Annotated in this window: 416 protein-coding genes, 2 tRNA genes and 14 pseudogenes (1 of these 432 cut by a window edge); 270 read left to right on the top strand and 162 right to left on the bottom strand. The window is 67.2% G+C overall.

What is annotated here, in order from left to right; all coding sequences use genetic code 11:
• Positions 1-1,091: the 3' portion of a pyruvate kinase gene (pyk, locus tag IG196_RS29655; RefSeq protein WP_101490885.1), read on the top strand. It extends 358 nt beyond the left edge of the window; only the last 1,091 of its 1,449 coding nucleotides appear in the window; its start codon lies beyond the left edge, outside the window; the stop codon is at positions 1,089-1,091.
• 41 nt (positions 1,092-1,132) lie between these two features.
• Here the strand turns inward: pyk and IG196_RS29650 are convergent.
• Positions 1,133-2,400 (bottom strand): IS3 family transposase gene (locus IG196_RS29650; protein WP_225616848.1). Its coding sequence is split into 2 segments (ribosomal slippage): positions 1,133-2,041 and positions 2,044-2,400, totalling 1,266 coding nucleotides; the frame shifts between segments, so codons are not numbered across the junction.
• A gap of 110 nt (positions 2,401-2,510) precedes the next feature.
• The gene (locus tag IG196_RS29645) at positions 2,511-3,527 is read right to left on the bottom strand and encodes a 1-aminocyclopropane-1-carboxylate deaminase (protein ID WP_192194097.1); all 1,017 of its coding nucleotides are present in this window, start codon (positions 3,525-3,527) and stop codon (positions 2,511-2,513) included.
• Between the two features lie 140 nt (positions 3,528-3,667).
• Here IG196_RS29645 and IG196_RS29640 point away from each other — a divergent pair, with 140 nt between their 5' ends.
• The 3 genes from IG196_RS29640 to IG196_RS29630 all read left to right on the top strand — a co-directional run bounded on the left by IG196_RS29640 (position 3,668) and on the right by IG196_RS29630 (position 6,380).
• Positions 3,668-4,153 (top strand): Lrp/AsnC family transcriptional regulator, encoded by a 486-nt coding sequence (locus tag IG196_RS29640; RefSeq protein ID WP_099793957.1) that lies wholly within the window; start codon positions 3,668-3,670, stop codon positions 4,151-4,153.
• A gap of 154 nt (positions 4,154-4,307) precedes the next feature.
• Positions 4,308-5,372, top strand: a complete 1,065-nt coding sequence (gene fba, locus IG196_RS29635) for a class II fructose-bisphosphate aldolase (protein ID WP_101490888.1) — start codon at positions 4,308-4,310, stop codon at positions 5,370-5,372.
• Between the two features lie 99 nt (positions 5,373-5,471).
• Positions 5,472-6,380, top strand: coding sequence for a phosphoribosylaminoimidazolesuccinocarboxamide synthase (locus IG196_RS29630; protein ID WP_192194096.1), 909 nt, complete (start codon positions 5,472-5,474; stop codon positions 6,378-6,380).
• A 16-nt stretch (positions 6,381-6,396) separates the two neighbouring features.
• Here the strand turns inward: IG196_RS29630 and IG196_RS29625 are convergent, their stop codons facing one another.
• The 4 genes from IG196_RS29625 to IG196_RS29610 all read right to left on the bottom strand — a co-directional run bounded on the left by IG196_RS29625 (position 6,397) and on the right by IG196_RS29610 (position 9,638).
• The gene (locus IG196_RS29625; protein ID WP_192194095.1) at positions 6,397-6,840 is read right to left on the bottom strand and encodes an META domain-containing protein; all 444 of its coding nucleotides are present in this window, start codon (positions 6,838-6,840) and stop codon (positions 6,397-6,399) included.
• A gap of 105 nt (positions 6,841-6,945) precedes the next feature.
• Entirely contained in the window at positions 6,946-8,235 is a 1,290-nt protein-coding gene (locus IG196_RS29620) for a type II toxin-antitoxin system HipA family toxin (RefSeq protein WP_192197193.1), read from the bottom strand.
• Between the two features lie 49 nt (positions 8,236-8,284).
• A complete protein-coding gene (locus IG196_RS29615; RefSeq protein WP_062481916.1) occupies positions 8,285-8,593 on the bottom strand; it encodes a helix-turn-helix domain-containing protein in 309 nt (102 codons plus the stop codon).
• Positions 8,594-8,717: 124 nt separating this feature from the next.
• Positions 8,718-9,638, bottom strand: coding sequence for a tetratricopeptide repeat protein (locus IG196_RS29610; protein WP_192194094.1), 921 nt, complete (start codon positions 9,636-9,638; stop codon positions 8,718-8,720).
• Between the two features lie 36 nt (positions 9,639-9,674).
• Here IG196_RS29610 and purE point away from each other — a divergent pair, with 36 nt between their 5' ends.
• Genes purE through IG196_RS29595 form a run of 3 tightly spaced genes read left to right on the top strand, consistent with a single transcriptional unit; the run spans position 9,675 to position 12,420 of the window.
• Positions 9,675-10,226, top strand: a complete 552-nt coding sequence (purE, locus tag IG196_RS29605; protein ID WP_192194093.1) for a 5-(carboxyamino)imidazole ribonucleotide mutase — start codon at positions 9,675-9,677, stop codon at positions 10,224-10,226.
• Complete coding sequence (locus tag IG196_RS29600) at positions 10,223-11,422, top strand: 5-(carboxyamino)imidazole ribonucleotide synthase (RefSeq protein ID WP_192194092.1); 1,200 nt, start codon at positions 10,223-10,225, stop codon at positions 11,420-11,422. Before purE ends, IG196_RS29600 begins: the two co-directional genes overlap by 4 nt.
• Positions 11,419-12,420 carry an L-threonylcarbamoyladenylate synthase gene (locus tag IG196_RS29595; protein WP_192194091.1) on the top strand — a complete coding sequence of 334 codons (1,002 nt, stop codon included), beginning with the start codon at positions 11,419-11,421 and terminating at the stop codon, positions 12,418-12,420. The genes IG196_RS29600 and IG196_RS29595 overlap by 4 nt, the downstream gene beginning before the upstream one ends.
• A gap of 27 nt (positions 12,421-12,447) precedes the next feature.
• Here IG196_RS29595 and IG196_RS29590 read toward each other — a convergent pair whose 3' ends face one another.
• From IG196_RS29590 to IG196_RS29580, 3 genes are all read right to left on the bottom strand, one after another.
• Positions 12,448-14,046 (bottom strand): alpha/beta hydrolase family protein, encoded by a 1,599-nt coding sequence (locus IG196_RS29590; protein WP_192197192.1) that lies wholly within the window; start codon positions 14,044-14,046, stop codon positions 12,448-12,450.
• A gap of 133 nt (positions 14,047-14,179) precedes the next feature.
• Positions 14,180-15,613, bottom strand: coding sequence for a D-alanyl-D-alanine carboxypeptidase/D-alanyl-D-alanine-endopeptidase (gene dacB, locus IG196_RS29585; RefSeq protein ID WP_192194090.1), 1,434 nt, complete (start codon positions 15,611-15,613; stop codon positions 14,180-14,182).
• A gap of 7 nt (positions 15,614-15,620) precedes the next feature.
• Complete coding sequence (locus IG196_RS29580) at positions 15,621-16,208, bottom strand: GDP-mannose pyrophosphatase (protein WP_192194089.1); 588 nt, start codon at positions 16,206-16,208, stop codon at positions 15,621-15,623.
• 78 nt (positions 16,209-16,286) lie between these two features.
• Here IG196_RS29580 and IG196_RS29575 point away from each other — a divergent pair, with 78 nt between their 5' ends.
• Genes IG196_RS29575 through pyrF form a run of 6 tightly spaced genes read left to right on the top strand, consistent with a single transcriptional unit; the run spans position 16,287 to position 21,060 of the window.
• Positions 16,287-17,054, top strand: coding sequence for a DeoR/GlpR family DNA-binding transcription regulator (locus IG196_RS29575; RefSeq protein WP_192194088.1), 768 nt, complete (start codon positions 16,287-16,289; stop codon positions 17,052-17,054).
• A 47-nt stretch (positions 17,055-17,101) separates the two neighbouring features.
• Positions 17,102-18,124 (top strand): DMT family transporter, encoded by a 1,023-nt coding sequence (locus IG196_RS29570; protein WP_192194087.1) that lies wholly within the window; start codon positions 17,102-17,104, stop codon positions 18,122-18,124.
• On the top strand, positions 18,117-18,830 hold the full coding sequence (gene tsaB, locus IG196_RS29565; RefSeq protein WP_192194086.1) for a tRNA (adenosine(37)-N6)-threonylcarbamoyltransferase complex dimerization subunit type 1 TsaB: 714 nt from the start codon (positions 18,117-18,119) through the stop codon (positions 18,828-18,830). The genes IG196_RS29570 and tsaB overlap by 8 nt, the downstream gene beginning before the upstream one ends.
• Positions 18,827-19,369: a ribosomal protein S18-alanine N-acetyltransferase gene (gene rimI, locus IG196_RS29560; RefSeq protein ID WP_099793929.1), complete on the top strand. Its 543-nt coding sequence runs from the start codon at positions 18,827-18,829 to the stop codon at positions 19,367-19,369. The genes tsaB and rimI overlap by 4 nt, the downstream gene beginning before the upstream one ends.
• Positions 19,366-20,202 (top strand): uracil-DNA glycosylase family protein, encoded by an 837-nt coding sequence (locus tag IG196_RS29555; RefSeq protein ID WP_192194085.1) that lies wholly within the window; start codon positions 19,366-19,368, stop codon positions 20,200-20,202. The genes rimI and IG196_RS29555 overlap by 4 nt, the downstream gene beginning before the upstream one ends.
• Positions 20,203-20,235: 33 nt before the next feature.
• A complete protein-coding gene (gene pyrF / locus IG196_RS29550) occupies positions 20,236-21,060 on the top strand; it encodes an orotidine-5'-phosphate decarboxylase (protein WP_056577070.1) in 825 nt (274 codons plus the stop codon).
• Here the strand turns inward: pyrF and IG196_RS29545 are convergent.
• The gene (locus IG196_RS29545; protein ID WP_099793925.1) at positions 21,057-21,791 is read right to left on the bottom strand and encodes a helix-turn-helix domain-containing protein; all 735 of its coding nucleotides are present in this window, start codon (positions 21,789-21,791) and stop codon (positions 21,057-21,059) included. The two genes, pyrF and IG196_RS29545, sit on opposite strands and share 4 nt — an antisense overlap.
• A 139-nt stretch (positions 21,792-21,930) precedes the next feature.
• Here IG196_RS29545 and IG196_RS29540 point away from each other — a divergent pair, with 139 nt between their 5' ends.
• From IG196_RS29540 to IG196_RS29515, 6 genes are all read left to right on the top strand, one after another.
• Positions 21,931-22,788 carry a hypothetical protein gene (locus IG196_RS29540; RefSeq protein WP_192194084.1) on the top strand — a complete coding sequence of 286 codons (858 nt, stop codon included), beginning with the start codon at positions 21,931-21,933 and terminating at the stop codon, positions 22,786-22,788.
• A gap of 62 nt (positions 22,789-22,850) precedes the next feature.
• Positions 22,851-24,806 carry an MFS transporter gene (locus IG196_RS29535; RefSeq protein WP_192194083.1) on the top strand — a complete coding sequence of 652 codons (1,956 nt, stop codon included), beginning with the start codon at positions 22,851-22,853 and terminating at the stop codon, positions 24,804-24,806.
• 206 nt (positions 24,807-25,012) lie between these two features.
• Positions 25,013-25,459, top strand: a complete 447-nt coding sequence (locus IG196_RS29530; RefSeq protein WP_225617110.1) for a hypothetical protein — start codon at positions 25,013-25,015, stop codon at positions 25,457-25,459.
• Positions 25,456-26,259: a DUF2145 domain-containing protein gene (locus IG196_RS29525; protein ID WP_192194082.1), complete on the top strand. Its 804-nt coding sequence runs from the start codon at positions 25,456-25,458 to the stop codon at positions 26,257-26,259. The genes IG196_RS29530 and IG196_RS29525 overlap by 4 nt, the downstream gene beginning before the upstream one ends.
• Before the next feature lie 43 nt (positions 26,260-26,302).
• A complete protein-coding gene (locus IG196_RS29520) occupies positions 26,303-27,415 on the top strand; it encodes a serine endopeptidase (protein WP_192194081.1) in 1,113 nt (370 codons plus the stop codon).
• Between the two features lie 91 nt (positions 27,416-27,506).
• Positions 27,507-27,884: a DUF3597 domain-containing protein gene (locus IG196_RS29515; RefSeq protein WP_192194080.1), complete on the top strand. Its 378-nt coding sequence runs from the start codon at positions 27,507-27,509 to the stop codon at positions 27,882-27,884.
• A 65-nt stretch (positions 27,885-27,949) separates the two neighbouring features.
• Here IG196_RS29515 and IG196_RS29510 read toward each other — a convergent pair whose 3' ends face one another.
• From IG196_RS29510 to queA, 6 genes and pseudogenes are all read right to left on the bottom strand, one after another.
• Positions 27,950-29,008, bottom strand: coding sequence for a transposase (locus tag IG196_RS29510; protein WP_192194079.1), 1,059 nt, complete (start codon positions 29,006-29,008; stop codon positions 27,950-27,952).
• A gap of 317 nt (positions 29,009-29,325) precedes the next feature.
• Positions 29,326-30,650 (bottom strand): annotated as a pseudogene (locus IG196_RS29505) (IS1182 family transposase).
• Positions 30,641-30,952, bottom strand: coding sequence for a transposase (locus IG196_RS29500; RefSeq protein WP_192194078.1), 312 nt, complete (start codon positions 30,950-30,952; stop codon positions 30,641-30,643). Before IG196_RS29500 ends, IG196_RS29505 begins: the two are co-directional and overlap by 10 nt.
• A 181-nt stretch (positions 30,953-31,133) precedes the next feature.
• A complete protein-coding gene (locus tag IG196_RS29495; RefSeq protein ID WP_099793911.1) occupies positions 31,134-31,919 on the bottom strand; it encodes an SDR family NAD(P)-dependent oxidoreductase in 786 nt (261 codons plus the stop codon).
• Positions 31,920-31,955: 36 nt separating this feature from the next.
• Positions 31,956-33,128 carry a tRNA guanosine(34) transglycosylase Tgt gene (gene tgt, locus IG196_RS29490; RefSeq protein WP_099793909.1) on the bottom strand — a complete coding sequence of 391 codons (1,173 nt, stop codon included), beginning with the start codon at positions 33,126-33,128 and terminating at the stop codon, positions 31,956-31,958.
• Positions 33,129-33,136: 8 nt separating this feature from the next.
• Complete coding sequence (gene queA, locus IG196_RS29485) at positions 33,137-34,180, bottom strand: tRNA preQ1(34) S-adenosylmethionine ribosyltransferase-isomerase QueA (protein WP_192194077.1); 1,044 nt, start codon at positions 34,178-34,180, stop codon at positions 33,137-33,139.
• A 137-nt stretch (positions 34,181-34,317) separates the two neighbouring features.
• Here queA and IG196_RS29480 point away from each other — a divergent pair, with 137 nt between their 5' ends.
• The 3 genes from IG196_RS29480 to recG are packed head-to-tail and all read left to right on the top strand — an operon-like array spanning position 34,318 to position 38,602.
• Positions 34,318-34,995 (top strand): DUF4166 domain-containing protein, encoded by a 678-nt coding sequence (locus tag IG196_RS29480; RefSeq protein WP_153281575.1) that lies wholly within the window; start codon positions 34,318-34,320, stop codon positions 34,993-34,995.
• On the top strand, positions 34,992-36,482 hold the full coding sequence (locus IG196_RS29475; protein WP_192194076.1) for a TIGR01777 family oxidoreductase: 1,491 nt from the start codon (positions 34,992-34,994) through the stop codon (positions 36,480-36,482). Before IG196_RS29480 ends, IG196_RS29475 begins: the two co-directional genes overlap by 4 nt.
• An 11-nt stretch (positions 36,483-36,493) precedes the next feature.
• Positions 36,494-38,602 (top strand): ATP-dependent DNA helicase RecG, encoded by a 2,109-nt coding sequence (gene recG / locus IG196_RS29470; RefSeq protein ID WP_225616846.1) that lies wholly within the window; start codon positions 36,494-36,496, stop codon positions 38,600-38,602.
• 6 nt (positions 38,603-38,608) lie between these two features.
• Here the strand turns inward: recG and IG196_RS29465 are convergent, their stop codons facing one another.
• Together IG196_RS29465 and IG196_RS29460 are read right to left on the bottom strand one after the other, a co-directional pair.
• A complete protein-coding gene (locus IG196_RS29465; RefSeq protein ID WP_192194074.1) occupies positions 38,609-39,235 on the bottom strand; it encodes a LysE family translocator in 627 nt (208 codons plus the stop codon).
• Positions 39,236-39,269: 34 nt separating this feature from the next.
• Positions 39,270-39,419 (bottom strand): hypothetical protein, encoded by a 150-nt coding sequence (locus IG196_RS29460; protein ID WP_192194073.1) that lies wholly within the window; start codon positions 39,417-39,419, stop codon positions 39,270-39,272.
• Positions 39,420-39,590: 171 nt separating this feature from the next.
• On the opposite strand from IG196_RS29460, the gene IG196_RS29455 reads away from it, so the two are divergent.
• From IG196_RS29455 to IG196_RS29435, 5 genes are all read left to right on the top strand, one after another.
• On the top strand, positions 39,591-41,207 hold the full coding sequence (locus IG196_RS29455) for a hypothetical protein (protein ID WP_225616845.1): 1,617 nt from the start codon (positions 39,591-39,593) through the stop codon (positions 41,205-41,207).
• A gap of 28 nt (positions 41,208-41,235) precedes the next feature.
• Positions 41,236-41,496, top strand: a complete 261-nt coding sequence (locus IG196_RS29450) for a hypothetical protein (RefSeq protein ID WP_225616844.1) — start codon at positions 41,236-41,238, stop codon at positions 41,494-41,496.
• Between the two features lie 125 nt (positions 41,497-41,621).
• Positions 41,622-42,602 carry a TRAP transporter substrate-binding protein gene (locus tag IG196_RS29445; RefSeq protein ID WP_225616843.1) on the top strand — a complete coding sequence of 327 codons (981 nt, stop codon included), beginning with the start codon at positions 41,622-41,624 and terminating at the stop codon, positions 42,600-42,602.
• A gap of 3 nt (positions 42,603-42,605) precedes the next feature.
• Positions 42,606-43,139, top strand: coding sequence for a TRAP transporter small permease (locus tag IG196_RS29440; RefSeq protein ID WP_192194072.1), 534 nt, complete (start codon positions 42,606-42,608; stop codon positions 43,137-43,139).
• A 9-nt stretch (positions 43,140-43,148) separates the two neighbouring features.
• Entirely contained in the window at positions 43,149-44,462 is a 1,314-nt protein-coding gene (locus tag IG196_RS29435; RefSeq protein ID WP_192194071.1) for a TRAP transporter large permease, read from the top strand.
• A 27-nt stretch (positions 44,463-44,489) separates the two neighbouring features.
• Here the strand turns inward: IG196_RS29435 and IG196_RS29430 are convergent, their stop codons facing one another.
• A complete protein-coding gene (locus IG196_RS29430) occupies positions 44,490-45,194 on the bottom strand; it encodes a GntR family transcriptional regulator (protein WP_225616842.1) in 705 nt (234 codons plus the stop codon).
• Positions 45,195-45,478: 284 nt separating this feature from the next.
• Here IG196_RS29430 and IG196_RS29425 point away from each other — a divergent pair, with 284 nt between their 5' ends.
• Genes IG196_RS29425 through IG196_RS29400 form a run of 6 tightly spaced genes read left to right on the top strand, consistent with a single transcriptional unit; the run spans position 45,479 to position 52,038 of the window.
• On the top strand, positions 45,479-46,222 hold the full coding sequence (locus tag IG196_RS29425) for a DUF969 domain-containing protein (protein WP_192194070.1): 744 nt from the start codon (positions 45,479-45,481) through the stop codon (positions 46,220-46,222).
• A gap of 2 nt (positions 46,223-46,224) precedes the next feature.
• Entirely contained in the window at positions 46,225-47,181 is a 957-nt protein-coding gene (locus IG196_RS29420; protein WP_192194069.1) for a DUF979 domain-containing protein, read from the top strand.
• 10 nt (positions 47,182-47,191) lie between these two features.
• Entirely contained in the window at positions 47,192-47,872 is a 681-nt protein-coding gene (gene pcp, locus IG196_RS29415; RefSeq protein WP_192194068.1) for a pyroglutamyl-peptidase I, read from the top strand.
• A 41-nt stretch (positions 47,873-47,913) separates the two neighbouring features.
• Positions 47,914-48,684 carry a LamB/YcsF family protein gene (locus IG196_RS29410; protein ID WP_192194067.1) on the top strand — a complete coding sequence of 257 codons (771 nt, stop codon included), beginning with the start codon at positions 47,914-47,916 and terminating at the stop codon, positions 48,682-48,684.
• A gap of 8 nt (positions 48,685-48,692) precedes the next feature.
• Positions 48,693-50,282, top strand: a complete 1,590-nt coding sequence (locus IG196_RS29405) for an urea amidolyase family protein (protein WP_192197187.1) — start codon at positions 48,693-48,695, stop codon at positions 50,280-50,282.
• Positions 50,283-50,298: 16 nt separating this feature from the next.
• On the top strand, positions 50,299-52,038 hold the full coding sequence (locus tag IG196_RS29400; RefSeq protein WP_192194066.1) for an acetyl/propionyl/methylcrotonyl-CoA carboxylase subunit alpha: 1,740 nt from the start codon (positions 50,299-50,301) through the stop codon (positions 52,036-52,038).
• A 10-nt stretch (positions 52,039-52,048) separates the two neighbouring features.
• Here IG196_RS29400 and IG196_RS29395 read toward each other — a convergent pair whose 3' ends face one another.
• The 9 genes from IG196_RS29395 to IG196_RS29355 all read right to left on the bottom strand — a co-directional run bounded on the left by IG196_RS29395 (position 52,049) and on the right by IG196_RS29355 (position 61,808).
• Entirely contained in the window at positions 52,049-52,702 is a 654-nt protein-coding gene (locus IG196_RS29395) for a DUF3304 domain-containing protein (protein WP_192194065.1), read from the bottom strand.
• 43 nt (positions 52,703-52,745) lie between these two features.
• Positions 52,746-53,450 (bottom strand): DUF3304 domain-containing protein, encoded by a 705-nt coding sequence (locus IG196_RS29390; RefSeq protein WP_192194064.1) that lies wholly within the window; start codon positions 53,448-53,450, stop codon positions 52,746-52,748.
• A gap of 73 nt (positions 53,451-53,523) precedes the next feature.
• Positions 53,524-53,811 (bottom strand): hypothetical protein, encoded by a 288-nt coding sequence (locus IG196_RS29385; RefSeq protein ID WP_192194063.1) that lies wholly within the window; start codon positions 53,809-53,811, stop codon positions 53,524-53,526.
• A 43-nt stretch (positions 53,812-53,854) separates the two neighbouring features.
• Positions 53,855-55,966, bottom strand: coding sequence for a T6SS phospholipase effector Tle1-like catalytic domain-containing protein (locus IG196_RS29380; RefSeq protein WP_192194062.1), 2,112 nt, complete (start codon positions 55,964-55,966; stop codon positions 53,855-53,857).
• Between the two features lie 52 nt (positions 55,967-56,018).
• Positions 56,019-56,507 carry a DUF3304 domain-containing protein gene (locus tag IG196_RS29375; RefSeq protein WP_192194061.1) on the bottom strand — a complete coding sequence of 163 codons (489 nt, stop codon included), beginning with the start codon at positions 56,505-56,507 and terminating at the stop codon, positions 56,019-56,021.
• 68 nt (positions 56,508-56,575) lie between these two features.
• Positions 56,576-57,052, bottom strand: a complete 477-nt coding sequence (locus tag IG196_RS29370) for a DUF3304 domain-containing protein (RefSeq protein WP_192194060.1) — start codon at positions 57,050-57,052, stop codon at positions 56,576-56,578.
• Positions 57,049-57,966, bottom strand: a complete 918-nt coding sequence (locus IG196_RS29365) for a DUF4123 domain-containing protein (RefSeq protein ID WP_192194059.1) — start codon at positions 57,964-57,966, stop codon at positions 57,049-57,051. Before IG196_RS29365 ends, IG196_RS29370 begins: the two co-directional genes overlap by 4 nt.
• A 10-nt stretch (positions 57,967-57,976) precedes the next feature.
• Positions 57,977-60,964 carry a type VI secretion system Vgr family protein gene (locus tag IG196_RS29360; RefSeq protein ID WP_192194058.1) on the bottom strand — a complete coding sequence of 996 codons (2,988 nt, stop codon included), beginning with the start codon at positions 60,962-60,964 and terminating at the stop codon, positions 57,977-57,979.
• 25 nt (positions 60,965-60,989) lie between these two features.
• Positions 60,990-61,808, bottom strand: coding sequence for a hypothetical protein (locus IG196_RS29355; RefSeq protein WP_192194057.1), 819 nt, complete (start codon positions 61,806-61,808; stop codon positions 60,990-60,992).
• Between the two features lie 160 nt (positions 61,809-61,968).
• Here IG196_RS29355 and IG196_RS29350 point away from each other — a divergent pair, with 160 nt between their 5' ends.
• The 6 genes from IG196_RS29350 (at position 61,969) to IG196_RS29325 (ending at position 70,445) form a co-directional block, all read left to right on the top strand.
• Positions 61,969-62,811 carry a M15 family metallopeptidase gene (locus tag IG196_RS29350; protein WP_412556357.1) on the top strand — a complete coding sequence of 281 codons (843 nt, stop codon included), beginning with the start codon at positions 61,969-61,971 and terminating at the stop codon, positions 62,809-62,811.
• Between the two features lie 59 nt (positions 62,812-62,870).
• Positions 62,871-63,164, top strand: coding sequence for a PAAR domain-containing protein (locus tag IG196_RS29345; protein WP_099793860.1), 294 nt, complete (start codon positions 62,871-62,873; stop codon positions 63,162-63,164).
• Between the two features lie 90 nt (positions 63,165-63,254).
• A complete protein-coding gene (locus IG196_RS29340) occupies positions 63,255-64,727 on the top strand; it encodes a hypothetical protein (protein ID WP_192194056.1) in 1,473 nt (490 codons plus the stop codon).
• A 24-nt stretch (positions 64,728-64,751) separates the two neighbouring features.
• Complete coding sequence (gene tssM, locus IG196_RS29335; RefSeq protein ID WP_225616841.1) at positions 64,752-68,612, top strand: type VI secretion system membrane subunit TssM; 3,861 nt, start codon at positions 64,752-64,754, stop codon at positions 68,610-68,612.
• Complete coding sequence (gene tagF / locus IG196_RS29330) at positions 68,609-69,592, top strand: type VI secretion system-associated protein TagF (protein ID WP_192194055.1); 984 nt, start codon at positions 68,609-68,611, stop codon at positions 69,590-69,592. The genes tssM and tagF overlap by 4 nt, the downstream gene beginning before the upstream one ends.
• A gap of 7 nt (positions 69,593-69,599) precedes the next feature.
• Positions 69,600-70,445 carry an OmpA family protein gene (locus IG196_RS29325; protein ID WP_192194054.1) on the top strand — a complete coding sequence of 282 codons (846 nt, stop codon included), beginning with the start codon at positions 69,600-69,602 and terminating at the stop codon, positions 70,443-70,445.
• A 48-nt stretch (positions 70,446-70,493) separates the two neighbouring features.
• On the opposite strand, the gene tssA is transcribed toward IG196_RS29325, so the two are convergent.
• The 4 genes from tssA to tssJ form a co-directional block, all read right to left on the bottom strand.
• Complete coding sequence (gene tssA, locus IG196_RS29320; RefSeq protein ID WP_192194053.1) at positions 70,494-71,651, bottom strand: type VI secretion system protein TssA; 1,158 nt, start codon at positions 71,649-71,651, stop codon at positions 70,494-70,496.
• The gene (gene icmH, locus IG196_RS29315; protein WP_180839105.1) at positions 71,648-72,430 is read right to left on the bottom strand and encodes a type IVB secretion system protein IcmH/DotU; all 783 of its coding nucleotides are present in this window, start codon (positions 72,428-72,430) and stop codon (positions 71,648-71,650) included. Before icmH ends, tssA begins: the two co-directional genes overlap by 4 nt.
• 28 nt (positions 72,431-72,458) lie before the next feature.
• Complete coding sequence (gene tssK / locus IG196_RS29310; RefSeq protein ID WP_062481129.1) at positions 72,459-73,805, bottom strand: type VI secretion system baseplate subunit TssK; 1,347 nt, start codon at positions 73,803-73,805, stop codon at positions 72,459-72,461.
• A gap of 79 nt (positions 73,806-73,884) precedes the next feature.
• Complete coding sequence (gene tssJ, locus IG196_RS29305; RefSeq protein WP_101494023.1) at positions 73,885-74,505, bottom strand: type VI secretion system lipoprotein TssJ; 621 nt, start codon at positions 74,503-74,505, stop codon at positions 73,885-73,887.
• Positions 74,506-74,722: 217 nt separating this feature from the next.
• On the opposite strand from tssJ, the gene IG196_RS29300 reads away from it, so the two are divergent.
• The 22 genes from IG196_RS29300 (at position 74,723) to IG196_RS29195 (ending at position 104,305) form a co-directional block, all read left to right on the top strand.
• The gene (locus IG196_RS29300) at positions 74,723-75,388 is read left to right on the top strand and encodes a tetratricopeptide repeat protein (protein ID WP_225616840.1); all 666 of its coding nucleotides are present in this window, start codon (positions 74,723-74,725) and stop codon (positions 75,386-75,388) included.
• 121 nt (positions 75,389-75,509) lie between these two features.
• On the top strand, positions 75,510-76,025 hold the full coding sequence (gene tssB / locus IG196_RS29295) for a type VI secretion system contractile sheath small subunit (protein WP_099793844.1): 516 nt from the start codon (positions 75,510-75,512) through the stop codon (positions 76,023-76,025).
• Positions 76,026-76,027: 2 nt separating this feature from the next.
• Entirely contained in the window at positions 76,028-77,518 is a 1,491-nt protein-coding gene (gene tssC, locus IG196_RS29290) for a type VI secretion system contractile sheath large subunit (RefSeq protein ID WP_099793842.1), read from the top strand.
• 81 nt (positions 77,519-77,599) lie between these two features.
• Positions 77,600-78,112, top strand: a complete 513-nt coding sequence (locus IG196_RS29285; protein ID WP_062474768.1) for an Hcp family type VI secretion system effector — start codon at positions 77,600-77,602, stop codon at positions 78,110-78,112.
• Positions 78,113-78,224: 112 nt separating this feature from the next.
• Positions 78,225-78,716, top strand: a complete 492-nt coding sequence (gene tssE / locus IG196_RS29280) for a type VI secretion system baseplate subunit TssE (RefSeq protein ID WP_095747206.1) — start codon at positions 78,225-78,227, stop codon at positions 78,714-78,716.
• 29 nt (positions 78,717-78,745) lie between these two features.
• Positions 78,746-80,596: a type VI secretion system baseplate subunit TssF gene (gene tssF, locus IG196_RS29275; RefSeq protein WP_192194052.1), complete on the top strand. Its 1,851-nt coding sequence runs from the start codon at positions 78,746-78,748 to the stop codon at positions 80,594-80,596.
• Positions 80,560-81,681 carry a type VI secretion system baseplate subunit TssG gene (gene tssG / locus IG196_RS29270; RefSeq protein WP_192194051.1) on the top strand — a complete coding sequence of 374 codons (1,122 nt, stop codon included), beginning with the start codon at positions 80,560-80,562 and terminating at the stop codon, positions 81,679-81,681. The genes tssF and tssG overlap by 37 nt, the downstream gene beginning before the upstream one ends.
• 40 nt (positions 81,682-81,721) lie before the next feature.
• On the top strand, positions 81,722-84,445 hold the full coding sequence (tssH, locus tag IG196_RS29265) for a type VI secretion system ATPase TssH (RefSeq protein WP_192194050.1): 2,724 nt from the start codon (positions 81,722-81,724) through the stop codon (positions 84,443-84,445).
• A 38-nt stretch (positions 84,446-84,483) separates the two neighbouring features.
• Positions 84,484-87,303 carry a type VI secretion system Vgr family protein gene (locus tag IG196_RS29260; RefSeq protein WP_192194049.1) on the top strand — a complete coding sequence of 940 codons (2,820 nt, stop codon included), beginning with the start codon at positions 84,484-84,486 and terminating at the stop codon, positions 87,301-87,303.
• Positions 87,300-88,268: a hypothetical protein gene (locus IG196_RS29255; RefSeq protein WP_101494028.1), complete on the top strand. Its 969-nt coding sequence runs from the start codon at positions 87,300-87,302 to the stop codon at positions 88,266-88,268. Before IG196_RS29260 ends, IG196_RS29255 begins: the two co-directional genes overlap by 4 nt.
• A gap of 38 nt (positions 88,269-88,306) precedes the next feature.
• Positions 88,307-91,813, top strand: coding sequence for a T6SS effector BTH_I2691 family protein (locus IG196_RS29250; RefSeq protein ID WP_192194048.1), 3,507 nt, complete (start codon positions 88,307-88,309; stop codon positions 91,811-91,813).
• A 2-nt stretch (positions 91,814-91,815) separates the two neighbouring features.
• Entirely contained in the window at positions 91,816-92,757 is a 942-nt protein-coding gene (locus IG196_RS29245) for a DUF6708 domain-containing protein (protein WP_192194047.1), read from the top strand.
• Between the two features lie 69 nt (positions 92,758-92,826).
• Entirely contained in the window at positions 92,827-93,345 is a 519-nt protein-coding gene (locus tag IG196_RS29240) for a hypothetical protein (RefSeq protein WP_192194046.1), read from the top strand.
• A 126-nt stretch (positions 93,346-93,471) separates the two neighbouring features.
• Positions 93,472-96,417, top strand: a complete 2,946-nt coding sequence (locus IG196_RS29235) for a type VI secretion system Vgr family protein (protein ID WP_192194045.1) — start codon at positions 93,472-93,474, stop codon at positions 96,415-96,417.
• Positions 96,414-98,240, top strand: coding sequence for a hypothetical protein (locus IG196_RS29230; RefSeq protein ID WP_192194044.1), 1,827 nt, complete (start codon positions 96,414-96,416; stop codon positions 98,238-98,240). The genes IG196_RS29235 and IG196_RS29230 overlap by 4 nt, the downstream gene beginning before the upstream one ends.
• A complete protein-coding gene (locus tag IG196_RS29225; RefSeq protein WP_192194043.1) occupies positions 98,237-99,343 on the top strand; it encodes a PoNe immunity protein domain-containing protein in 1,107 nt (368 codons plus the stop codon). The genes IG196_RS29230 and IG196_RS29225 overlap by 4 nt, the downstream gene beginning before the upstream one ends.
• A 36-nt stretch (positions 99,344-99,379) precedes the next feature.
• Positions 99,380-100,348, top strand: coding sequence for a PoNe immunity protein domain-containing protein (locus tag IG196_RS32310; protein ID WP_192194042.1), 969 nt, complete (start codon positions 99,380-99,382; stop codon positions 100,346-100,348).
• A gap of 21 nt (positions 100,349-100,369) precedes the next feature.
• Positions 100,370-101,113, top strand: a complete 744-nt coding sequence (locus IG196_RS29215; protein WP_192194041.1) for a hypothetical protein — start codon at positions 100,370-100,372, stop codon at positions 101,111-101,113.
• A 68-nt stretch (positions 101,114-101,181) separates the two neighbouring features.
• Entirely contained in the window at positions 101,182-102,147 is a 966-nt protein-coding gene (locus IG196_RS29210) for a LysR substrate-binding domain-containing protein (protein ID WP_101491472.1), read from the top strand.
• A gap of 136 nt (positions 102,148-102,283) precedes the next feature.
• The gene (locus IG196_RS29205; RefSeq protein WP_318646642.1) at positions 102,284-102,868 is read left to right on the top strand and encodes a Dps family protein; all 585 of its coding nucleotides are present in this window, start codon (positions 102,284-102,286) and stop codon (positions 102,866-102,868) included.
• A 90-nt stretch (positions 102,869-102,958) separates the two neighbouring features.
• Positions 102,959-103,822 (top strand): 4-hydroxybenzoate octaprenyltransferase, encoded by an 864-nt coding sequence (gene ubiA / locus IG196_RS29200; protein ID WP_192194040.1) that lies wholly within the window; start codon positions 102,959-102,961, stop codon positions 103,820-103,822.
• A gap of 15 nt (positions 103,823-103,837) precedes the next feature.
• The gene (locus IG196_RS29195) at positions 103,838-104,305 is read left to right on the top strand and encodes a MaoC/PaaZ C-terminal domain-containing protein (RefSeq protein ID WP_192194039.1); all 468 of its coding nucleotides are present in this window, start codon (positions 103,838-103,840) and stop codon (positions 104,303-104,305) included.
• 6 nt (positions 104,306-104,311) lie between these two features.
• Here the strand turns inward: IG196_RS29195 and proC are convergent, their stop codons facing one another.
• Together proC and IG196_RS29185 are read right to left on the bottom strand one after the other, a co-directional pair.
• Complete coding sequence (proC, locus tag IG196_RS29190) at positions 104,312-105,169, bottom strand: pyrroline-5-carboxylate reductase (protein WP_101491468.1); 858 nt, start codon at positions 105,167-105,169, stop codon at positions 104,312-104,314.
• A complete protein-coding gene (locus tag IG196_RS29185) occupies positions 105,166-106,302 on the bottom strand; it encodes an esterase-like activity of phytase family protein (RefSeq protein ID WP_192197184.1) in 1,137 nt (378 codons plus the stop codon). The genes proC and IG196_RS29185 overlap by 4 nt, the downstream gene beginning before the upstream one ends.
• Before the next feature lie 257 nt (positions 106,303-106,559).
• Here IG196_RS29185 and rplN point away from each other — a divergent pair, with 257 nt between their 5' ends.
• The 18 genes from rplN (at position 106,560) to IG196_RS29095 (ending at position 115,481) form a co-directional block, all read left to right on the top strand.
• Positions 106,560-106,928, top strand: a complete 369-nt coding sequence (gene rplN / locus IG196_RS29180) for a 50S ribosomal protein L14 (RefSeq protein WP_009124801.1) — start codon at positions 106,560-106,562, stop codon at positions 106,926-106,928.
• A gap of 12 nt (positions 106,929-106,940) precedes the next feature.
• The gene (gene rplX, locus IG196_RS29175; RefSeq protein ID WP_062474813.1) at positions 106,941-107,273 is read left to right on the top strand and encodes a 50S ribosomal protein L24; all 333 of its coding nucleotides are present in this window, start codon (positions 106,941-106,943) and stop codon (positions 107,271-107,273) included.
• An 11-nt stretch (positions 107,274-107,284) separates the two neighbouring features.
• A complete protein-coding gene (rplE, locus tag IG196_RS29170; RefSeq protein ID WP_056576993.1) occupies positions 107,285-107,824 on the top strand; it encodes a 50S ribosomal protein L5 in 540 nt (179 codons plus the stop codon).
• Positions 107,825-107,832: 8 nt separating this feature from the next.
• Positions 107,833-108,138 carry a 30S ribosomal protein S14 gene (gene rpsN, locus IG196_RS29165; RefSeq protein WP_192194038.1) on the top strand — a complete coding sequence of 102 codons (306 nt, stop codon included), beginning with the start codon at positions 107,833-107,835 and terminating at the stop codon, positions 108,136-108,138.
• 20 nt (positions 108,139-108,158) lie between these two features.
• A complete protein-coding gene (gene rpsH, locus IG196_RS29160; RefSeq protein WP_192194037.1) occupies positions 108,159-108,554 on the top strand; it encodes a 30S ribosomal protein S8 in 396 nt (131 codons plus the stop codon).
• Positions 108,555-108,578: 24 nt separating this feature from the next.
• Positions 108,579-109,112: a 50S ribosomal protein L6 gene (gene rplF / locus IG196_RS29155; protein ID WP_099793808.1), complete on the top strand. Its 534-nt coding sequence runs from the start codon at positions 108,579-108,581 to the stop codon at positions 109,110-109,112.
• Positions 109,113-109,126: 14 nt separating this feature from the next.
• Positions 109,127-109,492, top strand: coding sequence for a 50S ribosomal protein L18 (rplR, locus tag IG196_RS29150; RefSeq protein WP_056577252.1), 366 nt, complete (start codon positions 109,127-109,129; stop codon positions 109,490-109,492).
• Positions 109,493-109,510: 18 nt separating this feature from the next.
• Positions 109,511-110,029, top strand: a complete 519-nt coding sequence (rpsE, locus tag IG196_RS29145) for a 30S ribosomal protein S5 (RefSeq protein WP_099793806.1) — start codon at positions 109,511-109,513, stop codon at positions 110,027-110,029.
• A 35-nt stretch (positions 110,030-110,064) separates the two neighbouring features.
• Positions 110,065-110,247, top strand: a complete 183-nt coding sequence (gene rpmD, locus IG196_RS29140) for a 50S ribosomal protein L30 (RefSeq protein WP_019653974.1) — start codon at positions 110,065-110,067, stop codon at positions 110,245-110,247.
• Between the two features lie 11 nt (positions 110,248-110,258).
• Positions 110,259-110,690: a 50S ribosomal protein L15 gene (gene rplO, locus IG196_RS29135; RefSeq protein WP_101491466.1), complete on the top strand. Its 432-nt coding sequence runs from the start codon at positions 110,259-110,261 to the stop codon at positions 110,688-110,690.
• 27 nt (positions 110,691-110,717) lie between these two features.
• The gene (gene secY, locus IG196_RS29130; protein WP_101491465.1) at positions 110,718-112,031 is read left to right on the top strand and encodes a preprotein translocase subunit SecY; all 1,314 of its coding nucleotides are present in this window, start codon (positions 110,718-110,720) and stop codon (positions 112,029-112,031) included.
• Positions 112,032-112,095: 64 nt separating this feature from the next.
• On the top strand, positions 112,096-112,209 hold the full coding sequence (gene rpmJ, locus IG196_RS29125; RefSeq protein ID WP_013544106.1) for a 50S ribosomal protein L36: 114 nt from the start codon (positions 112,096-112,098) through the stop codon (positions 112,207-112,209).
• Positions 112,210-112,232: 23 nt separating this feature from the next.
• Positions 112,233-112,598, top strand: coding sequence for a 30S ribosomal protein S13 (gene rpsM / locus IG196_RS29120; protein ID WP_101491464.1), 366 nt, complete (start codon positions 112,233-112,235; stop codon positions 112,596-112,598).
• A 12-nt stretch (positions 112,599-112,610) separates the two neighbouring features.
• On the top strand, positions 112,611-113,015 hold the full coding sequence (gene rpsK / locus IG196_RS29115) for a 30S ribosomal protein S11 (protein ID WP_009124825.1): 405 nt from the start codon (positions 112,611-112,613) through the stop codon (positions 113,013-113,015).
• Between the two features lie 130 nt (positions 113,016-113,145).
• Complete coding sequence (gene rpsD, locus IG196_RS29110; protein ID WP_056576976.1) at positions 113,146-113,769, top strand: 30S ribosomal protein S4; 624 nt, start codon at positions 113,146-113,148, stop codon at positions 113,767-113,769.
• Positions 113,770-113,911: 142 nt separating this feature from the next.
• Positions 113,912-114,901, top strand: a complete 990-nt coding sequence (locus tag IG196_RS29105; protein ID WP_101491463.1) for a DNA-directed RNA polymerase subunit alpha — start codon at positions 113,912-113,914, stop codon at positions 114,899-114,901.
• Positions 114,902-114,987: 86 nt separating this feature from the next.
• A complete protein-coding gene (rplQ, locus tag IG196_RS29100; protein ID WP_056576970.1) occupies positions 114,988-115,386 on the top strand; it encodes a 50S ribosomal protein L17 in 399 nt (132 codons plus the stop codon).
• 18 nt (positions 115,387-115,404) lie between these two features.
• A tRNA-Met gene (locus tag IG196_RS29095) sits at positions 115,405-115,481 on the top strand.
• Positions 115,482-115,687: 206 nt separating this feature from the next.
• Here the strand turns inward: IG196_RS29095 and IG196_RS29090 are convergent.
• Genes IG196_RS29090 through IG196_RS29065 form a run of 6 tightly spaced genes read right to left on the bottom strand, consistent with a single transcriptional unit; the run spans position 115,688 to position 122,637 of the window.
• Positions 115,688-116,086, bottom strand: coding sequence for a RidA family protein (locus IG196_RS29090; protein ID WP_056576966.1), 399 nt, complete (start codon positions 116,084-116,086; stop codon positions 115,688-115,690).
• Positions 116,083-117,714: an AMP-binding protein gene (locus IG196_RS29085; protein ID WP_192194036.1), complete on the bottom strand. Its 1,632-nt coding sequence runs from the start codon at positions 117,712-117,714 to the stop codon at positions 116,083-116,085. Before IG196_RS29085 ends, IG196_RS29090 begins: the two co-directional genes overlap by 4 nt.
• A gap of 4 nt (positions 117,715-117,718) precedes the next feature.
• A complete protein-coding gene (locus tag IG196_RS29080) occupies positions 117,719-118,912 on the bottom strand; it encodes an acyl-CoA dehydrogenase family protein (RefSeq protein WP_192194035.1) in 1,194 nt (397 codons plus the stop codon).
• Positions 118,913-118,920: 8 nt separating this feature from the next.
• The gene (locus IG196_RS29075; RefSeq protein WP_192194034.1) at positions 118,921-119,775 is read right to left on the bottom strand and encodes an enoyl-CoA hydratase family protein; all 855 of its coding nucleotides are present in this window, start codon (positions 119,773-119,775) and stop codon (positions 118,921-118,923) included.
• Positions 119,772-120,251 carry a MarR family winged helix-turn-helix transcriptional regulator gene (locus tag IG196_RS29070; protein WP_101491458.1) on the bottom strand — a complete coding sequence of 160 codons (480 nt, stop codon included), beginning with the start codon at positions 120,249-120,251 and terminating at the stop codon, positions 119,772-119,774. Before IG196_RS29070 ends, IG196_RS29075 begins: the two co-directional genes overlap by 4 nt.
• 1 nt (position 120,252) lies before the next feature.
• On the bottom strand, positions 120,253-122,637 hold the full coding sequence (locus IG196_RS29065; protein WP_192194033.1) for a bifunctional salicylyl-CoA 5-hydroxylase/oxidoreductase: 2,385 nt from the start codon (positions 122,635-122,637) through the stop codon (positions 120,253-120,255).
• Positions 122,638-122,756: 119 nt separating this feature from the next.
• Between IG196_RS29065 and IG196_RS29060 the strand changes: the two genes are divergently transcribed.
• Positions 122,757-124,028 (top strand): class I SAM-dependent methyltransferase, encoded by a 1,272-nt coding sequence (locus IG196_RS29060; protein ID WP_192194032.1) that lies wholly within the window; start codon positions 122,757-122,759, stop codon positions 124,026-124,028.
• A 17-nt stretch (positions 124,029-124,045) separates the two neighbouring features.
• Positions 124,046-124,375: a DUF1840 domain-containing protein gene (locus IG196_RS29055; protein ID WP_192194031.1), complete on the top strand. Its 330-nt coding sequence runs from the start codon at positions 124,046-124,048 to the stop codon at positions 124,373-124,375.
• A 33-nt stretch (positions 124,376-124,408) separates the two neighbouring features.
• On the opposite strand, the gene IG196_RS29050 is transcribed toward IG196_RS29055, so the two are convergent.
• Both IG196_RS29050 and IG196_RS29045 read right to left on the bottom strand, forming a co-directional pair.
• The gene (locus IG196_RS29050) at positions 124,409-125,443 is read right to left on the bottom strand and encodes a Bug family tripartite tricarboxylate transporter substrate binding protein (RefSeq protein ID WP_192194030.1); all 1,035 of its coding nucleotides are present in this window, start codon (positions 125,441-125,443) and stop codon (positions 124,409-124,411) included.
• Positions 125,444-125,514: 71 nt separating this feature from the next.
• A complete protein-coding gene (locus IG196_RS29045; protein ID WP_192194029.1) occupies positions 125,515-126,444 on the bottom strand; it encodes a LysR family transcriptional regulator in 930 nt (309 codons plus the stop codon).
• A gap of 123 nt (positions 126,445-126,567) precedes the next feature.
• Between IG196_RS29045 and IG196_RS29040 the strand changes: the two genes are divergently transcribed.
• Positions 126,568-127,344 (top strand): SDR family oxidoreductase, encoded by a 777-nt coding sequence (locus IG196_RS29040; RefSeq protein ID WP_192194028.1) that lies wholly within the window; start codon positions 126,568-126,570, stop codon positions 127,342-127,344.
• Here IG196_RS29040 and IG196_RS29035 read toward each other — a convergent pair.
• The 5 genes from IG196_RS29035 to IG196_RS29015 all read right to left on the bottom strand — a co-directional run bounded on the left by IG196_RS29035 (position 127,332) and on the right by IG196_RS29015 (position 133,262).
• Entirely contained in the window at positions 127,332-127,781 is a 450-nt protein-coding gene (locus IG196_RS29035) for a MarR family winged helix-turn-helix transcriptional regulator (protein ID WP_192194027.1), read from the bottom strand. The two genes, IG196_RS29040 and IG196_RS29035, sit on opposite strands and share 13 nt — an antisense overlap.
• A 27-nt stretch (positions 127,782-127,808) precedes the next feature.
• Complete coding sequence (locus tag IG196_RS29030; RefSeq protein WP_192194026.1) at positions 127,809-128,771, bottom strand: alpha-ketoacid dehydrogenase subunit beta; 963 nt, start codon at positions 128,769-128,771, stop codon at positions 127,809-127,811.
• Positions 128,762-129,784 carry a thiamine pyrophosphate-dependent dehydrogenase E1 component subunit alpha gene (locus IG196_RS29025; protein WP_192194025.1) on the bottom strand — a complete coding sequence of 341 codons (1,023 nt, stop codon included), beginning with the start codon at positions 129,782-129,784 and terminating at the stop codon, positions 128,762-128,764. The genes IG196_RS29030 and IG196_RS29025 overlap by 10 nt, the downstream gene beginning before the upstream one ends.
• Before the next feature lie 101 nt (positions 129,785-129,885).
• Complete coding sequence (locus IG196_RS29020) at positions 129,886-131,112, bottom strand: ABC transporter substrate-binding protein (RefSeq protein ID WP_225616839.1); 1,227 nt, start codon at positions 131,110-131,112, stop codon at positions 129,886-129,888.
• Positions 131,109-133,262 carry an alpha/beta hydrolase fold domain-containing protein gene (locus IG196_RS29015; RefSeq protein WP_192194024.1) on the bottom strand — a complete coding sequence of 718 codons (2,154 nt, stop codon included), beginning with the start codon at positions 133,260-133,262 and terminating at the stop codon, positions 131,109-131,111. The genes IG196_RS29020 and IG196_RS29015 overlap by 4 nt, the downstream gene beginning before the upstream one ends.
• Positions 133,263-133,325: 63 nt before the next feature.
• Between IG196_RS29015 and IG196_RS29010 the strand changes: the two genes are divergently transcribed.
• From IG196_RS29010 to IG196_RS28990, 5 genes are all read left to right on the top strand, one after another.
• Entirely contained in the window at positions 133,326-134,057 is a 732-nt protein-coding gene (locus tag IG196_RS29010) for a TetR/AcrR family transcriptional regulator (RefSeq protein WP_192194023.1), read from the top strand.
• Between the two features lie 472 nt (positions 134,058-134,529).
• Positions 134,530-135,552, top strand: a complete 1,023-nt coding sequence (gene xylF, locus IG196_RS29005) for a D-xylose ABC transporter substrate-binding protein (protein WP_412556399.1) — start codon at positions 134,530-134,532, stop codon at positions 135,550-135,552.
• A 118-nt stretch (positions 135,553-135,670) separates the two neighbouring features.
• Positions 135,671-136,861: a sugar ABC transporter permease gene (locus IG196_RS29000; protein WP_101491444.1), complete on the top strand. Its 1,191-nt coding sequence runs from the start codon at positions 135,671-135,673 to the stop codon at positions 136,859-136,861.
• A 1-nt stretch (position 136,862) separates the two neighbouring features.
• Positions 136,863-137,666 carry an ATP-binding cassette domain-containing protein gene (locus IG196_RS28995; RefSeq protein ID WP_192194021.1) on the top strand — a complete coding sequence of 268 codons (804 nt, stop codon included), beginning with the start codon at positions 136,863-136,865 and terminating at the stop codon, positions 137,664-137,666.
• A gap of 1 nt (position 137,667) precedes the next feature.
• Positions 137,668-138,822, top strand: a complete 1,155-nt coding sequence (locus IG196_RS28990; RefSeq protein ID WP_192194020.1) for an ROK family transcriptional regulator — start codon at positions 137,668-137,670, stop codon at positions 138,820-138,822.
• A gap of 14 nt (positions 138,823-138,836) precedes the next feature.
• Here IG196_RS28990 and IG196_RS28985 read toward each other — a convergent pair whose 3' ends face one another.
• Positions 138,837-140,096: a helix-turn-helix domain-containing protein gene (locus tag IG196_RS28985; RefSeq protein WP_192194019.1), complete on the bottom strand. Its 1,260-nt coding sequence runs from the start codon at positions 140,094-140,096 to the stop codon at positions 138,837-138,839.
• Positions 140,097-140,238: 142 nt separating this feature from the next.
• Between IG196_RS28985 and IG196_RS28980 the strand changes: the two genes are divergently transcribed.
• Positions 140,239-142,368 (top strand): PQQ-dependent dehydrogenase, methanol/ethanol family, encoded by a 2,130-nt coding sequence (locus tag IG196_RS28980; protein ID WP_192194018.1) that lies wholly within the window; start codon positions 140,239-140,241, stop codon positions 142,366-142,368.
• Between the two features lie 72 nt (positions 142,369-142,440).
• Here the strand turns inward: IG196_RS28980 and IG196_RS28975 are convergent, their stop codons facing one another.
• Positions 142,441-143,424: a helix-turn-helix transcriptional regulator gene (locus IG196_RS28975; RefSeq protein WP_192194017.1), complete on the bottom strand. Its 984-nt coding sequence runs from the start codon at positions 143,422-143,424 to the stop codon at positions 142,441-142,443.
• Between the two features lie 181 nt (positions 143,425-143,605).
• Between IG196_RS28975 and IG196_RS28970 the strand changes: the two genes are divergently transcribed.
• Positions 143,606-145,735, top strand: coding sequence for a carboxypeptidase regulatory-like domain-containing protein (locus IG196_RS28970; RefSeq protein ID WP_192194016.1), 2,130 nt, complete (start codon positions 143,606-143,608; stop codon positions 145,733-145,735).
• An 82-nt stretch (positions 145,736-145,817) separates the two neighbouring features.
• Here IG196_RS28970 and IG196_RS28965 read toward each other — a convergent pair whose 3' ends face one another.
• The gene (locus IG196_RS28965; protein WP_159274813.1) at positions 145,818-146,792 is read right to left on the bottom strand and encodes a tripartite tricarboxylate transporter substrate-binding protein; all 975 of its coding nucleotides are present in this window, start codon (positions 146,790-146,792) and stop codon (positions 145,818-145,820) included.
• 203 nt (positions 146,793-146,995) lie between these two features.
• Between IG196_RS28965 and IG196_RS28960 the strand changes: the two genes are divergently transcribed.
• Both IG196_RS28960 and IG196_RS28955 read left to right on the top strand, forming a co-directional pair.
• Positions 146,996-148,180, top strand: coding sequence for a M48 family metalloprotease (locus IG196_RS28960; RefSeq protein WP_192194015.1), 1,185 nt, complete (start codon positions 146,996-146,998; stop codon positions 148,178-148,180).
• 67 nt (positions 148,181-148,247) lie between these two features.
• Positions 148,248-149,174: a hypothetical protein gene (locus tag IG196_RS28955; RefSeq protein WP_192194014.1), complete on the top strand. Its 927-nt coding sequence runs from the start codon at positions 148,248-148,250 to the stop codon at positions 149,172-149,174.
• Positions 149,175-149,250: 76 nt separating this feature from the next.
• Here IG196_RS28955 and IG196_RS28950 read toward each other — a convergent pair whose 3' ends face one another.
• From IG196_RS28950 to IG196_RS28930, 5 genes and pseudogenes are all read right to left on the bottom strand, one after another.
• Positions 149,251-150,498 (bottom strand): phenylacetate--CoA ligase family protein, encoded by a 1,248-nt coding sequence (locus IG196_RS28950; protein ID WP_192194013.1) that lies wholly within the window; start codon positions 150,496-150,498, stop codon positions 149,251-149,253.
• 46 nt (positions 150,499-150,544) lie between these two features.
• Positions 150,545-151,357, bottom strand: coding sequence for an ABC transporter ATP-binding protein (locus IG196_RS28945; protein WP_099793747.1), 813 nt, complete (start codon positions 151,355-151,357; stop codon positions 150,545-150,547).
• 96 nt (positions 151,358-151,453) lie between these two features.
• Complete coding sequence (locus tag IG196_RS28940; RefSeq protein ID WP_101491432.1) at positions 151,454-152,785, bottom strand: ABC transporter substrate-binding protein; 1,332 nt, start codon at positions 152,783-152,785, stop codon at positions 151,454-151,456.
• A 77-nt stretch (positions 152,786-152,862) separates the two neighbouring features.
• A pseudogene (locus IG196_RS28935) lies at positions 152,863-153,420 on the bottom strand (branched-chain amino acid ABC transporter permease); the annotation flags it as partial.
• A gap of 143 nt (positions 153,421-153,563) precedes the next feature.
• A complete protein-coding gene (locus tag IG196_RS28930; RefSeq protein ID WP_003049965.1) occupies positions 153,564-156,479 on the bottom strand; it encodes a Tn3-like element IS1071 family transposase in 2,916 nt (971 codons plus the stop codon).
• A 136-nt stretch (positions 156,480-156,615) separates the two neighbouring features.
• On the opposite strand from IG196_RS28930, the pseudogene IG196_RS28925 reads away from it, so the two are divergent.
• Positions 156,616-157,830 (top strand): annotated as a pseudogene (locus IG196_RS28925) (dihydrolipoyl dehydrogenase family protein); the annotation flags it as partial.
• Positions 157,831-157,938: 108 nt separating this feature from the next.
• Positions 157,939-159,486 carry an IS91-like element ISPps1 family transposase gene (locus IG196_RS28920; RefSeq protein ID WP_008328818.1) on the top strand — a complete coding sequence of 516 codons (1,548 nt, stop codon included), beginning with the start codon at positions 157,939-157,941 and terminating at the stop codon, positions 159,484-159,486.
• Between the two features lie 180 nt (positions 159,487-159,666).
• Here IG196_RS28920 and IG196_RS32260 read toward each other — a convergent pair whose 3' ends face one another.
• Together IG196_RS32260 and IG196_RS28910 are read right to left on the bottom strand one after the other, a co-directional pair.
• Positions 159,667-159,891 carry an amidase family protein gene (locus IG196_RS32260; protein ID WP_263864226.1) on the bottom strand — a complete coding sequence of 75 codons (225 nt, stop codon included), beginning with the start codon at positions 159,889-159,891 and terminating at the stop codon, positions 159,667-159,669.
• Between the two features lie 243 nt (positions 159,892-160,134).
• Entirely contained in the window at positions 160,135-161,559 is a 1,425-nt protein-coding gene (locus IG196_RS28910) for an amidohydrolase (protein ID WP_011117157.1), read from the bottom strand.
• Between the two features lie 55 nt (positions 161,560-161,614).
• Between IG196_RS28910 and IG196_RS28905 the strand changes: the two are divergent.
• Both IG196_RS28905 and IG196_RS28900 read left to right on the top strand, forming a co-directional pair.
• Positions 161,615-162,253: pseudogene (locus IG196_RS28905) on the top strand (2-oxo acid dehydrogenase subunit E2); the annotation flags it as partial.
• Positions 162,254-162,269: 16 nt separating this feature from the next.
• A pseudogene (locus IG196_RS28900) lies at positions 162,270-162,956 on the top strand (biotin/lipoyl-containing protein); the annotation flags it as partial.
• Positions 162,957-163,086: 130 nt separating this feature from the next.
• Here IG196_RS28900 and IG196_RS28895 read toward each other — a convergent pair.
• Positions 163,087-166,002 carry a Tn3-like element IS1071 family transposase gene (locus IG196_RS28895; RefSeq protein WP_003049965.1) on the bottom strand — a complete coding sequence of 972 codons (2,916 nt, stop codon included), beginning with the start codon at positions 166,000-166,002 and terminating at the stop codon, positions 163,087-163,089.
• Positions 166,003-166,138: 136 nt separating this feature from the next.
• Here IG196_RS28895 and IG196_RS28890 point away from each other — a divergent pair.
• The 4 genes and pseudogenes from IG196_RS28890 to IG196_RS28875 all read left to right on the top strand — a co-directional run.
• A pseudogene (locus IG196_RS28890) lies at positions 166,139-167,353 on the top strand (dihydrolipoyl dehydrogenase family protein); the annotation flags it as partial.
• A 108-nt stretch (positions 167,354-167,461) separates the two neighbouring features.
• A pseudogene (locus IG196_RS28885) lies at positions 167,462-169,007 on the top strand (IS91-like element ISPps1 family transposase).
• A gap of 552 nt (positions 169,008-169,559) precedes the next feature.
• Positions 169,560-170,900 carry an NCS2 family permease gene (locus IG196_RS28880; RefSeq protein WP_011117162.1) on the top strand — a complete coding sequence of 447 codons (1,341 nt, stop codon included), beginning with the start codon at positions 169,560-169,562 and terminating at the stop codon, positions 170,898-170,900.
• Positions 170,901-171,288: 388 nt separating this feature from the next.
• Positions 171,289-171,864, top strand: coding sequence for a TetR/AcrR family transcriptional regulator (locus tag IG196_RS28875; RefSeq protein ID WP_011117161.1), 576 nt, complete (start codon positions 171,289-171,291; stop codon positions 171,862-171,864).
• Here the strand turns inward: IG196_RS28875 and IG196_RS28870 are convergent.
• A complete protein-coding gene (locus tag IG196_RS28870) occupies positions 171,851-173,296 on the bottom strand; it encodes an amidohydrolase (protein ID WP_011117160.1) in 1,446 nt (481 codons plus the stop codon). The genes IG196_RS28875 and IG196_RS28870 overlap by 14 nt on opposite strands.
• A 55-nt stretch (positions 173,297-173,351) precedes the next feature.
• Here IG196_RS28870 and IG196_RS28865 point away from each other — a divergent pair.
• A pseudogene (locus IG196_RS28865) lies at positions 173,352-173,990 on the top strand (2-oxo acid dehydrogenase subunit E2); the annotation flags it as partial.
• Between the two features lie 16 nt (positions 173,991-174,006).
• Positions 174,007-174,693, top strand: a pseudogene (locus tag IG196_RS28860) (biotin/lipoyl-containing protein); the annotation flags it as partial.
• A 130-nt stretch (positions 174,694-174,823) separates the two neighbouring features.
• Here the strand turns inward: IG196_RS28860 and IG196_RS28855 are convergent.
• Positions 174,824-177,738 (bottom strand): annotated as a pseudogene (locus IG196_RS28855) (Tn3-like element IS1071 family transposase).
• Positions 177,739-177,874: 136 nt separating this feature from the next.
• Between IG196_RS28855 and IG196_RS28850 the strand changes: the two are divergent.
• Positions 177,875-178,072: pseudogene (locus IG196_RS28850) on the top strand (tripartite tricarboxylate transporter substrate binding protein); the annotation flags it as partial.
• 160 nt (positions 178,073-178,232) lie between these two features.
• On the opposite strand, the gene IG196_RS28845 reads toward IG196_RS28850, so the two are convergent.
• Genes IG196_RS28845 through IG196_RS28830 form a run of 4 tightly spaced genes read right to left on the bottom strand, consistent with a single transcriptional unit; the run spans position 178,233 to position 180,609 of the window.
• On the bottom strand, positions 178,233-178,490 hold the full coding sequence (locus IG196_RS28845) for a hypothetical protein (RefSeq protein ID WP_192194012.1): 258 nt from the start codon (positions 178,488-178,490) through the stop codon (positions 178,233-178,235).
• A 22-nt stretch (positions 178,491-178,512) separates the two neighbouring features.
• Positions 178,513-179,286, bottom strand: a complete 774-nt coding sequence (locus tag IG196_RS28840) for an SDR family NAD(P)-dependent oxidoreductase (RefSeq protein WP_192194011.1) — start codon at positions 179,284-179,286, stop codon at positions 178,513-178,515.
• Positions 179,287-179,344: 58 nt separating this feature from the next.
• Entirely contained in the window at positions 179,345-179,824 is a 480-nt protein-coding gene (locus IG196_RS28835) for a hypothetical protein (protein WP_095747132.1), read from the bottom strand.
• Between the two features lie 20 nt (positions 179,825-179,844).
• Positions 179,845-180,609 (bottom strand): Crp/Fnr family transcriptional regulator, encoded by a 765-nt coding sequence (locus tag IG196_RS28830; RefSeq protein WP_101491428.1) that lies wholly within the window; start codon positions 180,607-180,609, stop codon positions 179,845-179,847.
• Between the two features lie 84 nt (positions 180,610-180,693).
• Between IG196_RS28830 and IG196_RS28825 the strand changes: the two genes are divergently transcribed.
• The 5 genes and pseudogenes from IG196_RS28825 (at position 180,694) to IG196_RS28805 (ending at position 187,968) form a co-directional block, all read left to right on the top strand.
• Positions 180,694-182,667 (top strand): AMP-dependent synthetase/ligase, encoded by a 1,974-nt coding sequence (locus IG196_RS28825; protein ID WP_192194010.1) that lies wholly within the window; start codon positions 180,694-180,696, stop codon positions 182,665-182,667.
• Positions 182,664-183,449: an ABC transporter ATP-binding protein gene (locus tag IG196_RS28820; RefSeq protein WP_099793739.1), complete on the top strand. Its 786-nt coding sequence runs from the start codon at positions 182,664-182,666 to the stop codon at positions 183,447-183,449. The genes IG196_RS28825 and IG196_RS28820 overlap by 4 nt, the downstream gene beginning before the upstream one ends.
• 15 nt (positions 183,450-183,464) lie before the next feature.
• Entirely contained in the window at positions 183,465-184,394 is a 930-nt protein-coding gene (locus IG196_RS28815) for a branched-chain amino acid ABC transporter permease (protein WP_192194009.1), read from the top strand.
• A gap of 1 nt (position 184,395) precedes the next feature.
• Positions 184,396-184,917 (top strand): annotated as a pseudogene (locus IG196_RS28810) (branched-chain amino acid ABC transporter permease); the annotation flags it as partial.
• A 135-nt stretch (positions 184,918-185,052) separates the two neighbouring features.
• Complete coding sequence (locus tag IG196_RS28805) at positions 185,053-187,968, top strand: Tn3-like element IS1071 family transposase (protein ID WP_003049965.1); 2,916 nt, start codon at positions 185,053-185,055, stop codon at positions 187,966-187,968.
• A 112-nt stretch (positions 187,969-188,080) separates the two neighbouring features.
• On the opposite strand, the gene IG196_RS28800 is transcribed toward IG196_RS28805, so the two are convergent.
• Positions 188,081-188,914 carry a Bug family tripartite tricarboxylate transporter substrate binding protein gene (locus IG196_RS28800; protein WP_412556398.1) on the bottom strand — a complete coding sequence of 278 codons (834 nt, stop codon included), beginning with the start codon at positions 188,912-188,914 and terminating at the stop codon, positions 188,081-188,083.
• 210 nt (positions 188,915-189,124) lie between these two features.
• On the opposite strand from IG196_RS28800, the gene IG196_RS28795 reads away from it, so the two are divergent.
• Both IG196_RS28795 and IG196_RS28790 read left to right on the top strand, forming a co-directional pair.
• Positions 189,125-189,502 carry a VOC family protein gene (locus IG196_RS28795; RefSeq protein WP_192194008.1) on the top strand — a complete coding sequence of 126 codons (378 nt, stop codon included), beginning with the start codon at positions 189,125-189,127 and terminating at the stop codon, positions 189,500-189,502.
• Positions 189,503-189,603: 101 nt separating this feature from the next.
• Positions 189,604-192,189: a hypothetical protein gene (locus tag IG196_RS28790; protein ID WP_192194007.1), complete on the top strand. Its 2,586-nt coding sequence runs from the start codon at positions 189,604-189,606 to the stop codon at positions 192,187-192,189.
• A gap of 62 nt (positions 192,190-192,251) precedes the next feature.
• Here IG196_RS28790 and IG196_RS28785 read toward each other — a convergent pair whose 3' ends face one another.
• The 5 genes from IG196_RS28785 to IG196_RS28765 are packed head-to-tail and all read right to left on the bottom strand — an operon-like array spanning position 192,252 to position 199,255.
• Positions 192,252-192,833: a superoxide dismutase gene (locus tag IG196_RS28785; protein WP_192194006.1), complete on the bottom strand. Its 582-nt coding sequence runs from the start codon at positions 192,831-192,833 to the stop codon at positions 192,252-192,254.
• A 53-nt stretch (positions 192,834-192,886) separates the two neighbouring features.
• The gene (locus IG196_RS28780; RefSeq protein ID WP_101491899.1) at positions 192,887-193,552 is read right to left on the bottom strand and encodes a helix-turn-helix transcriptional regulator; all 666 of its coding nucleotides are present in this window, start codon (positions 193,550-193,552) and stop codon (positions 192,887-192,889) included.
• Positions 193,553-193,587: 35 nt separating this feature from the next.
• Positions 193,588-195,039 (bottom strand): efflux transporter outer membrane subunit, encoded by a 1,452-nt coding sequence (locus IG196_RS28775; protein WP_192194005.1) that lies wholly within the window; start codon positions 195,037-195,039, stop codon positions 193,588-193,590.
• Entirely contained in the window at positions 195,036-198,152 is a 3,117-nt protein-coding gene (locus IG196_RS28770) for a MexW/MexI family multidrug efflux RND transporter permease subunit (RefSeq protein WP_192194004.1), read from the bottom strand. Before IG196_RS28770 ends, IG196_RS28775 begins: the two co-directional genes overlap by 4 nt.
• Entirely contained in the window at positions 198,149-199,255 is a 1,107-nt protein-coding gene (locus IG196_RS28765; protein ID WP_192194003.1) for an efflux RND transporter periplasmic adaptor subunit, read from the bottom strand. Before IG196_RS28765 ends, IG196_RS28770 begins: the two co-directional genes overlap by 4 nt.
• A 287-nt stretch (positions 199,256-199,542) precedes the next feature.
• Between IG196_RS28765 and IG196_RS28760 the strand changes: the two genes are divergently transcribed.
• Positions 199,543-199,869 (top strand): ArsR/SmtB family transcription factor, encoded by a 327-nt coding sequence (locus tag IG196_RS28760; protein WP_099793711.1) that lies wholly within the window; start codon positions 199,543-199,545, stop codon positions 199,867-199,869.
• A 40-nt stretch (positions 199,870-199,909) separates the two neighbouring features.
• On the opposite strand, the gene IG196_RS28755 is transcribed toward IG196_RS28760, so the two are convergent.
• Positions 199,910-200,323 (bottom strand): DsrE family protein, encoded by a 414-nt coding sequence (locus tag IG196_RS28755; RefSeq protein ID WP_192194002.1) that lies wholly within the window; start codon positions 200,321-200,323, stop codon positions 199,910-199,912.
• 111 nt (positions 200,324-200,434) lie between these two features.
• Between IG196_RS28755 and IG196_RS28750 the strand changes: the two genes are divergently transcribed.
• The 22 genes from IG196_RS28750 (at position 200,435) to kdpE (ending at position 220,443) form a co-directional block, all read left to right on the top strand.
• The gene (locus IG196_RS28750) at positions 200,435-201,394 is read left to right on the top strand and encodes an MBL fold metallo-hydrolase (protein ID WP_192194001.1); all 960 of its coding nucleotides are present in this window, start codon (positions 200,435-200,437) and stop codon (positions 201,392-201,394) included.
• Complete coding sequence (locus tag IG196_RS28745) at positions 201,391-201,864, top strand: hypothetical protein (RefSeq protein WP_225616837.1); 474 nt, start codon at positions 201,391-201,393, stop codon at positions 201,862-201,864. The genes IG196_RS28750 and IG196_RS28745 overlap by 4 nt, the downstream gene beginning before the upstream one ends.
• 150 nt (positions 201,865-202,014) lie before the next feature.
• Positions 202,015-202,326, top strand: coding sequence for a c-type cytochrome (locus IG196_RS28740; RefSeq protein WP_225617107.1), 312 nt, complete (start codon positions 202,015-202,017; stop codon positions 202,324-202,326).
• Between the two features lie 19 nt (positions 202,327-202,345).
• Positions 202,346-203,710 (top strand): sulfite dehydrogenase, encoded by a 1,365-nt coding sequence (soxC, locus tag IG196_RS28735; protein ID WP_192193999.1) that lies wholly within the window; start codon positions 202,346-202,348, stop codon positions 203,708-203,710.
• On the top strand, positions 203,694-204,746 hold the full coding sequence (locus tag IG196_RS28730) for a c-type cytochrome (protein WP_192193998.1): 1,053 nt from the start codon (positions 203,694-203,696) through the stop codon (positions 204,744-204,746). The genes soxC and IG196_RS28730 overlap by 17 nt, the downstream gene beginning before the upstream one ends.
• 19 nt (positions 204,747-204,765) lie before the next feature.
• On the top strand, positions 204,766-205,224 hold the full coding sequence (gene soxY / locus IG196_RS28725; protein ID WP_095950317.1) for a thiosulfate oxidation carrier protein SoxY: 459 nt from the start codon (positions 204,766-204,768) through the stop codon (positions 205,222-205,224).
• Between the two features lie 46 nt (positions 205,225-205,270).
• Positions 205,271-205,582, top strand: a complete 312-nt coding sequence (gene soxZ, locus IG196_RS28720) for a thiosulfate oxidation carrier complex protein SoxZ (RefSeq protein WP_172438442.1) — start codon at positions 205,271-205,273, stop codon at positions 205,580-205,582.
• An 84-nt stretch (positions 205,583-205,666) separates the two neighbouring features.
• Positions 205,667-206,470 (top strand): sulfur oxidation c-type cytochrome SoxA, encoded by an 804-nt coding sequence (gene soxA, locus IG196_RS28715; protein ID WP_192193997.1) that lies wholly within the window; start codon positions 205,667-205,669, stop codon positions 206,468-206,470.
• Positions 206,471-206,482: 12 nt separating this feature from the next.
• The gene (gene soxX, locus IG196_RS28710; RefSeq protein WP_095747116.1) at positions 206,483-207,136 is read left to right on the top strand and encodes a sulfur oxidation c-type cytochrome SoxX; all 654 of its coding nucleotides are present in this window, start codon (positions 206,483-206,485) and stop codon (positions 207,134-207,136) included.
• A 19-nt stretch (positions 207,137-207,155) separates the two neighbouring features.
• On the top strand, positions 207,156-208,880 hold the full coding sequence (gene soxB / locus IG196_RS28705) for a thiosulfohydrolase SoxB (protein WP_192193996.1): 1,725 nt from the start codon (positions 207,156-207,158) through the stop codon (positions 208,878-208,880).
• A 41-nt stretch (positions 208,881-208,921) separates the two neighbouring features.
• Positions 208,922-210,037: a YeeE/YedE family protein gene (locus tag IG196_RS28700; RefSeq protein ID WP_192193995.1), complete on the top strand. Its 1,116-nt coding sequence runs from the start codon at positions 208,922-208,924 to the stop codon at positions 210,035-210,037.
• A 196-nt stretch (positions 210,038-210,233) separates the two neighbouring features.
• Complete coding sequence (locus IG196_RS28695; protein ID WP_192193994.1) at positions 210,234-211,229, top strand: DUF3829 domain-containing protein; 996 nt, start codon at positions 210,234-210,236, stop codon at positions 211,227-211,229.
• Between the two features lie 8 nt (positions 211,230-211,237).
• Positions 211,238-211,585: a hypothetical protein gene (locus IG196_RS28690; RefSeq protein WP_192193993.1), complete on the top strand. Its 348-nt coding sequence runs from the start codon at positions 211,238-211,240 to the stop codon at positions 211,583-211,585.
• Between the two features lie 111 nt (positions 211,586-211,696).
• Positions 211,697-211,840 (top strand): hypothetical protein, encoded by a 144-nt coding sequence (locus IG196_RS28685; protein WP_192193992.1) that lies wholly within the window; start codon positions 211,697-211,699, stop codon positions 211,838-211,840.
• Positions 211,837-211,935 (top strand): K(+)-transporting ATPase subunit F, encoded by a 99-nt coding sequence (gene kdpF / locus IG196_RS28680; protein ID WP_056576794.1) that lies wholly within the window; start codon positions 211,837-211,839, stop codon positions 211,933-211,935. The genes IG196_RS28685 and kdpF overlap by 4 nt, the downstream gene beginning before the upstream one ends.
• 1 nt (position 211,936) lies before the next feature.
• The gene (gene kdpA, locus IG196_RS28675) at positions 211,937-213,736 is read left to right on the top strand and encodes a potassium-transporting ATPase subunit KdpA (RefSeq protein WP_192193991.1); all 1,800 of its coding nucleotides are present in this window, start codon (positions 211,937-211,939) and stop codon (positions 213,734-213,736) included.
• 13 nt (positions 213,737-213,749) lie between these two features.
• Entirely contained in the window at positions 213,750-215,858 is a 2,109-nt protein-coding gene (gene kdpB, locus IG196_RS28670) for a potassium-transporting ATPase subunit KdpB (RefSeq protein ID WP_192193990.1), read from the top strand.
• Between the two features lie 13 nt (positions 215,859-215,871).
• Entirely contained in the window at positions 215,872-216,483 is a 612-nt protein-coding gene (kdpC, locus tag IG196_RS28665) for a potassium-transporting ATPase subunit KdpC (RefSeq protein ID WP_192193989.1), read from the top strand.
• Positions 216,484-216,496: 13 nt separating this feature from the next.
• Positions 216,497-216,850 carry a hypothetical protein gene (locus IG196_RS28660; RefSeq protein ID WP_101491407.1) on the top strand — a complete coding sequence of 118 codons (354 nt, stop codon included), beginning with the start codon at positions 216,497-216,499 and terminating at the stop codon, positions 216,848-216,850.
• Positions 216,840-216,974 carry a hypothetical protein gene (locus IG196_RS32255; protein ID WP_263864225.1) on the top strand — a complete coding sequence of 45 codons (135 nt, stop codon included), beginning with the start codon at positions 216,840-216,842 and terminating at the stop codon, positions 216,972-216,974. The genes IG196_RS28660 and IG196_RS32255 overlap by 11 nt, the downstream gene beginning before the upstream one ends.
• Before the next feature lie 11 nt (positions 216,975-216,985).
• On the top strand, positions 216,986-219,733 hold the full coding sequence (locus tag IG196_RS28655; RefSeq protein ID WP_192193988.1) for a DUF4118 domain-containing protein: 2,748 nt from the start codon (positions 216,986-216,988) through the stop codon (positions 219,731-219,733).
• A gap of 8 nt (positions 219,734-219,741) precedes the next feature.
• Positions 219,742-220,443 (top strand): two-component system response regulator KdpE, encoded by a 702-nt coding sequence (kdpE, locus tag IG196_RS28650; RefSeq protein ID WP_192193987.1) that lies wholly within the window; start codon positions 219,742-219,744, stop codon positions 220,441-220,443.
• Positions 220,444-220,697: 254 nt separating this feature from the next.
• On the opposite strand, the gene IG196_RS28645 is transcribed toward kdpE, so the two are convergent.
• From IG196_RS28645 to IG196_RS28620, 6 genes are all read right to left on the bottom strand, one after another.
• Complete coding sequence (locus IG196_RS28645) at positions 220,698-221,828, bottom strand: zinc-binding dehydrogenase (RefSeq protein ID WP_192193986.1); 1,131 nt, start codon at positions 221,826-221,828, stop codon at positions 220,698-220,700.
• An 89-nt stretch (positions 221,829-221,917) separates the two neighbouring features.
• Positions 221,918-222,466, bottom strand: a complete 549-nt coding sequence (locus tag IG196_RS28640) for a tyrosine-protein phosphatase (protein WP_192193985.1) — start codon at positions 222,464-222,466, stop codon at positions 221,918-221,920.
• Positions 222,463-222,963: a hypothetical protein gene (locus IG196_RS28635; protein WP_192193984.1), complete on the bottom strand. Its 501-nt coding sequence runs from the start codon at positions 222,961-222,963 to the stop codon at positions 222,463-222,465. The genes IG196_RS28640 and IG196_RS28635 overlap by 4 nt, the downstream gene beginning before the upstream one ends.
• On the bottom strand, positions 222,960-224,102 hold the full coding sequence (locus tag IG196_RS28630; RefSeq protein ID WP_192193983.1) for an MGDG synthase family glycosyltransferase: 1,143 nt from the start codon (positions 224,100-224,102) through the stop codon (positions 222,960-222,962). The genes IG196_RS28635 and IG196_RS28630 overlap by 4 nt, the downstream gene beginning before the upstream one ends.
• Before the next feature lie 84 nt (positions 224,103-224,186).
• Complete coding sequence (locus IG196_RS28625; RefSeq protein ID WP_192193982.1) at positions 224,187-225,632, bottom strand: nicotinate phosphoribosyltransferase; 1,446 nt, start codon at positions 225,630-225,632, stop codon at positions 224,187-224,189.
• Between the two features lie 65 nt (positions 225,633-225,697).
• Entirely contained in the window at positions 225,698-226,774 is a 1,077-nt protein-coding gene (locus tag IG196_RS28620; RefSeq protein WP_192193981.1) for a bifunctional nicotinamide-nucleotide adenylyltransferase/Nudix hydroxylase, read from the bottom strand.
• Between the two features lie 163 nt (positions 226,775-226,937).
• Between IG196_RS28620 and IG196_RS28615 the strand changes: the two genes are divergently transcribed.
• The 5 genes from IG196_RS28615 to IG196_RS28595 all read left to right on the top strand — a co-directional run bounded on the left by IG196_RS28615 (position 226,938) and on the right by IG196_RS28595 (position 231,516).
• The gene (locus IG196_RS28615; RefSeq protein WP_192193980.1) at positions 226,938-227,771 is read left to right on the top strand and encodes a pseudouridine synthase; all 834 of its coding nucleotides are present in this window, start codon (positions 226,938-226,940) and stop codon (positions 227,769-227,771) included.
• 10 nt (positions 227,772-227,781) lie between these two features.
• Complete coding sequence (locus IG196_RS28610) at positions 227,782-228,888, top strand: winged helix DNA-binding domain-containing protein (protein ID WP_225616836.1); 1,107 nt, start codon at positions 227,782-227,784, stop codon at positions 228,886-228,888.
• Between the two features lie 122 nt (positions 228,889-229,010).
• A complete protein-coding gene (locus IG196_RS28605) occupies positions 229,011-229,667 on the top strand; it encodes a response regulator transcription factor (RefSeq protein WP_101491398.1) in 657 nt (218 codons plus the stop codon).
• Positions 229,664-231,025, top strand: a complete 1,362-nt coding sequence (locus IG196_RS28600; protein ID WP_192193979.1) for a sensor histidine kinase — start codon at positions 229,664-229,666, stop codon at positions 231,023-231,025. The genes IG196_RS28605 and IG196_RS28600 overlap by 4 nt, the downstream gene beginning before the upstream one ends.
• 143 nt (positions 231,026-231,168) lie before the next feature.
• Positions 231,169-231,516, top strand: coding sequence for a hypothetical protein (locus IG196_RS28595; protein WP_192193978.1), 348 nt, complete (start codon positions 231,169-231,171; stop codon positions 231,514-231,516).
• A 27-nt stretch (positions 231,517-231,543) separates the two neighbouring features.
• Here IG196_RS28595 and aqpZ read toward each other — a convergent pair whose 3' ends face one another.
• Positions 231,544-232,248, bottom strand: coding sequence for an aquaporin Z (aqpZ, locus tag IG196_RS28590; RefSeq protein WP_101491395.1), 705 nt, complete (start codon positions 232,246-232,248; stop codon positions 231,544-231,546).
• 177 nt (positions 232,249-232,425) lie between these two features.
• Complete coding sequence (locus IG196_RS28585) at positions 232,426-233,436, bottom strand: zinc-dependent alcohol dehydrogenase family protein (RefSeq protein ID WP_192193977.1); 1,011 nt, start codon at positions 233,434-233,436, stop codon at positions 232,426-232,428.
• Between the two features lie 100 nt (positions 233,437-233,536).
• On the opposite strand from IG196_RS28585, the gene IG196_RS28580 reads away from it, so the two are divergent.
• From IG196_RS28580 to IG196_RS32170, 10 genes are all read left to right on the top strand, one after another.
• Complete coding sequence (locus tag IG196_RS28580) at positions 233,537-234,445, top strand: LysR substrate-binding domain-containing protein (protein WP_192193976.1); 909 nt, start codon at positions 233,537-233,539, stop codon at positions 234,443-234,445.
• Between the two features lie 87 nt (positions 234,446-234,532).
• Positions 234,533-235,555: an ABC transporter substrate-binding protein gene (locus IG196_RS28575; RefSeq protein ID WP_192193975.1), complete on the top strand. Its 1,023-nt coding sequence runs from the start codon at positions 234,533-234,535 to the stop codon at positions 235,553-235,555.
• A gap of 158 nt (positions 235,556-235,713) precedes the next feature.
• The gene (gene htpG, locus IG196_RS28570) at positions 235,714-237,759 is read left to right on the top strand and encodes a molecular chaperone HtpG (RefSeq protein ID WP_192193974.1); all 2,046 of its coding nucleotides are present in this window, start codon (positions 235,714-235,716) and stop codon (positions 237,757-237,759) included.
• Positions 237,756-238,310: a hypothetical protein gene (locus IG196_RS28565; RefSeq protein WP_192193973.1), complete on the top strand. Its 555-nt coding sequence runs from the start codon at positions 237,756-237,758 to the stop codon at positions 238,308-238,310. The genes htpG and IG196_RS28565 overlap by 4 nt, the downstream gene beginning before the upstream one ends.
• A gap of 58 nt (positions 238,311-238,368) precedes the next feature.
• Positions 238,369-239,715 carry an SWIM zinc finger family protein gene (locus IG196_RS28560; RefSeq protein WP_192193972.1) on the top strand — a complete coding sequence of 449 codons (1,347 nt, stop codon included), beginning with the start codon at positions 238,369-238,371 and terminating at the stop codon, positions 239,713-239,715.
• Positions 239,712-241,277 (top strand): DUF5691 domain-containing protein, encoded by a 1,566-nt coding sequence (locus IG196_RS28555; RefSeq protein ID WP_192193971.1) that lies wholly within the window; start codon positions 239,712-239,714, stop codon positions 241,275-241,277. Before IG196_RS28560 ends, IG196_RS28555 begins: the two co-directional genes overlap by 4 nt.
• Positions 241,274-242,353 carry an AAA family ATPase gene (locus tag IG196_RS28550; protein ID WP_192193970.1) on the top strand — a complete coding sequence of 360 codons (1,080 nt, stop codon included), beginning with the start codon at positions 241,274-241,276 and terminating at the stop codon, positions 242,351-242,353. Before IG196_RS28555 ends, IG196_RS28550 begins: the two co-directional genes overlap by 4 nt.
• Before the next feature lie 13 nt (positions 242,354-242,366).
• Positions 242,367-244,715: a DUF5682 family protein gene (locus IG196_RS28545; protein WP_192193969.1), complete on the top strand. Its 2,349-nt coding sequence runs from the start codon at positions 242,367-242,369 to the stop codon at positions 244,713-244,715.
• Positions 244,712-245,926, top strand: coding sequence for a VWA domain-containing protein (locus IG196_RS28540; RefSeq protein WP_192193968.1), 1,215 nt, complete (start codon positions 244,712-244,714; stop codon positions 245,924-245,926). The genes IG196_RS28545 and IG196_RS28540 overlap by 4 nt, the downstream gene beginning before the upstream one ends.
• Positions 245,927-245,930: 4 nt before the next feature.
• A complete protein-coding gene (locus IG196_RS32170) occupies positions 245,931-246,260 on the top strand; it encodes a tripartite tricarboxylate transporter substrate-binding protein (protein ID WP_225616835.1) in 330 nt (109 codons plus the stop codon).
• On the opposite strand, the gene IG196_RS28530 is transcribed toward IG196_RS32170, so the two are convergent.
• Genes IG196_RS28530 through IG196_RS28515 form a run of 4 tightly spaced genes read right to left on the bottom strand, consistent with a single transcriptional unit; the run spans position 246,261 to position 250,180 of the window.
• Positions 246,261-247,394, bottom strand: a complete 1,134-nt coding sequence (locus IG196_RS28530) for a hypothetical protein (RefSeq protein ID WP_192193967.1) — start codon at positions 247,392-247,394, stop codon at positions 246,261-246,263.
• An 8-nt stretch (positions 247,395-247,402) separates the two neighbouring features.
• A complete protein-coding gene (locus tag IG196_RS28525; RefSeq protein ID WP_192193966.1) occupies positions 247,403-248,164 on the bottom strand; it encodes a hypothetical protein in 762 nt (253 codons plus the stop codon).
• Positions 248,154-249,152, bottom strand: coding sequence for a hypothetical protein (locus IG196_RS28520; RefSeq protein WP_192193965.1), 999 nt, complete (start codon positions 249,150-249,152; stop codon positions 248,154-248,156). The genes IG196_RS28525 and IG196_RS28520 overlap by 11 nt, the downstream gene beginning before the upstream one ends.
• Positions 249,149-250,180: a glycosyltransferase gene (locus IG196_RS28515; protein ID WP_192193964.1), complete on the bottom strand. Its 1,032-nt coding sequence runs from the start codon at positions 250,178-250,180 to the stop codon at positions 249,149-249,151. The genes IG196_RS28520 and IG196_RS28515 overlap by 4 nt, the downstream gene beginning before the upstream one ends.
• Before the next feature lie 96 nt (positions 250,181-250,276).
• Here IG196_RS28515 and IG196_RS28510 point away from each other — a divergent pair, with 96 nt between their 5' ends.
• Complete coding sequence (locus IG196_RS28510; protein ID WP_192193963.1) at positions 250,277-251,617, top strand: UDP-glucose dehydrogenase family protein; 1,341 nt, start codon at positions 250,277-250,279, stop codon at positions 251,615-251,617.
• Here IG196_RS28510 and IG196_RS28505 read toward each other — a convergent pair.
• Genes IG196_RS28505 through IG196_RS28485 form a run of 5 tightly spaced genes read right to left on the bottom strand, consistent with a single transcriptional unit; the run spans position 251,603 to position 256,955 of the window.
• The gene (locus IG196_RS28505) at positions 251,603-252,751 is read right to left on the bottom strand and encodes a CaiB/BaiF CoA transferase family protein (RefSeq protein WP_192193962.1); all 1,149 of its coding nucleotides are present in this window, start codon (positions 252,749-252,751) and stop codon (positions 251,603-251,605) included. The two genes, IG196_RS28510 and IG196_RS28505, sit on opposite strands and share 15 nt — an antisense overlap.
• On the bottom strand, positions 252,748-253,194 hold the full coding sequence (locus tag IG196_RS28500; protein WP_192193961.1) for a PaaI family thioesterase: 447 nt from the start codon (positions 253,192-253,194) through the stop codon (positions 252,748-252,750). The genes IG196_RS28505 and IG196_RS28500 overlap by 4 nt, the downstream gene beginning before the upstream one ends.
• A 16-nt stretch (positions 253,195-253,210) precedes the next feature.
• Positions 253,211-254,173: a tripartite tricarboxylate transporter substrate binding protein gene (locus tag IG196_RS28495; RefSeq protein WP_192193960.1), complete on the bottom strand. Its 963-nt coding sequence runs from the start codon at positions 254,171-254,173 to the stop codon at positions 253,211-253,213.
• Positions 254,174-254,211: 38 nt separating this feature from the next.
• Complete coding sequence (locus IG196_RS28490) at positions 254,212-255,210, bottom strand: Bug family tripartite tricarboxylate transporter substrate binding protein (RefSeq protein WP_192193959.1); 999 nt, start codon at positions 255,208-255,210, stop codon at positions 254,212-254,214.
• Positions 255,211-255,242: 32 nt separating this feature from the next.
• Positions 255,243-256,955 carry an acyl-CoA dehydrogenase family protein gene (locus IG196_RS28485; RefSeq protein WP_192193958.1) on the bottom strand — a complete coding sequence of 571 codons (1,713 nt, stop codon included), beginning with the start codon at positions 256,953-256,955 and terminating at the stop codon, positions 255,243-255,245.
• A 90-nt stretch (positions 256,956-257,045) separates the two neighbouring features.
• Between IG196_RS28485 and IG196_RS28480 the strand changes: the two genes are divergently transcribed.
• Positions 257,046-257,942 carry a LysR family transcriptional regulator gene (locus IG196_RS28480; RefSeq protein WP_192193957.1) on the top strand — a complete coding sequence of 299 codons (897 nt, stop codon included), beginning with the start codon at positions 257,046-257,048 and terminating at the stop codon, positions 257,940-257,942.
• Here the strand turns inward: IG196_RS28480 and IG196_RS28475 are convergent, their stop codons facing one another.
• The 8 genes from IG196_RS28475 to IG196_RS28440 all read right to left on the bottom strand — a co-directional run bounded on the left by IG196_RS28475 (position 257,943) and on the right by IG196_RS28440 (position 265,896).
• Positions 257,943-258,986: a serine/threonine protein kinase gene (locus tag IG196_RS28475; RefSeq protein ID WP_101491379.1), complete on the bottom strand. Its 1,044-nt coding sequence runs from the start codon at positions 258,984-258,986 to the stop codon at positions 257,943-257,945.
• A gap of 33 nt (positions 258,987-259,019) precedes the next feature.
• On the bottom strand, positions 259,020-260,138 hold the full coding sequence (locus tag IG196_RS28470; RefSeq protein ID WP_192193956.1) for a DUF2855 family protein: 1,119 nt from the start codon (positions 260,136-260,138) through the stop codon (positions 259,020-259,022).
• A 193-nt stretch (positions 260,139-260,331) separates the two neighbouring features.
• Positions 260,332-260,757 carry an organic hydroperoxide resistance protein gene (locus tag IG196_RS28465; protein ID WP_062481095.1) on the bottom strand — a complete coding sequence of 142 codons (426 nt, stop codon included), beginning with the start codon at positions 260,755-260,757 and terminating at the stop codon, positions 260,332-260,334.
• Between the two features lie 76 nt (positions 260,758-260,833).
• Positions 260,834-261,286, bottom strand: coding sequence for a MarR family winged helix-turn-helix transcriptional regulator (locus IG196_RS28460; protein ID WP_192193955.1), 453 nt, complete (start codon positions 261,284-261,286; stop codon positions 260,834-260,836).
• Between the two features lie 491 nt (positions 261,287-261,777).
• Complete coding sequence (locus IG196_RS28455; RefSeq protein ID WP_192193954.1) at positions 261,778-262,743, bottom strand: IS110 family transposase; 966 nt, start codon at positions 262,741-262,743, stop codon at positions 261,778-261,780.
• A 405-nt stretch (positions 262,744-263,148) separates the two neighbouring features.
• Positions 263,149-263,994 carry an ABC transporter permease gene (locus tag IG196_RS28450; protein WP_192193953.1) on the bottom strand — a complete coding sequence of 282 codons (846 nt, stop codon included), beginning with the start codon at positions 263,992-263,994 and terminating at the stop codon, positions 263,149-263,151.
• 10 nt (positions 263,995-264,004) lie between these two features.
• Positions 264,005-264,967 carry an ATP-binding cassette domain-containing protein gene (locus tag IG196_RS28445; RefSeq protein ID WP_192193952.1) on the bottom strand — a complete coding sequence of 321 codons (963 nt, stop codon included), beginning with the start codon at positions 264,965-264,967 and terminating at the stop codon, positions 264,005-264,007.
• A gap of 38 nt (positions 264,968-265,005) precedes the next feature.
• A complete protein-coding gene (locus IG196_RS28440; protein ID WP_192193951.1) occupies positions 265,006-265,896 on the bottom strand; it encodes a LysR family transcriptional regulator in 891 nt (296 codons plus the stop codon).
• 120 nt (positions 265,897-266,016) lie between these two features.
• Here IG196_RS28440 and IG196_RS28435 point away from each other — a divergent pair, with 120 nt between their 5' ends.
• Positions 266,017-266,670 carry a glutathione S-transferase family protein gene (locus IG196_RS28435; RefSeq protein WP_225617106.1) on the top strand — a complete coding sequence of 218 codons (654 nt, stop codon included), beginning with the start codon at positions 266,017-266,019 and terminating at the stop codon, positions 266,668-266,670.
• On the top strand, positions 266,667-267,632 hold the full coding sequence (locus IG196_RS28430) for a pyridoxamine 5'-phosphate oxidase family protein (protein WP_192193949.1): 966 nt from the start codon (positions 266,667-266,669) through the stop codon (positions 267,630-267,632). Before IG196_RS28435 ends, IG196_RS28430 begins: the two co-directional genes overlap by 4 nt.
• A gap of 1 nt (position 267,633) precedes the next feature.
• Here IG196_RS28430 and IG196_RS28425 read toward each other — a convergent pair whose 3' ends face one another.
• A complete protein-coding gene (locus IG196_RS28425; protein ID WP_192193948.1) occupies positions 267,634-268,800 on the bottom strand; it encodes a cytochrome P450 in 1,167 nt (388 codons plus the stop codon).
• Positions 268,801-268,883: 83 nt separating this feature from the next.
• Between IG196_RS28425 and IG196_RS28420 the strand changes: the two genes are divergently transcribed.
• On the top strand, positions 268,884-269,579 hold the full coding sequence (locus tag IG196_RS28420; RefSeq protein WP_192193947.1) for an ArsR/SmtB family transcription factor: 696 nt from the start codon (positions 268,884-268,886) through the stop codon (positions 269,577-269,579).
• 12 nt (positions 269,580-269,591) lie between these two features.
• Here IG196_RS28420 and IG196_RS28415 read toward each other — a convergent pair whose 3' ends face one another.
• Both IG196_RS28415 and IG196_RS28410 read right to left on the bottom strand, forming a co-directional pair.
• Positions 269,592-270,614, bottom strand: coding sequence for a Bug family tripartite tricarboxylate transporter substrate binding protein (locus tag IG196_RS28415; protein ID WP_180838972.1), 1,023 nt, complete (start codon positions 270,612-270,614; stop codon positions 269,592-269,594).
• Between the two features lie 124 nt (positions 270,615-270,738).
• On the bottom strand, positions 270,739-272,256 hold the full coding sequence (locus IG196_RS28410) for an AMP nucleosidase (protein WP_192193946.1): 1,518 nt from the start codon (positions 272,254-272,256) through the stop codon (positions 270,739-270,741).
• A gap of 140 nt (positions 272,257-272,396) precedes the next feature.
• Here IG196_RS28410 and IG196_RS28405 point away from each other — a divergent pair, with 140 nt between their 5' ends.
• Positions 272,397-273,305: a ketopantoate reductase family protein gene (locus tag IG196_RS28405; protein ID WP_192193945.1), complete on the top strand. Its 909-nt coding sequence runs from the start codon at positions 272,397-272,399 to the stop codon at positions 273,303-273,305.
• On the opposite strand, the gene gorA is transcribed toward IG196_RS28405, so the two are convergent.
• A complete protein-coding gene (gene gorA / locus IG196_RS28400) occupies positions 273,302-274,660 on the bottom strand; it encodes a glutathione-disulfide reductase (RefSeq protein ID WP_192193944.1) in 1,359 nt (452 codons plus the stop codon). The two genes, IG196_RS28405 and gorA, sit on opposite strands and share 4 nt — an antisense overlap.
• 119 nt (positions 274,661-274,779) lie before the next feature.
• Between gorA and IG196_RS28395 the strand changes: the two genes are divergently transcribed.
• The gene (locus tag IG196_RS28395; RefSeq protein WP_225616834.1) at positions 274,780-276,819 is read left to right on the top strand and encodes a PEP/pyruvate-binding domain-containing protein; all 2,040 of its coding nucleotides are present in this window, start codon (positions 274,780-274,782) and stop codon (positions 276,817-276,819) included.
• Between the two features lie 16 nt (positions 276,820-276,835).
• On the opposite strand, the gene IG196_RS28390 is transcribed toward IG196_RS28395, so the two are convergent.
• Positions 276,836-277,735: an MBL fold metallo-hydrolase gene (locus IG196_RS28390; RefSeq protein WP_192193943.1), complete on the bottom strand. Its 900-nt coding sequence runs from the start codon at positions 277,733-277,735 to the stop codon at positions 276,836-276,838.
• Between the two features lie 95 nt (positions 277,736-277,830).
• Here IG196_RS28390 and IG196_RS28385 point away from each other — a divergent pair, with 95 nt between their 5' ends.
• The 3 genes from IG196_RS28385 to IG196_RS28375 are packed head-to-tail and all read left to right on the top strand — an operon-like array spanning position 277,831 to position 279,025.
• Positions 277,831-278,154, top strand: coding sequence for an ArsR/SmtB family transcription factor (locus tag IG196_RS28385; RefSeq protein ID WP_192193942.1), 324 nt, complete (start codon positions 277,831-277,833; stop codon positions 278,152-278,154).
• A 2-nt stretch (positions 278,155-278,156) separates the two neighbouring features.
• A complete protein-coding gene (locus IG196_RS28380) occupies positions 278,157-278,594 on the top strand; it encodes a YeeE/YedE family protein (RefSeq protein ID WP_192193941.1) in 438 nt (145 codons plus the stop codon).
• A gap of 14 nt (positions 278,595-278,608) precedes the next feature.
• Positions 278,609-279,025 carry a YeeE/YedE family protein gene (locus IG196_RS28375; protein ID WP_101491358.1) on the top strand — a complete coding sequence of 139 codons (417 nt, stop codon included), beginning with the start codon at positions 278,609-278,611 and terminating at the stop codon, positions 279,023-279,025.
• A 21-nt stretch (positions 279,026-279,046) separates the two neighbouring features.
• Here IG196_RS28375 and IG196_RS28370 read toward each other — a convergent pair whose 3' ends face one another.
• From IG196_RS28370 to IG196_RS28360, 3 genes are all read right to left on the bottom strand, one after another.
• Positions 279,047-281,026 carry a TRAP transporter large permease gene (locus tag IG196_RS28370; protein ID WP_192193940.1) on the bottom strand — a complete coding sequence of 660 codons (1,980 nt, stop codon included), beginning with the start codon at positions 281,024-281,026 and terminating at the stop codon, positions 279,047-279,049.
• Positions 281,023-281,643 carry a TRAP transporter small permease subunit gene (locus IG196_RS28365; protein ID WP_101491356.1) on the bottom strand — a complete coding sequence of 207 codons (621 nt, stop codon included), beginning with the start codon at positions 281,641-281,643 and terminating at the stop codon, positions 281,023-281,025. The genes IG196_RS28370 and IG196_RS28365 overlap by 4 nt, the downstream gene beginning before the upstream one ends.
• Before the next feature lie 88 nt (positions 281,644-281,731).
• Entirely contained in the window at positions 281,732-282,847 is a 1,116-nt protein-coding gene (locus tag IG196_RS28360) for a TRAP transporter substrate-binding protein (protein ID WP_099793581.1), read from the bottom strand.
• A 218-nt stretch (positions 282,848-283,065) separates the two neighbouring features.
• On the opposite strand from IG196_RS28360, the gene IG196_RS28355 reads away from it, so the two are divergent.
• A complete protein-coding gene (locus IG196_RS28355) occupies positions 283,066-283,476 on the top strand; it encodes a rhodanese-like domain-containing protein (protein WP_192193939.1) in 411 nt (136 codons plus the stop codon).
• Between the two features lie 15 nt (positions 283,477-283,491).
• Here the strand turns inward: IG196_RS28355 and IG196_RS28350 are convergent, their stop codons facing one another.
• Positions 283,492-283,764 carry a DUF4242 domain-containing protein gene (locus IG196_RS28350; RefSeq protein ID WP_101491353.1) on the bottom strand — a complete coding sequence of 91 codons (273 nt, stop codon included), beginning with the start codon at positions 283,762-283,764 and terminating at the stop codon, positions 283,492-283,494.
• A gap of 130 nt (positions 283,765-283,894) precedes the next feature.
• Between IG196_RS28350 and IG196_RS28345 the strand changes: the two genes are divergently transcribed.
• Positions 283,895-284,848, top strand: a complete 954-nt coding sequence (locus IG196_RS28345) for an AraC family transcriptional regulator (protein WP_192193938.1) — start codon at positions 283,895-283,897, stop codon at positions 284,846-284,848.
• A gap of 36 nt (positions 284,849-284,884) precedes the next feature.
• Here IG196_RS28345 and lysM read toward each other — a convergent pair whose 3' ends face one another.
• The gene (lysM, locus tag IG196_RS28340) at positions 284,885-285,346 is read right to left on the bottom strand and encodes a peptidoglycan-binding protein LysM (RefSeq protein ID WP_099793573.1); all 462 of its coding nucleotides are present in this window, start codon (positions 285,344-285,346) and stop codon (positions 284,885-284,887) included.
• A gap of 134 nt (positions 285,347-285,480) precedes the next feature.
• On the opposite strand from lysM, the gene IG196_RS28335 reads away from it, so the two are divergent.
• The gene (locus tag IG196_RS28335; protein WP_101491350.1) at positions 285,481-286,254 is read left to right on the top strand and encodes a type III pantothenate kinase; all 774 of its coding nucleotides are present in this window, start codon (positions 285,481-285,483) and stop codon (positions 286,252-286,254) included.
• Between the two features lie 3 nt (positions 286,255-286,257).
• Here the strand turns inward: IG196_RS28335 and IG196_RS28330 are convergent, their stop codons facing one another.
• Genes IG196_RS28330 through IG196_RS28320 form a run of 3 tightly spaced genes read right to left on the bottom strand, consistent with a single transcriptional unit; the run spans position 286,258 to position 289,362 of the window.
• The gene (locus tag IG196_RS28330) at positions 286,258-287,604 is read right to left on the bottom strand and encodes a serine hydrolase domain-containing protein (protein WP_192193937.1); all 1,347 of its coding nucleotides are present in this window, start codon (positions 287,602-287,604) and stop codon (positions 286,258-286,260) included.
• A gap of 50 nt (positions 287,605-287,654) precedes the next feature.
• Entirely contained in the window at positions 287,655-288,470 is an 816-nt protein-coding gene (locus IG196_RS28325; protein WP_101491348.1) for a crotonase/enoyl-CoA hydratase family protein, read from the bottom strand.
• A gap of 43 nt (positions 288,471-288,513) precedes the next feature.
• Positions 288,514-289,362 carry a 3-hydroxybutyryl-CoA dehydrogenase gene (locus IG196_RS28320; protein ID WP_192193936.1) on the bottom strand — a complete coding sequence of 283 codons (849 nt, stop codon included), beginning with the start codon at positions 289,360-289,362 and terminating at the stop codon, positions 288,514-288,516.
• A gap of 180 nt (positions 289,363-289,542) precedes the next feature.
• On the opposite strand from IG196_RS28320, the gene purT reads away from it, so the two are divergent.
• The 10 genes from purT (at position 289,543) to IG196_RS28270 (ending at position 300,260) form a co-directional block, all read left to right on the top strand.
• Complete coding sequence (purT, locus tag IG196_RS28315) at positions 289,543-290,745, top strand: formate-dependent phosphoribosylglycinamide formyltransferase (RefSeq protein ID WP_099793564.1); 1,203 nt, start codon at positions 289,543-289,545, stop codon at positions 290,743-290,745.
• A gap of 189 nt (positions 290,746-290,934) precedes the next feature.
• Positions 290,935-291,882 carry an alpha/beta hydrolase gene (locus IG196_RS28310; RefSeq protein WP_192193935.1) on the top strand — a complete coding sequence of 316 codons (948 nt, stop codon included), beginning with the start codon at positions 290,935-290,937 and terminating at the stop codon, positions 291,880-291,882.
• 113 nt (positions 291,883-291,995) lie between these two features.
• Entirely contained in the window at positions 291,996-292,826 is an 831-nt protein-coding gene (locus IG196_RS28305; protein WP_099793561.1) for a helix-turn-helix domain-containing protein, read from the top strand.
• A 21-nt stretch (positions 292,827-292,847) separates the two neighbouring features.
• On the top strand, positions 292,848-293,723 hold the full coding sequence (locus tag IG196_RS28300; RefSeq protein WP_099793559.1) for a branched-chain amino acid ABC transporter permease: 876 nt from the start codon (positions 292,848-292,850) through the stop codon (positions 293,721-293,723).
• Positions 293,724-293,730: 7 nt separating this feature from the next.
• The gene (locus IG196_RS28295) at positions 293,731-294,807 is read left to right on the top strand and encodes a branched-chain amino acid ABC transporter permease (protein ID WP_192193934.1); all 1,077 of its coding nucleotides are present in this window, start codon (positions 293,731-293,733) and stop codon (positions 294,805-294,807) included.
• Positions 294,804-295,622 carry an ABC transporter ATP-binding protein gene (locus tag IG196_RS28290; protein ID WP_192193933.1) on the top strand — a complete coding sequence of 273 codons (819 nt, stop codon included), beginning with the start codon at positions 294,804-294,806 and terminating at the stop codon, positions 295,620-295,622. Before IG196_RS28295 ends, IG196_RS28290 begins: the two co-directional genes overlap by 4 nt.
• A 268-nt stretch (positions 295,623-295,890) precedes the next feature.
• A complete protein-coding gene (locus tag IG196_RS28285) occupies positions 295,891-296,664 on the top strand; it encodes an ABC transporter ATP-binding protein (protein WP_153281762.1) in 774 nt (257 codons plus the stop codon).
• An 8-nt stretch (positions 296,665-296,672) separates the two neighbouring features.
• Positions 296,673-298,529: an AMP-dependent synthetase/ligase gene (locus IG196_RS28280; RefSeq protein ID WP_192193932.1), complete on the top strand. Its 1,857-nt coding sequence runs from the start codon at positions 296,673-296,675 to the stop codon at positions 298,527-298,529.
• A gap of 32 nt (positions 298,530-298,561) precedes the next feature.
• On the top strand, positions 298,562-299,725 hold the full coding sequence (locus IG196_RS28275) for an ABC transporter substrate-binding protein (RefSeq protein WP_099793552.1): 1,164 nt from the start codon (positions 298,562-298,564) through the stop codon (positions 299,723-299,725).
• A 73-nt stretch (positions 299,726-299,798) separates the two neighbouring features.
• Positions 299,799-300,260, top strand: coding sequence for an EVE domain-containing protein (locus tag IG196_RS28270; protein WP_192193931.1), 462 nt, complete (start codon positions 299,799-299,801; stop codon positions 300,258-300,260).
• A 6-nt stretch (positions 300,261-300,266) separates the two neighbouring features.
• Here IG196_RS28270 and IG196_RS28265 read toward each other — a convergent pair whose 3' ends face one another.
• Positions 300,267-300,920, bottom strand: a complete 654-nt coding sequence (locus IG196_RS28265) for a MarC family protein (RefSeq protein WP_099793548.1) — start codon at positions 300,918-300,920, stop codon at positions 300,267-300,269.
• 3 nt (positions 300,921-300,923) lie between these two features.
• Positions 300,924-301,670, bottom strand: a complete 747-nt coding sequence (locus IG196_RS28260; RefSeq protein ID WP_192193930.1) for an SDR family oxidoreductase — start codon at positions 301,668-301,670, stop codon at positions 300,924-300,926.
• Positions 301,671-301,809: 139 nt separating this feature from the next.
• Here IG196_RS28260 and IG196_RS28255 point away from each other — a divergent pair, with 139 nt between their 5' ends.
• The 3 genes from IG196_RS28255 (at position 301,810) to IG196_RS28245 (ending at position 304,522) form a co-directional block, all read left to right on the top strand.
• Positions 301,810-302,409 carry a 2-hydroxychromene-2-carboxylate isomerase gene (locus IG196_RS28255; protein ID WP_099793545.1) on the top strand — a complete coding sequence of 200 codons (600 nt, stop codon included), beginning with the start codon at positions 301,810-301,812 and terminating at the stop codon, positions 302,407-302,409.
• Positions 302,410-302,462: 53 nt separating this feature from the next.
• Positions 302,463-303,146 carry a dienelactone hydrolase family protein gene (locus IG196_RS28250; protein ID WP_070061880.1) on the top strand — a complete coding sequence of 228 codons (684 nt, stop codon included), beginning with the start codon at positions 302,463-302,465 and terminating at the stop codon, positions 303,144-303,146.
• A gap of 108 nt (positions 303,147-303,254) precedes the next feature.
• Positions 303,255-304,522 (top strand): IS3 family transposase gene (locus IG196_RS28245; protein ID WP_225616833.1). Its coding sequence is split into 2 segments (ribosomal slippage): positions 303,255-303,611 and positions 303,614-304,522, totalling 1,266 coding nucleotides; the frame shifts between segments, so codons are not numbered across the junction.
• Positions 304,523-304,550: 28 nt separating this feature from the next.
• Here IG196_RS28245 and IG196_RS28240 read toward each other — a convergent pair.
• A complete protein-coding gene (locus tag IG196_RS28240) occupies positions 304,551-305,441 on the bottom strand; it encodes a LysR family transcriptional regulator (protein ID WP_101491335.1) in 891 nt (296 codons plus the stop codon).
• 287 nt (positions 305,442-305,728) lie between these two features.
• Here IG196_RS28240 and IG196_RS28235 point away from each other — a divergent pair, with 287 nt between their 5' ends.
• Entirely contained in the window at positions 305,729-306,097 is a 369-nt protein-coding gene (locus tag IG196_RS28235) for a DUF4148 domain-containing protein (RefSeq protein ID WP_101491334.1), read from the top strand.
• 103 nt (positions 306,098-306,200) lie between these two features.
• Here the strand turns inward: IG196_RS28235 and IG196_RS28230 are convergent, their stop codons facing one another.
• Positions 306,201-307,346 carry a magnesium transporter CorA family protein gene (locus tag IG196_RS28230; RefSeq protein ID WP_192193929.1) on the bottom strand — a complete coding sequence of 382 codons (1,146 nt, stop codon included), beginning with the start codon at positions 307,344-307,346 and terminating at the stop codon, positions 306,201-306,203.
• Between the two features lie 72 nt (positions 307,347-307,418).
• Positions 307,419-308,408 (bottom strand): porphobilinogen synthase, encoded by a 990-nt coding sequence (gene hemB / locus IG196_RS28225; protein WP_192193928.1) that lies wholly within the window; start codon positions 308,406-308,408, stop codon positions 307,419-307,421.
• Between the two features lie 364 nt (positions 308,409-308,772).
• Between hemB and IG196_RS28220 the strand changes: the two genes are divergently transcribed.
• From IG196_RS28220 to IG196_RS28110, 23 genes are all read left to right on the top strand, one after another.
• A complete protein-coding gene (locus IG196_RS28220) occupies positions 308,773-309,201 on the top strand; it encodes a CopD family protein (protein WP_099793534.1) in 429 nt (142 codons plus the stop codon).
• Between the two features lie 19 nt (positions 309,202-309,220).
• Entirely contained in the window at positions 309,221-310,333 is a 1,113-nt protein-coding gene (locus IG196_RS28215; protein WP_192193927.1) for a VanZ family protein, read from the top strand.
• Between the two features lie 21 nt (positions 310,334-310,354).
• Positions 310,355-310,708, top strand: a complete 354-nt coding sequence (locus IG196_RS28210; protein ID WP_095950244.1) for a (2Fe-2S) ferredoxin domain-containing protein — start codon at positions 310,355-310,357, stop codon at positions 310,706-310,708.
• Between the two features lie 70 nt (positions 310,709-310,778).
• Entirely contained in the window at positions 310,779-311,411 is a 633-nt protein-coding gene (locus IG196_RS28205) for an alpha/beta hydrolase (protein WP_101491891.1), read from the top strand.
• A 40-nt stretch (positions 311,412-311,451) separates the two neighbouring features.
• Positions 311,452-312,621 carry a D-alanyl-D-alanine carboxypeptidase family protein gene (locus IG196_RS28200; protein WP_153281773.1) on the top strand — a complete coding sequence of 390 codons (1,170 nt, stop codon included), beginning with the start codon at positions 311,452-311,454 and terminating at the stop codon, positions 312,619-312,621.
• A gap of 203 nt (positions 312,622-312,824) precedes the next feature.
• Positions 312,825-313,202, top strand: coding sequence for a 30S ribosomal protein S12 (gene rpsL / locus IG196_RS28195; protein WP_013543948.1), 378 nt, complete (start codon positions 312,825-312,827; stop codon positions 313,200-313,202).
• 147 nt (positions 313,203-313,349) lie between these two features.
• On the top strand, positions 313,350-313,823 hold the full coding sequence (rpsG, locus tag IG196_RS28190; RefSeq protein WP_101491328.1) for a 30S ribosomal protein S7: 474 nt from the start codon (positions 313,350-313,352) through the stop codon (positions 313,821-313,823).
• A 96-nt stretch (positions 313,824-313,919) separates the two neighbouring features.
• A complete protein-coding gene (gene fusA, locus IG196_RS28185) occupies positions 313,920-316,022 on the top strand; it encodes an elongation factor G (RefSeq protein WP_192193926.1) in 2,103 nt (700 codons plus the stop codon).
• 197 nt (positions 316,023-316,219) lie between these two features.
• Complete coding sequence (gene tuf, locus IG196_RS28180; RefSeq protein WP_101488430.1) at positions 316,220-317,413, top strand: elongation factor Tu; 1,194 nt, start codon at positions 316,220-316,222, stop codon at positions 317,411-317,413.
• Positions 317,414-317,434: 21 nt separating this feature from the next.
• A complete protein-coding gene (gene rpsJ, locus IG196_RS28175; RefSeq protein WP_007838118.1) occupies positions 317,435-317,749 on the top strand; it encodes a 30S ribosomal protein S10 in 315 nt (104 codons plus the stop codon).
• Between the two features lie 151 nt (positions 317,750-317,900).
• Entirely contained in the window at positions 317,901-319,496 is a 1,596-nt protein-coding gene (locus tag IG196_RS28170) for a hypothetical protein (RefSeq protein WP_192193925.1), read from the top strand.
• 165 nt (positions 319,497-319,661) lie between these two features.
• Positions 319,662-320,060, top strand: coding sequence for a hypothetical protein (locus IG196_RS28165; protein ID WP_225616832.1), 399 nt, complete (start codon positions 319,662-319,664; stop codon positions 320,058-320,060).
• Positions 320,061-320,296: 236 nt separating this feature from the next.
• Positions 320,297-320,977: a 50S ribosomal protein L3 gene (rplC, locus tag IG196_RS28160; RefSeq protein WP_099793523.1), complete on the top strand. Its 681-nt coding sequence runs from the start codon at positions 320,297-320,299 to the stop codon at positions 320,975-320,977.
• On the top strand, positions 320,977-321,597 hold the full coding sequence (gene rplD, locus IG196_RS28155; protein WP_013543942.1) for a 50S ribosomal protein L4: 621 nt from the start codon (positions 320,977-320,979) through the stop codon (positions 321,595-321,597). Before rplC ends, rplD begins: the two co-directional genes overlap by 1 nt.
• Positions 321,594-321,929 (top strand): 50S ribosomal protein L23, encoded by a 336-nt coding sequence (rplW, locus tag IG196_RS28150; RefSeq protein ID WP_056576559.1) that lies wholly within the window; start codon positions 321,594-321,596, stop codon positions 321,927-321,929. Before rplD ends, rplW begins: the two co-directional genes overlap by 4 nt.
• 2 nt (positions 321,930-321,931) lie before the next feature.
• Positions 321,932-322,756 (top strand): 50S ribosomal protein L2, encoded by an 825-nt coding sequence (rplB, locus tag IG196_RS28145; protein ID WP_056576555.1) that lies wholly within the window; start codon positions 321,932-321,934, stop codon positions 322,754-322,756.
• 10 nt (positions 322,757-322,766) lie between these two features.
• Entirely contained in the window at positions 322,767-323,045 is a 279-nt protein-coding gene (gene rpsS, locus IG196_RS28140) for a 30S ribosomal protein S19 (protein WP_062478874.1), read from the top strand.
• Positions 323,046-323,054: 9 nt separating this feature from the next.
• Positions 323,055-323,387, top strand: a complete 333-nt coding sequence (gene rplV / locus IG196_RS28135; RefSeq protein WP_007838134.1) for a 50S ribosomal protein L22 — start codon at positions 323,055-323,057, stop codon at positions 323,385-323,387.
• Positions 323,388-323,404: 17 nt separating this feature from the next.
• Positions 323,405-324,316 (top strand): 30S ribosomal protein S3, encoded by a 912-nt coding sequence (gene rpsC, locus IG196_RS28130; RefSeq protein ID WP_056576551.1) that lies wholly within the window; start codon positions 323,405-323,407, stop codon positions 324,314-324,316.
• A 52-nt stretch (positions 324,317-324,368) separates the two neighbouring features.
• On the top strand, positions 324,369-324,785 hold the full coding sequence (gene rplP, locus IG196_RS28125) for a 50S ribosomal protein L16 (RefSeq protein ID WP_007838137.1): 417 nt from the start codon (positions 324,369-324,371) through the stop codon (positions 324,783-324,785).
• 55 nt (positions 324,786-324,840) lie between these two features.
• On the top strand, positions 324,841-325,050 hold the full coding sequence (gene rpmC / locus IG196_RS28120) for a 50S ribosomal protein L29 (protein WP_099797259.1): 210 nt from the start codon (positions 324,841-324,843) through the stop codon (positions 325,048-325,050).
• Between the two features lie 9 nt (positions 325,051-325,059).
• The gene (rpsQ, locus tag IG196_RS28115; protein ID WP_056576548.1) at positions 325,060-325,329 is read left to right on the top strand and encodes a 30S ribosomal protein S17; all 270 of its coding nucleotides are present in this window, start codon (positions 325,060-325,062) and stop codon (positions 325,327-325,329) included.
• 83 nt (positions 325,330-325,412) lie between these two features.
• Complete coding sequence (locus IG196_RS28110) at positions 325,413-325,919, top strand: peroxiredoxin (RefSeq protein WP_070061892.1); 507 nt, start codon at positions 325,413-325,415, stop codon at positions 325,917-325,919.
• Positions 325,920-326,029: 110 nt separating this feature from the next.
• Here IG196_RS28110 and IG196_RS28105 read toward each other — a convergent pair whose 3' ends face one another.
• Together IG196_RS28105 and IG196_RS28100 are read right to left on the bottom strand one after the other, a co-directional pair.
• Positions 326,030-326,620: a GNAT family N-acetyltransferase gene (locus tag IG196_RS28105; protein WP_192193923.1), complete on the bottom strand. Its 591-nt coding sequence runs from the start codon at positions 326,618-326,620 to the stop codon at positions 326,030-326,032.
• A complete protein-coding gene (locus tag IG196_RS28100) occupies positions 326,617-327,324 on the bottom strand; it encodes a cytochrome b/b6 domain-containing protein (RefSeq protein ID WP_192193922.1) in 708 nt (235 codons plus the stop codon). The genes IG196_RS28105 and IG196_RS28100 overlap by 4 nt, the downstream gene beginning before the upstream one ends.
• Positions 327,325-327,491: 167 nt before the next feature.
• On the opposite strand from IG196_RS28100, the gene IG196_RS28095 reads away from it, so the two are divergent.
• Positions 327,492-327,938 carry a c-type cytochrome gene (locus IG196_RS28095; RefSeq protein WP_192193921.1) on the top strand — a complete coding sequence of 149 codons (447 nt, stop codon included), beginning with the start codon at positions 327,492-327,494 and terminating at the stop codon, positions 327,936-327,938.
• A gap of 150 nt (positions 327,939-328,088) precedes the next feature.
• Here IG196_RS28095 and IG196_RS28090 read toward each other — a convergent pair whose 3' ends face one another.
• Positions 328,089-328,586 carry a TlpA disulfide reductase family protein gene (locus tag IG196_RS28090; RefSeq protein ID WP_192193920.1) on the bottom strand — a complete coding sequence of 166 codons (498 nt, stop codon included), beginning with the start codon at positions 328,584-328,586 and terminating at the stop codon, positions 328,089-328,091.
• A gap of 110 nt (positions 328,587-328,696) precedes the next feature.
• On the opposite strand from IG196_RS28090, the gene IG196_RS28085 reads away from it, so the two are divergent.
• The 9 genes from IG196_RS28085 to IG196_RS28045 all read left to right on the top strand — a co-directional run bounded on the left by IG196_RS28085 (position 328,697) and on the right by IG196_RS28045 (position 335,870).
• Complete coding sequence (locus tag IG196_RS28085; RefSeq protein ID WP_192193919.1) at positions 328,697-329,233, top strand: hypothetical protein; 537 nt, start codon at positions 328,697-328,699, stop codon at positions 329,231-329,233.
• 145 nt (positions 329,234-329,378) lie between these two features.
• Positions 329,379-329,834 carry a PTS sugar transporter subunit IIA gene (locus IG196_RS28080; protein ID WP_062478898.1) on the top strand — a complete coding sequence of 152 codons (456 nt, stop codon included), beginning with the start codon at positions 329,379-329,381 and terminating at the stop codon, positions 329,832-329,834.
• A complete protein-coding gene (locus IG196_RS28075; protein ID WP_099793507.1) occupies positions 329,803-330,072 on the top strand; it encodes an HPr family phosphocarrier protein in 270 nt (89 codons plus the stop codon). Before IG196_RS28080 ends, IG196_RS28075 begins: the two co-directional genes overlap by 32 nt.
• 103 nt (positions 330,073-330,175) lie before the next feature.
• Positions 330,176-331,987 (top strand): phosphoenolpyruvate--protein phosphotransferase, encoded by a 1,812-nt coding sequence (gene ptsP, locus IG196_RS28070; protein WP_192193918.1) that lies wholly within the window; start codon positions 330,176-330,178, stop codon positions 331,985-331,987.
• A 247-nt stretch (positions 331,988-332,234) separates the two neighbouring features.
• Entirely contained in the window at positions 332,235-332,618 is a 384-nt protein-coding gene (locus IG196_RS28065) for a DUF4148 domain-containing protein (RefSeq protein ID WP_192193917.1), read from the top strand.
• An 83-nt stretch (positions 332,619-332,701) separates the two neighbouring features.
• Positions 332,702-333,175 (top strand): Spy/CpxP family protein refolding chaperone, encoded by a 474-nt coding sequence (locus IG196_RS28060; RefSeq protein WP_192193916.1) that lies wholly within the window; start codon positions 332,702-332,704, stop codon positions 333,173-333,175.
• Positions 333,168-333,659, top strand: a complete 492-nt coding sequence (locus IG196_RS28055) for a DUF4260 domain-containing protein (protein ID WP_192193915.1) — start codon at positions 333,168-333,170, stop codon at positions 333,657-333,659. The genes IG196_RS28060 and IG196_RS28055 overlap by 8 nt, the downstream gene beginning before the upstream one ends.
• Positions 333,660-333,774: 115 nt before the next feature.
• Positions 333,775-334,473, top strand: coding sequence for a response regulator transcription factor (locus IG196_RS28050; protein WP_192193914.1), 699 nt, complete (start codon positions 333,775-333,777; stop codon positions 334,471-334,473).
• Between the two features lie 89 nt (positions 334,474-334,562).
• Positions 334,563-335,870 carry a sensor histidine kinase gene (locus IG196_RS28045; protein WP_225617105.1) on the top strand — a complete coding sequence of 436 codons (1,308 nt, stop codon included), beginning with the start codon at positions 334,563-334,565 and terminating at the stop codon, positions 335,868-335,870.
• On the opposite strand, the gene IG196_RS28040 is transcribed toward IG196_RS28045, so the two are convergent.
• From IG196_RS28040 to IG196_RS28030, 3 genes are read right to left on the bottom strand one after another with little or no spacing between them, the layout of a single operon-like run.
• Entirely contained in the window at positions 335,851-337,215 is a 1,365-nt protein-coding gene (locus tag IG196_RS28040) for an efflux transporter outer membrane subunit (protein WP_192193912.1), read from the bottom strand. The two genes, IG196_RS28045 and IG196_RS28040, sit on opposite strands and share 20 nt — an antisense overlap.
• Positions 337,216-337,223: 8 nt before the next feature.
• Entirely contained in the window at positions 337,224-339,200 is a 1,977-nt protein-coding gene (locus IG196_RS28035) for a MacB family efflux pump subunit (RefSeq protein WP_225616831.1), read from the bottom strand.
• Positions 339,197-340,390: an efflux RND transporter periplasmic adaptor subunit gene (locus IG196_RS28030; RefSeq protein ID WP_374221147.1), complete on the bottom strand. Its 1,194-nt coding sequence runs from the start codon at positions 340,388-340,390 to the stop codon at positions 339,197-339,199. The genes IG196_RS28035 and IG196_RS28030 overlap by 4 nt, the downstream gene beginning before the upstream one ends.
• A 181-nt stretch (positions 340,391-340,571) precedes the next feature.
• On the opposite strand from IG196_RS28030, the gene IG196_RS28025 reads away from it, so the two are divergent.
• The 7 genes from IG196_RS28025 to IG196_RS27995 all read left to right on the top strand — a co-directional run bounded on the left by IG196_RS28025 (position 340,572) and on the right by IG196_RS27995 (position 349,245).
• Positions 340,572-341,111 carry a sigma-70 family RNA polymerase sigma factor gene (locus IG196_RS28025; protein WP_192193911.1) on the top strand — a complete coding sequence of 180 codons (540 nt, stop codon included), beginning with the start codon at positions 340,572-340,574 and terminating at the stop codon, positions 341,109-341,111.
• Positions 341,104-342,042, top strand: a complete 939-nt coding sequence (locus IG196_RS28020) for a FecR family protein (protein ID WP_192193910.1) — start codon at positions 341,104-341,106, stop codon at positions 342,040-342,042. Before IG196_RS28025 ends, IG196_RS28020 begins: the two co-directional genes overlap by 8 nt.
• 85 nt (positions 342,043-342,127) lie before the next feature.
• Positions 342,128-344,626 carry a TonB-dependent siderophore receptor gene (locus IG196_RS28015; protein ID WP_192193909.1) on the top strand — a complete coding sequence of 833 codons (2,499 nt, stop codon included), beginning with the start codon at positions 342,128-342,130 and terminating at the stop codon, positions 344,624-344,626.
• A 174-nt stretch (positions 344,627-344,800) separates the two neighbouring features.
• A complete protein-coding gene (locus tag IG196_RS28010; RefSeq protein WP_192193908.1) occupies positions 344,801-346,981 on the top strand; it encodes a TonB-dependent siderophore receptor in 2,181 nt (726 codons plus the stop codon).
• Between the two features lie 58 nt (positions 346,982-347,039).
• Complete coding sequence (locus IG196_RS28005; protein WP_192193907.1) at positions 347,040-347,678, top strand: DUF4198 domain-containing protein; 639 nt, start codon at positions 347,040-347,042, stop codon at positions 347,676-347,678.
• 31 nt (positions 347,679-347,709) lie between these two features.
• On the top strand, positions 347,710-348,072 hold the full coding sequence (locus tag IG196_RS28000; protein ID WP_192193906.1) for a DUF3325 domain-containing protein: 363 nt from the start codon (positions 347,710-347,712) through the stop codon (positions 348,070-348,072).
• A gap of 129 nt (positions 348,073-348,201) precedes the next feature.
• On the top strand, positions 348,202-349,245 hold the full coding sequence (locus IG196_RS27995) for an NADP-dependent oxidoreductase (protein ID WP_192193905.1): 1,044 nt from the start codon (positions 348,202-348,204) through the stop codon (positions 349,243-349,245).
• A gap of 29 nt (positions 349,246-349,274) precedes the next feature.
• Here IG196_RS27995 and IG196_RS27990 read toward each other — a convergent pair whose 3' ends face one another.
• The 6 genes from IG196_RS27990 to IG196_RS27965 form a co-directional block, all read right to left on the bottom strand.
• Positions 349,275-349,601: a hypothetical protein gene (locus IG196_RS27990; protein ID WP_101493857.1), complete on the bottom strand. Its 327-nt coding sequence runs from the start codon at positions 349,599-349,601 to the stop codon at positions 349,275-349,277.
• 79 nt (positions 349,602-349,680) lie between these two features.
• Positions 349,681-350,532, bottom strand: a complete 852-nt coding sequence (locus tag IG196_RS27985) for a DMT family transporter (protein WP_192193904.1) — start codon at positions 350,530-350,532, stop codon at positions 349,681-349,683.
• A gap of 201 nt (positions 350,533-350,733) precedes the next feature.
• The gene (locus tag IG196_RS27980; protein ID WP_192193903.1) at positions 350,734-351,423 is read right to left on the bottom strand and encodes a helix-turn-helix domain-containing protein; all 690 of its coding nucleotides are present in this window, start codon (positions 351,421-351,423) and stop codon (positions 350,734-350,736) included.
• A gap of 38 nt (positions 351,424-351,461) precedes the next feature.
• Positions 351,462-352,592, bottom strand: coding sequence for an SLC13 family permease (locus tag IG196_RS27975; RefSeq protein ID WP_192193902.1), 1,131 nt, complete (start codon positions 352,590-352,592; stop codon positions 351,462-351,464).
• 8 nt (positions 352,593-352,600) lie between these two features.
• A complete protein-coding gene (locus IG196_RS27970) occupies positions 352,601-354,154 on the bottom strand; it encodes a class I adenylate-forming enzyme family protein (protein ID WP_192197178.1) in 1,554 nt (517 codons plus the stop codon).
• A gap of 87 nt (positions 354,155-354,241) precedes the next feature.
• Positions 354,242-355,129, bottom strand: coding sequence for a LysR substrate-binding domain-containing protein (locus IG196_RS27965; RefSeq protein WP_192193901.1), 888 nt, complete (start codon positions 355,127-355,129; stop codon positions 354,242-354,244).
• 190 nt (positions 355,130-355,319) lie between these two features.
• Here IG196_RS27965 and psrA point away from each other — a divergent pair, with 190 nt between their 5' ends.
• From psrA to phnY, 4 genes are all read left to right on the top strand, one after another.
• Positions 355,320-356,414: an iron-containing alcohol dehydrogenase PsrA gene (gene psrA, locus IG196_RS27960; RefSeq protein ID WP_192193900.1), complete on the top strand. Its 1,095-nt coding sequence runs from the start codon at positions 355,320-355,322 to the stop codon at positions 356,412-356,414.
• A 115-nt stretch (positions 356,415-356,529) separates the two neighbouring features.
• Positions 356,530-357,843, top strand: coding sequence for an MFS transporter (locus IG196_RS27955; protein WP_192193899.1), 1,314 nt, complete (start codon positions 356,530-356,532; stop codon positions 357,841-357,843).
• Positions 357,844-357,887: 44 nt separating this feature from the next.
• A complete protein-coding gene (gene phnA / locus IG196_RS27950) occupies positions 357,888-359,135 on the top strand; it encodes a phosphonoacetate hydrolase (protein WP_192193898.1) in 1,248 nt (415 codons plus the stop codon).
• Between the two features lie 21 nt (positions 359,136-359,156).
• A complete protein-coding gene (gene phnY / locus IG196_RS27945) occupies positions 359,157-360,614 on the top strand; it encodes a phosphonoacetaldehyde dehydrogenase (protein ID WP_192193897.1) in 1,458 nt (485 codons plus the stop codon).
• Between the two features lie 202 nt (positions 360,615-360,816).
• Here phnY and IG196_RS27940 read toward each other — a convergent pair.
• From IG196_RS27940 to IG196_RS27915, 6 genes and pseudogenes are all read right to left on the bottom strand, one after another.
• Positions 360,817-361,458: pseudogene (locus IG196_RS27940) on the bottom strand (1-deoxy-D-xylulose-5-phosphate reductoisomerase); the annotation flags it as partial.
• Positions 361,459-361,508: 50 nt separating this feature from the next.
• Positions 361,509-362,441: an IS5 family transposase gene (locus IG196_RS27935; protein ID WP_192193895.1), complete on the bottom strand. Its 933-nt coding sequence runs from the start codon at positions 362,439-362,441 to the stop codon at positions 361,509-361,511.
• A gap of 208 nt (positions 362,442-362,649) precedes the next feature.
• Complete coding sequence (gene lipA / locus IG196_RS27930) at positions 362,650-363,648, bottom strand: lipoyl synthase (protein ID WP_192193894.1); 999 nt, start codon at positions 363,646-363,648, stop codon at positions 362,650-362,652.
• 7 nt (positions 363,649-363,655) lie between these two features.
• Entirely contained in the window at positions 363,656-364,330 is a 675-nt protein-coding gene (gene lipB, locus IG196_RS27925; protein ID WP_101493840.1) for a lipoyl(octanoyl) transferase LipB, read from the bottom strand.
• Positions 364,327-364,659: a YbeD family protein gene (locus IG196_RS27920; protein ID WP_192193893.1), complete on the bottom strand. Its 333-nt coding sequence runs from the start codon at positions 364,657-364,659 to the stop codon at positions 364,327-364,329. Before IG196_RS27920 ends, lipB begins: the two co-directional genes overlap by 4 nt.
• Positions 364,656-365,549, bottom strand: a complete 894-nt coding sequence (locus IG196_RS27915) for a D-amino acid aminotransferase (protein ID WP_192193892.1) — start codon at positions 365,547-365,549, stop codon at positions 364,656-364,658. Before IG196_RS27915 ends, IG196_RS27920 begins: the two co-directional genes overlap by 4 nt.
• Positions 365,550-365,686: 137 nt before the next feature.
• On the opposite strand from IG196_RS27915, the gene IG196_RS27910 reads away from it, so the two are divergent.
• From IG196_RS27910 to IG196_RS27835, 16 genes are all read left to right on the top strand, one after another.
• Positions 365,687-366,157 carry an ATP synthase subunit I gene (locus tag IG196_RS27910; protein ID WP_056576477.1) on the top strand — a complete coding sequence of 157 codons (471 nt, stop codon included), beginning with the start codon at positions 365,687-365,689 and terminating at the stop codon, positions 366,155-366,157.
• A 26-nt stretch (positions 366,158-366,183) separates the two neighbouring features.
• Positions 366,184-367,062 (top strand): F0F1 ATP synthase subunit A, encoded by an 879-nt coding sequence (atpB, locus tag IG196_RS27905; RefSeq protein ID WP_101493837.1) that lies wholly within the window; start codon positions 366,184-366,186, stop codon positions 367,060-367,062.
• Between the two features lie 52 nt (positions 367,063-367,114).
• Positions 367,115-367,384 carry a F0F1 ATP synthase subunit C gene (gene atpE, locus IG196_RS27900; RefSeq protein ID WP_056576471.1) on the top strand — a complete coding sequence of 90 codons (270 nt, stop codon included), beginning with the start codon at positions 367,115-367,117 and terminating at the stop codon, positions 367,382-367,384.
• A 33-nt stretch (positions 367,385-367,417) separates the two neighbouring features.
• A complete protein-coding gene (locus IG196_RS27895) occupies positions 367,418-367,888 on the top strand; it encodes a F0F1 ATP synthase subunit B (protein ID WP_062480176.1) in 471 nt (156 codons plus the stop codon).
• A gap of 7 nt (positions 367,889-367,895) precedes the next feature.
• Complete coding sequence (locus tag IG196_RS27890; protein WP_192193891.1) at positions 367,896-368,426, top strand: F0F1 ATP synthase subunit delta; 531 nt, start codon at positions 367,896-367,898, stop codon at positions 368,424-368,426.
• 47 nt (positions 368,427-368,473) lie between these two features.
• Positions 368,474-370,087, top strand: coding sequence for a F0F1 ATP synthase subunit alpha (gene atpA / locus IG196_RS27885; RefSeq protein WP_101493835.1), 1,614 nt, complete (start codon positions 368,474-368,476; stop codon positions 370,085-370,087).
• Between the two features lie 33 nt (positions 370,088-370,120).
• Positions 370,121-370,996 (top strand): F0F1 ATP synthase subunit gamma, encoded by an 876-nt coding sequence (gene atpG / locus IG196_RS27880; protein ID WP_153281816.1) that lies wholly within the window; start codon positions 370,121-370,123, stop codon positions 370,994-370,996.
• 43 nt (positions 370,997-371,039) lie between these two features.
• Complete coding sequence (gene atpD, locus IG196_RS27875) at positions 371,040-372,455, top strand: F0F1 ATP synthase subunit beta (RefSeq protein ID WP_099793418.1); 1,416 nt, start codon at positions 371,040-371,042, stop codon at positions 372,453-372,455.
• Positions 372,456-372,473: 18 nt separating this feature from the next.
• Positions 372,474-372,893, top strand: a complete 420-nt coding sequence (locus IG196_RS27870) for a F0F1 ATP synthase subunit epsilon (protein ID WP_056576453.1) — start codon at positions 372,474-372,476, stop codon at positions 372,891-372,893.
• A gap of 259 nt (positions 372,894-373,152) precedes the next feature.
• Complete coding sequence (locus tag IG196_RS27865; RefSeq protein WP_153285914.1) at positions 373,153-374,322, top strand: ROK family protein; 1,170 nt, start codon at positions 373,153-373,155, stop codon at positions 374,320-374,322.
• Positions 374,319-375,857 carry a sugar ABC transporter ATP-binding protein gene (locus IG196_RS27860; RefSeq protein WP_192193890.1) on the top strand — a complete coding sequence of 513 codons (1,539 nt, stop codon included), beginning with the start codon at positions 374,319-374,321 and terminating at the stop codon, positions 375,855-375,857. Before IG196_RS27865 ends, IG196_RS27860 begins: the two co-directional genes overlap by 4 nt.
• Positions 375,820-376,863 (top strand): ABC transporter permease, encoded by a 1,044-nt coding sequence (locus IG196_RS27855; protein ID WP_101493832.1) that lies wholly within the window; start codon positions 375,820-375,822, stop codon positions 376,861-376,863. The genes IG196_RS27860 and IG196_RS27855 overlap by 38 nt, the downstream gene beginning before the upstream one ends.
• Before the next feature lie 58 nt (positions 376,864-376,921).
• Complete coding sequence (locus tag IG196_RS27850) at positions 376,922-377,887, top strand: substrate-binding domain-containing protein (RefSeq protein ID WP_153281819.1); 966 nt, start codon at positions 376,922-376,924, stop codon at positions 377,885-377,887.
• A 37-nt stretch (positions 377,888-377,924) separates the two neighbouring features.
• Positions 377,925-379,055 carry a Gfo/Idh/MocA family protein gene (locus IG196_RS27845; RefSeq protein ID WP_192197177.1) on the top strand — a complete coding sequence of 377 codons (1,131 nt, stop codon included), beginning with the start codon at positions 377,925-377,927 and terminating at the stop codon, positions 379,053-379,055.
• A 55-nt stretch (positions 379,056-379,110) separates the two neighbouring features.
• Positions 379,111-379,803 carry a phosphatase PAP2 family protein gene (locus IG196_RS27840; RefSeq protein ID WP_192193889.1) on the top strand — a complete coding sequence of 231 codons (693 nt, stop codon included), beginning with the start codon at positions 379,111-379,113 and terminating at the stop codon, positions 379,801-379,803.
• A gap of 69 nt (positions 379,804-379,872) precedes the next feature.
• Positions 379,873-380,403, top strand: coding sequence for a DUF3617 domain-containing protein (locus IG196_RS27835; protein ID WP_192193888.1), 531 nt, complete (start codon positions 379,873-379,875; stop codon positions 380,401-380,403).
• Positions 380,404-380,421: 18 nt separating this feature from the next.
• On the opposite strand, the gene trxC is transcribed toward IG196_RS27835, so the two are convergent.
• From trxC to IG196_RS27815, 4 genes are all read right to left on the bottom strand, one after another.
• On the bottom strand, positions 380,422-380,871 hold the full coding sequence (trxC, locus tag IG196_RS27830) for a thioredoxin TrxC (RefSeq protein ID WP_192193887.1): 450 nt from the start codon (positions 380,869-380,871) through the stop codon (positions 380,422-380,424).
• A 61-nt stretch (positions 380,872-380,932) separates the two neighbouring features.
• On the bottom strand, positions 380,933-381,463 hold the full coding sequence (locus IG196_RS27825; RefSeq protein ID WP_192193886.1) for a TPM domain-containing protein: 531 nt from the start codon (positions 381,461-381,463) through the stop codon (positions 380,933-380,935).
• A 5-nt stretch (positions 381,464-381,468) separates the two neighbouring features.
• Positions 381,469-382,416: a TPM domain-containing protein gene (locus IG196_RS27820; RefSeq protein ID WP_192193885.1), complete on the bottom strand. Its 948-nt coding sequence runs from the start codon at positions 382,414-382,416 to the stop codon at positions 381,469-381,471.
• A gap of 12 nt (positions 382,417-382,428) precedes the next feature.
• Positions 382,429-383,028, bottom strand: coding sequence for a LemA family protein (locus IG196_RS27815; protein ID WP_192193884.1), 600 nt, complete (start codon positions 383,026-383,028; stop codon positions 382,429-382,431).
• A 47-nt stretch (positions 383,029-383,075) separates the two neighbouring features.
• Here IG196_RS27815 and IG196_RS27810 point away from each other — a divergent pair, with 47 nt between their 5' ends.
• The 4 genes from IG196_RS27810 to IG196_RS27795 all read left to right on the top strand — a co-directional run bounded on the left by IG196_RS27810 (position 383,076) and on the right by IG196_RS27795 (position 386,030).
• Complete coding sequence (locus IG196_RS27810; protein ID WP_192193883.1) at positions 383,076-383,879, top strand: hypothetical protein; 804 nt, start codon at positions 383,076-383,078, stop codon at positions 383,877-383,879.
• Between the two features lie 52 nt (positions 383,880-383,931).
• Entirely contained in the window at positions 383,932-384,384 is a 453-nt protein-coding gene (locus IG196_RS27805; protein ID WP_101493823.1) for a YybH family protein, read from the top strand.
• A gap of 88 nt (positions 384,385-384,472) precedes the next feature.
• Positions 384,473-385,489: a YheT family hydrolase gene (locus tag IG196_RS27800; RefSeq protein WP_192197176.1), complete on the top strand. Its 1,017-nt coding sequence runs from the start codon at positions 384,473-384,475 to the stop codon at positions 385,487-385,489.
• Complete coding sequence (locus IG196_RS27795) at positions 385,482-386,030, top strand: DUF2946 family protein (RefSeq protein WP_192193882.1); 549 nt, start codon at positions 385,482-385,484, stop codon at positions 386,028-386,030. Before IG196_RS27800 ends, IG196_RS27795 begins: the two co-directional genes overlap by 8 nt.
• Before the next feature lie 91 nt (positions 386,031-386,121).
• On the opposite strand, the gene IG196_RS27790 is transcribed toward IG196_RS27795, so the two are convergent.
• From IG196_RS27790 to IG196_RS27775, 4 genes are all read right to left on the bottom strand, one after another.
• The gene (locus IG196_RS27790) at positions 386,122-386,727 is read right to left on the bottom strand and encodes a c-type cytochrome (protein ID WP_192193881.1); all 606 of its coding nucleotides are present in this window, start codon (positions 386,725-386,727) and stop codon (positions 386,122-386,124) included.
• A gap of 115 nt (positions 386,728-386,842) precedes the next feature.
• Positions 386,843-388,267, bottom strand: a complete 1,425-nt coding sequence (locus IG196_RS27785; RefSeq protein WP_192193880.1) for an efflux transporter outer membrane subunit — start codon at positions 388,265-388,267, stop codon at positions 386,843-386,845.
• Positions 388,260-391,424, bottom strand: a complete 3,165-nt coding sequence (locus IG196_RS27780) for an efflux RND transporter permease subunit (protein ID WP_192193879.1) — start codon at positions 391,422-391,424, stop codon at positions 388,260-388,262. Before IG196_RS27780 ends, IG196_RS27785 begins: the two co-directional genes overlap by 8 nt.
• Positions 391,425-391,439: 15 nt before the next feature.
• Entirely contained in the window at positions 391,440-392,747 is a 1,308-nt protein-coding gene (locus tag IG196_RS27775; protein WP_192193878.1) for an efflux RND transporter periplasmic adaptor subunit, read from the bottom strand.
• Positions 392,748-392,926: 179 nt separating this feature from the next.
• Between IG196_RS27775 and IG196_RS27770 the strand changes: the two genes are divergently transcribed.
• From IG196_RS27770 to IG196_RS27755, 4 genes and pseudogenes are all read left to right on the top strand, one after another.
• Positions 392,927-393,601, top strand: coding sequence for a TetR family transcriptional regulator (locus tag IG196_RS27770; RefSeq protein WP_101493817.1), 675 nt, complete (start codon positions 392,927-392,929; stop codon positions 393,599-393,601).
• A 42-nt stretch (positions 393,602-393,643) separates the two neighbouring features.
• A tRNA-Arg gene (locus IG196_RS27765) sits at positions 393,644-393,718 on the top strand.
• Between the two features lie 163 nt (positions 393,719-393,881).
• Entirely contained in the window at positions 393,882-394,106 is a 225-nt protein-coding gene (locus tag IG196_RS27760) for a hypothetical protein (RefSeq protein ID WP_101493816.1), read from the top strand.
• Positions 394,107-394,152: 46 nt separating this feature from the next.
• Positions 394,153-394,368: pseudogene (locus tag IG196_RS27755) on the top strand (glutathione S-transferase family protein); the annotation flags it as partial.
• A 3-nt stretch (positions 394,369-394,371) separates the two neighbouring features.
• Here IG196_RS27755 and rsmI read toward each other — a convergent pair.
• Positions 394,372-395,343: a 16S rRNA (cytidine(1402)-2'-O)-methyltransferase gene (gene rsmI / locus IG196_RS27750; RefSeq protein WP_192193877.1), complete on the bottom strand. Its 972-nt coding sequence runs from the start codon at positions 395,341-395,343 to the stop codon at positions 394,372-394,374.
• Between the two features lie 47 nt (positions 395,344-395,390).
• On the opposite strand from rsmI, the gene IG196_RS27745 reads away from it, so the two are divergent.
• The 3 genes from IG196_RS27745 (at position 395,391) to IG196_RS27735 (ending at position 397,278) form a co-directional block, all read left to right on the top strand.
• On the top strand, positions 395,391-395,762 hold the full coding sequence (locus tag IG196_RS27745) for a YraN family protein (protein ID WP_192193876.1): 372 nt from the start codon (positions 395,391-395,393) through the stop codon (positions 395,760-395,762).
• An 83-nt stretch (positions 395,763-395,845) separates the two neighbouring features.
• A complete protein-coding gene (locus IG196_RS27740) occupies positions 395,846-396,496 on the top strand; it encodes an SIS domain-containing protein (protein WP_192193875.1) in 651 nt (216 codons plus the stop codon).
• Positions 396,493-397,278, top strand: a complete 786-nt coding sequence (locus IG196_RS27735; RefSeq protein ID WP_180839091.1) for a BON domain-containing protein — start codon at positions 396,493-396,495, stop codon at positions 397,276-397,278. Before IG196_RS27740 ends, IG196_RS27735 begins: the two co-directional genes overlap by 4 nt.
• A 30-nt stretch (positions 397,279-397,308) precedes the next feature.
• Here the strand turns inward: IG196_RS27735 and IG196_RS27730 are convergent, their stop codons facing one another.
• The 3 genes from IG196_RS27730 to IG196_RS27720 all read right to left on the bottom strand — a co-directional run bounded on the left by IG196_RS27730 (position 397,309) and on the right by IG196_RS27720 (position 400,493).
• Entirely contained in the window at positions 397,309-398,217 is a 909-nt protein-coding gene (locus IG196_RS27730; protein ID WP_192193874.1) for an NAD(P)-dependent oxidoreductase, read from the bottom strand.
• Between the two features lie 66 nt (positions 398,218-398,283).
• On the bottom strand, positions 398,284-399,420 hold the full coding sequence (locus IG196_RS27725; RefSeq protein WP_101493812.1) for a PilT/PilU family type 4a pilus ATPase: 1,137 nt from the start codon (positions 399,418-399,420) through the stop codon (positions 398,284-398,286).
• A gap of 29 nt (positions 399,421-399,449) precedes the next feature.
• Positions 399,450-400,493 carry a type IV pilus twitching motility protein PilT gene (locus tag IG196_RS27720; protein WP_056576373.1) on the bottom strand — a complete coding sequence of 348 codons (1,044 nt, stop codon included), beginning with the start codon at positions 400,491-400,493 and terminating at the stop codon, positions 399,450-399,452.
• A gap of 51 nt (positions 400,494-400,544) precedes the next feature.
• On the opposite strand from IG196_RS27720, the gene IG196_RS27715 reads away from it, so the two are divergent.
• Positions 400,545-401,246 (top strand): YggS family pyridoxal phosphate-dependent enzyme, encoded by a 702-nt coding sequence (locus IG196_RS27715; protein WP_192193873.1) that lies wholly within the window; start codon positions 400,545-400,547, stop codon positions 401,244-401,246.
• 7 nt (positions 401,247-401,253) lie between these two features.
• Here IG196_RS27715 and IG196_RS27710 read toward each other — a convergent pair whose 3' ends face one another.
• Positions 401,254-401,721, bottom strand: coding sequence for an Lrp/AsnC ligand binding domain-containing protein (locus IG196_RS27710; RefSeq protein WP_062478450.1), 468 nt, complete (start codon positions 401,719-401,721; stop codon positions 401,254-401,256).
• Between the two features lie 143 nt (positions 401,722-401,864).
• On the bottom strand, positions 401,865-402,320 hold the full coding sequence (locus IG196_RS27705) for a hypothetical protein (RefSeq protein WP_099793336.1): 456 nt from the start codon (positions 402,318-402,320) through the stop codon (positions 401,865-401,867).
• Between the two features lie 251 nt (positions 402,321-402,571).
• Here IG196_RS27705 and IG196_RS27700 point away from each other — a divergent pair, with 251 nt between their 5' ends.
• Positions 402,572-403,846 carry a Glu/Leu/Phe/Val family dehydrogenase gene (locus IG196_RS27700; protein ID WP_099793335.1) on the top strand — a complete coding sequence of 425 codons (1,275 nt, stop codon included), beginning with the start codon at positions 402,572-402,574 and terminating at the stop codon, positions 403,844-403,846.
• 112 nt (positions 403,847-403,958) lie between these two features.
• A complete protein-coding gene (locus tag IG196_RS27695) occupies positions 403,959-404,654 on the top strand; it encodes a DUF2242 domain-containing protein (protein WP_192193872.1) in 696 nt (231 codons plus the stop codon).
• A gap of 13 nt (positions 404,655-404,667) precedes the next feature.
• On the opposite strand, the gene rocF is transcribed toward IG196_RS27695, so the two are convergent.
• Positions 404,668-405,606 (bottom strand): arginase, encoded by a 939-nt coding sequence (gene rocF / locus IG196_RS27690; RefSeq protein WP_192193871.1) that lies wholly within the window; start codon positions 405,604-405,606, stop codon positions 404,668-404,670.
• A complete protein-coding gene (locus IG196_RS27685) occupies positions 405,603-407,654 on the bottom strand; it encodes a prolyl oligopeptidase family serine peptidase (RefSeq protein WP_192193870.1) in 2,052 nt (683 codons plus the stop codon). The genes rocF and IG196_RS27685 overlap by 4 nt, the downstream gene beginning before the upstream one ends.
• Before the next feature lie 235 nt (positions 407,655-407,889).
• Between IG196_RS27685 and IG196_RS27680 the strand changes: the two genes are divergently transcribed.
• The 5 genes from IG196_RS27680 to IG196_RS27660 all read left to right on the top strand — a co-directional run bounded on the left by IG196_RS27680 (position 407,890) and on the right by IG196_RS27660 (position 412,373).
• Positions 407,890-409,584 carry a WS/DGAT/MGAT family O-acyltransferase gene (locus tag IG196_RS27680; RefSeq protein ID WP_192193869.1) on the top strand — a complete coding sequence of 565 codons (1,695 nt, stop codon included), beginning with the start codon at positions 407,890-407,892 and terminating at the stop codon, positions 409,582-409,584.
• Positions 409,585-409,729: 145 nt separating this feature from the next.
• Entirely contained in the window at positions 409,730-410,284 is a 555-nt protein-coding gene (locus IG196_RS27675; protein WP_099793325.1) for a hypothetical protein, read from the top strand.
• A 55-nt stretch (positions 410,285-410,339) separates the two neighbouring features.
• Positions 410,340-410,849 carry a phasin family protein gene (locus tag IG196_RS27670; protein WP_192193868.1) on the top strand — a complete coding sequence of 170 codons (510 nt, stop codon included), beginning with the start codon at positions 410,340-410,342 and terminating at the stop codon, positions 410,847-410,849.
• A 30-nt stretch (positions 410,850-410,879) separates the two neighbouring features.
• Positions 410,880-411,515 carry a TetR/AcrR family transcriptional regulator gene (locus IG196_RS27665; protein WP_192193867.1) on the top strand — a complete coding sequence of 212 codons (636 nt, stop codon included), beginning with the start codon at positions 410,880-410,882 and terminating at the stop codon, positions 411,513-411,515.
• Between the two features lie 84 nt (positions 411,516-411,599).
• A complete protein-coding gene (locus tag IG196_RS27660) occupies positions 411,600-412,373 on the top strand; it encodes an esterase/lipase family protein (RefSeq protein WP_192193866.1) in 774 nt (257 codons plus the stop codon).
• A gap of 75 nt (positions 412,374-412,448) precedes the next feature.
• Here the strand turns inward: IG196_RS27660 and IG196_RS27655 are convergent, their stop codons facing one another.
• From IG196_RS27655 to IG196_RS27645, 3 genes are all read right to left on the bottom strand, one after another.
• Positions 412,449-415,667, bottom strand: a complete 3,219-nt coding sequence (locus tag IG196_RS27655; RefSeq protein WP_192193865.1) for a bifunctional cytochrome P450/NADPH--P450 reductase — start codon at positions 415,665-415,667, stop codon at positions 412,449-412,451.
• A 221-nt stretch (positions 415,668-415,888) separates the two neighbouring features.
• Entirely contained in the window at positions 415,889-417,154 is a 1,266-nt protein-coding gene (locus IG196_RS27650; RefSeq protein WP_192193864.1) for a branched-chain amino acid ABC transporter substrate-binding protein, read from the bottom strand.
• Between the two features lie 33 nt (positions 417,155-417,187).
• Positions 417,188-417,868, bottom strand: a complete 681-nt coding sequence (locus tag IG196_RS27645; protein WP_192193863.1) for a TetR/AcrR family transcriptional regulator — start codon at positions 417,866-417,868, stop codon at positions 417,188-417,190.
• An 85-nt stretch (positions 417,869-417,953) separates the two neighbouring features.
• Here IG196_RS27645 and IG196_RS27640 point away from each other — a divergent pair, with 85 nt between their 5' ends.
• The 4 genes from IG196_RS27640 (at position 417,954) to IG196_RS27625 (ending at position 424,804) form a co-directional block, all read left to right on the top strand.
• On the top strand, positions 417,954-419,597 hold the full coding sequence (locus tag IG196_RS27640; protein WP_225616829.1) for an AMP-binding protein: 1,644 nt from the start codon (positions 417,954-417,956) through the stop codon (positions 419,595-419,597).
• Positions 419,598-419,613: 16 nt separating this feature from the next.
• Positions 419,614-422,919 (top strand): carboxyl transferase domain-containing protein, encoded by a 3,306-nt coding sequence (locus tag IG196_RS27635; protein WP_192193862.1) that lies wholly within the window; start codon positions 419,614-419,616, stop codon positions 422,917-422,919.
• A 66-nt stretch (positions 422,920-422,985) separates the two neighbouring features.
• Complete coding sequence (locus IG196_RS27630) at positions 422,986-424,320, top strand: GDSL-type esterase/lipase family protein (RefSeq protein ID WP_225616828.1); 1,335 nt, start codon at positions 422,986-422,988, stop codon at positions 424,318-424,320.
• A gap of 112 nt (positions 424,321-424,432) precedes the next feature.
• Positions 424,433-424,804, top strand: coding sequence for a YXWGXW repeat-containing protein (locus IG196_RS27625; protein WP_192193861.1), 372 nt, complete (start codon positions 424,433-424,435; stop codon positions 424,802-424,804).
• Positions 424,805-424,835: 31 nt separating this feature from the next.
• Here the strand turns inward: IG196_RS27625 and IG196_RS27620 are convergent, their stop codons facing one another.
• Both IG196_RS27620 and purU read right to left on the bottom strand, forming a co-directional pair.
• Entirely contained in the window at positions 424,836-426,077 is a 1,242-nt protein-coding gene (locus IG196_RS27620; RefSeq protein ID WP_192193860.1) for a S1 family peptidase, read from the bottom strand.
• A 22-nt stretch (positions 426,078-426,099) separates the two neighbouring features.
• The gene (gene purU / locus IG196_RS27615) at positions 426,100-426,957 is read right to left on the bottom strand and encodes a formyltetrahydrofolate deformylase (RefSeq protein WP_192193859.1); all 858 of its coding nucleotides are present in this window, start codon (positions 426,955-426,957) and stop codon (positions 426,100-426,102) included.
• Between the two features lie 70 nt (positions 426,958-427,027).
• Here purU and IG196_RS27610 point away from each other — a divergent pair, with 70 nt between their 5' ends.
• On the top strand, positions 427,028-428,362 hold the full coding sequence (locus IG196_RS27610; protein WP_192193858.1) for an aminotransferase class III-fold pyridoxal phosphate-dependent enzyme: 1,335 nt from the start codon (positions 427,028-427,030) through the stop codon (positions 428,360-428,362).
• Here the strand turns inward: IG196_RS27610 and IG196_RS27605 are convergent.
• Positions 428,346-429,119, bottom strand: coding sequence for a ChaN family lipoprotein (locus tag IG196_RS27605; RefSeq protein ID WP_225616827.1), 774 nt, complete (start codon positions 429,117-429,119; stop codon positions 428,346-428,348). The genes IG196_RS27610 and IG196_RS27605 overlap by 17 nt on opposite strands.
• A 120-nt stretch (positions 429,120-429,239) precedes the next feature.
• Here IG196_RS27605 and IG196_RS27600 point away from each other — a divergent pair, with 120 nt between their 5' ends.
• Positions 429,240-430,295, top strand: a complete 1,056-nt coding sequence (locus IG196_RS27600; RefSeq protein WP_101493881.1) for an AbrB family transcriptional regulator — start codon at positions 429,240-429,242, stop codon at positions 430,293-430,295.
• 128 nt (positions 430,296-430,423) lie between these two features.
• On the opposite strand, the gene IG196_RS27595 is transcribed toward IG196_RS27600, so the two are convergent.
• The 3 genes from IG196_RS27595 to IG196_RS27585 all read right to left on the bottom strand — a co-directional run bounded on the left by IG196_RS27595 (position 430,424) and on the right by IG196_RS27585 (position 433,557).
• Positions 430,424-431,869, bottom strand: coding sequence for an IS1182 family transposase (locus IG196_RS27595; protein WP_225616826.1), 1,446 nt, complete (start codon positions 431,867-431,869; stop codon positions 430,424-430,426).
• Between the two features lie 124 nt (positions 431,870-431,993).
• Positions 431,994-432,275, bottom strand: a complete 282-nt coding sequence (locus IG196_RS27590) for a DUF3567 domain-containing protein (protein ID WP_056577200.1) — start codon at positions 432,273-432,275, stop codon at positions 431,994-431,996.
• Between the two features lie 109 nt (positions 432,276-432,384).
• Positions 432,385-433,557 (bottom strand): DUF3108 domain-containing protein, encoded by a 1,173-nt coding sequence (locus tag IG196_RS27585; RefSeq protein WP_192193855.1) that lies wholly within the window; start codon positions 433,555-433,557, stop codon positions 432,385-432,387.
• Between the two features lie 121 nt (positions 433,558-433,678).
• On the opposite strand from IG196_RS27585, the gene IG196_RS27580 reads away from it, so the two are divergent.
• The 3 genes from IG196_RS27580 to IG196_RS27570 all read left to right on the top strand — a co-directional run bounded on the left by IG196_RS27580 (position 433,679) and on the right by IG196_RS27570 (position 436,437).
• On the top strand, positions 433,679-434,725 hold the full coding sequence (locus IG196_RS27580; RefSeq protein WP_192193854.1) for a fumarylacetoacetate hydrolase family protein: 1,047 nt from the start codon (positions 433,679-433,681) through the stop codon (positions 434,723-434,725).
• Between the two features lie 192 nt (positions 434,726-434,917).
• Entirely contained in the window at positions 434,918-435,184 is a 267-nt protein-coding gene (locus tag IG196_RS27575; protein ID WP_192193853.1) for a helix-turn-helix domain-containing protein, read from the top strand.
• The gene (locus IG196_RS27570; protein ID WP_192193852.1) at positions 435,181-436,437 is read left to right on the top strand and encodes a HipA domain-containing protein; all 1,257 of its coding nucleotides are present in this window, start codon (positions 435,181-435,183) and stop codon (positions 436,435-436,437) included. The genes IG196_RS27575 and IG196_RS27570 overlap by 4 nt, the downstream gene beginning before the upstream one ends.
• Positions 436,438-436,456: 19 nt before the next feature.
• Here the strand turns inward: IG196_RS27570 and IG196_RS27565 are convergent, their stop codons facing one another.
• On the bottom strand, positions 436,457-437,245 hold the full coding sequence (locus IG196_RS27565) for a helix-turn-helix transcriptional regulator (RefSeq protein ID WP_192193851.1): 789 nt from the start codon (positions 437,243-437,245) through the stop codon (positions 436,457-436,459).
• 84 nt (positions 437,246-437,329) lie between these two features.
• Between IG196_RS27565 and IG196_RS27560 the strand changes: the two genes are divergently transcribed.
• From IG196_RS27560 to IG196_RS27550, 3 genes are read left to right on the top strand one after another with little or no spacing between them, the layout of a single operon-like run.
• Entirely contained in the window at positions 437,330-439,087 is a 1,758-nt protein-coding gene (locus IG196_RS27560) for an FAD-dependent monooxygenase (protein ID WP_192193850.1), read from the top strand.
• The gene (locus IG196_RS27555; protein ID WP_192193849.1) at positions 439,084-439,320 is read left to right on the top strand and encodes a hypothetical protein; all 237 of its coding nucleotides are present in this window, start codon (positions 439,084-439,086) and stop codon (positions 439,318-439,320) included. The genes IG196_RS27560 and IG196_RS27555 overlap by 4 nt, the downstream gene beginning before the upstream one ends.
• A 4-nt stretch (positions 439,321-439,324) precedes the next feature.
• Positions 439,325-440,299, top strand: a complete 975-nt coding sequence (locus IG196_RS27550) for a Bug family tripartite tricarboxylate transporter substrate binding protein (protein ID WP_192193848.1) — start codon at positions 439,325-439,327, stop codon at positions 440,297-440,299.
• Positions 440,300-440,320: 21 nt separating this feature from the next.
• Here IG196_RS27550 and IG196_RS27545 read toward each other — a convergent pair whose 3' ends face one another.
• Together IG196_RS27545 and IG196_RS27540 are read right to left on the bottom strand one after the other, a co-directional pair.
• Entirely contained in the window at positions 440,321-441,526 is a 1,206-nt protein-coding gene (locus tag IG196_RS27545; protein WP_225616825.1) for a toxin-antitoxin system YwqK family antitoxin, read from the bottom strand.
• A complete protein-coding gene (locus IG196_RS27540; RefSeq protein WP_101493788.1) occupies positions 441,523-441,936 on the bottom strand; it encodes a VOC family protein in 414 nt (137 codons plus the stop codon). The genes IG196_RS27545 and IG196_RS27540 overlap by 4 nt, the downstream gene beginning before the upstream one ends.
• A gap of 65 nt (positions 441,937-442,001) precedes the next feature.
• On the opposite strand from IG196_RS27540, the gene IG196_RS27535 reads away from it, so the two are divergent.
• The 4 genes from IG196_RS27535 to IG196_RS27520 all read left to right on the top strand — a co-directional run bounded on the left by IG196_RS27535 (position 442,002) and on the right by IG196_RS27520 (position 447,025).
• Positions 442,002-443,246, top strand: a complete 1,245-nt coding sequence (locus tag IG196_RS27535; RefSeq protein WP_225616824.1) for a TraB/GumN family protein — start codon at positions 442,002-442,004, stop codon at positions 443,244-443,246.
• Positions 443,247-443,257: 11 nt separating this feature from the next.
• The gene (locus IG196_RS27530) at positions 443,258-443,629 is read left to right on the top strand and encodes a DUF2946 family protein (protein ID WP_192193846.1); all 372 of its coding nucleotides are present in this window, start codon (positions 443,258-443,260) and stop codon (positions 443,627-443,629) included.
• 86 nt (positions 443,630-443,715) lie between these two features.
• Positions 443,716-446,055 carry a TonB-dependent receptor gene (locus IG196_RS27525; RefSeq protein WP_192193845.1) on the top strand — a complete coding sequence of 780 codons (2,340 nt, stop codon included), beginning with the start codon at positions 443,716-443,718 and terminating at the stop codon, positions 446,053-446,055.
• A gap of 31 nt (positions 446,056-446,086) precedes the next feature.
• The gene (locus IG196_RS27520; protein ID WP_192193844.1) at positions 446,087-447,025 is read left to right on the top strand and encodes a copper chaperone PCu(A)C; all 939 of its coding nucleotides are present in this window, start codon (positions 446,087-446,089) and stop codon (positions 447,023-447,025) included.
• Between the two features lie 24 nt (positions 447,026-447,049).
• On the opposite strand, the gene IG196_RS27515 is transcribed toward IG196_RS27520, so the two are convergent.
• Positions 447,050-448,780 (bottom strand): phospholipase D family protein, encoded by a 1,731-nt coding sequence (locus tag IG196_RS27515; protein ID WP_192193843.1) that lies wholly within the window; start codon positions 448,778-448,780, stop codon positions 447,050-447,052.
• Between the two features lie 106 nt (positions 448,781-448,886).
• On the bottom strand, positions 448,887-450,791 hold the full coding sequence (locus IG196_RS27510; protein ID WP_192193842.1) for an ATP-binding cassette domain-containing protein: 1,905 nt from the start codon (positions 450,789-450,791) through the stop codon (positions 448,887-448,889).
• Between IG196_RS27510 and IG196_RS27505 the strand changes: the two genes are divergently transcribed.
• A complete protein-coding gene (locus IG196_RS27505) occupies positions 450,781-451,263 on the top strand; it encodes a hypothetical protein (RefSeq protein ID WP_192193841.1) in 483 nt (160 codons plus the stop codon). The genes IG196_RS27510 and IG196_RS27505 overlap by 11 nt on opposite strands.
• Positions 451,264-451,306: the final 43 nt, after the last annotated feature.

Genomic DNA, 451,306 nt, shown 5'->3' with positions numbered 1-451,306 from the left:
CGCGCGACGTGAAGCCCGGCGACAAGCTGCTGCTGAACGACGGCCTGATCGTGCTCACGGTCGATGGCGTCAAGGGCGACGCGGTGTACACCACCGTCAAGCTCGGCGGCGAGCTGTCGAACAACAAGGGCATCAACAAGCAGGGCGGCGGCCTCACGGCGCCCGCGCTGACGGCCAAGGACATGGAAGACATCAAGACCGCGATGAGCTTCCAGGCCGACTACGTGGCCGTGAGCTTCCCCAAGAACGCCACCGACATGGAAATGGCACGCCAGCTGTGCAACGTCGCGGCGGCCGAGTACGGCCACAAGCCCGGCATGATCGCCAAGATCGAGCGCGCCGAAGCCATTCCGAAGCTCGAAGAAATCCTGCGCGCCAGCGACGGCATCATGGTCGCCCGCGGCGACCTGGCTGTGGAAGTCGGCAACGCCGCCGTGCCGGCGCTGCAGAAAAAGATGATCCGCATGGCGCGCGACATGGACAAGGTGGTCATCACCGCGACCCAGATGATGGAGTCGATGATCACCAACCCCGTGCCCACGCGCGCCGAGGTGAGCGACGTGGCCAACGCCGTGCTCGACGGCACCGACGCCGTGATGCTCTCGGCCGAAACCGCCTCGGGCCGCTACCCGCTCGAGACCGTGCAGGAAATGAGCCGCATCTGCGAAGCCGCCGAAGGCGCCGAAGACCAGACGCTCGACGCCGACTTCAGCGGCAAGACCTACAGCCGCATCGACCAGTCGATCGCCATGGGCGCGCTGTTCACGGCGCACCACCTGGGCGCCAAGGCCATCGTGGCGCTGACCGAGTCGGGCTCGACCATCCTGTGGATGAGCCGCCACCGCGCGCACATTCCCATGTATGCGCTGACCTCGCGCCTGGCCACGCAGCGCAAGCTGGCGCTGTACCGCAACGTGCGCCCGCTGCTCATGGATTCGCAGACCGACCGCGACACCGCGCTCGAACAGGCCGAAGCCCATCTGAAGAAGCGCGGCATCGTGCAAACCGGCGACGTGTACGCCATCACCTGCGGCGAGCCGATGGGTGCGCCCGGTGGCACCAACATGCTGAAGATCTGCAGAGCGAGCTGAGTTCGTTCATTCGCATGACCCGTCCTGCGATAGGTTGACACCTACGAGGGACACATAGCCGGCGTGCTGAAGCCGGCAATAGACGCCCGATGAACCTCATCGGGCGTTTTCAATTCTAGGGACAGGTGCGGTCTCTCCTGGTTGTAGATCTGCACCGACTGGCGAACCATCCGGGCGGCCTGCGCCAGGTCGGCGGGCCGATGCAGCAGGAACTCCATCTTCAGGATTCCGTTGACGCGCTCGGCCAGCGCGTTTTGATAGCAGTCGTAGCCGTCGGTCATCGAGCAGGCGATGCCGTAGCGCCGGTGGATCTCCTGATAGTCGTTCGAGCAGTACTGGATGCCTCTGTCGGAGTGATGCACCAGCATCTGGCGGGTCTGCCGGCCCTTGAGCGCCTCTTTCAGCGCCCGGCTGACCTGCTGGGTGTGCAGGCTGTCGTGCACGTGATGGCCCACGATCTTGCGTGACCACGCGTCCGTCACCAGGCTGAGATAGACGAAGCCCTTGTCAGTGGGCAGATACGTGATGTCTGCCACCCACACCTGCTCGCTGGCTGTTGCTCGCACCTGATCCGGCCCCTCCTTGAGCAGGTTGGGATGGCGTCGGAAGCGGTGATGGCTGTCGGTGGTCTTGTGGTACGCCCGCCGGGGCGCCACCAGCATGCGAGCCTCGCGCAGCACGTCCAGCAGCGCATCGCGCCCCAGGCACGCACCGGCCTGCTGCAGCGGCTGCTTGAGCAGATGGTGCAGCTTGCGCGCGCCCAGCCGGGGCTGGCGCAGGCGCACCTCCCGAACGAGCTCGATCACGGTGTCGGCGCGCGCACAGCGCTGCTGCTGATGCTGTAACTGCTGGTAGTAGGCCTGGCGGCTGACGCCCCAATGGCGGCAAGCCCTCGCCACGCTCAGCCCCGGGAGGAGCTCTTGCGTGAGGACTTGCCCGAAGGCTTTTTTACGATGCGCACCCCGTAGTCCTTCTTCAGGACGTTGATCACCGCTTCGAACAGCTGAGCCTTCTCATTGGCATCGCGAAGCTGGACTTCGAGGGCCTTGATCTTTTGCTCGGGGGTCAGCGGTGCGGGTGCAAGGGAGGATTTCTTGGTCGGTACTGGCATGGGCAGCCGACATGATGCCGAACCCCAGCTCTGGCGGCCATGCTTGCGCAACCACACCAGCACGGTCGAGCGACCCTGGATGCCGTAGCGCTGCTGGGCCTGCTTGTACGTGAGATCGCCCTTTTCTACCTGGTCCACCACCGACAGCTTAAAAGCCAGCGTGTAGTCCCGCTGGGTACGTTTGACGCCTGATTCCATTGACTTGCCTTTTCTTGAGGGAAAAGGTGTCAACCCAGATCAGGACGGGTCAGCAGCAAAGCAAAGGCCGGCACATGCCGGCCTTTTTCGTTGCGCGGCCCTGTGCGGGTTCAGCCGTTGCGGAACAGGAAGCTGTAGGCGTTCAGCGCCGGCACGCCGCCCAAGTGTGCATATAGCACCTTCGAGCCCGCCGGAAACTCCCCGAGCCGCACCTTCTCGATCATCCCGTGCATCGACTTGCCCTCGTACACCGGGTCGGTCAGCATGCCCTCGAAGCGCGCGCTCAAGCGGATCGCCTCCAGCGTGCCTTCGTTCGGCAGCCCGTACTCGGGCCCGCCGAAGCGGCGGTCGAGCACCACGTCGTTCTCGGTGATGTCGCGGCCCAGCTCGACCAGCTCGGCCGTGTTCCTGGCGATACGCAGGATCTGGTCATAGGTCTGCTGCGGCTTGGCCGAGGCGTCGATGCCGATCACGCGGTCGGCGCGGCCGTCGGCTGCGAAGCCCACCACCATGCCGGCCTGCGTGCTGCCCGTCACCGAGCAGACCACGATGTAGTCGAACTTGAAGCCGAGTTCGGCTTCCTGCTGGCGCACTTCCTCGGCAAAGCCCACGAAGCCCAGGCCGCCGCGCGGGTGCTCGGAACAGCCGGCCGGAATCGGGAAGGGCTTGCCGCCGGCCGCGCGCACGTCGGCCATGGCCTGTTCCCAACTCTGGCGGATGCCGATGTCGAAGCCGGCCGCGTCCAGTCGCACGTCGGCGCCGAGGATGCGCGACATCTCGATGTTGCCGACCCGGTCGTACACCGCGTCGGAGTAGTTGACCCAGTTCTCCTGCACCAGCACGCACTTCAGGCCCAGGTGCGCGGCCACCGCGGCCACCTGCCGCGTCTGGTTCGACTGGATGCCGCCGATCGACACCAGCGTGTCGTAGCCGCCTTCGAGCGCCTCGGGAATCAGGTACTCCAGCTTGCGCGTCTTGTTGCCGCCGAAGGCCAGGCCGCTGTTGCAGTCCTCGCGCTTGGCGTAGAGATCGACCTTGCCGCCGAGGTGGGCGCTCAGGCGCTTCAGCGGCTGGATCGGCGAGGGGCCGAAGGTCAGGACGTGGCGGGGGAATTTCTTCAGGTTCATCGACGCAGCTCCGAGAGGTGGGGTGAAGCTGTCGATCGTAGGAAGAAGGGTTTGCAATGTGCTTGCGAAGTTCGCTGGATTCACGGCTCAAAAAAAGGCAGGATGCCTGAGTCAACAGTTTTTCATCCGAAAAGAAAGCCATGAGCACAACAAAGTTGCGTGCCCCGACCGAGCTCGATCGCACCGACCGCGCGATCCTGCGCGCCCTGCAGCGCGACGCCTCGGTGTCGAACGTGGCGCTGGCCGCCAAGGTGAACCTCAGCGCGCCGGCCTGCCTGCGCCGGGTCGAGCGGCTCAAGGCCGGCGGGCTCATCAAGGGCGTGGTCGCCCTGCTCGACCCCGACGCGCTCGAGGTCGGCATGCTCGTGATGATCGGCGTGGTGCTCGACCGCTCCACGCCCGACTCCTTCGCCGATTTCGAGAAGGCGGCGCAGAAGGTGTCGGGCTGCCTCGAATGCCACGTCGTCACGGGCGAGTTCGACTACTTCATGCTCGTGCGCACCCGCGACAACGACAGCTTCAACCGCCTGCACGCCGAGCAGCTGCTGTATCTGCCGGGCGTGCGGCAGATCCGGACTTTCGTGGTGCTCAAGCAGGTGCTGTCGACCACGCAGTTGCCGATCTGAAAAAGTTGAAAAAGAGCTGCGCGCCAGTACCCGTGACGCCTGGGGTGGCGTCGGCGCTGTCCCACAAGGGGGCTCGGTAGAATCGGGGTAGTTTTCTCCCGACTTTCCGCCTTCTCTTTTTTCCCGTTTTTTCTATTCCCACGAGGTATTTCCCATGGCACTCGTCTCGATGCGCGAACTGCTGGACCACGCCGCCGCCAACGGCTACGGCATTCCGGCCTTCAACGTCAACAACCTGGAACAGGTCCAGGCCGTCATGGAGGCCGCCAAGGAAACCGGCGCGCCCGTCATCCTGCAAGCCAGCGCCGGCGCCCGCAAGTACGCGGGTGAAGCCTTCATCAAGCACCTGATCCAGGCCGCCATCGAGCAGTACCCGAACATCCCGCTGGTGATGCACCAGGATCACGGCCAGAGCCCCGACGTCTGCAAGGGCGCCATCGAACTGGGCTTCAGCTCGGTCATGATGGACGGTTCGCTCGAAGCCGACGGCAAGACCATCGCCAGCTACGACTACAACGTGGACGTCACCAAGAAGGTGTCGGACATGGCCCACCGCCTGGGCGTGACCGTCGAAGGCGAGCTCGGCTGCCTCGGTTCGCTCGAAACCATGAAGGGCGACAAGGAAGACGGCCACGGCACCGACGACACCATGACGCGCGAGCAGCTGCTGACCGACCCCGAGCAGGCCGCCGACTTCGTCAAGCGCACCCAGATCGACGCGCTGGCCATTGCCATCGGCACCAGCCACGGCGCCTACAAGTTCACGCGCGAGCCCACCGGCGACATCCTGGCGATCGACCGCATCAAGGAAATCCACCGCCGCATTCCCAACACCCACCTGGTGATGCACGGCTCGTCGAGCGTGCCGCAAGAGCTGCTGGCCATCATTCGCCAGTACGGCGGCAACATGAAGGAAACCTATGGCGTGCCCGTCAAGGAAATCCAGGAAGCCATCAAGCACGGCGTGCGCAAGATCAACATCGACACCGACATCCGCCTGGCGATGACCGGCGCTGTGCGCAAGTTCCTGGCCGAGAACCCCGAGAAGTTCGACGCCCGCGAATGGCTCAAGCCCGCGCGCGAAGCCGCCAAGCTGATCTGCAAGCAGCGCTACATCGAGTTCGGCTGCGAAGGCCAGGGCGCCAAGATCAAGGGCGACACGCTGCAGGTCGTCGCTGCCAAGTACGCCAAGGGCGACCTGGCGCAGCAAGTCATCTAACGAAGACAGACTGCGCGCCGCAGGCCACCGCTCGCGGTGGCTTTTTTCTGCGCGCACAATCCGCTTTTCCCGTCACCGTTTCCCAGCCGAGCATCGTCCATGACCACCGTTCACACCTCCTCCATCCAGAGCCTGCCCCTGCTTGCGCGCGGCAAGGTGCGCGACAACTACGCCGTCGGCGAAGACCGCATCCTGATGGTCGCGAGCGACCGGCTCAGCGCCTTCGACGTGATCATGGGCGAGCCCATCCCCGGCAAGGGCGAGATCCTCACGAAGATGGCGCTGTGGTGGTTCGACCGCCTGGGCGCGTTGTGCCCCAACCACCTGACGGGCGAAGCGCCCGAGAGCGTGGTGCAGCCCGACGAGGTGGCGCAGGTCACGGGCCGCTCGATGCTGGTCAAGCGCCTGCGTCCGATCCCGGTCGAGGCCGTGGTGCGCGGCTACCTGGCCGGCAGCGGCTGGAAGGAATACCAGGACAACCGCGCGGTCTGCGGCGTGCCGCTGCCCGAGGGCCTGACCAACGCGAGCAAGCTGCCGCGCCCGATCTTCACGCCCGCCGCCAAGGCCGCGGCCGGCGAGCACGACGAGAACATCAGCTACGAGCGCGTGGTCGAGATCGTCGGCCCCAAGCTGGCCCAGCAGATCCGTGAGATCAGCATCGCCATCTACGAGGCCGCAGCCCAGATCGCGCTCACCAAGGGCATGATCATTGCCGACACCAAGTTCGAGTTCGGCCTGGACGAGAACGACACGCTGGTGCTCATGGACGAAGTGCTCACGCCCGACAGCTCGCGCTACTGGCCGGTCGAGGGCTACGAGGCCGCGCTGGCCGCCGGCACCAACCCGCCGAGCTACGACAAGCAGTTCGTGCGCGACTGGCTCGAAGCCACCAAGATCAACGGCAAGCCCTGGGACAAGACGCCCCCGGCGCCGCGCCTGCCGGCCGAAGTCATCGAGAAGACGGCCGCCAAGTACCGTGAGGCACTGGACCGCCTCACCAACGGCTGATCGATCTGTTTTTTCGTTAACGGTTACCGCTGCTGAGCAGCGCGACCGTGCGGCCGCCCGCATCGAGCAGCGCGAGCCGCCCCGGCGCCAGCCGGTAGCTGGCCGTGCTCTGCAGCGCCGACAGGAACTGCGCCTCGTTGGCGCCGCGCACCGGGTCGGCGCAGGCCATGCGCGTCGCGGCCATCTGGCCGAGCTTGAGCGACACGCCCGCGCGCGTGAACGACCCCGTGACGCGGTTGCAGCCGCCCGACCCACTGACGCGTCCGCTGTTGCGGTCGAACTGCAGCTGGGCATCGCCGCCCGGCGCGATGGGCTCGTCGCCCAGTTGCACCAGGCGCCACACCGGCCCTTCGATCGGCTCGTCGAGGCTGATGCCGCTGCCGCAACCGGTCAGGGCGGTCAGCAGCAGCGCGGCCGAGGCAACGGCGGGGAGCGCGGTACGGCGGGCGAAGGAACGCATGGCCAATTTTCCTTTTCAATCTGCAACAAGTTAAAACCGGCGCCATCGTATGCGACGCCGTGACCGGTGCGAAGACAGGCCCGTTGGCGCGTCCGGGCTTCTTCTTCAGGCGGCCAACGCCGCGAGGGCCACGCCACCCGCGAGACGCGCCTCGACGCAGCGGCGCACGCTGGCGGGCGTGCCGTCCTGCGCCAGCAGCGCGGGCCACTCGGCCTGGGCCTGGCGCACGGTGTCGCGCGCGATGGCCATCAAACGCGCCGGCCGCAGCAGCCCGGCCGCGCGCAGCAGCGCCTCCAGCGCCGGCCCATCGAAGGCGCGCAGCGTGGTGTCGATGGCGCGGTTGACGCCGTAGTCGCGCGCCGGCACGTCCTCGAAGAAGGCGGCCACGCAGACCGGGTCGTACAGCGGCGCGAGCACCGGCGCCACGCCGTCGGGGTAGCGCAGCGCCCAGTTCTTCAGGTGCGCGTCGCTGTTGCCCAGCAGGATGAAGGCGACGAGGCGGCGCACGCACTCGCGCACGTCGGCCACCGGGTTCGGCGACAGGCGGTCGAGCACGCGCAGCATGGCGGGCCAGTCGGTGGCCAGCCCGCGGCCGTACTTCTGGCGCGGCTCGTACTGCAGCACCTGCGCAAACTCTTCCATGTGGATGCGCCCGCCCTCGGGCGTGCGGTCGAAGCGGCGCACCGCAAGAATCTGCTCGAAGGGCACCTGCTCGGGCAGGTCGGCGTCGGCGCGGTCGATCACGTGGGCCTGCGCGCAGTCGAGGCCGAGCGCGCCGCACAGGCGGTAGCCGGTGTATTCGTTGGCGACCAGGTCGGGGTGGCGCGTGCTCGGCAGCTTGAGGATGAACGAGCCCGCCGCGCCGTGGCGCTTGACCACGTAGCGCCGCCCGTCCTGCACCGCCGAGAACTTGGTCACCACGCCGGGGATGGCGGCGGCGTCTTCCACCGGCATCTCGACAAAGCCGGGTTCGAGCACGTCGAGCCCCAGCGCCGTGTGCCAGTGGCGCACGGTGTCCGGAATGCCTTCGGACGTGGGCACCGGCTCGACCTCGAGCGCGCCCATCAGGTCGTGGCCGGCGGCGGCCAGCAGCTCAAACTCGTCGTCGGCCGCGCAACCGCGCTGCTGCGCCAGGCGCTCGCGGTTGTGGCCCTCGGGCAGCAGGTTCTGGAAGTAGCTGGGCCAGCGGCCGTCGCTGCGCGACACGCGGGTGTCGCGCGCCGACGCGAGGATGGCGCGCGTGGCGGCCTCATCCGCGCCGCGGTAGGCCAGCGACAACGTGGGGCGGCCCGGGTCGGCGATGTAGGCCTCGTCGAAAGACACACGCAGGATGTCGCCGTACTGCGAGAGGTAACCGATGGCGCGCCGCCCGCCACCGGGCAGGTGCAGGTGCATCCGCAGGTAGCGGATGCCGGTGCTGAAGACGGCGCGCGTGCTCACCGCCTCACCGGTTCTCGTCAGCCAGGCTCTGCGCGATGGACGGCGGCGCGCCCACGCCCGCCGGCTGGCCGAGCAGGCGCCCGCCCGAGCGCACGAAGTCTTCGAGCTGTGGGCGCAGGCTGGCGGGCACGGGCATGAGTTCGAGCCCCAGCACGCGCGCCATTTCGAGCAGCGTCGACAGGCGCGGATCGATCTGCCCGCTTTCGATGCGCTGCACCGTCATGCGCGACAGCCCGGCGCGCGTGGCCAGCGCCTCCTGGCTCAGGCCGCCGGCCTTGCGGGCTTTTTCGAGTTCTTCGGTCAGTTGGAGCATTGCAATACGCTTTTATCGGAAATTGAGTAGCAATGCTATCTATTTGGGGCGGCGGTGGCAATAAAAAAGCGACCCACAGGTCGCTTTCTTGTTCAATTGCGCACCGAAAGGCGCAATGCGTCGTTCAGCTCAGCACGACGCTGCTCAGGCGGCGGCGGTAGGTGGCCACGACCGGATCGTCCGGCGGAATCTGCCCGTCGGCGACCTTCACCTTCGGCGGCTCGATCACGTCGAGGATCGCGATGTAGGTCTTGCGCGCGAGGTCTTCGCTCCAGCTCTTGTCGCGCATCAGGATGTCGAGCAGCTCGTCCATCGCGTCGGTCCAGCGCTGGGCGGCCATGAGCAGGCGGGCGCGGCCGAAGCGGGCGTCGAAGTCGCGCTTGTTGGCGGCGATCTTGTCGTCGAAATCGCCCAGCGTCGGCGCGGAGCCTGTGACGGGTGCTGCGAAATCGATGGCGTCCATCCAGCGCTGCAGCGAATCGAAGCGGCGCACCAGCGTGGTCTTGGCGATCACCGGGGCGAAGGCGACCTTGGCGTCGTCGATGCGGCCTTCCTGCAGCAATAGCTTGATGTAGTCGAAGCGCGCGTCGTCGTTGGCCGGGTCGGTGGCCACGGCGTGCTGCAGCTTCTCGAGCGCGCCCAGGGTGTCGCCCTCGGCCAGCGCTTCCTGCGCGGCAGCGCCTTCCGAGGCGGCTTCGGCCTCGTCGGCGCCCGGCACGTGCTTGTCGAGGAATTCGCGGATCTTCTCGGCCGGAATGGCGCCGACGAAGCCGTCGACCGGCTGGCCGTCCTTGAACATCACGCAGAACGGGATGCTGCGCACGCCGAACATTTCGGACAGTTGCGACGAAATCTGCGGCACCTTGTCGGCGTCGAGCTTGGCCAGTGTGAAGCGGCCGGCGTACTCGGTTTCGAGTTTTTCGAGCACCGGGCCGAGCTGTTTGCAGGGGCCGCACCATTCGGCCCAGATGTCCAGCAGCACCGGCGTGGCGACCGAGCCTTCGATCAGCTCGGACTGGAAATTTTCGAGAGTGATGTCGATCATCGGGAACAGCTGGGGGTGAAACGTAAAATTGAAACCATGAACGAAACCATTCAGGTCGGTGTAGTGATGGGCTCGAACTCCGATTGGGAGACGATGCGCCACGCGGTCGAGATTCTCCAGCAATTCGGAATCAGCCACGAAGCGAAGGTGGTCTCGGCCCACCGGATGCCCGATGCGCTGTTTGCGTACGCCGAAAGCGCCGCCGGGCGCGGGCTCACCGCGATCATCGCGGGGGCGGGCGGCGCGGCCCACCTGCCGGGCATGCTGGCCTCCAAAACCACGGTGCCGGTGCTCGGCGTGCCGGTGGCCAGCCGCCACCTGCAGGGCGTCGATTCCCTCTACAGCATCGTGCAGATGCCCAAGGGTGTGCCCGTGGCCACCTTTGCCATCGGCACCGCCGGCGCGGCCAATGCGGCGCTGTTCGCGGTGGCCATGCTGGCGGTGAACAACCCCGCGCTGCGCGCCAGGCTCGACGCCTTCCGCACGGCCCAGACCGCCGCCGCCGAGGCCATGGTGCTGCCGCCGCCCGAAGCGGGCGCGGTATCCCCCGTGTCACCCTTCTCGCCGCAAGGCGGGGGTGCGCTGTGAGCGGCGTCACCGGCCATGCGGGCGATCTGCCCATTCTCCCGGGCGCCACGCTCGGCGTGCTCGGCGGCGGCCAGCTCGGGCGCATGTTCGCGCACGCGGCCCAGCGCATGGGCTACTTCACCGCGGTGCTCGACCCCGACGCCGACAGCCCCGCCGGCCGCGTGAGCCATCACCACATCCACACCGACTACGCCGACGTCGACGGCCTCGCCCGCCTCGCCGGCCTGGCCGACGCGGTGACGACCGAGTTCGAGAACGTGCCCGCGCCCTCGCTGGAGCACCTGGCGGTCGCGCGGCCGGTGTCGCCCGCCGCCTCGGCCATCGCCATCGCGCAGGACCGCATTGCCGAGAAGGCGCACTTCACGCGCTGCGGCGTGCCTTGCGCGCCCTATGCCGTCATCGAGACCGCGGAGCAACTGGCCGCCGTTGACGAGCAGTTGCTGCCCGGCATCCTCAAGACCGCCCGCCTGGGCTACGACGGCAAGGGCCAGCAGCGCGTGAAGACGCGCGCCGAGCTGGTCGAGGCCTGGCAGGCCGCGGGCTGCGTGCCCTGCGTGCTCGAGAAGATGCTGGCGCTCGAGTTCGAGTGCTCGGTGATCCTGGCGCGCGGTCGCGACGGCCAGATCGTGCACTTCCCGCCGCAGCGCAACCTGCACCGCGACGGCATCCTCGCCGTGACCGAGGTGCATCCGCAGAACATGCCCAAGACCGTGGCGCAGGGCGCGGTCAATTCCGCCAGGAGCATCGCCAGCGGCCTCGACTACGTGGGCGTGCTGTGCGTCGAGTTCTTCGCGCTGGCCGACGGCTCGCTGGTGGTCAACGAAATGGCGCCGCGCCCGCACAACAGCGGCCACTACACGATGGAAGCCTGCGATGTGTCGCAGTTCGAGCTGCAGGTGCGCACCCTCGCCGGCCTGCCGCTGACCGCGCCGCGCCAGCACAGCCCCGCCGTCATGCTCAACCTCTTGGGCGACCTGTGGTTTCCCGACGGCGAAGGCGACGGCATCAAGCCGGTCGCGCCGCGCTGGAGCGAAGTGCTCGCCGTGCCCGGCACGCACCTGCACCTGTACGGCAAGCTGGCACCGCGCCGCGGTCGCAAGATGGGCCACCTGACCCTCACCGGCGCCACGCTCGAGAGCGTGCGCGCCAACGCCTCGCAGGCCGCGCTGCTGCTGGGCCTGCCGGCGCTCGCATGATCCTCGACGGCCACGCTCCCGACGCCATCGCCGAGGCCGCGCGCGTGCTGCGCGCGGGCGGGCTGGTCGCCTTCCCGACCGAGACCGTCTACGGCCTGGGCGCCGACGCCAGCAGCGACACCGCCGTCGCCGGCATCTTCGCGGCCAAGGGCCGGCCGGCCGACCATCCGCTGATCGTCCACGTGGCGGCGGGCGCCAAGGGCGCGCAGGCGCTGTCGCGCTTTGCCCAGCCGCTGCCGCCTTTCGCGCAGAAGCTCGTGCAGGCCTTCTGGCCCGGCCCGCTCACGCTGATCGTCACGCGCCAGCCCGGCGTGGGCACGGCGGCGGCCGGCGGGCAGGACACCATCGGCCTGCGCTGCCCCGCGCACCCGGTGGCGCAGGCACTGCTCGAGGTCTGCGCCGAACAGGGCGTGCCCGGCCTGGCGGGGCCGAGCGCCAACCGCTTCGGCCGCGTCAGCCCGACCACGGCGCAGCACGTGCACGACGAGTTCGGCGACGCGCTGCTGGTGATCGACGGTGGCGCCTGCGAAGTGGGCATCGAATCGACCATCGTCGACTGCAGCCGCGGCGCGCCCGTGCTGTTGCGCCCGGGCCTCATCACGCGCGCGCAGATCGAGGCCGCCGCCGGCGAGCCTTTGCGCGACCGCGAGGTGCTCGACACGCCCGACCCGCGCGCCTCGGGCACGCTGGAGGCGCACTACGCGCCCGATGCCAAGGTGCGGCTCATGGACCCCAAGGCCATCCAGACCGGCCTCGACGTGCTCGGCGCCAACGCCGCGCACATCGCCGTGTGGACGCGCAGCAATGTGCGCAGCCGCTCGCAGCGCGTGCTGCTGCGGCGCATGCCCGACGACGCCGCCGCCGCCGCGCAGCAGCTGTTCGCGGTGCTGCGCGAGTTCGACGCGCAGGGCGTGAAGCTGATCTGGGTCGAGACGCCGCCCGACACGCCCGAGTGGGAAGGCGTCAAGGACCGCTTGCAGCGCGCTGCAGCGGCCTGATCAACGCCTGATCGGCTGCTGCGGGGCTCAGCCCCCGGCCGCCAACACACCCTGGAAGAACCCGCGTGCTGCCGCCAGGCAGAACGGCGGCGCCAGCGTGCCGTGGTAGGCCGCGGTCACGGCGCGTGCCTTGTCGGCGGCGCTGCCCGGCGTGCTCTGTGCCAGCAGGTCCTTCGCCTGCGCGAAGCCTGCGCGTGCCGCCGAATAGCTGTCGGTGGCGCCGCGGTCTTCCAGGTCGACCACCGCGAGCGCGGCGGCCGGCATGCCCTTGGCGCGGAAGTAGCCGGCCGTGGCGCGGGTGCTCAGGAAGTTCACGGTCGGGTCGTTCGCGCCGCTGCACAGCAGCATCGGCTTGGTCGGCACCCAGTTGCGCAGGTCGTTGGCGATGGCCGCCTTGCGGAAGCCCGTGGCGGGCTTGCAGTCCAGCGGCGTGGCCGAACCCAGTGACGCGGCCGTGGCCGGCAGTGCGTTGCCGGGGCAGGTGTTCGACTGGATGTCGGTGGCCGCCTGCGTGAGAAAGCTCTGCTTGATGAGGTTGTTGGCGCCGTAGAAGATCGACAGTTCGGGGCTGACCGGGCCCGGCTTGCCGTCGGCCGGGAACAGCGCCAGCTGCGGCAGCTTGCCGCTGGAGAACAGCGTGCCCGGCGTGAGGCTCGGCAGCAGCGTCTCGATGCCGGTGGCGTACTGCGCCTCGTAGACGTCGCTGGGGCTGCCGTAGACGTTGCCGAACTGCTGCTGCCAGCTGGTCGACAGCAGCGGCACGAACAGCGTGGAGCCCAGCGCGGGCCAGCCCAGGTAGGTGTAGTCGGTCAAGAGGCTGATGGCCGAGGGTGCGGCCAGCGGGGCCGAGGCCGTCACGGTCTTGCCGGTGGCCTGCATCTCGCGGTGCGCGGCCATCGCCACGTAGCCGCCCTGCGAGTAGCCGGTGATGAACAGCGAGCCGGCGTCGTTCGCGCCGATGTCCGAGAAGGTCTTGCGCGCCGCGGTGAGCGCATCGACCATGTCCTTGCCCTGCTGATCGCCGTTGAGGTAGGGGTGGTAGGGCAGCGTCGACTTGTCGTAGCCCGCGTAGTTGGGCGCCACCACGATGTAGCCCTGCGCCGCGAACATGGCCGCCACCATCAGGCCCTCGCCGGCGGCCGGCTGGGTGGAGTCGGTCCACTTGGCGAGGTTGTAGTTGCGCGCCGGCGTGGTGCCGTGCGCGTACAGCACCACGGGGCGCCCGCCGCTGCAGGCGACGTCGGAGCCCGAGGGCACCATGATCGCGGCGGTGGCGTTGGTGGCTTCGTTCTTGCCGCCGACGGTGCGGTACTCGAGGTAGCGCATGTCGACGCCGCACTTGGGCGCGCCGGTGACCTGCAGCAGCGCCTTGCCCTGGTCGGAGGCCTGCAGGCTGGCCCTGAACTGGTCGGCCGTGAGCTTGGTGCCCTGCTCGGGCGGGCTGGTGACGACCGAGCCGCGCCCGGTGTCGCTGCCGCCGCCCGGCGGCGGAAAGCCGATGCCGCCCCCACCACCGCCGCCCCCGCCGCAGGCGGCGAGCAACAGCGTGGCGCCGGCGAGCGTCGCCGTGGCGGTGACCCGGCGGGCCGAGAAGGTCGAGGGCTGGGAATGCCGTGGATGCTGCAAGGTCAAGACGCGTCTCCTGGATTTGTATCGAAAACGAACGAGCGTCCTATTCTGGGCAGCGCCATGGCCGCGCGCAAGCCGCGTTTGCCAGCAGAACCTATTCAGTAGCGGAACGGGCCAGGCCCCGTCCGAGTCACTGGTCCTGCGCGGTCCAGTCGATCAGCGCATCGAAGGCGGCGCGCGCGGCACCGGCGTTCTCGCCGTTGGCAATGGCCACCAGCACGTAGCGCCGGCCGCTCGCGCCGTGCACGTAGCCGGCCACGCCCGACGCGTCGCGCAGCGTGCCGGTCTTCAGGTGGGCCGCGCCGCCCGAGCGCAGCGTGCGCCGCTTCAGCGTGCCGTCCACGCCCATGGCGGGCAGCGAGGCCATCAGCTCGGGCATCACGGGCGAGCGCCACGCCACCTGCAGCATCTTGCCGAGCGCGGCGGCGCTGATGCGCTCGTCGCGCGACAGGCCCGAGCCGTTCTCGAACACCGGCGACGCCTCGCCGGTGCCGATGCGGTCGCGCCACCACTGGCCCATCGCGCTGCGCGACGCTTCGAAAGTGCCGCGCTGCTTCTGCGTGAGGCCGAGCGTGAGAAACACCTGCTGCGCCATCACGTTGTTGCTGTACTTGTTGATGTCGCGCACCACTTCCGCGAGCGGCGGCGATTCGAAGTCGAAGGCCGGCTTCAGGCTCGCGGGCACGCGGCCCTCGCGCATCTGGCCGCCGACGCGCCCGCCCATCTCGGCCCACATGCCGCCGATGGCGCGCAGGCTGTAGGTGCGCGGGTCGGCGTACGCCACGGCCCAGCTCTTCTCGCCGCAGCCCGTCGGGAAGCCGCCGTTGAAGCGGATGCGGTTCACGTCGCTGAAGTCGGGCTTGAGCGCGCCGCGCCAGTCGCCGCATTCGCCGGGCGCCAGCGGTACGGTGGGCGGCATCGCCACGCTGGCCAGCGGCGGCTCGTAGCTCACGCGTGCGAACTGGCCGGCGCGGTCGGGCGCGAACGTCATGTTCACCGACTTGAAGTTCACCAGCAGCGCGTCGGGCGAGGCGTTGTAGGGGCGCAGCGGCTCGCCGTCGAAGGCGGCCGGGTCGTTCTCGACCGTGGTCTCGAAGGCGCTGCGGTCGATCACGATGTCGCCGCTCACGGTGGTGATGCCCAGGCCCTGCACGTGGCGCAGCAGCAGCCACACGCGCTCGAGCACCAGCTTGGGATCGCCCTGGCCCTTGATGTAGAGGTTGCCGTTGAGCACGCCGTTGGCCACCGAGCCCTCGACGTAGACCGGCGTGTTCCAGCTGTAGGCCGGGCCGAGCAGGTCGAGCGCCGCGTAGGTGGTCACCAGCTTCATGATCGAGGCCGGGTTCACCGGCACCTGCGAGCGCCAGGCCAGGCGCGGCGCGCGGCCCGCGTCGGCATCGGCCACCAGCAAGGTCACGGCGTCGCGCGACACCTTGGCACGCGCAAGGGCGGCATCGACTTGGGGCGGAAGGGCTTGCTGGGCGAGGGCACCGAGCGGGGCCAGCAGTGCAAGGGTCAGCGCAAGAGTCTGCGCACGGGGCGCGTGGCGGAAGGCAAGAGGCATCCGCCGATTATCCCGGCGCGAACACGTGCAGCTTCGCGTGGTAGAGCAGCATGATCGTCTTGGCGTCGGCGATGCGGCCGTCGGCCACCATGGCCAGCGCTTCGTCGATGCGCAGCTCGAGCACCTCGATGTCCTCGCCCTCCTCCGCCAGCCCGCCGCCCGCGCCGACGCGCATCGAGGCCTCGTAGGGCGCGACGAAGAAGTGCAGCTTCTCGGTCACCGAGCCCGGGCTCATGAAGCTCTCGAACACCTTCTGCACCGCGCCGAGCCGGTAGCCCAGTTCTTCTTCGACCTCGGCGCGGATGCGTTCCTCGGGCGCGGCGTTGTCCAGCAGGCCCGCGGCTGCTTCGATCAGCAGCTCGTCGTGGCCATTCACGAAGGCCGGGTAGCGGAACTGCCGCGTGAGCAGCACCGTGCGCTGGCCGAGGTGATAGGGCAGCAGCGTGGCGCCGTTGCCGCGGTCGTAGGTCTCGCGGTGCATGCGCTGCCACTCGCCGTCGTTGCGCCGCCAGTCGAAGGCGGTGGTGCGCAGCGTGTACCAGTTGTCGGACAGGAGGGTGACTTCGTGCACCCGGACGCGGTCGTGGATGGTCATGGCGGCGAGCATAAAACCGGATTCGTGCAATATCAAGATGATTCGTGCAATAACGTGCAAACTCGCTATCATCGACCCATGCTCACCCGATCGCGCAAGCAACACATCCTCTCGGTCCTGCGGCGCGACGGCCAGGTCGTCGCCAAGGCACTCAGCGAGGAACTGGCCCTGTCCGAAGACACCATCCGCCGCGACCTGCGTGAGCTCGCGGCCGAAGGGCTGCTGCAGCGCGTGCACGGCGGCGCCCTGCCGGTGGCGGCGGCCGAGGCCGACTTCACCGGGCGCCAGCAGCTCGCGCCCGACGAAAAAGTGGCCATCGGCCGCGCCGCCGCGCGCCTCGTGAAGCCGGGGCAGGTGGTGTTCATCGACGGCGGCACCACGGCCGTGCAGCTCGCGCGCCACCTGCCGCCCACGCTGCAGGCCACGGTGGTCACGCACAGCCCGTCGGTGGCGGTCGAGCTGCAGGCGCACACCGGCATCGAGGTGGTGCTGATCGGCGGGCGCCTCTTCCGGCATTCGATGGTGGCGGTCGGCGCGGCGGCCATGGCGGCCATTTCGCGCATCCATGCCGACACGTATTTCATGGGCGTCACCGGCGTGCACGCCGAGGCGGGCCTGACCACGGGCGACGCGGAAGAGGCCGAGATCAAGCGCGCGCTCATGGCCGCGGCGGCCGAGACCGTCGTGCTGGCCTCGTCCGAAAAGCTCGGGGCCGCGTCGGCCTGGGTGATCAATCCGCTGGCGGACGCAACGCAGCTGCTGGTGGCACCGCAGGCCTCCGAGCAGGCGCTGGCGCCGCTGCGCGCGGCCGGGCTGGCGATCCTGCGCGCCGACGAGGCTGGTTGATTCGCCCCGTCCCTGCGCGGCCGAGGTCCGCCCTCGATAATGGCGGGATGCCCGCCGCGCCCCCGCAGACCTCCCCGCCCCTCCTGTCTCCCCGCATGCTCGGCATCGGCGCGGCCGTGGTCACCGTCGTGGTCTGGACCGCCTTCATCCTCATCGCGCGCGCCTCCGCCGCGCGTTCGCTCACGCCTTTCGATCTCGCCTTTGCGCGCGTCTGCGGCGCCAGCCTGGTGCTGGTGCCCTGGGGCGCCTGGCTGGCGACGAAGCACCGCGGCGCGGTGTCCTCGTTCTTCGGCTTGTCGCCGCTGTCGCTGCGCGTGACGGCCACGGCCGGCATCTTCGGCGGCGTGGCCTACGCGCTCATCGCCTACAGCGGCTTCTTCTTCGCGCCGGCCGGCCATGCCGCCGTGCTGATGCCCGGCAGCCTTCCGCTGTGGACCACGCTGCTGGCCGCGCTGGTGCTGCGCGACCGCATCACGCCCACGCGCGCCATCGGCCTGGCGATGATCGTCGCGGGCGACCTCGTGGTCGGCGGGCGCAGCCTGCTGCACGCCTTCGAGGGCGGCGAGGTCTGGAAGGGCGACCTGATGTTCATGGGCGCCGCCTTCTGCTGGGCCTGCTACAGCATCGTGGCGCGCCGCCACGGCCTGGACGCGGTGCGCGCGACCATCGCCATCACCGTGTTTGCCTTGATGACCTACGTGCCGGTCTACACGCTGCTGGTGGCCTCGGGTGCCGTCGTCAGCCACATCGGCAGCGCGCCGTGGGGTGAGGTCGCGTTCCAGATGGCCTTCCAGGGCCTCGGCTCGGTCGTGATCTCCGGCATCACCTTCACCAAAATGATCCAGCACTTCGGCCCCGTGCGCACCACCATGATCACGGCGCTGGTGCCGGGCCTGTCGGCCTTCGGCGCCGTGCTGTGGCTGGGCGAACCGATGCACTGGAGCCTGATCGCCGGCCTCGCGCTGGTGACGGCCGGCATCCTGTTCGGCGTGCGCAAGGCCACGGCCGTGCGCGTGGCGCCGGTCTGCCCGACGCCGTGCCCGGCGGGAATGGGGCGTCCGAATGTCTGACAAGCTGCTGGCCTTCGACACGAGCACCGAGCACCTGTCGGTCGCGGTGCGCCACGGCGACCGCGTGCTGGCGCACAGCGGCGTGGGCGGCGCGCAGGCGTCGAGCACGCTGCTGCCGCTGATTCGCCAGCTGCTCGCCGACGCGGGGCTCGCGCTGGCCGAGCTCGACGCCATCGTCTTCGGGCGCGGCCCGGGCTCCTTCACCGGCCTGCGCACCGCCTGCTCGGTGGCGCAGGGCCTGGCCTTCGGCGCCAAGGTGCCGCTGCTGCCGGTCGACACCCTGTTGGCCGTGGCCGACGAGGCGCGCCATGCCTTCGGTGCGCAGCGCGTGGTGGCCGTGCTCGATGCGCGCATGGACCAGCTCTACGCTGCGCACTACGACTTCGACACCGCCGGCCCGTTCGGCGGCGACCCCGAGCCGCTGCTGCTCGCCCCCGAGGCGCTCGAGGTGCCGGCCGGCTGGGCGCTCGCCGGCAACGCCTTCACCGCCTACGGCCCGCGCCTGGCGACCGCCACGGCCTGCCACGAGGTGCTGCCCACGGCCGCCGCCATGCTGCGGCTGGCGCCCGCGCTGCTCGCGGCCGGACGCACCGTGCCCGCCGCGCAGGCCTGGCCGCTCTATGTTCGCGATAAAGTGGCGCAAACCACCGAGGAACGCGCCGCCATCAAGGCTGCTGCCGCTGCCGTTCCGCCGAACCCTGCATGAGCGCTGTCCTCCAGTCCGTCGAAGCCCGTCTTGAACCGCTCACCGTCGAGCGGATCGATGCCGTGTGCGCGGTCGAGCAGACGGCCTACACGCACCCCTGGACGCGCGCCAACTTCACCGACTCGATGGCCGTGGGCTACCACTGCCAGTGCCTGCTGGCGCCCGGCGTGGCAGCGGGTGTCGAATCGCCCTGCACCAGCCTGGGCGAAACGCTCATCGGCTACTTCGTCGCCATGAAGGGCGTGGACGAGGTGCACCTGCTCAACATCACCGTGGCGCCGGCTTTCCAGCGCCAGGGCTGGGCGCCGCTCATGCTCGAGGCGCTGGCCGGCTGGTCGCGCGGCGAGGGCGCGCTGTGGCTGTGGCTCGAGGTGCGCGAAAGCAACCGGCGCGCGCTCGACATCTACCTGCGTCAAGGCTTTCGCAGCGTCGGCGTGCGCAAGGGCTACTACCCGGCGTTCGACGGCAAGCGTGAAGACGCGGTCGTCATGAGCATGCGCCTCAACGAAACAGGCTCCGCCTGGGGAGCTTTGCGATGACGGACACCGCCGCTGTACACACCTTGCGCCTGGACGCGCGCCAGCGCGCCATGCTCGACGAGATGGGCGTGAAGGTCTGGTGGCCCGTGCCGCCGGAGCCAGAGATCGAAGTCGAAGCCGAGCCGGAGGCCCCCGTGGCCGCTGATTCGGGCATGCCCGACATGCCCGAAGGCCCGCCGCTGGAGCTTGACGATCGCGACCAGGCTTACGACGCACCGCCTCCGCCACGCCCGGCGCCCGCGCCCGTCGCCCGCCCCGTGGCCGCCCCGGCCCCGCGTCCCGTCGCGGCACCGCCTGTGGCGCAAGGCGCCGCCGTGCTGGTCGAAGCGCCCTGCCGCCTGTACGCCGACAAGGCCGATGCCACGGCGCCGGTGCAGGGCGGCTGGCTGGTCGTGGCCGACATGCCGCCCGAGGCCGACGGCCGCCACGGCGAGCCCTTCGCGGGTGACGCCGGCCGCCTGCTCGACAACATGCTGCGCGCGCTGAAGCTGCACGACGGTCGCACGCCCGTGCACCTGATGCGCACGCACCGCGGCGTGGCCGCCGGCCAGCCCGGCAGCCCGCAGCCGATCGACGCCGCCTTCGACGCCCACGCGGCAGCATTGGCGCCGTGTGTCGTGCTGGCGATGGGCCCGCTGGCCGCGCAGAGCCTGATGCAAAGCCGCGATCCGCTGGGCAAGCTGCGCGGTCGCGCCGTGCCGCTGGCGTCGGCGAACGGCGTGCCGGTGGTCGCCACGTACCACCCCGCCTACCTGCTGCGCAACCCGGCCGACAAGGCCCGCGCCTGGGCCGACCTGTGCCTGGCGGCAGAGCAAGCCACCCCCACGGCCTGAGGCCGGCGGGCGGGGTCCGTAAAATCGGGCCCCATGACTTTTCTCGACAAGCTGGCCGCCGCACAGCAAACCAACGGTTCGTTGCTCTGCGTGGGCCTCGACCCGGAGCCCGCCAAATTCCCCGGGGCGTACAAGGGCGACGCCAGCCGCATCTATGACTTCTGCGCGCGCATCGTCGACGCGACGGCCGACCTGGTCATCGCCTTCAAGCCCCAGATCGCCTACTTCGCGGCCCACCGCGCCGAAGACCAGCTCGAACGCCTCATGGAGCACATGCGCCGCAACGCGCCTCACGTGCCCACGATTCTTGACGCCAAGCGCGGCGACATCGGCTCCACCGCCGAGCAGTACGCGCTCGAAGCCTTCGAGCGCTACGGCGCCGACGCCGTGACCCTGTCGCCCTTCATGGGCTTCGACTCGGTCGCGCCCTACCTCAAGCACGAAGGCAAGGGCGCCTTCCTGCTGTGCCGCACCAGCAACCCCGGCGGTTCGGACCTGCAGGGCCAGCGGCTTGCGAGCGTCGAGGGCCAGCCCTTCCTGTACGAGCACGTCGCCCGCCTGGCGCAGGGCCCGTGGAACCTCAACGGCCAGCTCGGCCTCGTGGTGGGCGCGACCTACCCGGCCGAGATCGAGCGCGTGCGCGAACTCGCGCCGACGGTGCCGCTGCTGATCCCGGGCGTCGGTGCCCAGGGCGGCGACGCGGTCGCCACGGTGCGCGCCGGCTGGCGTGCCGACGCGCCGATCATCGTGAACTCGTCGCGGGCGATCATCTACGCCTCGTCGGGCGAAGACTTCGCCGATGCGGCGAAGAACGCGGCGCGTACGACACGCGACGCGCTGGAAGCCGCCAAGCCTTAGTTCCTGCGCAGGCGCGTGAACGCCTCGAACTCCCAGTTGCGCATGCCCAGCAGCAGGGTGTAGCCCTCGCGATCCTTGGCCGACAGCTTCTGGTCGGTCTGATGCTGCTGCGCGAAGTCTTGCGCCACGCGCTGCAGCCGCTCCAGGAAGGCCGGTGCCAATGACCGGCTGATCGAGCCGTGCACCAGCAGCAGGCCTTCGGCCGGGCCGTCGAAGCCGCCCTTGTAGTAGTCGAGCACCACGTTCTCGCGGAAGAACTCCATCACCGGGCCGTGCGGGCGCCAGCGGAAGGTTTTCGCGAGCTTCAGGCGGTACCGGTTGAGCGGGCGCAGCTCGATGATGCCGATGCGGTCCAGCTGCGCCAGGCAGCCGATGCACTCGGGCTCGGTGATCCGGTACGACGCCACGATCTGCTCCAGCGTCCACTGGCTCAGCACGCTGATCGCCACCAGCAGCAGCTTCTTGTCCTTGACCACGGCTTTTTCCTGCTCGTGGGTCAGTTCCTTCAGCAGCGGCTGGGCGTCGGCCACACGCCGCGCCAGCTCGGCGAAATCGATCTTCAGGGCGCGGCAGATCGCGTCGACGCGTGACAGCGGCATGTCGCTCTTGGCCAGCATGCGCTTGACGCTGGACTCCGCCATGTCCAGCGACCGGGCCAGATCGGCATACGTCATGCGGGCGCTTTTGAGTTCGTTCTTGAGGGCCTGGACCAGGTCGACGGTGGTGCTCATGAAGGGAGGGTACGGGTTGAAGGTATAGAAAAAGGATACCGAAGGGTGTGAAATAGTGCCTCGTATCGATTCTCGATGCCTGGGGGAGGGCTGGCAACTAAATTCCACCCGCCAGACACCACCCCCACCGAGGAACGCCATGCTTTTGCCCACCCTGACACGCCGCGAACGCGGACTGTTGTTCACCTTCGCGCTGCTCTTGCTCATCGCCTTCTTCGGCCCGGCGCTGCCCGCCGCCGACGTGGCGATTGCGGCGGTGTTCGCCGACAACCGGCCGCTGCTGCACCTGCCCAACGCGATGGACGTGCTGAGCAACCTGCCGTTCCTGGTGATCGGCTGCCTGGGGCTGTACCGGCTCAACCGCATCGACCGTTCGCACCAGGAGGCGCTGGCCGGGTTTCCGCTGGCACCGCCCGCCAACGACCCGCCCGACAACACGCTGGACTGCGCCTGGCTGTTCTTCGCCGGCCTGATCGCCACCGCCGCCGGCTCGGCCTTCTATCACCTGCTGCCCGACGCGCCCCGGCTCGCCGCCGACCGCGCCGGCATGGCCGTGGCCTTTGCGGGCCTGATCGGCATCGCCGTCTGCGAGCGCGTCAGCCAACGCGCCGGCTGGCCGGCCGCCTGGTTCGTGCTCACGGCTGGCCTGCTGGCGGCCGAGGTCTGCCAGGAAACCGGCAACGTGCTGCCCTGGGCGCTGGTGCAGTTCGGTGGCATGGCGGTGGTGCTCACGCTGGCGCTGACCACGCCGATGCGCGGCGCCGTCGGGCTCAAGCTGGGCTGGGTGATCGCGTTCTATGGGGTGGCCAAGCTCTGCGAGCTGGGCGACCACGCCATCTACGAAGCCACCGGCCAGCTCGTGTCGGGCCACACGCTCAAGCACCTGGTGGCGTCGATGGCCGGCCTGCCCGTGCTGATGGCGCTGTACCGCCTCGAAAAGGGCTGGCGCGCCACCCTGCTGCGGCACAATCCCGACCCTGCCGCCATCGCGGCATGACGCGGCCTGACCACGGGAACGCCGTGGCGCAGCGGTAGAAGACAAAGAGGAGATTGCATCGCATGACAACCCCCGCCGCCGCCGCACCCGCGCCCGTGGTTCATGAGGCCAACGCCCACGCCAACCAGTTCGCGCTGCTCGGTCAGCGGCGCTTCGCACCCTTCTTCTGGACCCAGTTCGCGGGGGCCGCGAACGACAACCTCTTCAAGTTCGCCTTCACCGTCATGGTGACCTACCAGCTGCAACTGAGCTGGATGCCGCCGGCCATGGCGGGGCTGGTGATCGGTGCGCTGTTCATCCTGCCGTTTTTGCTGTTCTCGGCCACGGCCGGGCAGCTGACCGACAAGTTCGACAAGACGAAGATGATCCGCTTCGTCAAGAACCTCGAGATAGCGATCATGGTGATCGCCGCCTGGGGCTTCGTGCGCGCCGACGCGGTGGTGCTGCTGGCCTGCGTGTTCCTCATGGGGCTGCACTCCACGCTGTTCGGGCCGGTCAAGTTCGCCTACCTGCCGCAGGTGCTCGACTCGCGCGAGCTCACGGGCGGCAACGGCATGGTCGAGATGGGCACCTTCGTCGCCATCCTGCTGGGTCAGGTGGCGGGCGGGCTGCTGGTGGCGATGCCGCAGATCGGCCACACCACGGTGGCCGTGGCCTGCCTGCTGCTCGCGCTGGTGGGGCGCGGCGTGGCGCAGGCCATTCCGCCCGCGCCGGCCACCGACCCGAGCCTGGTCATCAACTGGAACCCCTTCAGCGAAACCTGGCGCAACCTGATGCTGGCGCGCGAGAACATCGTGGTGTTCCGCTCGCTGCTCGGCATCTCGTGGATGTGGTTCTTCGGCGCGGTGTTCCTGAGCCAGTTCCCGAGCTTCGCGAAAGAAGTGCTGCACGGCGACGAGCAGGTGGCGTCGCTGCTGCTGGTCGTGTTCTCGGTGGGCATCGGCGTGGGCTCGCTGCTGTGCGAGACGCTGAGCCGCCGTCAGGTCGAAATCGGCCTCGTGCCGCTGGGCGCCATCGGCATGAGCGTGTTCGCCATCGACCTGTACTTTGCCTCGCGCGCCTTGCCGCCTTCGGCCGGCATGGGCCTGGGCGCCTTCGTGCACCAGGCCGCGCACTGGCGCGTGATGGCCGACCTCGCGCTGCTGTCGCTCTTCGCGGGCCTGTACAGCGTGCCGATGTACGCACTGATCCAGCTGCGCAGCCAGCCCACGCACCGCGCGCGGATCATCGCGGCGAACAACATCCTCAACGCGCTCTTCATGATCGGCAGCTCGGTGCTGGCGGGCGCGCTGCTGGGCGCGGGCTTCACCATTCCGCAGATCTTTTTGTTCACCGGCATCGCCAACGCGGTGGTCGCGTTCTACATCTTCATGCTGGTGCCCGAGTACCTGCTGCGCTTCGTGGCCTGGGTGCTGTCGCGCTTCGTGTACCGCTTCGACATCAAGGACGACCAGCACATTCCCACCGAGGGCGCCGCCGTGCTGGTGTGCAACCACGTGAGCTTCATCGACGCGGTGCTGCTGATGGCGGCAAGCCCGCGCCCCATCCGCTTCATCATGGACCACCGCATCTTCAAGGTGCCGGTGCTCGGCTGGCTGTTCAAGCTGGCCAAGGCCATTCCGATCGCGCCGCAGAAGGAAGACCCGGCCGCGTACGAAGCGGCCTTTGCAAAAGCCATCGGCGTGCTGCGCGAGGGCGACCTGCTCGCGATCTTCCCCGAAGGTGCGATCACGCGCGACGGCGAGCTGCAGCCCTTCAAGGGCGGCGTGATGAAGATCCTCGAAGGCGCGCGCGCCGAAGGCATCGAGCCGCCGGTGATTCCGATGGCGTTGACCAACCTCTGGGGCTCGTACTTCAGCCGCATCGAGTTGCGCGGCGGCCACCAGGTCGCCATGGCCAAGCCGTTCCGCCGCGGTTTCTTCAGCCGCGTGGGCCTGCGCGTCGGCCACCCCGTGCCGCCGCAGGACGTGCAGCCCGAGACGCTGCGCCAGCGCGTGGCCGGCCTGCTGGCCACCTGAAGCGCGCAGAAGTATCTCGTCGGGATACTGCGGGACGCCAAGTCCGCAACTGGTTGAAGTATCCGAGCCCTGCGGCGTGAAGGCGAACCATCATTCGCTCACCTTCACTGCGCCGCGAGGCCTTCATGCAACCCCTCTCATCCCCCACCGTTTCGATCGTTCAGCGCGGCCAGCCGGCTTCGCGCAAGACCCCCCTGACGCAGTCGATGGCCGCCCTGGCCTTCGCCGTCTGCGCCGCGTTCGCGGGCGTCGCAACGCCGCTACCCGCGCAGGCCCAGAGCGAGGCCTCGACCGCGCTGTCGCTGCTGCCCGTGGCCTCGGTGGTCGGCGCTGCGTCTGTCGTCGGTGCATCGGCCACCGCGGTGGTCGCCGTGCCTGCGGCGCTGTCGGTGGGCGGTTCGGTGCTCACCGTGATCGCGGTCGAGGCCTCGGTCGACGGCACCGTCTACCTGCTCGAACGCGCCTCGGACGGCGCCCGCGCCAGCGTCAAGGTGATGGGGCGCGCCACCCGCGGCGTGTCGGTGGTCGCCGGCACGGCCGTGGTCGTCAGCGTGATCGGCACGGGGGTCGTGCTCTCGGCCGCCGGCGAGGTGCTGGCCTTCGTGCCCAACGCGGTCGGCCGCGCACTGCTCCACAACGAAAGACTGTCGTGAAACCCGCCGTGCGCCCCGCGCTGCTGCTGGCGTTCGCCATCGCAGCGGTGGTGCTGCCGCTGCAGGCGAATGCCGGTCGCTCGTGCGAGCAGGTCAAGCCGACGCCAGCGCTGATCGTCAAGGGCATGCAGCTGGCCGAGCGCACCTCGCAGCAGCTCGATGCGAGCGGCGCGCGCGCGGTCATCCTGGCGCGCGCCGGGCAGGACCTGAGCAAGTACGGCCTGCGTTATTCGCACCTGGGCATCGCCTACAAGACCGACGAGGGTCCGTGGCGCGTGGTGCACAAGCTCAACCACTGCGGCACCGCGGTGGCCGCGGTCTACCGGCAGGGGCTGGGCGAGTTCTTCCTCGATGACCTTTGGCGCTACGAGGCCGCGTGGTCGGTGCCCACGCCCGCGGTGCAGGCACAACTGCTGGCCGCGGTGCGCGAGCCCGATGCGCGCCTCGTGCGGCTGAACGTGGCGCCCTACAGCATCGTGAGCTACGCCTGGGGCCAGAAGTACCAGCAGTCGAACCAGTGGGCGCTCGAAACCTTGGCCGCCGCGATGGAACCCGCCACCATCGGCACCCGCGCGCAGGCGCAGGCCTGGCTGCAGTTCAAGGGCTACGAGCCGACCACGCTGACCCTCGGTCCGCTGACTCGCTTGGGCGGGCGCGTGGGCTCGGCCAACATCGCGTTCGACGACCATCCGAACGAGAAGCGGTTTTCGGACCGCATCGAGACCGTGACCGTCGACTCGGTGTTCAGCTGGCTGCCGCGCGCGGGCCTGGGCGCGCCGCCGGTCACACTCAAGCTCTGAGCCAAGAGACACAACGAAGAAAAGAAAGAACGAAGGAAAGACCATGAGCAAATCCCTGCGCCTGTCCGAGAAGTGGTTCCGCCGCGGCCTCTGGCTGGTGGCGTTCGTGTTCGCGAGCTTCCTGATCGGGCTGGGCAGCACGATCGTGGGCGACCTGCCGCAGGTCGAGCGCGTGCGCGTGCTCGACGACTTCATCGACAAGCCGGCGGCCGAGCCGCTGCGCGCCACCATCAAGGCGTCTGAAAAGGCCGAGGAGCAGGCCGCGCGCGACCTCGACCAGGCGCAGCTGCAGCTCAACACGGCGCAGCAGGCCAGCGCCAACGCGCGCGAGACCTTCGGCAACTGGATCGCCACGCGCCGCGCCACCGCGCAGCCCGACCAGGACACCGAGCTCATCGCGCGCACCAAGGCGCTCGACGCCTTCAAGCAGAAGGAAGACGCGGCGCAGCGCAAGGCCAACGCGCAGCGCCAGATTGCGCTCGATGCGCGCCAGGCCGAGCAGCGTGCACGCGAGGCGTTGAGCGTGCTGGAGCACGCCGCGCAAGAGCGCCTGGACGCCGAATACCGCCGTATCGAACTGCGCGTGTTCGCCTACCGGCTCGCGCTGACCCTGCCGCTGCTGCTGGTGGCCGGCTGGCTGTTCGTGAAGAAGCGCAAGAGCACCTACTGGCCCTTCGTGTGGGGCTTCATCTTCTTCGCGTTCTTTGCCTTCTTCGTCGAGCTGGTGCCTTACCTGCCGAGCTACGGCGGCTATGTGCGCTACGTGGTGGGCATCGTGCTCACGGTGTTGGTGGGGCGCTACGCGATCATTGCGCTCAACCGCTACCTGGCGCGCCAGAAGCTCGCCGAGCAGCAGCCCGACCAGGTGCGCCGCGAAGAGCTGAGCTACGACGTCGCGCTGGCACGCCTGGGCAAGAGCGTGTGCCCCGGCTGCGAGCGACCGGTCGACCTGAAGAACAACGAGATCGACTTCTGCCCGCACTGCGGCATCGGCCTGTTCGACCACTGCGGCCACTGCAGCACGCGCAAGAGCGCGTTCTCCAAGTTCTGCCATGCCTGCGGAACCGCCGCGACCGCAACGCAGGCGCCGCACACACCTGTGACCGGCACTGCGCAATCGTTCACGCCGGGCGCGCCGGTTCAGCCGGCCACGTAGCGAAAGCGCCGCACGGTCGTGCTACAACCCCGGGCTGCGGCACGCAACGCCGTGCCGCGGGTTTTCCCATTCACATTGACGGAGCACACCCATGAGCATTTTCGGCAAGATTTTTTCCAAGATTTTCCCGTCGGCCAACGCCGCTGAAGTCGTCGCCGCACCGCCGGCGGCTGCACCCGGCGCGCCGGCCGCTGTCGCACCGCCGCCTGCGATCCCGCTGGGCGACGTGCCCGCCGTCCTGGACGCGATGCCTGGTGCCGCCGGCCTGAACTGGCGCACCTCGATCGTCGACCTGCTCAAGTTGCTGGGCCTGGACAGCAGCCTCGCCGCGCGCAAGGAACTGGCCAGCGAAATCCTCTACAGCGACGGCGAACCGGGTTCGGCCGAATGGAACATCGGCCTGCACAAGCAGGTGATGACCCGCATCGCCGCCAATGGCGGCACGCTGCCTGCCGAACTGCGCGACTGATCGGTCCCGCTACCCACGCAGCAAAAAGCCCGGCATGCAGTCTGTGTAAATAGTCTGCTGGCCGCTTAGATCGAGATGCCCCGCGAGAGCGGGGCATTTTTCATTGGGCGAGCGATTGCCCCAAGGGCCTCAGCCCCGCAGCGCCTGGAGGGCGCTCCCTTCATGTTGAACACCCGCTTCAGGTTGTAGGCCATCACAGCCAGGCTGAACTCCGCACGCGCTCCGCTCGTGTGCCTCATCAGCAATCGCGCATTGCCCAGAATGAGGTACTTGATGCTGGCGAAGGGGTGTTCCACCGTCTGGCGCCTGAGCGCCATCATCCAGGGCTGAGCGGCCAGCCGGCTCGCATTGGCCTCAAGCGCCTCTTCGTGCAGGTGGCGCGAGACGAAGCGCTGGCGCGCCGTGGTGCATTTTGGTTTTTGCTCACAGTCGGCGCAGTCGCTCGGCTGCGCTGCATAGACCACCATCTTGTCCTTGCGCGAGAGCTGCTTGCGCTTTAGGGCACTGCCCGCCGGGCAGGTGAAGCTGTCGCTGGCCGGGTCATAAACGAAGGCGCTGCGCTGGTACAGGTTGCCGCCGCCCTGGTGGTTCACCGAACGCTCGCCCGCCACGTAGCTGGTGATGCCCTGGGCGTCCAAGGCTGCAATGTGCTCCCCATTGGCATAGCCCGCATCGGCCACCACCGTGCAGGGCTGCTGCAGCACCCGGCTGGCCGCCTCGGCCATGGGCTGCAACTGGCGCTGATCGTTCACCTCGCAGACCACCTCGTGCGCCACGATCAGGTGACTTTGCGTCTCCACCGCCGTTTGCAGGTTGTAGCCCGGCTGGCTGTTCAGGCTGCGCATCGGGCGGGCCTCGGGCTCACCGCACACGACGGTGCTCGCGTCGCTGCGCAGGAGTTGCTGGGCTTGGTTGGCGATGGCTCGCCCCTGGGCCTTCAGTCGTTCCAAGGCCGCGCGCACTTCATCGGGCGTACCAGGACCATCGCCGGGCCCATCACCGCCCTGGTCATCCTCGCCGTCCCGGCTGTCCAGCAACCGCAGATAAGCCGCGATCTCCTGCGCATTGCGCTGTGCCTGTGCGGCCAGCTCACGCTGGCCCACCACCGCCTTGCGCGAGGCCACTGCCTGCACCTTGGAGCCATCAATGGCCACTGTCGATCCGCGGATCACCCGGCTGGCCCGCGCGAACTGCACGAAGGCCGCACAACTGGCCACCAGGGCCGCCGTGTTCTGGCGCCTGAACTCGGCGATGGTCTTGTGATCCGGGGCTAGGAGTCCGCGCGGCAGAAGTTTTTCTGCGCCGCTGTGACCCCACGTTGAGTTGTGCGCGCCTCGCAAGCACTCGCGCGGCGCGTTGGCTGTTCTCGAACGACCACAAGGGGCGCCTACTCGGCCTGCCGCAGGCGAGCGGCGCGCGGATTCACCCCCGGCCACGGGCCTCATCTGGCCATCAATGCGCTCATGCGCCGCAGGTTCAGCGCCAGACACACGAGCTTGAACTCGGCCTGGACCTTCTTCAATCCCCGCAGGCTGAACTGCCTGAAGCCCAGCACGCTCTTGATCCACCCGTTGGGCGCCTCCACGATCCACTTCCTCTTGCGGTAGGCCGCCTGGCCTTGGGGCGTCTTCAGCCTGGCATCCATCGCTGCGGTGCGCGGGTATTGTTCGGCGTCGATGTCCAGCGCCTGCTTGCCCTCTCGGCCCAGCGCCACGATCAGCTCGCTCGGGCTGTCCTTGAGCTGCTCGAACACGGCCTGCGAGCGGAAGCCCGCATCCGCCAGCACCTGTAGTGCATCCTCGCCCAGGTTGGCCTTCACCGCGGCCAACAGCACCGGCAGGCGGTCGCTGTCGGCCGCGTTGTTGCCAAGCTCTGCGGCCACCACGATCTGTGCCGCTTCATCCACCGCCGTGTGAGCGTTGTAGCCGTAGTCGTAGCCCCCGCCTGAGCGCTTCATGATCCGACTGTCCGTGTCGGTGAAGCTCTCCTGGGCGCTGTCCTTGGGAACCCCGAAGTCGCGCTTGTAGCGCCCGCCCTTGGGCTTGCCGTCCTTGTCGCGGGTTTGCGTTCGTCGTCGGCGCTGCGCCCGCGGGCCGCATCGGCCTCGCGCTGGCGCTGCTCCAGGCGCAGCTTGGCCTCGGTGATCGCCTTGAGCCGGTCCTCGCGGCGCTTGATCTCCCCGGGAACGTCCAGGTCGGGTTCGTTCTTCTCCAGATCGTCGGCGGCACGCGCTCGGTTGAGCAGGCCGTCGATCTGCGCCTTGAGCTCGCCCTCGGCCTTGACCATGCGGTCATAGCTCATGGCCTTGTGGCGGCTCGCATTCGCCTTGAGCTTGGTGCCGTCCACCGCCACCGTGCCCAGCTTGACCAGGCCGCACTCGCGCGCCAGGCGCACCACCTGCACGAACAGCGCCGCCAGCTCCTGCAGGTGCAGCGCCCGGAAGTCCGAGAGCGTGCGGTGCGCCGGGTAGTTCTCTGCCGCCAGCACCCGCAGGGCCACATCTTCGTGCAGCTTGGCCGCCAGCTTGCGCGAGCTGAAGGTGCCGGTGGCGTAACCGTAGATCAGCACCTTGACCATCATGGCCGGGTGGAACGGCTGGTTGCGCGGCCCGCCCTTGGCATACCGGGCGTGGAAGGCGCTCAGATCCAGGCTGTCCACGCTGTCGCTGATGAAGTACGCCAGATGCCCTTCGGGCAGCCAGTCTTGAAGGGCGTCGGGAAGCAGTCTTTGCTGCTGCGGTTCATAGGGCAGGTAGCTCACGGGCATGCGCCAAATCTATCAAGCCTTCGCGCACTCGTCACGCCTTCTGCCGCGCACGCTCCTAGGCGCCCCAGCAGCCACATGCACTCCACGTTGCGGTGGCACTCGCGCTCCAGGGCCCGCGAGGAACGGATCGCGCTCAGGTAGCCCCAGATGTACAGCCGCAGCAGATCGCCCGGGTCGTAAGGCGGTGTTCCCAGTCGCTGCGCCTGCGCCTTGGCAAAGCCCAGTGCCTTCAGGTCCAGTGCCTGCACCCAGGCATCCACCACTCGAACCAGCGCGTTCTGGTCCACGAGCTCATCGAGCATCAGTGGGAACAACGTTGCCTGTCCCCGTGCCTGTCCGTATCGATGTCCCATTGGTCAGCCTCCAATGAAAAATGCCCCTCAGACAAACGCCTGAAGGGCACTTCTCGCGGACTCAGCGATGACTATTTACACAGACTGCATGCCGGGCTTTTTCTTTGGGGCGACAGTTAGTTGAAGCGCTTCAGGTCCAGCCTGCGTCCACCACGTAGTCCTGCGCGGTGCACATGCGCGAATCGTCGGCCGCAAGAAACAGCGCCATCGCCGCGATGTCTTCCGCCATCACGCGGCCCGGCAGGCACTGCGCCGCATCGATCTCGGCGCCCGACTCGGGCTTCACCCACAGCTGGATCTGCCGCTCGGTCATCACCCAGCCCGGCACGATCGAGTTGACGCGGATGTTCGCCTTGCCCAGGTCGCGCGCCAGCGAGCGCGTGAGGCCGCGCGCGGCGGCCTTGCAGGCCTGGTACACGGGGTAGCCCTTGCCTTTGATCATCCAGCTGATCGAGCCGAAGTTGACGATCGAGCCGCCGCCCAGCGCGCGCATGTCGTCGGCCACCGCCTGCGCGGCAAAGAACTGGTGCTTGAAGTTGACGGCCACGAGGCGGTCGAAGTCGTCGCTCGTCACGTCGGCCAGTTCGTGGCGCCGGTCGTTGGCTGCGTTGTTCAGCAGCACCGACACCGGCCCGAAGCGCTGGCGCACCGCGTCGATGGCGGCGGCGAGCGCGGCCGTGTCGGTCACGTCGCAGGGCACGAACAGCGCGGGGTCTGCGCCTTGCAGCTGCGCGGCAAGCGCGCCGCCGGCGGCGGTGTCGAGGTCGCAGAAGCCGACCTTGGCGCCCTGTGCATGAAAGGCCCGCACCAGCGATTCACCGATGCCGCTGGCGCCGCCCGAGATGAACACGGTGCGGCCGGCCAGCGAAGGGTAGCGGGCGGTGTAGACAGAAGCAGAAGCAGCGGCGGATGTCATGGCCGCAAGCCTACCCCAACACCGCCGCGCCGGTTGTCAGACGCCGCGTGCGCGGTCGGCCTTGAACTGCGCGCGGAACGCCGTGAAGGTGCCCGCGTCGAGCGCCGCGCGAATCTCCGTCATCAGGTTCAGGTAGTAGTGCAGGTTGTGGATGGTGCACAGCATCGGCCCGAGCATTTCGCCGCAGCGGTCGAGGTGGTGCAGGTAGGCGCGGCTGAAGCCTTCGCGTCCGCCGTCGTTCCAGCTCACGCCCGAGGTGCCCGCGCACGCATGGCAGGTGCAGCTCGGGTCGACCGGCTGCGGGTCGCTCTTGTGGCGCGCATTGCGCATCTTCAGGTCGCCGAAGCGCGTGAACATCGTGCCGTTGCGCGCATTGCGCGTGGGCATCACGCAGTCGAACATGTCGACGCCGTCGGCCACGCCCTGCACCAGGTCTTCGGGCGTGCCCACGCCCATGAGGTAGCGCGGCTTGTTCGCGGGCAGCCGGTGCGGCGTGTGGCCCATGATGTGCAGCATCTCTTCCTTGGGCTCGCCGACGCTCACGCCGCCGATGGCGTAGCCGGGGAAGTCCATGTCGACCAGCGCGGCCAGCGACTCTTCGCGCAGGTTCTCGAACATGCCGCCCTGCACGATGCCGAACAGCGCGTTGGGGTTTTCGAGCCGCGTGAATTCGCTCTGGCAGCGCTTGGCCCAGCGCAGGCTCAGCTCCATCGAGATGCGGGCCTCGGCCTCGGTCGTGATGTGGCCCTTGGTGTCGTAGGGCGTGCACTCGTCGAACTGCATCACGATGTCGCTGTTCAGGATGGTCTGGATCTGCATCGAGACCTCGGGCGTGAGGAACAGCTTGTCGCCGTTGACGGGCGACGCGAACTTCACGCCCTCTTCGCTGATCTTGCGCATCGCACCCAGCGACCACACCTGGAAGCCGCCCGAGTCGGTGAGGATGGGCTTGTTCCACTTCTCGAACTGGTGCAGCCCGCCGAAGCTCGCCATCACGTCCAGCCCCGGACGCATCCACAGGTGGAAGGTGTTGCCCAGGATGATCTGCGCGCCCATCTCTTCGAGGCTGCGCGGCATCACGCCCTTGACGGTGCCGTAGGTGCCCACGGGCATGAAGATCGGCGTCTGGACCTTGCCGTGGTTGAGCGTGAGCGTGGCGCGGCGCGCGTGGCTGTCGGGGTCGGTCTTGAGGAGTTCGAAGTTCAGCATGGTCGTCTTCAATCTTTTTGTCGTGCCAGCAGCATGGCGTCGCCGTAGCTGAAGAAGCGGTATTGATGGGCAATGGCGTGGGCATACAGCGCCATCACGCGCTCGTACCCCGCGAAGGCCGAGACCAGCATCATCAGCGTGCTCTTCGGCAAATGGAAGTTGGTCACCAGCACGTCGACGTGTTCGAAGGCGAAGCCCGGCGTGATGAAGATGCGCGTGTCGCCCGTGGCCTCGCCGCTCTTGGCCCACGACTCGAGCGTGCGCACCGTGGTCGTTCCTACGGCAACGACGCGCCCGCCGCGTGCCTTGCATTCGGCGATGGCGCGCTGCGTGGCCTCGGGCACTTCGTAGCGCTCGGCGTGCATCGTGTGCTCGGCGATGTTCTCGGTCTTCACGGGCTGGAAGGTGCCGGCGCCCACATGCAGCGTGACGCTGGCGCGCTGCACGCCGCGCGCTTCGAGTTCGGCCAGCAGGCCTTCGTCGAAATGCAGCGCGGCCGTGGGCGCGGCCACGGCGCCAGGCACGCGTGCGAACACGGTCTGGTAACGGCTCTCGTCGTCGGCCGAGTCGGTGTGCGTGATGTAGGGCGGCAGCGGCACGTGGCCGCAGCGCTGCATCAGCGCATACGGGTCTTCGCCGGCGTCGCTCTCGAAGCCGAAGCGGAACAGCGCACCGTCTTCCTCGGGCCAGCGGCCCAGCAGCGTGGCGCGAAAGCCGCCGACCATCTCGAGCGTGGTGCCGATGGGCGGCTTCTTGCTGACCTTCATGTGCGCGACCACCTCGTGGCCCTGCAGCACGCGCTCGACCAGCAGCTCGAGCTTGCCGCCGGTCGGCTTCTCGCCGAACAGGCGCGCCTTGACCACGCGCGTGTCGTTGAAGACCAGCAGGTCGCCCGCGCGCAGCAGCGAGGGCAGTGCCTTGAAGATGCGGTCGACCGGGGCGTCGCCGGTGCCGTCGAGCAGACGGGAGGCGGTGCGTTCGATGGCCGGGTGTTGGGCCACCAGCTCGGGCGGCAGATGGAAATCGAAATCGGAAAGTGTGAAGGCGCGCATGGTGCTTGAGGGCCGGACGGGCCCGTGCCAAGGAGGCATGGGAAAGAGAAAAAGGCGGAGAGCGGCGATTGTCCCATGGCCCGGAATCACAGCGCCGCGTGAGGGTCGGCCGGGGGTTGCCGAGGCAGAATCGACGCATGGTCGATTCTTCCGTCGCGCGTGTCACGCCAGCCCCTGCCCCTCCTTCCGAAGGCGAGCTCTTCAAGAAGATCCTGGGCGGCGCCTGGATGGGGCTGCACCCTGACATCCGCCGGCGCTTCGACAAAAACCCCCTGCCGGGCAAGGCGCTGCACTACCTGGGCGCGCTCAGCGAGCTGCGCTGCTCGCGCTTCGGCAAGCTGCTGGGGCACCTCACGCAGCCGATGATCCAGGGCGCGCTGATCCCGTACAGCGACAGCCACTTCCCGGTCGAGATCCAGGTCTACGCCCGGCCCGACGACCCGGCCATCTACAAGCAGCGCATCTACCGCCTGCACGGCCGCCAACCGATCCAGTTCACCAGCTTCATGCGCGAGAGCGAACGCGGCGAGGTGCTGGAGTACGTGGGCATGGGGCTGGGCATGAAGCTGGTGCTGAGCGTGGAAGCCAACGGCAGCCTGCATTTCCAGAGCGACGGCTATTTCTGGGAGCTGTTCGGCTGGCGCATTCCGCTGCCGGGCCTGTTCACGCCGGGCAAGACTTTTCTCTGGCACCACAACGAGACGCCCGAGCGTTTCAACATCCGCATCGAGATCCGTCACTGCCTCATGGGCACCACCTTCACGCAGGTCGGCGTGTTCGAAGAAGTGCCGGAGCCGCAGGCGGTGTCCGCATGATCGACACGCACCTGCTGGCCCTGCAGCTCATGGCGGCGCAAGGTGCGCTGGGCGCCTTCGACACGCTCTACCACCACGAAGGCACGGAAGCCCTGCCGCGCCGCGGCACGGCGGGGCGCGAGCTGGCGATCCACGCCACGCGCTCGTCGATCTATTGCGCGCTGTTCCTCGGCCTGTCGGCGTGGGCCTGGCACGGCGCATGGGCGTGGGTGCTGCTCGCGGTGTTCGGTGTCGAGATCGTGCTCACGCTGTGGGACTTCGTGGTCGAAGACGGCAGCCGCCTGCTGCCGCCCACCGAACGCGTCACGCACACGGTGCTGGCCATCAACGCCGGTGCGTTCATCGCGCTGCTGGCGATGAGCGCGGTCGGCTGGGCAGACCAACCGACGGCGATGGTGTGGCAGCCGCACGGCTGGCTCAGCGCCTTCCTGGCGCTGTGCGGCGTGGGCGTCGGCATCTCGGGCCTGCGCGACGGCTTCGCGGCGCGCGCCCTGTTCAAGCAGCAGAAGCAGGCGCAGGTACGCGCCGTCGAGGCGCCGGTGCGCTTCGGCACGAAGCCGCAGCAGGTGCTGGTGACGGGCGGCACCGGCTTCATCGGCCAGATCCTCGTGCGCCATCTTCTGGCCGACGGCCACGCGGTGACGGTGTGGACGCGCGACGCGCGCGCCGCTGCCTGGGGCTTCGGCGGCGCGGTGCGCTGCGTGCAGTCGCTCGACCAGATTCCCGCCGCGGACGCCGTCGACGTGGTCGTCAACCTCGCGGGTGCGCGCATCCTCGGCCAGCGCTGGAGCGCGCGGCGCCAGCAGCAGCTGCTGCAAAGCCGCGAAGGCCTGACGCAGCAACTCGTCGCATGGATGGGCACGCGCCCGCGCAAGCCGTGGCTGCTGCTCTCGGGCTCGGCCATCGGCTACTACGGCGTGCAGCCGCAGGGCGACACCACCGAGCTCGCCGAAGACGCATCGCCGCAGCGCATCTTCATGTCGACGCTGTGCCAGCGCTGGGAGCGGGCCGCGCACGCGGCCGTGGCGCACGGCGTTCGCGTGGCCTGCCTGCGCTTCGGCTTCGTGCTGGGCCACCAGGGCTCGCTGCCGCAGTTGCTGATGCCGGTGCAGCTCGGCATGGGCGGGCGCCTGGGCAGCGGGCGGCAGTGGCTGTCGTGGGTGCATGTGCACGATCTGATTCGCGCGATCGCGCATGTGTGGACGGTGACGGAGTCCGCCACCGACCCTGTCGCCGCGCAGGCCTTCAACGTCACCGCGCCGGGCGCGCTGGGCCAGGAGGCCTTCACCCGCGTCGCTGCCAGTGTGTTGCACCGCCCCTGCTGGATGCCCACGCCCGCTGCGCCCGTGAAGTTGCTGCTCGGCGAGCAGGCCGACCTGCTGCTCGAAGGCCAGCGCGTGGTGCCGGCGCAGTTGCTGCGCACCGGCTTCCAGTTCATGTTCCCCGATGCCCGCAGCGCCTTGACGGACCTTTGCCGTCCACGCTAGAAGCCTTGTCCGTGCCCGCCAAGAAAGAACCGACTCCCCCCGCCGCGCCGGCGCAACCGCCCGGCACCGGCCTGAGCCTCGTGCAGCGCGCGCTGCGCAAGCTCGGCCTCGTGCGCGACATCGACTTCGCGCTCTACCTGCCGATGCGCTACGAGGACGAGACCCGCATCGTGCGCCTCGCCGACACGCGTGACGGCGACATGGCGCAGGTCGAGGGCGTGGTCACCGAGTGCGAGGTGGTGTTCCGCCCGCGCCGCCAGCTCATCGCCACCATCGACGACGGCAGCGACACCTGCCAGCTGCGCTTCTTCAACTTCTATCCCTCGCAGCAAAAGCAATTGGCGGTGGGCGCCAAGGTGCGCGTGCGCGGCGAGATGCGCGGCGGTTTCGTGGGGCGGCAGATCATGCACCCGACCGTCAAGGCGGCCGGAACGGTGCTGCCCAATGCGCTCACGCCGGTGTACTCGACCGTGGCCGGGCTCGCGCAGCCGGTGCTGCGGCGCGAGGTGCGCTCAGGCCTGGCGCGCGCGCTGCTCGACGAAACGATTCCGGTGCAGATCGGCCTGCGCGGCGCGTGGGATTTGCGCAGCGCGCTGAGCTTCCTGCACTACCCGACGCCCGACGTGTCGATCGCCGCGCTCGAAGACCACAGCCACCCGGCGTGGCAGCGCATCAAGGCCGAGGAGCTGCTGGCGCAGCAGCTCTCGCAGTTGCAGGCGCGGCTGGAGCGCGCGGCGCAGCGTGCGCCGGTGCTGCCTTCGTCTACCGAACCCGTGGCGAGTTCACTGCACGCACAACTGCTTGCCGTGCTGCCCTTCGGCCTCACCGGTGCGCAGCAGCGCGTGGGCGAGGAGATCACGGCCGACCTGCACCGCCAGATTCCGATGCACCGCCTGCTGCAGGGCGACGTGGGCTCGGGCAAGACCGTGGTCGCGGCGCTGGCGGCGGCGCGTGCCATCGACGCGGGTTTCCAGTGCGCGCTGATGGCGCCCACCGAAATCCTCGCGGCCCAGCACTTCGGCAAGCTGGTCGGCTGGCTCGATCCGCTGCTGGCCGAGCGCGGCCTGCGCGTGGCCTGGCTCACGGGCAGCCAGAAGAAGAAGGAGCGCGACGAGATGTCGGCCGCCGTCGAAAGCGGCGAGGCCGCGCTGGTCATCGGCACGCACGCGGTCATCTCGGAAAAGGTGCGCTTCAAGAAACTCGCGCTGGCCATCATCGACGAGCAGCACCGCTTCGGCGTGGCGCAGCGACTGGCGCTTCGCGGCAAGGCCGGCGGCGACCTCGAGCCGCATCTGCTGATGATGAGCGCCACGCCGATTCCGCGCACGCTCGCGATGAGCTACTACGCCGACCTCGACGTGTCGACGCTCGACGAGCTGCCGCCCGGCCGCACGCCCATCGTCACCAAGCTGGTGGCCGACCACCGGCGCGACGAGGTCATCGACCGCATCCAGGCGCAGATCGCACAGGGCCGGCAGGTCTACTGGGTCTGCCCGCTGATCGAGGAGAGCGAGGCGGTCGACCTGCGCAACGCCACCGAGACGCGCGACGAACTCGCTGGCACGCTGGGCGAGCACATCCACGTCGGCCTGCTGCATTCGCGCATGCCCACCGCCGAGAAGCAGGCGGTGATGGCCGCTTTCACCGCGAACGAAATCCAGGTGCTCGTGAGCACCACGGTGATCGAAGTGGGCGTCGATGTGCCCAACGCCTCGCTCATGGTGATCGAGCATGCCGAGCGCTTCGGCCTCTCGCAGCTGCACCAGCTGCGCGGGCGCGTGGGGCGCGGCGCGGCGGCCTCGGCCTGTGTGCTGCTCTATGCGCCGGGCGACAGCGGGCGCGTGGGCGAAGCGGCGCGTGCGCGCCTCAAGGCCATGGCCGAGACCGGCGACGGTTTCGAGATCGCACGGCGTGACCTGGAGATTCGCGGGCCCGGCGAGTTCCTCGGTGCGCGCCAGTCGGGCGCGCCGCTGCTGCGCTTCGCCGACCTCGCGACCGACACGCTGCTGCTCGACTGGGCGCGCGAGCTCGCGCCGGTGATGCTGCAGAAGCACCCCGAGCTGGCGCAGCGCCACATCGACCGCTGGCTCGGTACCAAGGCCGAGTACCTCAAGGCCTGAGGCCGATCAGGCCGGGCGTCGCGTGAAGGCGAGGATCAGCCCGAAGCCGACCATCATGCTGCCGCTGATGCGGTTGAACCAGCGCATCGCGCGGCTGCCGTTGGCCAGCCGGCGCATGCGCGCGCCGAGCAGCGCATACAGCGCGATCGCGACCAGCTCGAACACCAGGAAGGTCACGCCCAGCAGCAGGTAGCTCGACGCATACGCGCCGGACACCACGAACTGCGGGAAGAAGGCGGTGAACACCAAAATCGCCTTCGGGTTGCCGGCCGCCACGGTGAACTCCTGGCGCACCAGCGCGCGCATCGACGGCGGCGCGGCTTCGTGCGCCTGCACTTCGGCGGTGGGCGCCGGCGCGCGCAGCAGCCGAATGCCGATCCACACGAGGTACGCCGCGCCGATGTACTTGATGACATCGAAGGCCAGCTCCGACGCCACCAGCACCGCGCCCATGCCCAGGCCCGCGATAGCGATCATGACCGCGAAGGCCACGAGCCGGCCGCTCGCCGCGATGACCGCCGGCGACACGCCGTGCTTCGCGCCGTTGGTCACCGACAGCAGGTTGTTGGGGCCGAACGCCATGTTGATGGCGAAGCAGGCGGGGAGGAACAGCAGGTAGGCAGACAGGGTCATGGCGCATCCGGCGGCGGGTGTGGCGGGGGGACCATTATTTCAGCAGTCCGGGGTGGCGCGCCGCTCTGTCTGCGGTGCTCGTTTGCCCCTCACGCGCACCCCACGAATCACCGAGGCGCTGCTGTTCGGCGTTGGCAGGCGCGTCCTTCATCTCGCGGGTTTGCACCAATTTCATGGCGAACATGGTGGGGCATCATTCATTTAATTGTTCAACAAAACATCAATCAAATCTCAACCAAGATCAAATGGTTGAGGCCTAGATGCATGGTCGTGTTGACCAATTTCCGAGGCTCACGGCGACCGGCCGCGAGGCTTTCCTTGTTTGCACACATCACATTCATGGGAGCGATTCGTCATGGCAAGCGATTTTCATCCGAGCCCCTCCGCGGGGGACGACTGCGAAGCGAAGGGCGCGGCGGGCGTCTCGCAGGGCGGCGTCTCCTGGCGTCGGAATGCACTGGGGCTGGGCATCTGCGCGGCGGTACTGGCGGGATGCGGAGGTGGTGGCGGAGGTGGCGGGCCTGACCCGGCCACCGTCGCGGCCATGGCCGCAGCGATCGCCGCTGCCAACGCACCGCCGCCCGCACCGCCACCCACGACGAATCCCCCACCACCCGCGCCGCCGGCGATCCAGGCCAAGTGCGCGATGGACACCGGCGTCGCGGCCTCGTACGAAGAGCAGCGCCTGCCCAACAAGCTCAGCGCCAGCGACGCGGCGAGCTTCTCGCAGCAGCTGCTGCAGGCCAGCGGCTTCGACAAGTTCGGACCGGCGTTCGCGCTCAAGCTGTGCAAGGAGGGCCTTGCCGGCGCGTCGAGCTACGACGCAGCCGTGGCCCTGCTGAAGGCCGAGGGCCAGCAGCTGTGGCAGGCCGCGGTGGACCGGGTGCAGGGCCGCAAGGTCGAGGGCAGCCTGCCGCAGAGCGACGACCGCATGCTGTACTGGGCGCGGCTGACCATGACGCTCGCGCTGCGCCAGTGGAAGCCCGACTTCCCGCTCGACGACGCACAGCGCGCCGCACTGGAGAACGAATTCGAGCGCGCGTCGCGCGGCCAGTACGCGATCGACTTCCCGGAAGGCGCGGGCCACAAGCGCATCCTGGTCAGCGGCTTCGATCCCTTCACGCTGGGCACGCCGGGCGTCCACGACAACCCGAACATCCGCATCGGCAATCCCTCGGGCGCGACCATCCTCTCGCTGGACGGCAACACCGTGGCGCTGGGCGACGGCACCACAGCCGTCATCCGCACCTTCATCCTGCCCGTGAACTACCCGCCCTTCCTGCAGGGCATGCAGGAAGACACGCTGGGGCCGTGGTTCAAGCCCGGGCCCAAGCGCGTGGACGCGTCCATCTCCATGAGCCAGGGCGGCGGTGCCTTCCACCTGGAGCACTTCAACGGCCGCTACCACCTGGCCAGCATTCCGGGCAACGACAACGTCTGGCCCGCCTGCATGGACGGCGACAGGTTTCCGTCGGTGCTCGACTGCGACATCTATCCGCCGGAGCGCTGGCTCGGCTTCCTGCCGCGGCCCTGGGCCAAGGAGGCGCCACCGCAGTTCACGGTGTCGACGCTGCCGTTCCAGGCCATGATCGACGCGAAGACGGGCGAGGGCGTCATCAACCGCGACACCGGCACGCCCGGCGGCTGGGACGTGCTGCGGCGCGACACCTACACCGTGCAGCCGTGCAAAAAAGACGCGCTGGGCCCGCTGGACAACAACTGCGCCAGCCGGGGCGGCGGTGGCAACTACCTCTCCAATGCGAGCGCGTACCGCAACACGCTGCTGCGCGACACCTTCAAGCTGAACATTCCCGCCGGGCACATCCACACGCCGGTCATGACGCGCTTCGGCGCGGGCAGCGACGGCAAGATCACGGATGCAACCTTCGAGGGCTTCCGCGATGCCATCGTGGCCCAGGGCCGCAACCTGGTGATCGCAATGGCGAAGACCCTGTCGGCGCCAGCACCCTGACAACGTTGCATCACAAGAAGGCATGGACATGAAACACCAACTCTTCATCGGCATCGTCGGCCTGGCGCTGTCGGGCGCGGCCCTGGCGCAACCCACCGAGAGCTTCTACCTGATGCGCAACAAGGTCAGCGGCAAGGCCGTCTGCGCGCAGCATCCGATCAGCCCCGACTGGGTGCGCGAGGCCGGCCCGTTCAAGGACCAGGACTGCAAGGTCGCGGACAAGCCCGAGCCCCGGCGCTCCGACCTGCCGGCCAGCCCGCTCGAGCTGGCCCCCAAGAAGAAGGAATAGCCGGCTCGGCCCCTTGGCCGTCGGCGCCACGGCGTGCATGCACTGCACGCCGCGGCTTCGCCTTGCGCATTCGTTTCCTCTCTCTCTCTGTCCCTTTTCCCCCTTTGAACTCCTGGAGCGTTTCCATGCGAAATCCCTACGCGCACGCCGTCGTCACTGCCTTCGCGGGCCTGGCCTTCTCCCTCGGCGCCCACGCCCAGACCAAGTGGGACCTGGCCAATGCCTACCCCGCGACCAACTACCACACCGAGAACATCACGCAGTTCGCCAAAGACGTGGACGCAGCCACCGGCGGCAAGCTGAAGATCACGGTGCACGCGAACGCGTCGCTGTTCAAGGCGCCCGAGATCAAGCGCGCCGTGCAAAGCGGCCAGGCCCAGGCCGGCGAGATCCTGCTGGCCAACTACGCCAACGAGAACCCGATCTACGCACTGGACGGCGTGCCCTTCCTGGCCACCACCTATCCCGAGGCCCGCAAGCTCTACGACGCCTCCAAGCCGGCGATGGACAAGCTGCTCGCAGCCCAAGGCATCAAGGTGCTGTTCGTGGTGCCGTGGGCACCGCAAGGCATCTATTCCAAGAAAGAGGTTGCCTCGGTGGCCGACCTGCGCGGCATCAAGTGGCGCGCCTACAGCCCGGCCACGGCCAAGATCGCTGAACTCATCGGCGCGCAGCCGGTGCAGATCCAGCAGGCCGAGCTCAGCGCCGCCATGGCCACCGGCGTGATCGAGAGCTACATGAGCTCGGGCTCCACCGGCTACGACACCAAGACCTTCGAGCACATCAAGAACTTCTACGACACGCAGGCCTGGATTCCGAAGAATGCGATCCTCGTGAACGCCAAGGCCTTCGATGCGCTCGACGCCGCCGGCAAGGCAGCCGTCACCAAGGCCGCCGCCGACGCCGAAGCGCGCGGCTGGAAGGTCGCGCAGGAGAAGAACGACGAGTACAAGCGCCTCTTGGCCGAGCGCGGCATGAAGATCCACAAGCCCTCGCCCAAGCTGGACACCGATATGCGCCAGGTCGGCGGCATCATGCAGGCCGACTGGCTCAAGGCGGCTGGTGCCGATGGGGCCGCCATCGTCGACACCTATAAAAAGAAGTAAGCCGTGCGCCGCTTCCTCGACCGTCTGTATGACGGTGCAGGCGCTCTCGGTGCGTTCTGCGTTTTCCTGATCTTCGTGCTGATGATCGTGGCGGGCGTGGGCCGCCAGATGAACTGGCACGTGAGCGGGCTCAACGACATCGTCTCCTGGCTGTGCGCGGCTGCAGCCTTCTTTGCGATGGCGCATGCGTTCCGGCATGGTGACTTCGTTCGCGTGACGCTGCTGCTGGACGCGGTGCCGCTGAAAGTGCGGCGTGTGCTCGACGTGGCCTGCCTGCTGATCGCGGCGGTATCGGTCGCCTACCTGACCTACTGGGCCACCAGCTTCACGTACGAAAGCTACGAGTTCGCGGAGATGGCCACAGGGTTGGTGGTCATTCCGATCTGGATTCCGCAGTCCGCCTTCATGATCGGCTGTTGGCTGCTCTTGATCGCCATGCTCGATGAGCTGGTGGGCGTGGTGCGCGGTGAGAAACCGAGCTACCAGCGGGCCATCGAAGAGCGGCACGCAGCCGGCGATTTTTCCTCCGACCTCTGAACGCACGCCATGCTCGAAACACTGCTCATGGGCGCGCTCTTGCTCGCCATCATGCTTCTCTTGCTGGCTGGTGGCGTGTGGATCGCCATGACCCTGGCCATCGTCGGCTGGGTCGGCCAGGCCTTCTTCACCAACACGCTGCCCGGCAAGAACCTGTTCTCGGCCTTCTGGGAAAGCAATGCCAGCTGGGAGTTGGCGGCGCTGCCCCTGTTCATCTGGATGGGCGAGATCCTCTTCAGAACCAAGCTCAGCGAAGAGATGTTCGAGGGCTTGAGGCCGTGGCTCAACCGCGTGCCCGGCCGATTGATGCACACCACCATCCTCGGCTGCGGCGTGTTCGGCTCGGTGTCGGGCTCCTCGGCCGCCACCTGCGCGACCATCGCCAAGGTGGCGCTGCCCGAGCTCAAGCGCCGCGGCTATGACGAGAAGCTGGCCATCGGCTCGCTGGCCACGGCCGGCACGCTGGGCATCCTGATCCCGCCGTCGATCACGATGGTGGTGTATGCCGTGGCGGCCGACGCTTCCATCATCCGCATCTTCCTGGCCGGCTTCCTGCCGGGTTTTTTGCTGATGCTGCTGTTCTCGGGCTACATCGCCTGGTGGAGCCTGCGCCATCCGGACAAGGTGCCGCCGGCCGACCCGCCGACCACCTTCATGCAGAAGATCCGGCTGTCGGGCAACCTCATTCCCTGCGCGCTGCTGATCGTGTTCATCGTCTGGGTGCTGGTGGCCGGCTGGGCCACGGCCACCGAGTGTGCGGCCTTCGGCGTGCTGGGCTCGCTGGCGATTGCGGCCTACGGACGCAGCCTCACCTGGCAGAACTTCAAGGACGGGATCATGGGCGCCACGCGCACCAGCTGCATGATCATGTTCATCCTGGCCGGCGCGGCCTTCCTCACCAAGACCATGGCCTTCACCGGCATCCCGCGCGAGCTGGCCGAGTGGGTCGACAGCATGCACCTGTCGCCCTACGCGCTGATCGGTGCGCTGGTGGTGGTGTACCTGGTGCTGGGCACGGCGCTGGACGGCATCTCGATGATCGTGCTGACCAGCGCGGTGGTGCTGCCGATGATCCAGAAGGCGGGCTTCGACCTGGTCTGGTTCGGCATCTTCGTGGTGCTGCTGGTCGAGATCGCCGAGGTCACGCCGCCGGTGGGCTTCAACCTGTTCGTGCTGCAGAACATGACCGGCAAGGACAGCAACGTGATCGCCAAGGCAGCCATCCCGTTCTTCTTCTGCCTCGTGCTGTGCATCGCGCTGATCACGCTGTTCCCGGGTATCGTCACGATCCTGCCCGATCTGATGATGGGCAAGGAGCGCTAACGCAGCAGCCCGCGCGGCGCAGGCGAATCAGCCGTCGACGCCACTTTCGGGCATCTGCCGCGCATACACCGCGAGCACGATGCGCTCGGAGTGGATGAGGTAGTCGTTCAGCGCCGCCGAGCCTTCGGCGAACTTGCCGGCCTCGATGAGCTCGAGCAGCTTGGTGTTCATGTCCACGTAGGGCGCGTGCAAAAACTCCGGGTCTTTCAGCAGCCCGAAGGCCAGCCGCAGCTCGACCAGGATGTGGGCGAACAGCACGTTGAGCCGCTCGCTGTCGGCCAGCTCCACGATGCCCTTGTGGAACTCCATGTTGGCCGTGCCCACGCCCAGCCAGTCGCCGGCGTCGCGGCATTTCAGCGCCATCTCGACCGCCTCGCGCATGTGCTTCTTGGCGGGGTGGCGCGGGTAGGCCTGCGCCAGCGCCTGGCACTCGATGAGCCGGCGCACGCGGTAGATGTCGATGATCGACGCGATGCTCGGCACCGCCACGAACACGCCGCGGTTGGGCGCGTGCTTGAGCAGGCCTTCCTTGGTCAGCGTGCGGAACACCTCGCGCAGCGTGTTGCGCGAAATCTCCAGGCTGTCGGCCAGCGCGGCCTCCGACAGCCGCTGCCCCGGCGAGAACTCGCCCTTCACGATCTTCTGGCGGATCAGCTCGGCCACGCGGTCGTTGAGCGTGAGCGCACCGGCGGCCGGCGAGGCGGGGGAAGTGGGGGAATCCAGTCGGGTCATGCCGGTCGGTCGGAGGGGAAAAGGGAGGGGCGCAGCGAGCCTGCGTTGTAACAGACAGCCCCCGTGCCACGCCGCGCCGGTGCACCGAAACGCGCCCGTTTCAGGGTTTTCATGGGGGTATGTAGGCACTGTTGTTGGGCACACTACATTAAATTGTTCAACAACTTGTTTGAAATGAGTGATTCATAAGAAATGAATTGCTCATTCATTGGCATGAGGTTTGCATCAATCGACCGCACCGGTGCCCCTGCGCCGGTGTTTTGCATTGCAACGAAAGACCAACCATGACACCTGAAGTCCCCCTGTGGCCGCTGATCGGCGTGGCCGTGATCATTGCGGGGTTCATCCTGCGCTTCAATCCGATGCTGGTCGTGATCGTCACGGCCATCGTGACGGCGTTTGCCGCGGGCTTCAGCCCGATGGCGATCCTCACGGCCATCGGCACCGGCTTCATCAAGACGCGCAACCTGCCGCTGATCATTCTTCTGCCGCTGGCGGTGATCGGCCTGCTGGAGCGCCACGGCCTGCGCCAGCACGCGCAGAACTGGATCAGCCGCATCAAGTCGGCCACCGCCGGCCGCCTGCTGATCGTCTACCTCGCCGCGCGCGAACTCACGGCGGCCATGGGCCTGACCAGCCTGGGCGGCCATCCGCAGATGGTGCGTCCGCTGCTCGCGCCGATGGCCGAAGGCGCCACCGAAGCGCGCTACGGCAAGCTGCCCGATCGCATCCGCCACAAGCTGCGCGCCTACGCTGCGGCCACCGACAACGTGGGCCTGTTCTTCGGCGAAGACATCTTCGTGGCCTTCGGCGCCATCGTGCTCATGACCACCTTCCTGCACGAAGCGGGCATCGACGTGGAGCCGCTGCACATCGCGATGTGGGGCATTCCGACGGCCATTGCCGCTTTCATCATCCACGCCTGGCGCCTGCGCCGGCTCGACCAGGCGCTGGCCCGTGAGCTGGGTGGCGCCGCACAGGCCGACGCCGCCGTTGCCACTGCCGTGCCCGCCAAGGAAGGACGCTGATCATGATTCTCTCGATCCAGCACCTGTACCTTCTGGTCGGCGTCATCCTCGCCATCACGGCCGTGATGACGCTGGCCGACCGCCAGCACCCCAAGCGCTACACCAGCGCGCTCTTCTGGGGCATCTATGCGCTGGTCTTCCTGATCGGCGACAAGCTGCCGCCCGCGCTGGTCGGCGTCGGCGCGATCGGCATGGCCGTCATTGCCGGCCTGCGCGGCGTCGGCGCGGGCAAGCACCGCGAACCCACCCCGGAGCAGTACCAGGCCAGCGCCACGCGCCTGGGCAACAAGCTGTTCATTCCGGCACTGGCGATCCCGCTGGTCACCGTGATCGGCACCGTGGGCATGAGCCACATCAAGCTCGGCGGCACGCTGCTGCTCGACCCCAAGAACACCACGCTGGTGAGCCTGGGCATCGGCTGCGTGGTGGCGCTCGCGTTGGCCTGCTGGTTGACGCGCGAGACGCCCGTGCAGGGCATGCGCGAGTCGCGCCGCCTGACCGACGCGCTCGGCTGGGCCGTGGTGCTGCCGCAGATGCTCGGCATGCTGGGCCTGGTGTTCTCCGACGCCGGCGTGGGCAAGGCGGTGGCGCACATCACCACCAGCTACATCAACATGGACATCCGCTTCGTCGCCGTCGCGGTGTACGTGCTGGGCATGGCCCTCTTCACGATCATCATGGGCAACGGCTTCGCGGCCTTCCCGGTGATGACGGGCGGCGTCGGCGTGCCGGTGCTGGTGGGCGTGTACCACGGCGACCCGGCCGTGATGGCGGCCATCGGCATGTTCTCGGGCTACTGCGGCACGCTCATGACGCCGATGGCGGCCAACTTCAACATCGTGCCCGCGGCCCTGCTGGAGCTGCCCGACAAGAACGCGGTGATCAAGGTGCAGATACCGACCGCGGCCGCGCTGCTGGTGGTCAACATCTTCCTGCTGTACTTCCTGATGTTCCGCTGAGGCACTGCGCATGACGATCGCCGCCACCGATGCGAAGGCACGCCGCGTGCTGCTCGCGGGCTTCGAGCCCTTCGAGAACGACCCGGTCAACCCCGCCTGGGAGATTGCCCGCGCGCTCGACGGCTGGGCCTGCGAAGGCGCCGTGGTGCAGGCGGTGCAACTGCCCTGCGTGTTCGGCCGCGCCATCGACACGCTCGACGCCGCATTGACCGGCTCGCCCCTGCAGCTGGTGCTGTGCATCGGCGCGGCGGGTGGGCGCACCGAAATCTCGATGGAGCGCGCCGCGCTGAACATCGACGACGCGCGCATTCCCGACAACGCCGGACAGCAGCCCATCGACCTGCCCGTGGTCAAGGACGGCCCGGCGGCCTACTTCTCGACGCTGCCGATCAAGGCCATGGTGCGCGACATGCGCGCGGCGGGCCTGCCTGCGGCCGTGTCGAACAGCGCCGGCACCTTCGTGTGCAACCACATCTTCTACGCGCTGATGCACCGGCTCGCGACACGCCCGGCGCTGGCGCACACGCGCGGCGGCTTCGTCCACGTGCCCTACCTGCCCGAGCAGGCGTCCTCGAAGCCCGGCGTGGCGAGCATGGCGCTGGACGCGCAGGTGGAAGCCTTCCGCGTGGCGATTCGCACCGCGCTCACCGTGCGCAACGACGTGCGCGAAACCGCCGGCCGGCTGCATTGACCTGACCCAAGGCGTGCACGCATGCGCGCCGGAGACCTTCGATGAACATCGACTTGAACAGTGACCTCGGCGAGAGCCTCGGCGTCTGGCGCATGGGCGACGACGCCGCCATGCTCGACATCGTCAGCAGCGCCAACGTGGCCTGCGGCTTCCACGCCGGCGATCCCGCGGGCATCCTGCGCACGCTGCGCCAGGCGAAGGAGCGCGGCGTTGCCGTGGGCGCCCACGTGGCCTACCGCGACCTCGTCGGCTTCGGCCGCCGCAACATGGACGTCGACAGCGCCGACCTGCGCGCCGACGTGATCTACCAGATCGGCGCATTGAAGGGCCTGGCCGCCGCAGCCGGCACAGACGTGCGCTACGTGAAGCCGCACGGTGCGCTGTACAACACCATCGCACACGACGAGCGCCAGGCGCGCGACGTCATCGCCGCCCTCCGCGAGATCGACGCCAGCCTGGTCCTTGTCGCGCTCGCGGGCTCGCCGCTCGTGGGTTGGGCCGAGGCGCAGGGCCTGCGCGTGGTGGCCGAGGCCTTTGCCGACCGCGCCTACACGCCGCAAGGCACGCTGGTGTCGCGCCGCGAACCCGGTGCCGTGCTGCACGACGCGAACGACGTGGCCGAGCGCATGCTGCGGTTGGCGAACGAAGGCACCGTCACCGCCATCGACGGCAGCGTGGTGCGCATCCGCGCCGATTCGATTTGTGTGCATGGCGACAGCCCCGGCGCGGTCGAGATGGCGCGCCGCGTGCGCGAGAGGCTCGTGCAGGCCGGCGTGACGATCCGCCCCTTCACCGAGGCAGCGACCGCATGACGACGTCGATGCGCTTTCTGCCCGTCAATCTGAATGCGGTGCTGGTCGAGCTCGACGACCTGGCGCAGACGCTCGCGCTGCTGGCCTCGCTGCGCGCAGAGCCCATCGCCGGCATCGAAGAGCTGGTGCCCGCTGCGCGCACGATCCTCATCACCTTCCGGCCCGCCGTGCTGTCGGCGGCTGCATTGGCCCACGCCGTGCGCCAGCGAAAGCTCGACGCCCGCGAGACGCGCGTCGACAAGCGCATCGAGATTCCCGTGCGCTACGACGGCGACGACATCGCCGAAGTGGCCGGCCTGCTCGGCATCACGCCCGACGAGCTGGTGCGCCGCCACACCGGCAGCGACTACACCGTCGCCTTCACCGGCTTCGCGCCCGGCTTCGCCTACCTGAGCGGCGGCCACCCGAGCCTGAACGTGCCGCGCCGCGCCGTGCCGCGCACCCGCATCCCTGCAGGCGCCGTCGGGCTCGCGGGCAGCTTCAGCGGCGTGTATCCGCAGGCCAGCCCCGGCGGCTGGCAGATCATCGGCGTGACGGACACGCCCATGTGGGATCTGTCGCGCGAGACGCCGGCGCTGCTGCAGCCTGGTGACACGGTGCGCTTTGTCGATGCCACGGCGTTGAAGGTGGCGCTGCCGGTGGTCGCGCAAGTTGTCGCAGCGCCCGCGTCTGCAGCCATCGAAGGCGGCAGCGCCTTCGAGGTCCGCGCCGCTGGCTTGCAGGCGCTGTGGCAGGACGGCGGTCGTCATGGCCAGGCCCGGCAGGGCGTGTCTGCCTCCGGCGCGATGGACCAGCGCTCGCTGCAGGCGGCGAATCGCCTCGTCGGCAATGCGTCGGACATGGCCTGCCTCGAGCTGGCGTATGGCGGCTTCCAGTTCGTCTGCCGCGGCGACGCCGTGATGGCGGTCACCGGCGCCGACGGCCCGCTCACGCTGACCCGCGCCGATGGCGCGCAATGGCCACTGCCGCGCTACCAGCCCGTCGCACTGGCCGATGGCGACGCCGTCACCTTTGGCGAACCGGTCGCCGGCATCCGCAGCTACCTAGCCGTGCGCGGCGGCTTTGCCGTGACGCCCGTGCTCGGCAGCTGTGCAACCGACACGCTGGCCCGCATCGGCCCGCCCGCCGTGGCCGTGGGTGATGTGCTGCCTGTGCGCAGCGTTGCCATCGGCGCCGTCGTCGGTGCCACCGAAGCGCCGCCGTCCGACCTGCCCACCGTGCAGGACGAAGTTGTGCTCGACATCGTGCTCGGCCCGCGCACCGACTGGTTCACTGCCGACGCCGTCGAGCGCCTGTGCAGCCAGCCGTGGGTGGTGACGCCGCAGTCCAACCGCGTCGGCATCCGCCTGAATGCGGAGCAGCCGCTCGTGCGCTCGAACACCGCCGAGCTGCCCAGCGAGGGCACGGCGCGCGGCTCGATCCAGGTGCCGCCCAGCGGCCAGCCTGTGCTGTTCTTGGCCGACCACCCGCTCACTGGCGGTTACCCCGTGATTGCGTCGGTCGCCACTCACCACCTGGACCGTGCGGGGCAGATCCCCGTGAACGCCCACGTCCGCTTCCAACCGATGGCCGGCCAGCATGGCCCCATCGAACTTTGAGATCGAGAGTCCCGCGATGAAAAAAGTCCTGATCGCCAACCGCGGCGAAATCGCCGTGCGCATCGCCCGCGCCTGTGCCGACCACGGCGTGCAGTCGGTCGCCGTCTACGCCGATCCCGACCTGAATGCGCTGCACGTGCGCCGAGCCGACGAGGCCTACGGCCTGGACGGCCACCGCCCCGCCGATACCTACCTGAACATTCCCAAGCTGCTGGCCATCGCGAAGCGCAGCGGCGCCGACGCCGTGCACCCCGGCTACGGTTTCCTTTCGGAAAGCGCGGCCTTCGCGCAGGCGGTGATCGACGCCGGCCTTACGTGGATCGGCCCTTCGCCCTCGGCCATTGCCACGCTCGGCGACAAGGTGCAGGCCCGCAAGCTCGCACTGAAGGTCGGCGCGCCGCTCGTCGCCGGCACCGCCGACCCCGTGAACAACGCCGGCGAGGTGCTCGCTTTTGCCGAACAGCACGGCCTGCCGATCGCCATCAAGGCGGCCTTCGGCGGCGGCGGGCGCGGCATCAAGGTCGCGTGGCGGCTCGACGAAGTCGAAGGCCTGTTCGAATCGGCCGTGCGCGAAGCCATCACCGCCTTCGGCCGCGGCGAGTGCTACGTCGAACAGTTCCTCGACCGCCCGCGCCACGTCGAGGCGCAAGTGATCGCCGACACGCACGGCAACGTCGTCGTGCTTGGCACGCGCGACTGCTCGCTGCAACGTCGCAACCAGAAGCTGGTCGAAGAGGCGCCCGCGCCGTTCCTGAGTGACGTACAGCGCGAACGTATCCACCAATCGGCGCGCGACATCTGCGCGGCCGCCGGCTACACCGGCGCCGGCACCGTCGAGTTCATGCTGAGCGCGAGCGGCGCGATCTCTTTCCTCGAGGTCAACACGCGCCTGCAGGTCGAGCACCCCGTGACCGAGGAAACCACCGGCATCGACCTCGTCATCGAACAGCTGCGCATCGCCGAAGGCCTGCCGCTGTCCATCAAAGAGACGCCCGCCCCGCGCGGCCACTCCTTCGAGTTCCGCATCAACGCCGAAGACGTGGGCCGCGGCTTCCTGCCGACGCCCGGCCCCGTCCACGTGTTCGACGCACCCTCGGGCCCGGGCGTGCGCGTCGACACCGGTGTCGACGCCGGCTCGCAGGTGCCCGGCACCTTCGACTCGCTGATGGCCAAGCTCATCGTCACCGGCGCCACGCGCGCCCAGGCGATCGCACGCGCACGCCGCGCGCTGAAGGAATTCCGCATCGAAGGCCTGGCAACCGTGCTGCCGTTTCACCGCGCGGTGATGGCGCACCCTGACTTCGTGTCGGAAGATGTCTTCAAGGTCCACACACGATGGATCGAGACGGACTTTGCGAACGACGAAGCGGCAGGTGTTCGGCTTGATCCGCTGCCGGATGCATCGCTGCACCGCACGGCCATCGAGATCGACGGGCGGCGCATGTCGCTGGGGTTGCCGGCGGAGTTGTTGCGGGGGTTGGCGTCGGCGGGTGGTGCTGCTGCGGGCGGCTCTATTCCTGGCGTTGCGAATGCACCAGCAGCCGATGCCGCCGCCGTGGCTGCACCGGTGTCGGGCACGTTGCAAGGATGGAAGGTCGCCGATGGCGATGAGGTCGCCGAAGGCGCCGTGATCGCGGTGATGGAGGCGATGAAGATGGAGATGCAGGTCGTCGCGCATCGCGCGGGGCGCATCGCGTTTGCGGCTGCTGCGGGTGGCTATGTGGCGGCTGGGACGGCGATTGCGCGGATCGGGTGAGTGAGGGCGGTCAAGGCTTTGCAGGCGCGGGAGGGGGCCAAGGCTGTAACGCGATCGGCAAAGTTTCCCAAGTTTCTGGAACACGCTCTCCGGGATAGAACTTGTCCCGGCATGCGGGACGCATCAGGCAGTACTGCCGGGGGTTGATGAGTTCAGGATTGGGAAACTGGGGGTGTCCCGGCGCGTACGGAGATGCATAGACCTTGATCTGATCACCAGGCAGGAATGCAACCCAGAAGTGGCCTCCTTGAAAGCCGGTGTACCGAGGGACCTCCACCACCGTGGTGTAGAGCCCCTCGGGCTCCTTGGCGTACAGCAGGTCATTGCGCCACTTGATGGTGACTTCGAGGCCAGGGTGCCAGATCGCTGGCAGGCCAATGGCGGTGGCTGTACTACGCCCACCGGCATAGGTGCCGACATTGCCCGCCCTTTGACCGTTCACGTAGAAGACGCCGATGGGAACGTTTGAATAGTTCAACCCTTCGACCTGCAAACCGATGCTTTCACGCGCGACCTCTGCGGGCGGCGGTTTGTTCTTGGCGTCGCATCCAGCGGTCAGCGTTCCGACACACAGCATCGCCAAGAGCACGAACGCGGCCGGCTTGCGTGAAAGCTGTGCGGTATATCGAGCCTCGTACGCTGCTGCGGTGTGAGTCTTCGTCATGTGGCGCATCTCGCCTCCAGAGAAAATCGCCGCGAGCTTGTCGTCATGGCTTGGCGCTCAACGCCCTGAGTTCAGGTGATTGCCGCATCGCTTCCTGCTTTTCCTGCTCGGTCGGAGGATCGGACAATCGAAACGGTGAATAGACCTCCCAGACCTCCGGCACGCGCTCCTGTGGGTAGTGTTTGCTGTGGCACGCGGGGCGGATCAAGCAGTAATCCCGGGGATTGATCAGCACCCTGTCCGGGAACTTGAGATGACCCGGCCCATAGTTGGAGGCATAGATCTGAATTCGGTCATTGGGCAAGAAGGCCACCCACAAGTTGCCTTGCTGCATGTCTCCGTATCGCGGAACATCTACCACCGTGGTGTAGAGCCCCTCGGGTTCCTTGGCATACAGCAGGTCATTGCGCCACTTCACAGTCACCTTCAAGCCGGGGTGCCAGACGCGGGGAAGTCCGATGCTGGTAGCAACGCTGCTACCACCTGCATACATGCCGACATTGCCAGCCCACTGGTCGTTCACATAGAACACGCCGATGGGAACGCCAGAGTAGTTCAGCCCTCCTACCTGCAATCCGATCTCCTTTTCCTCGGAGCCTGATGACATGACGTCACCGGCATCGCAGCCCGCGGCCAGTGCGCCGAAAAACAGAGAGCCGAAAAGCACGAAAGCCAGCGCCGCCGGACTTCGCGGCAGTCTGGCGGAACATCGAGCTTCGAGTGCTGCAGTGGTGGGGGTTTTCTTCACGTGGCCTCGTGTCGGCTCAGACGAAATCGTCGAGCACTTGTGTCAACGCGCGGCCTGAGTTCACACAAGAACATCAAGGCTTGAACAGTACGGCGATCAAGCCCGAAACGATACAGGGCGTCAGCGTCACGGCTGCCATGTAGGTCTCCAGACGCGCCCCGGTGTCCTTCGCGTCGATGAACAGGTGGCGCGCGCCGAGGTAGAGCAATGCGGTGCCGGCCAGCACGAGCACGAACAGCCAGGCTGCCTTCAAGCGCGGCTTCCACGATGGATGTGGACTTACGCGATGAGCGATGAGGAAGAGCGTGCACGCCAGCGACGGCAAGGTGCCAACCACCAGGACGAGGGCGATCAAGTTCATCTTGATCCGGCGTCACAGCACAGCAATGACGTGGCAGCGAGCTTCAACTCTTGTCGAACACGCGTCGGTAGCGGCCGTGGCCATGCGGCTCGCGACGAGTGCCCGTGCCCACGATCTTCAACGCGATCGTCGCGAGGGTGCCTGCGTTGTCTCGAAGATCGGCGGCATCGGCGTCTGTCATCAATGGGAGCGTTCCAGGTTTTTTTGCATCCATCTCGAACACGCGCCGTTCAAAATTGTTGAGTTCATAAGCGCGGGCGTGGTTGCGGAAGTTTCTTGCGCGACCGGGGTTGCCGTGCTCTTCTGCCTCCTTCAACAATCGATCGTGCGTGGCCTTTTTCTGCTTGATGCCGGCAATGAAGTCTTCTCGGTTCTCATCCGTGATGGGGCCGAGCATCCAGAATCCGCCGTGCGAGTCGTGGACATACTTGTCGAAGAAGTCGTTGGCACTCTGCGGGACATTCTTGGCCTCGGCGACGGCCCGCAGGATGCGCTTTTGAACTTCATCGGCAGTAGGCGGCTGTTCGACAAAGGTGCCGATTCTTGCGTTGAAAACCTGAGTGGGTCGGCTGGCGTCCCGAGCCGCCTTGACGTCTGTAAGCCAGTCGAGTTCCGACTCCCAAAGATCCTGCTGGTCTTGAGGCTTGGATTCCTGAAAGCTTGACATGGCTTCGAATGTCTTTCGATCACTCTTGGATGCGCGCCAACGCCAGTACAGTTCCATGTGATAACGCATCCGGTTTTGGACCGGTTCGCCGCCTTTGGCTACGTTCTGTCTTTCCTCCTCCGTGGTCCAGGCTGCGTAGTCGCTGAAGGCTTTGTCGAGCGCAGGGTTGACCTCAAAATCGGTACTGACTTCGTTTGGCATTTCAGCCTTGCTACGCAATCGAACGCCCGCAGCCAGTGCTTCGAAATACATGTCCATCAAGGGGATCTGCGAGAGCAACGAAGTTCGTCCGCCCATGCCCTTGCCTTGGGATTTCGCCGGATAGCCACCCCCCAGGTCGGAATGGGCGCCCGGATAGACAAACTCCTTGGTGTTCGTCGGATAGACCTTGCCGCCGATGCGTGCAGTCGAAAGCGGAAACGACTGCCGTATTTCATGCGCGGCCACATAGTGAACTGTCTGGTTGACGCCGCGGATGTCCATGGTGCCGTCGGCCCAGTCCTGAAAGCCTTGGCCGACGGGTGCCGAATCGGCCAGCCCGACGGAAGCGACGGTGTCGAAGATGCCCAGGAAGTGAAGCTCCAGCGTTGCTTCGCCGATCGTCATGTTCTCGGCAATCATCTGGACCCATTGGCAAAAGGCACGTGCTTCGGCCGAGCCGCGCGAGAAGCCGAAGACCGACAGGTGCAGCTTGGTCACGCGCGGTCGCTGGTCCTTGATGGCTTTCAGCAGGCGCTCTTGAATGTCCCTGAAGATGCTGACCATCTTGGAGTCGCCCCAGCGCCACCAGGTCTTCAATTGGTTGACGCAGAGCTCCTTCATCTCGTCCGGCTGAACGAGGTCGGACGCATAGTGGGCCCGATGTAATGCGTTGTAGACCTGAATCAGTGCCCAGTGAATGCGCGCCTCACCACCGCTGCCAAAGCGCTTGCCGTCGTCGGATTCCTTGTCCTCGCCGATCTCGGGGAAGTGCGTGCCGACGCCGGGCATGTAGTAGCGAAAATTCTCGACTTCATCGCTCTTGTGCGCATTGAAGAGGCTGACCACGTTCGTGTGACTTCGGTCGCGCGAGTCGCGGATCAGATTGTTGTTGGTGCCGTCGAAAAAAAGACCCACATGAATTTCTTTGGAGCAAGTCAGCGCATCGGCCTTACTCGGATCAGCGCTGGCTGCGCGTTGGCATAGTTCCCGTGCGGTCAGGGTTCGGTCCGCGCGTGAGTGGTCGCCGGGCAGCCCGGGCTGATAGTTCTTGCCACCTGGGTCGTTGTCCCACCAATCGCCCGCGGGCGCAGGCTCTATCGGTCGATAGTCTGAAGTCCACCTGGTGGGCCTGCCCGCTTCCTCTGCCCATAGCAAGATCTGCAGTCCCGTTTCCTTGACGATGCACTCGGCCGTACAAAGTTCGGTGGTCTTGTAGTAGCGGCAGCGCTTGTCATAGGTCTTGGCGTCAAAGCTGATCTCATACCAGCCTTCGCGAAACTCGTTCATGTGTTGCTTCCCCCGAGGATTTTTCAAGGAGTGAATACGTGCTCGCCCTGACTCACCATTTCCAGGTTGGCGGCTTCACCGGATAGTCAGGGCCGGGATAGTCTTTGGCCCGTGCACCTTTGCTGGAGATGACCAATCGGACCTCGCCACCTGCAAGGAAGTGCACATTGAGCGTGCTGCCCGGAATGTCGTACTTATCGATAGGAACGACTTTTTCGTGCCAGCGTGGCGTGATGGCTTCGGGCCGCTTGTCGCCTGGGATCCCGCTCGAGGTTGTCCATTTCACCGTTGCACTGAGGCCGGGGCGCCACTTGGCCGGATAGGAGATACAGCACACAAAACTGCCTCCACCGCCGTAGGGATATGAGTTGCCACCGCCTGCCCCATCCACATAGAACTGGTGGATGTAGTCCTCGGTGTGGTTGTAGGCGCTGATGTTGGCGCTGTAGCTTTCGGCTGCCGGCTTCTTGCTGCTGCAAGCCACCAGTGGCAGCGTCAGCAGTGCCAATGCACAAAGCGTCAGGATCGTTGGGCGTTTCATGGCGTGTGGCCTTTCAATGCGTTCACGTGTTGTTCGTCGGGTTTCCGAAAGTTCTTGCTCGTCTTGACTCACCACTTCCAGCCCGGTGGCTTCACCGGGTAGTCGGGGCCGGGGTAGCCCTTGGCGCCCGAGCCCTTGCTGGAGATGACCAATCGAACATCGCCCTCGGCAAGGAAATGCACGTTGAGCGTGCTGCCTGGGATGTCGTATTTGTCGATCGGGATGACTCTTTCGTGCCACTGCTCAAGAGCTGCTTCTGGTTTCGTATCTGCGGGATTGCCACTCGAAGTCGTCCACTTCACCGTTGCACTGAGACCAGGATGCCATTTGGCCGGATAAGAGATACAGCACACAAAACTGCCGCCACCACCAAAAGGCCTTGAGTTGCCGCCACCGGCCCCGTCCACGTAGAACTGATGGATGTAGTCCTCCGTGTGGTTGTAGGGGCTGAGACTGGCGCTGTAGCTTTCGGCCGCAGGCTTCTTGCTGCTGCAAGCCCCCAACAACGCCAACGCGCAAAGAACCAAGAGAGCAAAGAGCTTCATGAAGCCTTGCCCTCCAACGCCTTCCACAGTTCGTCGCTCCAGCCCTTCATCAGGCTCCACAGGCTGGTACCTTGTGCGACAGCCTTCCATGTGTCCGACAGATCGGGATGTTGGTAGAAGTTGTCGCCACAGGTCAGCGAGAGCACCACGAACTGCAGCCGGTCGGGGTTGCCTGCCACGTGCAGGTGGGTGGCGACCTCGAGCGCGCGATGAAGCCGCTGATGAAACGCTGCCCGGCCGGTCTGCGGCACCAACTGCGACACCGTCTCGAGCAACTGCGCAAAGATGCCGTCGGCTTCCGAGGCATCCAGAAGCGCTGCGAATTGCGTTGCGTCGAGTTCGAGATGATCGCCGGCATCGGCAGCACCTTCGTCCTCAGCAGCGGCAAGCCAGTTGCCGACCGAGGCACCGCTGCGATCGAACCACTGCCACTGCGCAATGGCTTGGGCCACACGCTGTGTCTGAGGCACGGACAGCGCGGCCAGCAGCGTGGGAAGCACGCGCGCATCGCCCATTCGGCAGTGCAGCTTCAGGCCATCGTGTCGCGCCTGGGCAAGGTAGCCGAAGCAGGCCTGCAAATGCGCAGCGGAATGGCCGGAAGCGAGCCAGCTGAATGCAGGCGCCGCCGGGTCGATCGTGGCGAGACGCCGCAGGCCCTCGGCGCGGACCTCGTCGTCTCGTGGCAGTTCCAGCAACTGCGGTCCCTGCGCACCGTAGGCTTCTAGCGGCGTGTTGGCCAGTGCATTGACATGCGACCACCCGTTGCGGCGCAGCACCGATGCCAGGCGCGCCGGGTCCAGCAAGGCTGCATCAACCAGCAGCCAGAGGCCAAAGGATGAGGGGCGGGCGTCGGCCATCGCTTGCACGGCGTGGGCAAGGTGGATGGGCTCGATCGGATCGGTCGCGAATTCCAACGCAACGCTCTCACTGCAAGGCGGAGAAGGGAGCTCCGCTTTGTGCGGCCTTCAGCATGCACTCGATGCAGATGCTCTGCGGGGACAGCGGCAGCCCATACGGCGAGCTTGTCGGCCCCGCCAACTTCCGCTGCACCGAGTGATAGGTGATCTTCCCCGGACATTCAAACGTGATGTCCCCATCCTGCAGCGTGATCGACGCGCCCTGCGCCGTCGCGATGCGGATCTTCTTCTTGGCCGCGAACTCCACCGTCTGGTTGGTGCTGGCGATCTTCAGCGCCTCCTTGGCCTGGATGCGCAGCTCGTCGTGCTGCGCCTGGAAGTCCAGGTCGTCGTTGCCCGCGATGACCGACAGGCCCGCTTCGGCATCCGCCTTCTGCGCCCCGGCCAGCAGGCCGATGGCTTGGCCGCTGTGCACGCGCAGCACGTCAGCCAGCGCCAGGTTGATGTCGCCGCCACTGGCCAGCGTGGCGGTCTCGCCGCTGACGATCTGCAGCTGCTGGCCAGCGACCATCGCCAGCCCGCCGCGTGCGGCCAGTGCGACCACGGCGTCGCTCGTGTGCGGCACCTTGCCTTCACCCGTGGCGACGACCTTGTCTGCTGCATCGGCGTAGGCAGCATCGAGCGCATCGGCGGTCACCATGCCGCTGGCGGTGCGTTCCATCGCTGCGTAGGGGGCGCGTTCCTTGTCCAGTTGCGATTCGTCGGCCTTGTTGGCACCGATGTGGCCCGCCAGCTGCACGGTCTCGTGGGTCTTGGTCGCATCGCTCAGCGCCTGGCCCAGCTGCTGCACCTGCTTGAGCAGCGCCATGCCGGCGGCGAAGTCGCCCACGGGCTCCAGCTTCTGGCCGCCTGCGCCGTGGTACGTGCTCAGCAGTACCCCCTTGCCGCCGCGCAAGGCCGCGTAGCCGTCGGTGCGCAGCTCCAGGCCTTGGCCGCGGAAGCTGCCCCGGAAGTTGTCGGCCTGGTGGATCAGGTGGCCCAGGTTCAGTTGGCTGTGGGCGGTGCTGGCATGCAGCTGCACGCGCAGCTGCTGGTTCGAATCGTCGAACACCAGCTGGCTGAATCCCTCGCCGCCGAACTCCTTGGTCTTGAAGCCACTCAGGGCGGCCGCATTGCGGTGGCCCTTGTCGTCGGCGCTGGCACCGTGCCAGGGTGGGGCATGGCCCGCCGCCAGGTTGGCCTGGGCGCTGGGCGAGGCGTTGCCTGCTTGGGCGAAGACGTCGTTGTCGTTCTCGCTGTTCTCACTGGCGCGCGATGCGCCGCCGGGCGTGGGGGCGATGCCGCCGTCGCCGCGGCCGTTGTACAGCGCCCCGACGATGACGGGCTGGTCCACATCGAGGTCGACGAACTTCACCAGCACTTCCTGGCCGATGCGCGGCAGCCACTGCCAACCCATGCCGGGGCCCGCCTGGCGCTGCGCCACGCGGATCCAGCGGGTGTTGCGGTTGTCGGGGGCGCTGTCACCGTTCTCGCTGGCTCCGTTCTGCCAATGGAAGCGCACGCGCACGTCGCCGCGGTCGTTGCAGTACAGCTCGTCGGCGCCGTTGGGCGAGGTTTCGCCCGAGGGCCCGACCACGATGGCGCTGTGCACGCCGCTGGCTGTGGGCCTGGCGTGCAGGCGTGCGCCGTCGGCTGCGGTCAGTGCGGGGCGCCAGGGGCGCGGGGCGTGCACGCCCGAGAAGCTGTTGGCGTAGCCCTGGGCCTGCGCGGTGGCGAGGTTCTGGGGCTGCGGGTAGATGTCGTCGTTGTCGCTGCGCGTGCCCGTTGCGGCCGACACCAGCCCGAACACATCGGACTCGGCCGTGACTGCCGTACAGGGACTGTCGAACACCAGGTGCTCCGTCAGCTCGCCCAGCTGGGCCGCAATCGACGCCGCCGTGTCCTTGGGCAGGTTGTTGATTCCCACATGCTCGACGGTGTCCAGCAGCAGCGCGGGCTTGGCCTGCAAGCCCAACGCGGGCGCGTCGTCAATCTCGATGCGCGTGCCCGCGCGCAAGGTGCGCACGGTGCTGTGGCCCAGCATCAGGTCGGCGCGGCATTCGGCCGCTTCCATCATCAGGGCCGCATAGCGCTCCAGCGTGCGGTTGGTGTCCCAGCCCCGGCTGCGGTCGTTCAGGCCGAGCACGTCGTCGTACTCCAGGCGCGGGGCGTTCTTGCCGCCAACCGGAAAGCGCGCGGGGGCGCTGCCTGTCAGCTGGCGCTTGCCGTCGACGTTCCAGGCGCTCAGGTGCACCTGGGCCACCGACTGGCGCATGCGCCGCACCAGCGCCTGCACGGCGTCGCTGCGTTCCTGCGAGCTCTTGCGGTGAAAGCGAACGGGCGAGCCGGCATCGGCGGGCTGGGTGTCGTTCGACGAAAAGATGACGAGCTTGTGGCCCATGGGGGCCTTGGCGTCTTCCTCGGTGCGCCAGGCCAGTCCCTCTTCAGCCAGCAGGCGCGAGAAGAAGTCGAAGTCGCTCTCGCGGTACTGGGTGCAGTAGGTGCGAACGGGGGCATCGGCCAGGAAGCCATTCACTTCGGAGGAGAAGGCCCAGCTGCCCGCATCCGCATACGGGGCGAGTACGCGTTCGATGATGTCGGCGACGCTGCGTTGCTGGAAGACCTGGCTGCGGCCTTGCTGAGTGGCCAGCCAGAGCCAGGGCACGAGCGTCAGGCGGTAGCGCGCCAGACCGCCATCGGAGCCAAGCGACTCGACTGCGCGGATCAATCCGGTGCGTCGGCCAAGAGAGCCATCGGCCAGCACGGTGACCAGCGTCAGGGGCTGATCGATCAACGAAGACAACGCCAGGTCCGCGCGCAGGCTCAAACACACGATGCGCAGTTCGAACAGCTGCGACACGGCTTCGCGCTGCACCCAGCCTTCCACGCGCAGAGCGTCGATGCTCTCGCGCACGGTCGACGAAGAAGATGAAGCAGCGCTCGGCGCTTCGAGGCGGTACAGCCGGGCCGTCTGGCTCAGCTCGGCCCACAGGGCGCTGCGGTCAGCGGAAGGCATCGGAAATTCGCTCAGGGTCGGATGCTCAAGGTTTGCAAGGTGCGCCCGGCTTGCAGTCCGCCGTTGCGGCGGTGGCCTGCGCCGACGGTGCGGGGTCGGACGTCTTGCTGCGCTTGAGCAGTGCGGTCAACAGGTCGGTGTCGGGATCGGGTCCCTTCGGCCGCGCCGCCGTTTGCGTGAGGTCGGAGCGCGCGGCGGGCTTCACTGTCTTGCTGGTGTTGGCGGCAGTCTTGACGGGCTTGCCGTTCGCGGCCGTGCGCACGGGCTTCTTCGAGCCCGACGCGATGCGCTCCGGTTTCTTTGCGGCAGTGGCGCTGGTCTTGCTGTCGGCGCCTGCCTTCTTCGCAGGGGAGGCCGCCGCAACACGCGCAGGCTTGGCGGTCGGTGGCACCGCCATGGGCTGCGCACCGATGGCTGCGAACGGCGTGGAGGCCTGTTGTTGCTGCTGCGGTGCCGGCGACGGCGTGCTGTCGCCTTCGATGATGCGCGCGGGCGTGGGCTCCGGTGCAACGGCTGCGACGGGCGTCTCGTGCTTCGGTGGTTCCTTGGCGGCAGGCGCTGCAACCGGCGCAGGCGTCACCGCCGCCACGGTCGTCGCTGCTGCATCCGCGCGCTTCGATTGCAGGTGGTAGGTCGTGGCACCCGCCACGCCGACCAGCACTGCGACCGAAGCCCACACGCCAGGCCGTGCAAAGAAGGAACGCGCGCCGCTCTCGCGGCCACCGAACTGTGCGAGCACCCGTGTGGTTTCGCCTCCGGGTGCGGCGGTCGATGCGGCCGTGGTGGGTGCGTTCGAACCGAGCAGGCTCGGTCGGTCCTTGTGGGCGTCTGACGCGCCCATCATGGATGGGTGGTCCGGCTGGCTGCGGGCATGTGATTTCTCCCCTCGGCTTTATGTGGCGCGATCAACGCGATATCGCAATTGGGATGCAACAAGGCGTTGCGTGCGATGGGTTCAAATTTTGGAGCGACTCATACAATTGAGTGGCTCTCATTGAACACCGTTGATCTTCTTCACTCTCTTTTGTTATTTTGCCTTGATGGTGGCAGCACTTGCCATCTTCTTGTTCCCTTCTTTTCGTGACCGTGTGTTGCGAGCGACGGTCTCCATTTCTACTGCTATTGCATTCTTTTTTATTGGAATAGGACGTCGCCTCGGTTTTGTGTCCGAAGCAAGTTTTCAGTTGATGCGCGACAGCGGCTCAGGAGTGCGTACTTTTGCCGTAAGGCATCGCTACTTGTTGCTGTCGGGCATGGGTCTGCTTATCGTGCCGGTGTTGTTAAGTGTGACTTTCGGAAGTGGCCGCGTTCTCTTCTTCGATGACTGGGCCACCGAAAGCGACCCGAAGATCGAAGCGTTGCTGCAGGGCGAGCAGCTGGTGCCGCCGCAGCCGTTGCCGCCCGAGGTGTTTGCCACTGCAGAGGTCGAGCAGATTCGTCCGCTTACGAAAGAAGGCAGTCGGGACTGGGCTGCTCTCGATGTGGACTTTCGTAATCGTTTGCTGCTGGTCTACAAGATCATGAAAGAAAAGCACGGCTACGACCTCGCATTGCTCGAGGGTTATCGCAGCCCCGAACGACAAGCCAAACTCGCTGCATTGGGCAATACAGTGACCATGGCGAAGGCGAATCAAAGCTATCATCAGTATGGACTTGCGGCAGACAACGCGTTCTATCGCAATGGCAAGCTGGTGATCTCTGAAAAAGATCCATGGGCCATGGAAGGCTATCGCCTCTATGGCGAAGCGGCCGAGTCCGTGGGCTTGGTCTGGGGTGGTCGATGGTCCTTCAGGGACTACGGTCACGTGGAGTACCGCAAGCCGGGATTTAAATTGTCACGCAACTGAATGCCGAGGCGACACCTGTCGCATCGGCACACCACGAGGCAATCAAGGGGGGAGTTCAAATGGGTGAGGATCAACCCGACGCCGACAACGATCGGCCGTGGATCGTTCTGCATGACAAGACCGACCACGGCGGCTTCGTGATCACCGCGTCCGAAAACACAAGCATCGACGACCGGCGCGTGGCGCGCATCGGCGACATGGTGTCGTGCCCACGGCCCGGCCATGGCATCAACCCCATCGTGACAGGCAGCGACTGCGTCACGCTCGACGGCCGGCGCGTGGCGCGCCATGGCGACCGCGCGGCTTGCGGCTGCAGGCTGCTGTCCAGCCAGATCGCTTCCGCGTCCGAATGACGGCGGCGCGTCCTTCTTCGGCTGCAGGCATGGCATGCGGTCGCGCGACCGCGTGCGTGCGCTCGTGACAAAGGCCTCCACGGGGTCCTGATGCTGGCGCGACTGATCAAGCCCGTTCTGCTGGCCTGCGCCGTGTTCATCACGGTGTGGGTGCTCGTGATCGTCTACTGGCAGTACACGGCGCGCATGCCGAGCACGAGCGACATCGTGCTCTACCTCGTGGTGCTGCCGCTGGCGTTGATGCTCTTCTATGTGGTGCTGCGCCGCATCTTCACGGCGGCACCCACTGCTGCGTTGCCCGTGGGTGGCGCGACAGTGGCCGCAGGTGCCGCCGCCTCATCGAATGCCGCGACACCCGACGCATCGCAAGAGCGTCTGCAGATGGCCGTGCTTTCCTTCGCCCTTCGCACACCCCGCGGCAGCGATGCCGACACGGTGGCCACGGCGATCGGGCAGGCACAGACACCCGAGCTGGTGCCCGAACTGCGCGACGGCGAAGGCTTCCCCGTCATCGCGGGCCGTGTCGAAGGCATCGACGAGAACGAACTGCGCGAGCACCTGCGTGAAAGCCTGCAACCCGGCGGCGAATCGTTCGATGTCGATGCGCTGCCCGACGACCGGCTGCGCGCCATCCACCTCATGTCGGATGTGCTGCAAGAGCTGCTGACGTCCGCAGCCGAGGCGATCGCGAACGCCGGCGATGCGCTGTCGGTGCGCGCGCCCGGGCGCTTCGTGTCCAGCGGCGGTGTCATTCCGGGGCCGGCGGCGGCGCCGCAACTGAGCCTCTCGCTGCTGTTGCCAGGCGCATGGAGCGAGAGCGAACGCGTGATCGCCACGCAGTGGGTGCAGCAGCGCGTGCGCGAGGGCGATGCGTCGCAGCGCTGGCATGTCGACTGCTTCAAGAGTGAAGACGGCGTGTCCGCCATGGCGCTGCTCGACCGCATCAGCCTGTCGCTGCATCGCGAGCAGCGGCCCGCACTGTGGATCGCGCTGGCGGCCGACTCCTCGGTGTCCGAGGCAAGCATCGCGCGCTGGGAAGCCGATGGCCTGTTGTACACCGCCACGCGCCGCAAGGGCCGCGTGCCCGGCGAAGCTGCTGCGGGCCTGCTGCTCGTGCGCGCCGACGATGCACTGCTGGCGCCGGCCCAGGCCGTGCGGCTGTCGCGCAGCGCAAGCGGCCAGCGCGATGCGTCGGCCGACACGGCGCGCACGCCCGATGCGAGCCTGCTCGATCTGTTCGCGCAGCGCCTGCTGGCGAGCGCGGCCCTCGAGACCGCCCAGGTCGACTGGGTCGTGAGCGATGCCGACCACCGCACCAGCCGCGTCACCGAGGTGGCCAGCCTCGTGCAGGAGCGCCTGCCCCATGTGCCCTTCGAAAACAACCTGTCCGTCTGCGCCACCCTGGGTCACCTGGGGGCCGCGGCCGACATGAGCGCCGTCGTGCTCGCGTGCCACCTGGCCGCGCGCGAAGTCCGGCATGTGCTCGCCATTTCCGTGCAGGACGCGCACGCCCGAACGGCCTTGCTGGCCGGCCCGGCGAGCCCCGCGTCACCCGCTACTTAAACAGGACCGATTCCAGAAACTTCTATGCGGCGATTTTTCAGTTTCCTGGCCGATCCGCGCACCTTGTCGGTGATCGGCGCCATCGCGCTCGGCGCGTTCCTGCTGCTCGGGGCGCAGACGCTCGAAGTCGGCGCGATCTGGGCCGTCGGCATCTTCGTGGTGCTGCTGTTGTTGTGGCTGCTCGTGTGGTTCGTGCGGCGCATGCGCACGCGCGCGGCCAACCGCAAGCTCGGCGACATGCTCGAGGAGCAGGCCGACGCGGCCGTGCGCGACAGCGACCCCGAGCGCAAGGCCGAGATCGACGAGCTGCGCGGACGCATGGTCGAGGCCGTGAAGACCATCAAGACCTCGAAGATCGGTCAGATGTCGGGCAGCGAGGCGCTGTACGAGCTGCCCTGGTACATGGTCATCGGCAACCCGGCGGCGGGCAAGAGCAGCGCCATCCTGAACTCGGGCCTGCAGTTCCCGTTCGCCGACAAGGGCAACGCGGTGATCCAGGGCATCGGCGGCACGCGCAACTGCGACTGGTTCTTCACCACCGAAGGCATCGTGCTGGACACCGCGGGCCGCTATTCCATTCACCAGGAAGACCGCAAGGAGTGGTTCGGCTTTCTGGACCTGCTCAAGAAGTACCGGCCGAAGGCGCCCATCAACGGCATCATCATCACGGCCAGCATTCCCGAGTTGATCGGCAGCCGGCCCGACTTCGCGATCCAGCTCGCGAAGAACCTGCGCCAGCGCATGCAGGAACTCACGGAGCGGCTCGAGGTGTTCGCGCCGGTCTACGTGATGTTCACCAAGGCCGACCTGATCACCGGCTTTGCAGAATTTTTCGGCGACAGCGACAAGATGGAGCGCGACCGCGTGTGGGGCGCCTCGCTCCCGTACGACGGCGACGAGAAGCAGGACGCCGTGGCGTTGTTCGACAAGCGCTTCGACGAGCTCTACATGGGCCTGAAGGAAATCAGCGTCTCGCACTTCGCGAACCACCGCAGCAGCGACCCGTCGCCCGAGTTGCTGATCTTTCCGCTCGAGTTCGCGGCCATCAAGCCCGCACTGCGGGCCTTCCTGGCCACGCTGTTCGAGAGCAACCCGTTCCAGCACAAGCCGGTGTTCCGCGGCTTCTATTTCACCAGCGCCTTGCAAGAGGGCACGATGCGCAGCCTGTCGACCGAGCGCATCGCCAAGCGCTTCGGGCTCACGCTGAGCAATGCGGCCACCAAGTCGAAGGAAATCTATTCGCAGAACGGGTTCTTCCTGCGCGACCTGTTCTCCAAGGTGATCTTTGCCGACAAGAAGACGGTGCGGCAGTTCTCCAGCCCCGTGAAGGCGCGCGTGCGCTACGTGAGCTTCTTCGCCTTCGTCGCCGTGCTGGGCCTCCTGCTCGGCGGCTGGACCTGGTCGTACCTCGGCAACCGCCAGCTGGTCGAGAACGTGCAGGCCGACCTCGACAAGGTGGTCAAGCTGCAGGCCAGCGACAACGGGCTGCGCACGCGCTTCGAGGCGCTGAACATCCTGCAGGACCGCATCGAGCAGCTCGAGAAATTCCGCAACGACCGGCCGCTCTCGCTGTCGCTGGGCCTGTACCAGGGCAACCAGCTCGAAGACAAGCTCGTGGCCGAGTACTACGGCGGCGTGAAGCAGCTCATGCTCGCGCCGGTGTCGGACAACCTGCAGGCCTTCCTGCGCGACGTCAACGCGCACCCCGACCGCCTGAAGCGCGCTGATGCGGTGGCCGCGCTGACGGGCGGCACGGCGCCCGCGCCGCTGCCGGTCGCCGGTGCTGCGACCACCACGGCACCCGCCGCAGCGCCGGAAGGCGGCGGCCTGTATGCCGGCTCCTCACCGGCCGATGTGCAGGACGCCTACAACGCGCTCAAGACCTACCTCATGCTGTCCGACAAGCGGCAGGTGGAAACGGCCCACCTCACCGACCAGATCTCGCGCTTCTGGCGCGGCTGGCTCGAGAGCAACCGCGGCGACATGCCGCGTGCGGCGGTCATCCGTGACGCCGAACGCATGATCACTTTCTATCTGCGCCGCGTGGGCGACGACAACTGGCCCGCGCTGGCCGACACCAACCTCGCGCTGGTCGAGCAGACGCGCGACAACCTGCGCCGCGTGGTGCGCGGCATGCCGGCGCGCGAACGCGTGTACGCCGAGATCAAGGCGCGCGCCTCGACGCGCTTCGCGCCGATGACCGTGGCACGCATCCTCGGGGCCACGGCGAGCAGTGCCGAGAGCGAAGGCACGCTCGCCGGCAGCGTCGCCATCTCGGGCGCGTTCACGCGCGAGGCCTGGCAGCAGTACGTGGACGACGCGATCCGCGACGCCGCGAACAAGGAAACCTCGAGCAAGGACTGGGTGCTCAACGTCGCCGGCAACGACGACCTGACGCTCGAAGGCAGCCCGGAGCAGATCCGCAAGACGCTGGCCACCATGTACAAGCTGGAGTACGCCAAGGAGTGGCAGCGCTTCCTGCAGGGCATCGCGGTGAAGGACATGGGCAGCTTCGAGCAGGCCGTGGTGGCGATGAACCAGCTCGGCGATCCGCAGAACTCGCCGATCCGCAAGGTCTTCGATACGGTGTACGACCAGACCTCGTGGGACAACCCCTCGCTGGTCAACGCCGGCCTGCAGCAGGCGCGCACCGGGGCCTTCAACTGGTTCAAGCGCCTCTTCAGCCGCGCCACGCCGTCGCAGGTCAACGTGAACGTCGACCTCAACGGTGGCGCCACGGAAATCCCGATGGGCCCGATCGGCCGCGAGTTCGCGGGCGTGGCGCGCCTGGTGGTCGAGCGCGACAACACCTCGCTGCTGCGCGGCTACCTGGGCACGCTGTCGAAGTTGCGCGGGCGCTTCAACCAGATCAAGAACCAGGGCGACCCCGGACCGGGCGCGCGCCAGCTCATGCAGCAGACGCTGGAGGGCAACGGCTCCGAGCTGGCCGACGCGCTCAAGTACGTCGACGAGCAGATGCTCACCGGCATGGACGCCGCGCAACGCCAGGCACTGCGCCCGCTGCTCGTGCGGCCGCTGCTGCAGGCGTACGCGGTGACGGTGCAGCCGACGGCGGTGGAGGTCAACAAGATCTGGAGCGCGCAGGTGCACCAGCCGTTCCAGCAGTCGCTGGCCACCAAGTACCCGTTCTCGGCGAGCGCGAAGATCGAAGCCTCGCCGGCGGAAATCGCGCAGTTCTTCGGACCTGAAGGCGCCATCGGCAAGTTCGTGACGACCACGCTGGGCTCGCTGGTGATCCGCCGCGGCGACCTGCTGTCGCCGCGCGCCTGGGGCGAACAGGGCCTCACGCTGAGCCCCGATTTCGTGAACGGCTTTGCGCAGTGGGTGGCGCCGTTGTCGGGCGGTGCCGCAGCAGGTGCCGGTGGCAGCGCGCAGCCGCAGACGCTGTTCCAGATCCTGCCGCAGCCCGTGTCGGGCCTGACGGAATACATGGTCGAAATCGACGGCCAGCAGCTGCGCTACCGCAACACGCCGCCGCAGTGGTCCAACTTCGTCTGGCCCAACGCACAGGGCACGCCGGGCGCGAAGATCACCGCCGTCACCTTCGACGGGCGCACGGTCGAGCTGATCAACGAGCCGGGTAACTTCGGCCTGGAGCGCCTGCTCAGCACGGCGCAGCGCACCAAGTTGCCCGACGGCAGCTTCGAGCTCACATGGGCGCGCGACAACGCGAGCGTGACCGTCAAGCTGCGCGTGATCCAGAACACGCAGTCGGCCGGCTCGGGCGGCGATTCGCCGCAAGGCAAGGGGCTGCGCGGCACGGTGCTGCCGCCGACGGTCGCAGAGATTGGTGTGCCGCGCGCAGCAGCGGCAGTTCAGGCGCCGGCGCAAGTGCCGGTGCAGGCAGGGGGGGCAGGAAAATGAGCGCGCCACAACAGCTGTGCTACTTCGGCAAGTTGCCCGGTCGCGGCGACTTCGTGAAGGGCCTGTACAACCCGCAGCTCATCAAGGTGTTCGACCACTGGCTGTCGCAGACCATGGAGATGCTGTCGGAAGACCCGCGCTGGAAGCTGATCTACGACAACGCGGCGCCGATGCACTTCGTGTGCCTGGGCTCGCGCAGCCGCGTGGCGATTGCCGGGCACCTGCGCGCCAGCCGCGACGAGTCGTCGCGCCGCTACCCGTTCCTGGCCGCCACCTCGGTGGACGTCGACGAGGCGCTCGACTTCATGCGCGGCGCGCCGATGCTGGTCGGCCCCTACTGGGATCGAATGGCGGTGCAGGTGCAGTCGCTGGCGGCCGGCACCGACCTGGACAGCGAGCTGAAGAAGTTCGAGGCCATCGACCCGGCCATCGAGACCGGCTTCAGGAAGTCGGCCTCGCGCGCCACCTATGCGGCCTTCACGCGCGACACCAGCCTGCTGCGCATCGAGCAGATGCTCAACTTCGACGGCCACAAGGTGTCGCTGCGCCGCGCCATCCTGGCGCTGGGCCTGCTGCTGCAGCCCGTGATGGCCAGCGCGGTGTCGCACCTGGACAAGGGGCTCACGCTGCCGCTGCCGCGCGACCCGGTCGACCGCTCGCTGATTGCCACCTTCTGGCTCGAGATGGTGTCGCAGTTTCTGGCCAAGGCCGACTTCGAGCTGGTGCTGCTGGTCACCGAGATAGACGGCCGCGCGCGGCTGGTGATCGGCTTCAACGGCCTGTCGCCGCGCAGCCTGCAGAGCGTGCTGCATCCGCAGGTCTACACCGAGCACAACATCGACATCGACAACCCGGAGTGGGTCGAGGACACCATCCACAGCAACTACGCGATGTTCAAGCTGGTGAGCTACCTCGACCAGCCGCAGCTGCCGCTGGACATCGTGCTCACCGCCTTTCGCGAAGTCTTCATCGGGGAATGACACGGTCATGAATTGTTCTTTGCGCGTTCTCGTGCTGTCCATGGCCTGCGGGCTCGCGCTCGTGCCGGCCGTGCAGGCCCAGCAACCACAGCAGCAACAACCCGCGGCAGGCGCCACCGCCGCGCGCGTCGAGACCACGGCCGCGGCCGTCGGGAAGGGCGAGCCGGTCGTGGCCGGCGGGCAGGTGCCCGACGAGGCCACGCGCGCCGCCGTCATCGAGGCGCTGCGCCGCATCTACGGCCCCAGCGGCGTGATCGACAAGATCGAGGTGGTGAGCACCGTCAGCATGCCGGCCAACTGGGCCGCCAACGTGCAGCGGCTGATCACGCCTTCGCTCAAGGACATCCACCGCGGCCAGTTCCAGATCGAGGGCACGCAGATGGCGCTGAGCGGCGAGGTCGGCAACGAGGCGCTGCGCCAGAAGATCGTGAGCGACATGGCGAACGCGCTCAACCCGACCTACACCATCAAGAACAGCCTGCGCGTGCCCGTGTCGGAGCAGATCGCGGTCGACCAGGTGCTGGGCAACCGCACCATCGAGTTCGAGCTGGGCAGCGCCACGCTCACGAGCAAGGGCCGCGCCATCCTCGACGAGATGGCGCCCATCCTGCAGAAGCTCACGAACAAGTCGGTGGCGGTGGTGGGGCACACCGACAACGCCGGCAATCGCACGTCGAACCTGGCGCTGAGCCAGTCGCGCGCCGAGTCGGTCAAGGGCTACCTGGTGGGCAAGGGCATCGACCCGATGACGCTCACGACCTCGGGCGTGGGCCCGGACCAGCCGGTGGCGAGCAACGCGACCGACGAGGGGCGTTCGCGCAACCGACGCATCGAGTTCCGCGTCGGACGTTAACGAAAAAGGCCCGCAACGCGGGCCTTTCTTCTGTCGCTCAGCGCGAAGTCAACGCGATTCGTCGTCGCCCTTGGGCAGATCGAGCAGGTCCACCAGCTGGGCCAGCTCCTGCTCGTTCTTGATCACGTTGCGCAGCCAGGCATGCAGCGGCATGTCGGCCCAGCGCGCGGCCTTGTTCGCCATGTAGGCGGCCGGGCTCGAAGGCTCGGTCTGCTCGAAATACGCCGCTACTTCTTTCAGCTGCGCAATGGCCTGCGCACGGCTGTGGATGCCGGGCGGCTGCGCGGCGGGCGCGTGCGCGACCGCGTGGTAGATCGGGGGCGAATGGGGCATGGCGGCGTCGAAGACGGGTTCGATGCGTGAAGGGGCCGTCGGTGCACTGGCGGCCGGTGCAGCAGCGGGCGCCTGTGGCGCCGCGCCGTTGTCGATCGGCACGCCGGCCTCGCGCGCAAAGCGCTCGACGGTCTGGCGGATGGCCGTGGCCGCGTCCTTCGCGGCGCGAAAGCTCGGGCCGTTCGAGGCGGTGCGTTCGTCGAACACGGCCTCGAACTCGGCCAGTGCCTGCTCGCAGGCGTGCACGTCGCGGTGCGTCTTCTGCAAGAACTTCGCGGGCGTGGCGCGGCGCAGGCGGTCGAACTGGTCGAGCGTCACCTTGTTGCGTTGCAGCTCGTCGGCCTGCGCCGGCGTGCGGCGGATGGCCTGGTCGAGCGCCAGCGCGGTCTCCCAGACCAGCGCGCTGTGGCCGGTGCTGCCGTCGCTCACGATGGGCGCGCGCTGCAGCAGCTCGACCGAACGCGAGATCAGCCAGGTGACGGTGCCGATGCGCATCTCGATGTCGCCGCCCTCGGGCTGCGGATGCAGCTCGTCCCAGTACTGGCGGCACAGGTCGGTGAGCAGGCGATAACCGTCGGCCAGCCCCTCGAAGCCGCGCTGGCTGGCCAGTGCATCGGTGAGCCACACGGCCAGCCGCAGGTCTTTGGTGGATGCGCGCAGCAGCTTGTCGCACTCGGCGATCACGAAGGGCCAGTTGGCCTCCTTCAGCTCGATGACCCATTCGCCTTGTTCGAGCGAGGGGTCGTCGTGCTTGCGCGCCTCCTGGATGGCGTCGAACTCGCGCGAGAACAGCATGTCCTCGCCGCAGGGCTGGGCCTCCGAGATCGGGGCCAGCAGGGCCGCGAGGTCGAGGCGGTTCGTCGCGGCCGTCATGGCAACGAGATCGTCAGGTTGGCCTGGCGCGGGCCGAGCTTCACGATGTCCTGGTAGCTCGCGAGCGCGCCCTGCGTGGTGCTGCCCAGGTGCGCCGACAGGCCCACGAAGCCGAGCAGGCCGATGAGCGCGAACAGCGCGGCCACCACCCACTGCGGCGCCTCGCGCTTGAGCGAGTGCGAGATCAGGTCGGGCAGCGGCCAGTGCGGCGCGAACGGCGTGCGCTTGCCGCGCGCGTTGGCAATCTCGTCGCCCACGCGCGCCGTGAGGTAGGCCAGCTTCTCGGTGCCGTCGATGGCGTACTTGCCCTGGAAGCCCAGCAGCAGGCACATGTAGAACACCTCGAGCGTCTGGATGCGCGCGGCACCGTGCGCCCGCTCGACCTCGAGCATGTTGAAGAAGTTCTCGCCCGCCAGTTGGTCGCCGAACAGCGTGAGCTGCAGCGGCCGGCGCTCCCACTCGGAGCGAATCGCGAACTCGGGCGCCGAGAGCACGAACTCGTCGACGGTGGCGCAGAAGGCGTACTTGGCCGCGTGGATCTGCTCGGCCGTGGCGTCGAGCTTGCGCGCGTTGCGCTCGAACTCGCCCAGGTAGTTGCGGATGCCCGTGAGGAACTGCTCGGTGGTCGCGGGCTGCTGTTTCTTCTTCAGCAGGAACAGCATCACGAAGCCGTCGTACAGCAGGTCGAGCAGGCTCGAATCGGCGTCGGGCGCCACGCCCGCGGGCGTGAACGACGCGGGCGGCGCGTCGCCGCCCAGCAGGGAAGGGGCCTTGTTCAGGGTGGTGGTGTTCATACGATCAGGCGGATCAGCCGGTCACGGCGATCAGTTCGAGTTGCATGTCGGGGATGCCGGCCGGCGCGTAGATGGTGACGCTCTGCGCCTGCAGCATGCGGTCGTACAGCTGGCTCTTGCTGTCGATGGAAAAGTAGCAGGCGCCCGCGCGGATCGGAATGGCCGGCGGCACCTGCGGCGCGTAGACGATGCGCACGCCCGGCATGGCCGAGAGCACGAGCTTGTCGACGTCTTCGGGCGCGCCGATCTTGAAGCGCTGCGGCACCACCTCGGCCAGCTCGGCGGCCGGCATGCTGGCGGTGACCGACATGTAGAACACGGTCTTCTCGTCGATCTTTCCGGAGTCGAGGCGCCCCAGGTAGAAGGCGTTGCGCGTCTCGGTGAGCGCAATGGCGAAGTAGCGCGTGGAGATGACGGTGTCCAGCAGGTCGCGCACGATGCGGTCGAGTTCGGCGAAGGCCGGGCCCGGCTTCTCGTGGTCGTACACCGGCAGGTCGTTCAGCGAGTAGGTCTTGGCAAACGTCATCAGCGCGCCGGCCAGGCTCAGCAGTTCCTGGAACAGCCGCTCCGGGTGCAGCGACGGGTGATGGAACAGGTGCGAGAGCGACGCGAACGCCGAGTTGGCCGTGTGCAGCAGCCAGAACGAGGCGATGTCGCCCGAGCGGAACTCGATGATGTTCTTGCTCGGCTCACGGTGAATGCCGTACAGCGAATTGACCTTGGCCTGCAGCACGTCGAGCAGCCGGCGCAGCTGCTGGAACACGGTGGGCGAGGCGTCGATGCTGGTGCACGGCGGCACGAAGCTGCGGTCGATTTCAAAGCCGCCCGCGGCGGTGCGACGGATGCGGATCACGGGGATCGACACAAACTGCTCGCGCGGCTCGGTGTCGGCCAGGAGCTTCACGCTCTTGCGCAAAAACACCACCTCGGCGCTCACGGCGTTGGTGTACAGGTCGAGCGACTGTGTCGCGTCGCTGGTGTAGCGCGCGGCAAAGCCTTCCTCGTTGGGGTCGGTGTAGTTCTTGCCGAGTTCCTTCACCGGGTGCAGCACCAGGTAGAAGGTGATCTCGTTCTGGCCCGGGCTCAGCGTGTCCAGCGAGATGGGCGGCGGCAGCGCATCGGCCTGCGGCGCCGCGTAGGGTTCGCCGTCGGGGAACACCAGCGACAGCTGCGAAGCGCGCAGCATGCCGCTGGCCAGCGCATCGAGGTCGAAGCTGATGGAGCGCACGCCCCAGAAGTACGGATGCAGCGTCTGCGCCGTGGCGCGCAGGCGCGCCTCGTGGTACGCGTCTTGGCGCTGAAAGTGCTGGGGGCGTAGAAACAAGCCCTCTCCCCAGAGGACCTTGGCTGCGTAGCTCACGTCGGATCAACTCCCCACAATTTTTTTTGAATGTATCGCATCGTCGTGTCGACTTGAACGGCCCCGCCGTCGCTGCAGATCAGGCGGGCGAGGGCCGGCAGGTCACCGGTCCCAACAGGTTGAGCGCGCCCGTGGGGGCCGCGCCTTGCGCGTTCTGCTGGCCCACCACCGCGCCTGTCGTGACGGTGAGCGCGCAGGCATGCGCGCCCATCACGATGCCGGTTTTCTCGGCGTCGGCGGCGTTGAACGCGAAGCGCCAGCGCTGGGCATCGGGCGAGTGGAACAGCACCACCACGGCCACCGCGTTGGCGGTGCGCGGAACCATCTCGGTCCAGGTGTATTGCTGGTCGGGAATGAGCGTGATCTCGCGGCTCTCGACGAGGTCGTCGCCCAGCTGCGTCTTGTCGCGCCCCGGCGTGACGAAGGCGTCGAAGGACGACTGGTAGAAGCCCGTCGTTTCCTTCAGCTTGTAGATGCGCATCACCACGGACAGCGGGCGGTTGCGGCCGTCGGCGTTGAGGTTCTTGCCCGCCGCGATCGACATCGTCACCTTGCGCGGCGGTTTCTGCGACTCGGGCAGCTCGGGCTTCTTCAGTCCGCTCGCCTCGAGCGCGATGTTGGCGATCGTGAGCGCCGGCGAGCTGCACCCGCCGAGCATCAACGCGGCCAGCAGCGCGCCAGATGTAATTAATATTTTCATTAAAAGCGAGTCGTAACAATATTTTGATGGACCAAATAGGATTAACCGATTTCGAAAATGACTTTCGATTAGGAAATTAGCATTAATCCGCCCCCGTCATTTGCCATCCACGCGGCTGTAGTATCGTGTATTGTTATTGTCAATGGTCGCAATTTAATGAATGATTGCGGCCTGCTAAAAAGTCAGATCAGGGGGGAATGTGTCGATTCGAAAAATCATGTCGCGCACGATGATTGCCGGTGCCATTGCGAGCACCGTCTTTTTGTCGGCCTGTACCACCACGCCGGACGCGGCCGTTGCCCAGGCCACCGCGGCCTACAACAAGAGCCTCGCCGAGGTCGATGCCAGCGCGGCAGCGGCCACCGGCGACAAGGCGCCCGTCATCCGCCAGTACCAGCAACTCGCCACCGACAACCCGACCCGCGGTGAGCCGTGGTCGCGCATCGCGCAGATCTACTTCAACGAAGGCCGCTACAGCCTGGCCATCTCGGCCGCCGAAGAGTCGCTGCGCCGCGACCCGTCCAGCCGCCAGGCCAAGAGCATCACCGCCGTGGGCGGCCTGCGCCTTGCGGCCCGCTCCATCGAGGACCTGGGCAAGGACAGCAGCCTGAGCGGCGACGCCAACGCCGACGCCTACCGCCTGGCCGCCCTGCTGCGCGAAACCCTGGGCCTGTCGGTCCTGGTGCCCGCCGGCCCCGAAGCCCGGCCGACGCCCACGCGCCGCGCCGCTGCGGCCAACCCGGCGCCTTCGCCGTCGTCTGCCGCGCCGACCCCGGTCGCTGCCGCACGGCCGGCCCCGGCACCGGTCGCCGCGCCGCGCCCGGCACCTGCCGCGCCCGCCCCGCGCGCGGGTGGCGGCAATCCATTTGACGCCCTCAAGTAATTATTTTGTTTTTGAATTGGTTTTTTAAACCAATGTATTAACGAATGGGCGTGCGGTTTCAGAATGGGCCGTACAACTTTTTAATTCGTTTCTCAGTCCTATTGCGAAGGTATTAAAGCTTATGGCGACCAAAAGACAGAGCGTGCAGAAGCGTCTCCAAAAAGTGCGCCCGCCGCGCGTGCAACTCACGTACGACGTGGAACTCGGTGACGCCATCGAGAAAAAGGAATTGCCTTTCGTCGTCGGCGTGATCGCCGATCTGGCGGGCCAGTCCGAGGTGGAGCAGCCCAAGCTCAAGGACCGCAAGTTCGTCAGCATCGACCGCGACAACATGGACGACGTCATGAAGGGCGTGGCCCCGCGTGCCGCCTTCCAGGTGCCGAACAAGCTGGACGGCCGCGGCGGCAGCTTCGGCGTCGACCTCACCTTCAACTCGATGGACGCCTTCTCGCCCGAAGCCGTCGTCGAGCAGATCGAGCCGCTCAAGCGCCTGCTCGACGCGCGCACCAAGCTGGCCGACCTGCGCAACAAGATGGCCGGCAACAGCAAGCTCGAAGACCTGCTGGCCGACGTGCTGAACAACACCGAGCAACTCCAGCGCCTGGGACAAGGCGTTGGCAAGAAGGACGAAAGCTGAACATGACCGCGCAAGCACTATCGGCATCGAGCGGTGCCGCTTCATCGGAAGCCACGGTCGACCTGCTCGACCAGATCGTCGAGAAGAGCAAGGTCGCCAAGTCCGACGTGGAACACACGCGCACCAAGGACCTGATCGGCGAACTCGTGAGCCAGGTCCTCGAGGGCTCGGTGATCGTCTCCGACAACGTGTCGGCCATGATCGACGCCCGCGTGGCCGACCTCGACGCGCTCATCTCCGCGCAGCTCAGCGCCGTGATGCACGCGCCCGAGTTCCAGAAGCTCGAGAGCACGTGGCGCGGCCTGGAGTACCTGGTCAAGGAAACGCCGACCGGCACGATGCTCAAGATCAAGGTCATCAACGCCACCAAGCGCGACCTGATCCGCGACTTCAAGGCCGCCGTCGAGTTCGACCAGAGCGCGATGTTCAAGAAGGTCTACGAAGAAGAGTTCGGCACCTTCGGCGGTGCGCCGTTCGGCGCGCTGGTGGGCGACTTCGACGTCACGCGCCAGCCCGAAGACATGTACTTCCTGGACCAGATGGCGCACGTGGCGGCTGCCGCCCACGCGCCCTTCATCGGCGCGGCCTCGCCCGAGCTGCTGGGCCTGGAGAGCTTCTCCGACCTGGGCAAGCCGCGCGACATGGCCAAGGTGTTCGACACCGTCGAGTACGCCAAGTGGAAGTCGTTCCGCGATTCGGAAGACTCGCGTTACGTCGGCCTCACGCTGCCGCGTTTTCTCGGCCGCCTGCCCTACCACCCGCGTGACGGCACAGTGGTCGACAGCTTCAACTTCGTCGAAGACGTCGACGGCACCGACCACGCCAAGTACCTCTGGTGCAACGCCGCCTGGGCCTTCGCCACGCGCCTCACGGCTGCGTTCGACGACTTCGGCTGGTGCGCCGCGATCCGCGGCGTCGAAGGTGGAGGCCTGGTCGAAGACCTGCCCACGCACACCTTCAAGACCGACGAAGGCGAGATCGCCCTCAAGTGCCCGACCGAGATCGCCATCACCGACCGGCGCGAAAAAGAGCTCAGCGACCTGGGCTTCATTCCGCTTGTGCACTGCAAGAACTCCGACTACGCGGCGTTCTTCGGCGCGCAGTCGCTGCAGAAGGCCAAGAAGTACAACACCGACAGTGCCAACGCCAACGCCGTGTTGTCGGCGCAGCTGCAGTACATCTTCTCGGTGTCGCGTATCGCGCACTACCTCAAGGCCATGATGCGCGACAAGATCGGCAGCTTTGCCTCGGCGCACAACGTCGAACAGTTCCTGAACCGCTGGATCGCGCAGTACGTGCTGCTCGACGACAACGCGACGCAGGAACAGAAAGCCCAATTCCCGCTGCGCGAAGCCGCCATCCAGGTCGGCGAAGTGCCCGGGCGGCCCGGCGTGTACCGCGCGGTCGCGTTCCTGCGCCCGCACTTCCAGCTGGATGAACTGTCTATTTCACTGCGCTTGGTCGCCGATCTGCCGAAGTCAGTGAATAAGTAAGGAGGCAGATCGGGGCGCGCGGCCGAGGGGCCGTGCTTCAACACGTTAACTGTCAGTAATCAATCAAGAAGGGGAAGAAACATGAAAGATATCTACGTCAAGTTCGGCAGCCCGGCCATCAACGGCGAGTCGCAGGACAAGGACCACAAGGACTGGATCGAAGTCAGCTCGTGGCAGCACAGCATCGTGCAACCGCGCTCGGCCACCGCGTCGACCGCCGGCGGCCACACCGCCGAGCGCTGCGAGCACGGCGAGATGATCTTCACGAAGGACATGGACGTCGTCAGCCCGCTGCTGTATCAGCACGCGTCGGGCGGCACCACCTTCGACGAAGTCACGGTGCAGTTCTACCGTGCCGACGGCGAAGGCAAGCGCGTGCAGTACATGGAGATCAAGCTCAAGTACGTGCTGATCGCCAGCGTGAACCCGAAGGTCGTGAGCACCGACGTGGCCAGCGTGCCGAGCGAGACCTTCTCGCTGAAGTACGCCGCCGTGCAGTGGAAGTACACGCAGCAGAAGATCGGCGGCAACCAGGGCGGTAACTCGCAAGGCGCCTGGAGCCTCACGAAGAACGACAAGACCTACTCGGTCTGACACCCGTCGGGCAACGTGGACCGCGGCGCAGGCCGCGGTTTCTTTTTGGCGCCGCGCCCCCGCGCGGCGCCTTGCGTGCCCGCTGTCCGACGCGAGAGACAGGGAGTGACCCATGACAGGATTCGAACCGGGCCTGCTCGACAAGCTGTTCGATGACGACTGGCGCGGTCCGGCTTCGCCGGTGCTGCGCCATTTGTCGCTTGACGAGGTCAAGAACGTGGTCGCACGCGACCTCGAGTCCCTGCTCAACACGCGCATGGTCTTCGACGACGCCAAGCTCGAGGCCTACCCCGAGTGCCGGCGTTCCGTCATGACCTACGGCCTGAGCGATTTCTCGGGCCTGAGTCTGGCCAGCCACTACGACCGTTCGTTCATCTGCCGCTCGCTGGAGCAGGCCATTGCGCGCCACGAGTCGCGCCTGCGCGATGTCTCGGTGTCGCTCGAGGTCGACGGCCAGGCCAGCACCCACATGCTTTATTTTGGAATCACCGCCTTGCTCGTGCTGCCCGAGCTGGCCGAGCCGGTGAACTTCGACGCCATGCTGCAGCCCACGACGCTGCAGTACTCCATCACCCGCGGCACCGGCAAGAGCCGGTACGCCTAGCGCCACGATCCGCGCACACGACGCACACCATGGACGAGTTGCTGCCCTTCTACGAACGCGAGTTGGCCTTCCTGCGCGGCTACTCGCAGGAGTTCGCCAAGGGCTACCCGAAGATCGCCGCGCGCCTGGCCATCTCGGCCGACGCCAGCGAAGACCCGCACGTCGAACGCATGATCCAGTCGTTCGCGCTGCTCACGGCCCGCATCAGCAAGAAGCTCGACGACGACTACCCCGAGCTGACCGAAGCGCTGCTCGAGGTGATGTACCCGCACTACCTGCGGCCCTTTCCGTCGTGCTCCATTGCGCAGTTCGATGCCGGCGGCGCGGCGCTCGCCAAGCTCAGCAAGCCCATCACCATTGCGCGCGGCACCGAACTCACCTCGCAACCGGTGCGCGGCGGCGCCTGCCGTTTTCGCAGCGTGTACGACGTCACGCTGGCAGCAGTGCAGGTGTCGAACGTGGTCTACCACTCGGTGGTCAACGCGCCCGCGCAGGCCTCGCTGCCGCGCAACGCCACGGGCTGCCTGTCGGTCACGCTCGAGGCCACCGGCGAGCAGAAGTCGCTCGGCACCCTGGCCCTCACGCTGGCGCGCCTGCGCACCTTCATCGACGCCGAGCCTTCGCTGGCCACGGCGCTGGCCGACGCCATCTTCCTGAAGACGGCCGCCGTCTTCGTGGAGCCCGAACGCAGCGGCAAGTGGACGCTGGTGCAGGGCGAGGCGCTGCACCCGGTCGGCTTCGAGGAGGCCGACGCGCTCATCGAATTGCCGGCGCGCTCGCACCCGGCCTACCGCTTGCTCAGCGAGTACTTCGCGTTCCCCGAGAAGTTCAACTTCGTCGACATCGACCTGGCGAACGCGCTGCGCCACATCGGCTCGTGCCGCTCGATCACGTTGCACCTGGTGATGACCGACGTGCGCGCCGACTCGCCCACGGCGCGGCTGCTCGAAGGCGTGTCCAGCCGCAATCTGCGGCTGGGCTGCACGCCTGTCATCAACCTCTTCAAGCAGCGCAGCGACCCCATTCGCGTCACGCATGCCGCGGCCGCATACCCGGTGGTGGCCGATGCGCGCCGCGCCTTCGGCTTCGAGGTCTACAGCATCGACTCGGTCAAGCTCGTGAAGCAGACCGCCGAGGGCGACGCGTACATCGAGTTCCGGCCCTTCTATTCGCTGCACCACGGCGAGCATCCGAAGGAGGCCGAGCACTACTGGTTTGCGCGCCGCAACGAACTCGTGGCGCAGCGCAGCCCGGGCTACGAGACCGAGCTCTCGATCGTCGACATCGACTTCCAGCCCTCGCTGCCGCAGACCGAAACGCTGAGCATCGACCTCACCTGCACCAACCGCGACCTGCCGCATTCGCTGGCCTTCGGCCTGCCCGGCGGCGACCTGTTCATCGAGGGCAACTCGGTGGCGCGCTCGATCCGCATGCTGCGCCGCCCGACGCAGACGCTGCGCATGCCGCGCGGCAAGGGCGTGCAGTGGCGGCTGGTGTCGCACCTGTCGCTCAACCATTTGTCGCTGGCCACCAGCGGGTTGCCGGCGTTGAAAGAGATGCTGCGGCTGTACGACCTGGGCCGTTCGGCCGTGTCGGCGCGGCAGATCGAGGCCATCACCGCGATCGAGCAGCAGGCCACCACGCAGTGGTTGCCCGGCAAGCCCTTCGCGACCTTCGTGCGCGGCATCGAGCTCAAGCTCACGGTCGACGAGACCGGCTTCGTGGGCAGCAGCCTGCAGGCCTTTGCCCGCGTGATGGACCATTTCTTCGGTCTCTATGTGCACCTGAACAGCTTCACCCAACTGGTGATTGTTTCGGCGCGCGACAAGGAGGAGCTGGTGCGATGCAAGCCCCGCAGCGGCGAATCGATCCTCCTGTAGCCGAAAGGCTGCTGCGCGAACCCTACCGCTTCGAGTTTTTCCAGGCGGTGCGGTTGATCGAGCTCATGCTGCTCAAGCGGCAGGAGCGCGACGTGCACCAGCGCCTGGTGCCCGGCGAGCGCATGGTGCCGCGCTGGGTGCGCTTTCGCAGCTCCACGAGCCTGAACTTTCCGCCCAGCGAGATCGAGGCGCTGGCGGTGCGCGACGCCGTGGGCGAGCTGATGTCGGGCGCGCAGCTGTGCGAGCCGCCGGCGCCGCATGAGGACGACCACGGCCTGAGCCGCATCGAACTCACGCCCGCGTCGTTCGGCATGCTGGGTGTGTCGGGCGCCTTGCCCATCGTCTACACCGAGATGCTGATGCGCCGCGAGCAGCATCTGCGCGACAGCTCGGCGCGCGCCTTTCTCGACGTGTTCAGCAACCGCGCCGCTGCGCTCTTCTACGCAGCCTGGCGCAAGTACCGCCTGCCGCTGCACTACGAGCACGAGCGCAGCCGCGCCTACCTGCCGGTGCTGCTGTCGATGGCCGGGCTCGAGCACACGGCCCAGCGAGACCCGCTGACCGACGGCACGGGCACCGTGTTCGACGAAACCGTGGCCGGCTACGCCGCCGCCGTGCGTCACCGGCCAATGTCGGCGGCCTACCTGCAGCGCGTGCTGTCCGATTACTTTCGCAGCCACATCCGCATCGAGCAGTTTCTCGGCAAGTGGTACGACATGCCCGTGCAACAGCGTTCCAAGCTGGGCGAGGGCAACGTGAGCCTGGGCCAGAACGCGATGGCCGGCGAACGCATCTGGCAGCGCGACCTGCGCATCCGCCTGTGGATCGGACCGCTCAAGCGCAGCGCGCTGCGCGAGTTCTTTCCGGGCCGCGCGCATGCGAAGGCACTCGAAAAAATGCTGGCGCTGCTCGCCGGCGTGACCTGCGAATACGAAGTGCGCCTGATCCTGGCGCGCGAAGAAGTGGCCGCCGTGCAGCTCAGCGACAGCGGCGGCAGCCACCTCGGCTGGGACAGCTTCATCACCACCTGCGAGGCCGAGAGCGATCGCAGCGACACGCAGTACGAGCTTCAGCCCCTGCAGTGACCTTTCAACGAACACGACCGACAGAAGAACACCACCGCTCATGAGCACCTCGCTGAAGACACTGATCACCAAGCTCAACGCCAGTGCCCGCATGGCCACGCAGCGCGCCGCCAACCTGTGCCTGTCCCACGGCCATTACGAGGTCGACCTGGAGCACCTGTTCCTGGCGCTGCTCGAGCAGACCGACAACGACCTCGCGCGCGTGCTGCACGCCAACCGCATCAGCGCCAGCGCGATCCAGTCGGACCTGGAGCGCGAGATCCAGACCTTCAAGAACGGCAACACGCGCACGCCGGTGTTCTCGCAGCACCTGCAGCAGCTGTTCCAGCAGGCGTGGCTGCTGGCCTCGCTCGACGCCCACGCGGCGCAGATCCGCTCGGGCCACCTGCTGCTCGCGCTGCTCACGCAGCCCGACCTCGCACAGCTCGCGCAGCGCGGCTCGCCGCTGTTCGCGAAGATCCGCCTCGAAGACCTGAAGCACGATTTCGACAAGCTCACCGACGGTTCGAGCGAAGCGGCGGAAGCCGGTGCCTCGGGCGCGGCGGCTGAGGGCGATGCGCAGCAAGCGCCGGCCGACCCGCTGGCCGCGGGCGTGCCCGGCAAGACGCCCGCGCTCGACCAGTTCACCACCAATCTCACGCAGCGCGCGCGCGATGGCGCGCTCGACCCGGTGATCGGCCGCGACACCGAGATCCGCCAGGTCATCGACATCCTGATGCGCCGTCGCCAGAACAACCCCATCCTCACGGGCGAGGCCGGTGTCGGCAAGACGGCCGTGGTCGAAGGGCTGGCACTGCGCATCGCCGCGCAGGACGTGCCCGAGTCGCTGCGCGCCGTGGCGCTGCACACGCTCGACATGGGCCTCTTGCAAGCCGGCGCGAGCGTGAAGGGCGAGTTCGAGAACCGCCTGAAGAACGTGATTGCCGAAGTGAAGAAGAGCCCGCACCCGATCGTGCTGTTCATCGACGAGGCCCACACCATGATCGGCGCGGGCGGCCAGGCCGGGCAGAGCGATGCGGCCAACCTGCTCAAGCCTGCGCTCGCGCGCGGCGAGCTGCGCACCATCGCCGCCACCACCTGGGGCGAGTACAAGAAATACTTCGAGAAGGACGCGGCGCTCGCGCGGCGCTTCCAGGTCGTGAAGGTCGAGGAACCCAGCGAAGCGCTGGCCGCTGCGATGCTGCGCGGCATGGTGCCGCTGATGGAGAAGCACTTCAACATCCGCGTGCTCGACGAAGCCATCACCGAGGCCGTGCGCCTGTCGCACCGCTACATCAGCGGACGGCAGCTGCCCGACAAGGCGGTGAGCGTGCTCGACACCGCGTGCGCGAAAGTGGCGCTGGGGCAGAGCGCGACGCCGGCGCTGATCGAGGAAGCGAATCGCGGCCTCGAACGCATCGAGGCCGAGAGCGCCGCGCTGGTGCGCGACACCGCGGCCGGCGGGCGCCATGAAGCGCGCCTTGCCGAACTGGCGGAACAGAAGAGTGCGCTGCAGGCCGAGCTGGCTGCGAGCCAGCAACGCCTGGCCGAAGAGAACGCGCTGGTCGAACGCATCCGCGCCCTGCGTGCGCAACGCGACGAATCGGCCGCGCAGCCCGATGCCGCACCCGCAGTGGCAGAGAAGGCGCCCGCCCGCGCCGCCAGCCGCAAGAAAACCGCTGCTGCCGCTGACCCCACGCGCGACCAGCTCGATGCCCTGCTCACCGAACTGCGCGCACTGCAAGGCAGCACGCCGATGGTCCCGCTGCAGGTCGACGGCCACGTCGTCGCCGAGATCGTCTCCGCCTGGACCGGCGTGCCGCTGGGCCGCATGGTCAAGGACGAGATCAAGACCGTGCGCGCCCTCGACACCCTGCTCGCCGAGCGCGTGATCGGCCAAGACCACGCGCTGGCCGCCGTGGCCCAGCGCGTGCGCACTGCGAGCGCGCGCCTGGAAGACCCCAACAAGCCGCGCGGCGTGTTCATGTTCGTCGGCCCCTCGGGCGTCGGAAAGACCGAGACCGCGCTCGCGCTGGCCGACATCCTGTACGGCGGCGAGAAGAAGCTCATCACGATCAACATGAGCGAGTACCAGGAGGCGCACAGCGTCTCGGGCCTGAAGGGCTCGCCGCCCGGCTACGTGGGCTATGGCGAAGGCGGCGTGCTCACCGAAGCCGTGCGCCGCCAGCCCTACAGCGTGGTGCTGCTCGACGAGGTCGAGAAGGCGCACCCCGACGTGCTCGAGATGTTCTTCCAGGTGTTCGACAAGGGCATGATGGACGACGCCGAGGGCCGCGAGATCGACTTCCGCAACACGCTGATCATCCTCACCTCGAACATCGGTTCGTCGCAGATCATGCAGGCCTGCCTCAACAAGGCCGACGACGAGCGCCCCGCGCCCGACGCACTGGCCGACGCGCTGCGCCCCGTGCTCATGAAGGCCTTCAAGCCGGCCTTTCTCGGCCGCATGAAGGTGGCGCCGTTCTATCCGATCACCGATGCGGTGCTGGAGCAGATCATTGCGCTCAAGCTCGGGCGCATCCGCGACCGCATCGCGACCAACCACAAGGCCGTGTTCGAGTGGGACGACGCGCTGGTCGAGGCCGTGCTCGCACGCTGCACCGAGGTCGACTCGGGCGCGCGCAACGTCGACCACATCCTCAACGGCACCTTGCTGCCCGAGATTGCCGAGGCCGTGCTCACGCGCATGGCCGACGAGACGCCGCTCGCGAAGATCAAGGCCAGCTGCGGCAAGGGCGGCGAGTTCCGCTACCGGATCACCTAGGCGCGGCAACGGCGCGTGTCCATGGGAGAACAAAAACAATGACGACGACCTTCACATCGGCTTCGCTCAGCGGGCTCTTGCGCGCGGGCACCACGCAGCGCGAGCGCCTGCTGGTGCTGCACACGCCGCTGGGCGAGAACAAGCTGCTGGCGGAACGCCTGGACGGCGTGGAAAGCATCGACAGCGGCGGCTTTCGCTTTGAACTGACCGCGCTGAGCGACGACGCGCACATCGAACTCAAGACCCTCATCGGCCAGGGCGTGCGCCTCGATTTGCAGACCTCACAGAGCCGCACCGAACTGCGCCCCTTCCACGGCCATGTGAGCGAGGCCGAGTGCGTGTCGAGCAACGGCGGCATGGCGCGCTACCGGCTCGTCATCGAACCCTGGATGGCCTTCCTGCGGTATCGCCAGGACAGCTGCCTGTTCCAGCACCAGAACGTGTTCGACATCGTCGATGCCGTGTTCGGGCGCTACCAGAGCCAGGGCCAGCTCGTGCCGCAATGGCGCTGGGAGATCGCGCAGCGCGACATCTACCCCATGCGCGGCATCACCACCCAGTACCAGGAGAGCGACTTCGACTTCGTCGCGCGCCTGCTCGCTGAAGAAGGCCTGTACTACTGGTTCGAACACGTCACCGGCAAAGAGGGCGCACTGGGCAACCACACCCTCGTCATCGCCGACCACGCGGGCGCCTTCCGCGCCAACACACAAGCCACCATCCGCTTTCACCGCGCCGATGCGAGCGAGCGCGAAGACACCATCCAGCAGTGGCGCGGCCACCGCCAGCTGCAGACCAACAGCCTCGCGCAGCACAGCTGGGACTACAAGAGCGTGAGCGCGCGCCCCGTGCAACAGCAAAGCCGCGCCGCGGGCCAGCGCACGCTGCATTGGAGCGACGACCCCGGCGCCTACGGCTGGGAGACCAGTGCACAAGGCGAACGCCTGCTGGCCAATGCCCTGCAGGCGCTGGAGCTGCGCAACAAGCGCTTCGAAGGCCGCAGCGCCGTGCGCACCCTGGCACCCGCCACCACCTTCACCCTGAGCGGGCACGAGCAGCACGACAAGGACAGCGAGCAGGACCGCCGCTTCGCCGTGCTCGCCGTGCGCCACATCGCGCGCAACAACTTCGACGAAGACCTGAAGACCGGCATCGGCGAGCGGCTGGGCCTGCCCGACATCGCCACGGTGTTCGATGCAAAGGTCGACAGCGGCAACGCCGATGCGAAAGCAGACGCCGTCACCCACTACCGCAACGAGTTCACCACCGTGCGCGCGGCCATCCCCTACCGGCCCCTGAGCCTGGACGGCCACGGCCAGCACATCCACCCCAAGCCCAGCGTGCATGGCAGCCAGAGCGCCATCGTCATCGGCGTGGGTGGTGGGGATAGCGGCGGTGCGCCCGTGCACACCGACCGCGACCACCGCATCAAGGTGCAATTCCACTGGCAGCGCGGCAGCGCGTCGAGCGCACGCCAGTCGCGCACCGACGGCCAGGACAACGCCCCCGCCGCCGACCGCCTCGGCGCCTGGGTGCGCGTGGCCGCCAGCGCCGCCGGCGACAACTGGGGCCAGATGAGCCTGCCGCGCGTGGGCCAGGAAGTGCTCGTCGAGTTCCACCACGGCGACATCGACCGTCCCGTGGTCGTCGCCGCGCTGTACAACGGCGCCGGCCAGGTCGACGCCCAACACAACCAGAAGTCAGCAGGCGCCGCCCAGTCCACCGGTAACGCCCCCGCATGGTTCGCCGGGGAAGGCAAGGGCGCCAAGGAACATGCGCACAACGCCGTCTTCAGCGGCATCAAGACCCAGGAACTCAGCGCCAGCCAGAGCGGCGACGGGGGCTACAACCAGCTTGTCTTCGACGACACCCCGGGCCAGGGCAGCACCAGCCTGGCCACCACGCAAGCCAGCAGCCGCCTGCACCTGGGCCACCACAAGCAGCAGGACGACAACGCGCGCGGCAAGGGCCGCGGCCACGGCGCCGAGCTGGCCACCACCGCGCAAGGCGCGATCCGCGCCGGTGCGGGCCTGCTCGTGAGCGCTTATGCCCAGCCGAACGCCAAGGGTGCGTTCATGGCGAGTCGCGAAGCGCAGCAGCAGACCAAGCAGGCCGAAGAACTCGTCACGTCGCTCGCGCAGAGCGCGCAGACGCAGAAGGCGCAGATCAAGGGCGAAGGTGCTCCGAGTGATCTGCCGGCGATTGCCGCGCTGAAGCATGTGGCTGAGGTGCTGGAGGCCAAGCAGGAAGGCGGCGGATCATCGGGCAGCAACGGTGGTTCAAGTGGCGGCGACATCAAGGCCACCGAGGGCGGCCACGGCAGCGTCACCGCGTACAGCGAACCGCACCTGCAGTTCAGCGCGCCGATGGGCATCGGCTTCGTCACGCCCAGGGAAGTGATCGCCGTGAGCGGACAGCACACCGCCATCGTCGCGAGCCAGGATGTCGACCTGCCCGCGCAAGGGCAGATCGCAGTGAGCGTGGCCAAGGGCGTGAGCCTGTACACGGTGGGCGCGAAGGCCGGAGAAGGCGGCGAACCGAACCAGGAGCGCGGCATTGCGCTGCATACGGCCAGCGGCAAGGTGAGCCTGCAGAGCCAGACGGGCGCCACGAAGATCGCGGCGGACAAGAAGGTGACGATTGCCAGCACCGCGAAGGACGTGGCTGTGGAAGCACCCAAGCACGTGCTGCTGACCAGCGCGGGGGCGTACATCAAGCTGGAAGGGTCGAGCATCAAGATCCATGCGCCGGGGAAGGTGACGTTCAGGGGGATGCATGACTTCGTCGGGCCGATGGGGGTCAAGACCAATGAGGCGGTGAAGGCTGGAAATCTGGCCGACTGCGAGTGGAAGAAATGACGAATTCGGATCAAGCACCCGGGCCCGATGCCGACGAACTGCGCGCGCAGCTTCGAGCGAAGTTTTTCCAGTGGCGCGAGGTGTATCCCCACGCTCACATCTATGCGTTGCTCGACCTCAATTGTCCTGTTGCGCCGTACGACGAACTGCATCCCTCGCACCTGAGCCAGCGACCGATGGAGCGGCACATCGAGCCGGTGCACAGGCCCGATCTGGCACATGAAATCGAACTTCTGCCGCAGCTCTTGCAGTTGTACGTGGCTGGTGAGCATGGCTACGCGGACGAGGCGCTGATCGATCTCATGCTGGACAGTGCGGTTGCGCGTTGCCGCAGCGTAAACGGCGCCTATGTGGCAGGCTGGCTGTGCAGTGATGCATCGCCCGCCGCCGTGGCGCGCCACTTGTCCAAGGCGGGGGTGGTGTTCGACAAGAGCCAGGCACGCCAGCGCTATCTGCCCTTTTTCGAACCCTATCGACTGGCCTTGCTGGCAGACGATCCGGCTGCGGCAGGATTCTTGCGGCGCTGGTTGGGGCCGGTCAGGCATTGGGTGCTTGTCGACACGGCGGGGGCTCTCAAGATCGTATCGGCATCGTCGCCAGACGATGCCGAAAGCGCCGTGTCGCTGGGTCTCGAACAGTTCGCGTCGCAGGCGCGCATTGCCACCGCACGCTTTGTCGTGATGGCGCTGACGCGCTCAGGCATCACCATCGCCACGCAGCCTGAGTTGCGCATCGACGCCGCGATACGCAGCGCCACGCACAGCGGCCTCTCCCGCACAGAAGACATCGTCTTCTACGCGCTCAACGTCTTCACGCTGGGTTCCCGATGGGCCGAGCATCCGCAGGCCGCGCAGTTGATTCGTCAGGTGGCCGGTGCGCCCGATGACCAGGTGGGGCTGGCGCAGCTCGTTGCCGCCTTGCCCGACGTTGTGCTCGACGAGATTGCCGCGAGTGCGCACGAGTAGCCATCGCATCAGACAAAAAAACGGGGGAACGCAAGCTCATGGGAACCGAACAAACCAAGGCAAGGACGGCAACGGGCGCACAGACCATTCGCGCGAACGGCCAGGCTGCCGAAGCGTGTGCGTTGGGCGCCGACGGAAAGTGCGCGTTCTGCGGTCGGGTGGGCCTGCCGGTCTTGCCACTGCGCTATGCGGTCACGCCATCGTTCCTGCCCGGTGGGGTGGCCGATCCGACCACATGGGCCAAGCTTGGAACGGGTTTGAAGGGCAAGCCGCCCGAGGGGCTCAAAGGTCATCGCTATGCCTTGCGCACCCTGCGCAAAGGCTTTGTCATGGTCTATTTTGGATCGGGCCTTTGGCATACCTATGCCGTGACCGCGAGCGGGCTGCTTCGCAAGCTGGCAGACCCCGACGACCCCGACTTCAAGACCGACCGTGAAATGACGCCGGCCTGCCTGCGCGAAGGACACAACGTTCCCGCGAGCTTCATCACGATCCCGTTGATTCCGGTGGGTGCAACGCGCGCACTGCCCACCAAGTTCTGGATCGCTTTCAGCGACGTGCCATGGACGCGCCGCGTGCGCCAGAAGTACGAGGGTGCCGGTGCCGCCGGCGCGCGAACCGGGCGCATGCAGGAATTCAGTACAGACCCTCTCGGCAAACAAGCCGATACCGTGGCCGATGCGTTCCAGCTTCACCCGGACGAGGACAGCACGACGAAACGCCTGAACCGCCTGGTTCTTGAATATGCCGAAAACGATGCCCAGGCGCGTTCGCGTACCGAGTACGACGCCATCGACCCCTACGACCCGAAGAAGCGCAACCACATTGAATGGGAGAGTGCGCACGGCGTGAGCATGCGCACCGGTGGGGCGCCGGCGGTGGCCAAGTTTTCCGTCAAGCCGAGCGAGTTCAACGGCCAGCAATTCATGGCCAGCGCCATTGTGCTCAACGATCCCCTGGGCATGGTGCAAGAGCTGAACGTGACGCGACTCAAGGTCATGGACTCTCGCCAGCGCTACCTGAGTGATGTCCGCATTGCAAGGCCGTTGTTGATTTCCCAATCGATCCTGGGTCTGAAGCACCTGATCGGCGAACAAGTCGCTGCGACCTTGCTGGAGGAGGAAACGAGCAAGGGCCTGCCCGACGTGCAGACCGAGAGGCAGGTCTTCGTGGACGATCTGCCGCGCTATGCCCAGACGGTCACCACGACGACCACGCGCAAGGACCGTGTCGATGCCAAGGTGACGAGCCTGTGGTCTTCACTGCAAAAATACTATCGCGAAAAAGAGCGCGATGCCTTCGATACCACGCTGAACGCCACGCTCAAGCGCTTTCAGGACTGGCTCGTGCGCAACGATGCCGACTACGCGTACTGGCTCGCGCAACCCGAATGGGTGCTGCGTCGCCGCGACTTCGACAACGAATCACCTGCGCAGCAGGATGTGTTGATCGAGGCTTTCGCCCTCGCGCTCAGCGGGGGACCCAGCGCAAGCCCTTCTCAGGGCCAGGGGGCGCCGCAGGACAGCCGTGTCTACGAAGTCTGGAAAGACTTCATTGCCAAGAAGCCCACCGACGAGGCCAACCCGATCTACGCGGCCATTTTTGGCGACCAGGAAGGACTGCTCGAGTTCCTTCTGCCCGAAGGGGCCGATCCGACGGAGGACAAGCTGCACAAGGGCAGCAAGCTGTTCAAGGCGGTGAAGAACATCATCGGCACCAAGGAGTTGACCAGCACCACGCTCAAGGGTGTGCGCGAAGAAGGCTTCAGCCTCACGCGCGAAGCGACGGACAAAGTCCCCAATCCGATTCGCGCCCAAGGCGCGGCTGTCCTGGACCGGATTCGCCGCGGCTGGATTCCCAAGGCCACCGGTGCCGTGGCGAACAGCCTGTTCACTGTCGGAAGTGCGCTGTCGCGCATGGCTGCCCATGCGGTCAGCGAGATCGCCCAAGCCACCGTTCTGCGTGCGATTCAGGGCGCGGTGCTCTTGTATGAACGGCGAGAGATCATCCTCGTCACCTCCCGCATCAAAGTGCGCGAGTACCTTGCGTACCTCAACGACGTGGCCTTTCGCGCCTCCGATATGGTTTTCGACGCCGCGGCCAGGGGCGTACGCCGTGTGGCCCAGGCGGGCAAGAATACGGTGCGCTCGATGTCCGTTGCCGGTGTGCTGCGCATCAGCGACAAGAAGACGCGCGACGGCTTCATCGAGGTCATGAGCTGGGCTTTCAACGAGTTGGACGACGTGACGAAAGCGATCGACGCGTTGCCTCCTGCACAAGACGCCGCGCGCTCGGCGCGCCAGGCCGCCCAGGCTGCCACCGCAGCCGAAACCGCTGCGATGGCCACGGTCATGCGCGTACACCCACTGACCATCAGCCCCGGTGCGCAGAAGTTCGTGGATGCGGTGGTAGCGCGCGCGAGCGCCGCGAAGGCCGGGACGGCCAACGTGCTGGAGGCCGTGACACGGGCCAGCCTGAGGTTGAGCAGTACCGGTTCGGGCATCCTGGCCGTGGCCTCGGTGCTGGTTCAAGGGTGGTCGCTCAAGGACAGCTACAACAAGGCGGACAAGACCTTCCTGGGAAACAACGAAGCGCGCGTTCTGCTCGTAGCGGGCGGCACCGCATTCATCGGAGCATTTGCCGAAGCCATTGGCCTGGGGCGAAAGCTGATAGGTGCGACGACATGGGGAACCTCGCTCGGGCGTCTGGGAGGGGCGGTTGGCGGGCTGGCCTCGATCGTGGAGGGAGTGCAGGCCGGGATGGCTTCTCTCAGGACGGCTCGCCGCGGCGATACCGATGCCAGCGTGCTCTATGCGCTTTCAGGTGCCGCGATGGTCGTGGGGGGGGCCGTTGGCATCTATGGCGCGCTCACCGGTGCGGCCCTGCTCGGCCCGATCGGATGGGCGCTGCTCTTGGTCGTGGCCGGCGTGTTCTTGCTGTACTTCGCGATGAAAGCCGAGGACAGCCCGGCCGCCATCTGGCTTGACCGTTGCTATTGGGGCAAGGGGTCGCGCTATGCGAACGCGAAGAACCCGGCCGACCGTCCCTGGACGGACAAGGAAATTGACGACGAGCTGAGCCAGCTCAACGCCATCATCATGGGGCTTGCCGGTGAAACCGGCTTCAACGACGACGGCTGGGGCTTTACCGACCTCCGGTGGGATACGGTCAAGGCCAAGATCACGTTTCCAAACTATGACTCGGCAGACTCGGCTTTCGAGTGGACGCTGCGTGCGGTCAAGGGCCACAAGGCAAAGAGCGTGACGCTTGCAAGCGGAAAGCACAACACGCTCCCGGTCGACCCGGGCGCTGTCGTCCTTGCGGGCCGTGCCGCTCCCCGCCAGAACGACAATATTCAATACTTCCGCAACCTCGTGGGGCCGACCTACAGGCTGGAGGGCAAGAATAAGGACGTTCTTGTCGCCGAGGTCAGCGTGGAGGTGGCGGTGGCGCTCTTTCAGGACATCGAGTTGACGGCCGAGTACGTGCCAGACACCTCAGACCCGCACGGCCGAGCGAGCCTGGTGCTCAACGAAGAAGACTGAGCATGCCCACTGACACAACGCGGTTGCGAGCGCCCCGCATCATTCCCGCCCACCCTCAGTGGGCCCAAGACCTGGCGTTGCGGGATGCACCGCCCTCGGGCAAGGCCGACAGCTGGGACGAGTTGAACCATCTGGACGAGGTCTATCTGGAGTTCTCGATGGCCTCGGATATTCCCAGGGGCTTCATGCTGTGGGGCGGCGTAGCCTGCGTGGCGGTAGGGCTGGGGCTCAGCTATCTTCTGTTCAAGGTGACGACCTGGGAGGGGGTTGCCAACTGGATGGTGGGTTTGTTGATCGTGATGTGGTTTGTGGCCCTCAGCCACGGCATCTTCTTCCTGCGCTTCGACCTGTGCCTGCCCAAGGACCGGCCTGTGCGCTTCAATCGCTCCCAAGGCAAGGTCTACGCCAACAGCTATGTCTGGAATCACAACCCCTTTGGCCGTTGGGGAGGGCGCGTGAAGGTATTCGAATGGTCCACGCTCCAGGCCGAGATCACCAAGCAGATCGGCGCCAGTGGCGAAGTGGTGACGCAGCGCTACGCGCTCGAACTTGTGGCTTGCAAGGCGGGCTCGTTCGAAGCGGTGGATCGATTCCGTCTGCAGCATGGTGCTCAAACGACGCTGGAGTACGAAGAGCAGTGGGAGTTTTTGCGCCGCTACATGAACGAAGGCCTTGTGGGCCTGCCCCTGCAGAACCTGCGCAACCAGAACCCGAGCTTCATCGATTGCCTGTTGTTCGCCATGCCGTGGTTTGCCCCCACAGAGATGGGGCGACGCGCGCGGCAGCGCATGCGTGGCGTCCTCGGCGTGCTGACGATGGTGCTGATGTCGTTGCTGTTTCCTCTGTGGCTGTTGTTCGGCATCGGCAATTTCATTGTGATGCGCCTCGCTCCAGAAGCGAGCTGGCCTGCCGGCGTGGACGAAGCCTCGAAGTCGTCCTCGTGACCACACCACCGTTCCTCGCCCATCGCCTGCGATAGACGCCTGCGTGTTGTCCCTCTGTTCTCTTTTTCCATGAATCGATTCGCTCTACTCGTCGCATCCGTTGTCGCAGTCCTCGTCGCATCGGCGGTGGCCTATCGCGGCTATAGGGTGAACACGAGCACCTCCGATACATCCACCGCGGTATCGAGCGACGAGAGCCGGGCCCAGGGAAGGCTGTTGGCGAAGCTTCGTTTCGATGCACCGTCCTTTGGCGATTGCTCGGTCCATGACGCGTGGCTGGAAAAGTCCTCCACGTTCGTGACGCGCAGCTGGTTCGGAATCCGTCTTGGAAATGAAACCATTCCGACAGCCGCCATTCATGTGGTCCTCAACATGCCCAAAGAGCCGTTCCTGTTTGCGCAAAGCCTGAGCTTCGACGAGACGAACCCGACCGCTTCCGACTTGGGGCTGACAGGCTCGTTCACCCAGACCGTCACGATCAACGCGAAGCGCTACTGGCTGTTCGGATCGAACACCGTGTTTCCGCCGCCTGCGGACATGAAATTCAGCTGTGGCACAGCAAACGCACATGCAACGCTGGCGAACTAGGATTTTTCCGGTCCGCGCGATGTCGATCGGCCAGTCCCTGAACCGACAGGACGGGAAGATCGCGCGCGGCCATGCGTCGAACGAAGACCGGCACGACCGGCACTGACACCAGGGAGGTGGATAACCATGTCATCAGACACATCAAGCAGCGTCATGGCGACCTATGGGGCCGCGCCATGGAAGCTCGAAGGCCTGAACGTCGCACGGCTCTCGGAGCAGGCGCGGCTCATCAAGCTGCAGCTGCCCGCGTCGGCGCCGCAGAACGCCGTCGTCGTCGAGCGCTTCACCGGCGTCGAGGGCCTCAACGAGCTCTTCGAGTTCACCATCGACACCCTTGCCACGTCGAGCGAGTTCGACCCGTTCGCGCTGATCGGCGAAGAGCTGAGCCTGCGCCTGCTGCTGGCCAACGGCAGCTTTCGCACCTGGCACGGCTACCTCACGGCCGTCGACGCGCTGGGCGGTGACGGCGGCCTGGCGCGCTACCGGCTGCACCTGCAACCCTGGCTCGCCGCGCTCGGCCTGCGTCGCGACAGCTTCGTGTACGCCGCCAAGCACGTGCAGGACATCGTCAGCGAAGTGTTCGCCGACCACACGACTGCGAGCTTCAGCTTCGAAGTCACCCAGGAGATGCCCGTGCGGCCCACCTGCGTGCAGTACCGCGAGTCGGACCTGGCCTTCGTGCTGCGCCTGCTCGCGGAAGAAGGCTTGAGCTTTCGCTTCGAACATGAGCAGCAGTCGGCCAATGGCAGCAGCACTGCGAACAACACCACGCCCTCGCATCACCGCCTCGTGATCTTCGATCGCGCGGCGACTCCGCCCGATTGCGCCTTGCCGCAGATTCGCTTTCATCGCGTCGACGCCACCGAATCGACCGACGCCGTCACCGCATGGAGCAGCCGACGCCAGGTGGCCACCAACGCCGTCATGCGCAACGCCTGGGACGCCAGCGTGCTGCAAGCCCCCACCGGGGCCGTGCAGAGCGCGCTGTCGATGGGCGACGTGCCCGTGCTGGAGCACTATGACGGCGCCGGCGCGCAGCGCTACGCCGACAGCGCCACCGCCGCCCGGCGTGCTGAGCAGCAACTCGTGGCCTTCGAATCCCGCATCAAGCGCTATGGCGCGGCAAGCAGCGTGCGACAGCTCGGCGCGGGCGAGCGCTTCACGCTCACGCAGCACGACCGCTACGAGGGGCGCAAATTCCTCGCGCTGCGCGTGCGTCATGAAGCAGCCAACAATTTGGGCGCGCAGGCCGCTCAAGTGCTCGAAGCCGGCGAACTCGAAAAGGGCAGCTACCGCAACAGCTTCGAGGCCCAGCCGGCCGAGGCACAGGTCGTGCCGTTGTGGCGACCCAAGCCCACGGCCCCCGAGGCGATGGTTGCGCTCGTGGTCGGTACCGATGACGACGAGGCGCCGACTGCTGTCCACACGCAGCGCGACCATCGCGTGCAGGTGCGTTTCCATTGGCAGACCCAGCGTGCGGGCCAGCAGCAATCGACGAGCAGCGGACAGGGCAGCCTGGTCGCAGCTGGCCGCCATGCCAGCAATCGCCAGTCGGTCTGGCTGCGTGTGGCTGCACCAGTGGCCGGGCCGAACTGGGGCGCCCACCACCTGCCGCGCGTAGGTTCAGAAGTGCTGGTCTCCTTCATCGAAGGCGACATCGACCGGCCGGTGGTCGCCCAGCAGCTCTACAACGGGCAAGACCTGCCGCCCTGGTCGGCCGGCACCGATTCATCAGCCAACCACGCAGGCGTGCTCTCGGGCTGGCACAGCCGCGCACTCGACGGCAGTGGCTACAACCAGTGGATCGCCGACGACGCGCCCGGCCAGGTGCGCACCCGCCTGGCCAGCTCGCACGCCGCGAGCCAGCTCAACTTGGGTCACCTCAACGCCCAGTCACCCGACGAGAGCAGTCGTGGCGCCTGGCGCGGCAGCGGCGCCGAGCTGCGCTCCGACGCCTGGGTCGCCACGCGCGCCGGTGAGGGCCTGCTGATCTCCACGCTGGCCCAGGAACGCGCGGCGGGCAGCGTGCAGGACACCACCAGCGTGCGCGGCCAACTCGCGGGTGCGTTGCGCGAGGCACAGAAGCTGTCCGATGCGGCCGGCGGCGCCAAGGCGCTGGCATTGAGCGCCACGGCACTGCTGCAGCCGCTCATCGACGATATCGATCCGCAGAAGAACGGGCATTACCCGGGCAGCGTCAACGGGCAGGATGCGCGCGAGCCGAAGGGTGGAGAAGGGGCAGGTTCGCGCGAAGGGCAAGACCCTGTGCCCGCTTTTGCCCGTCCGCTCATGGTGCTAGATGCCGCGATGAGCCTGAACATGGCCACACCCGCCAGCGCCACCGTGTACGCGGGCGAGGCGATCCACTGGACCGCGCAGGCGCAGGCCCACTTGGCCGCAGGTAAGACCGTGGGCTTCGCGGCTGCTAAGTCGGTGGGCCTGTACAGCCATAAGGGCGGCATCCAGGTCATCGCGCAGGACGGGCCCGTGAGCGTGCAGGCGCACACCGACGAACTCGAATGGCTGGCCAAGGAAGGCTTCACGGTCACGAGCAGCAATGACGAGATCCACGTGCTGGCGCAGCAGAAGATCACGCTCAAAGGTGGGCAGACGAGCATCGAGCTGGATGGGATGAACATCACGCTGAAGATGCCTGGGCTGCTGGATGTGAAGGGGACGAGCAAGAGCTTCGTGGGGCCGAAGGGGAATCCGGCGGAGTTGCCGGCTTTGCCGTTAGGACTCTCGGAGTTCAAGCAAGCCATCGAACTCAGCTACCAATACGACGACCTGGAGCCGGTCGAAGGCGCGCCCTACAAGGTCATCTTCAGCGACGGCAGTACGCGCGAGGGCAAGCTCGACAAGCAGGGATTCGCGCGCCTCGAAGGTACACCCAATCTGCCGTACCACGTCGAACTTGGCGAAGACCAGCGGGCATGGAAACCACCGCCGCTGGAGCCTTTTGATCCGCACAAGGAAGTAGAAGACGAGGTCAGGCGCCAGCTCGATGCCGCCCGTCAGAAGCTGGATCCGTCCGCGGGTACCGACGGCGGCAGCGAGGGAGTCACCGCATGAGCGAAGTGCTTGTTCAAAAAAGTGAAAGCGGCTTGCTCGACACGATCGGCAAGTTCTGCATGGACTTGATCCTCGGTGATTTCGAGGAGAACCCCAGCAACGCCGCAATGGTGGTCAACGGGCTGGTCCAGCTGATTCCCATTGCCGGACAGGTGCTGGCGGCGCGCGACGTCTGCGGCATGATCTTCCGCATCTCGCGCATCGGGCCGGCCAAATGCGGCAAGAACGAATGGATGGAACTGGCGATCGCCGCCTTTGGCTGCATTCCGGAGGTCGGCGCACTGTTCAAGACCATCGTCAAACCGCTGTGGCGAGGCAGCGCGGCCCTCAAGGGCTCGGTGCGCGGACAGGCTTTCATCAGCGCGATGCTGGGCAAGTCCAAGGGCGCCGCCATCACGTTCATCAAGACCTTCAACTGGGCCGGACACACGCAGGCGGCGATCCAGCAGGTCGACCAGGGGCTGACGCTGTGCGACCAGTTCCTGGCCTACCTCGAGCAAGAGCATTGGTGGGAGCCTGCCGCCCTGCAGGGTCTGGCGCACGACATGCGACCGCAGCTCAAGGGTCTCAGTGGTCCTCTGCGCACCGGCCTGCGGGAGGGCACCGAGGCACTGCGCGAATTCCTCATCACGCTGTTGGGCGAAGACGGCTACGCCGTGGCGCAGGCGGCCGCAGCAGCAGCGACGACGTCGTCGGGAGGCGGACGCGGCGGCGCCGCAGCCCCGGCGAGCCATGCACGCACCGCGCCCGCCACCAGCCGAGCGAAGAAGTCGGCAAAACCCGCCGAAGAACAAAAAAAGTCGCACGACCACACTGCTGAGACCAACCGCCAGAACGCAGAGCCAGGAGGCGGCCCCAAGACCATCGCAAGGCGCATCACCCGGGCTGCATGGGCGGAAATCGGGAGCCGCTACAAGGGCCTGCTCGGTGAACACATGGCTCACTACCATCACATGAAGCTGCACGCGCCCGGGAGCTGGCCGCACGGCACGGTGAAGGACCAGCACCCCAATGCCCGGTGGACGGGCGAAAAAAAGCTGGTGACGGAGCAGGGCAAAGAGGCCACGCCGACCGAACTGGTGCCCGAACATCTGGTCCGCATCAACCAGAGCGGTGTGGACGGCGTATGGGCACTGGGCAACAAGACCTATCATTTCGTGGAAGCCAAGGCGAACGAATCGGCTGGAGCGATGTTCGGCCAAGGGGCCTCGGATTGGAAGGAACTTGCCAAGGAAGAACCGCCGGCCAGCACCGAGGCGAAGCCAAAAGGCAAAGGCGCCAAAGGCAAAAGCACTACCCCACGCCAGCCGAAAAAGCTGCGGCCCCCGCCGGGGATGACCGAACGGCAGGTGGCTCTGTGGTGCATGTTGTCGCAGCCGAAGAAGGGGTTGCAGATGTCGAGGCCGTGGGCACGCGGCTCGGTCAAGCTATCCATGTGGAGCGGCAATGAAGCCAACCGTTGGGTCTATGTGTACTTCGCGATTTCCGGCTCCAGCCCGCCCAGGGATTACACGCCGGCAGCGGGCGGGCCGCTGAAGAAGGAGATGGCCCCGGGTATGCCGGAGCATGCGGCTGCCAGCCTCGAGGTGGCGAGGCGCGCGGTGGCTGGCGGCGACCTCTACGACCTGGCGCTTCACGATCAGCACAAGGCTGATCACACGCCGTCAGACGTTTTTACGGTGGAGGAGATTGACGAAGTGGCGGAACGTTATGACAACCAGGTCAAGGCCCTGGCGGCTAAGCCACCGGCATCGACACCTCAAACACAACAGCCGAAACCGCAATCCACCCCATCTACTTCACGCCAGAGAAAGAAGAAATGAGAAAACCCAAGACGCCTTCTCTGCTGCCCGAGTCCGGCGACATGCACCTGCGTCGGCGCCAGCAGTTTCTCTACAAGGCGCTGTACGAGAACGTACGGGTCGAACAATTGGAATCTATTGATATTGCGGACGCGGCAATAAAGACAAAGCCCTACGGAACGATGGACCACGTCGACTGGCGAGCAGCGGCCTATGAGCACAGATTCTGGCTCTGGATGCTCGACTACACCTCGGGTGTCGAATTGGATGTACTGGCGCCGCAACTCGCCGGCATCGTGGATGAGTTCGTGCGTTGGAATGATGCGAACGTGCCCTATCGGCAGTACCTCAAGGATAAGTACGCGGAGGAAAACAAGCTACACGGCATCATCACGAACCTCGAGGTCTGCGCCGTCGATTTCGACAACCAGATCGTGTACGAGAACGCGTTGCAACTGCTTAGCGTCGCCATCATGCTGCGCGACTCCCGTTCGACCAGACGCATCGTCAAGGCGATGGTCTTCAACCGCCACACCGATGCACTGTACGAGCAACTGATTTCAATCTACGTGGACGACCCGCAGGAGGACATGCAGGAGGTGCTGCACGATGAGCCCTACAGCACGCTGGTCGAAGCCTATTTCGAGGATGACGATGCTAAGGCTGTCGCGCTGGTGAAGGACTACCTGAAAAGTTGGTACAAGCATCAGGACGGCGCACGCTGGTACAACGCCCACCTCAAGATCGAAAACGATCGGTCGTTCTACTACGGTTACTGGGCCTTCGAGGCGGGCGCGACCTGCTATCTGCTCGACCTCGACGACAGCACGATCGATCACATGGTGTACCCGAAGGACCTGGTGGCCTATGGTCGCAAGTTGCACTCTGAAGACCGCTGGACCAGTTCGCCGGACGCACCACTGGAAATGAATGACGCGACGGCGGTCAACCTCAGTTGTCCCGGCGGGGAGCCATGTCCCCAAGCCGGCTGGTGGTTCACACCTGCGAAGGTTGGAAGTCGCCGCCACTTTGAGGTCGGCGAGATCATGCCCGTCATCGAAGGCAGCGATTACGGCGCCACCTTTTGGCAGTGGGATACCGATCAGACCGGGCCCAAAACCTGACCCACCGCCGGGCCGGCGAGCTGGCAGGAATCGTCTATGAACAAACCCGAGAAATCTGCGCTGTTGCCAGAGCTCGACGACATGCGCCTGCATCGGCGTCAGCGGTTTCTTTACATGGCGCTGTATGAGAACGTGCGAGCTCTACAACTGGAGTCCATTGATGTATCAGTTGCCGGGGTCAAACGAAAGCAACCTGGCACGCAGACGTACGTCGTCGCGCAGGCGTTCGTCTTCCATGAAAAATTCTGGCTCTGGATGCTCGACTACACGGCAGGTGTTGATCTGGACACGCTGGCCCCGCAACTCGCCGGCATCGTGGACGAGTTCGTGCGCTGGAATGATGCCAACGCGCCCTATCGGCAATACCTCAAAGACAAGTACGCGGAGGAAGACAAGCAGCAGGGGATCACGACGCACCTGGACGTCTGCGCCGTCGATTTCGACAACCAGATCGAGTACGAGAACGCGTTGCAACTGCTCAGCGTCGCCATCCTGTTGCGTGATGCGCGCTCGGTCAAACGCATCGTCAAGGCGATGGTCTTCAATCGCTACGCCGATGCGTTGTACGAACAACTGATCGCGGATTTTGTGGACGATCCGCAGGAAGACATGCAGGCGGTGCAGCACGATGCGCCCTACACCACGCTGGTCGAAGCCTACTTCGAGGACGATGACGCCAAGGCCGTCGCGCTGGTGAAGGACTACCTGAAGAATTGGTACAAGCACCAGGACGGCGCGCGCTGGTACAACGCCCACCTCAAGATCGAAGACGATCTGTCGTTCTACTACGGCTACTGGGCCTTCGAGGCTGGCGCGACGTGCTTCCTGCTCGACCTCGACGACAGCAGCATCGACCACATGGTCTACCCGAAAGACCTGGTGGCCTACGCCCGCAAGCTGCAGGCCGACGGTCGCTGGACGACAACGAAAGACGCGCCACTGGAAGCGGAAGCTGCGGCGTCGGCCATGCTCAATTGCTCTGGTGGTGAGGTTTGCCCGAAGTAAGGCTGGGGTTCAAACCGTCCCATGTGGCTCTACCTGCATCACACCGCCTCCGACCTCATCGACCTGGACCCCGCAACCGGCCATTGGCGCCCGGTAGACGATGCCGAAAAACCGCCGGGCGCTTCAGTGCTCGCCGACCTCCCGGTCAAAGGCGGCTACACCATCGAGAACGACAAGCGCTACTACAGCTATTGGACGGACGACGAGAAGTTCGTTTTTCGCAGCGACGACGGTGCCGTGTTCGAGATCTGCCAGAAGCGCGACGACGGCTCCGTGGTCATGCTCTCGCCGGTCCTGCGGAGCGAGATCGCGCGTTCGCGGTATGGCGATGGGCGCTTGCGGCAAGGCTTCAGCCAGTTCCGGTTGATCGACGCTGCGACAGGCCAGGTCGTCTTCGAGTTGGACTACCACGCCGAGCGCTATCAGCGCCTTTACCAGTCCGACTTCACCGCCGCGGCGGCGGAGCAGGATCTGTCCGACTGGGATTTCTTCATCGCCTTGCAAGGCGCCATCGAGATCTTCGAAGAACGCGCCGCATCCGGCCGTGTCGCGTTCTCCGCGGAGGTCGATGGCTCGGCACAGATTCAAGGGCACCACATGCGCCGCGACGAGTTGCTGTTTGCAGACACCGGCCAGACCTGCCCCCGCTCGGGCATCTGGGCCTGCCTGACCGATCTACGCGTGAGCGTGGCGGTCACACAGGGCGAGCCGATGCCCTCGAACGGCGGGCAGCCGGTGCAATGGGTCTGGAGCCGCGCCGACTGAGCGCAGCCCGCGGCTTTTAACCCCGCCCCAGCCGGGTCACAGACCCTTGCGCATAATTGACGCAAGCTATGACTCTCACCGAACTCAAATATATCGTCGCAGTCGCCCGCGAGCGGCACTTCGGCAAGGCGGCCGAGGCCTGTTATGTGTCCCAGCCGACGCTTTCGGTGGCCATCAAGAAACTCGAGGACGAACTCGAGGTCAAGCTCTTCGAGCGCAGCGCCGGTGAAGTGACCGTCACGCCGCTCGGCGAGCAGATCGTCCAGCAGGCGCAGAGCGTGCTCGACCAGGCCGCCAGCATCAAGGAGATCGCCAAGCGCGGCAAGGACCCGCTGGCTGGCCCGCTGAACCTGGGCGTGATCTACACGATCGGGCCGTACCTGCTGCCCGACCTGGTGCGCCAGGTGATCGCGCGCACGCCGCAGATGCCGCTGGTGCTGCAGGAGAACTTCACGGTCAAGCTGCTCGAGATGCTGCGCGCCGGCGAGATCGACTGCGCGATCATGGCCGAGCCCTTTCCCGACACCGGTCTGGCGATGGCGCCGCTGTACGACGAGCCGTTCATGGCGGCGCTGCCCGTGAAGCACAAGTTTGCCGACCGCGAGTCGATCACGTCGGAAGAGCTGCAGAACGAGACGATGCTGCTGCTGGGCACGGGTCACTGTTTTCGCGACCACGTGCTCGAGGTGTGCCCCGAGTTCGCGCGCTTCTCGAGCAATGCCGAGGGCATCCGCAAGAGCTTCGAGGGCTCGTCGCTCGAAACCATCAAGCACATGGTGGCCTCGGGGATGGGCGTGACGTTGGTGCCGCGCCTGTCGGTGCCGGCCGAGGCGCTCAAGCCGAAGGTCAAGGGCCGCAAGGAGCCCGAGCAGATGGTGCGCTACCTGCCCGTGCGCGACGCGCAGGACCGCGATCCGCCGATGCGCCGCGTGGTGCTGGCCTGGCGTCGCACCTTCACGCGCTACGAGGCGATCGCGGCGCTGCGCAACGCGATCTACGCGTGCGAGCTGCCGGGTGTCAAACGACTCTCCTAGCGATTCGGGGCCTTCGCCTACGCGCGGGCTGTTTGGGATCGCTGATCGCTGGGATAGAGTGAAGCTGTTGCGAAGCCGCCTGCCGGCTTTCAGAATTTCGGTGTTGTCACCCAACTTCAAGAAAGACCCCTCCGCCATGGCCAAACCCCCGAAAAAGACCAAGTCCCCGTCGCCCGCTTCTTCTGCCGGCAAGGTGCCCAAGAAGGGCGGCGCCGTCGTCGCGCAGGAGTCGGGCAGCCGCAATGCGCCGCTGATCAACATCGGCATCGAGCGCCAGGACCGCGCGGCCATTGCCGAAGGCCTGAGCCGTGTGCTGGCCGACACCTACACGCTGTACCTCACGACCCACAACTTCCACTGGAACGTGACGGGGCCGCACTTCAACTCGTTGCACGCGATGTTCATGACGCAGTACACCGAGCTGTGGGGCTCGACCGACGTGCTCGCCGAGCGCATCCGTGCGCTGGGCCACTACGCGCCGGGCTCGTACGCCGAGTTCAGCAAGATCGCGACCGTGCCCGACGTGCCGCAGACCCCGCCCAAGGCGATGGAGATGGTGCGCATCCTCGTGAAGGGCCACGAAACGGTGTCGCGCATCGCGCGCGAGTTCATTCCGGTGGCCGAAGAGGCAGGCGACGATCCGACCGCCGACATGCTGACCGCGCGCTGCACGGTGCACGACCAGACGGCCTGGATGCTGCGCTCTCTGCTCGAGGACTGAAGACGTCGGCCTGATCTCCCGGTGCGCCGGGAGACCTTCCAAGAGCGGCACAATGGCCGCTCTTTTGACGTCTGCCTCCCTGTTGTTCGCATGCCTCTCGCCCGCCGTTTTGCGCTCTACCTCGATCTGATCCGCTGGAACCGGCCGGCCGGCTGGCTGTTGTTGCTGTGGCCCACGCTGGGCGCGCTCTGGTTCGCGGCCGATGGCTGGCCCGGCTGGCACCTCGTCGTGGTGTTCACGCTCGGCACCTTCCTCATGCGCAGCGCGGGCTGCTGCGTCAACGACGTGGCTGACCGCGAGTTCGACCGCCATGTGAAGCGCACGGCTCAGCGGCCCGTGACGAGCGGCGCGATGTCGGTCAAGGAGGCGCTGGGGCTGGGCGCGGTGCTGGCGCTGCTGTCCTTCGGACTGGTGCTCACCACCAATCGCACGACGGTGCTGTGGTCGTTCGCGGCGCTGGCGATCACGCTGATCTATCCGTTCGCCAAGCGCTTCGTGTCGATCCCGCAGGCGGTGCTGGGCATCGCCTTCAGTTTCGGCATTCCGATGGCCTTTGCCGCGGTGCAGTCGACAGTGCCGGCCTTTGCCTGGTGGCTGCTGGCGGGCAACCTGTTCTGGGTGCTGGCCTACGACACCGAGTACGCGATGGTGGACCGCGATGACGACCTGAAGATCGGCATGAAGACCTCGGCCATCACCTTCGGCCGTTTCGACGTGGCGGCGGTGATGGCCAGCTACGCGATCTTCCTGGCGGTCTGGATCTGGGCGGGTGCCAGCCGGTCGCTGGGCGTGCTCTTCTATGTGGGCATTGCCGCGGCGGTGGCTCAGGCGCTCTGGCACTGGCGCCTGATCCATGACCGCACGCGCGACGGCTGCTTCAAGGCCTTCCGCGAAAACCACTGGCTGGGCTTCGCGGTGTTCGTCGGCGTCGTGGCCGGCTATGCCATCCGATAAAGCAAGAGGACGCACATGCTCGACCGCCTGACACAGAAGATCGGCAAGGAGGGCCTGTCCGAGTGGCATGCCATCACGCAGCAGATGGTCGACCAGTACGCGGTGCTCTCGGGCGATGGTGAAGGAGAGTGGATCCACCTCGATCCGGAGCGCGCAGCCCGCGAGGCGAACTACGGCGGAACGATCGTGCCGGGCTTTTTCCAGGTCTCGCACCTGATCCGGCTGACCGGCGAGGCGATGCGCACGCTGCTGCCCTTCGATTCGAACCACGCGCTGAACTACGGCTTCGACCGCCTGCGCTTCGTGAGGCCGATGCCGGTGGGTGCGCGCTTTCGGGCGCGGGTGCGCATTCTCAGCGCAACGCCCAAGGGAGAAGACGGTTTCCTGTTGAAGGAAGAGGTGCTGCTCGAACTCGAGGACGGCACGGTCACGCTGGCGGCCGAGTGGCTGTTCTTTCTCGGCCCGCGTGCGCTCGCTGGCTGAGCCGCTTCAACCGCGGCCGAATTCCTCGCCCAGCTCGGCGGCCCGTGTCTGCGCTGCGCGGATGGCGGTCTTGAACTGCGCCTTGACGTCCGCGCCTTCCAGCGAGGTGATCGCCGCGTAGGTGGTGCCGCCCTTGGACGTCACACGTTCGCGCAGCACCGATGGTGGCTCGGTCGCGCTGTGCGCCAGTGCCGAGGCGCCGGTGAACGTGCCGATGGCCAGCCGCTGGGCTTGGTCGGGCGTGAGGCCCATCTCGACACCGGCTTCGGTCATCGCCTCGATGAAATAGAACACGTAGGCCGGGCCGGAGCCCGACAGGGCGGTCACCGCGTCGAGCGCGGGTTCGGCATCGACCCAGATCAGCTCGCCGGTCGGTGCCAGCAACTGGCCCACGCGGGCGCGGTCGGCGCCTTCGACGCCCGGCCGCGCGAACAGGCCGGTCATGCCCTTGCCCACCAACGCGGGCGTGTTGGGCATGGCGCGCACGACGCGCTCGGTGCCGAGCCAGCGGGCGATGCTGTCGGACGGAATGCCCGCGGCCACGCTCAGGTGCAGGGCGTCGCCGGCAAAGGCGCGCACCGGGCGGGTGGCTTCTGCGAAGGTCTGGGGCTTGACCGCCCACACCACCACGTCGCAGCGCGCGAGGGCCTCGGTGGCCTCGGCCTGGGCCACGATGCCGAAGGACTGGGTCAGCTTGGTGCGGGCGTCTTCGAAGGGTTCGACCACCTCGAAGTTGTCGGCCGCAACGCCTTGCTGGATCAGGCCGCCGATGATGGCGCTGGCCATGTTGCCGCCGCCGATGAAGGCGATGGGGGGCAGGGGGCCCGGCGCGGTGCGGGGCAGGAAGGTCACGGCGATGGTCATGGTCGGTCGGTGTAGGCGAAGGCGGCGAACTGCGTCACTTGCAGCGGGTTGAAATTGTCGTCGCTCACGACCACCAGCAGGCGGCGGCCGTCGGGCAGCGGTGGGCCCCAGCACATGCCCTCGGTGTTGTCGAGGCGAGAGAGGCCGAGCGTGGCGAAGTCGGCCACGAGCGTCTTGGCGGCCGGGCGGTGGTTGCCGGGGCCGAGGGTGTCGATGGCGAGCACGTCGTCGGCGGCGCGGGTGTCGATCTCGTACAGGCGCAGCGAATTGCCGGCGCCCGTGGCGTAGGCGCGCTCCAGCACCAGCATGCGGTGGGCGTCGAGCATCAGCACTTCGCTCACGCCGTTGTCGGCATAGGTGCCCGGCACGAGCGGGCGCAGCGGAATGGCGTCGGGCACGTAGGCGATCTGGCGCACGGCGCGGCCGCTCGCCAGGTCGACCTGGGTGAAGCGGCAGGGGCCGCCGGGGGCGGCGGTGGTGGGGGTCGGGCCGTCCTGGATCAGGGCGTTTTCCATTGCGAGCCAGGCCGAGCGGTCGTCGGGCGTGAGGGCCAGGCCTTCGAACGTCAGGTTGTCGCGCGGGCCGCGGCGCTGGGCCGGGTCCGGGGCGAACATCGCCGGCAGGGCGAATTCGCGCAGAAAGCGGCCGTCGCGCGCCGATTCATACAGGGCAGGACCGAAGCCGCGGGCGATGTCGCCTTCGCTGGTCCAGAGCAGGGTGCCGGCCGAGGGGCGCAGACGCAGGGCCTCGGTGTCGGGAACGGGCAGGCCGGCGACTGCCTGGCGCCGCGCGGGCCAGGGGCCGCCACCGGGGCGTTGCAGCTGGACAACGCCGGTGGCTTCGGGGGCGACGTCGGACGGAAGGGGCCAGCGCGCGGTGTAGCAGCGCACGGGGGCCAGGTCTGACCGGTCGTCGCTGAGAAGCAGGTACTCACCTTTGGCGGGGTCATAGTCGATGCCTGACAGGCCGCCTGCTGTGGTGCTCTCTATAGAGCGTCGATGCGCCCAGCGGGCTTCTGCCAGGCGTTGCAGCCGGCCGGTGTCTGGCGCCGGCGCCGCGCTGCGGCATCCCGCGAGCCCCAGTGATCCCAGCCCCAGCAGGCCCGCCCCGCCCGCCAGCAGGCGTCGGCGCAGCACGGAAGGCGGCGGAATGAGAGGGTGGGTGGGGGCGCGCACGCCACAAAGTCTAGCGGCTGTCGAAGTTCGCGTAATGAGGCAGTTGACATCCCCTGATATGGGTGCCACAATCGCGGGCTTCGCTTTCAAAAGGCGAAGCTTTCAGCCCAAAGCGGAAGCATCTCGAGTGGTTCGAGGTGTGGACGACGGGCCCAAGACTGACCGCGGTGTCTCCCTCCTGGAGGCTCATCGGTACAAGTTGGGAATATCAAGAAATGATCCAAACTGAATCCCGGCTCGAAGTGGCCGACAACACGGGCGCGAAATCCGTCCTGTGTATCAAGGTGCTCGGTGGCTCCAAGCGGCGTTACGCCAGCGTGGGCGACGTCATCAAGGTCAGCATCAAGGAAGCCGCTCCACGTGGTCGCGTCAAGAAGGGCGAGATCTACAGTGCAGTGGTGGTCCGCACCGCCAAGGGCATCCGTCGTGCTGACGGTTCGCTCGTCAAGTTCGACGGCAATGCCGCCGTGCTGCTCAACGCCAAGCTGGAGCCTATCGGCACCCGCATCTTCGGACCGGTCACGCGCGAACTGCGCACCGAGAAGTTCATGAAGATCGTGTCGCTGGCACCTGAAGTTCTCTAAGGACGCAACGCCATGAACAAGATTCGCAAAGGCGACCAGGTCATCGTGTTGGCCGGTCGTGACAAGGGCAAGCGCGGCGTCGTGTCGCTGCGCGCAGACGATTCGCATGTGATCGTCGACGGCATCAACCTCGTCAAGAAGCACACCAAGCCGAACCCCCTCAAGGGTACGACCGGTGGCATCGTCGAGAAGACCATGCCGATTCACCAATCCAACGTGGCGATCTTCAATGCCGCGACCGGCAAGGCCGATCGCGTGGGCATCAAGGTCACCCAAGGTGCCGACGGCAAGCGCGTGGCTGTTCGCGTCTTCAAGTCGAGCGGCGACGAAATCAAGTTCGCCTAAGAGGTACTCACATGGCACGTCTCCAACAACACTATCGCGAAAAGATCGCGAAAGACCTGACGGAAAAGTTCGGCTACAAGTCGCCGATGCAAGTTCCGCGTCTCACCAAGATCACCCTGAACATGGGTGTGGGTGAAGCAGTCGCCGACAAGAAGGTCCTCGACAACGCTGTCGCCGACCTGACCAAGATCGCTGGCCAGAAGCCTGTGGTCACCAAGTCGAAGAAGGCCATTGCCGGCTTCAAGATTCGCGAAAACCAGCCGATCGGCTGCATGGTCACGCTGCGTGGCGTGCACATGTACGAGTTCCTGGACCGTTTCGTCACCGTGGCCCTGCCCCGCGTGCGTGACTTCCGCGGTATCTCGGGTCGCGCATTCGATGGCCGTGGCAACTACAACATCGGCGTCAAAGAGCAGATCATTTTCCCTGAGATCGAGTACGACAAGGTCGACGCCCTGCGCGGTCTCAATATCAGCATCACGACGACGGCCAAGACCGACGAAGAAGCCAAGGCGCTTCTCGCTGGCTTCCGTTTCCCGTTCAAGAACTGAGGCGAACCATGGCTAAACAATCTTTGATTCAGCGCGAACTCAAGCGCGACAAGCTGGTTGCCAAGTTCGCTGCGAAGCACGCAGAACTGAAGGCAATTTCCAACGACGCGAAGAAGAGCGACGAAGAGCGCGCAGTGGCCCGTCTGGCCCTGCAGAAGCTCCCGCGCAACGCGAACCCCACGCGCCAGCGCAACCGTTGTGCAATCACCGGTCGCCCCCGTGGCACCTTCCGTCAATTCGGTCTGGCTCGCGCCAAGATCCGCGAACTGGCGTTCAACGGCGACATCCCCGGTGTCACCAAGGCCAGCTGGTAAGCCAGGCAGGAGCAAACAACATGAGCATGAGTGATCCCATTGCCGACCTGCTGACGCGTATCCGTAACGCGCAGATGGTGGCGAAGCCCACTGTGTCGATCCCGTCTTCCAAGGTGAAGGCTGCGATTGCACAGGTCCTGAAGGACGAAGGCTACATCGACGGCTTCGAAGTGAAGACCGAAGCCGGCAAGTCCGAACTCGTCATCACGCTGAAGTACTACGCTGGCCGTCCGGTCATCGAACGTATCGAGCGCGTGAGCCGCCCCGGTCTGCGCGTCTACAAGGCCAGCGCAGCCATCCCGCAAGTCCAGAACGGCCTCGGCGTTGCGATCGTCACGACCCCCCAAGGCGTGATGACCGACCGCAAGGCTCGCGCTACCGGTGTCGGTGGCGAAGTTCTGTGCTACGTCGCCTAACCGAGACATCGAGGAGTTACTGAAATGTCCCGAGTAGGAAAAATGCCGGTCGCCATCCCCGCAGGTGTGGATGTGTCGATCAAGGAAGACCAGATCAGCGTCAAGGGCACGGGCGGCACGCTCAACCTGGCTCGCAATGCGCTGGTGAATGTCGTCAGCAATGACGGCAAGCTGAGCTTTGAGCCCGCCAACGAATCGCGTGAAGCGAATGCGATGAGCGGCACGATCCGTCAGCTGGTGAACAACATGGTGGTTGGCGTGACCAAGGGCTTCGAGAAGAAGCTCAACCTGGTCGGCGTCGGCTACAAGGCTGCAGCGTCCAACAACAAGTTGAACCTGCAAGTCGGTTACTCGCACCCGGTCAACATCGACATGCCGCAAGGCATCACGGTGACCACCGCGACCCCGACCGAAATCGTGATCAAGGGTGCTGACCGTCAGCGCGTTGGTCAAATCGCCGCTGAGATCCGCGCTGTTCGTCCGCCTGAGCCTTACAAGGGCAAGGGCATCCGTTATTCGGACGAGAAGATCGTGATCAAAGAGACCAAGAAGAAGTAAGGGGCAGCAAAATGATGTTGACCAAAAAAGCACAGCGTCTTCGCCGCTCGCGCCAGACCCGCATCCGCATCGCGACGCAGGGCGTGGCCCGCCTCACGGTGAACCGCACCAACCTGCACATCTATGCCACCGTCATCTCCGACGACGGCACCAAGGTGATCGCAACCGCATCGACCGCCGAAGCCGAAGTGCGCGCAGCACTGGGCGCCTCGGGCAAGGGTGGCAATGCCGCCGCTGCCACCGCCATCGGCAAGCGCATCGCTGAAAAGGCGAAGGCTGCCGGCGTCGAGAAGGTCGCTTTCGATCGCGCAGGTTTCGCCTACCACGGCCGCGTCAAGGCGCTGGCCGAGGCAGCCCGCGAAGCCGGTCTGCAGTTCTAAACGGACACGAGATTCAAAATGGCAAAGATTCAAGCAAGAACGCAGAACGAAGGTCCTGAAGACGGTTTGCGCGAGAAGATGATCGCGATCAACCGCGTCACCAAGGTGGTGAAGGGTGGTCGTATCCTCGGTTTCGCAGCACTGACCGTGGTCGGTGACGGTGAAGGCCGCGTCGGCATGGGCAAGGGCAAGTCGAAGGAAGTGCCTGCTGCCGTGCAGAAGGCAATGGAAGAAGCCCGTCGCAACCTGTTCAAGGCTGCGATCAAGAACGGCACGCTGCACCACCAGGTGCAAGGCCATCATGGTGCCGCCAGGGTCGTGATGTATCCGGCTCCCAAGGGTACCGGCATCATCGCCGGCGGCCCGATGCGCGCCGTGTTCGAAGTCATGGGCATCACCGACATCGTGGCCAAGAGCCATGGTTCGTCGAACCCCTACAACATGGTTCGCGCCACGCTCGACGGGTTGAAGAACTCGACGACGGCCGGCAATGTGGCTGCCAAGCGCGGCCTCACCGTCGAAGAAATCTTCGCCTGAGCGCAAGCTCTCGCAAGGCTGAAGGAAGCATTCAAATGACGCAACAACAAACCCTCAAGGTGCAGCTGGTGAAGAGCCCGATCGGCACCAAGGAATCGCATCGCGCGACCGTGCGTGGCCTCGGCCTGCGCAAGCTCAATAGCGTGAGCGAGCTGCAAGACACGCCCGCAGTGCGCGGCATGATCAACAAGATCAGTTATCTGGTCAAAGTTCTGTAAGAGAGACTGATATGGAACTCAATGGCATCAAGCCGGCAGCTGGCGCCAAGCACGCCAAGCGTCGCGTCGGCCGCGGTATCGGCTCTGGCATCGGCAAGACCGCAGGTCGCGGTCACAAGGGTCAGAAGTCGCGTGCGGGCGGTTTCCACAAGGTTGGTTTCGAAGGCGGCCAAATGCCGCTGCAACGTCGCCTGCCCAAGCGTGGTTTCAAGTCGCACCTGCTGAAGTTCAACGCCGAAGTCACGCTGACTGCTCTCGAGCAGCTCGGCCTGGCCGAAGTCGATGTCCTGGCACTGAAGCAAGCCGGCCTCGTGGGCCAGCTCGCCAAGGTCGTCAAGATCATCAAGACCGGTGAACTCACCAAGGCCGTCAAGCTGACGGGCGTGGGTGCGACCGCTGGTGCCAAGGCTGCGATCGAAGCAGCCGGCGGCAGCTTCGCCTGATCACCTTCGGACTGAAAGAAGTTCTTCGTGGCAACTAACGCGGCAACGATCGCAAAAACAGGCAAGTTCGGCGACCTCCGTCGTCGGCTCGTCTTTTTGCTGCTCGCGCTCGTGGTCTATCGGATTGGCGCGCACATTCCTGTGCCGGGTATCAACCCGGACCAGCTGGCAGCGCTCTTCCAGGGCCAGCAGGGCGGCATTCTGAGCCTGTTCAACATGTTCTCGGGCGGGGCGCTCTCGCGCTTCACCGTGTTCGCGTTGGGGATCATGCCGTACATCTCGGCGTCGATCATCATGCAGCTAATGACCTACGTGCTTCCGACCTTCGAGCAATTGAAGAAGGAAGGCGAGGCCGGTCGCCGCAAGATCACGCAGTACACGCGCTATGGCGCGCTCGGCCTGGCTCTGTTCCAGTCGTTCAGCATCGCAGTGGCCCTCGAATCGTCGGCCGGTCTGGTGATCGCCCCCGGTTTCGGCTTCCGCCTGACCGCCATGGTGAGCCTGACCGCTGGTTCGATGTTCCTGATGTGGCTCGGCGAGCAGATCACCGAACGCGGCCTGGGCAACGGCATCTCGATCCTGATCTTTGCAGGTATCGCGGCCGGTCTGCCGGGCGCTATCGGCGGCTTGGCTTCGCTGGTGACGACCGGTGCGATGAATCCCATCGTTGCGCTCTTCATCATTGCTGTCGTGGTGCTGGTCACCTACTTCGTGGTGTTCGTGGAACGCGGTCAGCGCAAGATCCTCGTGAACTATGCGCGGCGCCAGGTTGGCAACAAGGTCTACGGCGGTCAATCGTCGCACCTGCCCCTGAAGCTGAACATGGCCGGTGTGATTCCTCCGATCTTCGCGTCGTCGATCATTCTGCTGCCGGCAACGGTGGTGGGCTGGTTCAGCACCGGTGAAGGTGGCTTCCGCTGGATCAAGGACATCGCAAGCGCACTGCGCCCGGGTGAGCCGATCTATGTGCTGCTGTATGCCGCTGCGATCGTTTTCTTCTGCTTCTTCTACACGGCACTCGTGTTCAACAGCAAGGAAACGGCCGACAACCTGAAGAAGAGTGGTGCATTCATTCCTGGCATTCGCCCGGGTGACCAGACCGCTCGCTATATCGACAAGATTCTGGTTCGCCTGACGTTGGCCGGCGCGGTGTACATCACCTTCGTCTGCCTGCTGCCCGAGTTCCTGATCCTGAAGTACAACGTGCCGTTCTACTTCGGTGGTACCTCCCTGCTGATCATCGTGGTTGTCACGATGGACTTCATGGCCCAGGTGCAAAACTACATGATGTCCCAGCAGTACGAATCGCTGCTGAAGAAGGCGAACTTCAAGACATCGTAGGGCTGTGTTTCAGTTTTGAGTCCGGGCGGTAGACCGCCACGTTAAACAGTTTTAGGAGAATGAAATGAGAGTTTCGGCTTCGGTCAAAACCATCTGCCGTAATTGCAAGGTCATCCGCCGTAAAGGTGTGGTGCGTGTGATTTGCACCGACCCGCGCCACAAGCAGCGCCAGGGTTGATTGAAGAGTATTAGAGGACGCACATGGCACGTATTGCTGGCATCAACATCCCGCCGCACAAGCACACTGAAATCGGCCTGACCGCCATTTTCGGAATCGGTCGCACCCGCGCCCGTCAAATCTGCGAAGCGAGCGGCATCGAATATTCGAAGAAGATCAAAGATCTGACCGACGGCGATCTCGAGAAGATCCGTGACCAGATCGCTCTGTTCACGATCGAAGGCGATCTGCGTCGCGAGACGACGATGAACATCAAGCGTTTGATGGACATCGGCTGCTATCGCGGCTTCCGTCACCGTCGCGGCCTGCCGATGCGCGGCCAGCGCACGCGCACCAATGCCCGCACCCGCAAGGGTCCGCGCAAGGCTGCGCAGTCCCTGAAGAAATAAGGATAGACAAGCATGGCTAAAGCACCTGCAAACAACGCCGCACAGCGCGTTCGCAAGAAGGTTCGCAAGAACGTTGCGGACGGTATCGCCCACGTGCATGCCTCGTTCAACAACACCATCATCACGATCACCGATCGCCAGGGCAACGCCCTGTCGTGGGCTTCGTCGGGTGGCCAGGGCTTCAAGGGCTCGCGCAAGTCGACCCCGTTCGCTGCGCAGGTCGCTTCCGAAGTGGCCGGCCGTGCTGCTGTCGAACAAGGTATCAAGAACCTCGACGTCGAGATCAAGGGCCCCGGTCCTGGTCGCGAGTCGTCGGTGCGCGCCCTGGCTGCGCTCGGCATCCGGATCAATTCCATTGCCGACGTGACGCCCGTTCCGCACAACGGCTGCCGTCCCCAGAAGCGTCGCCGCATCTGATCGTCAGTCCGCAAGGCGCAGCCAGCTTTCGAGCGGCTGCGCATTTGTTTTTTCACTAAGCCCACCGCCATCGGCACATCCGCCGACGGCTCCCGCAGGCAACTGCGGCAGATGACACCAAGGAAATACCGTGGCACGTTACCTCGGCCCCAAGGCCAAACTTTCCCGCCGTGAAGGCACCGACCTGTTCCTGAAGAGCGCCCGCCGTTCGATCCAGGACAAGGCCAAGTTCGACTCCAAGCCCGGCCAGCATGGTCGCACCTCGGGTCAGCGCACCTCCGACTACGGTCTGCAGCTGCGTGAGAAGCAGAAGGTCAAGCGCATGTACGGCGTGCTCGAAAAGCAGTTCCGCCGCTACTTCGAAGAAGCCGATCGCCGCCGTGGCAACACCGGCGCCAACCTGCTGTTCATCCTTGAGTCGCGCCTGGACAACGTGGTCTACCGCATGGGCTTCGGCTCGACGCGCGCCGAAGCACGCCAGCTCGTGTCGCACAAGGCGATCACCGTGAACGGCCAGTCGGTCAACATCCCGTCGTACCTGGTCAAGACCGGCGACGTGATCGCAGTGCGCGAAAAGTCGAAGAAGCAGAACCGCATTGTCGAAGCGCTGCAACTCGCCCAACAAGTCGGCATGCCGGCCTGGGTCGATGTGAACGCCGACAAGGCCGAAGGCACCTTCAAGAAGGTCCCGGATCGCGACGAATTCGCAGCCGACATCAACGAATCGCTGATCGTCGAACTGTATTCGCGTTGATTTTCTCTACCCGCCTGCGCGTCTGTGCGTCGACGGGAGATTGATATTGTTGTTCACGTTCCTGCTCCGCACTCTGTTGCGGATCAGGCGCTTCACCAGCCTTACCGGTGTAACGAGCCGGGGGTATTGAGAGGAAGTCTGCATGCAAACCACCCTGCTGAAACCCAAGACCATCCAGGTCGAGCAACTTGCCCCCAACAAGGCCAAGGTCACGCTCGAACCTTTCGAGCGCGGCTACGGCCACACGCTCGGCAACGCGCTGCGTCGCGTTCTGCTGTCGTCCATGGTCGGCTACTCGGCCACCGAAGTCACGATCGCTGGCGTTCTGCATGAGTACTCGTCGATCGACGGCGTGCAGGAAGATGTCGTCAACATCCTGCTGAATCTCAAGGGCGTGGTGTTCAAGCTCCACAACCGCGACGAAGTCACGCTGAGCCTGCGCAAGGACGGCGAAGGCCCGGTCCTCGCATCGGACATCCAGACCCCGCACGACGTCGAGATCATCAACCCTGACCACGTGATCGCGCACCTCTCGCAAGGCGGCAAGCTCGACATGCAGATCAAGGTCGAAAAGGGTCGCGGCTACGTGCCCGGCACGATGCGCCGCTATGCGGACGAGCCGACTAAGTCGATCGGCCGTATCGTTCTGGACGCGTCGTTCTCGCCCGTCAAGCGCGTGAGCTACACCGTCGAAAGCGCCCGTGTCGAACAGCGTACCGACCTGGACAAGCTGCTGGTCGAGATCGAAACCAACGGTGCGATCAGCGCCGAAGATGCGGTTCGCGCATCGGCTAAAATTCTGGTTGAACAGCTCGCCGTGTTTGCGCAGCTCGAAGGCGGCGAACTCGCTGCATTCGATGCACCCGCACCGCGCAGCGCCCAGCAATTCGATCCGATCCTGCTGCGCCCTGTCGACGAACTCGAACTGACGGTGCGTTCGGCCAACTGCCTGAAGGCCGAAAACATCTACTACATCGGTGACCTGATTCAGCGCACCGAGAACGAGCTGCTCAAGACCCCGAACCTGGGTCGCAAGTCGCTCAACGAAATCAAGGAAGTCCTCGCTTCGCGCGGCCTGACCTTGGGTATGAAGCTTGAAAGCTGGCCGCCGGCCGGTCTCGACAAGCGTTGATTTTTGTTTGAATTGAGCCCCTGAGGGCTCGTGCCCGGGCAGTACCTGATACGGCTGCCTGTTTAATAAAGTAAAGGAAAAGCACCATGCGTCACGGACACGGACTTCGCAAACTCAACCGCACCAGCTCGCACCGCCTTGCGATGCTGCAGAACATGATGAATTCGCTCATCGAGCACGAAGTCATCAAGACCACGGTCCCCAAGGCCAAGGAGCTGCGCCGCGTCATCGAACCGATGATCACGCTCGCCAAGAAGCCCACGCTCGCCAACAAGCGTCTGGCCTTCGACCGCCTGCGCAGCCGCGACAGCGTCGTCAAGCTCTTCGGCGAACTCGGCCCGCGTTTCGCGGCGCGTCCGGGCGGCTACACCCGCATCCTGAAGATGGGTTTCCGCGTGGGCGACAACGCCCCGATGGCGCTCGTCGAACTGGTCGACCGTGCTGAAATTAAAGATGCTGGCGCTGAGCAAAACGCCGCTGAATAAGCTATAATTTATACTTGCCGCGCGATGGAGCAGCCTGGTAGCTCGTTGGGCTCATAACCCAAAGGTCGCAAGTTCAAATCTTGCTCGCGCAACCAATTTAAAAGGCCCTTTGAGAAATCAAAGGGCCTTTTTCTTTGGCCCAATTCGTTTGGAAATTCCCGGTCGAAATCCGACGCAAAAAAAAGCCCTCGCGAAGAGGGCTTTTCTGTTTCTGGACCGGCCCCGCAAAGAGGCCGGTTTCGAGAACGTGCGCAGCGAAGGCGCCTGAGGGACTGCGATGAGGCGCAGCCCAAGCGCGGGATCAGTCCGGAATGACCGCCGTGACCTCGATCTCCACCTTCGCGCGGTGCTCCACCAGCGCCGCCACCTGCACGCAGGTCATCGCCGGGAAGTTGCGGCCCAGCGCGTCGCGGTAGACCGGGCCGAGCTCGGACAGGCGCCGGCTGTACTCGTCGCGGTCCGTCACATACCAGGTCATGCGGACCATGTGCTCGGGGCCGGCGCCGGCTTCGCGCAGCACCTCGGCGATGTTGCGCAGGGCCTGGCCGCACTGGTCGATGAAGTCGTCGGATTCGAACTGCTGCTGGGCATTCCAGCCGATCTGGCCGCCAACGAACACTTGCGTGCCGCGCGCGGCGATGCCGTTTGCATAGCCCTTCGGGGGCAACCAGCCGGGAGGCTGAATCAGTTTGTTCGTCATGATGATGGTGTCTCGCTGTTGAGTTGTCTCAATTTGAAGCGCTGGAGTTTGCCGGTTTCGGTGCGCGGCAGCGCCGTCACGAACTCGATCTCCCGCGGGTACTTGAAGGGGGCGATGGTGGCTTTCACGTGGTCCTGGAGGGCCTTCGCCATCGCTGCGTCGCCGGTGTTGCCGGGCTTGAGCACGCAGAAGGCTTTCACGATCATGCCGCGGTCGGCGTCGGGCTTGCCGATCACGCCGCACTCGGCCACGGCCGGGTGCTTGAGCAGCGCATCTTCCACTTCCGGTCCGCCGACGTTGTAGCCGGCCGTGATGATCATGTCGTCCGCACGCGCCTGATAGAAGAAGTAGCCGTCGTCATCCTGCACGAACGAGTCGCCGGGGTAGTTCCAGCCGTTCTTCACGTAGTCGGCCTGGCGCGGATCGTCGAGGTAGCGGCAGCCGACCGGCCCTTGCAACGCCAGCTTGCCGACCGTGCCGCGCGGCACTTCGTTGCCCTGGTCGTCGACCACTTTGGCCGTGAACCCCGGCACCGCCTTGCCGACGGCGCCGCGGCGCACCTCGTCGCCGGCGGCCGAGATGTAGATGTGGAACACCTCGGTGCCGCCGATGCCGTCGAGCATCTCGATGCCGGTGGTGTCTTTCCAGAGTTGGCGCGTGGCGTCGGGAAGCGCCTCGCCTGCGCTCACGCAGATGCGCAGGCTCGGCGCCCCGTGCTGCCGGACGAAGGGCGCCATCTGGCGATAGAAAGTGGGCGCGGTGTAGCAGATGGTCGCGCCGACCTCGTTGATGAGCTTCACGAGTGCTTCGGGCGAGAACGATCCGTCCGGGAAGTACACCGACGCACCGGCCCACATCGGAAAGATCAGCAGACCGCCGAGCCCGAAGGTGAAGGCCAGCGGCGGCGTGCCGACCACGATGTCGTCGCTGCGCGCGCGCAGCACGTGGCGCGGCCAGGTCTGGCACATGGCGACCACGTCGCGGTGCGTGGTGACGGGCGCCTTGGGCTTGCCCGTGGTGCCCGAGGTGAAGGCGAGCAGCGCGATGTCGTCGGCCGCCGTGGGGCAGGCCTGGAACACGCCGCTCTTGCCGGCGGCGCGCGCCGACAGCGAATCGGGTGCGTCGGGCTGGTTGAAGGCAATCACCGTCGCGAGCACGGGGTGGATCTGCTGCGCGGCCACCAGCTCCTCGAGCAGGCGGCCTTCGCACAGCGCGGCCACGGGCTGCGATTTCTCGATGATCTCGCCGAGCTCCTTGGCGCGCAGCAGCGGCATCGTCGCCACCGCGATCAGCCCGGCCTTGACCACGGCCAGCCATGACAGCGCCATCCACACCGAGTTGCCGCCGCGCAGCAGCACGCGGTTGCCGGGCACGAGCCCGAGATCCTCGACCAGCACCTGGGCGATGCGGTTCACCTCGACGCCCGCCTGGGCGTAGGTGAGCACGCCGGCGGGCGAGCGCAGCATCGGCCGGTCGCCGAAGCCCTTGGCGACCGCCTTGTCCAGCAGCTCCTCGACCAGGTTCAGCTGGTCGGGGAACTGCAGCTCGGGCAGGTCGTAGCGAAAGACAGGCAGCTGCGCGGCAGGCGGCAGGCGGTCATGAACGAAGCGATCGACTTGGGCAGACACGATTTCACCCCCGCAAAACGGATTTTCCGATGATCAGCTGCTGGACTTCCGTCGCGCCTTCGTAAATGCGCAGCGAGCGGATGTCCCGATACAGGCTTTCGATCTTGGTGCCTACCTTCACGCCGAGTCCCCCATGCATCTGCAGCGCCATGTCGATCACGCGGCTCGCGTTTTCGGTGGCGCACATCTTGGCCATGGCGGCGGCCGCCGACACGTCGCCGACCGCCGGCGCGCCACGGCGCTCGGCGTCGTCGCGCATCCACGCGGCGCGGTAGGTCAGCAGCGCGGCGCTGTCGATCAGCGCGGCCATCTCGCCGAGCTTGGCCTGCGTGAGCTGGAAGTCGGCCAGCGTCTGGCCGAACATGCGGCGGCCCTTGGCGTGCGAGATGGCTTCGGCGAGCGCGCGGCGCCCCATGCCGAGCGCGGCCGCAGCCACCGACGCGCGGAAGATGTCGAGCGTTCGCATCGCGAGCTTGAAGCCGCCATTCAGCGTGCCCAGCTGCGCCGTGCGCGGCACGATGCAGTTGTCGAAGCGCAAGGTGGCCAGCGGGTGCGGCGCCATCACGTCGATGTGGGCCGAGGTGTCGAGCCCTGGCGTCGTCGCGTCGACGATGAACACCGTGATGCCACGCGTGCCGGCCGTGGGGTCGGTCTTCGCGAACACGCAGTAGAAGTCGGCGATGCCGCCGTTGCTGATCCAGGTCTTCTCGCCGTTCAGGCACCAGCCGTCGGCGGTGGGCTCGGCGCGCATCGCCATCGCTGCGACGTCGGAGCCGGCCTCGGGTTCGCTGAGTGCGAAGGCCGCGATCTTCGCGCCCTTCCCGACAGCGGTGAGGTACTGCGACTGCTGCTCGGGCGTGCCGTCCAGCGTGATCGCGCCGCTGCCCAGGCCCTGCATCGCGAACGCGAAGTCGGCCAGTGGCGAGTGGTAGCCGAGCGTTTCGCGCAGCAGCACGAGCGCGCGCGAATCGAGGCGTTCGAGCGCGCCGCCGGCACTGCCGGGCACCGCGTAGCGCAGCCAGCCGGCGTCGCCGAGGCGGCGCACCCATTCGCGGCAGGCGGCGCGGTCGTCGCGCTCATCGATCTCCTGGGCGGCGCACCAGGGCAGCAGGTCGTTGGCGAGCGCGCGGTGCGCGTCGTCAAAGAACGGCAGCGCGAGGTGCGCGGTCGAAGGTGGGGCGGGGATCTTGGTCATCATGATGCGCGTCAGTCTCCGCCGAACACCGGCTTGCGCTTGGCCGCGAAGGCCTCGTAGGCGCGCTTGAAGTCTTCGGTCTGCATGCAGATCGCCTGTGCCTGCGCTTCGGCCTCGATGGCCTGGTCGATGGTCATCGACCACTCTTGCGCGAGCATGGTCTTGGTCATGCCGTGCGCGAAGCTCGGGCCTTCGGCCAGGTCGCGCGCGACCTTGGTGGCGGCGTCGAGCAGCGAGGCACTGTCGTGCAGTGCGTTGAAGAAGCCCCAGGCCTGGCCTTCGTCGGCGGTCATGGCGCGGCCGGTGAACAGCAGCTCCGAGGCGCGACCCTGGCCGATCACGCGCGGCAGCAGTGCGCAGGCGCCCATGTCGGCGCCGGCCAGGCCCACGCGGGTGAACAGGAACGCGGTGCGCGTGGCGGGCGTGCCGTAGCGCAGGTCGCAGGCCAGCGCGATCATCGCGCCGGCGCCGGCGCACACGCCGTCGATCGCGCCGACGATGGGCTGCGGGCAGTTGCGAATGGCCTTCACGAGGTCGCCCGTCATGCGCGTGAACTCGAGCAGCTCGGGCATGCGCATGCCCGTCAGCGGGCCGATGATTTCATGCACGTCGCCGCCCGAGCAGAAGTTGCCGCCGGCGCCGGTGACGACGATGACCTTCACGTCGGTCGCGTAGGTCAGCGCGCGGAACAGGTCGCGCAGCTCGGCGTACGAGTCGAAGGTCAGCGGGTTCTTGCGCTCGGGGCGGTTCAGCGTGATGGTGCCGACGCCGGCCTCATAGCTCCAGGCAAAGTGCTCGGCCTTGTAGTCGGCCTTGGGTTCGAATTGCGCGCGCATGGGATTGCTTGCGCCGATGTAGTGCTTCATGCGGTCTCCGCCAATTGGCTGCTGTGGGAATGTTGCTTGACCTTGCCGAGCAGCTTGTGAAGCTGCGCGATCTCCTTGGGGTTGAGGCTTGAAAAAGCCTCGACGATCCAGTCTTCGTGCTGTTGCGCCATCTCGTTGAAGAGCTTGCGTCCGCGCGGCGTGAGGCGCACGCGCCAGGCGCGGCGGTCGCCCTCGACGTTGATGCGCTCCACCAGCCCTTCGGTCACGAGCTGGTCGGTGATGCCGGTGACATTGCCGCCCGTGACCATCATGCGGCGCGAGAGCTCGTTCATCTTCAGGCCGTCGGGCGAGCGCTCGAGTTGCGACATGAGATCGAAGCGCGGCAGCGTGGTGGCGAACTGCGCGCGCAGTCCGTTGCGCACCTGCTTCTCCACCAGCTGCGTGCAGGTGAGCATGCGCAGCCAGAGGCGCAGCGCCTCGGGGTGCTCGCTGTGGGCGCGTGCTTCGAGGTCCATGTCAGTGCGTCTCTTCGGTGTCGGCCGCGCGGCCTGCGGCAGCGGTGGCCGCGGCGATCTGCTGCTGCTTGGCGATCTCGCGGTACATCTGGTCGCGGCCGCTCAGGTACTGCTTGGGCCAGTCGACGTCGCGGCTTTGCAGCTTGGCGGCTTCGTGCAGCGTCCAGGCGGGGTCGGCCAGGTGCGGGCGCGCCACGGCGCACAGGTCGGCGCGGCCGGCCGCGATGATGCTGTTGGCCTGGTCGGCGTCGGTGATGGCGCCCACCGCGATGGTCGAGATGCCGACCTCGTTGCGGATGCGATCGGCGAACGGCGTCTGGTACATGCGGCCGTACACGGGCTTGGCACCGCGCGTGGTCTGGCCCGACGACACGTCGATGAAGTCGGCACCGGCCTCCTTGAAGAGGCGTGCGACCACCACGGCGTCGGCATCGGTGTTGCCGCCTGGGGCCCAGTCGTGCGCCGAGATGCGCACGCTCATGGGCTTGTCCGCGGGCCACACGGCGCGCATCGCGCGGAACACTTCGAGCGGGTAGCGGCAGCGCGCTTCGATGTCGCCGCCGTATTCGTCGGTGCGCTGGTTGGTGAGCGGGCTGATGAAGGCCGACAGCAGGTAGCCGTGCGCGCAGTGCAGCTCGAGCCAGTCGAAGCCGCACTCGACCGCGCGGCGTGTCGAGTCGACGAACTGGTCGCGCAGCGTGTCCATCTCGGCGCGCGTGATCGCGGCCGGCAGCTGGTTCTGTTCACCGTAGGGCAGGGCGCTCGCGCCGAGCACCGGCCAGTTGCCGCTTTCGAGGGGTTCGTCGGTGCCTTCCCAGCCCACGCGCGTCGAGCCCTTGGGGCCGCTGTGGCCGAGCTGGATCGCGATCTTCGCGCTCGACTGTGTGTGCACGAAGTCGACGATGCGCTTGAACGCGGCCTGCTGCGCGTCGTTGTACAGGCCCGTGCAGGCCGGCGTGATGCGGCCTTCGGGCGTCGGGCTCGTCATCTCGACGCAGACCATCGCGGCGCCACCGAGCGCGCGTGCGCCCAGGTGCACCAGCAGGAAGTCTTGTGGCACGCCATCGACGGCGCTGTAGGTGGCCATCGGCGAGACCACGATGCGGTTCTTGAGTTCGAGGCCGCGCACCTTCAGCGGCATCAGCATCGGTGCCATCGCCTTGCCGCCTGCGAGCCACTGCTCGTAGCCGCCGAGCCATTGCGTGTCGCGCACGCGCAGGTTCTCGTGGCTGATGCGCTGCGAGCGCGTGAGCAGCGAGTAGGCGAACTGCTCGATCTCCATGCCCGTGTAGCGCGGCACGTTCTCGAACCATTCGGTGGAGTTGCGCGCGGCGTTCTGGATCTTCAGCACCTCGACGCTGCGGCGGGCTTCATAGCCTTCGAGCACATGGTCGAGCGTGCCGCCCTGTTCGAATTCGTTGGCCAGGTCAATCGCGTCTTCGAGCGCGAGCTTGGTGCCCGAGCCGATCGAGAAGTGCGCCGTGTGCGCGGCGTCGCCCATGAGCACGACGGGCACCGAGCGGCCGTCGACGTCGATGCGGTGCGTCCAGCGCTCGCACACCACGCGCGGAAAGCGGATCCAGTTGGCCGAGCCGCGCAGGTGCGTGGCGTTGCTGATGAGCGCGTGGCCGCCCAGGTACTTGGCGAACAGCTTCTCGCAGAAGGCAACGGCCTCGGGCTGTTCCATCTGGTCGAGGCCGTGGGCCTTCCACACGGCTTCGGGCGTCTCGACGATGAAGGTCGAGGTCTTGTCGTCGAACTGGTAGGCGTGCGCCTGGAACCAGCCGTGCTCGGTCTCTTCGAAAGCGAAGGTGAAGGCGTCGAAGGTCTGGTGCGTGCCGAGCCACACGAAGCGGCAGTTGCGCAGGTCGACGTCGGGCTTGTACACGTCGGCGTAGCGCTGGCGGATGCGGCTGTTGAGGCCGTCGCTCGCAATGACGAGGTCGGCCTTGTACTGCGCGGCAATGGCCTGGTCGTCGGTGGCGTCGGTTTCGAACACCAGCTCCACGCCGAGTTCGAGGCAGCGTTCCTGCAGGATGTTCAGCAGGCGCTTGCGGCCGATGCCGCAGAAGCCGTGGCCGCCCGAGCGCACCTGGCGGCCCTTGAAGAAGACCTGGATGTCGTCCCAGTGGTGGAACTCGTTGCCGATGAGCGCGGCCGTGGGGCCGTCGGCCGCGCGCAGGTTGCCCAGCGTCTGGTCGCTCAGCACCACGCCCCAGCCGAAGGTGTCGAAGGGGCGGTTGCGCTCCACCACCGTGATCTGCAGCGCCGGGTTGCGGGCCTTCATGAGCAGGGCGAAATACAGGCCGGCCGGACCCCCACCGATGCACAGGATGCGCTGGAGGTCCGAGGCGGGCGCGAGGCGGGGGGAGGTCAAGCTGTTCATGGTTGAATAGTTTAGGCATAAACGATCTGTTGTCAACGAGGGGTTCTCTGCAGAGCCCGCCGACCCGCTCCCAGGTGGGATGTCATGCAAATTCTTTGAAAAATCAATACCATGGACGGATGCAACACTTGATACCCAAGATCGAGTCGCAGCTGGCCTCGCTGCCCGTGCCCATCGCACTGGAGCTGCCCGACGGGCGCCGGGTCGCCCAGGCGGGTTCACGCGTGACGCTGGCTTTCAAGGAGTGGTCGGTGCTGGCGAAGCTGGCCGGCCGGCAGGTCGGGGCCGTCGGCGAGGCCTACGTCGAGGGCAAGGTGCAGATCGAGGGCGCCATGCGCGACCTGATTGACGCCACCGTCGGCCTGTTGCCCGGCAACCCCGCCGAGACCGACACCAGCTGGTGGAGCCGCCTGCAGCACCGCGCCAAGTCGCGCGGCTCGCACTCGCTGCGCAAGGACGCCGCGCAGATCGAGTTCCACTACGACGTCTCCGACGATTTCTACGCGCTGTGGCTCGACCCGCGCCGCGTCTATTCATGCGCCTACTTCCGCACGCCCGAACTCACGCTGGCGCAGGCGCAAGAGGCCAAGCTCGACCACATCTGTCGCAAGCTCATGCTGCAGCCCGGCGAGCGCTACCTCGATATCGGCTCAGGCTGGGGCGCATTGCTGCTGTGGGCGGCCGAGCACTACGGCGTGGACGCCACCGGCATCACGCTGTCGAAGAACCAGCACGCGCATGTGCAGCGGCTCATCGAAGAAAAAGGGCTGCAGGATCGCGTGCGCGTGGAGCTGCGCGACTACCGCGAATTGCCCGACGACCAGCCCTTCGACAAGATCTCGTCGGTGGGCATGTTCGAGCACGTGGGCGCGGCCAACATGCCGACCTACTTCCACAAGATCCACACGCTGCTCAAGCCGGGCGGGCTGGTGCTCAACCACGGCATCACCTCGGGCGAGCTGAACTACCGCCAGCTCGGCGCGGGCATGGGCGACTTCATCGAGAAATACATCTTCCCCGGTGGCGAGTTGCTGCACGTGACGCACGTGCTGCGCGAGACCGCGGCGGCCGGGCTGGAGATGGTCGACACCGAGAGCCTGCGCCCGCACTACGCGCGCACGCTGTGGGCGTGGTCCGATGCGCTCGAGGCGCAGCTCGATGCCGCGCGCGAAGTGCTCAGTCGCAGCGGTGGGCGCCAGGGCGAGAACGCCGAGCGCATTCTTCGCGCCTACCGTCTGTACCTCGCGGGCTCGGCCATGAGTTTCGAGCAGGGATGGATCTCCTTGCATCAGATGCTGTCGACAAAGCCTGACGGCAATGTAGGGCGCGCAGGCGTCTTGCGCGGCGCGCAATCGGTGTACCCTTTTGCCCGTGACTACATCTACAAATAAGTGAGGACCCCAACACCATGCTCTACCGCTTCAAATCCCGGGCCGCTCCTGACTTCGTGATGCTCGAGGTGCATGCGCGCCAACTGCTCGACATCGTCGGCAAATCGGCCGCGCCGCAGGGCATCATCACGGTCGAGCAGATTCCGTCCGCCATCGCCGCCCTCGAGGCTGCACTGGCCCGCGAAAGCACCAAGCCTGCCGTGCACAACCACGACGACCATGCCGTGGAAGGCCACGACGCCGATGCAGAGAAGCAGCATGTCGGCCTGCACCAGCGCGCCGCGCCGCTGCTGCACATGCTCAAGGACTCACAGGCCGACAGCAAGGATGTGACCTGGGGGACCTGAGCCGCTTGATCTGAGCGGCCCTGGGCCGGACGATCAGTCCACCTTTGCGCCGGAGTCTTTCACGACTTTTGCCCACTTCACATGCTCACTCGCGATGAGCTTCGTGAAGTCGGCCGGCGAATTGCCGCTCGGGATGGCGCCCTGCGCCTGCATCTTTTCCTTGATCGCCGGCGTGCCCAGCGACTTCGCCACTTCCTGCTGGATGCGGTTCACGATCTCGGGCGACGTGCCGGCCGGTGCCAGCAACCCGAACCATGAGCTCGCCTCGTAGCCCTTGAGCGCGGGGCCGCCGGCTTCTGCCACCGTCGGCACATCGGGCAGCGCGGGCGAGCGTTGCGAACTGGTCACGGCCAGCGCCGTGAGCTTGCCGCCCTTGATCTGTGCCATCGACGACGGCAGGTTGTCGAACATCACATCGGCATTGCCGCCCACCATGTCCAGCAGCGCCGGGCCCGAGCCCTTGTACGGAATGTGGGCCATGAAGGTGCCGGTCATGCTCTTGAAGAGTTCGCCCGCCAGATGGATCGAGGTGCCGCTGCCGCTCGAGGCCATGTTCAGCTTGCCGGGATTCGCCTTCGCGTACTTGATGAAATCCTGCACGTTGCGGATGTTCAGCTTCTTGGCTGTTTCGGCGTTCATCTCCATCACGTTCGGCACCGCGGCCACCAGCGTGACGGGCACGAAGTCCTTGATCGGATCGAAGGGCAGCTTGGGGTACAGAGCGCGGTTGATGCCGTGCGTGCCCACGGTGCCCATCAGCAGCGTGTAGCCGTCGTTGGGGGCGCGCGCGACGATCTCGGCGCCCACGTTGCCACCGGCGCCCGCGCGGTTGTCCACGATGAACTGCTGGCCAAAGGCCTTCGACAGTTCGGGCGCGACCGCGCGCGCCAGGATGTCGGTGGTGCCGCCGGCCGCGAAGGGCACGACGATGCGCACCGGCTTGGTCGGCCAGGTGGCCTGCGCGTGCGCGGTGCCGCCCAGCAGCGCAAGGGTGGCCGCCGCCGTGGCGACCAGTGCGAAGCGGCGGGTAGATGAAGTAGCGGAAGAAGAGCGAGAGGTAAAAGTCATGCGCGTCTTTGTACAGGGGGCCGCTGCAGGCGTCGCGGGTAAAAACCCCGGCCTGTGAGGGCCATCGCCGCTCAACCCACCTGCATCCGCTGCGCGAAGCGCGCCTCGCGAAAACGCGCCAGCACGAAGTCGACGAACACCCGCGTCTTGGGTGGCAGCAGCTTCTTGCTCGGGTAGTAGATCCACACGGCGCCCGAATCCTGGTACCACGCGGGCAGCAGCCGCACCAGCGCGCCGCTGCGCAGGCCGCGCTCCACGAAAGGCATCGGCAGCATCGCCACGCCGAGCCCCAAGAGCGCCGCCTGCGCGATGGCCTCGGGGTCGTTGAAGATCGCGCGCGGGCGCGTCGGCAACTCGACCATGGTTTCTTCGCCGCGCGCGTGCCGCAGCGTCCAGGGCCGCAGCCGGCCCGTGGGCGAGGAGCGGCGCAGCAGCACGTCGAAGCGCGCCAGATCGGCCGGGTGCGCGGGCAGCGCGCGCCCCGCCAGGTAGGCCGGTGCCGCCACCGCGACCACGTGGATGCGCGCCAGCTCGCGCGCCACCACGCCGGGCGACAGCGCGATGCCGCCGCCGATGGCCGCGTCGAAGCCCTCGCCGATCAGGTCGACCTGCTGGTTGTCGAAATGCCAGTCGGGCACGATGCCTGGGTAGCGCGCCAGAAAGTCGCCCATGAACGGCAGCACATGCTCGCGCCCGAAGGCCTGGCCCATGCTCACCTTGAGCGTGCCCGAGGGTTGGCCATCGTCCTGCGCAAGGCCGGCCACCGCGTCCTGCAGCGTGGCCAGCGCGCCGCCGACCTGCGCCAAAAAGCGCTCACCGGCCTCGGTCAGCGTGAGCCGCCGCGTGCTGCGCTGGAACAGCCGCGCGCCCAGCCGCGCCTCGAGCCGCGCCACGTTCTTGCTGACCGCCGCCGGCGTCAGCCCCAGGCGCCGTGCCGCCGCCGAGAAGCTGCCGCCCTCGGCGCTCTGCACGAAAGATTCGAGGTGATTGAGCGGTTCCATGCCGCGATTCTGGCGCTCATCTTCAACTTTGGGTTGAATCTGATCGGGCTGATTGATGGCTACCGCAAACGGAATGGAATTCCGACACTGAAGGCCTTCCTCCTCCACTCGATCGGAAAAATCATGGCTTCCACCTCTGTTTCCTCTTCGTCGTCTTCTCCCGTCCTGGCCGGCAAGGTCGCCTTCGTCACCGGCGGCTCGCGCGGCATCGGCGCTGCCATCGTGCGCCGGCTGGCGCGCGACGGCGCCGCCGTGGCCTTCACCTACGTCAGCGCCCAAGCCGAGGCCGAGAAGCTCGCCGGCGAAATCCAGGCCGCCGGTGGCCGTGCGCTGGCCATCCGCGCCGACGCCGGCGACGCCGCCGCGCTGACGGCCGCCATTGCCCAGGGCGCGCGCGCCTTCGAGCGCCTCGACATCCTCGTGAACAACGCCGGCGTGTACCTCGGCGGCGAGCTCGACACCTTCTCGCTCGCCGACTTCGACCGCACCATCGACGTCAACGTGCGCGCCACCTTCGTGGCCGTCCAGGCCGCCGCGCGCCACATGGGCGACGGCACGGGTCGCATCGTCAACATCGGCAGCATCAACGCCGAGCGCGTGCTGGACGCGGGCGCCAGCGTCTACGCGATGAGCAAGGCCGCCATCGTCGGCCTCACGCGCGGCCTGGCGCGCGACCTCGGCCCGCGCGGCATCACGGTGAACAACGTGCAGCCCGGTCCCATCGACACCGCCATGAACCCCGCCACCGGCCCGCGTGCCGCCTCGATGCACGACGTGATGGTGCTGCCGCGTCACGGCCGCGCCGAAGAAATCGCCGGCATGGTCGCCTACCTCGTGGGCCCGGACGGCGGCTTCGTCTCCGGTGCCAGCCTGAGCGTGGACGGCGGCTACACGGTCTGATCGGTAGCGATGTTGTCCGGCGCGCGCTCCACCGCGCGGATCAGCGTGTCGAGCGTGGCGCTCAGCTGGGCCAGCTCGCCCGCATCGACGCCCGCGAACAGCTCGGCCTCGCGCTGCCGGCCCAGCGCGCCGACCGTCGCGTGCAGCGCCTTGCCGGCGGCCGTGAGGTAGAGCCGGCTGCAGCGCTGGTCGGTCGGGTCGCCGCGGCGCTGCACGCGCTTGTGGCGCTTCAGGCCCGCCAGCGCGCGGCTCACCGCCATCTTGTCCAGGCCGGTGAGGTCGGCCACCTGCGCGCCCGTGAGCCCCGGCTGCGTGGCGAGCACGGCCAGCGTGCGCCATTCGTTCAGCGTGAGCTGGTGCTCGCGCCCCACGCGCTCATGGAACGGCCGCGCCGTGAGATTGACCACCCGCACCAGCTTGAAGAAGAGCGGGTCCATGGCCGTTCGTGTTCTGGTTCTGGCGTGTCAGCCCGCCAGCTTCTTCGCCGCCGCCACGATCGCGTCCACGCCGACGCGCGACTGCGCCTCCAGCACCGGCGCATAGCCGACCGGAATGCGCGGTGCACCGAGCCGCGCGACGCGGCAACCCGTGGCTTCGGCCGCGCTCGCGGCGATCTCGGCGCCGAAGCCCGCGGCCTGCACCGCCTCGTGCACCACCAGCAGCCGCCCCGTGCGCGCGCACGACGACAGCACCGTTTCGCGGTCCCACGGCCACAGCGTGCGCAGGTCGATCAGGTCGACCGCGATGCCCTCGGCCGCCAGCGCGTCGCAGGCCGCGGCGCAAGGCTGCATCTGCTTGCTCCAGCTCACGAGCGTGAGCGCATTGCCTTCGCGCACGCGCGCCGCCTTGCCCAGCGGAACGGCCAGCGTGTCGTCCACCTCGCCACGCAGGCCCCACAGCGTCTTGTGCTCGATGTAGACCACCGGGTCGCCGCACTGCAGCGCCGCGCGCAGCAGGCCGTGGTTGTCCTGCGGCGTCGAGGGGCTCACCACCACCACGCCCGGCAGGTGCGCGAACCAGGCCTCGAGCGACTGCGAATGCTGCGCCGCCGACGCGTCCCAGATGCCGCCCGGCATGCGCGCCACCAGCGGCACGCGGCCCTGGCCGCCGAACATGAAGCGGTTTTTGGCGGCCTGGTTCACCAGCTCGTCCATGCCGCACAGCGCGAAGTCGACCACGCGCATCTCGACCACGGGGCGCAGCCCCGCGAGCGCCATGCCCACGCCGGCACCCATGATCGCGGCCTCGCTGATCGGCGTGTCGATCACGCGCTCGGCGCCGTACTGCTGCTGCAGTCCCTTGTACTGGCCGAAGATGCCGCCACGGCCCACGTCCTCGCCGAGCACGACCACGCGCGGGTCGGCGTCCATCTCCTGCTGCAGCGCGCGCACGGCGGCTTCGGAATAACTCAGCGTCGTCACAGCCATTGGCCTGCTCCCGTGGTCTGCACGTCGGTGAAGGCGGCGCTCGCCTCGGGCCAGGGCGCTGCGTCGGCCACGGCGAGGGCGGTGTCCACCTCGTCGCGCGCGGCGTTCTCGATGGCGTCCAGCGTCGCAGCGGCCACGCCGGTGTCGAGCAGGTGACCGCGGGCGCGCGCGATCGGGTCGGTCTCCAGCGCGGCCGCCAGCTCGGCCGGGTCGCGGTAGGCCGCGAGGTCGACCGACACATGGCCCTTCACGCGGTAGGTGAGCGCGTGCAACAGGCGCGGCCCCGCGCCGCTGCGCACCTCGGCCACCAGGCGTGCGGCGGTGTCGTGCACCGCGAACACGTCGTTGCCGTCGACCTGCGTCGCCGCGATGTCCATCGACGCGGCGCGTGCCGAGGCGCCGTCGCCCGCCGTCATCGGGCCGCTCGCGGTGGTTGCGCTCCAGCGGTTGTCCTCGCAGACGAAGAGCACGGGCAGGTCGTACACGCGTGCCCAGTTCAGTGCTTCGAGAAACGGCCCGCGGTTGATCGCGCCGTCGCCGAAGAAACAGACGGTGATGTCGTCGCCTTGCTTCAAGAGTTTTTGCGCATGCGCTGCGCCGACGGCGATCGGCAAGCCCGCCGCCACCACGCCGTTGGCGCCCAGCATGCCGACCGAGAAGTCCGCGATGTGCATCGAGCCGCCCTTGCCGCCGTTGAAGCCCGTGGCCTTGCCGAACAGCTCGCACATCATCCGCGTGAGGTCCGCGCCCTTGGCCAGCGTGTGGCCGTGGCCTCGATGCGTGGAGGTGAGGTAGTCGCTCGCGCGCAGATGGGCGCACACGCCCGCCGGCACGGCTTCCTGCCCGGTCGACAGGTGCAGCGGCCCGCGCACCTTGGCGGCGCCGCCCGCCTGCTGGCCGTAGGCACTGACCCCGCCCTGGCTGGCGGTTTCGGCGGCGTTCTCGAAGGCGCGGATGCGCACCATGACGCGGTACAGCGCCTCGCCGGCGCGGGGGGGAAGCTTCGATTCCATGTGGTCTCCGGCGCTTGTGGGAGCTGCGCTTGGAGAAAAATCGTATCAAACGTGACGAAATCAGGTATCGGGCTTACCCGCCGCTCTCCGGGCGACTCTCCTTAAGGCTTCTTGACCAGGTTGCAGCGAGATTCCGCCAGCGGCTGGAACGCCTGGTCGCCGGGCACCACGGCCTTCACGTTGTAGAAGTCCCAGGGCTCCTTCGACTCCGACGGCTTCTTGACCTGCACGAGCAGCATGTCGTGCACCATGCGCCCGTCGTCGCGGATGTGGCCGTTGGCCGCGAACATGTCGTTGATGCGCACCGACTTCATCTGCTTCATGACGGCGTCCGCGTCGTCGGTACCGATAGCCTGCACGGCCTTCAGGTAGTTGGTCACCGCCGAGTAGGTGCCGGCGTGGATCAGGTTGGGCATCTTCTTCTGCTTCTCGAAGAAGCGCCGGCTCCACTCGCGCGTCTGCGTGTTGAGGTTCCAGTAGAAGGCCTCGGTCAGCACCATGCCCTGGGCGGCCGCCAGCCCCATGGCCTGGACGTCGTTGAGCGTGCCGCTCAGCGGCACGATGGTCTGCGTCTTGCCGAGGCCGAACTCGCGTGCGGCCTTCACGGCGCCGATCAGGTCGCCGCCCGCGTTGGCGATGGCCACGCCCTTGGCCTTCGACGACTGCGCCTGCAGCACAAAGGACGAGAAGTCCGACGCGCTCAACGGGTGGCGCGCGCTGCCGATCACCTTGCCTCCCGCTGCGCTGATGGCGCCCGCGGCTTCCTGTTCGATGGAATGGCCGAGCGCGTAGTCCACGGTGATGAAGTACCAGCTGTCGGTGCCAGCCTTCGTCAGCGCCGCCACGGTGGGGCGCGACGTGGCATAGGCGTCCCACGTGTAGCTCACCGTGTAGGGCGAGCATTCCTCGTTGGTCAGGCGCATCGAGCCGGGCCCGGTGGCGAACAGCAGGCGTTTTTTCTCCCGCGCCACGTTCGAGACGGCCAGCGCCACCGCCGAATTGATCGCGTCCACCACGATGTCGACGCGCTGCGTGTCGAACCACTCGCGCGCCTTGTTGGCACCGATGTCGGCCTTGTTCTGGTGGTCGGCCGAGACCATCTCGATGGCGAAGGCCGGCTTGGCGTCGCGCTTGAAGTCGTCGATGGCCATCTGGGTGGCCACCACCGAGCCGCGTCCGCCGAGCTCGGAAAAGATGCTGTTCATGTCGGTGAGCACGCCCACCTTCACGACCTGGTCCGAGAGCCCCGGCGCCGCGACGGCCGCGGGGGCACACAGCGACAGCGCGCACGCGAGTGCGCAGGTGGTCATGAGGTGCGACGTGTTCATGCGGCCTCCTTCTGTTGCGACGACGCGCGCAGGCCGCGCGCCCAGTGGCCGGCCTCGGCCAGCGTGCGTTGCGCCTCCGGCAGGAACGGGAACAGCGTGAAGACGTGCACCGAGTCGGGCACGAGGTCCAGGCGCACGTCGACGCCCGCCGCGCGGGCCGCCTCGGCGAAGCGCGTCGTGTCGCTTTCCAGCACCTCGCCCTGGACGGCGGACAGGAACAAGGGCGGCAAGCCGCGCAGGTCGCCGAACAGGGGCGACACCAGGGGGTCGGTGGGCTCGTGGCCCTGGAAGTACGACGCTGCGAGCTGCGTGAGTGAGTCCCGGTGCGCCGCCGGATCGTCCCCCGAGTTCTGCCGCACGGTGGGACCCGACAGCGTCAGGTCGGTGAACGGGCAGACCGCGATCACGCCCGCCGGTTGCGGCAGCCCTGCGCGCGCCAGCCCCAGGGCCAGCGCGAGCGCCAGCCCACCGCCCGAAGACTCGCCGCTCAGCACGATGCGCGACGCCGCCACGCCGCGCGCGAGCAGGCCGCGGTAGGCCTGGAAGGCGTCGTCGATCGCGGCGGGGTAGGGGTGCTCGGGGGCGAGCCGGTAGTCGACCGTGTAGCAGTCGCCGCCCAGGGCCGCCGACAGCCGTCCGGCGTACTCGGCCGAGCTTGCGGCCGAGCCCATCACGTAGGCGCCCCCGTGGAAATGCAGCACGACGGAGCCGGCGGGCTGCGGTGCGCCGCCGTCTACGCGCAAGGCCGGCACGCCGTTGAGTTCGACCGGCGTGACGCCGAGCGTGGCGGGCGCGGGAAAGTGCGTCGTGAGGAAGCGTTCGTAGGCTTCGCGCTGGCCCCGGTGCCCGCGTGCGATGTCTTCGGAGCCGATGGCGCTCTTCCACATGTCGAAGGCGCGCTGGCTCTCGGGCCGTGCCATGCGCTTGCCTTCGCGTGCCGCGCTCAGGCCCACCACTTCGCCGGCTGGCTGCTGGGCCGCGTCCAGGATGTTGTGGCCCCACGCAAACGCCCACGAGGTTTCGGCGAGCGGATCGATGCGCGAGAGGCCGCGCCAGCGGCCGTTGCGGTGGCGCACCGACTCCTCGTCGGGCTCGTGCGACTGCTTCACGGCAAAGCGTGCGCCGGCCTGGATGCGCGTGGTGCGCGGCTGGCGGCGGCGTTCGTATTCGAGCAGCGCGGCCTCCACGCCGCCGGCGCCGTGGCGGTGCAGGCAGGTCGCGAGCACCCAGGCGTCCTCGATGGATTGGCAGGCACCCTGCGCGAGGTACGGCACCATCGCGTGCGCCGCGTCGCCCAGCAGCGTGATGCGCCCCGTGGTCCAGTGCTCGATGGGGTCGCGGTAGTACATGCCCGTGATGAAGCTCGAGTCCACCTGCTCGAGCATGTGCTGCACCGTCGGCTCGCTGCCGCGGAAGGAATCGAGCATTTCGCCGATGTCGCCGCTCTCGGTCCACGATTCGCGTCGCACCTCGGTGGCGGGCACGGCGGCCAGGATGCTGTACAGGTCCTTGCGGACCCAGTACGACACGACGCTGCGCCGCAGACCGAACCAGTTGTTGCCGGCCACCGGCAGCGCCAGTCCTTCGAGCCGGGCGGCCGGGATCAGCGCGCGCCACATGAGGATGTTGGCGAACTGCTTTTCCTCGGGGCCGCGCAATGCGGTGCGCACGGCCGAGTGGATGCCGTCGGCGCCGATCACTGCGTCGGCCTCGATGACCTCGCCGGTCTTGAGGACCACGCGGGCACCCTTGGCGTCTTGCGAGATCGAGGCGCATTCGGCGCCCAGGCGCACGGTGTCGCGCGGCAATGCGTTGTAGAGCAGGGCGACGAGGTCGGCGCGGTGCACGTTGTACATGAGCGCGCCGTAGCGCTGCGCCGCCTCTGCGCCCAGCGGCGCGAGATAGAGCAGGCGGCCGGTCTGCAGGTCGCGGTAGTCGTAGCGCTCTGGCACCGTGGCGACCTGGGCCAGTGCGGGCTCGAGTCCGAGCTCGCGCAGCACCAGCGTGCCGTTGGCCGCGATCTGCACGCCAGCCCCGATCTCGGCCATCTGCGCGGCACGCTCCAGCACAATCGCGTCGATGCCGTGATGCCGCAGCGCCAGCGCTGTCGTCAGGCCGCCAATGCCGCCACCCACAATGAGAATCTTCATTTTGGACACCTGTTTTCCGTATAGTTAACCGAGTTCGGTTAGTTAAGTTAACTCGATAAACTTATGGCCCCATCGGTAAAAACCCTTCGTGCGGACGGCCTCGAGACGCGTGCGCGACTGAAGGAAGAAGCGCAGCGGCTGTTTGCGCTGCGCGGCATCGACGGCGTGTCGGTGCAGGACATCGTTTCGGCCGCCGAGCAACGCAACAACGCATCGCTGCGCTACTACTTCGGCAACAAGCTGGAGCTGGCACGCGAGCTGGTCGTGGACGGCGCGCGCGTCATCGACGAGATACGCCAGGCCATGCTCGACGCGCTCGAACGGGAGGGCAACGTGACCCTGCCCAGCGTGCTGGACGCGCTCACGCTGCCGTTGCTCGAGCTGTCGGAGCGCACGGGCCAGGCCACCTACATCCGCCTGATCGCGAACCTGCAACTCAACAACCGTGCGTTCCTGCGCGAGGCGCTGGAGGACAAGTGGAACGCCGGCTACAAGCGCTGCTTCGCGCACCTGGCGCGGCTGCTGCCCGACATGCCCGCACCGATCCTGGAGCAGCGCCTGACCCTGGCGGGCAACATCTACGGCAACGCCGTGTGGGCGGCCTGGGAGTCTTCGAAAGACAGCGAGGATCCCAGCCGCTTCTGGGAACGCAGCTACACCATCTCCAACGTGATGGACACGCTGCAAGGCGTGCTCGAAACGCCGCCTTCGGTGCGCACGCTGGCATTGGTGGAGGCGGAGTCGCCCGCGCGCAAGGCGACGGCGGGCGCCGCGCCCCGGCGCAAAAAGGCCTGACCCGCGCGAGCGCTGGGGCGGCATTGCCACCCCTTCAGGGCTCCCTTTTTGCCTGCGGGCTTCCCGCTCTCTTCTCTATTTATTCTTCTTATTTAAGTTAGTAGTAGTAGATAAGGGTAAACCCGCCCTGTGGACAGGCCGTTTTTTCCCTTGCGTGACAACAACTTGTGACACCCGAGACACTGTGTGCTCCTGTGCTTCCGTGGTGCTATCAAAAAAGGAACAACTTGGGCGCGATCGCTCCCGCTGTGGATAACAGGGGGCTTGTCCGGAAACTGTCCCCAGAGTTTTCCGTTGCCCGCGGCTCGCTGGCATGCATGCGTCCGATCGCCGCGCGTGCGCTTTCTTCCGCTCGGGAATTCCCGGGTGCCCATCGCGCGGCGGGAATGGGATAGTTAGTTCGCCACTCAAACTAACTACCCGGCACGCCAGCACGCGCTCGGCAAACCGTTCTGGAGAGACACCGATGCAACTGACAACGAAACACACCCTGGCCGCCATGGCGCTCGGTCTCACGGCCGTGGGCGCGATGGCGCAGACCGTGGTCGGCGTGAGCTGGTCCAACTTTCAGGAAGAGCGCTGGAAGACCGACGAGGCCGCGATCAAGGCGCAGCTGGAAAAACTCGGCGCGAAGTACATCAGTGCCGACGCGGGCGGCTCGCCCGAGAAGCAGCTGGGCGACATCGAGGGCCTGATGTCCAAGGGCGCGAAGGCGCTCATCGTGCTGGCGATGGACAAGGACGCGATCCTGCCCGCCGTGACCAAGGCCACGCGGCAGAAGGTGCCGGTGGTGGCGTACGACCGGCTGATCGAGGCGCCCGGTGTGTTCTACATCACCTTCGACAACGTCGAGGTCGGCCGCATGGAAGCGCGCGAGGTGCTCAAGGTCAAGCCCAAGGGCAACTACGTGATCATCAAGGGCTCGCCGAGCGACCCCAACGCCGACTTCCTGCGCGCCGGCCAGCAAGAGGTGCTCGAGCCTTCGATCAAGAAGGGCGACATCAAGATCGTCGGCGACGAGTACACCGAAGGCTGGAAGCCCGAAGTCGCGCAGAAGAACATGGAGCAGATCCTCACCAAGAACGGCAACAAGGTCGACGCGGTGGTGGCGGCCAACGACGGCACCGCCGGCGGCGCGGTGGCGGCGCTCACGGCCAAGGGCCTGCGCGGCATTCCGGTGTCGGGCCAGGACGCCGACTTCGCCGCGCTGAACCGCGTGGCGCTGGGCACGCAGACCGCGACCATCTGGAAGGACTCGCGCGAGCTCGGTCGCGAAGCCGCCACGGCCGCGGTGTCGCTCGCAGCGGGCAAGCCGGTCGAGAAGGCTGCGCCCTGGGCCGGCGGCGCCAAGAAGATCTCGCTGTCCTCGCGCCTGCTGACGCCGGTGCCGATCACGCGCGACAACCTCGACGTGATCGTCAAGGCCGGCTGGATCAAGAAGGACGAGCTCTGCAAGGGCGTCTCGGGTGCGAACGCGCCCGCGGCCTGCAAGTAACGCCGCAACCCACGACGCGTTCGGCCTTGCGCTGACCGCCGCAACACGGCCTCCGACGGACCCGCAAGGGCCTGCCGGTGGCCGGTTGCGCACCTGAAATCCTGAGGGGGTTCAAGAAATGAGCGATCCAACACCCGGCTGGTGGCGCCGCACCGGCATCGACCTGCGCCTGCTCCTGATGTGCGTGCTGCTGGCCGCGATGGCGGTGGCGTTCAGCGTCATGTCGGGCGGCGTGTTCCTCTCGCCCGAGAACCTCTACAACGTCGCGCAGCAGACAGCCGTGGTCGGCATCGTCTCCACGGTGATGGTGCTGGTCATCGTGGCGCGCCACATCGACCTGTCGGTGGGCTCGGTGATGGGTTTCGTCGGCGTGCTCATCGCGTACCTGCAGTACACCTCGGGCTGGTCGTGGCCCACGGCCTGCCTCGCGGGGCTCGCGGTGGCGCTGCTGGTGTCGATCTACCAGGGCTGGCTCACGGCGGTGCTGGGCGTGCCCTCGTTCGTGGTCACGCTGGGCGGGCTGATGTCGTTCCGCGGCGCGGCCTTTCTCGTGGCCGACGGCAAGACGCAGCCGGTGAACGACGAGTTCTTCCAGCGCCTGGGCGGCGGCTACGACGGCGGCATCGGCGTCACGGCGAGCTGGGTGCTCGCGGGGCTGGTGGCGCTGGTGCTGTTCGGGCGCATGGTGCAAAAGCGCCGCGCGCGCCAGCGCTACGACATGCCGACAGAAGCGCTGTGGCTCGACGTGCTGCTCACCGCAGTGCCGGTGGCGGTGGTGGCCGGCTTCGCGTGGGTAATGAACAGCTACCAGATATCGTCCAAGAGCGAGCCGCAGGGCATTCCGATTCCGGTGCTGATCTGGGCCGCGGTGGCGATCGTGCTGTCGTTCATCGTGCACCGCACGCGCTTCGGGCGCTACGTGTTCGCGATGGGCGGCAACCCCGATGCGGCGGCGCTGGTGGGCATTCCGGTCAAGCGCGTCACGCTGATGCTGTTCGCACTGCTGGCGGTGCTGGTGACGGTGGCGGCCATCGTGTCGATCGCGCGGCTCAACGCGGGCACCAACTCGCTGGGCACGGGCATGGAGCTGTACGTGATCGCGGCGGCCGTCATCGGCGGCACGGCGCTGGCGGGCGGCAGCGGTTCGATCTTCGGCTCGGTGCTGGGCGCGCTCATCATGCAGTCGCTCGACAGCGGCATGCTGCTGCTCGACGTGCCCATCGGCAAGCGCATGGTGATCATCGGCCAGGTGCTGATCGTGGCCGTCGTTTTCGACGTGCTCTATCGCCGCAAGTTCGGGGAGAACTGACATGGCCGACATCGACAACACGAAACCCCTGGTCGAGCTGCGCGAGATCCGCAAGGCCTTCGGCGGCGTGAAGGCCGTGGACGGCGTGAGCATCAACCTCTACCCCGGCGAAGTGGTCGCGCTGCTGGGCCACAACGGCGCGGGCAAGTCCACGCTGATGAAGATGCTTGCGGGCGCCTACCCGATCGATTCGGGCGACACGCTCATCGCCGGCGAGAAAGTCCACATCCGCACGCCGGCCGAGGCGCAGGCGCAGGGCATCGAGACCATCTACCAGACGCTCGCGCTGGCCGACAACCTCGACTCGGTGGCCAACCTCTTTCTGGGCCGCGAAAAGATGACGGCGTGGAACACGCTGGACGACCACTTCATGGAAGTGCAGGCGCGCAAGGTGTTCCAGCGCCTGAACAAGAACTTCACCAACATCCGCATCCCGGTGCGGCGCCTGTCGGGCGGGCAGCGGCAGGTGGTGGCGATTTCGCGCGCGCTGTACTTCAACGCGCGCATCCTCATCATGGACGAGCCCTGCGCCGCGCTCGGCCCCGAAGAGACGGCGATGGTCGGGCGCCTCGTCAAGCAGCTGAAGGACGACGGCGTCGGCATCTTCCTCATCACGCACGACATGCCCGACGTGTTCTCGCTGAGCGACCGGCTCGCGGTGATGAAGAACGGCAAGCTCGTGGGCACCTACCGCACGGCCGATGTCACCGAAGACGAAGTGCTCGGGATGATCATTGCCGGCAAGCGGCCCGAGGGCAGGGAACAGGCGCACCACGCCGCAACCGCAGCCACTGCAGCGGCATGACATGAAGACCATCGGCGACCAGCAGCTGCTCAAGCGTCTGAACCGCAGCGTGCTGCTGCGGTTGCTGCGCGCGCAGCCGGGCTTGTCGCGCGCGCGGCTCGCGAGCGAAAGCGGGCTCACCAAATCGACCGTGAGTTTGCTGGTGCGCGAGCTGCTCGACGAGGGCTGGCTCAGCGAGTCGGGCGCCGCGGTGGCCGACGGGCTCGGGCGGCCGTCCACGCCGCTGCAGATCAACGTCGGCGTGCGCGCGCTGATGGGCGTCGAGATCGCCGTCGAAACGCTGCGCCTCGTGTGCGTCTCGCTGCAGGGCGAGGTGCTGCACGCGGAGGCCCAGCCGCTGGACGACGGCGAGCCCGGACGCGTGTGCGCGCAGCTCGCGCGCATGGCCGCGGCGGCGCACGCGCACCTCGACCAGCGCGGCCTGCGCCTGTCGAGCATCGGCGTGTGTGTGCCCGGCGCGGTGGACGACTGCACCGGCGTGGTCCGCTTCGCGCCCAACCTCGGCTGGCGCAACGTGAACCTGCTGCCCGCGCTCGAAAAGGCGCTGGCTGCGGCCGGCCTGCCGGGCGTCACCGTGCAGCTGCAGAACGACGCCGATGCGGCCGCGCTCGGCGAGTACGAGTTCGCCGCGGGCGAGGGCGAAGACCCGCTGATCTTCGTCAGCAGCGACGTCGGCGTGGGCGCCGGCGTGGTGCTGAACGACCGGCTCTTTACTGGCGCGCAAGGCATGGCCGGCGAGATCGGCCACACCATCCTGCAGCTCGACGGACCGCTGTGCTCGTGCGGCCGGCGCGGCTGCGCCGAGGCTTTCTTCGGCTCGCGCGTGCTGGCGCGCGAGGGCGCGGACATGGCGCGCGCCGCCGCCTTCTTCGGCGTGCTGCTGCAGAACCTGTGGGTCACCTTCAACCCGCGCGCGATCGTGCTCGGGGGCAAGGTCTGCGCGGAGCATCCAGATTTCGTGCAGATTGCGTTCGAAGCCGTGAAGGGCTATGCGGAGCGCGCCGGCATGCCCGCGCCGGAACTGCGCACGGCGCGCTACGAAGCACTCGCGCCCGCAGTGGGGGCGGCGGCGTTGGCGCTGCACGACTACCTGCGGCCGCTGCAGCCCGATGCGAAAGCGCGCCGCGCGCGTGCGCTGGCGCGCGCCGGCGCCTGACCCTTCGCTGTCCGTCAGTCCGCTGCGCTGCTGTCGTCGTCGTGCCAGCCGCGCAGCCGCCGGTACAGCGTGCCGCGCGACACGTTGAGTTGCCGCGCCGCCTGCGACACATTGCCGCCGTGCGCCGCGAGCGTGTCTTCGATGAGCTTGCGGCTGTGCTCGCGCAGGGTTTCGGTGGGCGGTGTCGGCTCGATGTCGCTGACGGGTGCGAGCGCCACCGGCTGCTCCGCATGCACCTCGAGCACCGCAGGCGCATCGACCTGCGCGCTCGCCATGCCCGGCATCGCCACCGCATGCCGGAAATCCGCGCCGTCCGCCCCCTTGAGCTGCGCCTGCATCCACACGCCGAGCCCGCTCGCCAGCCGTAGCGGCTGCGCGGCCTCGCGCCGGCCCAGCCGCAGCAGGCTTGCGAGGTCGTGGCCCAGCAGGCATTCCACGTCGCGGTCGTCGGGTGCCTCGGGCAGCCGCCCCAGCAGCCGTGCGCCGGCGTTGTTGAGCCAGGCGATGGTGCCGTCGGGCGCGATACCGGCCAGCGCCTCGAGCGGCGTGCCGAGCAGCGTGGGGCTGGCCTGGAAGCGCAGGATCAGGTGGTCGCGCGACTGCGCCTGCAGCAGCCGGTTCTCGATGATGGTGGCGTGCAGCGCGACCATCGAGGCCGCATCGAAACCGAAACGCCTCGCCTCCACCGTGAGGTCGAGCACGCCCGCGAGCTGGCCGCGCACGTCGCGGATCGGCGCCGCGGCGCACTGCATGTGGCACAGCACGTCGTAGTAGTGCTCGGCGCCGTCCACGGTGCAGGCCTGCCCGGTGCTGGCCACGATGCCCGGCGCCGTGGTGCCCACGACGCGCTCGGAGATGTTCACGCCCAGGCGCGCGGTCTGGCGCAGCACAGGCTGGTGCGTGCCGGCGGGCTGGCTCGTGACGTGCACCACCACGCCGTCGCGGTCGGTGAGGATCACGCGGCAATCGGTGCCCGCGAGCATGTGCTCCATCTGCGCGAGTTCGTGCCGCGCCACGTCCAGCAGCTCGCGGTTGCGCGCGAGCGTGGTGTGCAGCCGGCTGGGCGTGACCGCGTCGAAGGCCACCACGCGCTGCCGGTCGGCGTGGGTGCGGCTGCAGCGCATCCACGACTGGATGACCGCCTCGCCGACCAGCCCCGAGGGGCGCACGCCTTCTTCGAAGAACTGCTGCCGCGCCAGCGCCACGCGCTGCGCCGGCGTGCTGGCAAAGAGTTGACGCGGCGCATCCGCCGTGCCGAGCCTGTCGAGCGCCATGGGTTCGCTGCCTCTCTGGATTCAGGGACCGCCTCGAATGTGTTCCGCAATGGAACAAGGCTTGATTGGGGAAATCCCGGGGGTGAAGGCCGGTGCCGCGCGAACGATCCTTGGGGCAGAACGACGAAGGAGACAGACCACGATGAAGACGACAACAAAGCCTCTTTCCGGGCGGCGCCTGCTTGCGGGCGCCTTGCTGTGCCTGGGCCTTGCGGCCCCGGCGCTGGCCCAGACGGCCGCCTCCCCGCAGGACCGCGCCGGTGCGGCCGCCAAACGCGTCGACAGCAACTTCGTGCGCGCCAACGCGGCGAAGAAAACGCCCGACTGGCCCAGCTACGGGCTCGACTACGCGGAGTCGCGCTTCAGCAAGCTCGACCAGGTCAACACGGGCAACGTGAAGCAGCTCGGGCTGGTCTGGTCGTACAACCTCGAATCGACGCGCGGCGTGGAAGCCACGCCACTGGTGGTCGACGGCATCATGTACGTCACGGCCTCGTGGAGCGTCGTGCATGCGATCGACACGCGCACCGGGCAAAAAATTTGGAGCTTCGATCCGCAGGTCGACCGTTCCAAGGGCTTCAGGGGCTGCTGCGACGTGGTCAACCGCGGCGTGGCGCTGTACGAGGGCCGCGTCTACGTGGCCGCCTACGACGGCCGCCTGATCGCGCTCGACGCTGCCACCGGCCAGAAGGTGTGGGAGAAGAACACCATCGACGGCCAGAAGGGCAGCTACACCATCACCGGCGCGCCGCGCGTGTTCAAGGGCAAGGTGATCATCGGCAACGGCGGCGCCGAGTACGGCGTGCGCGGCTACGTCACGGCCTACGACGCGAAGACCGGCGACCAGAAGTGGCGCTGGTTCGTGGTGCCCGGCGACCCTAGCAAGCCTTTCGAAGACGAGTCGATGGCGCGCGCCGCCAAGACCTGGGACCCGAGCGGCAAGTACTGGGAAGCCGGCGGCGGCGGCACCGCGTGGGACAGCTTTGCCTACGACCCCGAGCTCAACCTGATGTACGTGGGCACCGGCAACGGCTCGCCCTGGGCGCACAAGAAGCGCAGTCCCAAGGGCGGCGACAACCTCTACCTGAGCTCGGTGGTGGCGCTGAACCCCGACACCGGCAAGTACGTGTGGCACTACCAGGAGACGCCTGGCGACAACTGGGACTACACCTCCACGCAGTCGATGATCCTGGCCGACGTCAAGCTGGACGGCAAGACGCGCAAGGTGCTCATGCATGCGCCGAAGAACGGCTTCTTCTTCGTCATCGACCGCACCAACGGCAAGTTCATCTCGGCGAAGAATTTCGTCGCGGTCAACTGGGCCACGGGCTACGACAAGAATGGCCGGCCCATCGAGGTCGCCGCCGCGCGGCAGAACGAGAAGCCGGGCGACAGCATCCCGGGCCCGTTCGGTGCGCACAACTGGCACCCGATGTCGTTCAACCCGCAGACCGGCCTGGCCTACCTGCCCGCCCAGCACGTGCCGATCAACCTGATGGACGACAAGGACTGGAAGTTCGACCAGAACGCGCCCGGCCGCCCGCACGCCGCGCTGGGCTGGAACACCGCGATGTTCGCCAACGCCGAGCCGCCCAAGAGCAAGCCTTTCGGCCGCCTCGTGGCCTGGGACCCGGTCAAGCAGAAGGAAGCCTGGGGCGTCGACTACGCCTCGCCATGGAACGGCGGCACGCTGACCACCGCCGGCACCCTGGTGTTCCAGGGCACGGCCGACGGCCGGCTCGTGGCCTACCACGCCAAGACCGGCGAGAAGCTCTGGGAAACGCCCACCGGCACCGGCGTGGTGGCGGCGCCCGCGACCTACATGGTGGACGGCAAGCAGTACGTGTCGGTGGCCGTGGGCTGGGGCGGCGTGTACGGCCTGGCGCAGCGCGCCACCGAGCGGCAGGGGCCGGGCACGGTCTACACCTTCGCGGTCGGCGGCACGGCCAAGATGCCCGCGTTCGTCGAGTACCGCATGGCCAAGCTGGTACAGGGCGTGAAGTACGACCCCGCCAAGGTCCAGGCCGGCACCATGCTGTACGTGAGCAACTGCGTGTTCTGCCATGGCGTGCCGGGCGTGGACCGCGGCGGCAACATCCCGAACCTGGGCTACCTCGACCCGGCGTACATCGAGAACCTCGACAAGTTCGTGCTCAAGGGCCCGGCCATGTCGCGCGGTATGCCCGACTTCACGGGCAAGCTCTCGGGCGACGACATCGAGAGCATCAAGGCCTTCATCCAGGGCACGGCGGACGCGATCCGGCCGAAGTAGGGCGCAGCGCGCGCAAGCAAACAGGAAAGGCGCCATCGGCGCCTTTTCTTTTGGGGGCAGTGGGGCGGGCGGTCAGCCCGCCAGCCGCAGCTCGTGGATCAGCCCCGCCACGTTGCCCACCTGCAGCTTGTCGTAGATCGACTGGATGTGGTTGCGCACCGTGGCCGGCGAGCGGTTCAGGATGGCGGCGATGTCCTTGTGCGTGTCGCCGCGCGCCAGCAGTTCGGCCACCGTGTGCTCGCGCGGCGTGAGGCTGTCGGCGCGGCAGCGCGGGCGGCAGCGCAGGAACAGCAGGTGTTGCTCCACGCGGTGCGTGACCACGATCTCGCGGCCGTTGAAGCGCGCATGGCCCTGCAGGAAGTGCTGCAGCAGCGCATCGGGCAGCGTGCGGCCGTGCCAGGACGGCCACTCGGCCTTCAACGTGGCCTCGAACAGGCGGTCGGCGTGGTACAGCACGCCGCGCAGGTCGCCGATGGCCGAGCCGCTGGGCGACGCGCCGCCCGCTTCGAGGCGGTCCAGGTGCATCACGCGGTTCATCGCCAGCGCCTGCATCACGTGCGGCGAGAGGCTGGCGAGCAGCTGCCGCTCTTGCTCCGTGCCGTGCGCGTCGGGGTCGGCGCGGAACAGGCTGAGCCAGTGGACGAAGCTCGTCTGCGGGTTCGAATCGGAGGTGATGAAGAAGTTGGCCTGCTCGAAGCGACGACCGTAGTCGCGCAGTTCGGCCTGGTCGTCGCGGCAGAACCACGCCTGCGCATTGAAGGCGAGCGTGGCGTTCGACCGCTTGGCCACCTCGCCGGCGGCCGTGTCCATGTGCTTGACCTGCTCGTAGGCCGTGACCATCTCGAGCGGCTGGTTGTGCAGGTGGATCGTGTGGATGTCGATGCCGTGGTCGGTGCGGGTGGCGGTACCCCACATCGACGAATCGAAGGGCAGCACGGGCTTGATGAGGTCGAGCGCCGCGTCCTGGAAGGCATCGATGGGCAGCTCGTACGAGAGGCGGTACAGCCGCAACAGGAGCTCGCTGAAATCGCGCGGAGCAGGGGCCGGGGAAGTCATGCGCGAAGTCTTCCAGCCGCCTCGCCCCCTGCCCATCCCATGTTCCGGGGACGCGCGCGGGGCTCGGCCGCACGGTTTCAAGAATGGTGCATTTGCATCATTTGATTTCCAAAAGCGAAAGCTATTGTTTGCAGCGCCCTCGGTTGCTGCCCAGGCCCTTTCCCTTTTCGAGAGACCCACGATGCCTCATCCCACCTCCAGAATTCCCCACGCCCTGTCCCTTGCCACCCTGTTGATCCTCGGCGCCTGCGGCGGCGGAGGGGGTGGCGGAGGCGGTGGTGGCTTTGCATTCCCCGTCGGCACGGGCACCGGCAACGGCGGCACCCCGCCCGCCGCCGAGTCGCCCGGCACGCTGAGCGGCACCGTCGCCACCGGCGCGGCCTTTGCCGGCGCCGCACTCACCGTGTTCGACCAGACCGGCGCCAAGGTCTGCGAAGTGACCGTGCCGGCCGAGGGCTCCTACAGCTGCGTGCTGCCCGCCGGCACCAAGGCGCCGCTGGTGATCCAGGCCGTGCGCGACGACCTCACGCTCTACAGCACCACCGCCAGCACCGCCACCGGCACCACCAACGTGACGCCGCTGACCACCGTCGTGGTGGCGCAGCTGTCGCCCAACGGCGACCCGTCGAAGCTGGCCGCCGCCGTGCAGGCCGATGCCGGCGCTGTCACGCCGGGCGCCATCAGCGACCAGGTGGCGAAACTCGTGGCGGCGCTGAAGCCGCTGCTGGACGCGCTCAACCTCAGCATCGACCCGATGAGCGGCGAGTTCCAGGCCAACGGCACGGGACAAGACCGCGTGCTCGACACGTTGAACGTCTCGGTGCGCCCCGACGGCACGGCCGCCAACATCGAGATCACCGTCAAGGCGCAGCCCGCGAGCGAAGAGAGCGCGCCGGTGTCCATCGTCTTCCGCACCGGCGAGAGCAGCATCGCGCCGCTGCCCGCGGTCGATGTGGCGGCCCTCGTGCAGCCGCCCACGCCGGCGATGGTGAAAGACCTGCTCGACCGCCTCAACGCCTGCTACGCGCTGCCGCTGAACGAGCGCGTGGACAGCACCATCGGCTCCGACGGCAACGCCTTCGGCGAGGCCGTCAACGTGGTCGCGCCGGCCTGCCGCACGCTGTTCGTGGGCGACGACCCAGCCAGCTTCGTGACGGCCGGCCTGCACATCGGCCGCGCGTCGAGCGGCCCGCGCCGGCCCTTCGAAAGCCTGTTCCGCTTCGGCCCCACCAACCTGAAGCACGACCGCGGCAACTTCGAATACTTCTACCCGAGCGGCGACGTCGCGCTCACCTACCGCTGGACCGACAGCGTGGGCAACACCGACAACGACGTGTTCAACGCCAAGGTCGTGAATGGCGCGCTCAAGCTCACCGGCAACAGCAACGCCTACCGCGCCGCCGTGCGCCCGCAGCAGGAGCTGAAGGACTTCCTCAAGCACGCGAGCCTGAAGTACCACGCCACGGGCTACAACCTGTCAGTGGACAACGTGCTCGACGGCAACGGCGACTCGATCTTCACGAAGGTGGTGGCCACCTCGTCCGCGCTGCCGGGCCGTGAACTGGTCCTCGTGCCGCGGCCCGGGCTGAGCAGCCTGGTGCTCACCACCGACGGCACCGTCAACGGCGCGGTGAACTCCGGGGTGTGGCGTATGGCCGCGCGCTATGTGGACCCGGCACAAGGCGGCAATCCGAGCAGTGTCGAGACCGGCAATCTTTTTGCAGCGCCGCAGTTCGACGACGCGCAGTTGGGCGCCATTCCCGATCAGACGGTCTGGAAGCTCGAGTTCTTCCTGGCGGCCGGCGGGACCAACCCGGTGCAGTACGCGCGCACCTTCTCGCGCGCGCCGACCATCGCCGAGGCGGTGCAACTGCCGACCGTGGAAATGACGCCGGCCCTGCGCGCCGAGCTGATGTCGGAAATCGACGGCGTTCCGCGCGGCATCGTGTTCGGCGCGCCGGTTCCGTCCGACCCCAGCGCTAACAACATCGACTTCAGCGCCGAGGGCAACCTCGACGGCTGGTCGGTGCCCAGCGGTGCCTACGCCCCGACCACCTTCCTGGTGGCCGGCCGTGGTCCGAACAACAACCGCTTCACCGACTCGATCACCGTGCGCACCTCCGCGCGCAAGGCCGTCATCTACTGCCAGCCCGTGAACTCGCCGAGCGACAACCACTGCGTGAGCGTGGGCAACAACGCCTGGCAGTACGCGCAGGGCGCGTCGGTCAGCAGCTTCATCTTCTCGGCACGCACCGCGCGCCAGGTCGATGTGCGCAAGAACTTCGAGGCGTGGACCTACTCGCCTCCCTGATTTTTTCCTGCTGTCACACCGGATGAAAAAAGCCGCCGGCCCGAAAGGGCCGGCGGCTTTCTTCTTGGAGAGACCGAAAGGATCAGTCGGCGTAAACGCCGGCCGCCTTGATGATCGGACCCCACTTGGCGATTTCAGCCGAGACGAACTTCTTGTGCTCGGCGGGCTCGACGCGCTTGTCGGTGGTGATCACGGCGCCCAGGCCTTCCTGGCGCTTGATGAAGGCCGGGTCCTTCATGGCGGCCTTGATGGCCTCGTTGACCTTCTTCAGCACCGGTGCGGGCGTGCCCTTGGGAGCGTACACGCCGTGCCAGATCGACACTTCGAAGCCCTTCAGGCCCGACTCGTCGAGCGTGGGCAGGTCTTTCAGCGCGGGCGTGGTCAGGCGCTTGCTGGTGGTCACGGCGTAGGCCTTGACCTTCTTGGCCTCGATCTGCGACGTGGTGTTGGTGGTCTGGTCGCACAGCAGGTCGATCTGGCCGCCCAGCAGGTCGGCGATGGCCGGCGCGGTGCCCTTGTACGGCACGGGCGTCATCTCGATCTTCAGCGCGCTCTGGAACAGCAGGCCGCACAGGTGCGACGCAGCGCCCAGGCCGGCGTTGCCCAGGTTGATCTTGCCCTTGTTGGCATTGATCCAGGTCGTCAGTTCCTTGTAGTTGTTGGCGGGCAGGCCGGGCTTGCCGATCAGCGTCATCGGCACTTCATTGACCATGCCGAGGTATTCGAAGTCGTTCTCGACGTTGAACGGCAGCTTGCGGTACAGCGCCGGCATCGTCGACATGCCGATGTGGTTCAGCAGCAGCGTGTAGCCGTCGGGGTTGGCGCGGGCCACCTTGGCGGTGCCGATCGAGCTGCCGGCGCCGGCGGTGTTGTCCACGATGATCGTGGTGCCCAGCGTCTTCTGCAGCGATTCGGCCAGGTCGCGGGCCACGCGGTCGGTCGGGCCGCCGGCCGAGAAAGGCACCACCAGCGTCACGGGCTTGCCTGCGGGGAAATCCTGGGCGTGTGCGCCGACGGCGGCCGCGGCAATCGCCGCAAGGGCAAACAGTTTCTTCATGATGTCTCCGACGGAATTTTGAATGGAAAGGGTCGCGATCTTATCGGCTGACCGGGGCCTGACCCATACCGAATAGCCCTTAGGAATGTCACCGTTTTCGCCCCATGCTGGGGCATGATCACGCCCGTCCCGCGCACCCGCGCCGGGGTGATCACAACCACAAACAGGCCAGCCCGACGGGCGGCATCGAGGAGAAGAAACCAATGGATCCCTGGGTCTATCCGCGCGAGCGCTGGCTCGGCAAACTCACGCTCGTTCTGGGCCTGCTGGCCTGGGCGCTGATCGTCGTCGGCACGCTGGGCATTGCGCTGCTGTACGTGCTGCTGGGCTTCATCGGCTACGTGTTCGCGCAGTCGGCGGTCATCGCCTGGATCAAGGGCACGGGCGTGAAGCTGTCGCCCCAGCAACTGCCCGAGCTGCACGCGCGCTTTGTCGACTGCTGCACCCGCCTGGGCATCGCGCAGCCGCCCGAGGCCTACCTGCTGCACGGCGACGGCATGTTCAACGCCTTTGCCACGCGCTTTTTCGGCCGCAACTTCGTGGTGCTGCTGTCCGACGTGGTCGACGCCATGGAGGCGCAGCCCGACGGCATCCACTTCTACATGGGCCACGAGCTGGGCCACATCCGCCGCGGCCACCTCACGGGCCATATCTGGCGCGCCCCCGTGCTCTGGCTGCCGCTGCTGGGCGCGGCCTATGCGCGCGCCAAGGAATACACCTGCGACCTGCACGGCGCCGCCTGCTGCCGCGAGGTCGACTCCGCGCCGCGCGCGCTGGTGGCATTGGCCGCCGGTGCGCAGCAGTGGCGCAACGTGAACCTGCAGCGCTACGCGGCCCAGTCGGCCGGCAACCGCGGCTTCTGGGGCTCGTTCCACGAACTGATCGGCGGCTATCCCTGGCTCACCAAGCGCGTCGCCCGCGCCATCGACCCGGGCGCCAAGCTGCCCGAGCGCAACCCGGTGGCGTACCTGCTCGCGCTCTTCGTGCCGTATGCCGGCCGGGCCGGCGGCGGCGCGGCGGGTGTGCTGATCGTGGTGGCTGTCATCGGCGTCATGGCGGCTGCAGCCATCCCGGCCTACCAGGAGTACCAGACCCGCGCCGTCGTCGCGCAGGCCTGGTCCGAGGGCGCGCCGGTGCGCGACGCGCTCACGCGCCACTACGAAGAAAAGGCCGAGATCCCCGACACCCTGGCCGCCGTCGGCCTGCCGGGCAACCTGCCCAACGGCGCGACGCTCACGCTCGACCCCGACAGCATGGTGGTGGAAGTGACCACGCCCAAGGGCACGCTGCGCATGGAGCCGTCGTCGACCGACGCGGGCATCGCGTGGCACTGCAGCGCGGGGGACGGGTTGAGGGACAAGGCGTTGCCGGCGAGTTGCAAGAAGTAGCGTGAGGGAGCGAGGCGGGGGCCGATGGCTTCCGTCTTTCAATCTAAAAAAACGGGAGAGGCATTTGATGGGCAACGGTAAACAGTCGCGGCAACCGGCCGTACCAAGAGGGACGGACGCAGATCAGGCACCAACGCCGCAGGTGCAGAAAGTCGCAGGGAGCGATGGCGGCGGATCCGTCTTTAGTGTTGCAAGCCTCCTGACGACAATTTCTTTCTTGGGGGTCTTGCTCGCGCTACTCGGCTATGGGGTTGCACTTTCTGCAGAGGGGCGATTCGGAATGCCTCGTGCCCAGTTGATCGACTCGACAATGGACATGCTTGACTTGTCGACGTGGGTGATCCTTCAGATCGTCTCGAAGGGATTGGAGGCCTTCAGTAGCTTTTCTCTTTACGGCCAAGTGTTGAAGAGCACGATCCCTGCGGCGATCATCCTGCTAGTGGCTTGGCCGGTTTTTGCAGTCTTTCTGTCTCGACGCGGAAAGCGGGCTGGACGCGACACCGCATCGGATACATCGTCCTCGACGTCCAATTCGGACAACAAGGCGCCCAGCTTTCTCATCGCGTTGAAGCAGACCTGGTGGTTGCCAGTAGGCATCGTCGTGACGCCGTTCGCGATGCTGGCTGGGGTCGCCATCATCATCTTGATGGCCGTCGCGTTGACGTTTGTCCCGGTCTTGGGAATGACTGCGGGCGAAGCACATATCGATCGGTACGTGGTCGCGCCCAAGGGTTGTGATCCTGTCAGAAATCGATACCAACGTCTGATTCGTCCGCAGTGGCCCGATGAAGCAACAACGAAAGAAGAAGCGACGAAAGAAGAAGCGACGACTGCGCAGTGTGTCTCCATCAAGTTCACGGAAGGCGATACCGAAATACGCGGGCGAGTCGTTTTCGCGTTGAGCAAGGCCGTGATCCTGTATGACCCAAAGACGGGGGCCGTGAAGCGCGTGCCAACGGAGAGTGCCATCGTTGAGGTGATCTCTTCGCTTTGAGAAAGGCAAAGGATCTAAAGGACCGTGTGCATGAGGGCCATGTGAAAGCCCCTTGCAGCCGGCCCGCGCGGCGCCCCTACCTGTAGCTGCGCGCGTCCTCGATCACCTTGCCGTCGTTCGGCAAGGTGCCCGGCGCCACCAGTTCGATGGTGCCGCGCAGTTTGGTCACTTCGCGCACCGCGTCGGCAATGCGCGCGTCGAGCCCGGCCGGGGCGCCGGCGCATTCGAGCTTGAAGGTCATCTGGTCGTCGCCCATCTCGCCTGACACCACGAGGCGCGCACGCACGATCTCGGGAAAGCGCCGCACGACCTCGGCGACCTGCGAGGGGTGCACGAACATGCCGCGCACCTTGGTGGTCTGGTCGGCGCGGCCGAGCCAGCCCTTGATGCGCTTGTTGGTGCGGCCCGTGGGGCAGGTGCCCGCGAGCACGGCCGAGAGGTCGCCGGTGCCGAAGCGCACCAGCGGGTAGTCGGGGTTGAAGGTGGTGACGACGATCTCGCCCACCTCGCCGTCGGGCACCGGGTCGCCGGTGCCGGGACGCACGATCTCGACCAGCACGCCCTCGTCGATCACCAGGCCCTGGCGCGCGCTGGTTTCATACGCGATGAGGCCCAGGTCGGCGGTGGCGTAGCACTGGATGCCCTGCACGCCGTGCGCGGCAATCCAGTCGTGCAGACTGGGCGGAAAGGCCTCACCGGACACGAGCGCCTTGGTGAACCACGGCAGCTTCTGGCCTTTTTCCTCGGCCTTCTCGAGCAGGATTTTCAAAAAGCTCGGCGTGCCCGCGTAGCCGTCGGGCTTGAGGTCGACGATGGCTTCGAGCTGCTGCTCGGTCTGGCCGGTGCCGCCCGCGAAGATGGTGCAGCCCATGGCGTGCGCGCCGCTTTCCATGATCGAGCCGGCCGGCGTCATGTGGTAGCTGAAGCTGTTGTGGATCAGCTCGCCGCCGCGAAAGCCCGCCGCATGCAGCGCCCGTGCGGTGCGCCAGTAGTCGCGCGCCTCGCCCTCGGGTTCGTAGATGGTGCCGGGGCTCGCGAAGATGCGCGGCATGCGCGGCCCGCGCACGATCGACGCAAAGCCGCCGAAGGGGTCGTCGGCGCGACGTGCCTTCTGCAACTCGAGCAGTTCCGACTTGCGCGTGACGGGCAGCTTCGTGAGTGCTTCACGCGAGATGACGTCGCCGGGTTTCACACCGTCGAGGATCTTCGTGAACGCGGGAGAGGCGGTCTGGGCCTGGGCGATCTGCTTGGGCAGCGCGGCCAGCAGGTCCCGTTCGCGTTCGGCGGGGTCGCGGATTTCCAGTGTGTCGTAGTGGTCGTTCATGTCCGTACCCTTCGTCTATCGATTCGGTCGCTCTGGGGTGGGTACTTCAGGCCAGCCAACGCTTGCGCCGCTTGTAGCTCTTGACGTCGCGGAAGCTCTTGCGGTCCGCGCCGCCCACGCCGAGGTAGAACTCCTTCACGTCCTCGTTCTCGCGCAGGCTCTTGGCCTCGCCGTCCATCACGATGCGGCCGTTTTCCAGGATGTAGCCGTAGTCGGCGTAGCGCAGCGCCATGTTGGTGTTCTGCTCGGCCAGGAGGAAGGTCACCTTCTCCTTGGTGTTCAGGTCTTTGACGATCTCGAACACCTCTTCGACGATCTGCGGCGCCAGGCCCATCGAGGGTTCGTCGAGCAGCACCATGGTCGGGTTGGCCATCAGCGCGCGGCCGATGGCGCACATCTGCTGTTCGCCGCCCGAGGTGTAGGCCGCCTGCGAGCTGCGGCGCGTCTTCAGGCGCGGAAAGTACGCGTAGACCTTCTCCAGCGTCTCCAGCACCGCGGCCTTGCCGTCGGTGCGCGTGTAGGCGCCCGTCATCAGGTTCTCTTCGATGGTCAGGTGGGCGAAGCAGTGGCGGCCTTCCATCACCTGGATCAGCCCGCGCTTGACCAGCTCGGCCGGCGACAGCGCCTCGATGCGCTCGCCGCGCAGCTCGATGGTGCCCTTGGTCACGGCGCCGCGTTCGCCTGCGAGCAGGTTGCTCACGGCGCGCAAGGTGGTCGTCTTGCCGGCGCCGTTGCCGCCGAGCAGCGCGACGATGCCGCTTTCGGGCACGGTCAGCGACACGCCCTTGAGCACGAGGATCACGTGGTTATAGATAACCTCGATGCCGTTGACGTTGAGAAGGATCTTGGGTTCGCTCATGGTGTGGTCCGAAGCATTCGCAAGAACGGCACATCGCCGTCCTTGCGAATGGCGGCTCTTGCGAGCCGCCACGGCACTTTCTTTTGGGTCAGTGCATCAGGATTGGCAGTCGGCCGCTTCGCGACGGGTGAGCTTCTTCTCGCCCGCGTACTTGTCGGCAGCAGCCTTCACCATCGGCTTGATGATCTGGCTGTCGGCCTCATACCAGTCGGACATGCCGCCCCACTTCGCGCCGTCCCAGGTGTGGACACGCGCCCAGGTCGAGCCCATGTGGTCCTGGCACGAGGTGCTCACCGGACGCATCACGCCCGAGAAGCCGAGGGCGTCGAGCTTCTTCTGGTCGAGTGCGAGGTTCTCCATGCCCCAGCGCACTTGCTCGCCGGTCATGACCTTGCCCTTGCCGAAGCGCTCTTGCGCACGCTTGACGGCCTCGATGGTCAGCATCTGGATGATCACGCCGCGCGTGTAGAGCACCGAGCCCACTTCGTCCTTCGGACCCGTGCCCTGGCCCTTGTCGTGCACTTGCTTCAGGATGTCCTGGATCACCTTCGGCTGCGTGCCCGAGGTGTTCAGCGCCAGCGCGTTGTAGCCCTTGGCGTTGGCACCGACGTCCTTCACATCAGGTTCGGCGCCGGCCCACCACACGCCGTACATCTTCTCGCGCGGGTAGCCCGTGGCCACGGCTTCCTTCAGCGCGGTGGAGTTCATCACGCCCCAGCCCCACAGCAGCACGAAGTCAGGACGCGACTGGCGCACCTGCAGCCAGGCCGACTTCTGTTCCACGCCGGGCGCGGTCACCGGGATGAGCGACAGCTCGAAGCCGTTCTGCTTGGCGCGCTCCTGCAGCAGCGGAATCGGTTCCTTGCCGAACGGCGAGTCGTGGTACACGAGGGCGATCTTCTTGCCCTTGAGCTTGTCCATGCCGCCTTCTTTTTTCCCGATGTGCTGGATCAGGATGTCGGCCGCGGTCCAGTAGGAGCCCATGAGCGGGAAGTTCCACTTGAACACGCCGCCGTCTTGCGAGGCCGAGAGGCCGTAGCCCAGCGTGATGAGCGGGATCTTGTCGGTGGGCACTTTGTCGGTCAGCGCGAAGGTGATGCCGGTGGCCTGCGGGTCGAACAACGCAACGCCCGGGCGGCCCTTCAGGCGCTCATAGCATTCGACGCCCTTGTCGGTCGCGTAGCCGGTTTCGCATTCTTCGTAGGCGATCTTCACGCCATTCATGCCGCCGGTGGCGTTGACGTACTTGATGTAGTCCTGCTTGCCGTTGGCCCAAGGCGTGCCGTTGGGCGCGTAGGGGCCGGTGCGGTAGACCAGCAGCGGGAAGAACTGTTCCTTGGCCTGCGCCTGGACCAGCGACGGCGCCAGCGCCGTGCCCAGGGTGGTGACCACCAGGGCGGCGGTCAGAGCGAGCGATTTCAGTGTCATGCCTGTCTCCTTTTGTGGGCACCTCGGTGCCGGTTTTTACGTGCGAACGAACGGGAACTCTTGCAATGCGTTGTCAGTCAGTGCGGGAAGGGCCACAGCCGCAGCTTTTCCTTGGCCGTGGACCACAGCCGCGCCAGGCCGTGCGGCTCGACGATCAGGAAGAACACGATCAGCGCGCCGAAGATCATGGTCTCCAGGTGCGAGGCCAGTGCGGTCGAGATCGAGAAGCCCAGCCACCCCGGCAGCTGGTTCAGAAAGAGCGGCAGCAGCACGATGAAGGCGGCGCCGAAGAAGCTGCCCATGATCGAGCCGAGTCCGCCGATGATCACCATGAACAGCAGCTGGAACGAGCGGTCGATGCTGAACGCCGCCGGCTCCCACGCACCCAGGTGAATGAAGCCCCACAGCGCGCCGGCCACGCCGACGATGAAGCTGCTCACCGCAAAGGCCGTGAGCTTGGCGTACACCGGGCGGATGCCGATCACCGCGGCGGCCACGTCCATGTCGCGCATCGCCATCCACTCGCGGCCGATGGCGCTGCGCACCAGGTTCTTGGCGAGCAGTGCGAACACCACCACGAAGATCAGGCAGAACAAATACTTCTGCACCGGCGATTCGATCGGCACGCCGAACACGGGGTCTCCTCGTTTTCAGTGCAATAAGTGACGGTACGAAAAGCTAGCACTGGCGCGGAGGTGGTGTTGGTAGATCGTTGATTTCATTGACTTTCCTGTTCACTTTCAAATCTGCGATTCGTGGCGTCAAACCGTGGTCGGTTTCATCCATTGGTGCCAGTTATCGATGCATTTGGCCGCGAAGGCAGGATTTGGTCAGCATAGCGGTCAACCGGGAAGCGAAACACACCCCGCAAGTTGATGCTCTCCAGCCTGGTGGGCGCAATCTTCCCGATCAGTTCCGGTGGAATGACCTGGCGGCGGTTCGACCAGCGATCCAGGACCGCCTGCATCTGTGAGGTATTCCACGCCATCACGATGTTGGCCATCAGGCTCAACGCATCGGCCACAGCCTGCATTTCATCGACACGTTTGGCCTGCGCCGGGCTGATCCGGCCGGTATAAATGGCGCGCTTGAGGGCGTTAACAGCCTCGCCCCGATTGAGCACCCGGCGCAACTCGTTCCTGAAAGCGTCCTTGACAAAGTAGTCAGCCAAAAACGCCGTACGCAGCAACCGCCCCAATTGCACGCCAGCCTCATAGATTGGATCGCCCTGGGCGGCAGAACCGAACCGCGCAAGAGCTGCCACCGCACTGGCATGTCCGCTCATGACCGAGGCTGCCAGGTGCACCAGACTATCCCAATGCTTTTCGATCAAAGCGACGTCGACATTGGCTTCGCACACCGCAGCGATTTCTGCGGGCACTTTGGTGCCGCGTGGCACAAAGAGGTGGCGCTGTTTGAGTTCCTTCAACCGCGGGCAAAGATCAAAACCAAGCAAACGGGCATGTGACATGGCAAAGTCGGTGTAGCCATGGGTATCCACAGCAAGCTGGCTGGTCTCCAGCTTTTCTTGGCGGATGACACCTTCAATGGCCACGCCCGCCTGGCGCTCATTGAGCACAAAGGGCTGCGCATGGAAGATGCCCCACCGGTCTTTTACATGGGAGTAGATTCCAATGGAAGGTGTGTTGCGCCGAGGATCAAGCCGGGCTTGCCACACCCGTTTGGTGGTCTCCATGCTCATCATGTCAGAAGATGCCAAATCGGACCGCCCCCAGGTGGCGGCAATCGGGTGTCGCTGCATGAATTCCAGCACAGCCTGGCAGGCCTGGCTCAGACGCCGTTCGTCCCGCGCCCAGCGCATGGCCTGGCGAATGCTGGTGGCAGACAATTGCGGAATCATGCGCGCGCATTCGACCGCAGTCAGACTGGTGCCGTGGGCCATGATGCCGGCATAGACCATCAGCAGCTCGTCGGTAGAGCGCGGCTCACGTCCGAGCATGATCCAGCTAAAGCGCACCTGGGCGTCAACGGCCAGAATCACTTCCGGCAATTGAACCTCACCGATGCGGTGATCCAAAGCCGCGCGCAGCTTGGTCACTTCTGGGTCTTCGTCCTCTGCGGGCAATGGCGACAAATGGAGTTCATCATCCACGCGCAGTACGCCACTGCGGGCTGCAGCGGCCACCGCATCGACACCGGCAGTTACTCTGGCCAGCAAAGGCTTCAAGAAAGTGGCAGCCTTGCTGGGTAACGATAGACGGGCATAGTGTTTCTTGGACTCTGCCTGCCAACGCTCGTCCGTGAAGAACAAGCGCGCACGACCCCGAAAGCTCAGGCTGTGCTCAATCCAGACCGAGCCATTGCGCACCGCGCGGCGCAGGGCAAACAGGGTGGCCACCTCCAACGCCTGAAACGCCCGTTCCCGGTCTGGGCTGGAGATCGAAACCTGCCAGATCATTCCCAGACTTGGTGCCACCACTTCAACTGGCAGCTTTCTGGATCCTTTGAGATATAAAGCTTGCAGCTTGGCAAGGTACTCGATGGCAGGATGCTCGCCGGTGGCCTGCCAGGGCAGCTTTGCAATGGCGACGAGCAACGACCGCACGGGGCGAATTCCATCAATCAATCCCTCGCGGACCAGGGAGGCCCTGCTCGGTGGTTTGCGTTTCTGGGTTTCGGTGATCAAGGCTTCAAGACGGGCACGCAACTCAGCATCTGGCACCGCACCTTGCGCGCTCAAGGCAACAAGTTCGCCGAGCAGCGTTTTGTACATTGCGGCCCAATTGACGGTAGCGGGGACATCGGCGGCAGCCTGACGCCACAGATCGGCGATCCGGCGCTGCACCATAAGGATCAACTGGTCTGTGGTGGTGAACAGGCAATACCGAAGAAAGCATGCGACCTCCACGGTGCGCGCTGGCTCTTTGATCTTGGCTCCGGCTGAGGGCGGCCTGGAGACAAGTCGGCGCGCGTAGCGGCGCAAGATGAGATCGGGGATGTCTGCCAGGTGCTTATGAACGTCCAGCGTGTAAAGCAGGTCGATGCGCTCCAGTACCTCGCTGATTTGGCGGGTTGAGTGTTTCGCCGGTGCAGCCCATAGCCAACTCTGCTGGGTTTGTCCATCTGGGCGCAGCTCTGAAACTGAGGCTCGCCAGCGATCAAGTGTTGCTGGATCAACGCTGGCGGCGATGGCGGTGCCTGTTTCAACTTCAAGCTGGGCAAGTGCCGCCGCAATCAGTGTCCGAATTGCCCGCTCGTGCACGATCACCAGCTTGTTCTTGTACAGCCATTGACGCGCCCGCACGAGTAGCTGATCGCGGTCGGCGCAGCGCGCCACTTCGTCGCGCAGTTCACGTACCAGTGAGCGGCGCTGGTGCTCGCTCATCCACTGGAATCCAAGGACCGTGCAGGCTACTTGTTGGTGATCGAATAGCGTGCGCCCGCGTTCATACATGGCTCTCAGCGAGGCGACTTCTGGTGCTGCAATGCCAAGCTCGTTGCCAAGGTGGCGCCACAAGGCTACTGGAATTACCCGAAAGGCACCGAGCAAACGCCCACTCATGCGCAGGAAACCAATATGGAGCGCCAGACCAAGCTTGTGGGAATCACCTCGGCGTGCATTGATTGCGTCGCGCTCGGCACCATCGAAGGTGAAAAATGCCTTCATCTCGAAGTCGCTGATATCGCGGGGGAGCCCACGCATCCCCAAAAACGTTGTGTGCCAACCCTGCATCGTGAACCTCAAAAGTGGGAGGCCACCATACCCGTTTACAAAGCGAACAGGAAAGTCAATGAAATCAACGGTCTACCCAGACCACCCCCGCGCCAGTGCTAGCTTTGCGTACCGTCACTTATTGCACTGAAAACGAGGAGACCCCGCCATGGCCAAAATGCGCAAGGTCACCACCGTTCGCGGCTACGGTGCCTTTGTCGGCGCCAACCACCTCGAAGTGGAAGAAACCACCGGCACGGGCCAGGAGAAGACGGGCACCAAGAAGGTCATCGCCTTCAAGCGCGCCATCATCGCCGCTGGCAGCCAGGCCGTGCGCCTGCCGTTCATGCCCAACGACCCGCGCGTGGTCGATTCCACCGGCGCGCTGGCGCTCAGCGGCGTGCCCAAACGCATGCTCATCCTGGGCGGCGGCATCATCGGCCTGGAAATGGGCACGGTGTACAGCACCCTGGGCGCACGCCTGGATGTGGTGGAAATGATGGACGGCCTGATGCAGGGCGCCGACCGCGACCTGGTCAAGATCTGGCAGAAGATGAACGCCAAGCGCTTCGACAACATCATGTTGAAGACGAAAACCGTGGGTGCCGAGGCCACACCTGAAGGCATCAAGGTCACATTCGCGCCAGCGGAAGAGGGCGGCACCACCCCCGAACCCCAGGTGTACGACCTGGTGCTGCAGGCCGTGGGCCGCACGCCCAACGGCAAGAAGATTGCCGCTGAAAAGGCCGGCGTGTCTGTGACGGACCGCGGTTTCATCAACGTCGACATCCAGATGCGCACCAACGTGCCGCACATCTTCGCCATCGGCGACATCGTCGGGCAGCCCATGCTGGCGCACAAGGCGGTGCATGAGGCACACGTGGCGGCAGAAGTGATTGCCGGTGAACTGCAAGGCAACAAAGAGCTGGCAAGCGCCGCCTTCAACGCCCGCGTGATCCCAAGCGTGGCCTACACCGACCCTGAAGTGGCTTGGGTGGGCCTGACGGAAGACCAGGCCAAGGCCCAAGGCATCAAGGTCAAGAAGGGCCTGTTCCCCTGGACGGCCTCGGGCCGCGCCATTGCCAACGGCCGCGACGAAGGCTTCACCAAGCTGCTGTTCGACGACAGCCCCGAAGCAGGATCAGGAGACGGCCATGCTGGCCGGGGCCACGGCAAGATCCTGGGCGGTGGCATGGTCGGCACCCACGCGGGCGACATGATCGGAGAGATCGCGCTGGCTATCGAGATGGGTGCGGACGCAGTGGACATCGGCAAGACCATCCACCCGCATCCGACGCTGGGCGAGAGCATCGGCATGGCGGCGGAAGTGGCGCATGGCAGCTGCACGGATGTGCCGCCTGCGCGCAAGTAAGTCCGCAGCCAAGCTACCCTGACAAGGCCCGAACTGGCGACGGTTCGGGCCTTGTGCTTTGCGTACCCAAACAATCGCCGCAGAATACTGTGCATTTGTACAGCATTCATGTCAGCCACTTCCAAGCCCAAGCTCTACAACCCACGCCACCCCGAACGCACGCTGCTGTACCAAACGGTAGCCGAGCACTACGAGACCTGGCTAGAGTTGGCCAGCGCGGGTCAGTTCGACGGCCAGGGCGACCACCACACCCCCAAGCCCTTCGTGCGCAAAGCGTTTGCCAAGTATCTTGAGTGCGGCATCTTTGCCCATGGCTTTGCCCGCGCTCGCTGCGGCGACTGTGGGCACGACTACTTTGTAGCCTTCTCCTGCAAAGGCCGGGGAGTCTGCCCCTCGTGCACCACCCGGCGCATGGTGGAGACAGCAGCGCACCTGAACGATCACGTATTCCCCCGCCTGCCGGTGCGCCAGTGGGTGCTCTCCGTGCCCAAGAGGTTGCGGTACTTCATGCAACGCGACGGAGCGGTGCTGAGCATGGTGCTGCGCATCTTTCTGCGGGTGATCGCACAAACTCTGCAGACCCACAGCCCCGGTGCGGCCCATATGGACAAGGCAGGCCTGCACATCGGTGCCATCGCCTTCATTCACCGATTCGGCTCCAGCCTCAATGAACACGTCCACTTCCACGTTTGTGTGGTGGACGGGGTGTTTGAGGAAGTGGAGGGCGAGGGCGATGCTGATGCGACCCCTCGAATCTCATCGCCGGGTGTCATCTTTCACGCGGCCACCGGCATCGATGCGGCTACCGTGGCCCCAGTGCAGACCACACTGCAAAAACGCATCCTGCGCGCCTTCGTTGCTCGGGGCCTGCTGGAGAACTGTGACGCCAAAGACATGCTGGGCTACAAACACAGCGGCTTCTCGGTGGACGCCGGTGTCTGCATCGAAGCCCACGACCGCGCTGCGCTGGAGCGGCTGCTGCGCTATTGCGCGCGTCCACCGTTTTCCATGGAGCGCCTACGCAAAGAGGGAAGCAAACTGGTGTACCGCTGTGCCAAACAGCGCAGCGAGCCCACCAGTGACAAGCGTGGTGCCAAGGCAGATGAGCTGCACCTCACACCGCTGGAACTGATCGACCGCATCGCCGCGCTGGTGCCACCGCCACGCACCCACCGGCACCGCTACTTTGGTGTGCTGGCACCAAACTCGCCGCTGAGAGCGGCGGTAACGGCGCTGGCCCAGCCTGCTGCGTCGCAACCAGCCACGGTGGAGACTGCACAACCTGGCGCGGGCGTACCTGGGGTGGCGGCGCCGGGCAACGCGGCCACACCCACACCCGAACCTGAAGCACGCCCGAAGCGAGCGGCGCATTACTTGTGGGCGGTGCTGATTGCCCGCATCTACGAGGCATTTCCGCTGCTGTGCCCCATGTGCGGTGGGCAGATGCGCATCATTGCCTTCATCACCCACAGCGCCGAAATCCGCCACATCCTGAACCACATCGGGGTGGAGTCTGCCCCCCCGCACATCACCCCGGCACGCGGGCCACCGCTGTGGGAGGGCTGCGACGCGCCGGTGGATGATGGTGCGCAAGGCGAGCCGGATTGGGATCTGGCAGCTCAACCCGACGAGGTAGACCAGCGCGTCAATTGGTGACCCAGTGAAGCGGCGGTATCCATCGCTGCGGGGAAGCAGCTGCACGCGCGCCAGGCCCAAATGCATACTGCCTCCCAAGCTCTTGCCATTGAGCGGCAAGCGAGCGCTCAACCTTCCTTGGCCGAACGTGTTTCGAGGCCCAAAACTCGTGCCATACTTGGCCTCATGCGGTTGAATTTCCTATCCGTTTTCGCTCGCACCGGAAATGCAGAGATCCTCGCAGACTGCTTTACCGGCGATCTCCGCGCCCGCTCCCAATAGGCGCTGGACGACTGTGGCATCGTATTCGGGAGTGTACCCCTCAAGCAGGGACGAGCCGTTGCGCATCCCTATTCCAGCCAGCGCGATGCTGTCTTTCAGGGCGATCCGCATTCCTGCCAGGGATCCGTTTTGATGTTCGCGCACGGAAGTCCTCAGGTACCACGCGTTCGTCGGATTCGTACCGGGCTCGGGCCTTTCACCTCTTCGGGAAGCTGGCGCCCGCAGTCGACCCTCACCTACCAACGATTCCACACGAGCGAAGGACGGAAGTGCCGCATTCATGGCAATTCTGTATCCATCAAGGTCATGTCCGCCCCCCAATCCGAGCCGCGCCAAGATGGCAGCGATTTCCTCAAGGGGCGGCGGATGCAGCAACGGCGTCATTTCCTAGAGGCTGCGCCAAGCTGGGTTAGCCACCATGTTCGCCCGCTGCAAAATAGCTGTGGCGCGGCTCTGCGCTTCCTCAAGGAACGCCAACTCACGTTCAGGGGGAAGAAAGCTCAAGCGGCGGTTCTCCATCACAACGTTTCCGTCAATCAGGACAGTGTCCACCTCATTGCCGTAAGCCTGAAACACGATCGTGGCCGCCAAATGATGGTGAGGAGTCGTCTGAGGGTGACGCAGGTCAAGCAGGATAAGGTCCGCGCGCTTGCCGGTTTCGATGGAACCAATCTCGTGGTCCATTCCCAACGAACGCGCCCCATCGATCGTCGCCATTTCAAGAATCTTCTCTGGGGTCAGCACGTCCGCATCCCGATGCACCGCGCGGTGAATATGGGCCATAAACTTCATGTCTCCGATCATGTTTACGGAGTCATTACTATTCCCGTTATCTGTTCCAATGCCCACGGCCATGCCGCGCTCCACCATCTCTGGCACGGGGGCCACCCCTGAGCCGAGGTAGGCATTGCTCACAACCTGCGACGCGACCTTCACATTGTGGCGGTGCAGCAGCCGAACATCCTTCCGGTCAAAGTACACGCAATGCGCGACCTGCAGACGCTCATCCAAGAGTCCGTAACACTCCATGTACTCGGCGGGACTCATCCCATGAATCCGCTCATCATGATCGCTCTCCGCCATGTGAAGCGTCCACATTACCGCCCGATCACGGGCGAAGGCTTGTGCCCATCGCATTCCTTCAACTGTCACCGCCGTGGTAGTGGCAGGAGCGGGCCAAACTGATATACGACCTCCTGCCGTGCCATGATACTGATCTGACAGGGCTGTGATCCGATCTTTGGCCACAGCCGTTTCCTCCATGATCGAGCACAGTTCGACTTGGGGAGAGCGAGCCTTCAAGGCGTCCACATACCCTTGAATGCGCCCGTCCATCCGATCAAAGAACATGCGGGCGTAGACGACCCTCACACCCACCTCACCATAGACCGCCATCGCGGCCTCGATGTTGCCTGGGTAGATGGCCGAATCGGCGTTTTCGTTGATCGTCGTAATCCCGCTGCGCACAGCTTCCGCACAATACAACCTCACCGCCACCGCTACGTCCTCCGGTCTCATCGCCTTTTGTCCCGGATACACAACGTTGAACAGCCAGTCATAGAATTGACGCCCGTGCGAGGGCCCTCCGCGCAGGAGGATCTGGTTCACATGGGTGTGGGCATTGATGAAACCGGGTAACACGACCTTGCCGCGTGCATCGATCACCCGATCCGCTGGCGGAGGCACCGACTCGGCGTGCACTCCGAGCGCGACGATCCGTCCATCCTGCACGTGAACCCAGCTATCCCCAAGGACTCTGCGGTACTGATCCATCGTGACGAGGGTACCGTGCTGGATGCTGAGCGTTTGCATGATATGTCTCCAATAGTGTGTTACACGTCGCAACGCAGATATTATGCCATCGAAAAACCTGCACCGCAACTGGGTGGTCATCCCGCACGTCACCAACCACGACGACGCGGACATCACCGACCTGGAAGCCTTTCGCGTGCAGTTCAACAAAGAGAACGAAAAGAGCGGCGTCAAGGTCACCATGCTCGCCTTCATGATCAAGGCTGCTGTGGCCGCGCTCAAGAAGTTCCCCGAGTTCAACAGCTCGCTCGACGGCGACCAGCTGGTGATGAAGAACTACTTTCACATCGGCTTTGCGGCCGACACGCCCAACGGCCTGGTGGTTCCCGTCATCAAGGATGCCGACCAGAAGGGCATCGTCCAGATCAGCAAGGAAATGGGCGAACTCGCCGCCAAGGCGCGCGAAGGCAAGCTGGCCCCGGCAGACATGCAGGGTGGATGCTTCTCCATCAGCTCGCTGGGCGGCATTGGTGGCCGTTACTTCACGCCCATCATCAACGCGCCTGAAGTCGCCATCATGGGCGTGTGCAAGAGCAGCATCGAACCCAAGTGGGACGGCAAGCAATTCGCCCCACGCCTGATGCTGCCCCTCTCCTTGAGCTGGGACCACCGCGTGATCGACGGCGCCGCCGCCGCGCGCTTCAACGTGTACTTTGCCTCGCTGCTGGCGGACTTCCGCCGCATCGTGATGTAACGCGAGGGCAACACCCATGGCAATCATCGACATCAAGGTGCCCGACATTGGCGACTTCGCCGAAGTGGCCATCATCGAAGTGCTGGTCAAACCCGGCGACACCATCAAGGCCGAGCAAAGCCTGATCACCGTGGAGTCCGACAAGGCCTCCATGGAGATCCCGTCCAGCCATGCTGGCGTGGTCAAGGAGCTGAAGGTCAAGCTCGGCGACAAGGTCGCCGAAGGCTCGGTGGTGCTGACCCTGGAAGTGCAGGGTGCAGGCGCAGCCGCTCCAGCGCCTGCAGCTGCCCCTGCGCCCGCGGTTTCTGAGCCAAAACAGGCTCCAGCGCCCACCCCACAAGCGCAAGCAGCTATTAATCCAGTAGCGTCCAGCTTTGCTGGTACGGCGGATCTGGACTGCGACGTGCTCGTGCTGGGCGGCGGCCCCGGCGGCTATTCGGCAGCCTTCCGCGCGGCCGACCTGGGCCTCAAGGTCATCATCGTCGAGCGCTACGCAGCCCTGGGCGGCGTGTGCCTGAACGTGGGCTGCATCCCGTCCAAGGCGCTGCTGCACGTGGCCGCCGTCATGGACGAGGTCAGCCACCTGTCCGCCGCAGGCATCGACTTTGGCGCCCCCAAGGTCAATGTCGATACGCTGCGCGGCCACAAGGAAAAGGTCATCAGCAAGCTCACCGGCGGCCTGGCCGCCATGGGGTCTCCTCGTTTTCAGTGCAATAAGTGACGGTACGAAAAGCTAGCACTGGCGCGGAGGTGGTGTTGGTAGATCGTTGATTTCATTGACTTTCCTGTTCACTTTCAAATCTGCGATTCGTGGCGTCAAACCGTGGTCGGTTTCATCCATTGGTGCCAGTTATCGATGCATTTGGCCGCGAAGGCAGGATTTGGTCAGCATAGCGGTCAACCGGGAAGCGAAACACACCCCGCAAGTTGATGCTCTCCAGCCTGGTGGGCGCAATCTTCCCGATCAGTTCCGGTGGAATGACCTGGCGGCGGTTCGACCAGCGATCCAGGACCGCCTGCATCTGTGAGGTATTCCACGCCATCACGATGTTGGCCATCAGGCTCAACGCATCGGCCACAGCCTGCATTTCATCGACACGTTTGGCCTGCGCCGGGCTGATCCGGCCGGTATAAATGGCGCGCTTGAGGGCGTTAACAGCCTCGCCCCGATTGAGCACCCGGCGCAACTCGTTCCTGAAAGCGTCCTTGACAAAGTAGTCAGCCAAAAACGCCGTACGCAGCAACCGCCCCAATTGCACGCCAGCCTCATAGATTGGATCGCCCTGGGCGGCAGAACCGAACCGCGCAAGAGCTGCCACCGCACTGGCATGTCCGCTCATGACCGAGGCTGCCAGGTGCACCAGACTATCCCAATGCTTTTCGATCAAAGCGACGTCGACATTGGCTTCGCACACCGCAGCGATTTCTGCGGGCACTTTGGTGCCGCGTGGCACAAAGAGGTGGCGCTGTTTGAGTTCCTTCAACCGCGGGCAAAGATCAAAACCAAGCAAACGGGCATGTGACATGGCAAAGTCGGTGTAGCCATGGGTATCCACAGCAAGCTGGCTGGTCTCCAGCTTTTCTTGGCGGATGACACCTTCAATGGCCACGCCCGCCTGGCGCTCATTGAGCACAAAGGGCTGCGCATGGAAGATGCCCCACCGGTCTTTTACATGGGAGTAGATTCCAATGGAAGGTGTGTTGCGCCGAGGATCAAGCCGGGCTTGCCACACCCGTTTGGTGGTCTCCATGCTCATCATGTCAGAAGATGCCAAATCGGACCGCCCCCAGGTGGCGGCAATCGGGTGTCGCTGCATGAATTCCAGCACAGCCTGGCAGGCCTGGCTCAGACGCCGTTCGTCCCGCGCCCAGCGCATGGCCTGGCGAATGCTGGTGGCAGACAATTGCGGAATCATGCGCGCGCATTCGACCGCAGTCAGACTGGTGCCGTGGGCCATGATGCCGGCATAGACCATCAGCAGCTCGTCGGTAGAGCGCGGCTCACGTCCGAGCATGATCCAGCTAAAGCGCACCTGGGCGTCAACGGCCAGAATCACTTCCGGCAATTGAACCTCACCGATGCGGTGATCCAAAGCCGCGCGCAGCTTGGTCACTTCTGGGTCTTCGTCCTCTGCGGGCAATGGCGACAAATGGAGTTCATCATCCACGCGCAGTACGCCACTGCGGGCTGCAGCGGCCACCGCATCGACACCGGCAGTTACTCTGGCCAGCAAAGGCTTCAAGAAAGTGGCAGCCTTGCTGGGTAACGATAGACGGGCATAGTGTTTCTTGGACTCTGCCTGCCAACGCTCGTCCGTGAAGAACAAGCGCGCACGACCCCGAAAGCTCAGGCTGTGCTCAATCCAGACCGAGCCATTGCGCACCGCGCGGCGCAGGGCAAACAGGGTGGCCACCTCCAACGCCTGAAACGCCCGTTCCCGGTCTGGGCTGGAGATCGAAACCTGCCAGATCATTCCCAGACTTGGTGCCACCACTTCAACTGGCAGCTTTCTGGATCCTTTGAGATATAAAGCTTGCAGCTTGGCAAGGTACTCGATGGCAGGATGCTCGCCGGTGGCCTGCCAGGGCAGCTTTGCAATGGCGACGAGCAACGACCGCACGGGGCGAATTCCATCAATCAATCCCTCGCGGACCAGGGAGGCCCTGCTCGGTGGTTTGCGTTTCTGGGTTTCGGTGATCAAGGCTTCAAGACGGGCACGCAACTCAGCATCTGGCACCGCACCTTGCGCGCTCAAGGCAACAAGTTCGCCGAGCAGCGTTTTGTACATTGCGGCCCAATTGACGGTAGCGGGGACATCGGCGGCAGCCTGACGCCACAGATCGGCGATCCGGCGCTGCACCATAAGGATCAACTGGTCTGTGGTGGTGAACAGGCAATACCGAAGAAAGCATGCGACCTCCACGGTGCGCGCTGGCTCTTTGATCTTGGCTCCGGCTGAGGGCGGCCTGGAGACAAGTCGGCGCGCGTAGCGGCGCAAGATGAGATCGGGGATGTCTGCCAGGTGCTTATGAACGTCCAGCGTGTAAAGCAGGTCGATGCGCTCCAGTACCTCGCTGATTTGGCGGGTTGAGTGTTTCGCCGGTGCAGCCCATAGCCAACTCTGCTGGGTTTGTCCATCTGGGCGCAGCTCTGAAACTGAGGCTCGCCAGCGATCAAGTGTTGCTGGATCAACGCTGGCGGCGATGGCGGTGCCTGTTTCAACTTCAAGCTGGGCAAGTGCCGCCGCAATCAGTGTCCGAATTGCCCGCTCGTGCACGATCACCAGCTTGTTCTTGTACAGCCATTGACGCGCCCGCACGAGTAGCTGATCGCGGTCGGCGCAGCGCGCCACTTCGTCGCGCAGTTCACGTACCAGTGAGCGGCGCTGGTGCTCGCTCATCCACTGGAATCCAAGGACCGTGCAGGCTACTTGTTGGTGATCGAATAGCGTGCGCCCGCGTTCATACATGGCTCTCAGCGAGGCGACTTCTGGTGCTGCAATGCCAAGCTCGTTGCCAAGGTGGCGCCACAAGGCTACTGGAATTACCCGAAAGGCACCGAGCAAACGCCCACTCATGCGCAGGAAACCAATATGGAGCGCCAGACCAAGCTTGTGGGAATCACCTCGGCGTGCATTGATTGCGTCGCGCTCGGCACCATCGAAGGTGAAAAATGCCTTCATCTCGAAGTCGCTGATATCGCGGGGGAGCCCACGCATCCCCAAAAACGTTGTGTGCCAACCCTGCATCGTGAACCTCAAAAGTGGGAGGCCACCATACCCGTTTACAAAGCGAACAGGAAAGTCAATGAAATCAACGGTCTACCCAGACCACCCCCGCGCCAGTGCTAGCTTTGCGTACCGTCACTTATTGCACTGAAAACGAGGAGACCCCGCCATGGCCAAAATGCGCAAGGTCACCACCGTTCGCGGCTACGGTGCCTTTGTCGGCGCCAACCACCTCGAAGTGGAAGAAACCACCGGCACGGGCCAGGAGAAGACGGGCACCAAGAAGGTCATCGCCTTCAAGCGCGCCATCATCGCCGCTGGCAGCCAGGCCGTGCGCCTGCCGTTCATGCCCAACGACCCGCGCGTGGTCGATTCCACCGGCGCGCTGGCGCTCAGCGGCGTGCCCAAACGCATGCTCATCCTGGGCGGCGGCATCATCGGCCTGGAAATGGGCACGGTGTACAGCACCCTGGGCGCACGCCTGGATGTGGTGGAAATGATGGACGGCCTGATGCAGGGCGCCGACCGCGACCTGGTCAAGATCTGGCAGAAGATGAACGCCAAGCGCTTCGACAACATCATGTTGAAGACGAAAACCGTGGGTGCCGAGGCCACACCTGAAGGCATCAAGGTCACATTCGCGCCAGCGGAAGAGGGCGGCACCACCCCCGAACCCCAGGTGTACGACCTGGTGCTGCAGGCCGTGGGCCGCACGCCCAACGGCAAGAAGATTGCCGCTGAAAAGGCCGGCGTGTCTGTGACGGACCGCGGTTTCATCAACGTCGACATCCAGATGCGCACCAACGTGCCGCACATCTTCGCCATCGGCGACATCGTCAGGCAGCCCATGCTGGCGCACAAGGCGGTGCATGAGGCACACGTGGCGGCAGAAGTGATTGCCGGTGAACTGCAAGGCAACAAAGAGCTGGCAAGCGCCGCCTTCAACGCCCGCGTGATCCCAAGCGTGGCCTACACCGACCCTGAAGTGGCTTGGGTGGGCCTGACGGAAGACCAGGCCAAGGCCCAAGGCATCAAGGTCAAGAAGGGCCTGTTCCCCTGGACGGCCTCGGGCCGCGCCATTGCCAACGGCCGCGACGAAGGCTTCACCAAGCTGCTGTTCGACGACAGCCCCGAAGCAGGATCAGGAGACGGCCATGCTGGCCGGGGCCACGGCAAGATCCTGGGCGGTGGCATGGTCGGCACCCACGCGGGCGACATGATCGGAGAGATCGCGCTGGCTATCGAGATGGGTGCGGACGCAGTGGACATCGGCAAGACCATCCACCCGCATCCGACGCTGGGCGAGAGCATCGGCATGGCGGCGGAAGTGGCGCATGGCAGCTGCACGGATGTGCCGCCTGCGCGCAAGTAAGTCCGCAGCCAAGCTACCCTGACAAGGCCCGAACTGGCGACGGTTCGGGCCTTGTGCTTTGCGTACCCAAACAATCGCCGCAGAATACTGTGCATTTGTACAGTATTCATGTCAGCCACTTCCAAGCCCAAGCTCTACAACCCACGCCACCCCGAACGCACGCTGCTCTACCAAATGGTAGCCGAGCACTACGAGACCTGGCTAGAGTTGGCCAGCGCGGGTCAGTTCGACGGCCAGGGCGACCACCACACCCCCAAGCCCTTCGTGCGCAAAGCGTTTGCCAAGTATCTTGAGTGCGGCATCTTTGCCCATGGCTTTGCCCGCGCTCGCTGCGGCGACTGTGGGCACGACTACTTTGTAGCCTTCTCCTGCAAAGGCCGGGGAGTCTGCCCCTCGTGCACCACGCGGCGGATGGTGGAGACGGCGGCACACCTGAGCGACCACGTTTTCCCCCGCCTGCCGGTGCGCCAGTGGGTGCTCTCCGTGCCCAAGAGGTTGCGGTACTTCATGCAACGCGACGGAGCGGTGCTGAGCATGGTGCTGCGCATCTTTCTGCGGGTGATCGCACAAACTCTGCAGACCCACAGCCCCGGTGCGGCCCATATGGACAAGGCAGGCCTGCACATCGGTGCCATCGCCTTCATTCACCGATTCGGCTCCAGCCTCAATGAACACGTCCACTTCCACGTTTGTGTGGTGGACGGGGTGTTTGAGGAAGTGGAGGGCGAGGGCGATGCTGATGCGACCCCTCGAATCTCATCGCCGGGTGTCATCTTTCACGCGGCCACCGGCATCGATGCGGCTACCGTGGCCCCAGTGCAGACCACACTGCAAAAACGCATCCTGCGCGCCTTCGTTGCTCGGGGCCTGCTGGAGAACTGTGACGCCAAAGACATGCTGGGCTACAAACACAGCGGCTTCTCGGTGGACGCCGGTGTCTGCATCGAAGCCCACGACCGCGCTGCGCTGGAGCGGCTGCTGCGCTATTGCGCGCGTCCACCGTTTTCCATGGAGCGCCTACGCAAAGAGGGAAGCAAACTGGTGTACCGCTGTGCCAAACAGCGCAGCGAGCCCACCAGTGACAAGCGTGGTGCCAAGGCAGATGAGCTGCACCTCACACCGCTGGAACTGATCGACCGCATCGCCGCGCTGGTGCCACCGCCACGCACCCACCGGCACCGCTACTTTGGTGTGCTGGCACCAAACTCGCCGCTGAGCGGCGGTAACGGCGCTGGCCCAGCCTGCTGCGTCGCAACCAGCCACGGTGGAGACTGCACAACCTGGCGCGGGCGTACCTGGGGTGGCGGCGCCGGGCAACGCGGCCACACCCACACCCGAACCTGAAGCACGCCCGAAGCGAGCGGCGCATTACTTGTGGGCGGTGCTGATTGCCCGCATCTACGAGGCATTTCCGCTGCTGTGCCCCATGTGCGGTGGGCAGATGCGCATCATTGCCTTCATCACCCACAGCGCCGAAATCCGCCACATCCTGAACCACATCGGGGTGGAGTCTGCCCCCCCGCACATCACCCCGGCACGCGGGCCACCGCTGTGGGAGGGCTGCGACGCGCCGGTGGATGATGGTGCGCAAGGCGAGCCGGATTGGGATCTGGCAGCTCAACCCGACGAGGTAGACCAGCGCGTCAATTGGTGACCCAGTGAAGCGGCGGTATCCATCGCTGCGGGGAAGCAGCTGCACGCGCGCCAGGCCCAAATGCATACTGCCTCCCAAGCTCTTGCCATTGAGCGGCAAGCGAGCGCTCAACCTTCCTTGGCCGAACGTGTTTCGAGGCCCAAAACTCGTGCCATACTTGGCCTCATGCGGTTGAATTTCCTATCCGTGAACCCTTCAGCACTGTTGTGCATGGGCCATGGCAGTTCTGACGTCTGACGTGAACACGCAACACGAATGCAAGAGCATCCTGCCGAGGCCCGGTGCACTGCGGTTGCGTCTGACGTCTGACGTGCAGCGTCTAACGTGCAACGTCTGGCGTCTGATCCTTTACAACAGGTCAGACAATCACAGTCTGAACAATGTGCACAAACCCTTGTCCTGGCACAGATCAAAGCGGAACAACAGCCGTCGGTACGCAATTTGCAGACCATTTGGACAGGTTTTCAAAACCATCCGCTGCTGCCACTGCTCCCGAGGCTGCCCTTGAACAAGTCTGCTGATACCGCCGCGCCCGACTGCACCCCTACCCCCATGCCTACCCCGATGGAGCGGGTGGACCGCTTTTTCGAACTGAGTTCCCGGGGCACTACCGTGCAGCGGGAGTTGCTGGCGGCGGTGACCACCTTTGCCACCATGTCCTACATCCTGGTGGTGCATCCACTGATCATGTCCGATGCCGGCATGGACAGAGCCCAGGTGCTCACCATCACCGCCGTGGTGGCGGGGGTTTTTTCCATTCTGATGGGGCTCATGGCCAATCTGCCCATCGCCGTGGCGCCCGGCATGGGCGCCAATGGACTGGTGGCCTACACCCTCATTCTGGGCCTTGGCGTGCCCTGGCAGGGCGCGCTGGGGCTGGTGTTCTGGAGCGGGGTGGTGTTTCTTGTCCTCACCCTCACCGGCATCCGGCGGCTGCTGCTCGATGCCTTCCCCGATGCCCTGCGCCGGGCGCTGACGGCGGGCATCGGTCTTTTCATCATGTTCATCGGCCTCAAAACGGCGGGCATTGTGGTGGCGGCCCCGGCCCCCTCCCTGGTGCAGATCGGCGTGGTCACGGCACCCACGGTGCTGCTGGCGCTGTCCGGCATCCCGATTGTCATGGGACTCATGGCCCGGCGGGTGCCCGGGGCGATCATTCTCACCATCATACTGCTCACCGCCATCGGCTTTTTTATCCCCACAGCCACAGGTTCCCTGACTCCGATGCCGAGCGCCGCCCTGGCCCAGCCGACAGGCTTTGGTGACCTGTGGCTGGCGCTCGATTTTGGCTATCTGTGGTCGCATCTCGGCATTGCCCTGCCAGCCATGCTGTCCCTGGTGTTCATGGACCTGTTCAGCTCCCTCGCGGCCATGAACGCCCTGTGCCAGCGGGCCGGTCTTGTCGATGACCAGGGCGCGATGCTGAAGCCGACCGAGGCCCTGTCGGCGGATGCCATGGCCGCCATCGGCGCCTCCCTGGCGGGCACCTCCACCGCCATCTGTTTCGGCGAATCCGCCGCCGGTATCGAAAGTGGCGGGCGCACCGGCCTTGTCGCCATTTTCGTGGGCCTGTTCTTTTTCCTGGCCCTGTATCTGAACCCGCTGATTCTTATCATTCCCGCCGAGGCCTCGGCCCCGGCACTGGTGTTCATTGGCCTCTTGATGTTCGTGGAAGTGGCGCGCATCGATTTTTCCGATGTCATCACCGGCGGCGCTGCCACCCTGACCCTGATCCTGATGGCGGTTACCTCCATCAGCGATGGCATGGCCATAGGGCTGATCGTCTACGCCATCGCCATGGTGATCACCGGCCGCGCCCGCCAGGTACACCCCATCGCCTACGGTCTTGCCGTGGTGCTCGGCGCCTACTACGTACTGCTGCCGCCGCTATGAGCCGAGGCGTTGTGACTGTGGGCCTTGGCTTTGTGACCGCAGTTACCGGATAATCCCTCGCCATCACCGGGGTTGGTCTTGCAAGGAGATTGGTCTTGCAACGGATTGGTATTGCAAGACCTCCGCCAGTGAAAACATCCCTGTCCCGTAGCAAGATCCGGTGCATCGCAACCATTGCCATGCAGATCGGGAGCTGCCTATCATCGAGAGCTAGTTATCATCGAGAGCTGGTTATCATCGAGAGCTGCGCATTATCGAGTTATCGAGAGCTCTCCATGATCAGGGCTGCCCATGCCTGGCTCGCCAGGCCGAACATTGAAACTCGAATAGTCAAGCTCGAACAGTCAAGCTCGAACATTGCGCTCTTCTGAATTATTGACGGTATGACATGACCAAAGAACCAGGCACCAGAGCTCTTGAAACCCGGAAAAGAATCATTGCTGCGGCACTTGAACTCACCCTGCGACAGGGTGAAAGCGGCATCACCATGACCGAGATCTACAAGCTGGCAAACATTTCCAGAACTTCCCTGTACCGCCACTTCAGCACTGTCGAAGAAATCCTGACCAGCATCTATTTAAAGATCAGAAGCGAATTTGAATCGGGCCTGCAAAATGCCATAGAGGCAAACCCTTCGGCGGAAAACCGGCTGGATGTGGTGACAGATTACCTGCACCACTTCTTTACCAGTGACCTTGCCCAGAAGCTCAGCGCCGCCAATACCAGCTACCTGAAAAAATTGAGCCTTATCAGTTTCGATGCCCGGGTCGACATGTACAAAAAAGTTCTGGGGCCGTATTTCGACATTGCCGAACAGCAAAAAGGCGCGCCGGTGGACCGGGATCTGGTCGCCTATTTCATCACCCACTACTATGCATCCATGGCACTCTACGGGGGTTATGGTAGACCCGAGGCAATAAACCTTTTGCTCAAGAAACTCATCACCGGCCTCAGCATGGTGTGACACCGGTGCCCCGTCGAAGGGCTGCCACCAAAGGATCGCCGTAAATCACCCGGCGAAACACCCCGTCCGCAGCCCGGGCCAGCTCCATTTCATCAAGGCCCGGAAATTCACCGTTGCGCCACACCACCTTGCCGTTGATCACGGTCATGTCCACGGGGCCGGAAAAACCCACTTTCGCGGGCAGGCTCCGTGGATCGTGGTTGGCGCCGATGTATTCGATCCGGTTCAGATCGACGGCAAAGAAATCCGCAGCCCTGCCCACGGCGAGGGCGCCGAGATCAGGCCGGTTGAGGCAATCCGCACCACCCTGGGTGGCCATGCGCAGAAAGTCATAGGGAGCTGGCACCGGATGCTGGCGCTCACTGGCCTTCAGGCACTGGAGCAGGTAGGCAAGGCGGATGCACTCGGCGAGGTTCGAGCTGTCGTTGGAGGCGTGGCCATCCACCCCAAAGCCCACCCGCACACCTGCCGCCGCCATGGCGGGAATGTCGGTGACTTCGGCACCCACCAGAAACACCGGCGCCGGGCAATGGGCAACACCGGTGCCGGTGGCGGCAAGGCGGGCGATGTCCGCTGCGGTGAATTCCCAGCCGTGGGCGAGCCACACATCCGGCCCGACAAAGCCCCGGTTTTCGCACCAGTCGAGGCTGCGCTCGCCAAAACGGGCCACCATGGCGGGGGTTTCCCCCTCCCCCAGATGGGTGTGCAGGCTCACCCCCAGGTGGCGGGCCAGACGGGCAGACTCGACGAAGGTTTCCGGGTAGGCAATCACCGGCGAGCTGGGCGCCACCACCACCCGCTGCATGGCGAAGGGCCGCGGGTCATGAAAGCGGCTCACCAGGCGTTCGCAATCGGCAAGAAAAGTATCGGTGCTCTCCCGCATGGCATCGGGAATGGTGCTGCCCTCCGCCATCGGCAGGGTGATGCAGCCGCGCCCGGCGTGAAAACGCAGCCCCAGCAGGTTAGCGGCATCAAACTGGCGGTCCACCAGAAAGGGTCCACCCCGGCGGCTGTAGTTGTACTGGTGATCAAACGCGGTGGTGCAGCCGTGCTTGATCAGCTCCGCCATGGACACCACTGTGCTGTGGTAGATGCAGTCTTCATCCACCAGGGCAAACACCGGGTAGATCTTGCGCAGCCAGGCCAGCACATCAAGCTGGGTCCAGTCGAGGGGGGCAAGATTGCGGACAAAGGCCTGAAAAAAATGGTGATGGGTGTTGATCAGCCCCGGATAGGCGGTCAGCCCCCGGCAGTTCACCACCTCAACACCCTGTTCCTGGCCAACGCCAATTGGGGCCAGAGTTCGGGGCAGATCCGGGCCAAGGCCAATAATCTCCCCGTCTCTCACCAGAATATCGACGCCATTAAGCACCGTGCCCGCGACATCCCCGGTGACCAGCTGGTGAAACCCGGTGTAAAGAGTGGTGGTCATGGTGGTTATCCAATAGTGTGTTACACGTCGCAACGCAGATATTATGCCATCGAAAAACCTGCACCGCAACTGGGTGGTCATCCCGCACGTCACCAACCACGACGACGCGGACATCACCGACCTGGAAGCCTTTCGCGTGCAGTTCAACAAAGAGAACGAAAAGAGCGGCGTCAAGGTCACCATGCTCGCCTTCATGATCAAGGCTGCTGTGGCCGCGCTCAAGAAGTTCCCCGAGTTCAACAGCTCGCTCGACGGCGACCAGCTGGTGATGAAGAACTACTTTCACATCGGCTTTGCGGCCGACACGCCCAACGGCCTGGTGGTTCCCGTCATCAAGGATGCCGACCAGAAGGGCATCGTCCAGATCAGCAAGGAAATGGGCGAACTCGCCGCCAAGGCGCGCGAAGGCAAGCTGGCCCCGGCAGACATGCAGGGTGGATGCTTCTCCATCAGCTCGCTGGGCGGCATTGGTGGCCGTTACTTCACGCCCATCATCAACGCGCCTGAAGTCGCCATCATGGGCGTGTGCAAGAGCAGCATCGAACCCAAGTGGGACGGCAAGCAATTCGCCCCACGCCTGATGCTGCCCCTCTCCTTGAGCTGGGACCACCGCGTGATCGACGGCGCCGCCGCCGCGCGCTTCAACGTGTACTTTGCCTCGCTGCTGGCGGACTTCCGCCGCATCGTGATGTAACGCGAGGGCAACACCCATGGCAATCATCGACATCAAGGTGCCCGACATTGGCGACTTCGCCGAAGTGGCCATCATCGAAGTGCTGGTCAAACCCGGCGACACCATCAAGGCCGAGCAAAGCCTGATCACCGTGGAGTCCGACAAGGCCTCCATGGAGATCCCGTCCAGCCATGCTGGCGTGGTCAAGGAGCTGAAGGTCAAGCTCGGCGACAAGGTCGCCGAAGGCTCGGTGGTGCTGACCCTGGAAGTGCAGGGTGCAGGCGCAGCCGCTCCAGCGCCTGCAGCTGCCCCTGCGCCCGCGGTTTCTGAGCCAAAACAGGCTCCAGCGCCCACCCCACAAGCGCAAGCAGCTATTAATCCAGTAGCGTCCAGCTTTGCTGGTACGGCGGATCTGGACTGCGACGTGCTCGTGCTGGGCGGCGGCCCCGGCGGCTATTCGGCAGCCTTCCGCGCGGCCGACCTGGGCCTCAAGGTCATCATCGTCGAGCGCTACGCAGCCCTGGGCGGCGTGTGCCTGAACGTGGGCTGCATCCCGTCCAAGGCGCTGCTGCACGTGGCCGCCGTCATGGACGAGGTCAGCCACCTGTCCGCCGCAGGCATCGACTTTGGCGCCCCCAAGGTCAATGTCGATACGCTGCGCGGCCACAAGGAAAAGGTCATCAGCAAGCTCACCGGCGGCCTGGCCGCCATGGGGTCTCCTCGTTTTCAGTGCAATAAGTGACGGTACGAAAAGCTAGCACTGGCGCGGAGGTGGTGTTGGTAGATCGTTGATTTCATTGACTTTCCTGTTCACTTTCAAATCTGCGATTCGTGGCGTCAAACCGTGGTCGGTTTCATCCATTGGTGCCAGTTATCGATGCATTTGGCCGCGAAGGCAGGATTTGGTCAGCATAGCGGTCAACCGGGAAGCGAAACACACCCGCAAGTTGATGCTCTCCAGCCTGGTGGGCGCAATCTTCCCGATCAGTTCCGGTGGAATGACCTGGCGGCGGTTCGACCAGCGATCCAGGACCGCCTGCATCTGTGAGGTATTCCACGCCATCACGATGTTGGCCATCAGGCTCAACGCATCGGCCACAGCCTGCATTTCATCGACACGTTTGGCCTGCGCCGGGCTGATCCGGCCGGTATAAATGGCGCGCTTGAGGGCGTTAACAGCCTCGCCCCGATTGAGCACCCGGCGCAACTCGTTCCTGAAAGCGTCCTTGACAAAGTAGTCAGCCAAAAACGCCGTACGCAGCAACCGCCCCAATTGCACGCCAGCCTCATAGATTGGATCGCCCTGGGCGGCAGAACCGAACCGCGCAAGAGCTGCCACCGCACTGGCATGTCCGCTCATGACCGAGGCTGCCAGGTGCACCAGACTATCCCAATGCTTTTCGATCAAAGCGACGTCGACATTGGCTTCGCACACCGCAGCGATTTCTGCGGGCACTTTGGTGCCGCGTGGCACAAAGAGGTGGCGCTGTTTGAGTTCCTTCAACCGCGGGCAAAGATCAAAACCAAGCAAACGGGCATGTGACATGGCAAAGTCGGTGTAGCCATGGGTATCCACAGCAAGCTGGCTGGTCTCCAGCTTTTCTTGGCGGATGACACCTTCAATGGCCACGCCCGCCTGGCGCTCATTGAGCACAAAGGGCTGCGCATGGAAGATGCCCCACCGGTCTTTTACATGGGAGTAGATTCCAATGGAAGGTGTGTTGCGCCGAGGATCAAGCCGGGCTTGCCACACCCGTTTGGTGGTCTCCATGCTCATCATGTCAGAAGATGCCAAATCGGACCGCCCCCAGGTGGCGGCAATCGGGTGTCGCTGCATGAATTCCAGCACAGCCTGGCAGGCCTGGCTCAGACGCCGTTCGTCCCGCGCCCAGCGCATGGCCTGGCGAATGCTGGTGGCAGACAATTGCGGAATCATGCGCGCGCATTCGACCGCAGTCAGACTGGTGCCGTGGGCCATGATGCCGGCATAGACCATCAGCAGCTCGTCGGTAGAGCGCGGCTCACGTCCGAGCATGATCCAGCTAAAGCGCACCTGGGCGTCAACGGCCAGAATCACTTCCGGCAATTGAACCTCACCGATGCGGTGATCCAAAGCCGCGCGCAGCTTGGTCACTTCTGGGTCTTCGTCCTCTGCGGGCAATGGCGACAAATGGAGTTCATCATCCACGCGCAGTACGCCACTGCGGGCTGCAGCGGCCACCGCATCGACACCGGCAGTTACTCTGGCCAGCAAAGGCTTCAAGAAAGTGGCAGCCTTGCTGGGTAACGATAGACGGGCATAGTGTTTCTTGGACTCTGCCTGCCAACGCTCGTCCGTGAAGAACAAGCGCGCACGACCCCGAAAGCTCAGGCTGTGCTCAATCCAGACCGAGCCATTGCGCACCGCGCGGCGCAGGGCAAACAGGGTGGCCACCTCCAACGCCTGAAACGCCCGTTCCCGGTCTGGGCTGGAGATCGAAACCTGCCAGATCATTCCCAGACTTGGTGCCACCACTTCAACTGGCAGCTTTCTGGATCCTTTGAGATATAAAGCTTGCAGCTTGGCAAGGTACTCGATGGCAGGATGCTCGCCGGTGGCCTGCCAGGGCAGCTTTGCAATGGCGACGAGCAACGACCGCACGGGGCGAATTCCATCAATCAATCCCTCGCGGACCAGGGAGGCCCTGCTCGGTGGTTTGCGTTTCTGGGTTTCGGTGATCAAGGCTTCAAGACGGGCACGCAACTCAGCATCTGGCACCGCACCTTGCGCGCTCAAGGCAACAAGTTCGCCGAGCAGCGTTTTGTACATTGCGGCCCAATTGACGGTAGCGGGGACATCGGCGGCAGCCTGACGCCACAGATCGGCGATCCGGCGCTGCACCATAAGGATCAACTGGTCTGTGGTGGTGAACAGGCAATACCGAAGAAAGCATGCGACCTCCACGGTGCGCGCTGGCTCTTTGATCTTGGCTCCGGCTGAGGGCGGCCTGGAGACAAGTCGGCGCGCGTAGCGGCGCAAGATGAGATCGGGGATGTCTGCCAGGTGCTTATGAACGTCCAGCGTGTAAAGCAGGTCGATGCGCTCCAGTACCTCGCTGATTTGGCGGGTTGAGTGTTTCGCCGGTGCAGCCCATAGCCAACTCTGCTGGGTTTGTCCATCTGGGCGCAGCTCTGAAACTGAGGCTCGCCAGCGATCAAGTGTTGCTGGATCAACGCTGGCGGCGATGGCGGTGCCTGTTTCAACTTCAAGCTGGGCAAGTGCCGCCGCAATCAGTGTCCGAATTGCCCGCTCGTGCACGATCACCAGCTTGTTCTTGTACAGCCATTGACGCGCCCGCACGAGTAGCTGATCGCGGTCGGCGCAGCGCGCCACTTCGTCGCGCAGTTCACGTACCAGTGAGCGGCGCTGGTGCTCGCTCATCCACTGGAATCCAAGGACCGTGCAGGCTACTTGTTGGTGATCGAATAGCGTGCGCCCGCGTTCATACATGGCTCTCAGCGAGGCGACTTCTGGTGCTGCAATGCCAAGCTCGTTGCCAAGGTGGCGCCACAAGGCTACTGGAATTACCCGAAAGGCACCGAGCAAACGCCCACTCATGCGCAGGAAACCAATATGGAGCGCCAGACCAAGCTTGTGGGAATCACCTCGGCGTGCATTGATTGCGTCGCGCTCGGCACCATCGAAGGTGAAAAATGCCTTCATCTCGAAGTCGCTGATATCGCGGGGGAGCCCACGCATCCCCAAAAACGTTGTGTGCCAACCCTGCATCGTGAACCTCAAAAGTGGGAGGCCACCATACCCGTTTACAAAGCGAACAGGAAAGTCAATGAAATCAACGGTCTACCCAGACCACCCCCGCGCCAGTGCTAGCTTTGCGTACCGTCACTTATTGCACTGAAAACGAGGAGACCCCAAGGACATCGTCACCACGCTGAATGCGGCGGTCAACAAGCTGCTGGCCACGCCGGAGATGAAGGCGGCCATCATTGCGCAGGGCGCGGAGCCGCAGAGCATGACGCCGGAGCAGTTCGGTGCGCTGCTGAAGACGGACTATGAGAAGTGGAAGGGGATCGTGCAGGCCTCGGGGGCGACGATCGAGTAAAGACAAGAAAGGCGGCGATGCTGCCTTGCTCCTTCCCCTTCTGGGGGAAGGTTGGGATGGGGGCCAGCGGCGTTTGACAAGCCGCTGATGCTTGATACGCCGCGTGCCCCCACCCCTGCCCTCCCCCGGAAGGGGAGGGAGAAAGAAAACTCCCGAACGCTCAGTCCGGCACGAACTTCGTATTGAAGATCTCCACGTCCGCCGCATCCTCGAACGTCGCCACCTGCCCCATCTTCCCGTCGCTCATGCGGCAGGCCGAGAACAGGCTGAAGCGGCCCTTGAAATAGAACTCGTCCATCACGATCAGCGCGTACGGGTACGGCACGAACACCTGGTGCTCGAAGACGATGCGGTGCACGTTCCTCGGTGACGGGAAGAGCTTGTATTCGACGGTGTCGATGGACTTTGCGGTGGCCATGATGTGCTTCTGTCTTCGGTGCTCAGGCCGGGTCGCGCACGTCGGCCACGGGGTTGCTGCCGAAGTCCGCGCGGGCCAGGTAGGCGAGCACCTTGGCCGCGGCGCTCTGGGGGCTGTCGAGCCGGCCTTCTTCCTTCATGCTCACGAAACGCGTGCGGTCCGGGAACTGTTCGGCCGAAGCGCCGCGCAGCTGCACCTGCATGTCGGTGTCGATGATGCCGGGCGCCAGCGACACGATGCGCGCGCCGTTCGGTGCATGCACCTCTTCGAGCGCCACGGCGCGCGAGAAATGGTCCATGCCGGCCTTGGCCGCGCAGTACGGCGCCTGGCTGCCCAGGGCGTTGCGGCCCAGGCCCGACGAGATGTTCAGCACCTTGCGTGCGCCGCGCCATTCGCGCGTGGCACCCAGGAAGGCGGCCGTGAGCAGCATCGGCGCTTCGAGGCCGATGCGCAGCGCTTGTGCCAGTTCGGCCGGCACGGCACGCGACAGCGGCGCGGGGTTGCCGACGGTGCCGGCGTTGTTGATGAGCGTGACGCTGTCGAAGCGCTGGCCGTCCAGCGTCTGGAGCCAGTCCGACAGGCGCGCCGCGGCGGCCACCGGATCGGACAGGTCCTGCTCCCATTGCGTCAGTTCGGCGCCGCCGGCCTTGGGGGCCTCGGCGAGTTCGGGCGAGGGCTTGCGTGCAATGCCGAGCACCGTGTGGCCGGCCTGCAGCAGCTGTTCGGCCATGGCACGGCCCAGGCCGCGCGAGGCGCCGGTGATGACGGTGAGGTGGGAAGGGGCGGAGGTGGTCATGGTGGTATGGGGGCAGGAGAAGGCCGCAAGGCTAAGGGATATCGAAAGGCCGCGTGCATCAGCCGGTACGGAACTGGGCGCGCAGGAAGTTGCGGTGGCGGGCGATGTGCTGCAACTGCGCCGGTGCGATGCTGCCGCCGAGGTCGACCTCGTCCGCGCCGTTGAGCACGGCGTTGGCGTTCGCCATGGCGCGCGCCACGACCTCTTCCTCGCTCACACCGAGCTGCGCCGCCAGGTCGATCGCGACGCGGCGCATGGCGCGCTGCGACAGCATCCACATCGCGCCGAAGCGGTCCCAGGCCAGCGCGGCTTCTTCCGACTTTTCGCGGTCCGCGAGGATGTCTTTCAGCGGGCGCGCCAGGATCTCGTTGAGCGCGTCGATCTGTTCGCCCAGGGCCTCGGCGCGGTCGATGGCTTCTTCGAGTGTCGGGCCGTCGTCTTCCTCGTTGCGGGCCTGCGTGGCCTGTTGCTGTTGCGGCGGCAGAAAGCTCGCCTGTGCGTCGGCGGGCACGATCTGCAGGTGGTCGGAGAGGGCCATGTTTTTTTCTTCTTTCAGGTTCAGTTCGAGGTGCTGTTGTTCTTGCGGCTGGACATCGCGGTGGCGCGCAGGCCCGGCAGGTCGAGCACGCGCAGGCCGCCGTACTCCACGCGGATGAGCCCCTGCGCCGACAGCGCATTGAGCGCCTCGTTCACGCGCTGGCGCGACAGGCCGACAAGATACGCCAGCTCCTGCTGCGTGATGCGCAAGACCTCGCCCACGCCGGGGTACAGCACGGGGTTGAACAGCGACACCAGGTTGCGCGCCACGCGCGCGTCGGGGTTGTTGAGGCGGTCGATTTCCAGCGCCGCAATGAACTGGCCGAGCCGCTCGTTGAGCTGGTTCATCACGAAGCGGTTGAAGCCGATGGAATGGTCGAGCAGCCAGTGGAAGCTCTCGATCGGCAGCCCCGCCACGAGGCTGCGGCGCAGCGCCTGGATGTTGTAGCGGTAGGGCTCGCGCTTCATCACCGTGCCCTCGCCGAACCAGCCGCCGGGCGGCACGCCGGTGTAGGTGACCGAGCCGCCGTCGGCGTTGTCGTTGCTCATCTTCAAGAGGCCCTCGACCACGCCGAACCAGTAGGTGGGCGAGCGGCCGACGCGGCACACCAGGTCGCCGGGCTCGGCCTCGCCGACCACGAGCGTGGCCTCGGCGCGGCGGCGCTCGCTGGGCGTGAGCGTGGGGAGCCACGGAATGCCATCGAGTTCGGTCGCACTCGCGGGGCGCACGCGGTCCTTGATGGAACCGCCGAGCACGTTCTGTGGGTTGAGGTTGCCAGGAGGCATCGGGAAACTCCGGGGAGTAGTGTCCCTAGGATTGTCGTTGGAACGACAACCGGACGTCAAAGTGCGACCTACGATCCGGCCACTGTGCAAACCACCGCCCCCACCTTCCCCCGTCTGCTGCTCGCGCATGCCGAGGCCCGTCCCGAGGCCCCCGCCGTGCGCGAAAAAGACCTTGGCATCTGGCAAACCTGGACCTGGAACGCCGTGGCGCAAGAAGTGCGCGAGATGGCCTGCGGTCTGGCGAGCCTTGGCTTCAAGGCCTTCGACAACCTTGCGATCGTCGGTGCCAACCGGCCGCACCTGTACATGGCGGTGCTCGCCGCGCAAAGCCTGCGCGGCGTGCCCGTGCCGCTGTACCAGGACGCGGTCGCGGGCGAGATGGTCTTCATGCTGAACGACGCGGGCATCGAGTTCGTGATCGTCGAAGACCAGGAGCAGGTCGACAAGCTGCTGGAGTGCCGCGAGCTGCAGCAAGCGCAAGAGGGCCCAGAGGGCCGGCCATCGGGCATCCGCCACATCATCTACGACGACCCCAAGGGCCTGCGCCATTACGAGCAGCCGGGGCTCATGGGCTACGAGCAGCTGCGCGAGCTGGGCCGGGCCTTCGACAAGGCCAACGCCGGCTACTACGACCGCGCCGTGGCCAGCGGCGAGGCGGCCGACGTCGGCGTGATCCTCTACACCTCGGGCACCACCGGCCGCCCGAAGGGCGTGTGCCAGACGCACGCCAGCTTCATCGCGGCGGGCCGTGGCGGCGTCGAGACCGACAAGCTCGGCCCCGGCGACAACATCATGAGCTACCTGCCGATGGCGTGGGTGGGCGACCACCTGTTCTCGGTGGCGCAGTGGCTGGTGGGCGGCTTCACGCTCAACTGCCCCGAGTCGGCCGAGACGGTGATGAACGACATGCGCGAGATCGGCCCGAGCTACTACTTCGGCCCGCCGCGCACCTTCGAAGGCCTGCTCACGGCCGTGTCGATCCGCATGGAAGACGCGGCCGCGCCCAAGCGCTGGCTGTATGCGAAGTTCATGGCGCTGGCACAGCGCGTGGGCGCCGACATCCTCAACGGCGCACCGGTGAGCACGGGCGACCGGGTCATGTACAGCCTGGGCAACCTGCTGATCTACGGCCCGCTGCGCAACGTGCTGGGCATGAGCCGCATCCGCGTGGCCTACACGGCCGGCGCGGCCATCGGGCCCGACCTGTTCCGCTTCTACCGCTCCATCGGCGTGAACCTCAAGCAGTTCTACGGCCAGACCGAGACCTGCGCCTATGTGTGCCTGCAGCAGGACGGCAAGGTCAAGCTGCAGACCGTGGGCACGGCGGCGCCGGGCATTGAACTCAAGATCGCCGAAGACGGCGAGGTGCTGGTGCGCGGCGTGTCGGTGCTCAAGGAGTACTACAAGCGCCCCGACGCCACGGCCGAGGTGCTGGACGCCAACGGCTACTTCCACACCGGCGATGCCGGCGTGCTCGACAGCGAAGGCCACCTGCGCATCATCGACCGCGCGAAAGACGTGGGCAAGCTCGTGCGCGGCGCGATCTTTGCGCCCAACTACATCGAGAACAAGCTCAAGTTCTTCCCGCAGATCAAGGAAGCCGTGTGCTTCGGCAACGCCCGCGACGAAGTGTGCGCCGCCATCAACATCGACTTCGAAGCGGTCGGCAACTGGGCCGAGCGCCGCGGCCTCGCCTACGGCGGCTATGTCGACCTGGCCGGCAAGCCCGAGGTGCTCGCACTCATCGCCGAGTGCATCGGCAAGGTCAACGCCGACCTCGCGGCCGAAGACGGCATGGGCGAGACGCAGATCGCGCGCTTCCTCGTGCTGCACAAGGAGCTCGACCCCGACGACGACGAGCTGACCCGCACGCGCAAAGTGCGCCGCGGCTTCATCGCCGAAAAATACGCCGTGCTGGTCGACGCGCTCTACGGCGGCAAGACCGAGCAGTACATCGAGACCCAGGTCAAGTTCGAGGACGGACGCACGGGGGTTGTCAGCGCCACGCTGAAGATCACCGAAGCCAAGACCTTCCCCATCGTGAAGGCCGCTGCATGAGCAACCGAAAGATTGGCGAGGTCATCCTCGACGTCCAGAACATCAGCCTGAGCTTCGGCGGCGTGAAGGCGCTGACCGACATCAGCTTCAACGTGCGCGAGCACGAGGTGCGGGCCATCATCGGCCCCAACGGCGCGGGCAAGAGCTCGATGCTGAACTGCATCAACGGCGTGTACTGGCCGCAGCAGGGCTCCATCACCTTCCGCGGCCAGACCTTCAAGCACATGAACTCGCGCCAGGTGGCCGAGATGGGCGTGGCGCGCACCTTCCAGAACCTGGCGCTGTTCAAGGGCATGAGCGTGCTCGACAACATCATGACGGGCCGCAACCTCAAGATGAAGAGCGGCCTGCTCGCCCAGGCACTGCGCTGGGGCCCGGCCGAACGCGAAGAGCTGCAGCACCGCGAGTTCGTCGAACACATCATCGACTTCCTCGAGATCCAGGCGCACCGCAAGACGCCGGTGGGCCGCCTGCCCTACGGCCTGCAAAAGCGCGTCGACCTCGGCCGCGCGCTCGCGATGGAGCCGCAGGTGCTGCTGCTCGACGAACCCATGGCCGGCATGAACGTAGAAGAGAAGCAGGACATGAGCCGCTTCATCCTCGACGTGAACGACGAGTTCGGCGCGACCATCGTGCTGATCGAACACGACATGGGCGTGGTGATGGACATCTCCGACCGCGTGGTGGTGCTGGACTACGGCAAGAAGATCGGTGACGGCACGCCGGACGAAGTGCGCAACAACGAAGACGTGATCCGCGCCTACCTTGGCGTCGAGCACTGATCACGAAAGAACACGATGGGCTTTTTCCTCGAAACCCTCTTCGGCGGCCTCATGGTCGGCATGCTGTATTCGCTCATCGCGATCGGCTTCGTGCTGATCTACAAGGCCTCGGGCGTCTTCAACTTCGCACAAGGCGCGATGGTGCTGTTCGCGGCGCTGGCCATGGCGCGCTTTGCCGAGTGGTTCCCGCTGTGGTTCGGCTTCCAGAGCCTGCTGCTCGCGAACATCCTGGCCTTCATTGCAGCGATGGCGGTGATGATCGTCGTGGCCTGGCTCATCGAACGGCTCGCGCTGAGCAAGCTGGTGAACCAGGAAGGCATCACGCTCTTGATGGCCACGCTGGGCATCGCCTACTTTCTCGACGGCGTGGGCCAGACGATCTTCGGCAACGACATCTACAAGATCGATGTCGGCATGCCCAAGGAACCGCTGATGGTGCTTGAAGGCACCTTCCCCGGTGGCCTGCTGCTGAGCCAGGAAGACCTGGCCGCCGCGGCGGTGTCGGCCGCGCTGGTGGTGGTGCTGGCCATCTTCTTCCAGAAGACCGCCACGGGCCGTGCGCTGCGCGCGGTGGCCGACGACCACCAGGCCGCGCAGTCGATCGGCATTCCGCTGTCGCGCATATGGGTGATCGTGTGGTCGGTGGCCGGCTTCTCGGCCCTGGTGGCCGGGATCATCTGGGGCTCCAAGCTCGGCGTGCAGTTCTCGCTCTCGCTGGTGGCGCTGAAGGCACTGCCGGTGGTGATCCTCGGCGGGCTGACCTCGATCCCCGGCGCCATCATCGGCGGCCTGTTGATCGGTGTCGGCGAGAAGCTGTCTGAAATCTATCTCGGCCCCATGCTCGGTGGCGGCATCGAGATCTGGTTTGCTTATGTTCTTGCACTGGTCTTCCTGCTCGTGCGGCCCCAAGGGCTGTTCGGCGAAAAGATCATCGATCGGGTCTGACATGTTCTACAGAGAAAACGGCCAGTTCAAGTCGAGCTACCGCGCCGACCAACAGATCTTTCCGATTGCGCAGGACCGCATCGCGATCCTCGTGCTGCTGCTCGTGGCGTTCGTCGTGGTGCCGATGGGCGTCTCCGACTACTGGATGCGCGCCATCCTCACGCCCTTTCTGATCCTGTCGCTCGCGGCGCTCGGCCTGAACATTTTGGTCGGCTACTGCGGCCAGATTTCGCTGGGCACCGGCGCCTTCATGGCGGTGGGCGCGTATGCGGCCTACAACTTCCAGGTACGCATCGACGGCATGCCGCTCATTGCCTCGCTGCTGCTGGGCGGGCTGTGCGCCACGGTGATCGGCGTGCTGTTCGGCATTCCGAGCCTGCGCATCAAGGGCCTGTACCTCGCGGTGGCCACGCTGGCGGCGCAGTTCTTCACCGACTGGGCGTTCCTGCGCATCCAGTGGTTCACCAACAACTCGTCCTCGGGTTCGGTGAGCGTGGCGGGTTTGAACGTGTTGGGGTCTCCTCGTTTTCAGTGCAATAAGTGACGGTACGCAAAGCTAGCACTGGCGCGGGGGTGGTCTGGGTAGACCGTTGATTTCATTGACTTTCCTGTTCGCTTTGTAAACGGGTATGGTGGCCTCCCACTTTTGAGGTTCACGATGCAGGGTTGGCACACAACGTTTTTGGGGATGCGTGGGCTCCCCCGCGATATCAGCGACTTCGAGATGAAGGCATTTTTCACCTTCGATGGTGCCGAGCGCGACGCAATCAATGCACGCCGAGGTGATTCCCACAAGCTTGGTCTGGCGCTCCATATTGGTTTCCTGCGCATGAGTGGGCGTTTGCTCGGTGCCTTTCGGGTAATTCCAGTAGCCTTGTGGCGCCACCTTGGCAACGAGCTTGGCATTGCAGCACCAGAAGTCGCCTCGCTGAGAGCCATGTATGAACGCGGGCGCACGCTATTCGATCACCAACAAGTAGCCTGCACGGTCCTTGGATTCCAGTGGATGAGCGAGCACCAGCGCCGCTCACTGGTACGTGAACTGCGCGACGAAGTGGCGCGCTGCGCCGACCGCGATCAGCTACTCGTGCGGGCGCGTCAATGGCTGTACAAGAACAAGCTGGTGATCGTGCACGAGCGGGCAATTCGGACACTGATTGCGGCGGCACTTGCCCAGCTTGAAGTTGAAACAGGCACCGCCATCGCCGCCAGCGTTGATCCAGCAACACTTGATCGCTGGCGAGCCTCAGTTTCAGAGCTGCGCCCAGATGGACAAACCCAGCAGAGTTGGCTATGGGCTGCACCGGCGAAACACTCAACCCGCCAAATCAGCGAGGTACTGGAGCGCATCGACCTGCTTTACACGCTGGACGTTCATAAGCACCTGGCAGACATCCCCGATCTCATCTTGCGCCGCTACGCGCGCCGACTTGTCTCCAGGCCGCCCTCAGCCGGAGCCAAGATCAAAGAGCCAGCGCGCACCGTGGAGGTCGCATGCTTTCTTCGGTATTGCCTGTTCACCACCACAGACCAGTTGATCCTTATGGTGCAGCGCCGGATCGCCGATCTGTGGCGTCAGGCTGCCGCCGATGTCCCCGCTACCGTCAATTGGGCCGCAATGTACAAAACGCTGCTCGGCGAACTTGTTGCCTTGAGCGCGCAAGGTGCGGTGCCAGATGCTGAGTTGCGTGCCCGTCTTGAAGCCTTGATCACCGAAACCCAGAAACGCAAACCACCGAGCAGGGCCTCCCTGGTCCGCGAGGGATTGATTGATGGAATTCGCCCCGTGCGGTCGTTGCTCGTCGCCATTGCAAAGCTGCCCTGGCAGGCCACCGGCGAGCATCCTGCCATCGAGTACCTTGCCAAGCTGCAAGCTTTATATCTCAAAGGATCCAGAAAGCTGCCAGTTGAAGTGGTGGCACCAAGTCTGGGAATGATCTGGCAGGTTTCGATCTCCAGCCCAGACCGGGAACGGGCGTTTCAGGCGTTGGAGGTGGCCACCCTGTTTGCCCTGCGCCGCGCGGTGCGCAATGGCTCGGTCTGGATTGAGCACAGCCTGAGCTTTCGGGGTCGTGCGCGCTTGTTCTTCACGGACGAGCGTTGGCAGGCAGAGTCCAAGAAACACTATGCCCGTCTATCGTTACCCAGCAAGGCTGCCACTTTCTTGAAGCCTTTGCTGGCCAGAGTAACTGCCGGTGTCGATGCGGTGGCCGCTGCAGCCCGCAGTGGCGTACTGCGCGTGGATGATGAACTCCATTTGTCGCCATTGCCCGCAGAGGACGAAGACCCAGAAGTGACCAAGCTGCGCGCGGCTTTGGATCACCGCATCGGTGAGGTTCAATTGCCGGAAGTGATTCTGGCCGTTGACGCCCAGGTGCGCTTTAGCTGGATCATGCTCGGACGTGAGCCGCGCTCTACCGACGAGCTGCTGATGGTCTATGCCGGCATCATGGCCCACGGCACCAGTCTGACTGCGGTCGAATGCGCGCGCATGATTCCGCAATTGTCTGCCACCAGCATTCGCCAGGCCATGCGCTGGGCGCGGGACGAACGGCGTCTGAGCCAGGCCTGCCAGGCTGTGCTGGAATTCATGCAGCGACACCCGATTGCCGCCACCTGGGGGCGGTCCGATTTGGCATCTTCTGACATGATGAGCATGGAGACCACCAAACGGGTGTGGCAAGCCCGGCTTGATCCTCGGCGCAACACACCTTCCATTGGAATCTACTCCCATGTAAAAGACCGGTGGGGCATCTTCCATGCGCAGCCCTTTGTGCTCAATGAGCGCCAGGCGGGCGTGGCCATTGAAGGTGTCATCCGCCAAGAAAAGCTGGAGACCAGCCAGCTTGCTGTGGATACCCATGGCTACACCGACTTTGCCATGTCACATGCCCGTTTGCTTGGTTTTGATCTTTGCCCGCGGTTGAAGGAACTCAAACAGCGCCACCTCTTTGTGCCACGCGGCACCAAAGTGCCCGCAGAAATCGCTGCGGTGTGCGAAGCCAATGTCGACGTCGCTTTGATCGAAAAGCATTGGGATAGTCTGGTGCACCTGGCAGCCTCGGTCATGAGCGGACATGCCAGTGCGGTGGCAGCTCTTGCGCGGTTCGGTTCTGCCGCCCAGGGCGATCCAATCTATGAGGCTGGCGTGCAATTGGGGCGGTTGCTGCGTACGGCGTTTTTGGCTGACTACTTTGTCAAGGACGCTTTCAGGAACGAGTTGCGCCGGGTGCTCAATCGGGGCGAGGCTGTTAACGCCCTCAAGCGCGCCATTTATACCGGCCGGATCAGCCCGGCGCAGGCCAAACGTGTCGATGAAATGCAGGCTGTGGCCGATGCGTTGAGCCTGATGGCCAACATCGTGATGGCGTGGAATACCTCACAGATGCAGGCGGTCCTGGATCGCTGGTCGAACCGCCGCCAGGTCATTCCACCGGAACTGATCGGGAAGATTGCGCCCACCAGGCTGGAGAGCATCAACTTGCGGGGTGTGTTTCGCTTCCCGGTTGACCGCTATGCTGACCAAATCCTGCCTTCGCGGCCAAATGCATCGATAACTGGCACCAATGGATGAAACCGACCACGGTTTGACGCCACGAATCGCAGATTTGAAAGTGAACAGGAAAGTCAATGAAATCAACGATCTACCAACACCACCTCCGCGCCAGTGCTAGCTTTTCGTACCGTCACTTATTGCACTGAAAACGAGGAGACCCCTCCTTGGGCGTGCCGGCCGGCACGAAGACGCCGTACCAGGTGCTCACGTCGAAGTCCTTGTAGCCCAGCTCGGCCACGGTGGGCGTGTCGGGCAGCGAGGTGCTGCGCTTGGCGGAGGTGACGGCCAGCGGGCGCAGCTTGCCGGCCTTGATCTGCGCCAGTGCCGAAGGCACCGACGACACCATCAGGTCGACGTTGCCCGCGAGCACGTCCATCATGGCCGCGTTGGAACCCTTGTAGGGCACGTGGCGCATCTTGATCTTGGCGGCGCCGTTGAAGATCTCGCCGGCCAGGTGGATGGTGGTGCCGTTGCCGGGCGAGCCGTAGGTGACGGTGTCGGGCGCGGCGCGCGCGGCCTTCACCACGTCGTCGAGCGTCTTGAACTTCGAGTTGGCCTGCGTGACGATCACCACCGGCGTGTAGGCCACGTGGGCCACGGCCGTGAGGTCCTTCACCGGGTTGTAGCTGAGGCTCTTGTAGAGCCAGGGCGCGACGACCATGTTGTCCTTCTGGCCCATCACGATGTCGTAGCCCGTGGGCGCGGCGCGCGCAGCCTCGGCGATGCCGATGGTGCCGCCGGCGCCGCCGCGGTTGTCGGGCACCACGGTCCAGTGGTTGGCCTCGGTGAGCTTCTGCGCGACCAGGCGCGCCAGGATGTCGGTGCCGCCGCCGGGCGGGAAGGGCACGACCATGCGGATGGGCTTGGCGGGGTAGGCGGCGGTCTGGGCCTGCGCGGCCACGGCGGCGAAGGCCAGGGGGAGTGCGAGCACGAGGGCCAGCGAGCGGGTGAGTTTTCTTCGGATCATGGGTTTGTCTCTCTCGGTCTGAGCGGATCGGGGGGCGGCAGTGTCGGTGGAGGTCTTTCGACCTCACTGCACCCACGGTGCAGTGTGCCGGAAGGGGCATCGACCTATTTTCGTGGTTTGCGATGGGCCCCGTATCGGACGGCGCCGACTTGACAGGGCCATCTGGCCGCCGAAGATGAAAAGTCCATTCCCCCACAGGAGACACCCATGCTCGGAAACATCGATGCGGTGGCGAATCTCGCGGTGAAAGACATGACCGTGGCACGCCGTTTCTACGAAGACACCTTGGGCCTTGCGCAGGTCGATTCGGAAGGCGACGAGGTCGCCGTGTACCGCAGCGGCAACACGCGCGTCCAGGTGTATCGGTCGTCGTTCGCGGGCACGAACCAGGCCACGGCCGTGAGCTGGCAGGTCGGCGCGAACATCGAGCGCCTCGTCGCCGCGCTCAAGGCCAAGGGCGTGCGCTTCGAGCACTACGACATGCCCGAGACGAAGCGCGAAGGCGACCTCCACGTCGCGGACGGCATGAAGATGGCGTGGTTCAAGGACCCGGACGGGAACATCCTGCACCTGATCGGCGGCTGAGGCACTGGCCGTCCGGCATCCCTCGTTTGGGGGAAGTAAAAAGCGACGCGCTGCGGACAATCCCTCCTGCCATGCACCCGCGTGGCATGAGGAGTCACTCCATGCGCGCACCGTCGCCCGAGCCGTCAACGTCTGAGCACCTCGCGCGCCCCGAGCGCGTCGCGGTCATCGCCATCCATGGCGTGGCCGACCAGAAGGCCGGCGACACGGCCCGCGCCATCGCCTCGCTGATGCTCAACAACCCCGGCCCGGGCGCCACCTACCGACAGGCCGACTGCGACACCCACCTGCTGCCGGTGCCGCCGCTGACGTCGATGGTGCAGCAGCGCACCCAGCATCAGGACAAGAACGAGAAGGCCGCCACGGAAGGCGCTGCCGCGCAGAAGGCCTACGTGCCGCCCGTGCGCAAGGCGATGCGGCAGTCGAAGACCTCCGACTTTAGCGCCGACGACTGGATCTCGACCGCCGAGGACGACGACGCGGGCGTGGTGCGCGCCGCCAAGGGGCGCGGGCCGCTCACGCCGCGCGAGCTCAAGAAGAGCAACCCCGACATCGCCTTCAGCGACTACCTGCTGTTCAAGTCGCAGCGCGCCGAGCCCGACCACGAGGCCTACGAGGCCACGCGCGTGCGCATGACGCGCGACGCCACCGATGCGAACGGGCAGCCGGTGCAGCAGCGCATCGACGTGCACGAGATGTACTGGGCCGACCTGTCGCGCCTGCCGGGCTCGGTGGCGCGCATCGTCGCCGAGCTGTTCACCATCGTGTTCCGCCTCTCGCAGCTGGGCCGCGACGCGGTGGACCGCGCCGCCGAGGCGGCGGGTGTGAACAAGAAGCCCCGGCCGCCGGGGGCGCGGCGCTGGGCCTGCTTGGCGTCGTTGCAGACCGCGCTCGACTGGGCCTTTGCCAATCTGCTGGCGAACCTCTTTCTGCAGCTGCTGCTCGTCGGGCTGGTGATCGGGGGGCTCGGCGGCCTGGCGCGGGCCGAGCCCGCGTCGGGTGCTTCGTCGCTCACCGAGCTGCTGCGCCGGGTGCTGGCCGTGGTCGTGCCGGTGCTGGCCTTCTGGTGGTACTGCTACGAGGCGCGCAGCAAGGTCTCCGCGCGGATCATGGTGGCTCTGTACGCGTTGCTGGCGGTGTGGCTCCTGTGGACACGGCTGCCCGCCCATTGGGTGGTCGGCGTGACGTGGGTGGCGCTGCTCGTGGCGCTGAGCGACCGCGCCTTGCGCATCGCGCGTGACCGCTTTCCGGCCGCACGCACTTGGGGGCTCGGCCTGATGGCGCTGACCGTGGCGGCGCTGCTCGTGCACGTGGCCATCAACGCCGCGGCGGCGGGCGGCACGGACGACCTGCGCCACTGGGTGCGCGCCGGCATGCGGGTGATCGAGTACCTGCTGATAGGCGTCGTGGCCTGGTGGGGCGTGGCCGGCGTGCTGCTCATCGCCTGGCTCATCGCCGGGCAGACCGTGCCCGACCGCAACGCGGCCGCGCGCGCCAGCATCGCGACGGGGCGGCTGGGGCTGTTCGTGTCGCTGGCGGCGTTCGTGGCGCTGACGATGGTGGCGTGGGCCGTGCTGACGAACCTCGTGGAATTTGGCGCGAACAACGTCGACTACACGTCGTTCTGGTTCCCCAAGGACGGGTACTGGCCCGATGGTGCGAAGTTCCTGCGCAACCGCTACGAGAAAAGCACGCAGGCCTTCGCCTTGACGGCGGGCCTCACGCTGTCGCTGTTGGTCTATCTGGTCGCAGTGCTGGTGCCCAGCCTGTTCGCCGAACTCAAGGTGGTCTTCGGCACGTCGGAGGGCCTGGGCCTGTGGCTCGGCGCAGGCTACCGGCGGCTCGACCGTTTCGTCACCATCCTCACGACTGCCAGCGTGCTGATCGCTTGCGCGGTCGCCCTGTTGTTGGTGCTCAAGCAATGCGGTGTCTCGGTGGGAGGGAGGATCGACGCCGCGGTCATCTGGGTGTCGGCGCTGTCGCAGACCGGCCTCAAGCCGCTGATCTTCACCGCCGCCACGTTGACGGCGGTCGTCTCGCTGCTCGGCGGTTTCCTGTCGCGCACCGTGCCGGGCCTGCGCATGCCGCTTGATGTGGCGCTCGACGTCGACGGCCACTTCCGCGAGTTTCCGCGCCGCGCTATTCCGCGTGCGCGCATCTTCTCGCGCTATGTGTCGCTGCTGGAGCATGTGGCGGCGCAAGGCTACGACCGCATCGTGATCGTGGCGCACAGCCAGGGCACGGTGATCTCGACGGAGCTGCTGCGTTACCTGCAGTTCCGCGCCGAGCAGAAGGTCGACGCGCGGGTGACGGAACTCTGGGCGGCGTTGAACAAGAGCCGGCTGCTGCTGCTCACCGCCGGCTGCCCGCTGCGCCAGCTGTACGCGGCGCGCTTTCCGCACCTCTATGCGTGGGTGACGGCGGAAGACGCGAACGGCGGCGGGCCGAGCGCGGCCAAGGTCGGCGTGGACCGCTGGGTCAACCTGTACACGGCCGGCGACTACGTCGGGCGCTGGCTCTGGGGCGTCGACGACAAGTCGTACACGCAGGTGAGCCTGCCGCCGGCCTGGTGCGCCACGGCCGAGCACGAGGCCTGCCTCGGCCGCGGCGCCCACACGCACTATTTCGACCTCGACCAGGCGCACGTCGCGCGCTGGATCGACTGGATGGTGACGGCGCCGCGCTGAACGCAGCATCCACAAAAAAGCCGACCCGCAGGTCGGCTTCCTTCATGGCGAGAGCGCCGGCTTCAGCCGAAGTTCTTCGCCGCGAAGTCCCAGTTGGCCAGCTTGGCCAGGAAGGTTTCGACGAACTTCGGGCGCAGGTTGCGGTAGTCGATGTAGTATGCGTGCTCCCACACGTCGACCGTCAGCAGTGCGGTGTCGGCGGTGGTCAGCGGCGTGCCGGCGGCGCCGGTGTTCACGATGTCCACCGAACCGTCGGCCTTCTTCACGAGCCACGTCCAGCCCGAACCGAAGTTGCCCACGGCCGACTTCACGAAGGCTTCCTTGAAGGCGTCGTAGCTGCCCCACTTGGCGTCGATGGCCTGGGCCAGTGCACCGGTCGGTGCGCCGCCGCCTTGCGGCTTCATGCAGTTCCAGAAGAAGGTGTGGTTCCAGATCTGCGCGGCGTTGTTGTAGATGCCGCCGGTGGACTTCTTGATGATCTCTTCGAGCGTCATCGCTTCGAACTCGGTGCCCTTTTGCAGGTTGTTCAGGTTCACCACATAGGCGTTGTGGTGCTTGCCGTGGTGGAACTCGAGCGTCTCTTGCGAGTACTCGGGGGCCAGTGCGTCGATGGCGTACGGCAGCGGGGGAAGGGTGTGTTCCATGGGGGGTCTTTCTTTCTAGTTGGTGGATAAAAACAAGATGGTGCTTCGGCGCTTCAGGCGCGTGCCTTGGGCACGACGCGGTACGCGCAGCGTCGCGCGCCCGCAAGCACGTGCTCGACACGGCTCACGTCGGCCTCGGGCCCCAGCACCTCGTCGAAGAGCTGCAGCTCGCTGCGGCAAAAGCCGGTGCAGGCCTGCGCCGCGGTGCAGATGGGGCAGTGGTTCTCGATGAAGAGAAAGCCGTCGCCCTCGGCCCGGTACTCGGCCATGTAGCCCTCGCGGCTGCGGATGTCCGCGAGCCGCTCGAGCCGCGTCTCGAGGTTGCGCGCGCCGCGCATGGCCTCGGTGTAGGTGGCGCGCATGGTGGCTTCGCGCGCGCCGATGAGCTGGTCCATGCCCTTCTCGCCGAACACGCTGATCACGGCGCTGATCATCTGCACCGTCATCTCGGCGTGCGTGTCGGGAAAGCGCCGGTGGCCCTCGCCGGTGAGCCGCCAGATCTGGGTCGGACGGCCGCGGCCGCTGGAGCGGCTTTCGGCGTCCACCAGCCCTTCGGTCTCGAGCTTGGACATCTGCTGGCGCACCGCCTCGACCGTCACGTTCAGCACCTTGGCGATGTCGGGGATGCCGAGCGCGCCGCGGGTCTTCAGCGTGGACAGGATGCGGTCTGCCGGCTGGTGCGGCATCCAGGTGGGCTTGGTGGCATCGGGGGCGGACATGGCAGCTTCGGTCGTGGGGAAAAACAGTGTCATTGTCAGGTGGTTGGGCCTCCCCTCGCATCCGTGGGCGCTTCGGTGGGCGCTTGCCACCCCCCGCCCAGTGCTTTGTAAAGCGCCACGAGGCTGGTGAACGAGGCGGTTTCGGCCTCGGCCACGGCATCCTGCGCACGCAGCAGGGTGCGCTGCGCGTCGAGCACGCTCAGGTAGGGCGCGGCGCCTTCGCGGTAGCGCACCTGGGCCAGCTCGGCGGCACGGCCGCTGCGGGCCGAGGCCTCCAGCAGCCGCTGCAGGCGCAGCTGGTTCTGGCCGTAGCCGGTGAGGGCGTTCTCCACGTCCTCGATGGCGCGCAGCACCGTCAGTTCGTAGACGGCGCGTTCGCCCTCGGCGCGGGCTTCGGCGCCGCGCAGGCGGGCCTTGACCGAGCCCAGCCGCAGAGCAGGCCAGCTCACGCCGGGTGTGACGCTGAAGGCGCGGCTCGACGAACTGCCCAGGTCGGCCCCCCGCAGCGCGATGAACCCCAGGAAGCCCCCGATGTCGACGCGCGGATACAGCTCGGCCGTGGCCGCGCCCACATCGGCGGTGCTGGCCGCCAGGCCGCGCTCGGCGCGCAGCACGTCGGGCCGGCGGCGCAGCAACGCGCCGAGGTCGCCGATGGGCAGGCGCTTGTCGAGCACGCGCAGCGCTTGCGGCTGCAGCATAGGCACCAGCTCGGCCGGGCGCAGGCCCGCCAGCACGGCGACGCGGTAGGCGGCCTGGCGGCGCGCGGTTTCGAAGGCGGGCAGCTGGCTCTCGGTGCTGGCCAGGTTGGCCTGCGCGCTCGCCAGGTCGCCTTCGAGGCCGCGGCCGGTCTGCACCTGCGCCTCGGTCACGCGCAGGCTCTGGCGCAGGCTGTCGAGGGTGCGCTGCGTCACGGCCAGGCGCTGTTCGGCGCCGCGCATCTCGTAGTAGTTGCGCGCCAGTTCGGCCACGGCCACGATGCGCACCTGTTCGAGGTCGGCCGCGCTGGCCTGGGCGCGCGCGGTGGCGGCTTCGTCCAGCCGTTGGAGTCGGCCGAACAGGTCGATCTCCCAGCCGGCGTCGAAGCCCGCGCGGCTGCTTTGCGCCAGCGTGCGCGCATCGGCCGGCACGCCGTTGCCTTGCGCGATGCTGCGCGTCTTGTTGGCGCCCAGCGTCACCACGGGCAGGCGGTCGAGCTCGGCCTCGGTCTGCATCGCACGGGCTTCGAGCAGCCGGGCTTGTGCGATGCGGATGTCGTGGTTGCCGGCCAGCGCGCGCTCGATGAGCGCGTCGAGCTGCGGGTCGTCGAGCTGGCGCCACCAGTCGCGCTGCACCGCGTCGGGCGCGAACAGCGCGCGCTCGGGGGCGGCGATGGCGACCGGCGCATCGTTCGGTGCGGCGTACTTCGGCCCGACCGCGCAACCGGCCAGCACCAGCACGCTGAGGGCGAACGGCGCGGCGTAAGAGAAGAGTCTTCGTGTCATGGTCATGCTCCCGGTGTCGTCAGGGCGGCGTCGCCGGCGGGCTCGCGCGCCACCAGCGCTTCGAGTTCGGCGGTGCGCGCCGAGCGGCCCACCGTGCGGTGGTCGCGCGCCAGCAGCGTGTACATGGTGGGCAGCACGAACAGCGTGAACAGCGTGCCCACCAGCATGCCGACCACGATCACCAGGCCGATGCTGAAGCGGCTGTTGGCGCCCGCGCCGCTCGCGAACAGCAGCGGCACCAGGCCCACCACCATCGCGGCCGTGGTCATCAAAATCGGGCGCAGCCGGATGCGCGCGGCCTGCTCGATGGCGGCGCGGCGGTCCAGGTTCTGGCGTTCCTGGATCTCGTTGGCGAACTCCACCATCAGGATGCCGTGCTTGCTGATGAGCCCGATGAGCGTCACCAGCCCGATCTGCGTGTAGATGTTGATGGTGGCAAAGCCCAGCGCCAGCGGCACCAGCGCGCCGCAGATCGACATCGGCACGCTGATCAGAATGATCAGCGGGTCACGCAGGCTCTCGTACTGCGCCGCCAGCACCAGGTAGATCACCACGATCGCGAACACGAAGGCCATCACCAGCGCCGAGCCTTCCTGCGTGAACTGCCGCGCGTCCGACTGCCAGTCGTAGCTGAAGCCGGCCGGCAGCTTCTTCGCCTCTTCGCTCAGGAACGCCACCGCGTCGCCCATGGTCACGCCCGGCATCGGAATCGCCTGGAAGGTCGAGGCGTTGAGCTGGTTGAACTGCGTGAGCTTGTTGGGGCCTACGCTGGTCGACAGCGTCACGAGGTTGGCCAGCGGCACGGGCTGGCCGCTGGCGCTCTTCACGAAGTAGCGCGACAGCGCCTCGGCCGTGAGCCGTTGGTCGCGCGGCGACTGCGGAATCACGTCGTACGAGCGGCCGTCCATGCCGAAGCGGTTGACGTAGTTCTCGCCCACCAGCACCGCCAGCGTGTCGCCGATGGCCTTCATGGTCACGCCCATGCTGTTGGCCTTGGCGCGGTCCACGCGCACTTCGGTCACGGGGTTGTTGAACTCCAGGTCGCTGTCGACCACGGCGAACTTGCCGCTCTCGCGCGCCGCCTTCTTCAGCGTTTCCATCGCCTCGAACACGGTCGCGTGGTCGCCTGCGCTGCGGATCACCATCTGCACCGGAAGCCCACCGGTCGAACCGGGAAGCGACGGCAACTGAAAGGCGAACACGCTGCTGCCCTCGACCTCGTTCATGCCGCCCTGCACGTCGGCCTGGATCTGGTCGGCGTTGCGCTGGCGGGCGTTCCAGTCGGACAGCTGCACGCCGCCGATGCTGTTGGACACGCCGTCCGAGCCGTTGATGAGCCAGCGACCGGTGTTCTCGGGCAGCTTGGCCAGCACCGCGTCCCACGTCTGGCCGAACTTCTCGACGTAGTCGATGTTGGCGTGCTGTGGCGACTTGATGACGGTCATCACCATCGCCTGGTCTTCGCCGGGCGCCAGCTCGCGCTGCGCCGCGTTGTACAGAAAGGGCAGGCTCACGAGCACGGCCGCCGCCAGCAGGCCCGTGAACCAGCGGTGGTGCAGCGACACGTCGAGCAACCGGCCATACGCGGTGGCGAGCTTGTGGAAGAACGACTCCGCATAACGCGCCATGCGGCCCGCTGTGGCATCTTGCGGCAGCAGGAACGAACTCATCACCGGCGACAGCGTGAGCGCGATCACGCCCGACACCACCACCGCGCCCGCGAGCGTGAAGGCGAACTCCTTGAACAGCGAGCCCGTGAGCCCGCCCATGAGGCCGATGGGCGCGTACACCGCGGCCAGCGTGAGCGTCATCGCGATCACCGGGCCGGCCACTTCGCGTGCGCCGATCAGCGCAGCCTGCACGCGCGACTTGCCCTCTTCGATGTGGCGGTGCACGTTCTCCACCACCACGATCGCGTCGTCCACCACGAGGCCGATGGCCAGCACCATCGCCAGCAGCGTGAGCAGGTTGATGCTGAAGCCGAACAGCAGCATCAGCGCTGCCGCGCCCAGCATCGACAGCGGAATCGTCACCACCGGAATGAGCACCGCGCGCAGCGAGCCCAGGCACAGGAAGATCACCAGCACCACGATGGCGATGGCTTCGAGCAGCGTCTTCTGCACCTCGTCGATCGAGGCCTCGATGAAGCGTGCGAGTTCAAAAGGCAGCTGCACCTCCACGCCCGGCGGCAGGTTCTGCTTGATGCCGGGCAACAGGTCGCGGATGCGCTTCACGATCACCAGCGGGTTGCCGTTGGGCGCGGCCTGCAGGCCGAGGTAGATGGCCTTGTCGCCGTCCATCGTCGCGCTGCTGTCGGCACTGGCCGCACCGAGTTCCACGGTGGCCACGTCGCCCAGCCGCACGATGGCTTCACCGTCGCGCTTGATCACCATGTCGCGGAACTCGGCCACGTTCACCAGGTCGGTGTTCACGCGGATGTTCGACACCACGTACAGGCCCTTCACCTGCCCGGGCGCCGCTTGCACGTTGTTCTGGCGCAGCGCGTCGGCCAGCTCGCCGGCCGAGATGCCGCGCGCGGCCATGCGGTTGGCGTCGAGCCACACGCGCATCGCCAGCGTCTGCCCGCCCGATACCTCGACACCAGAGACGCCTTCGATCGATGCGAACTGCGGCTGCACCACGCGCGAGAGGTAGTCGGTGAGCTGCGGTACGGGCATGGTCTTGCTCGAGAAGCCGACGTACGCAACCGCCGTGGCCTCGCCTGCCGACTTGAGGATCACCGGGTCGAAGGCCTCGGCCGGCAGCCGGTACTTCACCTGGCTGACCTGCGCCATCGCCTGCGTGAGCGCCTGGTTGGCGTCGGCGTTGAGCTTCATGCGCACGCTGATCACGCTGCGGCCCAGCGTGGAGGACGACGAGAGGTAGTCGACGTTCTCGATGGTCGCCACCGCCTGCGCGATCGGCTGCGTGACGAAGCCCTGCATCAGCTCCGGCGACGCGCCGGGGTACTGCGTGGTGATGGTGAGCGTCGTGCTCTCGGTGAGCGGGTACTGGCGCACCGGCAGGTCGCCCAGCGCGCGGGCGCCGAGCAGAAGAATGAGCGTGCTCACCACCAGCGCCAGCACGGGCCGGCGCACGAAGAGGTCGGTGAACTTCATGACTTCGGCTCCGTGAGGGCCAGCGTGTCCTTCGCGGCCGGGGCCACGGCGGCGCCGTTGTACAGGCGCAGCTGGCCCGAGGTGACGACCTGCTCGCCGGCCTTCAGGCCCTGCTCGACCACGACGAGGCCGTCTTGCCGCTCGCCGGTCTTCACGAACACCTGCTGCACCGAGAAGCCGTCGCCTTTGTCGCCGGCGCGCACCACGAACACCGAGTCGCCGTGCGTGCTGTAGGTGATGGCGGTTTCAGGCACGGCGATGGCGCCAGCGCGCGGGGGCAACGCCACCTTGCCGTTGACGTACATGCCGGGCGTGAGTGCGCCGTCGGCGTTGTCGACCGTGGCCTGCAGGCGCACGGTGCGCGTGTCGCTGCCGATCATCGGTTCGATGGCGCTGAGCTTGGCGGGGAACACGCGGCCCGGGTAGGCATCGACCGCGAGCGCCACCGCCTGGTTGCGTTTGAGCGCCGGCAGCGCGGTCTCGGGCAGCGTGAGGTTGGCGAACAGCGTGCGGCTGTCGGTGAGCGACACCAGCGCATCGCCGGCGCGCACGAACTGGCCGAGGTTGACCTTGCGGATGCCCAGCACGCCGTCGAACGGCGCCTTGATGTGCTTCTGTTCGATGAGCGCCTGCACGCGCCGCAACTCGCCGCTGGCCTGGTCGAACGCGGCCTGCGCCTGCTCCATCTGCTCCTGCGTGGCGGCCTGCTGCGGCAGCAGGCGGCGCGTGCGTTCGAGCAGGGCCCTGGCATTGGCCTGCTGGGCGCGCAGCCGTTCGAGGTCGCCCTGCTCGGGCGCGTCGTTGAGCTGCACCAGCAGCTGGCCGGCACGCACCTGCGCGCCCGGCGTGAACAGGATCTTCGCGACCCGTCCCTCCACCTCGGCCGGCACCTCGACCTGTCGGTTGGCCTCCAGCGTGCCGATGCCGCTGAGAAAGCGCGCCATCTCGGTCTGCCGCGCGGGGGCCACCGCCACCTTGGCCGGCGGCATGGCGCCACCCTGTGCATGGGCCGGCTGGAATTTCGCCACGAGCCCGTAGCCCGCCGCGCCCAGCACCGCGACCGTGAGACCGGCGCCGAGCCAGGTCCTGGATTGTTTGTTCATACGCAACCTGCTCTTTTATCAAAGAAAGTACTTTGATTATTAGATCGCGTCGGAACGAAGTCGAGAACGACGTGGCAATGGCCTCGATAGGGCAGGGCTATCTTTTGCAGCGCGTGCATGCGGGGTGCTCCGGGTGGTGGCGCGGGGACATCCCCGCATCCCGAAGACGGGCGGCTCGTCGCTTTTGTGACGCGGCGGCCGCGTGCAATCGCCGTGCGGCCGCCGGGACATCGCTCGTGCCGCCAAGGGCCGATGTACATTGCGACCTGCGCATGAACCTATTCAGCATGGCCACCAAACCCCGCAAGAAGTCCTCGGCTGTCACCGAGGACGAGGTCTTCGACATTGCCGCCGACCTGTTCCGGGCCATGGCCGCGCCCATGCGGCTGAAGATCGTGAGCCTGCTGTGCAACGGTGAGAAGAACGTGAGCGAGCTGCTCGCGCAGATCGACACCACGCAGCCCAACATGTCGCAGCACCTGAACACGCTCTACCAGGCGGGCGTGCTCGCACGACGCCGCGACGGCGTGAGCATCTACTACAGCATCGCGAACGAAACCGTCGTGGCGCTGTGCCGCAGCATCTGCGTGCAGATCGCCATCGAGCAGGAATAAGAAGAGAAGAAGGCCGCCCGGCCTTCTGCGGCGGAGCCCCTCAGGGCTTCAGGTAGACGTAGCCTTCCTTCGCCTGCAGCCGCGCCACCTCGGCCACGCCCGAGGGCACGATCTTGGTTTCCATCAGCAGCTTGCCCGCGTCGATGTTGCGCGTGGTCAGCGTGTTGTTGCACACCTTGAACTCCACGCCGCGCCCCGCCAATGCGCTCACCGGGCCGCTGAACTCGCGGCCCTTGCTGTCCTTCGCATCGGTCAGCAGGAAGTCGATGCCGGGGCCGTGCGTGACCACCACGATCTTCGCCTTCGGCTCCGCGTTCAGGTGGTTCGTGATGTTCGCGAGGATGGCCGCGCTGCTCTCCACGCCGGTGTTCACGTGGTAGACCACCTTGGTCTCCTGCGCGCCCGCGAACGTGGCGACCATGGCGAGCAGGAAAGCGATGAATGCGTGTCTCATGGGGAAACCCTCTGGCTGTTGTCGTTGCCCGCAAAATATCATCTTCTGCTTATATTTACAGCCGGGCAAGCCCGCGGCCCTCGCCGCCCAGCCCGCAGGAGACGACCCACGATGTTCCCGTGCCGGCCCACCGCCGTTCGCGCGAAGGCGCTGCTGATGTGCGCTGCGCTCTGGCTGAGCGCCAGTGCCGCGTTCGCCGCTCCCGAGATCCGCCCGCTGCCGGTCGCGCCCGACATCTACTACGTGCAGGGCATCCCTGCGCTGGGCTCGAAGGAGAACCAGAACTTCATCTCCAACGCCGGCTTCGTCGTCACGCGCGACAGCGTCGTGATGATCGACGCGCTGGGTTCGCCCGCGGTCGCCGAGCGCATGGTGGCCGAGATCCGCAAGCTCACGCCCAAGCCGATCAGCCACGTCATCCTCACGCACTACCACGCCGACCACATCTACGGCCTGCAGGTGTTCAAGGCGCTGGGCGCGCAGATCGTGGCGCACACGCGGGGCAAGACTTACCTCACGTCCGACACCGCGCGGCTGCGGCTCGAGGCCTCGCGCCAGGAGCTCGCACCGTGGATCGACGAGCGCACGCGGCTGGTGCCGGCCGACGTGTGGATCGACGGCCGCACCGAGCTGACGATCGGCGGCACGCGCTTCGTGATCCAGCCCGCCGGCCCCGCGCACACGCCCGAAGACCTCGCCATCTTCCTGCCGCAGCAGAAGGTGCTGTTCACCGGCGACATCGTGTTCCGCAACCGCACGCCCTACGTGGGCTCGGCCGACAGCCGGCACTGGATCACGTCGCTCGACGCGCTGCTCGCACTCGACGCGCGCACCATCGTGCCGGGCCACGGCCCCGCGTCGGACGACCCGGCGCAAGACCTGCGGCAGACGCGCGACTACCTCGTCTTCCTGCGCGGCGCGATGCAGAAAGCGGCGACTGAGATGACGCCTTTCGACGAGGCCTATGCCGCCACCGACTGGTCACGCTTCGAGGCCTGGCCGTTGTTCAAGGTGGCCAACCGCATGAACGCCTACAACACCTACCTGCTGCTGGAGCAGGAGGCGCGATGACGGGCGACCGTACGCGGAGGCAGCTCGTCGCGGGCCTTGCCGCGTGGTGCGTCGCACCGATGGCGGTGCATGCGGCCGATGTGCAGCAATTGCCCGCACCCGTCTCGCTGGCCGGCGCGCTCGCTGCGGCGCTGGCCCGCTCGCAACCGCTGGTCGTCATGGCCAGCCTGCAGGGCTGTCCCTTCTGCAAGATCGTGCGCGAGCACTACCTTGTGCCCGAACTCGCCGTCGGCCTGCCCGTGGTGCAGATCGACTTTCGTGATTCGCGCATCGTGCGTGACTTCGACGGCTCCACACGCACGCACGACGCGCTCATCAAGGCTTGGAAAGTTACCGTCGCACCGACCGTGCTCTTCTTCGGCCACAACGGCCGCGAGGTCGCCGAACGCCTGACCGGCGGCGACTCGGACTTCTACGGCGCCTACCTCGAAGCACGCCTGCAGCAAGCGCGCACCGCCGTCCGCGGCTGACGTTATGCATGGCGAAACCGAACGGGTTTCCCCCAAGGGCAAAGCCCTTCCCTTGTTCACGATCGTCCCTAAAATCAATACATAACGATTTACTTATTTAATGATGAAACCGGCCGCTTCGGGGCGCGTTTCGAGGAGACCGATTTGAAGTTGCTGTTGCCGTCGCTCGCCGTTGCTGCCACCACCCTGCTGCTGTCGACACCGGCCCTTGCCAACAAGGAGCTGGCCCAGAAGAACGCCTGCCTCGCCTGCCATGCGGTCGACAAGAAGCTGGTCGGACCCGCCTACCTCGACGTCGCGAAGAAGTACACCGGCCAGGCCGACGCGCTTGCCGTGCTCACCGCGAGCATCCAGAAGGGCAGCACCGGCAAGTGGGGCGCCGTGCCCATGCCCGCGCAGCCCGCGATGAGCGAGGCCGATGCCAAGGCGTTGGCCGCCTGGGTGTTGGGTGGCGCCAAGTAAGGCGCACGGACGCGACGCCATGAGCGGCAGCATCCAGCAGACCGGGCAGGTGCGCAAGGCACCCGAGAACTTTCTCGACGCGCAGGACGTGCGTTCCGTCTTCGCCGAAGCGGGCAAGGGGCGGCGCGACTTCATCCGCAACGCCTTCGCCGCGGCCGTTGCAGGCACGGCGGCCACGTCGTCCGCGCTCGCGCAAACGCGCACCGCAGTGGGCGACGGCGACCCCGCCATATTGAATCTGCCCGCGCACAGCACGGGCCTCGGCCAGCCGGTGGTCACCGACGGCTACGGCAAGCCTTCCAAATACGAAGCCAACGTGCAGCGCCGCCAGAGCCCGGGGCTCACGCCAACCGCGCAGGCCTCGGTGTCGTTCGCGCCGCTGCAGTCGCTGTTCGGCATCGTCACGCCCAGCGGCCTGCACTTCGAGCGGCACCACCAGGGCTGGTGGGACATCGATCCGTCCAAGCACCGCCTCATGGTCAACGGCATGGTGAAGACGCCGAAGGTCTTCACGCTCGACGAGCTGATGCGGCTGCCGTCGGTGTCGCGCTTTCACTTCATCGAGTGCGGCGCCAACACCGGCATGGAGTGGGGCAACGTCGCGGTGCCGACGGCCCAGTACACGCATGGCATGCTGTCGTGCAGCGAGTTCACCGGCGTGCCGCTGATCACGCTGCTCGAGATGGCGGGCGCCGACCTGAAGGGCGAGCGCTTCGTGCTCGCCGAAGGCGCCGACGGTTCGTCGATGACGCGCACCATTCCCATGAGCCTCATCCGCTCGGGCGAGGTGCTCGTGGCCTACGGCCAGAACGGCGAGATGCTGCGGCCCGAGCAGGGCTACCCGCTGCGGCTCGTGGTGCCCGGCGTGCAGGGCGTGAGCTGGGTCAAGTACCTGCGCCGCATCGAACTCGGCGACCAGCCCTACGGCGCCAAGGACGAGACCGTGCACTACGTCGACCTGATGCCTGACGGCCAGCACCGCCAGTACACCAGCATCCAGGAATGCAAGAGCGTCGTGACCACGCCTTCGGGCGGCCAGATGCTGCTCGACAAGGGCTTCTACAACATCACCGGCCTCGCGTGGTCGGGCCGCGGCCAGGTGAAGCGCGTGGACGTGAGCGTGGACGGCGGACGCAACTGGCGCACCGCGCGGCTCGAATCGCCCGTGCTCTCGAAGTGCCTCACGCGCTTCAACATCGACTGGGTGTGGGACGGCACGCCCGCGATCATCCAGAGCCGCGCGATGGACGACACCGGCTACGTGCAGCCCAGCTACAAGCAGCTGCGCGCGGTGCGCGGCACGCGCTCGATCTATCACAACAACGCCATCCAGTCGTGGCAGGTGCAGGCGAACGGGGAGGTGGCGAATGTCCAGCTTTCCTAAGCGCGCGCTGCTCGTTTTTGCGCTCGCCTGCGGCGTCGGCGCTGCGGCATGGGCACAGCCCAAGGCGGCTGGCTATGCCGGCATCGGCCGCGACGCCACGCCCAAGGAAGTGGCCGCGTGGGACATCGACGTGCGCCCCGACTTCAAGGGCCTGCCGCCCGGCTCGGGCTCGGTCACGCGCGGACAAGACCTGTGGGAAGGCAAGTGCGCCTCGTGCCACGGCGTGTTCGGCGAATCGAACCAGGTGTTCAGCCCGATCGTCGGCGGCACCACGGCCGAAGACATCAAGAGCGGCCACGTCGCGCGCCTGAAAGACCCGGCCTTCCCGGGCCGCACCACGCTGATGAAGGTCACGAGCCTGTCGACCGTGTGGGACTACGTGTACCGCGCCATGCCGTGGAACCAGCCCAAGTCGCTGACGCCGGATGACGTGTATGCCGTCACCGCCTACATGCTGAACCTCGGCGGCATCGTGCCCGACGACTTCACGCTGTCCGACAAGAACATCCGCGAGGTGCAGGCCCGCATGCCCAATCGCAACGGCGGCACCACCGCGCACGCGATGTGGCCCGGCGCCGAGTTCGGCCGCGCGGCGAAGCCCGACGTGTCGGCCGTGGCCTGCATGCGCGACTGCGTGCCGGCGGCGTCGTCGGTCGCACAACTGCCGCCGCATGCGCGCGGCAGCCACGGCAACCTCGCCGACCAGAACCGGCTGGTGGGCGCGCAGCGCGGCATCGCCACCGCCGCGCCCGCTGCTGCAGTGAAGACCAGCGCACCGGCCGCAGCACCGAAGGTGCCCGTGGCGCTGCTCGAGAAGAACAGCTGCACCGCCTGCCACGGCATGACGCAGAAGCTCGTCGGCCCCGCCTTCTCGGACATCGCGAAAAAGTACCCCGGCCAGACCGACCACCTGCTGCAGAAGATCAAGGCAGGCAGCACCGGTGTCTGGGGGGCGATCCCGATGCCGCCGCAGACCCTCGGCGACGATGATGCCAAGGCCATCGCACGCTGGCTCGCCGACAGCGCCGGACCATGATTCGACAGGAGACAACCCCATGAAAAACCGCAGACAGATGCTCACGCAGTCCGCCGCCCTCGCAGGCCTGGCGGCCACCGCCGGATGGCTTCCCGCCACCGCGTTCGCGTACTCCAAAGACGCCTTCGACGCCAAGAGCGTGGCCGACGCGCTCAAGGCCGTCGGTGTCACCGGCGCGCCCACCGAGAGCAAGGACGTCACCATCACCGGCCCCGACATCGCCGAGAACGGCGCCGTGGTGCCGCTCAGCGTGGCCACCGCCTTGCCCGGCGTGAAGCAGCTCATGCTGCTGGTCGAGAAGAACCCCAACGCCGTGGTCGCGATCTTCAATACCTCGGAGTTCGTCGAGTCGAACTTCACCACGCGCGCCAAGCTGGGCCAGTCGTCCGACGTGTACGCGATCGCGGTCATGAACGACGGCAAGGCGCTCTTCGCCAAGAAGGAAGTCAAGGTCACGCTCGGCGGCTGCGGCGGCTGAGCGACGGCTTCACACACAAGAACACGACGAGAAGAAGGAGACCACCATGGCAGATCCCATGCGCATCCGCGCCCAGGCCGCGGGCGACAAGACGACCGTGCGCATCCTCATGGCGCACGAAATGGAAACCGGCCAACGCAAGGACGCCGCCGGCAAGACCATCCCCGCCTGGTTCATCCAGGAGGTCACGGCCTCGCTCAACGGCAAGACCGTGCTCACGGCCGACTGGGGCCCGGCGGTGTCGAAGAACCCCTTCATGCAGTTCACGCTGAAGGGCGCGAAGGCCGGCGACAAGATCGCCGTGACCTGGAAGGACAACCGCGGCGACACCCGCACCGACGAAGCCACCGTCAGCTGACGCTTCCTCCGCCACGCGTTCGATCGCTTGCTCGATCGCTCGCGTGTTGTTGTTGTGTTCCCCACGAGAAAAAAAGGCGGCCCCATGAGGACAACCACATGCCTGAGCCTGCTGGTGCTGGCCGGCAGCATCGCACTGCCCGCCGCGGCGCAGAAGACCACGGCCGAAGGCATCGCCGAGTACCGCGCGCTGCTGCAGGACGGCAACCCCGCCGAACTGTTCGAGGCCAAGGGCGAAGACCTCTGGAAACAGAAGCGCGGCCCCAAGGCCGCGTCGATGGAGAAGTGCGACCTCGGCAAGGGCCCGGGCGTGGTGAAGGGCGCGTTCGCCGAACTGCCGCGCTACTTCCCCGACACCGGCCGCGTGCAGGACATGGAGTCGCGCCTGCTCACCTGCATGGAAACGCTGCAGGGTTTCGATGCCGTCGCCATCGCCAAGACGCCGTTCGGCCAGGGCGAGCAGAAGAACCTCGAGGGGCTGGTGGCGTGGATCTCGGCCGAGTCGAAAGGCCTGCCGCTGAACCTGCCGCAGTCGCACGCCAGCGAACGCCGCGCGTACGAAGTGGGCAAGCGCCTGTTCTTCCTGCGCGCCGGCCCGCACGACTTTGCCTGCGCCACCTGCCACGGCGCCGACGGCAAGCGCATCCGCCTGCAAGACCTGCCCAACCTCACGAAAAACCCCGGCGCCGGCGAAGGCTTCGGCGCCTGGCCGGCCTACCGCGTGTCGTCGGGCGAGCTGTGGGGCATGCAGCGCCGGCTCAACGACTGCTTCCGCCAGCAGCGCTTTCCGTACCCGGGCTATGCCAGCGACGTGACCGTGGCGCTGGCCGTGTACATGGGCGTCAACGGCAAGGGCGGCAAGACCACCGCGCCCGGCATCAAGCGCTGAAGGAGCCACGCCATGAAGTCTGATCATTTCTTCGGCCTGGCCGCCGTGGCCTGCGCGCTCACCGTGTTCGGTTGCGCGTCCGTCGACAGCGCGGCCGAGCTCGACAAGCTCACCGCCGACGCGCTGCAGCGTTCCTTCCGCGACCAGGGCATCGCCAAGGTCGACCGCCTCGTGCAAGACCCCGCCAACCTCGCGTGCAGCGAAGCCGAGGCCAGTGGCAAGCCGCTGGACGAGCAGCGCACCAAGGAGATCGAGGCCGCCAACATGAAGACCGTTCGCTGGCCTTCTGACGGCAAGTTCGTCGGCGACTGGCGCGAGGGCGAGAAGATCGCGCAGAACGGCCGCGGCCTCACCTGGACCGACGCGGCCAATGCCGCCAACGGCGGCAATTGCTACAACTGCCACCAGATGTCGAAGGAAGAAATCTCCTTCGGCACGCTCGGCCCCAGCCTGTACCACTACGGCAAGCTGCGCGGCGTGAGCGACCCGGCCAGCGCTGCTTCCAAGCCCATCGTCGAATACACCTGGGGCAAGCTGTGGAACGCGCGCGCCTACAACGCCTGCTCGAACATGCCGCGCGTCGGCCATTCCGGCATCCTCAACGAGAAGCAGATCCGCGACGTGATGGGCTTGCTGCTCGACCCCCAGTCTCCCGTCAACCGCTGAACGCCCGGCCTCCTTCTTCATGAACCTTTCCAAGCGCGAGTTCGTCCAGATGCTCGGTGCCGGCGCTGTCGCCGGCCTGGGCCTGGGCCGCCACGGCAGCAGCGTGGCTGCCGGCCTCGACGGCATGTACACCGTGCCGGCCTTCGGCAACGTGTCGATGCTGCACATGACCGACTGCCACGCGCAGCTCAAGCCGCTGTACTTCCGCGAGCCGGGCGTCAACATCGGCGTGGGGAGCATGCGCGGCAAGGTGCCTCACCTCGTGGGCGAGCACCTGCTGAAAGCCGCCGGTGTGAAGCCCGGCACGCGCATGGCACATGCGCTCACCTACCTCGACTTCAACAACGCTGCACAGCGCTACGGCAAGGTGGGCGGCTTCGCGCACCTGGCCACGCTGGTCAAGCAGCTCAAGGCCAGCCGGCCGGGCGCGTTGCTGCTCGACGGCGGCGACACCTGGCAGGGTTCGGCCACCTCGCTGTGGACCGACGCACAGGACATGGTCGACGCCTGCAAGCTGCTCGGCGTCGACGTGATGACCGGGCACTGGGAGTTCACCTACGGCATGGCGCGGGTGCAGCAGATCATCGAGAAAGACTTTGCGGGCAAGGTCGAGTTCGTCGCGCAGAACGTCAAGACCGCCGACTTCGGCGACCCGGTGTTCAAGCCGTATGTGATGCGCGAAATCAACGGCGTGCCGTGCGCCATCATCGGCCAGGCCTTTCCCTACACGCCCATCGCCAACCCGCGCTACATGGTGGCCGACTGGACCTTCGGCATCCAGGACGACAACCTGCAGCGCGTGGTGAACGAAGCGCGCGGCAAGGGCGCGCAGGTGGTGGTGGTGCTGTCGCACAACGGCATGGACGTCGACCTCAAGATGGCGAGCCGCGTCACCGGCATCGACGCCATCCTCGGCGGCCACACGCACGACGGCACGCCCATGCCCACGCTCGTGAGCAACGCGGGCGGCAAGACCATCGTGGTCAACGGCGGCTCCAACGGCAAGTTCCTCGGCGTGATCGACTTCGACGTCAAGGGCAAGAAGGTGAGCGACTTCCGCTACCGCCTGCTGCCCGTGTTCTCCGACCTGATTCCGGCCGACAAGGAGATGGACGCGCTCATCACCCGCGTGCGCGCGCCCTACGAAGCCAAGCTGTCCGAAACCCTGGCGCACACCGACGGCGCGCTGTACCGGCGCGGTAACTTCAACGGCACCGGCGACCAGCTGCTGCTCGACGCGCTCATGGAAGTGCAGGACGCGCCCATCGCCTTCTCGCCCGGCTTCCGCTGGGGCACCTCGCTGCTGCCCGGCCAGGCGATCACGCGCGAGTGGCTGATGGACATGACGGCCACCACCTACTCGTACGCGACCGTCACGCAGATGACCGGCGAGACGCTGAAGACCGTGCTCGAAGACGTGTGCGACAACCTCTTCAACCCCGACCCCTACTACCAGCAGGGCGGTGACATGGTGCGCGTGGGCGGGCTGCAATACACCTGCGACCCGACGGCCGCCATGGGCCAGCGCATCCAGGACATGCGCCTGGGCGGCAAGCCCATTGATGCGAGCCGCAGCTACAAGGTCGCGGGCTGGGCGCCCGTGAGCGAAGAGGCGCGCACCGCCGGCAACAAGCCGGTGTGGGAAGTCATCGAGCCGTGGCTGAAATCGCGCAAGGTCGTGACCACGCGCCGGCTCGACGAACCCGTGCTGAAGAACATCGCACCGAACCCAGGCCTGGCCTGAATCGAGCGCCCCGCATGTGGGGCGCTCCCTAGAATCGGGGCATGTCCATCGAGCAGGTTTCCCTTCTCACCACGCTCGCGCTCGTGGCGGCCTTCGTGCTGTCGGCGGTGTTCGGCGCCGTCGCGCGCGCCACGCGCTTTTGCACCATGGGCGCGATCAGCGACGTGGTGGCGCTCGGCGACTGGACCCGCGTGAAGCAGTGGGCCGCGGCCGGCGGCGTCGCGCTCATCGGCTTCTCGGCGTTGGTGTTCACGGGGCTCGTCGATGCCGACCGCACGCTCTATGCCTCGCACCAGATCCTCTGGCTCGCCGCGCTGGTCGGCGGCCTGCTGTTCGGTGTCGGCATGGTGCTGTCTTCGGGCTGCGGCAACAAGACGCTGGTGCGCCTGGGCGGCGGCAACCTCAAGGCGCTGGTGGTGCTGGTGCTCATGGGCGTGTCGGCCTTTGCCACGCTGAAGGGCATCACCGCGGTGTTGCGTGTTGCGACCGTCGATGCGGTGCATGTCGATCTGGCAGTGAACGCATCACTGCCCGAGGTACTGGCTGCCTCTTTCCAACTGAACGCATCGTCGCTGCGCCTCGCGCTCGGCTTGGTGCTCGGCGGCGCGCTGCTCGTGTGGGCCGCATGGGGCCGCGAGACGCGCGACGTGCGCAGCCTCGTCGGCGGCATGCTGATCGGCGCATTGGTCGTCGGTGCATGGTGGCTCAGCGGGCATTGGGCGGTGGTCGAGGAGCATCCGCTCACGCTCGAGCACGTGTTCCTCGCCACCAACTCCGGCCGCGCCGAAGCGCTGAGCTTCGTCACGCCGGTGGCTTACGCGCTCGACTGGCTCATGTTCTACAGCGACGTCAACAAGCGGCTCACGCTCGGCATCGTGTCGGTCGCCGGCGTGGTGGTGGGGGCCGCACTGCATGCGCTGTGGTCGCGCGAATTCCGCTGGGAAGGTTTTGCCGGCACCGGCGACCTCGCTCACCACGCGACGGGCGCGGTGCTCATGGGCATCGGCGGCGTCACGGCCATGGGCTGCACCATCGGACAGGGCCTGAGTGCGCTGTCGACGCTGAGCATCGCGAGCCTGCCGGCGATCGCAGGCATCGTCATCGGTGCGGTGGTAAGCCTGAAGTACCAAGCTTGGCAGCTCGAACGCACGCTCTGATTTCCAGCGCCGTGCGTTGAAGCGAATCCTCACAATTTAGTTCGGTGCGGCACGTGCTTTTCGCGCGTTTGCGACGCGCGGAGGCGGTGGTGCTGGCTATCATTTTTCGCACCCGACGCCGCCCTTGCGCGCGATGCCCTTCTTCGATGCGGCATGGCCGGGCCGGCACCGAACAACCACAACCGAGGGAGAGCGCATGACCGCGCACAACAACCGATCGGCGCGCACGCGCCTGTTTGCCTTGAGCCTGTGCTTCTGTGCCGTGCTCGCGGCCTGCAAGGACGACACCAAGGCCACGCCGCCATCGCCTTCGCCGTCACCGTCCGCGTCAGGCAAGACCCAGCCTGCCAAGGACCCGGCGCGCGAGCAGGCCGCGGCCCGCACCACCTACAGCCAGGCTTACAACCGGCTCATCGACGACAACCGCAGCGTCGCCGCCAAGTACAAGAGCTACGTGCAGATGAACGTGAACGGCAAGTCGCCGAGCGGAAACTCGTTCTATGGCAGCCCTTCCGATGTGCAGTCCATCGCGGACGACCTGAAGAAGGCACGCGCCACCGGTTCGGGCGACGCGGCGCTCGACGCGGCCGTTGACGGCGTGGTGGCCACGGGCGAGAAGCTCGTCGCCATCTGGACGCCGATGGACCCGTACTACAGGTCCAAGAGTTTTCTCGAAGACAAGTGGGTCAAGGGCCGCGCGGCCGACGCTGACATGAACGCCGCCTTCAAGGGCCTGCTGGCCAGCATCGACACGCTGGGCAGCGAGCTGGACCGCGTGCAGGAGGCGTCGCGTACCGAACGCATGGCCAAGCTCAAGGCCGAGGGCGACCTGCTCAACTACCACACGCTGGCGTCGATGGCCGTGGCCAAGAAGTTCGTCAACGCTCTCGATCAGGTCGACGGTCTGAAAAACAAGGACGCCATCGCCAAGGTCGATGCGGCGGCCAGCGAGTTGCAGGCCTCGCTGGAAGAGCTCTCCAAGGCGCTGGAGGAAGCCAAGGCCCAGGCCAAAGCCAAGGGGGACGAAGGCAAGGCGCCCAACTACAACTATGCGTCGCTGCACGGAAGCCTGCTGAACATGATCGGCCAATGGCGGACGTTCAAGGACAGCAAGTTCCCGTCGACGTTCAAGAACATCGTGAGCTACTACAACTCCGCCGTGGGGTCGTACAACCGCGGCTTCGGCCGCTGACCCTCGCCATGGGCGCCGCACGGCTTGTTTCGCGCGGCAGCGTCGCGGCCTTCGCGGTCGCGGCGCTTCTCGTTGCGACGGGATTGGCGGGCTGCGGCAGCGCCCGCGAGACGCAGCAGATTCCCGTCTCCGCGTTCCGCAACTACGGCGCGTCGCCGCTGCAGCACACCTTCTACATCGGCTCCGATGCGCGGTTCCACCGCTTCCAATGGTCCAACGGCAAGCAGGGCGGCACCTGGCTGATAGCGCGCGCCGAGATGGACATCGTCAACGAAAAATCAGTCGACGACCCGGGCACCGCCCGCGCCGGCTACTTCCTCAGCCGGCGTGGCGACGGGCGCTGGATGGTTCGCTGAGCCTTCCGCCGCTTCGTTTTTACGCTTTCTTTACGCCCCCTCACCCACTCTTTCCCCCGGTTTTACGCACGCCTGCCGAGACTCATCTCATCTTGTTTGCAGGAGTGATGAATGGACATCGTCTGGATGGGCGCCTTGCTGGCGCTGTGGGTCGTGGTGGCGGCCATGGTCGTCGGGTTGAACCGGCTCGAAGGGCCGCAGAAGCCGCACGCGGGCGTTGATACAACAACACGCACGCAGGGAGATGCATCGTGATCGGCCTCGAAGTCTTGTATGGCTTCGGCGCGCTGGTCGCCGTGGTCCTGTTCGCGTACCTGGTGTTCGCGCTGATCTGCGCCGAGGAGTTCTGACATGGAAACCTCGGCCTGGGTCTTGCTGGCCCTTTTTCTCGGCGCACTGCTCGTGCTGGCCTGGCCGCTGGGCAAGCTGCTGGCCGCGCTGTGCGGCGAGCGCGTGCCGCGCTGGATGCAGCGCATCGAAGCACCGCTGTACCGGCTCGCGGGCACCCAACCCGAGCAGTCGATGCACTGGCTGCGCTACGCGCTGGCGCTGCTCGCGTTCAACGCCATCGGCGCGATCTTTCTGTATGCCCTGCAGCGCTTGCAGGGCGGGCTGCCGTTCAATCCGGCGGGCATGGGCGCGGTGTCGCCCGACTCGGCCTTCAACACGGCGGTGAGCTTCGTTGCCAACACCAATTGGCAGGGCTACGGCGGCGAGTCGACCATGAGCTATCTCACGCAGATGCTCGGCCTGGCGGTGCAGAACTTCCTGTCTGCCGCCACCGGCATCGCGGTCGCCTTCGCACTGGTGCGCGGCTTTGCGCGCCGCGGTGACGGCAAGGGCCTGGTCGGCAACTTCTGGGCCGACGTGACGCGCGTCACGCTGTGGGTGCTGGTGCCGATTTCGTTCGTGCTCGCGCTGTGCCTCGCGGGGCAGGGCGTGATCCAGAACTTCGACGCCTACAAGAGCGTGCAGACGCTCGAGGCCACGGCGTTCCAGCAACCGAAGAACGGCCCCGATGGCCAGCCTTTGAAGGACGACAAGGGCGCGCCTGTGATGGAAGACGCCACCACGCCGACGCAGACGCTCGCCATGGGCCCGGTCGCTTCGCAGGAAGCGATCAAGATGCTCGGCACCAACGGCGGCGGCTTCTTCAACGCCAACTCGGCCCACCCGTATGAGAACCCGACCGCGCTCAGCAACCTGCTGGAGATGCTGGCGATCTTCCTGATTCCGGCGGCGCTGTGCTTTGCCTTCGGCCGCGTGGTCGGCGACCTGCGCCAGGGCTGGGCCGTGCTCGCGGCGATGACGGTGCTGTTCGTGGTGGCGGTGCTGGTCGCCACGCCCGCCGAGCAGGCCGGCAACCCGCTGCTGGGCCCGCTGGGCGTGGACCAGATGGCCAGTGCGCTGCAAAGCGGCGGGAACATGGAAGGCAAGGAAGTGCGCTTCGGCATCGACGCCTCGGCCCTCTTCGCCGCCGTGACCACCGCCGCCTCGTGCGGCGCGGTGAACGCCATGCACGACTCGCTCACGCCCATCGGCGGCATGGTGCCCCTGGTGCTGATGCAGCTGGGCGAGGTCGTCTTCGGCGGCGTTGGCAGCGGCCTGTACGGCATGCTGGTGTTCGCCATGCTCGCGGTGTTCATCGCGGGCCTGATGATCGGCCGCACGCCCGAGTACCTCGGCAAGAAGATCGAAGTGCGCGAGATGAAGCTGATCTCCATCGCCATCCTGGTCACGCCAGTGTTGGTGCTGGCGGGCACGGCGCTGGCGGTGAGCGCGGGTGCGGGCAAGGTCGGCATTGCCAACCCCGGCGCGCACGGCTTCTCCGAGGTGCTGTACGCGCTGACCTCGGCCGCCAACAACAACGGCAGCGCCTTCGCCGGCCTGTCGGCCAACACACCGTTCTACAACGGCCTGCTCGGCCTGGCGATGTGGCTCGGGCGCTTCGCGATGATCGTGCCGGTGCTCGCCATTGCCGGCGCGCTGGCCGCCAAGAAGCGCCTGCCCGTCACCAGCGGCACGCTGCCCACGCACGGCCCGCTGTTCGTCTTCCTGCTGATCGGCACTGTGCTGCTGGTCGGTCTGCTCAATTATGTGCCGGCACTGGCCTTAGGCCCGATCGTCGAACACCTCGTGCTCTGGAAATAAGAAGGAGCGCACCATGACTGTCAAAACCAAAACCTCTCTCTCGCTGTTCGATGCAGCGCTCGTGAAGCCCGCGCTGTGGGGCGCCTTCGCCAAGCTGAACCCGCGCACCCAGTGGCGCAACCCGGTGATGTTCATCGTCTACATCGGGAGCATTCTCACGACGTTGCTCTGGGTGCACGCGCTGAGCTTCCCCGGCGACACCGGCATGCGGCCCGCCTTCGTGCTGGCCGTGACCGTGTGGCTGTGGTTCACCGTGCTGTTCGCCAACTTCGCGGAAGCACTGGCCGAAGGCCGCAGCAAGGCGCAGGCGGCGTCGCTGCGCGGCCTGCGCAAGGACACCTGGGCCAAGAAGCTGAAGGACCAGCAACAGCCGCACCACGGTGCGCCGTGGCTGCCGGAGCAGGCGCCCAACCTGCGCAAGGGCGACGTCGTGCTGGTGGAAGCCGGCGACGTGATTCCGCTCGACGGCGAGGTCATCGAAGGCGTGGCCTCGGTCGACGAAAGCGCCATCACCGGCGAATCGGCGCCCGTGGTGCGCGAGTCGGGCGGCGACTTCTCGGCGGTGACGGGCGGCACCCGCGTGCTGTCCGACTGGCTGGTGGTGCGCATCTCGGTGAACCCCGGCGAGTCGTTCCTGGACCGCATGATCGGCATGGTCGAAGCGGCCAAGCGCCACAAGACGCCGAACGAGATCGCGCTGACCATCCTGCTGGTCGCACTGACGATCGTGTTCCTCATGGTCACCGTCACGCTGCTGCCGTTCTCGGTGTTCAGTGTCGAGGCCGCGGGCGCGGGCACCGTGGTGTCGCTCACCGCGCTGGTCGCACTGCTCGTGTGCCTGATCCCGACCACCATCGGCGGCCTGCTCTCGGCCGTGGGCGTGGCCGGCATGAGCCGCATGATGCAGGCCAACGTGATCGCCACCTCGGGCCGCGCGGTGGAGGCCGCCGGCGACGTCGACGTGCTGCTGCTCGACAAGACCGGCACCATCACGCACGGCAACCGCCAGGCCAGCGCCTTCCTGCCCGCGCCCGGCGTGCCGAAGGGCCGCCTCGCACGCGCCGCCATGCTCGCCTCGCTGGCCGATGAAACGCCAGAGGGCCGCAGCATCGTCGAGCTCGCGCGCCGCGATGGGCTGGAAGCCGCCTCCGTCGAAGTGGTGCGCTATGTGCCCTTCACCGCGCAGACCCGCATGAGCGGCGTCGACCTGCCGGCCGCGCCCCACAGCCTGGACACCGACGCCATCGTGCTGCGCAAGGGCGCGGTCGATGCGGTGCGCCGCCATGTCGAATCGTTCGGCGGCACCATGCCGGCCGAGATGCTGCGTGCCGCCGAAGAAACGGCACGCCGCGGCAGCACGCCGCTGGCCGTGGCCGAAGGCAACCGCGTGCTCGGCGTGGTCGAGCTCAAGGACATCGTCAAGACCGGCATCAAGGACCGCTTTGCCGAGCTGCGCCGCATGGGCATCAAGACCGTGATGATCACGGGCGACAACAAGCTCACGGCCGCCGCCATCGCGGCCGAGGCCGGCGTGGACGACTTCCTGGCCGAGGCCACGCCCGAAGACAAGCTCGCGCTCATCCGCAAGTACCAGGCCGAAGGCCGGCTGGTCGCGATGACCGGCGACGGCACCAACGACGCCCCCGCGCTCGCGCAGGCCGACGTGGCCGTGGCCATGGGCAGCGGCACGCAGGCCGCGAAAGAGGCCGGCAACATGGTCGACCTCGACTCCAACCCGACCAAGCTGCTCGAGGTGGTGGAGACCGGCAAGGCGCTCTTGATGACGCGCGGCTCGCTCACCACCTTCTCGATCGCGAACGACGTGGCGAAGTACTTCGCGATCATTCCGGCGATCTTCGTGTCGACGTATCCGCAGCTGGGCGCGCTCAACGTGATGCGGCTTGCGAGCCCGTCATCGGCCATCCTGTCGGCGGTGATCTTCAACGCGCTCGTCATCGTGTTCCTGATTCCGCTCGCACTCAAAGGCGTGCGTTACCGGCCCGTGGGCGCCGCCGCGCTGCTGCGCCGCAACCTCGCCATCTACGGCCTGGGCGGTTTGGTCGTTCCTTTCATCGGCATCAAGTTGATCGACTGGCTGCTCGTGGCCGTCCATCTCGTCTGAGGAGTTCTTCACCATGACAAGCCACAACACCAACGCCAACAACAGCGGCGGCATCGTTCGCCCCGCGCTCGTGCTCTTCGCACTGCTGAGCGCGCTCACCGGCCTGATCTACCCGGCGGCCGTCACCGGCGCCGCGCAAGCACTGTTCCCGTCGCAGGCGGCGGGCAGCCTGATCGTGCTGGATGGCACGACGGTCGGCTCGAAACTCATCGGCCAGAACTTCAGCGACCCGAAGCACTTCTGGGGCCGCCCGTCGGCCACTGCACCGCAGCCCTACAACGCGAGCGCCTCGGGCGGCTCCAACCAGGGCCCGCTCAACCCCGCGCTGGCCGACGCGGTGAAGGCGCGCGTCGAAGCGCTGCGCGCGGCCGACCCGGGCAACACCGCACCGGTGCCGGTGGACCTCGTCACGGCCTCGGCCAGCGGGCTCGACCCCGACATCAGCCCTGCCGCCGCGCACTACCAGGCCGCCCGTGTGGCACGTGAACGCGGCATGGCGCCCGACCAGGTGAATGCGCTGATCGTGCAGAACACCCAGAAGCCGCTGTGGGGCGTGCTGGGCGAATCGCGCGTCAACGTGCTGGCGCTGAACCTGGCGCTTGAAGCTTCTTCGACGGTGCGTTGAGGAGAAAACAACCATGGCCTATGCCGCCTACCGTGAACACCCCAGCGTGGTGCGAAGTCCGATCGCGCCGCGCACGACGCAATTCCACGTGCTCGATGTCACCGTCTGCTGCGCGGACGCGCTGCGCGTGCGCCGCAGCATTGCGGCCTGCGCCGAAGCCGGCGTGGTGCGCTGCGAGCCGCTGCTGCATGCCTGCAGCTCGCAGGAAAGCGACGCACCCTGCGTGCGCCTGATGATCCGCTTTCCGACCGCGCGCTACGCCGAGGTGCTGCACCGGCTCATCGAATGCGTGCCTTCGGGCGAGATCGGCCGGCTCATGAGCTGGCGCGATCACCTCACGCGCTGCGGCCTGCGCCATGGTCTCTGACCTGTTGCACGTGTTGCTGGCCATGGCGGCGCTGTTCGTGCCGCTGGGCTTCGCCTGGTGGGTGCTGTCGCGCACCGCGCGTCGCCATGCGCGGCGGCGCAAGAACGGGCCGCCGATGCGATAACCTGAGAAGCCATGCCCGAGACCCGCCCCGACCCCGACGCCCTGCTCGCGCAACTGCGCAGCGACGAGGCGCGCGCGCTGCGCGGCAAGCTGCGCATCTACTTCGGCGCCAGCGCCGGCGTGGGCAAGACCTGGGCCATGCTCAGCGCCGCCCGGCGCGAGCGCGAGGCCGGGCGCGACGTGCTCATCGGCGTGGTCGAAACGCACGGCCGCAGCGAGACCGCCGCGCTGCTCGCGGGGCTCGACACGCTGCCGCTGCGCGAGCTGCCTTATCGCGGCCGCACACTCGCCGAGTTCGATTTGGACGCAGCCCTGGCGCGCAAGCCCGCCGTGCTGCTGGTCGACGAACTGGCCCACACCAACGCGCCGGGATCGCGCCACGCCAAGCGCTGGCAGGACGTGCAGGAGCTGCTGGCCGCGGGCATCGAGGTGTGGTCGGCGCTCAACGTGCAGCACCTCGAAAGCCTCAACGGCACCGTCGGCGCCATCACCGGCGTGCGCGTGCACGAGACCGTGCCCGACACCGTGCTCGACGAGGCCGACGAGGTGGTGCTGGTCGACGTCACGCCCGACGAACTCACGGCGCGGCTCGCGGCCGGCAAGGTCTACCTGCCGCAGCAGGCCGAGCGCGCCGCACAGAACTTCTTCCGCAAGGGCAACCTGATCGCGCTGCGCGAGATCGCCCTGCGCCGCACCGCCGAGCATGTCGAAGACGATGTGCGCGGCTGGCGCGTCGAGCAGTCGGGCCCCGGCGGCAACGGGCAGGGCGGCGCGGCGCTGCAGGCCTGGAACACCTCGGGCGCGATCCTGGCCTGCGTCGGCCCGCACGAGGGCGCGGCGCAGACCGTGCGCACCGCGGCACGGCTCGCGGGCCAGCTCAATGTGCGCTGGCATGCCGCGTATGTCGAGACGCCGCGGCTGCAGCGCCTCGACGCGGCGCAGCGTGACCGCATCCTCGCCGTGCTCAAGCTCGCCGAGGAACTGGGCGCGGCCACGGCGGTGCTCACCGGCGCCGACGTGGCGGAGCAACTGTCCGAACAGGCGCGGCGCCTCAACTGCGCGACGCTGGTCATCGGCCGCGCGGAGCCCGTGCGCGGCTGGCGGCGCTGGTGGGGCGCGTCCACGGTGCCGTTGGCGCGCGCACTGGCACAGCGGGCGCCGGCGCTCGACATCCTCGAAGTCGGCCGCGCCGACAGCGCACGCCGCCTGTCGCAGGCGCCGTTCGCCACAGCCCGTGCCGACGACGAAGACGACGAGCGCGCGCAGTCCCGCTGGCCCGGCTACGCCTGGGCCGCTGCCACCAGCATCGCGCTCACGCTGCTGTGCACGCCGCTGACGGGCGTGCTGGAACTGTCCAACATCGTCATGCTGTTCCTGCTCGGCGTGGTGGGCGTGGCGATGCGTTTCGGGCGCGGGCCTTCGGCGCTCGCGGCGATGCTCAACGTGGCGGCCTTCGATTACTTCTTCGTCGCGCCGCGCCTGTCCTTCGCGGTCAGCGACGTGCAGTACCTGCTGACCTTCGCCGTCATGCTCGGCGTCGGCCTGCTGGTGGGCCAGCTCACGGCCGGGCTGCGCTTTTCGGCCGGCGTGTCGACCAGCCGCGAACGCCGCGCACGCTCGCTGTTCGAGCTCACGCGCGAACTCTCGGCCGCCCTCGAAAGCACCCAGGTCGTCGCGCTCGGCACCGCCGCCGTGCAGGCCCATTTCGGCGGCCATGCGCGCGTGCTGGTCACCGACGCGGCCGACCAGCTCGTGCCCCCCGCCGACCCGCCGCCCGGCTTCGACGCGCAGGTGGCCGACTGGGCCTTCCGCCACGGCCAGCCCGCCGGCCTGGCCACCGCCACGCTCGCCGCGCAGCCCTGGCACTACGTGCCGCTGCGCGCGCCGATGCGCGTGCGCGGCGTGCTCGCCCTGTGCCCGGCCCGTCCGCGCTGGCTGCTGATTCCCGAGCAGGCACAGCAGCTGGATACGCTCGCGCGCCAGATCGCCATCGCGCTGGAGCGCGTGCACTACGTCGAAGTGGCGCAGCGTGCCGTGGTCGAGATGGAATCGGAGCGCCTGCGCAACGCGCTGCTCGGCGCTATCTCGCACGACGTGCGCACGCCGCTCACCGCGCTCATCGCGCTGGCCGAATCGCTGCAGACCCTGCCGCCCGAAGAACACACCGAGGCCGCGCGCGCCATCGTCGTGCAGGCCCATGCGCTGCATGCGCTGGTCAGCAACCTGCTCGACATGGCGCGGCTCGAAAGCGGCGTGGCCGGCGGCACGGTCAACCTGCGGCGCGACTGGCAGTCGGTCGAAGAGGTGGTGGGCGCCGCCATCCGCGCCGCACGCCCCGCACTGCGCGGCATGGTTGTGCAGACTGCCTGGGACCCCGAGTTGCCGCTGGTCGAGTTCGACGCCGTGCTCATCGAGCGCGTGCTCGTCAACCTGCTGGAGAACGCCGCCAAGTACGGCGCCGCGCCCATCGAGGTGGGCGCACGCGCCGAGTCCGGCACGCTGGTTCTCACCGTGCGCGACCACGGCCCTGGCCTGCCCGCCGCGCTGCACGGCCGCGAGCAGACGCTGTTCGACAAGTTCACGCGCGGCGAGGCCGAATCCGCCACGCCCGGCGTCGGCCTCGGCCTGGCCATCTGCCGCGCCGTGGTGAGCGCGCACGGCGGCGAGATCAGTGCGGCCAATGCGCGCGACGGCGGTGCAGAATTCACCGTCACCTTGCCGCGCCGCGAGCCCCCCGAACCCGCTGAAGCCCAGCTCTGAAACCCGCCATGCCATCCCCCACCGCCATCGTGATCGAAGACGAGCCGCAGATCCGCCGCTTCGTGCGCGGCGCGCTCGAGGCCGAAGGCTGGCAGGTGCACGAAGCCGGCACGCTGCGCGACGGCCTGGCGGCGGCCGGCACGCGCCAACCCGATCTGCTGGTGCTCGACCTGGGCCTGCCCGACGGCGACGGCGTGTCGCTGATCCGCGATGTGCGCGGCTGGTCGCAGGTGCCGATCATCGTGCTCTCGGCCCGCACCGACGAAGCCGACAAGATCGCCGCGCTCGACGCCGGCGCCGACGACTACCTCACCAAGCCCTTCGGCACCGGCGAACTGCTGGCCCGCGTGCGCGCCAACCTGCGCAGGCCGCGTGCGGCGAGCGGCAACGGCGATGAACCGGCCGCAGAGGCCGTGTTCCGCTTCGGCGAGATCGAACTGGACCGCGCCGCACGCATCGTGCGCCGCGCCGGTGCCGAGGTGCACCTCACGCCGACCGAGTACAGATTGCTCTGCGTGCTGGTGGCCAACGCCGGCCGCGTGCTGACGCAGCGGCAACTGTTGCGCGAAGTGTGGGGCCCGTCGCACACGGACCAGAGCCACTACCTGCGCATCTACATGGGACATCTGCGGCAGAAGCTGGAAGCCGATCCGGCGCAGCCGAAGCATCTGTTGACGGAGACGGCGGTGGGGTATCGGTTGGTCGTCTAAACAGAAACAGAAAAAGAAAAAACGAGGGAAGGGGCTTTCAACCACCCACAAAGCCCGGCAGGCGGTGTGGTGAGGGCGGCCCCTCTGTGCCGCCGAGGAGCGCAGCGTTTCGCGGATCAGGGCTCGCAGCTGTTTGAGCCGAAGGCGAGTTCTGCGAGACCCCGCGAAACGCGAGCACCGCAGGGGAGCCGCGAAGCGGCCGGCACAGTGGGGCCGACCGCGCCGCACCGCTTGCCGGGCGCTCTCCAAGGAGATCAGCCAGCCAATCCCTTGTTCGGATTCAGCAGAAACTTCTCCCCCGTCGCCTGCTTCCCATACACCCCGATCGCATCCAGCTGCAGCGCCTCGACCAGAGACACCTCCCGCGTGTAGTGACTCGCAAACGTCGTCTTCAATTCAGCCACCACGCGCGAACGCAGCCGCTGCGTGCCTTCATCGCCCAGCTTCTGCAGGAACGGGAACAGCAGCCAGCCGCCCATGCCCCAGGCCATGCCGAAGTTGCGCACGAACTCGGTCGGGCTGCGGTCCAGGCCGCCGTAGATGTAGACCTGCTTGTGCGTGGTCGAGCCGTAGCGGCTGTATTCCTTGGCGGTGCGGTTCAGCGCCGCTTCCATGCAGCCGAGGATCTGGCCGGCGAGCTTGCCGCCGCCCGTGGCGTCGAAGGCGAGCGTGGCGCCAGTGGCGACCAGTGCGTCGGTCAGCTGCTCGAGGAAGTCCGGCGAGCTCGCGTTGCAGACGTACTTCGCGCCGATGCTGCGCAGCAGGGCTTCCTGCTCGGGCTTGCGCACGATGTTGACGAGGTCGATGCCGTCCTTCTGGCAGATCTTGTTGAGCATCTGGCCCAGGTTGGACGCAGCTGCGGTGTGCACCAGCGCCTTGTGGCCTTCGCGCTTCATGGTCTCGACCATGCCCAGCGAGGTCAGCGGGTTCACGAAGCACGACGCGCCTTCGGCCGGCGTGGTGCCCGCCGGCAGTTCGAGGCACATCTGCGCGGGCACCGCGCGGTACTGCGAATACATCGCGCCGCCGATGGCTGCCACGGTCTTGCCCAGCAGTGCCTGCGCGGCCGGCGACGAACCGGCCTTGACCACCACGCCCGCACCCTCGTTACCCACCGGCATCGACTGGTCGAGCCGCGCCGCCATCGAGGCGCGCGCGCGTTCCGGCACGATGGCCGTGACGACGGGGCGATCGGCCGTGCCGGAGGCCACCGCAGTGCTCATGTCGGCGGCGCCGAAGAGCAGGCCCAGGTCCGACGGATTCATCGGCGAGGCCTCGACGCGGATCACCACCTCGTGGGCCTGCGGTTCGGGCATCGGGTCGTCGTGCAGGGAGAGTTCGAGTTCGCCGTTGGAACGGACGAGAGAGCGCAGTTGGAGTGCCATGGAGAAGCCCCTGTGAAAGGTCGTTCGAAGATGGCCATCGGCCACGGGGCGGCCAGTATAGGAGCGGGTGCGCGCGCCTGCTGGCGCCTTCAGGACACCACGGGAATCACCGGGGCATGGGCCAGCGCGTGACGCATCTTCAGCGGGTCGAGCCGCTCGATGTAGCGCGGAATGTTGCGCCACATCGTGTGGTACCCATAGCCGCCGCGCAGCATCTCCTGGCGCGCGCTGTCCTTGTCCCAGTCCTGCACGGCCATGCGGTAGACGGCCGCCACCACGCCCGTGCGGTCCGCGCCGTGCATGCAATGGATGAGCACCGGGCCCTGCTTTTCGGCCTCGCGAATGGCGACCAGTGCGCGCAGCACCTTGGCATCGTCGATCGACCAGGTGTTGATCGGCACGCGCACCAGCCGGATGCCGCTGCCCGCAAACACCTTCCGGTCGTCGTTGAAGGAGCGCAGACTCACGACGGTGCGGATGTCCAGCGACTGCAACGCCGCCACGTTCGCGCGGCGCGGCTGCGCGCTGCGGTACAGCGTGGGCGTGATGCGGTGCAGGTTCTCGACCTGCAAGGCATCGAGCGGATCGGCCCAGTGGCCGGGGCGCAGATCGGCGGTCTTCGTTTTTGTCGTTGTCATCGCGCGCGCGGACGCCAGTGGCGCACCGTCAGGATGAGCGCCGCGATCGCAAGCCCGCCCCAATAGTCGATCGGCGCACCCCATAGCCAGTGCTTGTGCCAGAAGGCCTTCACGGGGTTGAAGTTCTCGAAGCCGAAGGCCGGGTTGATGAGGAACCACAGGAAGTCTTCGCAGACCCAGAACACGATGAGTCCTGCGAGCGCCAGCCCCCAGTCGCGCCAGGTCCAGCGTCCCTGGAAGGCCAGCGGCGAGAAGAACACAAGCGCCATGAAGGTGAACACCCACGCGTGATACCCCGTCATCGCGCGCCCGCCCCAGAACAGGTCGAGCCAGATGTTGTTCTCGATGCGCCACGTGGGCAGCGACGTGGCCCAGCCGGCGCCGCCCTCGATCTGGATCTCGGCGTTGGCGAAGAAGAACGCCATCGTCACGACCCACGCGAGGTAGACCAGCGTGCGGCCGATGCCCGGCCGCGGCTCCACGGCGCCGCCGCTCATTCGGCAATGCCCAGCACGCGCTGCAGCACCGCACGCGCGGCCTGCGGCTTGCCCAGGGCGCGGCTGCGCGCGGCCATGGCCGCGAGCTTGGCGGGGTCGGCCATGAGGCGCGCCACCTTGTAATCGAGGCCGATGGCGTCGTAGGCCAGCCAGGCGGCGCTTTCTTCCATGAGGAAGCCGGCGTTGTGCTCTTCCTGCCCCGGAATCGGCGAGATCAGCAGCATCGGCTTGCCCAGCGCCAGGCACTCCGACACCGTGAGGCCGCCGGGCTTGGTCACGACCAGGTCGGCCGCGGCCATCATCTTGTGCATCTCGTTCGTGAAACCGACCGCCACCACGCGGCCCGGATAACGCTGCGACAACGCCTCGAGCCGGGCGTGGGCCTCGGCGTTGCGGCCCGCAACCGCGATCACCTGGAAGGGCGTGTCGCCGCCGAGCGCCAGCACGCGCTCGACCATGCTCGGCAGGTCGCCCACGCCGGCACCACCCGACGCCATCAACAGCACCGGCCGTGCGGGGTCCAGCCCCAGCGCACGAGCGCAGGCCGCGTGCGCCAGCTCGGGTGCATCAGGCTCGGAAAAAGCCGGCATCACCGGGATGCCCGTGACATGCACGCGCTCGGGCGGAATACCGCGTGCGCGCAGCCGGAAGGCGACTTCTTCCGTCGCCGCGAGGTAGCCCGTCATGCCCGGCACCAGCCACATGTTGTGCAGGTCGTAGTCGGTGATCTGCAGCCACACGGGGCACTCGATGCGCCCCCGGTTGCGCTCGCGCATCAGCAGCTCGGCCGGCAGGAAGTGGGTGCAGATCACGGCATCGGGCTTGGCGCGGCGAATCTCGCGCACCAGCGCCCCGGTGCTCAGGCGCTCGATGCCGCGTCGCAGCCGCTGCGAGGGCGCGTGGTGCGGCGTGACGTCGGTGCGCTGGTGCAGGTACGACCACAGCTCGGGCGCGCGGTTCACCAGCTGGAGGTACCAGTCGGTGTACACCTTGCGAAAGCCCAGCGGCACATGGGCCATGGCGTCGACGTGCACCGCGGTATGCGGCGCGAACGACTGGGCGAGGGTGGCTTCGAGCGCCTGGGCGGCGCGCACATGGCCGTTGCCGGCGCTCACACTGAGGATCAAGAGTTTGGTCATGGATTCGGCGGTCTGGTCGCCGGATTATGGGCATGCCATGTGGCAGGGCCTGTGCACACGCCCTGGACTGAAAAGGTCAGCGCCTCAGAGCGGCGCCCGCGACGTGACGAGCGCTCTCGCGCCAACAGCCGCCCGCTCACGTATCGCATCGAAGGTGGTGTTCGCGACGATGCGTCCGTTCTCGAACACCGTTTGCAGCAGATCGACCTGGCCGCTCGCCAGTGTTTCTTCGCGCACGGTCTGTACGTCGCCGTGTGCGTTCCGAATCAGCGCAAGTCGCCCCTTCTTCGAGGCCTTGTTCACGTCGCCTACCGGCGACTTGTAGACATCGCGCCACTCGCCATTCACCTGCATCGCCGAGCACTTCATCGCCCATTGCATCGTGTCGCGGTTGACCTGCTGAAGCAGCCCACCACCCATGCCGAAAGAGATGTTCTCGGTCGAGAAGCCGTTGTGAAAGAAGTTCGAGAGGCACAAGCGCAGCGAGTCGAGGTTGACGCCGTCGCCCTGGATGATGCGCACGTTGTTCAGCACACGAAAGCCCTTGGCATTCGTCGTGGTGCCGAAGCGCTCGGCCAGGATCTGCGCCACCTTGAGCGTGGTTTCGGCCGGGTCGCCCGAGTCGGGCCGCACCACCAGCGTCGCACCCGAGGCCACCACCTTCGCCTTGAGTTCGTCGCCCCAGATGTGCGTGCAGGCATTGAAGATGTCGTAGCTGTCGCTCACCACCGCGAAGGTCGTGCCGGGCTTGGAGAACTGGTCGACCATGTTGCTGTACGCGTCGGATTCATGGTCGCGGCCCCAGCCCGTGATGGTGCTGTGCTCGGCCGCGGGGATCGAGAAGCCCGCCACGTCGCAGTCGTAGTAACGGCGTGCCGCCACCAGTGCAGCCAACGTGTCGGTGCCCATGAAGTTGACCAGGTGGGCCATGCCGCCGAGCGCGGCCGATTCGAGGCTCGAGACGCCGCGCGCGCCGAAGTCGTGCAGCCTGAAGGCGATCTGCCCTTGCGGGTCGTCGCAGGTTGCCTCGAGGTAGCGCAGCAGCGTGGTGCGCGCCGCGGCCGAGAGCGTGGCCACCGTGGTCGGATACCAGATGGCGCGCAGCAATTCGGTTTCGAGAAAGCTCGTGACCCAGAAGAATTCGGGGTCGGTGTTCTCGATGGTGGCCAGCACGTTGTGCACCGGCAGCACGCTGCCCTCGGGCACGGCGCGGATGCGCACCGGCATGAGCCCGCCGTGCTTCTCGATCAGCCGCAGCCAGCCTTCGCGGTTGAAGGGTTCGCCGTGCACGGCCATCATTGCCGCGGCTTCCTCGACGTCGTCGCGCGTCACCGGCGTCTGCAGGTATTCGCGCAGGTACGCCTGCAGACCGAAGAACAGCGAATGGCTGAAGAGCCCGCCGCGCGATTCGATGTAGCTGTGCACGGTCTGCGTACCGGGTGGGTACTGCATCCAGTGCGACACCTTGTAGGAATCGGTGCGCAGCAGCAGGTTGTTGCCCAAAGGCGAAGAGGTGAGGTTGCGGTTCATGTGAAAGCTCCTTTCACGTGGGCCCCGTCAACCGGAGCCCGTTCTTGCTGACAAAGCCTGGTCGTTCAGTTCTTGCCCAGGCCACCCAAAAAATGGTTTGCGATGAAGTAGTGGTCTTCGTAGATGCGGTCCGGCATGCCGAGGAACTCGGCAATCGGCACCCACCGCACCTCGGCCGCATCGTCGTCGGCACGCACATCCGAGAGGCCCGTCCACTGGTTGTGCGCCAGCTCGAAGAAGAAGCCGTGCGTGATCGTGCGGCCGCGCTGCGAGCGGTCGGGCGCATCGAACACATGGCTCGCCTTCATGCTGCCGTTGAGCACGGGCACGGGCACCTTGAGGCGGGTTTCTTCCTTCAGCTCGCGGATGGCCGCGTCCTGCAGCCGCTCGTGCTGGCCGACGAAGCCGCCGGGCAGCGCCCACGTGCCCTTGCCGGGATGGAACTTGCGCTGCACCAGCAGGATGTGGCCCGCCTCGACCACGATGGCATCGACCGTGGTGTAGATCGGCGGAAAGTCGCTGCCCGCATAGCGGTACTTGTCGCGGTAGTCGACGAGGAAGGCGCGTTCGTCGCAGAGCTCGGCATAGTCGGCGGTGCCGGTGAACTTGTCGAGGAAGGCGGCGGTGCCGTCGGGCAGGTCGGCGCGTGCGAGCTGGCCTCGGTTCTCGGGGTCGAAATAGAGGTTGCGCACGTCGGTGGCGTTGAGGCTTTCCACGCTGTGCTGGCCCACGAACTCCCAGTGCGGGAAGAGCTTGAGGTAGTAGCTGGAGCTGTCCTTCAGGTGTCCCACCAGCGCGACCTTGGCCTGCGCCGCGGGCACATGGCCATCCTGCTGGATCAGCCGCTCGACGGCAGACTGGATCGACGCGATCCAGAGCTGGTCGTTGTAGGGCGAGTCGCCGACGCCGACGACGCTCACGCGCATCTGCTCGGTGCCGCGCAGGCACGCGCGCACCATGCGTTCGCGTTCATCGAAGGTGAAGGGGTCTTTGACGCTGCGGGGCTTGCGGTCGGAGCCGACCACCACGATGACCCGATCGGCGGCGCGAAGGCCTTCTTCGATGAGTCGCTGGTGACCGAAATGAACGGGCTGGAAACGCCCGATGACGATGGCGTACTGAAACTTGCGTGTGTTTGGCATGCTCACTTGGGAATCCCCCAAAAAGGGCGCAATCAACTTGCGCCTGAATTCAGGATAGCACCGGTCTGACGCATCGATCAAGTGTTCCTTGCCCCACGCGGCAGGCGGCTGACGGCAAACAGCCAGATACTCGGAGGGCGCATTTGCTAGGATTCGCCCCCCCATGACCGAGCCCTCTAACTCCCCCCACGCGCCCGTGCGCCTCAACAAACGCATGGCCGAACTCGGCCTGTGCTCGCGCCGCGAGGCCGACGACTGGATCGCGCAGGGCTGGGTGCGTGTCAACGGCAAGCCCGCCGAGATGGGCGTGAAGGTCACGCCCAACGACCGCATCGAGGTCGACAAGGCCGCCAAGGGCCAGCAGGCGAACCAGGTCACGATCCTCATCAACAAGCCCATCGGCTACGTGAGCGGGCAGGCCGAAGACGGCCATGAGCCGGCGGTCACGCTCTTCACGCCGCAGAACCGCTGGGTGGAAGACAACGCGCGCTTCTTCTTCGGCCCGCAGCAGCTGCGCGGCCTGGCGCCCTGCGGGCGGCTGGACATCGACTCCACCGGCCTGCTCGTGATGACGCAAGACGGCCGCATCGCGCGCCAGCTCATCGGCGAAGACTCGGTGATGGACAAGGAATACCTCGTGCGCGTGGCCTACCTCGGCCTGGACCAGCCCGCGCCCACCGGCCAGCTGGTGCGCCTGGACGACGACGACCCGGTCACCACCAACGTGCAGGCGGTGTTTCCGCCCGCCATGCTGGCCCGGCTGCGGCACGGCCTGAGCCTGGACGGCCAGGCGCTCAAGCCGGCGCGCGTCGAGTGGCAGAACCCCGAGCAGCTGCGCTTCGTGCTCACCGAAGGCAAGAAGCGCCAGATCCGTCGCATGTGCGAGCTGGTCGGCCTCAAGGTGGTGGGCCTGAAGCGCGTGCGCATCGGCAAGGTGATGCTCGGCAACCTGCCGGTGGGGCAGTGGCGCTACCTGGCGCCGCACGAGAAGTTCTAAGAATCTGCCGATGATGGCCGCGGTGCTGAGCCGTCGCGCACTGAACCGGGCCACGCTGGCGCGGCAGATGCTGCTGGCGCGGCGCAAGGCGACCGTCGTGCAGGCCATCGAGAAGCTGGCCGGGCTGCAGGCGCAGGCGCCCAATCCGCCCTACATCGGCCTGTGGAGCCGGCTCGAAGGCTTTCGCCGCGAGCAGCTGACCGACGCGCTGAAAACACGCCGCATCGTCCGCATGTCGACGCTGCGCGCGACCCTGCACTTGATGACCGCCCCGGACGCGTGGGCCTGGCGGCCGTTGCTCGAACCGGTGCACCAGCGCGGCCTGTCGGGCCTGCATGCGCGGGCCCTCGAAGGCGTCGACCGTGCGGACGTGGTGAAGGCGGGCCGTGCATTGCTCGACGATGGACCGCTCACCGGCACGGCGCTCGGCCAGACGCTTGCAACGCGCTGGAAAGACCACGCGCCGGCTTCGCTCGCCGCGCTCATCCGCAACAACGTGCCGCTGGTCCACCTGCCGCCCGCGGGCAGCTGGAACTCGCACCAGAACGCGCTGCTGCAGCCGCTCGGCGCATGGCTCGGTGAATCCGCCGCCGGGATCGCAGAAGCCACGCAAGGCGACCTGCTCCTGCGCTACCTCGCCGCCTTCGGCCCCGCGACGCTGGCCGATGCCGGCGCGTGGTCGGGCCTCACGGGCTGGAAGGCCGTAGCTGATCGATTGAAGCCGCAGCTGCGCGTGTTCACCGGTGAACAGGGCCAGGAACTCTTCGACCTGCCGCGTGCGCCGCGCCCCGACCCCGACACGCCCGCACCGCCGCGCCTGGTCGCCGAATGGGACAACCTGCTGCTCTCGCACGCCGACCGCAGCCGCGTGCTCGACGAGGCGCACCGCGCCCGCGTGTTCACCGTCAACGGCATCGTGCGCGGCACGGTGCTGCTCGACGGCTTCGTCGCGGGCACCTGGAAGATCGAGCGCGCGACGCAGGCGGCCACCGTGGTGCTGGAGCCCTTCACGCGCTGGTCCGTGGCCGACCGGCGCGGCGTGGAGGAAGAGGCGCTGCGCCTGCTGGCCTTTGCCGCAGACGACGAAGCCGAGCGGCACGCGGTCCGCGTCCTGTGACCCTGGCGCCTGCACGGCGCCTAAGCCCCGCCTAAGTCTTCGCGCCTACGCTGCGCCGCGGCGCAGGGCCACTACCGATCATCCCGATCGCGTGCTACTTTGCGCGCGAAGGAGTCGCCGCAATGCGCGTGCTGCTGGTGGAAGACGACGAAATGATCGGGCGCAGCCTGAAGCAGGCGCTCGAGGGCGCGGGCTGGTCGGCCGACTGGGTGCGCGACGGCGAGCTGGCGCAAAGCGCGCTCGGCGACGGCGGCTACACCTGCGTGCTGCTCGACCTGGGCCTGCCCCGCCAGGACGGCACCGAGGTGCTGCGCCGCGCGCGCGAACGCGGCGACGCCACGCCCGTGCTGGTGCTCACCGCGCGCGACGGGCTGGACGACCGCATCCACAGCCTGGACCTCGGCGCCGACGACTACCTGCTCAAGCCCTTCGAGTTCCGCGAGCTGCTCGCGCGCATGCGCGCCGTGGTGCGCCGCCGCGACGGCGCCGCCCATTCGCGGATCGGCACCGCCGCGCTGCAGCTGGACCTCACGACGCGCGAGGTGGCGGTCAACGGCGTGCCCGAGGCGCTCACCGCGCGCGAGTTCGCGCTGCTGCATGCACTGCTGGAGCGGCCCGGCGCCATCCTCTCGCGCGAGCAGCTCGAAAACCGCATCTACGGCTGGGGCGACGAAGTGACCAGCAACGCCATCGACGTGCTGATCCACGGCATGCGCCGCAAGCTCGGCGCCGACGCGATCCGCAACGTGCGCGGGCTCGGTTGGCGAGTCGCTGCATGACCGGTGCGGCCCGCCGCTGGTGGCGCCCGCGTTCGCTGCGCACCCAGCTGCTGCTGTGGCTCGTCACGCTGCATGTGGTGGCGGCGGTGCTCACGGCGTGGTTCTCCTTTCTGGCCTACGGCAACCTCGTTCACAACGCACTGGACGACCAGATGCGGCTGGTGGCCGAGTCGTATGCGGGCAACGACCCGCCCAAGACCCCGCGCGCGATGGACGGCGAAGCGGCCTTCTCGCGCGGCGCCTTTGTCGTGCAGCTCTGGAGTGCTGATGGCGCTACGTTGCGCGCGAGTTCATGGCCCGCACTGTCGGTGCCGCTGCAGCCGGGCAGCGGCTTCAGCGACGTGCATGCCGAAGGGCCCGCGCATTCGCGCTGGCGCGTGTTCACGGCCGAGCCCGCGCTGCACGCCGACGCGCCGCGCGTGCAGGTGCTGCAGAACGAGGACTACCGGCATCGCCGCGCGCTGCGCCGCGCCTTGCTCGAAGGCCTGCCGATCGCGTTGCTGCTGCCGGCGGCGCTGCTGGTGCTGTGGCTCATCGTGTCGGCCGCCTCGCGCTCGCTGCGGGGCGTGGCGCGCGACGTGGCCTCGCAGGACGAACGCCGCCCGACCGCGCTGTCGCTGGCGCGCGTGCCCGACGAGATCACGCCGCTGGTGGGTGCCTTCAACCACCTGCTGTCGCGCGTTCGCAGCGCCTTCGCCACGCAGCGCCGCTTCGTGCAGGACGCGGCGCACGAGCTGCGAACGCCGATGGCGGCCATCGGCCTGCAGATCGAGAACCTGCGCGCGCACGTGCCGGCCGGCGAAGCCACCGACCGCTTCAACCAGCTCGAGGCCGGCGTGACGCGCGCGCAGCACCTGATCGAGCAGCTGCTGCAGCTGTCGCGGCAGGATGCACCGCCCTCGGATGCGCCGGGCGAGCGGGTCGACATCGAGACGCTGCTGCGCGACAGCCTGGGCCAGCGCATGGTGCTGGCCGATGCGCGGCGCATCGACGTGGGCTTCGAAGGTCTGACCGCTGCGGTGGTGACCGCACCTGCGTCCGAACTGCGCAGCGTGTTCGACAACCTCATCGACAACGCGCTGCGCTACGCGCCCGAAGGCGGCGTGGTCGATGTGCGGCTGCACCAGGTCGACGGCCAAGCGGTGGTCGATGTGCTCGACAACGGGCCGGGCATTCCGCCGGCCGAACTCGAGCGTGTGTTCGACCGCTTCTTTCGCGTGCCGGGCGCGGTGGCGGGCGGCAGCGGGCTGGGCCTGGCGATTGCGCGCACGGCGGCCGAGCGGCATGGCTTGCGCATCGAACTGCGCAACCGCGACGACGGATCGGGGCTGAGGGCGCGGGTGCTGCTGCCGATGTAGACGGCGCGGTGGTGCTCACGCCCCGCTCATTCTTTGCTCACGCTGGCCTCAGTCAGGCTGCCTAGAGTGGCTGCAGGTCCTGCTGCGCGCGGTCCGCGCGACGGCACCGGACCGGAGACAACCTGCCCTCAGGAGAACACACCATGCGCACTTCGTTCCAGCCGTTCCAGTTTCTGGCCGTCGCTTCCTTCGCCGCGTTCGCGGCCCTGGGCACGGTCAATGCATCCGCCGAAACCACCGACGGTTCGGACTTCCATCCGCTGCAGATGAATTCGCCGGAGAACCCGGAGGTGCAGGCCGGCGCGATGGCGGCGGCACGTCCGAGCGGCACGGAGCCCATCGGGCAGTCGACGTCGGCGCCGGCGATCAGCGGGATGACCCCGGTGTCCGACATCCAGGCGGGCGCCTATGCGGCGTCGCACCCGACGGGCACGGAGCCCATCGGGCAATCGACTTCACTGCCGATGGTGAAGTCGGGCAGCGGAAGCTGATCCAGCCTCCGCTGCGGAAAGCTCAGCTCAGTCGTCGTTGCTGCTGAGCAGTGCGCGGTAGATCACCGCGCCGATGATCGCGCCCACGATCGGGGCGACCCAGAACAGCCACAGCTCCGACATCGCATACGACGGGCCGAACAGCGCCGGGCCGGTGCTGCGCGCCGGGTTCACCGAGGTGTTGGTCACGGGGATCGACACCAGGTGGATCAGCGTCAGGCACAGGCCGATGGCCATGCCCGCGAAGCCGGCCGCCGCGCGCTTGGCGGTGGCACCGAGGATCACGATCAGGAACACGGCGGTCATCACCACTTCGCTGATGAGTGCGGCCGTCATGCTGTACTTGCCGGGCGAGTGCTCGCCGTAGCCGTTGGTGGCAAAGCCGCCGATGTCCGCGCCCGGCTTGCCGGTGGCAATCAGGTACAGCACGCCGGCCGCCGCGATGGCGCCCAGCACCTGCGACACGATGTAGCCCGGCAGCTGCCCGGCCTTGAAGCGGCCTGCGGCTGCAAGGCCGATCGACACGGCCGGGTTGAAGTGGCCGCCCGAGATCGGACCGAGCGCATAGGCGCCGGTGACCACCGTGAGGCCGAAGGCCAGCGAGACGCCGAGCAGGCCGATGCCGACGCCCGGAAAGGCCGCTGCCAGAACTGCGCTTCCGCAGCCTCCGAGCGTGAGCCAGAAAGTACCAATGAATTCTGCAGACCACTTTTTGTAGGTACTGTGTTCCATAACGCTCCATCCTGAAGTTGAGAAAGCACGCACGGCGGGAGCCGAACGCGGGCCGCATTCTAGGAACGGGAATTGGAGGCGTCGAGCAAACGGGCGCGCTGAACGGCAACTGTTCACGATTGCTGTGGATTTGTGCCCTGCAGCATTTGCACATGGGCGGCGCGACGGCGTGCAGCGTCACATCGTGATGACGACCTTGCCGAACGCGCCGCGTTCCAGATGGTCGAGCGCGGCGGGCAATGCATCGAAGCTGTAGCGCGCCGCAATCACCGGCTTCAGCGCATTGGCATCGACCGCGCGCACCAGCTCGTCGAGTGCGCGCCGGTGGCCGACGCCGATGCCTTGCACCGTCACGCGGCCGAGCACCATCGCGTAGAACGACGCGCTCAGCGTGTCGCCACTGAGCATGCCGATGATCGACACGCGCCCGCCCTGCTTCACGGCCTGCAGCGAGCGGTCGAGGTCGGGGCCGCTGGACAGTTCGAGCACGTGGTCGACGCCGCGCCCGTGCGTGAGACGGCGCACCTCGGCGGGCCAGTCGCTGTCGCGCGCCAGCACGTGCGTGGCGCCGAGCGCGAGGGCCGCGGCCTGCTTGTCTGCGCTGCCGGTCACCACGATGGCCTGCGCGCCGTGCAGCCGCGCGAGCTGCAGGCCGAACAGCGCGACGCCGCCGGTGCCGTGGACCAGCACCGTCTCGCCCGCGCGCAGGGCGCCGGTTTCGACCAGCGCGAACCACGCCGTGAGGCCGGCGCACGGCAGCGTGCTGGCTTCTTCGAGGCTCAGCGTGGCGGGCGCGGCCACGGCCCAGTTCGCATCGATGCACACGTGCGAGGCCAGCATGCCCGGCCCGGGGCCGCCGAGCAGCGTGGTGTCGGCGTGCCAGTGGCTGTCGATCCAGCCGCCCCAGAAGGTGTTGATCACGCGGTCGCCCACGGCAAAGCGATGCACGCCCGGGCCCACGGCCACCACGGTGCCCGCCATGTCGGAGCCGGGCGTGAAGGGCAGCTCGAGCGCCATGCCCATGCCGTCGCGCACCATGAGCAGGTCGCGGTAGTTGAGCGCCACCGCGCCCACGCGCACGAGGATCTGGCCTGCGCTTGGCGAGGGCATCGGCGCCTCGGCTTGTTCGAGGTGGGCGCGGCCCAGTCGGGGAAGCTGCCAGCGGCGCAGCACGTCGGGTTCTTGCATCGGAAAGGCTCCATGGGGAAAGATCGGCCTCGATGCTATTGACGATAAAAACGATCCGGTGGTGGATAATTTTCCGAAGAATGGTGCTTGAAAGTATCCAATGAGCCAACGCCTGCAAGGCATCGAAGAGTTCGTCGCGGCGGTGGAGGCGGGCAGCTTTGCGCTCGCCGCGCAGCGCCTGCACGTCACGCGTTCGGCCGTCGCCAAGAGCATCGCGCGGCTCGAGGCGCGGCTGGACACGCGCCTGTTCTTGCGCACCACGCGCAGCCAGAGCCTCACCGAGGAGGGGCACGGCTACTACGAGCGCTGCCGCCGCGCGCTGGCCGAGCTGGACGCGGCCGAGGCGCTCACCGACGCCGCGCGCCACACGGCCGCCGGCCTCGTGCGCCTGAGCATGCCGGCGATGCTCGGGCGGCTCAAGGTCGGGCCGCTGCTGCTGGCCCTGGCGCGCCAGCATCCGCAGTTGTCGCTGGAGCTGGCCTTCAACGACCGGCGCGTCGACCTCGTGGAAGAGGGGCTCGACCTGGCCATCCGCAGCGGCGAGCTCGACGACAGCGCCGGCCTCGTGGCGCGGCCGGTCGGCGTGCAGTGGATGCTGCTGTGCGCCGCGCCCGCGTACCTGGCCGAACGCGGTCATCCGCGCGACCTCGCGGCGCTGGTCGTGCCGCACGAGGCCGTGTACTACGCCCGCGACGGGCAGGTCTCGCCCTGGCGCTTTCACGAAGGCGGCACGGTGGTGGAGGCCGCGCTGCCCTCGCGCCTGCGCTGCGACAGCGCCGAGGTGCTGCTGGAGGCCGCCCTCGGCGGCATGGGCCTGGCGCGGCTGCCGGCCTGGCTGGCGGCCGACGCGCTCGCGGCCGGCACGCTGGTGCGCGTGTTCGACGAGCCGGTGCCTTTCGGCTTTCCGCTGCACGTGATCCGCACGCCGAGCCGCTACCTGCCGCTGAAGACGCGTGTGGTGATCGACTGGCTGGTGGAGCACCTGCCACCGCTGCTGGCGACACGCTGAGCCCATTCACGCAGACGGGCGCTATCCTGCGCTTTCGAACAACGAGGAGACCTGCGCATGCCTTCATCATTCGCCCCGCGACACACCATGAGTGCCCTGGCCACCGCCTGCCTGGGCGCGTTGCTCCTGCTCGGGGCGCCGCAGGCCGCCGCGCAGGGCACCGTCAACGCACTGTGCAGCACCGACGCGGGCTGGTGCGAAGCGGCCGCCACGGCCTTCACGCGCGAGACCGGCATCAAGGTGCAGCAGGCCCACAAGGGCACCGGCGAAATTGGTGCGCAGCTGCGCGCCGAGGCCGCCAACCCCAAGACCGATATCTGGTGGGGCGGCACCGGCGACCCGTTCCTGCAGGCCGCCGAACAGGGCCTGCTCGAGCCCTACCGCCCGGCCTACATCAACGACCTGCACGACTGGTCGGTGCGCCAGTACGCCATGTCGCAGAACATGGTGGGCGGCTTCTACACGAGCGCGATGGGCTTCGGCTTCAACACCGACCTGCTGAAGAAAAAGAAGCTCGCCGAACCCAAGTGCTGGGCCGACCTCATCAAGCCCGAGTACAAGGGCGAGATCGAAATTTCGCACCCCGCCACCAGCGGCACGGCCTACACCGTCATCGCGGGCCTGGTGCAGCAGATGGGCGAGGAGCCCGCGTTCGACTACCTGAAGAAGCTGCACAAGAACGTCACCAGCTACACGCGCAGCGGCCAGGCGCAGGCGCCCAACGTGGCCAAGGGCGAAGTGGCGATCGGCGTGAGCTTCATCTTCGGTTTCGAGCGCTGGCGGCACGACAAATTTCCGGTGAAGACCGCCGCGCCCTGCGAAGGCACGGGCTTCGAGATCGGCGGCATCGCGCTCGTGAAGGGCGCGCGCAACAAGGAGAACGCCAAGCGCTACTACGACTGGCTCATGAGCCCCGCGGGCCAGTCCATCGGCGCCAAGGCCGGCAGCCTGCAGTCGCCGGCCAACAAGACCTTCAAGCCCGACGCGCGCATTCCTTCGATGGACGGCGTGAGGCTCATCAAGTACGACTTCGAGAAGTACGGCAAAGTGGCCGAGCGCAAGCGGCTCATCGACCGCTGGACGCGCGAAGTCGAATCACAACCGCGTTGAAAGCGCGGCGTGCAACCGACAGCCGTGTGACAAAGTTCGCGCGGCCTTGCACTCGTTGTTTTTTGGCGCGACAACCCCAACTCATAAAGTTGGCAAGGCCGCTGCCCGCCGCGGGCGGCTCGCCTTAGAATTTTTTGGCTTCGATCTCTTTCTTTCCCATGGCTGATTCCTCCAATACCAAACTCCCGTTCCAGGCTGAAGTCGCGCAACTGCTGCACCTCGTCACGCATGCGCTGTACTCCAACAAGGAAATCTTCCTGCGCGAGCTGATCTCGAACGCGTCCGACGCGTGCGACAAGCTGCGCTTCGAGGCGCTCGACCACCCCGAGCTCTACGAAGACCAGCCCGAGCTCGACGTGCGCCTGTCGTTCGACAAGGCCGCGCGCACCCTCACGATCACCGACAAGGGCATCGGCCTGTCGCGCCAGGAAGCCATCGACAACCTCGGCACCATCGCCAAGAGTGGTACCAAAGACTTCATGAGCCGCCTCAGTGGCGACCAGAAGGCCGACGCACAACTCATCGGCCAGTTCGGCGTGGGCTTCTATTCGGGCTTCATCGTGGCCGACAAGATCAGCGTCGAGTCGCGCCGCGCGGGCCTGCCCGCCGACCAGGGCGTGCGCTGGGTGAGCGGCGGCGCCGGCGACTTCGAGGTGGCCGACATCACGCGCGCCGAACGCGGCACCAGCATCACGCTGCACCTGCGCGACGACGCCGACGAATACCTCAACGCCTGGAAGCTCAAGCAGATCGTCGGCAAGTACTCCGACCACATCTCCCTGCCCATCCTGATGGAAAAGGAAGAGTGGAAAGAAGGCGAGAACGACCAGCCCGGCGACATGGTGAAAACCGGCGAGTGGGAAACCGTCAACAAGGCCAATGCCCTGTGGAGCCGTCCCAAGAAGGACATCACCGCCGAGCAGTACGAAGAGTTCTACAAGAGCATCAGCCACGACTTCGAAGCGCCGCTGGCCTGGAGCCACAACCGCGTGGAAGGCAGCACCGAGTACACGCAGCTGCTGTACATCCCGGCCAAGGCCCCGTTCGACCTGTGGAACCGCGACAAGAGCGCGGGCGTCAAGCTGTACGTCAAGCGCGTCTTCATCATGGACGATGCCGAGGCGCTGCTGCCCAACTACCTGCGCTTCGTGAAGGGCGTGATCGACTCGGCCGACCTGCCGCTCAACGTGAGCCGCGAGCTGCTGCAGGAAAGCCGCGACGTGAAGGCCATCCGCGAAGGCAGCACCAAGCGCGTGCTGTCGATGCTCGAAGACCTGGCCAAGAAGCAGAAGACTGCACCCGACAGCATCGAGGGCAAGATCGACGTGGGCTCGGGCGAATCGGTGCCCGCCCCCGAGCCGACCGAAGGCCTGAACGATGTCAGCGACGTGGTCGACAAGAACACCACCCCCGCCGCCGAAGCCGCCGCCGAGTACGCCGACGAATCGGGCAAGTTCGCCAAGTTCTACGCCGAGTTCGGCGCGGTGCTGAAAGAAGGCCTGGGCGAGGACATGGGCAACCGCGACCGCATCGCCAAGCTGCTGCGCTTTGCCTCCACCACGAGCGACGTCGCGAGCGTGAGCTTCGCCGACTACAAGGCGCGCATGAAGGACGGCCAGGACGCCATCTACTACATCACGGCCGACAACCTCGCCGCCGCCAAGAACAGCCCGCAGCTCGAAGTCTTCAAGAAGAAGGGCATCGAGGTGCTGCTCATGACCGACCGTGTCGACGAGTGGGCGCTGAACTACCTCAACGAGTTCGACGGCACGCCGCTGCAAAGCGTGGCCAAGGGCGCGGTCGACCTGGGCAAGCTGCAGGACGAGTCCGAGAAGAAGGCCGCCGAGGAGGCCGCCGAGTCGTTCAAGCCGCTGCTCGAGAAGCTGAAAGAGGCGCTCAAGGACAAGGCCGAAGACGTGCGCGTGACCACGCGCCTGGTCGACTCGCCCGCCTGCCTCGTGGTGGAAGACGGCGGCATGAGCACGCAGCTCGCGCGCATGCTCAAGCAGGCCGGCCAGCCCGCGCCCGACTTGAAGCCCGTGCTCGAAGTCAACGCCGAGCACCCGCTGGTGAAGAAGCTCGAAGGCTCCGCGCATTTCGACGACCTCGCGAACATCCTGTTCGACCAGGCGCTGCTGGCCGAAGGCGGCCTGCCGGCCGACCCGGCGGCCTACGTGAGGCGCGTCAACGCGCTGCTGGTGTGAACGCCCGGCCGCGCATCGTTCGTCGCGCAGCGGTCGCCACCTCGGCGCTGCTGTTGTTGCTTCTGGTGGGCGGCTGTTCGCACTATCACATCGGCATTCCGCTGGTGCCCGGGCTCTCGCTCGGGCTCGGTGCCACGAAGGACGGCAATTTTTCCGTCGGCCTGAACACCGGCTGGGGCCCGCTCGGCGCGGGCGTGGCGCTGCACGACAACGGCGCCGTCACCGGCTCGGCCAGCGTCGGTGTGGGGGTCGGCGTCGGACCGATCGGCACCGGCGTGGGTGTCGGCAAGAGCGTGGTGCTGCACAACCCGTACGAGACGGCGGTGCCAGCGCCCGGGCAGGCGACGCCTGGCGTGGTGGTGCCTGCTTCGGCATCGGCCACCACGCCTGTCAGCGTCACCAAGGCCGGCGTCACGCGGCCGATGTCGCCGTCGCCACCGATCGCCGCCGCACCCGTGCCGGCGGCACGCGTGTCCTACCGCGCCCCCGTTGCGAAAACAGCGGTCGTGGCCGGCGAAGCAGGCACGCCCGGCAATCCCATCGCGCCCTGATGGTCGCGCCCCTCCCACCCCTGACCGCGCCGCGGCCCGGCGCGAGGCTGCCCTTTCCATGAGTCTCAGTACCGAAGCCGTCCTTGCGCTCGCGCCGGACGACGCCTCCGCGAAGGCCGCCAAAGGCCTGCTCGCGCCCGCCAAGTGGCCCACGCTCGGGCATTCCGACGATGCTGTCTGGGGCGAATGCCAGGGCAGCGGCAGCAAGCCCTACCAGACGCAGGTCGACCTGTCGGGGCCGGTGTTCCGCTGCTCCTGCCCGAGCCGCAAGTTCCCCTGCAAGCACGGCCTGGCGCTGATGCTGCTGCGCGCGCAGAGCGAAGCCAGCTTCACCGCCGGCGCGCCGCCGCCGTGGGTGGCCGACTGGCTCGCCTCGCGCCGCGACAAGGCCGAGAAGAAAGAAGCGCGCGCCGCCGAACCGGCCGCCGCGCCCGATCCCGCGGCTGCCGCCAAGCGCGACGCGCAGCGCTGGAAGCGCATCGAGGCCGGCGTGCAGGAGCTTGCGCGCTGGCTCGACGACCAGACCCAGCGCGGCCTGGCCGCACTCGGCAGCGAGCAGGCCGAAGGTTGGGCCGCCATGGCCGCGCGCATGGTCGATGCGCAGGCGCCGGGGCTCGGCCAGCGCATCACGCAGGCGGCCGAGCTGATCGGCGCCGGCGAAGGCTGGCCCGCGCGGCTGCTCGACCGGCTGGGCCGGTTGCAGCTCATCGTCGATGCGGTGCCGCGCCGCGACAGCCTGTCGCCCGCCACGCGCGCCGACCTGCGCGCCGCGCTCGGCTGGCCGCAGGACCGCGAGGCGCTGCTGGCCGATGGCGAACGCGTGAACGACCACTGGCTCGTGCTGGGCCAGTGCCTCGACGAGCGCGACACCAAGCTGGTCGAGCGCCATGTGTGGCTGCAGGGCCGCGCGAGCGGACGTCGCGCGCTGCTGCTCGACTACTCGCACGGCGGACGTGGCTTCGAGACCGGCTGGGTCAGCGGCAGCGAACGCGCGGCCGTGCTGTGCTTCTATCCCGGCCACGCCTCGCAGCGCGCGGTGGTGGCCGAACTGCCGGCCGAGGCTGCATCGACCGCCGCACCTTTTGCGGCCCATGACGAAGCCGGTGAATGGCAACGCATGGCGCAGCAGATCGCGGCCAACCCGTGGCAGCCGCTGCTGCCCCTGGTGTGGGCCGACGCCGTGCCTGCGCGGCATGGCGACCAGTGGTGGCTGCGCCTGGGTTCTGCGTCGCAGGCCCTGCCGATGCAACTGGCCGCGGCCGAAGCCTGGCAGCTGCTGGCGCATTCGGGCGGCGCGCCGCTGCGCGTCTTTGGCGAATGGGATGGCGAGCAGTTCGCGCCACTCACCGCGTGGGCGGCTGAGGGCGGAACACCCGTCTGGACCTTGAGCGGAGCACGCACATGAGCCATTGGAATACCTTGCTGCAGACCGCGCTCGTCGGCACCGCACGTCAACCTGTGCCAGCCGCCGACGGCATGGCCGGCGATTTCGGCGCGCTGCTCCAGGCGCTGCAACAACCTACCGACACCGCGCAAGGCGTGCTGCTGCGCGTCGCGGGCGCCGTGGCCGTGGGCCGCCGCGCAGGCTTCGTCGCGCCGGGCTTGCCCGCAGACGACGCACCGCCTGCCGCCAACGACCCCTCTCCCTCGCTCGGCGACCCCGCCTTGCTCGCCGTGATCGCCGATGCGCTCGCCAGTGGCCCGCAGCGCCTGCAGCACGAGGTGCTGGCCGTGCTTTCGACGGCTGGCTGGCGCCTGCCGCCCAGCCTGCTGCCCGCCGCACTCGATGCCGGCCGCCGCGACACCGCGCTGCGTCCCGCCGTCGTCCTCGCGCTCGGCGAGCGTGGTCGCTGGCTGGCCGCGCGCAACGACGACTGGCGCTACGCCGTCGGCGCCAGCGCGCAGGCCGACACCCAGACCCGCTGGGACGAAGGCAGCATCGACCAGCGCCGCGCCGTGCTGGCCGAGCAACGCCGCGACGACCCGGCCGGCGCGCGCGAACGCCTCGCTGCCGAGCTGCCGCAACTGCCCGCCAAGGAGCGCGCCGTGCTGATCGGCGCATTGGCAGAGAACCTCAGCCCCGACGACGAAGCGCTGCTCGAAGCCCAGCTGAAAGACCGCGCGCGCGACGTGCGCCAGACCGTGGTCGAGCTGCTGCAACGCCTGCCGGCCAGCGCACACGTGCGGCGCGTCGAAGCCTTCCTCGCGCCGTTGCTTTCATCGCAAGGCGCGACGTGGCAACTGAACGCCCCCGAGGCCGCCGACCCGCGCTGGAAGGACGACGCCATCGACGCCGCGCGCCCCACGCACGACAGCCTCGGAGAGCGCGCGTGGTGGCTCTACCAGCTCGTGCGCCAGATGCCGCTCGCGTGGTGGACCGCGCGCACCGGCCTGGCGCCCGCTGCATTGCTCGACTGGGCCGCCACCGGCGACTGGCACGACGCCCTGCTGCGCGGCTGGAACGAGGCCGTGCTGGCCGCGCCCGATTTCGACTGGTGCGACGCGCTGCTCGACCTCCCGCGCGGTCACCGCGGCGGCGTGGGTCCGTTGCTCGCGCTGCTGCCGCGCGAACGCCGCGAGCGCCACTGGGCGACGCAACTCGGCGATGCCGGCGAAGGTGTGCAGGACGTTGTCGCGTTTGCAGACCAGGCCTGCGCACCCGGCGACACGCCCTCGGCCGCGCTGTCGCTGCGCATCGCGCAGGCGCTGCGCACGCGCGTCGAGCGCGGTGACCTCGTCAACGACTACGTGCTGCGCCAGGTGCTCGGCACCGCCGCCGCGCTGCTGCACCTCGATGCGCTGCCGCTGCTGGCCGACCTGCCGCGCGCGGCCGAGGAAAGCCCCGGCCTCGCCCACGCACTGGCCGACACCGCGCGCATCGTGCGCGCGCGCCGGCTGGTCGCCACGCTTCCTTTGTCTTCTTCCTCTTCTTCCTCACTTTCAACCTCTTCCCAAGGCCGTCCATGAGCAATGTCCTGCGCCAGCATGCCGAACAGCAATTCGCCGAAGAACTCGAAGCGCTCCAGAAGGTCGACGACCGCCAGCGCCCGGCCAACTGGAAGCTCTCACCCTGGGCTGTGCTCACCTACCTGATGGGCGGCAAGCTGGCCAACGGCTTCGAGGTCAGCCCCAAGTACATCGGCAGTTCGCGTCTGATGGAAATCGCCGTGTCCACCCTCGCCACCGACCGCGCGCTGCTGCTGTACGGCGTGCCGGGCACCGCCAAGTCGTGGGTGTCGGAGCACCTGGCCGCCGCCGTGAGCGGCGACTCGACGATGCTGATCCAGGGCACTGCCGGCACCAGCGAAGAACAACTGCGCTACGGCTGGAACTACGCCGAGCTGCTGGCCCACGGCCCGTCTGAAAAGGCGCTGGTGCCGAGCCCGCTCGTGAATGCCATGCGCCTGGGCAAGATCGCGCGCGTCGAAGAACTCACGCGCATCCCGGCCGACGTGCAAGATTCGCTGATCACCGTGCTGTCGGAAAAGACGCTGCCCGTGCCCGAGCTCGGCACCGAGGTGCAGGCCGTGCGCGGCTTCTCGGTGATTGCCACCGCCAACAACCGCGACAAGGGCGTGAACGAACTGTCGAGCGCGCTCAAGCGCCGCTTCAACACCGTGGTGCTGCCCGTGCCGTCGAGCGAGGCCGAAGAAGTGCAGATCGTCGTCAAGCGCGTGTCCGAGCTGGGCCGCGCGCTCGCGCTGCCGGCCGAGCCGCCCGCGCTGCAGGAAGTGCGCCGCGTGGTGCAGATCTTCCGCGAGCTGCGCAACGGCCAGACCGAAGACGGCAAGACGCGCATCAAGTCGCCTACCTCCACGCTCTCGACCGCCGAGGCCATCTCGGTCATCAACAGCGGCATGGCGCTGGCCGGCCACTTCGGCGACGGCGTGCTGCGCTCGGCCGACGTGGCCTCGGGCCTGATCGGCGCCGTCATCAAGGACCCGGTGCAGGACCAGGTGGTGTGGAAGGAATACCTCGAGACGGTAGTGAAAGAGCGGGCCGACTGGAAGGACCTGTACCGCGCCTGCCGCGAACAACTCTGACGCGGGCCGGCGCATGAGCACGAGCGCGGCGCCTTCGCCGCTGCACTACTTCGGCATCCGCCACCACGGCCCCGGCTGTGCGCGCAGCCTGCTGCGCGCCTTCGAGTCGCTGCAGCCCGACTGCATCCTCGTCGAGGGCCCGCCCGAGGCCGAACCGCTGCTGTCTTTTCTCGCGCATGCCGACCTGCAACCGCCGGTCGCGGTGCTGATCCACGCGAGCGAAGACACGGGCCTGGCCGCGTTCTATCCCTTCGCCACCTTCTCGCCCGAGTGGCAGGCGCTGCAGTGGGGCGCCGCGCGCGGCGTGCCCACGCGCTTCATCGACCTGCCGCAGGCGCACCGCATGGCGATCGAGCAGGCCGCACGCGCGGCCGACGAAGCCAAGGCCGAAGCGCCCGAAGAAACACCGCTCGACGATGACGAGACCGACACGGTGCCGGTCGTCGAAACGGTCGAAGCCCCCGAGGAAGAACAAGCCGCAAACACGCTGCCCGACGACCCCTTCGACTGGCTCGCCCATGCCGCCGGCTATGCCGACGGCGAGAGCTGGTGGAACCACATGGTCGAGGAGCGCGGCGACGGCGAAGACCTGTTCGGCGCCATCGCCGAAGCCATGACCGCCGTGCGCGCCGAAACGCCCGAAGACCGGCGCGGCGTGCGCGCGATGGAACGCGAGCAGCGGCGCGAAGCCTTCATGCGGCAATCGATCCGCGAGGCCGTCAAGGCCGGCCACCAGCGCATCGCCGTCGTCTGCGGTGCGTGGCACGTGCCTGCGCTGCAGGGCGCGGCCACCGCCAAGGCCGATGCCGCGCTGCTCAAGGGCTTGCCCAAACTCAAGGTGCTCGCGACCTGGGTGCCGTGGACGTACCGCCACCTCACGAGTGCCAGCGGCTACGGCGCGGGCATCGATTCGCCGGGCTGGTACGAGCACCTGTGGCAGCAGGGGCACGAGGTGGCGGGGCGCAGCACCGGCTGGCTCGCACGCGTCGCGCGCTTGCTGCGCGAGCACGACCTCGACTGTTCGTCCGCCCACCTCATCGAAGCCACGCGCCTGGCCGACACGCTGGCCGCATTGCGCGAGCGCCCCGCGCCCGGCCTGCCCGAGCTCGACGAGGCCGTGCGCAGCGTGATCTGCATGGGCGAGCAGGCGCCGCTCACGCTCATCCGCGAACGCCTCACGGTCGGCGACCGCATGGGCCAGGTGCCGGCCGACGTGCCCACCGTGCCGCTGCAGCGCGACCTCGAACAGGCGCAGAAGAGCCTGCGCCTCAAGCCCGAAGCCACCGCGAAGACGCTCGACCTCGACCTGCGCCAGCCCAACGACCTGGCACGCAGCCACCTGCTGCACCGCCTGCGGCTGCTCGACCTGCCGTGGGGCGAGGTCACGGCCGGCCAGCGCGCGAGCCGCGGCACCTTCCACGAGGTGTGGCAGCTGCAGTGGCAACCCGAGTTCGCGCTGCGTGTCATCGAGGCCAGCCGCTTCGGCGCCACCGTGGCGCATGCCGCCAGCGCGCGCGTGATGGAAGGGCTCGCGGCCGAGACCTCGCTCACCGCGCTGGCCGAGCAGGTCGACACCGTGCTGCTGGCCGACCTGCCCGTGGCCGTGCAGGCCGTGACCCGCGCGCTCGAAGACCGCGCCGCGCTCACCGGCGATGCTGTGCAGCTCATCGGCGCCGTGCCGCCGCTGGCCAACGTGTTCCGCTACGGCAGCGTGCGCCAGACCGACAGCGCGCTGCTCTCGCACGTGCTCGACAGCCTCATCGTGCGCGGCGCCATCGGCCTGCCGATTGCGTGCGGCGCGCTCGACGCCGAAGCCGCCGAGTCGCTGCGCATCCGCCTCATCGGCGCGCACGACGCGGTGCGCCTGCGTGACGGCGAAGACACCACCACCGCCTGGCGCAACGCATTGCGTGCCATCGCCTTCGGCGAAACCGGCGCACCGCTGCTGCGCGGCGTGAGCTGCCGGCTGCTGCTCGACGACGCGCAGATCGACAGCGACGGCGCTTCGCAGCAACTCGCGCGCAACCTCTCGGCCGGCGCGCCGCCGACCGATGCGGCGGCGTGGCTCGAAGGCTTTCTCAACCGCAACGCGATGGTGTTGCTGCACGACGATGCCGTGTGGTCGCTGGTCGACGGCTGGCTCGCGGGGCTCGGCGAAGAGCACTTCGTGCAGGTGTTGCCGCTGGTGCGGCGCAGCTTCGCGGACTTCTCGGGCGCCGACCGGCGCGCGCTCGGCGAGCGTGCGAAACGCGGCGCGGTCGGCGGCACTTTGCCGTCGGCGGTGGCCGCCACCGACTGGGACGAATCACGCGCGGTGCTCGCGCTGCCGCTGCTGCGGGAACTGCTGGGAGTGAAGGCATGAGCGCGAATCCAACGCCCATCGACGACGAAGAACAAACCCTGCCGCCCACCGACCGCCTGCAGCGCTGGCGCCTCGTGCTCGGCAGCGAAGCGAACGCGAGCTGCGGTGCCATCGAAGGCCGCGTGCGCGAGATCGACCAGGCGCTGGCCGCGCTCTACGAAGCCGACGGCCGGCGCGGCCTCGGCCAGGGCGGGCAGCGCGGCGGTCGGGGCGATTCGGCGCCCAGCGTGGCGCGCTGGCTCGGCGACATCCGCAAGTACTTTCCGAGCCAGGTGGTGCAGGTCATGCAGCGCGACGCGATGGAGCGGCTCAACCTGCGCCAGATGCTGCTGCAGCCCGAGATGCTCGAGAACGCGCAGCCCGACGTGCACCTGGTCGCCAACCTCGTGGCGCTCGCGAGCGTGATCCCGGCCGGCACCAAGGACACGGCGCGCGCCGTGGTGCGCAAGGTGGTCGACGAGCTCATGAAGAAGCTCGAGGAGCCGATGCGCAGCGCCGTGAGCGGCGCGCTCAACCGCAGCCAGCGCAACCGCCGCCCGCGCCATTCGGAGATCGACTGGCACCGCACCATCCGCGCCAACCTGCGCCACTGGCAACCCGAGTACCGCACGGTGGTGCCGCAGACGCTGATCGGCTACGGCCGCAAGGCGCGCCAGCCGCAGCGCGAAGTGATCCTGTGCATCGACCAGAGCGGCTCCATGGCCGCGTCGGTCGTCTATTCGAGCATCTTCGGTGCCGTCATGGCGAGCCTGCCGGCGGTGTCGACCAAGCTGGTGGTGTTCGACACTGCCGTGGTCGACATGACCGAGCAGCTGCAAGACCCGGTCGACCTGCTGTTCGGCGTGCAGCTGGGCGGCGGCACCGACATCAACGGCGCCGTGGGCTACTGCCAGACGCTGGTGCGCGAGCCGCGCAACACCATCCTGATCCTGATCTCCGACCTGTACGAAGGCGGCGTGGAAGACGGCCTGCTGCGCCGCGCTCACCAGCTGGTGGAAGCCGGCGTGCAGTTCATCGCACTGCTGGCGCTCAGCGACGAGGGCGCGCCCTCGTACGACCGCGACCTGGCCGCCAAGCTCGCCGCGCTGGGCGTGCCGTCGTTCGCCTGCACGCCGGATGCGTTTCCGGGGCTCATGGCTGCCGCCATCAAGCGCGAAGACGTCGCAACATGGGCCGCAGGCCAAGGCCTGAAGACCAGCCGCGCCGCGTGAGGTGATGCCCGGCCTGTCCCGACGCAAGCTTGCGGCACTGGCCCTCGCGGCCGTGTCGGGCACGTTGGCCCGGGCAGCGCACGCGCAGCGCGATTTCCCGTCCAGGCCGATCCGCTGGATCGTGCCGTACCCCGCGGGTACGCCGACCGAGCTGGTGGCGCGGCTGCAGCAAGCGGTGACCAGCGCGATCCACAACCCGGCGGTGCTGCGCAAGCTCGCCGAGTCCGGCGTCGAGCCGGTGGGCAGCACGCCGGCCCAGTTCGAGGCGCTCGTCGGCGACGAAACGGCGCGCTGGCATCCGTTGATCAAGGATCTCGGCTTGCTGCTCGACTGATCAAACTGGCGGCGCTGCCGCCGCCAGGCTGTGGAGCAGCACCGTCCAGTGCTCCAGCCTTGCGATGGCGGCCTGACGCCCCTTCTGCGCCGTTTGGTGGGCATCACCGTTGTCGGCCAGCGCGAGCAATTCGCCGGCGGCCGTCGTCACGGCGTGCGCGAAATCCCCGGTGCGGCCCTGCCACACCACGATGCGATGGTGCAGGCCCAGGTGCGCGGCGCGCTGCGCATTGATCGCCTGCTCGGGCTGGTCGGTCAGGAGCAGCAGGATCGGCTTGCGGTACACCGCCGCGACAGACAGCGCCGCCATGCCGGGCGCCGAGACGATGAAGGCGCTGCGCGCGGCCCGCTCGATCCATTGTCCGTCCTGCGCATGCCAGCCCGCGCGCTGCGCATAGCCCTCGCCGACAAGGTGCGTCGGCACGCGCGCATCGGCCAGCCCGCGCTCCAGGCCATCGGCCAGCGCGGCCTCCTGGAAATGCGGATTCAGGTAGACCGCGGCCTGCGGCGCGAGGTCGTCGTGCGCTTCCGTGTCGGTGCCCATCACCGCCACCGGCGTGGCGAGCTGGTGACCGCCGCAGCCGTCGTCCTGCGGCTCGCCGTAGGCGAAGTCGTGCGCGATGCGCGCGCGGCTGCGGTCGATCTGCCACGCGACGATGCGGCCGAAGATGCCCGCCATCCACGCCGGCATGCGCCCGCTGAAATTGGTCTCCAGCGCATGCCGCAGGCTCGCGCCGTACACATGCACGACCTTGCGCCGCCAGCCGGGCATCCAGCCCATGAAGAGCAGCGCGGGGTGGAAGGAGTCGTTCACCACCAGGTCCGCATCGCGGAACCACGCGCGCAGCCGCAGGATGTCGCGCAGCATGCGACCTGGCCGGAACACGTAGTGCGCCACGTTGCGGTCGGTCTCGCGGCGCAGCATGTTCTGCTCGTGGTCGAACTGCACCGCGTAGTGGCGCGAGAGCACCGGCGCCTCGATGCCGAAGCCCGCGAGAAAACGCGCACCTTCGTCGGAGGTGGTGAGCACCTGCACGCTGGCGCCCGCCGCGCGCAGCGAATGCGCGATGAGCTGCGCGCGCATCAGGTGGCCGCGCGCGTCCGCGGTCGCAAGGTAGACGATGCGCGGCGGCATCGATGGACTCAGGCGGCGACCGGCCGTGCACGGCCGGGGCGCAGGCGCAAGGCCAGGCCCGCGACGTACATGCCCAGCGCGCCGGTGATGCCGAAGCCGCGCTCGGTGTCGCGCACCTCGTGCATCAGTTGCGCGAGCCTGGCTTCTTCGTGCGGCGCCACGCAGCGCTGCAGCGTGTGGCTGCACAGGCGGATGTGGCGATCTTCATCCGCGAGCACGCGCGTGAGCAAGGGGTGCAGCGCATGCTGCGGTCCGATCAGCGCGCAGTGGCGCTGCAGGATGCGCGAGGCCATCTGCTCGGCGGCAAGTCCGATCGCATAGGCCGGCACGAGACCGCCGTGCGCGAAGTGCGGCGCATGGCGCTGGATGAGGCGCTGCCAGCGTGCGAGCTTGCGCTGACTCAGCCAGTCGGGCTGCGGTGCTTCTTCGGGAGATGCAGCCGCCTGCGCGGTGCCGCCGCGTTCGACGATGGCGTCGGCGAAGAGGCGCGCATGCAGCTGCTCGTCTGCCAGGTGCTGGTCGAGCTGGCGTGTGAGCCACTCGGGCGCGCTGGTGCGCAGCTCGCGCTGCAGCGCCTGTTCGGACGACTCCTCGCCGACGAGGTAGAGACGCAGCAACATCACTTCACCGGCACGGCTCGCATGCATCTGGCGCAGGGCGGCGCGCTTGATGTGGTGCACCAGCCGCGCCTGCAGCGCCGGCCAGCCATGCAACCGCGGCGGTGCGAGGCAGTCGAATGCCGCGTTCGTCTGGGCAGTCTCAGCGTCCATTGGCCTTGGCCACCGGCGGCTGCGGCTGTTGTTGTTGCTGCCAACCGAGCACGAGGCCGATGAAGCTGTCCTGAAGGAAGGCGCGCGCCGAGGCATCGGCGCCGGCGAACTCGCGCTGCTGGCCGTCGTAGCGCACATAGCCCTTGCCGCCCGCGGCGCCGAGCACCAGTTTCTCGTTCTTCTTGAAGCCGCGCTGCATCAACGGCTGCAGCAGCGACTGGGATTCGAGCCCATAGAGGAACAGGTCGCGCTGCACCACCTGGCGCGGGATCTGCCCGCTCAGCGCCTGCAGTTCGAGCGACCAGTTGCCTTGCCGCATCGCTTCGGAAAGTTCGATGCCCTTGGCCAAAGGCGCGCGGAAACGCGCACGCGCCACCGACTTGGAGGCGCGGCTCAGGCCGAGGCCGACGGTGATGTCGGCATCGGTCGCGCCGCCCGTCCGGTTGTCCTGCACCTGCACGATCTCGTTGGCGAGTCGCGCGGCGATCGAGGGCCTGGAGAGCGTCTCGCCGATCTGCGCCGGCGTGAGCACCACGCGCTCCGCGCCGCCCTCGATCACCACGACCTGGTACGGGTCGATGCGGATGTCGCTGAATTCGCCGCCGACGGGTGAGTGCGCATGGCTGCTCACCGACCACTCGCTGCCCGAGCGGCTCACGAGCGCATGGAAGGTCAGCGGCACGCGCTGGCCGCTGTTGCGTGACTGGCCGGAGCCTTGCAGCAGCACGTCGCCCACGATGGTCTTCTGGCCATAGATGCGCGGGTTCGCAAAGCGCAGGGTGTGCGCCGCGCTGTCGAGTGCGGCGCGCGTGTCGGCATCGTCGAGCGCGAGGCGGTTGCAATCGTTGGCGGGGCCCGCGAGCGCGGAGAAGGGGCAGCCGCTGTCGGACTTGAAGTTGAAGATGCCGCGGCCGGTGAAGTCGGCGGCACCGGCTGTGACGCATGCGCCTGCCAGCACGAGAAGGCAGAGGATGTTTTTCTTGTTCATGTCGGGCGATGGTAGGACAGCGCCTGCGCATCCGCGTTGGTGCGGCCGGTCGTGTGCAAGCCGATGCCGCGCGCGAAAGCGCCCAGCATGTCGATGGCCGAGAAACCCACGATCAACGCCACGCCCGCGAGCCAGCGCAGGCCGCGCAGCGGAGGCAGGTCCTGGTGGTTGAGCGCGCGCACGCTGAACCCGAGCCGCGTGAACAGCACGCACAACGGCCCGATTGGTCCGCTGTTCGCAAGCCACTGCCAGCGCGCCGACACGTAGCTTCGCAAGAGGTGCGGCGTGAGCGAATAGGTGTCCTGCCCGCGCATCCAGCGCAGCTTGAGCGCCTCGGCGCGCGTGTCGGGCAGGCGGTGCTCGGTGTGGGCCGCGGCCGCGTAGTGGATGGGCACGTTGGCCGCCTTCAGGCGCATGCCCAGCACCTGGCAGTGTGCGCGGTACACGCCGTCGAGCGCCTGGTAGCTGTGCTGCTCGAACACGTCGCGGCGGAAGGCCACGTTGTTCGCGTAGAAGTTGCTCGTGGCGCCCGCGTGGTCGGCGTTGGGGAAATACATGAAGTCGATGGTCGTGAGCGCGGTGCCCACGATGTTGGCCGCGTAGCTTGTGCGGCCAGCCACCACCGCGGGCGCATCGGCACCGCGCGTGAAGGGCATGAGCATCTGCAGCAGCCAGTCGTCGTCGGGCAGGCAATCGGCATCGGCGAACACCACGTGGTCGCAGCGCGCCCCATCGGTGGCCGCGAAGCCGACGTTCTTGGCGTCGTAGTAGCCGGTGGCGGCGTCGATGCGCACGAAGTCGATGGGCCGGCCCGCCAGCGCCGTGACGGCCTCGCACGATGCGGCGCTCAGCCCGTCGTGCGTGATGACCACCTGGGCCAGGGCCGTGAGCGGCACCTGCTGCTTCGCCAGCAGGGCGACGAGGCGCTGCAGGCTGGTGCTCGCGGCGGCTTCGGCATCCGCTCCGCCGCGCAGGTTGTTGGTCTCCAGGACCAGTGCGCAACGCGCGGCAACTTGATCGGGCATCATCGAATTTTCCTGTCCGGACATTGTTTTGAAGGCTTGCATCCTGCTTTTATCTCACAACCGCCGCTGCTGCCAGTGCCTTGAGGAAGGGGGCTGCGCATGAAGGCAACCATCTTCGGCGCGGGTTATGTGGGCCTTGCATTCGCAGCCTGCCTTGCCGAAGCCGGGCACGACGTGCTGTGTGCAGACGCCGATGCGAGTCGCATCGAAGGCTTGCAACAGGGCCGGATGCCGCTGCATGAGCCGGGGCTGGAGGCGCTGGCGGCACAAGGCCTCGCTGCGGGGACGCTGCGGTTCACGGCCGACGAGCGCGCCGCGAGCCTGCATGGAGAAGTTCTCTTTATCGTGGTCAACACACCGGCCAATGCCGAAGGCGATGTCGATCTGCAGCACGTGATGGCCGTGGCGCGCAGCATCGGGCAGCACCGCGATCGCGACGCGGTGGTCGTCTGCAAGTCCACCGCGCCGGTCGGCACCGCGGAGCAGGTCGAGGCCGTGCTGCGCGACGAGCTTTCGCAACGCGGTGCGGCGCATCGCATCGCGGTGGCGGTGAACCCCGAGTTCCTGCGCGAAGGCTCGGCCGTGCGCGATTGCCGACAGCCCGACCGTGTAGTGATTGGTGCTGCCGACCCCGCTGCCATCGATCTCTTGACGCAGCTCTACGCGCCCTTCGTCAAGGATCCCGCGAAGCAATTGCTGGTGATGGACCGGCGTTCGGCCGAACTCACCAAATATGCCGCCAACGCGATGCTCGCGACCCGCATCAGCTTCATGAACGAGATGGCGCGCGTGGCCGGGCATGCGGGCGCCGACATCGAGATGGTGCGCCGCGGCATCGGTTCGGACCGGCGCATCGGCCCCGATTTCCTGCAGGCGGGCGCGGGCTACGGCGGCTCGTGCCTGGCGAAGGATGTGCGCGCGCTGCGGCACGCGGCCGATCGCGGCGGGCAGGTGCTGCGCATCCTCTCAGCCGTCGAGGCCGCGAACCATGAGCAGAAGGGCCGGTTGTTCGACCTGATGACGCATCACTTCGAAGGCGACATCGCGAACAAGACCATCGCGCTCTGGGGCCTGGCCTTCAAGCCCGACACCGACGACATGCGCGATGCGCCGAGTCTGGTGCTGCTGGAGCGGTTGTGGGGAGCGGGGGCGCGCGTGCAGGTGCATGACCCCGCGGCGATGCCGAATGCGCGCGCCATCGTCGGCGAGCGCGGCGATGTGCAGTGGTGCGACACGCCGGAGGATGCGCTGCAGGGCGCCGACGTGCTGGCGCTCGTGACCGAATGGCCGGTGTTCCGTCGCCCTGATTTCGCGCGGATCGTGGGGGCGCTGAAGACGCCCGCGATCTTCGATGGCCGCAACATCTACGACGCCGCGGAAGTCGAAGCCGCCGGCATCGCGTACTACGGCATCGGCCGCGGGCGTTCAGTGCTGCGCTGAATCGTCCGTTGGAAGGAACGCGTCGCCCGGCGTCAGCGGCGCATGGCGATAGCTCGCCGGTGTGCGGCTCAGCTTCACCGGCGCGCCGATGCCACGGTAGCCGCCTTCCATTTCCACCACCATCTCGCGGTGCAGCGTGTGCGGATGCTGCAGCGCATCCGCCACGGGCAGCACGGGTGCGGCGGGCACGCCGGCGGCCATCAGCTGGTCGACCAGTGTGCGGCCGTCGAAGGCGGCGAGCGCGGCTTGGAGCTGCTGCTTGAGGCCGTCGCGGTTCACCGAGCGCGCGCCGGCAGTGCGGTACAGCGGGTCGTCGGACAGCGCAGGCAGGCCGATGCAGCGGCAGAAGCTCGCGAACTGCCGGTCGTTGCCCACCGCCACGAACACCGGGGCGGTGCCCGTGGCCAGCGCGTCGTAGGGATAGATGTTCGGATGCGCGTTGCCCGTGCGGCGCGGCGCCGTGCCGTCCATGAACCAGTTGGCCGCGTGCGGGTGCAGCAGCGAGAGGCCGCTGTCGTACAGCGCCGCTTCCACGAACTGGCCACGTCCGCTGCGATTCCGTTCCTGCAGTGCGAGCAGCACGCCGATGACGGCGTTGAGCCCGGTCACCATGTCGACCACCGGCAGGCCCACGCGCAGCGGGCCGCCATCGGCCTCGCCGTTGATGCTCATGATGCCGGTCATGGCCTGCACCGCGGCGTCGTAGCCCGGCAGCGCGCCCAGCGGGCCGTCGGCGCCGAAGCCCGACACGCGGCACCACACGAGACGCGGAAAGCGCTGCGACAGCGCCTCGTAGCCGATGCCCCAGCGCTCCATCGTGCCGGTCTTGAAGTTCTCGATCAGCACGTCGGCTTCGGCCACGAGCGCGAGCAGCCCCTCGCGGCCTTCTTCGGTCGAGAAGTCCAGGTGCTGCACGCGCTTGTTGCGGTTCAGCCCGTGGTAGTACGAGGCCACGCCTTCCTTGAAGGGTGGGCCCCAGGTGCGCGTGTCGTCGCCCTGCGGCGGCTCGACCTTGAGCACGTCGGCGCCGTGGTCGCCGAGGATCTGGCCGCAGTACGGGCCGCCGAGGATGCGCGAGATGTCGAGCACGCGGATGCCCGCGAGGGCGCCGGTCGAAGTGGGAGCGGTGGTCATGGGGTGGACTCGGAAGAGGGTGAAGCGGTGCGCGGCACCAGCTTGAAGGTGCCGGTGGCCATGGCGAGCAGTTCGCCGTCGGCGTTGCGTGCTTCGCCGCGTGCGAAGCACATTGCGCGGCCGCGCCGCTCGCACACGGCGGTGGCGATCACGTCGCCGGCACACGGCGCGGTGTAGTGCACCGTGATGTCGATGGTGACCACGCCGAAGGCCGTGGGGGCGTGCGAACGCACGGCGCTGGCGAGCGCGCAGTCGAACAGCACGGCGATCGCGCCGCCGTGCACGTCGCCGCGGCTGTTGGCGTGGTCGGCGTTGTAGGGCATGCGCACGCGTGCGCGCTCGTCGCCGATGGCCTCGCCGCGCAGCGCGAAGCTGCGCGCCATCGGCATGGGCAGGCCGAACAGCAGGCCCGGTGCTTCGTTGACGAAAGCGGTGTCCGACATGGTGTGCGTGTGGGGGTCAGTCGAGCAGGCCGCGCTGGCGCAGGCGCGCCACGCGCTCCTTCTCGCGCGCGGTCGTGGCCAGCGCGTAGCGACGGTACTGCTCGGGGTCCATCGCGTTGGCCTGCTGGTTCAGTTGCTCGAGCACGCGCAGGCCGGCCGGCGACGACAGCGCCTTGCGGAAGGCGTCGTGCACGGTCTTCACGCGGGCCGGGTCCATGCCGGCCGGGCCGGCGATGCCGTAGGGCGAATCGATGACCGCGTCCACGCCGAGTTCGCGCAGCGTGGGCACCTGCGGGTAGCGCTTCACGCGCTGCGGCGTGAGCATCACGAGGTAGCGCATCTTGCCGGCGTCGATGTGCGGCACGGCCACGCCCGAGAGCGGCGCGGCGTCGATGTGGCCGCCGAGGATGGCGTTGGTCACTTCGGCGTCGCCCTTGAACGGCACCATGTTGAGCTGGATCTTCGCCATCTCGGCGGCTTCATCCATCACGATGCGCGGCGTGCCGACCGCACCCGTGGCGCCCACATTGAGCTTGCCTGGGCGGCGCGCGGCATCGGCCGCGAACTCTTGCCAGGTCTTCCACGGCGCGTCGGCCTTCACCGCGAGGCCGAAGGTGTAGTCGGACAGCATCACCACGTACGAGAAGCTGCGCGCCGGATCGAAGGCCACCTTGTTGATGAAGGGCTCGCGGTACACCGAGGCCGGCAGCACGGCCAGCGTGTAGCCGTCGGGCGCGGCGCGCACCAGCGCGGCGGCGCCGTTGGTGCCGCTCGCACCGGGGCGGTTGTCGAGCACCACGGGCTGGCCGAGGGCCTTGCCGGCCTCGTCGGCGACGGCGCGCAGGTGCTGGTCGGTGGGCCCGCCCGCGGCGTACGGAACGATCAGCGTGACGGGGCGTTGCGGATAGGTCTCTGCGGTGGCGGCGCCGGCGGTGGCCAGCAGCGCGACCACGGCGATCGCGCGTGAAAGCAGTCTCATTTTTGGTGTGTCTCCTCGGGGGTGGTCAGGGCTTCAGCTCAGTCGAGCTGCGCACCCGACTTCTTCACCACGTCTTTCCACTTGACCGTTTCGCTCGCGATGAACTGCGCGAGCTTCTGCGGCGAGGTGTCGGCCGATGCTTCTAGGCCTTGGCCGGCGAACATCTGCTTCACCTTCGGCGAGTTGAGCACTTCGGCGAACGCGTGGTTGAGCTTGGCTACGCGGTCGGGCGGCGTGCCGGCCGGCGCGACGATGCCGAAGAACACGCTCACGTCGTAGCCCTTGTTGCCTTGCTCGGCGATGGTCGGCACCTCGGGGAGCGCCTGTGAACGGGCCGCTGTGGCCACGCCGAGTGCGCGCAGCTTGCCGGTCTTGACGTAGGGCAGTGCGGTGAGGATGTCGGTGAAGGTCATGCTGACCTGGTTGCCCAGCAGGTCGTTGAGCGCCGGGCCCGTGCCCTTGTAGGGCACGTGCAGCAGGTCGGTGCCGGCCACCGAGTTGAACAGCACGCCCGCCAGGTGCGACGAGGCGCCGTTGCCCGACGAGGCATAGCTGAGCTTGCCCGGGTTGGCCTTGGCGTAGGCGACCAGCTCGGGCACGTTCTTCACCGGCAGGGCCGGGTTCACCACCAGGATGTTCGGCAGGTAGCCGACCTGGATCACGGGCGCGAAGCTCTTGGTCGGGTCGTAGCTGATCTTGCGGTACAGGCTGACGTTGATGGCCAGTGGGCCCGAGGTGCCGAACAGCAGCGTGTGGCCGTCGGCCTCGGCGCGCGCGACGTAGTCGGCGCCGATGTTGCCGCCCGCACCCGCGCGGTTCTCCACGATCATGGGCTGGCCGAGCTTGTCGCGCAGCTCGGCGGCGAGCGTGCGCGCCATCGCGTCGGTCGGGCCGCCGGGCGGGAAGGGTACGACCAGCGTCATCGGCTTGGACGGGAAGGCGCCGGGTTGCGCGTGCGCGGCGGGCGTGGCCGCGAGCAGCAGGGCGGCGCAGGCGGTGGCCGCCGCGCTGAGGAAATGGCTGAGGGGGTGTCGCATGGGTTCTTGTCTCCGTTGTTCTCGAAAAGGGGTCAGGCGGCCGTGCGCACCAGCGCGGCGTGCCAGTCGGCGGGCAGCGCATCGGGTGCCAGCGGGTCGCGCGGCAGCACGCGGTGCAGCAGCACCAGTTGGGCCCAGCGCAGGCGCGCGGCGGAGCCGCCGGCCGAGGCCTCCCAGGCCATCGCGGCGGCGCTGGTGCAGTGGTACAGCGCCGACGCGGCCTGGCGTGCGAGCACGTCGCCGCCTTCGCGCGCGGCGGTCTCGGCCAGGGCGCAGGCGCGCGCCATCGTGTCGCGCAGCGCGGTGGCAAAGGCCGGCGTGAGTTCGGTGGCGTTGCTGATCAGGGCCTCGACGTGCGCGCGCAGCACGGGCAGCGAGCCTTCGCGCTTCACCGCGCGGATCACGTCGAGCGCGACGATGTTGCTGGTGCCTTCCCAGATCGAGCCCAGGTGCGCGTCGCGCACGAGGCGAGGGTCGCTCCACTCCTCGATGTAGCCGCAGCCACCGCGCACTTCCATCGCATCGCCCGTGACCTGGCGCGCGTCGCGGCAGGCGCGGAACTTGATGAGCGGCGTGAGGATGCGCAGCAGCGCATACGCATCGGGCTCGCCGGCGTCGGAGCGCGCCAGCGCCTGCGCGGTCTGGCAGACCATCGTGCGGGCCTGTTCGGACGGCACGCGCAGCTTGTCGAGCTGGCGCTGCATCAGCGGCATCTGCTCGAGCGCGCGGCCGAAGGCGCGGCGCTCGGAGGCGATGTACTCGGCCTCGGCCACCGCACGGCGCATCAGGCCGGCGGAGCGCACGCCGTTCGACAGGCGCGAGTTGTTGACCATGTCGGCCATCTGCTGGAAGCCGCGGCCTTCCTCGCCCACGAGGTAGGCCACCGCGCCTTCGAGGCGGATCTCGCCGCTGGCCATCGAGCGCGTGCCCAGCTTGTCCTTGAGGCGAATGATGCGGTAGTGGTTGAGGCTGCCATCGTCGAGTTCGCGCGGCAGAAGGAACAGCGACACGCCCTTCATGCCCGCGGGCGCGTCGTCGGCGCGCGCCAGCACCATCGCAAAGCCGGCGTCGGGGTTGGAGCAGAACCACTTGTCGCCGGCCAGGCGCCAGCTGCCGTCGGCCTGGCGTTGCGCGGTGGTGGCGGTGGCGGCGATGTCGGAGCCGGCGGCCTGCTCGGTCATGAACATCGCGCCTTGCGCCAATTCGTCGAAGTCGAGCGAGGTCAGGCGCGGCAGGTACTTGGCGACCAGCTCGGGTGTGCCGAATTTCTTCAGCGTGCGCGTGAGCGAGTCGGTCATCGAGACCGGGCAGCACAGGCCGAACTCGGCCTGTACGAAGAGGTAGGTCAGCACGTACTTGACCAGCGGCGGCATCTTGCCTTGCCAGCCCAGCGTCTCGTCGCGGTGCGAGATGGCGGCCAGGCCGAACTCGCTGAGCGCCAGGCGCTCCATCTCGACATAGGCCGGGTGCTTGATGACCTTCTGCTCGTCGACGCCGGTGCGCGTGCGCTGCTTCAGCGTGGGCGGGTTGCGGTCGGCGGTGCCGGCCAGGTCGTCCAGCAGACCGCCCGCCAGGCCGCCCAGGCGCTCGAAGTGCGGGCGCATGTGCGTGCGCAGGGCCTCGGGCAGGTACAGCGCGAGCAGCGTGTGCAGCTCGGTGTCGGTGGTGAAGAGGTTCTGGCCGTGGCGATCGGGGATCGGGTGCGCGGTGGGGTGCGCGGCGGCAGTGGCTGCGGATGTAGGCATGCGGGCGTCTCCTGGTTCGCCGCATTGTTGAGTTGGCAACGATCCGTGTCTAATATTGATTTGGTCTTGTACGATTTGATTTAGCTATTCATGGAACTGCGGCACCTGCGCTACTTCTCCGTGCTCGCCGAAGAGCTGCACTTCGGGCGCGCTGCGCGCCGGCTGGCCATTTCGCAGCCGCCGCTGTCGGTGGCGATCCGCCAGCTCGAAGACTCGGTGGGCGCGCGCCTGTTCGAGCGCAACAGCAAGGAAGTGCGGCTCACGCCCGCGGGCGAGGCGCTGCGCGTGTCGGCGCGGCGTGTGCTGCTGCAGGCCGAAGAGGCCGCCATGGAGGCGCGCGATGTGGCCACCGGTTCGGCGGGCCGGCTGCGCATCGGATTTGTCGGCGCCATGCTTTACCGCGGCCTGCCGCCCGCGCTGCGCGCGTTCCAGGCGCGGCATCCGGCGGTGCGCATCACGCTGAGCGAACTCAACTCCGGCGTGCAGATCGCCGAGCTGCTGCACGACCGGCTCGACCTGGGCTTCGTCCACACCAGCCGCATGCCGGCCGAGCTGCAGCACCGGCTGCTGCTGTCGGAACCCTTCGTGGCCTGCCTGCCCGCGGGCCATGCGTTGGCGCGCAAGCGCGTGCTGGCGCCGGCCGACCTGCGCGCGCAGCCCTTCGTGTTGTTCTCGCGCGAGGCCTCACCCGATTACCACGAGCGCATTCTTTCGATCTGCGCCGACGCGGGCTTTTCGCCCGAGGTGCGCCACGAGGTGCGCCACTGGCTGGCCGTGGTGTCGCTGGTGTCGCAGGGCATGGGCGTCGCGCTGGTGCCGCAGGCGATGCGGCACTCGGCGCTGCGCGGTGCGGTGTTCCGCCCGCTCGACCGCGCGGTGGCGCAGTCGGAGGCTTATGGCGTGTGGCGCACCGGGCCGGTCAATGTGCTGGTCGAGCGGCTGCTCGAAGGCGTGGCGCAGAGCCTTGCCGCGAACGCCGCCGAGTGATCACGCGTAGAGCGGCTCTTCGGCCATCTGCTCGCACTGGTCTTCCAGCACGAGGATCTGCCCCTTCCAGTAGTCGCTGGAGCCGAACCACGGAAAGTTGATCGGGAAGATCGGGTCTTCCCAGCGGCGCGCCAGCCAGGCGCTGTAGTGGATGAGCCGCAGTGTGCGCAGCGGCTCGATGAGCGCCAGCTCACGGCGGTCGAATTCGCGGAACTGCTCGTAGCCGTCGAGCAGGCCCGACAGCTGCGCCGTGCGCTGCGCGCGGTCGCCCGACAGCAGCATCCACAGGTCTTGCACCGCAAAGCCCGTGCGCGCGTCGTCCAGGTCGACGAAGTGCGGGCCGCCGCCGGGGCGGTCGGTGGGCGTCCACAGGATGTTGCCGGGGTGCACGTCGCCGTGCAGGCGCAGCTTGCGGGGCTTGAAGTCGGAGGCCGGCGGCTGCAGCGCCAGCGCGGTCGCGCGGACCATGTCCAGCGCCTCGTTGCAGGTCTTTTCCCATTCGCGCTGCATGTCGAGCGGGATCTTGTCGTTCTCGAGCAGCCAGTCGCGCGAGTCCAGGCCGAAGGTCTGCAGGTCGAGCGCGGGGCGGGCCTCGAAAGGCTTCGCGCTGCCCACGGTGTGGATGCGCGCCAGGAAACGGCCGACCCATTCGAGCACCTCGAAGTTGTCGAGCTCGGGCGCACGGCCGCCGCGGTAGGGGCTCACGCTGAAGGCAAAGCCGGCGTGGTGGTGCAGCGTCTTGCCGTCGAAGACCAGCGGCGGCACGGCCGGCACTTCGCCGGCGGCCAGTTCGAGCGAGAAGGCGTGCTCTTCGAGGATCTCGGCCTCGCTCCAGCGGCCGGGCCGGTAGAACTTGAGCACCACCGCAGGATGCGGATTCGGGTCTTCCAGGAACACCTGGTAGACCCGGTTTTCATAGGAGTTCAGGCCGGTGAGCCGGCCGTCGCCGTGCAGGCCGAGTGTCGCGAGCGCGTCGAGCACCACGTCAGGCGTGAGGCTCTCGTAAGGATGGGTGTTCGCGGGCGCGACAGAAGAAGGGGTCATGCGGCGATTGTCGCCACACGCGCCCCGTGCCGGTCAGCGAGCGCCCGCTTGTTTGTAAAGCGAAAGGATATGGCCCGTGCGCGGGTCGCCCTTGCCCGCGAGCACCTGCGCGTAGGCGGCCTGCACCGCCTCGCCGCCCAAGTGGTGCTCGGTGTGCAGCCAGGGGTTGTTGGTGTCGGTCACCGTGGCAAGGAAGTGATGCCAGGCGGCCACCATGCGCCGCCCGAACTCGTCGGCGCCCCATTCGGTGGTGCGCTTTTTTATCTGCGCCGGCGCGAAGAACAGTGTGGCGCGCGGGCCGGCCAGGCTCTTGCCCGCACCCTTGGCGGCGAGCTGCTCCACGTGCGTGCCGCCGATCGAGCTGCTGTACTTCAGATTGGCGAAGCGCTCGTGGATCGCGGTGCGCAGCTCGCCGTTGCCGGCGAAGTCGATGTACACGCTCGGGGTGTCGGCGGCGATGCTGTTCAGCGCGTCGTAGGTCACCACGCGGTCGTAGCAGCCCAGGCTCTGGCAGAAGGCCACGTTGGCGGGCGACGTGAGGCCGATCACTTCGATGCCTTCGCGCTGGTGCAGCTGGAAGGCCGTGCCGTAGGCCGTCTTGCTCGACGCGCTCGACAGCAGCATGGTGGTGGCACCGAAGAAATCGTTGTCGGCCATGAAGTCGTCGATGAGCCACGAGGTGATGAACAGCGGGCGCAGCAGCGCCTGCAGGTCTTCGGTGTCGGTGGTGTACAGCGGGTCGGCGTTGCAGCGGAAGTACTGGTTGTAGACCGCGGGCAGCTCGGCGCGGTGCGGCGCCGCGTCGGTGAAGCGCGCGGGCGAGAGCCGGTCGGGGCTGAGCACCGCGCTCGTGGCCATCGGCCAGTAGCCGTAGAGCCGTTCGCCCACGGCCACGCCCGGGTGCAGCGACTGCACCACGCTCGCGAAGCCCCACACCGGGATGCTGCCCCAGCCTTCTTCCTCGGAGGGGAAGAACTGCCAGTAGCTCATCGCATCGCCGAAGGCGGCGTAGGTGATGTTGTTGGAGGTGAGCGCAAAGCTGTCGATGCGCACGCGCACCTGCCCGTCGGCCAGCGGCCGTTCGGTGGTGTCGGTGTGCAGGCGCGCGGTGGCGAGCTGGTCTTTGCGGATCAGGAGGTGGGTGGTGCTCATGGGGTCGATCTCCACGGGTGTGTGTTGAGGACTAGCGGGCGGGACGTGCGGCGACATTAGCCAAGCTTGGTGAAAGGCGCTATCTCGGCGTGCGTTTCGGCGTCACCCGTGAGACAGGGAACACGACGGGCATGAAAAAAGCGCCCCGGCTTGTGGCCGGGGCGCTTTTTTTCATGAAACCGTCAGAGCGGAATCAGACGATCGTCAGTTCGACGTCGATGTTGCCGCGCGTGGCGTTCGAGTACGGGCAGACCTGGTGGGCCGTGTCGACCAGCAGCTTTTTCTGTGCGTCGTCGAGGCCGGGCAGCGAGATCGCCAGTTGCACCGAGATGCCGTAGGCCGCGCCGCCGTTCGTCGGGCCGAGGGAAACCTTCGAGTCGATGGCGACTTCTTCCGGCACCTTGACGCTGATCTTCGGGCCGACGGCCTTCATGGCGCCGATGAAGCAGGCGGCGTAGCCGACCGCGAACAGCTGCTCGGGGTTGGTGCCGGGCTTGCCCGAACCGGGCGAGCTCAGCTTGACGTCGATGGCGCCGTCGCTGGACTTGCCGGCGCCGTCACGGCCGCCGACGGTGTGGGCTTCTGCGGTGTAGAGAACTTTGTCGAGCTTGGTGGTCATGGTGATTTCCTTTGGCTTGGGGGGTGGTGAAAGGGCTTCCTTGGGAGGCCGGGGAGAACTGTGATTGGGTTGTGTGTCAGGCGGCTTTGCGGATGCGGTCGCGCAGAGTCTGGATTTGCTGCGTGAGGGCGATCAGCTCGGGGACGGAGCATTCGGCGGCGGCCATGAGGCAGGCGGGGACGTTGGCGGCGCGGGACTTGAGCTTGCGGCCTGTGGCCGTGAGCATGATGTGCACGCGGCGCTCGTCTGCGACGTCACGGACTCGGGCTACGTAGCCGTTGGCTTCCAAGCGCTTGAGCAGCGGGGTGAGGGTGCCGGAATCTAGGGAGAGACGCTCGCCTAGGGCGGAGACGGTGGGGCCGTCTTGCTCCCAGAGGGCGAGCATCACCAAGTATTGAGGGTAGGTGAGCTGGAGCTTTTCTAGCAACGGCTTGTAGAGGCGGGTCATTGCCAAGGAAGCGGAGTAGACGGCGAAGCAGAGCTGGTTGTCTAGCTTGAGCATCTCGTCTGGTTGGGGTTTCGTTGGCATGGGGGGAATTGTAGTTCGCAATTCAATTGCGTGCAATGTAGTTGTTTTGGGTGACTTGGGATGGTGGTCGTTTTGCTTTCCGAGGCCGGGACTCGCCCCGGCGGGCGACTTACTTTCTTTTGCTTCGCCAAAAGAAAGTAAGCAAAGAAAAGGCGACCCCACTGTCTGCGACCCTCCGCTTCGCTGCGGGCAACCTGCGGTGCTCGCGTTTCGCGGGGTCTCGCAGAACTCGCCTTCGGCTCAAACAGCTGCGAGCCCTGATCCGCGAAACGCTGCGCTCCTCGGCGCAGCCAGAGGGGCTTCGATACCGGACGGGCCTTTGCTTCGCTCGGCCTGGGAACAGCCAATGCAAATTCCAACCGCCGCAGGCGCGAAGCGCCTGCGGCGGCTTCGTGGCCGAGCGCAGCGATGGCACGCTGGTTTCCCAACCCCTCTGTATGCGCCGAGGAGCGCAGCGTTTCGCGGATCAGGGCTCGCAGCTGTTTGAGGTTCTATGTTTTTTGCAAGTCGTTTGTAGGCATCAGACGAGCCGGATCGAACGCGCCATCACCTTTCCAGAGCGCAAACGCCACGCGCAGCAGCTTGCGTCCCAGGATGACGAAAGCCTCCGTGCTCGCGAAGCCTTTGGCCCTGATCGACTCGTACAACAGCTTGAGCGCCTTGCTATGACTCGCCGAGAAGCCCACCAGGTAGATCTGCCGGCGCAACAGCGACGGCCCCTTCTTGCTCAAGCGACGTCTGCCACGCTTGGTGCCCGAGTCATTGGGCCGAGGGTCCAGCCCGCAGTACGCCACCAGCGCATCCGCATTGGCGAACTCGAAGCGACTGAACAACGTCGCCAGCAGCGCCGACGTCTGCGCACCGATGCCCGTGATCGTGCGCAATCTCTGGCATCCGCTACGCAGTCGTGCATCACTGGCGATCCGCTCTTGCACCTTCTCGTCCATCGCGCCCAGCAAGCCATCCACGGCGTCGTACACGCCGCTGGCATCGATGTCTCGAACATCCACGCCGCTCACGATCTGCTTCAAGGCCGAGCGCTGCGTCGCCAGCTGTGCCCGACGGGTGAGCAGGTCCTGCAGCCGCTGCTGCACCGAACTGGCAGGCTGCCAGGGATGCAGATGTTCATGGTGCTCGGCCAGATAGCGGGCAATGACCCCAGCATCCACGCCGTCGGTCTTGGCCCGGGTGCCCAGGGCCCGGGCGTAGAAGTACACGTCGCGCGCGTTGAGCACGTACACCGTCAGACCGGCCTGACTCGCCAGATGAGCCAGCAGGCCGTGATACCGGCCTGTCGATTCCATCGCGATGAGGGCGCCGGGCGGCACCTCTGCCAGCCAGTTGGCAATGCAGGTCGCGTCGTTGCCAACGCTGCGAGGTCGGTGTTCAGGCCCCAGCGAAACGACCAGCTCGGCCTTGGAAACATCCACGCCGATGAACAGGGTGGGTTCTTGCATGACAGCACCTCCAGTCGGACAATTTGCCAAGCTGGGGTGCAGCCCACCGACCACGTTTGCTTACGTCCAGATCGGCGGTCGTCCCGTTCACAACGGGACTCCGCTCAGTTCCTAATCGACGTTGGAAGGTGGGGCGGGAGAAATCTCAAGACTGTCGGTCCGCTGCCGCGGCCGAGTGCGAAGCGAGTCCCTCCACCCCAGCACCTCAACCATACAAGCGAAGCGAGTTTGGGCGAGACCCCGCGAAACGTGAGCACCGCAGGTTGCCCGTAGCGAAGCGCAGGGACGCAGACAGTAGGGTCGCCTTTCTTTTGCCTACGTTTCTTTGGCGAAGCAAAGAAAAGTAGGTCGCCCGCCGGGGCGAGTCCCGGCCTCGGAAAGCAAACCAGACCAGCTACCTAAAAATCACCCCCGAAACCTCTTCCGAGTCAAAGCCAAAGCAACCCAGAAAGCAACAACCGCATACACAACCAACACCCCCGCATGCACCCACCACCCCTCAGGCCACCGATCCATAAACAACGGCCGCACCAAAGCAACAGCATTCGTCAACGGCAACCAGGCAGCCACAGCACGCACAGCAGAAGGCAGTTGCTCCAACGGAAAAAACACCCCACTCAAAAACATCATCGGCGTCATGAACAACGTGAAGTAGTAGGTAAAAAAGTCATACCCCTTAGCCAACGCATTGAAGATCAACGCCACAGAAGAAAACGTGATCCCACACCCAATCAACACCATCCAAGCCACGATCAACTTGGGGCTGTGACTGATCCCCAACCCCAACATCACAAACAAGATCGCAGTCACAGTAAAGATCGACTTGAACGCCGCCCACAGCATCTCGGCGAGCACGATGTCATCCAGCCCCACCGGCGCATTCATGATCCCGTCCCACGTCTTCTGCACATGCATCCGAGAAAACGCCGAATACAGCGCCTCGAAGCTCGCCGCATTCATCGCACTCATGCAGATCGACCCACTCGCCAGGAACAGGATGTACGGCACCTGCGTGCCATCCACCGTCACCTGCCCGACGAGTGCGCCCATGCCATAGCCAAAAGCCACGAGCCAGATCAACGGCTCCGCGATGTTGCCGATCAGGCTCGGCAGCGCGAGCTTGCGCCACACCAGCAGGTTGCGTAGAAACACCGGCCACCATCGCATCGACAGCTCGGGCGCACGCCACACAGAGGGTGAAGGCGGTACAGGTGTCTCGGGAGAAACAGAAGAAGCAGTGGTCGTGTTCATAAAAGAGGGCCTAGCCATCCTGGCGAATCTGCCGGCCAGTGAGCTTGAGGAACAGGTCTTCCAGGTTGGCCGGCCGATGAAAGGTCCGCAGCCCGCCGTGCTGCGTCAACGCGTCGAGTAAACGACGCGCATCCTGCGTGTAGAAGAACACGGTCTCACCACTCACCTCCACGCGCGCAGCCAAAGCCTGCAGCTCGGCAGAGCCCGCCAGCGACAGCGCACCGTTGCCATACACCTCCACCACGTCAGGCTCCAGGTGCTCGGCAATCAGGTCACGCGGACGGCCTTCAGCGATCTTGCGGCCGTGGTCGAGCACCAACAGGCGCGAACACAGACGCTCGGCCTCGTCCATGAAGTGCGTGGTCAACAAGATCGACTTGCCCTGCTGCAGCAGCACCTGCAGCCGCTCCCACATCAGGTGGCGCGCCTGCGGATCGAGCCCGGTGGTGGGCTCGTCGAGCAGCAACAACTTGGGGTCGTTCACCAGCGCACGCGCCAGCGACAGGCGCCGTCGCATGCCGCCCGACAGCTCGCCGGGCTTGGCGTCGGCCTTGTGCGAGAGCGCGGCGAACTCCAGCAGCTGCGGCACGCGTGCGCGCACGTGGGCCTTGCTGAAGCCGAAGTAGCGGCCGTACACCACGAGGTTCTCGGCGCAGCTGAAGTCGGGGTCGAGCGTGTCGAACTGCGACACCACGCCCAGTTGCGCCTTGATGGCCAGCGCGTCGCGCGGCATCTGCAGGCCCAGCGCCTCAATGCTGCCGCCGTCGGGTGCGGTGAGGCCCAGGCACATGCGGATGGTGGTGGTCTTGCCTGCGCCGTTCGGCCCGATCACGCCCAGGCACTCGCCAGGCGCGATCTCGAACGAGAGGTCGTCGACGACCGTGGTCTCACCGTAGCGCTTGCGCAGCCCACGGACCTGGAACAACGGGGAAGAGGAAGAAGAGGGCGAGGAGGGGGGTGTGGGAGATGGCACGCGGCCATTCTGACGCAGCCCGCCGATTGGCGCAGCCGCTACATGCGCAAGCCGCTGAACTCGGTTTTCATCCAGTCGATGAAGGCCCGCGTGCGCGCCGGCAGCAGCCGCGCGTTGGGGTAGATCACGCTCACGGGCCGGGGCGCGGGCTCGTAGTCTTCGAGCACCAGCTGCAGTCGACCCTGCGCCACATACGGCAGCACCTGGTAGGAGAAAAAAGTGCCGAAGCCCATGCCCGCGGCGCAGGCCTCGATGGCGGGCGCGAGGTGGTTGAACTCGAGGCGGTTCTCGGGCGTGACGTACACGGTCTTGCCGCCATCGCGGAACGCCCATTGCGGCGGTGCATCAATGCGCCCGCGCACGCAGGGCACACCGGCCAGGTCGCGCGGATGGCGCGGCACGCCGTGCTGCGCCAGGAACGCGGGGCTGGCCGCCACCACGCGCCGGATGGTGCCCAGCGTCTGCGCCACCAGCGACGAGTCTTCGAGCGGGCTGATGCGGATGCCGACGTCGATGCCCTCTTCGAGCAGGTTCACCGTGCGGTCGTGCAGCCGCACGCTGCAGCGCACCTTCTCATGACGCTGCATGAAACGCACGATGGCGGGCGCCACGTACATGTGGCCGAACAGCACCGGCGCGGTGATGACCAGTTGCCCCGAGGGCTCGCGCGCCTCGGCCTTCAGTGCCTGGTCGGCGGCGTCGGCCGCGAGCAGCACCTCGCGCGCGCTCGGCAGGTAGTGGCGGCCCTCTTCGGTGAGCGACAGGCGCCGCGTGGTGCGGTGAAACAGGCGCACGCCCAGGTGCGCCTCGAGCGCGGCGAGCGCGCGCACCACGGCGGGCAGCGAACTGCCGAGCGCCTCGGCGGCGCGGGTCAGGCTGCCCTGGTCGGCAATCTGCACGAAGGTCTGCATGGCTTTGAAGCGATCCATGGTGCGATTAAACCGGAAAACGCAGCAGTCAAATCCGGCAAAGGCTATTCATTCATTTGGTGGAAGAGAGAAGAATCGAGGGCATACCCACCTGAAGGACTCTTCATGACCGAGAACACGATCACCACCGCCCGTCAGCCGGCCCAGCCCATCAAGCTCTACGGCAACGCCATCTCGGGCCACGTGCACCGCGTGCGTTTCTTTCTCACGGTGCTCGGCCTGCCCTTCGAGATCGTCGAGCTCAACCTGCGCCAGCGCGAGCACCGCACGCCGGAATTCCTGGCGCGCAACCCCTTCGGCCAGGTGCCGGTGATCGAGGACGGCGACGTCACGCTGGCCGACTCCAACGCCATCCTCGTGTACCTCAACGAACGCTATGCCGCCGACCCGGCGCGCTGGATGCCGCGCGACCCGGTGGGCGCGGCGCGCGTGCAGCGCTGGTTCTCGGTGGCGGCCGGCCCGCTGGCCTTCGGGCCTGCGGCGGCGCGCGTGATGGTGCTGTTCGGCCTGGACACCGACCCGACCGAAACCGTCAAGCGCTCGCACGCGCTGCTCGCCGTGATGGAGACCTGCCTGACCGGCCAGGCCTTCCTCGCGGGTCCGTCGGCCACGCTGGCCGACATCGCGAACTACGCCTACGTGGCCCATGCGCCCGAGGGCAGCGTGTCGCTCGACGCGTATCCACAACTGCGCGCCTGGCTGGCGCGCGTCGAAGCCTTGCCGGGGTTCGTGCCGATGGTGCGCACACCGGTCGGCCTGGCGGCGGTCGCATGATCGCCGCACCATTCCACGCGGGCGAGCGCGCGCTGCAGTCGCTCGTGGGTTCGCGCGAGCAGATGGAGGCCATCGGGCCACGCGTGATCCGTGACTACATGCCCGACCAGCACCGCGAGTTCTTTTCGCTGCTGCCGTTCCTCGTCGTTGGCAGCCTCGACGCCGACCTGCAGCCGTGGGCCAGCATGCTCGCGGCGCCCGCGGGCTTTGCGCACTCGCCCGACGCCACGCACCTGCGCATCGATGCGCTGCCGGGCGCCGGCGATCCGCTCACGGGCCAGCTTGCGCCCGGCGCCACGCTGGGGCTGCTGGGCATCCAGCCGCACACGCGGCGGCGCAACCGCATGAACGGCACAGTCGAGGCGCTCGATGCGGCCGGTTTCATGGTCGAGGTGCAGCAGAGCTTCGGCAATTGCCCGCGCTACATCCAGGCGCGCGAGCCGGTGTTTGCGGCACCGCCGGCCAGTGAGCCTGCGGTGCAGTGGCTCGACACGCTCGATCTCGCGGCCGAACGGCTCATCGGTGCCGCCGACACGCTGTTCATCGCCACGGCGTATCCCGACGCTGCGGCGGTCGGCGACGAGGCCGATGTGCGTTCGCACGGTGTCGACGTGTCGCACCGCGGCGGTCGGCCGGGCTTCGTGCGCGTCGATGCGGGCGGCGTGCTCACGGTGCCCGACTTCAACGGCAACCGCTTCTTCAACACGCTGGGCAACCTGCAGGCGCACCCGCGCGCGGGCCTGCTGTTCGTCGATTTCGACACCGGCGAGCTGCTGCACCTGAGCGCCACGGCGGAGATCGTCACGGACGGCCCCGAGGTGGCGGCGTTCGAGGGCGCGGAGCGGCTGATGCGCTTTCATGTCACGCGCGCGTTGCGCCGTCCGGCCGCATTGCCGCTGCGTTGGGGCGAGGCCGCGCTGTCTCCGCACCTGGCGGGCACCGGGCGCTGGGCCGCGCACTGACTCAGTCGAAGACGGGAATGCGTCCGTTGACCGACGGCCGGTAGTGCCACCTGAGCGCATCGAGATCGGGTGCGCTTCGTTGGCGCAACAGCGCTTCAAGGCCAGTAGCGGCCAGCGTGCAAGCCAGCGCTTGCCCGGGACACGCATGCATGCCGTGGCCGAAACCAAGCAGGCGGCGCTGGGCACGCACGGGCATGAAGCGATCGGGCTCGGGGTTGAACGCCGGGTCGCGGTGCGCCGAGGCCAGCAGCACCAGCACCGCATCGCCCGCCGCCAGCGAGGTGCCGGCGATCTCGATGGGCTCGATCGCGAAGCGGCGCGTGTTCTGCACCGACGGGTCGTGGCGCGCCGTTTCTTCGACGATCGCGAGCAGCCCGTCGCGCGTGCGTGCCAGCGGGCGCAGTGCGGGCTCGCGCACCAGTGCGATCAGGCTGTTGCCCAGCAAGCCCGCCGTAGCGTCGCAGGTCTGCGAGAGCAAGCCCACGAGGTTCGCCAGCAGCGCGCGTGAGAGCGGCGCGCTCGCGGCGCTTTCGGCCAGCACCGCCGCCAGCAGCGTGCCGTCGCGCGGCGAGGCGTTCGCGCTCAGGGCTTCGAAGCGGGGCATCAGCTCACCGGCCGCCGCGCTCGCTGCCTGCAACTGATCGGCGTTCGACAGTGGCGAGAGGCAGGCGACGAAGTCGCGCATCCAGCGGTCCACCTGCGGCAGCGACGCGTCGTCGAAGCCGAGCAGGTGCGCCATCGCCCGCACGGGCAGCGAGAACAGCGCATCGGAGAGCTGCGTGTGCGCGGGCAACTGCCGCGCCGCATTGATCGCGGCGGCGTGTGCCGTATGGCGGTCGAGCCCCGCCAGCGCGCGCTGCAACGCCGGCCGGTGCGCCTGGTGCGCCGGGCCGTCGTTCATGCGCACGAGGTGGCCGAACACCTCGCCGGCCGGGCTGCCCACGATCGCGCGCGGCACGGGCTCGGCGGCGGGGCGCACGCGCAGCGCACCGTGGGCCTGCAGCACCTGCGTGACCACATCGGCGCGGCTCGCAACCCACACGCGCAAGCCGTCGTGCCACGCGAGCGGCGGGCCATCACGCAGCGTGGCGTAGTACGGGTACGGGTCGGCATGCGTGGCGGCGGCGACCGGGTCGGCGGGGTGATAAGGGAGCACAGCGGTGGTCATGGCGCGCAGTGTGCGTTCGCAGCCGCCGACACACTTCGGTCGCGAACGAAGTGTAGGATGCGGCGTCGCTTTAGGATGGCCGCATGGACGACACCACCGCTTCCGACTTCCAGCTCGCCCGCCTCGCCGGCGCCATCGCCGAACCGGCGCGCGCCCGCATGCTGAACTGCCTGATGGGCGGCCACGCCCGCACCGCGACCGAACTCGCCACCGTCGCCGAAGTGGCGGCCTCGACCGCGAGCGCGCACCTCGCGCGCCTGAAGGAAGAGCGGCTGGTCGAGGTGCTCGTGCAAGGCAAGCACCGCTACTTCCGCCTGGCCAGCGACGACGTGGCCGCCGCGCTCGAAAGCCTCATGGTGGTGGCCGGCGCGCCGCGCCCTGCGGCCACCGCCTTCCAGCCGAACACGCCGAGCCGCCTGCGCAGCGCCCGCACCTGCTACGACCACATGGCCGGCACCGCGGGCGTCGCGCTGCACGATCGGCTGCATGCGCAGGGCTGGCTCAGCGGACTGGAGAGCGGCTCGTACGAACTCACGCCCGACGGCGCGATCGCGCTGGAAAGCCTGGGCGTCGAGGTCGACGCCGTGCGCCGTTCACGCCGCCGCTTCGCCTGCGCCTGCCTCGACTGGAGCGAACGCCGCCCGCACCTGGGCGGCGCACTCGGGGCCGCGTGGCTGCAGCTGTCGCTGCGGCGCGGCTGGGTGCGGCAGGAGCTCGACGGACGCGCGCTCACGCTGACGCCGAAGGCGCAGCGGGAGATGCCGGAGCTGTTTGCCTGAGGGGGAAGGCGCTCAGGCCTTCAGTTTCAGCAGATAGATCAGCGGGCCAGCCATCGCCGTATCGAGTTCGAGAAAGCTCTCGAAGTCCTTCCCCGCCATCCAGTACGGGTCCCAGTTGTTGCGCTTGATGGTCTTCTGCCAGAGGTCGTGCGTGGTGGCGCGCTGCACCGCCTCGAGCAGCTGGCCGCGGCGGTAGGGCGGCACCTTCTTGCCGGTCATCACGCCGCGCCAGTTGGCCAGGTCGGCGTCCACGCCCTGTTGGCGCACCGACGAAATGCCCTGGAACGGGTGCTTGGACGACACGCCGATGGCGCGCAGCTTGCCGTTCGCGATGTGCTCGGCGAACTCGCTGTAGCCCGAGATGCCGGCCGCGGCCTTGCCCGTTTCGAGCGCTTCGACCACCTGTGCGCCGCCCGGGTGCGGCTGGTAGTTCAGCGACGCCGAGGCGCCGGCCACGCGCGCCAGCATGCCGGCGAACATGTGGTCCACGCCGCCGGCCGAGCCGCCCGCGATGACCGTGTTGGCGGCATCGGCGCGCAGCTGGGCGATGAGGTCCTTGGGGGTCTTGATGGGCGAGTCGGCCTTGACGGCGACCACCTCGTAGTCGCTGGTGAGCCGCGCCACGGGCGACACGTGCGCCAGCGTGACGGCGGGCTTCTGCAGCGCGACCGCGCCGACCATCACCATGCCGCTGACCAGCAGCGCCTCGGGGTCGGCGTCGTACTTCTCGACGTACTTGGCGAGCCCGATGGTGCCGCCCTTGCCGCCGATGTTCTCGTAGGTGACGGTGCCCACGGCGCCCGAGGCCAGCAGGGCGGCGCCGAGGGCGCGGCCGGTCTGGTCCCAGCCGCCGCCTTCGTTCGCGGGAATGACGATGCGCAGCTTGCTGCTCAGCGGCGCGTCGGCCGCGCGCGCATTGCCGGCCCACAGCGCGGCCTGGCCCGCACCGGCGGCAGCGGCCGAGGCTGCCAGCCAGGTGCCGAAACGGCGGCGGGACAGGGGAAGGGCGGCTGCAGGTGGCGAAGACGGGCGCATCGTGTTTCCGGTTGTGTACGTGACAGCCAATGATGTCCGCGAAACAAGGCCAACACGCCCTCACCCTCACAGGGAGAAACCCTGAGGGAAAGCAAAGGAAAAGCAAGGGGAAACGCGTCGGAGCCTACTGGAAAGCCACTTCCGCGAAGCTTCGCAGCTTGCGGCTGTGCAGCCGGGTCGTGCCTTCCTCGCGCAGGATCTCGATGGCGCGCATGCCGATGCGCAGGTGCTGCTCCACGCGCTCGCGGTAGAAGTGGTTGGCCATGCCGGGCAGCTTGATCTCGCCGTGCAGCGGCTTGTCGCTCACGCACAGCAGCGTGCCGTAGGGCACCCGGAAGCGGAAGCCGTTGGCCGCGATGGTCGCGCTTTCCATGTCCAGCGCCACGGCGCGGCTCTGGCTGAAGCGGCGCTGCGGCTGGTTGGCGGGCAGCAGTTCCCAGTTGCGGTTGTCGGTGCTGGCCACGGTGCCGGTGCGCATGATCTTCTTCAGCTCGGGTCCTTCGCACTTCGTGACGTCGGCCACCGCCTGCTCGAGCGCGAGCTGGATTTCCGACAGTGCCGGAATCGGCACCCACAGCGGCAGCTCTTCGTCGAGCACGTGGTCTTCGCGCACGTAGGCGTGGGCCAGCACGTAGTCGCCCAGCTGCTGCGTGTTGCGCAGGCCGGCGCAGTGGCCCAGCATCATCCAGGCGTGCGGGCGCAGCACGGCGATGTGGTCGGTGATGGTCTTGGCGTTGGCCGGACCGACGCCGATGTTCGTCATGGTGATGCCGCTGTAGTCCTCGCGCACGAGGTGGTAGGCCGGCATCTGCGGCAGGCGCGGCGGCGCGGTGCCCTGGCTGCCGTCCAGCAGGTGGGCGAAGGTGTCGCTGTGGCCCGCGGCCAGCCCACGCCGGCGCGTGATCACGTTGCCGGGCTCGATGAAGGCGATGTACTCGCTGTTCTCGTCGGCCATGGCTTCGTGGCCCAGGCGCACGAACTCGTCGATGTAGAACTGGTAGTTGGTGAACAGCACGAAGTTCTGGAACCACTCGGGCGCCGTGCCCGTGTAGTGGCGCAGGCGGTGCAGCGAGTAGTCGACGCGCGCCGCCGTGAACAGCGACAGCGGCTGCGGCTCGCCGGGCAGCGCCTCGAAGGTGCCGTTGGCAATGCCGTCGTCCATGGCGCCCAGGTCGGGCAGGTCGAACACGTCGCGCATGAGGGCGCGGCGCTCGGCGCTCATCGTGCCTTCGATGTGGTCGTTCTCAGCGAACGAGAAGTGGATGGGAATGGGCTGCGTGCTGGTGCCCACCTCGAGCTCGACCTGGTGGTTTTCGAGCAGCAGGCGGAACTGGTCGAGGTAGTAGCGTGAGAACAGATCGGGCCGCGTCAGCGTGGTCTCGTAGCGGCCGGGGCCGGCCACGAAGCCGTAGCTCAGGCCGGCGTTGGCCGGCGGCGTGTGGCGCGACACCGTGTGCGTGTGCACCCGCACGAACGGGTAGCAGGCCCGCACCCGGCCCGGCAGCGCCTCGCCGGCCACAAAGCGCAGCATCGATTCGCGCAGGTGGGCGAGCCCGCCCTGGTAGATGGCTTTGACCTGGTCGAGCGCCTCGGCGGCGTCGGTGAAGCGGGCGGGAGCGACGAAGGTGGGCATGTAGGGCATGGCGTCATTGTGCAGTGCGGGCGTGACGCGTGGGCGGTCGCCGCGCGGCGGTGTCGTGCTTCGGCGCGCGCCCCGGCGCGCCGGGCGCGAAGTGATTAACCTCGATGGTTTCCGCTCAACGAATGCAGGAAGGTGAAGGAATGAAAGTCGCAGTCATGGGTGCCGGCGCGGTCGGCTGTTACTACGGCGCCATGCTGGCGCGCGCAGGCCACGCGGTCGTGCTGATCGGCCGGCCCTCGCATGTGGAGGCGGTGCGCGCGAACGGGCTGCGGCTGGAGACCAAGACCTTCGATGTGCAGGTGCCGCTCGATGCGAGCACCGATGCGGGCGCGGTGCAGGGCGCCGACCTCGTGCTGTTCTGCGTGAAGTCCACCGACACCGAATCGGCCGCCGCACAGATCCAGCCGCACCTCGCGCCCGACGCGCTGGTGCTCACGCTGCAGAACGGCGTCGACAACGACGCGCGCGTGCGATCGGTGTTGACGTCGCACGACGTGGCTGCTGCCGTGGTCTACGTCGCCACCGAGATGGCCGGGCCGGGCCACGTGAAGCACCACGGCCGCGGCGAACTGGTGATCGCGCCGTCGCGCCGCAGCGACGAGGTCGCGCAGGCGCTGATCACCGCCGGCGTGCCCACGCAGATTTCCGACAACGTGCGCGGCGCGCTGTGGGCCAAGCTGGTGCTCAACTGCGCCTACAACGCGCTGTCGGCGGTGTCGCAGCTGCCCTACGGCGAACTCGTGCAGGGCACCGGCGTGAGCGACGTGATCCGCGACGTGGTCGCCGAATGCCTTGCGGTGGCGAAGGCCGAAGGTCTCGTCATTCCGGGCGACACCGATGCGGCCCTTCGCGGCATCGCGCAGTCGATGCCGTCGCAGTATTCGTCCACCGCGCAAGACCTCGCACGCGGCAAGCGCAGCGAGATCGATCACCTCAATGGGCTGGTCGTGCGGCGCGGCGAGGCGCTGGGCGTGCCCACGCCGGCGAACCGCGTGCTGTTCGTGATGGTGAAGCTGCTCGAAGGCAAGCAGCCCCAGGCCGGCGTCTAGCCGGGCATTGGTTCGCGCATCGTCACGAACTCTTCAGCAGCGGTGGGATGGATGCCGATGGTGCTGTCGAACAGCGCCTTCGTCGCACCCGCGCGCATCGCCACCGCAAAGCCCTGCACGACTTCACCTGCGTCCGCGCCCACCATGTGCAGGCCGACGACGCGGTCGCTCTTCTTGTCGACCACGAGTTTCATGAAGGTGCGTTCGCTGCGGCCCGAGAGCGTGTGGCGCAGCGACTTGAATTCGCTCGAGAACACGGTGACCTCGCCGAACTTCGCGCGCGCGTCGATCTCGCTATAGCCGCAGGTGCCGATGTTGGGATGCGTGAACACGGCGGTGGGAATGAACTCGTAGTCCATGCCGCGCTTGCCTTTGCCGAACAGCGCATCGACCACCACCATCGCCTCGGCCAGCGCCACCGGTGTGAGCTGCACGCGGGTCGACACGTCGCCCACCGCGTAGATCGACGGCACCGAGGTGCGGTAGTGCGCATCGACCGCGATGGCCCCCTTGTCGTCGACCTTCACGCCCGCGGCCTCGAGGCCGAGGCCCTGCGTGTTGGGCACGCGGCCGGTGGCGAAGAGCACGGTGTCGGCCTCGATCTGCTGGCCGCGCGCGAGCGTGACCACGAGCCCATCGGGCCCGCGTGCGATCGACGAGGCCTCGCAGTTCAGGCGCACGTCGACGCCGGCCTTGCCCATCTCGTGCGCGAGGAACTGGCGCACGTCGTCGTCGAAGCCGGTGAGCAGGTGGGCGCGGCGGTGCAGCTGCGTCACCTTCGTACCCAGGCCGTTGAAGATCGATGCGAACTCGCAGGCGATGTAGCCGCCGCCCACCACCAGCAGGCGTTTCGGGAACGGGTCGAGGTCGAACATCGCGTCGGAGGTCACGATGTGTTCGCGGCCCGGAATGTCGGGCACGAAGGGCGTGCCGCCGGTGGCCACGAGCAGGTGGCGCGCGGTGTGGCGCTTGCCGTCGATTTCCACGGTGTGGGCGTCGACCAATTGCGCCCAGCCGGTGACGAGCGTGACACCCGAGTTCTTCAAGAGCGAGCCGTAGATGCCGTTGAGCCGGCCGATCTCTTTGGCGCGCTGCGTCTTGAGGTGGGCCCAGTCGAACTGCGGCGCCTCGGGCAGCTTCCAGCCGTAGCCTTCGGCTTCCTCGAAGGCCTCGGCATAGCCGGCGGCGTAGCTGTAGAGCTTCTTCGGGATGCAGCCCACGTTGACGCAGGTGCCGCCGAGCTCGGCGGCCTCGGCCAATGCGACGCGCGCGCCCGTTTGCGCCGCCATGCGCGCGGCGCGCACGCCACCGCTGCCGCCGCCAATGACGAAGAGGTCGAAATCGAATGGTTGCATGGGAAAGACACTCCTTGCGGCCGACTGTAGCGGCCGGGCGAAGGCGGTGCTCGCGGCGGGGCTTGAGGGCCGGCGGCGAGCGAGAATTCGCGCTCGTCGCAACGGGAGTCCGAGGCCTCATGAAGAACAACACGCACAGCCATAGAAACATCCTCCGTATCGGGGCCGGATGGCCGCAGAAGGGCGCGGCCCTGTGCGCGCTGGCGCTCGTCTGCCTGACCGCCAGCGCGCAGCTCGCGCGCAAGCCGTCGTACTACCAACAGCAGAGCCAGCCGCAGCCCGAAGGGCCCGCCGCGCAACTGGTGCCCCGCCCCGCCGTGCCGGCCTCGTTGCCGGCGTTGCGCAGCCAGGGCGATTTCGACACGCTGGCGCGCGTCTACGACGCCGGCACGCCGATGCAGCTGGCCCACGTGCTGTTCGCGATCGATCGGCAGGCCAGGCCGGCGCGCATGCACTACATCGACACGCCGCGCTTTCAGCTGCATGTGCGCTTCCTGCGCGACACGCGGCTCACGCCGAACACGGTCAAACGCGAGATCGACCGCAACTACCTCGTGCCCGACCGGCGCTTTCTGTTCGGCACGCTGAGCTGGCAGCAGAACATCGGCACCTTCACCTACGAGTTCTGGGAAGGCGACCGGCTCACGGTGCCCTTGCTGCGCGAGGCTGAGGCGCAGGTGAAGGCCAGCTTCTTCGCACCGGTGAAGTTCAAGACGAACTCCACGCTGCACGAGCGCATCGCGAAGGAGGCCGGCATCGACTTCGTGAGCCAGGAGGCGCTGATCCGCGAGCAGCCCTTCCTGCCGATGAACCTCGGCACCGCCACGGGCCGCGTGCGCATCGTGAACGACGCCTCGGGCCTGAATGCGCTGCTGCCCGACGACATCGCCGTGCTGCGCGAGGTGCCGATCAACCTGCCGCCGGTGGCCGGCGTGCTGACCGAGCGGCCGTCCACGGCGCTGTCGCACGTCAACCTGCTGGCCAAGGGCTGGGGCATTCCGAACGCCTATGTGCGCGATGCCGCATCCGTGCTGCGCGAGCACGCGGGCCAGTGGGTGGCGCTGAAGGTGGCGGCCTCGGGCTACCAGCTGCGCCGCCTCACGGCGGAAGAAATAGCCGCGCTGCCGCCGCGCGCCGTGCGTGCCGCTGCCACCGGCGCGCTGCCCGGTAGCAAGGCCGCGAAGCCCGACCTGCGCGAGACGCGCCTGCTGCCGCTGGCCTCGCTGCGCGCGCGAAACAGCGTGCAGTGCGGCTCGAAGGCGGCCAACCTCGGCGCCGTGCTGGCCGCGCGCATTCCCTCGACCACCGTGCCCGACGGCTTCTGCATTCCGTTTGCGCACTACGACCGCTTCATGCGATCGAACGGGCTGGCCGAGCGCATCGCGCGCATGCAGCAGCAGCCCGGCTTCGCGGGCGACCCGCAGGTGCGGCTGAAGACGCTGGCGCAGCTGCGCGAGGAGATCGTGCAGTGGCCCGTCGAGGCGGGCACCGCGGCGGCGTGGCGCGCCGCGTGGCAATCGCAGCTGGGCGGCGGCGGCGTGTTCGTGCGCAGCTCGTCCAACTCGGAAGACCTGCCGGGCTTCAGCGGCGCGGGGCTCTACACGACGGTGCCCAACGTGAAGACCGGTGACGCGCTCGAACTCGCGGTGAAGAAGGTCTGGGCCTCGGTCTTCAACCCCGAGGCCTGGGAGGCGCGCAGCGCCGCGGGCTTCGGCGCCGAGTCGGTGCTGATGGGCGTCTTCGTGCAGACCGCCATCGACTCGACGAACGCCGGCGTGATGATCACGCGCGACCCCTTCGACGCGGGCCACCCGCACGTCACCTACATCTCGGCCAAGCGCGGCATCGGCATCCGCGTGGTCGAGGGCAAGCGCGTGGCGGAGCAGGTGATGTATTCGAGCTGGTCCAAAGCCATCCAGGTGCTCAGCCGCTCGGCCGAAGAGACGGCGCTGCAGCTGGACAAGGACGGCGGCGTGAAGGAAGTGCCCGTGGAAGTGGGCCGCCACGTGCTGACCGACGAACTGGTGGTGCGGCTCGCGAACGTGGGCGCGGCGGTGAAGCGCACGTTCAATGCGGTCGATCAGGACATCGAGTGGGCGACGGTGGGCGACAAGATCGTGTTGCTGCAGGCGCGGCCGTATGTGGAGCGGCGGCGCTAGCTAGTCAGCAGCGCCTTCAGGCCGTCGTGGCGGGGCCGCGATGGCCTGGCAGGGTGTTCAAGGGAATGCGCAGGTAGGCCACGCCGTTGTCGTCGGGCGGCGGCAACCGGCCGCCGCGCACGTTGACCTGCATCGACGGCAGGATCAGCGTCGGCACTTCGAGCGTGGCGTCGCGCGCGGTGCGCATGCGCACGAATTCGTCTTCGCCGATGCCGTCGCGCACGTGGATGTTGTGGGCGCGCTGCTGCGCCACGGTGCTCTGCCAGCGGGGCTCGCGCGTGGCGGGCGGGTAGTCGTGGCAGACGTACACGGTGGTCTCGGGCGGCAGCGCGAGCAGCCGGCGCATCGAGCGGTAGAGCTCGCGCGCGTCGCCGCCCGGAAAGTCGGCGCGCGCGCTGCCCAGGTCGGGCATGAAGAGCGTGTCGCCGACGAAGACCGCGTCGTTCACGAGGTACGCCATGTCGGCCGGTGTGTGGCCGGGCACGCGCAGGGCCTGCGCCTCGATCTCGCCGATGCGAAAGCGCTCGCCGTCCTTGAAGAGGTGGTCGAACTGGCTGCCGTCGGGCAGGAAGTCGCGCTCCAGGTTGTAGAGGTGGCGGAAGGTGGCTTGCACCGTGCGGATGCGCTCGCCGATGGCGATGCGCCCGCCGGCCTGCGACTGCACATGGCGCGCGCCCGAGAGGTGGTCGGCGTGCGCGTGGGTCTCCAGAATCCAGTCGACCTGCAAGGCCTGCGCGCGCACGCAGGCCAGCAGGCGGTCGGCCGAGGCGGTGTCGGTGTGGCCGGAGCGGAAGTCGTAGTCGAGCACCGGGTCGATGACGGCGGCGTGCTTCGTGGCCGGGTCCCACACCACGTAGGACACCGTGCCCGTCGCGGGGTCGAAGAACGCCTGGGTGGTGGCGCGGGGCGTGGTCATGGACATTCCTTTCGCGAACGAGGTCTGAGGCTCATTCAAGCGATCAATATTATATGAGTTGATAGAATATAAGTTCACGAACTGACAATCTCCCCATGAAGGCTTCCACTCTCGTCATCGATCCCGCGCAGTTGAGAGGCGCGGCCGGCCAGGCGGTCGCCGTGCTCAAGCTGCTGGCCAACGAAGACCGGCTGCTGCTGCTGTGCCAGCTCTCGCAGGGCGAGATGTGCGTGAGCGATCTCGAAAGCGCGCTGGGCATCCGCCAGCCCACCTTGTCGCAGCAACTGTCGGTGCTGCGCACCGAAGGCGTGGTGACCACGCGCCGCGAAGGCAAGAACATCCACTACAGCGTGGCCGACCCCGCGCTGCTCGAAATCCTCGCGGTGCTGTACCGCCTTTACTGTCCGAAGGAGAACTGAAGATGCCCACCATCGACTGGCCTCATTTCACGCCCTGGGCCGCACTGGCCGGCGGCGTGCTCATCGGACTTTCCGCGGCGATGTTCGTGCTGCTCAACGGGCGCATCGCCGGCGTCAGCGGCGTGCTGGGCGGCTTGCTGCGGCCCATGAAGGGCGACGTGACCTGGCGCGCGGCTTTCGTGCTCGGGCTGGTCGGCGCGCCGCTCGTCTACGGGCTGTTCACCGCGCTGCCCGCGGTACAGATCGACGCGGGCTACGGCACGCTCGCGCTGGCCGGCCTGCTGGTGGGCGTGGGCACGCGCTATGGCGCGGGCTGCACCAGCGGCCACGGCGTGTGCGGGTTGGCGCGGCGGTCGCCGCGCTCGCTGGTCGCCACGCTGGCGTTCATGGCCGCGGGGTTCGCCACGGTGTTCGTGGTGCGCCACCTGTTGAATCTGTGAACCCGGAGACTGCCATGTGGACCCCCATTGCTTCTTTGCTCGCCGGCCTTGTCTTCGGGCTCGGCCTCATCGTCTCCGGCATGGCCAATCCGGCCAAGATCCTGGGCTTTCTTGACCTGGGCGGAGCCTGGGACCCGTCGCTCGCCTTCGTGATGGCCGGCGCGGTGGCGGTGAGCACCGTCGGCTTCCTGCTGGCGGGCCGCCGCAAGGACTCGCTGCTCGGCGGGCCGATCACGCTGCCCAGCCTGCGCCACATCGACCGCCGCCTGGTCGGCGGCAGCCTGCTGTTCGGCGTCGGCTGGGGCATCGCGGGCTTCTGCCCCGGGCCCGCGCTGGTCTCGCTCGGCTCGGGCGAGGTCAAGGCGCTGGTCTTCGTGGGCGCCATGCTGTTGGGCATGGGCCTGTTCGAAGTGATCGAGCGCCGCCGTTGAGCGGCGCCCGGAGCCGTCTGCTTACTTGTACAGCAGCTGCGGCAGCCACAGCCCGATCTGCGGCCAGATGTACAGCAGCACGATCGCCAGCACCTGGATGCCCATGAACGGCAGCATGCCCAGGAAGATCTGGTTCAGCGTGACGTGCGACGGGCTCACGCCCTTCAGGTAGAAGGCCGCCATCGCCACCGGCGGCGACAGGAAGGCCGTCTGCAGGTTCAGCGCCACCAGCAGCCCGAAGAACAGCGGATCGACACCGAAGTTGTCCAGCAGCGGGATGAAGATGGGCATGAAGATCACGATGATCTCGGTCCACTCCAGCGGCCAGCCCAGCAGGAAGATGATGACCTGGCTCAGGATCAGGAACTGAACCTTCGTGAGGTTCATGCTCAGCACCCACTGTTCCACCAGCGCCTGGCCGCCCAGCAGCGCGAACGCCGCCGAGAAGATGGCCGAGCCGACGAAGAGCCAGCACACCATCGCCGAGGTCTTGGCCGTGAGAAAGACCGATTCCTTCAGCACCGTGAGGTTGAGCCGCCGGTAGGCCGCGGCCAGCAGCATGCCGCCCAGCGCGCCCATGGCGGCGGCCTCGGTCGGCGTGGCCAGGCCCAGCACGATCGAGCCCAGCACCGAGAGGATCAGCAGCACGAGCGGGAAGAACGAGGCCAGCAGCATCTTGAAGATCTCGAGCCGCGCGAAACTCAGGAACAGGTAGAACAGCGTGACCATCGCGCCGAAGACGGCGAAGGTGACCCACCACCAGGTCGGCGCAGGGCGCACCGTGGCGCCTTCGGCCGGGGCCGACGATGCGGCGGCCGGCGGTTCCGCGACAGCGGCTGCAGGTGCGGCGGCTTCGGCAGCGGCACCAGGTGGTTCCGCCAGCGGACCCGAAGAAGAGGCGGCCGGCGCGGGCGTTTCTTCCGACGGTGGCTCCTGCAGTCCGCCTTCGGGAGGCGGTTCCTTCAGGCTGTCGTTCGACGGGGGCTCCTGCAAGCCGCCCGCGCTGCTTTCGCCGCCGGCCGTTCCGGCCGCGCCGATCTCCTGGATCTCGTAGCGCGCCTGTGCTTCCACAGTGGTCACCGACTGGTAGCTCAGGCCCGCAGCCAGCAGGAAGAGCACGCCGGGCATCACGACGATGCCCAGTTGCTTCAGCACATGCGAGAACGGCACGTCGGCGTTGCGGCGGCCTTTGAGCAGTCCGACCACCGCGTGTGCGGCGGGGCTGTCGGCCAGCCGCTGCGACAGCGGCGGCAGCGGCACCACGCGCTCGGCCTGCGACAGCGGCGGCGCCCACTGCGGCTTGAACCACGCGATGATGATCACGTACACCACGTACAGCGACGCGAGCATCAGCCCCGGAAAGAAGGCGCCCGCATACAGCTGCACCACCGACACGCCCGCGGTCGCGCCGTACACGATCAGCAGCACCGACGGTGGAATCAGGATGCCCAGGCAGCCGCCCGCCGTGATCGCGCCCGCGGCCAGCGGCACGCTGTAGCCCGCGCGCAGCATGGCCGGCAGCGCCAGCAGGCCCATGAGCGTGACCACCGCGCCGACGATGCCGGTGGCGGTGGCGAAGATGGTGCAGGTGACCAGCGTCGCCACGGCCAGCGCGCCCGGCAGCCGCGCGAGCGCCAGGTGCAGGCTCTTGAAGAGCGACTCGATGAGGTTGGCGCGCTCCACCAGGTAGCCCATGAAGACGAACAGCGGCACGGCGATCAGCACGTCGTTGGCCATGGTCTTGTAGGCCGACTGCACCATCAGGTCGAGCGTGCGGTGCCAGTCGCGGTCGTAGGCCAGCCAGGTGAAGAGCATGCCCATGCCCATCAGCGTGAACGCCGTGGGAAAGCCCAGCATGATCGCCACCACGACGAGCGAGAGCATCAACAGGCCCAGGTGGCCGTTGGTGATGGTGTCGGCGCTCAGCAGCATGGCTGCCGCGCCGATGACGATGAGGGCCATGAACGACAGGCCGAACCAGAGTTCGCGGCGGATGTTCATCGCGCGGCCTCCTTGGCCACCACCACGCGGTCGAGCGCGGCGATGTCTTCGTCCTTCACGTGCACCATCTCCTTGAGCTTCTCGACGTCGACTTCCTCGACGTCCTGCTCGCGCGACGGCCAGGCGCCGGTGCGGATGCACTGCACGCAGCGGATGATCTCGACCACGCCCTGCAGCAGCAGCGTGAAGCCGGCCAGCGGAATGATGTACTTGAACGGATACAGCGGCAGCGGCTCGGCCGAGAAGGTCTGCTCGCGGATGGCGAGCGATTCGCCCGCATAGACCCAACCCGCCCAGGTCAACGCGATGATGCCGGGCAGGAAGAACAGAAAGTAGAGCACCAGGTCGACCAGCGCCTGCGTGCGAGGGCGGAAGAAGCCGTAGAGCACGTCACCGCGCACATGGCCGTTCTTGGAGAGCGTGTAGGCGCCGGCGGTCATGAACATGGCGCCGTACAACATGATCTGGGCGTCGAGCACCCAGGCGTGCGGACGGTTCAGCGCATAGCGCGAGAACACCTCCCAGCTGATGAGCAGCGTGAGCAGCAGCGCGCACCAGGAGAACGTCTTGCCGATCCAGGTCGAGAACCGGTCGACGGCCAACAGGAAAGATTGCATCGAAAGGGGCTCCTCGCTGCGGGCGGTGCCGCGCGGACAGGCAAGCAAGGAGGGCACCGCGCGGGTGCCCTCGAGTCGGCGGATGGCCTCAGGCCTTCTTGGCCTTGGCGCCGAAGTAGTGGTTGTAGGCCATCTTGAAATCGACCGTGTAGTCGTTCTGCCATTGGCCCGCGCGCTCGGCAAAGGCCTTCTGCGAGTCGAGCACCTTCTTGAACATCGGGTTCTCGGCCGACTTCTTGGCCACCGTCTTGTCCCACGAGGCCAGCTGCGCGCGCAGGATGGCGTCGGGCGTCTTGTAGAACTTGATGCCGGCCTTCTTGAGCTCGATGTAGTCCTGCGAGTTGCGCTGGATCGCCTTCCAACTCATGTCGGCGCTCGCGGCCTGCACCGCGTAGTCGATGATCGACTTGAGCTCGGTCGGCAGCGCCGTGAGCTTGGCCTTGTTGAACAGGATTTCGAACTGCTCGCCCGACTGGTGAAAGCTCTGCAGCATGCAGTTCTTCGCCACGTCGGGAAAGCCCAGCACGCGGTCGCTCGAGGCGTTGTTGAACTCGGCCGCATCGATCAGGCCGCGGTCCAGCGCCGGCACGATCTCGCCGCCGGGCAGCGGGTTCACGGCCGTGCCCATGTCGGTGAACACGTCCACCGCCAGGCCCACGGTGCGGAACTTCAGGCCCTTCATGTCCTCGACCTTGGCCACCGGCTTCTTGAACCAGCCCAGCGGCTGCGTGGGCATGGGGCCGTACAGGTACGACGCCACGTCCAGGTTCAGGCTCTTGTAGATCTCGTCGATCAGCGCCTTGCCGCCGCCGTAGTTGTGCCAGGCCAGGACCATGTTGGCGTCCATGCCGAAGCCCGGGCCCGAACCCCACAGCGCGAGCGCGGAGTTCTTGCCGTACCAGTACGCGACCACGCCGTGGCCGCCGTCGAGCGTGCCCTTGGCCACCGCGTCGAGCAGCTGGAAGGCGGGCACCACCGAGCCGGCGGGCAGCACTTCGATCTTGAGGCGGTTGCCCGCCATGTCGTTCACCTTCTTGGCGAAGTCCTGTGCGTACTCGTGGAAGATGTCCTTCGCCGGCCAGGTGCTCTGGAAACGCAGCGACGTGGTTTGGGCCATGCTGACCATCGGCGCGGACATGGCGCCTGCAGCCACTGCCGCGCCTTTGAGAAGGCTGCGACGGCGGGGCGATTTGCTGTCTGTCATGTGTCTCTCTCCATAAGTTCTCTGACCGGAACACCCAGGCCGTCGTCTTCACGTTATGGTTTCGACAGGCCGCGACCCCCATCTTTGGCGCGCCACACCTTGTGACAAACAGGGTTTTCACGAACCGGTGAAAAATTCCATCATCTGGCGTGCAGATCGATCGCCCCGAACCGCCAAAGGCTCCGGGCTAACCCTAGAAATTGGAAAGAAACGCAAGCATGAGCGAACCCGTTAGAGAAAAAGGCTACGCCGGTGACGTAACGCCCGAGCAGGCGGCGCAATGGATGGCCAGCGGCGAGGCCGTGCTGGTCGACGTGCGCACCGATGCCGAGCGCGAATGGGTGGGCTATGTGCCCGGCGCCGTGCCGCTGGCCTGGAAGCAATGGCCCGGCATGGCGCTCAACCCGGCCTTTGACGACGGCGTGCGCGCCGCTGCAGAGGGCGGTAAGAAGCTGGTGCTGCTGTGCCGCAGCGGTGTGCGCTCGATCGCCGCGGCGAAGCGGGCGACCGAGCTGGGCGCGCAGGCCTACAACATCCTCGAAGGCTTCGAGGGCAACCCGGACGAGAGCGGGCACCGCGGGTTGATCGGCGGCTGGCGCAAGCGCGGGCTGCCCTGGCGCCAGAACTAGAGAGCGCCGCTCGCCTCACTCGGACGTGGCCGGGTCGATCACGCTGTACACCCGGTCCACACGGTTGGCCGGAAAACCACCGAGCTCCGCGTGCCGGCGCACCAGAGCCTCGTCGGTCGCCTGGTAGACGCAGTAGATCCGGTCGTCCGTCACGTAGCTGTGGATCCACTGGATGTCGGTGCCCATGCTGTTGAGCACGCCGCAGGATTTTTGCGAGATGGCTTTCAGGTCCGCCGGGGTGAACTTGCCGGCGCCGGCGATGTCTCGCTCGATAACGAACTTGGGCATGACGTACTCCTCTGTCTAGAATCGGTCGAAGGCGACCAGTGCCTATGGTGCCAACGCGCAGCCGTTCTGCATTGCCCGCCTCGCCGGACTTGTTGACCGAAACCCCGCCCTCGCTTGCCGGGAGGTGACCATGGATGTCTTGTCGGACGTGCTGCGGACCATCCGCCTGGAGGGCGCGCTGTTCCTGAACGGGGACATGTATGCACCCTGGTGCTTCAAGGTACCCAAGGGCGCGCACATCGCGCAACTGCTCAGGCCCGGTGCGCAGCGGCTGGCCATCTGCCACCTGGTGCTGCAAGGCGAATGCTGGGCCGAGGTCGACGGTGAGGCGCCGATCCACGCGCACGCCGGCGAAGTGATCGCCGTGCCGCACGGCGACGCGCATGTGCTGGGCAGCGGCCTGCACCATGCGGCCGTGGACATGTCGCATGTCGTGAGTCCGAGGGCGCCCGAGCTGGAGCGCATCCGCTACGGCGGCCAGGGCGATCGCACGGTGCTGGTCTGCAGCTGGTTCGCATACGAAGGCGATGCGCCCCATCCCGTCATGTCGAACATTCCGCGTCTGTTCACCACGCCGCTGCGCAGCAGGCCGGCGGGCCCGTGGATCGAGCAGTCGGTCGACTTCGTGTTGGGTGATGCGCCGTTGCACACGCCCGGCTCGGAGATGGTCGCCGCCAAGGTGGCGGAAGTGCTGTTCACCGAAGTGCTGCGCGGCTACATCGAATCGATGCCTGCCAACAACCCCGGCTGGCTGGCGGGCCTGCGCGACCCCCACGTGAGCCGCTGCCTGGCGCTGATGCACGCCGAGCCCGCGCGCAACTGGACGGTCGACGCCCTGGCGCAGGAGATCCACACCTCGCGCAGCGTGCTGGCGGACCGCTTCACCGAACTGGTGGGTGCGCCGCCCATGCACTACCTCGCGCGCTGGCGCATGATCCTGGCCGCCGGCATGCTGCGCAAGGACCAGGGCAACCTGGCGCGCATTGCCGAAGGCGTGGGTTACGAATCGGAAGCCGCTTTCAACCGCGCATTCAAGCGGGAGTACGGCGTGTCGCCAGGGGCCTGGCGGCAGAACGGCGCCTAGCGATGCACAGGCGCGCCAGGCTTGATCCGGTCGCGGTCAGAGTGCCGGAATGCGCAGCTTCTGGCCCGGGTAGATCTTGTCGGGGTGCGACAGCATCGGCTTGTTCGCCTCGAAGATCGCGTTGTACTTGTTGGCGTCGCCGTAGTACTTCTTCGAGATGGCCGAGAGCGTGTCGCCGCGCACCACGTCGTGGTACTGGGCCGGCGGTGCGGCCGGTGCGACGAGGTTGTTGTCCACGCTCGTCACGTTGGCCACGTTGCCCGCGGCCAGCGAGGCTTTTTCGCTGGCTTCCTGCGAGGGCGCCTGGCCGGCGAGGGTGACCACGCCGCTGCTTGCAACGTAGGTCACCTCGAAGGCGGTGAGGCCGAGGTTCTGCGTCTCGATGTAGGTCTTGATGGCCGCGGCGGCTGCCGTGTTCGCATCGGGTGTGGCCGCTTCGGCCGACGAACCGCCGAACAGTTTTTCACCGGCCTCCTTGATGAAGCTGAGCAATCCCATGGTGTTCTCCTTGTGCCGTGGTGGATGGAAAAGGCGAATGTAGCGGCCGAACCGACCCCGTCCACGTAGGCCCACACCGCGACTGTCAAAGAGGCGCCAGCAGGAATAGCAACAAAGTCGCAATAATCGCGCGCATGTCTTCCCCCTTCCTCGCCATCGACATCGGCAACACCCGGCTCAAGTGGGCGCTTTACGAGGGGGCCTTCCCCGGAGCGGCACTGCAGGCCCATGGTGCCGAGTTTCTCGACCACATCGAACGCCTGGCCGACGGCCCCTGGGCCGACCTGCCCGCGCCCGGCTCCATGCTGGGCTGCGTGGTGGCCGGCGACACCTTGCGACGGCGCGCCGAAGAACAGATCACCGAACGCTTCGACTGCACCCCGCGCTGGGTGGTGTCGAGCGCAGGCGAGGCCGGTATCGTGAACGGCTACGACCATCCGACGCGGCTGGGCGCCGACCGCTTCGTGGCGATGATCGGCGCGCGCCACCGCATGCTGACGCAAGGGCCCGAGCGGCCGATGGTGGTGGTGCTGATCGGCACGGCCGTCACCGTCGAGGCGATCGATGCCAGCGGCAAGTTTTTGGGCGGCCTCATCTTGCCGGGCCACGGCATCATGCTGCGCGCGCTCGAATCGGGCACGGCGGGCCTGCACGTGCCCACCGGCGAGGTGCGCGAATTTCCCACCAACACCAGCGACGCGCTGACCAGCGGCGGCACCTACGCCATCGCGGGCGCGGTCGAGCGCATGGTGCAGCACGTGCGCTCGCACTGCGGCGCCGAGCCGGCCTGCTTCATGACCGGGGGCGCGGGCTGGAAGATGGCGCCCGCCATGAACGGCGACTTCGAACTGGTCGAGAGCCTGATCATGGACGGCCTGCTCGTCATCGCGAAGCAGCGCGCCGGCTGAGCCTCAGGGCTTCATCAACGCCTCGCCCATGGCCTGGAAGGCGGGCAGGGTCAGCGGGTCGTTGCCTCCGTTCGCGGCGATCGGGTGCGCCGCGTAGCGCACGATCACCATCTCGGCCTTCGGATCGACATAGATGCTCTGGCCGTGGATGCCACGCGCCATGTACGCGCCATGCGGGTTGTGCGAGACCCACCACATGTTCCGGTAGCTCCAGCCTGGCAGCAGCGCGTAGCCCGCCTTCGCGAACTTGGCCGGGTCGGCGCCGCGCTGGATGTCGTCGACCACCGCTTTCGCAATGGCCTGCTGCCCGTTGGGGGCGCGCCCGCCGTTGCGCAGTGTTTCGCCGAAGCGTGCGATGTCGCGCAGCACGGTGTTCAGGCCGCCGCCGCCCGACTCGGTGCCGATGCGGTCGACCATGAAATACGCATCTTGCTCAGCACCGATGCGGCGCCAGATTTTTTCGCTCAGCAGGTCGGCCAGCGAACGGTTGGACGCGCGGCGCACGATCCACGCCAGCACCTCGGCGTTGACTGTCTTGTAGGCAAAGGCGTCGCCGTGCGTGCCTTCCTTCTTGAGCGTGACCAGGAACTCGTAGAACGACTTCGGGCCCGTGTAGTTGGCGCCCTGCGTCAGCATGCCGCCGGCGCGCGCATAGTCCCAGACCTCGGCCTTCGGGTCGGCGTAGTTCTCGGAGTAGCGCACGCCGATGGTCATGTCCATCACCTGGCGCACCGTGGCGTCGCCGTAGGCCGTGTCCTTGAGCTCGGGCAGGTACTTGGTGACCGGCGCCGACGGGTCGATCGTGCCTTCCTGCGCGAGGATGGCCGCCAGCGTGCCCACGAACGACTTGGTGACCGACATCGCCAGGTGCGGCCGCTCGGGCGTGAGCGCGCCGAAGTACTTCTCGTAGACCACCTGGCCGCGGTGCAGCACCAGGATGCCGTCGGTGTAGGTGCGCGTGACCATCTGGCCGAAGGTCTGCGTCTCGCCGCCGCCCATGGGCTGGAAGCGCACGGCCTCGATGTCGAAGCGTGGCGTGGCCGCCGGCAGCGGGCTGGCGGCACCGGGGCCGCGCCACACGTTGGCCGTGGGCACCGTCTCGCGCACATGCGAGAAGGTCCAGCGGATGCGCGGGTACACGCCGCCGGCCGGGTTGTCGAAGGTGAGCTGCTTGTCGGGCGGCGGCGGAAAGCCCTGCATCCAGCCCATCGCCTCGACCGAGGTGGCGGCGGGATCGGGCAGCGCGGGCGGTGTCGGGGTCTGGGCGAGGCTGGTGTTCACGGCAAGAAGGGTGAAGGCGGCGGCCAGCGCCGTGCGTTGAAAGAAGAACGACGACAAAGAAGAAGGCATGCAACGGGCTCCAGTGGACGACAGAAACGGAACGGCAATCAACGACGGTTTCAGCGGCCGCTGAACCGCGCAGGCCGGCGCTCGATGAACGAGCGCACGCCCTCGGCCGCGTCCTCGCTGTTCGACAGGCGCTTCTGCGTCTCGATGAATTCCGCCACGGCCGCCAGCGGCCCGTGTTCGATCGCCTTGAGCACGTTGAGCCGCGTGGCCTGCACGGCCAGCGGCGCCTGGGCCGCGATGCGCTGCGCGATCTGCAGCGCCGCGTCGAGCTCCTGCCCGGCCGGCACCACCTTCTGCACGAAGTTCAGCCGATAGGCCTCGGCGCTGTCGAACTCGTCGGCCGTGAGCAGGTGCAGCATCGCGTTGCCCAGGCCCGCGCGCTCGGCCATGCGCAGCGTGGCGCCGCCCGTGGCCATGATGCCGCGCTGCACTTCCATCTGCGAGAAGCGGCAGTTGTCGGCCGCCACCACGATGTCGGCGCCCAGCATCAGCTCGATGCCCACCGTGAAACAGATGCCCTTGACGGCCGCGACCATCGGCTTGGTGCGGCGGCGGTAGCCCTCCAGGCCGAAGTCGTGCGGCTCCACCAGCCCGGCCGGAATCGCCTTCTCGCCACGCTTCATGTACTCGGTGACCGCCGGCAGGTCCAGGCCCGCCGTGAAGTGGTCGCCGAAGGCATGCAGCACGCCCACGTGCAGGCTCGGGTCGTCGTCCAGCCGCGTGTAGGCCTCGGCCAGCTGCTTGAACATCGGCGGCGTCCAGCCGTTGCGTTTGGCAGGGCGGTTGATGCCGATCAGCAGCACATGGTCGAGCACCTGCGTGTCGATGCAGCCTTCGGCGGGCGGGGTGGTGGGGGTCGCAGTCATCGGTCTTGTCTCCTTGTTGTTGTGGTCGTCGTGGCGCTGCGGATCAGTAGGTGTAGACGCCGCGGCCCGTCTTGCGGCCGAGCTGGCCGGCGGCGACCATTTCCTTCAGCAGCGGGCAGGGGCGGTACTTGGAGTCGCCGAACTGCTCGAGGTACACCTCCATCACGGCCAGGCACACGTCCAGGCCGATCATGTCGGCCAGTGCCAGCGGGCCGATGGGCTGGTTGCAGCCCAGCTTCATGCCGGCGTCGATGTCCTCGGCCGTGGCCAGGCCTTCGGCGAGCACGAAGAAGGCCTCGTTGATCATCGGCACCAGGATGCGGTTGACCACGAAGCCCGGCGCGTTCTTCACCGTGATGGGCGACTTGCCCAGCTTCTCGGCCAGCGCCTTCACCGCGTCGTGCGTGGCGTCGCTCGTGAGGTAGCCGCGGATCAGCTCCACCAGCGCCATCATCGGCACCGGGTTGAAGAAGTGCATGCCGATGAAGCGGTCGGCGCGCGAGGTGGCGGCGGCCAGCTGCGTGATCGAGATCGACGAGGTGTTCGACGCAATGATCACCTCGGGGCCGACCAGATCGTCCACCTGCTTGAGGATCTTGAGCTTGAGCGCGTGGTTCTCGGTGGCGGCCTCGATGACGAGCTGCGCGCCCTTCAGGTCGTTGTAGTCGGTCGAGCCCTTCACCAGTGCCAGCGCGGAGGCTTTCTGCTCGGCCGTGAGCTTTTCCTTCTTGATCAGGCGGTCGAGGCTGCCCGAGATGGTGGCGATGCCCTTGTCGACGGCGGCCTGGGCCACGTCGATCATCACCACGTTGACACCCGACACCGCGCAGGCCTGGGCGATGCCGTTGCCCATGGTGCCGGCGCCGATGATGCCCACAGTTTGAATCGTCATGAAAAATGCTCCTTGAAACAAAAAAGAAAGGGGGAGGCGAGGGCGGGCGCGGGGCCGCCGTCGCGCAATGGCGGCAATTGTGAAGCAGCCCGGTGGGCCCGCCGTTCCCGTGGGCGACACCGCCTCGGGGTGGCTTACAGTGCTGCGATTGTTTTCAACCCTATTTTTTCGAGCCCTCGCATGACCACCCTCGGCACCCCCCTGTCCCCTTCTGCCACCCGCGTGATGCTGCTCGGCTCCGGCGAGCTCGGCAAGGAGGTGCTGATTGCCCTGCAGCGCCTGGGCGTCGAGACCATCGCGGTCGACCGCTACGAGAACGCCCCCGGCCAGCAGGTGGCGCACCATGCCCGCACCATCACCATGAGCGACCCTGAACAGCTGAAAGCGCTGATCGAGGCCGAGAAGCCCACGCTCGTCGTGCCCGAGATCGAGGCCATCGCCACACAGACGCTCCAGGCGCTGGAAGACGCGGGCGTGGTGCGCGTGATTCCCACGGCCCGTGCCGCCCGCCTCACGATGGACCGCGAAGGCATCCGTCGCCTGGCCGCCGAGACGCTGGGCGTGCCGACCAGCCCCTACAAGTTCTGCGACTCGCTGGCCGAGCTGCAGGCCGCCATCGATGCGGGCATCGGCTACCCTTGCATCGTCAAGCCCGTGATGAGCAGCTCCGGCAAAGGCCAGAGCAAGATCGACGGCCCCGCCGACGTGCAGAAGGCTTGGGACTACGCCATGGCCGGCGGCCGCGTGAGCCACGGCCGCGTGATCGTCGAAGGCTTCATCGACTTCGACTACGAGATCACGCTGCTCACCGTGCGCGCCAAGGACGCGGCGGGCGCCGTCGAAACGAAGTTCTGCGACCCCATCGGCCATGTGCAGGTCAGCGGCGACTACGTCGAAAGCTGGCAGCCGCATCCCATGGCGCCGGCCGCATTGCAGAAGGCACAGCAGATCGCGCAGGCCGTCACGGCCGACCTCGGCGGCCAGGGCCTGTTCGGCGTGGAGCTGTTCGTGAAGGGCGACGAGGTCTGGTTCAGCGAAGTCAGCCCGCGCCCGCACGACACCGGCATGGTGACCATGGCCACGCAGTGGCAGAACGAGTTCGAGCTGCATGCGCGCGCCATCCTCGGCCTGCCGGTCGACACCTCGCTGAAGAGCCCGGGCGCCAGCGCCGTGATCTACGGTGGCGTCGACGCCACCGGCATCGCCTTCGACGGCGTGGCCGAGGCGCTGCAGGTGCCCGGCAGCGACATCCGCCTGTTCGGCAAGCCCGAGAGCTTCGTCAAGCGCCGCATGGGCGTGGCGCTGGTGCACGCGGCCGACACCGACACGGCGCGCAAGCTCGCCAAGGAAGCCGCCTCGCGCGTGAAGCCGCGCACGGCCTGAGCGACCGAACCCTCCGGGTGAACCCGCGAGCCGGGCCCCGGTAGCCAGTTTTCGCAAGCGACCCCGCAGCGGTGCGGGCATGGTGCGGGTCTTGTCGCCAGGACGCCGGTCGGGTGCGGGTGCATGCGGATACCGCGCATGTGCCCCGCCCTCCACACTGAGCGCTCCGTTCGATTCACCGGAGACACCATGCTGCATCCCCAGGCGCGCGCCTTGCTGGATTTCATCGAAGCGCGCGGCATTCCGCCGACCCACACCCTGTCGCCCGCCGATGCGCGGGCCTTTTATCGCGAGCGCCGCACGGCCACGCAGCCGCTGCCGGCGGAGGTTGCCGAAGTGCGCGACCTCGCCGCCGACGGGCCGCACGGCACCATTCCGGTGCGGCTGTACAAGCCACTCGGCGCAGATGCAGACGCGGGTCCGCTGCCCGTGCTCGTGTACTACCACGGCGGCGGCTGGGTCATCGGCGACCTCGACACGCACGACGTGCTGTGCCGTGAGCTGGCCAACGGCGCGGGCTGCGCGGTGGTCGCGGTCGACTACCGCATGGGCCCGGAGCACCGCTTTCCCAGCGCCGTGGACGACGTGCTCGCCGCCACGCGCTGGGTGCGCCGCGAAGCCGCTGCGCTGGGGCTCGATGCGAGCCGCCTCGCGGTGGGCGGCGACAGTGCAGGCGGCAACCTCGCGGCCGTGGCGTCGATCGCGGCGCGCGATGCGGGCGACCTGCCGATCGTGTTCCAACTGCTCATCTACCCGGCCACCGACATGCGCCGCGGCCATCCGTCGCACCAGGCGAACGGGCAGGGCTACCTGCTCACGCGCGACACGATGAGCTACTTCCACGACCACTACATCACCGACGTGGCGCACGACCTCGACTGGCGCGCTTCGCCGCTGCTGCACACCGACCTGGCGGGCCTGCCGCCCGCGCTCGTGCTCACGGCTGGCTACGACCCGCTGCGCGACGAAGGCGCGGCGTATGCCGAGGCGCTCACGGCCGCCGGCAACCGCGCGAACTACGTGTGCTTCGAGCGCCAGATCCATGGCTTCATCACCATGGGCAAGGTGCTCGACGAGGCCCACACGGCGGTCGCGTTGTGCGCCGCTGAACTGCGCCGCGCGTTCGCGTCGGCCTAGGGAAAGTCCCCGCGCAAATGGATGCCGCGCTCAGGGCCCTCGCCGCTACGATCCAGCGAACACGACGCCACCCCCCGGTCGGACGTCGTCGACCGATGCAGGAGACAGACACCATGCAGCGAACCAGGACGTCGACGCCTTCGGGCGGCGATGCACGGCAGGGCGAACGCCTCATGTGGCTCACGCCGCAGCGCGTCTTCTACGCCGGCCTGCTCGGCGCTGCGGCCGAGCGCGCGATGGGCGGGCACGGCGTGTACGTGTCGCCCGCCGGTGCGCCGCCCAACCGCATCCGCATCGGCGGTGGTGCCTGGCAGAGCGGCGAGTTCATCGTGGTGCCGCCGCACGTGCCGCACCAGGTCGAGAGCGCGTGTCCGCTGATCTTCAACCTGCTGATCGAATCGGAGTCGGTCGATCCCGCGCGCATGCCGGCCTTCCTGCAGCACTGCGGCCCGGTCGATGCGCCGGCCTTCGTGCAGCGCATGCGCGAGGCCCATGCCCATCTGCTGGCCGCCTCGGCGCGCGGCATCGACTTCGACGGTTTCGATTTCGACGCGCTGTTCTTCGACGGCCCGCTCGCGCCTCGCCCGCTCGACGCGCGCATCCGCAAGGTGGTCGACATGCTCGTGGCCGACCCGGCCGCGCCCGCCTCGGCGGAAGACTGCGCGGCCTCGGTGCACCTGTCGTTTTCGCGCTTCCTGCATCTGTTCAAGCAGGAGACCGGCATGCCCTTTCGCGGCTTCCGCGCCTGGAAGCGCGCGCGCAGCCTGCTGCGCTACGTGCACCAGAGCGGCACGCTCACCGACATCGCGCTGGACACCGGCTACCCCGACTCCACGCATTTCAGCCATTCGATCCGCCAGGTCTACGGGCTCAAGCCCAGCGACATCGTGGCGGGCTCGCGCCGCCTCGCGCTGCACGACGCGGCCGGCGGGTTCCGGCAGTAACGGCGCGCGGGACGGCAACGCATGCAGATCCTCCAACTCTTGCTGTCGGGCATCGCACAAGGCTGCATCTACGGCCTCATCGCGCTCGGCTTCGTGCTGATCTACAAGGCCACCGAAACGGTGAGCTTCGCGCAGGGCGACCTGATGATGCTCGGCGCGTTCGGCGCCTTCGCGGGCATGTCGCTGTTCGGCATGCCGTTCTGGCTCGCGGCGCTGCTGGCCGTGGTGGCCATGGCGGCCTTCGGCGTGCTGCTCGAACTGGTGGTGATCCGCCCGATCCTCGGGCAGCCGCAGTTCTCCATCGTGATGCTGACCATCGGCATCGCGTATGTGGCGCGCGGCCTCATCACCATGGTGCCGGGCATCGGCACCGACACCCACACGCTGGCCGTGCCCTACAAGGACCAGATCTGGAAGCTCGGCGAGCTGGTGGTGAACCTCGAGCAGCTCGTGATCATCATTGCCACCGCGATCCTGTGCGGGCTGCTGTTCGCGATGTTTCGCTACAGCAAGCTGGGCATCGCGATGCAGGCCTCGTCGCAGAACCAGCTCGCGGCCTACTACATGGGCATTCCGGTGAAGCGGCTCAACGGGCTGGTGTGGGGGCTCGCCGCGGCCGTGGCGGCCATTGCCGGCCTGCTGCTCGCGCCCATCACCTTCGTGCACGCCAACATGGGCTTCATCGGGCTCAAGGCTTTTCCGGCGGCGGTGGTGGGCGGCTTCGGCAGCCTGCCGGGCGCGATCGTCGGCGGGCTGGTGATCGGCATCGTCGAGTCGTTCGCGGGTTTCTACCTGCCCGACGGTTTCAAGGACACGGCGCCGTACATCGTGGTGCTGTTGATGCTCACGATCAAGCCCAACGGTCTGTTCGGCGAAAAGCTGCGCAAGAAGGTCTGAACATCCCATGCGCTTCATCTTCAAAACCAGCTACGACCAGGACATCCGCCTTGCGCGGCACGGCGGCCATGTGCTCTGGTACAGCCTGCTCGTGGCCTTCCTGCTCGTCGCGCCGTGGGTCATCGACGAGTACTGGCTCGCGCAGCTGACCTTCGTGCTCATCTACGGCATCGTCGGCCTGGGGTTGATGCTGCTGGCGGGCTTCACGGGGCAGTTCTCCATCGGGCATGCGGCGTTTCTCGGAACGGGCGCGTACACGCAGGGCGTGCTGACCAACATGGGCGTGCCGTTCCCGCTTGCGCTGCTTGCGTCGGCCGCGCTGTCGGCGGCGGTGGGCGTGGTGGTGGCATTGCCGGCGCTGCGCGTGAAGGGCATCTACCTGGGCATCGCGACGCTGTCGTTCGGCTTCATCGTCGAGGAAGTGTTCGCGCGCTGGGAAAGCGTGACGGGCGGCAATGCGGGCCTGCACGTGAAGGCGCCGCAGCTCTTCGGCTGGTCGCTGGGCTCGGGCGAAGGCTTCTACTTTCTGTGCCTGGTGGTCGCGGTGATCTCCACGCTGGGCATCCTGAACCTGCTGCGTTCGCCGACCGGGCGCGCCTTCGTGGCGATCCGCGATTCGGAGATTTCGGCGCAGAGCATGGGCATCCACCTGGCGCGCTACAAGACGATGTCGTTCGCGATCTCGGCCGCGCTCGCGGGGCTCGGCGGCGCGCTGTACGCGCACAAGCTGAGCTTCATCTCGCCGGACCAGTTCAACATCCTGCAGTCGATCGACCTGCTGCTGATGGTGGTGATCGGCGGGCTGGGCTCGGTGCACGGCGCATTCCTCGGCGCGATCTTCCTCATCGCGATGCCGCAGTTGATCTCGATGGGCAAGGATTGGCTGCCGGCGGTCGTCGGCCAGGCACCCGGCCTGCAGGGGCTGGTGTATGGCCTGGTGCTGATCGCCTTCGTGCTGTTCGAGCCGCTCGGCCTTTATGGGCGTTGGCTCAAGATCCGCACCTGGCTGCAGCTCTTCCCGTTCTACCGCAAGGGTTTGTTCAAGCGGCAGAAGTCGTTCACCAAATCGGACCGACTGAGATGAGCAACGACATTCTTCTGTCGGCCAAGGACCTGAGCGTGCGCTTCGGCGGCGTGCTCGCGGTCAACAAGGTGAGCTTCGACGTGCGGCGCGGCGAGGTGTTCACGCTCATCGGCCCGAACGGCGCCGGCAAGACGACGGTGTTCAACCTCATCAGCCGCATCTACACGCCGACCACCGGCGAGATCACCTGGCATGGCGAGGCGGGTGGGCCGATCGCGCTCACGCAGCAGGCACCGCACGCCATTGCTGCGCTGGGCATTGCGCGCACGTTCCAGAACATCGAGCTGTTCGAGCATGCGACCGTGCTGCACAACCTGCTGATCGGGCGCCACACGCACCGGCAGACGGGCTTCTGGAGCGAAGTGTTCTTCACGCCGGCCACGCGCCGCGCCGAGATCGCGGCGCGCGAGAAGGCGGAGCAGGTGATCGACCTGCTCGACCTGCAGCACTACCGCGACTCGATGGTGGCGGGGTTGCCCTATGGCGTGCGCAAGGTGGTGGAGCTGGCGCGCGCGCTGTGCACCGAGCCCAAGCTGCTGCTGCTCGACGAGCCTTCTTCGGGGCTCAATGTCGAAGAGACGGCGGACATGGCCTTCTGGATTCAGGACATCCAGCATGAGCTGGGTGTGTCGGTGCTGATGGTCGAGCACGACATGTCGCTCGTTTCCAAGGTGTCGGATCGCGTGTTGGCGATGAACCAGGGGGAGGTGCTGGCTACGGGGTCTCCTCGGGAGGTGCAGGCTGATTCGCGTGTCATCGAGGCCTATCTTGGGACTGTGGATGACGTGAGCAGCCTTCGGAGGGTTGTGGCATGAGCGCTTTGTTCGCTACCCCTTTGGAGGCGCCCGGTGCGCGGCACGGCGCGGTCGCCCCCACTGTGCCGGCCGCTTCGCGGCTCCCCTGCGGTGCTCGCGTTTCGCGGGGTCTCGCAGAACTCGCTTCGCTCAAACAGCTGCGAGCCCTGATCCGCGAAACGCTGTGCGCCTCGGCGGCACAGAGGGGGCGCCCACGCCGCACCGCACACCGGGCTTCGTGGTGGCGTGATGGCTCTGCATGTTCCGCCTTGAATCAGGGAGCAGCGGCATGAGCGACGTCGTGCTTCAACTGCTCAACGTGGAAAGCGCCTACGGCCCGATCAAGGCCATCCGCGGCGTGAGCCTGAAGGTGCGCAAGGGCGAGATTGCGACGGTGCTGGGCTCCAACGGCGCGGGCAAGACGACGATCCTCAAGACCATCTCCGGGATCATCGATCCGCGCAAGGGCAGCATCGAGTTCCAAGGCCACGACATCACGGCGAAAGACCCGGCCTTCATCGTGCAGCAGGGGCTGAGCCACGTGCCCGAAGGGCGCGAGGTGTTCCCGCTGCTCTCGGTGAAGGACAACCTGCTGATGGGCGCCTACACGCGCAAGGACCGCGATGGCGTGGCGCGGGACATCGAGACGGTCTTCACCTACTTCCCGATCCTGCGTGAGCGTGCCACGCAGGACGCCGGCCTGCTCTCGGGCGGGCAGCAGCAGATGCTGGCCATCTCGCGCGCCATCATGGCGGCGCCGCACCTCATCCTGCTCGATGAACCCAGCCTCGGCCTGAGCCCCAAGCTCACGAAGGAAATCTTCGAGATCGTGGTGCGCATCAACCGCGAGCGCGGCACCACCATCCTGCTGGTGGAGCAGAACGCCAACATGGCGCTCAACGCGGCCGATCACGGCTATGTGCTGGAGAACGGACGCATCGTGATGGAAGACTCGTGCGAACGCCTGCGCGAGAAGGACGACATCAAGGAGTTCTACCTCGGTGTCAAGGACGACGGCGTGCGCGGCGAGCGGCGCTGGAAAAAGAAGAAGACCTGGAGGTAGCCGTCGCCATGCAAGGACTCTGGGATCTTCGAACCATCGAACCCGGCCACGACATCCTCGTGCCCGGCGACACGCTCTCGGCCATGTTCTGGAACGCCGTGCGCCAGCGCGGCGACAACATCTGGATGCGGCAGAAGGAGCTGGGCATCTGGCGCGCCTGGAGCTGGCGCCAGACCGCCGAGGCCGTGCGCGAGATCGCGGCCGGCCTGCAGGCCATCGGCTTCACGCGCGGCGAGTGCGCGTCCATTCTTTCGAACACCGTCATCGAGTGGGTGCTGGCCGACCTGGCCGTGCTGAGCTGCGGTGGTGTCTCCAACGGCATCTACCCGACCGACGCCGCCTCGCAAGTCGAGTACCTGTGCGAAGACTCGCGCACCACCGTGCTCTTCGTGGAAGACGACGAGCAGCTCGACAAGGCGCTCGAGGTGCGCACCCGCCTGCCCGGCCTGCGCCGCGTGGTCGTGTTCGACATGGAAGGCCTGCGCGAGCTCGACGACCCGGCGGTGATGAGTTTGGATGCGCTGCGCGCCCTCGGCCGCACGCACCTGGCGGGCGACCCGCAGGCAGTGGAGCGCAGCGTGGCCGCCTGCCGGCCCGAAGACCTGGCCATCCTGGTCTATACCTCGGGCACCACCGGCAAGCCCAAGGGCGCCATGCACAGCCACGCGGGGCTGGTGTACACCGCGCGCGGCTACAACACGCTCATCGCACAGGACGAGAAAGACGAGCGCATGTGCTTCCTGCCGCTGTGCCACATCGCCGAGCGCATGGGCGGCGAGTACTTCGCGATGTACACCGGCTCGATCCTCAACTTCGTCGAGAACCCCGAGACGGTGCCCGAGAACGTGCGCGAGATCGCGCCGACGGTGTTCACGGGCGTGCCGCGCGTGTGGGAGAAGTTTTATTCGGGCGTGATGATCGCGCTGAAAGAGGCCAGCCCGCTGCAGCAGGCGGCCTACAAGTGGAGCATCGGCGTGGGCGAAACCATCGCCAACAAGGTGCTCGCGGGCCAAGAGATCGGCACGGGGCTGCGCCTCAAGTTCCGGCTGGCGCGGCTGCTGGCGCTGGACAACGCGCGCAAGCTCATCGGCATTCACCGCGCGCGCTTTCTCGTGACCGGCGCGGCGCCCATTTCACCCGAGCTGGTCAAGTGGTACCTCGCGCTGGGCGTGCCCATGCTCGAGGTGTGGGGCATGACGGAGTCGTGCGGCGCTTCCACCGCCGTGCCCGTCACCCGCATCAAGCCCGGCTCCATCGGCCCGGCCACCGGCTACAACGAGGTGCGCATCGATCCGGCCACCAGCGAGATCCTGGTGCGCGGCCCCAACGTCTTCATGGGCTATTTGAATCTGCCGGAGAAGACCGCCGAAACCATCGACGCCGACGGCTGGCTGCACACGGGCGACGTGGGCGTGATGGACGAGGACGGGTATTTCCGTATCACCGACCGGATGAAAGACATCATCATCACGGCAGGCGGCAAGAACGTGACCCCGAGCGAGCTGGAGAACGAACTCAAGTTCAGCCTCTACATCACCGATGCCGTGGTGATCGGCGACAAGAGACCCTACCTCACGGTGATCGTCATGATCGACCAGGAGAACGTCGAAAAGTTTGCGCAGGACCACGACGTGCCGTTCAGCAACTACGAGAGCCTGACGCGCACGCAGGAAGTGCAGGACCTGATCCAGGGCGAGATCGATCGCGTCAACGCCAAGTTCGCGCGCGTCGAGCAGATCAAGAAGTTCTTCCTGCTCGAGACGCAACTGAGCGCCGAGGACGAGGAGCTCACGCCGACGATGAAGCTCAAGCGCAAGCTGGTGCAGACCAAGTACGCGCAGCGCATCGACGCCATGTACCGCTGACCTCTTTTTTGCCAACCCGAGGAGACAACGCTATGACGAAGCTCAAGACATTGACGACGCTGGCTGTGCTGGGCCTGATCGCGACGCTCGCGTCGGCGCAGCAGGGCGTGACGAAGGACGAGATCCGCATCGGCACCATCCAGGACCTGTCGGGTCCGCTGGCGGGTTTCGGCAAGCAGGCGCGCAACGGCATGCAGCTGCGCGTGGACGAGCTCAACGAGCAGGGCACGCTGAACGGCCGCAAGCTCAAGCTCTTCGTCGAAGACTCGGGCTACGACCCGAAGAAGGCCGTGCTGGCAGCGCAGAAGCTGGTCAACCAGGAAAAGATCTTCATCATGGCCGGCCACATCGGCACGGCGCAGAACATGGCGGCGATGCCGGTGCAGTTCGACAAGAACGTCGTCAACTACATGCCCATCACGGCGGCGCGCGAGATGTACGAGCCGCTGAACCGGCTGAAGTACTCGTTCGCGGCCACCTACTACGACCAGATCCGCCTGGCGCTGCCCAAGATGATCAAGGACAAGGGCGCCAAGAAGGTCTGCACGATCTACCAGGACGACGAGTTCGGCCTCGAGGTGCAGCGCGGCGCCGAGGCCGGCCTGAAGGCCTCGGGCATGGAGCTGGCCGAGAAGACCTCGTTCAAGCGCGGCGCCACCGACTTCAGCTCGCAGGTCGCGAAGATGAAGGCCGCCAACTGCGACCTCGTGGTGCTCGGCACCATCATCCGCGAGACCATCGGCACCGTGGGCGAGTCCCGCAAGACCGGCTTCAACCCGACCTTCCTGGGTTCGAGCGCGGCCTACACCGACCTGATCCACAAGCTCGGCGGCAAGGCCATGGACGGCGTGTACGCCACCATGACGGTGCAGAACCCCTACACCGACGAGCAGTCGCAGCCGCTGCGCTTCTGGGCCAACAAGTACAAGACCAAGTTCAACGAAGACCCGACCGTGTTCTCGGTGTACGGCTACGTGATCATCGATTCGTTCATCAAGGCCGCGACCAAGGCCGGCCCGAACCTGACGACCGACAGCTTCATCAAGGCGATGGACGGCATCACCTTCGAGCCCGACATGTTCGGCAGCCCGAAGAGCACCTACACCGCCACCAAGCGCCTGGGCAATGACCAGTCGCGGCTGTCGCAGATCAAGGACGGCAAGTGGGTGGTGGTATCTGACTACGTGACACCGTAAGCCAGCGCCGCTCCGGCACCGTGCCGGGGCGAGCGGCTATATTCCGCGAAATCCCCTTCGCGAGACTGCCGCCATGCCCCAGTACTGGTTGATGAAATCCGAGCCCGACGAGGTCTCGATCGACGATGCCCTCGCCGCGCCCGGTGCCACCGTGGCGTGGACCGGCGTGCGCAACTACCAGGCACGCAACTTCATGCGCGACGCCATGTTGGTCGGTGATGGCGTGCTGTTCTATCACTCGAGCTGCCCCGAGCCCGGCATTGCCGGCATCGCGCGCGTGGCCTCGGGCATCCAACCCGATCCGACGCAGTTCGACCCCACGTCGCCGTACTACGACGCCGGTGCGAAGCCGGAAGATCCGCGCTGGCTGCTGGTCGACGTGCAGGCGCTGCGCAAGACGCGGCTGCTGTCGCTGCCCGAGCTGCGCGCCAAGCCCGAGCTGGCCGACCTGGTCGTGCTGCGCAAGGGCAACCGGCTGTCGATCACGCCGGTGGAGCCGGCGCACTGGAAGGTCATCGAAAAGATGCTGGCCTGAACCTGCTCAGGCGACTTTCGACAGGATCGGGAACAGCTTGCCGAGCCCGTCGGCCATCACCTCGACCGCGAGCGCCGCGAGGATCAGGCCCATCAGCCGCGTCATGATGTTGATGCCGGTCTTGCCGAGCACCCGCGCGATCGGCTGCGCGAGCGAAAACGCCAGCGCGGTCGCCAGCGCCACCACCACGCCGTAGCCGACCAGCAGCCCCAGCTCCCACAGGTGCTGCGTCTTGTCGGCGTAGATCACCACGGTGGAAATCGCGGCCGGGCCGGTGAGCAGCGGGATGGTGAGCGGCACCACCGCGATGGAAGCGCCCATCGACGCCTTCACTTCGGTGGCGCGCAACTCATCGACGTTGGTCTTGCTCTCGGCCGGTTGCGCGTTGAGCATCGAGATCGAGCTCATGAGCAGCAGCAGCCCGCCGCCGACCTGGAAGCTCGCAATCGAGATGCCGAAGAAGGACAGCAGCTGCAGCCCGATGAGCGCGCTGACGGCAATGACTACGAAGGCACTGAAGGCCGACATGCGCACCGTGCGCTTGCGCTGGGCGTCGGAGTAGTCCTGCGTGTAGTGGATGAAGAAGGGCACGATGGCCAGCGGGTTGACGATGGCCACCAGCGTGACCAGCGGCTTGATGAGGTCCATGGAAGTGCTCATGGCTCAGCGTCCCCCGGTCACGTCGAGCAGGGCCATGGTGGTGTAGCTGGCCTCGGGCGAGAGCAGCCACAGGACGGCACCGGCAATTTCTTCGGCGGTGCCGCTGCGCTTCATCGGCACGCCGGGGCCCATCTCGGCGGCGCGGCCAGGCTGGCCTCCGGAGGCGTGGATCTCGGTGTCGATCACGCCGGGGCGCACCGCGTTCACGCGGATGCCTTCGTCGGCCACTTCCTTGGCCAGGCCGATGGTGAAGGTGTCGATCGCGGCCTTGCTGGCCGCGTAGTCGACGTACTGGCCGGGCGAGCCGATGCGCGCGGCGCCGCTGGAGATGTTGACGATGGCGCCGCCCGCGCCGCCGTACTTGGTGCTCATGCGCTTCACGGCTTCGCGCGCGCAGACGAAACTGCCGATCACGTTGACGCGGAACATGCGCTCCAGCCGCGCCACGCTCATCTCGTCGACGCGCGCCTGCACGTCGACCACGCCGGCGTTGTTCACGAGCGCGGTGAGGCGGCCGAGCTTGGCGTCGATCTTCGCGAACATCGCGAGCACCTGGGCCTCGTCGCCCACGTCGGCCTGCACCGCCATGGCGGTGCCGCCGCCCGCGCGGATGGTGCGCACCACCTCGTCGGCGGCCAGCGAGTTGCTGGCGTAGTTCACGGCCACGGCGTAGCCGCGCTTCGCGGCGAGCAAGGCCGTGGCGGCGCCAATGCCGCGCCCACCGCCGGTGATCAAGAGCACCTGGTCCAAATCCCACCTCCTGCAGAGAAACTGTGTGTCAGTTAAAACCGTTCGCTTGGATTACATCATCGAGGGCCAGCGCATGAGCGTGAGCGCCGCGCCGCCCCAAGCCAGCTCGCACCGCGGTGCGAAGCACGGAGGTTATTGAATGCACAAGACGATCGACTATTACTTTGCGCCACAGAGCCCGTGGACCTATCTGGGGCATACCCGCTTTGCCGCCATCGCAGCGGCCGCCGGCGCCACGGTGCGCGTGCGACCCATCGACATGGGCAGCGTGTTCCCCGTGTCGGGCGGGCTGCCGCTGGGCAAGCGCGCGCCGCAGCGCCAGGCCTACCGGCTGCTCGAGCTGGCGCGCTTCTCCCAGCACCTGGGCCTGCCGCTGAACCCGAAGCCGAAGTTCTTCCCGGTGGCCGGCGACGACGCGGCGCGGCTGATCATCGCGGTCGACATGCACGATGGCACCGAGGCCGCGATGCGCATCAGCGCGGCGGTGTTCGCGGCCGTGTGGGTGCAGGAGCGAAACATCGGCGACCCGAACCTGCTCGAAGCCCTGGTCGCGGAGTGCGGCCTGCCGGCCAAGCGCGCCGAGCAATCGCAGAGCCAGGCGGTGCAGGAGCGTTACGAGGCTTACACGCAGGAAGCGATCGACATCCAGGTGTTCGGTGCGCCGAGCTACGTGATCGACGGCGAGATCTTCTGGGGCCAGGACCGCCTCGATTTCGTCGAGCGGGCGTTGCGCGCGTAACAACGCGCGCAAGCCCACCCGTTTTTTCATTCCATCGTTTTCAGGAGGACCCCATGGGCCAATTCATCGATCTCACCGCCAAGGATGGCTTCACTTTTCCCGCCTACGTGGCCGAGCCCGCGGGCACGCCGCGCGGTGCCGTGGTGGTGGTGCCGGAAATCTTCGGCGTGAACTCGCACATCCGCTCGGTGGCCGACGGTTATGCGGCCGACGGCTACCTGGCCGTGGCGCCGTCGACCTTCCACCGCGTCAAGCCCGGCGTTGAGCTGGGCTACAGCGACGACGACATGAAGACCGGTTTCGGCTACAAGACGGCGGTCGAGGCGCTGCCCGCGCCCGGCGTGCTGCAGGACCTCGAAGCCGCAATTGCCTACGCCTCGAAGGCGGGCAAGGTCGGCATCGTCGGCTACTGCTGGGGCGGCCTGCTGGTCTGGCGCGCAGCGGCCCTGCTGCCGGGCCTGGCCGCTGCCGCGCCGTACTACGGCGGTGGCATGACGACGCCCGAAGAAAGCGCGCGCCAGCCGAAGGTGCCGGTGCTCGCGCAATTCGGCAACCGCGACCACTGGATTCCGCTGGACACCATCGAGGCCTTCAAGAAGGCGCACCCCGAGGTGGAAGTGCATGTCTACGAAGCCGACCACGGTTTCAACTGCGACCAGCGCGGCTCGTACAACGCCGAAGCGGCAAAGCCGGCGCGTGAACGCGTGCTGGCGTTCTTTGCCAAGCACGTCGGCTGATCCGACCGCCACGCTCCAAGAAAAAGCCCGGCAGTGCCGGGCTTTTTCATTGCTTCTGACCCGTCCTGATCTGGGTTGACACCTTTTCCCTCAAGAAAAGGCAAGTCAATGGAATTAGGCATCAAACGCACGCAGCGGGACTACACGCTGGCTTTTAAGCTGTCGGTGGTCGATCAGGTAGAAAAAGGCGAGCTCACGTACAAGCAGGCTCAGGCGCGCTACGGCATCCAGGGCCGCTCGACGGTGCTGGTGTGGCTGCGCAAGCATGGCCGCCAGAGCTGGGGTTGGGCATCATCTGGGCTGCCCATGCCAGTACCGACCAAGAAACCCTCCCTTGCACCCGCACCGCTGACTCCCGAGCAGAAGATCAAGGCCCTCGAAGTCCAGCTTCGCGATGCCAACGAGAAGGCTCAGCTGTTCGAAGCGGTGATCAACGTCCTGAAGAAGGACTATGGGGTGCGCATCGTAAAAAAGCCTTCGGGCAAGTCCTCTCGCAAAAGCTCCTCCCAGGGCTGAGCGTGGCGAGGGCTTGCCGCCATTGGGGCGTCAGCCGCCAGGCCTACTACCAGCAGTTGCAGCATCAGCAGCAGCGCTGTGCACGCGCTGACACCGTGATCGAGCTCGTTCGAGAGGTGCGCCTGCGCCAGCCCCGGTTGGGCGCGCGTAAGTTGCACCATCTGCTCAAGCAGCCGCTGCAGCAGGCCGGCGCGGGTCTGGGGCGCGATGCGCTGCTGGACGTGCTGCGCCAGGCTCGCCTGCTGGTGGTACCCAGGCGGGCGTACCACAAGACCACCGACAGCCATCACCGCTTCCGACGCCATCCCAACCTGCTCAAAGAGGGGCCGCATCAGGTGCGAGCGACTGCCTGCGAGCAGGTGTGGGTGGCCGACATCACCTACTTGCCGACCGACCAAGGGTTCGTCTATCTCAGCCTGGTGACTGACGCGTGGTCGCGCAAGATCGTGGGCCATCACGTGCACGACAGCTTGCACACCCAACAAGTCAGCCAGGCACTGAAGCAGGCGCTCAAGGGACGCCAGACGCGGCAAATGCTGGTGCATCACTCGGACAGAGGCATCCAGTACTGCTCGAACGACTACCAGGAGATCCACCGGCGCCATGGCATCGCTTGCTCGATGACCGATGGCTACGACTGCTATCAGAACGCGCTGGCCGAGCGCATCAACGGAATCCTGAAGATAGAGTTCCTGCTGCATCGGCCCGCCGACCTGGCGCAGGCCGCCCGGATGGTTCGCCAGTCGGTGCAGATCTACAACCAGGAGAGACCGCACCTGTCCCTAGAATTGAAAACGCCCGATGAGGTTCATCGGGCGTCTATTGCCGGCTTCAGCACGCCGGCTATGTGTCCCTCGTAGGTGTCAACCTATCGCAGGACGGGTCATTCTATTTCTTGGCGCCGACCCGGGTCTGCAGGAAGTCGAGCAGCGCGCGCAGCGCCGCGCTGTTGTGGCGCCGTTGCAGGTAGGCGGCCGACAGCCACATGTCCTTGCGCGCATAGCCTTCGAGCACCGGCACCAGCTCGCCGCTGTCGATGTGCGACTGCACGAGCAGCGAGGGCAGGTAGATCACGCCGAAGCCGCGCATCGCGACGCGGATCAGCGGCGCGCCTTCGGTGCAGTCCATGCGGCTCTTGACCTGCACGTCCAGCGGCTGGCCGTTGTCATCGAAACGCCACACGGGCTGCGTGCCCAGCAGCGAATGGGTCAGCGCGTCGTGGTTGGCGAGGTCTTGGGGGTGCGCGGGCTTGCCGTGCTTCTTCCAGTAGACCGGCGAGGCGCAGACCACCATGGGGATGAGCCGCAGCTTGCGCACGATGAGGTTGGCGTCTTCCACCGGGCCGCTGCGGATGTCGACGTCGATGCCTTCTTCGGCGAGGTCGACGGTGCGGTTGGTCAGCTGCAGGCTGATGCTCACGTCGGGGTAGTGGCGCATGAAGTCGGCCAGCAGGTCGGGAAACTCGCCGTTGCCCATGCCGTGCGGGGCCGAGATGCGCAGCCGGCCGCCCGGCTGGCTGGCGCGCTCCTGCAGTTCGGCCTGGGTGAGCTCGATCATTTCGAGCATCGGCGTGCTGCGTTCGAGCAGCAGCTGGCCGGCGTCGGTGAGGCTCACGGAACGCGTGGAGCGGTTGAGCAGGCGCACGCCGAAACGGGTTTCGAGTTCGGCGACGTATTTGCTGACCGTGGCCTTCGACATGTCGAGCCGCTTGGCGGCCTGGGAGAAGCTGCCGTGCGAGGCAACTTCCCGGAAGGTTTTGATCAGATCGAGACTGTCCATGTCAGTGAAACCCGTTGTTTTTCGCGAGGGAGCGCGGTGCGCCGATTTTCAGGGGGTTTTGCCGAGCAGGTCCGGCGCGCGCTCTTGGTGTACGCCGGAAGCAGTCAAGCGGTGAATACCCGGCTTTTTGCGTGCACAACTTTGTTGACTGATTGTTTCGCTACAGGAAACACCGTGTCTCTGAACCGAGTGTTTTCCCGAAGGAATTCCGGCTGACACTCGCCGCACAGGCGAGCCAACGTGCAAGCCTGGTGGACATCCCATCTAGCCGAACACAAGGAACAGACATGAAGACCTCGCACATTTTCGCAGCCGCCGCCCTGACCCTCCTGGCCGCCACCGGCGTCCAAGCCGAGACGTACCAAGGCGTGACCCAAGTGATCTCGTCCAAGAGCCGCGACGAAGTCAACGCCGAAGCCCAGCGCACCGCCGCAGCCCCGAACCAGAACGTCGTGCGCGGTTCGCGCGGCGCGGAAACCGTGGCCGTGTCGAAGGACCGTTCGATCGTCGAAGCCGAAGCCATCCGCACCGCGTACGCTCCGGACCAGAACGTGACCTCGGGCTCGCGCGTCAACAGCAAGGTCGTCTCGACCATGGTGAACCCGATGGACGCACGCGTTCAAGCCCAGCAAGGTTCGGGCGCCGTCGCCAAGTAATTGGCCATGAAGCCAGCCGCCTTCCGGGGCGGCCCGTGCTGACACAAGAAAGCCACGCAATCGCGTGGCTTTTTTCATGGGCGCCCGGAAGCGGGGAGGGCGCTCAGCGCGTGCGCGCGAGGTAGCGCTTGCGCCAGAAGACCACGACCAGAACCACCGCGATGACCAGCATGGCCGACATCGCGATCCAGAAGCCGTCGGCCTTGTGCACGAGCGGAATGAACTCGAAGTTCATGCCGAAGATGCCCGCGATCAGGTTCAGCGGCAGGAAGATGGCGGTGAGCGCGGTCAGCACCCGCATGATGTCGTTGGCCCGGTGGCCCTGGACGCTGAAGTGCATCTGCACGGCGGTCTCGGCGTTCTGCTCGAGCCGGTGCACGTGGTGCACCACGCGCTGGATGTGTTCCAGCACGTCGCGGCTGCGCACCATGATCAGTTCGCGCTCGCGCTGCGCCACCTCACCTTGCGGCGTGGGCAGGGTTTCGAGCGAGTCGATCCAGTCCTGCATGGCGGCGCGCTGGTCTTCGCAGATCTCGTCCAGGCGGTGCAGCGACTGGCGCGCCTCCATCAGGGCACTCCAGTTGGTGAAGCGGCTGCGCGGGTCGATGAGCTCGGTCTGCCAGTGGTCGAGCTGCTTCGTGAGCTCGCGCCGCATGTCGAGGTAGCCGTCGACGATCAGGTTGACGATGCGCAGCATCAGGTCGGCCGGGCTGGTCGGCAGGCGTGCCGAGGTGGCGCGCACGTCGAGCGCGGGCGTGCCGCGGTCGTCGGACGAGGCCGCCGCCAGCAGCCGGGCGGCGAAGGCGTCGCGCACGGTGCCGTCTTCGGGGTGGACCGAGAGCAGCACGCGGTCGAACACCGCGAAGCCGACCGGGCGGGTGTCGATGCGGCGCAGCACCGGCGGGCCGCCGCGCGACGGGCGTTGCGGCACCGACGGCTCGCTGGTGTTTTTGGTTTCAGCGCCGTTGCCCGTGGCCAGGCGGCGGAACACCAGCACGTCGTACTTCGAGGTGTAGTCGTAGTGCGAGGGCAGCTGGTCATTGAGCAGGTCGGCCACGTGCAGGTCGACCAGCTGGGTCTGGCACAGCGTCTGCAGGATCTGCTGCACCTCGGGCTGCGCGGCACGGAATTCGTCGCGCGTCAGCGAAATCCAGAGGTAGCTGGCGGCGCTGCAGGCGCCCGGCACGGCCAGTGGCGCCAGCGAGGCGTGCTCGCTGACCTGCGAGCGGCTGATTTCGAAGATGCGCATGGACACTCGCCCCTGGTGATGCTTCTTCCACGTCGGAAGTGCCGTGGAGGTGCGGCAGGCTTGCCGCAGTAGCTATTGTTTTTGTAGCAACCGGGCGGCGTCAAGCGCGAAGTACGTCAGCACGCCATCGGCCCCCGCGCGCTTGAAGGCCAGCAGGCTTTCGAGCACCACGGCGTCGTGGTCGAGCCAGCCGTTCTGGGCGGCGGCCTTCAGCATGGCGTACTCGCCGCTCACCTGGTAGGCGAAGGTCGGCACGTGGAACTCGTCCTTCACGCGGCGCACGATGTCCAGATAGGGCATGCCGGGCTTCACCATGACCATGTCGGCGCCTTCGGCGATGTCGATGGCGACCTCGCGCAGGGCCTCGTCGCTGTTGCCGGGGTCCATCTGGTAGACCTTCTTGTTGCTCTTGCCGAGCGTGGCGGACGAGCCGACGGCGTCGCGGAAGGGGCCGTAGAAGGCGCTGGCGTACTTGGCGCTGTAGGCCATGATGCGCGTGTGCACGTCGCCGCGGGCTTCGAGCGCGGTGCGGATCGCGCCGATGCGGCCGTCCATCATGTCGCTCGGGGCCACAATATCGACGCCGGCTTGCGATTGTGTGAGTGCCTGCTTCACCAATACTTCAACGGTGGCATCGTTGAGGATGTAGCCGGTGTCGTCGAGCAGGCCGTCCTGGCCGTGGCTGGTGTAGGGGTCGAGCGCCACGTCGGTCATGATGCCCAGCTCGGGGAAGCGCGCCTTCAGTGCAGCCACCACGCGGGGAATCAGCCCGTCGGGGTTGAAGGCCTCGTCGCCCGCGGGCGTCTTGAGGCTGGCGTCGATCACCGGGAACAGCGCCATCACCGGGATGCCGGCCTTCACGCACTGCTCGGCCACGGGCAGCAGAAGATCGAGGCTCAGGCGCTCCACGCCGGGCATCGAGGCCACGGCGTCGCGGCGCTTCTCGCCTTCCTGAACGAACACCGGGTAGATCAGGTCGTTCGTCGTCAGCGCATGCTCGCGCACCAGGTTGCGGGTGAAGGCGTCGCGGCGCAGTCGGCGCGGGCGGCTGGCGGGGAACATGGCGAGCGGGGAAAATGATGACGTCATATATCTAAAATTGTGCCTGAAGCCTCAGACGGCGCCTCAGGAGGGTGAGAAGCAAGTTGTCTGACAACTACGGAAATTAATAGAACTTAAGTTCTAGATTTTTGTTGTAAAAGTCAAAGAAACTGCCTCAATCGCTTGAAACCTTGTTTCGTCTTTGTTAAATTCTGAAGCGGGCGGCTTGCCGCTCCCCGCTTTTCCTCCCTGAGCGGGTGCCTTGATGTGTGACAGCAAAAGGGCTTCCCAGCCCGACGTGAAGACGTCGGGCTTTTTTTTTGCCCGAAACCTTGGCAAAGAGCCCCAAAAGGGGTCAGTGTGCAGCCACCACTAAACTGCCGCCATGCTCTGGGTCAAATCTCTTCACATTGTTTTCATTGCCAGCTGGTTTGCCGGACTGTTCTATCTGCCGCGGATCTTCGTCAACCTGGCGATGGTGCCGCCCGAGTCGGTCGCGGAGCGCGAACGCCTGCTGCTGATGGCGCGCAAGCTGCTGCGATTCACGACCTTCCTGGCGGTGCCGGCGCTGGTGTTCGGCGCCTGGCTCTGGCTGGGCTACGGCATCGGCCGCGGTCCGGGCAACGGCTGGATGCACGCCAAGCTGGCGTTGGTGCTGGTGGCCATCGGCTACCACCACGGCTGCGGCGTGCTGCTGCGCCGCTTCATGGCCGGCGGCAACCGCCGCAGCGACCGCTGGTACCGCTGGTTCAACGAGCTGCCCGTGCTGCTGCTGCTGGGCATCGTGATCCTGGTGGTGGTGAAACCTTTCTGATGCCGTGTCGACGGTAGACATGCCGCACAAGTCTGCCGCGCTCCCCCTGGCGCTGGCCTATGCGGCGCTGATCGTCTATGCCAGCCTGTACCCCTTCGCCGACTGGCGTGACCAGGGGATCGCGCCCTGGGCGTATCTCTCGGCGCCCTGGCCCAAGTACTGGACGGGCTTCGACTTCGGGGTGAACGTGGCGGGCTACGTGCCCTTCGGTTTTCTGTGTGCGCTGAGCGTGCTGCGCACGGGCAGCAGTCACAGTGTGTGGCGTGCGCTGCTGCGCGCCACGGTGGCGGGCGCGGCGATCGCCTTTGCCATGGAGACGCTGCAAAGCTACCTGCCGGCGCGCATTCCTTCCAACGTCGACCTGGGGCTGAACACCGCCGGGACGGTGCTCGGCGCCGTGCTGGCCGCGGCGCTGGAGCGGCTCGGTGCGGTCGCGCACTGGGGTCGCGCGCGCTCGCAGTGGTTCGTCGAAGACGCGCGCGGCGGGCTCGTGCTGCTGGCGCTATGGCCCTTTGCCCTGCTGTTCCCCGCGGCCGTCACCTTCGGCCTCGGGCAGGTGTTCGAGCGGCTGGAGACGACGATTTCCGAGTGGTTGCTCGACACGCCCTTCATCGACTGGCTGCCCGTGCGCCAGTTCGAGCTGGAGCCGCTGGTGCCGGCCGTGGAGCTGCTGTGCGTGATGCTCGGGGCGCTGGTGCCGTGCCTGCTGGGCTACCTGGTGGCGCGCAACGTGGTGCAGCGCGCGGTGCTGCTGCCGCTGATCCTGCTCGCAGGCGTCGCGGCTTCGGCCTTGTCGGCGGCCATGAGCTACGGCCCCGAGCACGCGTGGGCGTGGCTCGATCTGCCGGTGCAGGTCGGGCTGGCCGCGGCGGTGTTCGCGGGCGTGCTGCTGCTGTTCGCGCCGCGCCGCTTGTGCGGGGCGCTGCTGCTCATGGGGCTCGTGCTCCAGTTGAGCCTGCTGAACCAGGCGCCCGAGAGCGCCTACTTTGCGCAGACCCTCGCCACCTGGGAGCAGGGCCGCTTCATCCGTTTCCACGGCCTGGCCCAGTGGCTGGGCTGGGGCTGGCCCTTTGCGGTGCTGGTCTATGTGCTGGCCGCGCTCTCGCGGCGCCGCCGGCCAGCGTCGCCCTGAGCACGCTCATAAAATCGATCGATGCCCAGCACCACTCCCGCCGCACCGTCCGGCTACTACGGCCGCCACATCTTCTTCTGCCTGAACGAACGCAAGAACGGCGAAGACTCCTGCGCCCTGCACAACGCGCAGGAAGGCTTCGACCGCTGCAAGGCCAAGGTGAAGGAGCAGGGGCTCGCCGGGCCCGGCAAGGTGCGCGTCAACAAGGCCGGTTGCCTCGACCGCTGCGCGGGCGGGCCCGTCGCCGTGGTCTACCCGGAGGCCGTCTGGTACACCTTCGTGGACGCCGAGGACATCGATGAGATCGTCGAGTCGCATCTGAAGAACGGCCAGGTCGTCGAGCGGCTGGTGTTGCCACCCGACGTCGGCCGCTGAACTTTCCTGCGGACCCCGTGCTCGTACCGTGCACGTTGCCGGCATCGCCGGCCCAGCCAACCCCAGCGCCATGAACTCCCAGACCGAAAAAATCAGCCTCCAGGGCGCCGCGGGCGTGATCGAGGTGCAGCGCGACTTGCCTTCGGGCGAAGCGCGCGGCATCGCGGTGATCGCCCATCCGCACCCGCTGTTCGGCGGCACGATGGACAACAAGGTCGTCCAGACCCTGGCGCGTGCCTTTGTGTCCTGCGGATGGACGGCCGTGCGCTTCAACTTCCGCGGCGTCGGTGCCAGCGAAGGCGCTCACGATGAAGGGCGTGGCGAGCTCGAGGACATGCTGCATGTCGTCGGCCAGCTCGCACCCGAGGGCCAGCTGGCGATTGCCGGCTTTTCCTTCGGCGCCTTCGTGGCCAGCTGCGCGGCCGAGAAGCTCTGGGCCGCACGCGACGTGCGGCAACTGGTGCTGGTGGGCACGGCCGCCTCGCGCTTCTCGGTGGCCACGCTGCCGGCCGACGCGCACGAGCGCGCGCTGGTGGTCCATGGCGAAGCCGACGACACCGTGCCTCTCGCCGCCGTGATGGACTGGGCGCGCCCCCAGTCACTCCCTGTCACGGTAATTCCTGGGGGCGGCCATTTCTTTCACGGACAATTGCCGCTGCTCAAAAGCCTGGTCGCCCGCCATCTGCGCGCGGGCACCGAATGAAAGCCTTGCAGGCTTGTCCTCGTCTCTTCTTATCTTCCCCATGAATCGTTTTTTCACTGCGCTTCGCGCACTGGTGCTGACCGCTGCTGCCTCGGTTGGCGTGATCGCCGCCGCCCAGATGCCGGCCCCACCTGAAATCGCCGCGCGCAGCTACCTGCTGCTCGACGTGACCGCGAACCAGATCCTGGCGCAGAAGGACATCGACAGCCCCATCGAGCCGGCCTCGCTCACCAAGCTGATGACCGCGTACGTCGCGTTCGATGCGCTGCGCGCCAAGAAGATCACGCTGACCCAGACCCTGCCGGTGAGCCCGCGCGCCTGGAAGATGCCCGGCTCGCGCATGTTCATCGACCCCAAGATGCAGGTGCCGGTGGAAGACCTCATCAAGGGCGTGATCGTGCAGTCGGGCAACGACGCCACGGTGGCGCTGGCTGAAGGCGTGGGCGGCACGGTGGAGCATTTCGTCGAGATGATGAACGCCCAGGCCAAGGTGCTGGGCATGAAGAACACCACCTACAAGAACCCCGAAGGCCTCACGGCGCCCGGCCACACCACCACGGCGCGCGACCTGAGCATCCTGGCCACGCGCCTGGTGCGCGACTTCCCTGAAGAAGCCAAGTACTACGCGATCAAGAAGTACCGCTACCCGGGCACGCCGTCGACCAACGACACCAACCGCAACCTGCTGCTGTTCCGCGACCCGACCGTCGACGGCCTGAAGACTGGCCACACCGACGCCGCGGGCTACTGCATGATCGCCACCGCCAAGCGCGACTTTCCGAACCTGACCGGCGGCCGTCGCCTGCTGTCGATCGTGCTGGGCGCCAGCAGCGAGGCCGTGCGCGCCAACGAGTCGCAGAAGCTGCTGAACTGGGGCTACACGGCCTACGACGCCGTGCGCCTGTTCGAAGCCGGCCAGCCCGCCGCCACGCCCGCCGTCTGGAAGGGCAAGGCCAACGTGCTGAAGCTGGGTCGCCCCGAAGCCATCGTGGTCGCGGTACCGACCGGTTCCGCCAGCAAGATCAAGACGCAGGTGTCGCGCCCCGACCCGCTGGTCGCGCCGTTCACCAAGTACCAGGCCGTCGGCTCGCTCAAGGTCACGCTGGACGACCAGCCCCTGGCCGACGTGCCGCTGGTGGCCCTGGAACCGGTCGAGCAGGCCGGCGTCTTCGGCCGCGCCTGGGACGCTGTGCGTCTCTGGATCAAGTAAGAGGCGGGAAAAAGAGGCCTTGAAACGGGTGGTGGCGGGCGCTTCAGGCGCCTGACATTGCCATTTCAGACCTGCCTGCTATACTCGTGGGCTTTTCGGAATTTTCCGAAGGGTTTCACGTTTTCGTTATTCCCGGCTTCCCTGAGTCACGACCAGGGGCGGTTTTGCAACCAGGGCCGGGTTGTTTTGGGACTAATTCATTCATGCCAACCATCAATCAACTGGTGCGTCAGGGTCGAACGGTCGAAAAGATCAATTCGAAGAGCCCTGCCATGCAGAACTCGCCGCAACGTCGCGGTGTCTGCACCCGCGTCTACACCACGACGCCCAAGAAGCCCAACTCGGCGCTTCGTAAAGTTGCCAAGGTCCGTCTGACCAATGGCTTCGAAGTCATCTCCTACATCGGCGGCGAAGGCCACAATCTGCAAGAACACAGCGTCGTGCTGGTTCGCGGCGGTCGTGTCAAGGACTTGCCCGGTGTGCGTTACCACATCGTGCGCGGTTCGCTCGACTTGCAAGGCGTGAAAGACCGCAAGCAGTCGCGTTCCAAGTACGGCGCGAAGCGTCCCAAGAAGGCTTAAGCCTTCCTGTCAAAAAACAAGCGGTGTTCGATGGCCTTGGCTGGCTTGTCGAACGAAGTGACCCAATGTCGGGTCGAGTAAGTGAGAGTCCTGACTGACTCTCGCGGTATCGGAAACGGTGCCAACTGAAGCAAAGAGGTTAGAAAAATGCCACGTCGTCGCGAAGTCCCCAAACGTGAAATCCTGCCGGATCCCAAGTACGGCAATGTCGAGCTGTCGAAGTTCATGAACGTGATCATGGAAGGCGGCAAGAAGGCTGTTGCCGAGCGCATCATTTACGGTGCACTCGAATTCATCGAAAAGAAGAACCCGGACAAGGACCCGCTCGAAGCTTTCACCGTTGCCATCAACAACGTGAAGCCGATGGTCGAAGTGAAGTCGCGCCGCGTCGGTGGTGCGAACTACCAGGTGCCGGTCGAAGTCCGTCCTGTCCGTCGCCTCGCCCTGTCGATGCGTTGGATCAAGGAAGCTGCCCGCAAGCGCGGTGAGAAGTCGATGGCTCTGCGTCTGGCCAACGAACTGATGGAAGCCACGGAAGGCCGTGGCGGTGCCATGAAGAAGCGTGACGAAGTGCACCGCATGGCAGAAGCCAACCGCGCCTTCAGCCACTTCCGCTTCTAAAAATCACACGTCTCTTGAGCGTTGGGGGTTGAGTACCGGGCGAATCGCCCGTGCTCGACGCCCAGCGCTCAACGCATTTAAACCCGAAAGTACACCATGTCCCGCAAGACCCCCATCGAGCGCTACCGCAACATCGGTATCTCCGCGCACATCGACGCCGGCAAGACCACCACCACTGAACGTATCCTGTTCTACACGGGCGTGACCCACAAGCTCGGCGAAGTGCACGATGGCGCGGCAACGACCGACTGGATGGAGCAGGAACAAGAGCGTGGCATCACGATCACCTCGGCTGCCGTGACCTGCTTCTGGAAGGGCATGGACCACTCGCTGCCCGAGCACCGCATCAACATCATCGACACCCCCGGCCACGTGGACTTCACCATTGAAGTCGAGCGCTCGATGCGCGTGCTGGACGGCGCCGTCATGGTGTACGACTCGGTCGGCGGCGTGCAGCCCCAATCGGAAACCGTTTGGCGCCAAGCCAACAAGTACAAGGTGCCGCGTCTGGCGTTCGTCAACAAGATGGACCGCGTCGGCGCCAACTTCTTCCGCGTGCGCCAGATGATGGTCGACCGCCTGAAGGCCAACCCCGTGCCGATCGTGATTCCGATCGGTGCCGAAGACAAGTTCCAGGGCGTGGTCGACCTGCGTCTGATGAAGGCAATCTTCTGGGACGAAGCCTCGCAAGGCATGAAGTTCGAAACGCGCGAGATCCCCGCCGACCTGCTCGAGCTGGCCAAGGAATGGCGCGAGAAGATGGTTGAAAGCGCGGCCGAAGCGTCGGAAGAGCTGATGAACAAGTACCTTGAAGAAGGTGACCTGACGCTCGAGGAAATCACCCACGGTCTGCGCACGCGCACGATCGCCGGCGAAATCCAGCCGATGCTGTGCGGCAGCGCGTTCAAGAACAAGGGCGTGCAACGCATGCTCGACGCCGTGATCGAACTGATGCCTTCGCCGCTGGACATTCCGCCGGTGCATGGCTTGGACGACGACGAGCAGGACGTCACCCGCAAGGCCGACGACGGCGAGAAGTTCTCGGCGCTGGCATTCAAGCTCATGACCGACCCGTACGTCGGCCAGCTGACTTTCGTGCGTGTGTACTCGGGCGTTCTGAGCAAGGGCGACACCGTCTACAACCCGATCAAGGGCAGGAAAGAGCGTATCGGCCGTATCGTGCAGATGCACGCCAACGAACGTCTCGAAATCGAAGAAATCCGTGCCGGCGACATCGCCGCTTGCGTGGGCCTGAAGGACGTCACCACGGGCGAGACCCTGTGCGACCCGAACGCCATGATCACGCTGGAGCGCATGGAATTCCCCGAGCCCGTGATCTCGCAGGCCGTTGAGCCCAAGACCAAGGCCGACCAGGAAAAGATGGGCATCGCCCTTCAGCGCCTGGCTTCGGAAGATCCGTCGTTCCGCGTGCGCAGCGACGAAGAATCCGGTCAGACCATCATTTCGGGCATGGGCGAACTGCACCTCGAAATCATCGTGGACCGCATGAAGCGCGAATTCGGCGTGGAAGCCAACGTGGGCAAGCCGCAAGTGGCTTACCGCGAAACGATCCGCAAGACCGTCGAAGACGCCGAAGGCAAGTTCGTTCGCCAGTCGGGTGGTAAGGGCCAGTACGGTCACGTCATCCTGAAGATCGAGCCGCAAGAAGCTGGCAAGGGCTTCGAGTTCGTCGACGCCATCAAGGGCGGTGTGGTTCCTCGCGAATACATCCCCGCAGTGGAAAAGGGCGTTGTGGAAGCACTGACCCAAGGCGTGCTGGCGGGCTACCCCGTCGTCGACGTCAAGGTCACGCTGCACTTCGGTTCGTACCACGACGTGGACTCGAACGAAATGGCGTTCAAGATGGCCGCCATCTTCGGCTTCAAGGAAGGCGCTCGCAAGGCCAGCCCGGTGATCCTCGAGCCGATGATGGCCGTGGAAGTCGAAACGCCTGAAGACTACGCCGGCAACGTGATGGGCGACCTGTCCTCGCGTCGCGGCATGGTGCAAGGCATGGACGACATGATCGGTGGCGGCAAGCTCATCAAGGCTGAAGTCCCGCTGTCGGAAATGTTCGGCTACTCGACCACGCTGCGCTCGGCCACGCAAGGCCGCGCCACGTACACGATGGAGTTCAAGCACTACGCTGAAGCTCCGCGTAACGTTGCCGAAGCCATCGTGGCTGCGCGTTCCAAGTAATGTCATTGCGGGACAGACCAAGATTTGCGAAGCAAATTTGCTCTGTCCCCAACTGATTAAAAAGAATGTGGGACCGCGCAGTGCGCGGCCCTTCTTGTCTGCGATCCGGTGCCGCCCTGTTCCCGTGCGGGGCGAACCAGCAATCGGATGCAGACATAAAACCAACACACGGGACATGCTCTTTCAAGGATTGAAAAATGGCAAAAGGTAAATTCACCCGCACCAAGCCGCACGTGAACGTGGGCACGATCGGTCACGTTGACCACGGCAAGACGACGCTGACGGCTGCGATCGCAACCGTTCTGTCGGCCAAGTTCGGCGGCGAAGCCAAGGCTTACGACCAGATCGACGCAGCGCCCGAAGAAAAGGCCCGCGGCATCACGATCAATACCGCGCACGTCGAGTACGAAACGGCCAACCGCCACTACGCACACGTCGACTGCCCCGGTCACGCCGACTATGTGAAGAACATGATCACGGGCGCCGCTCAAATGGACGGCGCCATCCTGGTGTGCTCGGCCGCTGACGGCCCGATGCCCCAGACCCGTGAACACATCCTGCTGGCTCGCCAGGTGGGCGTGGGCTACATCATCGTTTTCCTGAACAAGTGCGACATGGTCGACGACGCCGAGCTGCTCGAGCTGGTCGAAATGGAAGTGCGCGAGCTGCTCGACAAGTACGAGTTCCCTGGCGACGACACCCCCATCATCCACGGCTCGGCCAAGCTCGCTCTCGAAGGCGACAAGGGCAAGCTGGGCGAAGAAGCCATCCTGAAGCTGGCCGAAGCGCTGGACACGTACATCCCCACGCCTGAGCGCGCTGTGGACGGCACGTTCCTGATGCCCGTCGAAGACGTGTTCTCGATCTCGGGTCGCGGCACCGTGGTGACCGGCGCCGTTGAGCGCGGCGTGATCAAGGTCGGCGAAGAAATCGAAATCGTCGGCATCCGCCCGACGGTCAAGACCACCTGCACCGGCGTGGAAATGTTCCGCAAGCTGCTGGACCAAGGTCAAGCGGGCGACAACGTCGGCGTGTTGCTGCGCGGCACGAAGCGCGAAGAAGTCGAGCGCGGCCAAGTGCTGTGCAAGCCCGGCTCGATCAAGCCGCACGTGCACTTCACCGCCGAGGTTTATGTCCTGTCCAAGGACGAAGGCGGCCGTCACACGCCGTTCTTCAACAACTACCGTCCGCAGTTCTACTTCCGCACGACGGACGTGACCGGCGCGATCGAGCTGCCCACGGACAAGGAAATGGTCATGCCCGGCGACAACGTCAGCATCACCGTGAAGCTGATCAACCCGATCGCGATGGAAGAAGGCCTGCGCTTCGCCATCCGTGAAGGCGGCCGTACCGTGGGTTCGGGCGTCGTGGCCAAGATCCTCGACATCTAAGCTGGACGCAAAGGAATCACCATGGCTACCAAGCAAAAGATCCGCATCCGCCTGAAGGCATTCGACTACAAGCTCATCGACCAGTCGGCCGCTGAAATCGTGGACACCGCCAAGCGCACCGGCGCGATCGTCAAGGGTCCCGTGCCCCTGCCGACCCGCATGAAGCGTTTCGACATCCTGCGTTCGCCGCACGTCAACAAGACGTCGCGCGACCAGCTGGAAATCCGCACGCACCAGCGCCTGATGGACATCGTTGATCCCACCGACAAGACCGTGGACGCGCTGATGAAGCTCGACCTGCCGGCCGGCGTCGACGTCGAGATCAAGCTGCAGTAATTCGACCTCGCGTCGCATTCCGAGCACAGCCCGCCTGCAGAAATGCAGGCGGGTTTTTTTGTGCTTCTCGTTTGCTTATCAACTGTGGCATCCTCGCGCACCGGCCTGCAGGACGCAGTGCGCCGGGGCTGAAACGAGGGCAGCACACGTGATGAGCCAGAAGTTCTCTTTTGCACTCGGTGCGGCGTGCATCGCCGCGGCGTTGCTGGCGGGTTGCGGTGGGGGAGGTGGTGGCGGCGGAGGCGGCGGTGGGTTCCCGATCGGGCTGCCCATCGGTCTGCCGATCGTGCTGAATCCGATCGCCCTGAGCGGGAAAGCCACCTACGACTCGGTGCCGAACAACAACGGCCCCCTCGTGTATGCAAGCACCACGGCCAAGCCGGTGCGTGGTGCCACGGTGGAAGTGCTCGATGCCAACACGTCCGCACAACTCGCGTTGACCACCACGGATGACGGTGGCAACTACACGGTCTCGGTGCCGGGCAACACGAACATCATCGTGCGCGTTCGGGCCCAACTGACCCGGACCGGAACCGGTGCCACCTGGGATGTCACGGTGCGCGACAACACCCGCAGCGACGCGATGTACTCGATGCAGTCGGCGAGTTTCTCGTCCGGCAGTGCGGCATTGACGCGCGACCTGCGCGCGGACAGCGGCTGGGACGGCTCGGGGTACAGCGGACCGCGGGTGGCGGCGCCGTTCTCCGTGCTCGACACGGTCTACACCTCGATGCAGAAGGTGCTGTCGGTGGCGCCGGCTTCGACTTTTCCTTCGTTGAAAGTCTTCTGGAGCATCAACAACGCGCCGTCGCCCGGCAGTTTGGCGGCGGGGCAGATCGGCACGACCTTCTTCTTCAACAATGGAAGCAATGGCCGGCAGATCTACGTGCTCGGCAAGGCAAACGTCGACACGGACGAATTCGATGTCTCGGTGATCGCGCATGAATGGGGTCACTATTACCAGTCGGCCTTCAGTCGCGACGATTCCATTGGGGGCGAGCATTCGACAGGCGACCGCCTTGACCGGCGGGTGGCTTTTTCCGAAGGATGGGGCAACGCCTGGTCGGGCATTGCGCTCAACCGAAGCAACTATGCGGACTCTTTGGGTGAGCAGCAGGGCGGCATCCTTGCGCTCGTGGACCTCACGGCCGGGCCCTCGACCAATCCCGGGTGGTTCCGCGAAGGATCGATCCAAGCCATCCTGTGGAACCTCAATCGGCAGGCCGGTTTCAAGCCCCTCCACGACACCCTGACCGGCTTCCAGTTCCGCAGCGGGGCCGCTGTCACGTCGATTCACTCGTTCGCCGCGGCGTTCAAGGCGACGTCTGCTGGCAATGCCTCGACGCTGACGGGTCTGTTGAATGCACAAAACATCACCTCCAACGACGCGTATGGCACGGGCGAATCGAACGATGGCGGGGTGCCCATCGCACTGCCGGTGTATGGGTCCCTGGTGGTGGGTGCCACGGTCCCCAACGTGTGTGTCTCCAATGCGGCGGGTACGGGCAACAAGCACGGCAACATCGCTTATCTGCGCTTCATTGCGCCAGCGGACCGGGAGTACCAGGTCTCGATCGGAGGCGCCACGGCGTCGGACTTCGACGTCTTCAGGGGCGGGGAGGTTGCCCGGTCGGGCAATCGGGTCAGCCTGAGTGCGGGTGAGTACGTTCTGGCAGTGCGGGACGCCGCGATGGCTGCTTCTCCCGTCGCGCAGAAATGCCTCACCGTTCTCGTCCAGCAACAGTAGGAGGCCTCAGCCATGACCCCGAATACTCGCTTCCCATTGGCTGTGGCATTGACCTGGCTTGCTGTGTCCATGTTCCCGGTTTCCGCCCTGGCCGACGGCATACCGTCAGCACACGCCACCACGAAGCGGTCGACTTCGAGCCACAAGACTGCTGCCGGCCCCTGGGTGACCGCATCGAGAAAACCCAATGACTCCGGCGTCAGGCTTCAGTACCGGCTGGTCGGCACGCCGCAGGCCGGCAAGCCGACCGTGGTCGTCCTGCAGTTCGATGGTGTCAGTGACCCGGCGGGTGCCAGCGTCACGCTGACGGTCGATGCGGGCCTGACGCTCTCCGGCAGTGCGTCGCTGAGCGTGCCGGCCGGGCAGCGCTCCGACGCTTCCGTCACGGTGATCAGCCAGGGTGACGGCCTGGCCTACCTCAACGTGTTCATCACGCAGGGTGGCCGGACCAGCGCCATTTCCATCCCGATCCAGACGGGCGCGGCGGCCCCCGCCATGAAGGCCAGCGGCGACATCAAGCCGCTGCCGGACGGCGACAACATCATTTCGCAGCCCGCGAAATAGGCCTGAAGGCCGCTCCCAGGCGGGCCAGAAGCCCCTGAATCCGGTCCAAACAGGGCCACTTGCGCCCCGGTTCGACTGCGGGCTATAATCTCTGGCTCTGCCCTTGTTGCGTCCGTACGGGCGTCGTTCTGGCAGAGATTTATCAACCTTCTCTCGCAGGCCGGGAAACCAGCCAAACGCTGTCGCCAATTGAAGTGGCAGCGGCGAAGGAAGTCTTCCATTTTTGGAGAAAACAAATGAGTCTGAGCAACTCCCTCGGGTTGCTGGGCCGCAAGGTGGGGATGATGCGTCTCTTCACCGATGACGGGGACGCAGTTCCTGTCACGGTGGTGGATGTGTCCAACAACCGTGTGACCCAGATCAAGTCCCAAGAGACCGATGGCTACGTCGCCCTGCAGGTGACGTTCGGTTCGCGCAAAGCATCGCGCGTGACCAAGCCCCAAGCCGGCCACCTCGCCAAGGCGGGTGTCGAAGCTGGCGAGATCAGCCAAGAATTCCGCGTTACCGCCGATACCGCAGGTCAGCATAAGGCTGGCGGCGTCATCGCGGCAAGCAGCGTGTTCTCCGTGGGCCAGAAGGTGGACGTGCAAGGCACGACCATCGGCAAGGGCTTCGCCGGCACGATCAAGCGTCACAACATGAGCTCGCAGCGCGCGTCGCACGGTAACAGCCGTTCGCACAACGTGCCCGGCTCGATCGGCATGGCACAAGACCCCGGTCGCGTGTTCCCCGGCAAGCGCATGACGGGCCACCTCGGCGACGTCACCCGCACGACGCAAAACCTCGACGTGTTCCGCATCGACGAAGCGCGTCAGCTGCTGCTCATCAAGGGCGCGATCCCGGGTTCGAAGGGTGGCTTCGTCACCGTGCGTCCCGCCATCAAGGCCAAGCCGCAAGCGGCTGAAGGAGCGAAGTAATGCAACTCGAACTCCTGAACGAACAAGGCCAGGCCGCGTCGAAGTACGACGCCCCCGAGACCGTGTTCGGCCGTGACTACAACGAAGACCTGGTCCACCAGATCGTCGTTGCATTCCAGGCCAACGCCCGCCAAGGCACGCGCGCCCAGAAGGACCGCGAACAGGTCAAGCACTCGACCAAGAAGCCTTTCAAGCAAAAGGGAACGGGCCGCGCCCGTGCCGGTATGACGTCCTCGCCCCTGTGGCGCGGAGGCGGCCGCATTTTCCCGAACATGCCTGACGAAAACTTCTCGCAGAAGATCAACAAGAAGATGTACCGCGCCGGCATGGCCGCCATCTTCTCGCAGCTCGCTCGCGAAGGCCGTCTGGCCGTGGTCGATTCGCTGACTGTGGATTCGCCCAAGACGAAGCCGCTGGCAGCCCGTTTCAAGGCAATGAATCTCGAGTCCGTGCTCGTGATCGCCGAAGAAGTCGACGAAAACCTGTACCTTGCCTCGCGCAATCTGGTCAACATCCTCGTGGTCGAACCCCGTTACGCCGATCCGGTGTCGCTGGTTCACTACAAGAAGGTGCTGGTCACCAAGGGTGCCGTCGACAAGCTCAAGGAGATGTTCGCATGAGCCGCGTGAACCCCACCCCTGCACAACGTAAGTTCGACGAAGGCCGTCTCATGAACGTGCTGGTCGCACCGATCGTGTCCGAAAAGGCCACGATGGTCGGCGAGAAGTCGAACGCTGTCACTTTCAAGGTGCTGCAAGACGCCACCAAGCCCGAGATCAAGGCCGCTGTTGAACTGATGTTCAAGGTCGAAGTCCAGGGCGTGTCGGTGCTCAACACCAAGGGCAAGACCAAGCGCTTTGGCAAGTCCATCGGCCGCCGCGACAACGTTCGCAAGGCTTATGTGACGCTGAAGGCCGGTCAAGAGCTCAACCTCGTCGGGGAAGGCGCTTAATCATGGCCGTCATCAAGATGAAACCCACTTCGCCGGGCCAACGCGGCGCGGTGAAGATTTCGCGTGACCACCTGCACAAGGGTGCCCCTCACGCAGCCCTGCTGGAGCCCCAGTTCCAGAAGGCCGGCCGTAACAACAACGGTCACATCACGATCCGCCATCGTGGCGGTGGTGCCAAGCACCACTACCGCATTGTCGACTTCGTGCGCAACAAGGACGGCATCCCGGCCAAGGTCGAACGCATCGAGTACGACCCGAACCGCACCGCCCACATCGCTCTGGTCTGCTACGCCGACGGCGAGCGCCGCTACATCATCGCCCCGCGCGGTCTGGAAGCTGGTGCAACCCTGATGTCGGGCGCCGAAGCCCCGATCCGCGCCGGCAACACCCTGCCGATCCGCAACATCCCCGTGGGTTCGACGATCCACTGCATCGAACTGCAACCCGGCAAGGGTGCGCAGATCGCTCGTTCGGCCGGTACCTCGGCCACACTGCTGGCCCGTGAAGGCGTTTACGCCCAGGTCCGCATGCGTTCGGGCGAAGTCCGCCGCATTCACATCGAATGCCGCGCGACCATCGGTGAAGTGGCGAACGAAGAGCACAGCCTGCGCCAGCTCGGCAAGGCCGGTGTGAAGCGTCACATGGGTATCCGCCCGACCGTTCGCGGCGTGGTGATGAACCCGGTCGACCACCCGCACGGTGGTGGCGAAGGCAAGACTGGCGAAGGCCGCCATCCTGTCGACCCATGGGGCAACCTGACCAAGGGCTATCGCACCCGTAACAACAAGCGCACGCAGGTCTTCATCGTGTCGCGTCGCAAGAAGTAAGGGATAGCCAATGACTCGCTCTCTCAAAAAGGGTCCTTTCGTCGACCACCACCTGGTGGCCAAGGCCGACAAGGCTGTGACGAACAAGGACAAGAAGCCGATCAAGACCTGGTCGCGCCGCTCGATGGTTCTGCCCGAGTTCATCGGTCTGACCATCGCTGTGCACAACGGCAAGCAACACGTGCCCGTGTACATCACCGACCAGATGGTCGGCCACAAGCTCGGCGAATTTGCGCTCACGCGCACGTTCAAGGGGCACCCCGCGGACAAAAAAGTCCAGAAGAAGTAAGGAACGACCATGTCTGAAACACGTGCAGTCCTCCGCGGTGTCCGCCTGTCGGTCGACAAGGGCCGTCTGGTCGCGGACCTGATCCGCGGCAAGAAGGTCGATCAAGCGCTCAACGTTCTGCAATTCACGCAGAAGAAGGCCGCTGTGATCATCAAGAAGGTGCTCGAGTCGGCAATTGCCAACGCAGAGCACAACGACGGTGCCGACATCGACGAGCTGAAGGTCAAGACCATCTACGTCGAGCAAGGTGCAACGCTCAAGCGCTTCACGGCGCGCGCCAAGGGTCGCGGCAATCGCATCAGCAAGCCCACGTGCCATGTGTACGTGACGGTTGGCAACTAAGAAGGCCTGGAAGAAATATGGGACAGAAAATCCACCCAACCGGGTTCCGCCTTGCGGTGACCCGTAACTGGTCCAGCCGTTGGTACGCAAGCGACCGCGATTTCGCGGGCATGCTGGCCGAAGACATCAAGGTTCGCGAATACCTGAAGAAGAAGCTGAAGAACGCTTCGGTGTCGCGCGTCATGATCGAGCGTCCCGCCAAGAACGCACGCATCACGATCTACTCGGCTCGTCCGGGCGTCGTGATCGGCAAGAAGGGCGAAGACATCGAGAACCTCAAGCGCGAACTGGGCAAGCAGCTCGGCGTGCCGGTTGCAGTGAACATCGAAGAAGTGCGCAAGCCCGAAATCGATGCGCAGCTGATCGCCGACAGCATCACGCAGCAGCTCGAAAAGCGGATCATGTTCCGCCGTGCCATGAAGCGCGCCATGCAAAACGCCATGCGTCTGGGTGCCCTAGGCATCAAGATCATGTCGTCGGGCCGCCTGAACGGCATCGAAATCGCTCGTTGCGAGTGGTACCGCGAAGGTCGCGTACCCCTCCACACGTTGCGCGCCGACATCGACTACGGCACCTCGGAAGCCAAGACCACGTACGGCGTCATCGGCGTCAAGGTCTGGGTCTACAAGGGCGACACGCTGGGTCGTAACGACCTGCCGGCCGTCGAAACGCCGCGTCCGGACGAAGAGCGCCGCCCGCGTGGTCCCCGCCGTGATGGTCGCCCTGGCGACCGTCCGGGTGGCGACCGTCGTGGTCCCGGCCCCCGTGCCGGTGCCCGTGGTCCGATCGGTGGCAACACCGCTCCGGCCGATGGCAGCGACAAGCCCGCAGAAGCAACCGGCGGTGCCGGTGCAGACTCGAAACCCGCCGTTAAGCGCGTCCGCAAAGCCGCGCCCGCTGCAGCAGCGGACGGTGCCAAGACCGAGTAATCGGTCGCTCCCGGGCACGCAAGTGCCTGGGGCCCTCACGGAGTAACAAAACATGCTGCAACCTGCACGAAGAAAGTTCCGCAAGGAACAAAAGGGCCGCAACACCGGCATCGCAACCACGGGTAACTCGGTTGCGTTCGGTGATTTCGGTCTCAAATGCACCGACCGCGGCCGCCTCACGGCGCGCCAGATCGAAGCCGCTCGTCGCGCGATTTCGCGTCACGTGAAGCGCGGTGGCCGTATCTGGATCCGCGTGTTCCCGGACAAGCCAATCTCTACCAAGCCCGCTGAAGTGCGGATGGGTAACGGTAAGGGCAACCCCGAGTACTACGTCGCTGAAATTCAGCCTGGCAAGATCGTGTTCGAGATCGTCGGCGTGCCCGAAGAACTCGCCCGCGAAGCGTTCCGCCTGGCCGCCGCCAAGCTTCCGCTGCGTACGACGTTCGTCGCTCGCCAGCTCGGCGCCTGAGAGGAGAACACCCATGGCAACACGTAAGAAGAAAGAAACCGCGGCTTCGGCCAAGGTGACGAAGGCTGCAACCCTGCGCACGAAGGACGTCGCAGGCTTGACCGCTGAAATCAAAGATCTGCAGAAGGCCCACTTCGGCCTGCGCATGCAGAAAGCCACGCAACAGCTGTCGAACACCACGACGCTGCGCGTGACGCGTCGCGACATCGCTCGCGCCAAGACCATTCTTGCTCAGAAAGAGCAAGAGACCCAAGCCGCCAAGTAAGGAGTGAACATGACGGAAGCTAAAAAATCCCTCAAGCGCACCTTGATCGGCAAGGTGGTCAGCGACAAGCGTGCCAAGACCGTGACCGTGCTGGTCGAGCGCCGTGTGAAGCACGAGCTCTACGGCAAGATCGTGGCCAAGACGAGCAAGTACCACGCCCATGACGAAAAGGGCGAGTACAAGCTGGGCGACACCATCGAGATCACGGAAAGCCGTCCGATCTCGAAGACCAAGAACTGGGTTGTGACCCGTCTGGTCGAGAAGGCCGCTCTGGTCTGATCAAGCACTCGGTCGCCCTCGAGGCAACCCATCCGAAAACGGCCCACAATGTGGGCCGTTTTTCTTTTTCAGGAGCAAATTACATGATCAAAGTCGGCGACACCCTTCCTTCGGCCACCCTGCAGGAATATTCCGAAGTCGAGGGCGAAGGCTGCAGCATCGGCCCGAACCCGGTCGACGTGACCAAGGCCACGGCTGGCAAGACCATTGCGCTGTTCGCGCTGCCGGGCGCCTTCACGCCCACCTGCTCGGCCAAGCATGTGCCGGGCTACGTGCAGCACTTCGACGACTTCAAGGCCGCTGGCGTGGACGAGATCTGGTGCGTGAGCGTGAACGACGCCTTCGTGATGGGCGCCTGGGCGCGCGACCAGAAGACCGGCGCCAAGGTGCGCATGCTGGCCGACGGCAGCGCTGACTTCGCGAAAGCCACCGGCCTCACGCTCGACCTGACCGGCCGCGGCATGGGCCTGCGCAGCAACCGCTACTCGATGCTCGTGAAGGACGGCAAGGTCGCGACGCTGAACGTCGAAGGCCCGGGCAAGTTTGAAGTGAGCGACGCCGACACGCTTCTCGCACAAGCCCGCGGCTAATAAACCTGGATCCTTCGTGGGGGCCGCCGCGCACGGCCGCCCGAAGCGGCCGGCCCGCCCCCGGTAGGGTTGGCGAAGCGACACGAAGTGCGCGCAGCCTGGGGGCGAGCCTAGAGGTCTACCTTGAGGTAATGAGCCCCGGCAACGGGGTTGTGATAGTAGGGCGGCACCTCCGCGAAGCCCAGGTCTTCGTAGAGGGCGCGCGCCGACTCCATGTCGTCGAGGGTGTCGAGCAGCACGCAGGCATAGCCTGCGCTGCGCGCGGCATCCAGGATGGCCTCGGCCAGCTGCCGCCCGAGCCCGAGGCCCCGGAACCCGGGGCGCACATACAGGCGTTTCATTTCCGCCGCGTTCGCGTAGTCCGTGCTGTCGATCGGACGCAGCGCGCAACAGCCCGCCACATGGGCGAGCGTGCCGTCGGCGCGTTTCAGCGTGGGCGCGGCGCGGCCGGCGTCTTCATTCACATGGGCGGGATCGACCAGCGCCAGCAGCAGGGTGCCGCGCGGCTCGGCGTACTCGCCGGGCAGGCCGGCCAGCTCGCCGTCGAAATCCTGAAACGCGAGGTCGATGGCCAGCGAGCCCGCGTAGTCGCGGAAGATGGCGCGCACGGCGTCGACTTCATGCGGTTCGTCGGGCGTGAGGAGCACCACGGCCGGCACGTCCGACAGCGGCAGCGGGCGGGAGACGGAAAAGCCGCTCATACGCGCAACGACGCCACCCAGAATGCCACGCCCGCGCACAGCGCGAACAGCACCAGCGCCAGCGTGCGCGACACCGCATCGTCGCGGCTCGGGGGCACGCCGTTGCCATTCCCGTTCCCGTTGGGGGCCGCACCCGCAATCACAAGCTTGTCGCCCGACAGCATCGGCCCGACCAGCCGGTGCCGCTTGACCAGCACATAGAACAGCACCGCCAGCACATGCAGGCTCACGAGGCCGATCACGATCCACTTGCCCTGTGCCTTGTGCCAGCCGGTCGCCAGGCTCACCATGGCGCCCGAGACAAAGCGGGTCAGCGGCCCGGAAGCGGAAATCTCGTCATCGGCCATCAGCCCCGTGGCGACCTGCAGGATCAGCAGCGCCAGCACCGCGAACACCGACAACGCGCCCAGCGGCGTGTGGCCGATCAGGTGGTCGGGGTGCGACTTGCCGCGCAGGTAGGCGATGACCGAGCCCGGCGCGTAGATGAAGGCCCCAAAGCGCGACCAGCGCCCGCCCACGAAACCCCAGACCAGGCGGAACAGCAGCAGCGCCAGCACGGTGTAGCCGAGGCGGAAATGCCATTCCATGATGCCGTTCAGGCCCGTCACGATCAGGCCGATCACGGCGAAGGCGAGCGCCCAGTGAAAGAGGCGGGTCGGCAGGTCCCAGACGCGTGTGCGGGCCACCGAGAGGGTGTCGGTCATCGAAAAAGGCGCCGGGGGCGCAAGGCTGCGGAAGGCGCAGATTAGCAAAGTCCGGGCCGGTCGTTGCACCGGGTTGTTGCTATGCACCCGACACAGGCAGCCCCTACACTGCCTGCAGCGCCGCGTTCGACGGTGCCCAAACCCCCACACACAAGGAAGGTCCTCCGATGATCCGTTTCGCTTCGTTCGCCCTTGCAGCCGCCTGCGCTGCGATGTCCCTGCCCGCCGCGGCACAGTTCGCCAAGCCCGAGGACGCCATCAAGTACCGCCAGAGCGCGCTGTTCGTGATGGGCCAGCACTTCGGCCGCCTGGGCGCCATGGCCAACGGCCGCGTGCCCTACGACGCAGCTGCCGCTGCCGCCAACGCCGAGGTGGTGGCCGACATGGCCAAGCTCCCCTGGGCTGGCTTCGGCGCCGGCACCGAGGGCGGCAAGGCCAAGCCCGAGGTCTGGAAGGAAGCCGCGAAGTTCAAGGAACACCAGGACAAGGTGATCGCCGAGACCGGCAAGCTGGTGGTTGCCGCCAAGGCCGGCAACATCGACGCGCTCAAGGCCCAGTTCGGCGCGACCGGCGCGAGCTGCAAGGCCTGCCACGACAGCTTCCGCAACCAGTAAGCCGCGGGCTTTCGCAATGAAAAAGGCGCTCCGCAAGGAGCGCCTTTTTCGTTCCAGGGATACCGCGGAACCGGCTTTGCCGGGCCGCTGGTATCGCCCCCGGTAGGGGGTTGGCGAAGCGACACGAAGTGCGCGCAGCCTGGGGGCGAGTCAAGCTTCCGCCAGCAGCTTTTCGATCAGCTTGTGCAGCTCGGCGAAATCGGGCTCGCCCACATAGCGCTTCACGATCTCGCCCTTCTTGTTGACGATGAAGGTGGTCGGCGTGAGCTTCACGTCGCCCCAGGCCTGCGCCACGCTGCCGGTGTTGTCGATCGCCACCTTGAACGGCAGCTTGCGGGTTTCGGCAAAGTTGACGACGTAGCTCGGCGGGTCGTAGCTCATGGCGACGGCCAGCGTGTCGTAGCCCTTGGCCTTGTACTTGTTGTAGGTCGAGATCACCTTGGGCATCTCGGCCACGCAGGTCACGCAGCTCGTGGCCCAGAAGTTGACCAGCGTGACCTTGCCCTTCAGGTCGGCCGTGCTCTTGGTGGTGCCGTCGAGCAGCACGAAGGTCGAGGCCGGGGCGGCCGTGCTGCCTGAGCCGAGGTACACGCCCACGCCGGCGGCCAGGGCGATCACGACGGCGGCGGCAGCGATGTATTTTTTCATGGGCACCTGAAAGAGAGAGGCGCGGCGATTTTAGTTCCGCGTGCCGGATCGCGCCGGTGGGGCCATCTCCGGCCTTTTCCCTTCCGACGGCCGTTCGATAATCGCCCTCGATGCCATCGCTTCCTTCCCCCTCCTGGCCCGTGCTGGCCCTGGCCGCCGCACTGGGCGCTTGCAGCCCCACCTTCAACTGGCGCGAGGTGCCGATCGCCGACGCCGGCCTGGTCGCGCTGCTGCCCTGCAAGGCCGACCGCGCCCAGCGCGCGCTGCCGCTGGGCGCCGAGTCGGTGCAGGTCGACATGACCGGCTGCGAAGCCGGCGGCGCGACCTTCGCCGTGGCCCATGCCGCCGCCACCAGCCCGGCGCAGGCCGAGGCCTGGCTCACGGCCTGGCGCACGGCCACGCACGGCCAGCTGGGCGTGGCGCAGGTGATCCAGGGACCGGCCACATTGCCGCGCGCCACGGCCGTTCCCGCACCGTGGCGGCTCGACGGGCAATCGGCGCAGCAGGGCGTGGCGCCGGTCCAGGTGCTCTGGTTCGCGCAGTCGCAGAAAGACGGCAGCGTGTCGCTCTACCAGGCCACCGTTCTCGGCCATCCGTCCTCGCCCGAGGCGGCCAAGACCTTCTTCGAGGGCCTGCGCCTGCCCTGAGTTCGGGCCCCGAGGCGCAGCTATCGTTTTTGTAGCTGTTGCCGCGGCGCCAATGGCCGCCTTCCCCGGCTGGCGCGTTGTGTCCTCCATGTCTCTACTTCCTTTGGGCGCCCCCGCATAATCGACGCGTCGTCCTCCGAGCCGCATGAACAGCATCCTCATCATTGCCCACTCTCCGTTCGCACAGGCGCTGCGGCAGTGCGCGCTGCATGTGTTCCCCGACTGCGAACAGGCGGTCGTGGCACTCGACGTGCTGCCCAACGTGTCGCCCGAAGAAACGCTGGCCGCCGCGCGCATCACGCTCGCGCAGCAACTGCATGCCCCGCGTTCGCAGGTGCTGGTGCTGGCCGACGTGTTCGGCGCCACGCCTTGCAACGTCGCGCAGAAGCTGGTGGACGGCGTGCGCTCGCGGCTCGTGGCCGGTGTCAACCTGCCGATGCTGCTGCGCGCCGTCACCTACCGCCACGAACCGCTCGACACGCTGGTGCAGCGCGCCCTCGCGGGCGGCACCGCCGGCGTGATGCAGGTGGCGGTGGCGGCTCCCCAGAACCAGGCGAAAAGAAAGCACAGTGATCAAGAAATCCGTGACCATCAGCAATAAGCTGGGCCTGCACGCACGCGCGTCGGCCAAGCTGACCAAGCTCGCGGGCAGCTACCCCTGCGAGGTGTGGCTGTCGCGCGGCGACCGCCGCATCAATGCCAAGAGCATCATGGGCGTCATGATGCTGGCCGCCGGCCTCGGCGTGACCGTCGAGCTCGAGACCAACGGCGCCCAGGAAGAAGAAGCCATGAACGCCATCGTCCACCTCATGGACGACAAGTTCGGCGAAGGCGAATGACTGTGGCCCCCACGCTCCGCACTGCGTGTCGTCGCTGCCCCCCGAGGGGGCTCGGCCGCCTTGGGGCGGCCCGGCGGCGGCCGATGACCTTCGGTCCACGCGCATGACCTTCGCAGTCCACGGTCTCCCTGTCGCCCGTGGCATTGCCATCGGCCGCGCGGTGCTGGTGGTGTCCAGCCGCATCGACGTGGCGCACTACTTCATCAAGCCCGACGAGATCGAGACCGAAATCGACCGCGTGCGCACCGCGCGCAATGCGGTGTCCGACGAACTCACCAAGCTGCAGGCCAGCGTGGCGCAGATGGGCCCCAACGACGCGCCGCACGAACTCGCGGCGCTGCTCGAGGTGCACCAGATGCTGCTGCAGGACGACGTGCTCAGCGGCGGCGTAAAGCACTGGATCAGCGAGCGGCTGTACAACGCCGAATGGGCGCTGACTACGCAGCTCGAAATCATCGCGCGCCAGTTCGACGAGATGGAGGACCCGTACCTGCGCGAGCGCAAGGCCGACCTCGAACAGGTGGTCGAGCGCATGCTGCATCGCATGAAGGGCACGGCCGCCGTGCTCGCGCCGAGCCCGCCGCGCCGCAAGCGCGCCGCCGCCCATCACGACCATGACGACGAAGACGACGACCCCACCGCGGGCGACGGCTTCGACGTGCCGCTGGTGCTCATTGCGCACGACCTCTCGCCGGCCGACATGCTGCAGTTCAAGAAGAGCGTGTTCGCGGGCTTCGTGACCGACGTGGGCGGGCGCACCTCGCACACGGCCATCGTGGCGCGCAGCATGGACATCCCGGCCATCGTCGGCGCTCGCTCCGCGAGCCAGCTGGTGCGCCAGGACGACTGGGTCATCATCGACGGCGAGGCCGGCGTGATGATCGTCGACCCTTCGCCGATCATCCTGGCCGAGTACGGCTTCAAGCAGCGCCAGGGCGACCTCGAGCGCGGCCGGCTCGCGCGGCTGCGCCACAAGCCCGCCGTCACGCTCGACGGCCAGCGCGTCGATCTGCTCGCCAACATCGAGATGCCCGAAGACACGGTGGGCGCGGTCAAGGCCGGCGCCGTGGGCGTGGGCCTGTTCCGCAGCGAATTCCTCTTCATGGGCCGCGAGAACTCCGCGCGCCAGACGCGCCTGCCCGATGAAGAAGAGCAGTACCAGGCCTACAAGCGCGCGGTCGAGGGCATGCAGGGCATGCCCGTCACCATCCGCACCATCGACGTCGGCGCCGACAAGCCGCTCGACGGCAAGTCGGCCAGCAAGCAGGAGCACCTGAACCCCGCGCTCGGGCTGCGCGCCATCCGCTGGAGCCTGGCCGATCCGGCGATGTTCCTCACGCAGCTGCGCGCCATCCTGCGTGCGGCGGCGCACGGCGAGATCCACCTGCTCATTCCGATGCTCGCGCATGCCAGCGAGATCCGCCAGACGCTGTCGCTCATCGACTTCGCGCGCGCCGAACTCGACAACCGCGGCGCGGTGTACGGCCCGGTCAAGCTCGGCGCCATGATCGAGATCCCGGCCGCCGCGCTCACGCTCAAGACCTTCCTGAAGCACTTCGACTTCCTGTCGATCGGCACCAACGACCTGATCCAGTACACGCTGGCCATCGACCGCGCCGACGAAGCCGTCGCCCACCTCTACGACCCCGCGCACCCCGCGGTGCTCAAGCTCGTGGCCGACACCATCACCGAGTGCCGCCGACAGGGCAAGGGCGTGTCGGTGTGCGGAGAGATGGCGGGCGACGTGGCCTTCACGCGCCTGCTGCTGGGCCTGGGCCTGCGCAGCTTCTCGATGCACCCATCGCGCATCCTCGCCGTGAAGCAGGAAGTGCTGCGTGCCGACACCGGCAAGCTCGAGCCCTGGGCGCAGGGCGTGCTCGACGCGGACGATCCCGCCGCTGCACTCGCGGGCTGAGCCCGCAACCCCGCCCTTCGCGGCGGGACCCAAGTACCAGGAACACCACGGAACCGGCTTTGCCGGGCCGTCGGTGTTGCCCCCGGTAGGGGGTTGGCGAGGCGACAGGAAGTGCGCGCAGCCTGGGGGCGAGCCAGGTCTGGTGAAACAAACCGAAATACGGCGATACGGGCGTGAAAGGACTCGCCGCACCGTGACGCGCACCATCAGGTCTCCTCTTCCAACCCCTGAAAGAAAGGCCTGCATCATGATCGTCAAGTCGTCTTTTTCCCTCGCCCAGCTCGTCGCTGTCGGTTCCTTCGCCATGCTCGCCGCCGCTGGCGCCAAGGCTGAAACCTATCAAGGCGTTCACGCCCCCGTGTCGGCCATGAGCCGCGCCGACGTCAGCGCCGAAGCCGTGCGCACGGCCGCCGCCCCTGATCAGAACGTCGTGCGTGGTTCGCGCGGCCCCGAGACCGTGGCCGTGTCGACCGACCGCGCACGCGTCGTCGCCGAAGCCGTGCGCACCGCCGCCGCACCCGACCAGAACGTGACCTCCGGCTCGCGCGTGAACAGCAAGGTCATCTCGACCATGCAGAACCCCGTCGACGCGCGTGCCGCCGCCGCGCGCGACAGCGGCAACCGCCTCTGAGCCACTGCGGCGTATTCGTCGCCGCCGTCGCCTCGTCCATCACTGAAGCAGCCCCGCGCAGGGGCGCATGAAGGAGCACCCCTATGAAGCACTGGATCAAACGAACCCTGTTCGGATTCGCGGGCCTGGCCGTCGTGGCCGGCAGCATCGCCGGCTGTGCCGGTCACCGCCACGGCTGGGGCGGCGACAGCGCCGAGTTCCGCACCAAGATGGTCGAGCGTGTCGGCAGCAAGCTCGAACTCGACGCCGCACAGAAGCAGAAGCTCACCGTGCTCGCCGAGAAGCTGCAGGCGCAGCGCCAGGCCATGCGTGGTGCAGGCGGTGCGGGCGGCGCGGGCGATCCGCGCTCGCAGTTCAAGGCACTGTTCGCGGGCAACACGCTCGACCAGACAGGCGCCGCGCGCCTGATCGAAGAGAAGACCGCCGTGGTGCGCACCGGCAGCCCCGAGGTCATCGCCGCCGCTGCCGATTTCTTCGATCACCTGAATGCCGCCCAGCAACAGAAGGTGCGCGACTTCATGGACCGCGGCGGCCGCCGTTGGAATCGTCATGGCTGACATGGGCTCGCCCCCGGGCTTCGCGCGTTTCGTGTCGCTGCACCGCCCCGCGCTTCGGGAGCCGCAGCACCACGTCGCCGCCGAGGTGTCCCGCGAACCGGCAGCGCCGGCCGTGGACGGTGTGCGCACCGTGCTGCGCTTCGAAGGCGCGGTGGTGCTCGCGGTCGCACTGGTCGGCTACGCCCAGTTCGGCATGGGCTGGGGCGTGTTCGCGCTCTGGCTGCTCGCGCCCGACCTCTCGCTGCTGGGTTACCTCGCCGGTCCGCGCGTCGGTGCGGCGCTGTACAACGCGGCGCATGCGCTGATCGGGCCGGTGCTGCTGCTGGCCTTCGGCGTGTTCGCGGCGCAGCCGTGGGCGGTGGCCGGCGGCCTGATCTGGCTGGCCCGCGTCGGGCTCGACCATGCGCTGGGCTTCGGTCTCAAGTACGCGACCGGTTTTGCGTCCACCCACCTCGGCCGCATCGGCCGCGCCGATCCATGGTGATCGCGACCGTGTGGCTTTTTCAGACGGCGGGCACGCCCCGGGCGGTGCCATGCCGTCTGGACTGATTGCCAGCTTTGCCATTCGCGCTCTCTTTGCCAGGAGGCACAATCCCGCCATGCCGCGCATCCTGCTGATCGACGACGACGAACACCTCGCCGCGCCGCTGACCACCTATTTCGCACGCTTCGGCTGCACGCTCGACAGCGCCAAGCGCCCGAGCGAAGGCATTGCCAAGCTGCGTGCGGGGCACTACGACGCGGCCATCCTCGACGTCATGCTGCCCGAGATGGACGGCTTCGAACTGTGCCGCGAGATCCGCAAGGAAAGCGACATCCCCATCGTGATGCTCACCGCGCGCGGCGAGGTGATGGACCGCGTGGTCGGCCTCGAACTCGGCGCCGACGACTACGTGCCCAAGCCCTTCGAGCCGCGCGAACTCGTGGCGCGCGTGCAGACCATCCTGCGCCGCCAGCGCAGCGCGCCGGCCGCCGCTGCTGCCAACGCCCAGCTGCGCGTGTTCGACGGCCTCTTGATCGACCTCGACCGGCGCCAGGTCATGCGCCACGGCGAGCGCGTGGAGCTCACCGGCACCGAGTTCGACCTGCTCGCGCTGCTGGCCGGCGAGCCCGGCAAGGTGTTCAGCCGCGACGACATCCTCAACCGGCTGCGCGGCCACGAGGCCGAGCTCTTCACGCGCGCGGTCGACATCGTGGTGAGCCGGCTGCGCAAGAAGCTCGAGCCACTCGATTGCATCAAGACGCTGCGCAACGCCGGCTACGCGCTGGCCGTGGCACCCGGCGAGTCTTCTTCATGAAGTTTTCCCGCAGGCGCGCAGGCGCCGTGCCCGCCGACGGCGAGGGCCTGTGCCCTGGCAAGGAGCGGCGCCGGCACTGGCACGCGCGCATGCACGCGCAGATGCAGCAGCGCTGGCGCAGCTCGGTGCGCGTGCGCATCGTGATGATGTTCGTGGTGCTCGCGCTCGTGATGGCCGCGGTGTTCGTGGGCGGCATGAAGCGCTCGTTCTCCAGCACCTGGGCCGAGGCCGCGCAGCCGATGCTGACGGACTACGCCGACCGGCTGGTCACCGAACTCGGCACGCCGCCCGACACGGCGCGCGCGCAGGCGCTGGTCGACCGGCTGCCGATCACCATCCGCATCACCGGGCCGACTGTGAACTGGGAGTCGAACCCCGGCGACGACATGCACGCGCGCGGTGGCTGGTTCCGCGACCGCGACCGCGAGGAGTCGATGTTCTCCACCGAGCGCTGGTTCGTGCGGCCCACGGCCGACGGGCATAAGGTCATCTTCGGCTGGGCGCCCCGGCTGTGGCAGCTCGCACCGCGCGCGGCGGGCTGGACCACGCTGGGCGTGCTGCTGCTGCTCGTGGTGGTGGCCTACGGGCTGGTGAGCCGGCTGCTGCGTCCGCTGATCGACATCCGCGAGGGCGCGCAGCGCTTCGGCCGCGGCGAGTTCACGCAGCCCATTCCGATCCGCCGCAACGACGACCTGGGCGACCTCGCGCAGCGCGTCAACACCATGGCCAGCGACATCCAGGCCATGCTCGACGCCAAGCGCGGCCTGCTGCTGGCGCTGAGCCACGAGCTGCGCTCGCCGCTCACAAGGGCCCGGCTCAATGCCGAGCTGCTGCCCGCCACGCCCGAAGGCGAGGCCGAGCGCGAGGCGCTGCTGCGCGACCTCAACGAGATGCGCGACCTGATCAGCGACCTGCTCGAAAGCGAACGCCTCGCGAGCCCGCATGCCGCGTTGCAGCGCGAGCCGGTCGACCTGGCGGCGCTGGTGCGCGAGACCGTGGCCGAGATGCCCGGTGCGCAGGGCGTACAGCTCGACCTCGCGGACGGCCTGGTGCCGCAGGCCGTCGACCGCATGCGCGTGCGCCTGATGGTGCGCAACCTGCTGGACAACGCGCTGCGCTACAGCGCCGGCGCACCGCAGCCGCCGACCGTGACCCTGCGCGCGCCGGCCGACGGCGGTGCCGAGCTGGAGGTGCGCGACTTCGGTCCCGGCGTGGACGACGCGCAGCTCGAACGCCTGACCGAGCCTTTCTATCGCACCGACGGCGCACGCGCGCGCGCCACCGGCGGTGTCGGCCTCGGCATGTACTTGTGCCGGCTCATCGCCGAAGCCCACGGCGGCCGGCTCACGGTGCGCAACGCGCACCCGGGCCTGCAGATCAGCGTGCGGTTCGGCTGAGGCGCGTGGTCGCTTCGGCAGACCAGCCGCCGCCGAGCGCGTGGTGCAGCGCCACGCTGGCCTGCAACCGCGCCTGCAGCAACTGGGCGCGCGCGTCCTGCGCGGCGAACAGCGTGCGCTGCGCATCGAGCAGCGTGAGCAAGGTCTCGGCGCCCGCGCGGTAGCGCGACTCGGCGAGCGTGCGCGCGCGCTCGGCCTGCGCCAGTTCCTCGTCTTGTGCGACCCGCTGCGTGTCGAGCGCGGCCACGGCCTCGAGCGCGGTCAGCGCATCGGTGAAGGCGGCCACGGTGGCGGCGCGGTAGTTCGCGAGCAGTTCCTCGCGCCGCGCGGCCGACAGGTCGCGCGCCGCCGCGCGCCGACCGCCGTCGAAGATCGGCGCCGCGAGCGCCGCCGCCAGGCTGTACACCGGATGGTCGAACAGCGTGCCGAAGCGCGGGCCCGCCGCCGCGAGGCCGGCGCTCAGCGTGAGCGTCGGGAACATCGCCGCGCGCGCCGCCGCCACGTCCGCATCGGCCGCGGCCAGCGCAGCTTCGGCGCGTGCGATGTCGGGCCGGCGCGCGAGCAGATCGGCCGGCAGGCCGGCTTCGACCGAGGGCAGTGCGAGCTGCTGCAGGCTGGCGATGGCAATCGGCACCTCGCTGCCCGCCTGGCCGAGCCAACGTGCCATGCGGACGTCCGCCGCGCGCGACTGCTGGCGCAGCGTGGCGGCCGTGCGCCGCTGCGACGCGACGATGCCGCGCTGCTGCGCGAGTTCGAGCGGCGAGGCCGCGCCCGCGCGCGCACGGGCCTCGACCAGCTGCAGCAGGCGTTCGGTGTCGTCCAGGCTGCGCCGCGCGATGGCCGTGCGCTCGCGCAGGCCCAGCGCTTCGAGCCAGGCCGCACCCGCGCCCGCGCGCAGCGCGAGCCGCACCGCGTCGCGGTCGAAGGCGCTGGCCTGTCGCGAAGCGCCGGCGCTGTCGCGCTGCGCGCGCAGGCGGCCCCACAGGTCGACCTCGTAGCGTGCATCGAGCCCGAGCGCGCGCCGGCTGCCGCTCACGTTCGCATCGCCGCCGAGCCGGCCCTGGCGTTGCACATCGGCGGTCGCCGACAGTTCGGGCCAGGCCGAGGCACCGGTGATGCGCTCCTGCGCTTCGGCCTGGCGCAGGCGGGCTTCGGCGGCGTCGCCGTCGGGGTTGCCGGCATCGACCGCGGCGACGAAGGCCGGCAGCTCGGTGCTGCCGAAGCCCGTCCACCACGGATCGGCGACGGGCGGTGTGCGCGCAGGCGCATCGGTTGGCGGCGTCGCGCAGCCCGCGAGCAGCAGCGCCGCCAGGGCCAGCGCGGCGGGAGAAAAAAGGCGCGTCATGGCATTCATCATTCGGAAGACAGGGCCGCGACCGGATCGAGCGCGGCGGCCTTGCGGGCCGGCATGAAGCCGAACACCAGGCCGGTGAGCACGGCGCAGCCGAAGGCGCCCGCGATGGCCGTGAGGGAAAAGATCACCGGCACGTCCGCCACCATGAGCGCGGCGCCGAACAGCAGCCCGCCCACCACGCCCGCGACGCCGCCGGTCACCGTGACCAGCACCGCCTCGACGAGGAACTGCCGCAGGATGTCGCGCTGGCGTGCGCCCGTGGCCATGCGGATGCCGATCTCGCGCGTGCGCTCGCGCACGGTCATGAGCATCACGTTCATCACGCCGATGCCGCCGACCACCAGCGACACCGCCGCGATCAGCCCGAGCATCACGGTCATGGTGCGCTGGGTCTGCGCGCGCGCCTTGATCGACTCGGTCTGGTTGAACACCTGCACGTCGCGCACGTGGCGCTGCGCGGCCAGTACCTCGACGATTTCTGCCGCCGTCTCGGAGGCCTTGTCGACGTCGTGCACGGCCACCGCCACCCAGGTCGGGTGGTTGCTGCCGTACAGCCGCGCGGCGGCGGTGGAGAAGGGCACGATCACGCGCTCGTCCTCGCTGGCCTGGCCGCCGCCCGCGCCCTTGGCGGCGAGCACGCCCAGCACGTCGAAGGGCACGTTGTCCAAGAGGATGCGCTGGCCCACCGGGTCGGTGCCGTCGGCGAACAGCGCGGCCTGCACGCGCTCGCCGATCACCGCGACCTTGGCCAGGCTCTGCTCGTCGCTCTCGTCGAAGAAGATGCCGCGCGCGGTCGGCCACTTCAGCGCCTGCTCGAAGTCGGTGGTGGCGCCGCCGCCCTCGGTGCGGTGGTCCACGTTGCCGCGCCGCGCCACCACGAAGCCTTCGATGTAGGGCATGGCCACGCGCACGTTGGGCAGGCGGCGGAGGGTGTCGACGTCGGCCAGCGTGAGCTTGCCGCCGCGCCCGCGCGCGCTGTCGGGAATGGCGGCCACGTACATCTTGTCGGCGCCGAACAGCGAGATCTGCTTCATCACCGCTTCTTGCGAGCCGGTGCCGACCGCGAGCATTACGATGACCGAGGCCACGCCGATCACGATGCCCAGCAAGGTGAGGCCGGTGCGAAAGCGGTGGATCCACATCACGCGCCAGGCCGCGCGCAGCGCCTCGTGCAGCTCGGAGAGCAGGGCGCGCGGGGTGTCGGCGGCATCGACTGTGTTCGCGGGCGAAGGCAAGGGACGCGGCTCTGGCAGCGCTTCGGTGGGTGCACGCCCGCTGTCGGAGACGATGCAGCCGTCGCGGATCTCGATTACGCGGCGCGCGCGCTGCGCCACCTCGCGGTCGTGCGTGATGAGGATCACGGTGTGGCCGGCGGCGGCCATCTCGTCGAGCAGCGCCATCACCTCTTCGCCGCTGCGCGAGTCGAGCGCGCCGGTGGGCTCGTCGGCCAGCACGATGCGCCCGCCGTTCATGAGCGCACGCGCGATCGACACGCGCTGCTGCTGGCCGCCCGAGAGCTGGTACGGCCGGTGGCCCAGCCGATCGCCCAGGCCCAGGCGCGTGAGCAGCCCGCGTGCGCGCGAGGCGCGCTCGGCGGGCGACACGCCGGCGTAGATGGCGGGCATCTCGACGTTCTCCTGCGCCGACTCGGTGGAGATCAGGTGGTAGCCCTGGAACACGAAGCCGAAGGCCTCGCGCCGCAGCCGCGCGAGCGCGTCGGCGTCCATGCCGGCCACGTCCTGGCCGGCGAACAGGTAGCGCCCCTGCGTCGGCCGGTCGAGGCAGCCGAGCAGGTTCATCAGCGTCGACTTGCCCGAGCCCGAGCTGCCGACGATGGCGACGAACTCGCCCGCATGCAGTTCGAGCGTGATGCCGCGCAGCACCTCGACGGCCGGCGCGCCGTCATGGCCGCCGTAGGACTTGCGCAGGTCGTGCAGCGCGATCAGCGGGGTCGTCTTCGTCTCGGCTGCACTCACAGCTGGAACTTCCGCGTGCCGCCGCCGGCCGCGCGCTCGCCGGTGATGAGGCGCTCGCCTTCGGCGAGGCCTTCGAGCACCTCGCCCGAGAGCCGGTCGCGCACGCCGATGCGCACCTCGCGCGGCGCGGGCTGGCCGTCGGGGCCGAGCACGCGCGCGGTGAAGCGTCCGCTCTGGCCCTTCACGGCCGTGAGCGCGGGCAGCGGCGCCACCACCACGTCGCGCGCCGAGGCGGCGACGAAGTTCACCTGCGCGGTCATCTGCGGCATGAGCTCGCCGTCGGCGTTGTCGACGTCGAACAGCACGGTGTAGAGCACGACCTTGCTGGCGGCCGGTGCCTGCGGCGCATCGCCGCCGCCCTTGCCCGCGGGCACGGGCGGCGAGGGCAGCACCTGGCGCACGGTGCCCTCCCAGCGGCGGCGGTCGGCGCCGAGCGTGGTGAAGTACACGGCCATGTCGCGCTTCACGCGGCGCACGTCGGCTTCGGAGACCTCGGTCCACACCGTCATGCTCGACAGGTCGGCCACGCGCAGGATGTCGGGCGTCTGGTAGGTGGCGTTGAGCGTCTGGCCCTCGCGCGCCTGCACCGAGACCACGCTGCCGGCCATCGGCGCGTAGATGCGCGTGTAGCCCAGGCGCGCCTCGTCGGCCTTCAGCGTGGCCTGGGTCTGGGCGATCTGGGCTTCGAGGTGCGCGATCTTCGCGGCGGCCGAGGCCAGCGTGGCTTCGGCGGTCTGCACGTCTTCGGCGCGCGTGGCGCCCTCGGCGGCCATCTGCTGCTGGCGCGCGAACTGCTGGCGTGCCAGGCGGTGCTGCGCGTGCTGGTCGGCCAGTTGCGCGCGCAGGCCCGCGAGCGAGGCGCGGCCGGCGTCCACCGTGGCCTGCTGCACGCTGGGGTCGATCTCCACCATCAGCTGGCCCTTCTTCACCGGGTCGCCGGGCTGCACGTGCAGCCGCAGGATCTGGCCCGACACCTGCGCGCCCACGTCCACGTAACGGCGCGGCTGCAGCGTGCCGATGGCGGTCACGCTGCTTTCGATGTCGCCACGGCGCAGCACGGCGGTTTCCCAGCCGGGGTCGCGCGGGCTCGCCCAGACATAGGCCACGGCAGCAGCGGCCAGGGCCAGCGCCGCGAAGGCGGCGATGCGCAGGCGCGAGCCGGCGCGCGAACGGGAAGCGGGCGCCGTCACCGGGCGCCCTTGCGGAAGAAAACGAGGGTCATGCTGCTAAGACGTGCGAGACGCGGAAACGGGTAGCCCGCGCGGCACGCCTCCTGCGGAATGAGACGTTTCGGGGGACAGGACAAACTTTACAAATCTATAATGAGAATAACTCTCAATTGCGTCGCTGCCCGCGATGCCCCTTCACACCATGTCCCATCCGGAAGTCCGGCAGCTGTATGTCGACCACCAGGGCTGGCTGCGCAGCTGGTTGCTGGGCCGCCTGCGCTGCGGCTTCACCGCGGCCGATCTCACGCACGACACCTTTCTCAACCTCATCGAGCTGCCTCAGCAGCCGGTGCTGCGCCAGCCGCGCGCGTTCCTGCAGGTGGTGGCGAGCCGTTTGATGATCAATCGCTTTCGCCGCATGCAGGTCGAGGCCGAGGTGCTGCGCACCGTCGCGCTGATGGCCGAGGACGCCTGCGCGCCGAGCGCCGAAGACAGGGCCTGCGCGCGCGAGCTGCTGGGCCAGGTGCTCGCATTGCTGGCGACCGAACTCGACGTGAAGAGCCGCACCGCGTTCCTGATGGCGCGCGTCGAAGGGCGCTCGTACCGCGAGATCGCGGCCGAGCTGGGCGTGTCGGAGACGCGCGTGAAGCAGTACCTCGCGAAGGTGCTGGCGCATTGCCACGGCCGCATGGCGGCGGTCGCGCCGGAACCGGAAACTTCCGAAGCCCCGGCCCATGCCTGACGCGGCTGCCGAGCGCATTCGCCAGGAGGCGGCGCTCTGGGCCGTGACCCTCGCCGACGACGCGGTGGACGACGCCACGCGCGCCGCCTGCGACGCCTGGTGCGCGCTCGACGAACGCCATGCGCGGCTCTTGGCCGAGATGCGCCGCATGTGGGAATCGGTGACGCCCGACACGCCTGCGCCGCAGCCCGCGCGCCGCGGCCCGTCGCGCCAGATGCTGGGCGCGCTCGTGCTGCTGCCCTGCCTGCTCGTGGCGGGCGCCGCGATGCCGTGGCAGGCCTGGCTGGCCGACGAGCGCACCGGCGTCGGCGAGATCCGCCACCTGCGGCTCGAGGACGGCAGCCGTGTCGCGCTGAACAGCGACTCGGCCATCGACATCGATTTCTCCGGCAGCGTGCGCCGCGTGCAGCTGCTGCGCGGCGAGGTCTTCGTCGAGGTCGCGCACGGCGACAAGCCTTTTGCCGTGGTCGACCGCGACGGCACCGCGCAGGCGCTGGGCACGCGCTACGCCGTGCGGCGCGAGGCGGACGACACCCTCGTCACCGTCACCGAATCGCGCGTGCGCGTGCAGCCGCTCGATGGCGGCGACGACCGCTGGGTCGATGTGCAGGCGGGGCAGCAGGTGCGCTTCGACCGCCGCGGCGTCACCACCGACACCGTGCCCGCCGCGCCCGGCGGCCTGGCCTGGCCGCAGGGCCGGCTGGTGTTCGACGACGCGCCGGTGGCCGAGGTGCTGCGCCAACTCGGCCAGCACCGGCCCGGCCTGCTGCTGGCCGACGACGAGGCCCTGGGCGCGCTGCGCTTCACCGGCGTGCTGCCCATTCAGCAGAGCGACGCCGCGCTCGCGCTGCTCGCCAGCGCACTGCCGAGCTTGCGGGTCTCGACGCTGTCGCCGTGGCTTGTGCGAGTGACCACCACGGCGCCGCGGTGACCGGGCGGCTGAACTTTTTCGCGCACACCGCTACCCGTTTCCCGTGCCCGCTTGTCATAGGTGGTGAAGAGAGATTCACCACACCATGACAGGACCTGCAGCAGACCCGACCGAGACCGCGCATGCTGGCGTGCAGCGCTGGCATCGCCTGCGCCGTGCCTTCGCGCTGGCGAGCCTGGTGCTGCTCGCCGTGCCGGCTGCCGCGCAAGCGCCCACTGCCGATGCGGCCTTCGAGTGGCACCAGCCCGCGCAGCCGCTGAGCGGTGCGCTGACCGCGCTCGCCGTGCGCACGGGGCTGCTGCTCGGCGTCGATGCAGAGGTCGTGCGCGGCAAGCGCGCGCCCGCGCTGCAGGGCCGCTACACGGCGCGCGAGGCGCTGCTGCAGCTGCTCGAAGGCAGCGGCCTTGAAGCGGTGCGTGGTGCGTCCGGTGGCTATGCACTGCGCGTCGCGGCACAGCGACCATCGGGCCCGAAGCCGCAGGCTGAAGCCCCTGCGGCAGGCGGCGCGCTCAGCGAGGTCACGGTCACCGGCGGGCGCGACACCGGCACCGTCACCGAAGGCACGGGCTCCTACACCACCGACGGTGTGCTCGGCACCGCGACGCGGCTCGAGCTCACGTTGCGCGAGACACCGCAATCGGTCAGCGTGCTCACGCGCGAGCGCATCGACGACCAGGGCCTGAGCCAGATCAGCGACGTGCTGCGCCAGGCGCCCGGCCTGAGCTTCGTGCAGAGCGGCAACGCCGGCACCGACGCCAACGCCGTCTACTCGCGCGGCTTCGAGGTCGAGAACTACCAGGTCGACGGCATCCCGCAGGCCGGCACCTGGCTGCTGCAGACCGGCGACCTGGCCTTCTACGACCGCGTCGAGGTGGTGCGCGGCGCCACGGGTCTGCTCAACGGCGTGGGCACGCCGGCGGCCACCGTCAACCTCGTGCGCAAGCGCCCGGGCAACACGCTGCAGGCCAGCGCCTCGTTCAGCGCCGGCACCTGGAACCGGCAGCGCGCCGAGCTCGACATCGGCGGGCCCGTCACCGCCGACGGCCGCGTGCGTGCGCGCGTGGTCGCGGCCGTGCAGGACGGCGACTCGTGGATCGAGCGCCACCACGAGAACAAGCGCCTGTTCTACGGCATCGTCGAAGCCGACCTCGCGCGCAGCACGCGCCTGAGCGCCGGCTTCGAACTGCAGCGCCACGACAACGACGGCGTGGCGCGCGCCGGCCTGCCGCTGTACTTCAGCGACGGCACCGAGGCCGACTACGGCCGCTCGCGCAGCGGCGCTGCGCGCTGGGCCCGTTCGTACCAGGACCAGCGCCAGTACTTCGCCGCGCTCGACCATCGCTTCGACAACGGCTGGGCCGTGCACGCCGCGTTCAACCGCTCGCGCCGCGCCTACGACGATGTCATCGGCTACGCGTTGCGCGGCTATATGAGCCGCGCCACCGGTGCGGGGCTCGGCCTGTGGACCAACCGCTGGAACGCGGTGCCGGTGCAGAACGCGTTCGACCTGTACGCCAGCGGCCCCTTCGAACTCTTCGGCCGGCGCCACGAACTGGTGCTGGGCTACAACGCCTCGCGCACACACAGCGACGCGCCGCTGTACGCGGGCTGGAACGTGGCGGGCTTCGACCCGTGGCTGGCGAACTTCAACAGCTGGACCGGCGACCTGCCGGCCCAACCGCATCAGCCCGTGACCGGCCGGCAGCAAACCGCCACACGCCAGACCGGCGCCTATGCCACGGTGCGGCTGCGGCCCACCGATGCGCTCTCGGTCATCCTCGGCGCACGCGTGAGCGACTGGAAGGACGTGACGCGCAGCTTCCCTCTGCAGCGCGCCGCCACCGTCACCGCGCGCAGCGAGAAGGGCGTCGTCACGCCGTACGCGGGCGTGGTGTTCGATCTCGACAAGCACTGGTCGGCCTACGCCAGCTACACCAGCATCTTCAAGCCGCAGGCCAGCAAGGACCGCAGTGGCACCTACCTCGATCCGCTCGAAGGCCACGCCTACGAAGCGGGCGTGAAGGGCGCCTTCTACAACGACCGGCTCAACCTCAGCGCCGCCGTGTTCCAGGTGAAGCAGGACAACCTCGCCGTGCGCCTGGACAACGAATTCGCGCCCGACGGCTCGGCCGCCTACCGCGCCGCCAAGGGCACGACCACGCGCGGCTACGAATTCGAGATTGCCGGCGAGCTGCTGCCCGGTTGGCAGGTCGGCGGCGGCTTTGCGCACAGCGTGGCGCGCGACGCGGCCGGCCAACGCCTGAACACGCAGGTGCCGAAGAACCTGCTGAAGCTCTTCACCAGCTACCGCATCGCCGGCATCGGCAACGGCCTCACGGTGGGCGGCGGCCTGAACTGGCAGAGCGACACCTACAGCACCGGCCTCGGCCCTTCGGGCCACGCGCGCTTCACGCAGCAGGCCTACACCACGCTCGACCTCATGGCGCGCTACCCGATCAACAAGCACCTCGCCGTGTCGGTGGCGCTGAACAACGTCTTCGACACGCGCTACCGCACCAGCACCAGCACCAGCTTCTACGGCGCCCCGCGCCACCTGCTCGTGACCTTGCGCGGCACCTACTGACGCACCGAGTTTCTTTCTCCGCAGCCAGGTCGCTGCCGGCCCCTTCGCGGCCGGGTGTGCGTCGCTAGCCATCTCCTGCCAACGGGCGTTGCCGATCTCACGGGTCGGGCCGCCCCCTTTCTTCATGCCATGAACCAGCATTCGTTTTCACGCGCCCGCTTCCGGCGGTCTCCCGTGGCCCTCGTCGCCCTGCTTTGCTGCGGCGTTGTCAGCGCGCAGCAGCAACAACAACAGGCCGCCAGCGGTGCGGCACTGTCCGAGGTCACCGTGTCGGGCGACCGCAGCGGCCGCACCGAGGGCAGCCGCTCCTACACCGCCGAGCAGGCCTCCACCGCGACCCGCATGGACCTGTCGATCCGCGAGACGCCGCAGTCGGTGACCGTGATCACGCGCGAGCGCATGGACGACCTGGGCAGTGCCCGCATCGACGACGTGCTGGGCCAGACCACCGGCATCATGGTCGGGCAGGCCGACAGCGAGCGCGTGAACTACGCGGCGCGCGGCTTCTCGATCAACAACTTCCAGATCGACGGCATGCCGCGCGGCCCGAATTCGCCGCTGTCCGACACCGTGCTGTACGACCGCATCGAGGTCATCCGCGGCGCCACCGGCCTCATGGGCGGCACGGGCGATCCGTCGGCCACCATCAACTCGGTGCGCAAGCGCCCCACGCGCGAATTCCAGGGCAGCGCCTCGCTCACCTATGGGCGCTGGAACCATAAGCGCGCCGAGGTCGACCTGTCGGTGCCACTCACCGCCGACGGCCGCATCCGCGCGCGCACCGCGCTGGCCTGGCAGGACCGCGACTCCTACATGGACATGTACCACGAGCGCAAAACCGTGGGCATGGTGATCGTCGAGGCCGACCTCACGCGCTCCACGCTGCTCACCGCCGGCATCGACTTCCAGGACAACAAGCCCACGGGCGCGACCTGGGGCGCCGTGCCGTACTGGAACCACGACGGCACGCTGGCCAATCTGCCGCGCAACACCAGCCTCAGCACACCGTGGAGCACCTGGGCCAACAAGCAGCACACGACTTTTGTCTCGCTGCAGCACCGCTTCGACAACGACTGGAAGGTGCACCTGGGCTATGCGCGCACCACCAGCGCCAACAACACCACCGTGGCTTATGGCGGTGGCGGCTACCCCAACCGCTTCACCGGCGCAGGGATGTCGCTGTGGAGCGGCAACTACGGCGAAGGCAAGTACGTCAACGACAACTTCGACCTCTATGCCACCGGCCCCTTCAACCTGTTCGGGCGGCGCCACACCTTCATCGCCGGATGGAACGGAGGCAACCAGACCTACACCACGCAGGGCGGGCGCTCGATCGTGCCGTTCTCGCTGTCGATTCCCGACTACCGCACCTGGACCGGCAACATCCCGCGCCCGATCTTCCTGGCCGACGGCTCGAAGAGCGTGGGCTTCACGCAGCTCAACGGCGGCTACGTGGCGGGCCGCTTCAGCCTCACCGACCCGCTGAGCGTGATCGTCGGCGCGCGCGTGAGCAACTACCGCAGCTACACGCACGCCTACAACACGGCGCAGCAGTACACGCGCACGACGGGCAGGTCGGAATCGAAGGACGAGGTCACGCCGTATGTCGGCGTGGTCTACGACCTGGACAAGCACCATTCGCTGTATGGCAGCTACACCACGCTGTTCCGCCCGCAGACCCAGAAAGACCGCAACGACCAGTACCTCACGCCCGAGACCGGCACCAGCGCCGAGCTGGGCCTGAAGGGCGAGTACTTCGGCGGCGCGCTCAATGCGTCGGCCGCCGTGTTCCAGGTCAAGAAGAAGAACCTGGCCGAGCTCGACCGCAGCGTGTCCGCCGGCTTCCGCCTGCCCGACGGCGGCCAGGCCTACGTGGCCAGCGGCGACGGCGTGACCGCGCGCGGCCTCGAGTTCGACGTGTCGGGCCAGATCACACCCGACTGGAATGTGACCGCCGGCTACACCTACCTGGACGCGAAGACCGCCAAGGGCGCGCGCGCCGTGCCCAACCAGCCCAAGCACCTGCTGCGCTTTGCGACCGCCTACCGCTTCAGCGGCGCCTGGCGCGGCCTGAAGGTCGGCGGCGACATGACGGCGCAAAGCGGCATCTACGGCGAGTCGTGGTACGGCCAGCCGCCGCTGTTCAGCATGAAGGACCCGCTGCCGCGCATCTCGCAGAAGTCGTACGCGGTCTTCAGCCTCATGGCCAGCTACGAGATCCACAAGAACCTCACGGCGCAGCTGAACATCCGCAACGTCTTCGACAAGAAGTACTACCGCAACGTGGGCTTCTACGACTCCGTGTTCTGGGGTGAGCCGCGCAACGTGAGCGTGACCCTGCGCGCCAAGTTCTGAACACCCCGCCTTCCATTCCGTCTCAACCATGCCATCAACCAACCTAGGAGCATCGACCATGAAGAAACCCCTGTTCTCCCTTGCCACCCTCGCGGCGGCCGCGTTCGTTTTCTCGGGCGCCGCGCACGCCCACTTCGTCTGGCTCGAGCCCGCCGCGGGCGGCGAGGCCAAGGCCTATTTCGGTGAATGGGCCGACGACCTGCGCGAGACCGAGTCCGGCCACCTGAAGCTGGTCAGCGCGCCGCGCGGCATCGCCGCCGACGGCAAGGAGACGCCCGCCACGCGCCATGCCGACCACTTCGTGGTCAAGGCCGACGCCAGCGGCGACGCGCGCCTCGTGGGCGCCTACGTCAGCGACAAGGGCGTGGCGAGCCTCTACCAGGCACGCACCGGCCGCACCGAGACCGTCGCGCGCCACACGCTCGAGCTCGTGCCGCAGGCCGCCAACAGCAACAGCTTCACGCTGCTGCTCGCAGGCAAGCCGCTGCCCAAGGCCGAGGTGGTCGTGTTCGGCCCGCCGAAGTGGGAGAAGAAGTTCACCACCGACGACGCCGGCAAGGTCACGCTGCAGACGCCTTGGCCCGGCCAATACGTGGTCGAGGTGAACCACACCGACAAGGACGGCAAGGGCAGCTGGGACGGCAAGCCCTACACGCAGACGCGCCACGTCGCCACGCTGAGCTTCGTCGTCCGGTGAGGGCGGGGCTTCCGGCGCGGGGGGGCTTGCAATGAGCACCTTCGCGCTGGTGTGCGCCCTGTTCGCGTCCGCGCTCGGCGGCTTCGTCACGCTGAGCCTGGCGATGGACCGGCACTACGAAGACGCCCACGGGCGCGGCCGCACGCCGGGCCCGTCGCGGCCCTGGCAGCAGCTGGGCGGCGCGGTGCTGCTTCTTCTCTCGCTGGTCGCCGCCCTGCGCCTGCGCGGGCCGGCCATGGGCTGGGTGCTGTGGCTGGGCGCGCTCACGGCCGCCGCGCTCGTGGTGGTCGGCCTCGTGAGCTACCGGCCCGCCTGGGCGCGGCGCATCGGCGCCGTGGCCTCCGTGCTGGGCGTCGCCACGGCGGCGGTGTACGGGCTGCTCCTGCTTCCATAGCAGGGCCGCAGAAGGCGCAAAAGGGGCAGGGCGGGCTGTCGCCTGCGCTACGCGCGGGGCCTTGCCCCGCGACTACGATGCGCCTGCATCGCCGACGCCCGGCACATCCACGTCAAGGAGACAGACACCATGAGCAGCCCCCTCACCAACCACCAGGTCCGTCTTGCCAAGCGCCCCGAGGGGACGGCCACGCGCGAGCACTGGCGCTTCAGCACCGAGCCCGTGGCCCAGCCCGACGAGGGCGGCGTGCTGGTCAAGACGCTGTCGCTGTCGCTCGACCCCGCCATGCGCGGCTGGCTCAACGACGCCAAGAGCTACATCCCGCCTGTCGCCATCGACGAGGTCATGCGCGCCGGCGGCATCGGCCGCGTGATCGCCTCGAAGAACCCGCAGTTCGCCGTCGGCGACACCGTGTACGGCACGCTCGGTGTGCAGGAATACATGCTCGTGCCGCAAGACCAGATCAAGCGCAACGGCCTCGTGAAGATCGACCTGCGCGTGGGCACCATCACCCAGTGGCTCAACGTGCTGGGCATGCCCGGCATGACCGGCTACTTCGGCCTGATGGACGTGGGCATGCCCCAGGCAGGCGAAACCGTCGTCGTCTCGGGCGCAGCTGGCGCCGTGGGCCAGACCGTCGGCCAGCTGGCCAAGATCAAGGGCTGCCGCGTGGTCGGCATCGCTGGCGGCGCCGCCAAGTGCGACTGGGTGGTGAAGGAGCTGGGCTTCGATGCCTGCATCGACTACAAGGCCGGCGCGGGCGCCGTGCGCGAAGGCCTCAAGGCCCACTGCCCGAAGGGCGTGGACATCTACTTCGACAACGTCGGCGGCGAGATTCTGGATGCGGTGCTGGCACGCCTGGCGCGCAAGGCCCGCGTGATCATCTGCGGCGCCATCAGCCAGTACAACAACGCCAACAGCATGCCGGCCGCCGGCCCGAAGAACTACCTGAGCCTGCTCGTGAACCGCGCGCGCATGGAAGGCATCGTGGTGTTCGACTACGCCGACCGTTACCCGATTGCCATCGCCGAGATGGCCGGCTACCTGAAGGACGGCCGCATGAAGAGCAAGGAAGACATCGTGAAGGGGCTCGACACCTTCCCCGAGTCGCTGAACAAGCTGTTCGCGGGGGAGAACTTCGGCAAGCTGGTCCTCCAGGTCGCCGAGGAGTAACTGAAAGGGGCGCCGTGGCGCCCCGAACCTCAATCGTCGACAGGCCGCATCGGAATATCCCCCATCGCATCGTCCTCCCGCAGCCCGCGCGCGGCCTTCAGCAGTTCGATCGAGAGGCCGTCGCCGTGGCCGGCAAAGCCCTGGGCGATGCCTTCGAGCACGGTCGACAGGTTGGTGTCGCCGTCGGTGCGGGCGTCCATGCTGATGTTCAGGACCCGCGCCGCCATCTGCCGGTAGGTGACGGCGCCCGCGCCCTCCAGCGCGGCCACCAGGTCGAGGTACAGCGCCAGGTTCATGTCGAACACCAGCTTGGGCGTGATCTCGAAATCCTCGGTCTTTTTGTTCTTCTGATCCATGGGGGTGACTCCTTTTTCCTGAGCCTCCACTCTAGCCACAAAAAACGACAAGCTCTGTCGGGCATCGCCCTGATTTGTCTCATTTCGCACGCGTGCCCATCACCGCGGCCGAGATGATGAGCGCCGCCGCCAGCGCGATGCTGGCCGTGAGCGCCCGGCCGGTCACGGCCAGCAGCAGCGCGGTGGAGGCCAGCGGCGTGAGGTAGCTGAGGATGCCGATCTGCCGCGCGTCGCCGCGCTTGAGTGCCATGTCCCACACGAAGAACGCCGCGCCCAAGGGGCCGAGGCCGCACAGCGCGACCAGCAGCCCGTCTTTCGCCGACAACGCGACCGACGGCTCCAGCAGTGCATGGCAGGCCAGCGAGAGCATGCCCGACACCAGGCCGAACAGGCCGATGGCCGAGGTCGGGAAGGGCGTGACGCGCTTCGTCCACAGCGAGTAGCTGGCCCAGATGAAGGCCGAGCCGGCCGCGGGCAGGAAGCCCCAGTACGTGGCGGGCGCACCCGGCAGCGCAGCGCCACCGCTGCGCGCACCGAGGATCGCGATGGCCGCGCCTGCGAAGCCCAGCAGCGCCGCCACCACGTGCAATGGGCGCAGCGACACGCCCGGCAGCAGCACCGGCGCCAACACCACCATGAGCAGCGGCCAGAGGTAGTTGACGAGGTTGGCCTCGACCGGCGGCGCATGCCGCAGCGCGATGAACAGCAGGAAGTGGAAACCGAAGAGGCCGTACACCCCGAGCGCCAGCGTGCGCGGCGGCACGCGCCAGGCGCGGCGGTCGCGCAGCACCAGCGGCCAGCTCGGCACGCTGCCGATGATCAGCGCCAGCCCGGTCAGCAAGAACGGCGGCAGGTGCGACAGCGCGGTGCCGAAGGCGGCGAGCGTGGCCCACAGCGCGATGGCGAGCAGGGCGTAGAAGGTGGCGGGCATGGAGCCGAGGCTACGTGAGGCGGTCGTCGCGCGATGGCGGTGCGTCGTCGCGCAACGACGGTCTGGTGTTACACCTTCCCCCGCTGGGGGAAGGTGGGGATGGGGGCAGGCCTTCGATGAGGCGCCGCGCTTTTTTCGGAGGCCGTCGTGCCCCCACCCCTGCCCTCCCCCAGCGGGGGAGGGAGACATGCAAAGACAAAGTCAGCGGCGCAGTGCGGCGGTCAGCGCCGACGGCGACCGGTAGCCCGTGCGGCGCGCCGTCTCGGCCACGCTCAGGCCTTCGAGCCGCAGCGCGCGCGCATGGGCCAGCCGCAGCGTGCGCAGCCAGAGCATCGCGCTCTGGCCCAGCTCTTCGCGGCAGCGCTGCGCGAACTGGCTGGGGCTCAGGCAGGCGACCTCGGCCAGGTCGGCGACGCCCAGCGGGCGGTGCCAATTCGCCTGCGCCCAGGCCGCGAGGGCCGGCCAGTCGATGCGGCGGCGGCGCGTGTCTGCGACCGACGGGGCGACGCCCCAGGCTTCGAGCAGCAGGGCCGGGCCGTGCTGCAGGGCGAGGGCCGCGTGCTGCGGCTGCTGCAGGCAGTGCGCGAGGTAGCGGGCCAGCGCATGCAACCGGGGCGCATCGGACGGCGGCTGTTCGACGCAGCGCGCCCACGGGGCATGCGGCGTGTCGAGCACGAGGCAGACGCTGCCGCCGCGCCGGGCCTCGAAGTCGTGACGGTCGCCGGGCGCGACCACCTGGGCCTGGCCCGTGCCGATGCCCGAGCCGCGGCCTTCGACTTCGATCTCGAGCACGCCGTCGAGCCCGAGCAGCACCTGGAAGTGGTCGTGCGCATGGCTGCCGCGCGACTGGGTGTAGTCGCGCAATGAGAGGACGGGGGCGGGCGTGTGCATGGCGGGAGCGATTGTCCGCGCCGCCCCGCCGCCTGTCATCACCCCAGCCGCAGCAGCAGCGCCGAGGCCGCGCACACCAGCAAAAACGGAATGCTGATGCGGTGGAACTCGCGCAGCCCGTGCGGCAGCTTGGCCAGCCGCAGCGCGATGAGGTTGGCCAGCGAGCCCAGCACGCAGCCGAAGCCGCCCACGCTCACGCCGGCCGCCAGCGCGGGCAGGTCGTGCACGTAGTGGTCGAGCAGGATCGCCGCTGGCACGTTGCTGATGACCTGCGAGGCGGCAATGGCCGCGAGGTAGGCGCGCCAGCCTTCGCCGATGGGCCAGTGACCCAGCAGCGCCGCCACGGCGGGCAGCTCGGCGGCCTGGCGCAGGTCGACGAACATCAGCGCAATGATCGCCAGCAGCGCCCAGTCGATGCCGCGCAGCACGCGCGGGTAGGTGAGCAGCAGCACGCCGAACACCACGCCCAGGCCGGGCAGCAGCCAGTGGCGGTCGAGCGCGACCACGAAGCCGACGAACAGCACGCCGGCCAGCGCCAGCAGGCGCGGCTGCACGGGCGCGGCTTCGGTCTCCTCCTCGCGCAGCGCGATCGGCGTGCGCGGCACCAGCCACCACACGGCGACGAACAGCCAGAACCCCATGATCGCCACGGTCGGGCCCATCATGGCCATGAAGCCGAAGAAGCTCTCGCCCGAGCGGTGCCACAGGTACAGGTTCTGCGGGTTGCCGATGGGCGTGAGCGCCGAGCCCGCGTTGACGGCCAGCGCCTGCAGCACCACCAGCCGCGCCAGCGGCAGGTGCGCCTGCACGGCCAGCACGCGCGTGAGCGGCACCAGCAGGAACAGGCTCACGTCGTTGGTGACCAGTGCGGACAGCAGCGCGGCCGTGGCCGTGAGCGCCATGGCCAGGCCGCGCTCGCTGTGCGTGTGGGCCAGCAGGCGCCGCGCGGCGGCCTGCAGCATGCCGCTCTTCTCGACGCCCTGCGTGATGGCCAGCAGGCCCGCGAGCGCGCCCACGGTCTGCCAGTCGACCAGCTGCAGCCAGTCCATCGGCGCGCGCGGGCGCACGAAGGCGAACACGACGGCGACGGCCACCAGCACCCACAGCAGGCCGTTGCCGCCGCCCTGTTCGGGCGGGGCGGCGGTGTCAGCGATCGGGGATGCGCTCACTCAGGCACTCAGGCACTCAGGTCGCGCAGCTCGCGCTTGAGCACCTTGCCGATCGCGCTGCGCGGCAGCTCGTCGATGAAGCGCAGGCGCGCCAGCCGCTGCGTCTTGCCGACCTGCGCGTTGGCCCACTGCAGCAGCGCGTCTTCGGTGGTGGCGTCGCCTTCCCGGCGCACCACGAAGGCCACGGGCGTCTCGCCCCACTGCTCGGACGGCACGCCGACCACCGCCACGTCGGCCACCGCCGCATGGCCGCGCAGCACGCCTTCGAGGTCGCTCGGGTAGATGTTGAAGCCGCCGCTGATGATCATGTCCTTCTTGCGGTCGAACAGCGTGAGGAAGCCGTCGGCGTCGAAGCGGCCCACGTCGCCGGTGCGGATGAAGCGCTTGCCGGTGGCGTCGAACCATTCGGCCTCGCGCGTCTTCTCGGGCTGGCGGTGGTAGCCGGTCATCATGCCGGCCGAGTGGCCCACCACCTCGCCGGCCACGTCGGTGTCGCCGCGCGGCAGCTGGTTGCCTTCTTCGTCGATCAGGCGGATGTCGCTGCCCGGCGCGGGCTGGCCCACGGTGTGCAGCTTGGTCGGGTTCAGGTGCGCCTCGAGGATGCAGGTGCCGCCGCCTTCGGTCATGCCGTAGAACTCGACCAGCCCGCCGGGCCAGCGCTTGAGCACGTCGGCCTTGAGCGCCGCGTTGAAGGGCGCGCTGGTGCTGAACTTGTGGCGGAAGGTCGAGAGGTCGTGCGCGTCTAAGCGCGGGTGCGCCATCAGGCGCTGGTACTGCACCGGCACGAGCATGGTGTGCGTCACGCGGTGTTGCTCGGCCAGCTGCAGGTAGCCCAGCGCGTCGAACTTTGGCATCAGCACCACGCAGCCACCGAAGGCGATCGTGGGGAAGAACACCACCAGCGTGGTGTTGGAGTACAGCGGCGTCGACAGCAGCGTGACCGTCTCGGGGCCGTACTCGTACTTGGCGCCGCGCTGGATGTGCGACCAGCGCATGCCGTGCCCCTGCACGATGCCCTTGGGCTCGCCGGTGGTGCCCGACGAATAGATGATGTTGAAGGCCCAGCCGGGCTGCGCGTCGACGGGCTCCGGCTTCGTGCCGGGTGCTGCGAGCCAGTCGTCGAGGGCACGGCCGACGTCGGAGCCGTCGAGCGCGATGTGCGGCAGGCCGTTGGCCTGTGCGGCGCCCACCACCTCGGCGGCCGAGGCGTCGGTGAACAGCAGGCGCGCGTCGGCGTCGCTGATCATCCGGGCCAGGCTGGCGGGCGCCGAGCCGGGGGCCAGCGGGGCCACCGCGACGCCCGCGCGCAGCGCGCCGAGGAACACGGCGGCATAGGGCACCGACGAGGCGGCGCAGACCGCGATGGCGTCGCCGGCGCGCAGGCCGTCGCGCTGCAGGGCGGCGGCGATGCGGTCCATGAGCGCGTCGAGCGCGCGGTAGTCCAGCGTCTGCTGCGCATCGGCCAGCGCGGGGCGATCGGGCGTGTGCTGGGCGTGGAGGCGGACCAGGTCGGCAAGGGTGCCGAAATCGCGCGCGGCGGCGTCCTGGAGGGCGGGGTGCAAGTTCAAGGTCGATCCTTCGTCTGAGGCCAGACGGCAGGATAGCGAAGAAGCCCGCCGCGGGGTGTGCCGCCCGTGACGAAACCCCGCTCAGTCGGTCGCCGTGTCGTCGCCCTGCTGCGCCACGTCGAACAGCGCGCGGATCAGCGGCCGGTCCTTGCGCACCGCCAGGCAGCACAGCGAGTAGCTGATCGAGAGCTCGTCGTCGTCGATCTCCACCACCTTCAGGCCGGGCAGCGGAATGCACTCGATCTGCGTCACGAAGCCCACGCCCATGCCGTTGGCCACGGCGTGCAGGATGGCCTCGCGGCTGTTGATCTCCATCACGCAGTTCATCTGCACGCCCTGCTGCGCGCAGGCGCGCTCGACGCGGTGGCGCGTCTTGGAGCCGGGCTCACGCAGGATCACCGGCTCGCCGGCGATGTCGCGCGTGGCGATGGTGCGCTTCTTCGCCCACGGGTGCTTCGCGGGCACCACGGCCACGATGCGCTCCACGCGGTACGGCACCTGGTACAGGCCTTCGATCTCGGGCGGCTCGACGAGGATGCCGACGTCGATGTCGAAGTCCTGCAGCCCGCTGAGCGTGGAAGCTTCGGAGCCGATCGACACCGTGAGGTCGAGCCCGGCGTGGCTGCGCTTGAAGCTGCGCGCCAGCTCCAGCGCAATGGGCGGCGACACCGCGCCCACGCGCACCAGCCCCGTGCGCAGCTTGTGGGCGCGCTGCAGGAACTGCATCGCTTCTTCTTCCTGCCCGAACAGGCCCTGCGTGATCGCATACAGCTGCTCGCCCGCGGCCGTGAGCCGCACGGCGCGCCCGCTGCGCAAAAACAGCTCGACGTTGAAGCGCTCCTCGAGCGCCTTGACCTGGTCGGTCACGGTGGGCTGGCCGATGTGCAGGTAGCGCGCGGCCGTGGTGAAGCCGCCGGTCTTGGCGACGGCGTGGAAGCAGCGGATCCACTTGTAGTACTGGTGAAACATGGGGCGATCGTGAGGGGCGTCGGTGCCGGGGGCGTGCGCCGAGCCTCTCTCAGATTCGGCGCCCGCGCCTATGCAGGCTTTCCCCAAGGCATCCATCGGTTTTGGACCGGTTGCACGCGCGAAATGCGATTGGACGCCCCGGTGCGCCGCTTCGACACTGCGGCCCAGACAGAAACCGGAGACAAAAAACATGCCCCACGCTTACCGCAACCCCGTGTCCATTCATTCCGGGCGAGGCAGCCTCGAACGGCTGCCCTCGCTCCTGGCGGGCCGCCGCGTCGCGCTCGTCACCTTCCCCGAGGCCCGCGGGCTCGGCCTGGTCGACCGCCTGCAGGCGCTGCTGGGCGACGCCCTCGTCACCGTCATCGACGACGTGCGCCCCAACCCCGATGTCGCCCACCTGCGCGACCTGTACAACCGCTTCTGGCAATCGGACGCATCCTGCGACGCCATCGTGGCGGTGGGCGGCGGCAGCGCCATCGACACGGCCAAGGCCCTGATGGTGGGCACGGCCAACGGGCAGTTCGACGAGCTCGTCGCGCTGCTGGCCACCGGCAAGCCCTTCGTGCCCGCCAGCGTCAAGCCGCTGATCGCCGTGCCGACCACGGCGGGCACCGGCAGCGAGGTGACGCCCTGGGCCACCATCTGGGATGCCGGCAACCAGAAGAAATACTCGCTGCACCTGGACGCCACCTGGCCCGAGGCCGCCATCGTCGACCCCGAGCTCATGCTCTCGGTGCCGGCGGGCACCACGGTGTCGACGGGGCTCGACGCGCTCTCGCACGCGCTCGAAGCGATCTGGAACGTCAACGCCAACCCGGTCTCCGACACCTTCGCCGTCTCGGCCGTGCGCGACATCTTCGACTGCCTGCCGGCGCTGCTCAAAGACCTGGGCAACCTCGACCTGCGCGAGCGCATGGCGCTGGCCGCGCTGAAGGCCGGCATGGCGTTTTCCAACACCAAGACGGCGCTGGCGCATTCCATCTCTTACGAGATGACGCTGCGCCACGGCCTGGCCCACGGCATCGCGTGCTCGTTCACGCTGCCGCTCGTGCTGGAGAAAGCCTGGGCCCGCTCACCCGACCGCGACCAGACGCTGCAGCTGATCTTCGGCCCCGACCTGGCGACCGCCACACAGCGCCTGCGGGCATTCCTGCAGGGGCTTGGCGTGAAGACCGAGTTTGCCGACTATGGCGTGGCGGACAGCGAAGCGGCGGCCATGATCGCGCGTGCCATGGACGGCGCGCGCGGCAAGAACTTCATCGGCGCGGCGGCGTTGGCCTGACAGGCAGGGACTGCGCAGCGAGACAAGAGAGTCAGTTAGGCAAGACAGACAGCGATGCCGGCCATTTCGAGCCGGCCCCACGGGCCCCACGCCCGTCAAGACAAGGAGACATACCATGCAAGCGGCCAATCCCATCCTGCAGGCGGGCACCTACGTGCCTCCCCTCGACAATTCATTCCGCAAGGCGCAGTGGCGGATGCTGCTCGCGGCCATGTTCTGCTACTTCTTCTTCTACACGGGGCGGCAGACCTTCGGCTTCGCCATCCCCGGCATCCAGAAGGAGTTCGGCCTCTCGAAGGAAATGCTGGGCTGGGCCTCGACCTCGCTGCTGTGGTGCTATGCCGTCGGGCAGGCCATCAACGGCAACCTGGGCGACAAGTTCGGCGGACGCCGCGTGATGACGGCCGGCGCCATCCTCTCGTGCGCCGCCAACTGGGTCGTGAGCTTCGCGGTCGGCTTCAAGAGCCTGGCGATTCCGTGGGGCATCAACGGCTACTTCCAGGCCCTGGGCTGGGCACCGGGCAGCCGGCTGCTGTCGAACTGGTGGGGCGCGGGCGAGCGCGGCAAGGTCTACGGCTTCTATGTGTTCGCCGCCGGCTGCGCCTCGGTGCTGTCGTTCGTGACCTCGATCATCGTCGTCAACGTGCTGCACCTCGACTGGCGCTGGATCTTCCGGCTCCCCGTGCTGCTGATGCTGGTGGGCGGCATCGCCTTCTACCTGATCGCCCGTGAACGGCCCGAAGACATGGGCTTCAAGTCGCCCGACACCGGCGTGGCCAACAACAACCCGCAGGAAGCCCAGGTCGCCGTGGCCGACGGCGAGCCGCAAGAAAGCTCGTGGTCGCGCTACAAGGCCGTGCTCAGCAACCCCAAGCTGATGATCGCCGCGCTGGCCATCGGCTTCCAGAACGCCGCACGCTACGGCCTCATCGTCTGGGTGCCGGTGCACTTCCTGGGCAAGGACTGGGCCAAGGCCGCCGACGGCATGATCGACCCGGCCTGGATCTCGGTGGCACTGCCGGTCGGCATGGCCTTCGGCGCGCTCACCAACGGCTGGATCTCCGACAAGGTGTTCGGCTCCAAGCGCTACAAGGCCATCGTGCTGTACATGCTGCTGGGCGCCGTCGCCTCGATGGGCATGTACCTGCTGCCCACCAGCATCTTCGGCCTGGGGCTGCTGTTCCTCGCAGGCTTCTTCGTCTACGGCCCGGCCTCGTCGTTCTGGGCCCTGTGCCCCGACCTCGTGGGTGCCAAGCGCGCCGGCACCGCCACCGGTGTCATGAACTTCTTCTCGTACCTGCTGGCCGGCCTGGGCGAACCGCTGATCGGCCGGATGCTGGACGTCTCGGGCACCACCTCGGTGGTGTTCCCCATCGTCGCGGGCAGCTGCCTCATCAGCGCCTTCATCGCGCTGTTCATCCGCCGCTGAAGCCGTCGCACCCCTACACACAACTTGCCAAGGAGTACCCCTTCATGAAATCCGATTCCCTCGAAGTGAACGGCCGCAGCTACCGCTGGATGGTCCGCCCGGTCGTCGTCGTCTGCGTCGACGGCTGCGAGCCGGCCTACCTCGATGCGGCCATTGCCGCCGGCGTCGCACCCTACCTCGACACCATGCGCAAGGGCGGCGCCGACCTGCTCGCCGACTGCGTCGTGCCCTCGTTCACCAACCCCAACAACCTGTCGATCGTGACGGGCGCACCGCCGGCCGTGCACGGCATCTGCGGCAACTACTTCTTCGACCGCGAGCTGGGCCAGGAAGTGATGATGAACGACCCCAAGTACCTGCGCGCCGGCACCGTGCTGGCTGCGTTTGCCGATGCAGGCGCCAAGCTCGCAGTGATCACCGCCAAGGACAAGCTGCGCAAGCTGCTGGGTCACAAGATGAAGGGCATCTGCTTCTCGTCGGAGAAGTCGGACCAGGTGACGATGGAAGAGAACGGCATCGACAACGTGCTCGACATGGTCGGCATGCCGGTGCCTTCGGTGTACAGCGCGGAACTGTCGGAGTTCGTGTTCGCCGCCGGCGTCAAGCTGATGGAATCGCAGCGCCCCGACCTGATGTACCTGTCGACCACCGACTACGTGCAGCACAAGGCCGCGCCCGGCAGCCCCGCAGCGAATGCCTTCTACGCCATGATGGACGGCTACCTCGCGCAGCTCGATGCGCTCGGCGCCACCATCGTGCTCACGGCCGACCATGGCATGAACGACAAGCACGGCGCCGACGGTTCGCCCAACGTCATCTACCTGCAGGACGTGCTCGATGACTGGTACGGCCCGGGCCGCGCGCGCGTGATCCTGCCGATCACCGACCCCTACGTCGTGCACCACGGTGCGCTCGGCTCCTTCGCCACCGTGTACGTGCCGGACGAGAACCAGGTGCCCGGCTGGATCGACCGCATCCAGCGCATCCCCGGCATGCAGTTCGTGCTCTCGCGCAAGGACGCTGCGCAGCGCTTCGAGCTGCCGCCGGACCGCATCGGCGACATCGTGGTGGTCAGCGAGCAAAGCACCGTCATCGGCACCTCGGCCACGCGCCACGACCTGTCGGCGCTCGAAGTGCCGCTGCGCTCGCACGGTGGCGTGTCGGAGCAGAAGGTGCCCCTGATCTGCAACCGCCCCGTCGCGGGCATCGCGAGCACGCGCCGGCTGCGCAACTTCGATGCACTCGACCTCGCACTGAACCACGCCCAAGGCCCGCTGTTGGCCGCCGCCTGACCCCTTTTGACGGAGCATTCCATGAGCAAGTCTGACCATTCCGCCCTGAAGCCCGGCACCGTGTACCGCGAAGCGCTGCGCATCGCCGGCGAGAAAGTCCACCGCGACCGCACCATCGACGTCACCTACCCGTACACCGGCGAGGTGATCGCCACCGTGCCCAAGGCCACGCTGGACGACGTGCGCAACGCCTTGCGCATCGCCCGCGACTACAAGCCCACGCTCACGCGCTACGAGCGCTACAAGATCCTCATGCGCGCCGGCGAGATCATCGCTTCGCGCCTGGATGAAATGTCGCGCACCATCACGCTCGAATCGGGCCTGTCGCGCAAGGACTCGCTGTACGAAGTGGGCCGCGCCTCCGACGTGCTGCTGTTCGCCGCCAACCAGGCGCTGGTCGACGACGGCCAGGTGTTCTCGTGCGACCTCACGCACCACGGCAAGAGCCGCAAGGTCTACACGATGCGCGAGCCGCTGTTGGGCGCCATCACCGCCATCACGCCGTTCAACCATCCGCTGAACCAGGTGATCCACAAGGTGGCGCCGGCCATTGCGACCAACAACCGCATCGTGCTGAAACCCAGCGAGAAGACGCCGCTCACGGCCTTCCTGCTGGCCGACATCCTGTACGAAGCAGGACTGCCGCCGCAGATGCTGTCGGTGCTCACGGGCGACCCCAAGGAGATCGCCGACGAGCTGCTGACCAATGCCGAAGTCGACCTCGTCACCTTCACGGGCGGCGTGCCCATCGGCAAGTACATCGCGGGCAAGGCCACCTACAAGCGCCAGATTCTGGAGCTGGGCGGCAACGACCCGATCATCGTGATGGAAGACGCGGACATTGAGGAGGCGGCCACGCTCGCTGCCAATGGTTCTTACAAGAACTCGGGCCAGCGTTGCACGGCAGTCAAACGCATGCTGGTGCACGAGTCGGTGGCCGATCGCTTTGTCGAGCTGCTGGTCGAGAAGACCCGCGCGCTGAAGTACGGTGACCCGATGGACCCGGACACTGACATGGGCACCGTGATCGACGAAGCGGCTGCGAAGCAATTCGAGGCCGTGGTCAACGAAGCCATCGCAGCCGGCGCCAAGCTCCTGTACGGCAACGAACGCCGCGGTGCGCTGTACTCGCCCACCGTGCTCGACCACGTCGATCCCGAGATGACCGTCGCCAAGCAGGAGACCTTCGGCCCCGTGTCGCCGGTGATCCGCTTCAAGAACATCGACGAGGCGATCCGCATCTCGAACGGCACGGCCTACGGCCTGTCGTCATCGATCTGCACCAACCGGCTGGACTACATCACGCGTTTCATCCGCGAGCTGAACGTGGGCAGTGTCAATGTGCGCGAGGTGCCGGGCTACCGCCTGGAGCTCACGCCCTTCGGCGGCATCAAGGACTCGGGCCTGGGCTACAAGGAGGGCGTGCTCGAAGCCATGAAGAGTTTCACCAACACCAAGACCTACTCGCTGCCATGGTGACCGGCGCGGCGCACGAGGCGCATGGCGCGTCGCGCGCCGTGCGTGAGACCCCACCGCCCATGGCGCTGGCCGTGGCGGCCAAGTGGCTGTCGCGCTACAGCCGCGCGCCAATGCCTTCGTCCAAGGTGGTCGACACGGACAGCGCAACCACAGGCGATGCAGATCGCACCGCCGCACGCTGGATCGCCTGAGCCGCCAGCACGCGCGCCTGCGCGTCGGCCGCGAGGATGTCGTCGAGGCTCTCGAGCGCAGACGAGGGCGCGTGCTGCAGGCAGTCTTCCACCACGTGCGCAATGTCGGTGTAGCGCAGGCGCCCGTTCAGGAACGCATCGACCGCCGCTTCGTTCGCCGCATTGAGCGTGACGCTCGCCGCACAGCCGCTGCGCAGCACCTCCAGCGCCAGGCGCAGGCAGGGAAAGTGTTTCAGCTCGGGTGCTGCGAAGCTCAGATGGGCGAGCTGCAGGAAGTCCAACGGCGCCACGCCCGAGTCGATGCGCTCGGGCCACGCCAGCGCATGCGCGATCGGCGTTCGCATGTCGGGGCGCCCCAGCTGTGCCAGCACCGACTGGTCGGCATAGGCCACCATCGAATGGATCACGCTCTGCGGGTGGATCACCACTTCGATGCGCTCGGGCGGCATCGCGAACAGCCAGCGTGCCTCGATGGTTTCGAGCCCCTTGTTCATCATCGTCGCTGAATCGACCGAGATCTTGCGGCCCATGCGCCAGGTGGGATGCGCGCAGGCCTCGTCGGGCGTGACCCGGTCCAGCGCTTCGAGCGGACGGTGCAGGAACGGCCCACCCGACGCGGTGAGCACCAGCCGCTCGACGCCCGCGCCACGGCGCTGTTGCATAACCCGAATTCAGGGCGAGCCTCCCCTTACCCAAGACGCAGCTATGCCACGCGCACAGTCTCAGGCGTTCCCAGACTGGTGAACCTGTTGAGGATCGATGCCCGTACCTGTAGCTCGGTCACCTGCCTCTGGAAGTCCCGTGCCATCACGCGCTCGCCCAGTCTCTTGAAGCACCCCATCTTGGTCTGCACCAGGCTGCGGCGGTGATAGCCGCTGCACTTCTTCCAGATTGAACGACCAAGCTTGCGTGTCGCCCTCAGGATTTCGTTTCTTGCCTGCGCCCCAGCTTTGCCATCCGCCCAAGGCTTGGCGTTCTTGCGTGTGGGGATGATCGCCGCAGCCTGCCGACTGGCGATTGCCTCGTGGCACGCTTTGGTGTCATAGGCACCATCGGCGCTCACCGAATGCAGTTGTTCGTCCGCAGGAATCTGCGCCAGCAACTGCGGCAGCATCGGCGCATCGCCAATGGCGTTGTCCGTGATCTCGATGGCGCGGATCTCCAGCGTCTGTGCATCAATGCCCAGGTGCACCTTGCGCCACTGCCGGCGGTAGTCGGCACCGTGCTTCTTCGTCTTCCATTCGCCTTCGCCCAGCATCTTCACGCCGGTGCTGTCGATCAGCAGGTGTAGGCCCGCGCTGCTGCGGCGCGTGGCAATGGCCACACTCAATGTCTTCTGACGCCGCGACAAGGTGCTGTAGTCGGGCACGGCCCAGTCCAAGTGGGCCAACTTGATCAGGCTCTCGGCCAGGCCCGTCGCCTGGCGCAGGCCCAGCCCGAACATGCACTTCAAGGTCAGGCAGAACTGGATCGCAGCATCGCTGAACACAGCGGGCCGGCCTGAGCGACCACTGGCAGGAGCCTGCCATTGAAGGTCGGCATCGAGCCAAACCATCAATGATCCCCTGCGCTTGAGCGCCGCGTTGTACTCACTCCAGTTCGTCGTGCGGTACTTCGCCCGCGGTGGCTTGCTCATCTGTCTAGCCTAGCCTAACCACGATCGGAGGCCACTCCGGCAGGGTTATGCAACAACGCCCCCTCGGAGGTTCTAATCAGTTTTTTGGATGGTGCGGCGGGCGCGCAGGACCGTCGCCGCGGCCGTTCGGAAACGGCTGCGGTACGAGGTCAGGGAGAGAGGGAGTGCGCCGAGGCCCGTGCGTGGCGGGCGGTCGGGCGGGGCGTCGTCAGACGCCGGCGGCGTGCGCCTGCTGGTCGGCGTGGTAGCTGGAGCGCACCATGGCGCCCACGGCCGCGTGGCTGAAGCCCATCTTGTAGGCCTCTTCCTCGAACATCTTGAAGGTGTCGGGGTGCACGTAGCGGCGCACCGGCAGGTGCGAGCCCGACGGCGACAGGTACTGGCCGATGGTCAGCATGTCGATGTCGTGGGCGCGCATGTCGCGCATCACCTGCAGGATCTCTTCGTCGGTCTCGCCCAGGCCGACCATGATGCCGCTCTTGGTCGGCACCTTCGGGTGCAGCGCCTTGAACTTCTTCAGCAGGTTCAGGCTGAACTGGTAGTCGCTGCCCGGACGCGCTTCCTTGTACAGGCGCGGCGCGGTCTCGAGGTTGTGGTTCATCACGTCCGGCGGCGCGGCCTTGAGGATCTCGAGGGCGCGGTCGTCGCGGCCGCGGAAGTCGGGCACGAGGATCTCGATCTGCGTCATCGGCGAGAGCTCGCGGATGTTCGTGATGCAGTCGACGAAGTGCTGGCTGCCGCCGTCGCGCAGGTCGTCGCGGTCGACGCTGGTGATCACCACGTACTTCAGGCGCAGCTTGGCGATGGTCTTGGCCAGGTTGAGCGGCTCGTCCTTGTCCAGCGGGTCGGGGCGGCCGTGGCCCACGTCGCAGAACGGGCAGCGGCGCGTGCACTTGTCGCCCATGATCATGAAGGTGGCCGTGCCGTTGCCGAAGCATTCGCCGATGTTCGGGCACGAGGCTTCTTCGCAGACCGTGTGCAGGTTGCTTTCACGCAGGATCTGCTTGATTTCGTAGAAGCGCGTGGTGGGGCTGCCGGCCTTGACGCGGATCCACTCGGGCTTCTTGAGCACTTCGCCGGTCTGCACCACCTTGACGGGGATGCGCGACAGCTTGGCCGCGGCCTTCTGCTTGGCCAGGGGGTTGTAGTTTTCGGCGCTCTGGGCCTCTCTCACTACGGGGGACGGGACGACTTCGGTGGTGCTCATTGGATTGCTAAGGTGCCAGGAAGGTGATGAGCTTCTGGCCCAGCACGCCGGCAGCTTCTTCCCATGTGGTTTGGACGCCGATTGTAGAAAGGTCGACCGTTTTCAGCCCCGCGTAGCCGCAAGGGTTGATGCGCGAGAAGGGTTCGAGGTCCATCGCGACATTGAGCGACACACCGTGGTAAGTGGCGTGACGGCTCACCTTGATGCCCAGCGCGGCGATCTTGCCCAGGCCCCGGAACGGGTCGGCGCCGGGCATCGGGCCGGTGAGTGCTGCGTGCGAGAACGGGTCGTCCAGGCGCACGTAGATGCCCGGGGCGCCGGGCACGCGGTGGCCGGTCACGCCGAAATGGGCGAGCGTGCGCAGCACCGATTCCTCGATGCGGTAGACGTATTCCTTGACGTAGTAGCCGGCGCGCCGCAGGTCGATGAGCGGGTAGGCCACCACCTGGCCGGGGCCGTGGAAGGTGACCTGCCCGCCGCGGTCGGTCTGCACGACCGGGATCGGGCCGGGGGCCAGGATGTGGTCAGTCTTGCCCGCCAGCCCTTGGGTGAATACCGGGTCGTGCTCGCAAATCCATAGCGCGTCGGGGCTCTCGGGCGTGCGCTCCTGCGTGAAGCGCTGCATCGCCGCATAGGTGGCGAGGTAGTCGGCCCGGCCGAGCGACTGCGCTTCGATGGTCAAAGAACGACCTTGACCGACGGGTGCGACGACAGGGCGCGGTACAGGTCGTCGAGCTGTTCGCGGCTGGTGGCCGTGACGGTGATGGTCACGCCCAGGTAGTTGCCGGCCTTGCTGTCGCGCAGCTCGACGGTGGTGGCGTCGAAGTTCGGGTCGAAGCGTTCGGCGATCTGCGTGATGGCGTGCACCAGGCCGTCGGTCTTGGCACCCATGACCTTGATCGGGAACTGCGAGGGGTACTCGATCAGCGACTCCTTGCGCGGGTCGGGGATCGGGGTCGTGTCGTCGGTGGTGTCGTTGGTGTTGGTCGGGGGCGTGGTGTTGTCGGTCATGCAAGGGCTCCTGGCCTCTCAGCGTTGCGTTGCTTGGCCTGTTGGTAGGCGGCATACAAGCTCTGGTAGATGGGGCCGGGACGGCCATTGCCAATGGTCTGGCCGTCGAGCGTGGTGACGGGCAGCACCTCTTTGGTGGCTGAGGACAGCAGCAGCTCATCGGCGCCGAACACTTCGTCACGCGACACGCGCCGCAGCGCAAAGGGAATGCCGCTGTCCTGGCACAGGCGCTCGAGCAGGCCGTAGCGGATGCCGGTCAGCACGAGGTTGTCTTTCGGTGGGCCGATGAGCGTGCCGTCCTTGACGATCCACACATTGCTCGACGAGGCCTCGCTGAGCGAGTCGCCTCGGAACATCACGGTTTCGGTCGCGCCGGCCTCGACGCTGATCTGCCGTGCGAGCACCGCGCCCAGCAGGCTGGTGCTCTTGATGTGGGCCTTCTGCCAGCGGAAATCGTCGGTCGTGACGCAGGTCACGCCCTTGGCGCGCACCGCATCGGCCACCGGCGGCAGGGGGTTCACCATCGCGAACACCGTGGGGCGCAGGCCGCGCACCATCACGTGATCGCGCGGTGCGACACCGCGCGAGACCTGGAAGTAGATCGCCTGCGGTGCATGGCCCAGCGGTGCCGTGAGCTGCACCGCAATGGCGCGCCATTCGTCGCGCGAGTAGGGGTTGTCGATCTGCAACTCAGCCAGCGAACGCTCGAGGCGCGCGATGTGCTCGTCGAAGCAGAAGGGCACTCCGAAGTACACAGGGATGACTTCGTAGATGCCGTCGCCGAAGATGAAGCCGCGGTCGAGGACGCTGATCTTCGCGTCGCGCAGCGGGGTGAATTCGCCGTTGAGAAAACACGGCGTGTCGGGCAGTGCCGAGGTGATGTCTTGCATCCGCAAATTATGGGCGGACGCCACACTCGGTGCAGAACTGTGGACGAAGTGTCACGTTATGTCGGGACCCCGCTAGGTTTTACTTATAATCAATGGCTTTGTAAAATTCTCCGGGGACAAACACGGGGTGCATTCGAATGACAACCAACGCCCCTGTCCCTGAGGTTGACGCCGAAGAATCCGATTTCAAGCCACTGACGGCCGAAGAGGCCCAGAAGTTGCGCGAGCAAAACCCCGAGCTGTCACCCTGGTGGGTGATCGCAGCCCAAGTGGCTGCAGGTGTGGTGGTGGCTTGCCTGGCGTGGATCTGGACGGCGCGATCCGAGGCTGCAATCTCGGCGTTTTACGGAGCCATGACAGTAGCGATCCCCGCGGCCTTGTTTGTCCGCGGTGTCCGGCGCAAGCCGGGCATGCCGTCGCAGGCTGTCATGTTGAGGTTTTTTGTATGGGAGATGATCAAGATCGCGTTGACCGTAGCCTTGCTGGCCGCGGCGCCGTGGCTGATCGGGGGGCTCGTCTGGCTGGCCATGGTGGCTGGCGTGGTGGTCGCCATGAAGATGTACTGGGTGGCACTGTTGGTGCGGCCCAAATTTTTGAACCGGATTTGACTGTTTTGGAAGAGAGACGCTGAAAGATGGCCGCCGAAGGACACGCCCCGACCGCGAGTGAATACATCGTTCACCACCTCCAGCACTGGCAAGTCGACTGGAGCCTCAAGCCCGTCGTTCAATCCGCCATTGTTGACTTCAACGTCATCAACCTCGACTCGGTGCTCTACGCGCTGATCGTTGGCGCATTGGGCTGCTTCGTGCTGTGGCTGGCTGCCCGCAAGGCAACGCCCGGCGTGCCTGGCCGTTTCCAGGCGGCGGTCGAAATCCTGGTCGAGATGGTCGACAACCAGGCCAAGGCCAACATCCACAACGCCGCGAGCCGCAAGTTCATTGCCCCGCTGGCGCTCACCGTGTTCGTCTGGATCTTCCTGCTGAACGCGATGGACATGCTGCCGGTCGACCTGCTGCCGGCCATCTGGACCCAGGTGTATTCGGCCATGGGCCACGATCCGCACCACGCCTACATGCGTGCCGTGCCGACCGCCGACCTCTCGACCACGCTCGGTCTTTCGACTTCCGTGCTGCTCCTGTGCCTGTTCTACAGCGTCAAGGTCAAGGGCCTGGGCGGCTGGGGCCACGAGCTGATCACTGCGCCCTTCGGTGCCCACCCGCTGCTGTGGCCCATCAACCTGCTGATGCAGGTCATCGAGTACCTGGCCAAGACGGTTTCACACGGCATGCGGTTGTTCGGCAACATGTATGCAGGCGAGCTCGTCTTCATGCTCATCGCCCTCATGGGCGGTGCCATGGCGGCCTCGTTCTCCGGTGTGTTGCTGCCCATCGGGCACATCATTGCCGGCACTGTCTGGGCGATCTTCCACATCCTGGTGATCACGCTGCAGGCTTTCATCTTCATGATGCTGACCCTGATCTATCTGGGCCAGGCGCATGAGGCGCATTGAGTTTCCCTTTTTCTTTTCGTTTGCTTTAAATCTGTTCTAAGGAGTCATCATCATGGAAAACATTCTCGGTCTCGTCGCTCTCGCTTGTGGTCTGATCGTCGGTCTCGGCGCCATCGGTGCTTCCATCGGCATCGCGCTGATGGGTGGCAAGTTCCTGGAATCGTCGGCCCGTCAACCTGAGCTGATGAACGACCTGCAGACCAAGATGTTCATCTTGGCGGGTCTGATCGACGCGGCTTTCCTGATCGGCGTGGCCATCGCTCTGCTGTTCGCCTTCGCCAACCCGTTCGCCGCGACCCTGCTGGCCAACCTGCCCAAGTAAGCCGGTTCAACGCCACTCCAGAAAGGTGTTGCCGTGAGTATCAACGCGACCCTGTTCGTTCAGGCCATCGTCTTCTTGCTGCTGGTGCTGTTCACGATGAAATTCGTGTGGCCGCCCATCGCAAAGGCCTTGGATGAACGCGCACAAAAGATCGCTGCGGGCCTGGCGGCCGCCGAGAAGGCCAAGGCTGAACTCGCTTCCGCCAACCAGCGCGTCGAGCAGGAACTGGTTCAGTCTCGCAACGAGACCACCAGCCGCCTGGCCGATGCCGAGCGCCGCGCCCAGCAGATCATCGAAGAGGCCAAGGGCCGTGCAACTGTGGAGGCCAACAAGATCGTGGCCGACGCGCACGCCGAAGCCGAACAGCAGTCCGTGCGTGCCCGTGAAGCCCTGCGTGAGCAGGTTGCAGCACTGGCCGTCAAGGGTGCCGAGCAGATTCTCCGCAAGGAAGTCAATGCCGGTGTCCACGCCGACCTGCTCCAGCGCCTGAAGACCGAGCTCTGAGGACGATATGGCCGAACTTGCGACCATTGCCCGCCCCTACGCGGACGCGCTCTTCGAGGCTACTTCGAGCGACCTCGAAGGCACGGCCGGCTGGATCGGCCAGCTGGCCGCCCTCGCTGCCGATCCCCAGCTCCTGCAGTTCGCTGCCGACCCGAAGGTGTCGCAGGAACAGGTCTTCGACCTGATTTCCGGCCTCCTGCCGCAAGCCTTGCCGAACGCCGGCAAGAACTTCCTGCGCACGGTGATCGACAACGGCCGGCTCGCTGCATTGCCCGAAGTCGCGGCCCAGTACCGCGAGCTCAAGAACGCCAAGGGCGGCACGTCCGACGCGGTGATCTACAGCGCCTTCCCGATCGACGCGGCGAGTCTCGCCGAAGTCGGCGCGGCGCTGCAGCGCCGTTTCGGTCGTCCGCTGAACACGCGTGTGGAATCCGATCCTTCGCTGATCGGCGGCATCCGTGTGGTGGTGGGGGACGAAGTCCTCGACACCTCCGTCAAGGCGCGTCTCGAACAAATGAAAGCAGCGCTCACCGCCTGAGGCGGCGAGCCGCGGTTGGCCCTATTTATTGAAAGAAGGAAAGAGTCATGCAACTCAATCCCGCAGAAATTTCCGAACTGATCAAGAGCCGTATCGAAGGCCTTGGCGTCAGCGCCGACATCCGCAACCAGGGCACCGTGGTCTCGGTGACCGACGGCATCGTGCGCGTGCACGGCCTGTCGGACGCGATGCAGGGCGAAATGCTCGAGTTCCCGCCCACGGCTGACGGCACGCCGTCGTTCGGCCTGGCGCTGAACCTCGAGCGCGACTCGGTCGGCGCCGTGATTCTGGGCGAGTACGAGCACATCTCCGAAGGCGACACCGTGAAGTGCACGGGCCGCATCCTGGAAGTGCCCGTGGGCCCCGAGCTCATCGGCCGCGTGGTGAACGCACTGGGCCAGCCGATCGACGGCAAGGGTCCGATCAACGCCAAGATGACCGACGTGATCGAAAAGGTCGCTCCCGGCGTGATCGCACGGAAGTCCGTCGACCAGCCGATGCAGACCGGCCTGAAGTCGATCGACTCCATGGTGCCCGTCGGCCGTGGCCAGCGCGAGCTGATCATCGGCGACCGCCAGACCGGCAAGACCGCCGTGGCGATCGACGCGATCATCAACCAGAAGGGTCAGAACATGACCTGCGTCTACGTTGCGATCGGCCAGAAGGCTTCGTCGATCAAGAACGTGGTGCGCTCGCTGGAACAAGCCGGCGCGATGGACTACACCATCGTCGTGGCCGCATCGGCCTCCGAATCGGCTGCCATGCAGTACGTGTCGGCCTATTCGGGCTGCACGATGGGCGAGTACTTCCGCGACCGCGGCCAGGACGCCCTGATCGTCTATGACGACCTGTCCAAGCAAGCCGTGGCCTACCGTCAGGTGTCGCTGCTGCTGCGCCGCCCGCCAGGCCGCGAAGCCTACCCCGGCGACGTGTTCTATCTCCACAGCCGTCTGCTCGAGCGCGCAGCCCGCGTGAACGCCGACTACGTCGAAGCCTTCACCAAGGGTGAAGTCAAGGGCAAGACCGGCTCGCTGACCGCACTGCCGATCATCGAAACGCAAGCTGGCGACGTGTCCGCCTTCGTTCCGACCAACGTGATCTCGATCACCGACGGCCAGATCTTCCTGGAAACCAGCCTGTTCAACGCCGGCATCCGCCCCGCCATCAACGCCGGTATCTCGGTGTCGCGCGTGGGTTCGTCGGCGCAGACCAACCTGATCAAGAACCAGTCGGGCGGTATCCGTACCGACCTGGCCCAGTACCGTGAACTGGCCGCGTTCGCGCAGTTCGCTTCCGACCTCGACGAAGCGACCCGCAAGCAACTCGACCGCGGTGCGCGCGTGACGGAACTGCTCAAGCAGACCCAGTACAGCCCGCTGCCGATCTCGCTGATGAATGCCACGCTGTTCGCAGTGAACAAGGGCTTCATGGACGACATCGACGTCAAGAAGGTGCTCCCGTTCGAACACGGTTTCCATCAGCTGCTGAAGACGAGCCACGCCGCCCTGCTCGAGACCATGGAAAAGAATGGTGCCAAGTGGGACGTCAAGCCCGCCAAGCCGGACGACAGCGCAGAAAAGCAGGCTTTCAAGAAGGTTTGCCAGGACGCCGAAGCCGAACTGCTGGCCGCCGCCACCTCGTTCAAGAAGTCGTTCGCCTGATCGACCCCTTGACCGACGCAAGAAGGAGTTCATATGGCAGCTGGTAAGGAAATCCGCGGCAAGATCAAATCGGTGGAAAACACCAAGAAGATCACCAAGGCCATGGAAATGGTCTCGGTTTCCAAGATGCGCAAGGCGCAAGAGCGCATGCGTGCCGCCCGCCCCTACAGCGAGAAGATCCGCAACATTGCGGCGAACCTTGGCAAGGCGAATCCCGAGTACACGCACGCCTTCATGAAGAAGAACGACGCCAAGGCGATCGGCTTCATCATCGTGACGAGCGACAAGGGCCTGTGCGGTGGCTTGAACACCAACCTGCTGCGCGCCGTGACGGCCAAGCTGCGCGAAGCGCAGGCTGCAGGCGTGGCGATCGAGTCGGTCGCCATCGGCAGCAAGGGCCTAGGCTTCCTGAACCGCATCGGCGCCCGCGTGGTCGCGCATGTCACCCACCTGGGTGACACGCCGCACCTGGACAAGCTCATCGGCCCGGTCAAGACGCTGCTCGACGCTTACGCGGAAGGCAAGCTCTCGGCCGTGTACCTGTGCTACACGAAGTTCATCAACACGATCAAGCAGGAGCCGCTCGTCGAGCAGCTGCTGCCGCTGGCCGAAGACTCGCTGAAAGTCGAGGAAGGCCAGCATTCGTGGGATTACATCTACGAGCCCGATGCGCAAAGCGTGATCGACGAGCTGCTGGTCCGCTATGTGGAGTCGCTGGTCTATCAGGCCGTGGCAGAGAACATGGCGTCCGAGCATTCGGCGCGGATGGTGGCCATGAAGGCTGCCACCGACAACGCAGGCAATGTGATCAGCGAGCTGAAGCTGGTCTACAACAAGACCCGCCAGGCCGGCATCACCAAGGAGCTCTCGGAAATCGTTTCGGGCGCTGCGGCGGCCGCCGGTGTCTGAGCCCTTCGGACCTCAACAGATTTAAATTTTTATCGGAGCAGACATGGCTCAAGCAGAAGCAGTTCAAGGCAAGATCGTTCAGTGTATTGGCGCTGTGGTCGACGTGGAATTCCCGCGCGACAAGATGCCCAAGATCTACGACGCCCTCAAGTTCGAAGGCAGCGCACTGACGCTCGAAGTCCAGCAGCAGCTCGGCGACGGCGTGGTCCGCACGATTGCGCTGGGTTCTTCCGACGGCCTGCGCCGCGGCCTGATCGTGACCAACACGCAAGCCCCCATCACCGTGCCCGTGGGCAAGGCGACGCTGGGCCGCATCATGGACGTGCTGGGCGCGCCCATCGACGAGCGTGGTCCGGTCGACCAGACGCTGACCGCCTCCATCCACCGCAAGGCTCCCGCGTACGACGAACTGTCGCCGTCGCAAGACCTGCTGGAAACCGGCATCAAGGTGATCGACCTGGTGTGCCCGTTCGCCAAGGGCGGCAAGGTGGGCCTGTTCGGTGGTGCCGGCGTGGGCAAGACCGTGAACATGATGGAACTCATCAACAACATCGCCAAGGCTCACTCGGGTCTGTCGGTGTTCGCTGGTGTGGGCGAACGTACCCGTGAAGGCAACGACTTCTATCACGAGATGGCCGACTCCGGCGTCGTGAACCTCGAGAAGCTCGAAGACTCCAAGGTCGCCATGGTCTACGGCCAGATGAACGAGCCCCCGGGCAACCGTCTGCGCGTGGCCCTGACCGGCCTGACCATCGCCGAGTCGTTCCGCGACGAAGGCCGTGACGTGCTGTTCTTCGTGGACAACATCTACCGTTACACGCTGGCCGGTACCGAAGTGTCGGCACTGCTGGGTCGTATGCCTTCCGCCGTGGGCTACCAGCCGACGCTGGCCGAGGAAATGGGCCGTCTGCAAGAGCGGATCACGTCGACCAAGGTCGGCTCGATCACCTCGATCCAGGCCGTCTACGTTCCTGCCGACGACTTGACCGACCCGTCGCCCGCCACGACCTTCGCCCACTTGGACTCGACCGTGGTGCTGTCGCGTGACATCGCTTCGCTCGGTATCTACCCCGCCGTGGACCCGCTGGACTCGACCTCGCGCCAGCTCGACCCGAACGTGGTCGGTGAAGAGCACTACAACGTGGCCCGCGCCGTGCAGGGCATCCTGCAGCGCTACAAGGAACTGCGCGACATCATCGCGATTCTGGGCATGGACGAACTGGCCCCCGACGACAAGCTCGCCGTGGCCCGCGCCCGCAAGATCCAGCGTTTCCTGTCGCAGCCGTTCCACGTGGCCGAAGTGTTCACCGGTTCGCCCGGCAAGTACGTGTCACTGGCCGAAACCATCCGTGGTTTCAAGATGATCGTCAACGGCGAAGCCGACCACCTGCCGGAACAAGCGTTCTACATGGTGGGCACGATCGACGAAGCGTTCGAAAAAGCCAAGAAGGTCGCCTAAGGCGGCATGGGAACTCAGATGGCCAACACCATTCACGTCGACGTGGTCAGCGCGGAAGAGTCGATCTTCTCGGGCGAAGCCACGTTCGTCGCGCTGCCCGGTGAAGCCGGTGAGCTCGGCATCTATCCGCGTCACACGCCGCTGATCACGCGCATCCGCCCCGGTGCCGTGCGCATCGAAACGGCCGACGGCGGCGAAGAGTTCGTCTTCGTGGCCGGCGGCATTCTCGAAGTGCAGCCTGATGCCGTCACCGTGCTGTCCGACACCGCAATCCGCGGCAAGGACCTCGACGACGAGAAGGCCAACCAGGCCAAGGCGGCCGCCGAGGAAGCGCTGAAGAACGCCAAGAGCGACATCGACATCGCGATGGCGCAGTCGGAACTGGCCGTGATGGCTGCGCAGATCGCTGCGCTGCGCAAGTACCGCCAGAAGAAGTAAATCCAAGCCGCTGCCTTCGGGCAGGTGCCAAGAGAAAGCCGCCTCCGGGCGGCTTTTTTTCGTCCGGCTTTTCCAGATCGCCAGATCGTGTGCGAGTTTAGTTTGAAATAGGTCGAAGTTAAGCCTTGCCCGGCTGAAGATGCGCTCCTAGTATTCGCCTTCGCCCGGCGGCCGATCGTCTGATCGTTCGACCGGCGCCTTTCCAAAAAAGAGCGGAGACAAACGCGTGGCACCCTGGAGCGGCATCACGACCGACGAAATGCGGTTGCTGGAATCGACCTTCTGGTCGGCCGGCGGCTCGCGCCATGCCATGGCCGAACAGCTCGGCTTCTCCAAGAGCAAGGCCAACGGCCTGATCGCCGGCCTCGTCGACCAAGGCCTGCTTGCCGAAGCCGGCCTGCAGCGCTCCTCGGGCGGTCGGCGCGCCGAAAACCTCCAGCTCAATGGCGAACTCGGCGTGCTCGTCGGCATCGACATCGGCGCCACCAGCCTAGACGTCGCGGTGCTGCGCCCCGACCTCACGGTGCTGGCCCAGCATGAAGAAGCCGCCGACGTGCGCGAAGGCCCGGCCGTGGTGCTGGCCCGTGTGCGCGTGCTCATGCGCGAACTGCTCGCGCGTTGCGGGCAGGGCGCCAGGAACGTCATGGGCATCGGCATCGGCGTGCCCGGCCCGGTCAACTTCGAGATCGGCCAGCTCGTGAACCCGCCGCTCATGCCGGCGTGGGACAGCTTCTCGATCCGCGACTACCTGCGCGAGGACTATGCCGCGCCGGTGTTCGTCGACAACGACGTCAACCTGATGGCGCTCGGCGAACTGTGGCGGCTGCGTCGCTCGCTCTCGAATTTCCTCGTGATCAAGATCGGCACCGGCATTGGCTGCGGCATCGTCTGCCACGGCGAGGTGTACCGCGGCGCCGCCGGTTCGGCCGGCGACGTGGGCCACATCTGCGTCGACCAGGAAGGTCCGCGCTGCCATTGCGGCAACCTCGGCTGCGTCGAGGCGATGGCGGCCGGCCCTGCGATCACGCGCATGGCGATGCAGGCGGCCGAAGCCGGTGAAAGCGAAACACTCGCCGAATGCCTGCGCACGCGCGGGCGCATCGACGCCTTCGATGTGGGGCAGGCCAGCCGCGGCGGCGACCCGGCGGCCAACGCCATCATCCAGCGCGCGGGCAGCCTCATCGGGCAGATGCTCGCGTCGGTCGTCAACTTCTTCAATCCGTCGCACGTGTTCATCGGCGGCGGCATCACGCGCATCGGCCCGCTGTTTCTCGCGGCGGTGCGCCAGAGCGTGTACCAACGCTCGCTCGCGCTGTCGACGCGGCACCTCGAGATTCAATACACGCCGCTGGGCACGCAGGGCGGCCTCGTCGGCGCGGGCGTGCTGGCGATGCAGGAAACGCTCAAGGCCCGAGGAGTGGCTCCATGACCGCCGTGGAAACCAACAAGGGCAGCGTGGCCGTCGAGTTCGATGCCGTGGTGAAGGCTTTCGGCCCCGTGCAGGTGCTGCACGGCGTGAGCTTCGCGCTCGCGCCGGGCCGCGTGTACGGCCTGCTCGGTGAGAACGGCGCGGGCAAGTCCACGCTGATGAAGATCCTGTCGGGCTACGAGTCGCTGACCAGCGGCACGTTGCGCATCAACGGCCAGCCGCAAACCTTCACGAGCTCGCGCGATGCCGAGGCGCTCGGCATCGTGCTGATCCACCAGGAGTTCAACCTCGCCGAAGACCTCAGCGTCGCGCAGAACATCTTCCTCGGCCACGAGAAAAAGAAGGGGTTCCTGCTCGACGACGCCGCGATGGAACGCGATGCCGGCGCCGCGCTCGCCGCCGTCGGCCTGGCCATCGACCCGCGCACCAAGGTGCGCCGGCTCATCGTCGCCGAGAAGCAGCTCGTCGAGATCGCGAAGGCCATCGCCCGCCGCGCGCGCCTGCTCGTCATGGACGAGCCCACCGCCACGCTCACGCCCGGCGAGACCGAGCGCCTGTTCAAGCTCATCGCGCAGCTGCGCGCCGACGGCGTGACCATCGTCTACATCTCGCACAAGCTCGACGAGGTGGAGCAGGTCACCGACGAGGTGATCGTGATGCGCGACGGCCGTTTCGTGGCACGCGCGCCCACGCCCGAAGTCTCGCGCCAGCAGATGGCCAACCTCATGGTGGGCCGCGAGCTGGCCGACCTGTACCCGCCGCGCGACCTCGTCGTGGCGGCCGACGCACCCGCCCTGCGCGTGCGCAACTTCAGCGTGCCCGGCTGGGCGCAGGACGCGAGCTTCGAGGTGCGCCCCGGCGAGATCCTCGGCTTCGCGGGCCTTGTCGGCGCGGGCCGCACCGAACTGTTCGAAGGCCTGCTCGGGCTGCGCCCCGCGAGCGGCACGGTCGAGATGCGCGGCGAGCCCGTGCCGCACGGCAAGGGCTGGCGCAACCCGCGCGATGCCGCCAAGCATGGCCTCACCTACCTCAGCGAAGACCGCAAGGGCAAGGGCCTGCACGTGCACTTCGGCCTGCGCCAGAACCTCACGCTGATGGCGCTGGAGCGCTATGCGCAGCCCTGGCTGAAGCCCGACGCGGAACGCATTGCGCTCGCCGAGGCGGTGAAGGACTACGGCATCCGCACCGGCTCGCTCGACGTGCGCGCCTCGTCGCTGTCGGGCGGCAACCAGCAGAAGCTCGCGCTCGCCAAGGTGCTGCAGCCGCAGCCGAAAGTGGTGGTGCTCGACGAGCCCACGCGCGGCGTCGACGTGGGCGCCAAGCGCGACATCTATTTCCTGATCCAGCGACTCGCCCGCGAAGGCCTCGCGGTGATCGTCGTCTCGTCCGAGCTGATGGAACTGATCGGCCTGTGCCACCGCGTCGCGGTGATGCGCGCGGGCCGGCTCGTTGCCACGCTGGACGCGACCCACCTGACTGAAGAGGAGCTCATCGCTCATGCCACCGGAACCGCAGACACCTCCGCCGCAGCCTGAAGCGGCCGCAGCAACTGCTGCAGCAGCGCATCGCAGCGAGGCCAAGCCGCGCTGGACCGAGCGCCTGCACGGCCTCGGTCCGGTCATCGGCCTCGTGCTGCTGTGCATCGCAGGCACGCTGCTCAACAGCGACTTCGCCACCGTCGACAACGCGATGAACGTGCTCACGCGCACGGCCTTCATCGGCATCATCGCGGTGGGCATGTGCTTCGTGATCATCTCGGGCGGCATCGACCTGTCGGTGGGTTCGATGGCCGCGCTCATCGCGGGCAGCGTGATCATGTTCATCAACTGGGCCGGTCCCGCCTCGGGCTCGCCGCTGATGGCAGTGATGATGGGCGCGGTGCTCGCCGTGGTGCTCGGCGCGCTGTTCGGCCTGGCACACGGCCTGCTCATCACCAAGGGGCGCATCGAGCCCTTCATCGTGACGCTGGGCACGCTCGGCATCTTCCGCGCCTACCTCACGTACTTTGCCGATGGCGGTGCGCTCACGCTCGACAACGAGCTGTCGGACCTCTATGCGCCCGTGTACTACGCGAGCCTCGCAGGCATCCCGGTGCCGGTGTGGGTGTTTGTGATCGTCGCGATCATCGGCGGCGTCATCCTGAACCGCACGGCCTACGGACGCTACGTGCAGGCCATCGGTTCCAACGAGCAGGTGGCGCGCTATGCGGCCGTGGACGTCGACCGCGTGAAGATCCTCACCTACGTGCTGCTCGGCGTGTGCGTGGGCATCGCGACGCTGCTGTACGTGCCGCGCCTGGGCTCGGCCTCGCCGACCACGGGCCTGCTGTGGGAGCTCGAAGCGATCGCCGCGGTGATCGTCGGCGGCACCGCGCTCAAGGGCGGCGCGGGCAGCATCACCGGCACGGTGGTGGGCGCGATCCTGCTCTCGGTCATCAGCAACATCCTGAACCTCACCAGCATCATCAGCGTGTACCTGAACGCTGCTGTCCAAGGCTTCGTGATCATCGTCGTCGCGTTCCTTCAACGCGGACGCCGCTAGTTTTTCGTTGTTCGTTCGTTCCGTTCCCGTTCCACCCACCAAAGAGGAGACATCCAGCATGACGACTTTCACCCGACGCCTCGCGCTCACGGCGGTTGCCACCGCAGCGTTCGCCGCCAGCCTGCCCGCGCTTGCCGCGGAAAAGGTCAACCTCGGCGTGTCGATTCCCGCGGCCACGCACAGCTTCATGGGCGGCATCAACTACTGGGCCAACCAGGCGAAGAAGGACCTCGAGAAGCAGCACAAGGACCTGAAGATCACGATCAAGACCGCAGCCAACGCGCCCGAGCAGGCCAACCAGCTGCAAGACCTGTCGACGGTCACCAAGATCAACGCGCTCGTCGTGTTCCCCTTTGAATCGGCCGCACTGACCAAGCCGGTCGCGCAGGTCAAGGCCAAGGGCGCGTACGTCACCGTGGTCGACCGCGGCCTCACCGACACCAGCGCGCAAGACGCTTACGTGGCGGGCGACAACACGGCCTTCGGCAAGATCCCGGCCGAGTACATCGTGAAGCAGCTCGGCGGCAAGGGCAATGTGGTGGCGCTGCGCGGCATCGCGACCACGCTCGACAACGAACGCATGGACGCCTTCAACGCGGTGCTCAAGGGCAGCCCCGACATCAAGCTGCTCGACGCCAAGTACGCCAACTGGAACCGCGACGACGCCTTCAAGGTCACGCAGGACTACCTGACGCGCTTCAAGCAGATCGACGCCATCTGGGCCGCCGACGACGACATGGCCGTGGGCGTGCTCAAGGCCATCTCGCAGGCCAAGCGCGACGACATCAAGATCGTGTTCGGCGGCGCCGGCGCCAAGGACATGGTCAAGACCATCATGGACGGCAAGGACAAGCGCATCGGTGCCGACGTGAGCTACTCGCCCAAGTTCATCTACGACGCGATCAAGCTCACGGCCGAAGCGCGCCTGAAGGGCGAGAAGCTGCCGGCGACGACGATCATTCCGTCGGTGCTGATCACGAAGGAAAACGCGAAGGACTTCTACCACCCCAACTCGCCGTTCTAAGGTGACCGAGATCGCTTCACGTCCCCTGCGCTGCGCCATGGTCGGCGGCGGTCGCGACGCCTTCATCGGCGCCGTGCACCGCAAGGCCATGGCGCTCGACGGCCAGATCGCGCTGGTCGCCGGCGCGCTGTCGTCGAGCCCGGACAAGGCGCGCGCCTCGGGCCGCGACCTCGGCCTGGCCGACGACCGCAACCACGGCGACTGGCAGGCGCTGCTGGCCGACGAGCTCGAGCGCCCGGCCGGTGAGCGCATCGATTTCGTCTCGATCGTCACGCCCAACCACGTGCACTACCCCGTGGCGCAAGCCTTCGCGGAAGCCGGCTTTCACGTGGTGTGCGACAAGCCGCTGGTGCACACGCGCGACCAGGCTGACGCGCTGGTCACCACCGTGGCGAAGCAGGGCACGGTGTTCGGCGTCACCTACAACTACACCGGCTACCCGATGGTGCGGCAGGCGCGCGAGATGGTGCGCTCGGGCGAGATCGGCGAGGTCCGCAAGGTCGTCGTCGAATACAACCAGGGCTGGCTCGCCAGCCATGTGGAAGCCGCGGGCGGCAACAAGCAGGCCGACTGGCGCACCGACCCCGCACGCAGCGGCGCGGCCGGCGCCATCGGCGACATCGGCTCGCATGCCGAGAACCTCGTCGCCACCGTCACCGGCCTCGACATCGAAAGCCTGTGCGCCGACCTCAGCGCGCTGGTGCCGGGCCGCATGCTCGACGACGACGGCAGCCTGCTGCTGCGCTTCCAGGGCGGCGCGCGCGGCGTGCTGGTGGCCTCGCAGATCAACACCGGGCTGGAGAACGACCTGCGCCTGCGCGTCTCCGGCACGCTGGGCACGCTCGAATGGCGCCAGGAACAGCCGAGCCAGCTCGTGCACCTGCCGCACGACGGGCCCCGGCGCCTGCTCACGCGCGGCGCGCCCTGGCTGTGCGAGTCGGCACGGCGCGCCAGTCGCCTGCCGGCCGGCCATCCCGAAGGTTTCATCGAGGCATTTGCGAACGTCTATGCGGGCGTGGCAGCGGACATCCGCGCGCGGCTTGCAGGCCAGATGGCCGATCCGCTCGCGGCGGACTATCCGCGCGTGGAAGACGGTGCGCGCGGCGTGCGTTTCATCGAACGCACGGTGGCATCGGCCGCCAGCGAATTAAAGTGGACGCCCTGGTAGCTGCGCACAGGCCCCGTTGATCCATGCGGGGCAAGGCGTGGCACCAGCGGCCACCATGACGCACTCCTCCTCATCTTTCGACGCCTCTTCGCCACTGCCATGGCCGCGCGCCCTCTGGCAGCGCTGCCGGACGCTGTGGCTGCTCAAGCTGGCCGGCAACACCGTCGCCACGCTGGGCTTCTTTCCGCTGTACTTCTGGGTCATGCACCACGCCGGGCCGGCGTGGGTGTTGCCGCTCACGGCCATCGACCGGCTGATCGCGTTCTGGCCGGCGATGCTGCCGGTGTACCTCACGCTGTGGGCCTACATCGCGCTGCCGGTGCTGCTGGCCAAGGACCGGCGCGAGCTGAACACCATCGCGATCGGCTGCGCCGTGATGACGGCGATCGCATTGGCCGTGTTCTGGTGGATGCCCACGGCGATCCCGAACTTCGTGATCGATGCGGTGCCGGGCTCGTCGCTGCATTTTCTCAAGACCTTCGATGCGGCGGGCAACGCCTTTCCGTCATTGCACGTGTCGTTCTCGGTGTTCGCCTGCCTTGTGCTGGTGCGGCAGCTGCGCGAGGCCGGCGCGCCGGGCTGGCTGCGGCTGCTCAATGTCATCTGGGCCGTGGCCATCGTGTACTCGACGATGGCCGTGCGCCAGCATGTGCTGATCGATGTGCTCGGCGGCCTCGGGCTCGGCCTGGCGATGGGCTTCGCGTTGCGCGAGCGCCCATCGGCAGCCCTGGCGCCGGTCGCGGCGTAGACCGATCGCGGTATTCCGCCGCGCAGGCGCCGACGGTACAAAGCGGCATCGCCGTTCACCGAGCCCGCCATGACCTTCCGCCTGCGCTTCATCGCCGCCGCTACCGCAGCCTGCCTCCTGGCCGGCCCCGCGTTCGCCATCGACTACCCCGCGCGCAAGGCGGGCCTGTGGGAAATCCAGACCGGCGAGGGCGGCGCGGCCGCGGCCAAGACGCCGGGCCAGACGATCCAGCAATGCATCGACGCGGCCACCGACAGGGCGATGCGCGAAATGGGCCAGGGCATGGGCAAGGACATGTGCTCCAAGCAGGACCTGCGCCTCGAAGGCGTGAAGCTGGTCATCGACTCGGTCTGCAAGATCGGCCCGACCACCGCGACCTCGCGCGCCGTGATGAGCGGCGACTTCAGCAGCGCCTACCGCGTGGAAAGCAAGTCGACCTACAGCCCGCCGCTGATGGGCCGCACCGAAGGCACGAGCGTGATCGACGCCAAATGGGTCGGCCCCTGCAAGCCGGGCCAGAAGCCGGGCGACATGGTCATGGGCAACGGCATGAAGATGAACATGCTCGACGCGATGGCGAAGATGCCGCCGCGCAAGTGAGCGCCGCCGGTTGTCGGATCAGCCCGCGCCGTTGGCCTTGACCCAGCGCACGATGTCGGCCGCGCCCATCGCGCCGGCCTGCCGCGCGACCTCGCGGCCGCCCTTGAACAGCGCCAGCGTCGGAATGCTGCGGATGTTGAAGCGCGCGCCCAGCGCCTGCACCGCCTCGGTGTCGACCTTGGCCAGCCGCACCTGCGGTTCGAGCTGGGCCGCCGCCTGCTCGTAGGCCGGCGCCATCTGGCGGCACGGGCCGCACCAGGGCGCCCAGAAATCGACCAGCACCGGAATCTCGTTGCGCGCGATGTGGCGGTCGAAGGTGGCCACGTCGGGCAGCGCGGTGGAATGGCCGGTGAATAGCGGGCGGTGGCAGCTGCCGCAGTCGGGCGCGCTGCCCAGTTGCACCGTGCGCACCCGGTTGGTCGTGTGGCAGTGCGGGCAGACGATGTGCAGCGATTCGGATTCGGTCATGCCCGAAAAATAGGGGCCGTGTGCGCGAATTGCAAGGCACGGGCGCGCAGGGCGCCGGGCCTCAGAGCACCACGGGCGCGTCGGGCAACTCGTTGGTGTCGGGCTGGTCGTCGGCCAGCGGGAAGTGGGTCATCAGCAGTGCCGACACCTCTTCCAGCGCCAGCGTGATGCCGTCTTCGAAGCGGCCTTCGCGGAAGGCCACGCCCATGCGCAGCGTCATGGCGGCCCATTCGGCGCTGCCCACGTGCGCGTCGATGCCGCGGTCGGCCACGATCTCGATGGCGTGCTCGGCCAGCAGCAGGTAGATCAGCACGCCGTTGTTGTGTGCGGTGTCCCACACGCGCAGCTTGCCGAACATCGCGACGGCGCGCTCGCGGGGCGACGCGTGGCGCCACAGATACGACATCGGCAGGCCGGCTTCGACGCAGATGCGGACCTCGCCGCTGTGGCGCCGCTCGCTCGCCGCCACGCGGCCGGCCAGGCGCTCCATTGCGTCGGTCGGCAGCACGCGGCGCACCGCGGCTTCGTCGGTCCAGAGATGCCGCCAGATGCGGCCCAGCTTCGAGAAGAACGTGGGATCTGCAGTTGCCATGTTTCTCACCAGTCTCCCGAAGCGCCGCCGCCGCCGAAATTGCCACCGCCGCCGGAGCTGAAACCTCCGCCGCCACCCCCGCCGCCTCCGCCCCAGCCACCGCCTCCACCACCGCCGCTCCAGCCACCCCCGCCGCCGCCACCTCTGCCGCCGCCACCTCTGCCGCCGCGGCCGGGACCAAACCCGGCGAGGCCGGAGAACAGCGACACCATGAGTGCGACCATCCCGGCAATCACCGCGATGACCGTGCTGGTCGTGAGAAAGAACGCGACCACGCCGATGCCGCCGCCCATGGCGACCGAGCCCATGGTCTTGCCCAGGATGGCGCGCGCGATCGGCGCGCCGACGAAGACACCGACGAACAGGAAGATCGCGAGGTTCTCCCAGTCGAAGCCGTCGTTGCTGCTTGAGCCGCTGCTGCTGCTGCTGCGTGAAGGCTCGGGCAGCGGCTCGCCGTCGACCAGCCCGATGAGCCGGTCGACCGCCGCGTTGAGGCCGCCCGCGAAGTCGTTGTTGCGAAAGCGCGGCTTCATCTCCTCGTCGATGATGCGCACGGCCGCGAGGTCGGGCACCACGCCTTCGAGCGTCTTGGCGGTGGCGATGCGCATCTTGCGATCGTCCTTGGCGACGATCACGAGGAGGCCGTCGCCCACGCCCTTGCGACCGATTTTCCAGGTGTCGCCCACGCGCTGCGTGTAGCTCGCGATGTCTTCGGGCGCCGTGCTCGGCACCATCAGCACCACGATCTGCGAGCCCTTGCGCTGCTCGAAGGCCGCGAGCTTGGTCTCGAGGCCCGAGCGCTGCGCGGCGTCGAGCGTGGTGGTCTGGTCGATCACGCGCGCGGTGAGCGCGGGGATCGGCAGCAGGCTTTGCGCCAGCGCGGGCAGGCCGGCCCATGCAAGGGCCGCGACGAAGAGTGCAGCCAGTGCGCGGCGGATCAGGGCAGCGGCCATCGGCGCCGCTTCTTACTTCTTCGGCGTGCCGAAATCGACCGTGGGCGGCGTCGAGATCTGGGCTTCGTTCTGCACCGAGAAGTTTGCCTTGGGCTTGTAGCTGAAGACCATGGCCGTGAGGTTGGTCGGAAAGCTGCGCGCGAGCACGTTGTACTCCTGCACGCTCTCGATGTAGCGGTTGCGCGCCACGGTGATGCGGTTCTCGGTGCCCTCGAGCGTCACGCGCAGGTCGCGGAAAGCCTGGTTGGCCTTGAGGTCGGGGTAGCGTTCGGCCACCACCATCAGGCGCGACAGCGCCGACGAGAGCTCGCCCTGCGCCTGCTGGAACTTGTTGAAGGCCTCGGGGTTGTTGAGCGTCTCGGGCGTCACCTGGATCGAGGTGGCTTTGGCGCGCGCCTCGATCACCTTGGTGAGCGTGTCCTGCTCGAAGCTGGCCTCGCCCTTCACGGTGGCGACGATGTTCGGCACGAGGTCGGCACGCCGCTGGTACTGGTTGAGGACTTCGCTCCAGGCCGACTTGCTGGCCTCGTCGAGGGATTGGAAGTCGTTGTAGCCGCATCCGCTGAGGGACAGGACGGCCGCGAGAATCAGGAACCAGCGCTTCATCATCATTTGCATTACCTCCGCAGAAGAAGGCCGAAGTTAGCATAGACGGGGTCATGGCCCTCGATCCGCTCCACGCCCTGCAAGCCGCGAACCGCGCGGTGCCGACCGTTGCCGCGCCGCCCGTCGGCACGCTGCTGATTGCGGGCGCGACCGGCGCGCTCGGGCAGGAGTTGCTGCACCGGCTCGCGGGCCGCCACCGCTTTCGCCGCACGCGCGTGCTGGCGCGCGAACCGATGCACGACGGGCTGCCCGGCGTCGAGACCGTGCAGTGCCCGGCGCTGCCGATCGCGCAGTGGCCGCCGGTGGCGGCCGATGTTGCGGTGGTCGCCTTCGACCCACCGCGCCTGTACCACGGCCGCGAGCGCGCGCTGTGGCACCCCGAGCCCGCCGACCTGCCCGAACTGGCGCGCTGGCTGCGCGCCAGCGGCGTGCGCACGCTGGCCATCGTGCAGCCGCACGACCGCGGCCGGCTGCCCGAGGCGCTCAAGCGCGGGCTGGCCAGCCTCGACGAGCAGGCCGTGGTCGCCTGCGGCTTCGAGCGCGTGATCCTGCTGCGCTCGGCGCGCAAGCCCACCGCCGTGCGCCTGGCCAACATGGGCGAGCGGCTGGCGGCCTGGATGCTGTCGATCATGCGGTTCATGGTGCCGGCCAACGAGCAGCCGGTGCGCGCGTCCAAGATGGCCGAGCTGGTCGACCTCGCGCTGCGCGTGGCGCCGCCCGGTGTGCACGTGGCCGCGCCCGAGATGGTCTGGCAGGCCGCGCAGGGCGCCACCGAGGCGGCGGCGCGCGCGTGGCTCATTCCCGCGTCGGCCCCCGAGGTACCCACTGCCCCATCACCCGCTGCCACATGGCCGTGACATGGGCAGGGCAAAATCCGGTCTACCCCCTTCGCTCTCGCCCTTCACCGCCATGCCCAAGACCCCTTTCCGCGCCGCCGCGGCCATCGGCGGCACTGCCGACGATGTCGAGGCCGCTTTCTACGAAGCGCTGCAACGCGGCGATGTCGATGCGCTGATGGCCTGCTGGGCCGACGAGGACGAGGTGTTCTGCGTCCACCCCGGCGGCCCGCGGCTGGTGGGCGCGGTGGCGATCCGCGCGGCCTTTGAGCAGATGTTCGGCAACGGCGCCATCCATGCGACGCCGGCGCGCGTGCGCAAGATCGAGTCGCTCGCGAGTGCCGTGCACAACGTGCTGGAGCGCATCGAGGTGCTCACGGCCGAGGGCCCGCGCCATGCCTTCGTGCTGGCCACCAACGTCTATCACAAGACCGCGCAGGGCTGGCGCATGGTGGCGCACCACGCGAGCCCGGGCAGCGCGCGCGAGCCGGACGACGCGAACGATCCGCCGCAGGTTCTGCACTGAAGCCCTCTGAGCGATGGCCTCTCCCTTTCCTTCTTCCTCTTTTTCACCGACTTCTGCGTCGCCCACTGCGCACGACGTGCACGAAGCGATGGGCTACACCGCGCCGCGCTGGCTGCCCGGCGGCAACCTGCAGACCATCTGGGCCGCGCTCGGGGCGCGCCGCTTCGACGGGCCGGCGCCGGTGTACCGCCGTGAGCGCTGGACCGCGCCGGACGGCGATTTTGTCGACGTCGACTTCGCCGATGCGCCGCAGCCCGGTCCGCAGCCGCTGCTGGTGCTGTTCCACGGGCTCGAGGGTTCGTCGCGCAGCCATTACGCCGAGGCCTTCGCGGCCTTTGCCGCGTCGCGCGGCATGGCCTTCGCGGTGCCGCACTTTCGCGGCTGCAGCGGCGAGCTGAACCTCGCGCCGCGCGCCTACCACTCGGGCGATTACGAGGAGATCGACTGGATCCTGCGACGCATGCACGCACAGCACGTGGTGCAGGGCGGCGGCGGGCCAGTGCTGGCGGCGGGCGTCTCGCTGGGCGGCAATGCGCTGCTGCGCTGGGCCTGCGAGGCAGGCGAGACCGCGCGCGCCTCGGTCGATGCGGTGGCGTCGGTGTGCGCGCCGCTCGACCTCGCGGCGGGCGGCGAGGCGATCGGGCGCGGCTTCAACCGGCTGGTCTACACGCGCATGTTCCTCGCGACCATGAAGCCCAAGGCGCTGGCCAAGCTGGCGCAGTTCCCGGGCCTGTTCGACCGCGACCGGCTGATGGCGGCGCGCGATCTCTACGATTTCGACGACGTGTTCACGGCGCCGCTGCACGGCTTTCGCAACACCGACGACTACTGGGCGCGCGGCTCGTCCAAGCCGCTGCTGGGTGCGATCCGTGTGCCCGCGCTGGTGGTGAACGCCCGCAACGATCCGTTCATTCCGGCCCGCAGCCTGCCGGGGCCGAACGAGGTGGGATCGCACGTCACGCTGTGGCAGCCCGCGGGCGGCGGGCATGTGGGTTTTCCGCTCGGCCTGCCGCCGGGGCATGTGGGTGGGATGCCCGAGAGCGTCGGCGGGTGGTTGGCCTACCACCTCTCGTCGGTGCGCGCGCAAAATACGGCCCATGGATGACATCGTCAAACAAGCCTTGGCCAAGTGGCCGAACGTGCCGCACTGCTACGGCTGGCTGGGCCTGGACGCGCGCGGCAACTGGTACATGCGCGACGACCGCACGCAGGCGCAGGGCCCGTTCCGCAGCGCCAAGGGCTCGATGCTGCGTCACGACAAGCTGATCGACTTCATTCACCGCAACTACGAGCACGACGCCGACGGCCAGTGGTTCTTCCAGAACGGACCGCAGCGCGTGTATGTCGAGCTGGAGGCGGCGCCGCTGGTGTGGCGCGTGGCGCAAGAGGCGGCCGGCGGCTTCTCGGTCGCGGCCCACACGAGCGCGCCGGCCGAGGTGACCGGTTGCCTGCTCGACGAGGAGGGCCGGCTCTATCTGGTCGCGCCGGCGGGGCTCGGGCTGGTGCACACGCAGGACGTGGGCATCGCCGCCGAAGCGATCGAGCAAGGACTCTGGACGCCGGAGCCGGTGCAGGCGGCCGACCTGCCGGGGCGCTTCGGCCATGTGCTGAGCCCGGCGGAGCGCCATGACGGCGCGGCTGCGTAGCTATTGAAAAGATAGCATTCCGGATCGTCCGGGCGTAAAAAAACCGGCTTGCAGGCCGGTTTTTTCATGGGCGCAGGGCGCCGTCGATCGCTTACTTGGCAGGTGCGCTGGCCGCAGCCGAAGCACCTTCGGCCGGCGCGGCAGCCGCTGCCGGACGGTCCGGCACCGGGAACTTGGCGCCACCGGCGTTCGCCAGGTAGACCACGGCACGGCCGATTTCGATGTCTTCGAAGTCGCCGCCGCCCTGGGCGGGCATCGCGCCCTTGCCCTTGAGCGCGTGCTCGAGCAGCGTTGCGTAGCCCTGGCCGATGCGCGGGCCCCAGGCTGCTGCGTCGTTCAGGTGCGGGGCGCCGGGGATGCCGGGTGCGCCGTGGCAGGCCACGCACTGGGCCTTGAACACGGCGTCGCCAGCGGCCAGCGGCCGGTTGGCGTCACGGATCTCGATGGAGCCGACCTTCTTCAGTCGCTCGGCCACTTCACGATCGCGCGATTCCTTGGTCACGCCGTAGAGCGACATGCTGTCGCCCTCTGCGGTACCGGCGGGCTTGGTGCCCGAGACCACATAGGACACGAGGCCCACGATGATCAGGATCGGAATGATGAAAGAGAAAAATACCGCGAGCAGCAGTTGCTTCGGGTTCTTGATCGGGCCGGTATGGGCTTCTTCTGTGGCCTGGTTGTGCGGGTCTGCGCTCATGGCGTCCTCAATAACGGGGGGCTCGTCGGGGGCTTTTTCTAACCAACCGGCGATTATAGAGAGGCCCTTTGCCCGTCCGGGCAATTGACCTCTCCATATCGGACGCGCAGGTGTCTCAACCGTTGTTGCGTGTGGCCCAGCCGCCACCCAGCGTCTTGTACAGCGTGACCTGGTTCTGCAGCTGCAGCAGGCGCGTGGCCACTGCCGATTGCTGCGCCGTGAACAGCGAACGCTGTGCGTCGAGCAGGTCGAGCGCGCTGGCGATGCCGTTGCGGTAGCGCAGGTCGGAGAGCTTGTAGCGCACCGCTTCGGCGTCGGCCTGCGCGGTTTGCGCGCGTGCCTGCTCGCCCAGCGTGGCGCGGCCTGCGAGTGCATCGGCCACTTCGCGGAAGGCGGTCTGGACCGACTTCTCGTACTGCGCCACGGCAATCTCGCGCCCGGCCTTGGCCGAGTTGAGCCCCGCGATGTTGCGGCCCGCATCGAAGATCGGCAGCGTGACTGTGGGCGCGAAGCTCCAGGCCTTGGTGCCGCGGTCGAACAGGTTCGAGAACTCGCTGCTCGCGGTGCCGATGGAACTCGTCAACGACACGCGCGGGAAGAAGTTCGCGCGCGCTGCACCGATGTTGGCGTTGGCCGCAATCAGCTGCTGTTCGGCCGCGCGGATGTCGGGCCGCTCGGTCAGCAGGTCGGAGGGCAGGCCGGCCGGCACGTCGGGCATCGGGCGGATGCCCGCGAGTCCCTTGGCGCCACCGGCGGTGGCCTCGGCCGGCACCGGCGCACCGAGCAACAGCGCGAGCGCGTTCTCGTCCTGCAGGCGGGCGCGCTGCTGCTGCGCATAGGCGGCGCGTGCGGTCTCGGCCTGCGAGTTCGCGGCCTGGAAGTCGATCTCGGACGACACGCCGTTGTCGAAGCGCAGCTTGGTCAGGCGCACCGACTCGTCGCGCGTGACCATGGTCTGGCGCGTGATCTCGAGCAGCTCGTCGTCGGCCAGCAGCGTGAGCCAGCCGCTGGCCACGGCCGCGATCAGGCTGATCTGCGCAGCCTTGCGCGACTCTTCGGTGGCCAGGTACTGCGACAGCGCCTGGTCTTTCAGCGCGCGGATGCGGCCGAAGAAGTCGAGCTCCCACGCGGTGAAGCCGAAGTTGACGCTGTACTGCGAGGACACGCTGCCCTGCGTCGGATCGATTGCCTGGTAGGCGTTGGGGCTCGAGCGCGAGCCCGATCCCGTGAGGCCGAGCGCCGGGAACAGCGCCGAGCGTTCGATCTGGAACTGCGCACGTGCCTGCTCGATGTTGAGCACCGACACGCGCAGGTCGCGGTTGTTCGCCAGCGCCGTCTGGATGAGGCCCGACAGGCGCGGGTCGGTGAAGAAGTCCTGCCAGGGCAGGGCGGCCGCGGCCTGGCCCGACGGCTGCGCCGGGTCACCCGGGAAGGTGGTCGGCACCGGCGCCGCGGGGCGCTCGTAGGTCGGGATCAGCGAGCAGCCTGCCAGCAGCATCGCCGCCGCCAGCACGGTAGGAATCAGAGGTTTCTTAGTCATGTGTTTGGTCTCCCGTGATGCCGGCCGCGGTCGCGTGCCGCTTGTCGGCTTCGTGCTGGCGCGCGCTGCCCTTGAACAGGGTGCGGATCACCACGAAGAACACAGGCACGAAGATCACGGCCAGGACCGTACCGGTCACCATGCCGCCCAGCACGCCGGTGCCGATGGCGCGCTGGCTGGCCGAGCCTGCGCCCGACGCCGTGACCAGCGGTACCACGCCCAGGCCGAAGGCCAGCGAGGTCATGATGATGGGACGGAACCGCAGGTGCGCAGCCTCGAGTGCGGCCTCGATCGCGCCGCGGCCCTGCGCCTGCAGGTCTTTCGCGAACTCGATGATCAGAATCGCGTTCTTCGCGGACAAGCCGATGATCGTGATCAGGCCCACCTGGAAGTACACGTCGTTGGAATAGGCGCGCAGCATCGTCGCCACGAGTACGCCCAGCACGCCCAGCGGCACCACCAGGATCACCGACAGCGGGATCGACCAGCTCTCGTACAGCGCGGCCAGGCAGAGGAACACCGCCAGGATCGCGAAGCCGTACAGGATCATGGCCTGCGAGCCGGCGAGCTTTTCTTCGCGCGACTGGCCGGTCCACTCGAAGCCGAAGCCTTGCGGCAGCTGGCTGGCGAGCTTTTCCATCTCGGCCATGGCGGCACCCGTGCTTTGGCCCGGCGCCGCGTCGCCGCTGATGCGGATGGCGGGGTAGCCGTTGTAGCGCACCGTCTGCGTGGCGCCAGAGACCCACTTGGTGGTCGCGAAGGCGCCGAACGGCACGGGCTTGCCTTGCGCGTTGCTTGCGTTGAGCTTGAGCAGATCGTCAGGCTGCATCCGTGCCGGTGCGTCAGCCTGCACGACCACACGCTGCAGGCGGCCACGGTTCGGGAAGTCGTTGATGTAGCTCGAACCCAATGCGGTCGACAGCGTGGCGTTGATCGCATCGAAGGTCACGCCCAGTGCGTTCGCCTTGTCGCGGTCGATGTCGATCTCCAGCTGCGGCGCGTCTTCCAGGCCGTCGGGGCGCACCTGCGCGAGGATCTTGCTCTGCCCGGCCATGCCCAGCAGCTGGTTGCGCGCGTTGATCAGCGCCTCGTGGCCTGCGCCCGAGCGGTCCTGCAGCCGGAAGCTGAAGCCGCTGGCGTTGCCCAGTTCGGGAATCGGTGGCGGGCTCAGCGGGTAGATGAAGGCGTCGCGGATGCCTGAGAGTGCGCCGAAGGCCCGGCCGGCGAGTGCGTCGGCAGAGTTCGCCGGATCCTTGCGCTCGTCCCAGTCCTTCAGCGTCACGAAGGCGAGGCCCGCGTTCTGGCCTTGTCCCGAGAAGCTGAAACCCATCACGCTCACGATGCTCTGCACTTCAGGCTGCTTCAGGATGAAGCCTTCGACCTGCTGCATCACCGACAGCGAACGCTCTTGCGTCGCGCCCGGGGGCAACTGCACGTTCACGATGATGTTGCCCTGGTCTTCCTGCGGCAGGAACGAGCTCGGCAGGTGCGAATACAGGTACGCGACGGCGCCGATGATCGCGGCATAGATCACGAGGTAGCGCGCGCTGCGGCGCAGGATGCGCGCGACCACGCCTTCGTAGCCCTTGGCCGTGCGCGAGAAGCCGCGGTTGAACCAGCCGAAGAAGCCGCGCTTCTCGTGGTGATGGCCCGCTTCCACCGGCTTGAGCAGCGTGGCGCACAGCGCTGGCGTGAGCGACAGCGCCAGGAAGGCCGAGAAGCCGATCGAGGCCACCATCACCGCCGAGAACTGGCGGTAGATGTTGCCGGTCGAGCCCGCGAAGAAGGCCAGCGGCACGAACACCGAGATCAGCACCACGGTCACGCCGATGATGGCGCCCGAGATCTGCTGCATGGCCTTGCGTGTGGCCTCGAGCGGCGAGAGCCCCTCTTCGCTCATGATGCGCTCGACGTTCTCCACCACCACGATGGCGTCGTCCACCACGATACCGATCACCAGCACCATGCCGAACATGGTGAGCACGTTGATCGAGAAGCCCAGCGCGAGCAGCGTGGCAAAGGTGCCCAGCAGCGCGATCGGCACCACGATCGTCGGGATGATCGTGTAGCGCCAGTTCTGCAGGAACAGGAACATCACCAGGAACACCAGCGCGATGGCTTCGAACAGCGTCTTCACCACTTCGGTGATCGAGATCTGCACGAAGCGCGAGCTGTCGTACGGAATGTCCCACTTCACGCCCTTGGGGAAGTAGCGCTCCAGCTCGGCCATCTTGGCGCGCACGGCCTTGGCCGACTTCAGCGCGTTGCCGGTCGGCGTGGGCTGCACACCGATACCGACCGCCGGCACGCCGTTCAGGCGCGCGGAGGTGGCGTAGTTCTGGCCGCCGAGTTCGACGCGCGCCACGTCTTTGAGGCGCACGGTCGAGCCGTCGGTGTTGGCGCGCAGCACGATGTTCTGGAACTGCTCGACGCTGTTGAGCTGGCCGTTCACCGTCACCGTGGCGGAGATCGCCTGGCCGGGAATGTTCGGCAGGTCGCCGAGCGTGCCCGAAGCCACCTGGGCGTTCTGCGCGCGGATCGCAGCGTTGACGTCGCTGGCCGACAGGTTGAAGCCTTGCAGCTTCGCCGGGTCGATCCAGATGCGCATCGCGTTCTCGGAGCCGAACAGCTGGGCCTGGCCCACACCGTCGATCCGCTGCAGTTCCGGCACGATGTTGCGCGCGGCATAGTCACCGAGCGCCACCGGATCGAAGTCGGGGTTGTCCGAGGACAGCATCGCGAACAGCAGGAAGTTGTTGCGCGACTTGTCGACGCGCACGCCTTGCTGCGTCACCGCGGAGGGCAGCCGCGGCGTGGCGCGCGCCAGCCGGTTCTGCACGTCCACCTGCGCGAGGTCTTCGTTGGTACCGGCCTCGAAGCTGATGGTGATGGCGCCGGTGCCGTCGGCCTGGGCCACCGATTCCATGTAGATCAGGCCGGGCGAGCCGTTCATTTCGCGCTCGATCACGGACAGCACGCTGTCCTCGAGCGTTTGCGCGGACGCACCGGGGTAGGCGACGTTGATCACGATGGCCGGGGGCGCCACTGGCGGGTACTGCGAGATCGGCAGTTGTGTGACGGCGACGCTGCCCATCACGATGATGAACAGTGCGATCACCCACGCGAAGATCGGTCGGTCGATAAAGAATTTGGCCATGCGAGGCGCTCCTGATTACTTCTTGTCAGCCGGGGCCGAAGCCGGGCTGGCGGCGGGTGCCGCGGCAGCAGACGCTGCCGGTGCCGCGGGTGCAGCAGCCGCGGGGGCGGCCGCGCCGTTCGGCGCCGGCTTCTGCCACGGCACCGCCTTCACGGGCGTGCCGGGCGGCATCATCTGCAGGCGCTGGAAGCCGTCGACCATCACCTGTTCGCCGGCCTTCAGGCCGTCGAGCACCACCCACTGGTTGTCCTTGGCGGCGCTGATCTTCACGGTGCGCTGGCTCAGCTTGCCGTCGGCAGCGACCACCGTCACGTGGTCACCCTGCTGGGTGCGCGTGACGGCCTGTTGCGGCACCGTGATGGCGTTGGTCACCTGGGCCTGCTCGAGCTTCACGCGCACGTACAGGCCGGGCAGCAGCTCGCCCTTGGGATTCGGAATTTCGGCGCGCAGCGTGACCTGGCCCGTGGTCGGGTCGACCGTGAGGTCGGAGAACAGCAGCTTGCCGTCCTGGCCGTAGTCGGTGCCGTCTTCGAGCACCACGCGGATGCTCGCGGCTTCTTCGCCGCTCGCACGCTTGTACTGGCCGGCGGCCACAGCGCGGCGCAGCTTGAGCACGTCGGAGGCCGACTGCGTGAAGTTCACGTACAGCGGGTTGATCTGCTGCACCACGGCCAGCTCGGTGGCGTCGCCCTGGCCGACCAGTGCGCCTTCGGTGACCAGCGCGCGGCCGATGCGGCCCGCGATGGGCGACGTGACATCGGCGTAGCCCTGGTTGATCTTGGCGGTCTGCAGCAGCGCGCGGTTGGCGGCCACGTCGGCTTCGGCCGTCTTGGCGGAGGCCACGGCCGTCGCGTATTCCTGCTTGCTCACGGCGTTGGCCTCGACCAGCGGCTTGTAGCGGTCGGCCAGTGCCTTGGCCTGCACGGCGTTGGCTTCGGCGCGGGCCAGGGCGGCCTGGGCGTTCTGCGTGGCGGCCACCAGCGGTGCCGGGTCGATGCGGAACAGCAGCTGGCCGGCCTTCACGTCGCTGCCTTCGCGGAATTCGCGCTTGAGCAGGATGCCGGGGGTGCGGGCGCGCACCTGGGCGATGCGCGAGGCTTCGAGGCGGCCGGGCAGCTCGGTCACGAGGCCCACGTCGGTGGGCTTGACCACCACCACGCCGACCTCAGGCGCCGGACGGGCACCGCCGCCGCCACCACCCGGTCCGGCCGGGGCTTCGCTCTTGCCGCAGGCGGCCAGGAACAGGAGGGAGACGAAGGCCACGGTCGCGAGACGCGGCGAAAACGACAAGGACGGTTGACGCGAGACATGCAGAAGAGGCATGTGATTCCTTTGATGCGAAGACGGGAGATGGCGCTTTTGCGGGAGAGATCCGTAAACCAGCACGGGCAGGTGGGCCATCCGAGAAGCGCGCTAGTTTACATACATTCATGGATGTATAGTGACAGCCATGCAATGGCCCCACGATACGCAAAGGCCGTTCGCTTTACAAATCAGGAGACTTGGTGGCACGTCGTACGAAGGAAGAAGCACTGGCAACGCGGCATCGATTGCTCGATGCCGCGGAGCTGTTGTTTCAGGCGCAAGGTGTGTCGCAGACCACGCTGCAGCAGATTGCGCAGCAGGCCGGCGCGACCCGGGGTGCCATCTATTGGCACTTCAAGGACAAGGCTGACCTGTTCAACGCCATGATGGAGCGCGTGATCCTGCCTCTGGAAACGCCGCCCAAGAGTGAGGCGCCCGGCGGCAGCGACGACCCGCTGGCCGAGATCGAAGAAGGCATGGTCCACGCGCTGACGCTCATGGTCACCGACCTGCAGGTGCGGCGCGTGTTCGACATCGCGACCCACAAGGTCGAATACACGCATGACATGGCCTCGGTGCAGCAGCGCCACCTCGACGCCCGCAACGCCTGCGTGGTCGATTTCGAAAAGGCCCTGCGGCTGGCCGCGCGGCGCGCCCGCATCAAGCTGCCGATGCCCGGCGCGATGGCCGCGCAGGGCATGCACGCGCTCATCGGCGGGCTGATCCAGAACTGGCTGCTCGACCCCACGGCCTTCGACCTTGTGCCCACTGGCCGGCGCACCTTCCGCGTCTACCTGGCCGGGCTGGGTTTCCCGCGCACGCCGGCCGGTGGCGTCCCGACGGCGCAGGACGCAGAAACCGCCCCCGCCTGATAGGCCATAATGTGTGGCTCCGGTGCATTCCGGAGCACCCCTCTCGCTGTATTTCAACGGATAGAATTCGGCCCTCCGAAGGCTGAGATCCAGGTTCGATTCCTGGCGGCGGGACCACCTTCAAGACCGGAAATTCCGCAAGGGCTTCCGGTTTTTTCACTTCTTCCCCGACCCGGCCTGGCCTTGCAAGACAAGGCCGATCCGGAGATCCGCGCGACCGGGCAGTGACACGCCGTTGCACCCCGTCACACGGACGCATGCATGTAAAAATTCCCCGCATATGGAGCTCTCCGAACTGGACGAAACCAGCCTCGCAGCACACGCCGCCGAATGGCGTCGGCGCGCGCTGCGCGGCGAGAAACAGGCCCGCGGCATTGCACATGCCCTGGAGGCCGAGATGCGCCGCCGCTTCGGCGATTCGATTCCCCCGAGCCAGAGCGCCGACCTGGACACCCGCCCCCTGGCCCTGCGCCAGCCGCCGCGCCCGTGGTGGAAGTTCTGGTGAGCCGGCCGCGCGCTTTCGTCGCCTGATCTGACACCCTCGTAACCGGTCCTATGCCGACCTGTCGCTGTTCCAGCTGGTCGACGGCCTGCAGTACGCCTTTCCGAAAGCCGCCGCGCGGGCGCTGGCCGACACGCCTGCGGTCGTGAAGCTGCACGCCAACATCCGGCGGCGCCAGCGTATGCACGACTATCTGCAGAGCCCGCGCCGTATTGCGTTCAACGAGGACGGGATCTTTCGGCGCTATGCGGAGCTGGACGGCTGAGGGCTACGCGCCGTCGGTGTCGTCGTCGCTGCCGGCTTCGTTGCGGATGCGCAGCGCCAGCTCGTACAGCGTATTGCGCGGCGCGCCGCTGATCTCTGCGGCCAGCTTCACAGCCGTCTTCACCGGCAGTTCCGCCAGCAGCAGGCGCAGCACGCGTTCGCCTTCCGCGCCGCCGTCGCCGCTCACCGCCACGGGGTGCAGCACCATCGCGAACTCGCCGCGCGTGCGGTCGCGGTCGGCGCTGAACCAGTCGGGCAGCGCGCTGGCAGCCACGGTGGCGATCTCTTCGAACTGCTTGGTGAGCTCGCGGCCCACGGTGATGCGGCGTTCGCGCAGCACGGCCAGTGCACGGGCCAGGGTTTCGATGCGGTGCGGCGCTTCCAGCAGCACCACGGCGCGCGGCTCCTGCGCGAGCGCCTGCACGGCGGTGTCGCGCTCGCCGGCTTTGGTCGGCAGGAAGCCTGCGAACACGAAAGCGCTGCTGTTGTGTGCGTTGCTCTCGCCGCCGTCGGCCACGAGCCCGGCGGCGCTCACGAGCGTGACGACGCTGCTGGCGCCCGGCAGCGGCAGCACGCGCTGGCCGGCCGCGCGCACGGCGGCGGCCAAGCGCGCGCCGGGGTCGCTCACGCCGGGCGTGCCGGCGTCGCTCACGTAGGCGATGCGCTCGCCCTGCGCGAGCCGCGCGACCACGGCCTGTGCGGCCTCGGCCTCGTTGTGCTGATGCACCGCCAGCAGCCGAGCGCCGGGACGGTCGATGCCGTAGGCGCGCAGCAGCGTCTGCGTGTGGCGCGTGTCCTCGCAGGCGATCACGTCCACCAGCTGCAGCACATGCAGCGCGCGCAGCGTGATGTCGGCCAGGTTGCCGATCGGCGTGGCGACGACATACAGCGTGCCCTGCGGATAATGCTGCGCGCCCGCGGCGTCGTGCGCGGCCGGCAGGGCGGCGCCGAAGGAAGCAGGGGCGAGTGAAGCCAAGAGGTTTCTCCGTAGGGCAGCGAAAACAAAAAACAGGGCAGGGAGCCATGACGACAAGCACCACGACGACGAAGCATCGCGGCGATGCGGCGGAAGACGCCGCGCTCGACCACCTGCGCCGGGCCGGCCTCGTGCCGGTCGCGCGCAATTATCGAACGCCGGGGCGCGGCGGCGGCGAGGTCGACCTGATCATGCGCGATCCGCGCGACGGCACGCTGGTGTTCGTCGAGGTGCGCCAGCGCAGCGCGGCCTCGCACGGCGGTGCGGGCGGAAGCATCACGGCGGGCAAGCAGCGGCGCATCGTGCTGGCCGCGCGGCATTACCTGGGCCGGTTGCGGTCGCTGCCGCCATGCCGTTTCGACGTGGTGCTGATCGAGGGGAAAATCACCTGGCTGAAGGCCGCCTTCGATGCCGGCTGACGCACCCGCCAGGGAACTGAAGCCTTCCTGAAGGCTCCACCACTCACGTCTTGTTTCACGACCCCCAGTTATCATCGCGCCCCATGCTCGAGCAACGGATTCAGCAGCACTTCATTGACAGTGCCGACCTCAAATACCAGACCGGCCCGGTCCTCAGCAAACCCATCTCTCAAGCGATGCAGGCCTTGCTGGCCTGTGTGACCAGCGGCGGCAAGGTGCTGGCCTGCGGGGCCGGCGTGTCGGGCTTGCTGGCCGCGCAGTTCGCTTCCAATTTCGTGGGCCGCTTCGAACGCGAGCGGCCCGAGCTGGGCGCCATCGCGCTGCCCGGCGACACCACCGACCCGGCGGCTGACAGCGCTCAGGCCGCCGATGCCGACCGCTTCGCGCGCCAGGTGCGCGCGCTCGGGCAGGCCGGCGACGTGCTGCTGGTGCTCAGCGCCAGCGGGCATTCGTCCGCGGTGCTGGCCGCCGTGCTTGCCGCGCATGAGCGCGACATGACGGTGGTGGCGCTGCTCGGCAACGCCGCGACCGGCTTGGCGGCGGCCGCGCCAGGTGCCGCAGCCACGGGCGGCACAGGCGGCACGATCGGCCGCGCGCTGCGCGAAACCGATGTCCAGATCAGCGTGCCGCACGAGCGTGCGGCGCGCATTCACGAAATCCACCTGCTCGCGCTGCATTGCCTGTGCGACGGCGTGGATGCCCAGTTACTCGGAGAACAGGAAGTTTCCTCATGACCATGACCAAGGCATCGACCCAACGTTTCGCTCTGGCGCTCACCCTCGGCGCCGCTCTGGTGGCCGGCCTGTCCGCCTGCGTGCCGCTCGTCGTGGGCGGCGCGGCGATGGTGGGCGTGGGCATGGTGGCGACCGACCGCCGCAGCTCGGGCGCCCAGCTCGACGACCAGGGCATCGAACTGCGCGCCGCGGCCCGCGTGCGCGACATCGCCAACGACAACATGTACGTGAGCGTCACCAGCTTCAACCGCCAGGTGCTGCTGACCGGCGCCGTCGGCAACGACGCCGACCGCCGCCGCGTCGAGGACGAGGTGAGCCGCGTCGTCAACGTGCGCTCGGTGGTCAATGAACTCACCATCGGCGCCCCGAGCACCTTCCAGGACCGCTCGAACGACCTGTACATCACCGGCAAGGTGAAGGCCTCGCTGCTCGACGCCAAGGACATCTTCGCCAACTCCTTCAAGGTCGTGACCGAGCGCAGCACGGTCTACCTGATGGGCATCGCCACCCGGCGCGAGACCGACCGTGCCACCGAGATCACGCGCGGCGTGACCGGCGTGGCGAAGGTCGTGCGCGTGGTCGAGGTGGTGAGCGAGGCCGACCTCGCGGCGAGCCAGGCGGCCAACCAGTCCGGCGCGCAGCGCGGCGGCACGGGCCCCGCGCCGGTCAGCAACGCAACACCTTCGGCGCCAGCTGCTTCCTCGGGTTCGCGCGTGCCGCTGCCGCCGATGGAGCCGCTGCCCGCACCGGCCGGTGGGGCAACCACCACGCCGGTCCGCTGAAATACAAAAGCCCGCTTCCGCGGGCTTTTTTCATTTGAGCCGAATGATCAGGCTCGACGTGTCCCATCGCCTGCCGCCGGCCTGCTGCACGTCGGCATAGAACTGGTCGACCAGCGCCGTCACCGGCACGCGCGCGCCGTTGCGCTTGGCTTCGTCGAGCACCAGGCCCAGGTCCTTGCGCATCCAGTCGACCGCAAAGCCGTAGTCGAACTTGCCGGCGATCATGGTCTTGCCGCGGTTCTCCATCTGCCAGCTCTGGGCCGCGCCCTTGCTGATGACGCCGAGCACGGCTTCCATGTCGAGACCGGCGCGCTGGCCGAAAGCGATGGCTTCCGACAGGCCCTGCACCAGCCCCGCGATGGCGATCTGGTTGACCATCTTCGCGAGCTGGCCCGCGCCGCTCTCGCCCAGCAGCGTGACCGCGCGCGAGAAGGCCATGGCGACCGGCTTGATGCGTTCGAACACCGCCGCATCGCCGCCGCACATCACCGTGAGCGCGCCGTTCTGCGCGCCCGCCTGGCCGCCCGACACGGGCGCATCGATGAAGTGCAGGCCGCGCGCCAGCGCCGCCTTCGAGAGCTCGCGCGCCACGTCGGCCGAGGCCGTGGTGTGGTCGACCAGCACGGCGCCGGGCTTCATGCCGGCCAGCGCGCCGTCGTCGCCGAGCACCACCGAGCGCAGGTCGTCGTCGTTGCCGACGCAGCAGAACACGATGTCCGCGTCGGCTGCCGCTTCGCGCGGCGTGGGGGCGTGGTGGCCCGGTGCGCCGAACTCGGCGACCCAGGCTTGCGACTTGGCGAGTGTGCGGTTGTAGACCGTGACTGTGTGGCCGGCCTTGGCCAGGTGCCCGGCCATGGGCCCGCCCATGACGCCGAGGCCGAGAAAGGCCACCGTCTGGGCGGGAACGGATTCGTAGGTGCGGGGGTTGATGCTGCTCATGGCCGACAGCTTAAAGCCAAAGAAAGAAAGCCGGCGCGCCCCGCGGTGCGCCGGCGCAGCGGCTTTTTAGACGATCGCGAAGTGCTCGGTGCCGGCCGCCAGGTCGGTGCTGCGCGCGCGCTGGCTGTTGAGCTTGATCTGCAGGCGCAGATCGTTGGCCGAATCGGCGTTGCGGATCGCTTCTTCGAAGTTGATGGCGTTGCCCTCGAACAGGTCGAACAGCGCCTGGTCGAAGGTCTGCATGCCCAGGTTGCGGCTCTTCTTCATGATCTCCTTGATCTCGCCGACTTCGCCCTTGAAGATCAGGTCGGAGATCAGCGGCGTGTTCAGCAGGATCTCGACCGCCGCCACGCGGCCCTGGCCGTCTTCGGTGGGCACCAGCCGTTGCGACACCAGCGAGCGCAGGTTCAGCGACAGGTCCATCAGCAGTTGCGCGCGGCGCTCTTCGGGGAAGAAGTTGATGATGCGGTCGAGCGCCTGGTTGGCGCTGTTGGCGTGCAGCGTGGCCATGCACAGGTGGCCGGTTTCGGCGAAGGCCACGGCATGTTCCATCGTTTCGCGGTCGCGAATTTCGCCCATCAGGATCACGTCGGGCGCCTGGCGCAGCGTGTTCTTCAGCGCCGCTTCCCAGCTGTCGGTGTCGATGCCCACTTCGCGCTGCGTCACCACGCAGTTCTTGTGCGGGTGCACGAACTCGACCGGGTCTTCCACCGTGACGATGTGGCCGTACGAGTTTTCGTTGCGCCAATCGACCATCGCGGCCAGCGTGGTCGACTTGCCCGAGCCCGTGGCGCCCACCAGGATGGTGAGGCCGCGCTTGGTCATCGCCACGTCCTTGAGCACCTGCGGCATGCCCAGCCCGTCGATGGTCGGCAGCTTGGCGGGAATGGTCCGCAGCACCATGCCGACCTTGCCCTGCTGCACGAAGGCGTTCACGCGGAAGCGGCCGATGCCGGTCGGCGAGATCGCGAAGTTGCACTCCTTGGTGCGCTCGAACTCGGCCGTCTGGCGGTCGTTCATGATCGAGCGCGTGAGCGCCAGCGTGTGCTGCGCACCCAGCGCCTGCTGCGACACCTTGGTGACCTTGCCGTCGACCTTGATGGCCGGCGGGAAGTCGGCGGTGATGAAAAGGTCGCTGCCGTTGCGGCTCACCATGAGCTTGAGCAGGTCGTTGATGAACTGGCTGGCTTGATCGCGTTCCATGATGTCTGTGCTCCGGGTGGCTGTTCGAATCAGCCGGGGAAGTTTTCTGGGATCTTGGCCTTGCCGCGCGCTTCGGCGGCAGAGATCGTATTGCGGCGCACCAGCTCTGTCAGGTTCTGGTCGAGCGTCTGCATGCCCGAGCCCTGGCCGGTCTGGATGGTGGAGTACATCTGCGCGACCTTGGCCTCGCGGATCAGGTTGCGGATGGCCGGCGTGCCCAGCATGATCTCGTGCGCCGCCACGCGGCCCTGGCCGTCCTTGGTCTTGCACAGCGTCTGCGAGATCACGGCTTGCAAAGACTCAGACAGCATGGCGCGGATCATTTCTTTTTCTTCGCCCGGGAACACGTCGATGATCCGGTCGATGGTCTTGGCGGCCGACGAGGTGTGCAGCGTGCCGAACACCAGGTGACCGGTTTCGGCCGCGGTCATCGCGAGGCGGATGGTTTCGAGGTCGCGCAACTCGCCCACCAGAATGGCGTCCGGGTCTTCGCGCAGGGCGGAGCGCAGTGCGTTCGAGAACGACAGCGTCATCGGCCCCACCTCGCGCTGGTTGATCAGGCACTTCTTCGACTCGTGCACGAACTCGATCGGGTCTTCCACCGTGAGGATGTGGCCGTACTCGTTTTCGTTGAGGTAGTTCACCATCGCCGCCAGCGTGGTCGACTTGCCCGAGCCCGTGGGGCCCGTCACCAGCACCAGCCCGCGCGGCTTGAGCGCGAGTTCGCCGAAAATCTTCGGGGCGTTGAGCTGCTCGAGCGTGAGGATCTTCGAGGGAATGGTCCGAAACACCGCAGCCGCGCCGCGCGCCTGGTTGAAGGCGTTCACGCGAAAGCGCGCGAGGCCGTCGATCTCGAACGAGAAGTCGACCTCCAGGAATTCTTCGTAATGCTTGCGGTGCGTGTCGCTCATGATGTCGTACACCATGGCATGCACCGCCTTGTGGTCCAGCGCATCGACGTTGATGCGGCGCACGTCGCCGTTCACGCGGATCATCGGCGGCAGGCCGGCCGACAGGTGCAGGTCGGAGGCTTTGTTCTTGACGCTGAATGCCAGCAGTTGGGTGATGTCCACGGGGCTCCTCGGGCAGGCTTTAGTGACGTTTTGATACGAATTCGGAAGATTATGACGATGATTGGCGACGACCTCCAGCAAGTAAGGGCCCGGATCGACCAGGCCTGTGCAGACGCCGGGCGCGACCCGTCGGCGGTGCGCCTGCTGGCGGTGTCCAAGACCTTCGGGCCGGAGGCGGTGCGCGAGGCGCACGCGGCCGGCCAGGCGGCGTTCGGCGAGAACTACGTGCAGGAGGGTCTGGACAAGATCGCCGCGCTGGCCGATCTGCGCGCGGGGCTCGAATGGCACTGCATCGGCCCTCTGCAGAGCAACAAGACGCGGCCCGTGGCCGAGCAGTTCGACTGGGTCCACAGCATCGACCGCCTGAAGATCGCCGAGCGCCTGTCGGCCCAGCGGCCGGCCCATCTGCCGCCGCTGCAGGTGTGCCTGCAGGTCAATGTGGACGGCGGCGCGAACAAGTCCGGCGTGCCGCCGGAAGACGCTTTGGCGCTCGCGCGCGCTGTGGCGGCCTTGCCACAGCTGCAGCTGCGCGGGCTCATGGCGATCCCCGAACCGGCGGCGGATTTCGCGGCGCAGCGCGCGTTGTGCCTGCGCGCGCATGCGGTGTTCGAGTCGATCCGCGCCGCGGGCATCGCGCTGGACACGCTGTCGCTGGGTATGAGTGGGGACCTCGAAGCGGCGGTCAGTGCCGGCAGCACGATGGTCAGAGTGGGGACCGCGATCTTCGGCGGCAGGGCGCGCAAGCCCGCCTAGGGCCGGCTCAGACCCCGAGCGGCAACCGCGCGCTGCTCTTCACCTCTTCCATCACCGCATACGTGCGCGTCTCGCGCACCCCGGGCAGTTGCCACAGCACGGTGCCGGCGAACTCGCGGTAGGCGGCCATATCGGCCATGCGGGTCTTGAGGAGGTAGTCGAAGCCGCCGGCGACCATGTGGCATTCCATGATCTCGTCGCGCACCTGCACGGCGGCCTTGAACTGGTCGAACACGTTGGCGGTGGTGCGGTCGAGCAGTACCTCGACGAAGACGGTGAAGCCGCGCCCCAGCTTGTAGGGGTCGAGGCGGGCCTCGTAGCCCAGGATGAAGCCGTCGCGCGTGAGGCGCTGCACGCGCGCCAGCACGGCCGTGGGGGAGAGCGCGACGGCCTCCGCCAGCTTGAGGTTGGTGATGCGCCCGTCTTCCTGAAGGATCTTCAGCAGGCGCAGATCGATGCGGTCCAGATCAAGCATTCGAGAATTATCCGGCGCACACATCGATCGACTGCAAAAAATGCGGCCTATTTGCCACGGCCATAGGAGATAGAACCAAGGAAATGCCGTTGGACTACCCTTTCGCAGTCGTTTGGACTACCGAAAGCCGTGGGTCACCGCATTCAGCGCACCGTGGGCGCGCCGGGTGCGGCAGCCTGGCGGCCCGAGAGCTGGTCGACCAGCGCGCCGTAGGCCGGGCCCTCGCGCAGCTTGGTGTAGGCGGCCTGGGCTTCGCGGTAGCCGGGGCGCGACATGTCGGCGCCGGCTTCGCCCGACTGCTGGGCAGCGAGACCGGAGCGGATCCACAGTTGCGTGTCGGCGGCCACGGCGGCGCGGCTGTTGGCCGAGACGACGACGGGCTCCTGGCCCATGTTTTCGTTGTAGCCCTGGGTGGGGGCGGTCTTCAGCCATTGCTGGGCGTCGGCCGTCACGGCGGCGCGCGTCGTCGACGACGCGAAGGGCGCGGGACGCGGATCGCCTTCGGCGTAGTTGCCGGCAAAGCTCGGCGCGGCCACGAGGCCGAGCAGGGCGGCAACGGCGGCGGTGTTCAGCAGGCGGGTGGTGGAAGACAGCTTCATGTTCGTTCACTCCTTGAGGTGGTTGCTTGGTTGGTGAGAACGACTGTACGAAGCGCATCCACGCGGTCGATAACGTCTGGATGACGGTTTTGTCATGTGCGTATCCACCTGCTTCGGGCCGCGTCTTGCGGCAGCGCAAGGGGCCTTCCAACTTCTCTTGCATAACCGCCATCGCGGCATGCATAAGCCATGGCGCACCGCCCGCAGTCGGCATATCGTTGCGCCCATCCATTCCAACCAAGGGATCTTTCATGAACGAGAAACTCTCCTTCGTCAATCCGACGGCCAACAGCCCCTGGGGCACCTACCTGTCGCAGGTCGATCGTGTCGTGCCGTACCTCGGCCCGCTGGCGCGCTGGGTCGAAACCCTCAAGCGCCCCAAGCGCGCACTGATCGTCGACGTGCCGATCGAGATGGACAACGGCACCATCGCCCACTTCGAGGGCTACCGCGTGCAGCACAACATGAGCCGCGGCCCGGGCAAGGGCGGCGTGCGCTTCCACCCCGACGTCACGCTCGAAGAAGTGATGGCGCTGTCGGCCTGGATGACCATCAAGACCGCGGCCGTCAACCTGCCGTACGGCGGTGCCAAGGGCGGCATCCGCGTCGACCCGAAGAAGCTGTCGCTGCAAGAGCTCGAGAAGGTCACGCGCCGCTACACCAGCGAGATCGGCATCATCATCGGCCCGCACACCGACATCCCCGCGCCCGACGTGAACACCAACGCGCAGATCATGGCGTGGATGATGGACACCTACTCGATGAACACCGGCGGCACTGCCACCGGCGTGGTCACGGGCAAGCCGCTGCACCTGGGCGGTTCGCTGGGCCGCGTGAAGGCCACCGGCCGCGGCGTGTTCGTCACCGGCCGTGAAGCGGCCCGCCGCCTGGGCCTGGACCTGCGCGGCGCGCGCATCGCGGTGCAGGGCTTCGGCAACGTGGGCTCGGTCGCGGCCGAACTCTTCGTGGAGGCCGGCGCCAAGATCGTCGCGGTGCAGGACCACACCGGCACCATCGTGAACACCAACGGCCTCGACCTGGCCCAGCTCGTGCCCATCTCGCGCACCGACGGCGTGGTCGGCTTCAAGGCCGGCGGCGACATCGTGCCGAACGAAGACTTCTGGGACGTCGCCTGCGACATCCTGATCCCGGCTGCCCTCGAAGGCCAGATCACCGCCGAGCGCGCCAAGAAGACCACCGCCAAGCTGGTGCTCGAAGGCGCCAACGGCCCGACGGTGCCCGAGGCCGACGACATCCTGGCCGAGCGCGGCGTGCTGGTCGTGCCCGACGTGATCTGCAACGCCGGCGGCGTGACGGTCTCGTACTTCGAATGGGTGCAGGACTTCTCGTCCTTCTTCTGGGACGAGGACGAGATCAACGTGCGCCTCGACCGCATCATGATGAACGCGCTCAACCAGATCTGGGACACGGCCGACAAGCACAAGATCTCGCTGCGCACGGCCACGTATGCGGTGGCCTGCGAGCGCATCCTGATGGCGCGCCAGGAACGCGGCCTCTACCCCTGACGCCCTGAAGTCGGCGCAGGGGCTTTCAGGGCCCTTCGGGAACCCCCGGCCTGCCGGGGGCTCGAAGCGAAGCCGCCGGGTGGTTAGCATCCGGTGTCCTTCCCGCCCTGCCATGCCCCCCACCTCTTCTGCTGCTTTCTTCTTCTCTTCGCCGGCCCGCGTGCCGGCGTTTCTGTTCCCGAGCCTGCTGTCGGTGCTCGTGCTGGCCGGTTGCGGCACCTTGGGCACGCGCCAGGCCTACGAGCCTGAAGACTTCGACTCCACTACCACCCACACGCGCAACTACGCCGCCAGCGAGGCGCAGACCTGCGAGGCCGCGCGCCGCGCGCTGCTGAGCCAGGGCTACATGGTCACGGCCGCCAACGCCGACCTGGTGACCGCGCGCAAGAGCTTCCAGCCCGCGGCCGAGACGCACGTCGAGGTCGAGTTCCGCGTGGTCTGCGCACGCGAATTGGGTGCGGGCAGTGCCTCGTCCGGACGCAGCACCGTGGCCTTCGCGACTGCGCTGCAAGACCGCTACGGCCTGAAGAAGGGCAGCAACTCGGCCAGCCTGGGCGTGGGCGCCATCGGCTCGCTCTCGCTGCCTTTCGGCGGTAGCAACGAGGCGATGGTCAAGGTGGCGAGCCAGACGCTCACTGACGAGCGTTTCTACGACCGCTTCTTCACGCTGGTCGAGCGCTTCCTGCAGGGCGGCGGCCCCGACATGCCAGCCGATGCCGCACCGGCCGACGCCGACGACGCGCCGAAGCCGTCTGCGCGCCCCGCTGCCACCACCTTCCCCGTATCGCCGTCGCCGAACCGCGGCTGAACCGGCGGCGCGCTCAGCGCACCAGCGTCGACTTGCCGAACAGGCTCTCGATCAACTCCACCGCCACCTCGGCCGTCTGGTTGCGCACGTCGAGCGCGGGGTTGAGTTCCACCACGTCGACCGAGCCGAGCCGCCCGGTGTCGGCGATCATTTCCATGCACAGCTGCATCTCGCGGTAGGTCGGCCCGCCGCGCACGCCCGTGCCCACGCCAGGCGCGTCGGCCGGGTCGAGGCAGTCGAGGTCGAAGCTCACGTGCAGGTGGGTGTCTTCGTCCACGTCCTGCAGCGCCTCGGTCATGGTGGTGCGCATGCCGTTCTCGTCGATGTGGCGCATGTCGAACACCGTCAGGTCGAGCGTGCGAATCGCTTTCTTCTCGTCATCGTCCACGCTGCGGATGCCGATGAAGCGGATCGCGTCGTGCGCCAGCGCCGCGGGCTCGCCGCTCCAGCCCGTGAGGTCTGCCGGTCCGTGGCCCAGCAGGCACGACACGGGCATGCCGTGCAGGTTGCCGCTGGGGCTCGTGGTCTCGGTGTTGACGTCGGAGTGCGCATCGAGCCACAACACCCGCAGCTTCTTGCCGCGCTGGCGTGCGTGCCAGGCCACGGCGCTGATTGAGCCGATCGCCAGGCAGTGGTCGCCGCCCAGCATCACCGGCACGTGGCCGGCGCCCAGCGCGGTGTCGACGGCGGCGTAAACCGAGCGGTTCCACGCGATCACTTCGGTGAGGTGGCGCAGCCCGTTGGCGGGCGGCGCCCACGGCGTGGCCGGGCCCGCAAGGTTGCCGCGGTCGAGCACCGTGAAGCCCTGGCCCGCCAGTGCCTCGGCCAGGCCCGCCACGCGCAGCGCGTCGGGGCCCATGCCCGCGCCGCGCACGCTGGCGCCGATGTCGGTCGGCGCGCCGATCAGTTCGAGGGTGGTGGTGACGGTGACGGCGGTGCTGCTGCTGTTCATGTCGGTCTCCCGATGTGGTGCCAGAGGTAGGCGTAGCCGAGCGCATCCATGAAGGCGGAGGCCTTGTTGTCCGCAGCGGCGCTGTGGCCGCCTTCCATGTTTTCGTAGAAGCTGCTGTCGTGCCCTTGTGCAAGCAGCTTCGCGTGCATCTTGCGCGCATGCACGGGCCCGACGCGATCGTCGCGCGTGGAGGTGGTGAAAAGCGCCGGCGGGTAGGGCGTGCCGGCCTTGGCGTTCTCGTAGGGCGAGAAGGTCTGGATGAACTCCCATTCGTCGGGCTGTTCCGGGTCGCCGTACTCCGCGATCCACGAGGCGCCGGCCGACAGCTGCGTGTAGCGCTTCATGTCGAGCAGCGCCACCTCGCTCACGATGGCGCCGTACAGCTGCGGGTACAGCGTGAGCATGTTGCCCATGAGCAGGCCGCCGTTGCTGCCACCCATGGCGCCCAGGTGCGCGGGCGAGGTGATGCCGCGTGCGAACAGGTCTTGCGACACGGCCGCGAAGTCCTCGCAGGTGCGCAGGCGGTTCTCCTGCAGCGCGGCCTGGTGCCAGCGCGGGCCGTACTCACCGCCGCCGCGGATGTTGGCCACCACGTACACACCGCCACGTTCGAGCCAGGAGCGGCCGATGCCGCCGCTGTAGCTCGGCTCCAGCGAGATCTCGAAGCCGCCGTAGGCGTACTGCAGCGTGGGATTCGTGCCGTCGGCCACGAGGTCCTTGGCGGCGATCTCGAAGTAGGGCACGCGCGTGCCGTCCGCCGAGGTCGCGAAATGTTGGCTCACGCGAAAGCGCGAGGCATCGAAGAAGCCGGGGCTGTGCTTCAGCGGCTGCGGCTCGCCCTGGCCGAGGGTGCCGATGTACAGCGTGGTCGGCTGCAGGAAACCGCTCACGGTCAGGAAGTAGTCGTCGTTCTCGGTCTCGTCGATGCCGCCGGCCGCCACGCACGAGAGCGCGGGCGCGCCGCCCAGGCTGTCGCGGGCCCAGTCGCCCAGGCCGTCCGCCGGCGGCGTGAGCACTTCGAGCCGGTTCACCACGTCGTGCATCACGTTGAGGATGAGGTGATGCCGCGTCCACGAGTAGTCGTCGAGCGCGGTCGTGTCGTCGGGTTCGAACAGCAGCGTGAGTTCGCGCGCGCCGGCCATGTAGTCGTCGAAGCGCGCGGCCAGCAGCGAGCCGGCGGTGTAGGTGCGGCCGGCCACGGTCCAGTCTTCGCGCGGCTCGATCAGCAGCCACTCGCGCGTGACGCCGGTGTTGGCGTCGTCGGGCACGTCGAGCTTGGCGAGCGTGCCGTCGGGCGCACGCAGCCAGGTTTCGCTGTCGTAGAAGTCGATCTGGCGCGAGACGAAGTCGCGCTCGAAGCCGGGCGTGTGGTCGCTCCAGGCGCTCACCGACATGTCTTCGTGCGCACCCTCGTACACGGTGACGGCCTCGGCCAGCGGCGTACCGCGTTGCCATTGCTTCACCAGGCGCGGGTAGCTCGAGCTGGTCATGGAGCCGGGGCCGAAATCGGTGCCCACGTAGAGGTGATCGATGTCTTTCCAGGTGACGTGGTTCTTCGCCTCGGGCAGCGTGAAGCCGCCTTCGACGAAGGTCATGTTCACCAGGTCGAACTCGCGCACCACGTCGGCATCGGCGCCGCCGCGCGACAGCGAGATCAGGCAGCGTTCGTAGGCGGGCTCCAGGCAGTCGGCGCCGTGCCAGACCCAGTTCTCGCCGTCTTGTGCGGCCAGTGCGTCGAGGTCGAGCACGGTCTCCCAGTCGGGTTCGGGCGTGCGGTATTCGGCGAGCGTGGTGCGGCGCCACAGGCCCTTGGGGTGCGCCTTGTCGCGCCAGAAGTTGTAGTACAGCGCACCGATCTTGCTGACCATCGGAATGCGCGCGTCCGAGTCGAGCACCTCGAGCAGGCCCTGTTCGATCGCCTGGAAGTCGGGCGACTGCGCATGGGTGTGAACGGTGCGTGCATTCTGCTGGCGAGCCCAGTCCAGAGCGGCTTCGCCGTCGATGTCTTCGAGCCAGAGGTTGTCGTCGTTGTCGTGCGCAGAGGTCATGCGGCACAGTGTACGAAGCCCCCGTGACCGCACCCGCCTGTGAGCAGGTGTTGCGGCCTGCGAAGCACGTCAATTTTTTCATTACAAGTGGACGCGCGTCCCCGCAAAGCTTGGGACAAACCCCTGTCTCGCGCGTGCCTTCCCCCGGTGGAAACACTGAAGAAGCGAAGGCCCACGAACGCCATGCCCACGGTATCCTGCCGAACGGCGCTTGCCCCAACGAGGAGAACCACACATGAAACACCTGAGCGGTCTTGATGCCACCTTCCTGCACCTGGAAACCCCCGAGATGCCGATGCACGTGGGCTCGCTCAACGTGCTGGATCTGCCCAAGGGCTACAAGGGCGACTTCTACGAAGACGCCAAGGCGTTCATGGCCAGCCGCATCCACCTGGCCGACGTGTTCACGCGCAAGCTCGCGCTGATGCCCTTCGACATGTCCAACCCCGTCTGGGTGGACGACGACGACATCGACATCGACTACCACGTGCGCCACATCACGCTGCCCAAGCCCGGCACCAACCGCCAGCTCCAGCAGTACGTGGCGCGGCTGCATTCCACGCTCATCGACCGCAGCCGCCCGATGTGGGAGTTCTTCATCATCGACGGCCTGCAGAGCGGCCAGGTGGCGCTGTACACCAAGGTGCACCATGCGGGCATCGACGGGCAGGCCGGCGTGGAAGTGGGCAAGGCCATCTTCGACCTGGAGGCCACGGGCCGCGTGATCAAGCCGCCGCGCTCGCGTCCGCGCAGCAGCGGCTACCAGCTGGGCATGGCCGAACTCGCCACGGCCGCGCTGCGCAACACGGCGCAGCAGTACGTCAAGCTCTTCAAGATGGCGCCGGCCATCGCGCGCGCCATCGGTGGCCTGGCCAAGCCCGACGAGAAGGCGGCCGACAAGGCCGCGGCCGCCGCGCCGAAGAAGTTCAACCTCTTCGCGCCGCGCACCTCGCTCAACGTGTCGATCACCAACCAGCGCACTTTCGCGGGCCGCACCATCTCGCTGGCCGAGACCAAGTACATCGCCAAGCACTTCGGCGTGACGCTCAACGACGTGGTGCTGGGCACCGTGGCCGGCGCGCTGCGCCACTACCTGGCCGACAACAACGAGCTGCCGGCCAAGCCGCTGGTGGCCGGCGTGCCGGTGAGCCTGCGCGAGGCCGGCGACCAGACGGCCAACAACCAGGCCAGCATGATCCTCGTGAGCCTGGCCACCGACATCACCGACCCGGTGCAGCGGCTGAAGGCGATCAACACCTCGTCGAACAGCTCCAAGTCGACGATGAACCGCTTCAAGGCCGTGATCCTGGACGACTTCCCGACCTTTGCCGCACCCTGGCTGATGTCGGGCATTGCGTCGATGGTGGGACGCTCGGGCATCGTCAATCTGCTGCCGCCGGCGGCCAACGTGGCCGTCTCGAACGTGGCGGGCGCGCCGTTCCCGATGTACTTCGCGGGCGCGCTGGTCACCTGCTACTACCCCGTGTCGATCGCCAGCCACGGCACCGCGCTCAACGTCACCGTGCAGAGCTACAACGGCCGCATGGACTACGGCCTCATTGCCTGCCGCCGCGCCGTGCCCGACATCACCGAGATCGGCGACTACCTGCTGGCCGAGCACAAGCTGCTGATGGCGCTCACCGAGAAGCACCCGTCCGCTGCTGGCGCGACGGCCGCGCCCAAGCCCGTGGCCGCGCCTGCGCCGGAAGAGAAAGAAGAAACCAAGGCCGCAGCTCCTGCCCGCAAGCCGGCCGCTCGCAAGAAGGCGCCGGTGAAGGCCGTCGCCGCCAAGAAGAAGGCGCCCGCCAAGGCCGCGCCGGTGAAGGCGGCAGCGAAGAAAGCCCCGGCCAAGAAGGCTGTAGCGAAGAAGGCGGCGCCCCGGCCTGCGGCCCGCAAGGCCGCCGCATCGCCCCGCGCCGCTGCGGCATGATCGACAGGCGGGCCCGGCCTGGGCAAAAAATTGGGGCAGTTGGACTAGTTTTCCGACCGTTCTAGTTTTCCAGGCCTAGGTCTTGCGGAAGATGATTGGCCCATCGCAATTCCCCGCGAGCCATTCAACTTCAAGGAAATCTCACATGTCCACGCAAACCAACATCGCTTCCGCCGCCATCCACGTCGTCGGCCAGTACAACGACGCCGGCAAGACCCTGGTCGGTGCCTACCGCACCGGCGTGCAGCGCCTGCTGGGCGGTGCCGCTTCGCGTTACAGCGAGTTCCTGGGCAACCGCCAGATTCCGCTGGTGAGCGAGCAGATCAAGGCCAACCTGATCGGCGCGCAAGAGAAGGTGCATGGTTTCCTGTCGAACCGCCTGGACATCGACACCAGCCGCATCGTGAACGCGATGGACCGCGTCGCTGCCGGCACCACCAGCGGCATCGAAACCGTCGCCAACCGCGTCGCCCAGATCGAATCGCCCGCTGCCACCACCGTGCTGAACGCCCTGTCGACCGTGAACCAGCCCTTCGCCACCGTGTCGGTGCAAATCGCTGACCGCATCGTCGCCGGCACCAAGCAGATCGAAGCCCGTGTGAGCGGCACCGAAGAAGCCGCTGCTCCCGTGCGCACCGTGAAGGCCAAGGTCGCTGCGGCCAAGAAGCCGGTTCGCCGCGCTGCCCGCAAGGCGGCCTGATCCCGGGGCGCTGACCGCGCCCTTTTCATTTCTACCGCCCCTGGAGCACCACCGCATGGCGACCCGTCCCGATGACACTGCAAAGTTGAAGAAGAGGGCGGCGCCTGCCAAGAAGGCTCCGGCGGCGAAGAAGAAAGCCGCGCCCCGCAAGGCGGCGCCGGCTGCAAAAACACCGCCCGCAGACACTGCTCCGGGCACCAACAAGGCCGAAGCGCTGCTGCGCGCCGGCCTCAAGGCGCTGGACAACGTGCGCAGCGATGTCGCCAAGCGCCAGGCCAACGTGATCGAAGGCCTGCTCGGCATCGGGCAAGGCAAGGCCGACGCGGCCGGTGCCAAGGCGGCGCTGACGCGCGGCTTCCCCAGCCTGGACACCTTCGGCATCCGCAAGTTCGAGGACGTGTTCGACCAGCGTGTTGCCACCGCCCTGCAACGCCTGGGCATGCCCAGCGCCGACGAGGTGCAGGCGCTGCGCGACGAGGTGGCGCAGTTGCGCGAACGCCTCGCGACACTCGAGAAATCGTCCGGCCCACGCGTCAGTTCAGGCGGCTCCGGCGGCAAGCGCTGAGCGGCGCACAACGCACGCAACACGCCGCTTGTGGCCAGCTCCAACACCACGCGCGATCGCATCCTGCAGACCAGCCTCGCGCTGTTCAACGCACAAGGCCTTCCGGCCGTGTCCACGCACAAGATCGCGGCCGAGCTCGGCATGAGCCCGGGCAACCTGCACTACCACTTCAAGGCCAAGCAGCTGATCGTCGAATGGCTGTTCCGGCGCTTCGAGCAGCGGCTCGAAGTGCTCAACGGCTCCTCGGCGTCCATTGCCGCCATCGACGACCTGTGGCTCGCGCTGCACCTGCGCTTCGAGGCCATCGACGAATACCGCTTCATCTACCGCGACATGGCCTTCCTGGCCAGCGAGTACCCGCCCCTGGGACAGCGCGCCCAGGCCATGACCGCGCAGAACCTGCTCGCCGCCCAGACGCTGTGCGAAGGGCTGGTGGCGTCGGGCGTGATCGAGACCAGCGCCGAGCAGGCGCGCATCCTCGCGCTGCAGATGGTCTTCACCACCACCTGCTGGCTCTCGTTCGAGCGGCTGGTGCCGGGACGCGACGCCCTGGCGCAAGCCGATCCCGGTTTGGCGGCTTTCTACACACTCACGCTGGTTTCTCCGTATGTTTCCAGCGAATCGAGGGCTTATCTTGATTACCTGAGGGGCAAATACCTCGGATAAATGAAGTCGTCGTCTGACGGGGGATGCAACTTCGCACCCCCATCTTCGTCCTACAGAAGAAAGAACAGAAAGGAAGCCGCCATCATGTCCACCGCCACCCGCGAACCCATCGCACCGCCGTCGCGTCTGCTCTTGCTGGCCGAAGCGCGCGCCCTCTGGGAAACCGGCGCCGGCCTCGCCATGTGGCCCTTGCTGCAGCTCGCGCCGCGTGGCGACGGGCACCCCGTGCTCGTGTTGCCCGGCCTGGTCGCCAGCGACGTGTCCACGCTGCTGCTGCGCCGCTACCTGTGCAGCCGCGGCTACGACGCGCACGGCTGGGGCCAGGGCCGCAACCTGGGCCCGCGCGCCGGCGTTGAAGACGGCATGGTCGATCTGCTCAAGACCCTGGCCGACAAGAGCGGCCAGAAGGTCAGCGTGATCGGCTGGAGCCTGGGCGGCGTGTATGCGCGGCTGCTGGCCTCGGCGCAGAAGGACCTCATCCGCAACGTGATCACGCTCGGCAGCCCGTTCTCGGGCAGCCCGCGCGCCACCAACGCCTGGCGCGTGTACGAAGGCGTGAGCGGCCAGAGCTCGCACGACCCGCGCCGCATGAAGTTCGTCGAACCCACGCCGCCCGTGCCCACGACCTCGATCTTCAGCCGCACCGACGGCGTCGTCGCATGGCGCTGCAGCCTCGAGAAGACCGGCCCGCAGTCCGAGAACATCGAGGTGGTGGCAAGTCACCTGGGGCTCGGCGCGCACCCCGCCGTGCTCTATGCGGTGGCCGACCGGCTGGCGCAGCCCGAGGGCGCGTGGAAGCCGTTCAACCGCGGCATGCTCGGGCCGCTGGTGTACCCGGACCCGGATCGCGACGCCTGAACCGAGGCGCGCACTCTCCAACAAAAAAGACCGGCGAATGCCGGTCTTCTTCTTTGGGGCTCCAGACTGGGTTTTTCAGGCCCCGGCCCACACGTCGAGCACATAGCGCTGCTCGGCAATCATCCGGTCCATCCACGCCGCACTGTCCTGCCCGTGCTCGCGCGCGAGGTCGCTGAGCGTGCGGCGCACGTCGGGCTCCATGCGCGAGCCGTCGCCGCACACGTAGACCACGGCGCCGGCCTCAAGCAGCTTCCACACGGCAGCGCCCTGTTCGCGGATCAGGTCCTGCACGTAGACCTTGCGGTCGCCGGCGCGCGAGAAGGCCGTGTGCAGCTTCATGAGGCCGCGGTGCGACCAGGCCTGCAGCTCCTCGGCATAGATGAAGTCCTGCTCGGGGTGGCGGCAGCCGAAGAACAGCATCGCCTCGCCCAGCGCCTCGCCGCGTTCGACTTGCGCCGCGCGCTCCTGCAGGAAGCCGCGGAACGGCGCGAGGCCGGTGCCCGGCCCGACCATGATGAGCGGGCGCATCGCATCGTCCGGCAGCCGGAAGCCTTCGGCCGTGGTCTCGCGGATCACGCCGTGCACCGTGTCGCCGGCCTCGGCGCGCGCCAGGAAGTTGGAGCACACGCCCTCGAAGGTGCCGTTGCCCGACATCGCGGGCGCGCTCACCACGCCCACCGTCACGCTGCAGCGCCCCGGCGTCATCGTCGGCGACGAGGAGATCGAGTAGTAGCGCGGCGACAGCGGCGACAGCATTTCGAGGAACACCGCGAACGGCACCTGGCAGGCGCGATGCTCTTCGAGCAGCTCCAGCAGCGACTTGCGCTTGTGCAGCACCTCGGCCTTGTACGCGGCCTGCGAGGCCTCGTCGCTGCCCGAGAGCGCGACAAGCTTCGGCTTGGTGAAGGGGCATTCGGTGTAGGCGGCCAGCGTGGCGATCTGCTTGCGCGTGGCCACGTCCTGCAGCTCGACGTAGTCGCCGAGCAGGCGATCGACGGCGATCACCTGATCGACCGGCAGCGCCGCCTTGCGCCCCGGCACGGCCTGCAGCCGCACGTGCGCCGAGCGGTCGAAGCCGAAGCGGGCCATGGCACGCTCGACCTGCGCCGGGCTGTTGCGCGGCACCACGCTCAGGTGGTCGCCGGGCACGTAGTTCACGCCCTCGGGCAGCGTCAGTTCCACGTGGCGCGTGGAGCGCCCGGCCTCGCCGTGGGCGCCGGCGCTTTGCAGCTCGCGGTTCTCGATCACGCGCAGCGGCACCGCGCCGAGCGCATCGACCAGCGCGTTCTTCTGCGGCGGTGGCAGCTCTTCGAGCGTGTACAGCGGCTCGGCCTCGGCCGGCGTGTCAGCGCCGTTCTTGATGTCGAAGACCTTCACCAGCGCGGGCCACAGCGCGTCGCTCCAGTCCTGGAAGGCGCCGTCCATGTCCTCGCGCGCATCGCCTTCGCCGCGTGCGTGCACGCGGTCGGCGCCCAGGGCTTCAAGCCGTTCGTCGATGCGGCGCGGCACGGCCTGGTAGGTGGCGGCCCAGTCGGTGTTGCCGCAGCCGAACACGCTGAAGCGCACGCCGTTGAGCGCGTCGTCGGCCTTGTCGAGCCAGCGATGGAACTCGGCCGCGTTGTCGGGCGCCACGCCGTTGTACGAGGCGCAGACGATCGCCACCGCGCCGCTGGCCGGCAGCCGCTCGGCATAGTCGTCGAGCGAGGCGAGCTGGGTCGAGAAGCCGCGCAGCTCGCCGGCCTCGGCCAGCTGGCGCGCCAGGTCTTCGGCCGTGCCGAGGTTGGAGCCCTGCAGCACCAGCAGCGAGGTGCCGTGGCGCGCCGCCTGCGGCTTGCGCGCGGCGGGCTTCGTCGGCGTGGCGGGTGCAGCCACCGCTTCACCGTTGCTGCGTGGGCGCGAGGCCGGGTCGCGCAGCAGCGCCTTGATCTTGAAGTTCTCGGGCTTGATCGTCAGCGCTTCCTTGATCTTGAGCTTGTAGCCCGTGTGATCGACCAGGTTGAAGCGCTGCAGGATCATGCCCAGCGTGAGCACCGCCTCCTGCAGCGCGAACTGCCGCCCGATGCAGGCGCGCTGTCCGTTGCCGAAGGGCTTGAAGGCGTTCACGGGCCGCTCGCGCTCGGCCTCGCGGCTGAAGTGGTCGGGGTTGAACTGGTCGGCGTTCTCGCCCCAGATGCCCTTGTCACGGTGCAGCGCCAGCGCATGCATGATGACCATGTTGTTCTTCTTGATCGTGTACTGGCCGCCGATCGTCGTGTCTTCTTTCGCGCGCATCGAGATCGCCGGCGCGGTCGGGTACAGGCGCAGCGATTCCTTCAGCACCTGCATCACGTACTGCAGCCGGTTGACCTGCGCGTAGGTGGGCTTTTGCGTGGTGTCGCCGCCGAACACGCTGTCGACCTCGGCCTGCGCCTTGGCCATCGCCTCGGGGTTGTTCAGCAGGAAGTAGATGGCGAACGACAACAGGCCGCTGGTGGTCTCGTGCCCCGCAATGAGGAACTCGATGCACTCGTCGCGGATCATCTTGTCGGTGAGCTTCTCGCCGCTCTTCTTGTCCACGCCCGCGATCATGTAGCTCAGCAGGTCGGGCTTGGTGGCGATGTCGGAACCGCTCGCGCGCCGCTCCTCGATGATGTCTTCCACCATCTTGTGCATGTAGCGGATGTCCTTGCGCTGCTGCGCCAGCTCCTTCTTGAGCATCAGCTCCTCGAGCGGCAGGCCGCGCCGGTTCTGCACCGTCTCCAGCGTACGCACCATCGCATCGACAAAGGGATGAAAACCCTCGCGGTAGAACGAGTTGAAGCGGTAGCCGAAGCCGCACAGGCCGATGGTGTCGAGCGTGAGCGCGGTCATGTCGCGCACCACGTCCACCTCTTCATCGAAATTGAGGCGCTCCCACTTGGTGACCAGCTGCCCCGCGATGTCCAGCATCATCGGGTGGTAGGCCTGCATCGCGCGCTGGCTGAAGTTGGCCAAGAGGATGTTGTGCGGCTTCGACCACGTCTCCTCGTGCGTGTCCGACGTGAAGAGGCCGTGCGACGCGGCCCGCAACCGGCGCAGCGCACCGCGCGTGCTCTTGTCGAAGCGCGGCTCTTCGCAGAGCTCGTCGACCAGCGCGGGCGACGACACCACGATCACCGGCATGCCCGGCATGTCGAGCCAGTAGATGCCGCCGAGGTCTTGCGCGATCTTCCACATGTCGAGCACCGGCGAGTCGGAGCCGATGGACAGCAGATTGCCGACGAAGGGTTTCTTCGCCGGATGGGGGATCGGATGGAGCGAGTTCTTTCCTGCCATGTGTGCCTTCTTGTGCCTGCGTAGGGACCCGCTTCGGATGTCCGGGATGCGAATCCGGAGTATCCCGACGGCACAGGGGGCGGGCAGGACGGGGTTTCCCTTAGGAGGCCTGCAGGGCGTTCACACAGGCAGCGTGATCGCCATTCACAGAGAGGTCATGAACCGGCAGCGTGCCCCGTACCCGGTGGCCTGGGCACGTCCCCCGAAAGCACTCAAAGAGGTCAGGGCCGGACCATCTTGCAGTCGGTGCCCTGCGCCAGCTCGTTCCCGGTATAGACCGCATCGGTGCGGAAGCCGTAGTTGGTGCCTTCCCAGCCCGTTTTCACCGTCTTGCCGTCGACCGGCGCGATGGTGTTCACCACCTGCGGCAGCAGCAGCTGGTGGTCTTCGCCGCGCATGCGCACCGGGCCCACCACCGAGTCGAAGCTCAGGTCTTCGAGGGCGCGCGCGACCTTCACCGTGTCGGCGCTGCCGGCCTTGGCGATGGCCGCGGCCAGCAGGCGCGGCGTGAGGTCGATGCGCGGCGCAAGGAAGTCCTTGCCGGTCTTGGCCTTGTAGGCCTTGGCGAGTGCATCGACCTTCGGCGTGTCGGCCTGGCCCGGGTGCCATTCGGCCACCCAGGTCAGCTGCCCCGTCTTGGCCTGCGACACGGCGGTGACCGTGCCGGGCACCGAGCCCGCGCTGTGGTTGAAGTAGCGCAGGTTGTAGCCCGCGTCACCTGCGGCCTTCTGCAGCAGCGTCATGTCCTGGCCCCAGTTGCCGGTGATGACCGAGTCGGCGCCGCTTTGCTTGATGTTGGCGATGTAGGGCGCGAAGTCTTTCACGCGGCCGATGGGGTGCAGCGTCTCGCCGACGAACTGGATGTCGGGGCGCGCCAGGCCCACCAGCTGGCGGCCGTAGCTGGCCCACTGCTTGCCGTGGGCATAGTCCTGGTTCAGCAGGTAGACCTTCTTCACGTCCGGCGTCTTCTTGATGTAGTTGGCCAGCGCCTTCATCTTCATCGCCGTGTTGGCCTCGGTCTGGAAGTGCCAGAAGCTGCAGCCCTTGCCGGTCATCTCGGGGTCGATCGACGAGTGGTTCAGCACGATCAGTTCCTTGCCCGGGTTGCGCTGGTTCCAGCGCGCCACGGCCAGCACCAGCGCCGTCACCACCGACGAGCCCGAGCCGCCCGTGACGATCGCTTTCGCGCCCTGGTCGATGGCCGCCTGCAGCGCGCTCTGGCTTTCCTGCGCCGAGAGCTTGCTGTCGAATTGCAGCAGCTGCAGCTTCATGCCGCCGAGCACGCCGCCCTTGGCGTTGATGTCCTCGATGGCGTACTGCGTGTGCATCAGCATCAGCTCGCCCACGTTGGCAAACGGACCCGACAGCGGATCGATGTAGGCGATCTTGTAGGTCGGCTGCTGGGCCTGCGCCTGCGCCGCCGTGCCGGCGATGGCAAACAAAGAGGCAAGGGCGATCCGCGCCAATGGCGCATGCGTGAGCTTCATGAGGTGTCTCCGGAGGGTGTGTGAAAGACGGAATCAGTGCGTCGCGCGCAGCCCGATCACGCGGCTGGCCAGCTTCGTGAGCTGCGCCACCACCTCGTCGGGCGAGAGGCGCCCGCCGGGGCGGTACCAGCTGTAGAGAAAGCCCGGCAGGCTGCAGGCCGCGAGCGCGGTGATCTTGGTCTCGTCGAAGTCGAGGTCGCCGTCGCGCCGGGCTTCTTCGAGCAGCGGGCACAGCAGGTCGTAGAAGTGGTGCGCGAGCTTCTTCTGCGCTTCGAGGTATTCGGGCCGGTACACCTGCGGCTCGCGGTACGCGAAGAAGGCCACCGGGTGGTGCGCGATGGTGGCGCGGATCAGCCCCTCGATGCCCTCCATCACCTTCTCGCTCGCGCGGCGCGGGTTGGTGGCGGCGAAGTCGAGCGCGGTGAAACAGTCGACCGCGGGGCGCCACGACAGCGTCTCGAAGATCTCCTGCTTGTCGCGGAAGTAGTAGTACACGAAGGGCTTGGTCACGCCCAGCTCGCGCACGATCTGCGCCATGGTCGTGTTGGCGTAGCCCTGCGTCGCAAAGAGCTGCGCCGCCGCCTGCAGGATGCGCTCGCGCTGCAGGTCGGTGCCCTGCGTGGCCGCGCGCTGGCGGCCCGTGCCCTGCGGAAGATGCGGTTGCGCTGCATGCGTGGCAGAGGGTTTGTTCGGTGTCGCGGAAGTTATACCCATGGGTAGGATTGTTCGTGCACGATGCCGCATTGGCAAGCGCCGGCCCTGCGCAGGCGGCTATCGATAACCCTGAGAAAGTGACGCCATGGAGACAACGCCCGCCACCCCCGCACGTCTGAAAGAGCTGCCGCCTCGCGTGCAGCAGCCGCTGCACGCCTACCTGCGCGACCACGCACGCACGCGCGGCGACGCCGCCGCCTGCCTCTGGTACGGCCGGGCCCTGAGCTGGGCCGAGCTCGATCGCGCGAGCGACGCCTTCGCCGCGCGCCTGCAGGCCCTGGGCGTGGCCAAGGGCGAGCCCGTGGTGCTGTTCCTCAACAACTGCCCGCAGTACCTCGTGGCGCACTTCGGCATCCAGAAGATCGGCGCCATCGTCTGCCCGAGCGGGCCGCTCAACAAGGAGCACGAGCTGGCCTACCAGGTCAACGACCTGAAGGCGCGCGTGATCGTCGCGGCCGCGCCGCTCCTGCCGGTGGTGCGCAAGGTGCAGGCCGAGAGCGCACTCGCGCATGTGTTCGTCGTGCACTACGCCGACCTGCTGCCCGCCGAGCCCACGCTCGACCTGCCGGCCGAACTCGCCGCCGAGCGCACGGCCGAACGCAGCGTGCCCGAAGGCTGCGAAGACTTCTTCGCCGTGATGCGCAGCAGCGCCACGCCGCAGCCCGTCGCCATCGACATGGAGGACATCGCGCTCATGACCTACACCTCGGGCACCACTGGCCTGCCCAAGGGCGCGATGCTCAGCTACGGCAACGCGCTCTACAAGACGCGCGCCGCGGCCGACTGCAACGGCGTGGGGCCGGACGACGTGCTGCTGTCGATCGCGCCGCTGTATCACATCGCCGGCATGCTCATGGGCGTCAACGTGCCCGTGCTCAGCGGCGCCGCCTCGGTGCTGCTGCACCGCTTCGACCCGCGCACCGTGCTGCAGGCCATTGCCACCTACAACGTCAGCTGGTGGTACAGCATCGCGCCGATGAACGTGGCCTGCATGCAGGTGCCCGACATCGCCCGCTTCGATCTGGCTAGCCTGAAGATGAACCCGGTGACCAGCTTCGGCATCGCCTTCACCGAACCGCTGGCCGCGCAGTGGCGCTCGCACGCGAACCACTGCAGCTCCTTCGAGGCCGCTTACGGCCTGAGCGAAACCCACACCTGCGACACCTACACGCCGCACGAAGCGCCGCGCTGGGGCACGCAGGGCGTGCCGGTGCCGGGCGTGACCATCCGCATCATCGACACCGAGACCCAGGCCGACATGCCCACGGGCGAAGTCGGCGAGATCGTGCTCACCAGCGCCGGCTCGTTCAAGGGCTACTGGAACAAGCCCGAGGCCACGGCCGCCACCTTGCGCAACGGCTGGGTGCACACGGGCGACATGGGCAAGCTCGACGCCGACGGCTACCTCACCTTCATCGGCCGCTTCAAGGAAATGATCAAGGTCTCGGGCTACAGCGTGTTCCCCGAAGAGGTCGAGACCATCCTCATCAAGCACCCGGCGGTGGCGCAGGCGGCCGTCATTGCGCAGCCCGATCCCGAGAAGGGCGAGGTCGTGAAGGCCTTCATCGTGCGCAAGCCCGGCGCCACGCTCGAGGCCGATGCGCTCGTGGCCTGGGCGCGCGAGAACATGGCGAGCTACAAGGCGCCGCGCGCCGTGAGCTTCATCGACGCACTGCCGACCACCGGCGCGGGCAAGGTGCTGCGCCGCCTGCTCAAAGACAAGACCTGAAAGAAAGGCCGACTGCGTGTTTTCCAAAGTTCTGATTGCCAACCGCGGCGAGATCGCCGTGCGCCTGGTGCGCGCGCTGCGCGACCTGGGCATCGCCAGCGTGGCGGTGCATGCGCGCGACGACGCGACCGCGCTCCATGTGCAGCTGGCCGACGTGGCGGTGGCGCTCGATGCGACCGGCCCCTCGGCCTACCTCGACGTGGCCGCGTTGATCGCCGTGGCGAAGGCGCAAGGCTGCGATGCAGTGCATCCCGGCTACGGTTTCCTCAGCGAACGCGCCGACTTCGCACAGGCCTGCGCCGACGCGGGCCTGGTCTTCATCGGCCCCACGCCGGAGCAGCTGGGCCTGTTCGGCGACAAGGCCCGCGCGCGTGAACTGGCCGCGCAATGCGATGTGCCCGTGATGCCCGGCAGCGCAGGCGCGGTGACGCTCGCGCAGGCCCAAGCCTTCTTCGCCGAGCAGCACGCGCAGGGCGCGGGGGTGATGGTCAAGGCGATCGGCGGCGGTGGCGGGCGCGGCATGCGTGCCGTGCTCACCGCCGACGAACTGCCCGAGGCGCACGCACGCTGCATGTCTGAAGCCAAGGCGGCGTTCGGCATCGAAGGCGTGTACGTCGAGCGCCTGATGCGCAACGCGCGGCACATCGAGGTGCAGGTGCTCAGTGACGGCCACGCCGTGGCCAGCCTCGGCGAGCGCGAGTGCACGCTGCAGCGCCGCTTCCAGAAGCTGGTGGAAATCGCGCCCAGCCCGTCGCTGCCCGAACCGCTGCGCGCGCAGGTCACGCAGGCCGCATTGCGCATGGCCAAGGCCGTGGGGTATCGCGGGCTCGGCACGTTCGAATTTCTGGTCGATGCCGCATCGGCCACCTTGCCTTTCGTCTTCATCGAAGCGAACCCGCGCCTGCAGGTCGAGCACACGGTGACCGAGGCGGTGACGGGGCTGGACCTCGTGCAGCTGCAGCTCGCCATCGCCTCGGGCGACACCTTGAGCACCCTCGGCGTGGAGGCCGATCGCACGGCGCCGCAGCGCGGCTTCGCGGTGCAGTGGCGCATCAACGCCGAGACGCTCGATGCGCAAGGCAACGCACGCCCCGCGGGCGGCACGCTCGCGCGCTTCGACCTGCCGGCCGGCCCCGGCGTGCGCGTCGACACGCACGGCTATGCGGGCCTGGCGCCTTCGCCGCACTACGACACGCTGCTGGCCAAGCTCATCGTGCATTCGCCGTCGCCACGTTTCGCGGACGCGCTGCGCCGCTCGCTGCGCGCGCTCGACGAATGCCACATCGACGGCATCGCCACCAACCTGCCGCTGCTGTGCGCCATTGCCGCGCGGCCCGAGTTCGCGACGCAGGCGGTGCACACGCGTTTTGTGGAAGCGCACCTGGGCGACCTGCTCGCCGACGCGAAGGCGTTTGAAAAGCACACGAAGAAGGTGACGGCGCCCGCCGTACCCGCATTGGCGAGCGCACCGGTGCAGGAAGAGGGCGAAGACGACGGCCTCACCGTCAAGGCGCCGATGCCTGCGAAGCTGGTGCAGTTCGAGGTCGCGGTGGGCGACGTGCTGCCCGCCGGCGCGCAGCTCGGCGTGCTCGAAGCCATGAAGATGGAGCACCTGCTGCATGCGCCCGTGGCCGGCCGCGTGCTCGCGCTGCTGGCCGCGCCCGGCGACTACCTCGTCGAAGGCCAGTCGTTGGTGCGGCTGGAGGCCGTCGATGCGCAGGGCGTCGAGGCGCAGGCGCGCATCGCGCACGACCTCGATGCGGTCCGCCCCGACCTGCAGAAGGTCATCGACCGCCACGCGCCCACGCTCGACGTCAACCGCAAGGCTGCGGTCGACAAGCGCCATGCGCAGGGCGGGCGCACCGCGCGAGAGAACATCGCCGACCTGTGCGACACGGCCGAAGACCCGGGCAGCTTCATCGAGTACGGCGCGCTCGCCATCGCCGCGCAGACGCGCCGCCGCTCGCTCGAAGACCTCATCGCCAACACGCCGGCCGACGGCATGGTGACGGGGCTGGGCAGCATCAACGCGAAGCAGTTCGGCCCGGAGAAGTCGCGCTGCGCCGTGCTCGCGTACGACTACACCGTGCTGGCCGGCACGCAGGGCATGCGCAACCACCACAAGACCGACCGGCTGCTCGCGGTGGCGCACCAGCTCAGGCTGCCGGTGGTGCTGTTCGCCGAAGGCGGGGGCGGGCGGCCGGGCGACACCGACATGCCGATCGTCGCGGGCCTGAACAACCACACCTTCAGCCAGTTCGCGGCGCTGTCGGGCAAGGTGCCCGTCGTGGGCATCGTGCACGGCCGCTGCTTCGCGGGCAACGCGGCGCTGCTGGGCTGCGCCGACGTGATCATCGCCACCAAGGGCAGCAACATCGGCATGAGCGGCCCCGCGATGATCGAAGGCGGCGGCCTGGGCACCTTCGCGCCCGAGCAGATCGGGCCGAGCAGCGTGCAGTCGCGCAACGGCGTGATCGACATCCTGGTGGAAGACGAAGCGGCCGCGGTTGCTGCGGCCAAGCAATACCTCTCGTACTTCCAGGGCCCGGTGAGCGACTGGCAGTGCGCCGACCCGCGCACGCTGCGCCACGTGGTGCCCGAGAACCGGCTGCGCGTGTACGACGTGCGCGCCGCGATGCGCGGCGTGGCCGACACCGGCTCGCTGCTCGAACTGCGCGCGGGCTTCGGCGCAGGCATCGTCACGGCGCTGGCGCGCATCGAGGGCAAGCCGGTCGGCCTCATGGCGAACAACCCGCACCACCTGGGCGGCGCGATCGACGTGGAGGCGGCCGACAAATCCGCGCGCTTCATGCAACTGTGCAATGCCCACGGGTTACCGATCGTGTCGTTGTGCGACACGCCCGGCTTCATGGTCGGGCCCGAGATCGAGGCGCAGGCGCAGGTGCGCCACGTGTGCCGCATGTTCATGGTGGCCTCGCATTTGCGCGTGCCTTTCTTCGCGGTGGTGCTGCGCAAGGGCTACGGCCTGGGCGCGCAGGCCATGACCGCCGGCGGCTTCGACGCGCCCGTGTTCACCGTGGCCTGGCCCACCGGCGAATTCGGCGCCATGGGCCTCGAAGGCGCGGTGCGACTGGGCTTTCGCAAGGAACTCGCGGCCGTGCCCGAGGGCGTGGAACGCGATGCGCTGTTCAAGCAATTGGTGGCGCAGCAGTACGCGAACGGCGAGGCGATCCACATGGCGCAGACGCTGGAGATCGATGCCGTGATCGATCCGGCCGACACGCGCAGCTGGCTGGTGCGCGGCCTGGCCTCGGCGACGCGGCCCGCCGCGGCAGCCTTGGCGTACGTCGACACTTGGTAACCGGGGGTTAGACCTCGTCACCGGCGCGGGCAAGGCGGCTCCGTACACTGGGCCGCTTTTGCACGCATGAACCTCCTTGCCCGCTGGCGCGCCGGTCTGCGCGACGCCGCTCTCTCCCCTGCACACTGGATGGCCGTTCTCGGCCTTGCGGTGCTGCTCGTGGGCGTGCAGGCGGTGTGGGCGAAGCAGGCCGAGCAGGCGGCGCGTCAGCCGGCCGAGGCGCGCTGGGTGGCGGGCTGGGCCGTGGCGGTGCTCGACTTTCGCGAGATGGCCGCGAACCCGCTCATGGCAGCGATGGGCGGCGCGCCGGACACGCGCGCGTTCCGTGCGCAGACGCTGCGCCAGGTGCTGCAGCCTTCGCTCGACGGCGAGCGCGTGCGCATCCGTTTTTCGAATCGCTTCGGCAAGACGCCGCTGCGCATCGCCGCGGCCAGCGTGGCGCTGGGCACGGGGACGGACGCCGTCTCGCCGGCCTCGCTGCGCACGCTGCGCTTCGGCGGGCGCGCCAGCACCACCATCGCGCCGGGCGCCGAAGCCTGGAGTGACGGCGTGGCGCTGAAGGTCGAGGCCGGGCAGTCGGTGGCGGTCAGCCTGTACCTGGACCGCACCACGCCGTTCGCCACGATGTACCTGATGGGCGCCGGCGGCGGCTGGCTGGCCGAGGGCAACGCGGTCATGGCGCCCAAGCTGCCGAAGGCTGCACCGCTGCCCATGAACCACATCGTGACCGGGCTCGACGTGCTCACCACGCAGCCGGTGCGCACCGTGGTCGCGTTCGGCGATTCGATCACCGCGGGCGGCGGCGAATCGGGCACGGGCGCCTACCCCGACATGCTCGCCACGCGGCTGCGCGACAGCCCGCAGGCGCACGAGGTGTCGGTGATCAACGCCGGCATCGGCGGCAACCGCCTGCTGGTCGACAGCATCGGCCCCAACGGTCTGTCGCGTTTTGCGCGCGACGTGCTGGGCCAGAGCGGCGTGACGCACGCGATCGTGCTGCTGGGCACCAACGACATCGGCCGCGCCGCGTTCGGCGGGCTGCCCGGCGTGGAAGTGGCGCCGCACGAAGTTCCCACTGCCGAGCGCATCACCGACGGCCTCGGCCAACTCGTGAAGCAGGCGCGCGCCAAGGGCGTGAAGGTGCTGCTGGGCACTGTGCCGCCGTTTGGCAACACACCCTACGCGACCGAGGCCAACGAGGCCATGCGCGAGGCCGTGAACCGCTGGGTGCGCAGCCGCCAGGACGTGGACGGCGTGATCGACTTCGACGCCGTGCTGCGCGACCCCACCGCGCCGCGTCAGCTGAATCCCACATTCGACAGCGGCGATCACCTGCATCCCAACCGCGCCGGCCACGCGGCCATGGCCGCGGCCATCGACCTGCGCGAACTGCAGGAATAAAGCACTCGCGCGGGCGAGAAACAGCTCTACACAAGATTTCGCGCACCGCTTACAGGCGGTTCACACGGCCCCGGCAGCATGAAAGCTCCTCCAACAACCATGGGGCTTTCTCATGAAAACACTTGCAGTTGCTCTTTCCATCGGTGCCGCCTCGTTGCTGTCCATGGGCGCCCTGACCGTTCCCACGGCCGCGCAGGCACAAGCAGTGATCATCCAGGGGCCGCCGCCCGAGCCGCGCTACGAGCGCATGCCGCCACCGCGTCGCGGCTACGTGTGGTCGCCGGGTCACTACGAGTGGCGCGGCGGTCGCCATGTGTGGGTGCGCGGCATGTACGTGCGTGCGCGCCCAGGCTATGCCTACCGTCCGCCGGAATGGCGCGAGAACAATGGCCGCTGGGAATACAACCGCGGCCGCTGGGACCGTGACGGCGATGGCGTGCCGAACCGCGATGACCGGCGTCCGGACAACCCGTACCGCAATTGATTGACAGGCAGCGCGCGGCGCGCTGCCCCGGTCAGCGCAGGCTCACCAGCTCGAGCACTTCGCTGACCTGGAACGCGCCGCCGCTCGCGCCGCCGCGCGTCTGCACCTCGAAGCGGACGACGCGGCCCACTTCCGGCGAGAACCACACGCTGGCGCGGTAGGTTCCGAACTGGTTGCCGCTCCAGGCGCCCGCGTTCGCGAAGCGCTGGGTGTAGCCCCGGTAGTTGATCTTCACCACCTTGAGTTCGCGGCCGTCGAACGGCAGCGTGGCCGCGTCGTCCACCACGCTGGCGCGCAGGTCCATCTTGATGCGCGTGCCGCCCATGGTGGTGTCGTATTCCGTGGCCCAGGCCGCGTCGGGCTCCAGGCTCGGCCGGGCCCAGCCGCCCGGCGGCATGACGGCGTCGAACTCGCCGGCCACGGCTGTCGTGACGCTGACGACCTCGCCGCCCGGCTTCTCGACATAGCCGCCGTTGTTGAAGCTGAGACGGTCGTCGGTGGTGGTGGCCGCGTCCGCACGGTAGATCACCTTGCGATGCGTGTTGGTGAGGCGGTCGTGCAGCTGGTACTCCACGATGTTCGGGCGCAGCAGCGAAGTCGGCGCGGGCTGTGCCGCCAGGCGATCGAGGGCGCGTTGGCCGCGCGTCGGCAGTTCCGCGATCCACGCGGCCGGCAGGGCGAGGGTCGCCGGGGCCGAGCCGCCGACGAGTCCCACGAGGCGACCTTGTGCATCGAACAGGCCGGCACCCGCCAGGCCTGCTTCGGTCGGCGTGGCCAGTTGCAGCGATTCGAGCGCGCCCGCGGCATTGCGGCGCACGCCGCCGAGCATGGAAATGCCGAGCGTCAACTCACGGCCGCGCGGCGATCCGATGACATACAGCGGCGCGCCGACCTGCAGCGCGCCCGCGGGCACGACGCCCAGCGTCGGCGACACGAGGTTCGCGATGCGCAGCTGGCACAGGTCGCGTTCGACATCGGGAAGCTCCAGCACCGCGCCGTAGCTCATGTTGTCGCGGCGCAGCACCACGGCACTCGCCTTGGCCAGCAGCTTGCAACTGGTGACGGCCGTGCCCGGGCCGGTGACCACCGCGCTGCCGGTGGCCAGGAGCTTGCCCTGGGCGTCGCTGGCCTGCACGACCCAGACGCTGGGCGAGACGCGCGCGAACAGCGCGTCGGGCGCCAGCGGGGCGCCGCCGGCGCGTGCGTCCTGGGCGAAAGTGGCGGGCGCTGCCAGAGCGGCAGCGAGGGCAAAAAGCGAGAGCTGCAGGCGCATCTGGGAGCGGCGGTTGGGTTGGTTAGCGGAAAACGACCGTGCGGTGGCCGTTCAGCAGCACGCGGTGTTCGCTGTGCCACTTCACGGCGCGGGCCAGCACCTGGCTCTCGGTGTCGCGGCCACGGGCCGTGAGGTCTTCGACCGTGTCGGTGTGGTCGGCGCGGGCCACGTCCTGCTCGATGATCGGGCCTTCGTCGAGGTCGGCTGTCACGTAGTGGGCGGTGGCGCCGATCAGCTTCACGCCGCGGTCGTGTGCCTGGTAGTAGGGCTTGGCGCCCTTGAAGCTGGGCAGGAACGAGTGGTGGATGTTGATCGCGCGGCCGGCCAGGCTCTTGCACAGGTCGTTGCTCAAAATCTGCATGTAGCGCGCGAGCACCACGAGTTCGGCACCCTCGGCCTCGATGATCTCCAGCTGCTTCGCTTCGGCCTGCGCCTTGGTCGCGCCCGTCACCGGAATGTGGTGGAAGGGCACGTTGTAGCTGGCGGCCAGTTGGTAGAAGTCGCGGTGGTTCGAGATGATGGCGCGCACGTCGATCGACAGCAGGCCGCTCTTCCAGCGGAACAGCAGGTCGTTCAGGCAGTGGCCTTCCTTGCTGACCAGGATCACGGTCTTCATCGGCTGGGCGGCGGCGTGCAGCTGCAGGCTCATGCCGAAGCCGGTGGCGAAGGTCTTCAACTCTTCGCGCAGCACGGCTTCGCTGTGGTCGCCGCAGGCGAAGCGCACGCGCATGAAGAACAGGCCGGTGCCGTGGTCGTTGTATTGGGCGGCCTCTTCGATGTTGGCGCCGCGCTCGAGCAGGAAGCCCGAAACGGCGTGCACGATGCCCGTCCGGTCGGGACAGGAGAGGTTCAGGATGTAGGCGGGCGTTGGGGTCGTCATCAGGGGCGTAATTGTGGCAGGGGTGCCAGAATCGCGATTTTGCTCGACCACATCACCGCAGGAGCGAGACATGGCCTTCCAGGACTTCAACATGGACAACCAGTGGTTGCCCTTCACGCCCAACCGCCATTTCAAGAAAGACCCGCGGGTTTTCGTGGCGGCCGACGGCATGACGTTCACCACGCACGACGGCAAGAAGGTCGTCGACGGCATCTCGTCGCTGTGGTGCGTGGGCGCGGGCCACAACCGCAAGCCGATCAACGAGGCGATCAAGAAGCAGCTGGACACGCTGGACTACGCCACCGCCTTCCAGGTCAGCAACGACAAGGCCTTCAAGGCGGCCGAGATGATCGCCGCGCTGGCCCCGGGCGACCTGAACAAGGTGCTGTTCTGCAACTCGGGCTCCGAGGCCGCCGACACCTCGATGAAGGTGGCGCTGGCCTACCACCGCGCGCGCGGCGAAGGCCACCGCAACGTGTTCATCGGCCGCGAGAAGGGCTACCACGGCGTGGGCTTCGGCGGCATGTCGGTGGGCGGCATTCCGGGCAACCGCAAGGTGTTCGGTTCGGCCTTCTTGCCGCGCGTGGACCACATGCGCTTCATCCATGACCCGGTGAACCATGCCTACATCCACAACCAGGAGCCGGTGTGGGCCGAAGACCCGCTGCTCGAGCTTGAAAACCGCATCCTGCCGCTGCACGACCCGAGCAACATCGCCGCGATCATCGTGGAGCCGGTGGCCGGTTCGGCCGGCTGGTACCTGGGGCCGCAGGGCTACCTGAAGCGCCTGCGCGAGATCTGCGACAAGCACGGCATCCTGCTGATCTTCGACGAGGTCATCACCGGTTTCGGGCGCATGGGCACCAACTTTGCGTCCGACTTCTTCGGCGTCGTGCCCGACATGTTGAACTTCGCCAAGTGCGTGACCAACGGCGTGATTCCGCTGGGCGGCGTGATCTGCCGCGACAAGCTCTACGACGCGATGATGAAGACCGACGCGCCCGAACACGTGGTCGAGTTCTTCCACGGCTACACCTACTCGGGCCACCCGGTGGCCTGCGCGGCGGCGGTGGCCACGCTCGATCTCTACAAGGAAGAAAACCTGTTCGCGCGCGCCGGCGAAATGGGCAAGGTGCTGGGCGATGCCTTCCACAGCACCTTCAAAGGCCTGCCGAACGTGATCGGCATCCGCAGCCTGGGGCTGGCCGCGGCGGTGGAGCTGGCGCCCATCGCCGGTTCACCGGGCAAGCGGGCCTACGACGTGTTCCTCGACTGCTTCCACAAGGGCGCACTGGTGCGTGCCGCGGGCGACGTGCTGGTGATTGCGCCGCCCTACATCGTGGAAAAGCAGCACATCGACACGCTGGTCAACACGCTGGCGGACTCGATCAAGAAGTTCGCTTGAGCACGCCCGCGCAGTAGTCCACCGGCGGCAGCGCCGGTGTGCGCCAGGTGGCGTCGTAGGCGGCGGTGTCGTCTTCGGCCGAACCGCCGGCCTGCAGGTGGACGGTCTGCACCGACACATCCGTCGGCAGGTGCTGCGGCACGCCCAGCACCTTGGTGACGTGGCCCGCGCCCGCAATCAGCAGCACCGTCTTGCCTGGTTGGCGGGCCTTCATCACTGCCTGCGCCATGGCGCGGTCGCGCCCGACCTGGATGCGCGTCATCGGGCCGATCTGCGATTCGGGCAGCAGTTTGCAGTGGCCCTCGCGCACGGCCTCCTGCTGCATGGCGTAGGCCTCGCCGTTGAGCTGCACGTCGAGCGACACGTCGGCCATCGCGTCCTTCATGCGCGCACGCGGCAGGTTGGCGCCGACCACGGGCACGCCGGCGCGCACGGCCGCCATCACGGACGGGCCGTAGCGCGTCCAGGGCCAGGCCTTGTCGTTCCAGCCGAGAGCGGTCTGCACTTGCGCGTCGGTCGCGGTGGCGGGCAGGCGGGCGCTGCTGCGGCCTTCCTCGGCCATCTCGAGCGCCAGCGCGGCGAGCTGGCCACGCTCGGCCAGGGCCTGCACGGTCTCGCGTTCGAGGGCGTGGTGTTCGGGGGCGTCGTGCTGTTCGCCGAGCAGCAGGGCATCGGCCGGCAGCAGGGCGGCCACGCGGCGCGCGACGGGCGCTTCGGCGGACAGCGCGGCGCAGCCGGCGAGCAGGGCGGCTGCCATCAGCGGCGCAAGGAGTCGGGAAGCGCGGGAAGGGCGAGGAAGCATCCAGCCATACTATGCCCGGCGCCCTGCACCGGGCTGTCGTCCTTTTCCGCCGTTTGACGTCGTTTGTTCCTGCCCGTGTCGTTCCGATTTCTCTTCCGCGTGCTGGCCACGCTGCTGCTGGCGCTGGCCGCCGCCCTCGTGTGTGTCGCGCTGCACACCCCGCTGCCCTGGATGATCGGCCCGCTGTTCGCGGTGTCGCTGGCCTCGATCGCCGGCCTGCCGACCGCCAGCCACACGCCGCTGCGCAACATGGGGCAATGGGCCATCGGCATGGCACTGGGCCTGTATTTCACGCCGCAGGTGGTGACGCTGGTGGCCGGCGTGTGGTGGGCGATCTTGCTGGCCATCGGTTGGGCGCTGCTGCTGGGCTGGGCCTTCGGGCGCTGGCTGCACCGCGTGCATGCAGCGCGCATGCCGCATGTGCCAGCGAAATCCATGAGAGCCACGACTTACTTCGCAGGCGCCATCGGCGGTGCGTCGGAGATGACGCTGCTGGCTGAATCGGCGGGCGCGCGCACCGACCTGGTGGCCGCTGCGCACAGCCTGCGGCTGATGGTGGTGACGGTGACGATCCCGTTCGCGATGCAGTGGAGCGGGCTGCACGGCCTGGAGATCAACCCGCCCGGCGTGCGCGAGGTGAACCCGGCCGGGCTGGCCCTGCTGGTGCTGGCCACCGGCGTCGGCGGGCTGGTGATGCGGGCGCTGGGCCGCACCAATCCATGGTTCATGGGGCCGCTGCTGGTGGCGATGGGGCTCACGGTCGCGGGGCAGTCGCTGTCGGCGGTGCCGACCTGGCTGTCGAACACCGCGCAGTTGGTGATCGCCGTGAGCCTCGGCGTGCGCTTCAGCCGCGAGTTTTTGCACACGGCGCCGCGCTGGCTCGGTTCGGTGGCGCTGGGCACGGTCGGCATGCTGGTGCTGTGCGGCGGCGCGGCCTGGCTGCTGGCGTGGGCGACCGGGCTGCATCCGGCCACGATGATCCTGGGCACCTCGCCCGGCGGCATCGCCGAGATGTCGATCACGGCCAAGGTGCTGCAGCTGGGCGTGCCGGTGGTCACGGCCTTCCAGGTGTGCCGGCTGGTGGCGGTGCTGCTGATCGTGGGGCCGATGTACCGGTGGACCGAGCGCTGAGGGCCCGGGAGACAGGCAAAGAAAAAACCCGCCGAACAGGCTGTGTAAATAGTCTGCTGGCCGCTTAGATCGAGATGCCCCGCGAGAGCGGGGCATTTTTCATTGGGGCGAGCAAACGCCCAAGGGCCTCAGCCCCTGAGCGCCTGGTGCATCCAGGGCGCTCCCTTCATGTTGAACACCCGCTTGAGGTTGTAGGCCATCACCGCCAAGCTGAACTCCGCGCGCGCTCCACTGGTATGCCTCATCAGCAACCGGGCATTGCCCAGAATGAGGTGTTTGATACTGGCAAAGGGGTGTTCCACCGTCTGGCGCCTGAGCCCCATCATCCAGGGCTGAGCGGCCAGCCTGCTTGCATTGGCTTCGAGCGCCTCTTCGTACAGGTGGCGCGAGACGAAGCGCTGGCGCGCCGTGGTGCATTTGAGTTTCTGGGCACAGCCCGCGCAATCGCTCGGCTGTGCTGCATAGACCACCATCTTGTCCTTGCGCGAGAGCTGCTTGCGCTTTAGGGCACTGCCCGCCGGGCAGGTGAAGCTGTCGCTGGCCGGGTCATAGACGAAGGCGCTGCGCTGGTACAGGCTGCCGCCGCCCTGGTGGTTCACCGAACGCTCGCCCGCCACGTAGCTGGTGATGCCCTGGGCGTCCAAGGCTGCAATGTGCTCCCCATTGGCATAGCCCGCATCGGCCACCACCGAGCAGGGCTGCTGCAGCACCCGGCTGGCCGCCTCGGCCATGGGCTGCAACTGGCGCTGATCGTTCACCTCGCAGACCACCTCATGCGCCACGATCAGGTGGCTTTGCGTCTCCACCGCCGTTTGCAGGTTGTAGCCCGGCTGGCTGTTCAGGCTACGCATCGGGCGTGCTTCGGGCTCACCGCACACGACGGTGCTCGCGTCGCTGCGCAGGAGTTGCTGGGCTTGGTTGGCGATGGCTCGCCCCTGGGCCTTCAGTCGTTCCAAGGCCGCGCGCACTTCATCGGGCGTACCAGGACCATCGCCGGGCCCATCACCGCCCTGGTCATCCTCGCCGTCCCGGCTGTCCAGCAACCGCAGATAAGCCGCGATCTCCTGCGCATTGCGCTGTGCCTGTGCGGCCAGCTCACGCTGGCCCACCACCGCCTTGCGCGAGGCCACTGCCTGCACCTTGGAGCCATCAATGGCCACTGTCGATCCGCGGATCACCCGGCTGGCCCGCGCGAACTGCACGAAGGCCGCACAACTGGCCACCAGGGCCGCCGTGTTCTGGCGCCTGAACTCGGCGATGGTCTTGTGATCCGGGGCTAGGCGCCCCAGCAGCCACATGCACTCCACGTTGCGGTGGCACTCGCGCTCCAGGGCCCGCGAGGAACGGATCGCGCTCAGGTAGCCCCAGATGTACAGCCGCAGCAGATCGCCCGGGTCGTAGGGCGGTGTTCCCAGTCGCTGCGCCTGCGCCTTGGCAAAGCCCAGCGCCTTCAGGTCCAGCGCCTGCACCCAGGCGTCCACCACCCGAACCAGTGCGTCCTGGCCCACGAGCTCATCGAGCATCAGTGGGAACAACGTTGCCTGTCCCCGTGCCTGTCCGTATCGATGTCCCATTGGTCAGCCTCCAACGAAAAATGCCCCTCAGACAAACGCCTGAAGGGCACTTCTCGCGGACTCAGCGATGACTATTTACACAGACTGCGCGGGGCGCTTGTTTCGTTCAGGAGGGGCAGGCCGCTCAGTGCACCAGCACCGGCGTGTGCGCCAGCTCGGCGTAGCCTTCGAGCGTGTCCTCGACCTCTTCCTGCGTGGGCGTGTTCAGCTGCCACGCGGCGATCTGCTGCTGGAACAGCTCGGCCCAGGAGCCGTCGAGATACACCTCCTTGCCGGAGCGCTTGTCCACGATCTCGAAGCCGTGACGCTCCAGCACGGGGCCGTTGGGCTTCGTGCTCGGCTCGTCGCCGTCGTTCGGCTGGACGTGCACGACGACGAAGGACTCGGAGTCGTAAAGCATGTTCATGGCGGGCCCTGTGAGGATGTCGATGGCGTTCATGGAGTTTAGATAGCAATCAACGCGCCAGTTTCAAGAACAGTTGTCGTCGCGCTGTTGATATGTGAACCTTTTTGCCTCAATTCGCGGGCGGCTGGGGTAGGGGTTTGCGCAATTGGGCGTCAGCAAAATCACCATTTGCCTCGGTTTGCCGGATGCGCACGGGCAGATAACCGTACTGCGGCGCCAGCCAGAGTTCCAGTTTCCGGTCGAATTCCTTGCGCGGCGTGCGGGTGAGCTTGCGCGCGGTGAATTCGCCGGCCGGGAGGCTCAGCTGCTCCTCGTCGCCGACCTCGAAGACCCACACATCGCCGTCGCGCACGCCCACGGTCTGCACCGAGATTCGCGTGCCGGCGGGGTACCGCGTCGGGCTGGCCGCCAGCAGGCCGCCCAGCTGCATCATGACGCTCATGCGGTCCTGCGCGCCGGGCTGCAGGGGCACGGGCGGCGCGTTGTTGCTGAAGACGATCTGTCCCTGGTCGCGTACGAAATGCGAGGCGACCTCGGCTTTGCGGCTTTCCGAATAGCGTTCGGGTTCTAGGCCCGAGGGGCCGATCTTGCCGGTGCTGTGCCAGTTCAGCAGGGTGAAGAACACCGCCTTGAGCGATAGCCGCCCGTCGTAGCGGCTGCCGTCCTGCAGCCAGACCAGCTCGCCGAACACGCCGCGCTGCGGGGAGGCGCCCTTCTGGCCCGTGGCCTCGAAATCGAGCGTGACCGAGCCTGGAATCCGCAGCGCCTGGGTGCCGGCGATGGTGCCCGAGGCGCCGCTGCCGGCCGTGGTCGTGCCGCCCTGCGTGCCACCGGGCGTGGTGCCCGTGGCGGCGGCCGGGGCGCTGGCGGGCGTTGCCGGCGCTGTTGCTCCTGAATCTGTAGCGGCTTGCGCTGTCTGGTCGGGCGTTTCGGGGGGCGGCGTCTGTGTCGATGCTTCGGGCACAGGGGCTGGGGCCGGCTTGGTGCGGGGCACCGAGGCCTCGCGTGGGCGCTTGGGCTTGGCCGGTGGCGGCGGCTTGGCCGCGACCGGCGCGGCGGCCGGTGCCGCGGGCGCTTCCGCCGCGGGTGGCGCGATCACGATCGTGCGCGTGATGAACTTGCTGGCCAGCGGCGAGGGCTCCGGCCCGATGGCCATCGGCGCCAGTCCGAGCAGCAGCAGGTGCGCCAGCGCCACCAGCAGCGTCAGCCCCGCAAGCGCGCGCCAGGACGGGCGTCCGGGCAGGCCGAGGGACAGCGGTGGGGGCGCGACGTGCGTCGACATGGGTGTGTGGAGTGGGCCGCGGCGCCGAGGTTCACGAAGACCACTCGGTACACTGCCGCCCGTTCAACCAGTTTAGTGGGCGCCGCGCTGCGCCCCTGCTCCCTTAGCTCACGCCCGCATCATGAAACTCGCCACCCTGAAGGACGGCTCGCGCGACGGCCAGTTGGTCGTCGTCTCGCGCGACCTCACGCTCGCCCACTACGCCACCGGCATCGCCCACCGGCTGCAGCAGGTGCTGGACGACTGGGGCTTCATGAGCCCGCAGCTGCAGGACCTGTACGACGCGCTCAACCAGGGCCGCGCGCGCCACGCCTTCCCGTTCGACCCCGCCCAGTGCATGGCGCCGCTGCCGCGCGCCTACCAGTGGGCCGACGGCTCGGCCTACCTGAACCACGTCGAGCTGGTGCGCCAAGCGCGCAACGCCGAAGTGCCCGAGAGCTTCTACACCGACCCGCTCATGTACCAGGGCGGCAGCGACGATTTCCTGGGCCCGGTCGACGACGTGATCGTGCCCAGCGAAGCCATGGGCATCGACTTCGAGGCCGAGATCGCCGTCGTCACCGGCGACATCAAGATGGGGTCCACGCCCGACCAGGCGCTCGACGGCATCCGCCTCGTGATGCTGGCCAACGACGTGAGCCTGCGCAACCTCATCCCGGCCGAATTGGCCAAGGGCTTCGGCTTCTTCCAGAGCAAGCCCGCCACCGCCTTCAGCCCCGTGGCCGTCACGCTCGACGAGATCGGCGCGGCCTGGCAGGACGGGCGCGTGCACCTAGCGCTGCAAAGCACCTGGAACGGCCGCAAGGTCGGCCTGTGCGACGCCGGCCCCGAGATGACCTTCCACTTCGGCCAGCTCATCGCCCACATCGCCAAGACCCGCAACGTGCGCGCCGGCAGCATCGTCGGCAGCGGCACCGTGAGCAACAAGGGCGTCGAGAAAAACGGCCGCATGGAATGGCCCAAGGGCTACTCGTGCATCGCCGAGAAGCGCTGCATCGAAACCATCCAGGACGGCGCACCCGCCACCGACTTCATGAAGTTCGGCGACACGATTCGCATCGAGATGAAGGGGCTGGACGGGCGTTCGCTGTTCGGTGCGATCGATCAGGAGATCGTGTCGACAGCGGGGCGGGCGGTGGAGGCGCCGGTGTCTGGTGAAGGCGGGTGAGGAATCCGCTGGGGATTGAGAAATTGATCCCGTGGGATCAATTTCTATGAAATTGCTGAATATTTAATCATTTATGCCCTTGTGGGGGCATAAATGGTGCGCAACCTGCATTTGAGGAATTTGATCTCAAAAGATCAAATTTGACGAATTTGCCTATTCTATGAGCTAATATGCTCTCTTGAGGTCAAATTCATGAAGCTCACCCCTGACAGCCTTTCGGAACTGGCCCTGCGCCTCAAGGCGGAGCGCAGGCGCCAAGGCCTGTCCCGTGCGCAAGCCGCCGCGGTCTGCGGTGTCAGCACCTCGTTCATCCGCGATGCCGAAAGCGACCCCGGACGCTGTTCCCTGCTGAAGCTGCTGCTTCTCGGCTCCGGTCTGGGCCTGCAGGCGAGTTTCGACGGATGGCTGGGAGACGACCCCGGCGGTGACGCCGGGTCGCCGGACGGGAACGCCGAATGATCCGGTTGCGCGTCTGGGCCAACGCCCGTCCCATGGGATGGTTCGGCCACGCCGCTGCTGACTATTTCTTCGAATACGACGCGCAGTGGCTCGAACAGCCGGGCCGGCACGTGCTGGCGCCGCAGTTTCCGCTGGGCGCCGACCGGTACACCGGCAACGTGGTGCGTGTCTTTTTCGAGAACCTGCTCCCGGAAGGCGAAGCGCTCGAGGACATCGTCAGTGCCATCCACCTGCGAGGCGCGTCGTCCTTCGAACTGCTGGGGCGCCTGGGGGCTGAACTGCCCGGGGTGCTGTCGCTGTTGCCGGCCGATGCGCGGCCCGCACCGGCGCAGGAGTACCGACCGCTGACGTTCGAAGCGCTCAGCCACCGGCTGGCGGAGCGCGACCGCACGCCGCTGCTGGTGTCGAACGCCGAGGCGACCATGTCGCTGCCCGGCGCACAGGACAAGATCGGGCTGCGGTTCGATGCGAAGCAGATGCGGCTCAGCGACAGCGTGGGCGCGTCGCCGACCACGCACATCCTCAAGCCCGACACCCGGCAGGCGCGCTACCGGCCGAGTGCCATCAATGAACTGGCGTGCATGCAGCTGGCGCGCGCGCTCAAGCTGCCGGTGCCCGATGTCTGGATGCTGCGCGTCCCGGAAGCCGCTTACGTCGTTGCGCGCTACGACCGCGTGCTGGTCGCGGGCAACATCGTGAGCCTGCACCAGATCGACGGCTGTCAGCTGCTCGGACACGGACCCGCCTGGAAGTACGAGCGAAGCGGCGGGCTCGTGAGCTTGCCGTTGCTGGTCGAGGCGCTGCGCGGGCTGCGCGTGCGGGGCGCCGACCTGCTGCAGTTCCAGCGCTGGGTCATGTTCAATTTCCTGATCGGCAACGCCGACGCGCACGCGAAGAACGTGTCGGTGATCGTCGACGACCAGGGCTTTCGCCTCGCGCCGTTCTACGACCTGCTGTGCGTGCGCGCCTATGGCGACACCGGGCTGGCCCTTTTCATCGGCGACGACAAGACCTTCGACGCCGTCGGCCGCCACTCCTGGGAGGCGCTGTGCCAGGACTGCGGCTTTCGTCCGGTGGAAACACTCGAAGAGCTGCGCAAGATGGCGCGTGCACTGTTGCCGGCATGGCAGAAAGTCCGCGCCGCCATCGACCGCGCGCATGTGCCTGTCGAGGCGGAGGTGCGGGTGCTTGAAAAGATGACGCAGGTGTTCGAACTGCACGTGCGCCACGTGGCGTCGATGCTGGGCGGCTGAGCGCCACCGGCGACGCCGGTCAGGCGGCAGCCACCACGCCGCCCCGCAGCAACTCCTTCTGCGTCCGTATCCCCAACCGCCGGAACGCCCGGTACTGATGCGTGCGCACCGTGCTCAGCTCCACCCCCAGCGCGCGCGCCGTGTCCTTCGCGGTGCGGCCGGCCATCAGGTGGCCGATCACCTCGCGTTCGCGCAGGCTCAGCGTCAGCAGTCGCGAGGTGAGGGTGGGCGCGGCCGCTTCGTGCACGGCCGCCGCGCTGCGGCTGTGGGCGCTGGCGGCGTCGGCCAGCAGCGTGGCGTGGGCGGCGATGACGGCGAAGTCGGTCTCGCCGAACTCGGGCTGCGCCAGGCTGCGGTAGAAGCTCACCGCCACGCGCTGGCCGCTCGGGCGCAGCAGCAGCACCGAACTGCGCTCGCGGATGCCCACGTCGCCGTAACAGGCGGCGCGGTAGGCGGGGTCGGCCACTTCGTCGCCGTGCTGGTGGCCCATCCACAGCTGTGCGCGTTTCGGCAGCTTGCGCGCGGCCAGCCACGCCATGTTGGGGTCGAGCAGGTCGAAGCGCTGCGCCACGTAGCGCTCGGCGGTGCGCTCGGCCGTGTGGCCGTAGCTGCTCGCGGCCGAGACGGTCTCGATGCGGCCGGTGGCATCGACGCCGAACACGGTGCAGAAGGTGACGGGCATCACGCGGTGCATCGCCGCGAGGCAGCTGGCCGCCAGGTGCGGCGTGCCGATGCCCGCCAGCACGTCGCCGACGACGGCCGCTGACAGCTGCGCATCGGCGGCAGGGTGGAGGCGCCAGCGTTTCATGGGGTTTCGAAGGAGGACTAGGGTAAATACCTCCTACGAAGTTATGACATTGGCGCGGGCGCTGCATCGGGACAATCCCGTTCCATGACCACCACCCGTACCGCCGACGCCGCCACCGGCCCCGTGCCGCCGCCGTCCTCCGCGACCGCGCTGCCGCCCTCGGTCGGCGCCTTCCACTACACGCGCTTCGCGCCCCGGCTGCCGTCGCTCGGTGCCGACGGCATGGAGCCCGGCCGCCATCCCGTCGTGATCGCGGGCGGCGGCCCGGTGGGCATGGCGCTCGCGCTGGGGCTCGCCAACCACGGCGTGCGCAGCGTGGTGCTCGAGGCCGACGACACGGTCTGCGTGGGCAGCCGCGCGGCCTGCATCTCGCGCCGCAGCCTGGAGATCGTGGAGCGCCTGGGCGCGCTGCCGGCCTTCCTGGGCAAGGGCCTGCCGTGGAGCGTCGGGCGCAGCTTCTACAAGACGGCCGAGGTGTTCCGCTTCGAGATGCCGCAGGACGCGCAGCAGAAGCTGCCGCCGATGATCAACCTGGAGCAGTACTACATCGAGCAGTACCTGCTGGACGCAATCGAACGCCGCAACGCCGCGACGCCGGGGCTCGTGGACATCCGCTGGGGCACCGAGCTCACCGCGCTCGCGCAGGACGAGGACGGCGGGGGCGTGACGCTCGACGTGCGCAACGCCGAAGGCGCCTACCGCCTGCGCGGCCAGTGGCTCGCGGCCTGCGACGGCGGCCAGAGCTTCGTGCGCAAGTCGCTCGGGCTGGCGCTCGAGGGCACGGGCTACGAAGGCCGCTACGTGATCATCGACATCGAGCTGCACAGCGGCCACCCGACCGAGCGCCGCGCGTGGTTCGACCCGCCGTGGAACCCCGGTTCGACCGTGCTGATGCACCGTCAGCCCGACGACATCTGGCGCATCGACTACCAGCTGCGCGCGGGGCAAAGCACCGAAGACGCGCTGCAGCCCGCGGCCGTGGCCGAGTTCGTGCAGCGCCATCTCGACGCGATCGGCGAAGGCCATCTGCCGTGGAAGACGGTGTGGACCTCGGTCTACCGCGCCGGCGCGATGACGCTCGACAGCTACCGCCACGGCCGCGTCGTGTTCGCGGGCAACGCAGCGCACGCGATGCCGATCTTCGGCGTGCGCGGCCTTAACTCGGGCTTCGACGATGCCGACAACCTGGCCTGGAAGCTGGCCTTTGTGGCGAAGGGCCTGTCGGGCGCGGCGCTGCTCGATGCGTACTCGCAGGAGCGCATCGCGGCCTTCCACATCAACGCCGAGGCCGCGATGCGCAGCACCGAGTTCATGTCGCCGCCCTCGCGCGGCTTCGACCTGCTGCGCGAGGCGGCGCTGTCGCTGTCCGAGGCGCACCGCGGCATCGCGCAGCTCATCAACCCGCGCCAGACGCAGGCCGTGCGCTATGACGACTCGGCGCTGTCGAGCGAAGGCGATGCATTGCCGGCGGGGCCGTTGCCCGGCGAGGTGATGCCGGAGCAGGCGCTCGAACAGGGCTATCTCACGGACTGGATCGCGCCGGTGTTCACGCTGCTGGTGTTGCGGCCGGATGTGGCTTCGCCGCCCGCCGCCGACATCGAGCGAGCGCAGCAGGGCGCCTTGCCTTTTGCGGTTCGCAGCATCGCGAGTGTCGGCACTGAAGGCGCCGATGCGCAGGCGTCCACCGCTGTCTTCGCAGCGCTAGGCGCGCAAGACGGTGCCATTTACCTGCTGCGCCCCGACGGCCACGTGGCCGCGCGCTGGCACCGCCTGCCGACCGGTGCACTGCCCGCCGCGCTGGCCCGCGCGGCCGTTGCCAACTCACAGGACATTCCCGCATGACGACCGCCGCCCCTGCGCTCCACCCCGACGCCCGCGACCGCCTGTACGCCGAGTGCGCGCGCGCCATCACCGAGGCCGGCGCCGAACGCGAATCGCTGTTCCTCGCGCGGCTCGCGCTGCTGCTGTTCGAGCAGGTCGGCGACGAGTCGCGCTGCCGTGCCGCGCTGGCCGACGCATTGCGCGCGCTGCCCGTACCATCGCTGTCCGCTTTCGAACAACAAACAGGAGATTGATCTCATGGATCGCCGCACCCTTCTCGCCACGCTCGCTTCCGGCGCCGCCGTGGCCGCTGCTCCCTTCGCCCACGCACAGGACTACCCCGCGCAGCTCATCAAGTGGGTCGTGCCGTACCCCGCGGGCGGCGGCACCGACGTGATCGCACGCGTGCTGGCCGAGGCCATGCGCCAGACGCTGGGCCAGCAGATCGTGGTCGACAACCGCCCCGGCGCGTCGACCAACATCGGCGCCGACCTGGTCGCCAAGAGCAAGCCCGACGGCTACACCGTGCTCTCGGCCGACAACGCCGTGCTGGCCTTCAACGAGCACCTGTTCAGCAAGCTGCCGTTCAACCCCGAGAAAGACTTCACCTACATCGGCGCCATCGGCAAGTTTCCGCTCGCGCTGGTCGTGCACCCGGACTTCCCGGCCAAGACCTTCAAGGAGTTCCTGGCCTACGTGAAGGCCAACCCCGGCAAGGTCAACTACGCCTCGCCCGGCAACGGCTCGCCGCACCACCTGGCGATGGAAATGTTCAAGGCGCGCACCGGCACCTTCATCACCCACATTCCGTACCGCGGCGCGGCGCCGGCCATGGCCGACGTGATGGGCGGTCAGGTGCCGTGCATGTTCCTGGACCTGGCCTCGGGCCTGCCGATCATGCAGGGCAACAAGGTGCGTGTGCTGGCCATCGGCTCGGGCGCGCGCAGCAAGCGCCTGCCCGACGTGCCGACGCTGGCCGAAGTGGGCGTGCCCAACACCGAGGTGTTCGCGTTCCAGGGCATCCTCGGCCCGGCCGGCCTGCCCGCCGCCGTGGTGAGCAAGCTCAACAGCGACCTGAACAAGGCCTTCAGCACGCCGGCCGTGCAAAAGCGCTTCGACGACTTCGGCATGGAAGCGATGCCCGGCACGCCGGCGCAGTTCGCGGCGCTGTCGCGCGCGGAATCGAAGCGTTGGGGGCCGATCATCAAGCAGGCCGGCATCAAGCTGGACTGATGCCGCCCGGGGGCGTTCACCTCAGCGGGTGAACGCTTTTCTGGAGCCGTCTTCGAAGACTTCGTCGTCGCGCTGCAGCTCGCCGTTCTCGTCCCAGCTGCGTTCGCGCGTCACGCGGCCCTTGTCGTCGAAGCTCGACTCGGCCAGCAGCTCGCCCTTTTCATTGAAGCGCTGGTGCGTGCCTACGGGCACCTGCCGGCTGCGTCCCGGTGCGAGGTAGCGCCCTTGCGCAGCGCGCTGGCCGCTGTCGTAGAACTCGGTCACGTCGACCGTGCGCTCGCTGCCGGCGCCGCTGTAGACGGCCTTGCTGCGCGGCTGGCCGTTGAGGTGAAAGCTGTCGTCGCTCAGGGGCTCGCCCGAGGCGTTCCAGCGCTGGTCGCGCACCAGCGATCCGCGGTCGGAAAACTCCTGCTCGCGCTGGCGGATCGACGAGCGACCGACCAGCAGCCACACGGTTTCACGCCGCTTCACGCCTTCTGACGAAAAACTGCGCTCCACGCGCCGGTTGCCACTGGTCTCGTCGAGCACCGACGGCTTGCCGTTGTCGTAGAACTCCTGCGTGCGCACGCGCTTGCCCGCCTGGTACGAGAGCTTCGAGCGCAGCGTGCCGCGCGCGTCGAACAGGTCGACGTTCGACGGCCCGCCCGTGAAGCCGCACAGCTTGGCATCGTCGGCCACCGGCGCCAGCACGGGCGCCTCGGCGCAGCGCAGCATCGACATCTGGCCGCGCTCGGTGAACTCGACCATGGCGCGCTCGGTGCCGCGGTCGGGATGGAAGGTGGCGCGCCGCAGCTGGCCGCCGGGGTAGAAGCTGCGCACGAGGCCGCGCTCCTGGCCGTCGTCGTACGTGGCGTCGCGCAGCACCTGGCCGCCGGGCGCGAACTCGCGCGCGCGGCCCTGCATGTTGCCCTTGGCGTTGACGGTATGTTCGCGCGCGAGCTTGCCCTTTTCATAGAAGCGCACCAGGCCCATGAAGACGCCGTTCTGCACCTGCTGCTCGCGCTGGAGTTCGCCGCTGCCGCGGTCCTTGCAGCGCATCAGGCCGGTTTTTCCGGCGGTGCTGTTGCCGTCGGCCGGGCTCACGCGCTGGCCGTTGAGCTCGCACTCCTGCTGCGCATGGACCACCGGGGTACCCAGCAGCGCGACCCATGCGATCGCGGCCGGGCCGAAGAAGGACGCGGCCGCCCGGGGCGTCCGAAGAGCGGGGGCGGGCGGGCGCGGGGTCACTTGTCGTAGAGCGTGTCGAGCGAACGGAAGCCCTTGACCTCGATCGGGTTGCCGAAGGGGTCGCAGAAGAACATCGTCCACTGCTCGCCCGGCTGGCCTTCGAAGCGCACCTGCGGCTTCAGCACGAACTCGGTGCCGGCGGCCTCGAGGCGCCCGGCCAGAGCCTGCCAGTCGGGCAGCGCGAGCACGATGCCGAAGTGCGGCATGGGCACCATCGCATCGCCGACGCGGCCGGTGCGGGTGGTGGCGAAGGGTTCACCGAGGTGCAGCGAGATCTGGTGGCCGAAGAAGTCGAAGTCGACCCAGGTGTCGGTGCTGCGGCCTTCGGCGCAGCCGAGCACGTCGCCGTAGAAGCGGCGGGCGCCGTCGAGGTCGCGCACGTGAATGGCAAGGTGAAAGATGCTTTGCATGGTTTTGGATTATGGGCAGCGGTGCTGTGAGAATGCCGGACTTTCTTTCAATCATGGAGCTCGCCTTGCGGATACTCCGAGCCCTCGTCGCACCGCTGCGCCTGCTGTCGCGCGGCACTGACCGGCCGGCGCCCCAGCGCCTTCTTGCACGTCTGACCCGCCAGGCCTTCGCGGCTGTCGGTGGTTGTTTCATCGCGGTCGCGGCGCACGCCGCCGCCTGCCCACCCTCGGCCATCGCGAGCCTCGAGAAGCCCGGCATCGGCCTGCGCAACGGCGTCGACCGCGGGCTGCTGTGGCGCATCGAGCGCGACGGCCGCACCTCGTGGCTCTACGGCACCCTGCACCTCGGGCGCGGCGAATGGGTGCGACCCGGTCCGACCGTGCAGAAGGCGATGGCGCAGAGCGACACGCTCGCGCTCGAGCTCGACTCGCGCGACGAGGCCACGGTGCGCGCCCTGAGCCAGCCCGCCGACCCGGCCGCCGTGGCGCGCGTGCTCAGCGGCGAACGCGCCCGCCGGCTCGAGCGCCAGAACGCCGAGGCCTGCGTGTCGCCGGGCTCGACCGCCAGGCTGCCGCCGATCCTGCAAGTCACGACGTTGACCGCGCTGGCGGCGCGCGCCGACGGCCTGTATGCGGAGTTCGGTGTCGACGAGACGCTGGCCGTCTCGGCCCGCAACAGCAACAAGCCGATCGTCGCGCTCGAGAACGCGGCCGACCAGCTGCGCTGGCTCACCGGCGGCTCCGAAGCCGAAGAGGCCGAGCAGATCGACGCCATGCTCGACGAGCTGGAGTCGGGTCGGCTGCGCGGCCAGCTCAAGACGCTGGCCGACATCTGGGCGCGCAGCGACGCGGCCCGGCTGGCGCGGTACCCCGAGTGGTGCGAGTGCCTGAACACGCCGGCCGAGCAACGCCTCATGAAGCGCCTGCTCGACGACCGCAACCCCGGCCTGGCCGACGGCATCGAGCGCCTGCATGCGGGCGGGCGCAGCGCGTTCGCCGCGGTCGGTGCGCTGCACATGGTCGGCGCGCAGGGGCTGCCCACGCTGATGGCGGCGCGCGGCTTCACCGTGACCCCGGTGCTCACCGAGGCGCAGGCACAGATGGCGCTGCCGATGCCGCCGCTCGCGGCGCCCGAGCCGCCGGCCCGCAAGGCGGTGCGTGGTGGCAAGAACGTCAAGGGACAGAAGGCGAGCAAGGGCCAGAGCCAGAAGGCCGCCGCGAAGGGCGGCGCCAAGCCGGCTGCGAAGGCCGCCGCGCCCAAGAGCGGCAAGGCCACCCCCAAGGCCACCAACAGCAAAGTGCGCCGATAATCGCGACCGCCATGCACACGCTGCGCCTCCACCCCCGCCTGATCGGCCGTCTCGGCCGGTGGGTGCTGTTGTGGTTCGTGCTGTCGCTGGGCGTGGCGGTGGCGTCGCCGGTGGTGCATCCGCAGGCGATGGAACTGGTGTGTTCCGGCGCCGGGACCGTCAAGGTGGTGGTCCACACCGAAGACGGCGTGCAGGACATGGGCGCCACGCACATGGACTGTCCGCTGTGCGTGCTGACCGGCGCACCGCCCCCGCCGCCGCTGGCAACCGCTTTCGATGCGCCCCTGCCTCTGGGGCGCGTGCTTCAACCGATTCCCGCCGCGCGCCATGCCGCGGCCACGGCTGCGCCGCTTCCGGCCCGTGGGCCCCCGCGTTCCGCCTGAGCGATCAGCAACAGCGCTGCCTGTCGGTGCACCCCGGGTGCGCGCAGGCAGTCCCTTTGGCTTGAAGTTCGTGGAGCCGGTTCCCCATGAAGCAGCACTCCCGCGCCCTGGCGATCGCCATGGCATTTCCTCTCAGCGCGCCGGTGTGGGCGCAGCAGCAAACGCCGCCGGACGTTGATCCGCCCGAGGCCGGCGCTGCGGCCGCCCCGGGCCGCGCACTCGGCACCGTCACCATCAGCGGTGGCCGCCCGACCTCGCTGCCGACGCAGATCCCGACCACCATCGAAGGCGTGACGGCCGAGCAGATCGCCGAGACGGTCAACGCCACCGACGCCGAAGACGCGCTCAAGTACCTGCCGAGCCTGCTGGTGCGCAAGCGCTACATCGGCGACTTCAACCACGCGGTGCTCGCCACCCGCGCCTCGGGCACGGGCAACAGCGCGCGCGCGATGGTCTACGCCGACGGCATCATGCTGTCGAACCCGCTGGGCAACGGCGCCACCTTCGCGCCGCGCTGGGGCATGGTGTCGCCCGACGAGATCGAGCGCGTCGACGTGCTCTACGGTCCGTTCTCGGCGGCCTACCCGGGCAACTCGGTGGGCGCCGTGGTCGACTACGTGACGCGCATGCCCACGCAGCTCGAGGCGCACGTCAAGCTCAGCGGCTTCGCCTCGAACTTCGACCTGGACAAGAGCCATTCGTCGCCGGGCGGCCAGCAGCTCGACCTGTCGCTGGGCAGCCGCAGCGGCGACTGGTCGTGGTGGCTCGGCGCCTCGCGCACCCACAGCAAGGGGCAGGCGCTGTCGTTCGCCAACCGGCTCGTGAGCGCCGGCACTGTCGGCACGGCGGGCACGCCCGTCACTGGCGCGGTGCTCGGGCTGAACCCGTCGAACCAGCCGTGGTGGCTGCTCGGCGGCACGACCGCTTACGACACGACCCAGGAGCAGGCCAAGCTCAAGCTGGCCTACGACTTCTCGCCCACGGTGCGCGCCACCTACACGCTGGGCGCCTGGCACAACACCACGCACGGCAGCACCGACACCTACCTGCGTGACGCGCTCGGGCAGCCCGTGTACGGCGGGCGCGTGAACCTCGGCGGGCGCACCTACACCCTCGATGCGCCGGCCACCGCCTTCGCACCGACCGAGACGGCGCTCACGCACTACATGCACGGCCTTTCGGTGAAGAGCCACACGGGCGGCGCGTTCGACTGGGAAGTGGCGGCGAGCCTGTTCGACTACGCCAAGGACACCTCGCGCACGCCGACCGTGGCGCTGCCCGGCGCGTTCTACGGCGGCCCCGGCCGCACCACCGACATGGGCGGCGCCGGCTGGCACACCTTCAAGGCCGCGGGCACCTGGCGGCCTACCGGCTCGGCCGAAGGCGTGGGCGCGCACGTGGTCGATTTCGGTGTCCAGCAAGACACCGCGCGGCTGCGCAGCGCCATCGGCAACACGCGCGACTGGATCGGCGGGCCGGCCGTGTCGCCGTTCTCCGCCTTCAACGGCAACACGCGGCTGCGCTCGCTCTACGTGCAGGACACGTGGCGCTTCGCCAAAGACTGGAAGACCACGCTGGGCCTGCGCCACGAGCGCTGGGAAGCGTACGGCGGCCAGCTCGGCAACGCGGCGAAGCTGCTCGACTTCGCGCCGCGCAAGAACAGCTTCGTCTCGCCCAAGGCCGCGCTCGCCTGGCAGGCCACGCCCGACTGGCTCTTCAAGGCCTCGACCGGCCGCGCCGTGCGCATGCCCACCGTGAGCGAGCTCTACCAGGGCTCGATCGAAGGCAACCGCATCGTCAACACCAACCCGAACCTGCGCCCCGAGCGTTCGTGGACCGCCGAGCTGAGCGCCGAGCGCGACCTCAAGCGCTGGGGGCTCGACGGCGTGCTGCGCACCACGCTGTTCTTCGAGCACACGAAAGACGCGCTCTACACCCAGGCGCTCACCAACCTCGTGAGCACGGTGCAGAACGTCGACGCCATCCGCACGCGCGGGCTGGAGGTGGCGTTGAACACGGTCGACGCAGGCATCCAGGGGCTGGACCTCAGCGGCAGCCTCACGCTGACCGATTCGAAGATCACCGCCAACAGCGGCTTCCCGGCCAGCGTCGGGCGTGACCAGCCGCGCGTGCCCAAGGTGCGCGCCTCGCTGCTCGCCACCTACCGGCCCGACGCCAAGTGGAGCTACACCGTCGGCGCGCGCTACAGCGGCCGGCAGTACGGCACGCTCGACAACAGCGACCCGAACGGCATGGCCTTCATGGGCTTCTCGAAGTTCTTCGTGGTCGATGCGCGCATCCGCTACCGCATCGACCGCCAGTGGAGCGCCGCCGTCGGCATCGACAACCTCAACAACCGGACCTACTGGGCCTTCCACCCGTACCCGCAACGCACCTTCGTGGCCGAACTCAAGTTCGACCTTTGACCCTCACTTTTCCTCTCCAAGGACACACGCCATGACAAAGCTCTCGACCCCCACCTTCCACATCCTCGCCGCCTGCGCCCTGCTGGCGGGTGCCGGCGCCGCCGGCGCCCACGTGAGCCTGCCTCCGGGCGGCGCCACCGTGGGCAGCGAGTACAACGCCGCCTTCCGCGTCGGCCACGCCTGCGAAGGCGCCAAGACCACCACCGGCCTCGCCGTGCGCCTGCCCAAGGGCTTCGTGCTCACCGATGCGCAGGCACGCAAGGGCTGGAAGCTCGATGCGCCCAAGGCCGGCAGCGCCGAAGGCGAAGTGCGCTGGACCGCAGAGACGCCGCAGAACGCGCTGCCCGGCAGCGAGCGCGGCGAGTTCGTGCTGCGCGGCAAGGTGCCCGCAACGCCGGGCCCGCTGTGGTTCAAGGTGCGCCAGGACTGCGACGTCGGCAGCGTCGACTGGGCCGAAGTTCCCGCCGCGGGCAGCGCCGTCGCCGGCCTGAAGAAGCCCGCCCCCAAGCTCGACGTGGTGGCGCAGGGCGTGGCCACGGTCGACGTGCGCGACGCCTGGGTGCGCCAGTCGGTGCCGGGCCAGAGCGGCACCGGCGCCTTCATGAAGCTCACCGCGCCCACGGGCACGAAGCTGGTCGGCATCTCGACGCCCGCCGCCGGCGTGGCCGAGGTGCACGAGATGAAGATGGAAGGCGACACCATGCGCATGCGCGAACTGACGGGCGGCCTCGACCTGCCGGCCGGCAAGATCGTAGAGCTCAAGCCCGGCGGCTACCACGTGATGCTGATGGACCTGAAGGGCGCGATGGCCAAGGGCGCGACCGTGCCCATGACCCTGAAGTTCGAGGACGCCAAGGGCGCGAAGACGACGCTGGAGCTGAAGCTGCCGGTCGGTGCGCCGGAAGGCGCGGCTGCTACGCCGGCGCCCGCGGCGGGCGGTGCGCATCAGCACTCCCAGCACAAGCACTGACCCTGTCGGGGTCTCGCCGGAGCGTCAGAGCAACTGGTCCGGCGCCAGCGGCCCGAACAGCCGCAGCAGGAAGCGCAGCGTGGCGCTCGCGTCGGGCTCGGTGTCCGTGTCCTGCAGGCCGCTGCCTTCGGGCGCGTGCCACACCAGCGTGCCCTTCTCGAGTTCGACATGCCATGAGCGCTCGCGCATGCCGCGCTCGATCTGCTCGGCCGCCACGCGCGAGAGTTCGCTGCTGCGGATCAGCAGCGCGATCTCGGTGTTCTGCAGCTGCGAGCGCAGGTCGAGGTTCATGGAGCCGACCACCAGCAGCCGGCCGTCCATCACCAGCACCTTGGAGTGCAGCATCGCGCGCGATTCACCGCTGGCGCTGCCCGCGCTGCTGCCGCCCGAGGAGCCGAACACATTGCCGAAGTCGGTCTGCTCGCTGCGCAGCTCGTACAGCTCGACGCCCGCGGCCAGCAGCGCCTTGCGGTGGCGCGCATAGCCGACATGGGCGATGGGCGCATCGTTCGAAGCGAGTGAATTCGTCAGCACCCGGATGCGCACGCCCCGTGTGCGCGCCGCGGCAAAGGCCTGCTGCATGTCGGGGCCGGGCACGAAGTAGGGCGAGATGATCAGCAGGTCGGTGCGCGCCTGGCCGATCAGGTGCAGCAGGCCTTCGACCACCGTGTCGCCGCTGGACGCCAGGTCGGCCAGCGCTGCGGCGTTGCGCGAGGGCGACTCGGGCCGGCTCACCACGAGGTCGGGGTTGCGCATCGCGCCGGGCCCGCGGTCGGCCGGGATCTTGCCCGGCGCGTCGGCCAGCATCAGGGCCGGCGCCCAGACGAAGGCGGCGCTGCGCAGGTCGAGCGGTTTCTCGTCCCAGGCGCGGGCGCGCTGTTCGGCCGTGGGGGCCGCGCCGGGGCGGGGCTCGCCGTCGGGTGGCTTCGGGTGGTTGCGGGCTTCGGCGGCTTCGTCGCCGAGTTCCTTCTCGACGCGCTGGGCGCGCTCGCGGATGCGCTGGAACTCCTCGCGCGAGACCAGCGACTGCACGGGGTAGGCGCGCTCGTTGTTCCAGTAGCTGTCGAAGCTGCGCGAGAGGTCCTGCACGATCGGGCCTGCCGCCAGCACGTCGACGTCCACAAAGTTGCCGGTGGTGGCATTGCCGAAGTAGGCATCGCCCAGGTTGCGCCCGCCGGTCACGCCCATCACGTTGTCGGCCAGGAACAGCTTGTTGTGCATGCGCTGCTGGATGCGCGAGACCTCGCCGATGGCGTTGAGCATGCGGTTGAAGCCGGTGCCGCGCGAGCCCGCGAGCGGGTTGAACAGGCGCATCTCGATGTTCGGGATGAAGGCCAGGCCGAGCACCAGCGCGTCGCGGCCGACGGTGTGGAAATCGTCCAGCAGGATGCGCACCCGCACGCCGCGCTCGGCCGCCGCCTGCAGCCCGCGCACGAGTCGGCCGGTGCTGGCGTCGGCGTGGATGGCGTAGTACTGCAGGTCCAGCGTTTTCTGTGCGCTCTCGATCAGCGCCAGCCGGCTGCCGTAGGCGGCCTGCGGACCGCCCAGCAAGAGGAAGCCCGAGTCGAAGCGGGCCTTGTCGGCCTGCCGCCGCTCTTTCAGCAGCGTGGCCAGCGCCGTGCCGTCGGGCGAGGCGAGCGCGGTCGAGACGGGGCGGTCCACATCCTTCGGCAGCTGCGCGCAGGCGCCGAGCACCAGGATCGCCAGCAGCGCGGCGCTGCGGCGGACCAACGCGTGGAAGGAAGAAGAAGGCATGCGGCGGGATCTTTCCGGGAGCCGGGGAAGGCGGTGCCGCATGTATAGCCGAGTTGGCGCCCGCCGTGGGTGGGACGGGCGGCCAACCGGCGCAGGAAGACAGCGCTCAGCGCCCGGCGCCGAGTTCTTCCTGGCGCTCCAGCGCGGCGAGCAATTCGTCGTCGATCTTCGCGTGGCGCTCGCTCAGTTCGACCGCGCGCGAGGCGTCGCTCGCGTAGATGGTGCCGCCGTCGAGTTCGAGCATTTCGCTGATGCGCTTCTGTTCGGTTTCGAGGGCTTCGATCTGTGTGGGAAGGGCTTCGAGTTCGCGCTGCTCCTTGTAAGAGAGCTTCTTGCGGGGGCCGCCCACCGGAGCGGCGGAGGGTGCAGCCGCGGGAGCCGGGGCCGGTGCGGCAGCAGGAGCCGGCGGTGCCGACGCGAGGCGCTGCTCGGCGATCTCGCGTGCGCGCTTCGACTGGATCAGCCAGTCTTCCACGCTGCCCTCGTACTCGCGCCAGCGGCCGTCGCCCTCGAAGGCGATCGTGCTGGTCACCACGTTGTCGAGGAAGGTGCGGTCGTGGCTCACGAGGAACACGGTGCCGTCGTAGTCCTGCAGCAGGCCTTCGAGCAGTTCGAGCGTGTCGATGTCGAGGTCGTTGGTCGGCTCGTCGAGCACCAGCACGTTGGCCGGGCGCGCGAACAGGCGCGCCAGCAGCAGGCGGTTGCGTTCGCCGCCGCTGAGCGAGCGCACGGGGGAGTTGGCGCGCGCGGGGGAGAACAGGAAGTCGGAGAGGTAGCTTTTGACGTGCTTCTTCTGGCTGCCGATTTCGATCCACTCGCTGCCGGGGCTGATGAAGTCTTCGAGCGTGGCGTCGAGGTCGAGCTTGTCGCGCATCTGGTCGAAGTACGCCACCTGCAGGTTGGTGCCGCGGCGGATCTTGCCGCTGTCGGGTTCGAGCTCGCCGAGGATCAGCTTGAGCAGCGTCGTCTTGCCCGCGCCGTTGGGGCCCAGCAGGCCGATCTTGTCGCCGCGCAGGATGGTGCCGCTGAAGTTGCGGATCACGGTCTTCTCGCCGAAGGACTTGGTGGCCTCGGTGAGCTCGGCCACGATCTTGCCGCTGGACTGGCCCGACGCCACGTCCATGTTGACGCTGCCCTGCACCTCGCGGCGCGCGGAGCGGCTGGCGCGCAGTTCCTGCAGCCGCGTGATGCGGCTCTGGCTGCGCGTGCGGCGGGCTTCGACGCCCTTGCGGATCCAGATCTCTTCCTGCGCCAGCAGCTTGTCGGCCTTCGCGCTGATGATGGCTTCCTGGGCGAGCTGCTCTTCCTTCTGGAGGAGGTACTGCTCGAAGTTGCCGGGGTAGGAACCCAGCTTGCCCCGGTCGAGTTCCACGATGCGGGTGGCGACGCGGTTCAGGAAGCTGCGGTCGTGGGTGATGGTGACGACGCTGCCCTTGAAGTCGATCAGCAGCTGTTCCAGCCACTCGATGGAGTCGAGGTCCAGGTGGTTGGTCGGCTCATCTAATAAGAGCACATCGGGCGCGGCCACCAGGGCCTGGGCCAGGGCGACCCGCTTGCGCGTGCCGCCGGAGAGGGAGCCGACGCGCGCGTTGCGATCGAGGTGGAGGCGGTGCAGCGTCTCTTCGACGCGCTGTTCCCAGTTCCAGGCGTCATAGGCTTCGATCTTGGACTGCAGGGCGTCCAGGTCGAGCCCGTCCGCGCCGGAGAGGTACAGGTCACGGATGGCGATGACTTCGCCCAGGCCCTGGCTGGCGGCGGTGAAGACGTCCGCATCCATGTCCAGCGCGGGCTCCTGCGCCACGTAGGCGACGCGCAGGTTCTGCTGCAGCTGCAGCGTGCCGTCGTCGGGCTTTTCCAGCCCGCCCAATATCTTGAGCATCGACGACTTGCCGGCGCCATTGCGGCCGATCAGGCCGATGCGTTCCGATTCAAGAAGAGAGAAGTCCGCATGATCCAGCAGCGGGACGTGACCGAACGCGAGCTGCGCGTTGAGGAGTGTGATGAGTGCCATGTGGCACGGATTATCGGAGGGGCGGGTGAAGGCGCTTGGCGACCAGGGGAGAGGGCTTCTTTGTGGCTCTCTATATAGAGAGGGTCTGGAGTCATCCAGGAGAGGCGCTGACAACCAGGAAAGAGGCTTGAGGCTGGCGGTGAGCGAGGCGATCAAGGCCTTCTTCAAGTTTCTTTCGGCTTGGCTTGCAGGGCTCGAAATCTGTCATATACTCGTGGGCTTCGCTACTGAATACCTCTGGTGTTCGAAGCGACTGGGACTCTCAGGAGTGCTGGTTGTGGGTGGTGAAGAAAGTCTTCGAAAGTTGACGCGGTTTGAAAAAACAGTGCATAATCGAAGGCTTCGCTGGAAACAACTTCAGCGACTTGAACTGAAAGGTTTGGGTTGCAGGAAAGAAGAAGTGGAAAGCGAAAAAAGTCTCCGAAAGTTGACACGGTTTGAAAAAACAGTGCATAATCGAAGGCTCCGCTGAAAACAACTTCAGCAGCTTGAATCGAAAGATTCGGGATGCGAAA

Origin of the sequence: Variovorax sp. 38R, assembly GCF_014843395.1 — a bacterium.
Taxonomy (GTDB): domain Bacteria; phylum Pseudomonadota; class Gammaproteobacteria; order Burkholderiales; family Burkholderiaceae_C; genus Variovorax; species Variovorax paradoxus_H.
The sequence above is the reverse complement of the archived record's forward strand: the minus strand, read 5'-3'. Positions and strand labels throughout refer to the sequence as shown.

Bases quoted from the DNA above. Each gene is read 5' to 3' on its own strand.
- IG196_RS28360 (WP_099793581.1), bottom strand. From the start codon at position 282,847: ATGACAGACAGCAAATCGCCCCGCCGTCGCAGCCTTCTCAAAGGCGCG.
- IG196_RS28020 (WP_192193910.1), top strand. From the start codon at position 341,104: ATGCCTGACGCGGCTGCCGAGCGCATTCGCCAGGAGGCGGCGCTCTGG.
- IG196_RS28085 (WP_192193919.1), top strand. From the start codon at position 328,697: ATGCCATCGCTTCCTTCCCCCTCCTGGCCCGTGCTGGCCCTGGCCGCC.
- IG196_RS28325 (WP_101491348.1), bottom strand. From the start codon at position 288,470: ATGACTGCGACCCCCACCACCCCGCCCGCCGAAGGCTGCATCGACACG.
- IG196_RS28815 (WP_192194009.1), top strand. From the start codon at position 183,465: ATGGGCTTTTTCCTCGAAACCCTCTTCGGCGGCCTCATGGTCGGCATG.
- IG196_RS27965 (WP_192193901.1), bottom strand. From the start codon at position 355,129: ATGTTTCACCAGTACTACAAGTGGATCCGCTGCTTCCACGCCGTCGCC.
- IG196_RS27585 (WP_192193855.1), bottom strand. From the start codon at position 433,557: ATGTCGACGCACGTCGCGCCCCCACCGCTGTCCCTCGGCCTGCCCGGA.
- rplR (WP_056577252.1), top strand. From the start codon at position 109,127: ATGTTGACCAAAAAAGCACAGCGTCTTCGCCGCTCGCGCCAGACCCGC.
- IG196_RS28560 (WP_192193972.1), top strand. From the start codon at position 238,369: ATGAGTCTCAGTACCGAAGCCGTCCTTGCGCTCGCGCCGGACGACGCC.
- IG196_RS29545 (WP_099793925.1), bottom strand. From the start codon at position 21,791: ATGAGCACCACCGTCGACCTGGTCCAGGCCCTCAAGAACGAACTCAAA.
- IG196_RS28040 (WP_192193912.1), bottom strand. From the start codon at position 337,215: ATGACGCGCCTTTTTTCTCCCGCCGCGCTGGCCCTGGCGGCGCTGCTG.
- IG196_RS28515 (WP_192193964.1), bottom strand. From the start codon at position 250,180: ATGATGCCCGATCAAGTTGCCGCGCGTTGCGCACTGGTCCTGGAGACC.
- IG196_RS29030 (WP_192194026.1), bottom strand. From the start codon at position 128,771: ATGGCTGTGACGACGCTGAGTTATTCCGAAGCCGCCGTGCGCGCGCTG.
- rpsJ (WP_007838118.1), top strand. From the start codon at position 317,435: ATGGCTACCAAGCAAAAGATCCGCATCCGCCTGAAGGCATTCGACTAC.
- IG196_RS28645 (WP_192193986.1), bottom strand. From the start codon at position 221,828: ATGGCACTCCAACTGCGCTCTCTCGTCCGTTCCAACGGCGAACTCGAA.
- IG196_RS28080 (WP_062478898.1), top strand. From the start codon at position 329,379: ATGAACAGCATCCTCATCATTGCCCACTCTCCGTTCGCACAGGCGCTG.
- IG196_RS29285 (WP_062474768.1), top strand. From the start codon at position 77,600: ATGAAAGATATCTACGTCAAGTTCGGCAGCCCGGCCATCAACGGCGAG.
- IG196_RS28330 (WP_192193937.1), bottom strand. From the start codon at position 287,604: ATGCCTTCTTCTTTGTCGTCGTTCTTCTTTCAACGCACGGCGCTGGCC.
- rpsM (WP_101491464.1), top strand. From the start codon at position 112,233: ATGGCACGTATTGCTGGCATCAACATCCCGCCGCACAAGCACACTGAA.
- IG196_RS28275 (WP_099793552.1), top strand. From the start codon at position 298,562: ATGACGAAGCTCAAGACATTGACGACGCTGGCTGTGCTGGGCCTGATC.
- IG196_RS29055 (WP_192194031.1), top strand. From the start codon at position 124,046: ATGCTCTACCGCTTCAAATCCCGGGCCGCTCCTGACTTCGTGATGCTC.
- rplX (WP_062474813.1), top strand. From the start codon at position 106,941: ATGAACAAGATTCGCAAAGGCGACCAGGTCATCGTGTTGGCCGGTCGT.
- IG196_RS27785 (WP_192193880.1), bottom strand. From the start codon at position 388,267: ATGACTAAGAAACCTCTGATTCCTACCGTGCTGGCGGCGGCGATGCTG.
- tssA (WP_192194053.1), bottom strand. From the start codon at position 71,651: ATGACGGCCGCGACGAACCGCCTCGACCTCGCGGCCCTGCTGGCCCCG.
- rplF (WP_099793808.1), top strand. From the start codon at position 108,579: ATGTCCCGAGTAGGAAAAATGCCGGTCGCCATCCCCGCAGGTGTGGAT.
- IG196_RS28640 (WP_192193985.1), bottom strand. From the start codon at position 222,466: ATGACAACGACAAAAACGAAGACCGCCGATCTGCGCCCCGGCCACTGG.
- IG196_RS27580 (WP_192193854.1), top strand. From the start codon at position 433,679: ATGAAACTCGCCACCCTGAAGGACGGCTCGCGCGACGGCCAGTTGGTC.
- fusA (WP_192193926.1), top strand. From the start codon at position 313,920: ATGTCCCGCAAGACCCCCATCGAGCGCTACCGCAACATCGGTATCTCC.
- tssF (WP_192194052.1), top strand. From the start codon at position 78,746: ATGGACGAGTTGCTGCCCTTCTACGAACGCGAGTTGGCCTTCCTGCGC.
- IG196_RS27840 (WP_192193889.1), top strand. From the start codon at position 379,111: ATGACGCACTCCTCCTCATCTTTCGACGCCTCTTCGCCACTGCCATGG.
- tssM (WP_225616841.1), top strand. From the start codon at position 64,752: ATGCGGCGATTTTTCAGTTTCCTGGCCGATCCGCGCACCTTGTCGGTG.
- IG196_RS29520 (WP_192194081.1), top strand. From the start codon at position 26,303: ATGAGCAAATCCCTGCGCCTGTCCGAGAAGTGGTTCCGCCGCGGCCTC.
- IG196_RS32310 (WP_192194042.1), top strand. From the start codon at position 99,380: ATGAACAAACCCGAGAAATCTGCGCTGTTGCCAGAGCTCGACGACATG.
- IG196_RS28655 (WP_192193988.1), top strand. From the start codon at position 216,986: ATGCCCGAGACCCGCCCCGACCCCGACGCCCTGCTCGCGCAACTGCGC.
- IG196_RS28960 (WP_192194015.1), top strand. From the start codon at position 146,996: ATGGATCCCTGGGTCTATCCGCGCGAGCGCTGGCTCGGCAAACTCACG.
- IG196_RS29245 (WP_192194047.1), top strand. From the start codon at position 91,816: ATGCCCACTGACACAACGCGGTTGCGAGCGCCCCGCATCATTCCCGCC.
- IG196_RS28210 (WP_095950244.1), top strand. From the start codon at position 310,355: ATGCCCAGCACCACTCCCGCCGCACCGTCCGGCTACTACGGCCGCCAC.
- IG196_RS29430 (WP_225616842.1), bottom strand. From the start codon at position 45,194: ATGACCCGACTGGATTCCCCCACTTCCCCCGCCTCGCCGGCCGCCGGT.
- tssH (WP_192194050.1), top strand. From the start codon at position 81,722: ATGAGCACCTCGCTGAAGACACTGATCACCAAGCTCAACGCCAGTGCC.
- rplP (WP_007838137.1), top strand. From the start codon at position 324,369: ATGCTGCAACCTGCACGAAGAAAGTTCCGCAAGGAACAAAAGGGCCGC.
- IG196_RS27845 (WP_192197177.1), top strand. From the start codon at position 377,925: ATGGTCGGCGGCGGTCGCGACGCCTTCATCGGCGCCGTGCACCGCAAG.
- dacB (WP_192194090.1), bottom strand. From the start codon at position 15,613: ATGCCTCTTGCCTTCCGCCACGCGCCCCGTGCGCAGACTCTTGCGCTG.
- IG196_RS28510 (WP_192193963.1), top strand. From the start codon at position 250,277: ATGAAGGCAACCATCTTCGGCGCGGGTTATGTGGGCCTTGCATTCGCA.
- IG196_RS29375 (WP_192194061.1), bottom strand. From the start codon at position 56,507: ATGAAACGCCCAACGATCCTGACGCTTTGTGCATTGGCACTGCTGACG.
- IG196_RS28870 (WP_011117160.1), bottom strand. From the start codon at position 173,296: ATGACCACCACTCTTTACACCGGGTTTCACCAGCTGGTCACCGGGGAT.
- IG196_RS27780 (WP_192193879.1), bottom strand. From the start codon at position 391,424: ATGGCCAAATTCTTTATCGACCGACCGATCTTCGCGTGGGTGATCGCA.
- IG196_RS28450 (WP_192193953.1), bottom strand. From the start codon at position 263,994: ATGAACACGACCACTGCTTCTTCTGTTTCTCCCGAGACACCTGTACCG.
- IG196_RS29400 (WP_192194066.1), top strand. From the start codon at position 50,299: ATGAAAAAAGTCCTGATCGCCAACCGCGGCGAAATCGCCGTGCGCATC.
- IG196_RS29640 (WP_099793957.1), top strand. From the start codon at position 3,668: ATGAGCACAACAAAGTTGCGTGCCCCGACCGAGCTCGATCGCACCGAC.
- IG196_RS28285 (WP_153281762.1), top strand. From the start codon at position 295,891: ATGAGCGACGTCGTGCTTCAACTGCTCAACGTGGAAAGCGCCTACGGC.
- IG196_RS28965 (WP_159274813.1), bottom strand. From the start codon at position 146,792: ATGAAGAAACTGTTTGCCCTTGCGGCGATTGCCGCGGCCGCCGTCGGC.
- rplE (WP_056576993.1), top strand. From the start codon at position 107,285: ATGGCACGTCTCCAACAACACTATCGCGAAAAGATCGCGAAAGACCTG.
- IG196_RS28780 (WP_101491899.1), bottom strand. From the start codon at position 193,552: ATGTCCGCCCCCGATGCCACCAAGCCCACCTGGATGCCGCACCAGCCG.
- IG196_RS28425 (WP_192193948.1), bottom strand. From the start codon at position 268,800: ATGACCACCGCTGTGCTCCCTTATCACCCCGCCGACCCGGTCGCCGCC.
- IG196_RS27815 (WP_192193884.1), bottom strand. From the start codon at position 383,028: ATGATGATGAAGCGCTGGTTCCTGATTCTCGCGGCCGTCCTGTCCCTC.
- gorA (WP_192193944.1), bottom strand. From the start codon at position 274,660: ATGCAACCATTCGATTTCGACCTCTTCGTCATTGGCGGCGGCAGCGGT.
- IG196_RS28420 (WP_192193947.1), top strand. From the start codon at position 268,884: ATGGACGACACCACCGCTTCCGACTTCCAGCTCGCCCGCCTCGCCGGC.
- IG196_RS27790 (WP_192193881.1), bottom strand. From the start codon at position 386,727: ATGAGCGCAGACCCGCACAACCAGGCCACAGAAGAAGCCCATACCGGC.
- IG196_RS28920 (WP_008328818.1), top strand. From the start codon at position 157,939: ATGTCAGCCACTTCCAAGCCCAAGCTCTACAACCCACGCCACCCCGAA.
- IG196_RS29580 (WP_192194089.1), bottom strand. From the start codon at position 16,208: ATGACCATCCACGACCGCGTCCGGGTGCACGAAGTCACCCTCCTGTCC.
- IG196_RS28550 (WP_192193970.1), top strand. From the start codon at position 241,274: ATGAGCAATGTCCTGCGCCAGCATGCCGAACAGCAATTCGCCGAAGAA.
- IG196_RS28690 (WP_192193993.1), top strand. From the start codon at position 211,238: ATGGGCGCCGCACGGCTTGTTTCGCGCGGCAGCGTCGCGGCCTTCGCG.
- IG196_RS29240 (WP_192194046.1), top strand. From the start codon at position 92,827: ATGAATCGATTCGCTCTACTCGTCGCATCCGTTGTCGCAGTCCTCGTC.
- IG196_RS32170 (WP_225616835.1), top strand. From the start codon at position 245,931: ATGCCCGGCCTGTCCCGACGCAAGCTTGCGGCACTGGCCCTCGCGGCC.
- IG196_RS28105 (WP_192193923.1), bottom strand. From the start codon at position 326,620: ATGAGCGGCTTTTCCGTCTCCCGCCCGCTGCCGCTGTCGGACGTGCCG.
- IG196_RS28270 (WP_192193931.1), top strand. From the start codon at position 299,799: ATGCCCCAGTACTGGTTGATGAAATCCGAGCCCGACGAGGTCTCGATC.
- IG196_RS29450 (WP_225616844.1), top strand. From the start codon at position 41,236: ATGAAACACCAACTCTTCATCGGCATCGTCGGCCTGGCGCTGTCGGGC.
- soxA (WP_192193997.1), top strand. From the start codon at position 205,667: ATGAGGACAACCACATGCCTGAGCCTGCTGGTGCTGGCCGGCAGCATC.
- IG196_RS29035 (WP_192194027.1), bottom strand. From the start codon at position 127,781: ATGGACCCGCTCTTCTTCAAGCTGGTGCGGGTGGTCAATCTCACGGCG.
- purE (WP_192194093.1), top strand. From the start codon at position 9,675: ATGAACGAAACCATTCAGGTCGGTGTAGTGATGGGCTCGAACTCCGAT.
- IG196_RS29300 (WP_225616840.1), top strand. From the start codon at position 74,723: ATGTCGCGCACGATGATTGCCGGTGCCATTGCGAGCACCGTCTTTTTG.
- IG196_RS29360 (WP_192194058.1), bottom strand. From the start codon at position 60,964: ATGCCTTCCGCTGACCGCAGCGCCCTGTGGGCCGAGCTGAGCCAGACG.
- IG196_RS27675 (WP_099793325.1), top strand. From the start codon at position 409,730: ATGTCCACGCAAACCAACATCGCTTCCGCCGCCATCCACGTCGTCGGC.
- IG196_RS27670 (WP_192193868.1), top strand. From the start codon at position 410,340: ATGGCGACCCGTCCCGATGACACTGCAAAGTTGAAGAAGAGGGCGGCG.
- IG196_RS29625 (WP_192194095.1), bottom strand. From the start codon at position 6,840: ATGCGTTCCTTCGCCCGCCGTACCGCGCTCCCCGCCGTTGCCTCGGCC.
- IG196_RS27980 (WP_192193903.1), bottom strand. From the start codon at position 351,423: ATGCACACGCCCGCCCCCGTCCTCTCATTGCGCGACTACACCCAGTCG.
- IG196_RS28395 (WP_225616834.1), top strand. From the start codon at position 274,780: ATGAAGAACAACACGCACAGCCATAGAAACATCCTCCGTATCGGGGCC.
- IG196_RS28300 (WP_099793559.1), top strand. From the start codon at position 292,848: ATGCAGATCCTCCAACTCTTGCTGTCGGGCATCGCACAAGGCTGCATC.
- IG196_RS29260 (WP_192194049.1), top strand. From the start codon at position 84,484: ATGACGACGACCTTCACATCGGCTTCGCTCAGCGGGCTCTTGCGCGCG.
- soxB (WP_192193996.1), top strand. From the start codon at position 207,156: ATGAACCTTTCCAAGCGCGAGTTCGTCCAGATGCTCGGTGCCGGCGCT.
- IG196_RS29465 (WP_192194074.1), bottom strand. From the start codon at position 39,235: ATGACCCTGTCTGCCTACCTGCTGTTCCTCCCCGCCTGCTTCGCCATC.
- IG196_RS28335 (WP_101491350.1), top strand. From the start codon at position 285,481: ATGTCTTCCCCCTTCCTCGCCATCGACATCGGCAACACCCGGCTCAAG.
- IG196_RS27645 (WP_192193863.1), bottom strand. From the start codon at position 417,868: ATGGGTATAACTTCCGCGACACCGAACAAACCCTCTGCCACGCATGCA.
- IG196_RS28415 (WP_180838972.1), bottom strand. From the start codon at position 270,614: ATGCGCCCGTCTTCGCCACCTGCAGCCGCCCTTCCCCTGTCCCGCCGC.
- IG196_RS28555 (WP_192193971.1), top strand. From the start codon at position 239,712: ATGAGCCATTGGAATACCTTGCTGCAGACCGCGCTCGTCGGCACCGCA.
- rpsN (WP_192194038.1), top strand. From the start codon at position 107,833: ATGGCTAAACAATCTTTGATTCAGCGCGAACTCAAGCGCGACAAGCTG.
- rpsC (WP_056576551.1), top strand. From the start codon at position 323,405: ATGGGACAGAAAATCCACCCAACCGGGTTCCGCCTTGCGGTGACCCGT.
- IG196_RS28470 (WP_192193956.1), bottom strand. From the start codon at position 260,138: ATGAGCACCACCCACCTCCTGATCCGCAAAGACCAGCTCGCCACCGCG.
- atpE (WP_056576471.1), top strand. From the start codon at position 367,115: ATGGAAAACATTCTCGGTCTCGTCGCTCTCGCTTGTGGTCTGATCGTC.
- IG196_RS29455 (WP_225616845.1), top strand. From the start codon at position 39,591: ATGGCAAGCGATTTTCATCCGAGCCCCTCCGCGGGGGACGACTGCGAA.
- IG196_RS29385 (WP_192194063.1), bottom strand. From the start codon at position 53,811: ATGAACTTGATCGCCCTCGTCCTGGTGGTTGGCACCTTGCCGTCGCTG.
- IG196_RS28320 (WP_192193936.1), bottom strand. From the start codon at position 289,362: ATGACGATTCAAACTGTGGGCATCATCGGCGCCGGCACCATGGGCAAC.
- IG196_RS29425 (WP_192194070.1), top strand. From the start codon at position 45,479: ATGACACCTGAAGTCCCCCTGTGGCCGCTGATCGGCGTGGCCGTGATC.
- IG196_RS28170 (WP_192193925.1), top strand. From the start codon at position 317,901: ATGAGCCAGAAGTTCTCTTTTGCACTCGGTGCGGCGTGCATCGCCGCG.
- IG196_RS27650 (WP_192193864.1), bottom strand. From the start codon at position 417,154: ATGAAGCTCACGCATGCGCCATTGGCGCGGATCGCCCTTGCCTCTTTG.
- IG196_RS27520 (WP_192193844.1), top strand. From the start codon at position 446,087: ATGACAAAGCTCTCGACCCCCACCTTCCACATCCTCGCCGCCTGCGCC.
- IG196_RS28385 (WP_192193942.1), top strand. From the start codon at position 277,831: ATGAAGGCTTCCACTCTCGTCATCGATCCCGCGCAGTTGAGAGGCGCG.
- IG196_RS28805 (WP_003049965.1), top strand. From the start codon at position 185,053: ATGCAGGGTTGGCACACAACGTTTTTGGGGATGCGTGGGCTCCCCCGC.
- IG196_RS28110 (WP_070061892.1), top strand. From the start codon at position 325,413: ATGATCAAAGTCGGCGACACCCTTCCTTCGGCCACCCTGCAGGAATAT.
- soxZ (WP_172438442.1), top strand. From the start codon at position 205,271: ATGGCAGATCCCATGCGCATCCGCGCCCAGGCCGCGGGCGACAAGACG.
- IG196_RS27705 (WP_099793336.1), bottom strand. From the start codon at position 402,320: ATGAAGCTGTCTTCCACCACCCGCCTGCTGAACACCGCCGCCGTTGCC.
- IG196_RS29000 (WP_101491444.1), top strand. From the start codon at position 135,671: ATGAGCGATCCAACACCCGGCTGGTGGCGCCGCACCGGCATCGACCTG.
- IG196_RS28635 (WP_192193984.1), bottom strand. From the start codon at position 222,963: ATGAGCGGCGGCGCCGTGGAGCCGCGGCCGGGCATCGGCCGCACGCTG.
- IG196_RS28840 (WP_192194011.1), bottom strand. From the start codon at position 179,286: ATGACCACCTCCGCCCCTTCCCACCTCACCGTCATCACCGGCGCCTCG.
- IG196_RS28775 (WP_192194005.1), bottom strand. From the start codon at position 195,039: ATGACCATGACACGAAGACTCTTCTCTTACGCCGCGCCGTTCGCCCTC.
- IG196_RS29225 (WP_192194043.1), top strand. From the start codon at position 98,237: ATGAGAAAACCCAAGACGCCTTCTCTGCTGCCCGAGTCCGGCGACATG.
- IG196_RS29595 (WP_192194091.1), top strand. From the start codon at position 11,419: ATGATCCTCGACGGCCACGCTCCCGACGCCATCGCCGAGGCCGCGCGC.
- IG196_RS27530 (WP_192193846.1), top strand. From the start codon at position 443,258: ATGCACACGCTGCGCCTCCACCCCCGCCTGATCGGCCGTCTCGGCCGG.
- IG196_RS28265 (WP_099793548.1), bottom strand. From the start codon at position 300,920: ATGAGCACTTCCATGGACCTCATCAAGCCGCTGGTCACGCTGGTGGCC.
- kdpC (WP_192193989.1), top strand. From the start codon at position 215,872: ATGACAAGCCACAACACCAACGCCAACAACAGCGGCGGCATCGTTCGC.
- IG196_RS28475 (WP_101491379.1), bottom strand. From the start codon at position 258,986: ATGACCCCTTCTTCTGTCGCGCCCGCGAACACCCATCCTTACGAGAGC.
- IG196_RS29325 (WP_192194054.1), top strand. From the start codon at position 69,600: ATGAATTGTTCTTTGCGCGTTCTCGTGCTGTCCATGGCCTGCGGGCTC.
- IG196_RS27660 (WP_192193866.1), top strand. From the start codon at position 411,600: ATGTCCACCGCCACCCGCGAACCCATCGCACCGCCGTCGCGTCTGCTC.
- rplV (WP_007838134.1), top strand. From the start codon at position 323,055: ATGTCTGAAACACGTGCAGTCCTCCGCGGTGTCCGCCTGTCGGTCGAC.
- IG196_RS29230 (WP_192194044.1), top strand. From the start codon at position 96,414: ATGAGCGAAGTGCTTGTTCAAAAAAGTGAAAGCGGCTTGCTCGACACG.
- IG196_RS28200 (WP_153281773.1), top strand. From the start codon at position 311,452: ATGAATCGTTTTTTCACTGCGCTTCGCGCACTGGTGCTGACCGCTGCT.
- rpsG (WP_101491328.1), top strand. From the start codon at position 313,350: ATGCCACGTCGTCGCGAAGTCCCCAAACGTGAAATCCTGCCGGATCCC.
- IG196_RS29340 (WP_192194056.1), top strand. From the start codon at position 63,255: ATGCTGGCGCGACTGATCAAGCCCGTTCTGCTGGCCTGCGCCGTGTTC.
- IG196_RS29460 (WP_192194073.1), bottom strand. From the start codon at position 39,419: ATGTTCGCCATGAAATTGGTGCAAACCCGCGAGATGAAGGACGCGCCT.
- IG196_RS27985 (WP_192193904.1), bottom strand. From the start codon at position 350,532: ATGCCCGCCACCTTCTACGCCCTGCTCGCCATCGCGCTGTGGGCCACG.
- IG196_RS27890 (WP_192193891.1), top strand. From the start codon at position 367,896: ATGGCCGAACTTGCGACCATTGCCCGCCCCTACGCGGACGCGCTCTTC.
- IG196_RS27590 (WP_056577200.1), bottom strand. From the start codon at position 432,275: ATGAACATGCTTTACGACTCCGAGTCCTTCGTCGTCGTGCACGTCCAG.
- rocF (WP_192193871.1), bottom strand. From the start codon at position 405,606: ATGAACAGCAGCAGCACCGCCGTCACCGTCACCACCACCCTCGAACTG.
- IG196_RS28460 (WP_192193955.1), bottom strand. From the start codon at position 261,286: ATGCCAACGAAACCCCAACCAGACGAGATGCTCAAGCTAGACAACCAG.
- IG196_RS28350 (WP_101491353.1), bottom strand. From the start codon at position 283,764: ATGCCCAAGTTCGTTATCGAGCGAGACATCGCCGGCGCCGGCAAGTTC.
- tssG (WP_192194051.1), top strand. From the start codon at position 80,560: ATGCAAGCCCCGCAGCGGCGAATCGATCCTCCTGTAGCCGAAAGGCTG.
- IG196_RS28480 (WP_192193957.1), top strand. From the start codon at position 257,046: ATGGAACTGCGGCACCTGCGCTACTTCTCCGTGCTCGCCGAAGAGCTG.
- IG196_RS29040 (WP_192194028.1), top strand. From the start codon at position 126,568: ATGGCTTCCACCTCTGTTTCCTCTTCGTCGTCTTCTCCCGTCCTGGCC.
- IG196_RS28530 (WP_192193967.1), bottom strand. From the start codon at position 247,394: ATGCCGCCGCGCATCGTCTACCTTGCGACCGCGGACGCGCGCGGCCAC.
- IG196_RS27680 (WP_192193869.1), top strand. From the start codon at position 407,890: ATGAAACACCTGAGCGGTCTTGATGCCACCTTCCTGCACCTGGAAACC.
- IG196_RS29540 (WP_192194084.1), top strand. From the start codon at position 21,931: ATGCTTTTGCCCACCCTGACACGCCGCGAACGCGGACTGTTGTTCACC.
- IG196_RS29555 (WP_192194085.1), top strand. From the start codon at position 19,366: ATGACGGACACCGCCGCTGTACACACCTTGCGCCTGGACGCGCGCCAG.
- IG196_RS28405 (WP_192193945.1), top strand. From the start codon at position 272,397: ATGAAAGTCGCAGTCATGGGTGCCGGCGCGGTCGGCTGTTACTACGGC.
- IG196_RS28060 (WP_192193916.1), top strand. From the start codon at position 332,702: ATGAAGCACTGGATCAAACGAACCCTGTTCGGATTCGCGGGCCTGGCC.
- IG196_RS28620 (WP_192193981.1), bottom strand. From the start codon at position 226,774: ATGCCAAACACACGCAAGTTTCAGTACGCCATCGTCATCGGGCGTTTC.
- IG196_RS28985 (WP_192194019.1), bottom strand. From the start codon at position 140,096: ATGGCGCTCGACAGGCTCGGCACGGCGGATGCGCCGCGTCAACTCTTT.
- IG196_RS28845 (WP_192194012.1), bottom strand. From the start codon at position 178,490: ATGGCCACCGCAAAGTCCATCGACACCGTCGAATACAAGCTCTTCCCG.
- IG196_RS29435 (WP_192194071.1), top strand. From the start codon at position 43,149: ATGCTCGAAACACTGCTCATGGGCGCGCTCTTGCTCGCCATCATGCTT.
- IG196_RS27610 (WP_192193858.1), top strand. From the start codon at position 427,028: ATGGCCTTCCAGGACTTCAACATGGACAACCAGTGGTTGCCCTTCACG.
- tuf (WP_101488430.1), top strand. From the start codon at position 316,220: ATGGCAAAAGGTAAATTCACCCGCACCAAGCCGCACGTGAACGTGGGC.
- IG196_RS29010 (WP_192194023.1), top strand. From the start codon at position 133,326: ATGGCCCCATCGGTAAAAACCCTTCGTGCGGACGGCCTCGAGACGCGT.
- IG196_RS28390 (WP_192193943.1), bottom strand. From the start codon at position 277,735: ATGACCACGCCCCGCGCCACCACCCAGGCGTTCTTCGACCCCGCGACG.
- rplQ (WP_056576970.1), top strand. From the start codon at position 114,988: ATGCGTCACGGACACGGACTTCGCAAACTCAACCGCACCAGCTCGCAC.
- IG196_RS28220 (WP_099793534.1), top strand. From the start codon at position 308,773: ATGCTCTGGGTCAAATCTCTTCACATTGTTTTCATTGCCAGCTGGTTT.
- IG196_RS28520 (WP_192193965.1), bottom strand. From the start codon at position 249,152: ATGAACAAGAAAAACATCCTCTGCCTTCTCGTGCTGGCAGGCGCATGC.
- IG196_RS27595 (WP_225616826.1), bottom strand. From the start codon at position 431,869: ATGGGACATCGATACGGACAGGCACGGGGACAGGCAACGTTGTTCCCA.
- IG196_RS29420 (WP_192194069.1), top strand. From the start codon at position 46,225: ATGATTCTCTCGATCCAGCACCTGTACCTTCTGGTCGGCGTCATCCTC.
- IG196_RS28820 (WP_099793739.1), top strand. From the start codon at position 182,664: ATGAGCAACCGAAAGATTGGCGAGGTCATCCTCGACGTCCAGAACATC.
- IG196_RS28045 (WP_225617105.1), top strand. From the start codon at position 334,563: ATGCACGCGCAGATGCAGCAGCGCTGGCGCAGCTCGGTGCGCGTGCGC.
- IG196_RS29250 (WP_192194048.1), top strand. From the start codon at position 88,307: ATGGGAACCGAACAAACCAAGGCAAGGACGGCAACGGGCGCACAGACC.
- IG196_RS28730 (WP_192193998.1), top strand. From the start codon at position 203,694: ATGTCCAGCTTTCCTAAGCGCGCGCTGCTCGTTTTTGCGCTCGCCTGC.
- IG196_RS28025 (WP_192193911.1), top strand. From the start codon at position 340,572: ATGTCCCATCCGGAAGTCCGGCAGCTGTATGTCGACCACCAGGGCTGG.
- IG196_RS28955 (WP_192194014.1), top strand. From the start codon at position 148,248: ATGGGCAACGGTAAACAGTCGCGGCAACCGGCCGTACCAAGAGGGACG.
- IG196_RS28250 (WP_070061880.1), top strand. From the start codon at position 302,463: ATGGGCCAATTCATCGATCTCACCGCCAAGGATGGCTTCACTTTTCCC.
- IG196_RS29615 (WP_062481916.1), bottom strand. From the start codon at position 8,593: ATGCTCCAACTGACCGAAGAACTCGAAAAAGCCCGCAAGGCCGGCGGC.
- IG196_RS28055 (WP_192193915.1), top strand. From the start codon at position 333,168: ATGGCTGACATGGGCTCGCCCCCGGGCTTCGCGCGTTTCGTGTCGCTG.
- IG196_RS29500 (WP_192194078.1), bottom strand. From the start codon at position 30,952: ATGCTCGATGAGCTCGTGGACCAGAACGCGCTGGTTCGAGTGGTGGAT.
- IG196_RS27695 (WP_192193872.1), top strand. From the start codon at position 403,959: ATGCCCCCCACCTCTTCTGCTGCTTTCTTCTTCTCTTCGCCGGCCCGC.
- rplD (WP_013543942.1), top strand. From the start codon at position 320,977: ATGCAACTCGAACTCCTGAACGAACAAGGCCAGGCCGCGTCGAAGTAC.
- IG196_RS32255 (WP_263864225.1), top strand. From the start codon at position 216,840: ATGGTCTCTGACCTGTTGCACGTGTTGCTGGCCATGGCGGCGCTGTTC.
- IG196_RS28615 (WP_192193980.1), top strand. From the start codon at position 226,938: ATGACCGAGCCCTCTAACTCCCCCCACGCGCCCGTGCGCCTCAACAAA.
- IG196_RS27625 (WP_192193861.1), top strand. From the start codon at position 424,433: ATGAAAACACTTGCAGTTGCTCTTTCCATCGGTGCCGCCTCGTTGCTG.
- IG196_RS28370 (WP_192193940.1), bottom strand. From the start codon at position 281,026: ATGAACATCCGCCGCGAACTCTGGTTCGGCCTGTCGTTCATGGCCCTC.
- proC (WP_101491468.1), bottom strand. From the start codon at position 105,169: ATGACCATCGCCGTGACCTTCCTGCCCCGCACCGCGCCGGGCCCCCTG.
- IG196_RS28945 (WP_099793747.1), bottom strand. From the start codon at position 151,357: ATGAGCGAACCCAAGATCCTTCTCAACGTCAACGGCATCGAGGTTATC.
- IG196_RS29060 (WP_192194032.1), top strand. From the start codon at position 122,757: ATGCAACACTTGATACCCAAGATCGAGTCGCAGCTGGCCTCGCTGCCC.
- IG196_RS27825 (WP_192193886.1), bottom strand. From the start codon at position 381,463: ATGGCAACTGCAGATCCCACGTTCTTCTCGAAGCTGGGCCGCATCTGG.
- tgt (WP_099793909.1), bottom strand. From the start codon at position 33,128: ATGCTGAACTTCGAACTCCTCAAGACCGACCCCGACAGCCACGCGCGC.
- IG196_RS28410 (WP_192193946.1), bottom strand. From the start codon at position 272,256: ATGCCCTACATGCCCACCTTCGTCGCTCCCGCCCGCTTCACCGACGCC.
- IG196_RS29345 (WP_099793860.1), top strand. From the start codon at position 62,871: ATGGGTGAGGATCAACCCGACGCCGACAACGATCGGCCGTGGATCGTT.
- IG196_RS28605 (WP_101491398.1), top strand. From the start codon at position 229,011: ATGCGCGTGCTGCTGGTGGAAGACGACGAAATGATCGGGCGCAGCCTG.
- IG196_RS29090 (WP_056576966.1), bottom strand. From the start codon at position 116,086: ATGACGAACAAACTGATTCAGCCTCCCGGCTGGTTGCCCCCGAAGGGC.
- phnY (WP_192193897.1), top strand. From the start codon at position 359,157: ATGAGCAAGTCTGACCATTCCGCCCTGAAGCCCGGCACCGTGTACCGC.
- IG196_RS27515 (WP_192193843.1), bottom strand. From the start codon at position 448,780: ATGCCTTCTTCTTCCTTCCACGCGTTGGTCCGCCGCAGCGCCGCGCTG.
- IG196_RS29045 (WP_192194029.1), bottom strand. From the start codon at position 126,444: ATGGAACCGCTCAATCACCTCGAATCTTTCGTGCAGAGCGCCGAGGGC.
- IG196_RS28235 (WP_101491334.1), top strand. From the start codon at position 305,729: ATGAAGACCTCGCACATTTTCGCAGCCGCCGCCCTGACCCTCCTGGCC.
- IG196_RS28525 (WP_192193966.1), bottom strand. From the start codon at position 248,164: ATGGACGCTGAGACTGCCCAGACGAACGCGGCATTCGACTGCCTCGCA.
- soxX (WP_095747116.1), top strand. From the start codon at position 206,483: ATGAAGTCTGATCATTTCTTCGGCCTGGCCGCCGTGGCCTGCGCGCTC.
- IG196_RS28660 (WP_101491407.1), top strand. From the start codon at position 216,497: ATGGCCTATGCCGCCTACCGTGAACACCCCAGCGTGGTGCGAAGTCCG.
- IG196_RS27715 (WP_192193873.1), top strand. From the start codon at position 400,545: ATGACGATGATTGGCGACGACCTCCAGCAAGTAAGGGCCCGGATCGAC.
- IG196_RS29445 (WP_225616843.1), top strand. From the start codon at position 41,622: ATGCGAAATCCCTACGCGCACGCCGTCGTCACTGCCTTCGCGGGCCTG.
- IG196_RS28230 (WP_192193929.1), bottom strand. From the start codon at position 307,346: ATGCGCATCTTCGAAATCAGCCGCTCGCAGGTCAGCGAGCACGCCTCG.
- IG196_RS28540 (WP_192193968.1), top strand. From the start codon at position 244,712: ATGAGCGCGAATCCAACGCCCATCGACGACGAAGAACAAACCCTGCCG.
- IG196_RS28295 (WP_192193934.1), top strand. From the start codon at position 293,731: ATGCGCTTCATCTTCAAAACCAGCTACGACCAGGACATCCGCCTTGCG.
- IG196_RS28440 (WP_192193951.1), bottom strand. From the start codon at position 265,896: ATGGATCGCTTCAAAGCCATGCAGACCTTCGTGCAGATTGCCGACCAG.
- IG196_RS29105 (WP_101491463.1), top strand. From the start codon at position 113,912: ATGCAAACCACCCTGCTGAAACCCAAGACCATCCAGGTCGAGCAACTT.
- IG196_RS28430 (WP_192193949.1), top strand. From the start codon at position 266,667: ATGATCGCCGCACCATTCCACGCGGGCGAGCGCGCGCTGCAGTCGCTC.
- IG196_RS28375 (WP_101491358.1), top strand. From the start codon at position 278,609: ATGTGGACCCCCATTGCTTCTTTGCTCGCCGGCCTTGTCTTCGGGCTC.
- fba (WP_101490888.1), top strand. From the start codon at position 4,308: ATGGCACTCGTCTCGATGCGCGAACTGCTGGACCACGCCGCCGCCAAC.
- tssE (WP_095747206.1), top strand. From the start codon at position 78,225: ATGACAGGATTCGAACCGGGCCTGCTCGACAAGCTGTTCGATGACGAC.
- IG196_RS28485 (WP_192193958.1), bottom strand. From the start codon at position 256,955: ATGCCTACATCCGCAGCCACTGCCGCCGCGCACCCCACCGCGCACCCG.
- IG196_RS28215 (WP_192193927.1), top strand. From the start codon at position 309,221: ATGCCGCACAAGTCTGCCGCGCTCCCCCTGGCGCTGGCCTATGCGGCG.
- rplO (WP_101491466.1), top strand. From the start codon at position 110,259: ATGGAACTCAATGGCATCAAGCCGGCAGCTGGCGCCAAGCACGCCAAG.
- IG196_RS29405 (WP_192197187.1), top strand. From the start codon at position 48,693: ATGCGCTTTCTGCCCGTCAATCTGAATGCGGTGCTGGTCGAGCTCGAC.
- IG196_RS29570 (WP_192194087.1), top strand. From the start codon at position 17,102: ATGCCCGCCGCGCCCCCGCAGACCTCCCCGCCCCTCCTGTCTCCCCGC.
- IG196_RS28015 (WP_192193909.1), top strand. From the start codon at position 342,128: ATGACAGGACCTGCAGCAGACCCGACCGAGACCGCGCATGCTGGCGTG.
- ptsP (WP_192193918.1), top strand. From the start codon at position 330,176: ATGACCTTCGCAGTCCACGGTCTCCCTGTCGCCCGTGGCATTGCCATC.
- IG196_RS28970 (WP_192194016.1), top strand. From the start codon at position 143,606: ATGCCTCATCCCACCTCCAGAATTCCCCACGCCCTGTCCCTTGCCACC.
- IG196_RS29480 (WP_153281575.1), top strand. From the start codon at position 34,318: ATGGTCGATTCTTCCGTCGCGCGTGTCACGCCAGCCCCTGCCCCTCCT.
- IG196_RS29645 (WP_192194097.1), bottom strand. From the start codon at position 3,527: ATGAACCTGAAGAAATTCCCCCGCCACGTCCTGACCTTCGGCCCCTCG.
- tssB (WP_099793844.1), top strand. From the start codon at position 75,510: ATGGCGACCAAAAGACAGAGCGTGCAGAAGCGTCTCCAAAAAGTGCGC.
- rpsL (WP_013543948.1), top strand. From the start codon at position 312,825: ATGCCAACCATCAATCAACTGGTGCGTCAGGGTCGAACGGTCGAAAAG.
- IG196_RS27685 (WP_192193870.1), bottom strand. From the start codon at position 407,654: ATGACCTCTGCGCACGACAACGACGACAACCTCTGGCTCGAAGACATC.
- IG196_RS28625 (WP_192193982.1), bottom strand. From the start codon at position 225,632: ATGAACCGCAACCTCACCTCTTCGCCTTTGGGCAACAACCTGCTGCTG.
- IG196_RS28610 (WP_225616836.1), top strand. From the start codon at position 227,782: ATGATGGCCGCGGTGCTGAGCCGTCGCGCACTGAACCGGGCCACGCTG.
- kdpE (WP_192193987.1), top strand. From the start codon at position 219,742: ATGCCATCCCCCACCGCCATCGTGATCGAAGACGAGCCGCAGATCCGC.
- IG196_RS27710 (WP_062478450.1), bottom strand. From the start codon at position 401,721: ATGCTTGATCTGGACCGCATCGATCTGCGCCTGCTGAAGATCCTTCAG.
- IG196_RS27605 (WP_225616827.1), bottom strand. From the start codon at position 429,119: ATGGCAGCCGCCCTGCTCGCCGGCTGCGCCGCGCTGTCCGCCGAAGCG.
- IG196_RS28000 (WP_192193906.1), top strand. From the start codon at position 347,710: ATGAGCACCTTCGCGCTGGTGTGCGCCCTGTTCGCGTCCGCGCTCGGC.
- IG196_RS28455 (WP_192193954.1), bottom strand. From the start codon at position 262,743: ATGCAAGAACCCACCCTGTTCATCGGCGTGGATGTTTCCAAGGCCGAG.
- IG196_RS27560 (WP_192193850.1), top strand. From the start codon at position 437,330: ATGACCACCACCCGTACCGCCGACGCCGCCACCGGCCCCGTGCCGCCG.
- IG196_RS27995 (WP_192193905.1), top strand. From the start codon at position 348,202: ATGAGCAGCCCCCTCACCAACCACCAGGTCCGTCTTGCCAAGCGCCCC.
- IG196_RS27810 (WP_192193883.1), top strand. From the start codon at position 383,076: ATGGCCCTCGATCCGCTCCACGCCCTGCAAGCCGCGAACCGCGCGGTG.
- IG196_RS27850 (WP_153281819.1), top strand. From the start codon at position 376,922: ATGACGACTTTCACCCGACGCCTCGCGCTCACGGCGGTTGCCACCGCA.
- IG196_RS27655 (WP_192193865.1), bottom strand. From the start codon at position 415,667: ATGGCAGGAAAGAACTCGCTCCATCCGATCCCCCATCCGGCGAAGAAA.
- IG196_RS28365 (WP_101491356.1), bottom strand. From the start codon at position 281,643: ATGCAATCTTTCCTGTTGGCCGTCGACCGGTTCTCGACCTGGATCGGC.
- IG196_RS29025 (WP_192194025.1), bottom strand. From the start codon at position 129,784: ATGGAATCGAAGCTTCCCCCCCGCGCCGGCGAGGCGCTGTACCGCGTC.
- IG196_RS27800 (WP_192197176.1), top strand. From the start codon at position 384,473: ATGGGCTACACCGCGCCGCGCTGGCTGCCCGGCGGCAACCTGCAGACC.
- IG196_RS28205 (WP_101491891.1), top strand. From the start codon at position 310,779: ATGAACTCCCAGACCGAAAAAATCAGCCTCCAGGGCGCCGCGGGCGTG.
- IG196_RS28910 (WP_011117157.1), bottom strand. From the start codon at position 161,559: ATGCAAACGCTCAGCATCCAGCACGGTACCCTCGTCACGATGGATCAG.
- kdpB (WP_192193990.1), top strand. From the start codon at position 213,750: ATGACTGTCAAAACCAAAACCTCTCTCTCGCTGTTCGATGCAGCGCTC.
- IG196_RS28785 (WP_192194006.1), bottom strand. From the start codon at position 192,833: ATGGAACACACCCTTCCCCCGCTGCCGTACGCCATCGACGCACTGGCC.
- IG196_RS28975 (WP_192194017.1), bottom strand. From the start codon at position 143,424: ATGACTTCCCCGGCCCCTGCTCCGCGCGATTTCAGCGAGCTCCTGTTG.
- IG196_RS29255 (WP_101494028.1), top strand. From the start codon at position 87,300: ATGACGAATTCGGATCAAGCACCCGGGCCCGATGCCGACGAACTGCGC.
- IG196_RS28065 (WP_192193917.1), top strand. From the start codon at position 332,235: ATGATCGTCAAGTCGTCTTTTTCCCTCGCCCAGCTCGTCGCTGTCGGT.
- IG196_RS28505 (WP_192193962.1), bottom strand. From the start codon at position 252,751: ATGACCACCGCTCCCACTTCGACCGGCGCCCTCGCGGGCATCCGCGTG.
- trxC (WP_192193887.1), bottom strand. From the start codon at position 380,871: ATGACCGAATCCGAATCGCTGCACATCGTCTGCCCGCACTGCCACACG.
- IG196_RS29355 (WP_192194057.1), bottom strand. From the start codon at position 61,808: ATGATGGGCGCGTCAGACGCCCACAAGGACCGACCGAGCCTGCTCGGT.
- pcp (WP_192194068.1), top strand. From the start codon at position 47,192: ATGACGATCGCCGCCACCGATGCGAAGGCACGCCGCGTGCTGCTCGCG.
- IG196_RS29535 (WP_192194083.1), top strand. From the start codon at position 22,851: ATGACAACCCCCGCCGCCGCCGCACCCGCGCCCGTGGTTCATGAGGCC.
- kdpA (WP_192193991.1), top strand. From the start codon at position 211,937: ATGGAAACCTCGGCCTGGGTCTTGCTGGCCCTTTTTCTCGGCGCACTG.
- tsaB (WP_192194086.1), top strand. From the start codon at position 18,117: ATGTCTGACAAGCTGCTGGCCTTCGACACGAGCACCGAGCACCTGTCG.
- IG196_RS29530 (WP_225617110.1), top strand. From the start codon at position 25,013: ATGGCCGCCCTGGCCTTCGCCGTCTGCGCCGCGTTCGCGGGCGTCGCA.
- IG196_RS28685 (WP_192193992.1), top strand. From the start codon at position 211,697: ATGGACATCGTCTGGATGGGCGCCTTGCTGGCGCTGTGGGTCGTGGTG.
- IG196_RS27935 (WP_192193895.1), bottom strand. From the start codon at position 362,441: ATGAGCAAGCCACCGCGGGCGAAGTACCGCACGACGAACTGGAGTGAG.
- IG196_RS27555 (WP_192193849.1), top strand. From the start codon at position 439,084: ATGACGACCGCCGCCCCTGCGCTCCACCCCGACGCCCGCGACCGCCTG.
- IG196_RS27620 (WP_192193860.1), bottom strand. From the start codon at position 426,077: ATGCGCCTGCAGCTCTCGCTTTTTGCCCTCGCTGCCGCTCTGGCAGCG.
- IG196_RS28345 (WP_192193938.1), top strand. From the start codon at position 283,895: ATGGATGTCTTGTCGGACGTGCTGCGGACCATCCGCCTGGAGGGCGCG.
- IG196_RS29080 (WP_192194035.1), bottom strand. From the start codon at position 118,912: ATGATGACCAAGATCCCCGCCCCACCTTCGACCGCGCACCTCGCGCTG.
- IG196_RS27725 (WP_101493812.1), bottom strand. From the start codon at position 399,420: ATGGAACGCGATCAAGCCAGCCAGTTCATCAACGACCTGCTCAAGCTC.
- IG196_RS28490 (WP_192193959.1), bottom strand. From the start codon at position 255,210: ATGCGACACCCCCTCAGCCATTTCCTCAGCGCGGCGGCCACCGCCTGC.
- IG196_RS29575 (WP_192194088.1), top strand. From the start codon at position 16,287: ATGCTCACCCGATCGCGCAAGCAACACATCCTCTCGGTCCTGCGGCGC.
- IG196_RS28290 (WP_192193933.1), top strand. From the start codon at position 294,804: ATGAGCAACGACATTCTTCTGTCGGCCAAGGACCTGAGCGTGCGCTTC.
- IG196_RS27575 (WP_192193853.1), top strand. From the start codon at position 434,918: ATGAAGCTCACCCCTGACAGCCTTTCGGAACTGGCCCTGCGCCTCAAG.
- IG196_RS28585 (WP_192193977.1), bottom strand. From the start codon at position 233,436: ATGCAAGAACCCGACGTGCTGCGCCGCTGGCAGCTTCCCCGACTGGGC.
- IG196_RS27730 (WP_192193874.1), bottom strand. From the start codon at position 398,217: ATGAGCAGCATCAACCCCCGCACCTACGAATCCGTTCCCGCCCAGACG.
- IG196_RS28990 (WP_192194020.1), top strand. From the start codon at position 137,668: ATGAAGACCATCGGCGACCAGCAGCTGCTCAAGCGTCTGAACCGCAGC.
- IG196_RS29205 (WP_318646642.1), top strand. From the start codon at position 102,284: ATGGCCAAACCCCCGAAAAAGACCAAGTCCCCGTCGCCCGCTTCTTCT.
- IG196_RS28500 (WP_192193961.1), bottom strand. From the start codon at position 253,194: ATGTCGGACACCGCTTTCGTCAACGAAGCACCGGGCCTGCTGTTCGGC.
- IG196_RS29235 (WP_192194045.1), top strand. From the start codon at position 93,472: ATGTCATCAGACACATCAAGCAGCGTCATGGCGACCTATGGGGCCGCG.
- IG196_RS28995 (WP_192194021.1), top strand. From the start codon at position 136,863: ATGGCCGACATCGACAACACGAAACCCCTGGTCGAGCTGCGCGAGATC.
- IG196_RS28895 (WP_003049965.1), bottom strand. From the start codon at position 166,002: ATGCAGGGTTGGCACACAACGTTTTTGGGGATGCGTGGGCTCCCCCGC.
- IG196_RS28835 (WP_095747132.1), bottom strand. From the start codon at position 179,824: ATGGCCCTCTCCGACCACCTGCAGATCGTGCCCGCCGACGCACAGGCG.
- IG196_RS29475 (WP_192194076.1), top strand. From the start codon at position 34,992: ATGATCGACACGCACCTGCTGGCCCTGCAGCTCATGGCGGCGCAAGGT.
- IG196_RS29070 (WP_101491458.1), bottom strand. From the start codon at position 120,251: ATGGACCTCGAAGCACGCGCCCACAGCGAGCACCCCGAGGCGCTGCGC.
- phnA (WP_192193898.1), top strand. From the start codon at position 357,888: ATGAAATCCGATTCCCTCGAAGTGAACGGCCGCAGCTACCGCTGGATG.
- tssJ (WP_101494023.1), bottom strand. From the start codon at position 74,505: ATGAAAATATTAATTACATCTGGCGCGCTGCTGGCCGCGTTGATGCTC.
- rpsH (WP_192194037.1), top strand. From the start codon at position 108,159: ATGAGCATGAGTGATCCCATTGCCGACCTGCTGACGCGTATCCGTAAC.
- IG196_RS28755 (WP_192194002.1), bottom strand. From the start codon at position 200,323: ATGAGACACGCATTCATCGCTTTCCTGCTCGCCATGGTCGCCACGTTC.
- rplN (WP_009124801.1), top strand. From the start codon at position 106,560: ATGATCCAAACTGAATCCCGGCTCGAAGTGGCCGACAACACGGGCGCG.
- IG196_RS28090 (WP_192193920.1), bottom strand. From the start codon at position 328,586: ATGAAAAAATACATCGCTGCCGCCGCCGTCGTGATCGCCCTGGCCGCC.
- IG196_RS29630 (WP_192194096.1), top strand. From the start codon at position 5,472: ATGACCACCGTTCACACCTCCTCCATCCAGAGCCTGCCCCTGCTTGCG.
- IG196_RS28255 (WP_099793545.1), top strand. From the start codon at position 301,810: ATGCACAAGACGATCGACTATTACTTTGCGCCACAGAGCCCGTGGACC.
- rplW (WP_056576559.1), top strand. From the start codon at position 321,594: ATGAGCCGCGTGAACCCCACCCCTGCACAACGTAAGTTCGACGAAGGC.
- IG196_RS28700 (WP_192193995.1), top strand. From the start codon at position 208,922: ATGTCCATCGAGCAGGTTTCCCTTCTCACCACGCTCGCGCTCGTGGCG.
- rimI (WP_099793929.1), top strand. From the start codon at position 18,827: ATGAGCGCTGTCCTCCAGTCCGTCGAAGCCCGTCTTGAACCGCTCACC.
- aqpZ (WP_101491395.1), bottom strand. From the start codon at position 232,248: ATGGAACACAGTACCTACAAAAAGTGGTCTGCAGAATTCATTGGTACT.
- IG196_RS27760 (WP_101493816.1), top strand. From the start codon at position 393,882: ATGGAGCTCTCCGAACTGGACGAAACCAGCCTCGCAGCACACGCCGCC.
- IG196_RS27855 (WP_101493832.1), top strand. From the start codon at position 375,820: ATGCCACCGGAACCGCAGACACCTCCGCCGCAGCCTGAAGCGGCCGCA.
- IG196_RS28695 (WP_192193994.1), top strand. From the start codon at position 210,234: ATGACCGCGCACAACAACCGATCGGCGCGCACGCGCCTGTTTGCCTTG.
- IG196_RS28355 (WP_192193939.1), top strand. From the start codon at position 283,066: ATGAGCGAACCCGTTAGAGAAAAAGGCTACGCCGGTGACGTAACGCCC.
- IG196_RS27860 (WP_192193890.1), top strand. From the start codon at position 374,319: ATGACCGCCGTGGAAACCAACAAGGGCAGCGTGGCCGTCGAGTTCGAT.
- rpmD (WP_019653974.1), top strand. From the start codon at position 110,065: ATGACGCAACAACAAACCCTCAAGGTGCAGCTGGTGAAGAGCCCGATC.
- psrA (WP_192193900.1), top strand. From the start codon at position 355,320: ATGCCCCACGCTTACCGCAACCCCGTGTCCATTCATTCCGGGCGAGGC.
- rpsS (WP_062478874.1), top strand. From the start codon at position 322,767: ATGACTCGCTCTCTCAAAAAGGGTCCTTTCGTCGACCACCACCTGGTG.
- htpG (WP_192193974.1), top strand. From the start codon at position 235,714: ATGGCTGATTCCTCCAATACCAAACTCCCGTTCCAGGCTGAAGTCGCG.
- IG196_RS28310 (WP_192193935.1), top strand. From the start codon at position 290,935: ATGCTGCATCCCCAGGCGCGCGCCTTGCTGGATTTCATCGAAGCGCGC.
- ubiA (WP_192194040.1), top strand. From the start codon at position 102,959: ATGCCTCTCGCCCGCCGTTTTGCGCTCTACCTCGATCTGATCCGCTGG.
- IG196_RS28240 (WP_101491335.1), bottom strand. From the start codon at position 305,441: ATGGACAGTCTCGATCTGATCAAAACCTTCCGGGAAGTTGCCTCGCAC.
- IG196_RS28465 (WP_062481095.1), bottom strand. From the start codon at position 260,757: ATGACCACCAAGCTCGACAAAGTTCTCTACACCGCAGAAGCCCACACC.
- IG196_RS28545 (WP_192193969.1), top strand. From the start codon at position 242,367: ATGAGCACGAGCGCGGCGCCTTCGCCGCTGCACTACTTCGGCATCCGC.
- IG196_RS28305 (WP_099793561.1), top strand. From the start codon at position 291,996: ATGCAGCGAACCAGGACGTCGACGCCTTCGGGCGGCGATGCACGGCAG.
- IG196_RS28100 (WP_192193922.1), bottom strand. From the start codon at position 327,324: ATGACCGACACCCTCTCGGTGGCCCGCACACGCGTCTGGGACCTGCCG.
- IG196_RS27910 (WP_056576477.1), top strand. From the start codon at position 365,687: ATGACAACCAACGCCCCTGTCCCTGAGGTTGACGCCGAAGAATCCGAT.
- IG196_RS27920 (WP_192193893.1), bottom strand. From the start codon at position 364,659: ATGACCGACAACACCACGCCCCCGACCAACACCAACGACACCACCGAC.
- IG196_RS29410 (WP_192194067.1), top strand. From the start codon at position 47,914: ATGAACATCGACTTGAACAGTGACCTCGGCGAGAGCCTCGGCGTCTGG.
- rpsE (WP_099793806.1), top strand. From the start codon at position 109,511: ATGGCAAAGATTCAAGCAAGAACGCAGAACGAAGGTCCTGAAGACGGT.
- IG196_RS28750 (WP_192194001.1), top strand. From the start codon at position 200,435: ATGTTCCCGTGCCGGCCCACCGCCGTTCGCGCGAAGGCGCTGCTGATG.
- IG196_RS28880 (WP_011117162.1), top strand. From the start codon at position 169,560: ATGCCTACCCCGATGGAGCGGGTGGACCGCTTTTTCGAACTGAGTTCC.
- IG196_RS28280 (WP_192193932.1), top strand. From the start codon at position 296,673: ATGCAAGGACTCTGGGATCTTCGAACCATCGAACCCGGCCACGACATC.
- soxY (WP_095950317.1), top strand. From the start codon at position 204,766: ATGAAAAACCGCAGACAGATGCTCACGCAGTCCGCCGCCCTCGCAGGC.
- rpmJ (WP_013544106.1), top strand. From the start codon at position 112,096: ATGAGAGTTTCGGCTTCGGTCAAAACCATCTGCCGTAATTGCAAGGTC.
- rpsK (WP_009124825.1), top strand. From the start codon at position 112,611: ATGGCTAAAGCACCTGCAAACAACGCCGCACAGCGCGTTCGCAAGAAG.
- IG196_RS28095 (WP_192193921.1), top strand. From the start codon at position 327,492: ATGATCCGTTTCGCTTCGTTCGCCCTTGCAGCCGCCTGCGCTGCGATG.
- IG196_RS29075 (WP_192194034.1), bottom strand. From the start codon at position 119,775: ATGAAGCACTACATCGGCGCAAGCAATCCCATGCGCGCGCAATTCGAA.
- IG196_RS28630 (WP_192193983.1), bottom strand. From the start codon at position 224,102: ATGACCAAACTCTTGATCCTCAGTGTGAGCGCCGGCAACGGCCATGTG.
- rplC (WP_099793523.1), top strand. From the start codon at position 320,297: ATGAGTCTGAGCAACTCCCTCGGGTTGCTGGGCCGCAAGGTGGGGATG.
- IG196_RS29620 (WP_192197193.1), bottom strand. From the start codon at position 8,235: ATGCACCTGCACCTGCCCGGTGGCGGGCGGCGCGCCATCGGTTACCTC.
- IG196_RS27775 (WP_192193878.1), bottom strand. From the start codon at position 392,747: ATGCCTCTTCTGCATGTCTCGCGTCAACCGTCCTTGTCGTTTTCGCCG.
- IG196_RS27870 (WP_056576453.1), top strand. From the start codon at position 372,474: ATGGCCAACACCATTCACGTCGACGTGGTCAGCGCGGAAGAGTCGATC.
- IG196_RS28005 (WP_192193907.1), top strand. From the start codon at position 347,040: ATGAAGAAACCCCTGTTCTCCCTTGCCACCCTCGCGGCGGCCGCGTTC.
- IG196_RS28950 (WP_192194013.1), bottom strand. From the start codon at position 150,498: ATGAACGACCACTACGACACACTGGAAATCCGCGACCCCGCCGAACGC.
- IG196_RS27805 (WP_101493823.1), top strand. From the start codon at position 383,932: ATGCCCAAGACCCCTTTCCGCGCCGCCGCGGCCATCGGCGGCACTGCC.
- atpA (WP_101493835.1), top strand. From the start codon at position 368,474: ATGCAACTCAATCCCGCAGAAATTTCCGAACTGATCAAGAGCCGTATC.
- IG196_RS27505 (WP_192193841.1), top strand. From the start codon at position 450,781: ATGAGTGCCATGTGGCACGGATTATCGGAGGGGCGGGTGAAGGCGCTT.
- purU (WP_192193859.1), bottom strand. From the start codon at position 426,957: ATGACGACCCCAACGCCCGCCTACATCCTGAACCTCTCCTGTCCCGAC.
- IG196_RS27700 (WP_099793335.1), top strand. From the start codon at position 402,572: ATGAACGAGAAACTCTCCTTCGTCAATCCGACGGCCAACAGCCCCTGG.
- IG196_RS29065 (WP_192194033.1), bottom strand. From the start codon at position 122,637: ATGAACAGCTTGACCTCCCCCCGCCTCGCGCCCGCCTCGGACCTCCAG.
- pyrF (WP_056577070.1), top strand. From the start codon at position 20,236: ATGACTTTTCTCGACAAGCTGGCCGCCGCACAGCAAACCAACGGTTCG.
- IG196_RS28760 (WP_099793711.1), top strand. From the start codon at position 199,543: ATGGCCACCAAACCCCGCAAGAAGTCCTCGGCTGTCACCGAGGACGAG.
- IG196_RS29515 (WP_192194080.1), top strand. From the start codon at position 27,507: ATGAGCATTTTCGGCAAGATTTTTTCCAAGATTTTCCCGTCGGCCAAC.
- queA (WP_192194077.1), bottom strand. From the start codon at position 34,180: ATGCGCGCCTTCACACTTTCCGATTTCGATTTCCATCTGCCGCCCGAG.
- IG196_RS27745 (WP_192193876.1), top strand. From the start codon at position 395,391: ATGACGACAAGCACCACGACGACGAAGCATCGCGGCGATGCGGCGGAA.
- IG196_RS29395 (WP_192194065.1), bottom strand. From the start codon at position 52,702: ATGACGAAGACTCACACCGCAGCAGCGTACGAGGCTCGATATACCGCA.
- IG196_RS28600 (WP_192193979.1), top strand. From the start codon at position 229,664: ATGACCGGTGCGGCCCGCCGCTGGTGGCGCCCGCGTTCGCTGCGCACC.
- IG196_RS27820 (WP_192193885.1), bottom strand. From the start codon at position 382,416: ATGGCCGCTGCCCTGATCCGCCGCGCACTGGCTGCACTCTTCGTCGCG.
- IG196_RS28795 (WP_192194008.1), top strand. From the start codon at position 189,125: ATGCTCGGAAACATCGATGCGGTGGCGAATCTCGCGGTGAAAGACATG.
- IG196_RS29380 (WP_192194062.1), bottom strand. From the start codon at position 55,966: ATGAACGAGTTTCGCGAAGGCTGGTATGAGATCAGCTTTGACGCCAAG.
- IG196_RS28580 (WP_192193976.1), top strand. From the start codon at position 233,537: ATGAGCCAACGCCTGCAAGGCATCGAAGAGTTCGTCGCGGCGGTGGAG.
- IG196_RS28770 (WP_192194004.1), bottom strand. From the start codon at position 198,152: ATGAAGTTCACCGACCTCTTCGTGCGCCGGCCCGTGCTGGCGCTGGTG.
- IG196_RS29015 (WP_192194024.1), bottom strand. From the start codon at position 133,262: ATGAAGATTCTCATTGTGGGTGGCGGCATTGGCGGCCTGACGACAGCG.
- IG196_RS27835 (WP_192193888.1), top strand. From the start codon at position 379,873: ATGACCTTCCGCCTGCGCTTCATCGCCGCCGCTACCGCAGCCTGCCTC.
- soxC (WP_192193999.1), top strand. From the start codon at position 202,346: ATGAGCGGCAGCATCCAGCAGACCGGGCAGGTGCGCAAGGCACCCGAG.
- IG196_RS27565 (WP_192193851.1), bottom strand. From the start codon at position 437,245: ATGAAACGCTGGCGCCTCCACCCTGCCGCCGATGCGCAGCTGTCAGCG.
- IG196_RS27630 (WP_225616828.1), top strand. From the start codon at position 422,986: ATGAACCTCCTTGCCCGCTGGCGCGCCGGTCTGCGCGACGCCGCTCTC.
- lipA (WP_192193894.1), bottom strand. From the start codon at position 363,648: ATGAGCACCACCGAAGTCGTCCCGTCCCCCGTAGTGAGAGAGGCCCAG.
- IG196_RS27740 (WP_192193875.1), top strand. From the start codon at position 395,846: ATGCTCGAGCAACGGATTCAGCAGCACTTCATTGACAGTGCCGACCTC.
- hemB (WP_192193928.1), bottom strand. From the start codon at position 308,408: ATGTTCCCCGCCAGCCGCCCGCGCCGACTGCGCCGCGACGCCTTCACC.
- IG196_RS27865 (WP_153285914.1), top strand. From the start codon at position 373,153: ATGCGGTTGCTGGAATCGACCTTCTGGTCGGCCGGCGGCTCGCGCCAT.
- atpG (WP_153281816.1), top strand. From the start codon at position 370,121: ATGGCAGCTGGTAAGGAAATCCGCGGCAAGATCAAATCGGTGGAAAAC.
- IG196_RS29050 (WP_192194030.1), bottom strand. From the start codon at position 125,443: ATGACTTTTACCTCTCGCTCTTCTTCCGCTACTTCATCTACCCGCCGC.
- IG196_RS28940 (WP_101491432.1), bottom strand. From the start codon at position 152,785: ATGACACTGAAATCGCTCGCTCTGACCGCCGCCCTGGTGGTCACCACC.
- IG196_RS29195 (WP_192194039.1), top strand. From the start codon at position 103,838: ATGCTCGACCGCCTGACACAGAAGATCGGCAAGGAGGGCCTGTCCGAG.
- IG196_RS27735 (WP_180839091.1), top strand. From the start codon at position 396,493: ATGACCATGACCAAGGCATCGACCCAACGTTTCGCTCTGGCGCTCACC.
- IG196_RS29610 (WP_192194094.1), bottom strand. From the start codon at position 9,638: ATGATCGACATCACTCTCGAAAATTTCCAGTCCGAGCTGATCGAAGGC.
- IG196_RS27955 (WP_192193899.1), top strand. From the start codon at position 356,530: ATGCAAGCGGCCAATCCCATCCTGCAGGCGGGCACCTACGTGCCTCCC.
- IG196_RS28380 (WP_192193941.1), top strand. From the start codon at position 278,157: ATGCCCACCATCGACTGGCCTCATTTCACGCCCTGGGCCGCACTGGCC.
- IG196_RS28575 (WP_192193975.1), top strand. From the start codon at position 234,533: ATGAGTGCCCTGGCCACCGCCTGCCTGGGCGCGTTGCTCCTGCTCGGG.
- IG196_RS29370 (WP_192194060.1), bottom strand. From the start codon at position 57,052: ATGAAGCTCTTTGCTCTCTTGGTTCTTTGCGCGTTGGCGTTGTTGGGG.
- IG196_RS27570 (WP_192193852.1), top strand. From the start codon at position 435,181: ATGATCCGGTTGCGCGTCTGGGCCAACGCCCGTCCCATGGGATGGTTC.
- IG196_RS28050 (WP_192193914.1), top strand. From the start codon at position 333,775: ATGCCGCGCATCCTGCTGATCGACGACGACGAACACCTCGCCGCGCCG.
- IG196_RS27990 (WP_101493857.1), bottom strand. From the start codon at position 349,601: ATGGATCAGAAGAACAAAAAGACCGAGGATTTCGAGATCACGCCCAAG.
- IG196_RS27550 (WP_192193848.1), top strand. From the start codon at position 439,325: ATGGATCGCCGCACCCTTCTCGCCACGCTCGCTTCCGGCGCCGCCGTG.
- IG196_RS28930 (WP_003049965.1), bottom strand. From the start codon at position 156,479: ATGCAGGGTTGGCACACAACGTTTTTGGGGATGCGTGGGCTCCCCCGC.
- IG196_RS28745 (WP_225616837.1), top strand. From the start codon at position 201,391: ATGACGGGCGACCGTACGCGGAGGCAGCTCGTCGCGGGCCTTGCCGCG.
- IG196_RS27525 (WP_192193845.1), top strand. From the start codon at position 443,716: ATGAAGCAGCACTCCCGCGCCCTGGCGATCGCCATGGCATTTCCTCTC.
- atpB (WP_101493837.1), top strand. From the start codon at position 366,184: ATGGCCGCCGAAGGACACGCCCCGACCGCGAGTGAATACATCGTTCAC.
- tssC (WP_099793842.1), top strand. From the start codon at position 76,028: ATGACCGCGCAAGCACTATCGGCATCGAGCGGTGCCGCTTCATCGGAA.
- rpsQ (WP_056576548.1), top strand. From the start codon at position 325,060: ATGACGGAAGCTAAAAAATCCCTCAAGCGCACCTTGATCGGCAAGGTG.
- IG196_RS28495 (WP_192193960.1), bottom strand. From the start codon at position 254,173: ATGAGACTGCTTTCACGCGCGATCGCCGTGGTCGCGCTGCTGGCCACC.
- lysM (WP_099793573.1), bottom strand. From the start codon at position 285,346: ATGGGATTGCTCAGCTTCATCAAGGAGGCCGGTGAAAAACTGTTCGGC.
- IG196_RS28980 (WP_192194018.1), top strand. From the start codon at position 140,239: ATGAAGACGACAACAAAGCCTCTTTCCGGGCGGCGCCTGCTTGCGGGC.
- IG196_RS28875 (WP_011117161.1), top strand. From the start codon at position 171,289: ATGACCAAAGAACCAGGCACCAGAGCTCTTGAAACCCGGAAAAGAATC.
- IG196_RS28765 (WP_192194003.1), bottom strand. From the start codon at position 199,255: ATGAACAAACAATCCAGGACCTGGCTCGGCGCCGGTCTCACGGTCGCG.
- IG196_RS29210 (WP_101491472.1), top strand. From the start codon at position 101,182: ATGACTCTCACCGAACTCAAATATATCGTCGCAGTCGCCCGCGAGCGG.
- purT (WP_099793564.1), top strand. From the start codon at position 289,543: ATGACCACCCTCGGCACCCCCCTGTCCCCTTCTGCCACCCGCGTGATG.
- IG196_RS29215 (WP_192194041.1), top strand. From the start codon at position 100,370: ATGTGGCTCTACCTGCATCACACCGCCTCCGACCTCATCGACCTGGAC.
- IG196_RS28790 (WP_192194007.1), top strand. From the start codon at position 189,604: ATGCGCGCACCGTCGCCCGAGCCGTCAACGTCTGAGCACCTCGCGCGC.
- IG196_RS27540 (WP_101493788.1), bottom strand. From the start codon at position 441,936: ATGCAAAGCATCTTTCACCTTGCCATTCACGTGCGCGACCTCGACGGC.
- IG196_RS28830 (WP_101491428.1), bottom strand. From the start codon at position 180,609: ATGCCTCCTGGCAACCTCAACCCACAGAACGTGCTCGGCGGTTCCATC.
- tagF (WP_192194055.1), top strand. From the start codon at position 68,609: ATGAGCGCGCCACAACAGCTGTGCTACTTCGGCAAGTTGCCCGGTCGC.
- IG196_RS27915 (WP_192193892.1), bottom strand. From the start codon at position 365,549: ATGCAAGACATCACCTCGGCACTGCCCGACACGCCGTGTTTTCTCAAC.
- IG196_RS27640 (WP_225616829.1), top strand. From the start codon at position 417,954: ATGGAGACAACGCCCGCCACCCCCGCACGTCTGAAAGAGCTGCCGCCT.
- IG196_RS28595 (WP_192193978.1), top strand. From the start codon at position 231,169: ATGCGCACTTCGTTCCAGCCGTTCCAGTTTCTGGCCGTCGCTTCCTTC.
- IG196_RS29020 (WP_225616839.1), bottom strand. From the start codon at position 131,112: ATGAACACGTCGCACCTCATGACCACCTGCGCACTCGCGTGCGCGCTG.
- IG196_RS27795 (WP_192193882.1), top strand. From the start codon at position 385,482: ATGGATGACATCGTCAAACAAGCCTTGGCCAAGTGGCCGAACGTGCCG.
- IG196_RS27510 (WP_192193842.1), bottom strand. From the start codon at position 450,791: ATGGCACTCATCACACTCCTCAACGCGCAGCTCGCGTTCGGTCACGTC.
- rplB (WP_056576555.1), top strand. From the start codon at position 321,932: ATGGCCGTCATCAAGATGAAACCCACTTCGCCGGGCCAACGCGGCGCG.
- IG196_RS29495 (WP_099793911.1), bottom strand. From the start codon at position 31,919: ATGACATCCGCCGCTGCTTCTGCTTCTGTCTACACCGCCCGCTACCCT.
- atpD (WP_099793418.1), top strand. From the start codon at position 371,040: ATGGCTCAAGCAGAAGCAGTTCAAGGCAAGATCGTTCAGTGTATTGGC.